Consider the following 458574-nt stretch of genomic DNA (forward strand, 5'->3'; position numbering starts at 1 on the left):
TGCGGTTTCCACCAGCCGGGCAAAGAATGGCGTAGCGCCTACCACTAACGGTGGGATTGCCCCCGCGACACCCAATGAAGTCCCGGTCAGCAATACCGTGAAAGGAATCATCAGAATCAACAAAATAATGAAGGGCAGTGAGCGCAGGATGTTCACCACCAGCGACAGCAGGGCGTAAACGCGCTTTTCCTCGAATAACTGGCGAGGCCCGCAGAGAAACAGCAGCACCCCCAGGGGCAGGCCCAGCAGGACGGTGAACAGCAGCGAGCCACCCAGCATCAGCAAGGTATCGACGGTCGCCAGCCAGATCTCACTCCAGTCGACATTGGCAAAAAAACTGAGCAGTTCCATCAGCGCAGAACCTCCATGTGAACGTCGGCCGCGGCGAAGCGGGCGAAAGCAGCGTCCATATCGCCACCTGTGACCGCAAGGGTCAGTTGGCCATAGGGGGTGTCTTTGATGCGGTCGATGCGCCCGGCGAGAATACTGTAGTCCACCCCCGTTTCACGGGCCACGGTGCCCAACAACGGCGCGTAGGTCGCTTCACCCTGGAACGTCAGGCGCAGGATGCGGCCCGGCACATGGGCGAAGTCATCGCGCTGTTCGCTCTCGTCGATCTGCTCGTCTTCCTGGACGAAGCGCTTGGTGGTCGGGTGCTTAGGGTGCAGAAACACATCGGCCACGGGGCCTTGTTCTACGATGACCCCTGCGTCCATCACTGCCACGTGGTCGCAGACCCGGCGAATCACGTCCATTTCGTGGGTGATCAGCACAATGGTCAGCTTCAATTCCCGATTGATTTCGGCCAGCAACTGCAAGACCGACGCCGTGGTCTGGGGGTCGAGGGCGCTGGTGGCCTCGTCGCATAGGAGGATTTTCGGGTTGGTCGACAAGGCCCGGGCGATGCCGACGCGTTGTTTTTGCCCGCCGGAAAGCTGGGCGGGGTACTTCTTGGCATGTTCCGTCAGCCCGACCCGCGCGAGCAACTGCGTCACGCGCCGGTCGATGTCACTGCCAGACAACTCGCCTGCCAGACGCAGGGGCAAAGCGACGTTGTCCGCCACGGTCTTGGAGGCCAACAGGTTGAAGTGCTGGAAGATCATTCCCACTTGCTGGCGGAAGCGGCGCAAGGCATTGGCGTCGAACGCCGTGACATCTTCGCCATCGACGATAATCGTGCCGCCGCTGGGGGCCTCGAGGCGGTTGATCAGGCGCAGCAGCGTGCTCTTGCCAGCTCCGGAGTGGCCAATCAAGCCAAATACCTGGCCGTTCTCGACGGTCAGTTGGGTGGGATGCAACGCCGGGATTTCCCTACCGGCAACGCGGTAGGTTTTGTGGACATTTTGAAACTCGATCACGTAGCGAACCTTGTGGGGCGCATGAATGGGGAGCGAATAGCCGGCGCGCATTTTAACGTGTGATCCGGCCAGTGCTTAGCATTTATTTGGCTGGCGCACATTGTTTCGATCATAACGCGACTAAAGGTCACGAAATAAATCGAACGGCGGGAAACAGCCTTGGGTCACTTATGGGTACCGATGCTTTCCTGCCGTGATCAGGGAAGACAGACAATCAGTCCGAGCCACGGACAGCCTAGATCGAGGAGATGGATTTACATGAAGAAGCAAACACCTGAGCCAGGCAAGAGTGAGATGGCGGGGACCGACACTGTCGACCGCGGCAATACCAACGCCAAATTGGACAGCCTGGAACAGTTCCGTACCGATGCCACCGGCCAAGCCTTGCGCACTAACCAAGGCGTTAAGGTCAGCGACAACCAAAACACCCTGAAAGCTGGCCCGCGTGGCCCGTCGCTGCTCGAAGACTTCATCATGCGTGAGAAAATCACGCACTTTGACCATGAGCGTATCCCGGAGCGTATCGTCCACGCCCGCGGCACAGCTGCCCATGGTTATTTTCAAGCTTATGAATCCCATGCAGCCTTGACCAAGGCCGGTTTCCTTCAGGACCCGAGCCAACAAACCCCGGTATTCGTGCGTTTCTCTACCGTTCAGGGCCCACGTGGCTCGGGCGATACCGTGCGCGACGTGCGCGGTTTTGCGGTGAAGTTCTACACCGAAGAAGGCAACTTCGACATGGTCGGCAACAACATGCCGGTCTTCTTTATTCAGGACGCGATCAAGTTTCCTGACTTCGTGCACGCCGTGAAGCCTGAGCCCCATAACGAGATCCCTACCGGCGGCTCCGCCCACGATACGTTCTGGGACTTCGTCTCTCTGGTGCCTGAGTCCGCGCACATGGTGCTGTGGACGATGTCTGACCGGGCGATCCCAAAAAGCCTGCGCACCATGGAAGGGTTCGGTATCCACACCTTCCGCTTGATCAATGCCGAGGGCCAAGGCGTCTTCGTGAAATTCCACTGGAAGCCCAAGCAAGGCGTGTGCTCCCTGGTGTGGGACGAAGCGCAAAAGCTGGCCGGTAAAGATACCGACTTCCACCGCCGCGATCTTTGGGAGTCCATTGAAATGGGCGATTACCCAGAGTGGGAACTGGGTGTGCAGATCATCCCGGAAGAAGACGAACACAAGTTCGAATTCGACCTGCTGGACCCAACCAAAATCGTTCCCGAGGAGTTGGTACCGGTCACGCCGTTGGGCAAAATGGTGCTTAACCGCAACCCGGACAACTATTTCGCCGAGACCGAGCAGGTCGCGTTCTGCCCAGGGCATATTGTGCCGGGTATCGACTTCTCCAATGACCCACTGCTCCAGGGCCGGTTGTTTTCCTACACCGATACCCAGATCAGCCGCCTGGGTGGGCCTAACTTCCACGAGCTGCCGATCAACCGCGCCATCATGCCGATCCACAATGGCCAGCGTGACGCACAGCACCGTGTATCCATCGACAAGGGCCGTGCTTCCTACGAGCCTAACTCGATCGACGGTGGCTGGCCAAAAGAGACACCGGCCGGGCCGAAAGACGGTGGGTTCGAGACTTACCCTGAGCGCGTTGAGGCGCACAAGGTTCGCGAGCGCAGCGAGTCATTCGGCGACCACTTCTCCCAAGCCAGCCTGTTTTTCCGCAGCATGAGCAAGCCAGAGCAAGAGCACATCATTGCGGCTTACAGCTTTGAGTTGGGCAAAGTCGAGCGCGAATACATTCGTGCGCGTCAGGTCAACGAAATCCTGGCCAACATTGATTTGGAACTGGCTAAGCGGGTTGCCGAGAACCTTGGCCTGCCAGCACCGACCGCCGCGACTGTCAAAACCAAGCCGCAGACCCTGCCTGAGTCCCCGGCGTTGAGCCAGATGAACCTGCTGTCTGGGGATATCAAGACCCGCAAAGTGGCGATTCTGGTAGCCAATGGCGTAGACAGCAAGGCAATCGATGCTTTGAAAGCCGTACTTAAAGCTGAAGGCGCCCACGCTAAGGTACTGGGCCCAACCTCGGCACCGGTCAAGACTGCAGACGGCAAGAGCTTGCCTGTGGATGCATCCGCCGAAGGCCTACCTTCGGTTGCATTCGACGCCGTGTGGGTACCCGGTGGCGAAGCCTCGGTAAAAGCGTTGAGTGGCGACGGTGTTGCCCTGCACTTCCTGCTGGAAGCATACAAGCACCTTAAGGCCATTGGCGTAAGCAGCGATGCCAAGAGCCTGATCGACGGTCTGAAACTGGACCTCGATGCTGGTTTGATCGTTGGTGACGATGATGCCGCGCGCCAAGCGTTCGTGGCGGCTATCGCCCAGCACCGGGTTTGGGCCCGCGAGCCCAAAGCCAAGGCTGTTCCAGCCTGATCAAACCCCGCGAGGGGTTAGCACGAGCAAATTCGGCCGCCCGGTTTCGACCCGGCGGCCGATTTGCATTTCCCAGCCAGGCGCCAGTTTTTCTACCCGTTGCTTGAGTTGCGCTTCCAGCCGACGGTAGTCACGCGGGTCGGCCACTTGAACGATGACGTCGCAGTTATAGTTCACGATGTCTGCCGCGATGGCGTCCAGTTGGCTCGCCAACCCTCGGCCGTTCTCCAGCACAAAGGCTGAATGGCTGGCGGCGGGGTCGATCATGTTGGCGGCTGGGCGTGCCTCGGCAATCTTCAGCGCGGCTTCGGCCTGCTCCAACTCCTGGCGACGGGCGTTGGCGATCGCGCCGTCGACGCCGCGGGTCAGGGCTGGGGCTTTCGGCATCAAGGCGCGCGCCCGCCCAAGGGCCGTGGCGGCTGCGTTGACGTCACCCTTTTGCAGAACCACCTGGCTGCGTCGCAGATAGGCTTCAGCCAACTCGCGTTGGAACTGCTCGATGCGAGGATCATTGGGGGTTTGGGACTGGAGTGCGGCCAATTGTTCTTCGGCCGTCGCCAACTCGCTGCTGGCAATGGACTGTTGCAACACTTGCCAGGCATCAGGCTGGCCCGCGGAGTGGTCGGTAGGGGCGCTTTGGCAGCCGGCCAGTACCGTCGTAAAAGCGACGAGGAGCAAATAACGATGAGTGAACGACTTCATTCCTGCGACTCTCTATTTGCGCAAAAAACAAGCAAGCCTACACCTTTGCAGGCAGTCATGAAATGCGACTACACCTAAAATCATAACGCCATCACGCTGTTTTACAGAAATAGCTTCAGGTGCGTTTGGGTAGCATAAAGCTAAGCAGAAACAATGCGGCGGCGCTGACCACGATAGACGGGCCTGCCGGGGTGTCCTTGAACCACGACAGCGCCAACCCCGCACACACGGCGATCACGCCCAGCAAGCTGGCCCCAATAGCCATTTGCTCGGGGGAGCGTGCGTGGCGCTGGGCGGCGGCGGCCGGGATGATCAGCAGGGAGGTAATCAGCAAGACCCCGACGATTTTCATCGCCACGGCGATCACCACGGCAATCAACAGCATCAGCGCCAAGCGCAACCCTGCGACCGGCAGCCCCTCTACCCTGGCCAGCTCTTCGTGGACCGTCACGGCCAGTAACGGCCGCCAGAGCAGCACGGTAAGCAGCAAAACCACAGCGCTGCCGCCGAGGATCCAGGTGAGGTCGGCTGGGCTGATCGCGAGCAGGTCACCGAACAGATAACCCAGCAGGTCGATGCGCACGTCGTGCATGAAGCTCAAGGCGACCAGCCCCAATGACAGTGTGCTCGGCGCGAGAATGCCTAACAGAGTATCGGAGGCCAGCGGTTGGCGTTGTTGTAAGGCCACCAAGATAACCGCCAGTAATAGGCAGCCCGCCGTCACCGCCAGCGCCGGATTGACGTCAAGGGCGAAGCCCAGGGCAACGCCCAGGAGCGCCGCGTGAGATAACGTATCGCCAAAATAGGCCATGCGCCGCCAGACGACGAATGAGCCCAGGGGCCCAGCGACTACCGCCAGGGACAGGCCAGCCAGCAGGGCGTACAGTAAAAAGTCAGCCATGCTTGCAGCCATCTCCGTGAACGTGAGCGCCAGTGACCACCGCACCGTGCAGGTCGTGGGCGTGGTCATGGTGGTGATGGTAAATGGCTAGGCTTGGTGCGTGGCTGCCGAACAGCTCGACAAAGGCCGGGTCGCCGCTGACCTGCTCCGGGTGCCCCGAGCAGCAGACATGCCGGTTGAGGCAAACCACCTGGTCGGTGGTGCTCATGACCAGGTGCAAGTCATGGGACACCATCAGCACCCCACAACCGTGGCGGTCGCGTAGTCGCGTGATCAAGCTGTAGAGCTCCGCTTGGCCAGCCACATCGACTCCTTGCACGGGCTCGTCGAGTACCAACAGCTCGGGCTGGCGCAGCAGCGCCCGGGCTAACAGGACGCGCTGCATCTCGCCGCCGGAAATGTTCTGGATGGGGCTGTCGATGACACTTTCGGCCCCGACTTCGGCCAGCGCCCCTTGGGCACCCGCGCGGTCGACGCCGGGTACCAGGCGCAGGAAGCGCAGCACCGACAGCGGTAGTGTTGGGTCGACCTGAAGCTTCTGCGGCATGTAGCCGATGCGCAGGCGGGGTTTGCGCCACACGCTGCCGCTGTCGGGCTTGAGTAGGCCCAGCACCGCCCTGACCAGGGTGGTCTTGCCGGCGCCGTTAGGGCCGATGAGCGTGACGATCTCGCGGGGCCGAACCCTCAGGTCAATATTGTCCAGAATGGCTTGCCCAGCGAAGGTCACCGCCACCCCTTCGAGGCGGATCAGCGCGTCACTCATCCGGCCCCCTGGCAATTGGCGCACAAACCTACGATCTCGACCGTTTGCGTTTGTACGCGAAAGCCGATGTCGGCGGCGCTGGCCAGAATGGCGTCGCTGATGGTTTTTTGCTCGAGTTCCACTGCCACATGGCACTCCCGGCAGATCAGGAACTGGCCTTGATGGCTGTGCTCAGGGTGATTGCAGCCAATGAACGCATTGAGCGAAGCAATGCGGTGGACCAAGCTGTTTTCCAGCAGGAAGTCCAACGCCCGATACACAGTCGGTGGCGCAGCACGCCTGCCGTCTTGATCGCTGAGCACCGCCAGGATGTCGTAGGCACCCAGCGGCTTATGGCTTTGCCAGACCAGCTCCAATACCCGCCGCCGCAAGGCAGTCAGGCGTACGCCTTGGCGCGCGCACAAAGTATCGGCCTCGGCCAAGGCGCTGTGGACGCAATGGGAGTGGTCGTGGGGGCGGCTAGCTAAGGGTGTGGTAGACATGGGCAAAGACGAATTCTGGAGGAGACGTTATTATATTACCGTTTCTTACCTCCCTTGAGTGGTCTCTGTGTCTCGACTTTTTGTGTTATGCGTCGCTTTTCTCTCGCTGTTCAGCCTTTCCTGCGCCCACGCCGAGGTGAAGTTGTTGACCAGTATCAAGCCCCTGCAACTGATCGCCGCCGCCGTTCAGGACGGCGTGGGCAGCCCGCAGGTCTTGCTGCCGCCCGGCGCCTCGCCCCACCACTTCGCCCTGCGGCCTTCAGACGTACGCCGGGTAGGCGACGCCGACCTGCTGTACTGGATCGGCCCCGACATGGAGAGTTTTCTGCCACGGGTGTTGGCTAATCGCAGCAAGCCCACGTTGGCCGTACAGGATCTGCCAGGCATGCACCTGCGGCGGTTTGCCGAAGACAGCCATTCCCACGCCGAGGAAGCCGAAGATCACGACCATGATCACCGCCCTGGCAACCTGGACGCTCACCTGTGGCTGTCGACCGTCAATGCCCGGGTGATCTCGGCGCGCATGGCCGCAGACCTAAGTGCCCTCGACCCAGCGAACGCGGCGCGTTACCGCAGCAACCAGCAAGCTTTCGAGCAACGCCTGGTGGCCCTCGATGAGCGGGTCAAGGCCCGTGTGGCAGGGGTAAAAGGCAAGCCGTACTTTGTCTTTCATGAGGCCTTCGATTACTTCGAAGAGGCCTATGGGCTCTCCCACGCCGGTGTCTTTAGCGTAGCGGCAGAGGTCCAGCCTGGGGCCCAGCACGTCGCTAAAATGCGCGCCACGCTGCAGCAGGTGGGCAAGACCTGCGTATTCAGCGAGCCGCCCATGCGCCCGCGGTTGGCGCAAACCCTGACGGCCGGCCTACCGGTGAAACTGGCAGAGCTGGATGCCTTGGGCGGTTTTGACGAAGCCACGGCCACTGGCTATGAGCAGTTGGTCAGCAGCCTGGGCGACAACCTGGCCGAGTGCCTCGAGTCACTCTGAGGCCTATAGCGCGATCGGCAGGTTAAGCTCGACCTGCTGGCGCATGCCCAGGCGCATCTCGAATTCGCCGGGGTCGTGGATCAACACGTCCAGGCCGGCGAATGACTCAGCGGCAATCAGCCGCGACAGCCAGAAGCGCACGCAGGCGACCCGCAGCATGACCGGCCATAGCTGCGACTCCGCCGTGGTGAAATGGCGCAGCTTGGCGTAGGCGCCCAGTAGCGCTTGGGCGCGCACTGGGTCCAGTTGGCCGTCGGCCTGGGAGCACCAGTCGTTCAGGGTAATCGCCAGGTCATAGAGCATCGGCCCCGAGCAGGCGTTATAAAAATCGATCACGCCGGTGAGGTGGGTGCCTTCGAACAAGGCGTTGTCGCGGAACAGGTCGGCATGCAGATTGGCCCGGGGCAATGCCAGAATCTGCGCTTTATGCGCATCGATCTCGGCGAGCGCCGCGCGCAGCAGGCTGGCGGGGCCTTCGGCCAGGCGTTCGAGCAATTGCTGGCCTTGCTCGAGCATCCAATCCAGGCCGCGGTCGGTCTTGCGTTCGATGATGTTATCGCGGGTCGCCAGGTGGATATTGGCCAGCAACTCGCCGACCTGGATGCAATGCTGGCGGTTGGGCGCGGTGATGTGCTTGCCTGGCAGGCGTGGCTGCAACAGCGCAGGCTTGCCCGCCAATTCACGCAAGGCCAGCCCTTCGCTGGTAGGTAAGGCGTAAGGCACCGGCAGGCCGGCTTGGTGCAAGACTTCCAGCAGCTCGACGAAAAACGGCATCTCCTGGGTTGGGCCGCGCTCGACCAGGGTCAGGACGAACTCGCCCTGCTCCAGGCTGACAAAGAAATTACTGTTTTCGGTGCCGGCGGCAATCCCCTGGAAATCCAACAGACGGCCAAGGCCGTAGGCGGCGGTGAAAGTTTCGAGCTGGGGCCGAGCCAGGGGGGTAAACACAGACATGATCAGAAATTGCCCATACTGGCGCCGCCTGCTGGCAACGCCGGGTTGATATTGAAGGTGACGCACTTTACCACTTGAAGATTTCCCATTGGGGAATCAGCATGTCGGGCTGGTCGGAACGGATAAAATTAGCGTCGGTGCCGTCCGCGCGGACCAAGAAGTACGGCACGCCGTGCTTTGGGGTGACCTTGATCGCATACAGAAAACCGTTTTGCCGATATTCCTGAATGGTTTTGTCCCCTTCCTGGCGAATGGTCACGTCCGGGTCAGCGGAAGGACCTTCGTCGGCAGCCATGGCCGCCACTGGGGCGAAGGAAATCAAGCCAACCAGCAGCAAGCGATTGAATGTGCCCATGATAACCTTGTCCTTTTATAGTTAATGTTCCGGCCATTCTAGCGCCGGGCCGGTTCAAAAGGTTGATTCCTCGCATGAGCAAAGCTCCCCTCGTCCTGGTGGATGGTTCCTCCTACCTGTACCGGGCCTTCCACGCCCTGCCGCCATTGGCCACCTCCAAAGGCATGCCCACTGGCGCCGTGAAGGGCGTGCTGAACATGCTCAAAAGCTTGCGTCGGCAGTACCCCGACAGCCCCTTCGCGGTGGTCTTCGACGCCAAGGGCGGGACATTCCGCGACACCCTTTACGCTGACTACAAAGCCAACCGGCCGAGCATGCCCGACGACCTGCGGGTGCAGGTCGAGCCGTTGCACGCCGCCGTGCGTGCCTTGGGCTACCCCCTGCTGTGCGTCGACAATGTCGAAGCCGACGACGTCATCGGCACCCTGGCCCGCAGCAGCGCCGCCGCCGACCGGCCCGTGGTGATCTCCACCGGTGACAAGGACATGGCGCAGCTGGTCGATGGCCATATCACCCTGGTCAATACCATGACCGGCACTGTGCTAGACATTCCCGGGGTGATCGAAAAGTTTGGCGTCGGCCCCGAGCACATCATCGACTTCCTGGCGCTGATGGGGGACAAGGTCGATAACATTCCCGGCGTCCCAGGCGTCGGCGAAAAGACCGCCCAAGGCTTGCTGGTGGGCATTGGCGGGGGGCTGACCGAGCTGTATGCCAACCTCGACAAAGTCCCGGCCCTGCCCATTCGTGGCGCCAAAGGGCTGCCGGCCAAGCTTGAAGAACACAAAGCGATGGCGTTCCTTTCCTACGAGCTGGCGACGATCAAAATCGACGTACCGCTGGACATCGAGGTCGAGGCACTGGTTTGCAGCGAGCCCGACCGCGAAGCCCTGATCGCCATCTACACCGAGCTGGAGTTTCGCAGCTGGATCGAGGACATTCAGCGCGATGCCAAGCGCGAAGGCGCCGCCCTGGCGCCGGTTGAGCAGGCTGCGCCGGCACAGGAAGCCCGCTACGAAACCGTCCTTGACCCGGCCCGCTTCGAGGCGTGGCTGGAGAAGCTCAAGCAAGCGCCGCTGTTCGCGTTCGACACCGAAACCACTGGGCTGGATGCGCAGAAAGCCCAGTTAGTGGGTGTGTCGTTCGCCGTCCAGCCTTATGAGGCCTGCTACATTCCGTTGACCCATTCTTACATGGGGGTACCGGAACAGTTGGACCGCGATACGGTGCTGCGGGCTCTCAAACCGTTGCTGGAAGACCCCGCCAAAGCCAAGGTGGGGCAGCACGCCAAATACGACATCAATATTCTCGCCAATTGCGCCATCGGCGGCGATCCGGCCCAGGGTATCGAGGTGCGTGGCGTGGCCTTCGATACCATGCTGGAGTCCTACGTACTGGACTCCACCGCCACCCGTCACGACATGGACAGCCTGGCCTACAAATACCTCAACCACACCAATATTGCCTTCCAGGACATCGCGGGCAAAGGCGCCAAGCAGCTGACGTTCGATCAGATCGCCCTCGAGCAGGCTGGGCCCTATGCTGCCGAAGACGCCGATATCACCCTACGCTTGCACCTGCACCTCTCGGAAAAGCTGAAGGCGCTGCCTAGCTTGCTGTCGGTCCTGCAGGACATCGAGATGCCCCTGGTACCCGTGCTGGCGAAGATCGAACGCCAGGGCGCGCTGGTCGATGCCCGCCTGCTTGGGGTGCAGTCGGTCGAGTTGGGCGACAAGATGATCGCCCTGGAGCGTGAAGCCTTCAGCATTGCCGGGGAAGAGTTCAATCTGGGCTCGCCCAAGCAACTGGGGGTTATCCTCTACGAAAAGCTTGGGTTGCCGATCATCAGCAAGACCGCCAAAGGCCAGGCGTCCACCGCCGAGGCGGTCTTGGCTGAACTGGCCGAGCAGGATTACCCGCTGCCTAAGGTGTTGATGCAGTACCGCTCCATGAGCAAGCTCAAGAGCACGTACACCGATCGCTTACCCGAGCAGATCAACCCGCGTACGGGGCGTGTACACACCTCTTACCAGCAGGCCGTGGCGGCGACCGGGCGGTTGTCGTCCAGCGATCCGAACCTGCAAAATATTCCGATCCGTACGGCCGAGGGCCGGCGTATCCGCCAGGCCTTCATTCCGGCCCCGGGTTACACGCTGTTGGCTGCCGACTATTCGCAGATCGAATTGCGCATCATGGCCCACCTGGCCAAGGATGAAGGCTTGCTGCATGCGTTTCGCAACGATCTGGACGTGCACCGGGCAACCGCCGCTGAGGTCTTCGGTGTGGCACTCGAGGCGGTCAGCACTGACCAGCGGCGCAGCGCCAAGGCGATCAACTTTGGTTTGATCTATGGCATGAGCGCGTTTGGCCTGGCCAAACAGATTGGCGTCGACCGTAAGCAGTCCCAGGAATACATCGACCGGTATTTCGCCCGTTATCCAGGGGTGCTGCAGTACATGGAGCGCACCCGCGCCCAGGCTGCTGAGCAGGGCTACGTAGAGACGCTCTTCGGCCGGCGCCTGTACCTGCCGGAGATCAACGCGAAAAATCCGGCCCTGCGCAAAGGCGCCGAGCGCACCGCGATCAACGCGCCGATGCAGGGTACGGCGGCCGATATCATCAAACGCGCCATGGTCGCGGTGGATACCTGGCTGAGCGACTCAGGCCTGGATGCCCGCGTGATCCTTCAGGTGCACGATGAACTGGTGCTGGAAGTGCGCGAAGACCTCGTCGAGCAAGTCAGCCGCGAAATCCGCCTTCACATGAGCGGCGCGGCGCAGTTAGACGTGCCGTTGCTGGTGGAAGTAGGAGTCGGCCCCAACTGGGACGAAGCCCATTAACCGGTAGGAGGGGCCTCGGCCCCGATCTTTTGCGCCTCCATCGGTGCCGCATAACCGTTGGACCGTAGAAGAGCTTGGGGGCGAGCCCCCTCCTACCAGGTTTTTAACATTGGCTGAGGGCTTTATGAAACCTGGGCGGCAATGAGAATAGTTCGCCTTGGCTCAGGAACTTAACCCGCTTTAGGGGCTCTGAGTACGTGAACAGGCAAGTGATGCCCGTTCATGCTCCTATGTTGTGTTAAGTGTTGGCAGATATCCGGGCCCCGCCCTAGCGGCCTGGAACTTGAACCCCGAACTTCCCCTCCCCACATGAAGTCCGGGGTTTTTTTTGCCTGTAATTTGGCTATTCGGTTTTGTCCGGCAGCTCCATCCAGCGCGCCAGCACGCTGTAGGCGTCTTCCAGGCCGACTCGCTTGGGCGCCGAAAACAGCTGGATACTCACCGCTTCGCCCCAACCTTTACGGATTTCTGCCTGGACCTTAAGCAGAGTGTTTTTCGCTGCGCCGTAGGTGAGTTTGTCTGACTTGGTGAGCAAGATATGCATCGGCATATGGCTAGCGACCGACCAATCCAGCATCAGCACGTCGAAGTCCGTCATAGGATGGCGAATGTCCATCATCAGGATCAGGCCTTTCAGGCTCTCCCGGCTGCCCAGATAGGCCTCGAGGTGGCGTTGCCAATGCAGCTTGAGAGGGATTGGCACCTTCGCGTAGCCATACCCGGGCAAGTCTACCAAGCGCCGCTGGTCATCGAGGTTGAAGAAGTTGAGCAGCTGGGTGCGACCTGGAGTTTTCGAAGTGCGGGCCAGGCTGGCGTGGGTCAGGGTGTTCAAGGCGCTGGATTTGCCCGCGTTGGAACGGCCGGCGAAAGCGACTTCGAAGCCTTCGTCGTCGGGGCATTGATCGACTTTGGCGGCGCTGAGCGAGAAGGTTGCCTGCTGACACAGACCGAGGATGGGGTTTTTGACTTGCATGTGAGTTCCGGTGTGGGGCAGCGGGGTGCCGAACTTCCCTAAAAAATGGCTGGGCAGGGCGAACGATACCTGAACACGCTGCAGCACGATATCTAATAGAGGTGCGACATCGACATCTGAAGTGTCGATTTGCCTGCATGGAATTGCTGCTTTGCTTTACAAAAGGATGGCTTACGGCACCCTTTTTTTACATAACAGCCGTTACACTAGCGACCTGTACTTCGCCTCGCCCAGCCCGAACGCTGGTATGACCGAGGCATTTTTCTGTCTGCTCAGGAGTAAAGCATGCGTAATCTGATTCTCGGCGCCGCGTTCATTGCCGCCAGCGTATTCGGCCTCACCGCCCAAGCGGCGGGCGAGCCGGTAGAAGCGGGTAAGCAGTATGTAGAGATTAACAAGCCGGTAGCGGTTGCCGAGCCAGGCAAAATCGAAGTGGTCGAGTTGTTCTGGTATGGCTGCCCGCATTGCTACGCTTTTGAGCCGACCCTCAATCCATGGGTCGAAAAGCTTCCCGCTGACGTCAATTTCGTGCGTATTCCCGCTATGTTCGGCGGTATCTGGGATATTCACGGCCAGCTGTTCCTGACCCTGGAAGCCATGAACGTCGAGCACAAGGTGCACGGCGCTGTCTTCGAAGCCATTCATAAACAACACAAAATGCTCAAGACCAAAGAAGAGATGGCCGAGTTTCTTGCCACCCAGGGGGTCGACAAAGACAAGTTCCTCGCTACCTTCGACTCCTTCGCGATCAAGGGCAAGGTGGCCGATGCCAAGAAAAAGGCTCAGGCCTATGAGATCACCGGTGTGCCGACCATGATCGTCAACGGCAAGTACCGCTTTGACCTCGGCACCGCAGGCGGCGCAGAGGGTGTATTGAACGTGGCAGATCAGCTCATCGCCAAAGAGCGTGCAGCCAAGTAAGCGGCGGCAGTTATGTTGCGGCGCTGGAGTTCCAAGCGAGGCGTTGGCCTGTGCGACGCGCGGGTCAATGAGCAGCATTTGCAGGCCAGTGGCTTGCCCAGCGATGGGCGGCTACGCCTGCTGAGCTTCAATATTCAGGTGGGCAATAGCACCGAGCGCTACCACCATTACCTGACCCGGGGCTGGCAACACGTGCTGCCCCACACCGGGCGGGCGGGCAATTTGCGCAAAATTGGTGACTTGCTCGCCGACTACGACCTGGTGGCGCTGCAGGAGGCCGACGGCGGTAGCCTGCGCTCGGGCTACGTCAACCAGGTCGAGCATCTTGCCCACCTTGGCGCGTTCCCTTACTGGTACCAACAACTCAACCGCAACCTTGGCAAGTTCGCTCAGCACAGTAACGGCGTACTTAGCCGCCTGCGGCCTTGGGCGATCGAAGACCATCCTTTGCCCGGCCCGCCTGGACGCGGCGCAATCCTCATGCGTTTCGGTGAGGGGCCAGAGGCCTTGGTGGTGGTCATGATGCATTTGTCGTTGGGCGCCAAGACCCGCAGCCTGCAACTGGGTTATATCCGTGAGCTCATCGGCGGTTACCGGCACCAGGTATTGATGGGTGATATGAACACCCACGCCAACGATTTGCTCGAGCACTCGCCGTTGCGCGACCTTGGCCTGCTAGCGCCGCAAGTGGAGGCCACCTTTCCAAGTTGGCGGCCGCAACGCTGCCTTGACCACATTTTGCTCAGCCCCACGCTGGCTTTGGAGCGCGTGGCGGTATTGGCCCAGGCGATTTCTGACCACTTGCCCGTGGCGGTGGAAATTCGGCTACCCGATAGCCTGAGGGGCGACACCCTGCCTGCGACCTTACCCCGTGCCGATGGACCCGCGACATGAGTGAAGACGCCGAGCGCTGGAAAGAAAAGTATCTCAAAGGCCTCGAACAGCAAGAGAAGCTCGAGCGTCGCTGGAATGCGCGCCTCGACTTGCTGCGCCGAGGGTTGGTCAGAAGTACGCTGGCGGCCGAGGGCTCCGATCGCGCGGTAGACCAGTGCATGAAAGAGATGCGCGAGGTCATTCGGACCGACGACATGGACGCCAAGCTGTCGGCCCTGTTGCCGCGCCTGGAAAAAGCCGTGCTCGACTCCGAGCAGCGCCGCGAAACCCGGGTCGAGCAGACCAGTACCGCGCTCAATGCCCTGATCACGCAATTGCAAAAGCTGCCGCTGCCCAGGCACGTATTACGACCGCTAAAAAAGTTTTCCAAGGAGGTCGAGGAGCGCTCGGCCCTGGCTCCGGAAATCCCCCTGTTGCTCAGCGAGCTCAGCAACCTTCAAGGCCAGGCACTGAACAATATTGAAGGGCTGGCGGACACCGACGCCCGCCCGGGCTTTTTCCAGCGCTTATTTGCTAGCCGTGAGCAGAGCCCCTCTGAACTGCCTGCGCCAGACCCAACCGTGGCTGCCCCCGACCTCGACGCCCCGCTTGACCAGGCGCCACCGACATCGACGCTGGCAGCCGCATTGCCGATTGAACCCGACAAGCCAGAGCCCGAGGCGCTGCCCCAGGCCCTACCAGCGGCCGAACCCATTGCCGTGGCACCGGCTCAGTCTAGCGTGCTGGCAGACACCGTCATTGAGCCCGAAGTTGCGCCCGCGCCGGCCGCTGGCGTGGCTGCTGAAACCCCCAGTGAGGCGCCGGCCGTTAGCTCTCAGGCTGCGCTCGAGCCGCATGACGAAGCCGCCCTGCTCCTGCCGTTCGAGCCAGTCAAAACCTCAGGCCTGCTTGCCCGCGAGGGTTTTCTCGATAGTCTGCCGTTGCCCGCGGCGATTGCTGAAGCCCTGGCCGCCATCGATCCTGACGCACCGGGCGAGGACATCCTCTACGCGCTCCCGACCTCCACTGAGCCGAGCTACAGTTCAGTCGCAACGCACATCGAGTCGACCCTGCTGGGGTTGCTCGATGAACTCAGGTTACCCGAGCAACACAAACCCCAGGCAGAATCCATGCGTGAGCGCTTGGAACATGGGCTGAACTGGTACGAGCTGCTGCCGATCCTCGACGATCTTGCGGTATTGACCCTGGCGATCAATACCGGCGGGCAAAGCGATTTCGAATCCTATCTCAAGCAATTGAACGAGCGCCTTGAGTCGTTTCACAGCAATCTACAGGCCGCCAGTGAGGGACACGAGGACAGCCGCAGTGCGGCCCGCGACCTGGACAGCCAGTTGCGTGAGCAAGTGGGTGGATTGCAGCACAGCATGAAGGCGGCGGCCGATGTGGAAGGCTTGAAGCAGATCCTCGAAGGCCGTTTGCAGGGCCTGCTTGGCACCATGGATCAGCATCGCCAGCAGCGTGATCAACGCGAACAAGAGATCGCCCAGCGCTTGCAAGGGCTGTCCGAGCGAGTCGCGAGCATGGAGCAAGAAGCCCATAGCCATCGCGAGCATTTGGAAGAGCAACGGCAGAAGGCCTTGATCGATCCTCTCACCGGGCTGCCCAACCGCGCGGCGTGGAGCGAGCGTCTGGATGAAGAGTTGATGCGCCGCCATGCCGCTGAGGTTGAGAGCGAGTTGCTGGTCGCCATGCTCGACCTTGATCACTTCAAAGCGATCAATGATTCATACGGGCACATGGCGGGCGATAAAGTGCTCAAAATCATTGCCGGCGAATTACGCAAACGGTTACGCCCGGAGGACTTCATCGCGCGCTTCGGCGGTGAAGAGTTTGTAGTATTGCTTCCGTCTACCACCACGGCAGTAGGGCTCGAGGTGCTCAATCACGTGCGCAGTGCTATCGAAGCCTGCCCTTTTCACTTCAAGGGCCAGCGCGTAACCATCACCGTGTCCATTGGCATGACGGCCTTCCGGGTGTCCGAGCGCATCGAGCTGTCGTTGAAACGGGCTGATGAGGCCCTCTATCGGGCCAAAGCAGCCGGGCGCAACCGGGTCGAGCAGAGCTGATACGGTCACTGACACCTAGCGAAACAGGCAGGTTGCCATATTGGCGCCCTAACGGCTCTGTCAGTACGTTATGCTGGTAGTTACTGCCATTTGACGTTGCTTTTTTATGAAATCCTTTTCTGTCGCCCTACTGCTGCTTCTGACCGGCTGTTCCACTGGCTTGGTGATCGACCGCAGCCATCCTTCGGTCAACCACGACAACCGCATTCAGTTTGTCGTCCTGCACTACACGTCGGCGTCTGAGCAGCGCTCCCTGGAGCTGCTGAGCCACGGCGAAGTCAGCAGCCACTACCTGATAGGCCTGCAGCCACCTACCGTGTACCAATTAGTGGATGAAAGCCAACGGGCCTGGCACGCCGGTGACAGTGAGTGGCAGGGCCGCACCTGGCTGAACTCAAGTTCCATTGGCATAGAAATCGTTAACCCGGGCTACAGCGATACGCCCAACGGGCGCGTGTGGTACCCCTATACCGAGGGGCAAATCCAGGCAGTGCTGGCGTTGCTGGCGGATGTGGTCAAGCGCAACGGTATCGAGCCGCGCAATATCGTTGGCCACAGCGACATCGCCCCTACCCGTAAGCTCGACCCCGGTCCATTATTTCCCTGGAAGCGCTTGGCCCAAGCCGGCTTTGGCGTATGGCCCGACGAGCAGGTGGTAGCCCGCGAACAGCTGCGTTTCGCTAGCAACCTGCCCTCTATCACTTGGTTTCAGCAGCAGCTGCTGCGCCTGGGCTATGCCACGCCACAAACTGGCGAGTTGGACACAGCCACCCGACACGTTCTCGCAGCATTCCAGATGCACTTCAGGCCCCAGCGTTTCGATGGCGAGCCCGACGCGCAAAGCGCGGCAATTCTGCAAACACTCAATACTGCGCGCTAACGGCTTCAGTTAATATCGGCCGGTTGGCCACTCCGCTGGTCACATCAAGGGAACGTTAGGATGCAATTGCTCGCTGCGCGCTGTCGCGATTTGCTTAACCGCCCCTGGGTGCTGGCGTCTTTGGTCGGGGTGGGCAGCGCTATCTTGCTGCTTAGCGCTTGTGTTGCATTGGTCATCCAGCAATCACGCTACGCCGAAAGCCAGCAGATGAACGCCAACGGTCAGCGTTTCATGCAGCGCCTGGCCCAAGTCTTCGGGCAGTTGCGCGAAGGTGTCGACCAGCTTGAGGCGCAGCCGTCGCGCACCTGCAACGCGGCCATGATCAAGGCCCTGCGCGAGGTGGGGTTCGGCAATCGCTTCATCTACGAGGCGGCATTCTCCGATGGTCGTCAGATATGCTCGGATCGGCCAGGTGGCACCGCAGAGTGGCCTACCCGAAAAGCTGACATTGAAGGGCAGGTCTACAGCTATTGGCTCAATACCACCACCCAACCGAACGATAATCTGGCTGCCTTGGTACTGGGCCGGGGCCCTTTTCGGGTGAGTACGTCGCGTGGGCACCTGACCGACGTTGTCGATCTGCCCCCCGGTGGCAGCCTGCTGGTGTTATTAGACCAGGGCCGCGTAGCGATTCCGGTGCTTGGCCCCGCCCAGCCATGGCCAGCGCTGCCGAGTGGGGCCAGTGACAGTGGCGAAGCGCTTTGGGTTATCGACGACCAGTTCATCTACCGCATGGCAACCCAGTTGCCAGATTTCCAACTGGCATTGATCGCGCCGCGCCCTAGTTGGCTGCCGGTGACTAATATGGGGCTGCGGCTATTGTTCCCGATCAGTGTGTTGATGGCTTTGTGCATTGGTTGGTTGACCCTGCAATCGATTCGCCAGCGGCGCTCCATCAATGGCGCGCTGCGCGGCGCGGTGCGAAGGGGCGAGTTACAAGTGCTGTATCAGCCGATCTTCGAGCTTAGTAGCCGCCGATGTGTCGGCGCCGAAGCCTTGGTGCGCTGGCGTCGACCTGATGGCAGTTTGACGAGCCCGGAGCTGTTTATCCCGTTGGCCGAAGACAGTGGGCAGATCCGCCAAATTACAGACTTCGTGCTGCAGCGCCTGCTCGAGCAAATGGGGCCCGTATTGCGCAGCCATCCCCACCTTTACATCTCGGTCAACCTGGCCGCGTGCGACGTGATGCTGCCGCGCATCGGCCGAGTCGTCACGCGCCTGCTGGCTCAACACGGGGTGGCCGCCGCGCAGATCGCGTTTGAAGTCACCGAGCGCGAGCTGATCGATGTGATCGCCGCGCGGGAAAACCTCCAGGCCTTGCGAGATGCCGGCCACCAGGTACTGATCGACGACTTCGGCACGGGTTACTGCAGCCTTGCGTACCTGCAAACATTGCCGGTCGACTGTTTGAAAATCGACAAGGCTTTTATCGACGCCCTCGGGCATGACGCCGAAAACAGCGGAGTAGCGCCGCACATCATTCGCATGGCCCATGCCCTGGAACTGCGGGTTATCGCCGAAGGGATCGAGCACGAGTCCCAGGCCCGGCTGTTAAGGCAGGAGGGTGTCGCCTACGGGCAAGGCTGGTTGTTCGCCCACCCGCTCAACGCCCGGCAATTTGGTGAGCTGGTCACCGGGGCGCACCTCAGATAGGCAGGGTCATGTAAAACTGGGTGCCCTGCCCTGGACGCGAATACACGCCAATACGCCCACCGTGTAGCTGGACGATCTCCTTGCACAGCGCCAGCCCCAGGCCGGCGCCGCCCTTTTTGCGCCCCACCTGGACGAAGGGCTCGAATATGCGCCCCTGCTGGCCGTAGGCAATACCTTCGCCGTTGTCTTCAACGCTGATGATGACCCGCTCTGCATGGCGCCGGGCCTGGAGGCGAATGCGGCCGTTTTCCGGGGTATGGCGCAGTGCATTGTCCAGCAGGTTATCCAGTACCCGTTCGAGCTGTCGCTCATCGGCATGGAGACGGGGCAGGTTGTCTTCACGGTCGATGCTCAGGTCAATGCCTTTGGCAAATGCCTGCCCTTTGAAGCGGTCTTGGGCTTGTTCCAGCAGGTCATCGATGACACAGGGGCCAAGGGTTAACTTCTGCAGACCGTTCTGGTAGCGGGAAAAATTCAGCAGGTCGTTGATCAGCTGCATCAAGCGCTGCATTTCTTCGTTGACGGTGCTCAGTAGGTCCGCTTCCCGGCTTTCTGGGGGGAAATGCACGCGCTCCTGCAGTAGACCGAAGGCCATGTGCATGCCCGTCACAGGCGTGCGTAGTTCGTGGGACGCGCGTAAAACGAATTCGCTGCGTACCCGTTCGAATGCTCTCTGCTCGGTCACATCATGCAGCACCATCACCGCGCCTAGGATCTGCCCGCCGGTTTGGTTGACTGGAGTCAAGCTGTAGGCAAGTAGGCGGGTTTCACCGTCGATCTCAAAGCTAAGGTCTTCGGGAGCACGCTCCAGGCTGCCACCACGCAGAATCAACTGCAGCTGTTCATCGAGGTCGGGGCGGTCCAGCGCCTCGCCCAGGCCCATCCCCAAACGCGGGTCTTCCCAACCCAATTGGCGCTGTGCCACTGGGTTCAAGTGTTCCAGGCGGCCTTGCTGATCAATCATCAACAGGCCATCGTCGATGCTGTCTAGCACGGACTGTAGGCGTTGGCGGCCGGCTAATAATTCATCGATGTTGGTTGCCTGATGCTCGCGTAACGCCTGGGCCATGCTGCCAAAGCGGCTGGACAACTGACTGAGTTCAGCCGCAGGAGATTGCGGCAGGTTGACGTCGAAGTTGCCCAGGCTGATTTTGTCAGCCGCCAGCGCCAGTGCTTCGATGGGCTCGCCAAAGCGCCGAGCGATGGCATGCGCAGTGAAAAAGCCGACAATCAGCACGGCTAAGCCTACTAGTCCGAGCAGGCTGGAGACCATCACGGCGCGGTCATGGGCTTCCTGTTCGGTGGTATTGATATTATCCAAGGCATCTTTGTAGCCCCTGATCAGGCTATTGCGCAGTTGGTCAAAGTGCGAGCGCAGCAGGGTATTGGCATTGAGCCCCAGCCCCTGGCTTTTGGTCTCGTTATAGGCCTGGAGAAAGTCGCGGTACTGGCCGTCGATGGCAGCGAAGCTCGACGTTTCGCCCGATTCGGCTTCGTGTCGCCGCGCATCGTCGATCAACTCTTGAAACTGCCGCTGGCTGGTCGCCATTTTTTCGTTGGGGGCGTCTTCCAGCATCATGACCAACTGGTCGCCCAGGTTCTGCCGCATTTTCAGGCCGATATCCAGGGCAACAAAGCTGTTGTGCAGGGTCGCTTCATGGTACCGGGCCATTTGCATCACACTGACCAAGCCCAGCAGCAGACCCAATAGGGCCACGGTAATCAGCGCCGATATGCTGAGAAACAGCCGGGTCCGAAGCTTCATGGCAAGCTTCATAGGTTGTACTGTTTACGTTTGCGGTACAGCGTCGAAGCATCGATCCCCAGTGTCCTGGCGGCTTGGTCCAGGGTTTCGCTGGTGGCTAACACCGCACCGATATGGGCCTTTTCCAGTTCATCCAGGCTCAACGCCGCGCCGATACGCGGGGCGTTGTTGACCGGCTGTTCGGCCATGCCCAAATGGGTGACTTCCACCTTTTCCTGAGGGCAAATGATGCTGGCGCGTTCGATCACGTTGCGCAGCTCACGGATATTACCCGGCCAGCGGTAGTTGAGCAGTGCACTGGTAGCCTCCTCGCTGAAGCCACGCGCCGGCCGCGCATACTCCTTGACGAAGCGCGCGAGAAACCGATCTGCCAGCGTCAGAATATCTTCACTGCGCTCGCGCAAAGGTGGCAGGTGCAGGGTGATGACGTTAAGGCGATACAGCAAGTCCTCACGGAAGCGGCCGTCGCGCACCATGTCTTCGAGGTTCAGGTTAGTTGCCGCCAGGATGCGCACATCGGCGCGACGGGTCACCGGGTCGCCGACGCGCTCGTATTCTTTATCTTGAATGAATCGAAGCAATTTTGGCTGTAAAGTAAGAGGAAAATCGCCGATCTCGTCAAGAAACAGCGTGCCGCCATCTGCTTGGTTGACGCGCCCGAGGGTGCTCTCGCTAGCGCCGGTAAAAGCGCCGCGACTATGCCCAAACAGTTCGCTTTCCATCAATTCGGCGGTCAGCGACGGGCAGTTGATGGTCACGCAGGACTTCTTCGCGCGTTTGCTCCAGCCGTGAATAGCCCGGGCCAACTCGCCTTTACCCGTACCGGACTCGCCCAGGATAAGGATGTTGGCGTCAGTATTGGCCACCTGCCGAGCAGTTTCGAGCACGACCATCATGGCCGGGCTATGGGAGTCCAAGCCATCCTTGGGCTTACGTACTTCGCCTTCCAGCGCTTCCAGGCGTGCGGACAATTGCCGTACTTCTAGCTGTTTTGCCGTAGCCAGGCGCAGCTGGTCGGGGCTGCAGGGTTTGACCAGGTAATCGGCGGCGCCCGCTTGAATCGCATCGACGGCGGTGTCGACCGCGGAGTGGGCGGTGACGATCACAACGCGCATCCATGGCGCCTGTACACGCATGTGGGCCAGGACGTCCAGGCCGTTGTCTTCGCCCAGGCGCAGGTCCAGAAAGCACAGGTCGAAGACCTGACGCTGCATCAATGTATCGGCTTGGCTGGCACTGTTGGCAGTGGCGACGCTATAGCCTTCGTCTTCCAGGCAATAACGGAAGGTGCGAAGGATCGCGGACTCATCGTCGACCAGAAGAATACGGCCTTGATGACCAGTGCCCGATTCCATTACCTGCGCTCCTTGTATGAAAGATGATGGTTAGTCCCGTAAAGATCGGGCAAGTTGCATGGTCGATTCTGAACCACGCAGCAAGTTATCGGGTAACTATTCCCCTTACACCAATCTAACCCATTGAAATGGGACACATTGGATTTTTTCTCCGAGCTAGCCCAGCATCGGCAGGGCTACTCGACTGACTAAACGCTAAGGAGACCTTATGCCTCGATTCAAACATTTTGCTTTGGCCGGTTTTTTCAGCCTGGCCCCGCTTGGTGCTGTCTGGGCGGACACTACCAGCGCTGAGCAATTGTCAGCAGCGCGGCAGGAAGGATCGATCTGGACGGCTTTTGCCCTAAATCGTCAGCTCAGCCCTTTCAACTTAAGCGTCAAGGTTGTGCAAGGTACTGCCACGCTTGAGGGCAAGGTTGAAAGCGAAGTCGACCGGGAATTGGCCGAACGCCTGGCGCTGAACATCCAAGGCGTCGACAAGGTCGACAACCGCTTGCTGCTCGATGCCGGCTTGGCTGAGCAATCACTGGCCCGGCAGGGCTTCGCTCAGCGAATCGACGACGCCACCCTGACAGCCACTATCAAGTCCAAGCTGTTGTGGAATGCCAGCACCCACGGGATGGCCACCGAAGTCACCACGCAAGACGGCGTAGTGACCCTCAAAGGCCAAGCCCAGACCGCCGACGCCAAGCAGTTGGCCGGGACGTTGGCCAGCAACACCGACGGCGTTTATGAGGTCAATAACCTGATTAGCTTGGGCGCTGCGGACACCGCCACCACGCGGGCCGAAACAGCCGCCAAGCAAACCGAAGAGGCAATCAGTGATGGTTGGATCACTAATAAGGTGAAAGCCAGTTTTATTCTGAGCCGTAACCTCGATGGGCTGAGCATCGACGTGACCACCAAGGACGGTATCGTGAGTCTGACCGGCACCGTGGTCAGCACCGAAGAGAAAAGCCTCGCGGTTGAAATGGCCCGTAGCATCCGGGGGGTAAGGGGAATCGACGCCGACCGGCTACGTGTCACGCGTAAGGCAACGGGTTGATCGTGCAAATCGCCCGAAGGAAATCTCCGCATCGTGCAGGATGCGCCTACCCGACATTGTTTGGATAAAGTAAGTTATTGATTAATAAGAATAAATTTGCCGGTAAAATTTGGCACGCCGGCTGCAATATCTAGGACATGAACCTATTGAATTGAATGCTGGTGTCGGGAGGGGTTACAGAATGAATCTTCAATCTATCGCTCGTGCGTACCCTTCCCCTCTTCAGGTCCGCCAAGGATTGTTTGCCATGCTGGCACTGCTGATCACCCTCTTAGCGTGCCAGCAGTACCTACGCTGGACTGCGGCTCCGGAGCTGATCGTGCATTCGCAACATCGCCCTGGGCCAAGTCTGGCCCACTTCAATGCTGCGGCCCCCGTTGGCACTGAGGTCAAAGGGATGAGCATGCATCAGGCTGGGGACGTTGTGGCTGACCAGCAGGCACCGCGTCAACCACGCTGGGTATTTTGATACAGCTGCACCTGAATCTAAAACGTAAAGGAGAAACATCATGCTGAGTTGGGCTGTTACATTCCTGATTATCGCCATTGTCGCTGCCGTATTGGGCTTCGGTGGTATCGCCGGCACCGCAGCAGGGATCGCCAAGATCCTGTTCGTTGTCTTCCTGGTACTGTTCGTTGCTTCGTTCTTCTTCGGTCGTCGCGGGCGAGGATAAGATGAAGAGCATGACCCTAAAGGCGTTAGCTGCGGCCGTTTTGATAAGCGCCAGCGCTCTATCTATGGCTGCGAATGATGGTGAAGTGAGGTCCAATGAGATCCTCAACTCTGCACCGGAGTACCGCGAAGCTTGGCAGGACGCAATCGCCAAGCAAGAACGGCTGCCCGAATGGGTCATGAACCTGAGTGGTGCGGGCCAGCCTCTGCAGACTGTCGAAGAAGACGGTGAACAGTATCTGGTCGGCCCTCTTTGCGAAACAGAGGAAAAATGCAAGACGTCACGGTTGATCGTGGCCTTTAGTTGGGACAAAGACGACGCCTATGGCGTACTTGTAGATGTTCCCGCAGCGTTGCCTGAAGGCAAGACGCCTTCCAGCCATGCGACGTACAAGTGGCTAGGCAAGCCCGACGAAGGGATGCAAGCGATGCTCAAAGAGCAACTAAGCAAAACCCAAGGTTGGTATTAACCCGTATTTACTGAGAAGACGAACCACTTCGCGGGTTCTGCTTCTACGTGCTGCGCTGCCTGATGAAGGCAGTCGCATGACCAGGGGGCTGGGCTGTTCTGACTGTTTCAGGGTCGGAGCGGGCTAGGGGTACAGTGAGTACCCCCGATGAGGGCCGGGTCAGGCAAGCTGCAACGCAAGCCCGGTATACAATATAGGCGATTGGCCACCGGGCTTGCGCAGGGCTTATCCGTTGCCCACGACCCCTCGATTACCTCCCTTCTTACGACGCTTTGCTTCAAACGAATAATCTTGAGCTGAATTTTTACTGCCCCTGCCTAGTGTGCACCGCTATCATTCGCGGCATTGCTCATAGGGGGACGGACTAATGCTCAACGGCCTGTGGCTTGGCTTTTTCGTAGTGGCGGCAATTTCAGCGTTCGGCCAATGGCTGATCGGCGGCAACGCGGGGGTATTCTCCGCCATGGTGGAAAGTATCTTCGCCATGGCCAAGCTGTCGGTTGAGGTGATGGTACTGCTGTTTGGCACTCTGACCCTCTGGCTGGGGTTTCTCAAGATTGCCGAAAAGGCTGGCATTGTCGATTGGCTGGCCAAGGTACTAGGGCCGCTGTTCGCGCGCTTGATGCCTGAAGTCCCGCCTGGCCATCCGGCCCTGGGCCTGATCACCCTGAACTTCGCGGCCAATGGCCTCGGGTTGGACAACGCCGCCACTCCTATCGGCCTCAAGGCAATGCGCGCGCTTCAGGAACTGAACCCCAGCAGTACATCCGCTAGCAACGCCCAGATACTTTTTCTTGTGCTCAATGCGTCTTCCCTCACACTGTTGCCGGTATCGATCTTTATGTACCGCGCCCAGCAAGGCGCAATAGACCCGACCTTAGTGTTCTTGCCCATTTTGCTGGCCACCAGCGCAGGGACCCTGGTGGGCCTTTTGGCCGTAGCCTTCATGCAGCGCCTGAAGCTGTGGGACCCGGTGGTGCTGGCCTACCTGATCCCTGGGGCGCTGTTGCTCGGTGGCTTTATGGCTTTCCTCGCCACCTTATCGGCGACAGCGCTGGCCGGGCTTTCATCGATTCTGGGCAACCTCACCTTATTCGGCTTGATCATGCTATTTCTGGTGTTAGGCGCCATCAAGAAGGTCAAAGTCTACGAAACCTTCGTAGAGGGCGCTAAAGAAGGCTTTGACGTTGCCAAGAGCCTGCTGCCCTATCTGGTCGCCATGCTCTGTGCAGTGGGTGTGCTGCGCGCGTCGGGTGCATTGGAGTTGGGCTTGGACGGTATTCGGCATTGTGTGGAGTGGCTTGGCTGGGACACCCGCTTTGTCGATGCCCTGCCCACGGCGTTGGTTAAGCCCTTCTCCGGCAGCGCGGCCCGCGCAATGCTAATCGAGACCATGCAGTCCCATGGCGTCGACAGCTTCCCTGCCCTGGTGGCCGCGACGATTCAAGGCAGCACCGAAACTACCTTCTATGTATTGGCCGTGTACTTTGGCGCCGTGGGTATCCAGCGCGCTCGGCATGCCGTGGGCTGTGCGCTATTGGCCGACTTCGCCGGTGTGGTCGCGGCTATTCTGGTCTGCTACTGGTTCTTTGGGTGATTGCGCAGCGGGCGCTGCGCCGTCCGCTGTCACCTTGAAGCGCAGCACCCCGACGATCTGCCCGTCCTCAGTGAGAATCCGCACTTGCCAGCGGCCAACCGGGTCGGCGGGGAAGTTACGTTTGTGGGTCCAGGCCCGGTAGCCTTCCTTACGCCCGCCGTGGATATCCAGGGCGATGCGGTCGACCTCGTTGCCGTTGTGTTGCCATACGTGATAAATGCGCTCGTCCAAGCCACGGGGTGCGTTGATAGCCGTGTAAGCATACAAACCGCTGTTGCGCACCTGGCTGGCGCTGACTTCCTTGACACTCTCGCCATGGGTGCGCGCGGCGCCATCGAGTTCGGTCGTTACGGCCACTTCGGTTAGCCATAGGGTCGCCGGCGGCACCCAGGAGCGCAGCACCCAGCCGCCCCCACCAATAGCCGCGGTCATCAGCACCAGGGACACGGCCCGGCGCCAATGATTGATCGGAAAGCTCACCGCCAGGCTCGGAAACGACAACAGCATGGCCGTGCCCAACGCCAGCTTGAAGCTCTCGTCTGTGGTCAGGTGGAGGATGATGGGCAAGGCGGTCAACATGACCGCGAACAGCGCCAGCGTATGCATGGCCATAAACAGCAAGCGTCGCGGTGCTACCCACTTGTAGTACAGGGGGTCAATGATCGATACCAGGCCGGCCAGGGTGAGCAAACCGGTAAAGATCGCCTGGCCACTGTTCCAGGTAGTGGTGATATAAAAAAAAGGTAATACAAAGAACAGACTTTCCTGGTGGATCATCTGCGTGGCGTAGCGCAAAAGGGGGGCGGGGATCTCTCGCTTGAACACCTTACTGAAAAGTTGGGTGAAAGTGTTCTCCAGCATCAGCCAGATCCAGGTCACCAGCATCACCACGGCGATCCAGCTGGCCAGCCCGGCTTGGCGGTCGACCAATATAAAGCTGCCGATACCGGACACGAAGCCACCGATGGCGATCAAGCCCGGGTAGCGTTTCATCAGCTCGATAAGGCGCTGAAGCAAGCGCTGGATGGTATAGCGCATTAGTTGGGTTCACACCTTGAGCAAAAATGGCTGACAGGATACCGCCTCATCACCGCACGCGCCGACGCTTTCGAAGCAATCTCAGCAGCCCCGCCAGCAGCGCTACCAGTACGATAGCCACGAAGGCCAGCGGCACCAGTTGGTCGTAGGCGAGCCACGGTTTTTCGATGCGCAGGTAGTTGCGCGAACCGAGCAGGTGCCGCAATACCTGGTTGCTCTCCTCCAGAGTCACCTGACGCAGGCCCTGGGCCGGGTCGGCAAAACGCCCGTCGGCATAGTCCACCATGGCGCCCCAGTAATAGTCGGCCAGTGCACTATTGCCTTGTGCGGCCCAGGCCTGGCGTGCGAGCGCCAGTTGTTTCAGACGGTTGAACGTCGTGGGGTCCAAACCCTCCCGGTTGAGCCGCTCGAACAGCGCCGTCAGTACCTGTTTGGCTTGCTCGACGTCAGCGTGATCGAGGTCGGCGTTCAAGCTCATCAAGCCACTGTCGCCATAGGACTCGCGCTGAACATAGGGGCCGTAGGACAAGCCGTGCTGGAGCCGCAGGTCGTTGTAGAGCGCCCAGTCCAGGTAGCTTTGCAGCAGGTCGAGGGTTTGCGGGTTTTCGGTCTCCAGCACCGGTTCCACAAAGAACCAGTGCAGCCTTGCGCCGTCACCCAGCCAACCGCGCCTTAGGGTGCGTTCATGTTTGGCCTCTTGCGAGAGGCTCAGCAGCGCTTGATGCTCGGAGGGCTCCACGGCTTCGAGGCTCCCCCAAGTGCGCTCCAGATAGGCCGGTAGCAACTTGTCCAGGCCGCCCACCACAATCAGGCTCATATTGTTGGGGGCGTACCAGTGCTGGCGTACCTGCTCCACTTGGTCCAAGGTCAAGGCTTCGGCCGTTGCAGGCTCCGCGCATTTGAGCCCCAGCTCTCTAGCCAACTGGCTGCCTGCGCCCTGCCCCTGGTTGGGCCGGTCGAGTAGCTTTTGCAAATGAGTGTAGTGGCCGCCGTCTTCGCGCTCGACGATGCGCCGGGACGTTTCCAGGGCTTTTTCATCCAGGCGCGTGTGGGTCACGACCTTGAGTAGCAGGTCGAGGACTTTGCGTTGATTGCGCGCAGGCGCTTCGATCACGAAGGTGGTGTCGGCGTTGCTGGTATAGGCGTTCCATTCGCCGCCCAAGGCCTGCATCTTCGCCTCGAGGCCGCCCTCGCCGGTGTCGTCGACGCCACTGAAGAGTAAGTGCTCCAACAGATGGGGCAACTCTTGGTCGGCACAGGAAAAATCGTCGAAGCCCACCCCAACTACTAAGCGGATAGCCACATGACTGCGCTCGTCGCCTGGTTTGAGGATCAGTTGCAGGCCATTGGGCAACAGATAGCCTTCAACCTGGAAACGGTCCAACGCAAAGGCGGGACACGCCAGCAAGAGTAAGGCACTTAGCGACCAACTCAGTGCGCGCCGCCTCCTGGCAGCCGGTCGGCGCATGGATGGCTTCGTATGGCAAAGCGTTGCACCGGCGCATAGCGGCATTGATTCATCCTGTTCAAAACAGCCTTGTCAGGGAACAGACTTCAAGGGGGCCGGTACGTTCAAGCCAGGTCTAGTTGTCCTGCACTTTTTCCGGCAACAGCGCACCAGTATCGGCGTGCTCGAGCACTACATAGGCGCTGCTGCAGAACAACGAATTCAGGCGCTTCATGTCGGCGATCAACTCCAAATGCAGGGAGCTGGTCTCGATGCTTTGCACCACTTTCAGTTGCAGGCGGCTCACGTGGGCGTGGGCCAAGCGACGCTCGTGGGCGCGGAAGCGGCGCTTCTCCCGCAGCAGCTGCCGCGCGCTTTCAGGGTCACCACTGAGAAAAACCGACAGCCCCAAGCGCAAGTTAGCCATGAGTTGGCTGTGTAAACTGGCCAATTCGTCTAATCCCACTTCAGAAAAGGATCGGCGCTGGGCGGTTTTCTGTTGTTGGATCTTGCGCAACATGCGCTCGATCACATCGCTGGCCAGCTTTAAGTTGATCGCCAGCTCGATAATCTCCGCCCAGCGTCGACTGTCTTGTTCACCGAGGTCTTCACGTGGCATCTGTGCCAGGTAGAGCTTGATCGAACTGTATAACGCCTCGGCATCATCACTGCGCTCGCGCAGTTCTTGGGCGACGGCTGTGTGGGTGCCGCGCAGCACGCCAAGCATCGAATTGAGCATGCTGTCGATGATGTCGCCCACGCGCAGGGTTTCCCGTACCGCGTTGGCCAAGGCCAGGCTGGGTGTATCCAGGGCGGAGGGGTCGAGGTGGCGCGATTTCGCCCGGCCGCCGGCTTCGGGCCGTTCGGGCAATAGCCAGGCACACAGACGAGCCATCGGCCCCACGGTGGGCAGTAGCACGACGCAACGCAGGGAGTTGTAGAGCAGGTGAAAGCCGATGACCAGGCTCTGTACATCAAGGTTCAGGGTGTCGAGCCAATGGGCCAGCGGGTCGAGCACCGGGATGATCAACACCAGCCCGAGCAGCTTGTACAGCAGGCTGCCCAGCGCAACCTGGCGGCCGGCGGTGTTCTGCATATTGGTCGAAATAAACGCCAGTAGGCCGCTGCCGATATTGGCCCCTACTACCAGGCCGATGGCGACAGGCAAGCTGATCACGCCGGCTTCGGCCAGGGTCGCGGTCAGCAGCACTGCAGCCAGGCTGGAGTAAGAGATCATGGCAAACAGTGCGCCGACCAGAGCGTCGAGCAAGATATCGCCAGTGAGCGAGGCGAACAGCACCTTGACGCCTTGGGCTTGGGTGATAGGGGCGGCGGCCTCGACTATCAACTGCAAGGCCAGCACGATCAGGCCCAGGCCAATACTGACCCGGCCCATTTGCCCGGCGCGAGTCTGTTTTCGCGACAGGAAAAACACCACGCCGAGGAAGATCAATAAGGGCGACAACCACGACAGATCGAGCGTCAACACCCGTGACATCAAGGCAGTGCCGACGTCCGCACCCAGCATGATCGCCAGCGCGGGCGTCAGCGCCATCAAGCCCTGGCCAACGAACGAAGTGGTGAGCATGGCCGTGGCGTTGCTGCTCTGGACCACCGCCGTGACCAGGATGCCGGCAATAAAGGCCAGCGGGCGCTTGGACATATTCTGGCTAAGCAGGCGCCGTAGGGCCGTGCCGAAGACGCGCAGGATCCCGGTTCGAACGATGTGCGTGCCCCAGATCAACAAGGCGACGGCAGAAAGCAGATTGAGCAGGGTGAGCATGTGTCAGGGCCCCCTGGCGAAGCCCCATAGGGCTGATGGAGAGTGAAGCGCTTTCACGCATGGTTGGGCTGGCAGGCTTTGCCAGCATCGCATAGGAAAAGACGTCACTGACACAAAAGTGTCACATTTGCATCGGCTATTTTCTTTATCAAGTAGCCGAAATGCCGCCGGGAGGAGCCGGCGGCGGCGCGTTAGGCGTTATTCTGCCTCGGCTTGCTGGTCTTCTTTGCGTTTCTTCGACATCGAGGTGCGCATCTTGATATTGATGGCTTCCACGGCCAGCGAGAACGCCATGGCGAAGTACACGTAGCCTTTTGGTACATGGACATCGAACGCTTCGGCAATCAGTACGGTACCGACCACCAGCAGGAACGACAGCGCGAGCATCTTCAGCGAAGGGTGCTGGTCGATAAAGCGGCTGATAGTGCCCGAAGCGATCATCATCACGATGACTGCGACGATAATGGCCGCGACCATAACCGGTACGTGGGACACCATGCCCACTGCGGTGATCACCGAGTCCAGGGAGAACACGATGTCGATGATCGCGATCTGGATAATGGTATAGATGAAGTTGCCGCCCTTGCCCGACGGCGAGTCGCCGCCTTCTTCTTCACCTTCCATACCGTGGTAGATCTCTTGCGAGCTTTTCCAGAGCAGGAACAGGCCACCGAAGAACAGAATAAGGTCGCGTCCGGAAATACCCTGGCCGAAGACCTGGAACAAATCGTTGGTCAGTTGCATGACCCAAGTAATCGACAGCAACAGCAAGATACGCGTAACCATGGCCAGGGCCAGGCCGAAAATCCGGGTGCGCGCCTGCATGTGCTTGGGCATGCGGCTGACCAGGATAGAGATCATGATGATGTTGTCGATGCCCAGCACGATCTCAAGTGCGGTCAGGGTAAAAAATGCAATCCAGATTTCCGGATTGGTTAGCCATTCCATGTTTGTACCTTCACGTCATTCGATTAATGAATCTAGCAGAGCTGTTATGACTACGCCGGCGAGTGTGTAGGCACATCGCCGGCGTGGTCAGCTGCTACGGTAGCGGCGCAGTCTTACAGACTGCTCACCAATGGAAAGATCCCCATCAGCAAGGCAGCGACCAGTATGCACAGGCACACCAGAATCGCCCACTTCAAGGTGAAGCGCTGGTGGTCCCCGAACTCGATGCCGGCCAGTGCCACCAGCAGGTAGGTGGACGGTACCAAGGGGCTTAGCAGGTGTACGGGCTGACCGACGATGGACGCACGGGCCATTTCAACTGGCGTAATGCCGTAGTGGCTGGCGGCTTCAGCGAGCACTGGCAATACACCATAGTAGAACGCATCGTTCGACATGAAAAAGGTGAACGGCATGCTCACCAGCGCGGTGATCACCGCCATGTACGGGCCCAGCGCTTCGGGGATGACCGCCAGGAGGCTTTTGGACATCGCATCGACCATACCTGTACCGGTTAGGATACCGGTGAAAATGCCTGCTGCGAAGATCAACCCGACCACAGCCAGTACGCTGCCGGCGTGCGCTGCAACGCGGTCTTTCTGGGCTTGCAGGCACGGGTAGTTAACGATCATGGCGATACTGAACGCGATCATGAACAGCACCGGCAGAGGCAACAGGCCCATGATCAAGGTCACCATCAAAACAGCGGTCAGGGCGGCGTTGAACCAGATCAGCTTAGGACGGCGAGCCTCTGGGAACTGCGAAACGCTGATTTCACTGTGGTCCACTTCGTCGCCAGGCAGGCTCAGGGTGCCAAGGCGAGCGCGCTCACGTTTGCCGTACATGTAGGCAATCGCCAGGATCGCCACGACGCCGGCCAGCATGGCGGGGATCATCGGGACGAAAATGTCCGAGGGGTCCACGTGCAAGGCACTGGCGGCTCGGGCGGTCGGGCCACCCCAGGGGGTCATGTTCATGACGCCACCGGCGAGAATGATCAGGCCAGCCATGATCCGCGGGCTCATGCCCAGTCGGCTGTACATCGGCAGCATCGCTGCCACGCAGATCATGTAGGTCGTGGCGCCGTCACCGTCGAGGGAGACCACCAGAGCCAGCACTGCGGTGCCCACCGAAACCTTAAGTGGGTCGCCTTTGACCAGCTTGAGGATCTTGCGCACTGCCGGGTCGAACAGACCGGAGTCGATCATCAGTGCAAAGTACAGAATGGCGAACATCAACATGACGCCAGTGGGCGCCAATTTGGTGATGCCTTCGAGCATCATGGGGCCGATCTTCGGTGCGAAACCGCCGAACAGCGCGAACAGGATGGGCACAATGATCAGAGCGATCAGCGCAGACAGGCGCTTGGTCATGATCAAGAACATGAAGGTGATGACCATGGCGAAGCCAAGGAAAGTCAGCATAGCGATACTCCAGACGTGGCGCGGCTAGGGGACGTTGATCCGGTTGGGTCAGCGTTGGGCGGCGTGGTTTTGGAGTATCGAGGGCACAGCGATGCAAGCACGGAAGGTAGGGAACATCAGAATCACCATTGTTGTTGTTAACTGGGCCGAGCGGCATGGGTTCATGCGCTAGGCTGACCGGTCTATTGCCGGCGGTGAGCTGATCCTAAGGGTGAAAGCTTTCAGCCAGCTTTCGCTGGCTGAAACTGGATGAGTGGTTACTTTTTAATCGGCATTACAGATTCAGCCCGCCGGCGGCTTTGTGCAGTTCGCGTAGGTGCTCGCCGATTTGCTTGAGGTTGGCTTCGCTGGCGGCAATTTGCGCCGCGCGCTCTGGGGTGAGTAACGCGCGCACTTCCTTGTCCAGGTCGCCGGTCAGACGCAAGAGCTGCTCCTGACGCTGGCTGCTTTCAGACTGCAATCGTTGCCACTCGCTGGCTTGGGGCAGACCATAACCCCCGCTGTCCAGCAACTCGGCTGGACGGCTTAAGAAGCCGCTCTGGGCGAGGATGGCCTGTAAGGTTTTATTGGCATTGGCGACGCTGGCCTGATGGTTTTCGCGAGCGCCCAAGTAAGCCTGCTTGACTTCGTCCTGAGCCAGCAGCAACTGGCGCCTGAAACCTGCCTGCTCCAGCAGCAATAGCGCCGCACTGCTACGCAGGTCCGCCTTGGCAAACCATGGGCGGCGTTCTGCGGGGGTTTGCTCCATCCACTGTTCAACGGTGTCTTGGGGCACGTTCAAGTTCTTTTTGAGGACCAGAAACATCGCCTGGTAGCGGTCGCGATAGGAATCGAAGCGGTAACCCAGGCGCAGGGCCTCTTTGGGGTCGTCAAGCACACTGCCATCGGCCAGGCCTCGGGCTTCAAGAACCTCCAGCAGCCCGTTGGGCAGGATGCTGTCGAGCCCAACCAAGCGTGGGTCCTGGGTGCCACTGCGCAACAGTTTTAGGTTCTCGACCGCACAGTTGTTCGACAGGAAGTAGTAGCTGCCATCGTAGCTCCAATGCATCTCGGCGGCATGGCGAACCAGGTTTTCGATTTCCGTGCGGTCCAGTTTCAGCGGCACGGACGCCAGGCTGCGCAACTCCGTTTTGGTGTATTCGTCGATGACTTGGGCCAGCGGTAATACGAACAAGCGCGATGGGTACTCGCCCATCAACCCGCCCCACGTTGACAGCTGTACATCATTGACGAAGGCCCGGTAAGACAGCACTAAATGCTGATCGAGGTCGAGCCTGCAATCGGGCCCCCGGGGGCGGCCCGGTGCGCAAATTACCAGGCGCAACATGCTGTGGCCCCAGCGGCTCACCCAATTCTGGTTGGCCTCGGCAAGCAGGTAATCGACTGAGTACACGCGCTCAGGGTCGATTTCGCCCAGGGGCGTTTTACCGAAGTCGTTACCGGCATTCAGAAAAGGCAACGTTTGCCGGCAGGCGTCGGGGTTGCTCGGCGCCCAGTTGAAGTGCGCTCGGTAATAGTCGTAAAGGGCGGGTCGCCGGCAGCGGTAGCTAGGGTCAAGGAGGAAGTACTCCATGTTCACCGCTACGAATTCTTTTGGGCTGCTGGTCTCGTAGAGGTCCGGGCTGCGTACCACCTGGCGGTTTTGCTCTTCACGCTGGCCACGACGGCCGACATATTGAGGCCAACCGGCGAGGTCGAGCAGGCGCGGATCGTCGCTGAGGGTAAAGCGCCGGGCGTTCTGACCACGGCATTGGTCGGGCAGGCCGACCTCGCCACGGCTGGCCGCCTGGCGGCTGCAGCGGCTGATCAAGGTACGCTCGGCGCCCTGCCAGAGGCGCGCGCGGTCATAAATATGGGTGAGTTCGTGTAGAACAGTGGCCAATAGCTCAACTCGGACCGTACCGTGGGGGCGGTTGGTGCGGGTAACCGCTGCGCTGCCATCGGTCAGGCTGGCGAGCAAGTTGATGTTCAGGTCCAGGCTGGACACCAGGGAAGCTTGGCCATAAGCGTTCTTAGGCATCTGGTCGGTCCAGCCGACCGTGATACGCCTATCCAACTGTTCGATAAAGCTGGGTGGTAGCGCGCCCATGGCATCATCGAGCAGCGTTTGCGAGGCCTGCACCTGCGCTGGGCTGAGGCCTCGGGTGTCGAGTTGCAACTGCAAGGCAGCTAGCGCGGGAAACCCCGCCAGTAGCAGCGCCCAGCCTGCCAACCAGGCGCGCCATCGCCTCACAGTGCGAGAATGGCTTCAGCTAAGGTTTGGTCGCTGGCAGTGCGAGCTTGGGGGACGCGTTCACGCAGGGTGGCGAACGCAGCGTTCAGCTGTGCACCATGAATGTCGCCATTGCTGGCCACGTAGCTGGCCGCATCATCTTTAGCTTGCTGCACCACTTTGGAGTCGCGAATGGATGTGGTGGTGTCGGACGTGAAGTCGATGGTCCGGCCGAAGGCTCGCACGATGATATTACTGGTGGCCACAACAGTTTGGGCTTGGGCCATGTCGGCCAACAGGAACAGGCCGAGGGTGGCGGCAATCAGCGGGGTACGCATGAAACATCTCCATAAATTCAAAAGTGACTATTTGACGAGAATTGCCTGTGCCAGTTCAAGGTCGCTGGCGCGAAGTTTTGCCTGGCTTTGCCGCAGATAAACCAGGGCCGATTCCAGGCGCGCGAAGCGCAACTCGCCGCCACTGGCTACGAAGGCGGCGGCGTCATCCTGGGCGGCAGTCACCAGCTTGTTGTCGAATGGAGCGGTCGTCAACTGGCTGGTCACGTACCCGGTCACGACCAAGCCCTGGGTCGTGGTATCGAAGGCGTGGGCGGAGGGTAGCCACGCCAGGGCGAGTACGAGCGTAACGCTAAGGCGCATGGCTTATAAAGCCAGTATCGCTTGTGCGAGCTGGGTGTCAGATGCCTGCAGCTGCGGTGCTTGTTGGCGGATGTGGGCCAGCGCGCTTTCCAGCTTCACCCCGCGGATATCCCCGTCGCTGGCCACAAAGCTGGCGGCGTCGTCGCGAGCGGCGCGTACGATCTTGTTGTCGCGCAGGGATGAGGTTGCATCTGAGGTGGCATCGGTAGTGGCGGCCAGGGCGCCGACGATCGAGTCGGTGGTCACGACGAAACTGGTGGCCTGGGCAGTGCAGGTTAGTGCCAATAGCAGCGAAGCGCCTAGGAGGCGAAGGGCGAGCATGATGGGTCTCCAAGCATTCATAGATAGTTTCGTGAACGTTACGGGTTTCAACGACTCAGGGCCAGAGTTGCGCGCCATTTGTAGCGGGTAACCAGAGGGAAAGCGGAACTGTACCTATGATTGCCAACTATTTCCAAACTGTTTTGTTGCAGCAGATGAATACTTGAGACAATGAAAAACCCGTTGGCAGTGAACTGCGCAACGGGTTTTTTTAAGAATGCTTGCTGGCGAGAAGGCTCATAGCCCAGGGCCAGCGGTACCGCAATCAGCGCCAGAAAGGCTTGCTCAGCTCTTCTTGGCGTTGAGCTTCGCTGATGCCGGCGTCAGCCAGAAGGCGACCGTCCAGGCGAGCGAGTTGATGGCGGCTGGCAATGCGGCGCTGCCACAACATCAGGTTAGCGAGGGCGCGCAGAACGAACGACGAGCTGGTTTTGGCGCGAGTGTCTTGGAAGAGCAGGTCGGAACTGAGTGTACGTTCCATGATTTACGTCCTTCCGCTTGTGGCGGGCTTGAGGAGTGGTTAAGCAAGTAGGGTTATCTGGTGCCCATGATGCTCCTCCCGCCCACGCGGCTCCATATACAGTTCAACTGTATTGTGAGGGTTCAGTTAACTGTTTGAGGCGACTGTTTTGCTCAAAAAAGAGGCAACTGTACTGGCTTGCACCTATTCGGTGCGTTTTGCGTGATTTGAAGGGTGCGGAGCGCTGAGAAGACAGTTTTTTGACCTGTACAGTAGTACAGTTTGAGATGGCTTTGCTTTTTTGACGCTCGCAAGCGAGCGTGCTGGCTCGCTTGCATTGAACTGTAATGCATTACTCGGCCAGCATGCTACCGCTTTCTTCAAGGTTGATGTGCCAGGCCAGTGCGTCGCGCAGTACATGCGGGGTGTGCCCGCCTTTCGCGCAAGCGGCCGCGAAGTAGCCATTAAGGGCGTCGCGGTAGGCGGGGTGAACACACCGGTCAATGATGACCCGCGCGCGTTCCCGGGGCGCCAACCCGCGTAAGTCTGCCAGGCCCTGTTCGGTGACCAAGATATCTACATCGTGCTCGGTATGATCGACATGGCTCACCATCGGTACGATGCTGGAGATCGCCCCGCCCTTGGCGATTGATTTAGTGACGAAGATGGCCAAATGCGCATTGCGCGAGAAATCCCCCGAACCGCCGATGCCGTTCATCATGCGCGTGCCGCCGATGTGGGTGGAGTTGACGTTCCCGTAGATATCGAACTCCAGCGCCGTATTGATGCCAATGACCCCCAGCCGGCGAATCACTTCGGGGTGGTTGGAGATTTCCTGGGGGCGTAGCAACAGCTTGGGTTTGTAACGGGCGAAGTCGCCGAAAACCTGGGCATGTTTCGCTGCGCTGAGCGTTATCGAGCTCGCTGAAGCGAAACTCAGCAGCCCCGCATCGAACAGGTCGAAGGTGGAGTCCTGCAATACCTCGGAGTACATGGTCAGGTCATGGAAAGGTGAGCCAATCAGCCCGTGCATCACGGCATTGGCAATGTTGCCGATGCCGGCCTGCAGGGGCATCAGGCGATGGGTCAGGCGGTTTTCCCGCACTTCACTCTTGAAGAACTCGACCAAGTGATCGGCGATGGCTTGGGTTTCGATGTCGGGGGGCGATACCGTAGAAGGCGAGTCGGGCTGGTTGCTGATGACGATCCCGACGATTTTGCTCGGGTCGATCTGCACCGCCTGGCTGCCGATCCGCGTGTCAGCCTTGAGCACGGGAATGGGTAGTCGTGTGGGGCGATAGCTAGGTATATAGATGTCGTGCAACCCTTCGAGCTCAAGGGGTTGTGCCAGGTTGATCTCGACGATCACCTGTTGGGCGAGGATGGCGAAACTGGCCGAGTTGCCCACGGATGTGCTGAGCACCAGATGCCCTTCCTCGGTAATGGCCACGCATTCGATCACCGCCAGGTCCACGGCTTTTATCTGGCGGTTGCGTAACAATTCAACCGTGTCAGACAAGTGCTGGTCGATAAACATCACCGTGCCGTCATTAATGGCCTTGCGCAGTGTGCTGTCGACCTGAAAGGGCATGCGGCGCGATAGCACCCCTGCTTCGGTCAGCTGTTTGTCCAGGTCATTACCCAGGCTGGCGCCGGTCATCAGGCTGATTTTCAGAGGTGTCTGCAAAGCCCGTTCGGCCAGCGCATGGGGCACAGCCTTGGCTTCACCCGCGCGGGTGAAGCCGCTCATTCCAACGGTCATACCGTCTTGGATAAGGGCTGCCGCTTCGGCGGCGCTGATTATTTTGCTGTGCAGGGATGGCAGGCGAATACGGTCACGGTACATAAGCAGTCTCAAGCGACGGAAGCAATAGCCCAGTCTAGAGCGTTTCAGTGGTCGAACGCCTGCGACCAAGGTCGAAAACCTTGACCCTGGTCAAAGAAACACTCTTGCTTGCGTTGCAACAATCGCGCAGCGGCCAGTTACGGCCCCTGCGTGGTGTGCTGTCAGTCGACGGCCTTGACCATGTCTTCGATGACTTTTTTCGCGTCGCCGAAGACCATCATGGTTTTGTCGAGGTAGAACAGCTCGTTGTCCAGGCCAGCATAGCCGCTGGCCATTGAGCGCTTGTTGACGATGATGGTCTTGGCCTTGAACGCCTCGAGAATCGGCATGCCGGCAATCGGTGATTTTGGGTCGTTCTTGGCCGCCGGGTTGACCACATCGTTGGCGCCCAGCACGAGTACTACGTCGGCTTGGCCGAACTCGGAGTTGATGTCCTCCATTTCGAAGACCTGGTCGTAAGGTACCTCGGCCTCGGCCAGCAGCACGTTCATATGCCCGGGCATGCGGCCGGCCACCGGGTGAATGGCGTACTTGACCGTAACGCCACGGTGCACCAGTTTTTCAGTCAACTCCTTGAGCGCATGCTGAGCCCTGGCTACTGCCAGGCCATAGCCCGGTACGATGATGACCGTGTCCGCGTTGGTCAGCAGGAACGTGGCGTCGTCGGCTGAGCCTGACTTTACCGGGCGGGCCTCTTTCGCGCCTACCGGGCCGCCTGCATCCGCTGCGCCGCCAAAGCCGCCGAGGATCACATTGAAGAACGAGCGATTCATGGCTTTACACATGATGTAAGACAGGATCGCCCCTGAAGACCCTACCAGCGAGCCGGCAATGATCAGCATCGAGTTGTTCAGCGAGAAGCCGATACCCGCTGCCGCCCAGCCTGAGTAGCTGTTGAGCATCGAGACCACGACGGGCATGTCCGCACCGCCAATGGGGATAATGATCAGCACCCCTAGCACAAACGCCAGCGCCACCATCAGGCCGAACGCCAGATAGTTGCCGGTCAGCATAAAGGCCAGGCCGAGGGCCAAGGTCGCCAGCCCCAGGAGCAAATTGAGTTTGTGTTGGCCGCTGAACTGCACGGGCGTGCCTTGAAACAAGCGGAATTTATACTTGCCCGACAATTTGCCGAAGGCGATCACTGAACCCGAAAAGGTGATCGCACCAATCGCGGCGCCCAGGAACAGCTCTAAACGGTTGCCGGCAGGAATGGGGTCGCCCAACCGCGCGACGATGCCCAGCGATTGAGGCTCGGCGACTGCCGCAATGGCAATAAATACGGCAGCCAGGCCGATCATGCTGTGCATGAACGCGACCAACTCCGGCATCTTGGTCATTTCCACCCGTTTGGCCATGACCGAGCCCACGGTGCCGCCCACCAACAGCCCGATGATGACGTAACCGATGCCAACTGAAGCGCCGCCCTCGCCTGCCGACAAAGCGGCCAGCTTATAGATCAGCCCCAGTGTGGTGACCACGGCCAAGCCCATGCCGAGCATGCCGAACAAGTTGCCCCGACGTGAGGTGGTGGGGTGCGAAAGGCCTTTGAGTGCCTGGATGAAGCAAACCGAAGCGACCAAATAAAGCAGGGTGATAAGGTTCATGCTCATGGTTGGCGCGCCTCGGCCTTGGTTTTCGGTGCTTTTTTGCGGAACATCTCCAGCATTCGGCGGGTGACCAAAAAACCACCAAAGACGTTGACCGCTGCCAAGGCCACAGCCAGGGTGCCCATGGTTTTACCCAGCGGCGTGACTGTGAGCGCGGCGGCCAGCATGGCGCCGACGATGACGATCGCCGAAATGGCGTTGGTTACCGCCATCAACGGCGTGTGCAGCGCTGGCGTGACGTTCCAGACCACGTGGTAGCCTACGTAGATGGCCAGGACGAAAATGATCAGGTTGTAGATGCCGGGCGAAATGAAGTCTTCCATTGGTGACGTCCTCTCAAGCGTTCTGGCGGACAATCTGACCGTCGCGGCACATTAGGCACGCGGCGACGATGTCGTCTTCGAGGTTGATCTGCAGCTGGCCGTTCTGGTCGAACAGCAACTTGATAAAGTCCAGCAGGTTGCGCGCGTAGAGCGCCGAGGCATCGGCGGCGACCGAGCCAGCCAGGTTGGTGGGCCCGACCAGGGTCACACCGTTGTGCAGCACCACTTGGTCAGCCACCGTGAGGGGGCAATTGCCGCCCTGAGCGGCCGCCAGATCCACCACCACCGAGCCGGGTTTCATTTGTGCAACGGTCTCGGCGGTGAGCAGGGTCGGCGCTTTTCGCCCTGGAATCAGCGCGGTGGTGATCACGATGTCGGCCTGTTTGGCCCGCTCATGCACGGCCAGCGACTGGCGCTGCATCCAGCTGGCCGGCATTGGCCGGGCGTAACCGCCTACCCCTTCAGCGCATTCCCGTTCCTCATCGGTCTCGTAGGGAACATCAATGAACTTTGCGCCCAGCGACTCGATTTGCTCTTTGACCGCCGGACGCACATCGGACGCCTCAATCACCGCGCCCAGACGCTTGGCGGTGGCGATGGCCTGCAGCCCGGCGACCCCGGCCCCCAATACCAATACGCGCGCGGCTTTCACCGTGCCTGCCGCAGTCATCAACATGGGCATGAAGCGCGGGTAGTATTGAGTCGCCAGTAATACCGCCTTGTAGCCGGCGATGTTGGCTTGCGAGGACAGCACATCCAGGCTTTGCGCCCGTGAGGTGCGGGGCGCGGCTTCCAGGGCGAACGCGGTAATGCCCTGCGCGGCCATGCTGGCGATGATTGGATTGCTAAACGGGTTAAGCATGCCCACCAGTACACTGGCTGGCTTGATTTGCGCCAGTTCACTGTCATTGGGTGGCAGTACTTTGATGACGATATCAGCGGCAAACGCACTGGCTGCGTTGACCATAGTGGCGCCAACCGTTTCGTAGGCGCTGTCCGGAATGCTCGCCCCCAGCCCTGCCCCGTGTTCTACGGTGACGTGATGGCCTTGGGCAATAAGCTTTTTAACGGTTTCCGGGGTGGCAGCGACCCGTGTTTCGCCTGTGTGTGTTTCGCGTGGGACACCAATGTGCACGTCGACTCTCCTGCAAAATCTTCCAGTGAACCCAAGGCGCTGCGTGCGGCGCCTCTAGGTGGGTGGACCAGCACGATCCCGCCTGAAATGGCGGGGCGACGCATTTTGCAGGGCTTTATAAAAAGTGATCAACCCATTTTGGAGCGAAACTCAAAATAAACTACACGTCTCCATGTGACCGATGCGTCCTGAGAGGTCATACAACGCTGATTGCAACAGGCTAATGGGATTAGCTACCGCCATTGCTGGGCTTTCCCTAGGTTCGGCCTTTCACTGCCCTAGTGCATAGATCTATACGATGAAACGTTTTAACAGGGCTGTCGGCTTGGCAGAAACACTTTACAGTCGATATGTAGTGATTTCTGTAGGTCGCTACCTATATTCATATTGATGAAGCGCTAGCATTACCCGACGTATTCTGCAGCCTGGGCTAATAGCCACACTCTAAAGGCCGTCAGAGAGGCCGCCTGCACCTTGCGCTCTGGAATCATCAGGTAATACGCCTTCTCGCTAAGCAAGGCGTGGGGGTGGGCGACCACCAATTGGCCTGAGGCTAATTCGCGTTGAATCAAGAATGGCGGTATCAGGGCCACGCCCATCCCGTGGCTGGCGGCTTGGGCAAGCATGGAGAACAGCTCATAGCGGGGGCCCGTCATGTCGCGGGCGACGGCCATGCCTTGCGAACCGAACCACTGCCGCCAGGCATAAGGGCGCGTAGTCTGTTGCAGCAGTGGCCAGTCGGCGATGTTTGCCCATTGCTGCTGCAACATTTGCGGGTTACACACCGGCACCGGAGCCTCAGCCATCAAGCGGTGCGCCTGGGTACCCGGCCAGTCGGCGTCACCGAAATAAATAGCGGCGTCGAAATCGGTATCGGCAAATAAGAAAGGTCGTGTCCGGTTGGTGAGGTTGACTGTGACTTCAGGGTGGCGCTGCTGGAAATCTTTCAATCGGGGTAACAGCCACTGCGTGCCAAACGTAGGGACTACCGCCAGTTCAAGGGCGCCGGCTTCTTGCTGGCCCATGATCGATAGCGTGTCACGCTCAACAGCGTCCAATTGGATAGACACGCGGCGACTATATGAAAGGCCCGCGTCCGTCAGCACTACGCCCCGCTGTGAGCGGCGAAACAGCTCCACGTTCAGAAACGCTTCCAGGCTTGCGATCTGGCGACACACCGCCCCTTGGGTCAAGGATAGCTCTAACGCGGCTTTGGTGAAGCTTTGGTGTCTGGCCGAGGCCTCGAAACAGACCAGGGCCGTAGTGCTGGGGATCTTGCGACGCATATAAATGCTCACTCTAAAGGGGGCGTTATAGGATTCTGGGCCTTTCTGGAGTGAGAAAACAGCACAAGAGCATGCCGAATCTTCGTTTGTGCGGTCAGGCTTCTCTGCCTAGTCTTAACGCCTATCAACCCGTCGAGGATTTCAGCATGTCAGGTAAGGCGTCATTCAATTGGGTGGACCCTCTGTTGTTAGACCAGCAGCTCTCTGAAGAGGAGCGCATGGTTCGCGACAGCGCCGAGCAGTTCGCTCAGCGCGTCCTGGCACCGCGGGTGCTCGACGCCTTCCGTCATGAGCGTACCGATCCCGCGATCTTCCGTGAGATGGGCGAGGTCGGCCTGTTAGGGGCCACGATCCCTGAGCAATACGGTGGCAGCGGCATGAATTATGTTTGCTATGGGTTGATTGCGCGTGAGGTTGAGCGTATCGATTCCGGCTACCGTTCGATGATGAGTGTGCAGTCGTCGTTGGTCATGGTGCCCATCCACGAGTTCGGCAGCGAAGCGCAAAAGCAAAAGTATCTGCCTAAGTTGTCCAGTGGCGAGTGGATTGGCTGCTTCGGCTTGACCGAACCGGATCACGGCTCAGACCCCGGCGGCATGGTGTCACGTGCGCGCAAGGTTGATGGTGGCTATCGCCTGTCTGGCAGCAAAATGTGGATCACCAACAGCCCGATTGCCGATGTGTTCGTGGTCTGGGCCAAGGATGATGAAGATCAGATTCGTGGTTTTATCCTAGAGAAAGGCTGGCCTGGGCTTAGTGCGCCGGCGATTCACGGCAAGGTCGGGCTGCGTGCATCTATTACCGGCGAAATCGTCATGGACAATGTATTCGTGCCCGAAGAAAACCGTTTTCCTGAGGTCAGCGGCTTGAAGGGCCCTTTCACCTGTCTGAACTCGGCCCGTTACGGTATCTCCTGGGGCGCCATGGGTGCGGCCGAAGCGTGCTGGCATACGGCGCGCCAGTACACGCTGGACCGTAAACAGTTCGGCCGACCGCTCGCTGCAAATCAGCTGATCCAAAAGAAGCTGGCCGATATGCAAACCGAAATTACCTTGGCCCTACAGGGTTGCCTACGCCTAGGACGTATGAAAGACGAAGGTACGGCGGCGGTGGAGATCACTTCAATGATGAAGCGCAACTCATGCGGCAAGGCTTTAGAGATCGCACGCCTGGCCCGGGACATGCTCGGGGGGAATGGCATCAGCGATGAGTTCGGGGTGGCGCGCCATTTGGTCAACCTGGAAGTGGTCAATACCTACGAGGGTACCCATGACGTCCATGCGTTGATTCTGGGGCGAGCGCAGACGGGTTTGCAGGCGTTCTATTGATCCGTCTTCTATATAAGGAGTGAGTTCGATGGGCGCGCTTTCTAATATCCGTGTGCTTGATCTCTCTCGGGTGCTGGCAGGACCCTGGGCTGGGCAGATTTTGGGCGACCTCGGTGCCGAGGTCATCAAGGTCGAGCGCCCTGGGTGCGGTGACGATACGCGCGCCTGGGGGCCGCCCTATCTGAAAGGTGTGGGGGGTGAAGAAACCAGCGAAGCCGCTTATTACCTCTGTGCCAACCGCAACAAGCAATCGGTGACCATCGACTTCACCTTGCCTGAGGGGCAAGCACTGGTGAAAGCGCTGGCGGCGCATTCAGACATTCTTATCGAGAACTTTAAGGCAGGCGGGCTCGCGGCCTACGGCTTGGACTATGCCAGCCTTAAGGAGAGCAACCCCAACCTGATCTATTGCTCTATTACCGGCTTTGGCCAGACTGGGCCGTACTGCAAGCGCGCGGGTTACGACTTTATGGTCCAGGGGCTCGGTGGGCTGATGAGTCTTACCGGCCGGGCTGCGGATGAACTCGGTGCCGGGCCGGTAAAGGTGGGGGTGGCTCTGACGGATGTGCTAACTGGGGTTTACGCCTGCGTAGCGATCCAGGCCGCGCTGCGCGCGCGCGAGCAGGGTGCGGGCGGCCAATACATCGACATGGCGCTGCTGGATGTGCAGGTGGCCTGCTTGGCCAACCAGTCGCTGAATTACCTCACCACAGGTAACGCGCCGCAACGTTTGGGCAATGCGCATCCGAACATCGTGCCTTATCAGGACTTTCCCACGGCAGATGGGGATTTCATCCTTACGGTGGGTAACGACAATCAGTTCCGCAAGTTTGCCGAGGTGGCCGGACACGCGGAATGGGGGCACGACCCGAGGTTTCAAACTAACCGGGCGCGGGTGGCTAACCGCGCGGTGCTGGTACCTCTGATTCGGCAGGTCACTGTCTTTAAAACCACGGCTCAATGGGTCACTGAGTTGGAGCAGGCCGGAGTGCCTTGCGGCCCGGTCAATAACCTCGCGCAGGTGTTCGAAGATCCGCAGGTGCTGGCCCGGGGCTTAGCGTTCCAGGCGGACCATCCATTGGCGGGCCAGGTGCCGCAAGTCGCGAGCCCCATCCGCTTGTCCCGCACACCTGTGGAGTATCGACGCCCTCCTCCCTTGTTGGGTGAGCACACGGACAGCGTGTTGAGCCAAGTGCTGGGCTTGTCTGTCGATGATATTGCACAGCTACGCAAGCGTGGCGTGCTTTAAAAGGCCTATATACCGGGGCTTTGCGGAAAAGTTCAAAATAAGGGTTGACGCCCTCGCTCAGCTGTCTATAATTCGCCCCACTTCCGGCGCAGCCGAAACGGAAAACTCCTTGAGAATCAATGCTTTATCTCAAGTAGAGTTCGAATAGGCAGCGATACGAAGGGTTTCGATGAGTTGATCGAAAGCGGTTTAAAAAGGTGGTTGACAGCGGTTTGAAATGCTGTAGAATTCGCCTCCCGCTAACGAGTGATCGAAGCGGTCAAGTGGTTGAAGTTGCTAGAGATTCTCTGGAAAGACTTCAAAATAAACGCTTGACAAGATGCAAGGTTAGCGTAGAATGCGCGCCTCGGTTGAGACGAAAGAATCAACCCACCGCTCTTTAACAACTGAATCAAGCAATTCGTGTGGGTGCTTGTGAGCTCAGACTGATGTCAACTAGATTATCAGCATCACAAGAACTCCACGAGAAATCAAAGAGTTACCTCGATCCTTCGGGTTCGAGTTTGCGATTGCTGAGCCAAGTTTAGGGTTTTTACAAAACCCATGCAGTATTGAACTGAAGAGTTTGATCATGGCTCAGATTGAACGCTGGCGGCAGGCCTAACACATGCAAGTCGAGCGGTTGAAGGGAGCTTGCTCCCTGATTCAGCGGCGGACGGGTGAGTAATGCCTAGGAATCTGCCTGGTAGTGGGGGACAACGTTTCGAAAGGAACGCTAATACCGCATACGTCCTACGGGAGAAAGCAGGGGACCTTCGGGCCTTGCGCTATCAGATGAGCCTAGGTCGGATTAGCTAGTTGGTGGGGTAATGGCTCACCAAGGCGACGATCCGTAACTGGTCTGAGAGGATGATCAGTCACACTGGAACTGAGACACGGTCCAGACTCCTACGGGAGGCAGCAGTGGGGAATATTGGACAATGGGCGAAAGCCTGATCCAGCCATGCCGCGTGTGTGAAGAAGGTCTTCGGATTGTAAAGCACTTTAAGTTGGGAGGAAGGGCATTAACCTAATACGTTAGTGTTTTGACGTTACCGACAGAATAAGCACCGGCTAACTCTGTGCCAGCAGCCGCGGTAATACAGAGGGTGCAAGCGTTAATCGGAATTACTGGGCGTAAAGCGCGCGTAGGTGGTGTGTTAAGTTGAATGTGAAATCCCCGGGCTCAACCTGGGAACTGCATCCAAAACTGGCACGCTAGAGTATGGTAGAGGGTGGTGGAATTTCCTGTGTAGCGGTGAAATGCGTAGATATAGGAAGGAACACCAGTGGCGAAGGCGACCACCTGGACTGATACTGACACTGAGGTGCGAAAGCGTGGGGAGCAAACAGGATTAGATACCCTGGTAGTCCACGCCGTAAACGATGTCAACTAGCCGTTGGGAGCCTTGAGCTCTTAGTGGCGCAGCTAACGCATTAAGTTGACCGCCTGGGGAGTACGGCCGCAAGGTTAAAACTCAAATGAATTGACGGGGGCCCGCACAAGCGGTGGAGCATGTGGTTTAATTCGAAGCAACGCGAAGAACCTTACCAGGCCTTGACATCCAATGAACTTTCTAGAGATAGATTGGTGCCTTCGGGAACATTGAGACAGGTGCTGCATGGCTGTCGTCAGCTCGTGTCGTGAGATGTTGGGTTAAGTCCCGTAACGAGCGCAACCCTTGTCCTTAGTTACCAGCACGTTATGGTGGGCACTCTAAGGAGACTGCCGGTGACAAACCGGAGGAAGGTGGGGATGACGTCAAGTCATCATGGCCCTTACGGCCTGGGCTACACACGTGCTACAATGGTCGGTACAGAGGGTTGCCAAGCCGCGAGGTGGAGCTAATCTCACAAAACCGATCGTAGTCCGGATCGCAGTCTGCAACTCGACTGCGTGAAGTCGGAATCGCTAGTAATCGCGAATCAGAATGTCGCGGTGAATACGTTCCCGGGCCTTGTACACACCGCCCGTCACACCATGGGAGTGGGTTGCACCAGAAGTAGCTAGTCTAACCTTCGGGAGGACGGTTACCACGGTGTGATTCATGACTGGGGTGAAGTCGTAACAAGGTAGCCGTAGGGGAACCTGCGGCTGGATCACCTCCTTAATCGACAGACTCAGCTGTTTCATGAGCACCCACACGAATTGCTTGATTCATTGAAGAAGACGATTAGAGGTCCGCAACCCCTGTTAGGTTTGTAGGTCGGTTGGTTAGAGTGCACCCCACGCTTTTGGATAAAGAGCAGGGTGAGGTCGGCCAACGGTCAATCCCGAATTGGGTCTGTAGCTCAGTTGGTTAGAGCGCACCCCTGATAAGGGTGAGGTCGGCAGTTCGAATCTGCCCAGACCCACCAATACGGGGCCATAGCTCAGCTGGGAGAGCGCCTGCCTTGCACGCAGGAGGTCAGCGGTTCGATCCCGCTTGGCTCCACCATTACTGCTTCGTGTTATAGAGCTTAGAAATGAGCATTCCACCAAACCGGTGCTTGAATGTTGATTTCTAGTCTTTGGCTAGATCGTTCTTTAAAAATTTAGGTGTGTGATAGAAGTATAGACTGAAGGCCACTTTCACTGGTGGTGTTCAGGCTAAGGTAAAATTTGTGAGTTGCTCTCAGGAGCAAGTGCGAATTTTCGGCGAATGTCGTCTTCACAGTATAACCAGATTGCTTGGGGTTATATGGTCAAGTGAAGAAGCGCATACGGTGGATGCCTTGGCAGTCAGAGGCGATGAAAGACGTGGTAGCCTGCGAAAAGCTTCGGGGAGTCGGCAAACAGACTGTGATCCGGAGATGTCTGAATGGGGGAACCCAGCCATCATAAGATGGTTATCTTGTACTGAATACATAGGTACAAGAGGCGAACCAGGGGAACTGAAACATCTAAGTACCCTGAGGAAAAGAAATCAACCGAGATTCCCTTAGTAGTGGCGAGCGAACGGGGACCAGCCCTTAAGTTGGTTTGAGATTAGCGGAACGTTCTGGAAAGTACGGCCATAGTGGGTGATAGCCCTGTACGCGAAAATCTCTTATCAATGAAATCGAGTAGGACGGAGCACGAGAAACTTTGTCTGAATATGGGGGGACCATCCTCCAAGGCTAAATACTACTGACTGACCGATAGTGAACTAGTACCGTGAGGGAAAGGCGAAAAGAACCCCGGAGAGGGGAGTGAAATAGATCCTGAAACCGTATGCGTACAAGCAGTGGGAGCAGACTTGTTCTGTGACTGCGTACCTTTTGTATAATGGGTCAGCGACTTATATTCAGTGGCGAGCTTAACCGAATAGGGGAGGCGTAGCGAAAGCGAGTCTTAATAGGGCGTTTAGTCGCTGGGTATAGACCCGAAACCGGGCGATCTATCCATGGGCAGGTTGAAGGTTGGGTAACACTAACTGGAGGACCGAACCGACTACCGTTGAAAAGTTAGCGGATGACCTGTGGATCGGAGTGAAAGGCTAATCAAGCTCGGAGATAGCTGGTTCTCCTCGAAAGCTATTTAGGTAGCGCCTCATGTATCACTGTAGGGGGTAGAGCACTGTTTCGGCTAGGGGGTCATCCCGACTTACCAAACCGATGCAAACTCCGAATACCTACAAGTGCCGAGCATGGGAGACACACGGCGGGTGCTAACGTCCGTCGTGAAAAGGGAAACAACCCAGACCGTCAGCTAAGGTCCCAAAATCCTGGTTAAGTGGGAAACGATGTGGGAAGGCTTAGACAGCTAGGAGGTTGGCTTAGAAGCAGCCACCCTTTAAAGAAAGCGTAATAGCTCACTAGTCGAGTCGGCCTGCGCGGAAGATGTAACGGGGCTCAAACCAGGTACCGAAGCTACGGGTATCATCTTAGGATGATGCGGTAGAGGAGCGTTCTGTAAGCCTGTGAAGGTCAGTTGAGAAGCTGGCTGGAGGTATCAGAAGTGCGAATGCTGACATGAGTAACGACAATGGGTGTGAAAAACACCCACGCCGAAAGACCAAGGTTTCCTGCGCAACGTTAATCGACGCAGGGTTAGTCGGTCCCTAAGGCGAGGCTGAAAAGCGTAGTCGATGGAAAACAGGTTAATATTCCTGTACTTCTGGTTACTGCGATGGAGGGACGGAGAAGGCTAGGCCAGCTTGGCGTTGGTTGTCCAAGTTTAAGGTGGTAGGCTGAGATCTTAGGTAAATCCGGGATCTTAAGGCCGAGAGCTGATGACGAGTGTTCTTTTAGAACACGAAGTGGTTGATGCCATGCTTCCAAGAAAAGCTTCTAAGCTTCAGGTAACCAGGAACCGTACCCCAAACCGACACAGGTGGTTGGGTAGAGAATACCAAGGCGCTTGAGAGAACTCGGGTGAAGGAACTAGGCAAAATGGCACCGTAACTTCGGGAGAAGGTGCGCCGGTGAGGGTGAAGGACTTGCTCCGTAAGCTCATGCCGGTCGAAGATACCAGGCCGCTGCGACTGTTTATTAAAAACACAGCACTCTGCAAACACGAAAGTGGACGTATAGGGTGTGACGCCTGCCCGGTGCCGGAAGGTTAATTGATGGGGTTAGCGCAAGCGAAGCTCTTGATCGAAGCCCCGGTAAACGGCGGCCGTAACTATAACGGTCCTAAGGTAGCGAAATTCCTTGTCGGGTAAGTTCCGACCTGCACGAATGGCGTAACGATGGCGGCGCTGTCTCCACCCGAGACTCAGTGAAATTGAAATCGCTGTGAAGATGCAGTGTATCCGCGGCTAGACGGAAAGACCCCGTGAACCTTTACTATAGCTTTGCACTGGACTTTGAATTTGCTTGTGTAGGATAGGTGGGAGGCTTTGAAGCGTGGACGCCAGTCTGCGTGGAGCCAACCTTGAAATACCACCCTGGCAACTTTGAGGTTCTAACTCAGGTCCGTTATCCGGATCGAGGACAGTGTATGGTGGGTAGTTTGACTGGGGCGGTCTCCTCCTAAAGAGTAACGGAGGAGTACGAAGGTGCGCTCAGACCGGTCGGAAATCGGTCGTAGAGTATAAAGGCAAAAGCGCGCTTGACTGCGAGACAGACACGTCGAGCAGGTACGAAAGTAGGTCTTAGTGATCCGGTGGTTCTGTATGGAAGGGCCATCGCTCAACGGATAAAAGGTACTCCGGGGATAACAGGCTGATACCGCCCAAGAGTTCATATCGACGGCGGTGTTTGGCACCTCGATGTCGGCTCATCACATCCTGGGGCTGAAGCCGGTCCCAAGGGTATGGCTGTTCGCCATTTAAAGTGGTACGCGAGCTGGGTTTAGAACGTCGTGAGACAGTTCGGTCCCTATCTGCCGTGGACGTTTGAGATTTGAGAGGGGCTGCTCCTAGTACGAGAGGACCGGAGTGGACGAACCTCTGGTGTTCCGGTTGTCACGCCAGTGGCATTGCCGGGTAGCTATGTTCGGGAAAGATAACCGCTGAAAGCATCTAAGCGGGAAACTTGCCTCAAGATGAGATCTCACTGGAACCTTGAGTTCCCTAAAGGGCCGTCGAAGACTACGACGTTGATAGGTGGGGTGTGTAAGCGCTGTGAGGCGTTGAGCTAACCCATACTAATTGCCCGTGAGGCTTGACCATATAACACCCAAGCAATTTGACTCGAGAGAGCGGATTGCGGTGTTGTGAAGACTGCAGAGTCCGAAAATTTGCACTCACAAACCACCGATATCACACACCTGATTTGCCGAGACGCGTAAGCGCATCGGTACCCGAATTTCTTGACGACCATAGAGCCTTGGAACCACCTGATCCCATCCCGAACTCAGTAGTGAAACGATGCATCGCCGATGGTAGTGTGGGGTTTCCCCATGTGAGAGTAGGTCATCGTCAAGATTAAATTCCGAAACCCCCATCTGCGTAGGCAGGTGGGGGTTTTGTCTATAAGTAGAAGCGTTATTAAAGATTCGCGGCTGCGCCAGCTTAACGGGCGTCGCCGCTCAAGCATTTCTTGACGACCATAGAGCATTGGAACCACCTGATCCCATCCCGAACTCAGTAGTGAAACGATGCATCGCCGATGGTAGTGTGGGGTTTCCCCATGTGAGAGTAGGTCATCGTCAAGATTGAATAAAAAAGCCCCAGTGTGCTGCGCACACTGGGGCTTTTTCTTGCCTGTCAAAACATCAGGCCCTTAAGGCATGTTCTGGGTATAACGCCTGATCGCGTCCACGCCCCGGTGCAAGTGTTGCTCTAGCAGCACCAGCGCGGTGTCGATGTCTTTCTGGCAAACGGCGGCGAGTAACGAACGGTGATCGTCTTGGGCAATTTTGCCCAGCCCCATGGTGCCAAGATTGAAACGCATAAAGCGCTCCTCTTCGTAGAGACCTTGGTCTATCAGGCGGAGCAGGCGTTTGTTAGGGGCTTTGCAATAAAGCTCCATATGGAAGCGCCGATTCAGAGTCGCAAGCTGACTGTAGTCTGTGCTCTCCTCCATGGCGTCGATGCAGTAGAGCGCCTCGTCATAGTTCTGCTGCTCCAGCAAGGGCAGGGACAGACGCAGCGCTTCACGCTCCAGCAGGATGCGCAGGGCGTAGGTCTCTTCGGCATCGTCGCTGATCAACGGGGCAACCACAGCGCCCTTGTGATGGGTCACTTGCAACAGGCCCTGGGCCTCTAGCTGGCGTAGTGCTTCACGAACCGGCATACGGCTGACCCCATAAAGGGATGCTAGCTCCTGCTGACGAACCGCCATGCCGCGAGGAAGTCGGCCATCGAGGATAGCCGTACGTAGCTTTTCCTCGATCATTGATCGGGCTAGGTGAGCGGGTACTTTCTCGCTGACCAAGATATTGCTCAAGGAAGGTTTGGGAGTCACGCGTAGGGCCCTGAAAACATATAACGTTAAACCGCTCGGGGAAAGCGCAGATACTTTGCCTGCCTGACAGAGCGAAAGACTTGCTGTGTGACCCTCCCTGGACGCTCTGCGTTTCCTCGGCGCCGTTTTTATATCCTATTATCGTGACGCAAGTTTTTGAACAATGGAAGACAAAACTAGGCCTTGGGTCAAAAAGCTGACGCATGAACTGGCGATATCTAACTTATCTATGGATTTGCGCAGATTAAGTGCGTTCTTTGATTGCAAGGTGCCATTGTTTTTTCCCCGTATTGGCGCCACCATGAGTCTGCTCACTGATTAGCCGGACTGATCGCATTGGCGACTCGCTTGTTTTTCCACCCGATCATGCGTCACCTGGCACTCGCGTTGGTGCTGGCCGGCGCCTGGCTGGGGGCGACGCAGGCAGACTGGGATTTCTCCCAAATCAGCCGTCGTGCCGAAGCGCTGTATGGCCCATTAGGTGCAGGTCAGAAACGGCTGGACGCCTGGCAACAGCTGCTTCTGGATGAAAAACAAGATTCTGAATTGGAACAGTTGAAGGTGATCAACCTGTTCTTCAATCGTCAGCTGCGGTACGAAGAAGACATCGACCTTTGGCGAGAAGTCGACTATTGGGCGACGCCGGTGCAGGCCCTTGGCAAAGGCGCAGGGGACTGCGAGGACTATGCGATTGCCAAGTATTTCAGCCTGAGGCACCTGGGGGTGCCAAGCGATAAATTGCGGATCACCTATGTAAAGGCGTTGAGACAAAATCGTGCCCACATGGTGCTGACCTACTACGCCAGCCCCAACGCCATGCCTTTGGTGCTCGACAGCCTTATCGACGAAATCCGGCCCGCTAACCAGCGAACCGACCTGCTCCCCGTGTACGCCTTTAATGGCGAGGGGCTATGGTTGACTGGCGCGGCTGGCAACAAGAAGGTCGGTGATACCAAACGCCTGTCACGCTGGCAGGATATACTGAAAAAAATGGCGGCCGAAGGTTTTCCAGTCGGTGCAGACAACTAACAGGAGCCTCGATGTCTCTGTTCAAACAACTGTTGCTTGCGATCTGCTTGTTTCTGATCGTCGCGTTCAGCGGCAGCTTTATGGTCAGCCTGGAAAGCTCGCGCACGCAGTACGTCAATCAACTGCGCTCCCATGCACAAGACGCAGCCACGGCATTGGCCTTGTCACTGACGCCCAACATCGACGACCCTGCCATGGTCGAGCTAATGGTCAGCTCGATCTTCGACAGCGGCTACTACGCGAGCATCCGGGTGGTGAACCTGGAAGACGACTCGGTGATGGTGGCGCGCAGCGCCGAGCCTGACGGTAACGATGTGCCGGCCTGGTTCGTGCGCTTGATTGGCCTGGACGCGGCTGGCGGTGATGCCATCGTCAGCCGCGGCTGGCAGCAGGCCGCGCGGGTAGAAGTGGTCAGCCACCCGATGTTTGCCCTGGCCAAGCTCTGGCAGAGCGCCCTGGGGAGCTTAAGCTGGTTGCTGCTCTGTGGTGCCGTCAGTGCCGTGCTGGGGGCGATGCTGCTGCGTCGCCAACTCAAGCCACTCGATTACATGGTGGCGCAGTCCCAGGCCATTGCGCGCCGTGAATTTCTCAGCTTGCCGCAGTTGCCGCGTACGCCCGAACTACGTCGGGTCGTACAAGCGATGAACCAGATGGTCGAGAAGCTCAAAGCGCTGTACCTCGAACAGGCCGAGCGTAGCGAAAAGCTACGGGTGGAGTCCTACCAAGACCCCCTGACCGGGCTTGCCAACCGCCGTTATTTCGACCTGCAATTGCACGCCCGTGTCAGTAACCTGGAAGAAGCCAGTGCGGGCTTTCTTCTGATGTTGCGGGTCAGCGACCTGGCTGGCCTGAACCAGCGGTTAGGCGGGCAACACACCGATCAACTGTTGCAGGCCGTGGGTGAACAATTGGCGCGAGCCTGCGCCCGCTACCCTGAAACCCACAATCTGATCAGCCGCAGCCGTGGCGGTGAGTTCACCGTCCTTGCCCCGGGTTTGGTCAAAGACGAAGCCTGCCAGCTGGCCCAAGAGTTGGAGGTGGCATTACAGAGCCTCTACGAGACTGGCGCATCGGACACCAACCCCCCGGCCTTCATAGGGCTGGCCCCTTACAGCCCGGGCGACGTCATCCCAGAGCTGCTCAAGCGGGCTGACCAAGCTTTGGCCCAGGCCGAGGCCGAAGGTGGATCGAGCTGGGTGTGCCTTGACCACAGTACGTTGGCCGCCATTGGTGATGATCATCATGCCTGGCACCAGCTGTTGGATGACGCGCTGCAACAAGGCCACTTCCAGCTGTTCTTCCAGCCCGTGGTGCGCAGTGACGCCACCGAGCAGGTGATTCACCACAAGGTGCTTTCACGCTTGCTCGACCCACAAGGCAATGCGATTGCGGCGGGCCGCTTCTTACCTTGGCTGGAGCGCTTCGGTTGGGCCGCCCGGCTGGACCGGCTGATGCTGGAAAGAGTGCTCACCCACCTGCAGCAGCACGAACAGCCCCTGGCCCTGAACCTGTCGGCGGCCACGTTCACCGACCCGCCGTCCTTGGAGCGGGTCTTCGACATGCTGGCCCAACACCCGGCGGCCGGCCCGCGGCTGACCTTCGAGATCGGCGAAGAGCAGCTCCCCGACCACAACACGCTGGAGCAATTGACCCGGCGCTTGCGCACGCTGGGCTTCAGCCTGAGCCTGCAGCGTTTTGGCGGGCGTTTCAGCATGATCGGTAACCTGGCCCATCTAGGCCTGGCTTATCTAAAAATCGACGGCGGGCACATTCGCGCCATCGACCAGGAAGGCCACAAGCGTCTGTTCATCGAAGCCATTCAGCGCGCGGCGAACAGCATCGACCTGCCGCTGATTGCCGAACGGGTCGAAACCCAAGGGGAGTTGAAGGTCATCCGCGAGATGGGGATTCAGGGGGTACAGGGGCAACTGTTGGGTGAGCCCAAGCCATGGCAATAGATCCCCAAGCCCGCACGGCGGCAGCCCGTTGCACAAGCTGCGCAGCTTAGAAACATCGAAGGCGGCCCATTGGTCGCCTTCCCCCGCCCCTATTGCTATACCTGTTAGATCAACCCCGGCTCATCATCATTAATCAAATGATCGAGCCCACCCAACGCTTCCCGCGCCTGGGTCCGGTCCATCAACTTCGCCTGTGCGGCGGCCGGCAAGTCCGTGACACGGATTACGCCCTTGCTGGTCAATACCTGAATCAAGTCGTCGAGTACCCGGATCATCTCCAGGTCGCTCTGCTTCAGTTGCTTCAGGCTATTTTCCACCACTTGATTGGAATACCACGCTTGAATCTCGTGGTGATCGGCCGGCAGGCTTTCAGTGGACTCGGCGTAGGCCGCCGCTTCCACCCGGACCAGCTGGCCGTTGGCACCGCGTTGCACATAAAACATGGAAAACCTCTCAGTACACATTAGTTACGCAGCGGCCATAGGGGCCGCCGGGCCTCAATCGTGGTTAACCTTGATGGCAGGGTCGGCACCGCTGATCAGCGAGTTGATGGTCTGGTTCGACCAGTTCACGTTGTCCAGCTTGATGTGCACATCGGCTACGCTGGCCGCCGAGGTGGCGCTTTGGCCACTGGTGAATTGGCCGGTGGTGCTGACCTCCAGTGTAGTCCCGCCGCTGCTGTCAGTGGTGACCTTCAGGTACTTGTCGATATTGGCGTCGGTTTCGCCTTGCAACAAGTCTCGCAGGTCCAGGGTGTCGCCCCCGGTCTTGCCGATTTCCTTGCTGAAGTCCTTGACCACATCGCTGCCGGTGTCGCCCTTGAGCCACACGAACGTGTCGTTGCCGCTGCCGCCGGTGAGGATGTCATTACCTTTGCCGCCGATCAGCAGGTCGTTACCCGAGCCGCCGTTGAGCGTGTCATCCCCGGCCTGGCCGAACAAGATGTCATTGCCCGCGCCACCCATCAGGGTGTCGTTGCCGCCCGCCGTGGCGGTGCCGTTGAACTCCACCAGATGGTCAGTGATGTACTGATGCATGCCTTTGTCGCTGACATCGGACACACCGGTCTGCTCGCTGACATACGCGCGAATGGCTTCGACGCCATTACCGGAAACCGTACTGAACGACACCACGTCGCCGAACAGGATGTCATTCCCGTCACCCCCATCCAACGTATCGTTGGCCGGCGCCATGGCCGTGGTGTTGCCATGGATGGCGTCAGACAGTTGGTTGGCGTCGATGATGCCGTGGGCCTGGCCGTCGGTGTCGTACTTGTTCAAGGCGGTTGTGTCGCCCATGTTGACGCCGATGGCCTCGACCGACGTGCCGGTCTTGAGCAGCAATTGGTAGCCTTCATTGGCGTTGCTGAGGGTGGTGCTATCGGTGCTGCTGCCGTCGCCCGCGAGGAAGCTGTACTCATGGCCGCCCTTGCCGTCGTCATGGGACGCCAGCGTGCCAATCTTGGTCTGGGTCCAGTAGTTGCTGCCGTTGCTGGCTTGCTGCGAGGTCCATTTGTACACCGAACCGTCGGTGCCGATGATCGTGCGGGTCTCACCACCCAGGACGCGCTGCACGTTATTGCTGCCGGTGTATTCGCTGATCACCGAAGCCAACGTGATGTCCGTGCGCGTACGGTAGTCCACCACCACAGCGCTGTTGCTATTGTCCTGATAGAACGTTGGCATGCCGTCGGTGATGAAGTAGGTCATTTTTTCCGCGCCGACGTTGCTTTGCGCGGTGGTGCTATAGAACCAGTTGGCGGTGGTCTTGAAGGCGTCCTCGTAGTTGGTACCGCCGCCTTGTTGCATGGAGTTCAAGACGCCCAGCAGGTTGTCGAGCGCATTGGGGTCTTTCAAGTTGACGGAGACTTGCGCGCCGGTCGTATTGTCGAAATCCACCAGGAACACGTTCACCACACCCGCGGTGGAAGACTTCGCGCTGGCGACCAGTTCCTTGAACACCGACTCCAGTTGCGTCTTCGCCGCGGCCAGTTGGCTCATGCTGCCTGAGCTGTCGACGACAAACGCAATGTTGTAGTTCTTGCCATCGACGATCAGCACGCCCTGGCTATCGCCCACCATGATTTCGCTTTTGCTGGTGCCGGTCAGGTTATCGGCGGCCGTGGTACCGTCCTTGTGGTCATAGACGGCCGGGGTCACGGAAATCTTCACGGTGCTGTCGGCGGTGCTGCTGGAGGTGCCGTAGTTTTCCTTCGAGGTGGCCGTGACGGTCAGGTTCACCGGCTCGGTGGAGTAAGGTTTCGGGGTGAATGTCAGGGTCTTCAGGTCCCAATTGCTTACGTCCACGGCATTGACGGTCGCGGTGGCCGTGAAGGTATGGCCGCTGCCATCGCTCAAGGTGGCACCGGCTGGGATCGCTCCCACCTTACTGATGCTGACGGTCTCCGAATCGCCATCGCTGGTGGTCGCCACCAGGTTGAGCAACGTCGAGCCGCTTTCCTGCACACTGCTGGCCCCAGTGACGGTAGGCCGTTCGGCCACGGGGGTGATGTCGACCGTCAGTGTCTGGGCGTTGGACAGCAAGCTGCCGTCCGATGCCTGGAAGCTGAACTGCGCGTAGTCTTGGTGGTTGTTACCCACCCCCGTAGGCACGCTGGTGCCTGCCGGCGCGTTTACTGCACTGGACTCGTTAGCGCTCGGCACGAACACCAGCTTGCCGTTATCGAAACTGGTCTTGGCGATCGTCTGGTTGGCGCTGACAGCTACCAGCTTGCCATCACCCCCATCAAAGTACAGCGTACCGTTCTTCGGCAGGGTGTTGATGACGACGCTCAGGTTACTGCTGTCGACGTCCTTGATGCCCAGGTCGGCCCAGCTGATGTTCAGTTGGGTATCTTCGCTGCCGGTCAGGGTTTTGCTGGTGGCGGTAGGCGCATCATTGGTTGGGGTAACGGAAATCACCGAGTTGCTCAGGCTCGACCAACTGATGCCATCGCTTACGCTGATGCTGATCGTGCGCGGGCTGGGGTCTGGCGTATCGCTGGTGTTGTTGAAAGTGATCGCCTTAAGCGCAGCCTCGTACTGGGCGGCGGTACCGCTGCCGCTCAAGGTCAGCACCAACGCGCCGTTGACCGTGCTCGAAGTGATGCTGATACCGCCGACGCTGCTCGGCGCCAGCAACTGATCGCCACTCAGGGGGTTAGTCAGGGTGACGGTGGCACCCGTCACCTTGCTGCTATCGATGTCGGAAATATGCACATTGCCGACCACAGCCACAGCACCAGACTTGTCTTCGACAAACGCGTTGTTGAAGCCATTGCCCTGGCCGCCGTCGTCCAGTGCCACGTTAGGGGCATCGTTGACCGCGTCGACCACCACTTTAATGGTACCGGTGACGACTTCTGGTTTACTGATGCCGGCTTCACTGGCAGTGGCCGTCACGGTCAGGGTAAAGGTGCCGTTGTAGTTGCTGGGCGGGGTAATGCTCAGGGTCGCCAGGTTCAGCCCATCGATCACCACCGGCTTGCTACTGTCGATGGTCACGGAGTGGCTGCCATCGCTGAGCACCGAGCCCACGGGCGCGCCACTGAGGGTGGTCACGTGGGTCTCCGAGCCGTCGGTGGTGTCGCCGTACTTCACCGTCACCGCGCTGAGCTGAATGCGGGTGTCTTCCAAGCCATGGTTGACGCTGGTGCCGGTATAGAAGCCTTCGCCATTGCTGCCGTGCAGGTCGGAGACCGTCAGGCCGGCATTGGTCATGTCGGCCACGCTGCCATAGGTCGGCAGGCCGCTGCCGCTCAGGGTGGTCGGTGTGGCGCCGTCTATGGAGATATTGACGTTGTAGTTGCCCGGGCCGTTCTGGTTGTAGTGGTAAACGTCCAGGGTGTAGTAACCCGACTCGGCCGGTGTGAAGCCGTTGCCAGTGTTGTAAATGGTGCCGCCATTGTTGCCCCAGGTGGCACTGGCGACCACATTACCGCCCAGCGTGACTGCCAGGCTGTCGTCGCCCTTGCCGCTGAAGGTGTAGGTCTTGCCGGCTTCCAGGTAGATCAGCCCGCTGACCTTGCTTGCGGTGCCCTCGGTGACCGAGCTGGCGTTCAGGTCAAACACGCCGTGGGCGGTGCTGTTGACCGGGCTGGCTTTGCCAATCACGTTCACCAGGGTCGCGGCGCTGGCGCCCTGGCCGTTGGTGCCCAAAGCATCCTTGGACAGGGTAGTCCAGACGTCTTTGTTCAACCCGGTGGTGGTGATGGCCGGGGTATTGATGCTCAACACCGGCACATCCACCACAGGCGTGATGTACAGGTTAACCGTGGCCATATTACCCACGGCATTGCTGGCATCGATCGGTTGGAACTGGAACTGCGTGTACTGGCCGTTGCTCGCCTCATCGGCCGTCGGGCTGAAGCGCAGATGCCCCGCCTCGATGGTCGCGCTGCTGATCACATCGCCGGCCTTGACGCTGGTCCAGTGTTGCCCATCATTGCTGACCTGCAGGGTGCCGTGGTCGGGCAGGGCGGCCACCTTGATGCCCAGTTCGCTGGTGCTGTTGTCCGGGTCAGTGATCCCCAACCCGGCCCAGGTGACTTTCACCGGCGTGTCTTCGCTGCTGGTCAAGGTGCTGCTGGAAGCGGCGGTAGGGGCGTTATCGATGGAGTTGACCACCACCGTGGTGGTGGTCACCGCCGAGTTGTGACTGCCGTCGTTGACCACAACACTGATCTGGCGGTTCTCCAGGCTGGGGTTATCACTGGAGTTATTGAAGGTGATCTTGCCGATCAGCCCTTGGTAGTCCGCCAAGGTGCCGTTGCCGCTCAAGGTATAGCCACTGCCATTGGCGTTGGCCGTGACGGTAATGTTCGGGTACTGGGCAATCACCGCCGGGTCGAGACTCAACGCGTCGCCCGTCTGTGGGTTTTTCAACGTGACCTGGGCACTCTGCAAGTGGGTGCTGTCGGCGTCGGTAATGCTCAGGCCGCTGGTGATGGGTGTCGCACGGCCGCCTTCGGTGAAGGTGATGCTGTGGTCGTTGCCGCTGCCAGCGCCATTGAGGTCCACCACTGGGGTGTTATCCAGAAGGGCCGTGGTGACGCTGTTTTGCGTCGCGCTAACGTTCAACTGCTCGAAGTTACCTCCCGTGGCCGAGGCGATCGTCACGGTGAGGTTTTCCGTGTTCTCGATCAGTTGGTCATCGAGGGTCGAAACGTCGAAGTTAACGCTCTTCTGCCCGCCAGGGATCGTGACGCTGACCACTTTGCTGTAGTCGCTGCCATCCTGGGCCGTGCCGCTGTATGTAAGGTTCACGGTCACGGCGGTTTGCGGTGTGTTGCTCAGGGTCAGGGTGTAATGAGCCGGTGCGCCTTCGACGACGCTGTCAGCGCTCTGGGTGATCCTCACTTCGGTGGCCGTGGTGACTTCATGCACCGTGGTATTGACCGGCGCGCCATAAACCAGGCTTTCGTAGTTGCCGCCGCTCACGGCCGTGATCGAGTTGCCGATACTGTCCGGGCCTTTGTAGGCGTCGTTCGGCACATTACTCGGTAGGCTGCCCGAGGTGGCGCCCACGGCAATGGTGATGGTCTGGCCGTTAGCCAACTGAACGTGTAAGTCGCTCCCCGTCACCTGCTGCGCCACGCTGGCGGTGTAGGTGATCGTGCCGCCTTCATTCACGTCGGTGGTGGCGGTCAAGGTCACCGGCAGATCCGTTTTCACGTCGGTGATTTGCGTCGTCACCGGCCCTTTATCAACGCTAAGGGCCTCGAAACGGCCATCACCGGTAACGCGGTCGATGCTGTTCTCGACTGTACGGCTGCCCACGTACACATCGTCGGCGGGCGCGGCGGATTCCACCGACTGGCTGAGGGTATTGGCCTGAATGGTCACGGTTTCACCGTTTTTCAGGGTCACCGTCACAGGCTGGTCAGACGCATGGGAGAGGGTCACGGTGTAGGTGATCTTGCCCCCTTCGGCCACTGACTCGCTGGCAGACAGCTTCAGCGTAGTGGTGTCGATCTTGTCGCTGATCTGGGTCGAAGCCGACGCATCTTTATAGTTAATGGCTTCGAGGTTGCCATTTTTGACCGGATCCGCCGCTACAACCGTGACGGTTTGGGTGGTGGTCGGGGTTTTCAGGGTGTCACCCGGCACGACGTAAGTGCCCGTACCGCTGTTCGAGCCAGCAGCGAACGTAACGGTGGTGCCGTTGGACAGCGTCAGCACCAGCTCAGACTCGGTTTTGACGCCATTAGCCAGCGTGGCGGTGTAGGTAATGGTGTCGCCTTCCACTGCCGCAGCTTTATCGGCGGTCAGGGTCACGGCGGTGGTGTCGATGCTGTCGCTGATCTGGGTGGATGCTGATGCGCCACTGAAATTAATGGCTTCAAGGTTACCGTTTTTCACGGCGTCAACGGATGTGACCGTCACTGTCTGAGTGGTCGTGGCATCTTTGAACACATCGTTGGGCACGACGTAAGTGCCGGTCCCAGTGTTAGAGCCTGCAGCAAAGGTCACCGTGGTGCCGTTGGACAACGTCAGCACCAGCTCAGACTCGGTTTTGACACCGTTAGCCAGCGTGGCGGTGTAGGTGATGGTGTCGCCTTCGATAGCCGATGCCTTATCGGCGGTCAGGGTTACGGCGGTGGTGTCGATGCTGTCACTGATCTGGGTGGATGCTGATGCGCCGCTGGTGTTGATCGCTTCGAGGTTACCGTTCTTAGCTGCATCCACGCCGGTGATGGTCACGGTTTGGGTAGCGGTGGCATCTTTGAACACATCGTTGGGCACGACGTAGGTGCCGGTGCCCGTGTTCGAGCCAGCGGCGAATGTAACGGTGGCGCCGTTCGACAGCGTCAGCACCAGCTCAGACTCTGTTTTAACACCGTTCGCCAGCGTGGCGGTGTAGGTAATGGTGTCGCCTTCTACCGCCGAGGCTTTGTCAGCCGCCAGGGTTACAGCGGTGGTGTCGATGCTGTCGTTGATCTGGGTGGATGCTGATGCGCCGCTGGTGTTGATCGCTTCGAGGTTACCGTTCTTAGCTGCATCCACGCCTGTGATGGTCACGGTTTGGGTAGCGGTGGCATCTTTGAACACATCGTTAGGCACGACGTAGGTGCCGGTCCCAGTGTTAGAGCCTGCAGCAAAGGTCACCGTGGTGCCGTTGGACAGCGTCAGCACCAGCTCAGATTCGGTTTTGACACCGTTCGCCAGCGTGGCGGTGTAGGTAATGGTGTCGCCTTCTATTGCCGATGTTTTGTCGGCGGCGAGGGTTACAGCAGTCGTATCGATGCTATCGCTGATAACCGTCGAGGCCGAAGCGCCGTTGAAGTTGATTGCTTCGAGGTTGCCGTCTTTCCCCGCATCGACACCCGTAACGGTGACAGTCTGGGTTGCCGTGGCATCTTTGAATACGTCGTTCGGCACCACGTAAGTACCGGTGCCCGTGTTCGAGCCTGCGGCGAAAGTCACGGTGGCGCCGTTGGACAGCGTCAGGACCAATGCAGTCTCAGTTTTAACGCCATTGGCCAAAGTAGCGGTGTAAGTGATGGTGTCGCCTTCCACCGCCGAGGCTTTGTCAGCCGCCAGGGTCACGGCGGTGGTGTCGATGCTGTCGCTGATCTGGGTGGACGCTGATGCGCCGCCGAAGTTGATGGCTTCAAGGTTGCCGTTTTTCACGGCGTCGACACCGGTAATGGTCACGGTCTGGGTGGCGGTGGCATCTTTGAACACATCGTTGGGCACGACATAAGTACCGGTGCCCGTGTTCGAGCCAGCGGCGAAGGTTACGGTGGCGCCGTTGGAGAGGGTCAATACCAGCTCGGATTCGGTTTTAACGCCGTTGGCCAGGGTAGCGGTGTAGGTGATCGTATCGCCTTCGACGGCCGAAGCTTTATCAGCCGCGAGCGTAACGGGGGTTGCATCGACACTGTCGCCGACGACTGTCGATACGGTGGCACCACTGAAATCAATACGCTCCAGGTTGCCATCTTTTGCCCCATCCACACCGGTAACCGTCACGGTCTGTGTAGAAGTGCCATCCTTTACGTTGTTATTCGGTATGACATAAGTGCCGGTGCCGGTGTTAGAACCTGCAGCGAAAGTCACGGTGGCGCCGTTGGACAGCGTCAGGACCAATGCAGTCTCAGCTTTAACGCCATTCGCCAGGGTGGCGGTGTAGGTGATGGTGTCGCCTTCGACGGCCGAGGCTTTGTCGGCGGCTAGGGTTACGGCGGTGGTGTCGATGCTGTCGCTGATCTGGGTAGAAGCGGATGCACCGCTCGTGTTGATGGCTTCCAGGTTACCGTTCTTAAGAGCATCCACACTGGCGATGGTGACAGTCTGGGTTGCAGTGGCATCTTTGAATACATCGTTTGGTACGACGTAAGTGCCAGTGCCGGTGTTCGAACCTGCGGCGAAGGTCACAGTGGTGCCGTTCGATAGAGTCAGCACCAATTCGGATTCAGTCTTAACACCGTTAGCCAAAGTAGCGGTGTACGTAATCGTATCGCCTTCGATAGCCGATGACTTATCAGCCGCCAGGGTCACCGCAGTGGTATCAATGCTATCGCTGATAACAGTCGAAGCCGAAGCGCCACTGAAGTTGATCGCTTCAAGGTTGCCGTCTTTCCCAGCATCCACACCGGTAATGGTGACAGTCTGGGTAGCTGCGGCATCTTTGAACACATCATTAGGCACAACGTAAGTGCCGGTGCCAGTGTTCGATCCAGCGGCGAAAGTCACGGTCGCGCCGTTAGACAGGGTCAATACCAATTCGGATTCGGTTTTAACGCCGTTAGCCAGAGTGGCGGTGTAGGTGATGGTGTCGCCTTCTACCGCCGAAGCTTTGTCAGCCGCTAGGGTCACAGCAGTGGTATCAACGCTATCGCTGATAACAGTCGAAGCCGAGGCGCCATTGAAATTGATGGCTTCGAGGTTGCCGTTTTTCCCCGCATCCACGCCAGTGATGGTCACGGTCTGAGTAGCAGTAGCATCTTTGAACACATCGTTCGGCACGACGTAAGTGCCAGTGCCGGTGTTCGAACCTGCGGCGAAGGTCACGGTGGCGCCGTTGGACAGCGTGAGCACCAATTCGGATTCGGTTTTAACGCCGTTAGCCAGAGTGGCTGTGTAGGTGATCGTGTCGCCTTCTACCGCCGAAGCTTTGTCAGCCGCCAGGGTTACCGCAGTGATATCAACGCTATCGCTGATAACAGTCGAAGCCGAGGCGCCATTGAAATTGATAGCTTCGAGGTTGCCGTTTTTCCCCGCATCCACGCCAGTGATGGTCACGGTCTGAGTAGCGGTAGCATCTTTGAATACATCATTCGGCACAACGTAAGTGCCGGTGCCAGTGTTCGATCCAGCGGCGAAAGTCACGGTCGCGCCGTTAGACAGGGTCAATACCAACTCGGATTCGGTTTTAACGCCGTTAGCCAGAGTGGCGGTGTAGGTGATCGTGTCGCCTTCTACTGCCGAAGCTTTGTCGGCGGCCAGGGTTACGGCGGTGGTATCAACCTTGTCGTTGATAACGGTCGAAGCCGAAGCACCATTGAAATTAATCGCTTCAAGGTTGCCGTCTTTCCCAGCATCCACACCGGTAATGGTCACGGTCTGCGTGGCGGTGGCATCTTGGAACACATCATTGGGCACAAAGTAAGTGCCGGTACCGGTGTTCGAGCCTGCGGCGAAAGTCACGGTGGCGCCGTTCGATAGAGTCAGCACCAACTCAGATTCGGTTTTAACGCCGTTAGCCAAAGTAGCGGTATAGGTAATCGTGTCGCCTTCCACCGCCGAGGCTTTATCAGCAGCCAGGGTCACAGCGGTGCTATCAACGCTATCGCTGATAACAGTCGAAGCCGAAGCGCCATTGAAGTTGATAGCTTCGAGGTTGCCATCTTTCCCAGCATCCACACCGGTAATGGTGACGGTTTGTGTTGCAGTGGCATCTTTGAACACATCGTTCGGCACAACGTAAGTGCCGCTGCCAGTGTTCGAGCCTGCGGCGAAAGTCACGGTGGCGCCGTTAGACAGGGTCAGCACCAACTCAGATTCGGTTTTAACGCCGTTAGCCAGAGTGGCGGTGTAGGTAATGGTGTCGCCTTCTACTGCCGAAGCTTTGTCGGCGGCCAGGGTCACAGCGGTGGTATCAACCCTGTCGTTGATAACGGTCGAAGCCGAAGCACCATTAAAATTAATGGCTTCAAGGTTGCCGTCTTTCCCAGCATCCACACCGGTAATGGTCACTGTCTGAGTAGCGGTAGCATCTTTAAACACGTCATTAGGCACAACGTACGTGCCGGTGCCCGTGTTCGAACCAGCCGCGAAAGTCACAGTCGCGCCGTTAGATAGCGTCAGCACCAACTCGGATTCGGTTTTAACGCCATTAGCCAAAGTAGCGGTGTACGTAATCGTATCGCCTTCCACTGCCGAAGCCTTGTCGGCGGACAAGGTCACAGCCGTAGTATCGATACTGTCACTGATGACCGTGGACGTTGAAGCCCCGGCAAAGTTGACCGCCTCCAGGTTGCCGTTCTTCGCCGCGTCCACCCCGGTGATGGTCACGGTCTGGGTGACGGCAGCGTCTTTGTACACATCGTTGGGCACGACATAAGTGCCGGTGCCGGTATTGGAGCCCGCCGCGAAAGTCACGGTCGCGCCGTTGGAGAGGGTCAGCACCAACTCAGATTCAGTTTTAACGCCGTTGGCCAGGGTCGCGGTGTAGGTGATCGTGTCGCCTTCCACTGCCGTAGGCTTGTCCGATGACAAGCTGACGTCGACTGCCGACACCACATCGGTGATGGACGTGGTGACGCTGGCGTTACTGTAGTCCAGGGCTTCGTAGTTGCCGTTGTTGGCACTGCCGTCTGGGCTGGTGGTAACGCCGGTGACGCTGACGGTCAGCGGGCCACTCTGGTAGACGTCGTTAGGCACCGTGTATTGGCTGCTGCCGCTGGTTTGGCCTGCATCGATGGTGATCGTCGCGCCGTTGGACAGCTGCAACACCAGCGCGGTTTGCGGGGTGCCGGTTACGGTCGCGGTGTAGGTGATCACACTGCCTTCTTGTACCGAGGCCGAGCCTACGTCGGTGCTCAGGGTCACGCGGGTGACGTCGGTACTGTCGGCGACTTGGGTAACGGCTGGCGCGGTGCTCACGCTCAGTTGTTCAAAGTTGCCACCGGTGGCCTGGGCAATGCTGACGGCCTGGGTGTTGGCGCTGATGTAGATGTCGTTCGGCGCCGTATTGAAATCGACAAAACCGCTGGTTTGGCCGGCGGCAATGGTAATGGTCTGCCCATTGCTCAAGGTCACGTTGACGTCGGTACCGGCGGCATTCGTCAGCGTGGCGGTATAGCGCAGGGTATCGCCCTCGACCGCGGTGGCCTTGTCGACACTCAGGGTCAACTGCGTGTTGTCAGTGGGGCCGTCGACGATGGCGGTGCTGGCCTTGGCGTTGCTGTAGTCAACCGCTTCGAAGTTGCCGCCCTGGGCGTCGGTAACGCTTACCTCGATAGCGGTATTTTTGTACGCATCGGCCGCGGGCGCCGCGTGGATTACCGTACCAACGGACTCACCTGCGGCGATATTGATCACGTCGCCATTGGACAAGGTGATTTGCACGGCGGTCTCGGCCTTGTTCGTCAAGGTCGCGGTGTAGGTGATGGTGCCACCTTCGCTCACCGACTCACTGGCGCTAAGCAGCACCCGAGTGGTGTCGATGGTGTCGGTGACTTGAGTCACCGCAGGCGTTGTGTCGGTGGTCAAGACCAGGCCGGCGCCGCCACTGGTGCTGCTGATGCTGGCCGACAGCTGACCGGCGTCGAGATACGGCGTGTCTTGGGAACCCATGGGCACACTGACGCTGCCGCTGGTCTGCCCCGCCGCAATCACAATGCTCGCCCCATTGCTCAGGGTTACAGTGAGGTCGCTGGTGGGCGCCTGGGTTACGCTGGCGGTGTACACCAGCACGCCGCCGGCTTCGGTAATGGTAGGCGTCGCGCTAAGGGTCAGGGTGGCCGCGCGCAGGTTCTGCGTGTCGTCAGTATTGGTGATCAAGCCTTCGACCTGGGTATTGTCCAAGGCGGCAGCCGAGTTCAGGCCCTCGGTCGGGAAGCCCACAGTCGGGTCGACTTCACCGGCCACGGCGTCAAGCATCACGAACGTGTGGCTGCCTCCGGCCTCACCGCCGGTACCGGCAGCTGTCGCCCCTGCAGCGGGGGCTTCCAATACGGTGGTCGGGTCAGCGCCGGCGGCGATTGCCTGTTGCAGTTCGGCGACCGATGGGGCGTTCTGGCTAGCGGCCTGCGCCAGATCGGTACTGGAGTCTGGCGCGGCTGCGCTCCACTGGGTATCACGGCCCAGGTCCAGGCTACGACCGTCAGCCAGTTCTAACGTCACAGCCCCCTCGGGGCCGGTGACCACTTGTTCTCCGGTGAACAAACGATCTCCCTCAATGAGTACGCGCCGAATCCCCTCGGCGGAAACGGCGATAACTTGGCCAACAATGCTTTTGACGATGGCAACAACACTGCTCATGTGAAGAACTCTCCGGAGGCACTACCGTGCGACGTTTTTAAGGCGTCAAATAAATGTTATTTGTTGTTTGAAAACAGCAAAATACGAGGCGTTGATCATTTGTCGGCATCCTAAACAATCCCATGAGTGATGTCATATTGATATTTAGTGGCCGATTGCCGTCGCTTCTACAATGGTGTGTCTCAAAGCAGGAAACTTGCCAAGAGCCGCGCAGGGCGCGGCTTTCGTCGGTTTAGTGAGAGTCGCCGCGCGCATCGCTATTGAAATGAAAGGCTTTTTGGCTGGAATTTTCGTCAATAAAACAGCGCCAAGGCTCTATTTATCGGGGGCTTGGAGACTGCGGGGGATTGGCAGCGTTACATTCCTCAAATCACTGCCTGGGAAAAATAACCGACGAGCGGTCAGAGGCAGAGTCGTCCACGCAACACTGACCCACTACCCCCGTCATGCAAATGCCGGTGGCTTCCAGTGTTTCGCCTAAATATTGGCAGTTCTAGCCGATAACCTGACTGATCTTCACTACTTGCACGGCTACGAACCCAGCCCGCGCGGGGCATGGCCAAGGCTGGCATCGGTTGTGCAGAGGTCGGAAAAACCACTGGGCCCATGTCGCCCGCTAACGGGCTCCCCAGGGAGCGCTTTTGTTCAGTTCAAGCCGAGAGTGTCAGCGTGGAATCAGAACTAGGTACAGCGCCGTTGGGTTTCGACCCACGCAGCCAGCATGACGACCCCTTGCTGGATGGTTTGCTGACGCTTTGCGCTTTACATCAAAAGCCTGCCAGCCGCGCTATGCTCACGACCGGCTTACCCCTGCCGGCGCAGCGCTTGAGCCCCGAGTTGCTCACCCGCGCCGCCGCGCGCGCCGGTTTGCAGGGGCGCCTGATGCATCGCCAGTTGGAGCAGATCCCGCGTATCGCCTTGCCGGTCATGCTGCTGCTCAAAGACGCCCGCAGTGCCGTGTTGCTGGGTTGGGAAGGCGATACTGCACGCTTGCTATTGAGCGAAAGCGACGGGGGTGAAGTGCGCGTGGGCCGCGACATCCTGCAGGAGGATTACAGCGGGCGGGTCTTTTTCGCTCAACCTCAGCACAAGTTCGATGTAAATCACGACACCCTGATCCCCCGCGCGCGCTCCTGGTTTCGCGACACCCTCAAGCGTTCCCGCTGGCTGTATGCCGATGCCATCGCCGCCAGCCTGGTGATCAACCTGATTGCCTTGGCTGCCCCGTTGTTTGTGATGAACGTCTACGACCGTGTCGTGCCCAACCAGGCCACAGCAACCCTGTGGGTGTTGGCGGTAGGTATCACGGGTGCCTATCTGTTCGACCTGCTGCTCAAAGGGCTACGCGGCTTATGCCTGGACCTGGCCGGGAAAAAAACCGATTTGATCATCTCGGCTACCCTGTTCGAGCGGATCGTCGGCATGGCCATGAAGCATCGGCCCGCCCGGGTCGGTAGCTTCGCGCAGAACATTCACGAATTTCAGGGCATGCGCGACTTCCTCACCTCGCTCACCCTGACCAGCCTGATCGACTTACCCTTCACTCTGATCATTCTGTTGGTGATCGCCCTGCTGGGCGGGCACCTGGTGTGGATTCCGATCGTTGCTTTCCCCTTGGCACTGGGCATCGGCCATTTTCTGCAAAAGCCCCTGACCGCGACCCTCGAACGCACCATGGCACTGGGGGCCGAGCGCCAGTCGGGGCTCATTGAAACCCTGGCCGGGCTGGATGCGGTCAAGGTCAACAACGCCGAGAGCGAGCGCCAGTACCAATGGGAACAGACCATCGGCACCCTGAGCCGCCTGGAACTGCGAGTCAAAGTGCTGTCGAGCCTGGCGATGAACATCACCTTGCTGATCCAGCAACTGGCTGGTGTGGCGATGATCATTTTTGGCGTCTACCAGATCATCGACGGTAACCTCAGCATGGGCGGCCTGGTGGCCTGCTATATGCTCAGCGGCCGTGCCCTGGGGCCATTGGCGCAGCTGTCGGGTCTGCTGACCCGCTATCAGCAGGCCAAGGTCACCATGGTGTCGGTTGACCAGATGATGGAGCTGCCGCAAGAGCGCAACTTCGATGAGCGCCCCCTGAGCCGCCAAGTGCTACAGGGCGCGATTGAGTGCCGCGACTTATCCTTTACCTACCCAGGCCAGCAGAACCCTGCGTTGCGTGGGCTCAACCTGACCCTGCGCCCAGGCGAGAAGATCGGCATCATTGGCCGCAGCGGCTCGGGTAAAAGCTCCCTGGCCAAGTTGCTGGTGGGGCTGTATCAGGCCGACAGTGGCGCCTTGTTGGTCGACGGCGTGGACATTCGCCAGATCGATGTCAGCGAGCTGCGCCACAACATCGGCTACGTGCCCCAGGACATTCAACTGCTCAGCGGCACCCTGCGTGACAACCTGGTCTCGGGGGCCCGCTACGTGGAAGACGAATTGGTGTTGCAAGCCGCAGAGCTGGCCGGTGTCCACGAATTCGCCCGCCTGCACCCCCAAGGCTATGAACTGCAAGTGGGTGAGCGGGGGCAGAACTTGTCCGGCGGCCAGCGGCAGAATGTCGCCCTGGCCCGGGCGTTGTTGCTCAACCCGCCGATTTTGCTGCTCGACGAACCCACCAGCGCCATGGACAACACCGGCGAGGAGCGCCTCAAGCAGCGGCTGCAGGCGGTGATCGAAAACAAAACCATGATCCTGGTGACGCACCGCGCTTCATTGCTCAGCCTGGTCGACCGGCTGGTGGTGATCGACCGTGGCCAGATTCTCGCCGATGGCCCGAAAGCCGCGGTTATGGAAGCGCTGAAGAAGGGGCAGATCAGTGTTGCTTAAGTCCGGTCCAGGCGGCCTGCGTGGCTCGCTCAGTCGTTATTTCAAAGGTTCGGATTCCCTCGACGGCCAGCCCCTGCCGGAGGTCAGCAAAGCGCTGATCGACGACGCCCCGCGCATCGTGCGGCTGACCATTTGGGGCATCATCGCCTTCTTTTTGTTTCTGCTGCTGTGGGCCCACCTGGCCGTCATCGATGAAGTGACCAAGGGAGAGGGCAAGGCCATTCCGTCGTCGAAAATACAGAAAATTCAGAACCTGGAAGGCGGCATCGTGGCGCAGATTTATGTGCACGAAGGGCAGATCGTCGAAGCGGGTGCGCCCCTGGTGCGCCTGGACGACACCCGTTTCGCCTCCAACGTCGGCGAAACCGAGGCCGATCGTGTGGCCATGCAATTGCGCGTCGAACGCTTGAGTGCCGAAGTGCAGGACCGCCCGCTGAGTATTCCGCCTGAGGTGCGCAAAGCGGTACCCAACCAGGCCGCCAACGAAGAGCAGTTGTACCGTAGCCGGCGCCAGCAATTGCAAGATGAGGTGGCTGGCCTGCAGCAACAGTTGGTGCAGCGCCAGCAGGAGGCTCGCGAGTTCAGTGCCAAGGCCGACCAGTACCGCAACAGCCTTAACCTGTTGCGCCAGGAAATCAGCATGTCCGAGCCCCTTGTGGCCCAGGGCGCGGTTTCGCCGGTGGAAGTCTTGCGCCTGCGCCGCTCGGAAGTCGAAATCCGCGGCCAGTTGGAAGGCACGACCCTGGCAATACCTCGTGCCCAGGCGGCGATTACCGAAGTTCAGCGCAAAATCGACGAAACCCGCGGCAAGTTCCGTAGTGATGCGTTGACTCAGCTTAACGAAGCCACCACTGACCTGAGCAAGGCCCAGTCCACCTCCAAAGGCCTGGAAGACCGGGTCAACCGCACTTTGGTGACCTCACCGGTGCGGGGTATCGTCAAGCAGATGATGGTCAATACAGTGGGCGGGGTGATCCAGCCGGGCAGCGACCTGGCCGAGATCGTACCGCTGGACGACACCCTGCTGGTGGAAGCTCGCATACGCCCCCAGGACATCGCGTTTCTGCACCCTGGCCAGGAGGCCATGATCAAGTTCACCGCATATGACTACACCATTTACGGCGGCCTCAAAGGCAAGTTGGAGCAGATCGGCGCCGACACCATCCAGGACGAAGAAAAGAAAAACACCTTCTACGTGATCAAGCTGCGCACTGACCGCAGCCACCTGGGCACGGATGAGCGCCCGCTGCTGATTATTCCGGGCATGGTGGCCTCAGTGGACATCATCACCGGCAAGAAAAGCGTGCTGAGTTATCTGCTCAAGCCGATTATCAAATCCCGGGCCGAAGCGCTGCACGAGCGTTGAAACCTGAGCCGTGCGCTGAGCGTTCGGCTAAATGGGGCTTGACGAGTAACAGGATGTTGCCTGAACATAGATAGTTAGCAAGCTATTTATATGGGCAAGTTTCTTTCATGAGCCTCAACAAGCTCCAACTCTCTGTCAGCAGCGGCATGGTCCTGGCGTCCCGGCATTGGCGGCGCCTGTGCCAGGCCACGCTGGCCAATTATGGGATTTCCGAAGCCTGCGCGGTGCCGTTGTTGCAGATCGTGCGCCTGGGCGATGGCGTGCGCCAGGTCACTGTGGCCCAGGCCGCAGGGTTGGAAGGGCCGTCGTTGGTGCGCTTGCTCGACCAGTTGTGCAAGGCCGGTTTCGTCCAGCGCAGCGAAGACAGCAGTGACCGCCGCGCCAAGGCCCTGAGCCTTACGCCCGCCGGCCGCACTTTGGCCGAGGCCATTGAAGCAGAGCTGGTGCGGTTGCGCCGCGACGTACTCAAAGACATTCCCGCAGATGATCTCGAAGCCGCACTGCGGGTGGTGCGCGCCTTTGAAGTAGCGGGCTTAGCCACGGGGCAACCCACGTGAAAGGTTTTTTCAGCGACGTACCGCCCTGGCGTGACTGGTTTTATGGCGTGCGCACCTTTGCCGCCTCGATGATCGCCTTGTACATCGCCATGCGCTTGGAAATGCCCCGGCCCTACTGGGCGATGGCGACGGTGTATATCGTCTCCAGCCCGTTCGTGGGGCCTACCAGCTCCAAAGCCCTGTACCGCGCCGCAGGCACCTTCGTCGGCGCCGCGGCCGCGGTATTTTTCGTGCCGTTGTTCGTGCAGGCGCCGCTGTTGCTGGCGACGGTGATTGCACTGTGGACCGGCACGCTGCTGTTTCTCTCTCTGCACCTGCGCACCGCCAATAGCTACGCGCTGATGCTGTCGGGCTACACCCTGCCGCTGATTGCTTTACCGGTAGTCGACAACCCGCTGGCGGTGTTCGATATCGCTTCGTCACGCTTTCAGGAGATTTGCCTGGGGATCGTCTGTGCGGCGGTGGTCGGCGCTATTTTTTGGCCGCGGCGGCTGGCGCCGGTATTGATCGGCGCCCAAGGCAAGTGGCTGAACGATGCCAGCACCTACAGCGAGCGCTTTTTAGCCCGAGAGGCCAGCCCCGAAGAGATCGGCAGCCTGCGTGCGGCGATGGTCGCCAACTTCAATTCGCTGGAGCTGATGATCGGCCAACTGCCCCACGAAGGCATGCGGCCCCAGGCGGTGCGCCAGGCCAGTGAACTACGCGGGCGCATGATCCACCTACTGCCGGTGATCGACGCCCTGGACGACGCTCTGGTGGCCTTGGAACGACGTACGCCAGAATGGATCGCCCAGCTCCAACCGCTGCTCGACAGCGCCCGGCAATGGCTCGCCGACCAGCAGGGCGAACCTACGCTGCAGCGCTGGCAAGCCCTGAGGGATCAGCTCGACGCCTTGCAGCCCAGCCCCCAGCAACTGGACGACCGCCAGTATCTGCTGCTGTCCAACGCCCTTTACCGCCTGGGCGAGTGGATCGATCTATGGCAGGACTTACGCGCCTTGCACTACCGGTTGCAGACCGACAGCCGGGCGCCCTGGCGGGCCGTGTATCGGCACTGGCGCCTGGGCCGGCTGAAGCCGTTTCTGGACCGCGGCATGATGCTTTACTCGGTGGGCTCCAGTGTGGCGGCCATCATCGTCGCCTCGACCCTGTGGATCATGCTCGGCTGGACCGACGGCGCCAGTGCGGTGATTCTGGCCGCCGTGGCCTGCAGTTTTTTCGCCGCCATGGACGACCCTGCGCCGCAGATCTACCGCTTTTTCTTCTGGACGGCGCTGTCGGTGGTGTTCGCCAGCCTTTACCTGTTTTTGGTTTTGCCGAACCTGCACGATTTTCCGATGTTGGTACTGGCGTTCGCCGTGCCCTTTATCGTGGTCGGCACCCTCACCGTGCAGCCGCGCTTCTACCTTGGCACCTTGCTGACCATCGTCAATACGTCCTCGTTCATCAGCATTCAGGGCGCCTACGACGCCGACTTTCTCAACTTCGCCAACTCCAACCTGGCCGGCCCCGTCGGCCTGTTGTTCGCCTTTGTTTGGACCCTGGTGGTGCGCCCGTTCGGTGTCGACCTGGCGGCGCGCCGGTTGACCCGTTTCAGCTGGCGCGACATCGTGCATATCACCCGCCCGGCCTCGCTCAATACCCAGCGCGCGATGGGCGTGCAATTGCTTGACCGGCTTATGCAGCACCTGCCGCGGCTGACCCTGACTGGCCAGGACACCGGCGCGGCACTGCGCGATGTACGGGTGGCGCTGAACCTGCTGGACGTCCAAGCCTACGTGCACCGGGTGCCGGCGCCGGCACAGGCGCTGTTGCAGCAAGTGGTAGTGGATGTGGGCCAATATTTCCAGAATTGCCGTGATCAAGACGAACGACTTCCCGCCCCCATGAGTCTGTTGATGACCATGGACCGCGCGCGCCGCGCCCTCAACTCGCAAAGTGCCGAGTCGGCCGCCCAGGCGCGCGTGCACCTGCTGCATGCCTTGAGTGGCTTGCGCTTGGCGTTGTTGCCGGGCGTCGAAGTGGTGGCTTCCGTGGGCGAAGCCGAAGAAGCCCTGCCACACGGTATCGATGGAGCCCCGCTGTGATCGGTGAACTGGACATCAGTGGGATCTTCCTGCCGACGCTGTTGGTCATGATGGTCGCTACTTATCTGTTATTTCTGCTGGTGCACGCCGTGCTCAACCGCGTGCACTTCTACCGCCTGGTGTGGCACCGGGCATTATTCAACGTCGCGCTCTACGCTGTGCTACTCGGCGCGGTGGACGCTCTCTGTCGAACCCTGATGCTATGAAAAAACCTCTGTTGACCTTCGGCCGTGTGGTCCTGACCTTACTGGTGGTGGCCCTGGCCAGTTTTGTCATTTGGCGCATGGTGACCTACTACATGTTCGCCCCCTGGACCCGCGACGGGCATATTCGTGCCGACGTGATCCAGATCGCCCCGGATGTTTCCGGGCTCATCCAGCAGGTCGAGGTGCATGACAACCAGGTGGTCAAGCGTGGCCAGGTCTTGTTCAGTATTGACCAAGACCGTTTCCGCCTGGCCCTGCGCCAAGCCCAGGCCAGCGCCGCCGAGCGCCAGGAAACCCTGGCCCAGGCCCAGCGTGAACTCAAGCGCAACCGTGGCCTGGGTAATCTGGTGGCGCGCGAGCAGCTCGAAGAAAGCCAGTCGCGCCAAATGCGCGCCCAGTCAGCCCTGGCCGAAGCCCAAGTGGCGGTGGACGCGGCGCAGTTGAACCTGGACCGCTCGGTGATCCGCAGCCCGGTCGACGGCTACCTGAACGACCGTGCACCGCGCGCCCATGAGTTCGTCACGGCCGGGCGGCCGGTGTTGTCGGTGGTCGACAGCGACTCGTTCCACATCGACGGTTATTTCGAAGAAACCAAACTGTCGAGCATTCAGGTCGGCCAAGCCGTGGACATCCGGGTAATGGGCGATAACACGCGCCTACGCGGCCATGTGCAGAGCATCGTGGCCGGTATTGAAGACCGTGATCGCAGCAGCGGCTCGAACCTGCTGCCTAACGTTAACCCGGCCTTCAGTTGGGTGCGCCTGGCGCAGCGGATCCCGGTGCGCATCGCGTTCGACGATATTCCCAAGGACTTTCGTATGATCGCCGGGCGCACCGCCACGGTATCGATCCTGGATGCCACAGGGCAGCCTGAGGCGGCACGATGAACAGGCCGTTGCGCGCCGGGTGGTTAGCGTTGAGCCTGGTTCTGTCGGCTTGCCAGACGGTGGGGCCGGATTACCAAATGCCCGCCGATGCCGCGCTCAAACGCGCCGATCTACAAGGCGAACTGGCAGCCGGAGACAGCCAAGTGGTGTCTGCGCCGGTGCCGCAGGATTGGTGGAAGTTGTACCAGGACCCGACCCTCGATGCCTTGGTGCAGCAGGCCATGCAGGCCAACACCGATTTGCGCGTGGCCGCAGCGAACCTGCAGCGCGCCCGCGCCCAGGTGGAGCAGGCCCAGGCCCAAGGTGGTTTTGGCGCTGGTGTGCAAGCCAGTGCCGAACGCGCGCAGGAGTCTGGCGAAGCGTTCTTGCAGACCGAAAAACTGCCGGTGGAGAACCTCGGCAGCGTGGCGTTGAACCTGTCTTACCAGTTCGATTTGTGGGGCACCCTGCAGCGTGGCATTGAGGCAGCGCAGGCTAACGCCGACGCGACCCAGGCCGCTGCCGACACCGCGCGCATCACAGTGGTGGCCGAGGTGGTGCGCGCCTATACACAGATCTGTGCAGCCAATGAAGAGTACGCCATTGCGCGTCACTCCCTGGAGCTGCAAGAACAAGGAGTGAAGCTGACCCAGCGTCTGCGCGACGCTGGCCGCGGTGATGAAACCCAAGTCACGCGCACCCAGACCCAGTCCAAGTCGCTGCGTGCCGAATTGCCGCGCTACCAGGCCGCGCGCCAGGCGGGCACTTATCAACTGTCGATGCTGCTGGCCAAGCCTTTGAACCAACTACCGGCCGGGGTCGAGCAGTGTGCGCAGTTACCTCGAATCAGCCAACTGCTGCCTGTGGGTGATGGCGCCAGCCTGCTCAAGCGCCGCCCGGACATCCGCCAGGCCGAACGTAAGCTCGCTGCCGCCACGGCGGATATAGGCGTGGCCACCGGGCAGTTGTACCCAGACATCAGTATCGGCGCCTCGGTGGGCAGTGTCGGCTTGCTCGAGAACCTCGGCCGGCCGGCCACCAACCAGTGGAGTTTCGGCCCGATGATCAGCTGGAGCGTGCCCACCAATGGCTCCCGGGCGCGTATTCGCCAGGCGCAAGCCTCTACCCAGGCGGCGTTGGCGCAATTCGACGGGGTGGTGCTCAATGCCATTCGCGAAACCCAGACTGCCCTGGCCCAGTACAACGCCCTGTTGGCGCGCCGCGATGCCTTAGCCGACGCGGGTGCCTCGGCGCAGCAAGCGGCCGAGCAGACCCATCGGTTCTTCCTGGCCGGGCGTGAGTCATTTCTGGCGGATCTGCAGGCCACCCGCACCTATACCGACGTGCGCGGGCAGTTGGCGGCGGCCAATACCCAGGTGGCATTGCAGCAGGTCAATCTGTTTTTGGCCTTGGGCGGCGGTTGGCGCAGCCCATAAACAGATCAGGGGCGCGGCCCCGATCTGTTTTATGCGCACCTGCGTTAGGTTAGAACCCTTCCAGGACCACTTTGCCTTTGGCCTTGGCGCTTTCGATCAGGCCATGGGCCTTGCGCAAGTTGGCCGCGTTGATGGTGCCGAAATGCTCGCCCAACGTGGTCTTCAGAACGCCTTGGTCGACCAGCGCTGAGACTCGTTCCAGTAGCTCGTGCTGGCGAATCATGTCGGGGGTCTGGTACAGCGAACGGGTGAACATCAACTCCCAATGCAGCGACAGTGCCTTGCGTTTCATCGGCACCACGTCGAGGGTTTTCGGGTCGTCGATTAGCGCCAGCTTGCCCTGGGGGCGCAACGCTTCGACCAGTTGCTCGAAGTGGCTGTCAGTGTGGGTCAGGCTGGCGACATAGGTCACTTCACCCACGCCCAACGCTTGCAGTTGCGGGCTCAGCGGCTGATGGTGGTCGATCACATGATGGGCGCCCAAGCCTTCTACCCACTGGCGGGTTTCGTCGCGCGACGCCGTGCCGATCACGGTCAGGCGGGTCAACTGGCGGGCCAATTGCACCAGGATCGAGCCCACACCGCCGGCTGCGCCGACGATCAGCAGGCTGTCACCTTCGCCCCCGCCTTCAGGCACGCCCAAACGGTCGAACAGCAACTCCCAAGCGGTGATGGCGGTCAAGGGCAGGGCGGCGGCATGGGCGTCGTCGAGGGTCTTGGGCTTGTGCCCGACCAAGCGCTCGTCCACCACGTGCAATTCGCTATTGCAGCCGGCACGGTCGAGGGCGCCGGCGTAAAACACTGCGTCGCCGGCCTTGAACAGTGTCACTTCGGCGCCGACGCTGCGCACCACGCCAACGGCGTCCCAGCCCAGCACGCGCGGCTCACTCACGGCCACGCCGTTGCGGATTTTGGTGTCCACCGGGTTCACCGAAATGGCCCGGACCTCCACCAGCAGGTCGCGTGGGCCGGGGGTAGGGGCGGGCAGTTCGATATCGATCAGCGCGTCGTCGGCGCTAATCGGCAAACCGTTCTGTGCGTAGGCAATGGCTTTCATGGCAGGGCCTCAGTCATGGAGAAAGTAGGCCGCCTACATTACATTTTTCTGCACCTGCCCGCTTTGAATGATCATCGCCAATTGCTCACCTTGCCCTACCAGGCAGTCGATTGACGCAAGCGGGTTACCGTCCACCACCAGCAAGTCGGCCAGCGCACCCGGCGCGATACAGCCCAGCTCGCCCTCGCGCTGGAGAATTTTCGCGGCCACGCTGGTGGCGCTTTGGATGGCCGCCAGGTTGCCCAGCACTTGCGCGCGGATCTTCAATTCATAGCTCTGGTACTGGTGCATTTCGCCGAGCAGGTCCGAGCCGTAGCCCATTTCCACCCCCGCCTCTGCGAACAGCTTCAGGGCATTGCGCCCAGCCTGGCGTACGTCTTCGATCTTGGCCACGGACTCTGCGGGCAGGCCGGCGGCGGCACCATGCTCGGCGAGCATTTCATAGGTCACTTGGGTCGGCACGGCAAAGGCGCCTTTGGCGGCCATCAATGCAGCGGTTGGCGCATCCACCAGGTTACCGTGCTCGATGGTCCGGACGCCGCATTCCACTGCTCGGCGAATGGCCCGGGCGGTGTAAGCGTGGGCCATGACGTAGGTATTGGCCGCGTGTGCTTCGTCGACGATGGCGCGGATCTCCGCCTCACTGTATTGGGTATTGGCGATCGGGTCGGTCGGCGATGAAACGCCGCCCGACGCCATGATCTTGATCTGCGTCGCCCCTTGTTGCAGCTCTTCGCGCACCGCAAGGCGCACGTTATCGACGCCGTCCACTACCCGTGCGATCGCCCCCGCGCGGAAGCAGCACGAGCACGGCTCGCTGAGCAACAATTCGCCGCGGGCGCGCATGTCACCGTGGCCACCGGTTTGCGACAAGGCTTTGCCCGAGGCAAAAATCCTCGGCCCCGGCACCAGGCCCAGGGCAATCGAACGCGCCAGCGCCCAGTCGGCACCGCCGGCATCGCGCACCGTGGTGAAGCCGCGCTGCAGCATGGCGGCCAGGATCGGCAATGCTCGGTACAGAATGATCGCGTTAGGCTGTAGGGCGTTGACGCCCAGGTTGGCATTGGACGCCAGAACGTGCACGTGGCAGTCGATCAGGCCGGGCATCAAGGTGCGCCCGCCCAGGTCGATGACCTGCGCATCGCCAACCGCCACGCTGCCCTGCTCGCGCACGGCGCTGATACGCTCGCCGTCGATCTGTACTTCGAGGCCGCTGAGCAGCTCGCCTTTGCCGGGGTCGAGCAATTGCCCATTGCGCAGGATCAGGCTTATCGTGGTTTTGCCGGTCATGGGTAGGCTCCTTTGAAAGTGGCTGTGGCCGGGGCACTGCGGTCCCGGTACAGCACTGCGCCGCATGCACTGACGGCGGCGGCGAACATGATGTAAAAAGCCGGCGCGACGTTGCTGCCGGTGTTGGCGATTAGCCAAGTGATGGTAAACGTGGCGAAACCGCCAAAAATCGTCACGGCAAAGTTATAGGCCACCGACAGCCCGGTGGAGAGCACATGGCTGGGCAGCAATTCGCCGAAGGCCGCCAGGATCGAGCCGATGTAACAGGAAATCAGCACCCCCATGATCACCTCGAACACCAGCAGCGAGGCCAGCCCGGGCGCCTGATTGATAAAAAGGAAGAGCGGGTAGGCCACGACAAAGATCGCCAATGCCGACCCCAGTAACCATGGGCGGCGCCCCGTGCGGTCGGCGAGCAGGCCGACGATCGGTGTCGCGACAATCAGCACCGCGCCGCCGAGCATGCCAGCGCTGAACCCCATCCAGCTCGGCAACCCCAGCACTCGGGTGGAATATGAGGGGATGTAAAACAGCACGGCGTAGGTGCACACCGTCCACAACACCACCAGGGAGAAGCCGATCAGAGTTTCCCGAGGGTAGCTGCGCAGCACTTCGCGCAGGGGCGATTCGGCGCGTGGGGTCTGGTTGTACACCGGGGTTTCGTCGATGCGGCTACGGATGTAAAAGCCCACCGGGCCGATCAAGGTGCCGATGATAAAAGGCACGCGCCAGCCCCAGCTTTCCAGTTGCGCCTGGGTCAGGTAGCTGGACAGCAGGGCACCCAGGCCCGAGCCCAGCAGCACTGCCACGCCGATGCTGGCTTGTATCCAGCTGGAATAGAACGCTTTGTGCCCAGCGGGTGCATGCTCGGTCAGAAAGGCGGTGGCACTGCCCATTTCGCCGCCCGCAGAAAAGCCCTGCAGCAGCCGCGCCAGCACGATCAGCACCGGCGCGATCAAGCCTATTTGCGCGTAGCCCGGCGTCACCGCAATGATCAGCGTGCCCAGCGCCATCAACAAAATGGTCAGCGACAGCGCCGCCTTGCGGCCACATTTGTCGCTGTAGATCCCCAGCACAATGCCCCCCACTGGGCGCATGAAAAACCCGACGCCAAAGGTCGCCAGGGCTAACAGGTAGGAGCTGAGTTCATCGCCGGTAGGGAAAAATACTTTGGCGATGATGACCGAGAAGAAGCTGTAAACGGTGAAGTCGAACCACTCGAGGCCGTTACCGATCACGGTGGCGACGATGGCTTTGCGGGCTTGAGGGTTGTGCGGCGGATTTGTTATGTCGTTCACGGATGTCTCCTGCATGCGAATCACGCAGGGAGCAACCCCGCGGAACGTAAGGGCAGAGAAGAAAGTTGAAGAACGTTTACAGGGTCTATTGCCCTGCTGAGCGCAGGATAAGGTGGGCAACTGGATACGCGACAACGCTCATTACGCAGATTTGCATGCGCATTACGCATGCAATCCCTTAGCTAGCGGCCGCCTTCACCGACCTGCGTCGCCAGCCAGCGTTCGAACGCGCGCGCCGCGCGGCTGGGAAATTGCCCGGCGGGGTTGAGCAGGTAGTAGCCGCCTTGGTCGCCCACGTACTCGGCGCAGGCGGGCACCAGCGCCCCTGAGGCCAAATGCCCATCGATCATAGGCCGCCACCCCAGCACAATGCCGCGCCCGGCAATCGCCAGGTCAACCATTACAGGGTAGTGATTGACCGTCAGCCGCTGGCCGATCAGCGAAGCGTCCACGCCTTGGCGGGCGAACCAGTCGGCCCAGGACAACCACTGGCGCTGGCCGTCTTCGAGCATCAGCAAGCGGTGTTCGAGCAGTTGCGCCGGCGCCAGCACCTGCCCCCCCAGGTAACCCGGCGCGCAGTACGCCCCGACGGATTCCGCGAACAACAAGCGCCCGTCCAGGCCGCTGGGCGAGCCCGAACGCAGAAAGTACACCGCCAGATCAAACTCGGCGCGGGCCAGGGACGCCAGGCCGTCGACCACGCGCAAGCGCACATCCACCGCCGGAAATTCATCGGCATACCGCCCAATCAACGGCCCCAGCCATAGCGCCGCCACCCCCGTGGAGCAAGCCAGGGTCAATTCCTGCTCGCCGGTGTGGGTCATCACCTGGGCGGTTACCTCTGCACAGTCGGCCAGCAAGCGTTGCACCGCCTCGGCATACACCTGGCCGGCCACCGTCAGATGGATACGCTTGTGCTCGCGGCGAAACAACGTGCGCCCCAGAAATGCCTCCAGCTGCGCCACCTGCCGGCTGATCGCGCTCTGTGTCAGGTGCAACTCCAGCGCCGCCCTGGTAAAGCTGCCATGGCGCACGGCGGCCTCGAAGGCGATCAGGTTTTGCAGCGGGGGGAGGGGTTCGATGCGCATGGGCGGCAAGCATCTCCTGTTTGGGGCATGGGCGCATTGGCGATCTTCTCAATCCATTCGGGCAAACGCTATCGCAACGTTGAGTGCCTAGGCGCCTTGAGGTACGTTCCCTCCACGCCTTTTACTTTTAGAAACAAGGATCGATTCAGCATGCGTGCATTTCCCCGCTCCCCCTTGGCCCTGCGCCTGGGCCTTGCCCTCGCTTTAACCGCACTGGCGCCTAGTGTGATGGCCGCCCCGCACAAACAAATCCAGGCTGATGCCGAGCAATACCAGGGCGAAGCGTTAAAGCTGCTCGAACGCTTGGTGAACATCGATTCGGGTTCTGGCTACGCGCCGGGTCTGAATCAGGTGGGTGGCATCGCCATCGAAGAACTGAAAAAACTCGGCGCCACCATTGAGCTGGTGCCTAACACACCGGACAAGAGCAACCACGTACTGGCCACGCTCAAAGGCACCGGCACGAAAAAAATCCTGTTGATGGCGCACATGGATACCGTCTTCAAAGAAGGCTCGGCAGCCGAACGTCCTTTTCATATCAAAGACGGCCGTGCTTATGGGCCGGGGGTGATGGACGATAAGGGCGGGATCGTCGCGGGTATCTATGCGCTGAAAGTCCTGCATAACCTTAACTACAGAGATTACGCGCAAATCACGGTGCTGCTCGACGCCAGCGAAGAAACCGGCTCGGACATCGCCACCGATCTGATCAAAAAAACCGCTAAAGCCCATGACATCACCCTCAACCTCGAACCGGGTCGCCCGGCCGATGGTTTGGTGGTGTGGCGCAAAGGCAGTGCCACCGCCGTGGTCGACGTTAAAGGCAAGGCCTCCCACGCCGGCGTCGCCCCGGAGCTGGGCCGCAACGCGGCCATGGAGCTGTCGCACCAGGTGCTGCAGTTGGGCAAACTGGGCGACGAGGCGAAGAAAACCACCATTAACTTCACCGTGCTCAAGGCCGGCGACCGCACCAACGTGATCCCTGACCAAGCCAGCGCCAAGGCTGACGTGCGTGCTGCCGTGCCGGAAGAGTTCGACCGTATCGAACAAGACCTGGCCAAGGTCTCGGCCAACAAGCTGATCCCCGACACCGAAGTCAAAACCAGCCTGCAACGCGGCCTGCCGCCCATGCCGCAAACCGCAGAGTCCGATGCGCTGGTCACCATTGCCCAGGGCATCTATGGCGAACTGGGCCGTACCCTGACCATCGAAGGCAGCGGCGGGGCGGCGGATTCAAGCCTTTCGGCCAGCGTTGGCACCCCGACCCTGGACGGCTTTGGCATCGTCGGCGGGAACATCCACACCCCGGAGGAATACGCCGAGGTGGGCAGCGTGGCGCCGCGTATTTACTTGTTGGCGCGGATGATCATGGAAGTGGGCAATAAGTAACGCCGCCCGGCACCGTTTTCATTGACCGTTCTTGACCCGGCTCCACACCCGTGTGCGCAGCCGGTCATCCTCCAACGCCATGGCCTGCAAGACGAACAGCTTCTTCATGACGCTTTCGGGCGGGTAGACCATGGGGTCATTGAGGATGGCTTTGTCGATCAGGCCCTCGGCGGCGGCGTTGCCGTTAGCGTAATGCACGTAGTTGCTGATGCCGGCAATCGCCTTGGGCTCCAGCAGGTAATTGAGGTAGGCATAACCGGCCGCCTCGTTAGGCGCGTCGGCGGGCATGGCGACCATGTCGAACCACATCGGCGAGCCTTCCTTGGGGATGGCATAGGCGATCTGCTGGCCGTTCCCGGCCTCGTTGGCGCGTGCCGCCGCCTGCATCACGTCCCCGGAGAAGCCCACCACCAGGCACACATCACCGTTGGCCAAATCGCCGGTGTATTTGGAGTTGTGGAAGTAGCTCACATAGGGGCGCACCTTGAGCAACAGGGCTTGGGCTTTGGCGTAGTCGGCTTTGTCTTTGCTGTGGTGCGGCAGGCCCAGGTAATTGAGGGCGATTGGCAAAATCTCGGGGCCGTTGTCCAGCATGGCCACCCCGCATTTGGCAAGTTTCTGCATGTTTTCCGGTTTGAACACGATGTCCCACGAGTCTATCGGCACATCCCCCAATACCGCTTTGACCTTGGCCACGTTGTAGCCGATGCCGGTGCTGCCCCATAGGTAGGGAAACCCATAGCGGTTGCCCGGGTCGTTCGCCTCCAGGGCCTTCAAGAGCGTCGGGTTGAGGTTGTGCCAATTGGGCAGTTTGCTGCGGTCCAAAGGTTTCAGCGCGCCCGCGGTGATTTGCCGGGCCATGAAATGGTTGGAGGGAAACACCACGTCATACCCCGAGCGCCCGGCCATTAGCTTGGCGTCGAGCACTTCGTTGCTGTCGTACACATCGTATTGAGTGGGATGGCCCGTCAGGGCCGTGAAATTTTGCAGGGTCTCTGGCGCGATGTAACTGCTCCAGTTGTAGATCTTGACGGTGTCGGCCGCGTGCGCAGTGGACGCGACCAGCAATAACGGAACGATTGACTTCAGCATGCGAGACCTCAACCTTTGTTCTAGACATTAGGGGTGAAGGCAGTTCAGAAAATCAGCACGTAACTTTTGCGAACGGTTTCTTGTACATCCCAGACGCCCGTGGTGTTCGCAGGGAACATCAACGCGTCGCCGGCCTGGATAAGCAGGGGCTCACCGCCATCGGGGGTGAAGGTGCAGCGGCCCTGAATGAAATGGCAAAACTCCTGTTGCGTGATCTGTCGCCGCCAACGGCCAGGGCTGCACTCCCAGACCCCCGCTTCGACGCCGTCCTCGCGCTCTACGCTGGCGGTAGCCACGTGGGCGAGGGGCTCACCCAGGGGTAACCCGACAGCGCTTGGCTCACTGAGCGGCAACTGGGCGGTATTGCGAAAATGATCGATCTTCATGCAAACGGCTCCTTGGACTGCATCAGACGTTCCATGCCACTGGCCAGCCCTTGGGCGATCTGGCGGCGCCAGCGCGGCGCATGGAGGTTGGCCAATACCTGATCTTCATGCACGAAGCTCTGGATAATGGCGTTGTAACCCAGCCAGCGCAGAGGCTCAGGCTCCCAGCGTGGCAGTGAAGCCAGGGGGCGATCGCCCAGCACCCAGGGCTGGCGAGTCAATTCGTTGTCTTGACCTAAAATCAGCGCGGCCACCGTGCGCCCCCCCAGGTTGCTGGCGCCCACGCCTTCGCCCCCATAGCCTCCGGCCAAGGCCACCTGCTGGCGGCGGTCGGCGAGCATGTGCGGGTGAAAGCGCCGGGCCACGCCGAGGTTGCCGCCCCAGGCGTGGGTCAGGCGCACCTTGCGCAGCATCGGAAACAGTTCGCTGAACAGCCGCTGGCGCAGTGCTCGTTCGTCTTCGCTAAGGTTGAAGTCACTGCGCAAGCGGCCGCCGAAGCGATAGCCACCGCGCGCGCCGAATACCAGGCGGTCGTCGCGGCTACGTTGGCCGTAGGTCACCTGTCGGCTGTTTTCGCTGAACGCCTGGCCCTGGCTCAGCCCGATCTCGGCCCATACGTCGGCCGGCAGCGGCTCCGTGGCAACGATCAGGCTCTGCGCCGCCAGTTGGTGTTTATTCAGTGGCGGCAGCGCGCTGGCATAGCCTTCCACCGCAGGCACCACCCAGTCGGCACGCACCAGGCCGTGCTCGGTGCGCACCTGCCCAGGCTGCCAGCCCAGCACCGCACTTTGCTCAAAAATGCGCACGCCCATGCGCTCGACGGCTTCTGCCAAACCGCGCACCAGCCGCGCCGGTTGCAGAGTCGCGCAGTGGGGTGAATAAAGGGCGCCGTAGGCCTGGGCTACATTCAATTGCTCGCGCAAGGCCTGAGGGCTCAGCCAGCGGTAGTCGTCGTCACCCAGACCTTGGGCGTGGGCGGCTTCGAGCTGTTCGCGCAAGCGCCGTTCCTGCTCGGGGTAGCGCGCCGCGCAGTACAGCACGCCGCCTTTACGCAGCTGGCAATCGATACCCTGGGCCTGGCAGACCCTGGCCACTTCGTCGGGAATGTCATGCAGCAGTTGATAGCCCGCCTGGCGTTGCGCGGCGGGCAGGGGGCCGAGCAGCCGATCTTCGCCCAACAGGTTGCCCATCAGCCAGCCGCCATTGCGGCCGGACGCGCCGAAACCGGCGATCTGTGCTTCGACGATCACGATGTTCAGGTGCGGAGCTTGCTGTTTAAGGTAAAAGGCCGTCCACAGGCCGCTGTAACCGGCGCCGATAATCGCCACATCCGCGTGCAGATCCTGCTGCAACTTTGGCCGCGGCGTTAGCGCCTCGCCCAGTTGCTCCATCCACAGACTTACCCCACGCCACCCAGCCATCCCATGCTCCATCGGTTGATTGCCGACAGAGATTAATGCGCGACGGCAGCGGCTGTGTTATCTGCGGGTACGCGCGCAATGGGCTTTCAACCACGCCTTGGGGGTACAACCCGTGTGGGTGCGAAAAGCTTTGTAGAAGGCCGAGGTGGAATTGAAACCGGCACTCACCGCCAGGGCATCGATGGGCGCGGTTTCGCCGTGGCTGGCCAAGCGCTCCAGCAGGTAGTGCAGGCGGGCCTGGGTCACGTAACGATAAAAGCTTTGCCCCAGCACCTGGTTGAGCAGGTACGACAGCTGGTTACGGCTATACCCAGTGGCGCTGGCGATCCGCGCCAGGTCCAGCTCTGGGTCGAGGAACGGCTGTTGCTGCGTGAAGTAATCGGCCAGGTCACGCGCCATAAAACTCAACTGCCGCGCCGACAGCCCCAGCTTGCTGATAGCCGGCGCCTGGCGCCCGGCCCGTGGCTCGCCCTCGCGCACCAACGAGGCATATTCATTGATACGCAGAATCAGCCCGTCACCTACCGTAATCGCCTCACTGGAGCGAAACACCACCCGCTCGCCGCTGCCTTGCAAGGCGGTCTGATACTGGATAAACGCCGTGCAACCGTCGGCGCGGATGCGGTCGTTGTGCTCTAGGTATTCATCCGGCTGGCGCGGCAACGTCCCGCTGATGTACTCACGCAACTCGGCCAGGCCCATGCGTCGGTTCTGGAAAAAGTCGTTGTACTGCACCTGGGGGTGGTACAACGCCAGGATCGCCTCCAGGTCGCGGTGCTTCCAAGCCAGGTGATAGCGGCTCACCACGTCGAGGGTGAGCGCGGTCTGTTCGGCGGTGTCGGGCGGGTCGATGGGCATGGTGGGCTGGGCGAGTCTAGTGGTTGTAGGACTGAGCCCACAGAATACCGCTGACTCGCCAGCGCGTGGTCTTACCTCGACCATTTCCATGCTCAGCTAAACGCTGGACGTTCCCTTGAAGGCCTGCGCCTTGCTGGGTGATCCACTTGGCGGATCGGTTACGATGGATTTCAGGTCCACCGCCAGCGCAGCCAACTTCAGCAGATCCGGGCGCGGGCGCTGCAGTTGGGGATCGTTTAGCGTGGCCTTCTCGATCTGCGCGGCGCAGCGCAGCAGTTGCAGATCCTGGCGAAAGGGCGCGATGACTTGTAGGCCAAATGGCATGCCCTTGTGGTCCAGGCCGCAGGGCAGCGAGATGGCCGGGTTAGTCGCCAGGGTCACGACGTAGGTCAGGGACAGCCAGCGGTAATAGTTGTCCAGGGCCACGCCGTTGACGGCGGCCAGGTGCGGTTCGATCCACGGGAAAGGCGACACCGGGGTGGTCGGCGCAAGGATCAGATCATAGCGCTCGAATACGGCCTGGAACCGGCGATAGATGCGGGTCTGCTCAGCGGCGCCCCAGGCGCAGTCTTCCAGCGACAGGGCGGCGCCGAGTTCATAGTTGGCCCGTGGGTTGGGGCCAAGTTTGTCAGGGTTATCGCGATAGGCATCGCGCAGCCCTGCGACAAAGCTCTCGGCGCGCAGAATATCGAAACAGCGGTGGGCGTCGCCTAACTCGAAGTCCACGGGCTCGCAGCTTTTGAACTGGCCCGCCAACGCCTTGACCTTGAGCTGAAACACCTTACGGACCTCGTCGTCCACTTCGCAGCAGCCGAAATCTTCGGTGTAGCCGACCCGCAAGCTGCCGAGGTCGATTTCAGCCAACCGCGCGAAGGTATCGGCCGCGATCGGGTAGCTCAACGGGTCGCTGATATGCAGGCCGGCACTCGCTTGCAGCTGCAGGCAGGTATCGGCCACGTCCCGGCCCATGGGGCCCACCACCGAGATGGGCGTCCACCCCAATAGCCGCCGCTCGCTGGGCACCAAGCCCGGCGAAGGGCGCAGGCCGACCACGCCACATTTGGCCGCCGGGATGCGCAGTGAGCCACCGGTGTCGGAGCCGCTGCACACCGGCAGCATGTCGGTCGCCAGGGCTGCCGCCGAGCCGCCGGAAGAACCGCCAGCATTGAGCCGTGGGTCGAACGGGTTACCGGTGGCGCCCCACACCGGGTTGCGCGTGTTGGCGCCCGCGCCCATCTCCGGCACGTTGGTCTTGGCGGTAACGATGCCGCCCGCCGCGCGCAGCCGCGCCACCAAGGCATTGTCCTGGGCCGGCACGTGGTCCTTGTACAGCGGTGAGCCGTAGGTGCTGCGCAAGCCCTCGGTGTTCTCCAGGTCCTTGATGCCCATCGGCAGGCCGTGCAGCAACCCCAGCGGTTCACCCGCCAGCACCGCGCGTTCCGCTGCATGCGCCTGTGCCAACGCGCGCTCGAAATCCGTGGCGGTGACGGCATTGACGTAGGGGTTGAGCGCTTCTATACGCTCGATACACGCCTGCATCAGCTCCACCGGGGAAATCTCACGGCTGCCGATCAGTGCGCGCAGCGCCACTGCGGATTTTTCAACCAGCTCGTTTGCGTGTGTCATCGAGGTATCCGTTGCCAGTAGATCGGGCGCAACTCAAGAGCGACGCGTCAGAGTGCCCCCAATCTAATGGGCAACCAGCGATGCCACAATTTCAAACTTTCGAAACGAACATTGCCGATTCGGCATTGCTAACGCGGCTTGCTTCGGCTTTTGTAAGAATTGCCGAGTGTGGACGACGGTGCCCGCCTCAGGGTCTATCTTTAGAACGTACTGGCTTGGCCGCTTTTACGGATAAGGGGAGGTCGCTTGAGCGAACAACAGGTCGTGGTGCTGGGGGCAGGCATGGTGGGCGTGTGCACGGCGCTGCACCTGCAACGCCGGGGTTGCACGGTAATCCTGATAGACAAGGGCGAGGCAGGTGGCGAAACGTCCTACGGTAACGCCGGTATCATTCAGCGCGAGGCGGTGGAGCCCTATGCCTTTCCTCGGGACTTCCTCAGCCTGTTCAACGTGGCCAGCAAACGCGACACAGCCGTCAATTACCACCTAAGGGCACTGCCCCAGTACGTGCGGCCTTTGTTCCACTACTGGGCCAACTCCGCGCCCAGCCGTTATGGCGCGATCGCCCAGGCCTACCGTACATTGATCGAACACTCGATCAGCGAGCACTCGGTACTGATCGAGCAAAGCAACGCCCATGACCTGATCACCCGCACCGGCTGGATCCAAGCCTTCCGTAGCCCCCACCTGCTGGACGCAGCCAGCCGCCGCGCCGAACGCCTGAGCGACTACGGCGTCACCTCGCAAACCCTGGACCGCACCGCGCTGCAGGCACAAGAGCCAGCCCTGCAGAACACCCTGATAGGCGGCATCCACTGGCTGCAACCCTGGTGCTGCAACGAACCCGGCGAACTCGTCCAGCGCTACCTCGCCACCTTCATCCGCCTAGGCGGCCAACTGCTGCGCGGCGACGCCCGTACACTGCGCCAAGCCGGGGCCGGATGGGCCGTGCAAACCGAACACGGCCCCATCGAAGCCGCCCAAGCCGTGGTCGCCCTAGGCCCCTGGTCCGCGCAGCTCTTGCAAGCCATCGACTACCGCCTGCCCCTATTCGCCAAACGCGGCTACCACGCCCATTTCACCGGCGGCGCCACCTTGAGCCGGCCCGTGATGGATGCGGAAAAAGGCTACATGCTGGCCCCAATGAAACGCGGCACACGCCTCACCACCGGCGCCGAATTCGCCCCACTCACCGCGCCCGCCACCCCAGTACAACTGACCAAAGTACAAACCGCCGCCCGCCAAATCCTCGCCCTGGGCGCCCAGCTCGAAAGCACGCCTTGGCTAGGTGCTCGTCCCTGTACGGGTGATATGAAACCCATTATCGGGCCAGCGCCGTTGCACAAGGGGCTGTGGTTTAACTTTGGTCATGCTCATCAAGGATTCACACTGGGGCCGGTGAGTGGGCGGTTGCTGGCGGAAATGATGGTGGGGGAGGAAACGGTGGTGGAGGCGGGGGCGTTTGATGCGGGGCGGTTTTGAGGGGGCATTTGGGTTGTGGGCTTAATCGACGCGCAACAAAAAGCCTCGGTAGGCGAGGGCTGAGCGGGGATATTGTTGCGGATAGCCGGTTGGGGTGTTTTGCTGTCTAGATGTCCAGTGCAAATGTTGGTCCTGTATTTAAGTTTTTTCGCCTTGAATCGACGCCCCCAGTAGATAAAAGCAGCCCCCAACAACAATGAAAATTGACAGCATGTAAAACATCCACTGAGGAGGGTAGGATGCCAAAACGAGACCACATAACACCGGCCCCATAGCACTGCCTAAATTAGACAAATTTTGAGCGCCGTAGTACATCCCGCGTAGCTTGGGAGGAGCAATCCTGTCTATGAACATGTACTCAGTCGGAAAAACAATGATCTCACCGATAGTGAAAATTATCATCGCAAGCGCCCAATGAAGCAAGCTGGTCGCCATGGCGAAACCCACGACGGCCATTAAGAAAAGGCTTAGCCCCAAAATCAGCCACAAATTTAGCCGCTCAACCGAAATACGGCGCCCGATCATATACTGGAGACAAATGACAACCGCTCCATTCACGGCGACTACAGTGCTAATAATTTCATAAGCACGCTCAGGCGTGCTGGTAGTCACTAAATATTGGGATATGTAGGCGGAAAACTGTCCAAAGACGACGGCGCTGAACACGCCACCAAGCGTAAAGCAAACAAGGCGACGATCCTTTAATAGGAGCCTACCGACTGATAGAAATGAGGACGTTCCTTCGTGAGACTGCTCTGTTGCTGACCCTCGCTCACCGTGCATCCAATAGGCTACGAAGAAAATGACTCCTAAGCATGCCGAAATTATAAATGGTAGCTTCATTGATAGCTGAGCAAGCCCAGCCCCTATAAATGGGCCTACGGCATACCCTACGTTTATAAGCGTATAGCGGATTGAGAAGACACGGCTTTGTTCGTATATTGGTAAAAGTCTACCAAATTCGGCTTTGACTACAACATCCAATACGGAAAATGCAAAATTAAATGCAACTAAAAACCCAAAAAAGAGCCAAAGGTTTGGTGTTGCACACATGCCCGCAAATCCAGCAATGAAAAACATCGTAAAGCAAAGAATCAAGCGATAACGGTGGAAGCGGTCAGTTAAGTATCCGCCATAAACACTCAGCAAAGATCCCAAAATCATTGATCCACCTAGGATTAGGCCGGTATCACCCACTCCCAAGTTGAAGTTTTTAGAAAGGTAAATGATCAAATACGGAAGCGTAACCGCGCGCCCAAGCGTTAGCAATAATGATGAGGAGAGAAGCAAATTGATAGTGACTGGGTACTGCTTCAGGACAGCTATCATTTGCAACCTCAGATGGTATTGCAGCTAGAACCAACGCTTGATGGGGCTAATGGCTGATAGGGACTGGCCTAACATCACAGGGTGCTCTTAGATTGTCAAAAGGCATCAGGCTTGCATCAACCCGGTCAATACCAACAACTCGGACACCACCTTGAGCAGTGTGGAATACATCCAGACCGGGGTGATTCTCGACGTGGTGCTGCGGATCAATCCCGGTGGCCTGGTGTACATGGACATCCAGCAACAGTCAGGCACGCCAGGTGACCGACGACTACCGCCAGCAATTGCAGCTGATCAAACCGCTGTAGCAACACAACCAGCCGGGTGGCAGCCCGGCTGGCAGGCGTGCTGCCACCGCGCTGCAGAATGTGCTGCGCGGCCCTGGTTTTTTGCAATAAAACGCTTCCCCGACGCGAATTTGTGACCGTTTGCAGTACAGCGTTACCGGTAAATTGGATACCCAAGGTCCTGCAGAGCGACCGCATGACAACAGTCTCGCGCCTTCAACCTGCCAACTTTCGGGAGTCCTGTACATGACATCGACGACGCTGCGCGCATTCAAACTGACCGGCCTGGCTTTGCTGGTCGGCGCCTTCGGGCAGGCCTGGGCCGAGGACATCACCTTCGTATCGCAGGGCGGCGCCTATCAGGAAGCCCAGAGCAAGGCGATCCTGGAGCCGGCCGCTAAGAAGCTGGGCCTGACCCTCAAACAGGACAGTTCGCCCAAGGCCTACCCGATCATCAAGACTCAGGTGGAAAGCGGCAAGGTCAGCTGGGACGTGGTCGACCTGCCCACCGGCGATTGCCTGCGCGGCGAAGCCGAAGGCCTGTTCGAAAAGCTCGACCCAGCGTTGATCCCCAATGCCGCGCAGCTTCCGGCGGAGCTCAAAGACGACTACACCGTGGGCTACATCAGCTACTCGACCGTGCTGGCCTATCGCACCGATGCCTTCAAGGGCGAAAACGTCCCCAAGACCTGGGCGGATTTCTGGGACACCAAGAAGTTTCCCGGACAACGCTCGCTGCGCAACCTGCCGCGCCCTACTCTCGAAATTGCCCTGATGGCTGACGGTGTGGCGCCCGACAAGCTGTATCCGCTGGACGTGGAGCGCGCCTTCAGGAAACTCGAGGAAATCAAACCGCACATCGCCACCTGGTGGACCTCGGGCGGGCAATCGGCGCAGCTGATCAGCGACGGTGAAGTGGACATGATCCAGGCCTGGAATGGCCGCATCACGGCCGTGCAGGCCGACGGTGCGCCGGTGGCGTTCGACTACAACCAGGGCGTGCTGGAAACCAACTCGCTGTGCGTGCTCAAGGGCACACCGCACAAGGCGGCGGCGATGAAGTTCGTCAACGAGGCCATCGATGCCAAATTGCAGGCAGCGCTGCCGATGATCATCGACTACGGCCCGCTGAACCCGGAAGCCTTCAAGACCGGCACGATTCCCGCCGAGCGCGCGGCCAAGCTGCCGTCTTCGCCGCAGAACATCTCGCGTCAGGCACTGCTGTCGGCCAAGTGGTGGGCTTCTCAGGAAGGGGTGAAGGCTGAAGAGCGCTGGCTTTCCTTTGTGCAGAAGAAGTAGGGGAGTCAGGGTAGCCCTCTGCCCGCGAAGGGGCCAACGCAGTTGCTGCTGTCGCCCGCCCTCAATACGAAACAAACCACTTGCGCGCGGGCCGTTTAAGCCCGCTTCGTTCTTTGGCTTGTCGGTACATTGAACCCTGAGGGTCGCCCTGACCGACCGACAACAAGCTGCTTGCGCTGGTCCACCGGCGCTCGGCCGTGAGGAATCGTTCCATGTCCAACGCCTATCTCGCCAAACCCATGCCCGACGCCCACCGTGAGCCACCGGCAAGCAATGCCGATGCCCTGGCACGCGAGGAGCGTCGGGAAAACACCTCGATGTTGCTGCTGCTCGCCCCGGCGTTGTTCATGGTGGTGGTGCTGCTGATCCTGCCGATGTGCTGGCTGGCGTTCCAGTCGGTGCAGACCGAAGAAGGCTTCTCGCTGGCCAACTACGCGCGCATCTTCGAAGAACGCATCTACTGGGACACGTTCTACCTGACGTTCAAGATCAGCCTGATCGTGACCCTGTTGTCCATCGTCATGGGCTTTCCCATCGCCTACGCCGCCTCGCGCCTGCATGGCTTCTGGGCCAACCTGATTCTGATCTGCGTGATCCTGCCGTTCTGGACCAGTGTGCTGGTGCGCTCCTACGCCTGGCTGGTGTTGCTGCAACGGCGCGGCGTGGTCAATCAGACTTTGCTGGACCTGGGCATCATCAACCAGCCGTTGAACATGATGCACAACACCACCGGCACGGTGATCGGCACCCTGCACGTGATGCTGCCGTTCATGGTGCTGCCGCTGTATTCGGTGATGAAGAAAATCCCGCAGGACCTGATGCAGGCCTCCGAGAGCCTGGGGGCAAAGCCCTTCTACACCTTTCGCCGTGTGTTCCTGCCGATGGCCGCGCCCGGTGTGATGGCCGGTTCCATCCTGGTCTTCGTGATCTGCCTGGGCTTCTTCATCACTCCTGAACTGCTCGGCGGCGGCCGCACCATCCTGGTGTCGATGCTGGTGCAGCGCAACGTCGAGCTCTATCACGCCTGGGGCGCCGCGAGTGCGGTGGGCCTGGTGCTGTTGTTCGTGGTGTTCCTGATCTTCTGGGGCATCAACCGCTTCATCCCCATCGAACGCATCCTGGGAGCACGCTGATGAATACGCTTGCCTACCTGCGCCAGCTCCGCCTGTCGCACGTGCTGTTCACCGTGCTGGTCGCGGCGATTCTGCTGTACCTGATCGTGCCGGTGCTGATCGTGGTGCCAATGTCGTTCTCCGAGGCGCGCTTCCTGCAGTTCCCGCCCAAGGAATGGTCGCTGCGCTGGTACGAGGCCTTTTTCCAGAGCGCCGAGTGGATGTCGGCGGCGCGGGTCAGTCTGATCACGGCGGTGGTGACCACGGCGGTCAGCCTGCCGATCGGCATGGCTGCGGCCTACGCCATCAACAACTCGAGCCTCAAGGTGATTCGTACCCTGCAGATCGTATTGCTGCTGCCCATGATGGTGCCGATCATCCTGATCGCGGCGGGAGTGTTTTTCGTCTACGCGCGGGTGGGGCTGATCAGTTCGCTGACCGGCCTGGTGCTGGCGCACATCATGCTGGCCCTGCCCTACGTGATCATCGCCCTGCTGGCCGGGCTGCGCAATTTCGACATGTCCCAGGAAATGGTCGCGCGCAGCCTGGGCATGAACCGTTTTCGCGCGTTCATGGCGGTGACCCTGCCGCAGATCAAGCCCAGCGTGGTTTCGGCGACCCTGTTCGCGTTCATCACTTCGCTGGATGAAACGGTGGTGGCGCTGTTCATCTCCGGGGGCGACAACCAGACCCTGACCAAGCGCATGTTCACCGCGCTGCGCGACGAGATCGACCCGACGATCGCGGCGATCAGCTCGATCCTGATCCTGGCGTCGCTGATTCTGGTAGTGGTGGCCGGGCGGAATAAGCAGGGGTGATTTCAGGAGTGACTGATCCGGCCTCTTCGCGGGCGGCGAGCCCTCTGCCCGCGAAGAGGCCAGAACTGACACCCCCCCAGCACAGCCTGCCGCCACCCCACCGCAATTCAGCATCCACGCCCCGCCGCGTGCCCCATCTCGGCATCGGCCACTGCGCGGACATTTCTACACTGGGTCCATCGTTCGGACTGCAAAGGCACCCTGATCATGTTGAAGCACTCACTGCGTGACCCTTCCCTGCTCGTCGAGCAGGCCTACGCCGACGGCCAGTGGATCAATGCCGATGACGGCGCCACCCTGGCGGTGACCAACCCCGCCGATGGCAGCACCATCGCCCACGTCCCGGCCCTGCAAGGCGCCGAAACCCACCGCGCGATCGCCGCGGCTGAAGCCTGTTTCGCCACCTGGCGCGAAGTGCCGGCGGCCGAGCGCGCCAAGCTCCTGGAAAAGTGGTACCAGCTGATCATGGACAACCAGGAAGACCTGGCGCTGATCATGACCGCCGAACAGGGCAAGCCCCTGACCGAGTCGCGCGGCGAAATCGCCTACGGCGCAAGCTTCGTCAAATGGTTCGCCGAGGAAGCCCGGCGCATCTACGGCGACACCATTCCTTCACCCACCGCCGACCGCCGCATTCTGGTGCTCAAGCAACCGATCGGCGTGGTCGCGGCGATCACCCCGTGGAATTTCCCCAATGCCATGATCACCCGCAAGTGCGCGCCGGCCCTGGCCGCCGGCTGCCCGGTGCTGGTCAAGCCCTCGGAAATGACCCCGCTGTCGGCCCTGGCTCTGGCGGTACTGGCCGAGCGCGCGGGCATTCCGGCTGGGGTGTTCAACGTGCTCACCGGACTGCCGGCAGGCGTGGGCGGCGAAATGACCAGCAACCCGGCCGTGCGCAAGCTGTCGTTCACCGGCTCCACCCGCGTGGGCCAACTGTTGATGAGCCAGTGCGCCTCGACCATCAAGCGCCTGAGCCTGGAACTGGGCGGCAACGCGCCGTTCATTGTGTTCGACGACGCCGACCTAGACCTGGCCATCGCCGGAGTCATGCAGAGCAAGTTTCGCAACGCCGGGCAGACCTGCGTATGCGCCAACCGCATTCTGGTGCAGGACGGCATCTATGCCCGTTTCGCCGACCGCCTGAAGGCAGCCGTGGCCGACCTCAAGGTCGGCGATGGTCTGGCCGAGGGCGTGACCATCGGCCCGTTGATCAATGCTGCGGCGGTGGACAAGGTGGCGCGCCACATCGGTGACGCGGTGGAAAAAGGCGCTACCGTGGCCATTGGCGGGTTGCCGCAAAACGATGGCCTGTACGTGCAGCCCACGGTGTTGCTGGACGCCAACGCCGACATGCTGCTGGCCGGTGAGGAAACCTTCGGCCCGGTGGCACCGCTGTTCCGCTTTCATACCGAAGAAGAAGCTATGGCACTGGCCAACGCCACCCCCTACGGCCTGGGCGCCTACTACTTCACCCAGGACATGCACCGCGCCTGGCGCGTGGGCGAGCGCCTGGAGTTCGGCATGGTGGGCTTGAACACCGGGATCATTTCCATGGAGGTGGCGCCATTCGGCGGCATGAAGCAATCGGGCACCGGCCGCGAGGGTTCCAAGTACGGCCTGGATGAATTCCTCGAAGTGAAGGCCTGGCACATCGGCGGGTTGGGGTGATGGTGGGGTAGCAATGAGGGCCTCTTCGCGGGCAGAGACCTGCACTGACACCCTTGCGAAACGATATTCTTGATCTCTTGGAGCACCACAGATGAATTTCACTGAAGGTTTCGAATCGGTCAGCGTCAACCAGGTCAGCAAGCACTACGGCAGCCTCAAGGCGCTGGACAACGTCAACCTCAAGGTCGAAGCCGGCGAGTTCATGTCGTTGCTCGGCCCATCGGGCTCGGGCAAGACCACCCTGCTGAGCATCCTGGGCGGGTTTATCCGGGTAAGCTCCGGCCACATCCTGTTCGGCGAGCGCAACGTTACCCTGATGCCGCCGCACAAGCGCGAGATTGGCGTGGTGTTTCAGAACTACGCCCTGTTTCCGCACATGACCGTGGGCGAGAACGTGGCCTTCCCCTTGCGCGCCCGCGGCGAAAGCGCAAGCAAGAGCCGCGACCGGGTCAAGCAGGCGCTGGCAACGGTCGAACTGGGCGGCTACGAAGAACGTTCGATCGCAGCGCTTTCCGGCGGCCAGCGCCAGCGCGTGGCCCTGGCCCGGGCCATCGTCTTCGAGCCCAAACTGATTTTGATGGACGAGCCGCTGTCGGCCCTGGACAAGCAGCTGCGCGAAACCATGCAGATCGAATTGCGGGCCCTGCACAAGCGCCTGGGCGCGACCATGATCTACGTGACCCACGATCAGCGTGAAGCGCTGACCATGAGCGACCGCATCGCCATCATGCGCGGCGGGCAACTGGTCCAGGTCGACACCCCTCGCCGCCTGCACGATCACCCTTCGGACGACTTCGTCGCCAGCTTCATCGGTGAAAGTACCTTGGTGCCGTTGCAACGCGGCGCGGACAACGGCTTGACCCTGGGTGCCACGCCGCTGCGCACCACCCGGCCGGTCCCGGTTTCGGGCGATGTGTTCCTGGCGCTGCAGTCGGAAAAACTGCTGCTGGACAGCGCCAGCGCCGGGCCTGAGTGGAACCGCTTGAGCGGGCGGGTCGCCGACATCGTCTTTCAGGGCGAAAGCCTGAAGGTTTTCGTCGACCTGGACGGCGGGCCGACGGTCAGCCTGCGCCAGCCCAGCCACCACGAAGGCAACCTGAGCCTGCCACCGATCGGTTCGCCGATGCTGATGCGCCTGCACCCCGAAGACACCATCGTAGTGCCCCGCGCCGGGGTTTGAGGAGCTCAGTGCAGGCTCTTTTCGCGGGCAGAGGGGCCAGCACTGACACCACACCAACCAAGCAACCTAAACAACCGAATCTACCGCCCCACCCGCAAAAAACAGGCAAACACCCCACCACAGCCCGCAACTTCGGTGCTTGTGATTTGCGCCACTCCTTATCCTGATCACATCACCCGCCACGCTCGGCGCTCACGGAGATCGAGATGAATTCTGCACTGACCGAAAACCAACGCCTGCTTGCCCTGCGCGAACAACACGTTCCCCGTGGCATCGCCACCGCCCACCCGGTAGTCGCCGCGAGGGCCCAGGGCGCCGAGCTGTGGGACGTGGACAACAAGCGCTTTCTGGATTTCGTCGGCGGCATCGGCGTGCTCAACGTCGGCCACAATCACCCGGCCGTGGTCGAGGCGGTGCGTCAGCAGGTGGGCAAGGTGTCCCATGTCAGCTTCCAGGTGGCGGCCTACGAGACCTACATTGACGTGGCGGCGCGGCTCAATGCCCTGATCGGCGGGGACGAGCACTACAAAACGGTGCTGTTCACTTCCGGCGCCGAAGCAGTGGAAAACGCCATTAAGATCGCCCGCAGCCATACCAACCGGCCGGCGGTGATTTCGTTCCGCGGGGGCTTTCACGGCCGTACCCTGCTGGGCGTGACCCTGACCGGCATGAGCCAGCCCTACAAACAGAACTTCGGCCCGTTTCCGGCGGAGATCTATCACGCCAGTTACCCCAATGCCTACCGCGGCATCAGCAGCGAGGACGCCCTGGCGCAGTTGCACGAACTGTTCGCCAGCGACGTGGCACCGGATCGCGTGGCGGCGATCCTGATCGAACCGGTGCAGGGCGACGGCGGCTTTCTGGCCGCGCCGGTCGAATTCCTCCAGGCGCTGCGCGCACTGTGCACGCAACACGGCATCGTCCTGATTGCCGATGAGATCCAGGCCGGTTTCGGTCGTACGGGGAAAATGTTCGGCTTCCAGCATGCCGGTATCCAGCCGGATCTGGTCACCGTGGCCAAGTCCCTGGCCGGTGGCATGCCGCTGTCGGGCGTGGTCGGTCGTGCCGAAATGATGGATGCACCGACCCCAGGCGGTTTGGGCGGGACCTATGGGGGTAACGCCGTGGCCTGCGCGGCGGCACTGGCGGTGCTGGACCTGTTCGAACGTGAGGACCTGCTGGCCCGGGGCGAGCAACGCGCGTTGCAGTTGCGCGCCGGCTTGCTGGCATTGCAGACACGCTACCCGCGCATCGGTGAGGTGCGTGGCCTGGGCTTCATGCTGGCGATCGAGATGGTCAAGGACGATGCCGCGCACAGCCCGGATGTCGACCTCACCCAACGGGTCATCGACGAGGCGCGCCATGCGGGGCTGCTGGTGATCAAGTGTGGTTTGTACCGCAACGTAGTGCGTTTCCTGGCGCCGCTGGTGACCACCGAGGAGCAGGTGGCAGAGGCCTTGCAGATGCTCGACAAGGCATTGGCGAAGGCGGGAGCCTGACTGTGGGAGCGGGGCGGGCGGCGAGCCCTTTGCCCGCGAAGAATGCGCCGCGGTTTGTCTGATACACCGCGGCGCTCTTTTCGCGGCCACGGACCGCTCCTACGCCGGAGAAGCTGTAGAAGTCTGCAGGGAAGCCACTCATACCGTCGCTCGGGAGCCAATCATGAAAGTCACACGGTATAGGGCGCTGGGGTTCTCCTATGCCACTCTGGTCGACCGTGAACGTGGCATTCTCGAAGGCCTGCGACCCTTGTCGGTGCGCAGCCGAACGCCCAGCAGCGACGAGCAACTGCTGCACGCCTATCGCGAGATCGCCCAGGAGCTTGGCCAGGCGGGCGGCAACGCCAGTGCCAGCGCTTTCCACGGCCAGCTGTACCAACGCATGGCGCACCGATTGCATGTGATTCCCGGCTGGGATGAAAGTGTTGCCTTCGGTAGCTCGTCAGCCCATTGGCCGATCTTCGAAGACGCCCCCGGCGCCCTGCAATACCTGAGCAAGTTCTACCGGTTGATACTGATCGCCCCACCCCAGGGCATCGATGTCGGCGCCCTGATCCAACGCTTGCCGGTGGCATTCGATGCGGTCATCGAGCCTTGCAACGATGCCTGGCACAGCAGCCTCGCCGAAGCGGTGGGCCTGTCACCCAGCCCCTGCCTGCAACGGGTCAAGCGCCTGGAATCGGCGGGCTACATCAGTGGCTACGAAGCGCACGTCAACCTGGCCAAGTTCGCCAGATCCGTCACGGTGTTCACCGAGGTGACCCTGTCGGACCACAAGCGCGCCGATTTCGTGAAGTTCGAATCGAGCATCCGCAACATCGACGAAGTGCTCGAATGCCATTTGATCAGCGGTGGGTATGACTACCTAGTGCGGTTCCTGTGCAGCAGCATCCAGCACTACCAGGAATTGATGGAGTCGATCCTCGACAAGAACATCGGCATCGACAAGTATTTCAGCTACATCGTCATCAAGAGCCCGGTGCTCAAGAGCGCCGTGCCGTTGCGCAGTTTGGTGCGGGCGGTTTGACAGCCGCACCGCCAGCCAGCACACCAATCCCCTGTAACCGGCGCAAGCCGCGTCCGCTGGTCACACGGTCTCAACTCAATATGCAAAACACCTTGCGCACCGTCTGCGTGCTGGCCCAGGCATTGGTCGCGCCTGCCGGCACTACCACGACCTCCCTTGCGCTCACCGTGCACGCCTCGCCCTGCTCGGGCGTGAGGGTCACGGCGCCTTCCAGAATGAACATCAGCTCGCTGTAGCCTGGCTGCACCTGCTTGCGCGCATAGGCCTCGCACTGCCACAGACCGATGCGCAGATTGGCCGCGCTGAACAGCGTTTCGCTCCAGGCCTTCGGGGTCGGTGTGAGCAGCACGGCGGCTGCCGGTGGATCGCTGGGCGGCAATGATTGGGTGACGTCGATCTTCAACGGCATGTTCGGCATGTCGTTGCTCGGCGGCAAACCGGGAAAGGCCATGAACAGGCGGCGCAACTGCCCCCGATGCTGCCAGCGCACCGCCACGCCACGGGGCACCACGAAACAATCGCCGGCCTTCAACCGCAGGTCGAAACCCTCGCCTTGCAGGGTCAGCTCCCCAGCCTCCACGATCCCCAATTCGACCCAGGGAAAGTCTTCAATTAGGAGATTGGCGCCGACACTGGTCGAGGCACCCACGGCATAACCCGTGCGCGGATCATGAAAATGCACGGTGCGCCCGGCCGCCAGTGGGTCGTCCTGCAAGGCAAAGGCTGCCAGGGGCAACTGGCGGTCCGCGGGAGGTTGTGAGTAATGCAGGATCGGGGGCATAAGGCTCGTCTTAGCAATGAGGTTCGCGGCTCAACGGCCGATGGCATCCAGCAGTTGTTGCCAACCAGCGGCCAGGCGTACACCGGGCGCGCGGAAGGCATGCAGGGGAATGGGTTTGAAGGTATCGCCCGCCAGCAGCCCCAGTTGCACCGGCTCACCAGCGGTCATGGCCGCCAGTTGCTTGCCCATGTAGGTGGACATCGCCACACCGCCGCCGTTGTAGCCGATGGCATAGAAGCTGCGCGGGTCCAGCTGACCGGCGTGGGGCAGGTAATCGAGGGTCATGGCCACCAGCCCCGACCAGCGAAACGCCACGGGCTGTTCACGCAGAATCGGGAACACCACGCCCATGCTGCGTTGCAGCGTGGCGAAGGCGCTGTCCGAGTCGTTCTTGCCGAACGCACCGCGGCCACCGAAGATCAGCCGGTCGCCAACCACCCGGAACCAGCGAAGCATGCGCTTGGTGTCGCCACAGACCTGACCGCCTGGCATGAGTCTGGCCAGTACATCGGCGGGCAGTGGCGCGGTGGCAATGATGGCGCTGCGAAACGGGATCAGTCGGCGATGCAGGGTGTCGGTCGCGGCGCTCTGGTCAGAATAGCCATTGGTGGCATACACCACCTGTTTGGCACTAACCCGACCCTGAGGCGTTTGCACGATCACCCGGTCAGCCTCTTGGCGAACCTGCAACGCCGGGCTGTTGATGAACATCTTCACGCCCCGTTCGTGCAGGCTGTCGGCCATGCCACGGGCGTAGTTGAGCGGGTGGATGCCGCCCGCCTTCGGCGTCAGCAGCCCACCGTGGAAAATGCTCGATCCGGTCATTTCCCGCACCTGCGCGGCATCGATCATCCGTGACGACTCGCCGCCGGTTTCGCGCTTGATCCACTCAGCGGTGTTGCGCAGGCCGGTCAGGGCGAGCTCATTGTGGGCCGCGGCGATGTGCCCACCCATGTGCAGCTGGGCGTCTTCGATGCCCAGGCTTTCGACCATTTCCACCAGGCTGTCCACCGCGGCATAGCCGGTGCGGTACATGTGCAACGCGGTGTCACGGTCGAAGCGTTGCATCAGGGTCGCAAAGCCGACCCGAAACTTGGGCGACACCACACCGCCGTTCCGACCGCTGGCCCCCCAGGCCAAGGTATTGGCTTCCAGAATCAACGGCTCGCGACCGCTCAGGGCAATGTGATGCGCCGCCGAGAGCCCGGTGTAGCCGGCGCCGACGATCACCACGTCGCACTGCCGGTCGCCCTGCAGCGCTTGCAGTGCCGGTCCCGGTCGGGCGGTGGCCGCCCACATACTCTTCACAGTCATAGCCGGTTTCCACGAAAAGGCGGCGCTTCAGATGAGCGCCGCGGTTGTCAGCCCAGTTCCTGCTCGACCGCGTCGGCCAGCTGCGCCAGCGAGGTGAAGTGGTAATGCGGCTTGGTGTGCTCGGATTCCAGGGTGCCGCCGCTGCCCTTCTGCGCGTGGCGACGCTCGATCCAGCAGGTCTGGTAGCCCAGACGCATGGCCACGCCGATGTCGTGGTACTGGCTCTGGGCGACGTGAAGAATCTCTTCGAAGACGATGCCCTGCGTGGCCAGTACGCCACGGGTGTAGGCGAAGAACTGCGGATCGGGCTTCTCGAAGCGCACGTCGTCGACCGTCACCCGCACATCGAAGGGCTCGTCGAGGGTCTTGGCCATGTGGTTCAGAGCCCAGATCTGCGAATTGGTGGTGGCCACCAGCTTGAAGTGCTTGTGCAGACGCTTGAGCGCTTCGACCGAATCCGGGAAGGCGGGGAAGTTTTCCACGGCCAGGGCCAGACCGCGGGCATATTCGTCGTTGTCCGGCAGGCCGAGCTTGCCGGCGATCAGGTGGTAGCAGCGCTCCAGGTCGTCCGGCCACCAACCCGAATCGGGCATGGCACGGGCTTCGCGGTAGGCCTTGAGAATGTCGTCGTCGCTGCACGCCTTGCCTGCTTCACCGGCCACTTCGCGCACATGGTTGAGAATGCCGGCTTCGAAATCGATCAGGGTACCGACAACATCGAACGTCAGGGCTTTGAACTGCTTGAATGACATAGGGCGCTCCGCAGGATGAACCAAGGGAAGATGCTAGGTGTGGTTCAATTATCAGCCGGGTGAATCGCCATATGTTCTGTTTTGTCCTTACCTGAGGGCATAACCTACCGTTTTTCCCGCAATCGCGGCATACCTGGGTTCAGGAGGCCTCGGCGATCTTTGCGGCCAGGTCCAGCTGAGGATAAAGCAGGTCGATTCGCGCGATGTCAGCCTGCATCTCTTCGATGATCCACTGGCCCACGCTGTCGACGATCGGCCGCCTCGGACGGTTGGCCGGGGTCACCAGGCAGCAGCGCCGGGCACTGACGGTCACCGCATCGCCCACCGGCAGCAATTGCCTGTTGGCCAGGCAGTGTGACACCACATTCAGCCAGCCCAGTGCCATGCCCTGACCCAGCAGGGCCGCCTGTACGACCACGGCATAATCGGAAAACACCAGGGCATTGTCGATGCGCCCGCCGTGGTCGAAAGGCGCGGCCCACGCGCGGTCCTGGTTGTCCATGTGGATCAGCGCCGGGGCTGCGCTCTTGCCCTTGCCGCCCGGCACTGCGCAGCGGTACTGGGGGCTGCACACAGGCAGGGTGATTTCCGGCAGAACCAGGCTGTCTGTGGCTTTGACGCTGCCGACGTCGAAGTAACGCATGCCCAAGTCGACATCCATCAACGGCCCGCCGATGCGCCCGGACATCAGCTGGTAGCGCATGTCCACCGAAGGAAAACGCTCGCTGAAACGGCTCATGCGCGGCATCAGCCAGTGGGTGGTGAAGGCGGTGGATACCGACAGGGTGATGGTCTCCATACCCGTGGCGCGGGCGGAGATTTCGCTGATGGCCGATTCGATGGTGTCGAAGCCTTCCTGGACCCGGCGATAGAGAATGGTCCCGCTTTCGGTGAGCCGCGCGCCGCCACGAACACGCTCGAACAGCTGCACCCCGAGATGATCTTCCAGCCGCGAAAGCATGCGGCTGACCGCAGGCTGACTGACACACAGCTCGTCGGCCGCCCGGGTAAAACTGCCGCAACGCGCCGCCGCCTCGAAAACGAACAAGGAGCCGGAACTGGGCAGTTTTCTACGAAGATTGGACATGACCTGAGTTTATGCCTGGGAAAACTATTAGTAAATTGCCGTGACACTGAAACCCTTCCTATCCTGACCACCAGCCCGACACGTCGGCGACACACGCGGTGCGCCAGACCAACCGCACAACCCCGGACGCGGCTCGCGCCGCTGCTAGGGGTACGCAAGGGCATCGGCTTTTTTCATCACGGGTGGAGAGCGATTTTGGACAACGCGTTGAAGTTCTATATAGACGGTCGCTGGGTCGAGCCCTCGGGCGCGCGGCGCCTGGCGGTGATCAACCCGGCCACCGAGCAGGCCTTTGCCGAAATCGCCTTGGGTGAGCAGGCAGACGTGGATGCAGCCGTTGCGGCGGCGCGGCGGGCCTTTGCCGAGTTTGCCTTTACCCCTCCAGCCGAGCGCAAGGCGCTGCTCGAACGGATTCTCGAGTCCTTCATGGCCCGCTACGACGACATCGCCGCGGCGATCATGCAGGAAGTCGGCGCGCCGCAGGCCCTGGCCCATGACTGGCAGGCCGGCATCGGCAAGCGGCACCTGGAGCAGATGCTGCGCACCCTGGACAGCTTCGAGTTTCGCAAGAGCCGCGGCACCACGCTGATCAACCAGGAACCCGTGGGCGTGGTGGCTTTGATCACCCCCTGGAACTGGCCGATCAACCAGATCGCCTGCAAGGTGGCACCCGCCCTGGCCGCCGGCTGCACCCTGGTCCTTAAGCCCAGCGAAATCGCGCCGATCAACGCACTCATTTTCGCTGAAGTGATGCACGACGCTGGAGTGCCCGCAGGTGTGTTCAACCTGATCAATGGCGAGGGCCCCACCGTGGGTGCCGCCATGGCGTGTCACCCTGACGTGGATATGGTCTCGTTCACCGGCTCGACCCGGGCCGGCGTGGAAGTGGCGCGCCTGGCCGCGCCGACGGTCAAGCGCGTGCATCAGGAACTGGGCGGCAAGTCAGCGAACATTCTGCTCGACGATGTGGACCTGCAGGCGGCCGTGACGGCGGGGGTCAACGGCTGTTTTGGCAACAGCGGCCAGTCCTGCAACGCACCGACACGCATGCTGGTGCCCGCCGCGCTGCACGATCAGGCCGTGGCCATCGCTCGCCAGGCGGCATCGACCCACCGAGTCGGCGCGCCCGACGATCCTTCGACAACCCTGGGCCCGGTTATCAGTGAGCGGCAATACCGGGCGATCCAGCGGATGATCGCCATCGGCATCGACGAAGGCGCACAGTTGGTGTGTGGCGGCCTGGGCCGGCCAGCCGGTCTGGGCACCGGCTACTACGTGCAGCCGACGATCTTCGCCGGGGTGGATGCGCAGATGACCATTGCCCGCGAAGAGATCTTCGGCCCGGTGCTGGTGATCCAGCCGTATGCCGATGAACAGGACGCGGTGCGCATGGCCAACGACAGCGTGTTCGGGCTGGCGGCGTACGTACAGTCAGCGAGCCTGGAGCGCGCTCGCCAGGTGGCCTTGCAGATGCGCGCCGGGAGTGTCTACATCAACTACCCAAGCTGGGATCCCGCAGCACCGTTCGGGGGTTACAAGCAGTCCGGCAATGGCCGCGAATATGCCGAATGGGGCCTGGAAGCGTTTCTGGAGGTGAAGGGTATCGTCGGCTGGGGAGCCTGAAACACCGCAGCGTCACCCCGCCTTGATCAGATCGGCGATGCGCTCGGCGATCATGATGGTCGGCACGTTGGTGTTGGCGCACGGAATCGCCGGCATCAGCGACGCATCGCACACCCGCAATCCCGTCACGCCGATCACCCTCCCATCGCTCGAGGTCACGGCTTGGGGATCGTCCGCCCGGCCCATGCGGCAGGTGCCCGACGGGTGCCAGGTGCCACCCACGTTGGCTCGCACGAATTCGCTCAATGCTCGATCGTCGGCCAACAGCTTGTCCAGGGTTACCCCTTGGGTCACCAGGCCACGCACCACCCATCCGCGCAAGGGGCCGGCAATGTCCAGCAGCAGGCTCAACACCCCGCGCTGCAAGGCATTGAAGCGCCCCGGCATGGCCACCTTGGCCACCCTGGGCGAGTAGCTCGATGGAAACACTACGGAGCGCAAAGGGTCCAGGCCCGGTGCCGACAACGTCTCGGTGCCCATGCGCAGGGCTTGCTTCAAACGCTGCAGGTCGCGTGCTTCAGACAGCATCGAAAAACGAACATCCGGTTCCTCCAACGGATCCAGCGACGTCACCTCCACCCGTCCGCGTGAGTAGGATTTATTCACCCAGAAGAACATCGTGCCCAAACGGTAACCCACCGAATGCCAGCCGGAACGCGAGAGGATCGCGCCGTGCATGTCTCCCGGCACAGTGCCCGGCAGCCCGGATGAAAAACGCACGATCGCCTGTTCGTGATGCTCGTCCACGTGCGGCGTGCGTCCTTGTGTCGTCAACAGCGCCGACACGGCGATCGACGGATGCTCCATCAGATTGCCGCCCACGCCTGGCCGGTCGGCCACCAGCGGCACGCCCAGGTCCAGCAGTTGGTCCAGCGGCCCGACCCCGCTGCGGATCAACAGCGCCGGAGTGTGGATCGCCCCGGCACAGACGATCACCTCTGCCGCGTGCAGCTCCTCGACCGCGCCAGCCCGATCCAGCACGCGCGCGCCGACGGCCTGCGTGCCCCTGAACAACACCCGGTCCACCACACACTCGGTACGCAGCGTCAGGTTGGGCCGCGCACGGACCTCATCGGTGAGGTAGCACACCGACACCGGAATCCGCTCGCCCTGCTCGCTCACCCCGATGGCGCCCACGTAGACGCCATCCTGCCACTCTCCGTTCTGGTCCGCCCGAGTGGGCAAGCCCCGGGACGCCAACACCCCCATCACCGCCTTGACGAAGGGCGACAGGAACGCCGGTGCCGTACGCCGGATGCGCACCGGCCCGGCATCACCGTGCAAGGGTCCGCTGAAATCACAGTCGGTTTCCAGTTTGCGAAAGTACGGCAGGCAGCTGTCCCAGCTCCAGCCCTCGGCGCCCAGCCGTCCCCATTCATCGTAGTCGTCCGGCGCACCGCGGTTGGTCATCAGCGCGTTGATCGCCGAGCCACCCCCGAGCAGGCGCGCCTGCTCGTAGCGACGGCTGCCCTGGGCGGCCATGCGCGCGGTCAGGCGCTGCCAGATGTTGCGTACATCCAGATAGGCACGGCCGGGGTACCGGCTGGCAATGGCCGCGGGCATCTTGCCCGGCGCAATGTCACGCCCCGCTTCCACCAGACACACGCGCTTGTTCGGGTCTTCGGACAGCCGCGCGGCCAGCACGCAGCCCGCGCTGCCGCCGCCGAGAATCAGGTAGTCGATCACGCTGCGGCCGCCTTACTGGACGAATTTCAACCAACGGTCCTTGGCGGCAATGCCTTCAGCCGACGACCACCACTCCTCGGACATCAGCGCCTGCTTGGCGGCGTTTTCCGGCGAGCTGGGCAGCTCATTGCCCCGTTCGGCGCTGAGCTTGCCGGTGGCGAAGGCGGCCGGGTTGCCTGGCCCGTAGTCGATGTACTTGGGCAGGTCGGCCTGCAGCTCGGGCGATACGGCGGTGTCGACGAACTTGACCGCCTGCGCTAGGTTCGGCGCGTTCTTGAGGATGCACAGCTGGGTGTTCTGCAAAATGCCGTCGTTGTAGGTGAAATCGACATCGGCGTTGTCTTTCTTTACCGCACCCACGCGGCCGTTCCAGATCATCAACATGTCCACTTCACCGTCATTGAGCAACTGCGCCGACTGCCCGCCTGAACTCCACCAGACGGCGATGTCCGGCTTGATCTGGGCCAGGCGCTTGTAGGCACGGTCGACGTCCAGCGGGTAGAGCTTGTCGCGCGGCACACCGTCGGAGATCAGCGCCGCTTCCAGGGTCCCCATGGGGTCGTTGCGCAAGGCGCGAGTGCCGGGGAAGTCCTTGACGTTCCAGAAGTCGGCCCAGCTCTGCGGCACCTTCTTCAGGGTCTTGGTGTTGTAGCCCAGGACCGAGGAATAGAACTCATAGGCCACCGAATACGGTGTGCGATAGGCTTCGGGCATGCCCTTGACGTTAGGCATCTTGGCCAGGTCCAGCGGTTCGATCAGGCCTTCGCGGCCGCCGCGGATGCAGTTCGAAGGTGGGGTGTCGATCACGTCCCACACCGGCTTGCCGGTTTCGCCCTGGGCCTTGACCATGGGCCAGGCGTCCGGAACGCTGTCCTGCTTGATGGTGATACCCAGCAGTTTGGCGGCCGGGTCGAGGATGGCCTTGGTTTGCGCTTCCTGGTAGACGCCACCTTGGGAGACGAAGGTAATCTGCTCGGCCTGAGCGGTCGTTGCGCACGCCATGGCCACGTACAACAGGGATAGAACAGCACCGAAAGACAAGGTTTTCATGGCAAATCATCCTGTAGGTAGATTAATTCGGCAGCGACAAAAACCTCGACGGGTAACCCATGTTTGCACCGGTTCTGTATTTTTGTTCGACCGAGCGGGATCGCTGGAAGGTACAAGACGAAAACCCAGGACGACAATGCACCATTAGTCAGTAACACCATGATTTCAGGTTATGGAGCCCAACCACGGCACACCCCCAGTAGCAGCGGCGCAGGTGCCGGTCAGCCGTTTTCCAGCATGGCAAACGGCAATCGTTGGCCAAGCGCCTCGCGCAGGTAATGCACGAAGGCGACGATGCGCTGGGGCGTGTGACGCCGCTGCCGGTACATCGCAAACACGTCGGCCTGCGGCGCCTGATGGTCGGTCAGCAGCGCCTGCAACCGCCCACTCTCCAAATGCGGCTGCACATCCCAGCGCGACCGCAGGATCAAACCATGGCCGTCCAGCGCCCAGCCCAGCGCCACCTCGCCGTCGTTGCTCGACAGCGTCCCGGTGACCTTGTGCGCATAGTCCCGGCCGTCCTTGTGAAAGCGCCAGATGGAATAATCGCTGCCGAACTGGCGCAGGATGATGCAATTATGCGCCGCCAGATCGGCTACCTGGGTCGGTGCAGGCATGTTCTCAAGGTATCCGGGCGCCGCGCACAGCACCCGCGGATTCTCCAGCAGGCGGATGGCGATGAGCCGTGAATCGGGCGGCTCGCCCATGAACACACCCAGGTCGAACTGATCGTCGAGCAGGCTCATCGGCTGGCTGCTCAGCTCCAGAGACACGTCCAATTCGGGATGCAAGCGCGCAAATGCCGAGACCACCCGGGCCAGGTGCCTGCGGCCAAAGCCCAGCGTGGCATTGATCCGCAACCGGCCATGCAGAGTCGGCTGACGCGTACCCAGCGCACTTTCCAGTTCATCGAGCTGACGCAGAATCGGCCGCCCGCCCTCCAGGTACAGCTCGCCTTCGGGGGTCAGCGACAAGCGTCGTGTGGTGCGTTGCAGCAACTGCACGCCCAGGCGCTGCTCCAGCTGGCTCAGACGTTTGCTCACCGCCGGCAGTGAAAGACCCAGATGGCGCGCGACCTCGGTCAGGCTGGCGCGAGTCGCCACCTGCTGAAAGAAGCTCAGATCATCGATCATGCTCATGGATTGTTTACCTGAATCTAAGAATGGCTTAACCGACAGGCCAATTATTAATCCTTTGATACTGATTACACTGAGCCCACAGGTTCATCAACCCATGCATCAATGACTGGAGGGCAGCATGACCAAGTCCACTTACAAGATCGCGGTGATCCCCGGTGATGGTATCGGCAAGGAAGTCATGCCCGAAGGGGTTCGCGTGCTCGACGCCGTGGCCGCCCGCCACGACCTGCACTTGCAGTGGGACTGGTTCGATTTCGCCAGTGCCGATTACTACCTGGCTCACGGCAAAATGATGCCCGATGACTGGTTCGAGACGCTCAAGGGCTACGACGCGATTTACTTCGGCGCCGTGGGTTGGCCCGATGTGGTGCCCGACCATGTTTCGCTGTGGGATTCGCTGCTGCAATTCCGCCGCGAGTTCGACCAGTACGTCAATCTGCGCCCCTGCCGCTTGATGCCTGGGGTCAAGGCGCCACTGGCCAATCGCAAGCCTGGCGACATCGATTTCTGGGTGGTGCGCGAGAACACCGAAGGTGAGTATTCCAGCGTGGGCGGCAAGATGTTCCCCGGCACCGACCGCGAGATCGTCCTCCAGGAAACGGTGATGACCCGCGTTGGCGTGGACCGTATTCTCAAGTTCGCCTACGACCTGGCGCAAAGCCGACCCAAGAAACACCTGACCTCGGCGACCAAATCTAACGGCATTGCCATCACCATGCCGTACTGGGACGAGCGCGTGGCCGAAATGGGCAAGCAGTACCCGGACGTCAACGTCGACAAGTACCACATCGACATTCTCACGGCCAACTTCGTGCTGCATCCGGACTGGTTCGATGTGGTGGTGGCCAGCAACCTGTTCGGTGACATCCTCTCCGACCTAGGTCCGGCCTGCACCGGCACCATCGGTATTGCGCCATCGGCCAACATCAACCCGGAGCGCAATTTCCCCAGCCTGTTCGAACCGGTGCACGGCTCGGCGCCGGACATTGCCGGCAAGGGCGTGGCCAATCCGATCGGGCAGATCTGGTGCGGCGCCATGATGCTCGAACACCTCGGCCATCCGGAGGCAGGTGCGGCGGTTCTGGCGGCCATCGAAAAGGTCCTGGCCATGGGCCCTGAACAGGCGCCCCTTACCGCCGATATCGGCGGCACCGGTACCACCCGCGCCTTGGGCGAGGCCATCGCCGCCGTCTGCTGAAGCCGCGATACACCTGACACACCCTAGCGCCCTTGTGGGAGCACCGCGCTTAACTGCTCACTCGAGCTGGCCCTAGCGGACCTGCACTGGCGGGGATGGCGTTCACATGATGACGATGACTGGAACGTCAGTGGGGAGCAAAAATCTGACCTCGATCCAGGGAGGATAGTGGATAGGTTTATCGCCAAGTTGAGCAGCCTGCGTTTCTGACAGCCCTTGCCACAACTGCTTTGGGCAATGGCTGAGTCTTGCATCGCCAGATCTTAGACCTAGCACCTCAAGGCGCTAATGATGGCAGGGTGTATTTGGAAGGCGCGTTGGTTGAGCCAATTGCAGGGATGGATCCGTCCTCTTAGCTCCTCCAGCCCACAAGCCGCATGGGATAGGGAGGCACGGTTTAGGCACAGAATTGGCACAGCGATAAACAAAAGGGCCCAGGTTTTCACCTGAGCCCTTGTCTTGTCCAGGCGTCGTTTGAACTGAAGGCTGTAAGGCCCGTTTTATAGGGGTTCTGTCAGTGGTGTTTCGGTCAGGCATACACATAGGCATACACGGAGACCGCTACTAGGGGCGTCTGACGGTGCCCCCACGGGATCGCCATCAAGATTGCGAACAGGTGTGCTGAATATATTTAGGTATACGCTTGCTGTGCGGCGAGCAAGTGTAAGCGTTCCGGCAATACATCTCGCGGCCCATCACCAAGTGTTACGGTGTTCACAGTCTGAAGCACAGCGCCTCGGCCAATTTCCGATCAATAAAATCAACCCATAGCAGACACTTAACGTCTCATTTAGGACGTGCGGGATTGCATGTATGGTGCCAGTGCTTACGGCAATTCATGCGCATTCCCGCACTTTCGGGCTCTGCTAGAAACTCCACTCCTCAGCCCGAACTAGCTGGCAGAACGGCCCATCAAGAGTTGCATTGTGATGAGCAACGATGTCCTCAGCTTTCATCACTGGCGTGTCTGAACAGGTATGGCCTTCGGCGATGAGTACCGCATCGAAGCCAAGATCACGAGCAGCACGGCAGGTGCTGTCGACGCAGTATTGAGTTTTCATCCCAGTGACTACCACACCGGTAGCGCCACAAGAGCGCAAACTGTCAGCTAGGTCGGTCATTTCAAAAGCATTGGGGCGCCGTTTTTCGAACACCACTTCTCCACCCAGCAGCTTCAGTTCCTGTGCAACCATCGTGAGCGGGCTGCCTGGTTCGATTGGAGATCCAGCGGGCCCGATGTGGCGCGCGAGAAAAATCGGAGCGCCTGCGCTGCGTGCTTTATCCATCAGGGTATTCAGTGTTTCCAACAACTCTTCGCAGCGCCATAGTTTTTCCGGGCCGTGAACTAGCCCGACTTGAATATCGAGTATCAACAGGGCGTACATGGGTGCATCTCCTTGCGTTTGAGCCAGCGACACAAGGGCATAAAAAAGGCCCTGTCCATCGCTGGCGGGCCTTTGAAGTTCGTCTGCTACTGGCTCACGAAACCTCGCACGCTCCGCTTTCAGCGGTCGTGGTGGTGGTAGTCGAGGTGAGGCAATAGGTAGTCATGGATCGACACTAGCAATATTGCAGCGAGCTGACAAGCCAGGATCTTAGAGTGAGTGCTTTTGGCGGATAGGTTAGTGTAAATTTACGGAAATCAGGTCTTGTGTAACTTAGGCGGGCTGCCAGTTATGCGGCAGCAACTGGTCTATTTCACTCGCCCGCTGCGTCGGAAGGCGCGTGAGAACATCCTTCAGGTAAATATACGGATCATGCCCGTTGAGACGCGCCGATTGGATCAAACTCATGATCGCCGTCGCACGTTTTCCGCTGCGTAACGACCCTGCGAAGAGCCAGTTCTTGCGTCCAAGAGCCCAAGGTCGTATCTGGTTCTCGGCCCAATTGATGTCAATGGGCACGGCGCCGTCATCAAGGTAGCGCGACAGCGCTGCCCAGCGTTTCAGGCTGTAATCCAGCGCTCTGCTGATAGCCGAACCTTCGGACACCAGGTCGCGCTGTGCGAGCATCCAGGCATGCAGCGCATCCATTACCTGTACGGATTTCTCTTGCCGTATTAGGCGCCGTAAATCCGGCTTCAGACCGCGAACTTCGCTCTCGATTTCGTAAAGCAATTGGATGTAGCGCAAGGCCTGTTCGGCCAGCGTGCTCTTGTTGGTGGCATGCAGTTCGAAGAACTTGCGCCGTGCATGGGCCATGCAACCGATCTCGGTCACACCGAGTTCGAAACTGGCCTTGTAGCCACCAAAATCATCACACACCAGCTTGCCCTTCCAGTCTTGCAGGAAGTTGCGAGCATGCTCTCCGGCGCGGCTGGGGCTGAAATCGTAAACGACAGCCGCTGTTTCGCAGAACTGACTGGTGGCGTAGGCCCAAACATAGGAACGGTGGGTTTTCTTCGAGCCTGGAGCGAGCATCTGCACCGGTGTTTCATCGGCGTAGACGACCTGCTGCCCGAGCACTACGTCGCGCAGAGCATCGACCAGAGGCTGCAACTGCACGCCAGTTACGCCAACCCATTGAGCCAACGTTGAACGTGGAATCGCCAAGCCCGCTCGACCGAAAAATCGATTCCTGGCGGTAAAGCGGAAGATGATCGGCAAACTTGGAGATCATGACGTGGGCAAGTAGTCCGGCAGTCGGGATGCCCTTGTCGATGGTCTATGCCGGAACCGGTGCCTGGATCAGCTTTTCGCAGTCATCGCAGACCCATTTGCCACGCACGTGGCGTTTAACGGTACACGCCAGGCGTGTAGTCCAGCTTCTCGCTGAAGTCCTCACCGATGCGTTTTAGTGCGCAGCCACAGGGGCAGTGAGTGTTGTCAGGTTCGTGATAGATCAAAGTGCGTGGAAATTCGGCTGGTAACGCAGTGCGCTTGGGCTTTTGTTTTTTCTCGGTCGCCGCTGGCACTGTTTGCAAGGCCTGAAGCTCTGCTTCAATCGCTGCGATATCGGTATCGATCAGGTCATCGAGCAAACTGGTCTGCTCAGGATTCATCTGCTCGCTGCGCTTGGCAAACTTCAAGCGCTTGAGCTGCGCGATCTCGAAGGTCAGTTTCTCGATGACTGTTTGATCACGGTTGATTTTCTTGCCCATCGTGTCGACTTGCGACAGCAACTGCACTGCCAAAGCACGCAGTTGGTCGGGGGACATTTGGTCGAGATTGGACGAAGAAGTCATGCTCCGGATTTTGCCAGAGCAGGCGCTTCGCGGCGATAGACCGATAGGCTAATGGCAGCCGTCAAAGCAGTGTGATCGAGCCTCCAGAACCTGCGCGTTGCCATGGCAGACCCAGCACCAATGCCTGGAGCTGCTCGGTATCCAGTTCCACTTCAGAGCCATGGCGAATGCCAGGCCAGTGAAACTTGCCTCGGTTCAACCGGCGCGCCGCCAGCCATATTCCGAAGCCGTCATGCACGAGCACTTTCATGCGATTGGCGCGGCGGTTGGCAAACAGATAAGCATTGTGCGGCTTCGCCGCACCGAACACCGCAACCACCTTGGCTAACGCCGTTTCGGTACCCGCGCGCATGTCCATCGGCTCGGTGGCGAGCCAGATGGAGTCGATGCGAATCATCGCAGAAGGTCTCTAAGAAAGGTCGCGCAGGCAGCAGCATTTTCAGTGGGCCAGTTCACTTTGACGGTGCCTCGCGGGTGCTGTATTTCAACGCAAATATTCGATGATGATGAGTGGGGTGTTGCCCCGGCCAGCGGCACGGGTAACGGAATAAATGCAGGTTGCAGCGCTGTGCTTTTCTGCGCTTGCAGGCGAATCCATTTGTGGACGAGGTTTGCATTGAGGCTATGGTTGAGCGCGATGCTGGCAATCGAAGCGCCGGGATCGGCACACTCTTGAATGACCTGGGCTTTGAAGGACTTGGAATAGGAACGGCGTGTTGGCTGCATGAAATACCCGCTTAAAAGGCTAGAACTGGTGCCCACTTAAATTTAAGTGCACACCATGTCTTGGCTTTGTGGGGCTGGGTAGATGACTTGGCCGGACGCATACGATACCTGGGCGAGCTAAACGATGGTGGAGATGCCATTAGCCACCGTGATTATCGCTGCGTGCAATCGGCAGGATGTTTGAAGAGGCTGAGGCACTAGGCAATATGGCTCAAGGGTCAATGCTGCTGGATCAGGCTGCCAAGGATTGCGTCGATATCTACAACGCACAACGAAATGCCATATTTGAAGCCCAAGTGGCAGTGGCCCCAGTAGCCGTGGAGTTTACCCTATTGCCAAAGCCTATCGCCCTGCGAGAACGCCAGCGGCGCCACGGCCGACCGGCCCGAACTGCTGCGCCTGCTCAAGGACGCTCTTAAGGGTGACGTGCTGCTGGTGGAATCCGTCGGTCGGCTGTCCTGGCTGCTTTAGACGATTGGCAGAAGCTCAAGGCCACAATCGATGCCAAAGGCCTGCATATCGTGGCCATCGACCTGCCCACCGGTCACCAGGGGATGCGCGACGCCAAGTGCAACGAGTTCATCGACCAGATGCTTGCCGCCAGCCTCGACATTCGTGCAACTGTCCGGCACGGTGACTGCTCAACCCCACGGTAATGCGGATCAGGCAGGCGCTTTACTGTTAGTTGCAGTAATCTGCTGGTCCATTTTTTGCGCCTGAGCGAGTGCTGACTCGCTAAAGGTTTGACCCGTTAATATTTTGTCGATAGCGGCCAGCAGCATCGCTGAGAAATGGTTATTGAGCCATTTAAATCGTCCGTAGCCTTGGTGAGCGAATTCAACAGCCCCGTCCTCGCCCAGTGCTGATCGGACGAGATTTTGAATATTCTGATCTTTGTACCACTCGACCCGAGCCGGGTCGGTTCGGCCCTCCTTTATGAGGTATATCGAGCGGCCCATGATCGTGCGATAAGTCTCGTAAATGGCCCATGCATATTCGCCTAAATGAGGTCGCACTGCCTGAACCTCGGAAAAACCGATGCCGATAAAGCTCGTTTCTTCCCATGTCGTAATTTCGGCTGAGTACTTTCCCATGCTCGGAGAGGTATAAAGGCCTTTCATTTCTTCATCAGTGAATGTGTCTGTGAGATATAAAACCGCCGGGAAAGCCTCCATTAGCTTGATGTATCCCACCCACAGAACGTCTACAGCCTCCAATTTCCTTGAGATCGTTGCCTTCTGAACATCTGTGTAGGAGGAGACAGCGGCGCGAAGCTTATCCGTCTGGCGATCTATGTCTGATTTAAGTTGAGTCAGGCTTTTGTCCGATTGGTCCTTTAGCCCGGCCTTCAATTTTTCCAGCCGATCGTCATACTCATGCTTGATGCTGCCGCGTAGCCTCTGTAAGAACCAAGCTTTCGCCAAGAAGCCCACTAGAACTATCATCGCTGTCGTCGCGGTAGTAGTCGCTGCAACGCTGTAGAAAAAGTTAGTCCAATCCATCGGGCACCTCATCGATTACCGCGCAACAAAAAGCCCCGCTAGGCTAACCTGAGCGGGGCTTTTTTTGCCTCCTGCTGTCACCCTGCCGTCACGGATGTAACTACTGTCAGGCTGAACTGGCTGGAGGCCCTGAATTCATTGGTGCACCAGGCGGGATTCGAACCCACGACCCCTGCCTTCGGAGGGCAGTACTCTATCCAGCTGAGCTACTGGTGCAACGCGGGCGCCATGATACCCATCTCGGGGGTGGGCGTCTATTGCGACGAGCTGCACTTTTTTTGGGGGCTGCTATTGTCCAAGCTTTGGGAGCCTACCGGGCGCTCACCCTAAAACGCGCAATCGTTCTTTTTTTCGAACGGACTATTGTCCTTTTGCCCCGTAGATCCTAGGATTCGTTTGAGATTTCAAACGCTCTTGTCTGGTGCTGACCACGCACGCCTTTTCAGTGCGCCACTTTCCTTCAGCCCGGGCGCCTTTCACCCTCATATTGAGCGCCGTCCTACACGGTGCTGTTAAGGAAGCCGACATGCAGCTCAAAGACCCTTCTTTATTTCGTCAACAAGCCTACATCGACGGCGCCTGGCTGGGCGCGGACAGTGGGCAGGCGATCAAGGTCAACAACCCGGCCACTAATGAGATTCTTGGTACGGTGCCGAAGATGGGCGCGGCCGAGACGCGCCGGGCTATTGAGGCGGCGGACAAGGCGTTGCCGGCTTGGCGTTCGCTGACGGCGAAGGAGCGGGCAACTAAGCTGCGTCGCTGGTTCGAGTTGATGATCGAGAATCAGGAAGACCTGGCGCGTCTGATGACGCTGGAGCAGGGCAAGCCGTTGGCCGAGGCCAAGGGTGAGATTGTGTATGCCGCTTCCTTTATTGAATGGTTCGCGGAAGAGGCCAAGCGTATTTACGGCGACACCATTCCGGGCCATCAGGCGGACAAGCGTTTGATCGTGATCAAGCAGCCGATTGGTGTGACGGCTGCCATTACGCCGTGGAATTTCCCGGCCGCGATGATTACCCGCAAGGCCGGCCCGGCGCTGGCGGCGGGTTGCACCATGGTGCTCAAGCCGGCCTCGCAGACGCCGTTTTCCGCCTTGGCATTGGCCGAGTTGGCCGAGCGCGCGGGCATTCCTAAAGGGGTGTTCAGTGTGGTCACCGGCAGTGCCGGGGATATCGGCAGTGAGCTGACCAGCAACCCGATCGTGCGCAAGCTGTCGTTCACCGGTTCCACCGAGATTGGTCGGCAGTTGATGGCTGAGTGCGCCAAGGACATTAAAAAGGTGTCGCTGGAGTTGGGCGGCAACGCGCCGTTTATCGTGTTCGACGACGCTGATTTGGACAAAGCGGTCGAAGGCGCGATCATTTCCAAGTACCGCAATAACGGCCAGACCTGCGTCTGCGCCAACCGTATTTACGTGCAAGACGCTGTGTATGACGCCTTCGCAGAAAAACTGAAGGTCGCGGTGGCCAAGCTGAAAATTGGCAACGGCCTGGAAGAAGGCACCACCACCGGCCCGCTGATCGATGAGAAAGCCGTGGCCAAGGTCAAGGAACACATCGCCGACGCCCTGAGCAAGGGCGCGACCGTGTTGACCGGTGGGCGTGCACTGGAAGGTAACTTCTTCGAGCCGACTGTGCTGGTGAACGTGTCCAAAGACGCCGCTGTGGCCAAGGAAGAGACCTTTGGGCCGCTGGCGCCGTTGTTCCGTTTCAAAGAAGAAGCCGAAGTGATCGCCATGGCCAACGACACCGAGTTTGGCCTGGCTTCGTACTTTTATGCGCAGAACATGAGCCGTGTGTTCCGCGTGGCCGAGGCCCTGGAGTATGGCATGGTGGGGATCAACACCGGCTTGATCTCCAACGAAGTGGCGCCGTTCGGTGGCATCAAGGCTTCGGGCCTGGGCCGTGAAGGCTCCAAGTACGGCATCGAAGATTACCTGGAAATCAAATACCTCTGCCTGTCCGTTTAATCAACGGCGGGCCCTTGGCGGCCGGAAGCCCCAGCAGTCGATCATCGTATGCTGCTGTGGCCCATCCGGCCGCTTTTTCCTTGAACCACGCCGACCGATGAGCGGCGAATGAGGACTCCATGAGCAAGACCAACGAATCCCTGATGCAACGTCGCCACGCCGCGGTCCCCCGTGGTGTCGGCCAGATCCACCCGATCTTCGCTGAATCGGCGCAGAACGCCACGGTTACCGACGTGGAAGGCCGTGAGTTCATCGACTTCGCCGGTGGTATTGCGGTGCTCAATACTGGGCACGTGCACCCTAAAGTGATTGCTGCGGTGCAGGCGCAATTGCACAAGCTGACCCACACCTGCTTCCAGGTTTTGGCCTACGAGCCTTACGTGGAAGTGTGCGAGAAAATCAACGCGCGGGTGCCGGGCGACTTCGAGAAGAAAACTCTGCTGGTCACCACAGGCTCGGAAGCGGTCGAAAACGCCGTGAAAATCGCCCGTGCGGCCACCGGTCGTGCTGGCGTTATCGCTTTCACCGGCGCTTACCACGGCCGCACCATGATGACCCTGGGCCTGACTGGTAAAGTGGTGCCGTACTCCGCCGGTATGGGTTTGATGCCGGGCGGCGTGTTCCGGGCGCTGTATCCTTGTGAGTTGCACGGTGTCAGCGTGGATGATTCGATCGCCAGCATCGAGCGCGTCTTCAAGAACGACGCCGAGCCTAAGGACATCGCCGCAATCATCATCGAGCCGGTGCAGGGCGAGGGCGGTTTTTACGTGGCGCCGAAGGCGTTTATGGCGCGCCTGCGGGCCCTATGCGACCAGCACGGTATCTTGCTGATCGCCGACGAAGTGCAAACGGGCGCAGGCCGCACCGGTACCTTCTTCGCCATGGAACAGATGGGCGTCGCCGCCGATCTGACCACCTTCGCCAAGTCGATCGCCGGTGGCTTCCCGCTGGCGGGCGTGTGCGGCAAGGCTGAGTACATGGACGCCATCGCGCCGGGTGGCCTGGGCGGCACCTACGCGGGCAGCCCGATCGCCTGTGCGGCGGCCCTGGCGGTGATGGAGGTGTTTGAAGAAGAGCACTTGCTCGACCGCAGCAAGGCTGTAGGTGAGCGTTTGGTCACCGGCTTGCGCGCGATCCAGTCGCGGTATCCGGTGATCGGTGAAGTGCGTGCCCTGGGGGCGATGATTGCCGTCGAGTTGTTCGAAGGCGGCGATAGCCACAAGCCCAATGCTGCGGCGGTTGCTCAAGTAGTGGCCAAGGCCCGTGAAAAAGGCTTGATCCTGCTATCGTGCGGTACTTACGGCAACGTGTTGCGCGTCCTAGTGCCGCTGACCGCGCCGGACGAGGTGCTGGATAAAGGCCTGGGTATCATCGAAGAGTGCTTCGCTGAGTTGGGCTAACGCTCCCGGCTTTACAAGAAAACCCGCTTCGGCGGGTTTTTTTGTACTATGAATCGGCACACGGATGGCACCTTGCGACTAAGGTGAAGGTATCGCTCAGGGAGAATGCGAAATGACGGCCGTAGTTTCAACCGCGATTCCACGGGTATTGATTGCCGAAGCAGACCCCTGGACACGGGACTTGCTCTCGCAAACCCTGCTTAGCGTGCGCTGCGACGTGCAACTGGACGTGTGCGCAGACGTCGGTGAAGCCATGCTTTACCTCAAGCGTTTGCCCGACCTGATCATCGCGGCGCGGGAGCTGCCGGGCATCGATGGCCTGGAGCTGCTACGCAACGTACGCCGCTTGCGCCCGCAAACGCGCTTGCCGTTTATTCTGATGAGTAATCGCACCGACACCACCAGCGTGCGCGAAGCCGTGTCGCTGGCGCCTACGGCTTATCTGGTCAAACCGCTCAACCTGGAGTCGCTCAAGCTGCGCTTGCACGAGTTGCTGCTGGAAGTGGGCCAGGAAGTGTTTTGTGAAATTCCTGCGTTGGCCCCCGGTTTGAATCTGAATCGCTACTTGGAGTCGCGCAAGGAAGACGCCGACGGCGCGCCGCTGCTCGCCGATGTGCAACAGGCAGTCAAGCGCAGCCTTAGCCCGAAGAGCCTGGACCTCAAGCAGGTCGAGGAGGAGCTGCGCAGCGATCCCCAGGTGACCGCGGTATTGATTGCCGCGGCCAATAGCGCCGCCCAGCACCGCGATGGCCCGGTGCAGACCCTGATGCAGGCGCTGTTGCGCCTGGGCTCGACCCAAAGCATGAATTTGCTGCTGGGTTTGACCCTCAAGCGCAGCGCGCGGCTGACCGAGCCAATGCTTAACGAGCAGGCCAGCCTGTTCTGGAGCTTCTCGCTGCACACCGCTGAGCAGGCGCGGGGCCTGGCTCAGGTATTGGGGCTGGATGAGGAGCGCTGTTATAGCGCCGGGTTGTTGCATTGTCTGGGCGACCTGGCGGTGCTGCGCTGTATGCAGGAGTGGAAGTTGGCCGGTGGCGACCTGGACGAAGCCCAGGTTCTCAAAGCGTTGAAGGAGCATGGCGCAGGGCTGGGCTCGGAGCTGCGCCGGCGCTGGCGGCTGCCGTTGGAGCTCAGGGAGTTGATTGCGGCCATTTACGGCTTGGGCGGCGGCGTGTATTCGCGGGAGTTGCTGGCGATGAACCTGGCGGGGCAGTTGGCGCGGTTGCCGGCTGACCAGGGCGTCGAAACCTTGCTGGAAACCAAGGCGGGGCGCTTGCTGAAGATCGGCATGCCAGAGTTACGCCGGCTGCGGCGTAATCAGGCTTAAGCCCTAAGACAATACGATCTGGTTTTTACCCTGGCGTTTGGCTTGGTACATCGCGGCGTCGGCGCGCGAGAACAGGCTGTCGAGGCTTTCGTCTTCGGGGTGAATGCAGGTCAGGCCCTGGCTCACCGTCACGCCATAGCCTTGGCCTTTATGGGTGAAGCTCAAACGTTGAATTTCCCGTTGCAGGCGTTCAGCTATTTGGTGGGCCATCTCAGTGCCGCAGCCCGGGAAGACCGCCGCGAATTCCTCACCGCCGATACGGCCAAACAGGTCGCCCCGGCGCAGTATGGCCTTGCCGCTTTCAGCGATCCTTTGCAGAACGATGTCGCCTTCGGGGTGGCCGTAGGTGTCGTTGATCAGCTTGAAATCGTCGATGTCCAGCAACAAAAAGGCGACCGGTGTGCCATCCATGCGGGCCTGGGCGAACTCACGGTGGGCACACTCGAAGAAGTGGCGGCGGTTGCTGCTTTGGGTCAACACATCAGTGGTAGCCAGGCGTTGCAACTCGCCTTCCAAGTGCTTCTTTTCGGTGATGTCTTCGGCGATGCCGACCACGATCACGCGTTGCCCCGCTTCGGCTTGGTGGCTCACGAAGCACTTGTCGCTCAGCCAGCGAATTTGCCCGTCAGCGCTGATGATGCGGTACTCACGGTCTTCGATTGAGCCTTTGACTAATACTTCGGCCAAGCTGCGTTCAGCGTAGTCGAGGTCGTCGGGGTAGATGCTGTCGCGCCACTCGTTGAAGTCGGCCAGCAGCAAGCCGGCCGAGCGGCCAAAGATGCGCTCGTAGGCTGGGCTGACGTAGATCATTTGCTGGGTTTCCCAGTCAAACGCCCAAAGTACCGCGTTGACACTGACCAGCAGCGAGCTGAATAGCTGCTCACGCTCGCGAAGCCTGGCTACCTCACCCTGGGCGTGCATCAGTGCCATCAGCGTCTCAGCGGCTTCTGGCATCTGTTCAAAGGGCAGAGATTGCGGCTTTTTACTGACCATCATCACAGAATCTCAAGACACGGTAGACGTTGCGAGAAAGGGGGGTAAGGCCCGTGCGCCTGTTGAATGCTGGCACACGGATAGCGCTATGTGTCTGTGATAGTTTTTTTGTATCTAAGTTCCAACAGGCGCCACCACCGCAGGTGACGCCCGATGGACGGTGTCAAGCGACCGCTGGGCGGAGCGAGTAGGTTTTCAGCTGCGCCGCGAACTCACGTAGAGAGTGGATACCGCTGGCTTCTGCCTCGTGTACCCATTCTTTCATCGCGGCCAGCATGTCGTGACCGTTGGAGCTGGTGCGCACCCAGATTTGCTGCAGTGCCAGGCGTTTTTCATAAATGATCCGCAGCGCTTGGCTGTGTTCGAGCATGTTCTGAATGTGTTGATGATGGCCGTCATCCAGCAAGCTTGGCTCGCGCGAAAGCAGGCGTTTGGCCCGGCGGAAACGATGGCGGACCGACTCGTCGACCTTGGCCAGCTCCTGTTTGACCAGAGGCGCGATCACCAGCTTGCGGTATTGAGCCATGATCTGAAAACGGTTGTTGAGAATCGCCATGGCCGTGTCCATGTCCAGATTGCCCTTGCCTTCTACCCGATGGGCAATGGGGGCGACTCGTTGCACTTTGGCCAAATGTAGCCAGGTCAATACTTTGATCCACGCCCAGCCGATATCGAACTCCCACTTGCGTACCGAGAGTTTGGCGGAGTTGGGGTAGGTATGGTGGTTGTTGTGCAGCTCTTCACCGCCAATCAGGATGCCCCACGGCACCAGGTTGGTGGCAGCGTCGCGGCATTCGAAGTTGCGATAGCCCACAGCGTGGCCCAGGCCATTGATGACCCCCGCAGCCCAGAAGGGAATCCACATCATCTGAATGGCCCAGACAGTCAGGCCCAGGGCGCCGAATAAGCACAGGTCGATGACACCCATGATGGCGATACCGCCCAACGGGAAGCGCGAGTAAAGGTTACGCTCGATCCAGTCTTCTGGGCAGTTCTTGCCATAGATGCGCAGGGTCTCGGGGTTTTCGGCTTCGGCTCGATACAGCTCGGCCCCGGTACGCAATACCGTGGACAGGCCTTTGATGACCGGGCTGTGAGGGTCGTCGACCGTTTCGCATTTGGCGTGGTGTTTGCGGTGAATGGCGGTCCACTCGCGGGTGTTCTGCGCAGTGGTGAGCCACAGCCAGAAACGGAAAAAATGCTTCACCCCGGCGTTCAGCTCCAAGGAGCGGTGGGCGGAGTAGCGGTGCAGATAGATCGTGACACTCACGATGGTCACGTGAGTCATCAATAGGGTGACGGCGATCAATTGCCAAACGGACAGGTCGAGAAAACCGTTGTACCACATAGGCTGAGGGGCCCTCGCTAAGAAAATGGACAGCTGGCACGCATTATCAACATGCTGTCATAGAAAACCAGTCGGCCTTTTAGATAAGAGTCGCAGAATGTTTCTTCGCCATGGGCGTATCTGCGTTCTGTCCGGTCCTATTCTGGTCAATTATTGAGCAGATTTTTCGATGATTGATTCCCTCGTATTCAACCCAGGTTATCGGCTGCACATGGCTGCTGCTTGAACCAACATTTCGGTTATATGGGCATTCTTAAATAGTATTTTTAAGAATAATGGCCACCTTCTACTATGCGCTTACGCCACAAGCAGCAACGCACCCGAGTCGCTGCAGGGCAACCCTCATTTCAGGAGCGAGACCATGAGTGCTTCCTTGCGTAGCGTCGACGGCCAGGACGAAGCAGCCATTCTGCGGGAAATCCAGAGCGCACTGCGCGACCTGCGATTCGGTGCGGTCGAGATTACCGTGCACAACGCCCAAGTGGTACAGATCGAACGTAAGGAAAAATTCCGTCTGCAAACCACCGGCAACAAACCCAGCTGACCCAAAAATAAAGCCTAACGCCGCACTTTCCGCCGAGCCAGGAGCTCCATCCATGTCTATCCGTCGTTTTGCCTTGGCAGCCATTGCCAGTGCCGTATTCGCTGGTTCCGCTGTCGCCAAGGACTACGAGCTGCTCAACGTGTCCTACGACCCCACGCGCGAGCTCTATCAGGAATACAACGCTGAGTTCATCCAGCACTGGAAAGCCCAGCACCCTGATGACACGGTGAAAGTACAGCAGTCCCACGGTGGTTCGGGCAAGCAGGCGCGCGCAGTGATCGATGGCCTGCGGGCGGACGTGGTGACCCTGGCATTGGCCGGCGATATCGACGAGATCAGCAAGCTGGGCAAATCGATCCCGGCAGACTGGCAGACGCGGCTGCCGGACGCCAGCACGCCTTACACCTCGACCATCGTGTTCCTGGTGCGCAAGGGCAACCCCAAAGGCATCAAGGACTGGGGCGACCTGATCAAGCCAGACGTTTCGGTGATCACACCCAACCCGAAGACCTCGGGCGGGGCACGCTGGAACTTCCTGGCTGCCTGGGCTTATGGCCTCAAGGCGGGCAACGGCGATGAAGGCAAGGCCAAGGAATACGTGCAGACGCTCTTCAAACACGTGCCTGTTCTTGACACCGGCGCCCGCGGCTCGACGATCACGTTCGTCAACAATGGCCAGGGTGACGTATTGCTGGCCTGGGAAAACGAAGCGTTTTTGGCTTTGAAAGAAGACGGCGGCAATGACAAGTTTGAAATTGTCGTGCCTTCGCTGTCGATTCTGGCCGAGCCGCCGGTGTCGGTTGTCGACAAAAATGTCGAGCGCAAGGGCAACAAAGACATCGCCGAAGCCTACCTCAAGCACCTTTATAGCCCGGCTGGCCAGGAAATCGCCGCGAAGAACTTCTATCGCCCGCGTGACAAAGCCGTGGCCGCCAAATACGCCAAGCAATTCCCGGCCTTGTCGCTGGTGACTATCGACAAGGACTTCGGCGGCTGGAAAACTGCACAGCCGAAGTTTTTCAATGATGGCGGCGTGTTCGACCAGATTTACCAAGCGCAGTAATCGCACGAACGCGGTGTAAAGACCGGGGCCATGGCCCTTCGCTACGGCGCCTGTAGCGAGGGCCATGGCCACCGGTCTTTGAGCGTTGTAATACACGTATAAGCCAAGGACTTCTATGTCGCGTCGCATCTCCCCCGTCATACCCGGCTTCGGGCTGACGCTGGGGTATACCCTGGTGTACCTCAGCCTGATTGTGCTCATACCGCTGGCGGCCATGTTTATCCATGCCGCGCAGCTCACCTGGGATCAGTTCTGGACCATCGTCACTGCCCCGCGAGTCATCGCGGCATTGAAGTTGAGCTTCGGCACGGCCCTCTGCGCTGCCATTATCAACGGCATCATCGGTACGCTGCTGGCCTGGGTGTTGGTTCGCTATACCTTTCCTGGGCGCAAGGTCATCGATGCCATGATCGATCTGCCGTTCGCCCTGCCGACCGCCGTCGCCGGTATCGCCCTCACGGCGCTGTATGCCCCCAATGGTTGGGTCGGCCAGTTCGCCGCCGAGCTTGGCTTCAAGATCGCCTACACCCCCCTGGGGATTACCCTCGCGTTGACCTTCGTCACCTTGCCGTTCGTGGTGCGTACGGTGCAGCCAGTGTTGGCAGACATTCCCCGCGAAGTGGAAGAAGCCGCGGCTTGCCTGGGCGCTAAGCCGTTGCAGGTGTTTCGCCATATCCTGCTGCCAGCGCTGCTACCGGCCTGGCTGACCGGGTTTGCCCTGGCGTTCGCCCGTGGTGTCGGTGAGTATGGTTCGGTTATTTTCATCGCCGGCAACATGCCGATGAAAACCGAGATCCTGCCACTGCTGATCATGGTCAAGCTCGACCAATACGATTACACCGGCGCCACTGCCATCGGCGTGATGATGCTGGTGGTTTCCTTCATTCTGCTGCTGCTGATCAACCTGCTGCAGCGGCGTATCGAAACCCCTTGAAGGAGGCGCTTCCATGTCCAATCAAGCTTTGAGCAGTGCCTCCGCCGCCAATGCCGCCCGACGCGGCAGCGCCGCTTCCCGGCGTGTCCTGATCGGCCTCGGCTGGTTAGTGTTTGGCCTTTTCCTGTTGTTACCGCTGGTGATTGTGGTGTCCCAAGGGCTGAAACTGGGCCTGGGCGCGTTCTTCAGCGCGATCTTCGAGCCCGATGCCTTGTCGGCACTCAAGCTGACGGTGCTCGCCGTGGTGATCTCCGTACCCTTGAACCTGGTGTTCGGGGTGAGCGCGGCGTGGTGCGTGAGCAAGTACTCGTTTCGCGGTAAGAGCATTCTGGTGACCCTGATCGACCTGCCATTTTCGGTATCGCCGGTGATCGCCGGCCTGGTCTACGTGCTGATGTTCGGCGCCCAGGGGCTGTTTGGCCCATGGTTGCAGGACCACGACATCCAGATCGTGTTTGCCTTGCCGGGCATCGTGCTGGCAACCATCTTTGTCACGGTGCCATTTGTGGCCCGTGAACTGATCCCGCTGATGCAGGAGCAGGGCACTCAGGAAGAGGAGGCAGCGCGGCTGTTGGGCGCCAACGGCTGGCAGATGTTCTGGTACGTCACCGTGCCGAACATCAAGTGGGGGCTGATCTACGGCGTGGTGCTGTGTACGGCTCGGGCCATGGGCGAGTTCGGCGCGGTGTCGGTGGTGTCCGGGCATATCCGCGGGGTCACCAACACGCTGCCGTTGCACGTCGAGATCCTCTACAACGAATATAACCACGTCGCGGCGTTCAGCGTAGCGAGCCTGCTGCTGATCCTCGCGCTCTTCATTCTGCTGCTCAAGCAGTGGAGCGAATCCCGTATCAACCGCCTGCGCACCAGCGCCGCGGAGGAATAAGCCATGTCGATCGAAGTTCGTAATGTCAGCAAGCGTTTCAATGCGTTCCAAGCCCTCGACCGCATCGACCTGGATATCCAGAGTGGCGAGCTGGTCGCGCTGCTAGGGCCTTCGGGGTGCGGCAAGACCACCCTGCTGCGCATCATCGCCGGTTTGGAAACACCGGATGAGGGCAGCATCGTGTTCCATGGCGAAGATGTATCCGGCCATGATGTGCGTGATCGTAATGTCGGCTTCGTATTCCAGCACTACGCGTTGTTTCGCCACATGAGCGTGTTCGACAACGTTGCCTTTGGTTTGCGTATGAAGCCCAAGGGCGAGCGGCCGAACGAGACCCGCATTGCCGAAAAAGTCCACGAACTGTTGAACATGGTGCAACTGGACTGGTTGGCCGACCGCTACCCGGAGCAATTGTCCGGCGGCCAGCGCCAGCGTATCGCTTTAGCCCGGGCCTTGGCCGTAGAGCCGAAAGTGTTGCTGCTCGACGAGCCTTTCGGCGCCTTGGATGCCAAGGTGCGCAAGGAGCTACGCCGGTGGCTGGCACGCTTGCACGAAGACATCAATCTGACCTCAGTGTTTGTGACCCACGACCAAGAGGAGGCCATGGAGGTCGCCGACCGGATCGTGGTCATGAATAAAGGCGTGATCGAGCAGATCGGCTCGCCCGGTGAGGTCTACGAGCGGCCGGCAAGCGATTTCGTTTACCACTTCCTCGGCGACTCCAACCGCTTGCACCTGGGCGAAGATCATCACGTGTTGTTTCGCCCCCATGAGGTGTCGCTGTCGCGCCACGAACTCGAAGGCCACCATGCCGCTGAGGTACGCGACATCCGGCCGTTGGGCGCGACCACGCGGGTCACGCTCAAGGTGGAAGGGCAAAACGATTTGATCGAAGCCGAAGTGGTGAAGGACCACGACAGCCTGGTCGACCTGGCCCGCGGTGAAACCCTGTTCTTCAAACCCAAGGTCTGGCAAAAGGTCGCGAGCGTTTAGCTTCGTGCCGAAGTTGAAGTAAGGGCCGCCTGACGGGCCTCTATCTGCTGTTTCAGAGAAGTGCGCTGCCCGAGCAGAAAGGCCACCTCGGCCAGTACGAATAACGGCCCGATCAGCAGCCCCATCACGTCATCGACGAAGGCCGGTTTACGGCCTTCGAAGTAATGCCCGATCATCTGAAACAGCCAGCCGACCCCGAACAGGCCTAGGCCCGACGCCAGCCAGGTTGAGGTCGGCTGCGCTGCCAAATAGGCCCCGGCCCACAGGCTGGCCGCGAGCAGCAGTGCCATCCAGGCGCCTAATCGGGTGTCCAGGCGTAGGTAAAACACACTGGCCATTAGGGCGAGCAGCAAAGCCGGTGACAGCCAGAGCCCGGCAAACCCCCAGCCTGGGCGCGACAGTAGAATAACGACGGCGAGTACGATCATTGGGATGCCAATGAAGTGCGTGGCAATGTTGCGCGGATCGCGATGATAGGCTGCGTATTGACTCAGGTGATCGATGAGGGTTTTCATTATTATTCCTCCACGGATGCCCCGCATGATGCCCAAGTCCAATGTATTGTTCTGTCATGTGCCTGACAAACTACCTGAGAGCCATCAATGAGCGACAAGGACGCCTGGCGTACTTATTTGGCCAGCAGTGAGTGGTTCCTCGGCCTGAGTGCCGCGTTTCAAGCTGACTTACTGAGGTTGGGCCTCTCCCGGCAACTCGGTGTGGGCCAGTGCCTATTCCGCCGCGGCGACCCACCTTGTGGCTTGTACGCCGTGCTCAAAGGCTGCATACGGGTAGGATCGACCACGGAGCAGGGGCGCGAAGCCTTACTGATCATGATCGAAGCCCCTCACTGGTTTGGCGAACTGTCACTGTTCGACGACTTGCCGCGTACCCACGACGCGTTCGCTGAGAGCGACTGCCTGCTGTTGTGGATACCTCGGGCGGCGCTGCTCGACTACTTGCAGCAGCACCCGCTGCACTGGCGCGACATCGGCCAGTTGATGACACGCAAAATGCGCTTGGCGTTCGCCACCTTGGAGCAGCAGGGCCAACTGCCGGCCGCCGCCCGGGTGGCCCAGCGTTTACTGCTGATCGCCAAGGGTTACGGCCAGGTCACCACCGAGCGCCGGGTGATTCAACTGGCCCAGGACCAGTTAGCGTTAATGCTGTCGCTGTCGCGGCAAACCATCAATCAGTCCCTGAAAGATCTTCAACAGCGAGGGGCGGTGCACTTAGGCTACGGCGAGATCGAAATCCTCGACATGGGGGCGCTGCAAGCCGCCGCTGAAGCCAATTAAGGCCTTATGTTTAAAAGTTAGCTTTAGATATCTTCTTATTCCTTAGTGAGTTCTGCCATGGTCCGTATACTGAGCCCCTGAACGCAACGCTGCAGGAGGCGCAGACCATGCGCAACGACTCAATCCGCTACCTTATCGTGCCTGGTTGGCAGGGCTCGCCGCAGAACCACTGGCAAAGCCATTGGCAGAACAGCCTGCCGCGCTGTGCGCGTGTCGAGCAAGCCGACTGGATGGCACCGCAGCGTGACGACTGGGTGGCGGCGCTGGAGCAGGCCGTCAGCCAGGACGATGGCCCGGTGATCCTGATCGCCCACAGCCTGGGTTGCATCACGGTCGCCCACTGGGCGGCCCAGGCGCCGCTGGCCTCGCTGCGGCGGGTGCAGGGCGCGCTATTGGTGGCGCCGGCGGATGTCGAACGGCCAGCTTGCCCGGCAGCGCTGCGTAACTTTGCGCCCATCCCTCGGCATTTGTTGCCTTTCCCCAGCCAAGTGGTCAGCTCCGACAACGATCCGGCCGTCAGTACCCCGCGCGCCTTGGCGATGGCCCAGGACTGGGGGGCCCAGGCCGGTGTGCTCAGCGGGGCTGGGCACATTAACGTTAAGTCGGGTCACCAGCGCTGGGAGCAAGGCTTCGCTTACCTGTATCGCTTGCAGAGCCGTCAGGCCCAGCCTGTTCGCCGCCGCGCTTAGGGCCATCGGGCTCCCCGTCGCTGGGGCCTGAGCCCCGCCTCGCCAGCCCAACCACTTTCATAGGCGGTCCCATGACCCAAGAACACCCCACGCTGACCTTCCCCGATGCCGAAAAGAGCCCGCTGAGCATACGCGCCAAGGCGCTGGTATTCGTTGACCCGCGCTCGCGGCAGTTACGCGCAGACCTCGAACGGTTGGCGCCGCGGGCGCTCCCAGTACTGATCCGTGGCGAAAGCGGTACCGGTAAAGAACTGTTGGCTCGGCAGGTGCACCGCTGCAGCGAGCGCGCAGGGTTGTTTGTCTCGGTCAATTGCGGGGCCATCAGCCCCACCTATGCCGATGCCGAATTATTCGGCTACACCGCCGGGCACTACAGCGGCACCGCCAGCAGCCGCGCTGGCTGGTTCGGTTCTGCCAATGGCGGCACCTTGTATCTGGATGAGATCGGCGATTTGCCGCTGACCATTCAGTTGAAACTGTTGGCCGCCCTGGAGAACCACGAAGTGACCCGGGTCGGTGCGCAGCAGCCCAGCCCGGTGGACGTGCGCCTGGTGGCCGCTTCGAGCATCGACTTGGCTCAGGCAGTGCAGGCGGGCAAGTTTCATGATCGGCTGTTCGCCTACCTCAACGAAGGCCAATTGGTGTTACCGGCGCTGCGCGAGCGCGTCGGCGATATCCTGCCATTGGCCGAATACTTCCTGGGTATCTACAGCCAGCGCTTGGGCCTACCGGTGCCGCTGATTAGCCTGCAGGCTCAGCGGCGGCTGGAGCAGCACAGCTGGCCGGGCAATACCCGTGAATTGGAAAACGTCGTTCACTTCGCGTTGTTGGTCAGTGGCGACGATGAAATCGATGAGCGACACCTTAACTTGCCGAGCGCTCAAGCCTCTTTACCGGCGCTCGACCTCCAGTTGGCAACGCTGCTGGAGACAGCGGACGACGCCCAACGCCAGGCTTTGGGCGAACTTTTGCAGCGCCATGCTGATCGGCTTAAAAAGCCATAAAAAAGATATAAGCAACTACGTAAAAGATATTGTCCAGGAATATGGAATGTCGGTATTGTGCGGCCAGGCCGGCACCGTACTGGCTGGCAACCTCTTCGACCAAGGACTCCGCATGAAAAAGGCATCACTGTTTACTGCCCTCGCTGTTGCTCTGTCGATCAACCTGGCCCACGCCGCTGAAAAACTCACCGTGGCCGCCACCCCTGTGCCCCACGCCGAGATCCTTGAGTTGATCAAGCCGACCCTGGCTAAAGAAGGGGTCGACCTGGAGATCAAGGTCTTCACCGACTACGTACAGCCCAACGTACAGGTCGATCAGAAGCGCCTGGACGCCAACTATTTCCAAACCCTGCCCTACTTGAACAACTTCAACGAAGGCAAAGGCACCAACCTGGTCACCGTGATCGGCGTGCACGTCGAACCCTTCGGTGGTTACTCGAAGAAAGTCAAAAGCCTCGACGAGCTGAAGGAAGGCGCCACCGTCGCCATCCCTAACGAAGGCAGCAACAGTGGGCGCGCTTTGTTGCTCCTGCAAAAGGCCGGTCTGATCACCCTGAAAGATCCGAAGAACGCCCTGGCGACGCCGAAAGACATCGTCAACAACCCGAAAAAACTCAAGTTCAAAGAACTGGAGTCGGCCATGCTGCCGCGGGTCTTGAACGAGGTTGACCTGGATATGATCAACACCAACTACGCCCTCGAAGCAGGCTTGAACCCTGCCAAGGATGCATTGGTGATCGAGGGGGCCGACTCGCCTTATGTCAACTTCCTGGTCGCACGCCCAGACAACAAAGACAGCCCTGCCATGCAGAAGCTGGCCAAGGCCCTGACCAGCCCTGAAGTCAAAGCGTTTATCGCGAAAAAATACCAGGGTGCTGTGCTGCCAGCGTTCTAAGCGCCTGGCAAACCCGCCGAACGCCGGAGGCCTTACCCGCCCCGGCGTTTTTTGTGGGCGCTGGTTTTTGCGTTGAGAGAAGTGGCTTGGGCCGTCGTGTGCAAAGGCTACAACGAACGGCTGATTCAGCGTAAAGTCGCACGGTCATTTAGCATTCCAGCACGCGAAGGAGCCTGCATGGCGGGTCGGCGACTCAAAGTATTTCTGCTGTCAGGTGTGTTGGGAGTAGTGGCAGGCTGTGGCGAAGAAAAGCCGGCGGCACCGGAGCTGCCTCGCGTCCAAGTGCAGGCGGTAAAAAATGCGCAATATGCCGCCACGGTCAACCTGACCGGCGATGTACAGGCGCGTGTGCAAACCCAATTGTCTTTTCGCGTAGGCGGCAAAATCGTCCAGCGCCTGGTAGACGTTGGCGACCGAGTCACGGCCAGGCAGGTGTTGGCGCGGCTCGACCCTAAAGACCTGCAAACCAACGTTGCCTCGGCTCAGGCTGAAGTTTCGGCGCAGCAGGCGCGCGTGGTGCAGGCGCAAGCCGCCTTCGTGCGCCAGGAAAAACTCATACCCAAGGGTTACACCAGCCGCAGCGAATACGACGCCGCCCAGGCCACTCTGCGCAGCAGCCAAAGCGCCCTGGCCGCAGCTAAGGCGCAGTTGGCCAATGCCCAGGAACAGCTAAGCTACACCGCGCTTGTGGCCGAGGCCCCCGGGGTGATCACGTCGCGCCAGGCGGAAGTCGGCCAAGTGGTGCAAGCGACGGTGCCGATCTTCGGCCTGGCGCGCGATGGCGAACGCGACGCGGTATTCGATGTTTACGAAGCCCTGCTGGCCCAGCCTGCAGACGCGCAACCGGTGCCGATCAGCCTGCTCGACAACCCCCAGGTGCGCACCACGGGCAAGATCCGTGAGATCACCCCGGCGGTGTCCGCACAAACCGGTACGCTGCAGCTCAAAGTCGCCTTGGCGCAATTGCCGCAAGGCATGGAACTGGGCTCAGTGGTCAGTGCGTCGATCAATGCCCCCGGCCGGCAAAGCGTCGAATTGCCCTGGTCGTCCCTGACCAAAGATGGCCATGACCCTGCCGTGTGGGTCGTCGAAGGCGACAAAGTGAATCTGCGCAAGGTGCAGGTCGGCCGTTATCTGACCGGCAAAGTGGTCCTGAGCGACGGTCTGCGCGAGGGCGAGCGGGTGGTGACCGCCGGCGGGCAGTTGCTGCACCCCGGCATGCAGGTCGAAGTGGCCAAGGATGTGCAGCCATGAAGCGCGGTCTGATCCTGGGCTGCCTGCTGCTGGCCGCCTGCTCTAAACAAGAGCCAGCACCAGAACCGGTGCGCCCGGTCCTCTGGCTGGAAGTCGCAACGTTCGATCAACAAAACCTGGGGCGTTTCGCTGGGGATATCCAGGCGCGTTACCAGAGTACCCTAGGGTTTCGCGTGGCCGGGCGCGTGGCGCGGCGGGCCGTGGACGTCGGCAGCCAGGTGCGGCGCAACGACCTGCTGGCCACCCTCGACCCCACCGATCAGCAAAACCAGTTGCGTTCCAACCAGGGTGACCTGGCGCGGGTCGAGGCCCAGTGGATCAACGACCAAGCCAATGCCCGCCGCCAGCAGGCGTTGTTCGACCGTGGGGTTGGCGCCCAGGCGCAGTTGGACGTAGCCCAGACTGACCTGAAAACCTCCCGCGCCTCCCTTGACCAGGCCCGCGCGGCCGTCAACCAGGCCAAGGATCAACTCAATTACAGTGAGCTGCGTGCCGACCACGATGCGGTGGTCACCGAATGGAAAGTCGAGGCGGGGCAGGTGGTCACGGTCGGCCAGGAAGTGGTGACCCTGGCGCAGCCGGATATCAAGGAGGCGGTGATCGATCTGCCGGCCGCCCTGGCCAAGGCCTTGCCGTTAGGCGTTACCTTTAACGTAGCCGCGCAATTGGACCCCACTGTGCAAACCCTGGGCACCTTGCGAGAAATCGAACCCCAGGCCGAGAGTGCCACGCGTACCCGGCGTGCGCGCCTGACGCTGGCCGACACCCCGGCGGGGCTGCGCCTGGGCACGGCCATTAGCGTGACCCTGAGCAGCGCCATCGCGGCGCGCACCGAACTGCCCAGCAGCACGGTGCAAGAAGTCGACGGCAAGACCCGGGTCTGGGTGATCGATAGCCAAAACCTAGTGGTCGCACCCCGTGACATCCAAGTGCTCAGCCGTGATGGCGACACCTATTTGGTCAGCGGGGTCAGCGCCGGTGAGCGCGTAGTGCGGGCAGGGGTGAATAGCCTGAAACCGGGGCAGAAGATCAAACTGGACGAGGCGAGTCGTTGATGAAAGGTAGTTTCAACCTGTCCGACTGGGCACTCAAGCACCAATCGTTCGTCTGGTACCTGATGTTTGTCGGCTTGCTGATGGGCGTGTTTTCTTACATGAACCTGGGCCGGGAAGAAGACCCGGCTTTCACCATCAAGACCATGGTCATCCAGACCCGCTGGCCAGGGGCGACCCAACAGGAAACCCTCGACCAGGTCACCGACCGCATCGAAAAGAAGCTTGAAGAGCTAAACGCGCTGTATTACGTGAAAAGCTACACGCGCCCGGGCGAATCGACGGTCATGGTGTTCCTGCGTGATACCACCAGTGCCAAGGCGATTCCACAGCTCTGGTACCAGGTCCGCAAGAAAGTCGAAGACATCGGTGCCGAGTTTCCCCAGGGCGTGCAGGGGCCGTTTTACAACGATGAGTTTGGTGACGTGTACGGCTCTATCTACGCTTTCACCGGTGATGGCCTGAGCATGCGTCAGCTGCGCGACTACGTGGAGCAGGTGCGTGCGCAGATACGTTCGGTGGAGAACCTGGGCAAGGTCCAGTTGATCGGCCAGCAAGACGAAGTCATCTACCTGAACTTTTCCACCCGTAAGCTGGCCGCCTTGGGCCTCGATCAGGCCCAGGTGGTGCAAGCGCTGCAGGCGCAGAACTCGGTCACCCCGGCCGGGGTAATTGAAGCGGGCCCCGAGCGAATTTCGGTGCGCACCTCGGGCCAGTTCGCCTCGGAAAAGGACCTGGCCAACGTTAACCTGCGGCTTAACGATCGCTTTTATCGGTTGGCCGACATTGTCGACATCGAACGCGGCTACACCGACCCGCCCAAGCCGTTGTTCCGCTTCAACGGGCAACCGGCGCTGGGCCTGGCCATCGCCATGAAAGACGGTGGCAATATCCAGGCCTTCGGTAAAGCGCTGCACCAGCAAATGGACGCCTTGACCGCGCAGTTGCCGGTGGGCGTGGGCGTGCATAAGGTGTCCGACCAAGCTGAGGTGGTCGAAAAGGCAGTGGGCGGCTTCACCAGTGCGCTGTTCGAGGCGGTGGTGATCGTCTTGATCGTCAGCTTTATCAGCCTGGGCTTTCGCGCAGGCCTGGTGGTGGCCTGCTCGATCCCGCTGGTGCTGGCGATGGTGTTTGTCTTCATGGAATACAGCGGCATCACCATGCAGCGGATCTCCCTGGGCGCGCTGATCATTGCCCTGGGGTTGCTGGTGGATGACGCGATGATCACTGTCGAGATGATGGTCACCCGGCTGGAGGCCGGCGACTCCAAAGAAGACGCAGCCACGTTCGCCTACACCTCGACCGCCTTTCCGATGCTCACCGGTACCTTGGTCACGGTGGCCGGTTTCGTCCCCATCGGGCTCAACGCCAGTTCGGCCGGTGAGTACACCTTCACCCTGTTTGCCGTGATTGCGGTGGCCATGCTGGTGTCCTGGGTGGTCGCCGTGTTGTTTGCACCTGTGATCGGCGTGCATATCCTCAGTTCCAAAGTGAAGCCCCACTCCGATGAACCGGGCCGCGTCGGCCGGGCCTTCAATGCCGGTTTACTGGCCTGCATGCGGCACCGCTGGCTGACCATCATCGTCACTGTGTTGATATTTGCCTTGGCCCTGTTCTGCATGCGCTTCGTGCAGAACCAGTTCTTCCCGTCGTCAGACCGGCCAGAAATCCTCGTAGACCTGAATCTGCCGCAGAATGCCTCCATCAATGAGACCCGGCGGGTGGTGGATCGCTTTGAAGCCACGCTCAAGGACGACCCCGATATCGCCCGCTGGAGCACTTACATCGGGCAGGGTGCCATTCGTTTCTACCTGCCGTTGGACCAGCAGCTGGAAAACCCTTTTTACGCACAACTGGTGATCGTCAGCAAGAGCCTGGAGCAACGCGCGGCATTGACCGAGCGGCTACGCGAGCGCTTGCGCCAGGACTTCGTGGGCACCGGCAGTTTCGTCCAGGCGCTGGAGATGGGCCCGCCGGTGGGGCGCCCGATCCAGTACCGGGTCAGTGGCAAGGACATCGACCAGGTCCGCAAGCATGCGGTCGAGCTGGCGACGCTGCTGGACGCCAATACCCACGTGGGTGACCTGATCTACGACTGGAACGAACCGGGTAAAGTCTTGCGCGTCGACATCGCTCAGGACCGGGCGCGGCAATTGGGCTTGTCGTCCGAAGACGTCGCGAAGCTGATGAACAGCATCGTCAGCGGCTCGCCCATCACCCAGGTGAACGACCACATTTACTTGGTGAATGTGGTGGGGCGTGCGATCGACAGCGAGCGTGGCTCCCCGGAAACCCTGGAGAACCTGCAGATCGTTACGCCGAGCGGCACCTCGATTCCGCTGCTAGCGTTCGCCACGGTTCGCTATGAGATGGAGCAACCGCTGGTCTGGCGGCGCGATCGCCTGCCGACCATCACCCTCAAGGCGGCGGTGCGCGATGAAGTGCAACCCACCGACTTGGTCAAACAGCTGCAGCCAGAGATCGACAAGTTCGCGGCCGCTCTGCCAGTGGGCTACAGCGTGGCCACGGGCGGTACCGTGGAGGAGAGCGGCAAGGCCCAGGGGCCGATCGCCAGTGTGGTGCCATTGATGCTATTTCTGATGGCCACCTTCTTGATGATCCAGCTGCACAGCGTGCAGAAGTTGTTCCTGGTGGCCAGCGTGGCACCGCTGGGCTTGATCGGTGTGGTGCTGGCGCTGGTGCCCACCGGCACGCCCATGGGGTTTGTGGCGATCCTGGGGATTCTCGCGTTGATCGGGATCATCATCCGTAACTCGGTCATTCTGGTCACCCAGATCGACCTCTATGAACGCGACGGTTACAACGCCTGGGATGCCGTGGTGCAAGCCACCCAGCACCGCCGCCGGCCGATCTTGCTGACCGCCGCAGCGGCCAGCCTGGGCATGATCCCGATCGCTCGGGAAGTGTTCTGGGGGCCGATGGCTTACGCCATGATCGGCGGGATCGTGGTGGCAACCTTGCTGACGCTGCTGTTCTTGCCGGCCCTCTACGTGGCGTGGTACCGCATCAAGGAGCCGAGCAAGACGGCCTGATCATAAGCCTGATGCCGAGGCTTTCATCGTTTACGCCATACACTGGCCAACCACGGCTGCTGCTCCCGCGGCAGCCCGGCTGGGCGATAGTAATGTTCCAGCTCATCGAAGCCGGCGCCCGTGAGTAACCGGCGCCAGTTGTCTAGGTCGTGGTAGGCGCCATAACGCGAGCCGTTCCAGCCCTCATGGTTGTCCCCGCGCGGGTTCGAGCTGAACAGCACGCCGCCCGGTTTCAGCGTGGCGTGTAGTTGGCGCAGCACCCTCGGCACTTCCTGGGTCGGAATGTGGAACAGCACGGCATTGGCGAAAATGCCATCGAAGCGCTGGGAGGGCAGGTCGAGGGCAAGAAAGTCCTGTTGCCACACCTCACAGCCGCTGTCCTGGCGGGCCATGGCGGCGAAGCGCTCACTGCCGTCGAGGCCTACGGCGATGTGCCCGGCCTGGGTGAACGTGCGCAGATCGCGGCCGGGGCCGCAACCGAAGTCGAGAATATGCCAAGGGGCCGGCCCCTGGAGGTGGCGCAGCAAGGCCGCGATGTTCTGGCTGACATCGTGGTCGCGGGTGCCTTCGCGAAAGTCGTCGGCCACTTCGTTGTAGTGGCCGACGGTGACGGTGCTGATCGCCCGCAGGTCCTGGGCTTTGAGGGTCATGGCAGGTTCCAGCCTGAAATCGAGACTGGCCACTATACCTCAGCGTTTATTCAATGCCTTGGCCAGCCGGTCACCGCCGAATTGGATAAACGCCACCAACACCACCAACAGCACGATAACCGTGAGCATCACCTGGCTGTCGAAACGTTGATAGCCATAGCGATAGGCGATGTCACCCAGCCCCCCTGCGCCGATGGCACCGGCCATGGCCGATGAGTTGATCATGGTGACCAGGGTAATGGTAAAGCCGCCGACGATGCCGGGGCGGGCTTCGGGCAATAACACATGCCAGATGATGTGCCAACGGCGGCAACCCATGGCCTGTGCCGCTTCGATCAGGCCATGGTCGACTTCCCGCAGGCTGACCTCGGCAATTCGGGCGAAGAAGGGTGTAGCGGCAATGGTCAGCGGCACCACGGCTGCCCACACACCGTAGGTGGTGCCGACGATCAGCCGAGTGAAGGGGATTAGCGCAACCATCAGAATTAGAAACGGGATAGAGCGGAACAGGTTCACGAAGGCGCCGAGCACCCGGTTCAACAAGGGCGCCTCATAAATGCCGCCTTTGTCGCTGGTCACCAATATCACGGCCAGAGGGATCCCCAGCAGCAAGGCGATCAGGGACGAAACGCCGACCATCACAAAGGTGTCCAGTACGCCCTGCCATAACCGTTCAAGCCACATAACCCAGCACCTCTACCTGTTGTGCCCACTGTGCGGCCCTCGCCAGAAGAACCTCGCGGGGGTGTGGCGATTGCCGCACGGCGACCACCAATTGCCCCAGGGCGTGGCCCTGGATCCGTTCGATGCCCCCTTGCAACAGCTCCACGCGGCCGCCCAGCAGGTTGAATAGCGATGACAAATCCGCTTCATGCCCGGTGGCGCCGGTGACCCGCAAGCGCAGCACCAGGCGCGCCTCGGCGCTGGGGGCGCTAGGCTGTAGGCGAGCGCTGAGGTCGGCGGGCAAGTCATGTTGTAGCGGCGCCAGCAGGGTGCGGCTGACCGCGTGGCGAGGTTCACCGAATACTTGCCAGACGGGCCCCTGTTCCACCACCCGACCCTGTTCCAGCACCACCACCCGGTCGCAGATGTCGCGGATGACTGCCATCTCGTGGGTGATCAGGATCACCGTTAGCCCCAGTTGCCGGTTGATATCGCGCAGCAGCGCCAGGATGGCTTGGGTGGTTTCTGGGTCCAGGGCCGAGGTGGCTTCGTCGCACAGCAGAATATGCGGGTCATGCACCAGCGCTCGGGCAATCCCCACGCGCTGTTTTTGCCCGCCGGACAACTGCGCGGGGTAGGCATGCTGGCGCTCGCTCAGGCCGACCAGTTGCAGCAGCTCACTGACTTTGCGCTGTCGCTGCGCCGGGGCCAAGCCCGCGACTTTCAGCGGCAGTTCGACGTTCTGCCAGACGGTTTTCGCCGACATCAGGTTGAAATGCTGGAAGATCATGCCGATGCGTCGGCGCAGGGCCACCAGGTGGTTTTCATCCAGTTGCGCGATGTCGACCTGGTCGATCAGTACGCTGCCTTCGCTCGGCGCTTCCAGGCGGTTGATGGTGCGGATCAAAGAGGATTTCCCCGCGCCACTGCGGCCAATGATGCCGAAAATCTCCCCGCGTTGGATGTCCAGGTCGATCCCGCTGAGGGCTTCGACCGGGCCTTGTTTGCCGAGGTAGGTTTTGCCCAGGCCGACGAAGCGCACATGGGCATTGGCCAGTGGTGCCTGTAATGGCGTTTGTTCGGCCGCGGGCAAGGGGTGGTCTGTAGCCTGGGCGGGGCGCAAAGCGCTGTGGGCAGTCATCGTTCAGCCCTTCCAGCCGACTTGGTAAAGCTTGCCGTTGACCTTGTCCAGGGCTGCGCGGACTTCAGGCGAGTGCTGGTAGATATCGACGAATTTGGCCAGGCGTGGGTCGTCTTTGTTCTGCGGCTTTATGACGAATTGGATGACGTATTCAGGGTGGTCGAGCCCGTCGAACAGAATGGCCGACTCCGCATCGAAGGTTTTTGCCAGCCTGATATAGGCGGGGTAGCCTTGCACCAGGTCGGCGTCTTCATAGGCGCGCACCAGTTGCACGGCTTCGACTTGCAATATTTTCAGTTTTTTCGGGTTGCTAACGATGTCGTCTTCGGTGGCTTTGTAACCCACGCCGGGTTTGAGCTCGATCAGCCCGGCCTTGGCCAGCAACTGCAAGCCTCGGCCGCTGTTGATCGGGTCGTTGGCGATGGCCACGGTGGCGCCCTCAGGCAAGGCGTCAAAGCTTTTGAATTTTTTCGAGTACAGCCCAACGTTGTTGATGATGCCCGGCGCATAAGGCACTAGGTCGAAGCCCGCGGCGGCGTTGGCGTTTTCCAGAAACGGCCGGTGCTGAAAGTAATTGACGTCGATATCGCCTGCGGCAAGGCTGACGTTAGGCGCGATCCAGTCGGTGAACTCCACCAGTTCTACCTTCAAGCCTGCTTTGGCGGCTTGTTCTACGGCGGCTTCGAGCGGGATGGCGAAGGCGGCGGTGGTGCCGACTTTTAGTGGCGCGTCGCTGGCCAGGGCGCTGGTGCCCCATAGGCTGGCGGTGATCAGCGAGGCCTGCAGGAGGCGAATCAAGGGGGTGTTGGGCATGGTGAGGGTCCGGTGGTTTTCTCGGGAAGAGCTAGCCTGTCCGGTGGTCCGGTTCATATACCCTAAATGTTGGTTATAAAAAAAAGAACTAACATTTAAGAATATGCATAGAAGCACTTAGGCCCGCACGTCGATGCACCGCCCGTGGGCCCAACCCGAGTGATTACCGGCGCGATCTATGATGCAGTAGCTGACCTCGGTATAGGCGTGGGGGCCAGCTTCGTGGATCAGGCTGGCCGGAATCACCCCCCGTAGGGCATGGCCTACCTGTTGAGCGGTGACGGCGGGCAGGTCCAAGCGGCGGTCGCCCCAGCGCAGGGTCGGTGTGTCGTCGGTGGCCATGTGGCGCCAAGGCGCGAGGCAGAAGGCCAGGCCTGCGTCCAGCGCGTGGAGATACACGGGCTGGGTCATTAACCTGGCGGCCAGGCCCAGTGGCGCCAGCGCCGGATTGATGTCTTCACCGAGCTGCCCGCCCCCGGGACACTTGAGTTTTACCCATAAGCGCAAACTGGGGGACCACCTAGGGCGATGTCCTACTTTCAGCACCTGATAGCGCACGTGGGCAACGCCATTGCCGATCAACCAGGGCGGGACGCTGAACGCTTCATAACAGGCCAAGGCCGCCGGCCTTACGTCGACAAAAGTACCGTTCCAGAACACAGCGATCTGGTCGTGCTCATGGCGTTGCGGCCAGGGTTCGATGTGCACCTGCAGATCCTGCGCGGCATGGGCTCCAATAAAGCCATTGCGGGCCTGGGGGACGTGGGCTGGCGGTAGCTTGATGGTTGAGATAAACGGCGGCATGGGGCCTCCTGGTAAGGGCTGCAAAGAGCCGGACACCGGCCTGTCTCGCAGGGGCGAGCAAGGGTGTCGCGGATCTTAGGCCCAGAAGGGGGCGCGCTTGGATGGGGAAATTGCCCCGGTAGCCGGGGCGGGAGGGTCAGGGGGCGAGGAATTTGCGCAGAAATTGCCGGGTGCGTTCTTCCTTGGGGTTAGCGAACAGTGCCTTGGCTTCGCCTTGTTCGACGATGACGCCTTTGTCGAAAAAAATCACCCGGTTAGCCACGTCGCGGGCGAACTGCATTTCGTGGGTGACGATCACCATAGTGCGACGTTCCTGGGCCAGCCCGCGAATGGTCTCGAGGACCTCGCCGACCAGCTCAGGGTCCAGCGCGGAGGTCGGCTCATCGAACAGAATGACCTGTGGCTCCATGGCCAGTGCCCGGGCGATGGCCACGCGCTGCTGTTGCCCCCCGGACAATCGGCGCGGGTAGGCATCTTCCTTGCCGGCCAGGCCGACCTTGGCCAACAATTGGCGGCCAAGGGCAACGGCCTGTTCCAGGGGCATCTTCTTGACCACCCGCGGCCCTTCGATCACGTTTTCCAATGCGGTGCGATGGGGGAACAGGTTAAAGCTTTGGAATACGAAACCCACTTGCTGGCGCAGGCGCCGGATTTGCGCCTGTTGCCGGGCCAGCGGCTGGTTGGCGTCGATATCCACATCACCCACTCGCAAACGGCCGCTGGAGGGCGTTTCCAGCAGGTTGAGGCAACGCAGGAAGGTGGTCTTGCCCGAGCCGCTGGGGCCAATGATCGCCACCACTTCCCCGGCGTCGATGGTCAGGTCGATGCCGTTGAGTACGGTGGTGTCGTTAAAGCGTTTGCTCAGTTGTTCCACGACAATCATGGTTCAGGACTCCTGGTCGTGGCGGTTAAAGTGCCGTTCCAGGCGCTCCAGGGCGAAGGCCAGCAGGCTGGCCAGCACCCAATAGACCAATGCAACCGCCAGGTACATGGAGAAGATCTCCAGCGTGCGGGAGGTAATGAGCTGCGCTTGGCGGAACAGTTCCGGCACTTGGATGGTCGCGGCCAGGGCCGTGTCCTTGACCAGCGAAATAAAGCTGTTCCCCAGCGGCGGTAGCGCGGTGCGTGCGGCTTGCGGGAGGATAGTGCGGTACAGCGTCTGCGTGCGGCTCATGCCGATGCTGGCGGCCGCCTCCCATTGGCCTCGGTCGACCGCGCTGATGGAAGCACGCAGGATCTCACAGGCATAAGCCGCCATGTTCAGCGAGAAGCCGATCAAGGCTGCGGGTATCGGGTCCAGCTCCAGGCCTAATTGCGGCAGGCCGTAGTAGATCATGAACAGCTGCACCAGCAGCGGCGTGCCGCGAAAGAACGACACGTACACCCGGGCTGCCCAGCGTGCCGGGGTGAATCGCGACAGCCGCATCAGGGCCAGGCCGAAGCCCAGCAGCAGGCCGAAAAACATACCGCCCAGGCTGAGGCCGACCGTGTAGTACGCACCTTTTAGCAGATAAGGCAGTGACTCCTGGACGACCTGCAGGCTGGTTTCGATCATTTCGTTACGTCAGCCTTGAACCACTTTTTCGACAGCGCGGCCAGGGTGCCGTCCGCACGCAGTTGGTCGATGGCCTTGTCGATGGCGGCTAGCAATTCGGGCTCGCCTTTGCGCAAGGCGACACCGGATTCCTGACGAGAGAACGGCTCGCCTGCTACCGCCAGGGTGTTGTTGGTCTTCTCGACCATGTCGAAGGCTGCCAGGCGGTCGACCAGAATCGCGTCGATGCGGCCGATGCGCAGGTCTTGCAGTTTGGTGGGGTCATCATCGTAGGTACGCACGATGGCTTGCGGGACGTTTTCTTTAAGCCACTGCTCGTAGTTGGTGCCCAAACCAACCCCAACCTTCTTGCCTGCCAGATCGGCCGGGGCTTTGATCTGCTCGGCGGTTTTCTTCTGGGTCAGGGCCTGGATGCCGGAGACGGTGTAGGGCTGGGAGAAATCGTACTTCTTTTTACGCTCGTCCGAGATGGTGACCTGGTTAATCACCACGTCCAGGCGCTTGGACTCTAGAGAAGCGAGCATGCCGTCCCATTTGGTCGGCTGCAGCTTGGCCGTTACGCCCAGGGCTTTGGCCAACGCTTGGGCGAAGTCGACTTCGAAGCCCGCCAGCTTGCCGTCGTTATCCTGGAAACTGAACGGTGGGTAGGTGCCTTCGACGCCGACCCGCAGGCTGCCACTGTCTTTAATCTTCTGCAGTTGCTCGCCGGCCATGGCCGGGCCAGAGAGCAGGGCACCCAATGCCAGGCTCAGGCTGCCAACGAGAAAGGTTCGACGCAATACGCGAGAAATCATGGGAAGCCTCAAGTTAGGAACAGTGCGGGCGATTGCGCCGCGGCGTGACTATAGGGGGTGCATTGCAGCGTTTTAAAATAACAAAAAGTGAGCGGCTTATAGCGCTGCTTCCGGGCCTTTGTCCAGCGCGGCGTAGGCGAATAAGGCGGGTGCGCCCCCGGTGTGCAAAAACACCAGTGGCCCCTCGGCAAAAAGCCCCTTGCCAATACCGTCGAGCAAGCCCGCCATGGCCTTGCCGGTGTAGACCGGGTCGAGCAGCAGCCCTTCCTGGCTCGCCAGCAGGCGAATGGCAGCCAGGGTGCCGGCATTGGGCTCGCCGTAGCGGGGGGCGAAATAGTCATCCCAGAGGGTGATTTCGACGCTGGCAGGCACCTCGGCTTCTAGCGCTTGCGCGGTGCGCTGCACCAGGGCCTGGACTTTGGGGCGTTGAGCTTCGGCGCTGCGCGAAACGGTAATACCGACCACGGGCGTGCCCGGCAGGCATTCGCTGAGGCCCAGCAGCAAGCCTGCGTGGGTGCCGGCGCTGCCCGAAGCCAGCACCACGGTGGCCCCTTGTAGGCCCGCTGCGGTCATCTGCTCGGCCAGCTCCAGCCCGGCCCGCACGTAACCGAGGGCGCCCAATGCATTGGAACCGCCCACCGGCACGCTATAGGGGACCTTGCCATCCGCCCGGACGCGCTCGGCGAGGGCGGCCAGTTGGTCATCCACCTGGTCCAGGCTCTCGACCAGCTCGACTTTGGCGTCGAATAGATCCAGCAGCAGGCGGTTACCGTTATTCAGGTAGTTGCCGTCCTCGCTGCCAATCGGGTTTTCCAGCAGCGCGATACAGCCCAGCCCCAGGCGTGCGGCGATGGCGGCGGTCTGGCGGACATGGTTGGACTGGATCGCGCCCGCGGTAATCAGCGTATCGGCGCCCTGGGCCAAGGCGTCGGCGGCCAGGTATTCGAGTTTGCGCAGTTTGTTGCCGCCCATGGCCAGTGGGGTGGTGTCGTCTCGCTTGACGTAGATGTCGCGTCCGGCCCACGCTGACAGGCGCTCGAGCTTTTCCAGCGCAGTGGGGGCGGCCAGCAGGTTCAATCGGTCGAAACGGGCGAGACGTTGGCTGATCATGGGGTGTCCAGTGCTGATGTGGGCGTCGATGTTCCGACATTCCCAGCGGTAGGCCGGTTCCTGTGTTTGTGCAAGGAACGCTTATGCGTGCTTATGTTCTCATAGGTGATCGCCGCATCCGCCTTGCCCACGTGCCGGTTTTTTGCCCGTGCCACCTGCGCCGTGCGGCGCATTCATGAATAGCAGGAGTGACCCTTCGTGAACAATCCTTCCCAGCTCCGCCCTGGCCATTGGCAACTGCAGTCCGTCGTGGGTCAACTGCGTGAAGCGCGGGACGAGTGGCGCCAGCACAACGGCCGCAGTTGCGGGCACATGGGCGGGCGGGAACTGCCATCCCGCGAAGCCATGGCAACGCTGCTCGAGCAGTTGTGCGGGGCGCTGTTCCCTATGCGCCTTGGCCCGGTGGACTTGCGCGAAGAGACCGAAGACTTCTACGTGGGCCACACCCTGGACGCCGCCCTCAACGCCTTGCTCGCGCAGATCCGCCTGGAGCTGCGCTACGTAGCGCGCAAAGCCGATTGCGACTTGCAGGAAATAGAAGACAGCGCACAACGCCTGACCCAGGCCTTCGCAGCTGCCCTGCCCAATTTGCGCCGGCTGCTGGATACCGATGTGCTGGCCGCCTACCACGGCGACCCCGCCGCGCGCAGCGTCGACGAAGTATTGTTGTGCTACCCCGGCGTGCTGGCAGTTATCTACCACCGCCTGGCGCATCACCTCTATCGTGCCGGCTTGCCCTTGCTGGCGCGCATTGGTGCAGAAATCGCCCACTCGGCCACCGGAATCGACATCCACCCCGGCGCCCAGATCGGCAAAAGCTTTTTTATCGACCACGGTACGGGGGTGGTGATCGGCGAAACGGCGATCATCGGCGAGCGGGTACGCATCTACCAACAAGTGACCCTGGGCGCCAAACGCTTCCCGGCGGACGAAAGTGGTCAACTGCAAAAAGGCCATCCGCGCCACCCCATCGTTGAAGACGATGTGGTGATTTATGCCGGTGCGACCATCCTCGGGCGCATCACCATCGGCAAGGGCTCGACCATCGGCGGTAATGTCTGGTTGACCCGCAGCGTAGCGCCTGGCAGCAACCTGACTCAGGCCAATTTGTTGCACGACGATGGCGCACAAAAGTAAGCGCGGCGGTGCTTCAAATGCCGCGCAAGGCCGCCCCCAATTAGCCAGGTAAGGCTATCCATGTTTTAATTGAACGCTCGTTCAACTAAAAAGAAGGTTCGCGTTTCGCGTTCAACAGGAGGTATTCCCTTGCTGAAAACGCTTTGTTCAGCTGCATCCCAACCCTATGAGGTCCATCCGTTATGAGTACCTCGTCTGCGCCAAGCGGCAACGTGCGCATGAACGCGCCGGTGTTTTATTTCGCCGCTAGTTTCATCTTGATATTTGGCCTGGTAGTGATCGCTTTCCCCGTGCAATCGGGCGAATGGCTATTGGCCGCACAAACCTGGGCCGCTAACACCGTCGGCTGGTATTACATGCTGGCGATGACTTTGTATCTGGTCTTCGTGGTGACCACCGCCTTGTCCGGCTACGGCAAGATCAAGCTCGGTGCTGACCACGACGAGCCCGAGTTCAGCTATTTGTCATGGGCCGGCATGTTGTTCGCGGCCGGTATCAGCATCACGTTGTTCTTCTTCTGCGTGTCCGAACCGCTGACCCACACCCTGCAACCGCCCCAAGGCGAAGCAGGTGGCCAGGAAGCCGCACGCCAGGCCATGCAACTGCTGTTTTTGCATTGGGGCCTGCACGGCTGGGGGGTGTTCGCTTTTGTCGGTATGGCATTGGCTTACTTCGCCTACCGGCATAACCTGCCGCTGGCTTTGCGCTCGGCGCTGTACCCGCTGATTGGTAAGCGTATCAACGGCCCTATCGGCTATGCGGTGGACGGGTTCGGCATTATCGCAACCATTTTCGGCCTGGGCGCTGACATGGGCTTTGGCGTATTGCACCTCAATTCCGGGTTGGACTACCTGTTCGGCATCGCCCACACCCAGTGGATACAGGTGGCGCTGATCGTATTGATGATGGGCGCGGCAATCGCGGTAGCGGTTTCCGGCGTCGACAAAGGCGTGCGCCTGATGTCGGATATCAACATGCTGCTGGCCTGCGCGTTACTGCTGTTCGTGCTGTTCGCCGGCCCCACCCAGTACCTGTTGACCACGCTGATCCAGAACGTTGGCGACTACCTGGGCGCCCTGCCGAGCAAGAGCTTCGATGTGTACGCCTATAACGAACCCAGCGATTGGCTGGGTAACTGGACGGTGTTCTATTGGGCCTGGTGGATCGCGTGGTCGCCCTTCGTTGGCCTGTTTATCGCGCGGATCTCCCGCGGCCGCACCATCCGTGAGTTTGTCTTTGGCGTCCTGCTGATTCCCCTGGGCTTCACCCTGGCGTGGATGTCTATTTTCGGCAACAGTGCGATCAACCAAGTACTGAACCATGGCATGGCGGCGTTGGGGCAATCGGCGATCGACGACCCGTCGATGACGCTCTACCTGCTGCTGGAAACCTACCCGTGGGCCAAAACGGTGATTGCCGTGACGGTGTTTATCAGCTTCGTGTTTTTCGTGACCTCGGCTGACTCCGGCACCGTGGTGCTGTCGACCTTGTCGTCCCGTGGCGGCAACCCGGACGAAGACGGGCCGAAATGGCTGCGGGTGTTCTGGGGCGCGATGACCGCGCTGGTGACCAGCGGGCTGTTGTTCGCCGGGAGCATCGACTCGCTGAAGTCCGCCGTGGTGCTCACTTCATTACCGTTTTCATTGATTTTGCTGGCCATGATGTGGGGGTTGCACAAGGCGTTCTACACCGAGTCGCAGCGCAAGATTGCTCAGCTCTACTCGCTGGCGCCGGTATCGGCCTCGCGCACAGGGCGTGGCGGCTGGCGGCAGCGCCTGACCCAGGCGGTCAGCTTCCCGTCCCGAGATGAGGTCTACCGCTTCCTCGATACCCTGGTGCGCCCAGCGATTGCCGAAGTGACCGCTGTATTTGCCGAGAAGGGCTTGAGTGCGGTCACCCAGGAAGACCTGAGCCATGATCATGTCTCCCTGGAAATCGGCCACGGCGAAGAGCGGCCGTTTATCTACCAGGTGCAGATGCGCGGCTACTTTACGCCGTCGTTCGCGCGTGGCGGCATGGGCAATCAAGAGCTGAAGAACCGTCGCTACTACCGCGCCGAGGTGCATTTGAGCGAAGGCAGCCAGGACTACGACTTGGTCGGTTATAGCAAGGAGCAGATCATCAACGACATTCTTGATCAGTACGAGCGGCACATGCAGTTCCTGCACCTGGTGCGTTAAATCGTCACGCCGGGCTCGCGTAACGCACGCGAGCCCGGTTTTTTTTGCCTTCGGGCGCACGTTTTTCCTCCCTTCACGCCCCGCCAGCCCCCGGTTCAGAGCCTTCGAATCACAATATTTGCGATTTGTAGGCAACCGTCTTCTATTTGAAATATCTGGTAGCTACTCTCCTGCGGAACCGAGCGATGGCAGCACGCCACTCTTCTCCAAGCCCTGTGCTTGAACGATCAGAATTTTGCTTCGGTGGACCCATTTAGTTATCAACCGACACGCCGATAAACAAATGCAGCGTAAATGTTTGGGATCTGTGTGGTTTTATTCCATAACGATCTTAAAAGATTTGAAACAATTCTTTTTTGATTTGTGAAAAGTTCGTTAACCTGCACCCCGCCAATCGGCCTTTCTAGCAACGTCTAGTCTGGCCTTTGTAGAAGCTGACCATGCAGTCAAGCTTCGGCACCAATCGCCCGAGACGAGGCGACAGCGGTTCGGACAAAACGCGAAACAAGAATTAGAAACCCATAGGAGCACAACATGAACAAGTCCACCCTGGCCCTCGCGGTTGCTGCGAGTGTCCTGGCTCAGCAAGCTGTTGCGGCTGGTTTTATCGATGACAGCAAGGCATCGATCAGCTCGCGTACCTTATATTTCAAGAACGATAACCGTGATGGCGCCAACGACGCCCACGAGACCGCTCAGGGGTTCAAGTTTGACTACATCTCGGGTTTTACCGAGGGTACTGTAGGGTTTGGGGTGGATTTGCAAGCGCTGGTGGGTATCCACCTTGATGGCGGTCGGGGCCGCCCTGCAGGTATTTCGCCTAACGACACTGACGGCTCGGCCGTGGAGAACTGGAGCCGTTTCAACGGTAACGCCAAGGCTCGCTTCTCCAAGACTGAAGCCCACGTAGGCGGTGCGCTGGCGCCTAACCTGCCGATTCTGGTGTCCAACGACGGTCGTGTGTTGCCGCAGACTTTCCAGGGCGCCACTATCGCCTCGAAAGAGATCGATAACGTCACTATCAACGCCGGTCAGCTCGAGCGCGCCACCGGTCGTGCTTCGAGTAACGCTTCCGGGCTTTCGGTCAACGGCGCGAGTCAAGAAAGCAACAAGTTCCGCTACGCCGGTGCTGATTGGAAGGTCACCAAAGACCTGACCCTGCAGTACTACCACTCCCAGCTGGAAAACTTCTACAAGCAGAACTTCCTGGGCCTGTTGCACGTTTACCCGATCAGCGACAACCAGTCGTTCAAGACTGACCTGCGTTATTTCCGCAGCACGTCCGATGGCAAGAATGGCGATACTGGTTACGCCTTCAACAACAACACGTCTGCCGCGACTGACGGTCAAGTTGACGAAGCGGGCAAGGTCGACAACAACACCTGGAGTGCGGCGTTCACCTACTCCTTGGGTGGCAGCTCGTTCATGCTGGGTCGCCAGCAGGTCTCCAACAGCGGCGGCATGGTGTTCCTGAACCAGGGCAGCGTAGTCAATGGTCGTAACCGTGCCGAAGGCGAAGGTGGCGCCAGCGTTTACTTGCTGACCGACGTGATGGTCAACTCGTTCGTACGTGCCGGTGAGAACACCACTTTCGGTCAGTACTCCTACGACTTCACCAAAGTCGGCGTGCCAGGCCTGAAAGCCTCGCTGATGTACCTCTATGGTGAAGACATCCGTTCGGCCAGCGGCCGCGAATACTCCGAGTGGGAGCGTGACGTTCGCCTGGACTACGTAGTACAGAGCGGTTTGCTCAAGGGCTTCGGCACTTCGTTGCGTCAGGGCACCTACCGCAGCCAACTGCCGAACGTGCAGTCCATCGACCAGACTCGTCTGATCTTCAGCTACACCTACGCGTTCTTTTGATCGCGGTGAGTGTGTAAAGGAGCCCCGCCGTGTGCGGGGTTTCTTTTGAGTAAAATTACTTATTCTTTAATGGTCTAAATAAAGCGCTATCAATTCTTTTTAATTCGTATTGCGTCGATGCACATTAGGCTCCATCACAACCCAGGAGCCACCCCATGAGCCTTAAACTCGGCGACATCGCCCCCGATTTCGAACAGGATTCCAGTGCTGGCCGTATCCGCTTTCACGAATGGCTAGGCAGCTCCTGGGGCGTGTTGTTCTCCCACCCGGCGGATTTCACCCCAGTGTGCACCACCGAGCTGGGTTTTACCGCCAAGCTCAAAGACGAGTTCGCCCAGCGCAATGTAAAAGCCATTGCCCTCTCGGTCGACCCGGTGGACTCCCATCAGCGCTGGATCGCTGACATCAACGAAACCCAGGGCACCCAGGTCAATTTCCCGATCCTGGCGGATGCCGACCGCAAGGTGTCAGACCTCTACGACCTGATCCACCCCAACGCCAGCGACACCCTGACCGTACGTTCGCTATTTGTGATCGACCCGAACAAAAAGGTCCGGTTGACCATCACTTACCCCGCCAGCACCGGGCGCAATTTCCATGAAATTTTGCGCGTTATCGACTCCCTGCAATTGACCGATAGCCATAAAGTCGCAACCCCGGCCAACTGGCAGGACGGCGATGAGGTGGTGATCGTGCCCTCGCTCAAGGACGAAGATGAAATCCGTGAGCGGTTTCCCAAAGGCTATCGCGCGGTCAAACCCTATTTGCGCCTGACACCGCAGCCCAATAAATAACCGGGGGTTGGGACCTTTTAAGCATTATAGTTATAACCAAATAAAAAAATATGATTTATGGATATATAAAACCACTGGTAAGGTCAGCTGACTCCGACGCGGTGTGACCACCGCGAGGGCCCAGATTGTGACTCGAGGAAGCTGCTCATGCTGGTTGTATCTCTTGGCGGTAGCCCCAGCCTGCGCTCGCGCTCTGGTGTGCTGTTGGACCGCAGCAAACACTGGCTACAGGGCCAGGGTGTGGAAGTCGTGACCTTCAATGTGCGCGACTTTCCCGCTGAAGACCTGCTACACGCGCGTTTCGACAGCCCACAGGTCATCGACCTGATCCAGTTCGTCGAAAAAGCCGACGGCTTGATCGTATCGACGCCGGTCTACAAAGCCTCTTTTTCCGGCGCGTTGAAAACCCTGCTCGACCTGTTGCCCGAACGCGCCCTGGCCAACAAGGTGGTATTGCCCGTCGCAACCGGCGGCAGCATCGCCCACATGCTGGCCGTGGATTACGCCCTCAAACCGGTATTGGCGGCGCTCAAGGCGCAGGAAATGCTCCAGGGCATTTTTGCCGACGATAGCCAGATCGCCTATGGCGAAGGTGGCGCGCCGGCGCAACTGGTGCCGGCGTTGGAAGATCGGCTGCTCGGGGCGCTGGCCGAATTTCACAGCGCCATGACCCGGCGCCCGCAACCGGTCGACCCGCGCTTATTGAATGAAAGCCTTTTGAGTGCTCGTTGGGGTATCTAACCCCACCTCTTACCTAGATTTACTGGCCTTACTCGCCCGCCAACGGGCAAGCAGGTGCAGCCAAACCCTCATTCGTACAGGAGAGCGCTATGCGCACTGTCTTCTGGCGTCGCGGTCTGGTCGCGCTGTTTGCTGCGGCTGTGTCCTTCGGCGTCTTCACCCAGGCCCAGGCTGAAACCCTGCGCATTGGTTATCAGAAATACGGCACCCTGGTGCTGCTCAAAGCCAAGGGCACCTTGGAAAAGCGCCTGGCTGCCGAGGGTGTTCAGGTGCAATGGACCGAGTTTCCCGGAGGCCCGCAGTTGCTTGAAGGCCTTAACGTGGGCTCCATCGATTTTGGCGTGACGGGCGAAACTCCGCCGGTATTCGCCCAGGCGGCGGGTGCCGACCTGGTCTACGTGGCTTACGAACCGCCGGCCCCCCACAGTGAAGCGATCCTGGTGCCCAAGGATTCGCCAATCCAGTCGGTGCAGCAGCTCAAGGGCAAGAAGGTCGTGCTCAACAAGGGCTCGAACGTGCATTACCTGCTGGTGCGGGCCTTGGAAGACGCCGGGCTGAAATACACTGATATTCAAACCGTGTTCCTGCCCCCGGCCGACGCGCGTGCGGCGTTCGAGCGCGGCAGCGTCGATGCGTGGGTTATCTGGGACCCCTACCAGGCGGCGGCCGAAAAACAGCTGCAGGCGCGCACTCTGCGTGACGGCGAAGGCATTGTGCAAAACCTGCAGTTCTACCTGGCGACCCGCCCCTATGCCGAAAAAAATCCGCAAATCGTAAAGGCACTGATCGAAGAAGTGCGTGCGGTGGGGGAGTGGTCCAAAGCCAACCCGCAAGAAGTGACGAATCAAGTGGCACCGCTGCTGGGTCTGCCGGCCGACATCACGCTGACTTCCGTTAAACGCCAGGGCTACGGCGCCACATTTATTACCCCCGAGGTGGTGCAGGCCCAGCAGAAAATCGCTGACAGTTTTTACCAGCTCAAGCTGATCCCCAAGCCGCTCAGCGTTAAAGACGTCATCTGGACCCCCACCGCCCCGTAATTTGCAGGAGACAACTCCATGAGCCTCAATATTTTCTGGTTTTTGCCCACCCACGGCGACGGTCATTACCTGGGCACTTCCCAGGGCGCCCGCGCCGTCGATCACGGTTACTTGCAACAGATCGCCCAGGCCGCTGACCGCTTGGGCTACGGCGGTGTATTGATTCCCACCGGGCGCTCCTGCGAGGACTCCTGGCTGGTGGCCGCTTCGCTGATCCCCGTGACTCAGCGCCTGAAGTTTCTGGTCGCCCTGCGCCCTGGGATCATTTCGCCGACCGTGGCTGCCCGGCAGGCCGCGACCCTGGATCGTCTATCCAATGGCCGCGCGCTGTTCAACCTGGTGACAGGGGGTGACCCTGACGAACTGTCTGGCGACGGCCTGTTCCTCAGCCACGAAGAACGCTACGAAGCATCGGTGGAGTTCACCCGGATCTGGCGCCGGGTCTTGGAAGGCGAAACGGTCGACTACGACGGCAAGCACATCACGGTCAAAGGCGCCAAGCTGCTCTACCCACCCGTTCAACAGCCACGTCCACCGCTGTACTTCGGCGGCTCATCGGATGCCGCCCAAGACCTGGCGGCCGAGCAAGTGGAGTTGTACCTCACCTGGGGCGAGCCACCTGCCGCCGTTGCGCAAAAAATTGCCGAAGTTCGCGAAAAAGCAGCGAAGTTGGGGCGTACTGTACGCTTTGGCATTCGTTTGCATGTCATTGTGCGGGAAACCAATGCCGAAGCCTGGCAGGCCGCCGAGAAACTTATTGCCCATGTGGATGAAGACACCATCGCCCGCGCCCAGGCATCGCTGGCGCGGTTTGACTCGGTGGGCCAGCAGCGCATGGCGGCGTTGCACGGCGGTAAGAAAGACCAGTTGGAAGTCAGCCCCAACCTGTGGGCGGGCGTAGGCCTGGTACGGGGCGGGGCGGGTACGGCGCTGGTGGGCGATGGGCCTACCGTGGCGGAGCGGGTCAAGGAATACGCCGAGCTGGGCATCGACACTTTTATTTTCTCGGGTTACCCACACCTGGAAGAGTCGTATCGGGTCGCGGAGCTGTTGTTCCCGCACTTGGACGTCGCGCGCCCTGAAGCGCCCACTGGCGCAAACTACGTGAGCCCATTTGGAGAAATGGTAGCTAATGACATTCTGCCCAAAGCCGCGCAGAGCTAAGGAAAGTCCATGAGCCGTTCAACTAATGTTATCCACAGGCTGGCGCCCTGGGCGCTGCCCGTGCTGCTGTTAGCGGCCTGGCAACTGGCCGTCAGCACGGGTTGGTTATCCACCAGGATCCTGCCCGCGCCCAGCGCCGTGATCGAAGCCGGGGTTGGCCTGTTCCGCAGTGGCGAAATCTGGACTCACCTGGCGATCAGTGGCTGGCGTGCCGGTATCGGCTTTGCCATCGGCGGCGGGATCGGCCTGGCGTTAGGCTTTATCACCGGTCTGTCGAAATGGGGCGAGCGCTTGCTCGACAGCTCTGTGCAAATGATCCGTAACGTCCCCCACCTGGCGTTGATACCGCTGGTGATCCTCTGGTTTGGGATCGACGAGTCAGCGAAAATTTTTCTCGTGGCACTGGGCACGTTGTTCCCCATTTACCTGAACACTTACCACGGTATCCGCAACGTCGACCCCGCTTTGGTGGAAATGGCCCGCAGCTATGGGCTGTCTGGGGTTCGGCTGTTCTGGCAGGTGATTCTGCCAGGCGCGTTGCCATCCATTCTCGTCGGCGTGCGCTTTGCCCTGGGGTTCATGTGGCTGACGTTGATCGTCGCCGAAACCATTTCTGCCAGTTCCGGCATTGGTTATCTGGCCATGAACGCCCGTGAGTTTTTGCAAACCGACGTGGTGGTCCTGGCTATCGTGCTTTACGCCATTCTCGGCAAATTAGCCGACCTGGCGGCGCGCGGGCTGGAGCGGGTCTGGCTACGCTGGCACCCGGCTTACCAAGTGACCAAGGGAGGTGCGGCATGACCGTTCTCAACGAGCAACCACCGCACCTATTGCGTGGCTTGCCGCTGGCAGTAAAGCAGCTGCGCAAGGTGTTCAGCACCCGCGAGGTGCTCAAAGGTATTGACCTGCATATCCCGGCTGGGCAGTTTGTGGCGATCGTCGGGCGCAGTGGCTGCGGTAAAAGCACGCTATTGCGCCTGCTGGCCGGCCTCGATGCGCCCACTGACGGCCAGTTGCAGGGTGGCACTGGTGAGCTGGCTGACGCCAAAGGCGATACCCGGTTGATGTTCCAGGAAGCGCGGCTATTGCCGTGGAAAAAAGTCATCGACAACGTCGGCCTTGGCCTGACGGGCGACTGGCGACCCAAGGCGTTGCAGGCTTTAGAAGCCGTTGGTTTGGCTGAGCGCGCCAATGAGTGGCCGGCCGGGCTTTCCGGTGGGCAGAAGCAGCGAGTGGCATTGGCCCGTGCCTTGATTCACAAGCCCCGGCTGCTGCTGTTGGACGAGCCCTTGGGCGCACTGGATGCGCTGACGCGTATCGAAATGCAGCAATTGATCGAACGGCTTTGGCAAGAGCACGGGTTCACTGTGTTGTTGGTCACCCACGATGTGGCCGAGGCCGTCGCGGTGGCCGACCGGGTGATCCTGATCGAAGAGGGGCAAATTGGCCTCGACTTATTGGTTGATTTGCCGCGGCCACGGGCGCGGGGCTCCTACCGTTTGGCCGAGCTGGAAACCCAGGTGCTCGACCGCGTGCTGTCTAACCCGGCCAACCCGGCCCAGGCCGAGGCGGTCTCGCCGTTGCCAACGCAACTGCGCTGGGCCCTGTAGGGCCGTGACCGACGTCTGAACATCGCCCGAGGTGGCGATTGTCAGGCGTTAAATTCAATTCGTGTGCTCACCCGCCCTAGTGGCGGGTTTTTTTTGGTGCAATACCCGGCGCCTGGCTGACATAAATTATCACATGTGAGTCTATTGCAGGTTTCGCTATTAGGCGTATGGTTCATCACATGTGAGCAAGTGTGCGAAGGAGACTGCTTCAATGTCAGACGCGTCCGGCAGAAATGTCAAGCCTGCCAAGGCAAGATCAGGCACGGTAAAAATTGCCGCTGAGAAAAAGTCTTCCAGTTTTTACATGAAGAAAATGCGCGCGGGCCTGGCCAGTGCGGGGTATGTGAAACATGACGCCTGGGTGCTGCCGGAAAACCGCGCGCTGCTCAAGCATGTCGAGAAACAGCTACGCCAGCCTTTGATGGCTGGCTCATTCCAGTTGGAGGAACACATGACCACCGCCGAAAAATGGACCATCGAACGGCTGCACGGCGCGTTTCAGGCGCTTGATGCCGTCGCGTCCAATGAGATCACCCTGAGCCTGCTCCAGGGCGCCGAACCCAGCATCAAGCTGAGCATGAATGACTACGGCGGGCTGCCGGTCTTCATCGCGGTGGTCGGCGAGCAAATCATTGTCGACACCGTGCTGGTGGACCTTGAGTCCATCAAAGATGTGCCTCGCTTCAACGACGCCGTACTGCGTAGCCGCGAGCTGTTTCCGTTGTCGTCCATTGGTATCGAACTCATGCCCAACGGGCAGACCGTCTACAACATGTTCGGGGCCTTGAGCGCCGACTCCAGCTTCACCAACGTCGTGACCGAAGTCGCCGCACTGGCGGACAACGCCCAGCGCGCGAGCGAAGCTTTCGAGCATTTTTTCCGTTAATTCCCGCCGATCGCCGGCACAGGAGCATCAACATGCAATCGCAATCCATCTGGAGCAAGTTGTTCACGGCCCTGCGTGGCGGTGCCAGCGAAGTGGGCGAGTCCATCGTCGACCAGCAGGCCCTGCGCATTCTCGACCAGGAAATCCGCGACGCTGACACCGCCCTGGCCAACGCCAAGCGCGAGCTGGTCAGCATCATGGCCAAGCACAAGCTGGCCAACGACCGCGTGGCGCAGTACGACACCCGCATCGCCGACCTCGAAGCCAAGGCCGTCGCGGCCATGAAGGCCGAGCGCAATGACCTCGCCCTGGAAGTGGCCGAGGCCATCTCCACCCAGGTCAATGAGCGTGACGCTGAAAGCAAGCAGGCCATTGAGTTTGGTGGCTATGTCGAAAAGATGCGCAAAGACATCACCAAGGCCGAAGCCCGCATCAAGAGCCTGCGCCAGCAGGTAGACGTCGCCAAGGCTCGCGAAAGCGTGCAGAAGGCCCAGGTCAGCGCCTCCATCGCCAGCGGCGGTGCCAATGGCAAGCTGGAGACAGCGGTCGGTACCTTGAATCGTCTGCAGGCCAAGCAGGAGCAACGCGCAGCCGAGCTGGAGGCTCAAGACCAACTGGCCGAGGCCTCAACGGGCAACGACCTCGAGCGCAAGCTGCAAGAGGCCGGTATCGTGCCGAACGAAGGCAGTGCGAACGCTATCCTCGAGCGCTTGCGCAAGAACGCGGCGCAGTAACCGGGGGCAGGTCTTGGTCCGTTCCCGGCATGTCACCGTTGTCGCCTGGCTCGCTGCTTTTATGTGCGCGGTCCAGGTGGTCAACACCTTGACGGGCTACAGCCTAGGCGTGTTTGGGTTATTACCGCGCACGATCGTGGGCTTGCCCGGCATCGTGACGTCACCGTTTCTACATGGCTCTTGGTTGCACCTGATCGGCAACCTGTTGCCGTTCGGGGTGCTTAGCCTGATGGTGTGCAGCGATGGCCTGCGCCGCTACGTGGCGGTGAGTGCTACGGTGATCCTCGTGGGCGGCGGCCTGGTCTGGGTTTTTGGGCGCGGCGCCTACCATGTGGGGGCCAGTGGCTGGGTGTTCGGGCTGTGGGTCTATGTCCTTGCGCGGGCCTGGTTTCAGCACAGCTGGGGCAACCTGTTTACCGCGCTGGTGGCCTTGGTGTTTTACAGTGGCATGCTCTACGGTTTCATCCCTCGCTATGGCGTATCGTTCGAGTCCCATATCGCGGGTGCACTGGCGGGCTACTGGGCTGCCCGAACATTCGCCACCGCGCCCCGGCGCGTAACCCCTAAGAAGGAGTCCTGATAATGGGCTGGTTCAAACAGTTCATGGGCCTGCAAGCGCCGGCTGCCAAGGCTCAGCCGCCCAGCGAAGGGCCGATGCGGTTGGCGAGGGGCAAGGCACTTGCGTTCGATTCAACCCTTAAACTGCTGCTCGATGGGCAGACGGCGGTCAAGATCCCGCCCGAACCTACCATTTTCAGCAGTGGGCAGATCGAGTTAGGCCATAACGCTTGGTTGTCCCGCTACTATTTCGACGACGATGAGTTTTGGCTGCAGGTCCATAGCAGCGGTGAGGTCGACGGCCATGTTGAATCCATCATTGTGTTCAACTATCTCGACTCGGTGGCGATTACCAGCGAGGCTGAGCTCAGTCGGCTGGCCGGCCCCTCCAGCCTGATCGGCTTACCCACTTATACGCTTGGCGGTGTCGAGTACCAGCGTGAATGGGGCACCGAGGCGGGGCAGACCGAGCTGGTCGGTTTGCAAGAACGCGTCAGTAGCGCCGAACAGGCTTATACCGTAGAACACCGGTCCATGCTTTACGCCCGCGAGACAGGCCTTACCGAGCGCAGGGAATTCCTGCTGTTTTCGGTCGAGCAAGACGAGGAGGGTGCTGTCAGCCTGACCACTTCGCTGGGCATCTCGTTGTATTCCACCGACCTGCAGGTCATTTGATCCATAGGGAAAGGCCATGCTTGAAGCGCTCTCGATTTCGTTGAACCAGGCTGCCGTTGTTGGCTTTATCGTCTACATGCTCGGCGCGGCCTTTTTTCTCGCGCTGTTCCAATTCGTCTATACGCGCCTGACCCCGCACAAGGAATTCGTGCTGATCCGCGAAAACAATGTTGCGGCAGCTGTGGGGCTGGCAGGTGCGGTGATCGGTTTTGCCATTCCGGCCAGTAATGTGATCGCCTACTCGGTCAGCTTACTGGACTTCCTGGTCTGGGCCTTTATCGCCGCCGTGGTGCAACTGCTAGGCTTCTTGATCACCAGCCTGGTGATCAAAAACGTCTCGGCACGTATTCAGAACGGTGAGCTGGCCACGGGTATCTACGTGGCCGCCGTGGCCGTCAGCGTCGGCATGTTGAATGCGGCGTGCATGACCCCCACCACCTATTGAGCGGGCTCAGGATGAAACGAAGCAAATACGTTCAGCTTTCCCTAGCCGCTTCGGTGGCGTTGGCGGTATCGGGCTGTGGCCAGCAAGAGAAAACCTATTCGGTGAAAAAGGAATTCAACTTCAAGTCGGTACAAGAGTGCGTGGCCGAGAAGTTTCCTGTGGATGTCTGTTCGGATGCCTATATCACCGCCATGGCCGAGCATCGGCGCAATGCGCCGGTGTACGACAGCCAGGCCGATTGCGATGCCGATTTCGTCGCCAACTACTGCCAGCAAGACTCCACCGGCAAGTTCATCCCGCAAATCGGCGGTTTCCAGTTGGGCGCTGACGGCGAAGTGACTCAGTCGCAATTGGATGCGGCCAAGGCCCAGGCCGGTGAGTCTTCCAGCTCGGGCAGCGGCTTTAGCGGCACCAGCCTGCTGACGGGCTTGCTGATCGGCAATATGCTCAGTAGCAACCGGGGCAGTTATTACTCGGCACCTGTCTACAACTACCGCGACTCCCGGGGCGGTTTCGGCACCTCGACCTTGGGCCAGCGAATCGACTCGGGTACTACGTTTGCCAACTCGCGCCAGGCAAGAACCGGCCCGGGTTATTCCCAGAGCTTGCGCAAGCCGATTTCGGTCTCGTCCAGTACCTCCCGGGGTGGTTTCGGCAGTAAGGCCAGCGCCCGTAGCGGTTGGGGTGGCAGTTCGCGCAGCGGTTTCGGGGGTTGACCCTTACGATGAAAAAAATCGCCATCGCCGAGCGCCCCGACTGGAAACAAACCGCAGAAAACCTGGGTTTTTTGTTCCACACCATTGATGGCGAACCTTACTGGGATGAGCGGGGGTATTACCAACTGACCCTGGCCCAGGTGGAGAATGACCTGGAGGACCCGACCCAGGAGTTGCACGGCATGTGCATGGACCTGGTCGATCAAGTGGTGCGCAGCGAGGCGTTGCTCGACCGCCTGGGCATTCCATCGGCCTACTATGACCTGATCCGCGAATCATGGCTGCAAGGGCATCCCCATCTTTATGGGCGTATGGATTTTTCTTACAACGGTACGGGCCCCGCCAAGCTGTTGGAGCTGAACTACGACACGCCCACCAGCCTCTATGAGGCCGCAGCGTTCCAGTGGGGCTGGCTGGAGGAGTGCATCGCGCGCGGCATGGTGCCGGCCAGGGCTGACCAGTTCAACAACATCGATACCCGTCTGCATGAAGCGTTCGCTGCGCTACACATCAAGCACCCGTTCTATTTCGCCTCAATGAAGGGCTCGGTCGAAGACAAAGCGACCACTGACTATCTGCGCCTGATCGCCGACAAGGTCGGCATCGAGTCACGCCACATCGATATCGAAGACATCGGCCTGCTGGAGGGTCGCTTTGTCGATCTGGATGATCGGTGGATACCGCACCTGTTCAAGCTGCACGCCTGGGAGTTCATCTTTCAGGAAGACTTCGGGGCGGCCATCGCCGCCAGTGATACGCAGTTTTTCGAGCCTGCCTGGAAAGCCATTTTATCGAACAAAGGGGTACTGCCCTTGTTATGGGAGCTGCACCCTGGGCACCCTAATCTACTGGCCGCGCACCTAGACCCCGATCCTTGCGCTACCGTGCCCAAAGGCTGGGTGCGCAAGCCCTACTTTTCACGAGAGGGGGCCAATATCCAGCTGCACACCGAAGAGGGGCAGTTGCTCGAAGTGGATGGCCCCTATAACGATGCCCCGTACATCCTCCAGCAGTTGGCGCCGTTGCCGCGCTACGGCGACAGCTACGCCCTGGTTGGTTCGTGGGTCATTGGCGACCAGGCTGCCGGGATCGGCATCCGTGAAGACGACAGCTTGATCACCAAGGACTCTAGCCGCTTCGTGCCCCATCTGATTCTCGACTGATCAGCCCGTCTGTGGCCGGCGGGCCAGGTAGGTCGGCAAGTACAACCCCAAATAAGCCTCGAACACGCGCATGCCTTCTTCTGCCATGCGCGGGGTGATGTGCCCATGCAGTTGCACCGAGCGCGCGTAAACGCGGTCGCCCAACTCCATCGCCAGCGCAAATACGTCCACGTCCGCTGGCAATCTAGGCACCTCGAAATAGCGTTCGAACAGCTGCTGCATGAGTAAACCCAGCTCCAAATCGTGCTGGCGATCGGCCTGGGTGACCTCGCTGAGCCCATGCTGGGCGAGGATCAATTGGCGGGCCGCTGCATCCTCTTCGTAGACGGCCAGCATGCGACGTTCAATCAGCCTCGATAGATCGCGCCAGGTTGCTAACCCATCGGCTTCTATAGGCGCTTGCAGGGCGGCGCGGAAGGTCGCGTGCACGTCGGCGGTGAGGGCTTCGAGCAGGGCAGGAACGCTGGCAAAAAAATGGTACACCGAGGACGGCGGTATACCGGCTCGCTCAGCCACGTTATAGATGGATAGGCCAGCGACGCCTTCACAGGTCAGGAGAAAGCGTGCGGCGTCCAGGATCGAGTCGATTCGCGCCTGGCTGCGGGCGCGGGGTTTGCGAGTGGGGGTGGGGCGGGTCATCGAAGGCTCCTGAACACGGCGGCGGCGCATTGTACAGGGTGGCAGCTATGGGGCGAAAACCCCGCCAGCCTAAGGCTGGTGGGGTCAGAGAAGGCGGTTGCCTTTACACCGTATGCAAGTACCAGTTGTATTCGAGGTCGGAGATCGAGTGTTCGAACTCTTCCAGCTCGCTCTCTTTGCAGGCCACAAAAATATCGATGTATTTGGGGTCGATATAGCGCGCCATTACTTCGCTGTCGTCCAACTGGCGCAACGCGTCGCGCAGGTTGTTGGGCAGGCTTTGCTCGTTTTGCTCATAGGAGTTGCCCGAAACCGGTTCATTAGGCTCGACTTTATTGGTCAAGCCGTGGTGAACGCCCGCCAATACCGCGGCCATCAGCAAGTAAGGGTTGGCATCGGCACCGGCCACGCGGTGCTCCAGACGCACGGCATCGGGTGTACCGGTTGGCACGCGCAACGCCACGGTGCGGTTGTCCAAGCCCCAGCAGGGGGAGTTCGGCACGTAGAACTGAGCACCAAAGCGGCGGTACGAGTTCACGTTCGGGCACAAAAACGCCATCGATGCCGGGAGGGTCTCGAGCACACCGCCGATTGCATGGCGCAATGCGGCGTTCTGCTCGGGATCCTCGCTGGTAAAGATGTTCTTGCCGTCTTTGTCCAGAATCGAGATATGCACGTGTAGGCCATTGCCTGCCTGGCCTGGGTAAGGCTTGGCCATGAAGGTGGTGTCCATTTCATGGTCGTAGGCGATGTTCTTGATCAAGCGCTTGAGCAGTACCGCATAGTCACAGGCTTTTATCGCATCGGCCACGTGATGCAGGTTGACTTCGAATTGAGCCGGGGCGCTTTCCTTGACGATCGCGTCGGCAGGGATGCCCTGCTCTTTGGCACCTTCAAGAATGTCTTGGAGGCAGTCGACGTATTCGTCGAGGTCGTCGATCAGGTAAACCTGAGTCGAATGAGGACGTTTACCTGAGATGGGCGAGCGCGGCGGTTGTGGGCGACCGTTTACGTTCTCTTGGTCGATCAGGTAAAACTCCAGCTCGAACGCGGCGCAAATGGTCAGGCCCATGTCGTCGAACTTGCTCACGACCTGGCGCAGAACTTCCCGAGGATCAGCGAAGAACGGCTCGCCCTCTAGTTCATGCATGGTCATCAGGAGCTGGGCGGTTGGGCGCTTTTGCCAGGGTTCGTTGCACAGGGTGTCGGGAATGGGATAACAGATTCGGTCCGCGTCACCGATGTCCAGGCCCAGGCCGGTGCTTTCTACCGTCGAGCCGTTGATATCCAGGGCGAAAAGGGAGGCAGGCAAGTTGATGCCTTTCTCGTAAACCTTGTGAAGGCTGGTACGTTCAATGCGTTTGCCACGCACCACGCCATTCATATCTGCAATCAGAAGGTCAACGTACAGAACCTCAGGATGTTCCTTAAGGAATGCGTTCGCTTCGTTAAGCTGAACGGCACGCGGGGGTACCGACATGATGCAACACCTTTGTTGTTAAAAATATCAATCATTGGGCTTTTGCTGTTTCAGTCAATCCGAAAGCCAACATGAAGTCAAGCGAGCCCGGCGGCGCCCTGAAAAGGCGCTCTAAGGCCTCTTTTGCCGCATTAGAGGGCGCTGTTGACCCCTGTGCGTGGTCGCCCGGCTTACCCTTGGCGGATGATGTAGGCATTTGTTTCCATACTGTTGTGTAAAAAAACGAACGAGGCTAAGCTCGATTGAGTCCCAAAACAGCAATAATACCGGGGTGCATCATGGCTCGCCCGCCATCGACCGGCGTCAACGTCTGCCCTACAGCGCTCTCGCTGAGTGCTTGCACGGCCTACCGTAAAATCGGGAACATCGGCCTAAGCAACAATTTCAGGCGCAAATCCGCGCCGTATATCTTCGGTCCCCTAAGCTGCCAGTTGGCCAGAATAATTGACACTGGCCGGAGTGCGCGCGGCCGCTTGGGTGAGCGGGGCAGCGGTTTTAGCGGCGCTTTTAGGCGCCCCTGGGTACGGTCGGCGGCAGGGCTTTTGCACTGATGACCCCGGTTAAGTAGCCAATCAGACCCCAAGCCAGCTACCTTCCTTGGTGGCGCGCGCACCAGGGTAGCTGGCGACAGCCGCAGTAGAACGCGACGCAGATGCGTCAAAAACGCCGGGCTCCATTGGAGTCAGGTTTTACCTCCTGAGGTATTTATGAGTACCAGCCTCGACCAGCTCACCGATTGGTTGAAAGAACACAAGATCACCGAAGTCGAATGCTTGATCGCCGACCTTACTGGCATCACGCGCGGCAAGATATCCCCCACTAACAAGTTCATCGCTGAAAAAGGCATGCGTCTGCCCGAAAGCGTGCTGTTGCAAACAGTGACGGGGGATTATGTCGAGGACGACATCTACTACGAGCTACTCGACCCGGCCGATATCGACATGATTTGCCGCCCCGACGAGAACGCGGTGTTTCTCGTGCCCTGGGCCATAGAGCCGACTGCACAGGTGATCCACGACACCTATGACAAGCAGGGCAACCCGATCGAGCTGTCGCCGCGCAACGTGCTCAAAAAAGTGCTCAAGCTGTATGCCGATAAAGGTTGGCAACCTATCGTGGCGCCGGAGATGGAGTTCTACCTGACCAAGCGCTGCGAAGACCCGGACTTCCCCCTGCAGCCACCGATCGGTCGCTCCGGGCGCCCCGAAACCGGTCGCCAATCTTTTTCCATCGAGGCGGCCAACGAGTTCGACCCGTTGTTCGAAGACGTATACGACTGGTGCGAGGCGCAGAACCTCGACCTCGATACCTTGATCCACGAAGACGGCACGGCGCAGATGGAGATTAACTTCCGGCACGGCAATGCCCTGCATTTGGCCGACCAGATTCTCGTCTTCAAACGCACCATGCGTGAGGCCGCGCTCAAGCACAACGTGGCCGCCACCTTCATGGCCAAACCCATGACCGGCGAGCCGGGCAGCGCCATGCACCTGCACCAGAGCATCGTCGACCTGCAGACCGGCAAAAACATCTTCTCTAACGAAGATGGCACCATGAGCCAACTGTTTCTCAACCATGTGGGTGGGCTGCAGAAATTCATCCCCGAAGTGCTCCCCCTGTTCGCACCCAATGTGAACTCCTTCCGGCGTTTTCTGCCGGATACTTCAGCCCCGGTCAACGTCGAGTGGGGCGAAGAGAACCGCACGGTGGGCTTACGCGTACCGGACGCCGGGCCGCAGAACCGCCGTGTCGAGAACCGCCTGCCGGGCGCCGATGCCAACCCTTACCTGGCCATTGCGGCGAGCCTGTTGTGTGGCTACATCGGCATGCTCGAGGGGATCAACCCGAGTGCGCCGGTGCAGGGCCGAGGCTATGAGCGGCGCAACCTACGGCTGCCGCTGACCCTTGAGGACGCTCTGGAGCGCATGGAGAACTGCAAGCCGCTGGAAAAATACCTGGGTAAAAAATTTATCATTGGTTATGTCGCGGTCAAACGTGCCGAGCATGAGAATTTCAAGCGAGTGATCAGCTCCTGGGAACGTGAGTTCCTATTGTTCGCCGTCTGAATCAGGAGAGTCGAATGAGCGACAAGAATCCGCAGACCCTTGCCTGGCAAGGGCTCAGCGCCGAGCATCACTTGGCCCCGTTCAGCGATTATCAACAGCTGAAGGACAAAGGCCCGAGGATTATCACCAAGGCTCAGGGCGTTTATCTCTGGGACAGTGAGGGCAACAAGATCCTCGACGGCATGGCCGGCCTTTGGTGCGTCGCCGTAGGCTACGGCCGCGAAGAACTGGTAGCCGCCGCCAGCCGGCAGATGCGCGAGCTGCCTTACTACAACCTGTTTTTCCAAACGGCCCACCCGCCTGCTTTGGAGCTGGCCAAGGCCATCGCCGACATCGCGCCGGACGGCATGAATCACGTGTTCTTCACCGGCTCAGGCTCGGAGGGTAACGATACTGTTCTGCGCCTGGTGCGCCATTATTGGGCGCTTAAGGGCCAGCCGAGCAAAAAGGTCATCATTGGCCGGGTCAACGGCTACCACGGTTCTACCGTGGCGGGGGCCAGCTTGGGCGGCATGAGTGGTATGCACGAACAGGGTGATTTGCCCATCCCCGGCATCGTCCACATCCCGCAACCTTACTGGTTTGGCGAGGGCGGCGATCTGCCTCCAGACGAATTTGGCGTTTGGGCCGCAGAACAGTTGGAGAAGAAAATTCTCGAAGTGGGCGAGGCCAACGTTGCAGCATTTATCGCCGAGCCAATCCAGGGCGCGGGTGGGGTAATCATTCCGCCGGCCAGCTACTGGCCGAAGATCAAGGAAATCCTCGATCGCTACGACATCCTCTTCGTTGCCGATGAAGTGATCTGCGGTTTTGGCCGCACCGGCGAGTGGTTCGCCAGCGATTACTACCGCCTCAAACCTGACCTGATGACCATCGCCAAAGGCCTGACCAGCGGCTACATCCCCATGGGTGGGGTGATCGTTCGAGATGAAGTGGTCAAGGTGATCAACCAGGGCGGCGATTTCAACCACGGGTTCACCTACTCAGGCCACCCGGTGGCCGCCGCCGTTGCCTTGGAGAACATTCGCATTCTGCGCGAAGAAGGCATCGTTGATGAGGTCAAGACGCGAGCGGCACCTTATTTGCAAAAGCGACTATTGGAGCTTCAGGATCACCCCCTGGTAGGTGAAGTACGTAGCCTCGGGCTGTTGGGGGCGGTGGAGCTGGTTAAAGATAAAGTCAGCCGCGAGCGCTACCCCGGGGCCGCGATGATTTGTCGGCAGTTCTGCTTTGATAATGGTCTGGTGATGCGCGCTGTGGGCGAGACCATGATCATTGCGCCACCGCTGGTGATCAGTTGCGCTGAAATCGATGAGTTGCTGGCCACGGCGCGCAAGTGCCTGGACCTGACGCTCGAAGCGGTACAGGGCTAAATGTTAGTCTTGCCTGCGCTGAAATGGCGGGGTAGGGACGTCTGGTTTTTACAAACATTGGGAGCACAACGATGAATACATTTGGCAAGAGTTTGCTGGCCCTGTCCTTGATGGGCGTAATGGTCGGGGCCGCCCAGGCGGACGACAAAGTGCTGCACGTTTACAACTGGTCCGACTACATTGCACCCGATACGGTGAAGAAGTTCGAGGACGAGTCAGGGATCAAAGTCGTTTATGACGTCTTCGACAGCAACGAAACCCTGGAAGCCAAGCTGCTGTCGGGCAAGTCGGGCTACGACGTGGTGGTGCCGTCGAACAACTTTCTGGCCAAGCAGATCAAAGCCGGCGTTTACCTGACCCTGGACAAATCCAAGCTGCCAAATTGGGGCAACCTCAGCGAGCCGCTGCTCAAGGCCGTGTCGGTCAGCGACCCTAACAACGCCCACGCCTTCCCTTACATGTGGGGCTCGATTGGCATCGGCTTCAATGCCGAAAAGGTCAAAGCTGCCCTCGGCGCGGACGCACCGACCAATTCTTGGGACCTGCTGTTCAAACCTGAGAACGCTGCGAAGTTGAAGTCCTGTGGTATCAGCTTCCTCGATTCGCCCACCGAAATGCTGCCAATTGCGCTGCATTACCTGGGCTATCCAACTGACACCCAGGACAAGAAACAACTGGCTGAAGCCGAGGCGCTGTTCCTCAAGATTCGTCCGTCGATTGGCTACTTCCACTCATCCAAGTACATCTCCGATTTGTCCAACGGCAATATCTGCGTGGCCGTGGGTTACTCGGGTGACATTTATCAGGCCAAGTCCCGCGCTGAAGAAGCCGGCGGCAAGGTCAAGGTTAGCTACAACATTCCGAAGGAAGGCGCCGGTAGCTTCTATGACATGGTCGCCATTCCTAAAGATGCCGGTAACGTCGAGGGCGCTTACAAGTTCATGAACTTCCTGATGAAGCCGGAAATCATGGCAGAAATCACCAACAGCGTGCAGTTCCCCAACGGCAACGCCAAGGCCACCGAATTCGTAGACGAAGCGATCAAAAGTGACCCGGGCATTTACCCCTCCGCCGATGTCCAGTCCAAGCTCTACGCGATCGCCGATTTGCCAGCGGCCACGCAGCGCATCATGACCCGCAGCTGGACCAAGATTAAATCAGGCAAGTAAGCCGCCTGAGCGCGACACCCCAGGCGCTGCCGTGAGGGCGCCTGGTTTTTTACCCTGACGGACAATTTTTTTTTGCGGTATGGGTTTATCGAAGGTAAGTTGCGCGCCCGGTGTCGTTTCCCGAGAGGTCACTGCCGGCTGACTCGAGCACTATTTGTGAGGACCTCCCACGTGTCGATTTCTATGTTTCGCAAGACCCTGCTCATTGGCGCCGGGCTTTCATTGGCGCTGAGCGCCAGTGCTGCCTCCACGGTGCATATCTACAACTGGTCGGACTACATCGGTGAAACCACCCTCGCCGATTTCGAGAAGGCGTCTGGTATCAAGCCGGTCTACGACGTTTTCGACTCCAACGAGACCCTCGAAGGCAAGCTCCTGGCCGGGCACACTGGCTACGACGTGGTCGTACCCTCCAATCACTTCTTGGGCAAGCAGATCAAGGCAGGCGCGTTCCAGAAACTCGACAAATCGCAGCTACCCAACTACGCCAATCTTGACCCGGCATTGCTCAAGCGCCTCGAAAAGAACGACCCCGGCAACGAGTACGCCGTTCCCTACCTTTGGGGCACCAACGGTATTGGTTATAACGTCGAGAAGGTCAAGGCCGCCTTGGGCGTCGACAAGATCGACTCGTGGGCTGTGCTGTTCGAGCCGGAAAACATGAAAAAGCTGTCCAAGTGTGGGGTCGCCTTCCTCGACTCGGCGGACGAGATGCTGCCCACCGTCCTCAATTATCTAGGGTTAGACCCAAACAGCACAAAGCCGGAAGACTACAAGAAAGCCGAGGCTAAGTTGTTGGCCGTACGCCCCTACGTCACCTATTTCCACTCTGCGAAGTACATCTCCGACCTTGCCAACGGCAACATCTGCGTGGCCGCTGGGTTCTCGGGCGATGTGTTCCAGGCCAAAGCACGCGCCGAGGAAGCCGGTAAAGGTGTGAATGTCGCCTATGCGATCCCTAAGGAAGGCGGCAATTTGTGGTTCGACATGCTGGCGATCCCGCGCGACGCCAAGAACGTCAAAGAAGCCCATGCGTTTATCAACTACCTGCTCGACCCCAAGGTGATCGCCCAGGTTAGCGATGCGGTCGGTTATGCCAATCCGAACCCCAAGGCGGGTGCGTTGATGGACCAGGCGGTGTTTACCGACGAGTCGGTTTATCCGCCCCAGGCTGTGCTGGACAAGCTTTACGTCAATGCAGAGTTGCCACCCAAGGTGCAACGCCTGATGACCCGCAGCTGGACCACGATCAAGTCGGGTAAATAATGACCATGGCCTGCCCACCTGGGGCAGGTCGAGAATTTTTTGGGAGTTTCGTTAATGGCAGTTGCCTCCAGTGCCTACAAGAAAGCCCTTGAGGGCAGTCAGCAACCCAAGCAGGTACTGGTCAAGATTGACCGGGTGACTAAGAAATTCGACGAGACCATTGCGGTGGACGATGTCTCGCTGCAAATCAACAAAGGCGAGATTTTTGCTTTGTTGGGCGGGTCTGGTTCGGGTAAATCCACTTTGCTGCGCATGCTGGCCGGGTTCGAACGGCCCACCGAAGGGCGTATCTACCTGGATGGCGAAGACATCACTGACCTACCGCCCTATGAGCGGCCGATCAACATGATGTTTCAGTCCTACGCGCTGTTTCCGCACATGACAGTGGCGCAGAACATCGCGTTTGGTTTGAAGCAGGACAAAATCCCTGCCGCTGAGGTGGATGCCCGGGTGGCCGAAATGCTCAAGCTGGTGCAGATGAGCCAGTACGCCAAGCGCAAACCGCACCAGCTCTCCGGCGGCCAGCGCCAGCGTGTTGCCTTGGCCCGTTCATTGGCCAAGCGGCCAAAACTATTGCTGCTCGACGAGCCCATGGGCGCGCTCGACAAGAAGCTGCGCTCGCAGATGCAACTGGAGCTGGTGGAAATCATTGAGCGGGTGGGCGTGACCTGCGTGATGGTGACCCACGACCAGGAAGAAGCCATGACCATGGCAGAACGCATTGCGATCATGCACCTGGGCTGGATCGCGCAAATCGGCAGCCCTATCGATATCTACGAAACCCCCACCAGCCGCCTGGTGTGCGAGTTCATCGGTAACGTCAACCTGTTCGACGGCCAGGTGGTCGAAGACATGGAAGGCTATGCCCTGATCAGCAGTGGCGAGCTGGAGCGCAATATTTATGTCGGGCACGGTGTCAGTACGGCCGCCGAAGACAAGAACGTCACCTACGCGATCCGCCCGGAAAAAATGCTAGTCACCACCGAGCTACCCGAGGGCGAGTACAACTGGTCGCGCGGCAAGGTGCATGACATTGCCTACCTGGGCGGCCACTCGGTGTTTTACGTCGAGCTGCCCAGTGGCAAGCTGGTGCAATCGTTCGTGGCCAATGCCGAGCGCCGTGGCGCACGGCCGACGTGGGACGACGAAGTCTACGTATGGTGGGAAGACGACAGCGGCGTGGTACTTCGCTCATGAAAATCCGCAAGATCAAACGCATGCTCAACCGGATAATTCCCGATGGTCGGCAGTTGGTCATCGGCGTGCCGTTTCTGTGGTTGTTCCTGTTCTTTATGCTGCCGTTCTTTATCGTTCTGAAGATCAGCTTCGCAGAGGCCGACGTTGCGATCCCGCCTTATACGCAGATCTACACCTACGCCGAACAGAAGATCGAGTTAATCCTCAACCTGGCCAACTATGGCCTGCTGACTGAAGACGACCTGTACATCTCAGCCTACCTGGGCTCGCTGAAGATGGCGTTTTTCAGCACGCTGATCTGCCTGTTGGTGGGTTACCCGATGGCCTACGCCATCACCAAGGCGCGCAAAGACATCCAGACCGTGCTGCTGTTGTTGATCATGATGCCGACCTGGACGGCTATCCTGATCCGCGTCTATGCGTGGATGGGCATTCTCAGCAATAACGGGATACTCAACGCGTTCCTCCTGTGGCTGGGGCTGATCGACGAACCGTTGCACATTCTTAATACCAACCTCGCGGTGTATATCGGGGTGGTCTATTCCTACCTGCCATTCATGATTCTGCCGCTTTACGCCAATTTGGTGAAGCACGACCAGAGCTTGCTGGAAGCGGCCTCCGACCTGGGTTCGAGCACGTTCAACAGCTTCTGGAAGATCACCGTGCCGTTATCGAAAAACGGCGTGATAGCCGGCTGCATGCTGGTGTTCATCCCGGTGGTGGGAGAGTTTGTAATCCCCGAGCTGCTCGGAGGCCCGGAAACCCTGATGATCGGTAAAGTGCTCTGGCAAGAGTTCTTCAATAACCGCGACTGGCCGGTGGCGTCCGCTCTGGCGGTGGTGATGTTGGCGATCTTGATCGTGCCGATCATTCTGTTCAACCGCAGCCAGGCCAAAGAGCTGGAGGGCAAGGCATGAAGCGTTTCGGTTTTTCCAGCATCGTGCTGGTACTCGGCCTGGTCTTTATTTATGCCCCGATGGTCATCCTGGTCATTTACTCGTTCAACGCTTCGCGTTTAGTGACGGTTTGGGGTGGCTGGTCAGTGAAGTGGTACGTAGGGTTGCTCGACAATACCCAATTGATCGGTGCGGTCATGCGCTCCCTGGAAATCGCCTGCTACACCGCTATCGCGGCGGTGGCGTTGGGCACCATGGCGGCGTTTGTCTTGACCCGCATCAGCCGTTTCAAAGGCCGTACCCTGTTCGGTGGCCTGGTTACGGCGCCCCTGGTGATGCCTGAGGTGATCACCGGCTTGTCACTGCTGCTGCTGTTCGTGGCCATGGCTCAGTTGATCGGTTGGCCCCAGGAACGGGGTATTGCCACCATCTGGATTGCCCACACCACCTTTTGTGCCGCCTACGTGGCAGTGGTGGTGTCGGCGCGCTTGCGCGAGCTGGACCTGTCCATCGAAGAAGCGGCGATGGACCTGGGCGCACGGCCGTGGAAGGTGTTTTTTCTGATCACCATCCCTATGATCGCGCCGTCGTTGGCAGCCGGGGCAATGATGTCGTTTGCCCTATCCTTAGACGACCTGGTCTTGGCCAGTTTCGTGTCCGGGCCGGGCTCAACCACCTTGCCCATGGAGGTGTTCTCGGCGGTGCGGCTAGGGGTCAAGCCAGAGATCAATGCCGTGGCTAGCTTGATTTTGTTGGCGGTATCGCTGGTGACCTTCCTGGTCTGGTTCTTCAGCCACCGCGCCGAAGAGCGCCGCAAAAAAGCTATCCAATTGGCCATCGAAGAGGGGGCAGCGGCTTCATGGCAGCAACCGGCCGACCCACGTCGGGCGGTGTGAGGCCGGGGCGCTAGGCGGTCAGGGGGGCTTACCGTACCCTTGACCTTTCGGTCTGCAGCCCCATGGTTAATTGGCTCGTTCTGTTCTGGAAGGTGTATGCCTGTGAAGTTCAACGCCGACGGCTTACGTGACAGCCTGGCGCCCTTGCTCGCTCATGGATCGCTGTCTGCTGAGGCGCAGGCCTATCGGCGGTTTTACGGGCTGGACCTGCCCAACCTGGGCAAGCCATTGCACAGTTGGCTAGGGCGTTTCCAGGTCGCCGGTTTCGATATCGTCAGCCAAGTCTGGTGCCCGCCACAACCGGTCGCGACTCTGTTTCTCGTGCACGGCTTCTATGACCATATGGGGCTGTTTCGGCATGTGGTGGAGTGGGCGGTGGGGCTGGGGTTTGCCGTTGTGTCCTGCGACCTGCCCGGGCACGGATTGTCCAGTGGCGAGCGCGCCAGCATTGGCGATTTTGGCGATTACCAGCAGGTGTTGCAGGGTTTGTTTGCCGAAGCGGCAGCGCTGGGCCTGCCTCAGCCCTGGCACTTGATGGGCCAAAGCACTGGCGGGGCGATCATCATCGACCATTTGTTACATGACACGGCCCAGTCCAGCCCGGCCCAGGGCGAGGTCGTGCTGCTGGCGCCGCTGGTACGGCCCAGGGCGTGGGGCTGGTCAAAGTTGAGCTACCGCCTACTTAACCCCTTCGTCAGCGGCATTGCCCGGCGCTTTAGCGAAAATACCCATGACCCGGCCTTCATGCCGTTCCTGATGGCCGACCCCCTGCAGCCTGCCCGCCTGCCTACCGCCTGGGTCGGCGCATTGATTCGCTGGGTCAGGCACATTGAGGCGGCGCCGCCCAGCACACGTACGCCGTTGATTGTGCAGGGCGAGCAGGATCTGACCGTCGATTGGCGTTACAACCTGGGGGTATTGCGCGGCAAATTCCCTGGCGCGCAGGTGTTAATGCTGCCAGAGGCTCGGCATCACTTGGCCAATGAACTGCCAGCCACCCGCGCGCAGTATTTTCGCTTTATCGAAGCGCGGCTGCCGGCGCGTCAGCTTTGAACCCGGTGCTCGCCGAGGGGGCCTGGCCCACCGCGAGGCCTGCACGCACTGCCGCCAGTGCCGCCTGGTAGTACGCCTTGCCCTCTGGTGACTCGGCGAAGGTCACGAACTCTTCCAGTTCTGGGTCGGAGAGGTCGCGGTAAACGTACAACAAGGTGTTATCCAGGTCTGTCGCGATTTGCGCCATCAAGCGCTCGCGCTGGCCATCGAGCAGACCTTGCGCCGAACCGCCCAACAACCCAGGGATCATCGAGCTAAGGCTGTCGGCAGCGACCCCGGCAATGGCCAGGCTGACTTCAGCGCCGGCTTCACGGGCGGGCAGGGCTTGGGCCAGATGGCGGATCAGCAAGGCGCGGGTGGCGCTGGCCTGCATTTTGGGCAGCCCTTGAGCATGTTTCGCTAGCTGATCGCTGCGCGTGGCGAGCAATTCCGCGGCTACAATTTTGCGCCCCAGCGGCGATTGGAAGAACGCCAGGGCAGGGGCGGGGTCAGTGAGGTTCTCGCGCAGCTTGGCCTCGGCGCGCTGGTCCATGGCCTGCGGGGCGAAGCGGCGATTGCTGTTGTTCACCAGGGCCTGAAAAACCGCGGGCGGCAGGCTGTTCTGATAGCGCTGCTGCGCGGCTTTGACCGCGTCGTTGAAATGCGCCCGTTGTTCAGGCCAACCGCCCACTTGGTACAACTGATCATGGTCGTCTGCCCACGCGGGCATCACGCAGCACAGCAACAGCAAAACGAGCAAACGACGCATTAGGGACTCCTGTCGGCAGGTCGCTATTGTCCTTGGCCGAGGCAGTCTTTGTCGAGCAATCGTCGCAGGGTAAAACAAGGTAAAAAAACTCGTTGGCATGGCTGTCCGACAACGCTGTCGGTTTCCCTGGGTTATGGATATTATGCGCGCCATGCCAATACCCTCTGATCATCCGCTGCTGCTACGTATCGTCGACGACCTGGGCGCGCAGGGCTGGTCGCAGCAGAATATTTTCCTGCCAGACAGTCTGACCCTGGAACTGGCTGTGGAGTGCCGTCGGCGTTACGCGCAAGGCGAACTAACGCCGGCCGGGGTGGGCCGCGGCCCAGGCTCTGAAGTCCGCGAGGGTATCCGCAACGACCGTATTCAATGGGTCGAAGCGGGAGAATCAAGCGCGTGTGATCGCTACCTGGGTTTGATGGAAAGCCTGCGCGAGGCACTCAATCGCAACCTGTTTCTGGGAGTCGATGATTTTGAATGCCATTTCGCGCTGTATCCACCTGGTGGTTTCTACCTGAAGCACCTTGACCGCTTCCGTGACGATGACCGGCGCGTGGTGTCGGTGGCCCTCTACCTCAACCAAGCCTGGCTGCCCGAAGACGGCGGCCAGTTGCGGATGTATCTAGAGGGGCCGCGGGAGTACGACGTACAACCCACCGGCGGTTGCCTGGTGGCGTTCCTTTCAGGGGAAGTGCCCCATGAAGTGCTACCGGCCGCGCGTGAGCGGTTGTCCCTCACAGGATGGTTTCGCCGCCGCGGGGCGGAGCCTTTTTAACGCCCGCTCGGGTCAGGCCGGGCTCCGGCAGCGGTAAACCATTTCTCATTCAACGCGTCTAGCCGGCCGTCAGCCCTCAAGCGTGAAAGCGCGTTGTCCAGCATCGCCTGGAAAGCCGGGTTGCCTTTGGGGAAGGGTATGGAGAGCTTACCGTCGGCATAAGGGGTGCTGAAGTCCAACCGCTGCGCCAATGCGGGCTCAGCCTCGACTTGGCTCAAGGCCATGTCGTATTTACCGGTTTCCACGCCACTGAGCAGCTCGTTGGCGTCGGTAAAAATGAATGAGGCCGGCACTTCCAGCTCTTGGGCGAGCATTTGCCCAAGCTCCACTTCGAAGCCGCTGGGCTTACCGTCCTGTTTAAAGCTGTAGGGCGGCAGGTCTTCCTGCACAGCGATACGTAATTCGTTGCGATCACTCACCTCATCAGCCAGGTCGGCTTGGGCCAGTGGGCTGATCAGTGCGGTAAAGAGTAAGCCACTGATGAATCGCATGGGCGTGCTCCCTTTATGTGAATAACCTTTGTCTGAACGGGTGTGCTCGTCCCCCTTTCGTCCGCCATGTCACAATAGGCGGTACGATAGATTCATGCAGACTAAGGATCTGATTTGTCTGAATTATACACGCTAAAGCAAAACGTCTTGGTCGCGAATCCTTCAGGTTCTTATAGCTATGGCACTGTTCCGGACATGCCTAAATTTCAGCTGCCAGGGGGCGAGATTTACCTACGAGTAGGTATTCACATTAGTGACAACAAAGGATTCGGTATTCGACATATCTGGGAAGCGCACCGCACGGATCTAGAAAAGTACGGGTGCGTCACTATCGATCAAGTGGCGCAGCACATTGCCAACATGGTTAAGCCAGGCGCGCCCATCTTCTGTGAATTCAGAGAGATGCGCAGTGGGCAGAGGTTAGCCGTGATGAAGGTGCCAGCCGGCTCGCTAATTCTGGAACCGAGGAATGAGCGCCGCGGATTTGGTTACTACGTAGTAACGTGGTATCCCAAGCGTCGTCAGGACGGGACCCTAGTGGGGCGGATTGCGAACGCCGCAGTCAAGGCATAAAAAAAGGCGCCATGTAGGCGCCTTTAGAGAATCAAGAGGAGTAGTCGCAGCGATTCTTTAGCTCCGGGCCATTGCTGGCCGTGGGTTCAGGATCCGATGGATGTTCCATCGTCACTACTTCAGAGATTGCCAGCTTCTCTGCTGCCAAATATGCGGGGGGGTAAATGCTGGAACCCAAGCCCGACGAATGCGCAGTTGCAGCCCTCACCGCCATTCTTTACAAGCGGGTGGGCGGTGTCAACCGTTTCCTGCCGGTTGACACCGCCTCCTGCCTGGCAAACGTTACAATTCAGCCTAGCCGGGCACCGTGAGTGCTTAAAACAAAACCCGCGACCGAATAGTCCCGCCGATCTTTTGCAGTTTTTCCTGGGCCAGGTCGGAGTAGTCTGCGTCGACGTCGATGACGACGTAGCCAACTTTTTCATTGGTTTGCAGGAATTGGCCGGAAATGTTGATACCGTTTTCGGCGAAGACTTTGTTGATTTCGCTCATAACGCCAGGGATGTTCTGGTGAATGTGCAGCAGGCGGTGCTTGCCGGGGTGGGCGGGCAAGGCCACTTCCGGGAAGTTGACCGACGACACCGAGGTGCCATTGTCGCTGTATTTGACCAGTTTTTCGGCCACTTCCAGGCCGATGTTGGCTTGAGCTTCGGCGGTCGAGCCACCGATGTGCGGGGTCAGGATGACGTTATCGAGGCCGCGCAGTGGGCTTTCGAAGATGTCGTCGTTGGAGCGTGGCTCCACCGGGAACACGTCGATGGCAGCGCCGATCAGGTGTTTGTCTTTGATCGCATCGGCCAGGGCGTCGAGTTCGACCACGGTGCCGCGAGCCGCGTTGATTAAAATGCCGCCTTTTTTCATCGCGCGGATTTCTTTCTCGCCCATCATCCACTGGGTGGCAGCGGTTTCCGGTACGTGCAGGGTCACAATGTCGCTCATGCCCAGCAGCTCGGTCAGGCTGGCCACTTGGGTAGCGTTGCCCAGCGGCAGCTTGGTCACGGTGTCGTAGAAGAACACCTGCATGCCCAGGCCTTCGGCGAGCACGGACAGCTGAGTGCCGATGGAACCGTAGCCGACGATACCCAGCTTCTTGCCGCGAATTTCAAAGGAGTTCGCCGCGCTTTTGATCCAGCCGCCCCGATGGCAGGATGCGTTCTTCTCAGGTATGCCGCGCAGCAACAGAATCGCCTCGGCCAATACCAGTTCGGCCACGGAACGGGTGTTGGAGTAAGGTGCGTTGAATACGGCAATACCGCGCTCGCGCGCAGCCTCGAGGTCGACCTGGTTGGTGCCGATGCAGAAGCAACCCACGGCAACCAGCTTCTTCGCGCAATCGAAGAGCTCTTCGGTCAGTTGGGTGCGCGAGCGAATGCCGATGAAGTGCGCGTCAGCGATCTTTTCTTTCAGCTCAGCTTCCGGCAGCGACTTGGTGTGGTACTCGATGCTGGTATAGCCGGCGGCCTTGAGGACATCCACGGCGGATTGATGGACGCCTTCGAGAAGAAGGAACTTGATCTTGCTCTTATCGAGAGAAGTCTTGCTCATCTGCGTAACCTGTGTCCCGGAGAAAAATGGCAGGAAGTGAAGCGTCCCGGATCGGCCGGTAGCTCGATTAGCGGGGGGCGTATGCTAGCATATGACCCCCGCGAAACGCCCATCCCCCGGCATGAAGAGTGCTCAGGGTGACCATGAATAGTTCGAGAGTTCTTTCGATGACCAATCCTGCCCTGATTGCTGAACTGAAGACCCTGGTAGAGCCCGGCAAGGTGCTGACCGACCCCGACTCACTCAATGCTTTCGGCAAAGACTGGACCAAGCACTTTGCCCCGGCTCCCATGGCCATCGCGTTCCCCAAGAGCGCTGAGCAGGTTCAGGCCATCGTTCTGTGGGCTAACCGCAATCAGGTAGCGCTGGTGCCGTCCGGCGGGCGTACGGGGTTATCGGCGGCGGCGGTGGCCGCCAATGGTGAGGTGGTGGTGTCATTCGACTACATGAACCAAGTGGTCGAATTCAATTCGGTGGACCGCACGGTGACCTGCCAGCCTGGCGTTGTCACTGCCCAGCTACAGAACCTTGCCGAAGAACACGGGTTGTATTACCCGGTGGACTTCGCCTCGGCCGGTTCCAGCCAGATCGGCGGCAATATCGGTACCAATGCGGGCGGTATCAAGGTGATTCGCTACGGCATGACCCGCAACTGGGTCGCGGGCCTGAAGGTGGTGACGGGCAAAGGGGACTTGCTTGAGCTCAACAAAGACCTGATCAAGAACGCCACCGGTTACGACCTGCGGCAGTTGTTCATCGGCGCCGAAGGCACCCTGGGTTTTGTGGTCGAGGCCACCATGCGCCTGGACCGCGCGCCGAAGAATCTGACGGCGATGGTTCTCGGCACCGCTGACTTCGACTCCATCATGCCCGTGTTGCATGCCTTCCAGGGCAAACTGGACCTCACCGCGTTTGAGTTTTTCTCGGACAAAGCGTTGGCCAAGGTGCTTGGCCGCGGCGATGTTCCGGCGCCTTTCGAGTCGGCTTGCCCCTTCTACGCTTTGCTGGAATTCGAGGCGTCTACCGAAGAAGTGGCCAACGACGCGCTGGCCGTGTTCGAGCATTGCGTGGAGCAAGGCTGGGTGGTCGATGGGGTGATGAGCCAGAGTGAGCAGCAGTTGCAAAACCTGTGGAAGTTACGCGAGTACATCTCCGAAACCATCTCCCACTGGACCCCGTATAAGAACGACATTTCGGTGACCGTGTCGAAAGTCCCGGCATTCTTGCGTGAAATCGATGCCATCGTGGCTCAACATTACCCAGACTTCGAGATTGTCTGGTTCGGCCACATCGGCGATGGCAACTTGCATTTGAATATTCTCAAACCCGATGCCATGGATAAAGACGAGTTCTTCGGCAAGTGCGCTACCGTCAACCAGTGGGTGTTTGAAACCGTAGAGAAGTACAACGGTTCGATTTCAGCAGAGCATGGCGTGGGCATGACCAAGCGTGACTACTTGACGTACAGCCGTTCGCCGATCGAGATCCAATACATGAAAGCGATGAAAGCCGTGTTCGATCCCAACGGGATCATGAACCCTGGCAAGATATTCGCGGTTTGAAGCGTCGCAGCCCGCGGCCACACTCAGCAGGAGTCGATAAATGAGTTATCAGCACCAGTATGTCGATGGTACGCGCATTCACTTTCCGGTAGGCAAGGTCGTGTGCATTGGGCGCAACTACGCTGAACACGCCAAGGAGCTGAACAACCCGGTGCCTACGGAGCCGCTGCTGTTCATTAAACCAGGCAGCTGTATCGTGCCCTTGGAAGGCGGTTTCAAGATTCCCACCGAACGCGGCTCTGTGCACTACGAAGCTGAGATCGCCGTGTTGCTGGGCAAACCACTGTCGGCCAGACCTACGGCGCAAGAAGTCCTCGACGCCATCTCCGGCTACGCCCCGGCCTTGGACCTGACCCTGCGCGACGTTCAAGCCAAGCTCAAGGAAAAGGGCCTGCCGTGGGAAATCGCCAAGTGCTTCGACGGGGCGTGTGTCTTGCCGCCGTTCGTCACGTCGGACCAGTTTGCCGATACCACCGATATTGGCATTCGCCTGTCTATCAACGGCCAGGTGCGCCAGGACGGCAACAGCAACCTGATGCTCAACCCAATCGTGCCCATCATCCAATACATGGCAGGCTGTTTCTCATTGCAGGCCGGCGACGTGATTCTCACGGGCACCCCGGCCGGTGTCGGCCCCCTGAACGTGGGTGACGCGCTGGTTCTGGAGTTGCCAGGCGTAAGCCAGTTCAGCGGTGAGGTGCGGTAGAAAAATCTGGTGGGGTGGTTATTTCTGAGGTTTTGCCGTTTTTTTCACATCTGCTTGGCATAATCGCGGCTATTCGCCAGCTAGGCGTTGTGAAACTCAGGAATTCCACCCCATGGCCCCTTCCGAATCCCTTTCCCCTGCGCTCGTCCCCAAGCGTTCGCGGTTCGCGTTGCGCTGGTACTCCTGGTTGTTTCTCGCGGCCGCGCTCAGCTACGCTCTGGCGGTGCTGATGCACTGGGATGATCGGGGCGTGCTGTGGGTGGTCGAGCGCTTCCAAACCCCCGCCGAGCGTGCGCAAAGCGTGTGGTTACCGAGTTATCAAGTGGTCATCGACGCCAAGCCGCTGCCCGGTATGGAGAAGGATGAGGCGTCCGATATCACCTACAACGCGCGCACCGGAACGCTGTTCGCGGTGATGGGTAAAAACCCGTTTCTGGTCGAGTTGACGCTCCAGGGTGATGTTTTGCGCAAGCTGCCATTGGTGGGCTGGAGCAACCCCGAAGCAATTACTGCGCTGGATGACGGCAGGCTGGCGATTGTCGATGAGCGCAGGCACCTGCTGGCCCTTGTCTCGGTCACCGCTCAAACCCAGGCGCTGAACTTAGCCGATTACCCCCAATTCGACCTTGGGCCGTCCGTGGAGCAGAACAAGGCGTTCGAGGCCGTTGCCTGGGATCCGCTGCGCAAGCAGCTGTTGCTGGGCGAAGAGCGCCCGGTGGCATTGTTCAATTTGAAAATGGACAGCGCGGGGCAGGTGGTCGGGCTTAAACACCGGGTGCCCAGTGGTGCGTTGGACATGCGCAATCTGTCAGCGTTAGCTTTCGATCCCCGTACGAATCATAGGCTGGCATTGTCGGCCGACTCCCATTTGCTCCTCGAAATCAACGAGGCGGGCGAGCAGGTGAGCTTTATGACCTTACTTGGGGGGTTCAATGGGTTAAAAGACACTATCCCTCGTGCCGAGGGGGTGGCCATGGACGATGCCGGCACCCTCTACGTGGTCAGCGAGCCCAACCTGTTCTATGCCTTCAAAAAGAAGTGAGTATTTTTCCCGAAAATTTTTAGGACAATTCCTACTTTTTCAGTGCCTTAAGTTAAGCTTGATTTCATATGGCCATGTTCTCATGCGGCCTGATTTCTATGAGAGCAAGCTTCCATGCGATTTCGATCCCTCTACCAAACGATCTTCCTGGTCATCACCCTGGCTTTGCTGGCCGTGCTGACGGTGGCCGGCCACAATCATCGGCTGTTCGAGCGTGCCTGGTTCAATGCCAATCAATGGTGGCAAACCCTTGATGAGCGTTCGATTGACCTGGGCGCCTACCAAGTCGAAATCGAGGGCCAGGTGATTGAGGATCTGAAGGATGTCTCGGCGCTGACCTTCGACCCTGACCGCCGCACCCTTTTCACGGTCACCAACCGAAACTCCGAACTGGTCGAACTCTCCCTGCAGGGCAAAATCCTGCGGCGCATCCCGTTGACCGGTTTCGGCGACCCTGAGGCCATCGAGTACATCAGCCGCGGGACCTATGTGATCACCGATGAGCGTGAGCAGCGCTTGATCAAGATTCATGTCGAAGACGATACCCAAGCGATCGACGCCCGGGACGCCCAGCAGTTGGGCCTGGCCATCGGCCTCAATGGTAATAAAGGCTTCGAAGGCTTGGCCTACGACTCAGTGGGTAAGCGCCTGTTCGTCGCCAAAGAGCGCGACCCTATGGTGATTTACGAGATCCTTGGGTTCCCTGAGCAGGAAGAAGGGCAGCCGCACAAGGTGCACGTCATGCAAAACCCGGAGCGTGATGCCGGGCTGTTCGTGCGCGATCTTTCCAGCCTGCAGTTCGACGAACGCAGCGGCCACCTGTTGGCGCTTTCGGATGAGTCGCAACTGGTGCTAGAAGTCGATGTGGAAGGTCGCCCACTCAGTAGCCTGTCGTTGCGCAAGGGGTTCCAGGGCTTGGGCCGTAGTGTGCCGCAAGCCGAGGGGATTGCCATGGACGATGAAGGCGTGATCTATCTGGTGAGCGAGCCCAACTTGTTTTACGTGTTCCGCAAGCGGGGCTAGCGGGTCAGCGTACGCACGCCGTCAGGGCCGCCTAGCAGCAGCAAGTCTGCTGGGCGAGCAGCGAACAGGCCGTTGGTGACCACCCCGACGATTGCGTTGATCTGCGCTTCGAGGCCTGCCGGATCGGTGATCTGCAGGTTATGCACATCGATGATGATATTACCGTTGTCAGTCAGCACACCTTCACGGTAAACCGGGTCGCCGCCCAACTTGACCAGCTGGCGAGCGACATGGCTGCGAGCCATTGGAATGACCTCGACCGGCAACGGGAACTGCCCCAGCACCGGCACTAACTTGCTGCTGTCGGCGATACAGATGAATGTGCGTGCAACGGCAGCCACGATCTTCTCCCGCGTTAGCGCAGCGCCGCCGCCCTTGATCAGGCACAGGCGCTCGTTACTTTCGTCGGCGCCATCGATATAAAACTCCAGTTCGCCCACGGTGTTCAATTCGTACACGGGAATGCCGTAGGCCTTGAGCCGTGCTGCCGTCGCTTCGGAGCTGGCCACTGCGCCGTCGAACGCGCCCTTATGGCTGGCCAGCGCATCGATAAAGCAGTTGGCCGTCGAGCCGGTGCCCACGCCGACGATACTTTTGTCATCGAGCTTGGGCAGAATAAAGTCGACCGCCGCTTGGGCTACGGCTTGTTTGAGTTGGTCCTGGGTCATGGGGGCTCCGGGGCAGGCAGAAAGGCGGGCGCATTATAGCCATTGATCAAGGCTAAAACCTTGGTTTTGCTAAGGCTGTTGGCTTAGACTCGTCGACCCCCGCCCGAAACTAGCAGTGACTTCACGATGCTCGAACACTACGTCAAGATGATCCTTACCTCGCGCGTCTATGATGTGGCAGTGGAAACCCCGTTGCAGGCAGCGGCGCAGTTGTCAGCGCGCCTTGGCAACCAGGTGCTGCTCAAGCGCGAAGACTTGCAACCCGTGTTCTCCTTCAAGATTCGCGGGGCCTACAACAAGCTGGCGCAACTGAGCCCCGAAGAGTGCGCACGTGGGGTGGTCACCGCGTCGGCGGGTAATCATGCCCAAGGGCTAGCGCTGGCCGCCAAGGTGATGGGGATCAAAGCGACCATTGTGATGCCGCGCACCACCCCCGAAATCAAGATCCAAGGGGTTCGTTCCCGCGGGGGCAAGGTGGTGCTGCACGGTGACTCCTTTCCGGAGGCGCTGGCGTTCTCGTTGAAGATGGTCGATGAACAGGGCTTAGTCTACATCCACCCTTTTGACGACCCCTACACCATCGCCGGGCAGGGCACCGTGGCCATGGAAATCCTGCGGCAGCACCCAGGTGCCATCGATGCGATTTTTGTCCCGGTCGGCGGCGGCGGGTTGATTGCCGGGATCGCCGCCTACGTGAAATACCTGCGGCCGGGCATCAAGGTCATCGGCGTTGAGCCGGACGATTCCAATTGCCTACAGGCGGCGATGGCCGCGGGCGAGCGCGTGGTGTTGCCGCAAGTCGGGTTGTTTGCCGACGGAGTGGCGGTGGCGCAAATCGGCCAGCACACTTTCGATATCTGCAAAGACTACGTGGATGAGGTGATTACGGTCAGCACCGATGAAATCTGTGCGGCCATCAAGGACATCTACGACGACACGCGCTCGATCACCGAGCCAGCGGGGGCGCTGGGTGTGGCCGGGATCAAGAAGTACGTAGAGCTCAACGCCGTAAGCGGGCAGACCCTAGTGGCGATCGACTCTGGCGCTAATGTGAATTTCGACCGCCTGCGCCACGTGGCCGAGCGGGCCGAGCTGGGCGAAGGCCGCGAAGCGATCATCGCGGTCACTATCCCGGAACGCCCCGGCAGCTTCAAAGCCTTCTGCGAAGCGGTCGGCAAGCGCCAGATCACCGAGTTCAACTACCGCTACCACACCGGTAGCGAAGCGCATATTTTCGTTGGCGTGCAGACGCACCCGGAAACCGACCCCCGCAGCGCCTTGCTGGCCAACCTCAGCGCCAAGGGTTTTCCGGTGATCGACCTCACCGATAACGAATTCGCCAAGTTGCATATCCGCCACATGGTCGGTGGCCATGCGGTGCGGGTAAGCGATGAAGTGGTGATGCGCTTCGAGTTTCCCGAGCGCCCCGGGGCGCTGTTCAATTTCCTCGACAAATTGGGCGGGCGTTGGAATATCTCGATGTTTCACTACCGCAACCATGGGGCTGCAGACGGCCGAGTGGTCGCGGGCTTGCAAGTACCGGAGCATGAGCGCGGGCAAGTGGCGGCAGCGCTGCAAGACATTGGCTACCCCTTCTGGGACGAGACCGATAATCCTGCGTACAAGCTGTTCCTCGGCTAGGGGCACGGCCATCCCACGTCTTTAATCGTTTTAGAGGAAGGCTTAACCCATGGAAACCCTCACCGCCCTGCGGCTGTTGCACGGCACGGCGACCGTCTTGCTACTGGTCAGTGTTGGCCTGGTGCTCTGGCGTGGCTGGACCGCTTGGCGTGCTGGCGAAGCGCTGCCATTTGCCAGCACCCTCGAGCGCCCCTGGATCTTCGCATGGCTGGTCATGGGGCTGTGTTTGCTGAGTTTTCCGGTCAGTGGCTGGTGGCTGGTGCACACCGTGGGCTGGCCATTGAGCCAGGCCTGGATTCTCGGTGCCGGGGTTTTGTATGTGCTGGGCGGTGTGGCCTGGTTGCTGTTGGTCAGCCGGGTGCATCGGCTGAAGGCGGCCGCGGGTTCCGAACCGGCTGAGATTGCCAGGCAGCGGCGCAGCATCATGATCATCGCTGGCGCGGCCTTGGCGGTGCTACTGGTCATCCTCGTGCTGATGCTGACCAAACCGCTGTAGCGCGGGCTCGGGGCCTTGGCCCCGGCCTCTTTTAGTCGCGCAGGGAAATTTCCTTCCAGCCCCGGCGCATCGCCTCACCGTGCAGATTCGGATCAGGGTCGACTACCACCGGGTGCGTGACCTGTTCCAGCAACGGCAGGTCGTTCATCGAGTCACTGTAAAAGTAACTGTCTTCCAGGCTCAGGCCCTGCTCGGCGAGCCAGCGGTTGAGCCGGGTCACCTTACCTTCGCGAAAGCACGGCACGTCGGTACTGTGCCCCGTGTAGCGGCCGTCGCGCATTTCACATTCAGTGGCCAGCAGGGTGTCGACGCCCAAGCGTTCGGCAATGGGGCCTGTGACGAAGCGGTTAGTGGCGGTGATGATGACCAGCTTATCTCCAGCGTCGCGGTGTTGCTGGAGCAGTTCTAGCGCCTTGGGCAAGATGATCGGTTCGATGCAGTCGCGCATGAACTCACGGTGCCACTGCTGCAGTTGGGCCATATCGGTCTTGCCCAGTATCTCCAGGCTAAAGCTCAAGTAGTCAGCCAGGATCAACCGACCTGCCAGGTAGTCCTGGTAAAACGCATCATTGCGGGCCTTGTACTCGACGCCGTCGAGGATGCCGCGTTCGCACAAGTAATCGCCCCATGCGTGGTCGCTGTCGCCGCCCAGCAGGGTGTTGTCGAGGTCGAATAAGGCCAGGCGCATGAAATATCTCTCATGAAAAAAAGGTAAGGCCCACAGAATACGGACTTTTCACAAGTGTGCACATAAGGTATGCAGCCTCGTTGCTGCCTTCGTGGCCTTTGTGGAACAATGCGGGAACATGCGTTTGCGAGGTTGCTGCCGTGATCGACCCCGATGGTTTCCGCCCCAATGTCGGGATCATTCTCACGAATGATGCTGGCCAAGTGCTTTGGGCTCGGCGAATCAATCAAGATGCCTGGCAGTTTCCACAAGGTGGTATCAACCCCCAGGAAACGCCGGAAGAGGCCTTGTATCGCGAGCTCAATGAAGAAGTTGGTCTAGAACGCCAAGATGTAGAAATTCTTGCCTGCACTCGAGGCTGGCTGCGTTATCGTCTACCGCAACGCTTGGTCCGTACCCACAGCCAGCCGTTGTGCATCGGGCAAAAGCAGAAGTGGTTCCTGCTGCGCCTGGTTTCCAATGAGCAAAGGGTGCGTATGGACCTGACCGGTAAGCCGGAGTTCGACGGTTGGCGCTGGGTGAGTTACTGGTACCCGCTGGGCCAAGTGGTGACATTCAAGCGCGATGTGTACCGTCGCGCGCTCAAAGAGCTTGCCCCGCGCCTGTTGGCGCGCGACTGACGACGGAGTTCGACCCCGAGCCATGCTCAATACGCTGCGCAAGATCGTCCAGGAAGTCAACTCCGCCAAAGATCTCAAATCGGCGTTGGGGATCATCGTGCTGCGCGTCAAAGAAGCCATGAGCAGCCAGGTGTGCTCGGTCTACCTGCTTGACCCTGAGTCCAACCGTTTCGTGCTGATGGCAACCGAGGGTCTTAACAAACGTTCCATCGGCAAAGTCAGCATGGCGCCTAACGAAGGCCTGGTGGGCTTGGTGGGCACGCGCGAAGAGCCGCTGAACCTGGAGCACGCAGCCAACCACCCGCGCTATCGCTACTTCGCTGAAACCGGTGAAGAGCGTTATGCCTCGTTCCTCGGCGCGCCCATCATCCACCACCGCCGAGTGGTCGGTGTGCTGGTCATCCAACAGAAAGAGCGGCGCCAGTTCGACGAAGGTGAAGAAGCCTTCCTGGTGACCATGAGCGCTCAGCTCGCCGGGGTGATCGCCCACGCCGAAGCGACCGGCTCTATTCGCGGCCTGGGCCGGCAAGGCAAGGGGATTCAGGAAGCGCGCTTCGTCGGCGTGCCCGGCTCACCAGGGGCGGCAGTCGGTACGGCGGTGGTCATGCTGCCCCCCGCCGACCTCGACGTAGTGCCCGACAAACACGTCACCGACATCAAATCCGAGCTGGCCCTGTTCAACAACGCCCTTGAAGGGGTGCGCAGCGACATGCGCACGCTGTCGGCCAAACTCGCGACCCAGCTGCGCCCCGAAGAGCGCGCGCTGTTCGACGTTTACCTGATGATGCTGGACGACGCCTCCCTGGGCAGCGAGGTGACCAACGTCATCAAGACCGGGCAGTGGGCCCAGGGCGCATTGCGCCAAGTGGTGACCGAGCACGTTAATCGCTTCGAACTGATGGATGACGCCTACCTGCGCGAGCGCGCCTCGGATGTCAAAGACCTGGGGCGCCGCCTGCTGGCGTACTTGCAGGAAGCGCGGCAGCAGACCCTGGTCTACCCCGACAACACCATTCTGATCAGCGAAGAGCTGTCGCCGGCCATGCTTGGCGAGGTGCCAGAGGGCAAGTTGGTGGGGCTGATCTCGGTCCTGGGCTCCGGTAACTCCCACGTGGCGATCCTGGCGCGTGCTATGGGTATCCCCACCGTGATGGGCCTGGTTGACCTGCCGTACTCTAAAGTCGACGGGATCAAGATGATCGTCGACGGCTATCACGGCGAGGTCTACACCAACCCCAGCGATATCCTCAGCAAGCAATACGCGGCGGTGGTGGAGGAAGAGCGTCAGCTGGCCCAGGGCCTCGATGCGTTGCGCGAGTTGCCCTGCGTGACCCTGGATGGCCACCGCATGCCGCTGTGGGTCAACACCGGCTTGCTCGCCGATGTGGCCCGCGCGCAACAACGGGGTGCCGAAGGTGTTGGCTTGTACCGCACCGAAGTGCCGTTCATGATCAACCAGCGCTTCCCCAGCGAAAAAGAGCAGTTGGCTATCTACCGTGAGCAACTGGCCGCCTTCCACCCGTTGCCGGTGACCATGCGCAGCCTGGATATCGGCGGTGACAAATCCCTGTCTTACTTCCCCATCAAGGAAGAAAACCCCTTCCTGGGGTGGCGCGGGATCCGCGTAACCCTCGACCATCCGGAAATCTTCCTGGTGCAGACCCGCGCCATGCTCAAGGCCAGCGAGGGCTTGAACAACCTGCGCATTCTGTTGCCGATGATCTCGGGCACCCATGAGCTGGAAGAGGCCCTGCACCTGATCCACCGCGCTTGGGGCGAGGTGCGTGACGAGGGCACCGACGTGCCGATGCCGCCGGTCGGGGTGATGATCGAAATCCCCGCAGCGGTCTATCAGACCCGCGAGCTGGCCCGCCAGGTCGATTTCCTCTCGGTGGGTTCCAACGATCTGACCCAGTATCTGCTGGCCGTGGACCGCAACAACCCGCGGGTCGCCGACCTCTATGACTACCTGCACCCTGCCGTACTACAGGCCCTGCAGAATGTGGTCAACGATGCCCACGACGAAGGCAAGCCGGTCAGCATCTGCGGGGAAATGGCCGGTGACCCTGCCGCCGCCGTGCTGCTGATGGCCATGGGCTTCGACAGTCTGTCGATGAACGCCACTAACCTGCCCAAAGTGAAGTGGATGCTGCGCCAGATCAGCATGAGCAAATCCAAGGAATTGCTCGCCCAGTTGATGAAGATCGATAACCCCCAGGTGATCCACAGCTCGCTGCAACTGGCCCTGAAAAACCTCGGGTTGGCGCGCATGATCAACCCGGCGGCGCCCAAAAGTCTTTAACAACGTTTCAGGGCAGTGGAGCCCAGGCCCTCGCTTCCGGTAACATGCCGGACTGTTTCCGGGGGCTACGATGGAATATCTGCTCTATCTCGTGTTGGGAGCCTGTGCTGGCGTGCTCGCTGGGCTGTTCGGCGTGGGCGGCGGTATCATCATCGTCCCTGTGTTGGTCTACAGCTTTACCCTGCAGGGGTTCGACACCTCCGTACTCACCCATCTAGCCGTGGGCACTTCGCTAGCGACGATCGTCTTCACATCAGTCAATGCCATCCGTGAACACCACCGGCGCGGCGCGGTGCAATGGCCGATCTTTGGTTGGATGACCGTCGGCATTCTGTTGGGCGCCGGGCTGGGAGCAACCACCGCCACCTACATTCAAGGGCCGCACCTGCAGAAAATCATCGGTGTATTCGCCCTGTTGGTGTCGCTGCAGATGGTGCTCAACCTGACGCCGCGCCACCCTAAGGCAGTGCCAGGGCCTGTGGGGCTTGGCCTGGCCGGCAGCATCATCGGTTGGGCCTCGGCCATTTTCGGCATCGGCGGCGGTTCGCTGACCGTGCCTTTCCTGACCTGGCGCAGCCTGACCATGCAGCAGGCGGTGGCCACGTCATCGGCGTGCGGCCTGCCCATCGCAATATTCAGTGCCATCAGTTTTATGATCCTGGGCTGGCATGACCCCTTGTTGCCAGCGCACAGCTTCGGCTTCGTGTATTTGCCCGCGCTGCTGGGGATCGCCCTGACCAGTATGCTGTTCGCCCGCTTTGGCGCAAAACTGGCTCACCGGTTGTCGCCCAGGCTGTTAAAGCGTTTGTTTGCCGCGCTGCTGTTTTGCGTTGGCTTGAGTTTTTTACTTTAAGGAGCAGCCATGCTGGCTTACCCGCAAATCGACCCCGTGGCGCTCGCCATTGGCCCGCTGAAAATCCACTGGTACGGCCTGATGTACCTGATTGGCATCGGCAGCGCCTGGCTGTTGGCGTCGCGCCGGCTGAATGACTTCGACCCCACCTGGACCAAGGAGAAACTCTCCGATCTGGTGTTCTGGACAGCCATGGGTGTGATTGTCGGTGGGCGTTTGGGCTACGTGCTGTTCTATGACCTGGAAGCTTACATTGCCAACCCGCTGTTGATTTTCGAGGTCTGGAAAGGCGGTATGGCATTTCATGGCGGGTTGTTGGGCGTCATGTTGGCCACTTGGTGGTTCGGCCGCCGTAATGGCAAGTCGTTCTTCGAGCTGATGGACTTTATCGCGCCGCTAGTGCCCATCGGCCTTGGGGCAGGGCGCATCGGCAACTTTATCAACGCCGAATTGTGGGGCAAACCCACCGATGTGCCTTGGGCCATGGTGTTCCCGCCCTACAGCGACCCCGCGCAGTTGGCGCGCCACCCCTCGCAGCTGTACCAATTCGCCCTGGAAGGCGTAGCGCTGTTTATTATTCTGTGGGCGTTCTCGCGTAAGCCGCGGCCGACCATGGCGGTGTCCGGCATGTTCGCGCTGTTCTATGGCATCTTCCGTTTTATCGTCGAATTCGTGCGCGTGCCTGATGCACAGCTGGGTTACCTGGCCTGGGGCTGGCTGACCATGGGCCAGGTGCTGTGCCTGCCGATGATCCTCGGCGGCCTGGCGTTGATCTGGTGGGCCTATAACCGTGGGCCGTCGGTGACGCGTACAACGCCCTAAGCTTTAACGGCAGGTGCCAGGCGCCTGCCCACTTTTTCCCGTGAGGCCCCCATGAAAGCGTATCTGGATCTTTTGAACGACGTCGTCACCAATGGCTTAGCCAAGGGTGACCGCACCGGCACAGGCACCAAGGCCGTTTTCGCTCGGCAGTTCCGCCACAACCTGGCCGATGGCTTTCCGCTGCTAACCACCAAAAAGCTCCACTTCAAAAGCATCGCCAATGAATTGATCTGGATGCTCAGCGGCAACACCAACATCCAGTGGCTCAACGAAAACGGCGTGAAGATCTGGGACGAATGGGCCACCGAAGACGGCGACCTGGGCCCCGTCTACGGCCAGCAATGGACCGCCTGGCCGACCAAGGACGGCGGTTCCATCAACCAGATCGACTATATGGTCGAAACCCTCAAGACCAACCCCAATAGCCGGCGCATTCTGTTCCACGGCTGGAACGTCGAGTACCTTCCCGACGAACGCCAAAGCCCCCAGGAAAACGCCCGCAACGGTCTGCAAGCGCTACCGCCGTGCCACCTGCTGTATCAGGCCTTCGTGCACGACGGGCACTTGTCGATGCAGTTGTACATCCGCAGCTCCGACGTGTTCCTCGGCCTACCCTACAACACCGCCGCCCTGGCATTGCTCACCCATATGCTGGCCCAGCAATGCGACCTGATCCCCCACGAAATCATCGTGACCACGGGTGACACCCATGCTTACTCCAATCATATGGAACAGATTCAGGAGCAACTGGGCAGAACACCTCGGGCGCTGCCCCAACTAAAAATCCTGCGCCGCCCGGACTCGATATACGGCTACCGCTTCGAAGATTTCGAGATCGTGGGCTATGACGCTTATCCGAGTATCAAGGCGCCTGTGGCGGTTTGAGGGATCATTCCCCTTCATCGAGTTGAACTCGCAAACAATGTTCGTGCCATGCACGATGATGTCGGACACAAAACGCGGTACGTCATAGACCGTTGGACAGCCCCACTTTACCAGGTCACGCCCACGCTCTTGCCAGATGTGGCGTACACCGAAGCCTTTGTGGGGGCCGATGTGCTTGCCCGCCCTGAGGTAGATATCCCCGCCAGGCTGCTGTAACGTAACCGTCCGGGCAACTCATCTACCTAGCCCCGCAAAGCCAAGACATGGTGTGCACTTAAATTTAAGTGGGCACCAGTTCTAGACTTTTAAGCGGGTATTTCATGCAGCCAACACGCCGTTCCTATTCCAAATCCTTCAAGGCTCAGGTCATTCAAGAGTGTGTCCAGCCCGGCGCTTCGATTGCCAGCATCGCACTCAGCCATAGCCTCAATGCAAACCTCGTCCATAAATGGATTCGGGTGCAGGCGCAGAAAGGCACGGCGCTGCAACCCGCATTTATTCCGTTACCCATGCAGCTGGCCGGAGCAAATTCGCAAGCTGCATCGTCGAATATCTGCGTTGAGATCCAGCACCCGCGCGGTACCGTCAAAGTGAACTGGCCAAGCAAAAATGCTGCTGCCTGCGCGACCTTTCTTCGAGACCTGCTGCGATGATCCGCATCGACTTCATCTGGCTAGCTACTGAGCCGATGGACATGCGAGCGGGCACCGAAACCGCGTTAGCCAGGGTGATCGCGGTGTTCGGTGCGGCGAAGCCGCACTGTGCTTATCTATTTGCCAACCGTCGTGCCACTCGCATGAAGGTTCTAGTCCACGACGGCTTCGGTATCTGGCTGGCGGCTCGCCGGTTGAACCAGGGCAGGTTCCACTGGCCAAGCATTCGTCATGGCTCTGAAATGCAGTTGGACACACAGCAACTCCAGGCTCTGGTGCTGGGCCTACCATGGCAGCGCGCAGGTTCCGGCGGGGCGATCACACTGCTTTAAGGGCTGTCATTAGCCTATCGGTCTATCGCCGCGAACTGCTCATTCTGCCAAAATCCGGGGCATGAATTCTTCTCCCAATCTCGACCAAATGTTCCCCGACCAACTGCGCGCTTTGGCAGCGCAGTTGCTGGCGCAAGTCGACACCATGGGCAAGAAGATCAACCGCGATCAAACGGTGATCGAGAAACTGACACACGAGATTGCCCAACTTAAGCGTTTGAAGTTTGCCAAGCGTAGCGAGCAGATGAATCCTGAGCAGGCCAGCTGCTCTACGACCTCAGCACGCCCTGCGGCGTTGAAGCTGTTCACCATAAAGGTAGCCAGGGTTCGGTAAAACCATTCTCCACAGTGGACTAGCTTTAGAGGGGCAGCTAACAAGGCAAGCCCTGCCTGCAAATCGCCAGACTGAACGACGGACTTGTAGAACGCTGGAATGACGTCTCGATGGTAGCCAGCTTGCACCTCATCAGGTGCTGCAATGAGATAATTGAATGGGCAAGGCGCCGTTATGCTCACGAACTTCGAAATTTCAAACCCGTGGCACACAGCTAGCACTACCGCCGTGTTATTGCGGGTCGCCTGGTTGATCGCCACAATCTCTTGGACAAGCTCTTCCCATCCGACATATTCCTTGCTGGCGTGCAGGAAGAGCCCTTTCGCAGAATCTCCATGGCACTCGAAATGGAGTACGGGAAACAGGACGCCTGATCTGCATTGAGTCTGCACCATCCTTAGTGCTGCAATTAGCGTCTGCTTGCTTTTGATCTTGTGGAAACTTCAGTATCCCGCTCGGCCAATGGCAATGGAGTGGTCATGTAAGTCCTCGTAAAGCCGCCGCCCGGTCTGCATCTCACCTTCACCGAGCGAATCGAAAATGATCAAGCCGTTGTTTTGACATATCGAGGTATAAACCAGCTCTTTCATGGTCACGATTATCCAGGTGGTACGGTTGTCTATCATGCCTGCTGTACCCCAGCTGCGCACCCAAGGCGTCACGCCGGCCACGACCTACGAGGTTCCCCAGGGGAATATGTCCCTCTGCGGCTGCATTTCGTTTTTGTAATCCTTCCTCCACCTCGCCGTTATGTTCGACTCGTCAAAATGCGCCTGCTGGCAGCCCGCATAAAAAAACAAGCCAGATCGACATTGACAAAAATCTGCCGATTCGAACGGAGCGCACATGACTCACTTGAAGAAACTATCCCTGGCCTTGATTTCAGCAGCAGCCAGTTTTACACCCGTTACCAGCTTTGCGGATGAGGAAAAGGAGGGATTTATCGAGGGCAGTAGGCTTACGGTGCTCACCCGGAATTTCTATATGAACCGTGACCACCGAAAGGGGGAGTCAAGCCCCACAGGCAATGGGTATTCCGAGGCATGGGCACAAGGAGTCATCGGTCGATTTCAGTCTGGCTTCACCCAAGGCACCTTTGGCGTTGGGGTTGATGCGTTTGCGATGACGGGTATCAAGCTCGATACCGGTGGAGGCCGTAACGGCGCCAGAAGCTCATTTGACGTACTACCGGTTGATGGCAATGGCGATGCCGAAGATGAATACACAAAACTGGGTGGTTCGATCAAGGCACGGGCTTTCGATACCGTTGTAAACATGGGAGACGTGTTCCCTACGACCCCAGTCGTGTCCTTCGGCGATTCGCGCCTGCTCCCAGAGAGCTTCCGAGGGGTGACCGCTGTGAACAACAGCATCAGCGACTTGACTCTTCAAGCAGGGCGCCTTCATGCAATGAGCCAGCCCGCGTCCAGCGGGATGCAGGATGATTTTGCCACGTTCTATGCAGGCCCAGTGGACTCACCATGGGTTGGGTACTTCGGAGGCGAGTATGACGCGACTGATCGACTAAGCCTCAGTCTTTACGGAAGTCGTTTGAAAGATGCGTGGGATCAAACCTACGTCTCTGCTTCATATGTTCAACCCATCACAAACGCGCTTGCCCTCACCGCTGATTTCAACTACTACAATGCAAAAGATGAAGGAAGAAAACTTCTTGGCGAGTTCGATAACGACATCTGGAGCGCGAAACTTGGAGTCAAGTACGGCGCACATGCGCTGTCGATCTCACACCAGCGTAACCAAGGCGATGATGACTTCGATTATCTGCGCCAATCCGATTCGATCTATCTCGCGAATTCGATCCAGTACAGCGACTTCAACTCCCCTAAGGAAAGATCATGGATGATCACCTATAACATCGAAATGTCACGGTTTGGCTTGCCTGGTCTGTCGTTCATGACCCGTTACGCCAAGGGCACTGGAGCGGATTACTCGAATGCGAATAGCGTCTATATGCGTCGAGATGGAGAAGGAAACCCCTTGACCGATCAACATCGCTGGGAGCGTGACATTGAGGCCAAGTACGTCGTCCAAACAGGATCTATGAAAGACTTGTCACTGCGAATGCGTCAAGCCACGACACGAGCTACGGCCTTTGAATCTGACCTAGACGAAGTCAGGCTGATAGTCGAGTATCCACTCAGCATTCTGTAACGCCCTAACCATAACGCCTGGCGCTATGGTGACGTTACAGCTGGGAAACAAAAGAAAAGGCGCCCTTTACAAGGCGCCTTTATCTGCGGAATATAAAATACTTAATGCGTTAGTCCGGTAGGCCGTTTTAAGTCTTTGCCGTCCACTCATCGGGTCAGTGTTTGTTGCGGCATTCGCTTAGCGCCATGTACTGCACTGTCATTAGCTCACCCGCTGAGTCCTCATAGGTCATAAGTCGCGGTATGACTTGGCAGCTTTTTGTATCCGGTGTCTGTCGTACAACTTTCGCTATGTCCAGTTTCATGCCATATTTGTATTCGATAATCGCTGGCATGGGCTTGTCTTTCTTATCTGCATAGGCCTGGATGGCAATCTGATGCTTCTCAATAGACTCCTGAGCCAAGGAGTCGCCACTGAGTGCATAGGATGGCAGAGAAGCTAAAGAAACGCAGGTGGCTATCAGTGCGGACATAAGGCGCATAGTGTGAACCTCTATTAGTAAGTATCCCCATTATATGAAGAGGGGATTACCTGGAGGTTGCCCAAGAATTACGATTCGGAAATCTATATCCTCCGAACGAGTGCCTCTACCTTTGGCATAACAATATTGTAATCTCGCGATCATGTTGCTGTTAGCAGGCGAGGGTTATGCTTTACCTAATCTCTACAGAAAGGAATTCTGACCTCTGGAGCCGCCTAATAATTTTCCGGTGATATATATGAAGCTCGTAAAATCGATCCTGTTCGTGGCAACCACTCTTTCTTGCGCCCTGGCCTTTGCCCAGGATGGCAGCGAGCGCTCCATGCAAGCGGCTCAGCAGTTCCGTCTTGCCCAGCAGGAAGCCCGCGAAAAGAATGAATTACGCGTTGAATCGCAGCGGCTGGTAAAGGGCGAAGATAAAACCGAAAAACAAGTGTCGGAGAAATCCGCAGGTTAACCACACCACATCGGATTCACCTTAGAAGCTCAAGAGCTCCTTTGGAAAAGGTGAATATTTAAGCGTCCTTCGGGGCGCTTTTTTTTGCGTTTTCGGAACCGTGGTGAACACCTCCAACACGCGTCTGTCCCACAGATACAAACTGGTTTGCACTTCTTTTTATCTGATGCAAGGAACACACTATGAGCGCAGGTCACAGCCATGGGCAGGTACGCGCAGGGCATGAAAAGAAGCTCTTGATGGCTCTCGGGTTGACCACTGGATTCATGATCGCAGAAGTGATCGGGGCCTGGATCACCGGCAGCCTGGCATTGCTTTCGGATGCTGCTCACATGTTCACAGATTCTGCCGCGCTGGCCATCTCGTTAATGGCCTTCCAGATTGCCAAGCGACCTGCTGATCGGAGTCGAACATTCGGGTACGCGAGGTTTGAGATTCTGGCCTCAGCGTTCAACGCGATCCTGCTGTTCCTCGTGGCTCTCTATATTCTCTATGAGGCTTACCAGAGGCTCTTCAATCCCTCTGCCATTCAATCGACTGGCATGTTGATTGTGGCCGTCCTAGGTCTTGTGGTTAATCTGATTTCGATGCGCCTGTTGGGCGCTGCAAGTGGTGAAAGCCTGAATGTGAAGGGCGCTTATCTGGAGGTCTGGAGTGACATGCTCGGCTCGATAGGGGTGATCGTTGCCGCTATCGTGATTCGATATACCGGTTGGGCATGGGTGGACTCACTGGTCGCTGCGGCCATAGGCTTATGGGTGCTTCCTCGCACCTGGACGCTACTACGCGAGAGTATGAATGTGCTGCTTGAGGGCGTGCCCAACGGCATTGATTTAGACAAAGTAGAACAAGCCATACTCTCTGTGACGGGTGTCCAAGCTGTTCATGATTTGCACGTTTGGTCGGTCACCAGCGGCAAGAACGTGATGAGCGTCCATGTGGTCATTTCGCAAAGCTCTATGGACGGTCAATCCATTCTGGCGTCAATTACCGCTTTGGTTACTGAGCAGTTTGAGATCGGCCACTGCACCATCCAGCTGGAGCATGACGGCTTCCACGATGATGATCATTCAGCGGACGATCATCATGAGGATGGGCACCTGCACCATTCCTGACGCTCGCGGCAGAGTTGCCGCGAGCTTGCTTTGAGGGGGGAGGCTCGATCAGTCCTCCTCCCGGCGGTATGCCCATTGGTACAGCGCCGGGAGCACCAGTAAGGTCAGCGCCGTCGACGACAGGATGCCGCCGATCACTACGGTGGCCAATGGGCGCTGAACCTCAGCCCCTGTGCCGGTAGCCAAGGCCATGAACCCAAGCGAGGCAGCGAGGGCCGTCATCAACACCGGGCGCAGGCGTGTCAATGCCCCGATGTTGATCGCGTCGTTCAGAGAGCGTCCCTCTTCGCGAAGATTTTTGATAAACGCGATCATAACCAGCCCGTTTAGCCCTGCGACGTCAGACAGTGCAATGAAACCAACGCCAGCTGAAATGGACAGTGGTATATCCCGAAGCCACAGCGCCATGAACTGCCCGCCCCATGTTGTCCAATAGCCTGCCGGTATCTGCACGCCATTTTCGACGGTGTCGGCAGTTTCCGACACAAAAGACCCCAGGTCTCGCCCACGGACATTGGCGGTAACGACGACTACGCGCTTTCCATCTTCCCGGCTAATTTGGTTAGGCCCCAATACCAGATCAAGGCCCGCGACTTGCGATAGCGCGATGAAACCAATCGGCTGATCAGTACTGCCCGCGCTGGCCGGGACAGGAATCAACAAGCTCGACAAGCCAACAACATCGGTTCGAAGCTTCTCGGACATGCGGACTACCATGTCGAATCTGCGGTCACCCTCGGCCTACCCTACAACACCGCCGCCCTGGCATTGCTCACCCATATGCTGGCCCAGCAATGCGACCTGATCCCCCACGAAATCATCGTGACCACGGGTGACACCCATGCGTACTCCAATCACATGGAGCAGATTCAGGAGCAACTAGGCAGAACACCTCGGGCGCTGCCCCAACTAAAAATCCTGCGCCGCCCGGACTCGATATACGGCTACCGCTTCGAAGATTTCGAGATCGTGGGCTATGACGCTTATCCGAGTATCAAGGCGCCTGTGGCGGTTTGAGGGATCGGGGGCAAGCCCAGCGCGTCACAGGTATAGAGGGGCCTTGAAGGCAGTCGGTACTGAGAATGGGAACGCCTGAAGGTTCAGGCGCTCTTGTCTATGAGAGATTTCTTCCGCGATGTCGGCGATGGGATTCTGTGCCGAATCGTCGCGTCCCCTTTCTGCGTAGGCCGGTGAGCGCTAGGCGATCTTTGTCTCGGCTGGAGTGGTTTTTGCCCCGGTTTTGTTGACATACGCTTCATCTGAAATAGCCGATCCTCACTTCCCAACATGGGATTTCACCTTGTGTGACGCAGGTCGTGACGCTATAGTGGGTGTGCGGGAAATAAGAGCAGGGCTCCGAGATCATCAGGCGAAATTGGATCTGGAGTGTGGATTGCACGGAGACGCCATCCGTGTGGTAGCGGCATCAGACTTCGGTCTGTTGGCATGTGACCCAGCCCTTCGGGGTTAGCTAAGCAAGCGCTGCGACTACCATCCCGCGTATTTTTTCAGTCAAGGGCGCTTTCTGGCGCCTTTGGCGTTTCTGGGATTTGAAAACCTTCAATCACTCCCACGGCCTTCCCGTTCGGCGCACGATTGCGATAAGCCGTCACCACGCTGTGGTAGAGCTGGTCATCGCCACTAGGCCATACCGCCAATACTGCGCAACCTTTGCGACCCCGAAGCACGATCAAGCGCTCATTCCCCTTCATCGAGTTGAACTCGCAAACAATGTTCGTGCCATGCACGATGATGTCGGACACAAAACGCGGTACGTCATAGACCGTTGGATAGCCCCACTTTACCAGGTCATGCCCACGCTCTTGCCAGATGTGGCGTACACCGAAGCCTTTGTGGGGGCCGATGTGCTTGCCCGCCCTGAGGTAGATATCCCCGCCAGGCTGCTGTAACAATTGGCTGGTGACTTTTACCAATCCCCAGGATTCCAGGCCTGTGGACGGGTGAGCAATATTGAAATCTTCGTGATGGTTGAACTCAACCGTCTGGGAAATTTGTGTTTGCAGGGTCAAGAGCTCGGGGGCAAGGCCCCCTCCTACGGTTGGCGACATATTCGATGCATGTGTCGCTGATCGTAGGAGGAGGCCTTGCCCCCGAGCTCTTGCCCTTCACCACCCCCTAATGCCCATGACTACGCCCCACATGGGAAGCCTCCCCGTCGGGCGCCGTGACCGCGCCGCTGACTTCCAGCTGTTGCAGGATCGCGCAATGGCTGTCGGCGTTGTCGGGGCTGCAGCGCTGGCGCAGGTCCAATAACTGTTGCTGCAAGTCGACCAGGCCGTCGATGCGTGCCTTGACGTGGTGGATGTGCTCGTCGATCAGGGTATTGACGCTTTGGCATTGGTCCTGCGGGCTGTCGCGCAGGTTCAACAGGCTGCGGATCTCTTCCAGGGTCATGTCCAGCGTGCGGCAGTTGCGGATGAACGTCAGCCGTTCGACGTGGGCCTGGGTGTACAGCCGGTAGTTACCGTCGCTGCGTGACGGTGCAGGCAGGAGTTGCTCACGCTCGTAATAGCGGATGGTTTCCACCGGGCAGTCGGTAGCTTTGGCCAGTTCACCGATTTTCATCATGACGCCTCTAGAAGAAGATGCTTGACCCTATAGTGGCTACAGGGTGTTCACTTGGCAACAGGCACTCTTCAGGAATCTTGTTCATGGGTCATCCTTCTAGCCATTCCCCCAGCGACGCACACGATCACGCTGCGCACAGCTGCTGTAGCCATGGGGCTGCGGCGCCCGCCCAGGTCCAATTGACCGACGCCCCGAGTGCCGACGCCACTTTGAGCCTGTTTCGCATCCAGCAGATGGACTGCCCGACCGAACAGACCTTGATCCAGAACCGCCTGGGCAAGCTGGACGGCGTGCAGCAACTGGAATTCAACCTGATCAATCGCGTGCTGGGGGTGCGCCATGTGCTGGCCGACACGCAGCCGATCGTCAGTGCTATCGAATCCTTGGGCATGAGTGCCGAGGCGATGCAGGCAGGCGACGCCCAGGCGGCCCCGGCGGCTGTGGCCAAGCCCTGGTGGCCGCTGGCGCTGTCGGGTGTAGCGGCGTTCGCTGCCGAAGCGCTGCATTTGTCGGGGCTGGCGCCCACCTGGCTGATCGCCCTGGTTGCCTTGGTGGCCATCGTTAGCTGTGGGCTGACCACGTATAAAAAGGGTTGGATCGCCCTGAAGAACTTCAACCTGAACATCAATGCGCTGATGAGCATCGCGGTCACCGGTGCCGTTCTGATCGGCCAGTGGCCCGAGGCGGCCATGGTGATGTTTCTGTTTACGGTCGCTGAGCTGATCGAAGCGAAGTCCCTCGACCGTGCGCGCAACGCCCTTAGCGGCCTGATGAAATTGGCCCCGGACACCGCCACGGTGCAGCAGGCCGACGGCCGCTGGCTGGAGCAGGGGGTCGAGACCATCGAACTGGGCGCGCTGTTGCGGGTGCGGCCTGGCGAGCGCATCGGCCTGGACGGCGAAGTGGTGAGCGGCCAATCTAGTGTCGATCAGGCGCCGATTACCGGCGAAAGCCTGCCAGTGGAGAAGGCTACGGGCGATAAAGTGTTTGCCGGCACTATCAACCAGGCCGGCAGCCTGGAGTACCGCGTCACTGCTGCGGCGGGGCACTCAACGCTGGCGCGGATCATCCATGCCGTGGAGCAGGCGCAAGGCGCGCGGGCACCGACCCAGCGTTTTGTGGACCGTTTTTCGCGAGTATATACCCCTGCGGTGTTTCTGATCGCGGTGCTGGTCGCTTTGGTGCCGCCGCTGTACAGCGGCTTGCCCTGGTTCGATTGGGTCTACCGGGCTTTGGTCCTGCTGGTGGTGGCCTGCCCGTGTGCGCTGGTGATTTCCACCCCCGTGACCATCGTCAGCGGGCTCACCGCAGCGGCGCGCCGGGGCATCTTGATCAAGGGCGGCGTGTATCTGGAAAGCGGCCATCGCCTGAAGGTGATCGCGTTGGACAAAACCGGCACGCTGACCTACGGCAAGCCGGTCCAGACTGATTTCCTGGCGCTGGCCCCTGAGTTCGCAGCGCAGGCGCAGGCACTCGCCGCCAGCCTTGCCGAGCGCTCCGACCACCCGGTATCGCGCGCCATTGCTCAGGCCTTGCCCGATGCGCCCCGCGCGCCGGTGGATGCATTCAACGCGCTGCCCGGGCGTGGCGTGAGTGGCATCGTCGATGGCAAGCTCTACCATCTGGGCAATCATCGCCTGGTGGAAGAGCTGGGCCTGTGTTCCGCCGCGCTGGAAACTCAGCTCGACGCGTTCGAGCAGCAAGGTAAAACCGTGGTGCTGTTGCTGAACGCCAACGGCCCGCTGGCGCTCTTCGCGGTTGCCGACACGGTCAAGGACAGCAGCCGTGAGGCCATCGCTCAGTTGCATGCCATGGGCGTAGAGACGCTGATGCTCACCGGCGACAACCCCCATACCGCCGCCGCCATTGCCGCGCAGGTCGGGATTGACCGGGCGCAAGGCAATCTGCTCCCGGAAGACAAGCTAAAAGCGATCGAAACGCTGGTGGCCAGCGGGCGTAAAGTCGGCATGGTCGGTGATGGCATCAACGACGCCCCGGCCCTGGCCCGCGCCGACATTGGCTTTGCTATGGCCGCCGCCGGGACCGACACGGCGATTGAAACCGCCGATGTGGCCCTGATGGATGACGATTTGCGCAAAATTCCGGCGTTCATTCGTTTGTCGCGGCAGACTCGGGCGATCCTCTTACAGAACATCAGCTTGGCGCTGGGCATCAAGGCCGTGTTCCTGCTGTTCACCTTTGCCGGGATGGCAACCTTGTGGATGGCGGTATTCGCCGACATGGGCGTGAGCTTGCTGGTGGTGTTCAACGGCATGCGGTTGTTGCGCAAGGTTTAAGGGGGCGGGGCCATTTGGCCCCAAGCCGTTTAAAGCAACGCGTCGATCTGTTCTTGCCGTTCGCTGTCGTTCAGTTTCGCCTTGGGGTTCAACGATGACCACTGCGGGTGCGCGCGGGCCTTGCTCAAGGCGGGTGGGAGTTTGCCTTCGCGCCAGGTTTTGTCTTGGGGCATTGCCACCTCGATGCTGCCGATGGCGGCATGGCCGCGGCTTTCCAGCGCCTTGAGCAGTTGCCCTTGGCGCAGGGCGAGCAGGCGCAGTACGCTGTCGTCCACGGTCAATTCGCGCTCGCCTTTGAGCTTGCCCATCAAGCGCCCGCCATAGCCCCGCGCGGTTTGTAGCGCGCCGCCGGCAATGGCGCCGGCCAAGGCCGCCATGCCCAGTGTCAGGCCGCCGACCAACAAGTCGACCCCCGCGCCCGCCGCAGCGCCGGCGGCAACCCCACCGCCCACTCGCACCCCTAGCAGTTTCAGGGTTTCCGGGTTGAACAGGTCGTCACCCCAGCGCCCGTCCAGCAGGGGCAAGGCGCTGGCGGTGGCGTCGTCCAGGCCAAAGGCATACAGCTTGAGCAAGGCTTCAACACAGCGTTGTTCGCGCTGGCGAATGGCCTGATGCAGGGCTTCGATGGCGGGTTGCACGGCGTCGTTGGGCACGCTGCGGCGGCAGGCGGCGCAGTCGATCAACAGCTCGGCGATCAGCCGCTTGGCGCTGTGTTGGCGCGCCGCCTTTTGTTGCTGCTGGTCTTCGATCAAACGCTGCAGGCTGTCACGGCTGTGCTCCAGCAACAAAGCCAGGCTTTCATAGAGGCGCTTTTCGCCGTCTTCGGGGGGCGCCACGCTGTCAAAGCGCACCAGGGCATGCAGCCCCAGGCGCGCCAAGGCGTCGCGCCATTCGGTTTCACGGTGCTGGGCGCTGGCCACGAAATTGAGCACCGGCAATAAGGGTTTTCCGCAGCCGGCGAGCACTTCCAGTTCATCGCGGTACTTGGCCAACACCGGTTCGCGCGCGTCGATCACATACAGGCCGGCATCGCTGGCCATCAGCTGGCGCAGCACCTTGGCTTCCTGCTCGAAGCGTTGGCGCGATTCTGGGCCTTGCAGGAATCGCGCGAGCCGGGCGGGCCCGTCGAGGCGTTCACCGGGGCGCTCCAAGCGTTCGAGGTAGTCGAGCAGGGCGATGGCGTCTTCCAAGCCCGGGGTGTCGTACAGCTCGAGCAACGCCTGGCCGTCTACCGAAAGCCGCGCGCCCTCCACATGGCGGGTCGTGCTCGGGCGATGGGACACTTCGCCGAAGCCGATGTCGCGGGTCAGGGTGCGCAGCAGTGACGTTTTACCGACGTTGGTATGGCCCACCAAGGCTAGTGTCAGAGGCTTAGTCATGGGCGCTGTCCAACCAGGCAATGGGGTTTTCTTCGCCATAGGGCAATTGCAGTTGGCTCAAGGCCTCGTGCCAATCACCCAGGCGTTGCGGGTCTAGGCTATGCCCGGCGGGCGCAGGCACCAGCCACACGCGCGTGGCGGCGGCACTGCGCGCCAGCTCGGCGATTAGCGCCAGGCTGCCGCGGTCCGGCGAGCGTTGCGGGTCGCAGGCAATCGCCAGGCGCGCCGGGGGGAAGCGGCTGAGTTGTTCGAGCAAGTGGTTGCGCGACTCGCGGCTGTCGAGCACCCCTGCATCGCTGACCGAGGCAGGCAATGCCGGCGGCCAGGTGCGTTGCGGGTCCAATTCAATGGCCACCAATAGAGCGCCATTACTGTGCCCGGTGGTCACGCTGGTTTGCACGCCAGGCAAATGCGCCGGGGCGGCGTCGCTGACACCCAGGCGTTCGCTGCTAGGCATCAGACGTTCACGCAAGGCGCTGTAACCGGGCAGCTTGAGGTCCAAGTCGAGGCGCGCCTGGCCGCGACGCCAGCGCCATAGGCAGAGCGCCGCCAGTAACAGGCGGGGGAGGATGCCATACACCAGCAATACCCCGACCAGCCAACCGGCCCAGGCCTGGCGCGCTACCTCAAGGTTGACGGCAGTGTCCCCGCTGGCGCGGATCATGCCGCTGTCCGGCGTGCTGAAGCCGAACACCCCCGGCAGCGCACCCAGGGCTTGGGTCAGGGCGACAAAGGTGTCGGCGCCGAGAATGGTGGTCTCCCAGACAAAACCGTAGCGCCGGGTGGCCAATAGCAACAGCAGGGTGACCATCGCACTGAGCAATGCCAGCAACCAGAGGCCATTGACCAAGCTGCCGATCACCCAGCGGTTGAGCCGCTGCCGTTGTAGCAACAGCACCAGCGCCGGGCCCAGATGGGCGGCTTGAGCATCGCGTGCCAGTTTGCCACTGAGCCATAACCACAGCCGGCCCAGGCCTGCAGGCGTTTCACCGGTGAGCAACAGGCCCACGGCCCAACTCAGCAGCAGTAACAGGTTCAAACCCAGCAAGCTGCCCAGCGCCCAGAATACGTTCACCGGGCGCAGGCCATCCCCCAGTGCCGCCATGGCCAGGCCGGCGCCGCTGAACAGCGCCACTACCGCCAGGAGCAACAGGGCTAGGCGGGCGCCCTGGGCCCAACGGGCCAAAGCGTGGCGTTGGCCATCGCGTTCGGCCAGAAACACCGCGCGGTGGCGAATGCGTTGCGCCAGGTCGCCGCCGTGCTGGCGCGCCTGGCGGTTGGCTTCGAGGTCTTCTAGCGGGCCGGCCTGTTCTTCGCGCAGGCGGATGGCTTCGGTCAGCCACAAGGAGTGCAGGGCATTCGGTTCGGTCACATAAGCATCCATTGGTCTGGTCAGCCTTGGAGCATAACCCAAGGCGGCTCTGGTATTCTTTCACCCATGAAGACATCACTACCACTGAGCCTGATCGCCGCCCTGGCTCGCAACCGAGTCATCGGCGTCGACAACAGCATGCCCTGGCATCTGCCTGGGGATTTCAAATACTTTAAAGCCACGACCCTGGGCAAGCCGATCATCATGGGCCGCAAGACCTGGGACTCCATCGGCCGGCCGTTGCCCGGGCGCTTGAACCTGGTGGTCAGCCGCCAGCCGGGTCTGCTGCTGGAAGGGGCCGAGGTACTGGATTCTCTGGACGCTGCCGTACACCGGGCTGAAGCCTGGGCGCGGGCCAATGGTGCCCAGGAGGTCATGTTGATCGGCGGTGCGCAGCTGTATGAACAGGCCCTGCCGCACGCCCAGCGTCTTTACCTGACCCGTGTCGATCTGGAACCTGCCGGTGACGCCTGGTTTCCTGCGTTCGACGAGCGGCTTTGGCAGTGTGTCAGTAGCCAAGCCAACCCGGCGCTTGCACAAGCACCGGGCTATGCGTTCGAGGTGTGGGAGCGGGCCTGAGCTATCAGGCCTTGGCCAAGTCGGCGTGATCGTCGCTGTCCATCACGGCTTGATCGGTCTGCTTCATCCAGCGGCTGGTCAGCGTGCCCGCCGTCATCGAGCCGCTGACGTTGAGAGCGGTCCGGCCCATGTCGATCAAAGGCTCCACCGAGATCAACAGCGCCACCAGCGTGACCGGTAAGCCCATGGCCGGCAACACGATCAAAGCCGCGAAAGTAGCGCCGCCGCCGACGCCCGCCACACCCGCCGAACTCAGGGTGACAATCCCCACTAATGTGGCGATCCACAGTGGGTCAAGTGGGTTGATGCCGACCGTGGGCGCGACCATCACCGCCAGCATCGCCGGGTAGAGGCCTGCGCAGCCGTTCTGGCCGATGGTTGCGCCAAACGAGGCGGCGAAGCTGGCAATGGCGTGGGGCGTGCCCAGGCGCTGGGTTTGCGCTTCGATACTGAGCGGAATGGTCGCGGCGCTGGAGCGGCTGGTGAAGGCGAAGGTCAGCACCGGCCATACCTTGCGGAAAAACCGCAGGGGGTTGATGCCCGCCGCGCTTAACAGCAGGCCATGAACCACGAACATCAGGGCCAGGCCCAAGTACGACACCACCACGAAGCTACCGAGCTTGAGAATGTCCTGCACGTTCGAGTTGGCGACCATCTTGGCCATAAGCGCCATGACGCCATAGGGCGTCAGCTTGATCACCAGCCGCACCAGGCGCATGACCCAGGCTTGCAGAATGTCGATGGCCCCGACCACTTTCGCGCCCTTTTCGCTGTCGTCCTTGAGCAACTGCAAAGCCGCTACCCCCATGAACGCGGCGAAGATCACCACGCTGATGATCGAGGTGGGCTTGGCCCGGGCGAGGTCAGCGAAAGGGTTCTGCGGGATAAACGACAACAGCAATTGCGGCACGTTGAGGTCTGCCACCTTACCCGCGTAGTCGTTTTGAATGGTTTGCAGGCGGGCCGTTTCCTGGGTGCCGGCAACCAGGCCTTCGGCGGTGAGGCCGAACAGGTTGGTCAGGGCGATACCGATCAAGGCAGCGATCAGGGTGGTGAACAGCAGGGTGCCAATGGTCAGGAAGCTGATCTTGCCCAGCGACGACGCATTGTGCAGCCGCGCCACGGCACTGAGTATCGAAGCGAACACCAAGGGTATGACGATCATCTGCAGCAATTGCACGTAACCGCTGCCCACCAGGTCGAGCCAGCTCAAGGTGCTTTTAACCATCGGCTGGCCCGCGCCGTAGATCCCCTGCAACGCCGCCCCGTACGCCACGCCCAACGCCAGGCCGAGTAACACCTTCTTCGCCAGGCTCCACTGAGTATTACGGGTTTGCGCAAGCCCTAGTAGCAGGGCGACAAACACCAGGAGGTTGAAAAGCAGTGGCAGGTTCATACGGACTCCGAAGGGCGCAGCGCCAGTTAGCCGGCAAGCATATCACCTTGAATCCCATGACAATTAGATCGGCTGGGCCGGGTGATGGTCGTTTCTGGAATAACAGGGTGGCGTTTTTGCGATTATCCGTGGCGCAATCTGCCATTGCACCGTCGTCTGGGGCGCAGAATGTTCATCAAAATTTGTTACGGTGGGGTATTCACTAGGGGAGAACTGTCGATGAAACGTGCGCCTAAACTGCTTGCCGCTGCCTGGGGGCTGGCCTTGGCCGGTTCCGCTTTCGCCACCGATCTCAAGCATTGGCCGGAACCTGCCGCCAAGCAATTGAATGCCATGATCGCCGCCAACGCGAACAAGGGCCAGTACGCTGTGTTTGACATGGACAACACCAGCTATCGCTACGACCTGGAAGAGTCGCTGCTGCCCTTCATGGAAAACAAAGGCTTGTTGAGCCGGGAGAAACTCGACCCCTCGCTGAAGCTGATCCCGTTCAAAGACACCGCCGAGCATAAGGAAAGTTTGTTCAGCTACTACTACCGCCTGTGCGAAATCGACGACATGGTCTGCTACCCCTGGGTTGCTCAAGTGTTCTCGGGCTTCACCCTCAAAGAGCTCAAAGGCTATGTCGACGAATTGATGGCCTCGGGTAAACCCGTGCCCAGCACCTATTACGACGGTGACCAGGTGAAAAGCATCGAGGTCGAGCCGCCACGGGTTTTCACCGGCCAGGCAGAGCTGTACAACAAGCTGATGGAGAACGGCATCGAGGTGTATGTGATCACCGCCGCTTCGGAAGAACTGGTGCGCATGGTCGCTTCTGATCCCAAGTACGGTTACAACGTCAAACCGCAAAACGTGATCGGCGTAAGCATGCTGCTCAAAGACCGCAAGAGCGGTGAGCTGACCACGGCCCGCAAGCAGATTACCGCCGGGAAATACGACGAAAAGGCCAACCTGGGCCTGGAGTTGACGCCCTATCTGTGGACGCCAGCCACTTGGATGGCCGGCAAGCAGGCGGCGATCCTGACCTACATCGATGAATGGAAAAAACCCGTGCTGGTCGGCGGCGATACCCCCACCAGCGACGGTTTTATGCTGTTCCACGGCGTCGACGTGAGCAAAGGCGGGGTGCACCTGTGGATCAACCGCAAAGCCAAATACATGGACCAGCTCAACGGCATGATCGCCAAGCATGCCGCCGCTCAGGCCAAAGAAGGTCTGCCGGTGACCGCCGACAAGAACTGGGTGGTGGTCAAGCCTGAGGACATTCAGTAAAGGCGCAAAGGTCGGGGCCAACGCCCCGACCCGACTGCTTTAAATCCTGAAGCTGCCCACCAGATGCTTCAACCGGCTAACCTGCTGTTCCAGGTCAGTACAGGCATGCAAGGTGGACTGTAGGTTTTCCACGCCTTCCTGGTTCAAGGTGTTGATCTCGGTGATGTCCATGTTGATCGCCTCCACCACCGCCGTTTGCTCTTCGGTTGCGGTGGCGACCGACTGGTTCATGCCGTCGATTTCGCCGATACGCTGGGTGACGCTGCCCAGGCGTTCACCGGCCTGGTTGGCAATGCCGACACTCTGCTCGCTCTGAGCCTGGCTCTCGGTCATGGTGCCCACGGCCTGACGTGCGCCCTGTTGCAATTCTTCGATCAATTTTTGCACTTGCTGCGCCGAGTCCTGGGTGCGGTGCGCCAGGTTGCGCACCTCGTCCGCCACCACCGCAAAACCGCGGCCGGCTTCCCCGGCTCGGGCAGCCTCGATGGCCGCGTTGAGTGCCAGCAGGTTGGTTTGCTGCGAGATGCTGGTGATGACCTCGAGAATTTGCCCGATGTTCACCGTGTTGGCATTCAGTGTTTCGATGTTAGTGCACGAGTCGCTGATGCGGCTCGACAGTTGCCCCATCACCTCGATGGTCTGGTTGACCACCTGTTGGCCCTGTTCGGCCAGGCTGCGTGCGGCGCTGGAGTGTTGCGAGGCCAGGGCGGCGTTCTGCGCGATTTCCTGGGCGGCCGCCCCCAGTTCGTTGATCGCAGCGGCCACGCTGTTGGTGCGGTTGGCCTGTTGGTCCGAGTTGAGCATGGACGAATTGGAAGCACTCACCACCCGCTGCGCCACTTCGCTGACTTGCCCGGTGGCGGAGGAAACTTCACGGATGGATTCATGAATGCGCTCGACGAAGCGGTTGAACGACAGCGCCAGGGTGCCGAACTCGTCATGCCCATGGATCACCAGGCGACGCGTCAGGTCACCTTCGCCTTCGGCGATGTCGTGCATGGCGCGGCCCATGACGTGCAGGGGTTGCATCAACACGCGAATCAGCAGGCCCAGCAGCGCAATGATAATGATCACTGCGATGACCGTGGCGACAATGGCTGAAGTGCGGAACTCGCTCAGCATGGAAAACGCGGCGTCTTTGTCCAGCGCCAGCGCGACATACCAGTCGGCCGACTGCACGCCGTCGACATGGGTAAAAGACAGAAACTGTTGCTTGCCATCGATGGTGACTTCTTTCACCCCGGGCGAAATCTGCGGCGCGCCTTGTGGGTAAGCTTCGGCCAGGGTCTTGAGAACCAGCTTGCTGTCGGGGTGGATCAGGATCTTGCCTTGGGCGCTGACGATAAACGCGTGGCCGTGGCCGCCGAAATTCAGCGAGTTGATGATGGCGCTGATGCTCGACAGGTCGATATCGGCCCCTGCTACGCCGATGAACTGCTTCTCATGCTGGACCGGGCTGGCCACCGTGACCACCAACTTGCCTGACGAGGCCGCGATATAGGGCTCGGTGACGATGGTTTGTTGCGCGGCCACGGCCGCCTTGAACCAGCCTCGGACGCGCGGGTCATAGTCGGCCGGGCGGTTGCCGGCGGGCACCGAATACATCACGCCATTTTGCCCGCCGAAGTAGGTGAGCTGGAAGTTGCTGGTATACGCCGGCAGGCCTACGCTGCGGCTCAGGCTCGGGGCGGCGTCACCGTCCACGGCCACTTGCTGAGCCAGCGATTGCAGCAGTTGGATACGGCTATTGAGCCACGTCTGGATGTTGCTGGTGGTCAGGCTGCCGAGCTCCTGCATCGACGACTCGGTGTTGTGGCGCAGGGTCTGGCGTTGCCGGTAGTCGTTGAAGGCAATGAAGCAGGTGAACGCGACGGCCACCACAAGGGCGGCAGCCAGCAGAATTTTGTGGCTGAATTTCAGGTTGTTCATCATCTGCAGGTCTGTCCGCAAGGTCGATCTGGGGGAAGTTTTGCAGATCTTGTGTCGGCGGCCAGGTCGGAAAGATTAATCCAATCGGCTAGGCGGCGCTCTAACTCGGGCCTTGGTACAAATCCACGGGTAGCCTGGGAACCCGAGGTAGGATTTCGATTCCAACGCACGGGTGGGCAACCGCCTTACCTATGCCCAGGAGTGATTCCAGATGTCGTTGCGTTCGATAGCCGTATTGTCGTTATGCGTACTGTTGGTGGCCTGCAACAAGGTCAATCAGGAAAACTACGCCAAGCTCAAGGCCGGCATGAGCCGCGCCGAAGTCGAGCAACTGCTGGGCACGCCCACCGACTGCTCCGGGGCGCTGGGCATGGCCAGCTGCACATGGGGCGACAAAGACAGCTTTATCAGCGTCCAGTACGCCAGCGACAACGTGCTGCTGTATTCCGGGCAGGGCTTGAAATGATCAGAGGCAGAACGCTAATAGGGCTGGCCGCCGCTGTTATCGCCGGGTTAGCCCTGGCGGCCTGTGCCACTCGGGACGACGGCGCGCCCCCGCCGAAGACCGAGGGTCAGGTCGACCTCAAGCGCTACACCGGCACCTGGTATGAATTGGCGCGCATGCCCATGTTCTTTCAGCGCAATTGCGTGCAATCCGAGGCCCATTACACCGTCAAAGGCGACGGTAACCTTGGCGTGCTAAACCGTTGCCGCACCAGCGCCGGTGACTGGCAAGAGGCGATCGGCACCGCGACCCCCCAAGGGCCGGGCGTGACGGACAAGCTGTCGGTAGAGTTCGATAACTGGTTCTCGCGCTTGCTGCCGGGCGTTGCCAAAGGTGACTATTGGATCTTGGCCATCGATGACCATTACCGCACCGCCGTCGTGGGCAGCCCCACGCGCAAATACTTGTGGTTGCTGTCGCGTACGCCCAAGGTTAGCAGCGCCGTGCGCGAGCAGCTGCTGGCCAAGGCGCGCGAACAGGGCTATGACACTTCGCGCCTGATCTGGCGTGGTGCCGATTCGGAAATTGGCCAGTAGCGCCCTTGCTTGTTAGTCGATAGGCAACGCCGTGCTGGCCCGTTAGACTTTGCCTTGCCCCGCCGCCGCGACGCGGCTTAACCACCGACCAAGGAACGCCTGTGCCAACCCAGCCCACTGCCACTCGGGATGAAAGCCCGGCGCCGCTGTATGCGCGCGTCAAGCAGATGATCGGTCGGGAGATCCTCACAGGCAACTGGCCTCCCCACCATCGCGTGCCTTCGGAGAGCGAGTTGGTGGCGCAGTTGGGCTTTAGCCGCATGACCATCAACCGGGCGCTGCGCGAACTGACCGCCGAAGGGCTCTTGGTGCGCATGCAGGGGGTCGGCACCTTTGTCGCTGAGCCGAAAACCCGCTCGGCGCTGTTCGAGGTGCATAACATTGCCGACGAGATCGCCGCGCGCGGGCACCGCCATACGTGCCAGGTGGTGCTTTTGAATGAAGAGCCTGCTGGCCCGCAGCGCGCCGTGGCGCTGAATCTGCGCGAGGGGCAGCGGGTCTATCATTCGGTGATCGTCCACTACGAAGACGGCGAGCCCCTGCAAATCGAGGACCGTTACGTCAATGCCCAGGCCGCGCCGCATTACCTGGAGCAGGACTTCACCCTGCAGACCCCTTATGCCTACTTGTCCAAGGTCGCGCCGTTGACCGAAGGTGAGCACGTGGTGGAAGCGATCTTGGCAGACCCCGAAGAGTGCCGCCTGTTGCAGATAAACCCCAACGAGCCGTGCCTGCTGATCCGCCGCCGGACGTGGTCCGGCCGCCAGCCAGTGACCGCCGCGCGTTTGATCCACCCAGGCTCCAGGCACCGCCTGGAAGGCCGCTTCGGCAACTGAGTGGTAAGCGTGCGGCACCTGCGTGGTGCGCCGGGGTCTCACGGTATCCATCCTGTTTCATGGCCCATGAGAACCGCCTATGTTTCCCGATAGCCTGACCTTCTCGATTGCGGACTGGATCAACGCAGCAGTCGACAAACTAGTGGGCCAGTACGGCGATGCGCTGCGCCAGGTGTCCGACACCTTGCTGTGGGCCCTGATGGGCTTGGAAGGGCTCTTGCGCATGACGCCCTGGTGGTTGCTACTGCTGGTAGTGGGGGGTATTGCCTGGCATGCCACGCGCCGTTGGTTAAGTGCTGTGCTGATCGTCGCTTTGCTTTTTCTGGTGGGCGCCGTGGGCTTGTGGGACAAGCTCATGCAGACCCTGGCCTTGATGCTGGTGGCGACCACCTTGTCGGTGTGTATTGGCATCCCCCTGGGTATTCTCGCCGCCCGCAGTCGGCGCTTGCGCGCGGTGATGATGCCGCTGCTCGACATCATGCAAACGCTGCCTACTTTCGTTTACCTGATTCCGGTATTGATGCTGTTTGGCCTGGGCAAAGTCCCGGCCATTTTTGCCACCGTTATCTACGCCGTGGCACCTTTGATACGCTTGACCGACCTGGGGATCCGTCAGGTCGACCGCGAGGTCATGGAGGCGGTTAACGCCTTCGGCGCCAATCCCTGGCAACAATTGTTCGGCGTACAACTGCCCCTGGCGCTGCCCAGCATTATGGCCGGGGTGAACCAGACGACCATGATGTCGCTGTCCATGGTGGTAATTGCCTCGATGATCGGCGCCCGTGGGCTGGGCGAGGATGTCCTGGTGGGCATTCAGACCCTCAACGTTGGCCGCGGCCTGGAGGCCGGGCTGGCCATCGTGGTCTTGGCTGTGGTCATCGACCGCATTACCCAGGCTTATGGTCGGCCACGCCGCGAGGTCAAGCCATGAGTGCTGCGAAGATCGTGGTCGAGGGCGTGTCGAAAGTCTTCGGCGCCCGCGCCGAGCAAGGTCTCGCGCTGTTACGGGCGGGCCATGACAAAGAGCAGATACTGGCCCAGACCGGCTGTGTGGTCGGGGTCGATGACCTGAGCCTGAGCGTGGCCAGCGGCGAGATTTTCGTGATCATGGGCCTCTCCGGCTCAGGCAAGTCGACCCTGGTGCGCCACCTGAACCGCTTGATCGACCCTTCTTGCGGTGACATCCGGGTCGATGGCGAAAGTATCCTGGGCTATGACATGAAGGCGTTGCGCGAGTACCGGCGGCATAAAGTCAGCATGGTGTTCCAGAACTTCGGTTTGCTGCCTCACCGCAGCGTGCTCGATAACGTCGCCTACGGCCTCAAGGTGCGTGGCCAGAGCAGCGCCCAATGCCGTGAGCGTGCCGCCCATTGGGTGAGCATGGTGGGCCTGGAGGGTTACGAACATGCCTGGCCCGACCAGCTTTCGGGCGGCATGCGCCAGCGGGTCGGCCTGGCCCGGGCGTTGGCCACCGACACCGACATCATTCTGATGGACGAAGCCTTCAGCGCACTCGACCCGTTAATCCGCGCCGAGATGCAGGACCAACTGCTCGACTTGCAGCAGCGTCTGCGCAAGACCATCGTGTTCATTACCCATGACCTTGACGAGGCCCTGCGTCTGGGTAACCGCATCGCCATTTTGCGCGCCGGCCGCCTGGTGCAAGTGGGCACGCCCGAGCAGATCCTACGAAACCCCGCAGACGATTACGTGGACCGCTTCGTTCAGCGTCGGTCCGTACCGGTTTGAAAGGCGGCGTTGGCCCCGGCGTTTTTAAAAAAACAGGGGGGTATGCGGCATAAGGCTATTCAGGTTTATGATGCGCCATAGCCTGACCAATACCCTACGGAGCGTGCGATGCAGACCTTGTACCCACAGATCAAACCTTACGCCAGGCACGATCTGGCCGTGGAAGAGCCGCATGTGCTGTATGTCGACGAGAGCGGTTCGCCAGAAGGCTTGCCTGTGTTGTTTATCCATGGCGGGCCCGGCGCGGGCTGCGATGGCGCCAGCCGCTGCTATTTCGACCCTAACCTGTACCGCATCATCACCTTCGACCAGCGCGGCTGTGGCCGTTCTACCCCCCATGCGAGCCTGGAAAACAACACCACCTGGCACCTGGTGCAGGACATGGAGCGGATTCGCGAACACCTGGGCATCGACAAATGGGTGCTGTTCGGCGGCTCCTGGGGCTCGACCCTGGCGCTGGCGTATGCCCAGACTCACCCTGAGCGCGTACATGGGCTGATCCTGCGCGGCATCTTTTTATGCCGCCCGCAAGAAATCCACTGGTTCTACCAGGCCGGCGCCAGCCGCATGTTCCCGGATTACTGGCAGGACTACCTGTCGCCCATCCCGGTGGATGAGCGTGACGACCTGCTCAAGGCGTTCCATAAACGTCTGACCGGGGCCGACCAGATCGCCCAAATGCATGCGGCCAAGGCCTGGTCAACTTGGGAAGGCCGTACGGCCACTCTGCGCCCCAACCCGTTGGTGGTCGACCGCTTCTCTGAACCGCAGCGGGCCCTCTCCATCGCGCGGATCGAATGCCATTACTTTATGAACAATGCCTTCCTGGAACCGAACCAGTTGATCCGCGATGTACCCCTGATCGCCCACCTGCCTGCCGTTATCGTGCACGGCCGTTACGACGTGATCTGCCCACTCGACAACGCCTGGGAGCTACACCAGGCTTGGCCGAACAGCGAGTTGCAGGTCATCCGTGATGCCGGGCACGCCGCTTCCGAGCCGGGTATCACTGACGCGTTAGTGCGCGCGGCCGACCAAATGGCTCGGCGCTTGCTGGACTTGCCGTTGGAGGAGGCGTGAAGGCACTGCTGCAGCGCGTCAGCGCAGCACGAGTCGAAGTCGCAGGCGAAGTGGTCGGGCAGATCGGCGTTGGCTTATTGGTATTGGTGGCGGTAGAACCCGACGATAACCCTGCCAGTGTCGACAAGTTGCTCCACAAGTTGCTCAACTATCGGGTATTCGCCGATGAGCACGGCAAGATGAACCTCTCGCTTACAGCTGTCGACGGCGGGTTATTGTTGGTGTCTCAGTTCACCCTGGCCGCTGACACCCAAAGCGGCCTGCGCCCCAGTTTCTCTCGGGCGGCACCGCCCGAGTTGGGGGCGCAGTTGTTCGACTACTTGGTGGCGCGTGCCAGCACGGTCCATCCAAGCGTTGCGACCGGGCGTTTTGGCGCTGATATGCAGGTCCATCTGGTCAACGATGGCCCTGTTACATTCATGCTACAAACATGAGCGGGCTGAAATGACTATTTACAGAAGAAAGCCGCCCTTTACGGCATAAATACTTTGTTTAACCTGATGCGTTGTGACGCGGCCTGCTAGATAATCGCGCGTTGTGGAAACCGGTGTTCACCAGTCCTTTTTTGTCCAGTTTGAGACGCGTCTGCCACCGCTTGGGGAATCATTGCGCCCTTTCGGAGTCGGAACAATGCTCGCCAACCTGGCAAACGAAAGCTGGCCGTTGGTTTATTGATCTGTTTTTCGGCGAGGGTTGCTCGTGATTGTTAGTCCTTTTAATGCTCCAAGAACACCCCGCAAGCGGCTGCGCAGCGCGCTGCTCAACGGTTCCGCGCTGCTGTGCCTGCTCAGTGCCGGGCAGCTCTGGGCCTTCGACCTCGATGATGTAGCGGCCAAGGCAAAAGAGTTGGCCGGGCAGAAGTTCGAAGCCCCGAAAAGCAATTTGCCGAACGAATTTCGCGACATGAAGTTCGCTGACTACCAAAAAATTCGCTTCCGCCCGGAACAAGCCGAATGGGCGTCTGCCAAGACTCCGTTCAAGCTGTCGTTCTACCACCAGGGTATGCACTTCGACACGCCGGTCAAAATCAACGAAGTCACCGCAACCGCCGTCAACGAGATCAAGTACGACTCGGGGCGCTTCGACTTTGGCGACATCAAATTCGACCCCAAAGCCACTGAGAAACTGGGCTACGCCGGTTTTAAGGTGACCTACCCGATCAACAAGGCCGACAAACAGGACGAAATCATGACCGTCCTGGGCGCGAGTTATTTCCGCGTCATCGGCAAAGGTCAGGTTTACGGCCTGTCCGCACGCGGCCTGGCTCTGGACACCGCCATGCCATCGGGCGAAGAGTTTCCGCGCTTCACCGAGTTCTGGATCGAGCAACCGACCCCTGAAGCCAAGCACTTGGTGATCTACGCCTTGCTCGACTCGCCACGTTCGACCGGCGCTTACCGCATGGTCTTGCGCCCAGGTACCGACACCGTGGTCGACGTGCGCTCTAAAGTGTTCCTGCGCGACAAAGTGGGCCGCCTTGGCGTTGCACCGCTGACCAGCATGTTCCTGTTCGGCACCAACCAGCCATCAAAAGTGCAGAACTATCGCCGCGAATTGCATGACTCCACCGGTCTGTCGATCCATGCCGGCAATGGCGAGTGGCTGTGGCGCCCACTGAATAACCCTAAACACTTGGCAGTTAGCAGCTTCAGCGTGGAAAACCCACGCGGCTTCGGGCTGTTGCAGCGCGGCCGTGAGTTCTCCCGCTACGAAGACCTCGACGACCGCTACGACAAGCGCCCCAGCGCTTGGGTAGAGCCGCGTGGCGATTGGGGCAAGGGCACCGTCGATCTGGTAGAAATTCCTACCGCCGACGAAACCAATGACAACATCGTTGCCTTCTGGAACCCTGAAGTTCAGCCCCAGCCGGGCGAGCCACTGGAAAGCAACTATCGCATCCACTGGACCATGGACGAAGCAGCGCTGCACTCGCCTGAAACGGCTTGGGTCAAGCAAACGCTGCGTTCCACCGGTGACGTCAAGCAGGCCAACCTGGTGCGGCAAGCCGACGGCAGCATGGCTTTCCTCATCGACTATGAAGGGCCGGTACTCAAGGCATTGCCTGAAGATACGGTCCTGCGTAGCCAGGTCAGCGTGGGTGACAACGGCGAATTGGTTGAAAACAACGTTCGTTACAACCCTGAGACCCAAGGCTGGCGCCTGACCCTGCGCTTGAAGGTCAAAGATGCTGCCAAAGCCGTCGAGATGCGCGCGGCCCTGGTGCGTGACGTGCCCGTTGAAGCGGCCAAGCCGGAAGAACCTGCTAAGCACGAGAAAACCACAGCCAAGCATGAGAAGGCCCACGCTAAAGCCGATAAGGCTGAACCTGCCGCCGCTCCTGCCGATGAGCAACCTGCCGCACCGACCGAACCGGCCACGACCGAACAGGTCCTGACTGAAACTTGGAGCTACCAGTTGCCCGCCGATGAGTAATTTGCCCGCTTCCCCAGAGACGCTGAGCGAGTACCTCGCTCACCTGCCCTTGAGCGACGAGCAGCGTGCCGAACTGGCCGCTTGCTCTTCCTTCGAGGAACTGCATGAGCGCTTGTCCGCGCGCCCTGCCGGTGGCCCGTCCGAGGCTGTGCAATCCTCGGTGGGTCGCCGCCTGGAGCTCTCCAGCGCAGAGGCATTGGCCGAGGCTGAGATGCTTGGTCTGGACCCCAGCGGCCGGGTAGTGCTCAAGGCCACGCCACCGATCAAGCGCACCAAGGTCGTGCCTGAGCCATGGCGCACTAATATTTTGGTTCGTGCCTGGCGCAAGGTCACCGGCCAGGAAAGCCGGCCCGAGCCCACCAGCGACAAACGCGACCTACCCCACGCCCGTTGGCGTTGGGTGGGTTCGATGCGTCGCTATATTCTTCTGGTGCTGATGCTCGGCCAGACGATCGTGGCCGGTTGGTACATGAAAGGCATCATGCCCTACCAGGGCTGGGGCATGGTCGACCTGCAGGAAGTGCTGCACCAACCGATCCTGCAAACCGCCACCCAGGTACTGCCGTACTTCCTGCAGACCAGTATTCTGGTGCTGTTCGGGATCCTGTTCTGCTGGGTATCGGCAGGTTTCTGGACGGCCCTGATGGGCTTTTTGGAGCTGCTGACCGGCCGTGACAAGTACCGTATCTCCGGTGCCAGCGCGGGCAACGAGCCCATCGAAGCCGGCGCCCGTACGGCATTGGTTATGCCAATCTGTAACGAAGACGTGCCGCGGGTGTTCGCGGGCTTGCGGGCGACGTTCGAGTCGGTAGCCGCCACCGGCGACCTCGACCGTTTCGACTTCTTCGTACTCAGCGACACCAACGACCCAGACATCGCCGTGGCTGAGCAGCAGGCCTGGCTGGAAGTGTGCAAAGAAGCCAAAGGCTTTGGGCGCATTTTCTACCGTCGGCGGCGCCGTCGGGTTAAACGCAAAAGCGGTAACCTTGATGACTTCTGCCGTCGCTGGGGCGGTGACTACCGCTACATGGTGGTATTGGACGCCGACAGCGTCATGAGCGGTGAGTGCCTCACCAGCCTGGTGCGCTTGATGGAAGCCACCCCAGATGCCGGTATTATCCAGACCGCGCCAAAAGCGTCCGGCATGGACACCCTGTACGCCCGTATGCAGCAGTTCGCGACCCGCGTCTACGGCCCGCTGTTCACGGCCGGCCTGCATTTCTGGCAGTTGGGTGAGTCCCACTACTGGGGGCACAACGCGATCATCCGCATGAAGCCTTTTATCGAGCACTGCGCCTTGGCGCCGTTGCCGGGTAAGGGCGCTTTCGCTGGGGCGATCTTGTCCCATGACTTCGTCGAAGCGGCTCTGATGCGCCGGGCCGGCTGGGGCGTGTGGATCGCCTACGACTTGCCGGGCAGCTACGAAGAGCTGCCGCCTAACTTGCTCGATGAGCTCAAGCGTGACCGCCGTTGGTGTCACGGTAACTTGATGAACTTCCGCCTGTTTTTGGTCAAAGGCATGCACCCGGTGCACCGGGCTGTGTTTCTGACCGGGGTGATGTCGTACCTGTCGGCGCCTCTGTGGTTCTTCTTCCTGGTGCTATCGACAGCCTTGTTGGCGGTGAACACCTTGATGGAGCCGACCTACTTCATGGAGCCGCGACAGCTTTACCCGTTGTGGCCGCAATGGCACCCCGATAAAGCCGTGGCGTTGTTCTCCACCACCATCGTATTGCTGTTCCTGCCCAAGTTGCTCAGTATCATTCTGATCTGGGCCAAGGGCGCGAAAGAATACGGCGGCCGCTTCAAGGTGACCCTGTCCATGCTGCTGGAGATGCTGTTCTCCATGTTGCTGGCGCCGGTACGCATGTTGTTCCACACCCGCTTCGTACTGGCCGCGTTTTTGGGCTGGGCGGCGACCTGGAACTCCCCACAGCGTGACGACGACTCGACCCCATGGCTCGAAGCGGTCAAGCGCCACGGTTCGCAGACAGTGCTGGGCGCCCTTTGGGCCGCGCTGGTGATCTGGCTGAACCCGAGCTTCCTGTGGTGGCTCACGCCGATCGTCGGTTCGTTGATGCTGTCGATTCCGGTATCGGTGATCTCTAGCCGGACCAACCTGGGCCTGCAGGCGCGTGATGAAAAGCTGTTCCTGATCCCAGAGGAATATGCGACGCCGCAGGAACTGGTTTCGACTGATCAATACACCCACGAAAACCGCTGGCACGCCCTCAAGGACGGTTTCGTCCGGGCAGTGGTCGATCCACAGCAGAATGCCTTGGCTTGCGGCCTGGCCACTGCGCGCCATGGTAAAGCGGCGCCGGTCGAGGCTGCGCGGGCGGAATGGGTGATGAAAGCCCTCGAATTGGGCCCCGAGAAGCTCGACGGTAACAGCCGTTTGAAGTTGCTCAGTGACCCGGTTGCACTGTCTCGGCTCCACGCCCGCATTTGGAACGAGTCCAATGCACTCTGGTTGGGCGCCTGGCGCTCATCGGTAGAAGCGGACCCTCACGCGCCGCTATTGCCATTGCAACCCGCGGTGCCCAGCGTGCCGTCAGGCCTGGCAAACGCCTGAAAACAACGGCCTTGAGCCTAGTGCTCAAGGCCGTTTTCTTGTCCGGCAGCATAGGCCTTGCGCCCATGCACCGTCTTAAAACCCCCGCCTTTGCGCAACAAAGTCTTATCAAACCCTTGTGCTGAACGGTGAACAGGTTAGGATCGCACCCCGAAATGGTGCGTGAGTGCCTCGCGTTGCCGAGTAATTGGGTGAGGGTAGGGTTTGTGATGAAGAAGTATCTGTCGATCTGGCTACTGGGTGTCATGGCGTGGGCCTGCGCCGGCACTGCCTATGCAGAAGGCGCGATTGACGATGCCGTGAAACGCGGCACTTTGCGGGTTGGCATGGACCCTACCTACATGCCCTTCGAGATGACCAACAAACGCGGCGAAATCATTGGTTTCGAAGTGGACGTACTCAAGGCCATGGCCAAAGCCATGGGGGTCAAACTCGAATTGGTTTCCACAGGCCTGGACGGCATCATCCCTGCGCTGTTAACCGGCAAGTTCGATTTGATTGGCAGTGGTTTGACCCTCACTCAAGAACGCAACTTGCGCATCAACTTCAGCGAGCCCTTTATCGTGGTCGGGCAAACCCTGCTGATTCGCAAAGAGTTGGCCGACACTGTCAAATCCTACAAAGACTTGAACAGCCCCGACTATCGCCTGACGTCCAAGTTTGGGACCACCGGCGAGCTGGTGGCCAAAAAACTGATCGCTAAAGCGCAATACCACGGCTATGACAATGAGCCCGAAGCGGTCCTGGACGTGGTCAACGGCAAGGCCGATGCCTTTATCTATGATTCGCCTTATAACGTCGTGGCCATGGAGAAACTCGGCAACGGCAAGTTGGTGTACCTGGACCAGCCCTTCACCTACGAGCCGCTCGCTTTCGGCCTGAAGAAGGGTGACCACGACAGCCTCAACTGGATCAACAACTTCCTGCATCAGATCCGCGAAGACGGCACCTACGAGCGCATTCATAACAAGTGGTTCAAGAGCACCACTTGGCTCAAGGAAATGGAATAACTTCGACCGTGATCAAACATTCTAAAGCCCAATGGCCATGGCATGGCCTGACTGCACTGGTCTTGATCGGTTTGGCGGCCAGCCTTTACCTGGCAACTTCGCGTATCGCTTACGAGTGGCAGTGGAGCAGGGTGCCGCAGTACTTCGTGTACCAGGCGGAGTCACCCCAGCGGGCCGACGGTTATGGCAGTGTGCAGGCGATCGAGGTGCAGGGTGAACACACCCGTGTGCTGCTGCTGGATGAAGACGGTAACGAGCAATCTCTGCAAGTGGCCAGTGACAGCGTCACCTTGCAGCAGGGCGACGATGTGGCTGAAGGCGACCTCGTCGGTGTGACTCGGCACTGGGCCGCTGGGCCTATCGCCTGGGGTTTATGGACAACCCTTTGGCTGTCGGTGGTGAGCGGCATCGCCGGCTTGGTGCTCGGCTTGTTGGCGGGGCTGTGCCGCCTGTCGGCGAACCCCACCTTGCGGCATTTATCGACGGTGTATGTCGAACTGGTGCGCGGCACGCCGCTGCTGGTGCAAATATTCATCTTTTATTTTTTCATCGGCACGGTACTGAATTTTTCCCGTGAGTTCGCTGGGGTGGCAGCGCTGGCCCTGTTTACGGGGGCCTACGTTGCCGAGATCGTCCGCTCTGGGGTGCAGTCCATTGCCCGTGGGCAGGGCGAGGCGGCGCGCTCCCTGGGCCTGAGCAGCGCCCAGTCGATGCGCCATGTGGTCTTACCGCAAGCGCTCAAACGCGTGTTACCGCCGCTGGCCGGGCAGTTCATCAGCTTGGTCAAGGACACTTCGTTGGTGTCGGTGATCGCCATTACCGAGCTGACCAAAAGCGGCCGTGAAGCCATTACCACCTCGTTCTCGACCTTTGAGATCTGGTTTTGCGTGGCCGGCCTGTATTTGCTGATCAACCTGCCGCTGTCGCACATCGCTAGCCGGCTAGAACGGAGGCTCGCGCAAAGTGATTGAGGTTCGTGACCTGCTGAAAACCTTTAACACCCGTGGGCAGATCGTGCGTGCTGTGGATAACGTCAGTACCCACGTCAGCCGAGGCGAAGTGCTGGTGGTGCTGGGGCCTTCGGGCTCGGGCAAGTCGACTTTTCTGCGTTGCCTCAACGGCCTGGAAGCCTTCGATCAAGGCAGCGTCAGCATCGATGGGCTGCGCCTGGACGACCCCAAGACCCATATCGATGCCTACCGGCGCGAAGTGGGCATGGTCTTTCAGCACTTCAACCTGTTCCCGCACATGACCGTCCTGGAAAACCTTTGCCTGGCGCAGAAGGTGGTGCGCAAGCGCAGCAAGCCTGAGCGTGAGGCCAAGGCGCGCGCTTTGCTGGAGAAAGTCGGTATTGGCGAAAAAGCCGACGCCTACCCCTCGCGGCTTTCCGGTGGGCAGCAGCAACGGGTGGCCATCGCCCGCGCGTTGGCGATGGACCCCAAGGTGATGTTGTTCGATGAGCCCACCTCGGCTTTGGACCCCGAAATGGTCGGCGAGGTGCTGGACGTCATGCAGGCCCTGGCCCGCGAGGGCATGACCATGGTCTGCGTGACCCATGAGATGGGCTTCGCCCGGGAAGTCGCCGACCGGGTGCTGTTTTTCGACCACGGCCGTTTGCTCGAAGACGCGCCGCCGAGCGAGTTCTTCAACACCCCGCAAGACCCTCGCGCCCAGGCGTTCTTACGCCAAGTCCTGTGACCCTCGACAAGGAGGTCGGGCTCGGGCCCTGGCCTCTTACACCCTGAACTGCCCCACCATGCCTTTGAGTTCGCTGCCCAGGCGCGCCAGCTCTTGGCTTGAGGCTGCGGTTTCCTGGCTGGCCGACGCTGTTTGTTCAGAGACATCGCGCACATTGAGTACGCTGCGGTTGATCTCCTCGGCCACCGCGCTCTGCTGCTCACTGGCGGCGGCGATTTGCTGGTTCATGCTTTGGATGCTCGACACCGTCTCAGTAATGTTTTGCAGCGCCACCCCAGCGGCCCGGCTTAACTGAACGCTGTTGTCGGTCAGGTGCCGGCTATTGTCCAGAATCGAGGCCACCTGTGCTGTGCCTTGTTGCAGCCCGGCGATGAGCTCTTCGATTTCTTCGGTCGATTGCTGGGTGCGTTGTGCCAGGCCTCTGACTTCATCGGCCACCACCGCAAAGCCGCGGCCTGCTTCACCGGCTCGGGCCGCTTCGATGGCGGCATTGAGGGCCAGCAGGTTGGTTTGTTGGGACACCGACTTGATAACGTCCAGCACGCTGCCGATCCGCCCGCTCTCTTTGGTCAAGCCATCCATGGCGGTGATGGAATGGCCCACCTCGACCGCCAGTTGTTCGATCTGCGCAATGGCCTCGCCCACTACGCGCTCGCCTTCACGTGCCTGCTCATCGGCTTGGGTGGCCGCAATCGAGGCGCGCTCGGCGTTGTGGGCCACTTCCTGCACAGTGGCGGCCATCTGGTTCATCGCGGTGGCCACCTGGTCGGTTTCTTCGCGCTGGCTGGCCACCCCCCGGCTGGTCTGGCCGGTCACAGTAGACAATTGCTGCGCTGCGCCAGAGAGTTGTGTGACACCCTGACCGATACCGCCGATCAAGCCGCGCAAACTGACGGTCATCTGCTGCATGCTGTTTTGCAACTGGCCCATTTCGTCTCGGCGGCCTACGGGATGGTCATTGCTCAAGTCGCCATCGGCGATGCAGCCCGCCATCTGCAGCGTGTACTTGAGCGGCTGAGTGATCTGGCGAGTAATCGCCCACGCGGCGAAGGCGCCGAACAGCATGGCTAGTAACGCGACGCCGGTTAGAACACTACGGGCTTCCAAGGCTTCAAGGTCCCGCATGGCAATGTGCTGGTCGCTCAAATCGCGGCTCGCTCCGCGTAAATCATTACCCAGGCCCTCAAGGCGGTTTTGCACGGTGGCGGCTTCAATGGCCAGGCTGGTAAACGAGCTGAGGGTGGCGGTGAGCTGGCCGACATTCTCGTCCATGGCACGGGCCTGGTCGGCCGAGACTTGCAGATCCTGGCTGAGCAAAGTGACGGTTTTTTCCAGGCCGGCGTTGAGGTTCTCAGCCGCGCGTTGGCTAATGCTTTTGTAGTCATTCAGGTCAGCGTACGAGTAGGCCGGTATCAAAATCTGGGCAATGCTGATGTTGATCAAGCGGCGGATATCCGCGAGCTGCTTGAAGAGTGGATCACGGCTACGGTCGCCGTCCTGGGTGGCCAGCAACAGCTCACGCTCCGTGTTATCGATGCCCGCGATGGCAGCCTCTTGCTGCTCGAGCAGGGCCTGGCGCTGGGTTTCGCGACGTGTCACCACATCCCCCAGTGCCTGAAAATTCAGTTCGAACGCGCGCACCACCTCGGCTTTTTCGTTAAGGACGTTCAACGCCTCGACGGAGGTTGCCCGGCGCCGTACATCTTCCATGGATTGGTTGAGGACCTTGAGGCTTGACTCGACATTGCGTCGACTCTGTTCATCGGCCATTACGCGGTAAGTGATGCGCTCGGCTCGCAGGTCTTTAGCTGCGTCGTTGATTTGCGCGATCTCGGTGAGCATCTCCGAGCGATCGATGGCGTTGTTCAGCGCCAGCCAGCCCGACAACGTGGTCAGTAATGTCAGTACCAATACTAGAGCGAAGCCAGCCCCCAACTTGAGACCGACACTCAAGTTGCCAATAGAGCGAGTCATGGATTGAAACATTGTGAACCTCCAGCGTGTTCGAATGGCAGGAACGTGGCTTTGCGCCACGTTACGCCCATCGGCTGGAACCCGGATCACTGGACCTGAATCTGTCGTAGGAAATTTCTGAAAATTCGTTCAAATCGCCAGGGGCCCCGCCACGCCTGGCGTTGCTTGCCCCCGTCAGACGCGGAATTTGCCCACCAAATTTTGCAAATGGGTACCCAACCGCGCCAGCTCAACGCTGGAACTGGCGGTTTCTTCACTGGCGGCTGAGGTCTGCTCGGAGATATCCCGTACGTTGATGACGCTGCGATTGATTTCCTCGGCCACCGCACTTTGTTGTTCTGCCGCTGCTGCGATCTGCTGGTTCATGGACTGAATGGTGGACACGGTTCGGGTGATATTGGCCAGGGAGCCACCGGCTTTGCGGGTCAGGGCGACGCTGCTGTCGGTGAGTGAACGGCTGCTATCCATGACACTGGTCACTTTCTGCGTGCCGTTTTGCAGCGCGGCAATCAGGGTTTCGATTTCTTCGGTCGATTGCTGGGTGCGTTGCGCCAGGCTGCGGACTTCGTCGGCCACCACGGCAAATCCACGCCCGGCCTCGCCCGCCCGCGCGGCCTCGATGGCAGCGTTGAGGGCCAGTAGGTTGGTTTGTTGGGCTACCGACTTGATCACATCCAGCACGCCGCCGATCTTGTCACTTTCCTGCTTCAAATGGCCCATGGCATCGCTGGAGTTGACCACCTCGGCGGCTAAGCGCTCGATCTGGGCGATGGCTTCATTAACCACGGCATCGCCCTCGCGAGCCTGCTGATCGGCGACGAGCGCGGCCTCCGAGGCTTCCTCAGCATTACGTGCCACTTCCTGGACGGTAGCTGCCATTTCGTTCATTGCCGTGGCGACCTGATCGGTCTCGACCTTCTGCGCATTGACGCCCGCGCTGGTCTGCTCGGTCACGGCCGAGAGTTCCTCGGCGGCACTGGCGATCTGCGTCACGCCATCGCTAATTCCACCGATCAGGCCACGCAGGTTCACGGTCATGCGCTGCATGCTCTGTTGCAGTTGGCCCAGCTCGTCGCGGCGGTCAATGGACAGGTTCTGGCTGAGATCACCCGAAGCCACGCGGTCCACCACCACCAGGGTTTCCCTCAAGGGGCCAACGATCTGCCGGGTGATCACCCAAGCCGCCAAAATGCCGAAGATCATTGCCAGCGCGGCAGCAATGCCTAGAGTTGATTTGGCTTTCGCGGTGTCGGTGTCGCGTTTCTCGGTTTGCGAGTCACTGAGCTGGTCGCTCAGCTCCAGCATACGAGTGCCCTGGGTGCTCATGACTTCCAAGGCCTTGGCACTGAGGTTCTGACCTTCTTTGAACTGCGCGACGGCCGCACGGTACGCCTCAAGCGACTGGCTGGCCTGTTTGAGAGGGGCGGTATATTCATCAGGCACTTTGGCCGGCAGTGCTGCCAGCGAGGCCAGGGCCATATCGATGGCGTCCAGGGCTGGCTTTTCGGCATCAGCTTTGCCGCTGTAGGTGTAGCCACGCACCTGGAAACGCGCCTGCTGGATCAGTTTGCTCTGCTCTACCACGGCGTTGTAGGGGGTGATGTCGCCGGCTTGGAGCAGTGCTTTCTCGACCTGATTGACCAGCAGCACGGCACCATCGGCCGTAGCGCCCAGTTTGCTCCGGGCATCCTCACGAATCTGCAACGCCTGGATCGACGCGGCAAACTGGCGCTTGTATTCGGCAATGGATTCGGCCTGTTGGGCCAGACGCTCGCTGTCCCCGGAGCCGGCCAGGGTGACCTGGGCCTCTTTGACGCGCGCCTCTAGCTCATTGAGTGTTTTGGTCACGGCATCGGCACCGGCAGTGCCACGGTTCATCTCGAACGCCTGGCGGTTGATGCGTAAATCACGAACCTCCCCATCCAGGTCGGAGATGCTGCCCAGTTTGTCACCGCGCTCGATTAGGCTGCCCAAGGCGATCCAGCCGGTCGCGGTAATCACCAGGGTCAACAACAGCACCAGGCTGAAGCCGAGCCCGAGCTTGAGGTTGACACTCATGTTGCCTAAAAGGCGCGAGAACCCACTGGACATGAAGCTACTCCTTAGCAGATCGATAAGAATTGTTATCTTGATCTTTAGGATTCGGCCCCGGTTGGAAAAACTGAAGGGCCGCCTGGCTTCAGAATAGCCGCGCGAGCAGCGCCGTGACGGCGGTTTCGACCCGAAGAATACGCGGGCCCAGTTGCACAGGCTGCAGTCCTGCCTGGCCGAGCAGGTCAATCTCGTAGGGTATCCACCCGCCTTCCGGGCCGATGGCCAAAGTCACCGGCTGGGTGACGGCCCGCGGGCACTCGGGATATTCGCCGGGGTGGCCAACCAAGCCCAAGGTGTCGCGCGCCAGGCCTGGCAAGGTGTCTTCGGCAAACGGCTTCAAACGTTTTTCCAGGCTGACGATGGGCAACACACTATCGCGTGCCTGCTCCAAACCCAGTACCAACTGCTCGCGTATGGCCTGAGGCTCGAGAAACGGCGTTTGCCAGAAACTTTTTTCAACCCGGTAGCTGTTCACCAAAATCAGCTGGGGTACGCCCATTGCTGAAATTGTTTGAAATACTCTTCTGAGCATCTTGGGCCGGGGCAGGGCCATGACCAGCGTCAGCGGCAATTTTGCGGGAGGGGGTTGATCCAATTGTATGTTCAGCACGGCTTGGTCGGCGTCGAGCTGGACGACCGTTGCGCTACCCAACAAGCCATCGATCTGCCCAACGCGCAAGGTATCGCCTACATCGACGCGTTGCACCTCCAGCATGTGCTTGAGGCGTCGGCCGCGCAGCATGACCTGGCCAGCGGCAACGTAGTCCGCCGCTTCGAGCAGTAGCAGGTTCACGCCTGGGTCGCTGGGGGCTGGTCGTTGCTGTCGTCTTCAGCGGCATCTTCTTCGCGGTCGCCGCGTTTACGGATCAGGCTGCCAAACAGGATGCCGATCTCGAACAGCAGCCACATAGGCACCGCTAGCAGGGTTTGCGAGAAGATGTCAGGCGGGGTGAGGATCATGCCGACCACGAAGCAGCCGATGATCACATAGGGGCGGATCTTGCGCAGGTATTGCACGTTGACCACACCGATCCACACCAACAGCACCACGGCCACCGGGATCTCGAACGCTACGCCAAAGGCGAAGAACAGCGTCATGACGAAGTCCAGGTAACTGGCGATGTCCGTGGCCATGGTCACGCCCTCGGGCGTGGCATGGGCGAAGAATTTGAAGACCAGCGGAAAGACCAGGAAATAGGCAAAAGCCATACCTGCATAGAACAGGAAGATGCTCGACACGAGCAACGGGATCGCTACGCGCTTCTCATGCTTATAGAGCCCGGGTGCGATAAACCCCCAGATCTGATGCAGGATCAGCGGGATGGCGAGGAACAGCGAGACCATCATGGTCAGCTTGAACGGCGTGAGGAACGGCGAGGCCACGTCTGTGGCGATCATCGTCGCACCGACGGGTAAATACTCGCGCAGCGGTGCCGAGACCAAGGTGTAGATTTGCTGGGCAAACGAGAACAACCCAGCGAAAACCAGAAAAATCACCGCGACGCACCTTAGTAGGCGAGTGCGCAATTCGGTCAGGTGCGAAACCAGCGGCATTGGCTGGTCATGTTCCGGAATATTGCTCATGGGGCTCGCGGAGGCAGTGTCGGATCATTAGTCGGCGGCGTGCTGGCCGGCGCCACGGCGGGGCTGACAACGCTGTGCTCAGGGGTGCCCGCCAGCGGTGCGGCTGCCCTTGCCGGGGCAGGTGCCGGGGCTGGCCCTACGCTGGGTGCAGGTTGCGGGTTTACGCCAGGGGCGCCTGGCGCAACCTGGCTATGGGTCGCGGGCTCGGCGGCGGCAGGTGTTTCGTAGGGCATCGGGCCGAGGATTTTGCGCGCTTCCTGCTCCATCGCCACGATATGCTCGTTGTGCAGCTGCCGACGAATGTCATCGGCACCGATCTCGCGCTCTACTTCCTGCTTGATCGAGTTGAAGCTGCGCTTTAGCCGGCCTACCCATAGCCCGGCCGTGCGTGCAGCACCGGGCAAGCGCTCGGGGCCTAGCACCAGCAAGGCTATCAGGCCGACAAGCATCAGTTCACTAAAGCTGATCCCGAACATTTATCAGTCTTTCCTGATGGGCTCTTCGACTTTTTGATGCTGGCCGTCGAGGGTGTGAGGCTGGTTCAGTGGCGAACCAGGCTGCGGAGTTGCGGCGGGCTGTACAGGTGGCTCGCTGGGTTTTTCATCGTCGTTCATGGCTTTGCGAAAGCCTTTGATCGATTCGCCGACATCGGTGCCCAGGTTCTTCAGTTTTTTGGTGCCAAACACCAGCACCACCACCACGAGGATGACGATCCAGTGCTTCCAGTCAAAAATACCCATACTGCAACACTCCTCTAATAAATAGCGTCAGGACGGCTGGCGGGCGGCTTTTTCAGCGTGCCCGGACAGACCAAAGCGGCGGTCCAGTTCATCCAGAACGGCCTGGGGATGCTCGCCCAGTGCAGCGAGCATCACCAGGCTATGGAACCACAGGTCGGCGGTCTCGTTGATGACATCGCGGCAGTCGCCGCTGATGGCGGCGTCCTTGGCCGCGATGATGGTTTCGACCGACTCTTCGCCGACCTTCTCCAGAATCTTGTTGATGCCTTTGTGGTACAGGCTGGCCACGTAGGAGCTTTCAGCAGCGGCGCCTTTGCGCTCTTCCAGCACTTGGGCCAGGCGGGTCAGGGTGTCACTCATGGGAATGCGCCGTGTGGTAAATCGCGTTGGGGTCTTTGAGTACAGGATCGACGGTGTTCCACTGGCCCTGTTGGTAAACCCGATAGAAACAGCTTTGGCGGCCGGTATGGCAGGCGATGTCGCCGACCTGCTCGACCGCAAGCACGATCACATCGGCGTCGCAGTCCAGGCGCAGTTCGTGCAACACCTGAATGTGCCCGGATTCTTCGCCCTTGCGCCACAGTTTGCCACGTGAACGTGACCAATAGATGGCACGCTGCTCGGCGGCGGTGAGGCTGAGCGCTTCACGGTTCATCCAGGCCATCATGAGGATGCGCCCGGTTTTATGATCCTGGGCGATGGCCGGTACCAGGCCGTCGCTGTTCCAGTTGATCTCGTCCAGCCAGTCTTTCATTTACGACTCCGACTACCGAGTTCGAAAACTCGGCGAACTCCTGCGAGGGCCCTAGTGTGCCAGCCCGTTGCGCGGCTGGCTATCGGCGAACGACCAGATACAAACCTGCTGCCAGCATGATCCAGGCGGGCCAAGCTTCGAGGCTGTCGTACGCGGCACCGGTTACGCCGAGCACCGTGCCACCGGTTAGCAGCGCGCCGCCGAGCAGGCGCAAGGCCCAATGGTCGGCATCACGCTCCCATGGCGGCGCGGGGTCGCGGGCATGGGGTTGCGACATGCGTTCGAGCAGATCACGGGTCATGTTAGCCAGGTGGGGCAGCTGTTCTATCTGGGATTTAACGTTGAGCAGCACCGTTTTCGGGCTCATCCGCTCACGCATCCAACGCTCCAAAAACGGCTGTGCGGTGGCCCAAAGATCGAGGTCCGGGTACAGCTGACGGCCCAAGCCTTCAATGTTCAGGAGGGTCTTTTGCAGCAAGACCAACTGCGGTTGCACTTCCATATTGAAGCGCCGTGCGGTCTGAAACAGGCGCATCAACACCTGGCCGAAGGAAATATCTTTTAACGGTTTTTCGAAGATGGGCTCGCATACCGTGCGAATCGCCGCCTCGAATTCGTTGAGTTTGGTTTCTGCAGGGACCCAGCCGGAGTCGATGTGCAGCTGCGCCACCCGGCGGTAATCACGCTTGAAGAAGGCAAACAGGTTACGGGCCAGGTAGTCCTGGTCTTCCGGGGTCAGGCTACCGACGATACCGCAGTCGATGGCGATGTATTTCGGGCTCCAGGGCGCCACCGTGCTGACGAAAATATTACCCGGGTGCATGTCAGCGTGAAAAAAGCTGTCACGAAACACCTGGGTGAAGAAAATCTCCACTCCGCGCTCGGCCAGCAGCTTCATGTCGGTACGCTGATCGGCCAGGGTCGCCAGGTCGGTCACCTGCACGCCGTAGATACGCTCCATCACCAGCACCTTTGGCCGGCACCAGTCCCAGTAGACCTGGGGCACGTAGAGCAAATCCGAACCCTCGAAGTTGCGTCGCAGCTGGCTGGAGTTCGCCGCTTCGCGCAACAGGTCGAGTTCGTCGTAAATGGTTTTTTCGTAGTCGCTGACCACCGCGACCGGGTGCAGCAGGCGTGCATCGGCGGACAGTCGTTCGGCCTGGCGCGCCAGCAGGAACAGCCAGGCGATGTCCTGGCCGATGATCGGCTTGAGGCCCGGGCGGATGACTTTGACCACCACCTCTTCGCCGCTCTTGAGTTTGGCCGAGTGCACTTGGGCTACCGAAGCCGAGGCCAGCGGCTCGACGTCGAAGCGGCTGAAGACCTCGGTGATCTTCTTGCCCAACTGCGACTCGATCAACGCCATGGCCTGCTTCGGGTCGAACGGCGGCACGCGGTCTTGCAGCAGCATCAACTCGTCGGCGATGTCATTGGGCAACAGGTCGCGGCGGGTCGACAGGATTTGCCCGAACTTGATGAAGATCGGCCCCAGGTCTTGCAGGGCCAAACGCAAGCGCGCGCCACGGTTCAGTTCTTGGCGGCTGCGGGGCAGCCAGCGCCACGGCATAGCGAAACGGGTGATCTTCAGCCACCACGGCAGCGGCAGCGCAAACATCAGGTCATCGAGGCGGTAGCGGATCACCACGCGCTGGATGCGAAACAGACGGCGGATGGCAAGCAGCTTCATGCATTATCGCTGGAATTGAGGGATCGGGAGAGGCGCTCAATACGTGCCTCCAGGCGTTCGACATCGATCTTGAGGTGGTCGAGCTCGGCAAAGTGCGCCTCGGCTTCGCGCAGGCCAACCAGAGTACGCGTTTCTTCGCTCAAGTACTCGGCCAGATTCTGCCGTGCGCTGGCCAGGCCGGCGCGGGTCCAGCCGCTGCGGCTGCGCAGGTGCCCACTGAGCATTTGCGTGGCCACCGGACCTAGCCAACGGGACACTTCATACTCCCAGTCCAGCTCGAGGTCTTGTAGCACCGCGACCAGGTCTAGCAACACGGCGCTGTCGCCTTCCAGCGCGACTTCAGGGCTGTGCAGAATCGCGGTTTTGTCCTTGCTCAGGGCCAACTGAACCAGCCGGCTTGCGGGGGCGCGCAGGGTGCAATCGGGCGTCACGGCCCACTGGCTGGCCAGGGTCAAGCCATGGGCGCCGGGCATGATAAACAGTTGTAGGCTGGGGTGGCGGCAGTCGACCGCGATGACTTTGCCGGCCAGGTGGGCCAGGCGCGGCAACGCGGTAGCGTCCAGGCGCAATACCCGGTTGAGGCCGTGTTCGACGCTGGCAATCAGGCCGGTGAGCAACATCAGGGTTTGATCCCTCGGTGCAGCGCGACGATGCCGGAGGTCATGTTGTGATAAGTGACCCGGTCAAAGCCGGCCTGGACCATCATCGATTTGAGGGTCTCTTGGTCAGGGTGCATGCGGATCGATTCGGCCAGGTAGCGATAGCTCTCGGCGTCGTTGGTGATCAGCTTGCCCATCAGCGGCATGAAGGCGAATGAGTAGGCGTCGTAGGCTTTGGACATCAGCTTGTTGGTCGGCTTGGAGAATTCCAGCACCAGCAAACGCCCACCTGGCTTGAGTACCCGCAGCATGGAGGCGATGGCGTCCTCTTTGTGGGTCACGTTGCGCAGGCCGAAGGCAATGGTCACGCAGTCGAAGTGGTTGTCGGGGAACGGCAGTTTTTCAGCGTCGGCCTGGACAAACTCAACGTTGCCGGCGACACCCAGGTCGAGTAGGCGGTCACGGCCGACTTTGAGCATCGAGTCGTTGATGTCGGCGAGTACCACGTGGCCCGTGCTGCCCACCAATTGGGAAAATTTGCGCGTGAGATCGCCCGTACCGCCAGCGATGTCCAGCACACGGTTGCCTGGGCGGACGCCCGACAACTCGATTGCAAAACGCTTCCACAAGCGGTGCATACCGCCGGAGAGCAGGTCGTTCATCAAGTCATACTTGGCCGCGACCGAGTGGAAGACCTCGGCGACTTTTTCCGCTTTCTGGCTTTCCGGTACGTTTTTGTAGCCGAAATGCGTGGTGGGTTCGGCATCGCTGCCTTTGCGCTGATCATTCATATCGCTGTCACCGGGTAAAATTACGGGTCATTCTAATCCCGGCAGTGCGCTTTGTCTTGGCAAGGCTGCCCTCTGATGGAATGAGCGGGCATCCACGCTACTATAGGCGCCCGATAAATACCCCTCAGGAGCGGTTGCATGACCCAGATCAGCGTTGAGCGCAAACATAACCTTGGCCGCGAAGGCGCTCGGCAGAAAGCCCAGCAAGTGGTCGAAAAATTGGAACAGCGCTATGACGTGCAGGCCACATGGGATGGCGACACGATTGTGGTCAAACGCAGCGGCGCCAACGGCACGGTGCAGATCGACGATGATTCCATCCGCATCGAGCTCAAGCTCGGCATGATGCTATCGATGATGAGCGGGACCATCCAAGGCGAGATCGAGAAGGCCTTGGATAAAGCGTTGGCGCGCGCCTAACCAACCTCAGCACGCTACCGCTATTTAAAGCATCAAACGGACCACCGACTCACTCGGGTCTCGAGATTTGCCAGCGGTTTTCAGTTCATCCAGGTAATCCTGCCAAAGTGCCTCTTGTCGAGTCGCCAGTTGGTACAGGTATTCCCAGGTAAACAAGCCGCTGTCATGGCCGTCGTCGAAGGTCAACTTCAACGCGTACTGGCCAGCCGGCTCTATTTTCGCAAGCCCGACCCCCAGTTTGCCGACCTGGAGGATCGGTTTGCCATGGCCCTGGACCTCCGCTGACGGGGAGTGCACCCGCAGAAACTCAGCCGGCAGCTCATAAACCTCGCCTGGCCCATAGGTAAGGCTGAGGGTTTTGGATGCCTTATGCAGATTGATTGCAGTGGGGATTCTGGTCATGGGGCTCTGCCTGGAAGGGCAAACCTGGTGCTGACGCAGGTCAGCGCCAGGTTCATAGCGCGAAGCGCCAAGCTTAAAGAATATACCGCGAAAGGTCTTCGTTCTCGGCCAGGTCGCCCAGGTGGCTGTTCACATACTCGGCATCGATGCGAATCGGTGCTTCGGCATGGGCTGCGGCCAAGTCACCGGCACTGAACGAGACTTCTTCGAGCAGGCGTTCGAGCAAGGTGTGTAGGCGGCGTGCACCGATGTTCTCGGTTTTTTCGTTGACCTGCCAAGCGATTTCCGCGAGGCGCTTGATGCCTTCGGGCAGAAACTCGATGTTCAAGCCTTCGGTCTTCAGCAGTTCACGGTATTGCTCGGTCAGCGAGGCGTGCGGCTCGCTCAGAATCCGCTCGAAATCCTGCGGGGTGAGCGCCTTCAACTCGACGCGGATCGGCAAGCGGCCCTGCAGCTCGGGCACCAAATCGCTCGGTTTGCTGAGGTGGAACGCGCCCGATGCGATGAACAGGATATGGTCGGTCTTGACCATGCCCAGTTTGGTATTGACCGTGCAGCCCTCGATCAGCGGCAGCAGGTCGCGTTGCACGCCTTCGCGGGACACGTCGGCACCGCCCACGTTGCCGCGCTTGGCCACTTTGTCGATTTCGTCGATGAACACGATACCGTGCTGTTCCACCGCCTCAAGGGCCTTGGCCTTGAGCTCCTCTTCGTTGACCAGGCGCCCGGCTTCTTCGTCGCGCACCAGTTTCAACGCTTCTTTGACCTTGAGCTTACGGCTCTTGTGCTTACCCTTACCCATATTGGCAAACAGGTTTTGCAACTGGCTGGTCATTTCTTCCATGCCCGGGGGGGCAGAAATATCGACGCCAGGGTTGTCGGCGACTTCGATCTCGATGTCTTTGTCGTCCAACTGGCCTTCGCGCAGGCGTTTGCGAAACAGCTGGCGGGTGTTCGAGTCGCCCGGCGAGGGGTCTTCATTGAAGCCAGGGCGGGCAGGGGGTAGCAGGGCATCGAGGATGCGCTCTTCGGCGGCATCTTCGGCGCGGTGCTGTACTTTGACGATTTCCTGTTCGCGCAGCAGCTTGATGGCCGCGTCGGCCAGGTCGCGAATGATCGATTCGACATCTCGCCCAACGTAGCCCACTTCGGTGAACTTGGTCGCTTCGACCTTGATGAACGGCGCGTTGGCCAGCTTGGCCAGGCGGCGGGCAATCTCGGTTTTACCCACGCCCGTAGGGCCGATCATCAGGATGTTTTTGGGGGTCACTTCGACGCGCAGCTCGGCAGGCAGTTGCATACGCCGCCAGCGGTTGCGCAAGGCAATGGCAACAGCGCGTTTGGCATCGTCCTGGCCAATGATATGGCGGTCGAGTTCGTGGACGATTTCGCGGGGGGTCATGGACATGGTCGGTCTCGGCCTCTGAAAAGGGGTCAGCGTGGAAAAGCCCGCTGGAGCAACGGGCGCCAAAACAGCTGACTACTCGGCGAGGTCTTGCTCCTCAATGGTCAGGTTATGGTTGGTGAACACACAGATGTCGCCGGCAATGCCCAGGGCTGTTTCAGCGATTTCCCGCGCGGTCAGGTCGGTTTTCATCAGCAGGGCACGGGCCGCGGCCTGGGCGTAGGCGCCACCCGAACCCATGGCGATCAAGCCGTCTTCGGGCTCGACCACGTCACCGTTGCCGGTAATGATCAGGGAAGCGTCTTTGTTGGCAACGGCCAGCATGGCTTCAAGACGGCTGAGGGAGCGGTCGGTACGCCATTCTTTAGCCAGCTCGACGGCGGCACGTACCAGGTGGCCCTGGTGCTTTTCCAGTTGGGCTTCGAAGCGCTCGAATAGGGTAAAGGCGTCTGCGGTGGCACCCGCGAACCCGGCGATGACTTCGCCGTGGTAGAGCCGGCGCACTTTTTTGGCATTGCCTTTCATCACGGTGTTGCCGAGGGAAACCTGGCCGTCACCGCCCATGACGACTTTACCGTGGCGGCGGACTGAAACGATGGTGGTCAAGGGGAGAGTCTCCACGCAGCGGGGCGAAAATGCCCTGATGGAAACTCATATGGGGGTGGGCAAAGGGATTTCAACCTTTGACGCAATGTGCCCGGTCGGGGCCGCAGCCCCGACCCAGGATCATTGGCGGGTCTGGCGCTGCTGCAACAAAAGGTTACTAAAACCGCTGCCAGCCAATTGCTTCTGCGCCGTGGTGAGTTGGTCGCGGTTACTGAACGGCCCCACCAGCACGCGGTACCAGGTTTCCTCTTTGACCGTACCGGATTCCACCTGCACCGCCTGGCCGAGCAGGATGATCTGCGCCCGAACTTTGTCGGCGTCGGCCTGTTTGCGGAAGGAGCCGGCCTGCAGAAAGAACTGCGTGGTCGCAGCCGGCTTCACGACGGCTGGCGCTGGCGGTGGTGTCTCGCCCATCAGTGCTGCCTGTGCCCTGGCTGTATCGATTTTTGCGGCTTCAGCAGGGGTGACCGGGGCCTGCGCGGGTATTGGCGGGGTTTTCTCCGGCACGGCCTCAGGCGGCACGATGACTTCCGACTCTGGCAGCAGGGTATAGAAATCGTATTTAGGCTTCACTGGCTGCGTAGGGCTAGGCGGCGTCTTGTTGGCCTCGGCTATTTTCGCGGCTTTTTGCTGTTCTGGGCGAACCCGCTTGACGTCGTTGTTACCTGGTTCCAGCTTCATCAGAAAAACAATGAAGGCGCCCACGGTAAGGCCGATTGCCAGCCACACCCAGCCCGGAATAGGTGCCTTGGCGGGGGCTGAATTGCGGCTGGCGCCACGCTTGGGAGCAGGTTTTTTCTTGGCGGCCAACTTACATTCGCTCCAGGGTTTCCAGGCCTAACAACTGCAGACCTTGCTTGAGAGTGCGGCCGGTCAGTGCGGCCAGGCGCAAGCGGCTCTGTTGCTGCGCCGGGTTTTCGGCGGCGAGGATCGGGCAGTTTTCATAAAAACTGGAGAACAGCCCGGCGATGTCATAAAGGTAGGTGCATAGCAGGTGCGGCGTGCCTTTCTCGGCCACGGTGTTCAACACTTCACCGAACTGCGCCAGGCGTGCCGCCAGTTCCAGCTCGTGGGGCGCCTCTAGGGTGATTTGCCCCTCGACCGCGGTGAAATCCTTACCCAGTTTGCGGAATACACCGGCCACCCGGGTGTAGGCGTACAGCAGGTAGGGCGCGGTGTTGCCTTCGAAGTTGAGCATTTGCTCGAAGTTGAAGCTGTAGTCACTGGTGCGGTGCTTAGACAAGTCGGCGTACTTGACCGCGCCGATGCCCACGGCCTTGGCGATGACGCGCAGGTCGGCCTCGGCAGCTTCTGGGTTTTTCTCTTTCACCAACGCATAGGCGCGTTGTTCGGCTTCTTCGAGCAAGTCGGCCAGTTTTACGGTGCCGCCATCGCGGGTCTTGAACGGGCGGCCATCGGCGCCGTTCATGGTGCCAAAGCCCATGTGCTCCATCTGCATGCCGTTGCTGACAAAACCTGCACGGCGCGCCACTTCGAACACCTGCTGGAAGTGCAGGGCCTGGCGCTGGTCGACGAAGTACAAGGCACGGTCGGCTTTGAGTACGTTGCTACGGTAGCGAACCGCTGCGAGGTCGGTGGTGGCGTAGAGATAACCGCCACCGGCCTTTTGCACGATCACCGGCAGCGGCGTGCCTTCGGCGGTCTTGAATTCTTCCAGAAATACACACTGCGCGCCGTTGCTCTCTACCAGCAGGCCGCAGGCCTTGAGGTCGGCGACGACGTTGGCCAGGTCATCGTTGTAGGCGCTTTCGCCCATCACGTCGGCTGGGGTCAGGTTGACGTTCAAGCGTTCGTAGACGTCTTGGCAGTGGGACAGCGAGATGTCCTTGAAGCGCTCCCACAGGGCCAGGCATTCAGCGTCGCCCGCCTGCAACGCAACTACTAGGGCGCGTGCACGCTCGGCGAACTCGGGCGACTCATCGAAGCGTTGTTTGGCCGCGCGATAGAAGTTTTCCAGGTCGGAGAGTTCATCGCTGGTGGTGGGTTTTTCCTGCAGGTAAGCCAGCAGCATGCCGAACTGAGTGCCCCAGTCGCCGACATGGTTCTGCCGAATGACGGTGTCGCCCAGGTAGCTCAGGACATTGGCCACGCCGTCGCCGATGATGGTCGAACGCAGGTGGCCAACGTGCATTTCTTTGGCCAGGTTGGGCGCCGACAGGTCGATCACCACACGCTGCGCGGCACCAGCTTTGCGTACGCCCAGCTGCGGGTCGGCCAGGGCGGTATCGAGGCGTGCAGCCAACGCCTGGGTGTTCTGGAAAAAATTCAGAAAGCCCGGCCCGGCGATTTCGGTTTTGCTGATTTGCCCATCAGCCGGCAGCGCGGCAATGATTTTCTCGGCCAGGTCCCGCGGTTTCATCCCGGCCGGCTTGGCCAGCATCATCGCAATGTTGCTGGCGAAGTCGCCGTGGGTCTTGTCCCGGGCGTTTTCCACCTGGATCGCTGGCGTCAGCCCTTCAGGCAAGACACCTTCTTTGACGAGATGGGTCAGGGCTTGTTGGATGAGCTGGCGAATGGTGTCTTTCATGATCTTCTCTGGCGACCGCAAGGCGGTGGCGGGGTGGAAAAACTGGGCATTATCCGGTGGTGGGGCGCTGTTGCCAACCTTTTAGGGCGTCAATACAGGTCCATCGGATCTACGTCGAGCGCCCAGCGCACTTGGCGCCCGCTGGGCAGTTGCTCCAACTGTAGCATCCATAGGTTCAGCAGCCGGTGCAGCGGGGTTCGCGCTACCGCTTGCAGCAACAACTGCGCGCGATAGCGGCCGGCGCGGCGTTCCATGGGGGCCGGGACGGGGCCGAGCAGTTCGATATCGCGGATTTGTAACTGCGCGAGCAGGCCTTCGGCAATGCTGCATGCTTCGTCCAGAAACGCTTCGGCCTGCCCCGGCTTATGCGCTTCGGCGCGCAGCAACGCCAAATGGGCGAAGGGTGGCAGGCCCGCCGCCCGGCGCTCGCTCAGGGCTTGCTCGGCGAAAGCGAAATAGCCTTGTTCGGTCAGTTGCACCAGCAAAGGGTGGTCCGCCAGGTGGCTTTGAATGATCACCCGGCCGGGCTCTTCGGCGCGCCCAGCGCGGCCGGCCACTTGGACGATCAGTTGCGCCATGCGCTCGCTGGCGCGGAAATCGCCAGAGAACAGCCCACCGTCAGCGTCGAGAATGGACACCAGCGTGACCCGAGGAAAATGGTGCCCTTTGGCGAGCATCTGCGTGCCGACGAGGATGCATGGCTGGCCACGTTGAATGGTGGCGAACAGCTGATTCATCGCGTCCTTACGTGATGTGCTGTCACGGTCGACCCGTAGCACGGGGTAATCGGGAAACAGAATGGCCAGGCGCTCCTCGGCGCGTTCAGTGCCGGCGCCTACCGGGCGTAGGTCCACGGTGCCGCACTTGGGGCACTGGCGCGGCACTCGCTCGACATGGCCGCAATGATGGCAGCGCAGCTCGCCTGAGCGCTGGTGCACGGTGGTGCGGGCATCGCAGCGGGGGCATTCGGACATCCAGCCGCAGTCGTGGCACAGCAAGGTCGGCGCGAAGCCGCGGCGGTTGAGGAACACCAACACTTGTTGGCCCTTGGCCAGGGTTTGGCCAATGGCCTGCTGCATCGGGCCACTGATGCCGCTGTCCAATGGGCGACTCTTCACATCCAGGCGCAGAAACTTGGGCTGCTTCGCCCCCCCGGCGCGGTGCTCCATGCGCAGCAGGCCATAGCGACCGGTGTAGGCGTTGTGCAGGCTCTCCAGGGACGGCGTGGCTGAGCCCAGCACGATGGGGATGTTGTCTTGGCGCGCGCGCACCAAGGCCAAGTCGCGGGCGTGGTAGCGCAGGCCTTCTTGCTGTTTATAAGAGCCGTCGTGTTCCTCGTCGATAATGATCAAACCTGGGTTTTTCATCGGGGTGAACAGCGCCGAACGGGTGCCGATAATGATATCGGCCTCGCCGTCCCGCGCAGCCAGCCAGGCGTCCAGGCGCTCACGGTCATTCACGGCGGAGTGCAGCAGGGCAATGCGGGCATTGAAGCGCTGTTCGAAGCGCGCCAGGGTTTGCGGGCCCAGGTTGATCTCCGGGATCAGCACCAGGGCCTGCTTTCCGGCTTCCAGGGTCTCGCGGATCAATTGCAGGTAGACCTCGGTCTTGCCGCTACCTGTTACGCCGGCAAGCAAGGAGGCGTGAAAACTGCCGAACCCTGCCCGTATGGCTTCGAACGCGGCACGCTGCTCGCTGTTGAGGGGCAATTCGGGCTGCGCCAGCCAATGTTCCGGGCGTGCGCCTTGGGCATGGCGGCGCACCTCGACGTGCACCAAGCCTTTGGCCAACAACAGGTCGAGGCTGTCTTTGCTCAATTGCAGCTTGCTGAGCAGGGCATGGGCCACGCCGTGGGGGTGCTGCGCCAGGGTGGCCAGCGCTTCGCGTTGTTTCGGTGCCCGGGCAATACGCTTGTCGTCCTGGCTGGCCGTAGGTGCCGCGTGCCAGAAGCGCTCCTGGCGGGCTTCGGCCAGTTCGCCCTGGCGCAGCAGCACAGGCAGTGCCCAACTGAGGGTGTCGCCCAGGCTGTGCTGGTAATACTGAGAGGTCCACAGGCACAACCTGAACAGGCTGGCCGGGATCGGGCTGACCGGGTCGAGCAGGGCCAAAGCCGGCTTGAGCTTATCGGCCGGTACTTCGCTGTGGTCGCTCACCTCGATCAGCACGCCAATCATTTCTCGGCGCCCAAACGGCACGCGCAAGCGCATGCCCGGGGTAAACACGGTATCGACCAGGCCGCTGGGCGCCCGGTAGTCAAACAGGCGTCGCAGCGGCGAGGGCAGGGCGAGGCGCAGAATGACGTCGGGCACGCGATGGCTTCTCGGGGGTGAACAAAGGGGCGCTCAGCCTAGCAGACGACAGCCGGTCCAGCGATAACTTGATTCCCGAGACAGGACTGGTAATATACGCGGCCTAATTACGTGCGGTATTCAACAATGGTGTTGGGTGGCGGCACGCAGCCTGAGGAAGTAACCATGAAAGCAGATATCCATCCAGTATACGAAGCCATTGACGCCACCTGCAGCTGCGGCAATGTCATCAAAACCCGTTCGACTCTGGCCAAGCCACTGAGCCTCGACGTGTGCTCCGAATGCCACCCGTTCTACACCGGTAAGCAGAAGACCCTCGACGTTGGCGGCCGTGTTGACCGCTTCAAGCAGCGTTTCGGCGGTTTCGGCGCTACTAAAAAAGCGTGATGGCCTGCCCAGGCTGAACAAAAAGGCGCCCCTTCGTGGGCGCTTTTTTTGTGGCCGCGATTTGCTGCAGCGGCGTCTGCCAGCGCTGGATTCGGTGAGCCCCTGTTTGCTTGCTAGACTGTTTGTAAGAACTCTCCTCGTTTTATTCGCTGAATGTACCCACCCGCCCCGCCGCGGGACCTGGCCGAAAGGCTCAGGCTATAGCGCTCACCCACATGTGACCGGCCAGTCTTGTCGCCTGTTTGTATCTTGCGTATCCTCGGCGGCCACGTTAGACCAACAGTAAAAGCGGAACGCCATCATGTCAGATTTGAAAACTGCCGCTCTGGAATACCACGCTAACCCACGTCCGGGAAAACTGAGCGTCGAGCTCACCAAGGCTACGGCTACTGCCCGCGATCTGTCGCTGGCTTACAGCCCGGGCGTTGCGGAACCGGTGCGGGAGATCGCGCGTGATCCCGAGCTTGCTTACAAATACACCGGCAAGGGCAACCTGGTCGCCGTGATTTCCGACGGTACCGCCATCCTCGGCCTGGGGAATCTCGGCCCTCTGGCTTCCAAGCCGGTCATGGAAGGTAAAGGCGTTCTGTTCAAGCGCTTCGCCGGCATCGACGTGTTCGACATTGAAGTCGACTCTGAGAGCCCGCAGGCATTCATCGACACCGTGAAGCGCATCTCCATCACGTTTGGTGGCATCAACCTGGAAGACATCAAGGCGCCCGAGTGCTTTGAGATCGAGCGCGCGCTGATCGAGCAATGCGATATTCCGGTGTTCCACGACGATCAGCACGGTACGGCTATCGTCACCGCCGCCGGCATGATCAACGCTCTGGAAATCGCTGGCAAAACCCTGGAAGAGGCGAAGATCGTCTGCCTCGGCGCGGGCGCTGCCGCTATCTCCTGCATGAAACTGCTGGTGAGCATGGGCGCCAAGATCGAAAACATCTTTATGGTCGACCGTACCGGCGTGATCCACGCAGGCCGCGATGACCTGAACCAGTACAAAGCCGTTTTCGCTCATCCGACCGAAAAGCGCAGCCTGGCTGATGCCATGGACGGTGCCGATGTGTTCGTAGGTTTGTCCGGCCCTAACTTGCTGAGCCCGGAAAACCTCAAGCGCATGGCGCCGAACCCTATTGTGTTCGCCTGCTCCAACCCAGACCCAGAGATCGCCCCGGAACTGGCCCACGCCACGCGCGACGATGTGATCATGGCAACTGGCCGTTCGGACTACCCGAACCAGGTCAACAACGTGCTGGGCTTCCCGTTCATCTTCCGCGGTGCCTTGGACGTTCGCGCCAAGCGTATCAACGAAGAAATGAAGATCGCCGCCGCTAACGCCCTGCGTGAACTGGCCAAGCTGCCAGTGCCTCAGGAAGTTTGCGATGCGTACGGGGGTATTTCCCTGGAGTTCGGCCGTGAGTACATCATTCCGAAACCCATGGATGCTCGCCTGATCACCGTCATCTCCGATGCCGTCGCTAAAGCGGCCATCGAGACCGGTGTCGCCACCCTGCCTTACCCGAAGAACTACCCGCTCAAAAGCGTGGATGACGTGTTCAACGGGTAACCGTAGGCGTTGTGTCTAGTCCTGAAATAGGTTTACACCTGTTTCACGCTCAAAACGCCCGATGCACCGCATCGGGCGTTTTGTATTTCAGGGATAAGTGTGGCCGCTCCCTATTGTAGATCTGCACCGATTCATCCACCATTTTCACTGCATCTGCCAAGTCTTTAGGCCGATTGAGTAGAAACTCAGTCTTCAATATCCCGTTTACCCGCTCGGCCATAGCGTTCTGGTAGCAGTCATAGCCATCAGTCATCGAGCACCGGATTCCATACCTGGTATGCAGCCGCTGATAGAGGTCGGAACAGTACTGGGCGCCGCGATCTGAATGATGAATCAGTATCTGATCGGTTTTTCGCTCTCTTACCGCTTTTTCCAGTGCCTTTATCACCGACTGGGTATGCAGGCTTTCATGCACGTGATGGCCAACAATCTTGCGTGAGTACGCATCTGTCACAAGGCTCACGTAGGCCACGCTTTCCTGCGTAGGCAGGTAGGTTATGTCTGCAACCCAGACCTGTTCGGGCCCACTAGCCACAACTTGTTCCGGACCTGCTTTGAGCAGGTTGGAATGCCGGCGAAAGCGATGATGGCTATGAGTGGTCTTGTGATAAGCCCGTTTGCGCGGAACCAGCTCGCGCGCATCACGAAGGATGGTAAACAGACGGTCTCTACCCACGCACAACGACGCAGGAGCTTCGACGCTCATCAAGTAGTGCAGCTTGCGCGTTCCCAGCCTAGGCTGGCGACGCCGCTTTTCCAGGACGAAGTCCATCACCTCTTGGTCTTGGCGGACTCTCGCGTCAAAAGCGCGATTGCGCTTGTAATACGCTTGGCGCGAAATACCCATGAAGAGGCAAGCCCTGCTAATACTCAGGTCTTGGATTTGCCCTTGTGAGAGGACTTGCCGGGTCGCTTTTTTACGACGGAAACACCGTAGTCATTTTTCAAGACGTTCACGACAGCTTCAAAGAACTGGGCCTTCTGATTGCTCAGTGCCAGTTGCTCTTCAAGCTCTTTAATCCGCTGCTCGGGTGACGGCGGGAGGGTTGGCTCGGTCATGGACCTGATCCTCGGCTCTCGAATTGATGCGCCTTGGCTCCAATCCTGTCGACCGTGCTTTCGTAACCAGACCAGCACCGTCGACCGGCCTTGGATGCCATAGCGTCGCTGGGCTTCTTTATAACTCAACTCGCCTTTTTCAACCTGGTCTACGACCGATAATTTAAAGGCTAGCGTGTAATCGCGTTGGCTGCGCCTTTTACCCGAATCCATTAAGTCCTCCTGAGGAAAGGTCAGAAGGTGTAAACCTTATTCAGGACGGGACATTGTAAATAAAAAAGCCCGGCTCATGGAGTCGGGCTTTTTTGTGGGTGTTTGTTGGGGTTGAAGAGATCGGGGGCGGCGCTCCGCTTGCCCCCGATCTTTTAATCAACGATCAGAACAAATCGATGGGCGCCGCCTCGTCTGCGGGCAGTGGGCTGCCAGGGGCTGAGCCGTTGCCCAGTTCATTGACCGACGGTGGCGTGTCTTCGCTTTTGAACAGCTCAAAATAGGCATTGGGCGTGCTCGGCGTCGCGGCGCGGCCGCTGAGTGGGTCTACCCGCAGGCTCAAAATGCCTTCTGGCTCAGGTTGCGTATGGGCGGGTTTGTCCTTGAGGGCGGCGCCCATGTAGCTCATCCAGATGGGCAGCGCCACGGTCCCGCCGAACTCACGTCGGCCGAGGGTTTCAGGCTGGTCGAAACCTGTCCATACGGTGGTCATGTAGTCGGCATTGTAGCCAGAGAACCAGGCGTCTTTAGAGTCATTGGTGGTGCCTGTCTTGCCCGCCAGGTCGCTGCGGCCCAAGGCCAGCGCGCGCCGGCCCGTGCCCTTTTTGATCACGTCTTCGAGCATGCTGGTCAGTATGTAGGTGGTGCGCCCGTCAATGATCCGCTCGGCCACGGCAGGTGTTTGCACGGCTGCCGGGTCAGCACCTGTGGCAACCGCAGGGGCTGGCGGCGCTGCGTTGCTGTTTTCGTCAGGTACGGCGGCCGGGTTGGCGGTAAATAGGGTTTCGCCGTTACGGCTCTCGATCCGCTCGATTAGGTACGGGCTGACCTTGTAACCGCCGTTGGCGAAGGTGCTCCACCCCGTGGCGATTTCCATCGGCGTCAGGGTTGCAGTACCAAGGGCCAGGGACAGGTTGCGTGGCAGGTCCTGTTTGTTGAAACCGAACTTGCTGATGTAGTCAATGGTGCGGTCGATACCCAAGCTTTGCAGCAGGCGGATCGAAACCAGGTTGCGCGATTTGTACAACGCCTCGCGCATACGGATCGGGCCCAGGAACGTATTGGTGTCGTTCTTCGGGCGCCACACTTTGTCGAGGAATTCATCGACGAACACGATAGGGGCATCGTTGACCAGGCTCGCTGGCGTGTAGCCGCTGTCCAGCGCGGCACTATAAATGAAGGGCTTGAAGCTGGAGCCGGGTTGGCGTTTGGCCTGCATGACCCGGTTGTAATTACTCTGCTCAAAGGCGAAGCCGCCGACCAGGGCGCGGATTGCGCCGTTGCGCGGATCCAGCGAAACCAGGGCGCTTTGCGCGGTGGGTACCTGGCTGAATTTGAGCTTGCCATCGGGTTGGCGCTGTACCCGAACCATATCGCCGACCTGCACGACATCAGCCGGTTGCGCCGGGCTGCGACCTTGGCTGTTGGTATTGAGGAAGGGGCGGGCCCATTTCATGGTGTCCCAGTCCACGCGCTCTTCGTCGCCGATGCGGATCAACACGCTAATGCCGGTTTTATCCACTTGGGTGACGATGGCCGGTTCCAAGCTGTTGAGCGGCCGCTGTTTAAGCAATTCGGCCGCCCAGGCCTCGCGGGTCTTGCCGGGAAGGCGCGTCTCGGGGCCGCGGTAGCCGTGGCGTTGGTCGTAGGCAATCAGCCCGTCGAGCACCGACTTGTTGGCAATTTCCTGCAGGTTGCTCGGAACCGTAGTGGTCACCCGGAAGCCTTGGGTGTACGCGTCGCTGCCAAAACGGCCGACCATCTCGGCACGGGCCATTTCAGCGATCCAAGGCGCGTTCACTTCCGGTGTCGGTACGTGATAGCTGGCGTTCAAAGGCTCGTTGACCGCCGCCTGGTAACTGGCTTCATCGATCTTGCCAAGCTTGAACATGCGCCCCAGAATCCAGTCGCGCCGCTCTTTGCTGCGCACCGGGTTAGCCAGGGGGTTGAAGCGCGAAGGGGCCTTGGGCAGGCCGGCGATCATCGCCATCTGCGCCAGGCTGGCCTCACGGATGGATTTGCCGTAATAGACCTGCGAAGCAGCCTCGATACCGTAGGCGCGGTTGCCCAGGTAGATCTTGTTGACGTACAGCTCGAGAATCTCGTCTTTGCTCAGTTGCCGCTCGATCTGCAGCGCGAGCAAAATTTCGGTGATCTTGCGGGAAAAGCTACGCTCACTGGTGAGAAAGTAATTTTTCGCCACCTGCATGGTGATGGTGCTACCGCCGGTCTGAATATGCCCGCTTCTGACCAACTGCGAGGCTGCACGCGCCAAGCTGCCGGGGTCGACCCCATAGTGGTTGGCAAAGTTGTCATCTTCGGCTGAAAGCAGCGCCTGAATAAAGTGCGGCGGGATGTCGGAAAATTTGATCGGGGTACGGCGCATCTCGCCAAATTCGGCGATCAGCTTGTTATCACTGCTGAAAACGCGCAGGGGGATCTGCAGCTCCACGCTCTTGAGCATCTCGACAGAGGGCAGGCTCGGGCTAAGATAGAGGAACGCTCCGCTCAGAACGAGCAGGAGGCCACAGACTGCGGCGACGATGGACCACCAGAAAAACTTCAGCAGGCGTATCAAGGCTTTTGGATTTCCAGATAAAAGAATGGGTTGAGCGCGAAAAAGGCGACAGTAAAAAAAGCGCTGGGCATTATAAGCATTTTAAGCCCCGGGCGTCATTTGCGCTTATGTCAAGACTGCTATTAAATGGCTTCTATACTTAATGCTCCGTAAGTTGCGGATAGTAATAGGGAATCGGGTGTGCTTGGACTCTTCGGCAATAAAGCGAACTCGCTCCTGGGGATCGACATCAGTTCCACCGCGATCAAACTCTTGGAACTGAGCCGTTCGGGCAATCGGTACCGGGTCGAGTCCTATGCGGTCGAGCCTTTGCCAGCCAACGCGGTGGTCGAAAAAAACATCGCCGAACTCGAAGGCGTCGGGCATGCCCTCAGCCGCGTGTTGGTCAAGGCGCGCAGCAATGCCAAGTGGGCGGCAGTGGCCGTCGCCGGCTCGGCGGTGATCACCAAGACCATCGAAATGGACGCCGGGCTTTCCGACGACGAGCTGGAAAGCCAGCTCAAGGTGGAGGCCGACCAGTACATTCCTTACCCGCTGGAAGAGGTCGCCATCGATTTCGAGGTGCAGGGTTACTCTGCCCGGAACCCTGAGCGGGTCGAAGTGTTGCTGGCAGCCTGCCGCAAGGAAAACGTCGAAGTACGTGAAGCCGCGCTGGCCCTGGCCGGTTTGACGGCTAAGGTGGTCGACGTCGAGGCCTATGCGTTGGAACGCGCCTTCAGTTTACTCACCCCGCAATTTGGCCGCGGTGATGCCGTCTTGACCGTCGCGGTGGTGGACATCGGTGCCACCATGACCAACCTCAGCGTGCTACACAATGGGCGCATCATCTATACCCGTGAACAGCTATTCGGTGGTCGGCAGTTGACCGAAGAAATCCAGCGCCGCTATAGCTTGTCCAACGAGGAGGCCGGGCTTGCCAAGAAGCAAGGTGGCCTGCCTGACGACTATGTGGCCGAAGTGCTGCAGCCCTTCAAGGATGCCGTGGTGCAGCAGGTTTCGCGCTCACTGCAGTTCTTTTTTGCCGCCGGCCAGTTCACGGCCGTCGATTACATCATGCTCGCTGGCGGCACGTCCTCCATCTCCGGCCTTGACCAGTTGATCCAGCAACGCCTGGGCACGCCCACCCTGGTCGCCAACCCGTTCGCCGATATGGCGTTGGGCAGTAAGGTCAACGCTGGCGCTCTGGCCAGTGATGCCCCCGCTTTGATGATTGCCTGTGGCTTGGCGATGCGAGGGTTCGACTAATGGCACGGATCAACCTGCTGCCCTGGCGGGAGCAGCTGCGTGAACAGCGGAAAAAGCATTTCCTTCTGGCTTTGGCGGGTGTGGTCGTGGCCGGTGTTGGCATTGTCATGCTCACCAGCCAGTACTTCAGCAACGCCATTGATACCCAGGTGGCGCGTAACCAGCACTTGCAAGTTGAAATCAGTAAGCTCGATGTGCGCATCAAGCAAATCAGCGAGTTGCGTACCCGCCGCACTCAGTTGCTCGAGCGCATGAAAATCATCCAGGACCTGCAGGGCAACCGGCCGATCATCGGGCGCATTTTCGATCAGATGGCCCACACGCTGCCAGACGGCGTCTATTTCACTGACGTGAAGATGACCGGCAAAAGCATCGCTATTTCAGGCAACGCCGAGTCCAACAATCGAGTGTCCGAACTGATGCGTAACCTGGATGCGTCGCCCTGGCTCGAAGCGCCGGTACTTAACGAGGTCAAGGCCAAGGGCATTGGCGAGTCCGAGCAGTCCAACGCATTCCAGCTGACCGTGCGTCAAACCCAACCCAGCCATGAGGACGATGACAAGTGAACGCCTCCGAGTGGTTGGACAGCTTACGCAAGGTCAACTTCAGCGAACTTGACCTGAACAACATCGGGTCGTGGCCGCCTGTGGTCAAGGTCCTGGCGGGCGCGCTGGTGATGGTTGTAATTTTAGGGCTAGGCTATTACTTGCGGGTCAGCGACCTGGAAGATCAGTTGCAGGTGCAGCAGGACCAGGAGGTCAGCCTGCGCCAGCAGTTCGAGAGCAAAGCGTTCCAGGCGGCTAACCTGGAGGCCTATACCGAGCAAATGAAGGAGATGGAAGCCTCCTTTGGCGAGATGCTTCGGCAGCTGCCCAGTGATACCGAAGTTCCAGGCCTGCTTGAAGACATCACCCGCACCGGCCTGGGCAGCGGCCTGGAATTCGAAGAAATCAAACTTTTGCCCGAACAGACCCAGCAGTTCTACATCGAGCTGCCGATACAGATCACGGTAACCGGCTCTTACCATGATCTGGCGACGTTCGTCAGCGGTGTGGCCAGCTTGCCGCGTATCGTTACCTTGCACGATTTCGAGGTAAAAGCCGCCGATGAGAACAGTACGACTCGCTTGCGCATGAATATCCTGGCCAAGACCTATCGCTACAATGACCAAGGTTTGTCCGAAGCGGGGCAGGCCAAATGAACCGTGCCTTACTGGGTAGCGGGCTGGTGACCTTGATGTTGCTATTGAGTGCGTGTGGCAGTGGCAATAACTTCGAGGACATCGACGCGTTCATGGCCCAGGCCAAGGCGCAGCCCAAGGGCAAGATCGAGCCGATACCGCGCTTTGCGCCCTACCAGGCGTTTGCCTATGAAGCGGCGGCGTTGCGCAGCCCGTTCCAGCCGCCGGTGAAGATCGACCTGGTGAATCGGCCAAAAGGCTCGCGCCTGATCAAGCCGGACCCCAACAGGGTCAAGCAGTTTCTCGAAGGGTTTGAGATGTCGCAATTCGAGATGGTCGGTACGCTGGGCAACGAGGCCGGTAAGTTCGCGCTGATGCGCGGTGCCGGAGGAGTGCACCGGGTAAAAGTAGGCGACTACCTGGGGCGCAACGACGGCAAAATTATCTCCATCAGTGATTCGCAAGTCGACCTGGTTGAGCTGGTTCCAGACGGGGAAGGTGGTTGGCTGGAGCGGCCTCTCACTATTATTCTCAAAGAGCGCTCTTAAACGGGCCTGGTCACGCATGCACAGTGGAATTCGACAATGAACAGGATTTTTTCGGCTCTCGGCATTTCGCTATGGATAGCGTTGATTTCGCCGGCTCTGATGGCTGCGACCCTCAAGACGCTGGATGTGGCGGCCCTGCCGGGTGATCGAGTAGAGCTGAAGCTGTCATTCGACGGCCCCGTGGCCGCGCCCCGTGGCTATACCACCGACCAGCCGGCGCGCATCGCCCTGGATTTGCCGGGCGTCACCAGCCAGCTGGCGACCCGCAGCCGCGACCTGGGCGTAGGCAATGCCCGCAGCGTGGTCGTGGTCGAAGCCAAGGACCGTACCCGGGTCATCGTCAACCTGACCAATTTGGCGCCCTACAGCACCCGGGTCGAAGGCAACAACCTGTTCATTCTGGTCGGGCCAGGCGCAGCGGCGGTGCAGGCCCCGGTCGCCGCGCGGCCCGCTGCGGCGCCTGCCAACACCCCCGCCAAGCCGACCGCCAGTGGCACGCGCACCTTCGCGGCACCAACTCCCGCGCGCGCGGCGGTACCAGTGGGGCGTGCGATCCGCAATGTCGACTTTCAACGTGGGGAGTTGGGTGAGGGCAATGTCATCATCGAACTGAGCGACCCAACCATCGGGCCGGACATTCAGGAGCAGGGTGGCAAGATCCGCCTAGACTTCGCGCGCACCCAGTTGCCTGAACAGCTGCGGGTGCGGCTGGACGTCAAGGATTTCGCCACGCCAGTGCAGTTCATCAGTTCCAGCGCCGAGGCCGACAAGGCTGTGGTGCTCATCGAACCAAGTGGTGCGTTCGACTACTCCGCCTACCAAGCCGATGGCAAGTTGACCATCAGTGTTCGACCGTTGACCAATGATGACATCGCGCGGCGCAATGCAGAGCGCTTTGTCTACACCGGCGAGAAACTATCGCTGAATTTCCAGGACATCGACGTGCGTTCAGTCCTGCAATTGATCGCCGATTTCACCAACCTCAACCTGGTGGCCAGTGACACGGTGCAAGGCGGGATCACCCTGCGTTTGCAAAACGTGCCTTGGGATCAGGCGCTGGATCTGGTGCTCAAAACCAAAGGCCTGGACAAGCGCAAGATCGGCAATGTGCTGCTGGTGGCGCCGGCCGACGAAATCGCTGCCCGCGAGCGCCAGGAGCTGGAGTCGCAGCGGCAGATCCAGGAGTTGGCGCCGCTCAAGCGTGAACTGCTGCAGGTCAACTACGCCAAAGCGGCGGACATCGCCAAGCTGTTCCAATCGGTCACCGGCAGTGGCGGTAACGCGGCCAACAGCGATCAGCCCACCGAGCGCGGTTCCATCACGGTGGATGAGCGCACCAACAACATCATTGCCTACCAGACCCAGGACCGCCTGGATGAGCTGCGCCGCATCGTCGCCCAGCTCGATATCCCCGTGCGCCAGGTGATGATCGAGGCGCGTATCGTCGAGGCGAACGTCGATTATGACAAAGAGCTGGGGGTGCGCTGGGGCGGCTCGTTCGGTAACAGCAACAAGCTCATCAGCGGCCTGGACAATAACGGTGACGAAGGCGGCAATACCGGCGCTGACATCACCCGTAACGTCCCCTTCGTCGACCTGGGTTCGACCAATGCCACCTCGGGTATCGGATTCGGCTTCGTTACCAACAATACCCTGCTGGACCTCGAACTCAGCGCCATGGAGAAGACCGGCAACGGTGAGATCGTCTCGCAGCCGAAGGTGATTACCTCCGATAAAGAGACGGCGAAGATCCTCAAAGGTACGGAAGTGCCCTACCAGGAATCCAGCTCCAGCGGTGCGACAACCGTAACCTTCAAAGAGGCTGCATTGTCCCTCGAAGTCACCCCGCAGATTACTCCCGATGACCGCATTATCATTGAGGTAAAGGTCACCAAGGATGCGCCGGACTACCTCAATGCGGTGCTCGGCCAGCCGCCAATCACCAAAAACGAAGTCAACGCTAAGGTGTTGGTCAACGACGGTGAAACCATCGTCATTGGTGGTGTGTTCTCCAATACCCAGCAGAAAGTCACTGACAAGGTGCCATTTCTCGGCGATATACCGTATCTTGGCCGCCTTTTCCGCCGAGACGTCGTTCAGGAAGATAAATCAGAGCTGCTGGTATTTCTGACTCCGCGTATCATGAATAACCAGGCGATTGCGGTGAGTCGTTGATTCTGTGCGAAATTTGATACTTGTGGGGCCGATGGGTGCTGGCAAAAGTACCATCGGCCGTTTGCTGGCCAAAGAGCTGCGCCTGCCCTTCAAAGACTCCGATAAAGAGATTGAAGTGCGCACGGGTGCCAACATCCCATGGATTTTCGACAAGGAAGGCGAAGCCGGTTTCCGTGAGCGGGAGTCGGCCATGCTGGCAGAGCTTTGCCTGAGCGAAGGCTTGGTGTTGGCCACCGGTGGTGGCGCTGTAATGCGCCCGGAAAACCGTCAGGCCCTGCATGCCGGAGGCCGGGTGGTCTACCTGCATGCGTCGGTGGAGCAGCAAGTCGGGCGCACGGCCCGGGACCGCAACCGCCCTTTGCTGCGCACCGCGGACCCTGCGGCGACCTTGCGGGCGTTACTCGACCTGCGCGACCCGCTCTATCGGGAGATCGCCGACTTGGTGGTCGAAACGGATGAGCGGCCTCCGCGCATGGTGGTGCTGGACATTTTAGAGCGCCTGCAGCGCTTGCCGCCGCGCTGAGGCGGTTTGAATACGCTAATAAGAATTTTGAGTGGGCCAGCCACTGGCCTTCTCCACAGTGGGGATCTATGCAAACACTCACGGTCGAACTGGGCGAACGCAGTTACCCGATCTACATCGGTGAGGGCCTATTCGGTGACGCCCAATGGCTGGCGCCGCACATCGCTGGCCGACAGGTCGCGATCGTGTCCAACACGACAGTCGCGCCGCTCTACCTTGAGCGCCTGACCGCTGCATTGGGCGCTTATTCGGTGCTGCCTGTGGTGCTGCCCGACGGTGAGGCGTTCAAGAATTGGGAAACGCTGCAAACCATTTTCGACGCGCTGCTGACGGCTCGCCATGATCGGCGTACCACGGTGATCGCCCTGGGTGGCGGTGTCATCGGTGACATGGCCGGCTTTGCGGCGGCCTGCTACCAGCGTGGGGTCGAGTTCATTCAGGTGCCTACCACCTTGCTGTCGCAAGTCGACTCATCGGTAGGCGGCAAGACTGGCATCAACCATCCCCTGGGTAAAAACATGGTCGGGGCGTTCTATCAGCCCAAAGCGGTGTTGATCGACACCACGACCCTGGCGACTTTGCCCACGCGGGAGTTGTCGGCAGGCTTGGCAGAAGTGATCAAATACGGTTTTATCTGCGACGAACCCTTTCTCGGTTGGCTCGAAGCGCACGTCGAAGCGCTGCGAGCGGTGGATGGGCCAGCGCTGACCGAAGCGATCCAGCGCTCCTGTGCGGCCAAGGCGGCTGTAGTCGGCGCTGATGAACGCGAGACCGGGGTGCGTGCGACCCTGAACCTGGGCCACACTTTCGGCCACGCCATCGAGACCCATATGGGGTATGGTGTGTGGCTGCACGGCGAGGCCGTGGGGGCAGGTACGGTCATGGCACTGGAGATGTCCAGGCGCCTGGGCTGGATCAGTACCGCCGAGCGTGATCGTGGTGTACGGATCTTGCTGCGCGCCGGGTTGCCTGTGGTGCCGCCTGCCGAAATGACGCCGGCCGATTTCCTGGAGCACATGGCAATCGACAAGAAGGTGATCGACGGTCGGTTGCGCCTGGTGTTGTTGCGTCGCCTCGGTGAAGCCGTAGTGACCGACGACTATCCGCAAGAAGTTCTTCAGGCCACGCTGGAAACGGATTACTCCGCCATCGTGGCCCAGCTTTGAGGTTATGAGAGTTCGATGACAAGTCTGCATGCCGACGAGGCCTTTCTCGGCCATTACCAGCTGGATCACGACCCCTTCGCAGCAAGGGTGCCTGGTTTCAAGTTTTTCCCCGCCCAGCGTAAGCCGGTGCTGGGCCAATTGCACCACCTGGCCCGCTACAGCCAGTTGCTGTTGGTGGTCACTGGCCCACAGGGCAGTGGCAAGACTTTACTGCGCCAGGCCCTGGTCGCGAGCACTAACAAGCAGTCAGTGCAAAGCGTAGTAGTCTCGGCCCGCGGCGCGGGTGATGCCGCGAGCGTCCTGGCTCAGGTTGCGCAGTCGCTGAATGTCGCCCAGGCCGAAGTGCCGGTCATTCTCGCGCAGATCGTGCAGTTGGCCCTTACCGGGCAGGAAGTCTATCTGCTGGTAGACGATGCGGAACAACTCGACGAATCGGCACTCGAAGCCCTGCTTGGGCTGGCGGCAGGAACGCCGGAAGGTCGCCCACATGTGTTTCTGTTCGGCGAGCCGTCTCTCATAGCCAACCTGGAGCCATTGAGCGCGGATCAGGAGCTGTTCCACGTCATTGAGCTGCAACCTTACAGTGAAGAAGAAACTCGTGAGTATCTGGCCCAGCGTCTGGAAGGCGCCGGTCAGGGTATCCAGTTGTTCAGCAACGACCAGATCGCCGACATTCATGAGAATTCCGACGGCTGGCCGGGTGCGATCAATCAGGTTGCCCGCGATGCGATGATCGAGGCAATGATCGCTAGCCGCTCGACGGTGAAGCGTCCATCTATGGGGTTAAAAATGCCTAAAAAACACGTGCTGGCATTGTCGGCAGTCGTCGTCGTTGCCGTCGCCGCCGCCTGGCTGATTCCAGGCCGCAACAGCAACAATACTGCACCCACCGGCCAGTCGTCGTCCGAGCAGGCGCAGTTGCCCTTGGGGCAAGGGCAGCCGAGCCAGGCTCAGTCGAACAACAGCAGTGCCCCGGCCATCGAGTTCGCCGGCAACAACCCCCAACCCTTGCCGCTCAACGGCCAGTCTCAACCTGTCATGCGCGGGCCTCTGGCGGAGTCTACGGGTATGGGTGAAGGCGATGAGGGCGGCCCTGAGTTAGAGCCGTCGGTGGAGCCGCAAACCGTCACCACCACCGCGCCGCCGCCTGGTGTGCCGGCCGGCCGTGCCGCGGCGCAGCCGACGACTCCAGCTTCTGCCCCTGCGCCGGCCCCCACCAAGCCGGTCGAGGCTAAGCCCGCTGCGCCCGCGCAACAGGTTGCCGTAGCCAAGCCGGCCCCGTCGGCAGCCGCCAAGCCCGCGGCTGCCGGTGGCGCTGGGAGCGCGTGGTACACCAGCCAGGCGCCGGGCAATTATGTTGTGCAGATCCTCGGTACCAGTAACGAAGCCTCTGCGCAAACGTACGTCCGTGAGCAAGGCGGTGAGTACCGCTACTTCAAGAAGAACCTGCAGGGCAAGCCGCTGTACGTGATCACCTATGGCAGCTTCTCCACCCGTGAGGCAGCCCTGGCCGCCATCAAGAACTTGCCAGCGAAGGTCCAGGCTGGTAAACCTTGGCCACGTACGGTGGCGAGCGTCCAACAGGACCTGTCTGCCAACCGCTAGAGTTTGGCACCACCCCCGCCTATCGTTTCTGAGCCAAACAAAGCCCGCCGCGCCATGCGCGGTGGGCTTCTGTGTCCCGGACGGCCAGTAGCCCACCGCTATTGCCTTGAAGTGGCTCAAGCGCGACACTCCAGTGCAGTAGCATTGCGTTAAAATTAAAGCATTCATAATTGCGACATCAATTTGCTTCGTTTCGTCGCCAAATTTGTGAGCGGCCGCAGCGCTGTGTACAATGACCTCCCTTTTGCTCCTGCCAAGCTGGCGCACGTTCAGCGCGGGTGGTAAGTGGTTGACTTGAAAAGAAATTTGCCTCGGTGAGAGGCAGCCTGGTGAGAAAGCGTCTATGAATACAGGTCTGTACAATCCCGAAGAATTCAAGGACAACTGTGGTTTTGGCCTGATCGCCCACATGGCGGGCGAACCCAGTCATAACCTGTTGCAGACGGCCATCGAGGCCCTAACGTGCATGACCCACCGCGGTGGGATCAACGCCGACGGCAAGACAGGCGACGGTTGCGGCTTGCTGATCCAGAAGCCCGATCAATTCCTGCGCGCCATTGCCAAAGAGCAGCTAGATAGCGAACTGCCCAAGCAGTACGCCGTAGGTATGGTGTTCTTTAACCAGGACCCTGCCCGCGCCGAAGCCGCCCGGAACAACATGAACCGCGAGATTCTCGCGGCTGGCTTGCAGCTCATCGGCTGGCGCCAAGTCCCCATCGATACCAGCGTGCTGGGCCGCCTGGCCCTCGAGCGCCTGCCGATCATCGAGCAGGTGTTCATCGGCGGTGAAGGCTTGAGCGACCAGGACATGGCGATCAAACTGTTCAGCGCTCGCCGCCGTTCGTCGGTAGCCAATGCCGAAGACACCGAGCACTACATCTGCAGCTTTTCGCACAAGACCATCATTTATAAAGGCCTGATGATGCCGGCCGACCTGACGGCCTTCTACCCAGACCTGCAAGACGAGCGCCTGAAAACCGCGATCTGCGTGTTTCACCAGCGTTTCTCCACCAACACCCTGCCCAAGTGGCCGCTGGCCCAGCCGTTCCGTTTCCTGGCCCATAACGGCGAGATCAACACTATCACCGGCAACCGCAACTGGGCCCAGGCCCGGCGCACCAAGTTCGCCAATGAGCTGATCCCCGACCTCGAAGAACTCGGCCCGCTGGTCAACCGCGTGGGTTCGGACTCCTCGAGCATGGACAACATGTTGGAGCTGATGGTCACCGGCGGCATCGACCTGTTCCGTGGCGTGCGCATGATCATCCCGCCAGCGTGGCAGAACGTTGAAACCATGGACCCCGACCTCCGGGCGTTCTATGAATACAACTCTATGCACATGGAGCCGTGGGACGGCCCGGCCGGTGTGGTGATGACCGACGGTCGCCACGCGGTCTGCCTGCTCGACCGCAACGGCTTGCGCCCGGCGCGGTGGGTGACCACCAAGAACGGCTACATCACCCTGGCGTCGGAAATCGGCGTGTGGAACTACCAGCCAGAAGACGTCATCGCTAAAGGCCGCGTGGGCCCAGGGCAAATCCTTGCCGTGGACACCGAAACAGGCCAGGTGCTGCACACCGACGATATCGACAACCGTCTGAAGTCGCGCCACCCCTACAAGCAGTGGCTGCGCAAGAGTGCGTTGCGTATCCAGTCGACCATGGAAGACAACGACCACGGTTCTGCCTTCTACAGCCCGGACCAGCTCAAGCAGTACATGAAGATGTTCCAGGTCACGTTCGAGGAGCGTGACCAGGTGCTGCGCCCGCTCGGCGAGCAGGGCCAGGAAGCGGTCGGCTCCATGGGCGACGACACGCCGATGGCGGTGTTGTCGCACCGGGTGCGCACGCCGTATGACTACTTCCGTCAGCAGTTTGCCCAAGTCACCAACCCGCCGATCGACCCGTTGCGTGAAGCGATCGTCATGTCCCTGGAGATCTGCCTCGGTGCCGAGCGCAATATCTTCCAGGAGTCGCCCGAGCACGCCTCACGTGTGATCCTTAGCTCGCCGGTCATTTCCCCGGCCAAGTGGCGCTCGCTGATGAACCTGGAGCGCCCAGGGTTCGAGCGACAGGTGATCGACCTCAACTACGACGAGAGCATCGGCCTGGAAGCGGCGGTGCGCAACATTGCCGATCAGGCGGAAGAAGCCGTACGCGCAGGGCGCACTCAGTTGGTATTGACCGACCGCAATATCGCGCCGGGCAAGCTACCGGCCCATGCCTCGCTGGCGGTCGGCGCGGTGCACCACCGGTTGACCGAGAAAGGCTTGCGTTGCGACAGTAATATTCTGGTAGAAACCGCCACAGCGCGCGATCCGCACCATTTCGCGGTGCTCATCGGCTTCGGCGCTTCGGCGGTGTACCCGTTCCTGGTCTATGAAGTGTTGGGCGACCTGATCCGCACCGGTGAAGTGTTGGGCGACCTCTATGAGGTGTTCAAGAACTACCGCAAGGGCATCACTAAAGGTTTGCTCAAGATCCTGTCGAAGATGGGTATTTCAACCATCGCCTCCTACCGTGGCGCGCAGCTGTTCGAAGCCATTGGTCTGTCCGAGGAAATCTGCGACCTGAGCTTCCGTGGTGTGCCGAGCCGTATCAAGGGCGCCCGTTTCGTCGACCTCGAGGCAGAACAGAAAGCCTTGTCTGCCGAAGCCTGGAGCCCGCGCAAGCCTATCCAGCAGGGCGGCTTGCTCAAGTTCGTCTACGGTGGCGAGTACCACGCCTATAACCCGGACGTGGTCAGCACTCTGCAGGCTGCCGTGCAGCAAGGCGACTACAGCAAGTTCAAGGAATACACGGCACTGGTCGACAACCGACCCGTGTCGATGATCCGCGATTTGCTGAAGGTCAAAACCCTCGACCAACCCTTGGCCATCGACGAGATCGAGCCGCTGGAAGCCATTCTCAAGCGCTTCGACTCGGCTGGTATTTCGCTGGGAGCTTTGTCGCCGGAGGCACACGAGGCATTGGCTGAGGCCATGAACCGCCTGGGCGCGCGTTCCAACTCCGGTGAGGGTGGCGAAGATCCGGCCCGCTACGGCACGGTGCGCAGCTCCAAGATCAAGCAGATCGCTACTGGTCGCTTTGGCGTGACCCCGGAATACCTGGTCAATGCTGATGTGCTGCAAATCAAAGTGGCCCAAGGCGCCAAACCGGGCGAGGGCGGGCAATTGCCCGGTGGTAAGGTCAATGGCCTGATCGCCAAGCTGCGTTATGCGGTACCGGGCGTCACCTTGATTTCGCCACCGCCGCATCACGACATCTATTCCATCGAAGACCTTTCGCAGCTGATTTTTGACCTCAAACAGGTCAACCCGGACGCGCTGGTTTCGGTGAAATTGGTGGCAGAGGCCGGCGTCGGCACCATCGCCGCTGGCGTAGCCAAAGCCTACGCCGACCTGATCACCATCTCCGGCTATGACGGCGGTACCGGGGCCTCGCCACTGACCTCGATCAAATACGCTGGCGCTCCGTGGGAACTCGGCTTGGCCGAAACCCACCAGACCCTGCGCGGTAACGACCTGCGCGGCAAAGTCCGGGTGCAGACCGACGGTGGCTTGAAGACCGGCCTTGACGTGATCAAGGCGGCCATCCTGGGCGCGGAGAGTTTTGGCTTCGGCACCGCGCCGATGATTGCCCTGGGCTGTAAGTACCTGCGCATCTGCCACCTGAACAACTGCGCCACAGGCGTGGCGACGCAGAACGAGAAACTGCGCAAGGATCACTACATCGGCACAGTCGATATGGTGATCAACTTCTTCACCTACGTGGCCGAAGAAACCCGCGAATGGTTGGCCAAGCTGGGCATTCGCACCCTGGGTGAACTGATCGGGCGTACCGACCTGCTGGAAATGCTGCCGGGCGAAACCGAGAAGCAAAAATACCTGGACCTGACGCCGCTGTTGGGCAGCAGCCATATCCCGGCGGACAAACCGCAGTTCTGCGAAGTCGATCGCAACCCGCCCTTCGACAAGGGTGAGTTGGCAGAGCGCATGGTGGCCATGGCTAAACCTGCGATCGAAAGTTTGAGCGGCGGTGAATACAGCCTGGATATCTGCAACTGCGACCGTTCGATTGGCGCGCGTATTTCCGGTGAGATCGCCAAGCGGCATGGCAACCAGGGCATGAACAAGGCGCCGGTGACGTTCCGTTTCAAAGGCACCGCGGGCCAGAGCTTCGGCGTATGGAACGCCGGTGGCCTGAACATGTACCTCGAGGGCGATGCCAACGACTACGTGGGCAAGGGCATGACGGCGGGCAAACTGGTGATCGTGCCGCCCAAAGGCAGCCCGTTCAAAACTCAGGATAGCGCGATTATTGGCAACACCTGCTTGTATGGCGCCACCGGCGGTAAGCTGTTCGCTGCCGGTACGGCTGGCGAGCGTTTTGCCGTGCGTAACTCGGGCGCTCACACCGTCGTAGAAGGCACGGGCGACCATTGCTGTGAGTACATGACCGGCGGTTTTGTCTGTGTCTTGGGCAAGACGGGGTACAACTTCGGTTCCGGCATGACGGGCGGGTTCGCCTACGTGCTCGACCAAGACAACACCTTCGTTGACCGGGTCAACCACGAGTTGGTAGAGATCCAGCGGATCAGCGGTGAGGCCATGGAGTCGTACCGCAGCCACCTGCAGCGCGTGCTTGCCGAGTATGTCGAAGAAACCGACAGCGAATGGGGCCGTGAATTGTGGGAAAACCTGGATGACTACCTGCGCCGGTTCTGGCTGGTCAAGCCTAAGGCCGCTAGCTTGAAAACCTTGCTGTCCAGCACCCGTGCCAACCCGCAGTGATATGCGCCTGAAGAGTTTGATGAGGTTTTGAACAATGGCTGAACGTCTAAGTAATGACTTCCAGTTCATCGATGTCGGGCGCAAAGATCCGAAGAAGAAACTGTTGCGTCAGCGCAAAAAAGAGTTCGTAGAAATCTATGAGCCGTTCAAACCCCAGCAGTCGGCCGACCAGGCCCACCGCTGCCTGGGGTGTGGTAACCCGTATTGCGAGTGGAAGTGCCCGGTGCACAACTTCATTCCCAACTGGCTCAAGCTGGTTGCCGAAGGCAATATTCTCGCGGCGGCGGAGCTGTCCCACCAAACCAACACCCTGCCGGAAGTCTGCGGCCGTGTGTGCCCACAAGACCGTCTGTGCGAAGGGGCTTGTACCCTCAACGATGGTTTCGGCGCGGTGACCATCGGTTCGGTCGAGAAATACATCACCGATACCGCCTTCGCCATGGGCTGGCGCCCGGACATGTCCAAGGTCAAGCCGACCGGCAAACGTGTTGCCATTATTGGTGCCGGCCCAGCAGGGCTGGGCTGCGCCGATGTATTGGTGCGCGGCGGGGTGGCCCCCGTGGTGTTCGACAAAAACCCTGAGATCGGCGGCCTGCTGACGTTCGGTATCCCCGAATTCAAGCTGGAAAAAAGTGTGCTGAGCAACCGCCGTGAAGTATTCACTGGCATGGGCATCGAGTTCCGGCTCAATACCGAAGTGGGTAAAGACATCACCATCGACCAGTTGCTGGAAGAGTACGACGCCGTATTCATGGGGATGGGGACTTACACCTACATGAAGGGCGGCTTCCCTGGCGAGGACCTGCCGGGCGTGCACGATGCGCTGGATTTCCTTATCGCTAACGTCAATCGCAACCTGGGCTTTGAAAAGTCGCCGGAAGACTTCGTCGACATGAAGGGCAAAAAGGTCGTGGTACTGGGCGGCGGTGACACAGCCATGGACTGCAACCGTACCTCCATACGCCAAGGTGCCAAGGCGGTGACCTGTGCCTACCGGCGTGACGAAGCCAACATGCCGGGTTCCCGTAAAGAGGTAAAGAACGCCAAGGAAGAGGGCGTGAAGTTCCTCTACAACCGCCAGCCTATCGCCATCGTCGGCGAGGACCGGGTTGAAGGCGTTAAAGTCGTCGAGACCCGCCTGGGTGAGCCTGATGCCCGTGGCCGTCGCAGCCCGGAGCCGATTCCTGGGTCCGAAGAAATCATCCCGGCGGACGCCGTGGTCATCGCTTTCGGCTTTCGCCCGAGCCCCGCCCAATGGTTCGAGCCGTCCAGCATCCAGACCGACAGCCAGGGGCGCGTGGTTGCCCCGGAGCAAGCCCGCTTCAAGCACCAAACCAGCAACCCGAAGATCTTCGCGGGCGGCGACATGGTGCGCGGCTCAGACCTGGTAGTGACGGCGATCTTCGAAGGGCGCAATGCCGCCGAGGGCATCCTGGACTACCTGGAGGTGTAGGAGCGAGCTTGCTCGCGAAAGACGTCAACGATAACGCGTATTCCCTGAGGGAACGCGGCGTCTGTGGGGTTTTCGCGAGCAAGCTCCCTCCTACAGAAAATCAGGTTCTTTCGTGGCCTAATCGCACCCATAGACAAAAGGCACGGCACACGCCGTGCCTTTTGCGTCCCGGTCTGAGAAAATGCCCGCACTTTTCTGCCGGATACCGCCATGAGTCCCCTCAAGAACGACCGTTTCCTGCGTGCCTTGCTCAAGCAACCTGTCGACGTCACCCCTGTGTGGATGATGCGCCAGGCTGGCCGTTACCTGCCGGAGTACCGCGCCAGCCGCGCCAAGGCTGGCGATTTCATGAGTTTGTGCATGAACCCGGCGTTCGCCTGCGAAGTCACTTTGCAGCCGCTGGAGCGCTACCCGCTCGATGCGGCCATCCTGTTTTCCGACATCCTGACCATTCCCGATGCCATGGGCCAGGGCTTGTACTTCGAAACGGGTGAAGGGCCGCGCTTTAAAAAAGTCGTCAGCACCCTGGCCGATATTGAAGCGTTACCGATCCCCGATGCGCAGAAAGACCTGGGCTACGTGATGGACGCGGTCAGCACCATTCGCCGTGAACTCAATGGCCGCGTCCCGCTCATTGGCTTTTCCGGTAGCCCCTGGACCCTCGCCACTTATATGGTCGAGGGCGGTTCGTCGAAAGACTTCCGCAAGACCAAGGCCATGCTCTACGACAACCCCGAGGCAATGCACCTGTTGCTCGACAAGCTGGCGCAGTCGGTCGTCACGTACCTCAATGGGCAGATTCTTGCCGGCGCCCAGGCCGTGCAGATCTTCGACACCTGGGGTGGCAACCTCTCATCGGCCGCATACCAGGAGTTTTCCCTGGCTTATATGCGCAAGATCGTCAGTGGGCTGATCCGAGAAAACGACGGGCGTAAAGTGCCGGTGATTCTGTTCACCAAAAACGGCGGGCTCTGGCTGGAAAGCATTGCCGAGGCGGGGGCCGATGCCCTTGGGCTGGATTGGACGTGCGACATCGGCGAAGCGCGCCGCCGCGTGGGCAGCCAAGTGGCCCTGCAAGGCAACATGGACCCCACCGTGCTCTACGCCAAGCCTGCCGCTATTCGGGCCGAGGTCGAGCGTATCCTGGCCAGCTACGGCAGCGGCCCGGGTCATGTCTTTAACTTGGGGCATGGCATCACACCGGAAGTCGACCCTGAGCACGCTGGCGTGTTCATCAACGCGGTGCATGAGTTTTCGGCGAAGTATCACGGGTAATTTTGCAGGTTTGATGGGGCGGGCCGTTAACGCGCCAATTAAGCATGGCTTCAGCTCGAAGGAATAAGCTGACCCCATCAAACCAAAGAAAGGATCCAACTTAATGAAACGCCGTTATCTCGCCCTGCTAATCGCCCCTCTGTTCTGTGCATCTGTGTCCGCCGCAGGCTACGTCGGCCCCGGCAGCGTCGGTCAGACCACCACCGCTGCTGCCGCCAATGACGCCGCCGATGACACGCCAGTCGTGCTGCAGGGCTACATCGTTAAACGCTTGAAGAAAGAAACCTACGAATTCAAGGACGCCACCGGCGTTATCAACGTTGAAATCGATGACGAAGACTGGCCTGCCCAAGTCGCCGTCGACGACAAACGCCAAGTGCGCCTTATCGGCGAAGTCGACCGCGGTATTATGGGCCGTGAGGTCGATGTGGATCGGGTGGAGCTGATGAACTGAGCGGCCTTAAGGCTTATTGGCTGTACTGAGCGGCTGCAACTTCGCCAGCCGCGCTGCCACCACCAACGCCAGACTCAGCAATACCCCAATAAACATCCCAACCCCATTCCACCCGCCATAGTGCCAGGCCACGCCGCCCAAGGTGCCCGCCACGCTTGAGCCAACGTAATAGCTGAACAGGTAGAGCGACGCTGCCTGGCCCTTGGCGTGGGTGGCGCGGCGGCCGATCCAGCTGCTGGCCACCGAGTGGGCGCCGAAGAAGCCAAACGCAAACATCAACATGCCAAACATAATCAGCGCCACCGGCGTCAGCATGGTGATACCGAGGCCCGCGAGCATCAGGGTGATACTCATCCAGAACACCTTGCGGCGGCCATGGCGGTCGGCCAGCGAGCCGATTTTGGCCGAGCTATAAATACCCGCCAGGTAGACCACCGACAACAGCCCCACCAGTGCCTGGCTCATGTGGTACGGCTCGGCCAACAAGCGGTACCCAATGTAGTTGAACAGCGTGACAAAACCGCCCATCAGCAGGAAACCTTCAAGAAACAGCCAGGGCAGGCCCGCATCGCGAAAGTGCACGGTAAAGCCATCGAGCAAGCTGCGCGGGTTAAGTGCCCGGGCGCGGAAATGGCGAGACGGCGGCAGGGTTTTCCAGAACAGCAACGCGGCGGCCAAGGCCAGCGTGCCCACGATCAGCATGGCCGTGTGCCAACTGACAAAGTCCACCAGGACCCCGGCTATCAGCCGCCCGCTCATTCCACCCAAGGCGTTGCCACCGATGTAGAGCCCCATGGCCAGGCCAATATGGTTAGGGTGCACCTCCTCGCTCAGGTAGGTCATGGCGACCGCGGCCAGGCCGCTGAGGGCCAGGCCGACCAGCGCGCGCATTACCAGCACGCCTTCCCAGGTCGGCATTAGGGCGGCGGCCAGGGTAAATGCGGCGGCGCAGAAGAGTGAGGTGACCATTACCGACTTTCGGCCGATGCTGTCAGACAAGGGGCCAGTGACCAGTAAACCGATGGCCAACATCCCAGTGGATACGGAGAGAATCAGGCTGCTCTGGGCCGGCGTGATTACGAATTCCTGTGACAGAATCGGCATCATCGGCTGTACGCAATACAGCAAAGCGAACGTGGCAAAGCCTCCGCAAAACATCGCCAGTACCGTGCGCACAAACAGCGGCGTGCCTTTCTCGATAAAGGCCTCGCGCACAACGTCGGCGATATCGGCGGTGTGGGCAGGGGGCGTGGCGGTTGCAGCTTTCAAAAAGACCTCGGTGGCAAAAGGGCCGATAGGATGGAAAAAAGCATATAGCTTGCTAATGATTCTATCCAATAGATTGTTCGACCTGCTTGATAGGTCTGGCGACTCATGGTGCAGCGCGCGTTTTTCGAAACAGCGAGTACGAATGTCGCCAACCAGCCATATTGATCCACTACACTCCAAGTTCCGAAGGGTAAAGAGGTCTTACACATGCGGCGTGTGGTGTTCAATCAGAAGGGTGGGGTGGGCAAATCCAGCATTGCCTGCAACTTAGCGGCGGTCAGTGCCCAAGAAGGCTACCGTACCTTATTGATCGACCTGGATGCCCAGGCCAACTCTACCCAGTACCTTACCGGGCTGACGGGCGACGATATCCCCATGGGCATCGCCGACTTCTTCAAGCAGACGCTCTCATCCGGCGCGCCTGGCAAGAACAGCAAAGTCGACATTTACGAAACGCCCTACGACAACCTGCACGTGATCACCGCTACCCCTGAACTGGCTGACCTACAGCCCAAGCTGGAAGCCAAGCACAAAATCAACAAGCTGCGTAAGTTGTTGGCAGAGCTCGACCAAGACTACGATCGTATCTACCTCGACACCCCACCCGCTTTGAACTTCTATGCGGTGTCTGCATTGATCGCCGCTGATCGCGTATTGATCCCCTTCGATTGCGACAGTTTCTCGCGCCAAGCGTTATACGGCCTGCTGCGGGAAATCGACGAGCTCAAAGATGACCACAATGAAGGGTTGGTGGTGGAAGGCATCGTGGTCAACCAATTCCAACCCCGTGCCAGCCTGCCCCAGCAGATGCTCGACGAATTGATCGCCGAAGGCTTACCCGTGTTGCCGGTGTACCTGAGCAGCTCGGTGAAGATGCGCGAGTCGCACCAGGCCAACATGCCGCTGATCTATCTAGACCCGCGGCATAAACTGACGCAGCAGTTTGTGGAGTTGCATCGGATGTTGGAGAGGTGATGGGTGGGTTTGCGGGGCAAAAAAATCGGGGGCAAGCCCCCTCCTACGAGCGTTGCCGGCTGTAGGAGGGGGCTCGCCCCCGATCTTTTGCCTTAATTATTAGGCAACAACCGGCAAGTAATGCTCTTGATATAGCGCGTTTCCGGGATGGCCGGGTGCACCGGGTGGTCGGGCCCCTGGCCACCGCGTTCGAGCAGTTGCAGGTTGCGGTCCAGGTGGCGGGCGCTGGTCAGCAGGATATTTTGCAGGTCGTCCTCAGGCAGGTGCATCGAGCACGAGGCACTCACCAGAATGCCGTCTTTGTTGAGTAGGCGCATGGCCTGCTCGTTCAGGCGGCGGTAAGCGCCTTCACCGTTTTTCAGGTCTTTCTTGCGCTTGATGAACGCCGGTGGGTCGGCCACGATCACGTCGAAGCGCTCTTCGGAGGCTTTCAATTCTTTCAGCGCGTCGAAGACATCGCCTTCCAGGCTGGTGACCTTTTCGGCGATGCCGTTCAGCGCGGCGTTGCGCTCCACGCCATCGAGGGCGAAGCCTGAGGCATCTACGCAGAACACCTCGCTGGCGCCAAACGCACCGGCCTGCACACCCCAACCGCCGATGTAGCTGAACAGGTCGAGCACCCGCTTACCTTTCACATACGGGGCCAGACGGGCGCGGTTCATGCGGTGGTCGTAGAACCAGCCAGTCTTTTGCCCCGCCATGACCGGAGCCTCGAACTTGACGCCGTTTTCTTCCAGGGCGACCCATTCCGGCACCAGGCCAAAGGCGGTCTCTACGTAACGCTCCAGGCCTTCGGCGTCGCGGGCGGCAGAGTCGTTCTTGAACAGTACGCCGGAAGGTTTGATCACCTGAACCAGGGCGGCCAGCACGTCGGCCTTGTGCTGTTCCATAGTGGCCGAGGCCAACTGCACCACCAGAATATCGCCGAAACGATCGACGACCAGGCCGGGAAGCAGGTCGGAATCACCGTAGACCAGGCGATAGAAAGGCTTGTCGAACAACCGCTCGCGTAGGGACAGGGCCACGTTCAAGCGGTGTACCAATAGGGATTTATCCAGCGCCAGTCTGGCGTCGCGCGATACCAGGCGTGCGCAGATCAGGTTGTTCGGGCTCATCGCAACCACGCCCAGCGCTTTGCCCCCCGCGGCTTCCAGAACGGCCTGGTCACCTACTTTAAAACCGTGCAGGGGCGTTGCGGCGACGTCGACCTCGTTGCTGTAGACCCACAGATGACCGGCGCGCAGGCGGCGGTCGGCATTGGCTTTGAGACGCAGGCTAGGCAGGGACATGACGTCGCTCCAGAAAAAAGAGCGGGAGTATACCCTGTTGCCGCCGCTCCCGGCGGCGGCCGCGACGAACCGGGCCGCTGCAAAAGGCTGAGGTAGCCGAGGGAAATTGGCCCGTGAGCGCTGCCAGGGAGTAGAATCGAGGCTCAGCCCAGAGTGTGCACCCATGTCTCAGGAACTCACCGCAGAACAGATCCATCAGGCGCTGCAAGGGATCAGCATTCCGCCCCAACCGCAAATCATGGTGGATTTGCAGATGGAGCAGTACATGCCCGACCCCGACCTGAAGGTAATCGCCCGGTTGATTTCCCAGGACCCAGGGCTGTCTGGGGCGCTGCTGAAAATTGTCAACTCGCCCTACTACGGCTTGACCAACCGTATATCGTCGATCCAGCGTGCCGTTGCCCTGTTGGGTAGCCGTTCGATCATTAACCTGATCAACGCTCAATCGATCAAGGGCGAGATGACCGACGAGACCATCGTGACCCTCAACCGGTTCTGGGACACTGCCCAGGACGTGGCCATGACCTGCGCCACTTTGGCCAAGCGTATCGGTTCGCAAGCGGTGGATGAAGCCTATGCCTTAGGCTTGTTCCACGACTGCGGTATCCCGCTGATGCTCAAGCGCTTCCCTGACTACATGAATGTGCTCGAAGACGCCTATGCCGGCGTCGGCGGCGTGCAGCGGGTGGTAGACATCGAAAATTCGGTGTTCAATACCAACCACGCGGTGGTCGGGTACTACACGGCGAAGTCCTGGCGTCTGCCGGAGCACCTGGGCGTAGCGATTGCCAACCACCACAACGCCCTGGCGATTTTCAGCGACGATTCCCCCCATAACAGCCAGTTGAAGAACCTGCTGTCTATCCTCAAGATGGCCGAACATATCTGCAAGTCGTACCAAGTCTTGGGCAATCAAGACGATGACCACGAATGGAACGCTGTGGGCCACCTGGTGCTCGATTATGTCGGTTTGTCTGGGTACGATTTCGAGAATCTCAAAGAATCCATTCGCGAGCTGGGCATCCGTTGACCCCCGCGTTTTCTCTGCCGAGCCCCCATGCCTGAATTACCCGAAGTAGAAACCACTCGCCGCGGCATTGCGCCCTATCTAGAAGGGCAGCGTGTAAGCCGGGTCATCGTGCGTGACCGCCGGCTACGTTGGCCTATTCCGGAGGACCTCGACACTCGCCTGTCAGGGCAAACCATCCTGGCCGTTGAGCGGCGTGCCAAATACCTGTTGATCAAAGCTGAAGTCGGCACCCTGATCAGTCATTTGGGCATGTCTGGTAACCTGCGCCTGGTAGAAGCCGGGCTGCCGGCGCTCAAGCATGAGCACGTCGACATTGAATTGGAGTCAGGGCTTGCCCTGCGCTACACCGACCCCCGGCGGTTCGGCGCGATGCTCTGGAGCCTCGACCCGCACAATCACGCCCTGCTGCTGAACCTGGGCCCAGAGCCTCTGACCGAGTTGTTCGACGGCGACCGCCTGTTCCAGCAGTCCCGCGGGCGCAGCATGGCGGTGAAGCCGTTCATCATGGACAACGCCGTGGTCGTTGGCGTAGGGAATATCTACGCGACTGAAGCATTGTTCGCCGCCGGGATCGACCCCCGCCGCGCGGCTGGTACGCTTTCGCGCGCTCGCTACTTGCGCCTTGGCGTTGAAATCAAGCGTATTCTGGCCTACGCCATTGAGCGTGGCGGTACCACCTTGCGTGATTTTATCGGCGGGGACGGCCAGCCCGGTTACTTTCAGCAGGAACTGTTTGCCTACGGCCGCGGGGGGGAGCCGTGCAAAGTGTGTGGCAGCCTGCTGCGGGAGATCAAGTTAGGGCAGCGTGCCAGCGTCTATTGCCCACGTTGTCAGAAGTAGGCGCGCCTTGTTACTACATCGCACCTGACAACCACGGTGACGCTGATATAGTGAACGCAATCGCTGTCAGTCCTGTTGAACAGAAGGATTTGTTGCCATGAACGTTTTCCGCGTGCTTTCACTTACCTTGGCGCTGTGTTTTGGCTCGCAGGTACTGCCTGTAAGTGCGGAGGTCGCTAAGCATGAGGGCAGTGGCGACCCCAGCTATCAAATCCAGAACCCGCCGGCTTTTGCCATGATGGGCGATCTCTTGATCGCAAGGCCGTTGCTCATCGTCGCAACCGCGGTGGGCGCTGCTCTGTTCGTCGTGGCTCTACCCTTTACCATACCCAGTGGCAGCGTCAAGGACGCGGGGCAGGCACTGGTGGTAGACCCGGGCAAGTCGGCCTTCTACCGTTGCTTGGGGTGCACCAGCACGGGCTATAACCAGCGTGACTAAGCTTTGCCGGTGATCTTGCGGTATTTTTCCATCAGCTCTTCCTCGGTTTCCGGCCGCGCTTCGTCCAATGGAATGCAGTCCACTGGGCATACTTGCTGGCATTGAGGCTCGTCGTAATGGCCGACGCATTGAGTGCACAGGTTCGGGTCGATCACATAGATCTCCTCACCCTGAGAAATGGCAGCGTTCGGGCACTCAGGTTCACAGACGTCGCAATTGATGCAATCGTCGGTAATGATCAAGGACATGGGGGCTCCAGCCGAGGCCTATGGCCCGGGCATACTGATACTGGCGAATGCGGCAATTGTGCCGCATTAGCGCCCGCAGTGCACGCGGGCGCTGGCAGGCGGTCAGTTCTTGAAGCGCTGGGTCAACGCTTCGGCGACAGCGGGGTGGACAAATTTGCTGATATCGCCGCCCAGCGCTGCAATTTCACGCACTAGCGTCGAGGAGATAAATGAGTAGCGCTCCGAGGGGGTTAGAAACAAGCTTTCTACGTCGGGCGCCAGTTGCCGGTTCATATTGGCCAGCTGAAATTCGTATTCGAAATCCGACACAGCCCGCAGGCCACGCAGCAGCACGTTGGCGTTCTGCTCTTTGGCGAAATGCGCCAGCAGCGTAGAAAAGCCGACCACTTCGACGTTCGGCAGGTGCTCGGTCACCTCACGGGCCAGCTGGACCCGTTGTTCCAAAGGGAACAGCGGGTTTTTTTTCGGGCTGGCGGCCACTGCAATGATCACGTGATCGAACAGGCGCGAGGCGCGTTCGACCAGATCGCCGTGGCCCTTGGTAATCGGGTCGAAGGTACCTGGATACAGCACTCGGTTCATCGCGTCGTCCTAGCGGAATCCGTTGGGGACTCGGATGGTATCGCAGCCGCAACGGTGGGCCAAGTGAAGTGGCCGAGCGAATCAACCTACAAACTCGTACCGAAAACCCTCACACGCCCTGCGGCGGGCTGTCGCAGGCGGTTTGCCTCATCGAATAAATAATCGATACAGCAGGCGCAAGGTAGCTTTGCCGTAGGGCGGGTAAATGAAACTGGCCGGGTTGAACCGTGATTTGCTCAATACGCTGCGGGCCTTGCTGAATGTCTGAAAGCCCTCGAAACCATGGTACTGGCCCATACCGGACGGCCCGATACCGCCAAAGGGCAGGTTGTCCTGAGCCACTTGCAGCAGCGTGTCGTTCAGACAAATACCGCCAGAGCGGGTGTGGCTCTGGATCCGGCGTTGTTCCGCTTTGTTGTGGCCGAAGTAGTACAGCGCTAGCGGGCGAGGCCGCGCATTGATGTAGTTCACGGCGTCGTCGAAGTCGTCGTAGGGCACGATGGGCAGCAGTGGGCCGAAAATTTCCTCCTGCATGACTTTCATGTCATCGGTGACGTTCAACAGAACGTTCGGCGGGATGCAGCGACCGCGATGCTGTTCCAGTGGGTAAAGGGCAATGATATTGGCGCCCTTGGTGCTGGCATCCTCCAGGTAGCGGTTCAGCCGCTGAAATTGCCGCTGGTCGATGATGTGGGTGTAGTCCGGGTTCCCCAAAGTGGTGGGATACATGCGGTGCATGGCATCCCGATAAGCGCTGACGAACTCATCGACCCGGGTACGGGGCACCAATACGTAGTCGGGAGCAACGCAGGTCTGCCCGGCGTTCAACGCTTTACCAAAGGCTATGCGCGCCGCTGCTTGGGCCATGGGCGCGTCGCGCCCGATGATAACTGGGGATTTGCCACCCAATTCGAGGGTCACCGGGGTGAGGTTCTGGGCCGCTGCACGCATGACCTGTTTACCGGTTTGCGCGCTGCCAGTGAACAGCAAGTGGTCAAAGGGCAGATGGGAGAAGCTGACGCCGGTCTTGACGTCGCCCAAGACCACTGCGACCAGGTCTTCGGGGAAAATAGTGGCCAGTAACGTCTTCAGAAGCTCGCCGGTGGCCGGGGTCGCCTCGCTGATTTTCAACATCACCCGGTTACCGGCGGCCAGTGCACCCACCAACGGGCCCATGGCGAGAAACACCGGGTAGTTCCACGGCACGATGACCCCAACTACACCCAGTGGTTGGTACTCGACCCGTGCTTTCGCGGGCTGAAACAAGATGCTGACTTTCCGCCGTGAGGGCTTCATCCAGCTTTTGAGTTGGTCACTGGTGCTCTCAATGGCCTGCAGGCATGGCAATAGCTCAGCCAGCCGGGTTTCGTCGAGGCTGCGCTGGCCAAAGTCAGACTTGATCGCCTCGGCGAGAGCCTGTTGTTCACGCACCAGCACCTGGCGCAACGCGGCCAGCCACTGCCGACGTTGGGCGACGCTCGGCATAGGATTGAGCGCAAAAGCGCTCTGCTGTTTGGTAAATAACTGGCGAAGGGGGTTCTGCTGGTTGAATACGGGCTGCAAATAGGCAATTTGAGCGGTCATGGACAACGCCCCATCTCAGGCAAATATATAACTCTAGAGTTTATACTCTAAAACGCATTGACTGAAGAAATGAGTGTGCGGAGGGTTGTAAGATGGCAGTTATTGATTCTTTGAAGTGGGCATCGTCGCTTGTATGAAAACCCGAAGCCGCATCGTCCAAGCCAGCCTTGAGCTGTTCAACCTGCAGGGCGAACGCAGCGTTAGCACCAACCATATCGCCGCCTTCATGAACATTTCTCCCGGCAATCTGTATTACCACTTTGCTAACAAACAGCAGATCGTAGCGGTACTGTTCGACGAGTATGAGGCCATGCTTGAGGATTTTCTGGGCCCGCCGCTTGGTCCGCCCGGGTTGGAGGCCAAGCGTTATTACCTCGAAACGCTAATGAGCTCCACGTGGAAATATCGATTTTTGCACCGTGACCTCGAGCACCTCTTGGAAAGCGACCCCGCGTTAAGAGTGCGCTACCAGCAACTGTCTCAGCGCTGCCAGGTTAACGCCTGCCTGATTTTCCAGAGTTTTGTAGACGCCGGTATCCTCTCGATGCGCTCCCATGAGGTCGAAGCCATGGTGCTCAACGCCTGGATTGTGATCACCTCCTGGGTGCGCCACCTTTCGGTGGCCGTCGAAACTGCGCAGCTTAACGAGCAGTCTATGCGCCGTGGCGTGTATCAAGTTCTGATGCTGGAACAGGGCTATGTGACGCCACCCTGGCGCGAGGCAATGGACGCCCTGTGCACTGAATTTTACGTGCCGCTGAACCGCGCCCCCCAACTACCAGACTAAGGCTAGATCATTCATTTTCAGGGAGGTTGCCATGTCCATCGCCCAACTCATAAGCCCCGAGAGCCTGGCCGCCAGGTTGGGCCAGTCGGGGCTGGTGATTCTCGACTGTCGCTACTCGTTGGACGATGCCGATTATGGCCAGCGTAGCTATGCAGGCGGGCACATTGAGGGCGCTCATTTTGCTGACTTGCAACGCGGCCTCAGTGGGCCGGTGATCAAGCATGTCACCGGGCGCCACCCTTTGCCGCAGCCGGGGCGGTTGCTCGAGCGCCTGCAACGCTGGGGAATCAACGCTGAGAGTGATGTGGTGCTCTATGATGACGGCCAGTCGGCCTATGCTGCCAGGGCTTGGTGGCTGCTGGCCTGGCTAGGCAAGCGTAGCGGCGTCTACATCCTCGACGGCGGGATCAAGGCTTGGCACCAAGCCTGTTTGCCGCTAAGCCTGGATGCCCCACCGACCGAACCTGGCCACTTCGCGGGCACGCCCGACGATGCTCTGATGATCACCGGCTACCAGTTGCAGCAGCAACTCCACGACCAGACACTCACCCTGCTGGACGCTCGCGCGCTGCCTCGCTTCAAAGGCGAAGCCGAGCCGATCGACCCAGTGGCGGGGCACATTCCGGGCGCGCGCTGCGCAGCGTTCACCGAGAACCTTGGGCCGGATGGCCGATTTCTGCCTGCCGAACAATTGCGCCAGCGCTTTGCTGCACTGCTGGGCGACCGGCCGGTGGAGTCGGTGGTGTCTTATTGCGGTTCTGGGGTTACAGCCTGTCAAAACCTGTTCGCGATGTGCCTGGCTGGTTACCCCTTGGCCACGTTGTATGCCGGCTCGTGGAGTGAATGGATTACCGACCCAGAACGCCCCGTGGCTAAGGGTGAGTGAAGGTTAGCCAGTCGGGGATGCGCTGTTCCAGATAATAGTGCGGCGTACGCAAGGAGCCTGCCACGAATCCCACATGGCCGCCTTTGCTGTGCAACTCGAAAGTCACGCAGGCCGGCAGCGTGCTGCTGTCGGGTAGGCTGTGGGGGAACACGAACGGGTCATCAGCGGCCTGAATGATCAAGGTCGGCGTACAGTTGGCGCTCAGAAAGTAGTGGCTGGAAGACTGCCGATAATAAGCCTGGGCATCGCTAAAACCATGCAGCGGCGCGGTGACCCGGCCATCGAAATCCCAAAATGTACGCATGTTGTCCAAGGGCCCGAGGCCGACCAACTGCGCTAGGCCGTCGTGAAGGCCTTCATGCTGAAAGCGCCGCTGCTTGTCTTTCACATAGCCCAGCATGGCGCGCATGAAATGCGCCTGGTAGACCCTGGAGAAGCCCATGCCGATGCGGTCAGCGCAGTGGTCAAGGCGAAACGGCACCGATACGGCCACAGCGCCTGCCAACTGGCACCCCTGGCCAGCCTCGCCTAGATGCTTGAGCAATACGTTGCCGCCCAGGGAATAGCCCACAGCATACAAGGGGCGGTGGGGGTGAGCGGCGCGTAGGTGATCGATCACTTCCAGCAGGTCGCCACTGGCGCCGGAGTGGTAGCTGCGTGCAAGCAGGTTCGGTTCGCCCGAGCAGCCACGCCAGTTCAGCGCCACGCTGGCCCAGCCGCGGCCGGCCAGTGCTTGTTGCAGCCCCGCGACATAGGGCGAATTGGACGAGCCGGTGAGCCCGTGCAACACCAGCACTAACGGGGCCTCACCGTCGTCGCGGGTGTGCCAGTCGAGGTCGAGGAAATCCCCGTCCGCCAGCCATAGGCGTTCCCGCCGACGTGGCACATGTACGGTGCTGCGCCACAGCGGGCCCCACAAGGTCTGTAGGTGCGGATTGCTCAGCCCGAACGCCGGGCGAAAGGTGCCCATGTTTTAGCCGCGCTGCCAAAGGCTGTAATAAACCTGGCCGGCCTTTTTCTCGCGGTGCAGGCGCCAGTTCGCCGGCAACTGCAGGCTCGAAGGCGGGGTTTCGCTTTCGGTGTACACCCAGGCCCGCTCTGCCAGCCAGCCCCGTTGCTCCAGGCATGCACAAACGCTAGGCAGCAGATTTTGGTGGAAGGGGGGGTCGAGGAACACTAGGTCAAACGGCGCCGGTGTTTGGCTTTCCAGGTAACGCACCGCATCGCTCTGCAACAGCTGGCCTACGGCGCATTGCAAGGTGTCGAGGTTAGCCCGCAGGCTGGCGATGGCGGCGGCGTTGCTGTCGAGTGCCAGGGCCATCGATGCGCCCCGGGACAGCGCCTCCAGGTACAGTGCGCCGCTGCCGGCGAACGGGTCGAGTACCTTGGCGCCCACGACATAAGGCGCAATCCAGTTGAACAGGGTTTCGCGCACGCGATCCGGGGTCGGGCGCAGCCCAGGCGCCTCGGGGAAGCTCAACCGGCGGCTACGCCATTCGCCGCCGATGATGCGTAGGTGGCCAAGGCCGTTGTGCGCTTTGTTTTGTCTAGCGTTGCTCATCAGTGCTCCGGCACCCCGGTCGGTGCTTCCACGGGTTTGTCTGTGGGCGGCGGCAGCGGCTGCTGGGCAACCGTGGGGCCGACAGTGACGATCACCAGTTGATCGGCATCGAGGTGTTTGTTCATGGCTGTCCTGACTTGTTCGACCGTCAGGTTTTGCGATTGCTGCATGAAGTCTTCCAGGAACGACAACGGCAGGCCGTAGAAACCAATGGCGCCCAATTGCCCAACGATACTCTCGTTACTGGCTGTGGACAGTGGGAAGCTACCGGCCAATTCCCGTTTGGCTTCGTCCAGCTCTTGCTGGGTCGGGCCGGTCTTGAGGTAGTCGCGCAGCAGGTCTTTGACCAGGGTCAGCGTCCCTTCGCTGAGTTCGGCCCGGGTTTGCAGGCTGATCGTAAAGGGCCCGCGCACTTGCATGGGCGTGAAGCCAGAATAGATCCCATAGGTCAGGCCGCGTTTTTCCCGCACCTCGGTCATCAGGCGTGTCCCAAAGCTCCCGCCGCCGAGGATCTGGCTACCCATGGCCAATGCGGGGTAGTCCGGGTCGTTGCGGTCGATGCCAAGTTCTGCGAGCAGAATCTGGGTTTGCTTGGACGGAAATTCGATATGGCTGGCCCCAGCGCTGGGTCGCTGCGGTTGGGCTACTTCAGCTAGGGCGGGGCCCTTGGGCAGCGCGGAGGAGACCTGCTCGGCAATGGCCTGGGCCTCGTCACGGGACAGGTCGCCGACCAAGGCGATTACGGCGTTGCCTGCAGCGTAGGCCTTTTGGTGGAATTGGCGCATTTGCTCGCGGGTGATGCTCGTTACGCTTTGCGGGTTGCCCTCGCTTGGGTGCGCGTAGGGGTGCTGGCCGTATAAACGCTCGAACAAGCGTTGGCTGGCCAAATGGCTGGGGTCCTGCTTCTGGTAATCGAAGCCGGCCAGCAATTGATTTTTGATTCGGGCCAACGAGTCGGCGGGTAACGTTGGCTGGCCCACCACCTGGCTGAACAAGCGCAGGGCAGGTTGGCGCTTTTCTACGGCGCTCAGGCTGCGCAGTGACGCCACAGCCATGTCCCGGTAAGCGCCGTTGCTGAATTCAGCGCCCAGGCCTTCGAAGCCTGCGGCGATGGCGCCGACGTCCTTGCCTGCTACGCCTTCATTAAGCATGGCATTGGTCAGCAGGGCGATGCCTGGGCGGGCTTGGTCCTGGCTGCTGCCTGCGGCGAATGTCAGGCGCAGGTCGAACATGGGCAACTGACGGGCTTCGACGAACAGCACGCGCGAGCCGCTACGGGTGGTCCAGGTTTGCACCTGCAACTGACGCACACTGGGGGGCGTACGGTCGAGTTCGGCCAGTGACAGCAGCGAGCCCTGGCCATTTTCTGGCTGTTCAGGCGCCTGCTTAGGTTTTTCGGCAGTGCCGACGCAACCGCTAACCAGCGCGGCCATGAGCAGGCCGATGCAGGTAGCGCGTAGGGTGTAATGCTCACTCATGAGCCGATACCTCAGGTAGAACATGGGCGACGCTAAGGCGGTCGCGAGTGAAATAAGTACGCGCGGCATTCTGGATGTCGGCTGGGGTGACGCCCTTGAGGTCCTCCAGTTCGGTGTCCATCAGCTTCCAGGACAGCCCGACGGTTTCCAGCATGCCAATGGTCGAAGCTTGGCTGCTGATGGAGTCGCGGTCATAGACCAGGCTGGCAATCACCTGTGCCCGCACGCGCTCCAATTCTTCCGCGCTGGGAGGCTTTTGCTTGAGTTCGTCCAGCAAACCCCAGATGCCTTGCTCGGCATCGGCCAGGGTTTTTTTCTTGTGGGTGTTGGGCGTGGCGGTCAACATGAACAGGCTGTCACCACGCACGAACGGGTTGTACCCGGCTGACGCGCTGGTGACTGTCTCGCTGCCGCGCTCAAGGCGAGTGGACAGGCGCGCACTATAACCACCGTCTAGCAAAGCCGAGATCAGCCGCAACGCTTGAACGTCGCGAGGCTTCTGGGCCGTGGCCATACCGGGTACATTGAAGGCGTACATCAAGCTGGGCAGTTGGGTGCGCACGTGCAGGGTGATCTTGCGCTCGCCGGGGCTTGCCAGCTCCAGAGGTATTTTCGCGGCGGGGGTGATGCGTTTAGGCACCGGGCCAAACCAGCGCTGGGCCAGGGCCTTGACCTCGTCGGCGCTGACATCGCCGACTACCACCAGCGTAGCGTTGTCGGGGGTGTACCAGGACTCGTACCAATGGCGCAGTTCTTCAACTTTCATGCGATTGAGGTCTGCCATCCAGCCAATGGTCGGCGTGTGGTAGCCGCTAGCGGGGTAGGCCATGGCCTTGAACAGCTCGAACGCCTTGGCGCTGGGGCGATCGTCGGTGCGCATGCGCCGTTCTTCTTTAATGACTTCGATTTCCCGGGCGAACTCCTCCGGCGGCAGGCGCAGGCTGGCCATGCGGTCGGCTTCGAGCTCCATCGCAACGCCCAAACGGTCGCGGGCCAGCACCTGGTAATAGGCAGTGTAGTCGTCGCTGGTGAAGGCATTTTCTTCGGCGCCGAGGTCGCGCAGTACCCGTGACGATTCGCCAGGGCCCATTTTCGCGCTGCCTTTGAACATCATGTGTTCCAAGGCATGGGACAGGCCTGTCTGGCCGGGTGTCTCGTAGCTGGAGCCGACCTTGTACCAAACCTGGGACACCACCACCGGTGCCCGATGGTCTTCGCGCACAATAACGCGTAGGCCGTTGTCGAGGACGAACTCATGGGTAGGTTGCGATGGAGCGGCTGAAGCAGTGGCAGGAAGGCCTACCGTGCCGAGCAAAAGGCCGGCCAGGCATCGGGCAAGAGCATTCATTCGTTTCAAACCTGTGAGGCTGCCCGCGAGGCTTAGCGTCAGCGGGCGAGGAGGTGCTAGGATACTGATCCGGTCAGCTGGCGACCATGCCTGGTTGCCGATAAGTCATATTATTGACTCTACAAAATGTTGCGCAGGAACGAGCGAGTTAAAAAACAGTCTGTTCTGCGTATCAGAATTTTCCGAGGCGTCGCTAGGCGCATCGCTACTTTGAGATAGCCGTCTTCCATGTTTGGTTCCAACGACGACAAGACCCCCCCGGCCCCGGCTGGAGAAAAGAAAGGCCTGTTCGGCTGGCTGCGGAAAAAACCGCAGGAAGCCGCCGAACCGCCACAGGCGCTTGCGCCTGAAACACCCCCGAGCCTCGAACCCGTCATTCCCAATCCCAGCGAGCCAGCCCCGCCGGCCGAGCCCGTTGCGCCGGCTGCCACGCTGGTGCTGCCCGTGCCGGAAGAACCGGTGGCCCTGGTCCCCGACCTCGAACCCCACGCGCCGCCCCCGATCCCCCAGCGCAGCGTCGCCGCTCCCGTTGAGCAAGCGCCACTGGCAAGCGTTCCCGCACTGCTTGCCGACGCACCGGCGCCCGCAGTGCCGGCCGCTGAGCCGGGCCGCAGCGGTTTCTTCGCCCGCCTGAAACAGGGCCTGGCCAAAACCAGCGCCAGTTTGGGTGAAGGCATGGCCAGCCTGTTTCTGGGCCAGAAACTGATCGACGACGAACTGCTCGAAGAAATCGAAACCCGTTTGCTCACCGCCGACGTAGGCGTTGAAGCCACTTCGCTGATCGTGCAAAACCTGACTCGTAAGGTTGCCCGCAAAGAGTTAGCCGATGCTCCGGCTCTCTATAAGTCGCTACAGGGCGAGCTGGCGGCGTTACTCAAGCCGGTCGAGCAGCCCTTGGTGATCCAGTCGCAGCACAAGCCTTTTGTCATCCTGGTGGTTGGCGTCAACGGCGCCGGTAAAACCACCACCATCGGCAAAATGGCGAAAAAACTGCAGCTTGAAGGTAAGAAAGTCATGCTGGCCGCCGGCGACACGTTCCGCGCTGCGGCCGTCGAGCAGCTACAAGTGTGGGGCGAGCGCAACAAGATCCCGGTCATCGCCCAGCACACAGGGGCCGACTCCGCGTCGGTGATTTTCGATGCGGTGCAGGCTGCCAAGGCGCGGGGTATCGATGTACTGATCGCCGACACCGCCGGGCGTCTGCATACCAAAGACAATTTGATGGAAGAGTTGAAAAAGGTCCGTCGGGTCATCGGCAAGCTGGACGCCGACGCGCCCCACGAAGTGCTCTTGGTACTGGACGCCGGCACCGGCCAGAACGCGATCAACCAGGCCAAACAATTCAACCAGACCGTCGCCCTCACCGGGCTGGCGCTGACCAAGCTGGACGGCACCGCAAAAGGCGGGGTGATCTTCGCCCTGGCCAAGCAATTTGGTTTGCCTATCCGCTATGTCGGGGTGGGCGAGGGTATCGATGACCTACGCACGTTCGAAGCCGAGCCCTTTGTTCAGGCACTGTTTGCCGAGCGAGATCGGCCATGATCCGCTTCGAACAGGTGGCCAAGCGCTACCCAAATGGCCACGTCGGCCTCCACGAGCTTAGTTTTCGCGTGCGGCGGGGTGAGTTTCTGTTCGTGACCGGGCACTCAGGGGCGGGCAAGAGCACGCTGTTGCGGCTACTGCTGGCCATGGAGCGCCCATCCAGTGGTAAGTTGCTTTTGGCCGGCCAAGACCTGGGCCAGATCAGCAATGCGCAGATCCCGTTCCTGCGGCGCCAGATCGGCGTGGTGTTCCAAAACCACCAGTTGTTGTTCGACCGTACGGTGTTCAACAACGTCGCTCTGCCCTTGCAGATCCTTGGCCTGTCCAAGCCTGAGATCGCCAAAAAGGTCGACTCCGCATTGGAACGAGTGGCCCTGTCGGATAAAGCCGAGTTGTACCCCGGTGACTTGTCCACAGGTCAGCAACAGCGCATTGGCATCGCCCGGGCTATCGTCCATCGGCCCGCCCTGCTGCTCGCCGACGAGCCTACCGGTAACCTCGACCCCCGTTTGGCGGCGGAGATCATGGGCGTGTTCGAAGACATCAATCGGTTGGGCACCAGCGTGCTGATCGCCAGCCACGACCTGGCCCTGATCGCGCGTATGCGTCACCGCATGCTCACCTTGCAGCGTGGCCGACTGATCGGTGACGGGGAGGCCGGGCAATGAGCGCTACTCGCAGCCCCAAGGTGGCCGACCGCGTCGCCCCGAAAGCCGGCGAGCCGCAGCCGCCGAAAAAGAAAAAAGCCCGTGACGAAGACGACGGCCCGGATTTCAAGACCCTGTTCCATGCCTGGATCGAGAGCCATCGCGCCAGCCTGATCGACAGCTTGCGCCGCCTTGGGCGGCAGCCTATTGGTAGCTTCTTCACGTGCTTGGTGATGGCGGTCGCATTGAGCCTACCCATGGGCTTATCGCTGCTATTGAATAACGTCGAAAGGCTGGGTGGCTCCTGGCAGCGCGCGGCACAGATTTCCCTCTACCTCGATATGCAGGCAGGGGAGCGGGACGGTGAGGCGCTGGTTGTGCAGATCAAGGGTCTGCCAGGGGTTGCCGACGCCGAGTTTGTGAGTCGCGAGGCGGCGTTGCAGGAATTTCAGCAACAGTCCGGCCTGGGCGAGGCGCTGAAAGAATTGCCAGACAACCCACTGCCAGGGGTGATCGTGGTAACCCCTCAAGAGGTAGATAAAGCGACCCTAGAGGCCCTGCGCCAACAACTGGCTGAGCTGCCGAAAGTGAAGCAGGCGCAACTGGACCTGGTATGGGTCGAGCGTTTGTCGGCGATTCTCAAATTAGGTGACCGCTTTGTATTTGGGCTGACCGTTTTGCTGGTGTCGGCGCTGCTGCTTGTAATTGGTAACACAATTCGCCTGCACATCGAAAACCGGCGCATCGAGATCGAAGTCATCAAACTGGTGGGCGGCACCGACAGCTACGTGCGCAGGCCTTTCCTGTATATGGGTGCGCTGTATGGCTTTGGCGCGGGCCTGCTGGCCTGGGCGGTGCTGGCTTTCGGCCTGGATTGGTTGAACGGTGCGGTGGTTGGGCTTGCCGGCCTGTACGGTAGCGATTTTGCGTTGGCGGGTGTGCCTTCGTCCGATGGTCTATCGCTCTTGCTAGGAGCTATCCTGTTAGGGTATATCGGTGCATGGATTGCCGTAGCGCGCCACCTCAGAGAGCTGGCGCCAAAGTAGCGTCTTTTTGCTTGTATTGGCCTTAGTGGCGGTAAAAGGAACTTGTATTGCGGTTCCGGGTCAATTTTTGCAGTGCCTAGCGGCACAATTTGTTGGAGGAGGTTTTTTAGAATGACCACGTCTTTGCAACCTGCTTATGCGCTGGTTCCAGGTGCGAACCTGGAAGCGTATGTGCACACGGTGAACAGCATTCCCTTGCTGACACCGGAGCAGGAGCGCGAATTGGCAGAGAGTCTCTACTACGAGCAAGATTTAGGTGCGGCTCGGCAGATGGTGCTCGCTCACCTGCGCTTTGTCGTGCACATCGCTCGCAGCTATTCCGGCTATGGGTTGGCCCAGGCCGACCTCATTCAAGAAGGCAACGTCGGCTTGATGAAAGCCGTCAAGCGCTTCAACCCAGAGATGGGCGTACGCCTAGTGTCCTTTGCCGTGCATTGGATCAAAGCGGAAATCCACGAGTTCATCCTGCGCAACTGGCGCATCGTCAAAGTGGCGACCACCAAGGCGCAGCGCAAGCTGTTCTTCAACCTGCGCAGCCAGAAAAAACGTCTGGCGTGGCTGAACAACGAAGAAGTCAATCGCGTGGCTGAGAGCCTGGGCGTCGAGCCTCGGGAAGTGCGCGAGATGGAAAGCCGCCTGACCGGTCAGGACATGGCCTTTGATCCGGCTGCCGAAGCCGACGACGACAGCGCTTTCCATTCTCCGGCGAACTACCTGGAAGATCACCGCTACGACCCGGCGCGCCAGTTGGAAGATGCCGATTGGAGCGATAATTCCAATACCAACCTGCACGAAGCCTTGGAAGTATTGGACCCGCGTAGCCGTGACATTCTCTACCAACGCTGGTTGGCCGAGGAGAAGGCCACGCTGCACGACCTGGCGCAGAAGTACAATGTGTCAGCCGAGCGTATCCGTCAGCTTGAAAAGAGCGCGATGAATAAACTCAAAGGTTCGATCGCAGCATAACCTTGCGTCACCTGCAAAAAAGCCCCGATTCGTCGGGGCTTTTTGTTGGCTGGCTTATGGCGCCCAGGGCGCTTGGCGCGAGTGGTTCAGCCGAGCCAAATAGTCATCACCGCCTAGCTGGCTCATCTGCCGCCGGATCCAGTTGGACCGCCTCAGCACATAGGGGCTCGGCCGGCTGGCGCTCCAGTTGAGCGGGCTGGGCAGCACGGCGGCGAGCAAACTGGCCTGCTGGCGCGACAGCGATTTCGCGCTACTGCCGAAGTGGTGACGGGCGGCTGCCTCGGCGCCGAACACGCCTGTGTCCCACTCGGCGCTATTGAGGTATACCTCGAGGATGCGCTCTTTCGACCACAGGGTTTCAATCAGCAGGGTAAACCAGGCCTCCAGGCCTTTGCGCAACCAGCTGCGGCCTGACCAGAGAAACACATTCTTGGCCACTTGTTGGCTGATGGTGCTGGCGCCGCGGATGGAGCCACCGCGTTCGTTGTGGGCAAAGGCGGCCTGAATGGCGCCAATGTCGAAGCCCCAGTGCTCAGCGAATTTCTGGTCTTCACCGGCAATAACAGCGATTTTCAGCTCGTTGGAGATTTCGCTCCAAGGCCGCCAGCTACGTTGCAAGTCGATCGGCTTGCCGTCGACCCAAGACTCTATCTTGCGCTCCACCATCAGCATGCTGCCGGGCGGCGGTATAAAACGCAGCACAAGCACGACAAGCACACTGCCCGCGGCGAACCAGAGCATGGCTTTAAAGAGGCGGACAAACAGAGAACGCAGCATGGAAGTCTTGGCCGAACCGGTTGAGCGAGCCATTATACAGACCCTGCGTGATAGATCGCTTTTATGATGGGAGTGATGCAATGCTTCGTGGCTTTTTGCTGCTTTCGGCGTTCTTTGGCTTCACCGGCGTGGCGCTGGGTGCTTTCGCCGCCCATGGTTTAAAAAGCCGACTCAGCCCGGAATACCTGACTATATTTCAAACGGGCGTTACTTATCAGCTGGTGCACACCCTGGCGTTGTTCGGCGTCGCGCTTATGGCGGCGAATCTTCCAGGGCGGCTGGTGGCTTGGGCGGGATGGCTATTTTGCCTGGGCATCGTGCTGTTTTCAGGCAGCCTCTATGGGTTGACCCTCACTGGTATCACCAAGCTGGGCATCATCACCCCATTGGGCGGCCTGGCCTTTTTGCTCGGCTGGCTGTGCCTCGGGCTCGCCGCCTGGCGCTTGGCTTGAGGCCGGCACCTGGACGAATGGTGCGGCTTTACCTTGGTCCCTTGGGCTGAACGGGCTAGAATGCTGACCCCTAAAAATGATGGCTGCTAAGCGCATGCACATTCACTTGAACGGCGACCTCTTAGAATTACCCGAAGGTGAAACCGTCGCGGCCTTGCTGGCGCGCATGGAGCTGACCGGGCGTCGCGTCGCGGTCGAGCTCAATCAGGACATCGTCCCGCGCAGCCAACATGCCAACACGGCCCTGAACGACGGCGACCACGTTGAAGTGGTGCACGCCATCGGCGGCGGCTAGCCGTACCTGCATCCACCGGAGAGAAACCCGATGAGCAATTCACGTACTGACAAGCCTTTTGTGCTGGCCGGGCGGACCTTCACTTCGCGCCTGCTGGTGGGGACGGGTAAATACCGTGACCACCAACAGACGCGCGAGGCCATCGAGGCCTCGGGTGCCGAAATCGTCACCGTAGCCGTACGGCGCACCAATATTGGCCAGAACCCCGGCGAGCCGAACCTGCTCGACATCTTGCCGCCCGACCGCTACACCATCCTGCCCAATACCGCCGGCTGTTACGACGCCGTCGAGGCCGTGCGCACGTGCCGCTTGGCGCGGGAGCTGCTGGACGGGCACAACCTGGTCAAGCTCGAAGTACTGGCCGACCAGAAAACCCTGTTCCCCAATGTGATCGAAACCCTCAAGGCCGCCGAAGTATTGGTCAAAGAGGGCTTCGATGTGATGGTCTATACCAGCGACGACCCCATCATCGCCCGGCAGTTGGCCGAGATCGGCTGTATCGCCGTGATGCCGTTGGCCGGCTTGATCGGCACCGGCCTGGGTATCTGCAACCCCTACAACCTGCAGATCATCCTTGAAGAAGCCAAGGTCCCGGTGCTGGTCGACGCCGGCGTCGGTACAGCGTCTGACGCCACTATCGCTATGGAGCTGGGCTGTGAAGCGGTGCTGATGAACTCGGCCATCGCCCACGCGCAAAATCCGGTGCTGATGGCCGAAGCCATGAAGCACGCCATCGTGGCAGGGCGCATGGCTTACCTGGCCGGGCGCATGCCGAAAAAACTCTACGCCAGCGCCTCTTCGCCGCTGGATGGTCTGATCAAGTAAGAGCCACCATGACTGAATCGCAAGACTTGCCGGTCCCCGGCCCCGAAGCCACTGTTGAGGGTGAACACCCGAAGCATCGTGCCATCAAGAGCTTTGTCATGCGCGCCGGGCGTATGACCGAGGGCCAGCAACGTGGCCTCGACCAGGGCGCGCCGTTGTTCGTGTTGCCGCTGGTGGACGCGCCTGTGGATTTTGACCAAGTGTTTGGCCGCTCGGCCCCGCGCACCCTGGAGATCGGCTTTGGCATGGGCCATTCCTTATTGGAAATGGCGGCCGCTGCGCCCGAGCAGGACTTCATCGGTGTCGAGGTGCATCGGCCCGGTGTGGGCGCTTTGCTCAATGGCGTGCTGACCCAAGGCCTGAAAAACCTGCGGGTCTACGACTGCGATGCCATTGAAGTGCTCAAGCGCTGTGTCGCGGACAACAGCCTGGACCGCCTGTTGTTGTTCTTCCCAGACCCTTGGCACAAGAGCCGCCACCACAAGCGGCGCATCGTTCAGCCGGCGTTCGCCGAATTGGTGCGCAGCAAGTTGAAGCCCGGCGGTGTGCTGCACATGGCCACCGATTGGGAGCAATACGCCGAACACATGCTAGAGGTCATGAACGTGGCCCCCGGCTATCGCAACCTGGCGGCCGATGGCCGCTGTGTGCCGCGCCCGGCCGAGCGGCCGATCACCAAGTTCGAGCGCCGTGGTGAGCGCTTGGGGCATGGGGTGTGGGACCTGAAATTCGAAAAGATCAGCTGAGCGAGGGGGGCTTATTAGCCCTCCGAGTTTTATCGGCGGTCAGCGACGATGCCGATCAGCACCAGCACGACCACCAGCACCGGTGCCAGGCTGTAGTTATTGAACTGGCTCAAGCCCTTGACCACCCACGGTGTCGCATAGACCAAGGCCAGCCCGCTGCCGGCGGTGCAGGCCAGGGCGATGGCCGGTATGCGCAAGGCGCCGGAGAGTCCGCCGAGGCGCTGCTCGATCCAGCCTTTAACGTCGGCGCCAAACAACACCAGCACGCACCCCACCAGGCCTAGGGCAATTTCTGACAGGTTGCCGCGACTCCAGCGCGACACGTTGGCAAGCAGGTCTAGTACCAGGTCCATGACAATCCTTAGATCAAGAAATACTGCAGCAAATCATTGAGAAACAACTGGCCCTGCGGCGTGGCCACCAAGCGCGACGGTTCGACCTGCAATAAACCCTTTTGTTCGGCCTGGCGACGGGCCTCGGCCAGGGTATCCAGGCCCAGGCCAGTGCGCTCGGCGAACAGGTGGCTGGCCACGCCGTCGGTGAGGCGCAGGGCGTTCATCATGAACTCGAACGGCAGCTCGGCGTCGGGCAGGGCTTTTTCACCCGCTTTGAAGGCTTTGGCGGGGTCCAGGTAGTCTTTAGGTAAGCGGGTTTTCCAGGTGCGTACGATCTGGCCGTCGGGGCCGCTGAGTTTGCCGTGGGCACCGGCACCGATGCCGATGAAGTCGCCGAAACTCCAATAATTGAGGTTATGCCGCGCCGCCCGCCCTGGCTGGGCATAGGCCGATACTTCGTACTGGGCATAGCCCGCGCTGGCGAGTAGCGCTTGGCCAGCTTCCTGGATGTCCCACAGGGTGTCGTCTTCTGGCAACTGCGGCGGTTGGCTCCAGAACACCGTGTTGGGTTCCAAGGTCAACTGGTACCAGGACAGGTGGGTCGCGGCCAGGTCTATGGCCTGGCGCAGGTCGCTGAGCGCGTCTTCCAGGGACTGGTCGGGCAGCCCGTGCATCAAGTCGAGGTTGAAGTTATCAAAACCGGCCTGGCGCGCCATTTCGGCCGCCCTTAGCGCTTCATCGCCGCTGTGGATACGGCCCAGGGCTGCAAGCTTTTGCGCCTGAAAGCTCTGGATGCCGATGGACAGCCGGTTGATGCCCAGTGCGCGGTAGGCCTTGAATTTTTCCTGCTCGAAAGTACCTGGGTTGGCTTCCAGGGTGATTTCGATGTCGTCGCAAAAGGCGATGCGCTGCTGCACCCCTGCAAGCAAGCGCCCCAGCGCCGCCGCGCTGAACAGGCTGGGCGTGCCGCCGCCGAAGAAGATCGAAGCCAACGGGCGGCCGTGGACGGCGTGCAGGTCTTGGTCCAGGTCTGCGAGTAGGGCATCGACGTAGTCGGTTTCCGGCAACGTAGGGCTAGCAGCGTGGGAATTGAAGTCGCAATAGGGGCATTTGCGTACACACCACGGAATGTGGATATACAGCGCAAGGGGCGGCAGGGTTGGCAGCGCAGCCCTGGGGGCGACCGAGCTGAAGCCCGATGTGCCCAAGTGCAACGGGGTGCCCGTCATGCCTGGCTCAGGCGCTGGCGCAACAGCTGCATGGCGCGGGCGCGGTGGCTCAGTTGGTTTTTTTCCGCAGGAGCCAGTTCGGCACTCGAACAGCCGCGCTCGGGCACCCAGAACAACGGGTCGTAGCCGAAGCCATGGGCGCCGCTGGCGGCATGCAGAATGCGCCCGTGCCACAGGCCTTCACAGAGGATCGGCAAAGGGTCGTCGGCATGCCGTACCAGGGCCAGGACGCAGACGAACTGCGCGCCCCGCTCGGCATCGGGCACGCCTTCAAGGGCGGCCAACAGCTTGGCATTGTTCGCGGCATCACCCTGGCCGTCGGCGTAGCGCGCTGAGTAGATACCCGGCGCACCGCCCAGGTGGTCCACGGCCAGCCCCGAGTCGTCTGCCAATGCGGGCAGTCCGGACAAGCGCGCGGCGTTACGCGCTTTCAAAATGGCATTTTCTACGAACGACAGGCCGGTTTCTTCCGGCTCTGCCTGGCTGAACTCGCCGACCGAACGTAGCTTTACGGCGTCGCCCAGCATGGCCTGAAGTTCTTTGAGCTTGCCGGCGTTGTGGCTGGCCAGTACGAGTTGGGTGAGGTTGATCATGGCGGGGTATTCCTGGTTCGGCGCGTGTGAGCGGGCTTCAGACTGCGAGTTGATGGTCTTGCAGGCCTGGGCTGCTGACCCGGTAGATGCCGATTTCACCGAGTAGGTTCGGCCAGAGTTTGCTGGCCCAGCCGTGACGGTGTTGCTGGTCGACGGCCAATCGGTCGAGTACTTTCGCCGAACGCTCGCGGCACAGTGCTTCGAAGTCGGCAAAGGTGCAAAAGTGAATGTTGGGCGTGTTGTACCAGGTATAAGGAAGAAATTCTGACACCGGCATGCGGCCTTTACTGGCCAGGTACCAACGGCAGCGCCAGTGGCCAAAGTTGGGGAAGGTGATGATGCACTGGCGCCCCACCCGGAGCATTTCATCGAGGATCCGGTCAGGGTACTCGACGGCTTGCAGGGCCTGGGTCATCACGACAATGTCGAAACTGTCGCTGGCGAAGTTGCCCAGGCCTTTGTCCAGGTCTTGCTCAATGACATTGATACCCTTGCGCACGCATTCGGTGATGTTGTCGGGGTCGATTTCCAGGCCGTACCCGCTGACCTGTTTGTGGTCGCGCAGCCAGGCCAGCAACTCACCGTTGCCGCAACCGAGGTCGAGTACTCGGCTCCCGGCCGGAATCCAGTCCTGGATGATTTCAAGATCGGCTCTCATGGCTTCCTCAGAGGGCAATACGGTTCATGTAGCTGGTGAACGCTTGCAGATAGCGCGGGATCGGAATGAGAAACGCATCGTGGCCCTGGGGCGCATCGATTTCCAGGTAACAGACGTTTTTGCGCACCGCCATCAAGGCGTCCACCAGCTCGCGAGAGCGCGCCGGGGAAAAGCGCCAGTCGGTGGTGAATGACATCACGCAAAAGTCCGCCTTGGCCCCCGCGAAGGTCTGGGCCAGGTCGTCGTTATGGGCGGCGGCCGGGTCGAAGTAGTCCAGGGCCTTGGTCATCAGCAGGTACGTATTGGCGTCGAACCGGCCGGAGAACTCCTCACCCTGATAGCGCAGGTAGCTTTCGACCTGAAACTCGACGCTGTGAAAGTCGTAATTGAGCTTCTCGCTTTTGAGGCCCCGGCCGAATTTCTCGCCCATGGAATCGTCCGACAGGTAGGTGATGTGCCCAACCATACGAGCGAGCATCAGCCCACGCTTGGGGATCACCCCTTGCTCCTGGAAGTGCCCGCCGTGGAACTCCGGGTCGGACAGAATCGCCTGGCGTGCGACTTCGTTGAACGCGATGTTTTGCGCCGAGAGCTTGGGCGCCGAAGCGATAGCCAGGCAATGGCGCACGCGCTCGGGGTAGCTGATGGTCCACTGCAACGCCTGCATACCGCCCAGGCTGCCGCCGACCACGGCCGCCCACTGGGTGATGCCCAGGGTGTCGGCCAGGCGCGCCTGGCTGTTGACCCAGTCTTCCACGGTGAGTACCGGGAACGTGGCGCCGAAGGGCTTGCCGGTGTCCGGGTTGACGCTGCTGGGGCCAGTGGAGCCATTGCAGCCGCCCAGGTTGTTCAGGCTGACCACGAAGAATTTTCGCGTGTCGATGGGTTTGCCCGGGCCGATGCAGCTGTCCCACCAACCGGGCTTGCGGTCGTCGGGGCTGTGGAAGCCGGCCGCGTGGTGGTGGCCAGACAGCGCATGGCAGATCAGCACGGCATTGCTGGCGCTGGCATTGAGCGTGCCATAGGTCTCATAGATAAGGTCATAGGCCGCCAGCGAGCGGCCACAGGCCAGCGCCAGAGGCTCGTGGAAATGAGCCATCTGCGGGGTGACCAAACCGACGGAGTCTTCGGGAAACACTGTGGACATCGACCCTGCTCACGCACAAATGAGGCGTAAGTCTAAAGACCGCTGTGGGTCGCGGCAAGCGGTCGCTGGCACGGGGCCAAACGCTTGGCCCCGTGCCTACAGGTACGAGCGGTGGTGCGGGCTCAGATGAGCATCCGCAAAACCTCGGGCATGGCGGTCATGGTGGCCAGATTATTGATCACCAGCATGTCCAGCAGCTTGAGCACCATAAACGCCAGGATCGGCGAGATGTCCAGCCCGCCCAGGCTCGGCAGGATCCGGCGAAAGGGCGCCAAGGCCGGTTCGCAGATCTGGTTGACCAGCTCGGCCCCTGGGTTGTGGCTGCCGGGGGCGACCCAAGAGAGGATCACGCTGATGATCAGAGCGAAGAAGAAAATCTTCAGGAACAGCGCGGTCACGCCAATGATCGACCAGATAAGCAGCTGTACCGGGTTGCCGGTGGTGCCGTACATCAGTAGCAGGGTCAGTGCCATCAGCACCATCTGGATGATGATCGCCAGCAATAGCGAGGACATGTCCAGGCCGAACAGGCTGGGGATGATCCGGCGGATCGGTTTGAGCAGCGGTTGGGTGGCGCGCACGGCGAACTGGCTGAGCGGGTTGTAGAAGTCCGCCCGCACCAGCTGTAGGACAAAACGTAGCAACACGATCAGCAGGTAAAGGCTACCTAGGGTTTGCAGCACATAGATTGCAGCGGTGTTCAGTCCAATCATCATTGGCTCCTTAGTTACCCAGTTGTTCGGCCAGCTCGGCCGAGCGCTGGGCGGCGGCCCCCAGAGCCTGTTCGACCAGCGACTCGAAGCCGTTGGCCTGGAATGATTTGATCGCCGCTTCCGTGGTGCCGGCCGGGGAGGTGACCCGGCGCCGCAGTTCGGCAGCATCGACGTCGCTGGCTACCGCCATGCGCGCGGCCCCCAGGGCGGTTTGCAGGGTCAGTTGGGCGGCGGTTTCGCGCGGCAGGCCGAGTTTTTCGCCGGCGGCGGTCATGGCTTCGATCAGCAGAAAGAAATACGCTGGGCCGCTGCCCGAGACCGCCGTCACGGCATCCAGTTGCTGCTCTTGGTCCAGCCACACGGCCAGGCCGACGGCGCTGAGCAGTTGCTCGGCCAGTTGCCGTTGGGCGGCGGACACCTGCGCGGTGGCATACAAGCCGCTGACACCCTGGCGCAGCAGCGCGGGGGTGTTGGGCATGCAGCGCACCACCGGGCAGGCGCCGAGCCACTGGTTGAGGCTGGCACAGGTAATACCGGCGGCGACGGACACCACCAACTGGCCGGGTTGCAGGCTCGGGCCCAGTGCTTGGCAGACGTTCTTCATTGCCTGCGGCTTGACTGACAATACGACCACGTCTGCGCCGCGAATGGCCTCAGCGTTATCGGCGAAGAGTTGGATGCCCTGTTCAGCGGCGACCAGCTCGCGGCGCTCGGCACCAGGGTCGCTGGCGCACAGGCGCTCGGCGCTCCAGCCCTGGGCGCGCAAGCCGCCGATCAGGCTGGTGGCCATGTTGCCGGCGCCGATAAAAGCGATGCGGGTGTTGCTCATGGTGGATCCTTCTCAATAAAGGGCGGTATCAGGCCTGGCCATAGTCACGGGCGCCAAACAAGGCGGTGCCAATCCGAACCCAGGTGGCACCTTGTGCAATGGCGGCTTCCAGGTCGTGGCTCATGCCCATGGACAGGGTATCAAGTGGCAGGCTCAAGCGTTCTTGTAAAATTCGCACGCTGGCGAACGCGGCCTCTTGGGCGTCGGGGTCGTCAGTGGGTTCGGGAATGGCCATCAGGCCGCGTAGCTTGAGCCGTGGCAATGCGCTGATGGCCTGCGCCAGCGCTTCCAGTTCAGCGGGGGCGCAGCCGGATTTGCTGGCCTCGCCGCTGACGTTTACCTGGATGCAGATATTCAATGGGGCCAGCCCTTCGGGGCGTTGCTCGGCCAGGCGCTGGGCGATTTTCAGGCGGTCGACCGAATGCACCCAGTCGAAGTGTTCGGCGATGGCGCGGGTTTTGTTCGACTGAATAGGGCCAATGAAGTGCCAGGTCAGCGCCAGGTCGGTAAGCTGCGTCTGCTTTTCCAGGGCTTCTTGCAGGTAGTTCTCGCCCACGTCGCGCACCCCGGCAGCGAATGCCTCGCGCACGGCCTCGGCCGGCTTGGTCTTGCTCACCGCCAGCAGGCCGATGGTCGCCGGGGCGCGCCCACATGCCTGGGCGGCTGCTTCAATGCGAGCAATTACCCGGGAAATGTTGTCTGCTATCGTGGACATTGAATTTCTGCCAGCGGGTTTCAGGTCTGCGGCATTCTACCTGCTTGTCTGTATTTGAGGAGCCTCATGGACATTACTGAATTGTTGGCATTCAGCGCGAAGCAAGGCGCATCTGACCTGCACCTGTCGGCCGGCTTGCCACCAATGATCCGTGTGGACGGCGACGTTCGCCGCATAAACCTGCCTGCTCTGGATCACAAGCAGGTTCACGAGTTGATCTACGACATCATGAACGACAAGCAGCGCAAGGACTTCGAGGAGTTTCTGGAAACGGATTTTTCCTTCGAAGTACCCGGCGTAGCGCGGTTTCGGGTCAACGCGTTCAACCAGAACCGCGGCGCAGGGGCGGTGTTCCGGACCATCCCCTCGAAAGTGCTGAGCATGGAAGACCTCGGCATGGGAGATGTGTTTCGCAAGATTACAGACGTGCCCCGTGGCCTGGTGCTGGTGACCGGGCCGACCGGTTCGGGCAAGTCGACCACCCTGGCCGCGATGATCGACCACCTGAACAACAACAAGCACCATCACATCCTCACCATCGAGGACCCGATCGAGTTCGTTCACGAATCCAAGAAGTGCCTGGTCAACCAGCGCGAAGTGCATCGCCATACCCTGGGGTTCTCCCATGCATTGCGCTCGGCACTGCGCGAGGACCCGGATGTCATCCTGGTGGGTGAGATGCGTGACCTGGAAACCATCCGCCTGGCCCTGACTGCCGCCGAAACCGGGCATTTGGTGTTTGGTACGTTGCACACCACGTCGGCGGCGAAAACCATCGACCGGGTGGTGGATGTGTTTCCGGCCGAGGAAAAATCGATGGTCCGCTCGATGCTCTCGGAGTCGCTGCAGGCGGTGATTTCCCAAACCTTGCTGAAGAAAATCGGCGGCGGGCGAATCGCCGCGCACGAGATCATGATCGGCACCCCGGCCATTCGCAACCTGATCCGCGAGGACAAAGTGGCGCAGATGTATTCATCCATCCAGACCGGTGGTTCGATCGGCATGCAAACCTTGGACATGTGCCTCAAAGATCTGCTCGCCAGAGGCCTTATCGCCCGTGATAGCGCCCGCGAAAAGGCCAAGCTGCCCGACAACTTCTAATTGCAGGCCGCCCTGGGTGAGGGCGGCCAGGCGATCAGCGCTGCGTCACCCGCAGGGTAGGCTCGTTCGGCAGTACGCGCTTGGCGACCACATAGCGGCTCTGCCAGTAAGGCTTCTGCAGCGTATCGATGGTCACCGCTTTGCCCCGGCGCGGGGCGTGGATAAAGCGGTCGTTGCCCAGGTAGATTGCAACGTGGTTGACCCGACGGCTCTTGATATTGAAGAACAGCAGGTCACCTGGCTTGAGGTCTTTGCGGTCGACCTTTTGCCCATGGCCGCTGGCCATGGCATTGGACGTGCGCGGTAAGTCTAGCTCGTCGACATCATTGAAGGCGTACTTGACCAACCCACTGCAATCAAAACCCTTGCTCGGGCTGCTGCCGCCCCAGCGGTAGGGGGTACCCAGCACATTGACCGCGCGGCTGAGCACTTCGCTGCTCTGTTTGGCCGAGCGGCTTTCGCGGGTAGGGGTTGCCACGATGTGGCGTGTCACTTTCAGCGAGACCGGGGCGGTGCGGGCACTGGTAGCAGCTTGGCTGGACTTGACGGTATAGCCGTTGAAGCCGTTGGGAAGACGTTGCTCACGGTTGGTGGCGTGGGCGGCCAGGGGTAATAATAGGCAAATAGTTAGCCATGACTTTAAAAAAGGACGCATTGGCAGGGCTCTTGGTGGTTAAGCGCGCAACTTTATAACAGCTTTTTGTAGGGTTTTTGTTCCGTTGGTCGAGACGAACGGGCTGCGAAAAGCGCTCAGCACGCGCATAACGACGCCTATCAGGCCACTAGACACCGTAGCGCCGGGCATTACAGCGGATTTACCGCGAACATGCCATACGTCGGCTGATGACAAAAAAGTCACATAATCGTTTAGAAAATTTAACTATCACAGGGTAGGAACCCAGAATGAATAGCTATCAGAACATGACTCAATGGCACGATACCCATAGCAAGGCGCTGGGCTACTTGCTATGGATATTCGGCTTCACCGGTGCCCACCGTTTCTATTACGGCAAGCCGGTGACCGGTACCCTCTGGTTTTTCACCTTTGGGCTATTTGGCATTGGCTGGTTGATCGACTTCTTCCTCATCCCCTCCATGGACCGCCAGGCCGACCTGCGCTTTCGTGGCGGTACGACCAATTACAGCGTGGCGTGGATCCTGCTGACGTTCTTGGGGTTGTTTGGCGTGCACCGGATGTACCAGGGCAAATGGATCACCGGGATCCTCTACCTGTTCACTGGCGGGTTGTTTCTGGTGGGCGTGCTGTATGACTTCTGGACCCTGAACGACCAGATCTCCGTGGAGAACGCTCGGCGCTCGTAGGTTCTGCACGTAAAGTGCCTGCGCGTCGACCAGGCTGCGTTAAAAACAGGCTCGGAATGCTCATTGACAACCAGTCAACTCCGCTTCCTCGCCTGTTTTTGCCTTGCCTGATCGCCGCTCGGCGACTTTACGTACAGAACCTAGGGCGCTGGCGGCCGGGGGCTTGCCCCCCCGACCTTGTCCGGGCATCAGCCGCCGAAGCTGAAATGCCCGTCTACCAGGGTGTAGCGCACCGCGCCGGGCAGAGAATGGCCGAGGAACGGGCAGTTCTCGCCTTTGGAGTGCCACTGCTCGCCTGCTACGGTCGACACGTTGGGGTCGAACAGCACGATATCTGCAGCGGCCCCTACGTTTAGCCGGCCAGCCGACAGGCGCAGGGCATCGGCAGGGCCGGCACTGAGGCGAGTGAGCAGGGTGGGGAGGTCCAGCAGGCCGTCTTCGACCAGGGTCAGGGCCAGCGGCAGGAGCAGCTCGACGCTGCTGATGCCGGGTTCGGTGGCGCCGAACGGGGCCAGTTTGGCGTCCCGCTCATGGGGTTGGTGATGGCTCGAGATGGCCTGTACCACCCCACTGCGTACGGCTTCGCGCAGCCCGTCGCGGTCGGCGCGGGTGCGCAGGGGCGGCTGCACGTGGTACAGGCTGGAGAAGTCGATCAGTGCCTCGTCGGTCAGGATCAACTGATACAACGCCACGTCGGCGGTTACCGGCAGGCCACGGGCCTGGGCTTGTTCGATCAGCTTGACCCCGCGCGCGCTGGTCAGTTGGCTGAAGTGGGCACGCACACCGCTTTGCTCCACCAGCAGCAGGTCGCGCGCCAGGGCCACGGTCTCGGCCGTTTCAGGGATCCCCGACAGGCCGAGAAAGCTCGCCGTAGGGCCTTCGTGGGCCAAGCCGCCTTGGGCCAGGTCGCGGTCTTGGGAGTGGAAAATAACCGTCAGGTCGAAGGTCGCGGCATATTCCAGTGCCCGGCACAGCGTGCGGTTGTTGGCGAAGCTGCTCAGGCCGTTACCGAAGGCAATGCAGCCGGCATCGCGCAGGGCCACCAGTTCGGCCAGCTGTTCACCGTCCAGGCCTTTGCTGAGGGCACCGATGGGGTAAACCTTGGCGTACCCGGCTTCGCGGGCGCGGTCGAGGATCAGCTCGGCGACGGCCGAGGTGTCGAGGATCGGCTTGGTCTGCGGTGGGCAGCACAGGCTGGTCACGCCACCTGCTGCCGCGGCACGGGTTTCACTGGCGATGGTGCCTTTGCGGCTGAAGCCGGGTTCGCGCAGGGCCACGCTCAAGTCGACCAGGCCTGGCGCGGCGACCAGGCCGCTGGCCTGCAAAGTACGGCTGGGGGTGAAGCCCGCCGGCGCGTCGCCCAAGGCGATGATTTTGCCGTTGTCGATATGCACGTTCAGGGTTTGGTCCAGGCCGCTGCTGGGGTCGATGACCCGCGCACCAAGAATACTGAGGCTCACTGCGCGCTCTCCTGCTCGAACTGACGTTGGGCGGTCTGGCCGCTCATGGCCATGGACAGCACGGCCATGCGCACGGCAATGCCGTAGGTGACTTGGTTGAGGATCACCGAATGGGCGCCATCGGCCACGGCCGACTCAATCTCCACACCTCGGTTGATCGGCCCGGGATGCATCACGATCGCATCCGGTTTGGCCCCGGCCAGGCGCGCGGTGGTCAGGCCGAACAGGCGGTAGAACTCACCTTCGCTGGGCAGCAGGCCGCCCTGCATGCGCTCGCGCTGCAGGCGCAGCATGATCACCACATCGACGTCTTTCAGGCCCTGGGCCAGGTCGGTGTAAACCTTCACCCCATATTGCTCGACACCCACCGGTAACAGGGTTTTCGGCGCGACCACACGGATGTCCGGGCAGCCCAGGGTTTTGAGGGCGATCATGTTCGAGCGCGCCACTCGTGAATGCAGGATGTCGCCGACGATGGCCACCGATAGGTTCTCGAACCCGCCTTTGTGCCGGCGAATGGTCAGCATGTCGAGCATGCCCTGGGTGGGGTGGGCGTGGCGGCCGTCGCCGCCGTTGATGATCGCCACCTGGGGGCACACGTGCTCGGCGATAAAGTGCGCGGCACCGGAATCGGCATGGCGCACCACGAACATGTCCGCGGCCATGGCCTCAAGGTTGCGCAAGGTATCGAACAGGGTCTCGCCCTTGCTCGTGGAGGAGGTCGATACGTTCAAGGTGATGACGTCGGCCGATAGCCGCTGGGCGGCCAATTCGAACGTGGTGCGGGTGCGTGTCGAGTTCTCGAAAAACACGTTGCACACGGTCTTGCCGCGCAGCAACGGGACTTTCTTCACCGCGCGCGCGCCGACTTCAAGGAATGAGTCAGCGGTGTCCAGCAGTTCGGTCAGCAGCGGTTGCGGCAAGCCGTCGATGGAAAGGAAGTGGCGCAACTGGCCCTGGTGGTTGAGCTGCAGCGGGCGCTTGGCATCGATTGGCGTCATCGCGGGGACTCTTGAACAGTGGCAGGGGCTAGGTCTTGGCGTTCGAGGGCCAGGGGTGAGGGGCCGATCAGTTTGACCCGTTCATGGGCGGCCAGGGCGAGGGTGGCGCCGACCACGTTGGGGCGGATCGGCAGCTCAGCGGCGTCCAGGTCTAGCAGGGTGACCAGGGTCACGCTGGCCGGCCGGCCGTAGTCGAACAGTTCGTTAAGGGCGGCGCGAATGGTGCGCCCGCTCATCAGTACGTCGTCAATCAACACCAAGTGCTGACCTTCGATCTCAAAGGGCAGCTCCGAAGGCTGCACTTGCGGGTGAAGGCCGTTCTGGCTGAAGTCGTCGCGGTAGAACGAGACATCCAGAATGCCCAGCGGCGCCTCGGCCTGCATGGCTTCGAGCAGCGCCTGGGCTACCCAGACGCCACCAGTACGGATACCGATAAAGCGCGGTTCATCAATGGCGCGCCGTTGCAGATGGGCCTTGAGGTCGATCGCCATCTGGCTGATCAGCCCGGACGGGTTGGGTAGACTCATGCTTGCTCCTTGGAACCCGGTAGCCACTCGCTCCAGGTGAGACGACTATCAGGAATCGAACGTTCCGGCGTGGGCTTCCAGCCAGCCTTGCAGCAGCAGCTTGGCGGCGATGGCGTCCACGGGGTTATCACGGTAACTGCCGCGCTGCCCGCCACGGCTCATGCGCTCGCCCTTGGCTTCGAACGTGGTCAGGCGTTCGTCGTGGGTATGCACGGGCACGTTGAAGCGGCCATTAAGGCGGCGGGCAAATTTTTCTGCGCGCTCGCTCATTTCGCTGGGGGTGCCGTCCATGTTCAGCGGCAGGCCTACGACAATGGCGTCAGGCTTCCACTCGGCGATCAGCGCTTCGACCTTGGCCCAGTCGGGGGCGCCATTCTGCGCTTTGAGGGTGCACAGTTCGCGGGCCGATCCGGTGATCACCTGGCCAACGGCAACGCCGATTTGCTTGGTGCCATAGTCGAAACCCAGGAGTAGACGCACACCTGCCATCAGGCGTGGCCCGCCTGGCTGGTCAACAAGCTGAGGTTGACGCCCAGCCGCGCAGCGGCGGCATTGAGGCGCATCTCTGACGGCGTGGCAAACAGGATGTCAGCGTCGAAGGGACAGTTCAGCCAGGCATTGTCGGCGAGCTCGGCCTCCAGTTGGCCAGCTTCCCAGCCCGCATAACCCAGGGTGATCAAACTTTGCGCGGGGCCCATGCCGTCGGCAATCGCGAACAGCACGTCTTGGGAAGTGGACAAGGCGATATCACCCAGCTCCACCGTGGCCTGAAACTTCATGCCCTTGGGGTGCAGCACGAACCCGCGGTCGGTTTGCACCGGGCCGCCGATGTAGATGGGAACGGCCTGGCAGGCCGTTGGCGGTTCGATGTCCGGGCGCAATTGCTCAAGGATATCGGCCAAGTTGAGCTCTTGCGGGCGATTGACCACCAGGCCCATGGCGCCATTGGCCGTGTGCTCGACGATGTAGGTCAAGGTCTGCGCGAAGTTCGGGTCAGCCATGTGCGGCATGGCGATCAGGAACTGATGCTTGAGGTAAGTCGCTTCGACGTTTTTCATAGGGCTTAGTGTGGCTTCGGCGGACCGGCAAGACAAGTTGGTGATGCAGTTTTATCGGGATCAGTTGCTCGACAGTCGGTCACCTTTGGCGAAACGCCAGGTCCGGATGATTTCCAGCCGGTCGACATCGGCCAGATCGCCGGTGAACGGGGCAAACGGCGCGGCCAGGCGGACGATACGTTGCGCGGCCTGATCGAGCAGCGGCTGCCCCGACGATTCAAGCACCAGCACTTCATACAGCGAGCCGTCGCTGTTGATCGACACCATCAGGCGCAAACTGCCGTAGATCTGCTGGCGGCGCGCTTCGTCTGGGTAGTTCAGGTTGCCGATGCGCTCGACTTTCTTGCGCCAATCGTCCTTGTACCAGGCGCCTTTGTCGCGCATGGTCGAGGCCGCACTCAAGCGGTGGATGCGCGGTCGCTTGGCATAGGCCTGCTGTTCATTGGACAGCTCAGCCTCAAGGCTGGCGATTTCGCTGGAGAGTTGCGAACTGTCGAAGTCGGGGGTTGGGGTCTTGGGTTTTTCCTGTTGCTTGACCTCGGCCGGTTTGCTCTCGGTCTTGCGCGGGGCAGGTGCCACAGTGGCCACGGCCTTCTTTTCAGGCGCGGGCTTGGGCTGCGGCTGCTTGACCGCTGGCGGAGGGGTGACTTTGTTGATTTTGTTGTCTTGAAACGGTGCGACCTCGGTGGTCTTGGGCACCGCCTTTTTCTCCAGGGTGCCACTACCTTGCTGGTTGTCCTGGGCCAGGTAGTCCGCATCCTTGGGCGGCGCCTGGCTTTTGAACGTGGCCAGGGTGATTTCCAGGGTCTTGCTGATGGTCGGCGGCTTATCCATGCTGAACCCCACGCCTAACAACAGCGCCAAGTGCAGCAGGGCCGCCACGAACAGCGTGAAACCGAGCCGATCCGCCGGGCGCACGGTGGCGCGAAGCGGTTCAGGGGTAAGGTCGGCAGCAGAAGTCATTGAATATCCAGCAGTCTTGCACCTGGGGCAATGCGGCAACGCCCAGTCATGGAAATGGGCGTGCATCATAACCCACTTGGCGGTGTTGCCCTTGCCGGCCCGTCAGCGGGCCTTGAGCTTACGATCAATGGCGTCCATCAATTGGCCACCAATGTCAGTCCCAAAGGCGTTGTCGATTTCTCTGATACAGGTCGGGCTGGTCACGTTGATTTCAGTCAGGTGCTCGCCGATCACGTCCAGGCCTACGAACAGCAAGCCTTTCTCGCGCAGCGTCGGGCCGATCTGCTCGGCGATCCAGCGGTCTTTGTCGCTCAACGGGCGTGCTTCGCCGCGCCCGCCTGCGGCCAGGTTGCCACGGGTTTCGCCGGCGGCCGGAATGCGCGCCAGGCAGTAGGGGACCGGTTCGCCGTCGATCATCAGGATGCGCTTGTCGCCATCCTTGATGGCCGGCAGGTACCCTTGCGCCATGATCTGCTGAGTGCCGTGGGCGGTGAGGGTTTCCAGAATCACCGAGAGGTTGGGGTCGCCCGGGCGATGGCGGAAAATCGAAGCGCCGCCCATGCCGTCCAAAGGTTTCAGGATCACGTCGCCGTGTTTGGCGGCGAATTCGCGCAGGATGTCGGCACGGCGGCTGACCAGGGTCGGCGGGGTGCACTGGGGGAACAGCGTTGCGAACAGTTTTTCGTTGCAGTCGCGCAGGCTCTGCGGCTTGTTCACCACCAGCACGCCTGCGGTTTCGGCTTGTTCCAGCAGGTAAGTGGCGTAGATGAATTCCAGGTCGAAGGGTGGGTCCTTGCGCATCAGAATGACGTCGAGGTCGGCCAGCGGTGCGTCAGTTTCGGCTTCCAGTTCGAACCAATGTTGCGGGTCGGCGAACACCTTCAACGGGCGCATGCGCGCGCGCGCCTGGCCTTCACTCTGGAAGAGATCTTGCATTTCCATGTAGAACAGCGTCCAGCCACGGGCCTGGGCGGCCAGGAGCATGGCCAGCGAGCTGTCCTTTTTGTAGGAGATGTTTGCGATGGGGTCCATCACAATACCGAGGCGAACGGTCATGTTGATTCCTCTCGTCGGCGGGCGCCGGTGTGCTGTACAAAGTCGCTCAGGGTGGCGCTGCACGCGCGTGCGGTCAAGTTGAGAGTGTGCTAAAAAGACTCGCCTGGCGCCAAATTCGACGTGTGTCCGCCATTCAAGAGTCTTTCATGGAACAGCAGCCCGCAGCGCTCAAGGTGATGGTGATCGACGATTCCGGGACGATCCGGCGCACCGCCGAGTTGTTCTTGAAGAACGTCGGCTGCGAGGTCATCACCGCAGTGGACGGTTTTGACGCTTTGGCCAAGATCGCCGACAACCACCCAGGGATTATCTTTGTCGATGTCATGATGCCGCGCCTGGACGGTTACCAGACATGCGCCCTGATCAAGAACAACAGCGCTTTCAAGGCGACGCCGGTGATCATGCTGTCATCGCGTGACGGCCTGTTCGACAAAGCCAAAGGGCGCATCGTGGGCTCCGATCAATTCCTCTCCAAGCCGTTCAGCCAAGATGAACTGCTCGGTGCGATCGAGGCCCATGTGCCGGGGTTCATTGCCGCGCCACACAAAGCACACTGACCGCGCTGCCGCGTGGTCGAACCAGTATCCGCTATGGGGAAGAGTATGGCTCGAATTCTGATCGTCGATGATTCACCCACTGAAATGTACAAGCTGTCCGGCATGCTGGAAAAGCACGGGCATCAAGTGCTCAAGGCCGAAAACGGCGCCGACGGTGTGGCCCTGGCGCGCCAGGAAAAACCCGATGCGGTACTGATGGACATCGTCATGCCAGGCCTCAATGGTTTTCAGGCCACTCGCCAGTTGACCAAAGACCCGGAAACGAGCGCCATTCCGGTGATTATCATCACCTCCAAAGACCAGGAAACCGACAAGGTCTGGGGCACTCGGCAAGGGGCCAGGGAGTACCTGACCAAACCGGTCGACGAAGACACCCTGGTAAGCACGCTAAACGCGGTGCTGCAAGGCTGATGCGGGCATGAACCTGGCCCGTCGGCGTACCGCCTTCGACCTGTTACTGGACATCGACCAACGCTGCCGCGCGCGCGCAGCGGTGCTGCCCTCTCAAGAGGCGCCCCTGCACCGCTGGAGCGGCATAGGCTTTCGCCTGGCCGGGCAGTGGCACGTAGCGCCCATGGGCGAAGTGGCGGAGGTGTTGCACGAGCCGCGCTTGACCCCCATTCCAGGGGTCAAACCCTGGGTTCGAGGGGTGTCCAACCTGCGCGGGCGGCTGCTGCCGATCATGGACCTGTGCGCGTATTTCGGTTACGAGCTGAGCCCGCTGCGTAAACAACGGCGGGTGCTGATCGTCGAGCACCGCGACGTGTTCGTCGGGCTGTTGGTGGACGAAGTCGCCGGGTTGCAGCATTTTTCCCTGGCCGGTCACGATCTATCGCAGCCGGGGGTACTTGACCCCGGTATCGCACCGTTCGTACAAGGTTATTTCCAGCGCGAGCAGGCCTGGTGTGTGTTTAGCCCCTACGCTTTAGTGCAAGCATCGGGTTTTATGAGCGTCGCGCTCTGAGTCGTTCACTAGCCTTACAGGCGGGGGCCTGAACATGTTGAAGGGATTGGCTGGCAACAGCTTGCAGGGCTCGCGGGCCAGTGCGCAGATTGCAGTGCTGTTCGTGGCCTTGATCGTGTTCATCGTTTTGCTGTTCGCGAATTTCGCCTACCTGAACACCCAGTCGACCTACGACAAACAATACATCGGCCATGCTGGCGAGCTGCGGGTGCTGTCCCAGCGCATTGCCAAGAACGCCAGCGAAGCGGCCTCGGGCAAGTCCGAAGCGTTCAAGTCGCTGGCCGACGCGCGCGATGATTTCGACGTGCGTTGGGGCTATCTGCGCCAGGGCGACAGCAAGTCCGGGCTGCCGGCGGTGCGCAGGACAGTGCACGCCGAGATGGCCGCGGTGCAGCGCGACTGGGAGCGCCTGCGCCGCAGCACCGATGTGATTCTGCAGAACGAACAAACCGTGCTGTCGTTGCACCAGGTGGCGGCGACCCTGTCCGAGACGGTGCCGCAACTGCAGGTGGAGTACGAGAAGGTCGTTGAAATCCTTCTCCAGCGGGGCGCCCCTGCTAACCAGGTGGCGGTGGCGCAGCGCCAATCGTTGCTGGCAGAGCGCATTTTGGGCTCGGTCAATACGGTGCTGGCCGGGGATGAATCGGCGTCTTTGGCGGCGGAGTCCTTTGGCCGCGATGCCAACCGCTTCGGCCAAGTGCTCAACGGCATGCTGGAAGGCGATGCCGCTATCAAAGTGACCCAGGTCACCGACAGCGCCGCACAGGCGCGCCTGCATGAGATCGCCGAGCTGTTCCAGTTCGTCTCCGGCTCGGTCGATGAAATCCTCGAAACCTCCCCTGAACTGTTCGACGTGCGCGCCTCGGCCAGCAGCATCTTCAGCCTGTCGCAAACCCTGCTCGACGAGACCTCGCAACTGGCCAGTGCCCTGGAACGCCAGGCCGGCGGCCGTTCGCTGGGTAGCATCGGGGGCTACATACTCGGCCTGGCCGCGCTGGCGTCGATCATTTTGATCGCCTTGGTGATGGTGCGCGAAACCCGCCGCCAACTAAGCGCCACCGCCGAGAAAAACGAACGCAATCAGAACGCGATCATGCGCTTGCTGGACGAAATCGAGGACCTGGCCGATGGCGACCTGACGGTCACGGCGTCGGTCACCGAGGAGTTCACCGGCACCATCGCCGACTCCATCAACTACTCCATCGACCAGTTGCGCGAACTGGTGGTGACCATCAACCTGACCGCCGAGGAGGTCGCTGCCGCTGTGCAGGAAACCCAAGCCACGGCGCGCCAGTTGGCCCGGGCTTCGGAGCATCAGGCGCAGCAGATCAGCGATGCCTCCATGGCAATCAGCGATATGGCACAGTCGATTGACCAGGTGTCGACCAATGCCTGGGAGTCGGCCAAGGTCGCGGAGCGTTCGGTGACCATCGCCAACAAAGGCAATGAGGTGGTGCACAACACCATTCGTGGGATGGACAACATCCGCGAGCAGATCCAGGACACCTCCAAGCGGATCAAGCGCCTCGGCGAGTCTTCCCAAGAGATTGGCGATATTGTCAGCCTGATCGACGACATTGCCGAGCAAACCAATATTCTGGCCTTGAACGCGGCGATTCAGGCTTCCATGGCCGGCGAGGCCGGGCGCGGCTTTGCGGTGGTCGCCGACGAAGTACAGCGCCTGGCTGAGCGCTCATCCTCGGCCACGCGGCAAATCGAAACACTGGTGCGTGCCATTCAAAATGACACCAATGAAGCGGTGATTTCCATGGAGCAAACCACCACCGAGGTGGTGCGCGGCGCGGCTCTGGCGCAAGACGCCGGCGTGGCCTTGGAAGAGATCGAAAGCGTATCCGAAGACCTCGCGGCGCTCATTCAGACCATTTCCAATGCGGCTCAGCAGCAAACCAGCTCGGCCGGGCAGATTTCCCACACCATGTCGGTGATTCAGCAGATCACCGAACAGACCTCCTCGGGCTCCAGCGCGACCGCCGAAAGCATCGGTAACCTGGCCCGCATGGCCAGCGAAATGCGCCGCTCGGTGTCGGGTTTCACCCTGCCAGCCGTGCCCGAGGAGCCTTGAGCGCATGAACGGTTTTGGGCGTCAGCATGACTGAGCAGCATGATTACGTGGCCCTGGAATGGGTCAAGGGCGAGATTGCCGAGACCTTGAAAGAGGCCCGTACCGCCCTGGACGCCTTTATCGACGGGCCGCGCTCGGACGCTGCCATGGCTCAATGCCTCAATTGCCTGCACCAGGTTCACGGTAGCCTCACGGTGTTGGCGTTTGCTGGCGCTGAGCGCTTGGCCGAGGAACTGGAGCAGCTCGCCATCGCCTTGGCCAGTGGTGAAGTCGAACGCCAGGCGGATGCCGTGCAATGGCTGCACCGTGCCTTCGAGCTACTGCCCGCTTACCTGGAACGCGTGCACCTGGCCCGGGCTGACTTACCCGAGGTGCTGCTGCCATTGCTCAATGACCTGCGCGCCGCCCGCGGCGTGGGGCCTTTGCATGAGCCGGTGGAAGCGGCCCAGCCATTGCTCGAACAGCCGGTGGCCGACCTCAGCGTGGCGTTGCCCGACCGGGATGCCATGCGCAGTGTGGTTGGCGCGTTGTGCGAAGAGCTGGTGCGGGTCAAGGAGCAGCTTGACCTGTTCGTGCACGGCGATCGGCAGCAATGGGCTGAGTTGGGCGGCCTGCTACCGGCCCTGCGGCAGATCGCCGATACCCTGGCCGTGCTCGGCTTCGCCCAGCCGCGCAAGGTGATCACCGACCAGGCGGCGTTGCTGCACAGCTTGGCCCAAGGCCAGCAACCGCCTGCGGATGCCGTGCTGCAGGATGTCGCCGGTGCGCTGCTGTACGTCGAGGCTACGCTGGCAGGTATGGTCGGCCACAACGAGCCTAGCAACCGCGCCGACCTGAGCCAGATCCGCCAGTTGGTCATTCGTGAAGCACGCTTTGGCCTGCAGCAGGCCAAGGACTTGATCGTCGATTACATTGAGTCGCAGTGGGACCGCCAACGCATGGAGCCGCTGCCGGCGCTGTTAACGCAGTTACGCGGCGCCCTGGCCATGGTTCCGTTGCCCCGCGCGGCGGCGCTGCTAGCCCAGTGCAACGGCTATATCAGTACGCACTTGCTGGCCGAGCCCGACCAACCGGGCTGGGCCCAACTGGACAACCTGGCCGACGCCATCAGCAGTATCGAGTACTACCTGGAGCGCCTGGGTGAAGATGCCGAGGCCCCCGACGAGCCATTGTTGGACCTGGCTGAGCGCAGCTTGCTGGCGTTGGCGCCTGCCAGGGTCGACGCCTCGGCGCCCGTCACGCCGCCGCCAGCGCTGGATCTACAGGCCCTGGCCAATGTCTTCGGCACGCCGGCCAGTGCGCTTGATTCGCCCGTGGGCGCAGGCCCGGCCAGCTCTACGCTGCTAGAGAGCGATGCGGCGGTGGACGAAGACCTGCGCGACGTGTTCCTTGAAGAAACGGCCGAATTGCTTGAAATACTGCGCGAGCAATGGCCGCAGTGGCTCGAACACTTAGAGCAACATGGCCCCTTGGTGGAAATGCGCCGGGCTTTTCATACCCTCAAGGGCAGTGGCCGCATGGTTCGCGCTGAGGTCGTGGGGGAGCTGGCCTGGGCGGTGGAAAACCTGCTCAATCGGGTGATCGAGCGGCGCATTGCGGCCGGCCCTGAAGTGCTGGATCTGGTGGAGGAAGCGCTTGAGCTGTTGCCTGAAGTGATCGACGAATTCGGCCGCGGGCAAGCGCGCCCGCGCGACGACGTCGATGGCTTGGCCGAGCGCGCCCAGGCTTTGGCCCTTGGTAACTCCAGCACCACAGCCGCCAAGGTAGCGCTGCGTGATGACGGCCTGGACGCTTCATTACTGGAGGTTTTCCGCAGCGAGGCCGCGACGCATCTGGCCAGCCTCGACGCCTTCCTGGGGGCAGTGGATGGCGAGATGAGTGCCGTCATCAGCAACGACTTATTGCGTGCATTGCATACCCTCAAAGGCAGTGCTTCAGTGGCTGGGGTGCTGCCGATCGCTGAGTTGATGGCGCCCCTGGACCGCTTGGTGCGGGAATTAAAAGCGCACCAACTGCCGCTGGAAATCTACGACATCCATTTACTGGAAACCGCCGAAGCATTGCTGCGCATGACCCTGAGCCATCTGCCCGTGGCGCCACTGGCGCTGATCGACGGGGCGGCGGGGTTGATCAGCGAGGTCGAGCAGCGTCTGGCTCAGCGGCTCGAGGGCATCGACACCAGCTCCGGCGCCGAGCGCCAGCCCCTGCTGTCGAGCTTTCTCAACCAGGGCCTGGACATTCTGCTGGAGGCCGAGTCGCTGTTGCAGCAATGGCGCGAACACCCAGGCTCGCGCCATGAGCTCACCACGTTGCTCGATGAGTTGACCACCCTGGGGGAGGGCGCGCATTTGGCCGATCTGGCGTCCATGGACGACCTCTGCGAGGCGCTGCTGGACGTTTACGGCGCGGTTGAAGAAAGCAGCCTGGCCGTCAGTGACAGGTTTTTTGCCGAGGCGGCGCTGGCCCACGAAGCCTTGATCGGCATGCTCGATCAATTGGCCGTTGGCCAGCAAGTGCAGGCCCAACCCGAGCGCTTAGCGGCTTTGCGCAACCTGCTCGACGGCGCCCTCGACCCTGCGGCCACGGGCCTGATCGACCAGGGCGGGCGGCGTATTCGCGACATCGGCGAGGCTGCTGCGCCTATCGCGCCGGCGGCCAATGATGAACTGTTGCAGATGTTTCTGGAGGAAGCCACAGACATTCTCGACAGTGCCGACACGGCCTTGCAGCGCTGGCTGGCAGAGCCGGATGTGCGGGGCCCGCTGGCCGCGTTGCAGCGTGACCTGAACAGCCTCGGCGGCGGCGCGCGGTTGGCCCACGTGGACGCCGTAGCGGTGTTGGCCGAGGCCTTGGAGGCCCTGTATGAGGGCATGCTGGAGCGCTATTTCAACGTTTCCCCGGCGGCCCGAGTGGTGCTACCCCAGGCCCACCGGCAGCTGCGCGAGCTGCTTGATACTCTGCCCCACGGCGCCCCACCCAGTGAGCTGGAGTCGCTGCTCGACGCCTTGGACGGCCTGCGCGAAGCGGCCCCTGAGGCCGACCCCGCGGGGCCCGACACAGCTGCGGCTAGCGAGGGGGCCGACCCCGAACTGCTGGAGGTCTTCCTTGAAGAAGGCTTCGATATCGTCGAAAGCTCCGGTGCCGCGTTATTACGCTGGCGCGCCGAGCCGGGTAATAGCATCGAAGTCGAGAACCTGTTGCGGGACCTGCACACCCTCAAAGGGGGCGCGCGGATGGTCGAAATTGCCCCTATCGGCGATCTGGCCCACGAACTGGAGTACCTCTACGAACAGTTATCCAGCGGCGTGCGCCAGGCCGATGTGGCTTTATTCAGCGTGCTGCAAGGCGGCCACGACCGGCTGGCGCAGATGCTTGAAGCGGTGCGTGCGGGCGAGCCGCTGCCGGCTGCCGACGTCCTGATCAAGCGGGCGCGCGATTGGTTGGAGGGCCCCCCGGCAGCGGTGCTCGCGGCCCCGCCCGTTCCCGCGTTGGCGCCGGCCGAGCGTGCGCGCAGCACAGCCGAGCCCACGGGCCTGGGGGCCGATATGGTCAAAGTCCCCGGCGATTTACTCGAGTCCCTGGGCAACTTGGCCGGGGAGACCTCGATCCTGCATGGGCGCATCGAACAGCAAGTGGAGGATGCCCAGGCCGCGCTGCATGAGATGGAAACCACCATCGAGCGCATGCGCGACCAGTTGCGGCGCCTGGACACCGAGACTCAGGGGCGCATCCTCAGCCGCCAACACGCTGACCACGAGCGCCAAGGTTACGAAGACTTCGACCCGCTGGAAATGGACCGCCATTCCCAGTTGCAGCAGTTGTCACGGGCGCTGTTCGAGTCGGCCTCGGACTTGCTCGACCTCAAGGAAACCCTCGCCGTTAGCAACCAGGATGCGCAAGCGCTGTTGCAGCTGCAGGCGCGCGTCAACACTGACCTGCAAGAAGGCTTGATGCGCACCCGCATGGTGCCCTTCGAGCGCATGGTGCCGCGCTTGCGCCGGGTGGTGCGGCAGGTGGCGGCAGAGTTGGGCAAGGACGTCGAGTTGCAGGTGCTCAATGCCCAGGGCGAGCTGGACCGCAGCGTGCTTGAGCGTATGCTCGCGCCCCTTGAGCACATGTTGCGCAACGCGGTCGACCATGGGCTGGAGCCCACTGCCGAGCGCATCCTCTTAGGTAAGCCCGCGCAAGGGTCGATCACCCTAGAGCTGTTGCACGATGGCGCCGACATGGTGATCGAAGTCAGTGATGACGGTGCGGGCGTGCCGTTGCAGGCGGTACGCCAAAAAGCCATAGCGCGGGGCCTGATCGACGCCGACAGCGAACTGAGCGACCACGACGTGCTGCAGTTCATTCTGGAACCTGGGTTCTCCACGGCGGCCAAGATCACCCAGATCTCCGGGCGGGGCCTGGGCATGGACGTGGTGCATGAAGAGGTCAAGCAATTGGGCGGGGCCATGAGCATCGACTCAGCGCCAGGTAAAGGCGCGCGCTTCCACATCCGCTTGCCGTTTACCGTCTCGGTCAACCGCGCCTTGATGGTGCAGTGTGCCGACGCCCAGTACGCGATCCCGCTCAATACCATCGAGGGCATCGTGCGCGTGCTGCCCACCGAGCTTGAGGCCTGCTACCCACTGGCCCCACCGCGCTACGAGTACGCCGGGCGCCGCTTCGATCTGCACTACCTCGACCAATTACTGCATGCCCGGCCCAGGGTGCCCCTACTGGGCCAAAGCGAGCCCCTTCCGGTATTGCTGGTGCAAGCCCATGACCAACAAGTTGCCGTTCAAGTGGACGCCATTCTGGGCGCCCGCGAGATTGTGGTGAAAAGCCTGGGGCCAGCCTTCGCTCAAGTGGCCGGGTTGTCCGGCGCGACCATTCTGGGTGACGGCAATGTCGTGCTGATTCTCGACCTGCCGGGCCAACTGCGCGCTTTGCACCTGCGCCATGCCCACCAGATCGGCCGCCACGGCCAGGCCGCGCCGCCAGCGACCGACAGCGAACCGGTGCGCAAAAAATTGGTGATGGTGGTGGACGATTCGGTCACGGTCCGCAAGGTGACCGGGCGCCTGCTGGAGCGCCATGGCATGAGCGTGCTGACCGCCAAAGATGGCGTCGACGCCATGGCCTTGTTGCAGGAGCACCGCCCCGACATCGTGTTACTGGACATCGAGATGCCGCGCATGGACGGCTTTGAAGTGGCGACGCGAATCCGCCAGGACAGCCGCACCCAACACCTGCCGATCATCATGATTACCTCGCGCACGGGCCAGAAACACCGCGACCGCGCCCTGGCCGTGGGGGTCAACGAATATTTGGGCAAGCCCTATCAAGAGGCGCAATTGCTGCAAAGCATCCAGCACTGGAGCGAACCCCATGGCTGAAGCCCAGAGCCGCCAAGTGAGCCTGACCGGCCTGCTGCTACCCTTGAGCGACCGCACCCTGTTGTTGCCCAACGTCGCGGTGGCCGAACTGATCGACTACCAGCCGGGCACCCCGGTCGCCAATGCGCCGGCGTGGCATCTGGGCATGATCACCTGGCGCGATTTGCAACTGCCCTTGTTGGGCTTCGAAGCCGCCTGCGGCGGGGCCTCTCCCCTGGGCGAGCGGGCGCGTATCGTGGTCCTCAATGCCTTGGGCGATCACCCGTTGCGCTTTATCGCCCTGCTGATTCAGGGCATCCCCCGTTCATGCAAGCTGGACAGCCAATTGAGTTATGTCGACGTGCCCCTGGCGGCGCTGGAATTGGCCGCCGTGCAGGTAGGCGAGTCGGTGGCACGGGTGCCGGATATCGAAGGGCTGGAAGCGTTATTTTTCAATCAATAACCGCGTAGGAGGGGGCCGGGCGGCGTTCCGCTCGCCCCCGATCTTTACCAATGCCCCCCCGATCTCTATCCAAGGTCTGATCTAGAGATCGCCAAGATCGCCAAGATCAAAAGATCGGGGGCAAGCCCCCTCCTACGGTGCCATCAGGCTTTGGCTTTGAACTCGCGGCGGCGGCGGTGCAGTACCGGTTCGGTGTAGCCGTTGGGTTGCTTGGCCCCTTCGAGTACCAGCTCCAGCGCCGCCTGGAAGGCGATGTTGTCCGCCAGGTTGCTTGCCATCGGCTGATACAGCGGGTCATGGGCGTTCTGCCGGTCGACCACCGCTGCCATTCGCTCCAGGCTCTGGCGCACTTGCGCTTCGCTGGCCACGCCGTGGCGTAACCAGTTAGCCAACAACTGGCTGGAAATTCGCAGGGTGGCGCGGTCTTCCATCAGGCCGACATCGTGGATGTCAGGCACTTTCGAACAGCCGACGCCCTGGTCGATCCAGCGCACCACGTAGCCAAGGATGCCTTGGGCATTGTTGTCCAGTTCCTGCTGGATCTCATCGGCCGACCAGTTGGTGTCGGGCGCCAAAGGGATGCTCAAGATGTCGTCGAGGGAGGCGCGCTCGCGTTGGGCCAGTTCGGCTTGGCGGGCGAACACATCGACCTGGTGATAATGCAGCGCATGCAACACAGCAGCGGTCGGCGAGGGAACCCAGGCCGTGTTGGCACCCGCCAGAGGGTGGGCGATCTTCTGCTCAAGCATGGCGGCCATCAGGTCGGGCATGGCCCACATGCCTTTGCCGATCTGCGCGCGGCCCTGCAGGCCGGCCCCCAGACCAATGTCGACGTTCCAGTTCTCGTAGGCGCTGATCCACTTTTGCGCCTTCATTTGCGCTTTGCGCACTACCGCGCCGGCCTCCATGGAGGTGTGGATTTCGTCACCCGTACGGTCGAGGAAACCGGTGTTGATAAACACCACACGCTCGCTGGCCGCCTGGATACAGGCTTTGAGGTTGACGGTCGTGCGCCGCTCCTCATCCATGATGCCGACCTTGAGGGTGTTGCGGGCCAGGCCCAGTACGTCTTCGATGCGCCCGAACAGCTCATTGGTAAAGGCCGCTTCTTCGGGGCCATGCATCTTCGGCTTAACGATGTACACCGAGCCGGTACGGCTGTTGCGCCGGGTGTTGTTGCCGTTGAGGCTGTGGATCGCCGTGAGGCTGGTGAGCAAGCCGTCGAGAATCCCTTCAGGCACTTCCTGCCCTTGGGCGTCGAGGATCGCATCGATGGTCATCAAGTGGCCGACGTTGCGCACGAACAGCAGTGACCGGCCATGCAGGGCCAATTCGCTGCCGTCCAGGGCGGTGTAGAGGCGGTCTTCGTTCATGGTGCGGGTGAAGGTGGTGCCGGCTTTGCTGACCTGTTCGGCCAGGTCGCCTTTCATCAAGCCTAACCAATTGCGGTACACCACCACCTTGTCGTCGGCGTCGACGGCGGCAATGGAGTCTTCGCAGTCCATGATGGTGGTCAGCGCCGCTTCCATCAGGATGTCTTTGACGCCGGCGGGGTCGGTCTGGCCGATCGGGCTGCTGGCATCGACCTGGATTTCGAAGTGCAAGCCGTTGTTCTTCAGCAGCAGGGCGCTGGGGGCTTGTGCCTCGCCCCGGTAGCCCAGCAGTTGGGCGTCATCGTGCAAGCCGGTGTTGCTGCCGCCTTTGAGGCTGACCACCAACTGGCCATTGATGATGCGATAGGCCGTTGAGTCGACATGGGAACCTGCGGCCAGTGGCGCGGCCTGGTCGAGAAAGGCACGGGCAAAGGCGATCACTTTATCGCCGCGGGCCTTGTTGTAACCCTGGCCTTTCTCGGCACCGTCGGCTTCGCTAATGGCATCGGTGCCATAGAGCGCGTCGTACAGCGAACCCCAGCGGGCATTGGAAGCGTTGAGGGCGAAGCGTGCGTTCATCACCGGGACGACCAACTGCGGGCCGGCCATGCGGGCGATTTCGTCGTCGACCTGTTCGGTGCTCACGTGAAAATCAGCCACTTCCGGCAGCAGATAACCGATCTCTTGCAGGAAGGCCTTATAGGCTGCGGCGTCGTGGGCCACACCCTGGCGGGCCTGGTGCCAGGCGTCAATTTGCCCTTGCAGATGATCACGCTTGGCCAGCAGGGCGCGGTTTTTCGGTGCCAGGTCGTGGATCAGCGCTGCCGCCCCGGCCCAGAATTGCTCGGCATTCACGCCACTGCCAGGGATGGCTTCGTGGTTGACGAAGTCGAACAGGGTGCGAGCGACCTGAAGGTCACCGACTTGAACGTATTGAGTCATTGCTTGCCTCACTCTGCTCTGCGGTTTGCGCGTTCTAATGATTATGTAGTGGTTGCTGGCGAATACTACATGAGCCAAGGGCAGCTGCAAGTGCAAGCGCTTGGTTACGCGCTGCAACGGCTGCCAATGGGGAATTGTTCCACGCATGGGCGGAAACTGTATACCGTTTTGTGGCCTATACTTTCGTCCCCTGTATAAGGAGTTTCCCGTGGACGATTTAGTGCTCACTGTGATTGCCGCTGACAAACCGGGCGTGGTCGAACGCATTGCCCAATGCATTGCCATCCACGAGGGTAACTGGCTGGAAAGCCGTATGGCACGCATGGCCGGGCAGTTTGCCGGCATTCTGCGGGTGGCCGTACCGGCCGATTCCGCTGAAGCTTTGAAGGCGGCGTTGCAAGCTCTGAGCGAGCAAGGCATTCGCGTATTGGTAGCACAAAGTGGCCAGGGCCAGGCCGCTGAAGCCCGGACTATCGTGATGAAGCTTGTGGGCAACGACCGCCCAGGGATCGTTCGCGACATCACCCGGGTGCTGGCGGAGCAGGGGGTCAACGTTGAAGGCTTGAGCACCGACGTACTGCCGGCGCCCATGAGTAGCGAGTCGTTATTCCACGCCGACGCCACGCTGGCGGTGCCTGTGGGCCTCACGCTGGAAGCCTTGCAGACGAGCCTGGAAACCCTGGCCGACGACCTGATTGTGGAGCTGTCTAGCCCTGAGCCCGCCGTTTGAGGTTGAGCCAAATGTCCAGGCTATAGATCACCAGGCCCAGCCAAATGAACGCGAAAGATGCGAGCGCCGGCCCAGACAACTGCTCGTCGAATACTGTAACGGCAAGAATCAGCACAATGGTCGGCGCCAGGTATTGCAGGAAGCCCAGGGAGGTATAGGGCAGGTGCCGAGCGGCAGCGTTGAAACAGATCAGCGGCGCCAGGGTGATAGGGCCGGCGGCCACCAGCCAAAGCACCTCGGTGCTGGTCAGAAAGTCACCCTGCAGGCTTTGCGCCGCCGGGTGCAGCAGGGCCCAGCCCAGGGCAATCGGCACCAACAACCAGGTTTCCACCACCAGCCCGGGCAGCGCGGCCACGGGCGCGCGTTTGCGGATCAAACCGTAGAACCCGAAGCTCAACGCGAGCGCCAGCGATACCCACGGCAGGCTGCCCAGCTGCCACAGCTGCTGCAATACCCCAAACAAGGCCAGGCCCACGGCCAGCCACTGCAAGCGGCGCAAGCGCTCGCCCAGCACGAGCATGCCCAGAAGCACGTTGACCAAGGGGTTGATGTAGTAGCCCAGGCTGGCTTCGAGCATGCGTCCGTCGTTCACGGCCCACACATACACCAGCCAATTCCCCGCGATCAGGCTGCCGCTGAGGGCCAGAATGGCCAGGCGCTGAGGATTTTCGCGCAGCTCGCGCCACCACCCAGGGTGCTTCCAGAACAGCAGTAACAGGCTGCCGAACAACGCCGACCAGAGCACCCGGTGGACGATGATTTCCACCGGCGCGACACTGTGCAGGGCTTTGAAGTAAAGCGGGATAAACCCCCAGCTGACATAGGCGCCCAGGCCTAGAAGGTAGCCTTTGCGCAGATTGGCAGGGTGCATGGCAAGTCCTTGCGAGGGCGTGCTCGTGGGCACGCCGTATTTTTGTAGTGAAATTCAGAACAGCTTCAATGGCTCTTCGTTCAACGCCGCCAGTTGCTCGCGCAGGGCCAGGATCTGCTCGCCCCAATAACGCTCGCTGCCAAACCAGGGGAAGCTGCGGGGGAACGCCGGGTCGTCCCAGCGGCGGGCCAGCCAGGCGCTGTAGTGCATCAGGCGCAGGGCGCGCAGGGGTTCGATCAGGGCCAGTTCGCGCGGGTTGAAGTCGTGGAACTCGCTGTAGCCGTCCATCAACTCCGAGAGCTGGCCGAGGCATTCCTGGCGGTCCCCGGCCAACATCATCCACAGGTCCTGCACCGCGGGGCCCATGCGGCAGTCGTCGAGGTCGACGATATGAAACACCTCATCGCGGCACATCATGTTGCCGGGGTGGCAGTCGCCATGCATGCGGATATTCTGGTGCGGCGTATCGCGGTAGACCTGTTCGACCCGTTTGAGCAGGTCGCGGGCCACCGACTCATACGCCGGCAGCAGGCCACGGGGGACGAAGTTACCTTCTAGAATGGTATTGAGCGAATCGTGGCCGAAGTTCTGCACGCCCAACGCTTCGCGGTGCTCGAAGGGGCGTGTGGCGCCCACGGCATGCAAGCGCCCCAGCAGTTGCCCAAGACGGTAAAGCTGCTCCAAGTGGCCGGGTTCCGGGGCGCGCCCGCCACGCCGGGGGAACAGGGTGAAGCGAAAGCCTGCGTGCTCGAATAGGGTTTCACCGTTGTGCACCATGGGTGCAACCACCGGTACTTCACAGTCTGCCAGCTCGGCGGTAAAGGCGTGTTCTTCGAGAATAGCGGCGTTGGTCCAGCGCGCGGGGCGGTAGAACTTGGCGATCAGCGGCTCGCCGTCTTCGATGCCCACTTGGTAGACGCGATTTTCATAGCTGTTAAGCGCAAGGATGCGCGCGTCGCTGAGAAAGCCGATGCTTTCTACAGCGTCGAGCACGAGATCGGGGGTAAGTGTTTCAAACGGGTGTGACATGCTGACTCCTGCCGCGGCAGGCTGCCGCGTCCGCCATGGTAGCGCAGACGCGGCCGTCATGGGGACGGAACTCAGGTCCCGATGATCCCGCCATCGTCGCGGGTGATGGCAATCACCGACGAGCGCGGCGTGCCGTTGGGCAGTTTGTCCGGGAAGGTCGAACCGCCGCCGCTGCCTGGGTGCTGGATACCGATGAACAGCGTGCGCTGGTCCGGGGCGAAGCTCACACCGGTCACTTCACAGCCGACCGGGCCGACCATGAAGCGGCGGATTTCACCGCTGTCCGGGTCGGCGCAAAGCATCTGGTTGTTGCCCATGCCAGCGAAGTCGCCTTTGTTGCTGCTGTCGCCGTCGGTCTGTATCCACAGGCGGCCGTCGGCGTCGAACGCCAGGCCATCGGGGCTGTTGAACATGTTCTGCGGGGTGATGTTCGACGAGCCTGCACGGGGCGTACCGGGGTTGACGCTGGGGTTGCCCGCCACCACGAACAGGTCCCAGGTAAAGCCCATGGCGGCGTGATCGTCGCCGTTTTCACGCCAGCGCAGGATTTGCCCGTAGATGTTCTTCGCCCGTGGGTTGGGGCCGCCTACTGGCATGCCGTCGTCACCGCGCTTGGAGTTGTTGGTCAGGGTGCAATAGACCTGGCCGTCCTTGGGGCTGACCACGATCCACTCGGGGCGGTCCATGCGTGTAGCTTGCAGTTGGCTGGCAGCCAGGCGGGCGTGGATCAACACTTCAGCCTGGTTAGCAAAACCGTTGCTGGCGTCCAGGCCATTCTTGCCATGGCGCAGTTCGCGCCAGATACCCTTGCCCCTGGGGTGATCGGCGTTGCCGTCACCGGCGGTGAACCGCGCGACGTACAGGCGGCCGTGGTCGAGCAAGTCGCGGTTGGCTTTGGGGTTGGCGTGGTCGACGCGGTCGCGGCTGATGAACTTGTAGATAAACTCGCCACGTTCGTCGTCGCCCATGTAGACCACGGCGCGGCCATCTTTGGTTTCGGTAAAGGCGGCGTTTTCATGCTTGAAGCGGCCCAGCGCTGTGCGCTTGACCGGTTGCGATTTGGGGTCGAACGGGTCGATTTCCACCACCCAGCCGTGGCGGTTCAATTCGTTGGGGTTTTGCGCCAGGTCGAAGCGTGGGTTGTACAGGTGCCAATCGTTGCCGCTGCCCGCCACGCTAACGCCGTAGCGGCTTTGTGCGGCGTCGAACTTCAGCGTGGCATCGGTGCTACCGAAGCAATCGGTGAAGTTTTCTTCGCAGGTCAGGTAGGTACCCCACGGCGTCTTGCCGTTCGCGCAGTTCTGGAAAGTGCCCAGTACGTAGGTGCCTGTAGGGTCATCGCCGGTCTTGAGCAACGCATGGCCGGCCGCCGGGCCGCTCACCCGCATCGGCGTGTTGCCATGGATTCGACGGTTGTACTTGGAGCCTTGCACGAATTCCCAGCGCTTTTCCCGGCGCTGGATTTCGATCACCGACACCCCTTCGGCCGCCAGTGCCTTGCGCACGTCGGCCGCCGACTGCGGCGCCTTGCCGTGGGCAAAGAGGTATTCGTAGTTGGTGTATTCGTTATTGATGGCCATCAGCGCGCGATTTTTATCGTCCGCGAACGGAAACAGGCTCATGCCATCGTTGTTGTCGCCAAACTGCTGCTCCTGATCTTGCGCCGAGCCCTTGCCGCTCGGGTCGAACGCCGGGCCGTTGCGGTGCAGCGGTTGGCCCCAACTGATCAATACCCGGGCTTCGTAGCCTGCCGGCAAGTTGATACCGTCACCCGTGTTCGCCGCAATCCCTTTGAAGCCCAGCAACGCACGGTTGCCTTGGCTTACACCGTCGGCCAGCACGCTGCGGCTCAACAGGTTACCGCCCAAGAACATCGCGGCGCCGCAAATGGCCCCCGCACTGATAAAGCCACGGCGGCTAACGCCGACCAGGTTTTCGAGATCGGTGGACTGGTTTTCTTCTAGTAGTTTCATCACGGCGCTCCCTACGGTTTGTGCGCATACCATAGGGGGTGGATGTGACGGGGGTATTGCAGTGTGCTGACGGGGAAAAGATTGCCCCTAGGAACAGCGTTAAGGCGCGATACCGATCAATACCGCGCTCGGTGCGATCGAGATCTGCACGCTCTCGCCTTCGCTAAAACAGCCCGGCTCTGCCAGTGCACAAAAGGTCGGGCCGTTGCTGACAGTGATGCTTAATTCACAAGGTCCTTCATTATCGTTGAATACTTGGGCGACGCGGCCTTGGAAGCAATTCTGGCCATAGGGAATCTCGGCGGTAGCGTTGTGTACGTTCACCCAGCCAGCCTTGATCAAAGCAAATGCCTCGGCCCCCTCCGCCAACTCCAGACGCAAGGTGCTGTCGTGGGTAATTAGCGCTTTTATCTGCAAGCCGTTGCTCAATGCCAGGCTCAGTAAGTCGTTGCGGCCCTGGGGTTGCACGGCATGAACGCGGCCATGCAACTGATTGCGCGCACTGGTGCGCAGCATCAAGCGCCCCAGTAGATCCAGATCGCTGGCCTGTTCAGCCGCCTCCAGTACCTGGGCCTGCATGGCTTGCAGCTTGAGGTACAGGCGCAGTACCCGTTCGCCCTCGGCCGACAAGCGTGCGCCGCCGCCGCCTTTGCCACCCACGGCACGCTCCACCAGGGGGGCGTTGGCCAGGTTGTTCAGTTCGTCGATGGCGTCCCAGGCCGCCTTGTAGCTGAGCCCCGCGCTTTTCGCGGCGCGGGTGATGGAGCCCTGTTCGGCGATGTGTTGCAGCAGGGCGATGCGTTGGGGGCGGCGCAGTAGGTGTTGGCTGAGCAGGCTAGGCAGGGGCATGGTGGTGGTTTCGAGTGGGCTTGCCCGACGTTGCCCCGGCCTGCCGGGCAAGTCAAGCGTGGTTCGGTTTGGGGGTGCGGGCCAGGCAATAGATGTCGACCCGTGCGGCGCCCGCCTGACGTAGCAGTTGGGCCAGCGCGTGGGCGGTGGCGCCGGTGGTGAGCACGTCGTCGACCACGGCCAGGTGTTGGCCCTCTACGCAGTCTTCGGCGGCCAGGGTGAAAACCCCCTGCAGGTTGTGGCGCCGGGCTTTGGCGTTGAGCGCTTGCTGGGCTTGCCGATGGTGTGGCCGGCGCAGCAGGTTTTCGTCACAGGGGATGCCCAGGGCTGAGGCCAGCCAGCGCGCCAGCAGCGCGGCCTGGTTGAAGCCCCGTTGGCGCAAGCGCTTGGCCGCCATGGGCACCGGAAGTAACCGTTGCGGCCGGGGCAAGCCTTCGGCATAGCGATGCTGCAGCCATTGCCCGAGCAGATCGCCCAGCAGGCGCCCCAACGGCCACCGCCCTTGGTGTTTGAATTGGCCAATCAGGCTGTCCAGGGGGAAGGCATAATGCCAAGGCACTTCGACCTGGGTGAAGGCGGGCGGGCGGCGCAGGCATTGCCCGCAGGTCATGTCGTCGAGGGCCAGCGGCAGCGCACAGACTTTGCAGCGCTCCTGCAACCAGGGCAGGTCGCCCTCACAGGGCGAGCAGATCGGGTGGGCGGTGTCGGCTGGCTCATCGCACAGCAAACAAGTTTGGTTGTTTTTTAACCAGATGTAGAATCGCTGTAGAGTAGACGGTTGACAGCGCATGGCTCCTCCTTGAATATGCCTGCAAGTCTCGCAATAGCCGTGCCGCGCCTGTGGATATTCCCGGCCCCCGGCACTCGCCCCTAGCATAATCAAGGAAACGCCGATGAGCGCCAGCAGTTCTGCAACTCTTCGTCACGACTGGTCCCTGGCCGAGGTCAAGGCCTTGTTTGTCCAGCCGTTCAACGACTTGCTGTTCCAGGCGCAAAGCGTGCACCGGGCGCATTTCAACGCCAACCGCGTGCAGGTGTCGACCCTGCTGTCGATCAAGACCGGCGCGTGCCCGGAAGACTGCAAGTACTGCCCGCAGTCCGGCCACTACAACACCGGCCTGGAAAAAGAAAAACTCATGGAAGTGCGCAAGGTGCTCGACGAAGCCGCGCGCGCCAAGGCCATTGGTTCGACCCGTTTCTGCATGGGCGCCGCCTGGAAGCACCCGTCGGCCAAGGACATGCCCTATGTGTTGCAGATGGTTGCCGGGGTCAAGGCCATGGGCCTGGAAACCTGCATGACCCTGGGCAAGCTCGACCTCGAGCAGACCCAAGCCCTGGCCGAAGCGGGCCTGGACTACTACAACCACAACCTGGACACCTCCCCAGAGTTCTACGGCAGTATTATCACCACCCGCACCTACAGCGAGCGCCTGCAAACCCTGGCGTACGTGCGTGATGCGGGCATGAAGATCTGTTCCGGTGGCATCCTGGGCATGGGCGAGTCGCTGGACGACCGCGCTGGCTTGTTGATCCAGCTGGCCAACCTGCCCGAACACCCCGAGTCGGTGCCCATCAATATGTTGGTGAAAGTGGCCGGTACGCCGTTGGAAAACGCCGAAGACGTCGACCCGTTCGATTTTATCCGCATGCTCGCGGTGGCCCGTATCCTGATGCCGCAGTCCCACGTGCGCTTGTCGGCCGGGCGCGAAGCCATGAACGAGCAGATGCAAGCGTTAGCGTTTTTGGCCGGGGCCAACTCGATTTTCTACGGCGACAAGCTGCTCACCACCGCCAACCCCCAGGCCGATAAAGACATGCAGCTGTTCGCGCGCCTCGGCATCCAGCCTGAAGCCCGCGAAGAGCATGCCGACGAAGTGCACCAGGCCGCCATCGAGCAGGCCCTGGTGGAGCAAAAAAGCAGCGCTCTGTTTTACGACGCGGCGAGTGCCTGACCCTTTGACCGCTGCCTAAGAGGCCTGCATGTTCTTCAACTTGAGCGCGCGCTTGGCCGAGCGTCGCGCCGCTGATCTTTACCGGCAGCGCCCGCTGTTGCAAAGCCCGCAAGGCCCGCAAGTCGTCGTTGATGGCAAGCCGCTGTTGGCTTTTTGCAATAACGACTACCTAGGCTTGGCCAACCACCCTGACGTGATTGCGGCCTGGCGCGCCGGGGCCGAGCGCTGGGGGGTGGGCGGCGGCGCTTCGCATTTGGTAATCGGCCACAGCACGCCCCACCACGAATTGGAAGAAGCCCTCGCCGACCTCACCGGGCGCCCGCGTGCGCTGCTGTTCTCCACGGGCTATATGGCTAACCTGGGCGCGGTGACGGCCCTGGTCGGCCCTGGCGATACGGTGTTACAGGATCGCCTTAACCACGCCTCTTTGCTGGATGCCGGGCGCTTAAGTGGCGCGCGCTTTCAGCGTTACTTGCATAACGATACCCACAGCCTGGCCACGCGCCTGGAAAAAGCCACCGGCAACACCCTGGTGGTCACCGACGGCGTGTTCAGCATGGACGGCGACCTCGCAGATTTGCCCGCCCTGGCGGCCACCGCCAAGGCCAAGGGCGCCTGGCTGATGGTCGATGACGCCCATGGCTTCGGCCCATTGGGCGCGCAAGGTGCGGGCATCGTAGAACACTACGGGCTGAGCCAGGACGATGTGCCGGTGCTGATTGGCACCCTGGGCAAAGGCTTTGGTACCTCGGGTGCGTTTGTGGCTGGCAGCGAAGAGCTGATCGAAGCCTTGGTGCAATTCGCCCGGCCCTATATCTACACCACCAGCCAGCCACCGGCGTTGGCCTGCGCCACCTTGAAAAGCCTGGGCCTGTTGCGCCACGAAACCTGGCGGCGCGAACAGCTGGCCAGCCTGATCCGCCAATTTCGCCAGGGCGCCGAACAGATCGGCCTGGCGCTGATGGACAGCTTTACCCCGATCCAACCCATCATGATCGGCAGCAGCGCGCGGGCTTTGCGCCTCTCGCAGCTGTTACGTGAACGGGGCTTGCTGGTCACGGCCATTCGTCCGCCCACCGTTCCAGCAGGCAGTGCCCGCTTGCGGGTGACCTTGACGGCGGCCCATAGCCAGGCTCAGGTCCAGCGTTTACTGGAAGGTTTGGCTGAGTGCTATCCATTGCTGGGGCCTGAAGATGCGTGATCAATTGGTGCTGCTGCCTGGCTGGGGGCTGGGGGTGGGGCCCCTGGAACCTCTGGCCGCCGCGTTGCGAGCGCTGGACCCGCAGTTAGAAGTCGTACTTGAGCCATTACCCAGCGGCTTGGGTGCCGATTTGCAGGGTTGGCTGGACGCGTTGGATGCGCGCCTGCCTGCACACGCTTGGCTGGCAGGCTGGTCGCTGGGCGGCATGCTCGCCGCCGAGCTGGCTGGGCGCCGTGGCGAGGGCTGTCGCGGGTTGATCGGCTTGGCCAGTAACCTGTGCTTCGTGGCGCGTGAAGACTGGGCGGCCGCCATGCCAGCCGCCGACTTCAGCGCCTTCGCTGAATCCTGCAGGGCCAACCCACAAGCCACGCTGCAGCGCTTCGGCCTGCTGTGCGCTCAAGGCGCTGCCACGGGCCGGGCGCTGGCTCGACAGTTAAACGCGCTGGCGCCGGCCAGCACCGGCGCTGAACTCAGCGCCAGCTTGCAACTGTTGGCGCAGTTGGACACTCGCCAAGCCTTGCAGGCCTTCAAAGGCCCGCAGTTGCACCTGTTTGCCGCCCAGGATGCTCTGGTACCCAGCGCCGCGGCAGAGCAATTGGCGCGGCTGATGCCTGAGCGTCACATTAGCCTGATCGAGCAGGCCAGCCACGCCTTCGTCCTGGAAGATCCTCAGGGTGTGGCGGCGGCGATACAAGCCTTTATGCATGAGCGTACCGATGACTGACCTAGCGTTGCCCCACCTGCCCGACAAGCGCCAAGTGGCCGCGTCGTTCTCCCGCGCGGCCGCCAGTTACGACAGTGTTGCGGCCTTGCAGCGCGGGGTCGGGCAAGCGCTGCTCGAACAGTTGCCCGCTGCCCCAGAAGCCGGCGCCTGGCTGGACCTGGGCAGCGGCACCGGTTACTTCAGCCGCCAGTTGGCACAGCGCTTCGGCGCAGGTCAGGGGCTGGCCCTGGACATCGCCGAGGGCATGCTGCGCCACGCTCGCGCCCAGGGCGCTGAATACGCGTTTATCGCTGGCGATGCCGAGCGCTTGCCGCTGCGCGACAATAGTTGTGGGCTGATCTTTTCCAGCCTGGCGCTGCAATGGTGCGCCGACTTCGCCGCCGTCCTGGCCGAAGCTCGACGGGTGTTGCGGCCGGGTGGGACGCTGGCCTTCAGCAGCCTGTGTGCGGGCACCCTGTTCGAATTGCGCGAGAGTTGGCGGGCGGTGGACGGCATGGTGCATGTGAACCGTTTTCGCCGTTTCGAGGACTATCAGCAATTGTGCGCCGCCAGCGGCTTACAGGTGCAGCGCTTGACGGTACAGCCCTGGCAACTGCACTACCCCGACGTCCGCGCCCTGACCCATGAACTCAAGGCCCTGGGCGCCCATAACCTCAACCCGGGGCGCCCGGGCGGGCTGACCGGGCGAGCGCGGTTGCAGGGCCTGTTGCAGGCTTACGAGGCCTACCGCGACGAGGCCGGCCTGGCCGCCACCTATCAGGTGGTGTATGCCGTGCTCAGCAAACCAGCCATGGGAGTCGCCTGATGCAACACGCGTATTTTATCGCTGGTACCGACACCGACGTGGGCAAGACCACCGTCGCGGCCGGCCTGCTCCACGCCGCAGCCCGCCAAGGCTGGAGCACCCTGGGAGCGAAGCCGGTGGCCTCGGGCTGCGCGTGGACGGCCGACGGCTGGCGCAATGCTGACGCGTTGGCGCTGATGGCGCAGAGCACGCTGAAACAGCCCTACGCGGCGATCAACCCCTACGCATTCGAGCCCGCCATCGCCCCGCACCTGGCCGCTCGCGAAGCGGGGGTGGCCTTGAGTGTCGAGGCGCTGGCCGAACCGATGCGGCGGATCTTGGCCCAGTGCGCGGATTTCACCTTGGTCGAAGGGGCGGGGGGATGGCGCGTGCCACTGGCCGAGGGCGCTCACCTATCGGATCTGGCCATAGCCCTGCAGTTGCCGGTGATTCTCGTGGTCGGGGTTCGGCTAGGGGCCATTAACCACGCCTTGCTCAGCGCCGAAGCCATCGCGCGGGACGGGTTAAGGCTGGCCGGGTGGGTGGCCAATATCGTCGAACCTGCCACGTCGCGGTTGCAAGAAAACCTGGCCACCCTGGCCGAGCAGCTCCCTGCGCCGTGCCTGGGGCAGGTCCCCCGGCTAGACGATGCGCACGCCAGCCTGGTCGCGGATTATCTGCACCTGGACCGCTTGAAGTAGCTTTTGACTATCGCTTGATCTTGGTTCATTAGTGTTTTTGACGGGCTTTTTTTGACGCGATATGGTCAGATGGCCATCACCGCACACCGTTGCAGGGGAACAACCCGATGGACATCTCTGGAAGCACCGCCTATTACGCTGGCTTGAGCTCGATTCAGGCGGGCACCCAGCGGGTCGATCAAGCCGCCAGCCAGATCGCCAACAACAGCGTCGAACGCTCAGTGACCAGCCAGTCCAGCGACTACCAGGCCGAGCGCCTGCGCAGCGTCGATCGCAGTCAGCAGATGGATTTCGCGACCAGCACCGTGCAAATGAACATGGGCCTGGTTCAAGTCCAAGCCGGCACCAAGGTCGAGAAAGCCGCCGACGAAATGCTCGGCACTCTGATCGACACCTACGCTTAAACCTTCCCCCGCTCTATCTTCTGCCTCCCCCGCCTGGCTGCCGGTCAGCGGGGTAGTCGCGCCTGCGCGTATCAGCACGCTCGATTAAAAAACCTCATGGGTCGGACCCTTGACATCCCCTTGGCGTAAACGTATGTTTCAAACACCTGTTTGACCTGGTGCAGCCCATCGCGCCGGGTCTGTTGCGTTTACCCTATCCAGGATTCATCAGCAGAGGTTTATCGCTATGCCTGACTACAAGGCCCCCTTGCGTGATATTCGCTTCGTTCGCGACGAGTTGCTCGGTTACGAGGCGCACTATCAAAGCCTGCCGGCATGCCAGGACGCCACGCCTGACATGGTCGACGCCATTCTCGAGGAAGGCGCGAAGTTTTGTGAGCAGGTACTGGCGCCGTTGAACCGCGTCGGTGATACCGAAGGCTGTACCTGGAGCGAAACCGGGGTCAAGACACCCACCGGTTTCAAACAGGCCTACCAACAGTTCGTCGAAGGCGGCTGGCCCAGCCTGGCCCACGACGTCGAGCACGGCGGCCAAGGCCTGCCGGAGTCCCTCGGCTTGGCCGTGAGCGAGATGGTCGGTGGCGCCAACTGGTCCTGGGGCATGTACCCCGGGCTGTCCCACGGTGCGATGAACACCATTTCCGAACATGGCACCCCTGAACAACAAGACGCCTACCTGACTAAGCTGGTTTCAGGTGAGTGGACCGGCACCATGTGCCTGACCGAATCCCATTGCGGCACTGACCTGGGCATGTTGCGCACCAAAGCCGAACCCCAGGCCGACGGCAGCTACAAAGTGACCGGCACGAAAATCTTTATCTCGGCCGGCGAACACGACATGGCCGATAACATCGTCCACATCGTGCTGGCGCGCCTGCCCGATGCCCCGGCGGGCACCAAAGGTATCTCGCTATTTATCGTGCCCAAGTTCCTGCCCGCCGCCGACGGCAGCCTGGGCGAGCGTAACGCGGTGAACTGTGGTTCCATCGAACACAAGATGGGTATTCACGGCAACGCGACCTGCGTGATGAACTTCGATGCCGCCACCGGTTTTCTGATTGGCCCGCCGAACAAAGGCCTGAACTGCATGTTCACCTTTATGAACACGGCGCGCCTGGGGACCGCCCTGCAAGGCCTGGCCCATGCCGAAGTGGCGTTCCAGGGCGGCCTGCAATATGCCCGCGACCGTTTGCAGATGCGTTCTTTGACCGGCCCTAAAGCCCCGGAAAAAGCCGCCGACCCGATCATCGTGCACCCCGATGTTCGGCGTATGTTGCTGACCATGAAAGCCTTCTCCGAAGGCACCCGCGCCATGGTTTACTTCACCGCTAAACTGGTGGATATCGTTAAGTACGGCACCGATGAGGCCGAGAAAAAACAAGCCGATGGCTTGTTGGCTTTCATGACCCCCATCGCTAAAGCTTTCATGACCGAAGTAGGTTTCGAAGCCGCCAACCACGGCGTGCAAATCTACGGCGGCCACGGCTTTATCGCCGAGTGGGGCATGGAGCAAAACGTACGCGACAGCCGTATTTCCATGCTGTACGAAGGCACCACCGGCATTCAGGCCCTGGACCTATTGGGCCGTAAGGTCTTGATGACCCAAGGCGAAGCGCTCAAGGGCTTTACCAAGATCGTGCACAAGTTCTGCCAGGCCAACGAAGGCAACACGGCCGTCAGCGAATTCGTCACGCCTTTGGCACAGTTGAATAAGGAATGGGGCGAGCTGACGATGAAAGTCGGCATGGCGGCCATGAAAAACCGCGAAGAAGTAGGCGCCGCTTCGGTGGACTACGTGATGTACTCCGGCTACGCCTGCCTGGCCTATTTCTGGGCTGACATGGCGCGTCTGGCCGCAGAGAAACTGGCCGCCGGCACCAGCGAAGAAGCTTTCTACACCGCCAAGCTGCAGACCGCGCGTTTCTACTTCCAGCGCATCCTGCCGCGCACCCGCAGCCACGTCGCCGCCATGTTGTCGGGCGCTGATAACCTGATGGAGATGGACGAGGCGAGCTTCGGTTTGGCTTACTGAGGCACTGAAAGAGAGGGGGCAGGTTAACGCTTGCCCCCTCTTTTTTACTGAGCGTTAAGATCTCAACAAATCCCGACACCAGCCGACACAATTAAAGGCACAATGCCATTTACTGTCGATCGGGTCGGAGTACCCTTCTGTGTCACGTCCTTCCGCGATGCGTATCAGCCATTTTCTGCCGTCCCTGTTGCTTTTGGTATCAGGGCTGGCGGCGGCGTATATGCGTGACCTCAGCGTATTCTTCACCTCCCTGTTCAACGTACTGCCCACCTTGGTGCTGTTGTTAGGCGGTGCGTATTGCGCGGTATACCGGCGCCAGCGCGAGCTGTTTCTGATGCTCACGGTGTATATCGCCTACTTTCTGCTGGATACCCAGACCGACCATTACCGTGACTACGGCAAGGTGCGCGACGACGCCGCGGTGGTCTTCCACCTGTGCTGTTTGCTGCTGCCGTTGCTCTATGGGCTATTTGGCCTGTGGCAGGAGCGTACCCATCTGCTGCAAGATTTGGTTGCTCGCTTCGCCGTATTGCTTGCGGTGGGCAGCGTGGCGTTGGGGCTGGAGCAAAGTTTTCCACAGGCGTTGCTGGAGTGGCTGGCGGAGATCCGCTGGCCAGCCCTGCACGGCCGCTGGATGAGTTTGATCCAGCTGGCGTACCCGGTGTTCGCGGGCGCCTTTGGCTTGTTGATCTGGCAGTACGTGCGCCAGCCGCGACCGTTGCATGCGGCCCAGGTGGTGGGGGCTCTGGGGCTGTTCTGGATGCTGCCGCAGACGTTCATCCTGCCGTTCACCCTGAATATCATGTGCAGCCAGGTGATGCTGATGATCGCCGCCGCCGTGGCTCACGAAGCCTATCAAATGGCCTTCCGCGATGAGTTGACCGGCTTGCCTGGGCGCCGCGCGCTGAACGAGCGCATGCAGCGTTTGGGCCGGGTTTATGTATTAGCCATGACCGATGTCGACCACTTCAAGAAATTCAACGACACCCATGGCCACGACGTTGGCGACCAGGTGCTGCGCCTGGTGGCGAGCAAGCTGGGCAAGGTCACCGGTGGCGGCCGCGCTTATCGTTATGGCGGCGAGGAGTTTGCCCTGGTGTTTGCCGGTAAGACCGTGGAAGAGTGCATGGTGCATGTGGAGGCGATCCGCGAAGTCATCGCCAACTACCAGATCCAGCTACGCAACCCCGACCGGCCCCAGGACGATAGCCAGGGGCGACAACGCCGGGGGGCGGCAGGGGCGTCCCATGTTTCGGTGACCATCAGCATCGGTATCGCCGAACGCTTACCGGAACATCGCTCGGCCGAGGAGGTGCTCAAGTCCGCCGACCAGGCGCTTTACAGTGCCAAAGGGGCGGGGCGTAATTGCACCGTAGCCTATGGTCCGAGCCGGCGCGGTGCCGTCCGTACGGCGTGACCTTCGAGAACTTATCAGTCACAACACGACCCTATGTCTCGCAAAAGTTGTTGGGCTACACTGCGCAATCAGTGTCCCGATGTCTGCGAGGTTGCCATGGCTGACTACAAAGCGCCGCTGCGCGATATGCGCTTCGTTCTCAATGAAGTGTTCGAATTGCCCCGGCTGTGGGGCGAGCTGCCGGGCCTGGGGGAGGCGGTCGACGCCGACACGGTCGAAGCGATTCTAGAAGAAGCCGGTAAAGTCACCGGCAAAACCATCGCACCGCTAAACCGCAGCGCCGATGAAGAAGGCTGCCGCTGGGATGCCACGGCCGTGACCACCCCTAAAGGGTTTATCGAGGCCTACCAAACCTTCGCCGAGGGCGGCTGGGTGGGCGTGGGTGGCGATCCGCAGCACGGCGGCATGGGCATGCCCAAGGCGGTCTCGGCCCAGGTCGAAGAGATGGTCAACTCGGCCAGCCTGGCGTTTGGCCTCTACCCGATGCTGACCGCTGGCGCTTGCCTGGCGATCAACGCCCATGCCAGCGAAGCCTTGAAGCAGGCCTACCTGCCGAACATGTACGCCGGCGTGTGGGCCGGCTCCATGTGCCTCACCGAAGCCCACGCCGGTACCGACCTGGGCATTATCCGCACCAAGGCCGAGCCCCAGGCCGATGGCAGCTATCGGGTCAGTGGCACTAAGATCTTTATCACCGGTGGTGAGCACGACCTCACCGACAACATTATTCACCTGGTGCTGGCCAAGTTGCCCGATGCGCCGGCTGGGCCCAAGGGCATTTCGCTGTTCCTGGTGCCAAAGTTTATGGTCAATGCCGATGGCAGCCTGGGCGAGCGCAACTCCCTGAGCTGCGGGTCCATCGAGCACAAGATGGGTATCCAGGGTTCGGCCACCTGCGTGATGAATTTCGATGCCGCCGTGGGGTATATCGTCGGCGAGCCCAATAAGGGCCTGGCGGCCATGTTCACCATGATGAACTACGAGCGTTTGGGGGTGGGCATCCAGGGCCTGGCGTCTGCCGAGCGCTCCTACCAGAACGCCGTGGAATACGCCCGCGACCGCCTGCAAAGCCGGTCCCCGAGCGGGGCCAAGGCCCAGGACAAAATCGCCGACCCCATCATCGTGCACCCCGATGTGCGGCGCATGCTGCTGACGATGAAAGCCTGCAACGAGGGCGGGCGGGCTTTTTCCACTTACGTAGCGATGCAGTTGGACACCGCCAAATACAGCGAAGAACCCGCCGTGCGCAAACGCGCTGAAGACTTGGTGGCGCTGCTGACCCCCGTGGCCAAGGCGTTTCTGACCGACCTGGGGCTGGAAACCACGGTGCATGGCCAGCAGATCTTCGGCGGTCATGGTTATATCCGCGAATGGGGCCAGGAGCAGTTGGTGCGTGACGTACGCATTACGCAGATTTACGAAGGCACCAACGGCATTCAGGCCCTCGATTTGATGGGCCGCAAAGTGGTCGCTAGCCACGGCGCGCTGTACCGCCTGTTCGCCGATGAGGTTCGCGGGTTCATCGATGCCGAACCGCAGTTGGGTGAGTTCACCCAGCCGTTGGCTCAGGCATTGGACACCCTCGACGGCCTGACTGAGTGGGTGCTCGAGCACGCGGCCCAAGACCCCCACCAGATCGGTGCCGCCTCGGTGGAGTACCTGCAGGTGTTCGGTTACACCGCTTATGCCTACATGTGGGCCCGCATGGCCAAAGCGGCCTTGGGCAAAGAAACCCAAGACGATTTTTACGCCAGCAAGCTGGGCACCGCCCGTTTCTATTTCGCGCGGCTATTACCTCGTATCCACTCGTTGAGCGCCTCGGTCAAGGCCGGTAGCGAGCCGCTGTACCTGCTGACGGCCGCGCAGTTTTAAGCTGTAAGCCAACGCTTACAGTACGCGGTGGTCTTCGGCCATAGCGCCATCAGGGGGCTAGGGGTAATCTAAATCCATGGACGTAGCGCAGGAAGCGCCTAGAAATAACACGGACACGTAGGATGCCTGCCAGGGGGGCGGGGTTGAAAGGGAAATCACGGGAAACAGTCTGAAAAACCTCGCTTCGGCGGGGTTTTCTTATTTATGGCGTCCCATCTCTGGGATGCTAATAAACGCTGAACGTTGCAACGCGGCGGGGGTCTTTAGTGCATCACTCATAAGGAGCTGCACCATGGACATCATCCGCATTATTTTTGCCATTCTTCTACCTCCGTTGGGCGTATTTTTGCAGGTGGGTTTCGCTGGGGCATTCTGGCTGAACATTCTGCTGACGCTGTGTGGCTATATCCCCGGTATCGTTCACGCCATCTATATCATCGCCAAGCGCTAAGCGCCCTATCGGGGCCTAGGCAAAAGGTCGGGGGCAAGCCCCCTCCTACAGACACGTAACCGTAGGAGGGGGCTTGCCCCCGATCCCTTGATCTTCAAAAAACCACAATCCCCAAATTGTGGAAAACAAATTCACCAAGCTCTCAAACCGCGACATATAGCCACCCCATGTCTTTGTTTTGTCACGTTTTTGAGTTGTCCCCGTTTACTGTGGAGGCGACTGTGGACAACGTGGGTGTATATGGCTGCAAGGCACGGAAATAAAGGGTTGCAGCGACGTGATCAAATTTTGACCAGGCCTTTTTGCCGCATCTGTTAGGTAGCTTGTCAACCTTTTTATCCACCGCCCTGGGACCGCTTAGCAGGCAACTCTCTCCTGTGGATAAGTCTGTGGGCAAACCTTGGAAAGAACCCGCAAAACGCCGTATTGCGTGGCTTGAGCCTAGGCTGCCGACACCGCCAGGGTTATAACATTTAAACCGAGTTCAACAGATAAGCCTGCCGTCAACCCAAATAATTGCAAAACCCCCCGCAAATCCTAGGCTTAGCCCGGCACGAAGGCGTGCACTTGCCCCCATTCTCTGTGGAACCGCCTGTGGATAACGTGCGGGTAACCCCCGAGCACCCCAGCAAAATAAGGGGTTGGCGGAGCCTGTACAATTTTTGATCAGTTGCATAAGGCTCAGACGCCGGGCATGCTTGGTTATTGACTCAAGCCAGGTCCATTCCCAAGGAGAGCAGCATGACTTCTACCGTATTTATCACAGGCGCCACTTCCGGTTTCGGTGAAGCCTGCGCCCGTCGCTTCGCTGAAGCCGGCTGGTCGTTGGTGCTCACCGGGCGTCGCGAAGAGCGCTTGAGTGCCCTTTGCGAGGAATTATCCAAGCAGACTTCGGTACACGGCATGGCGCTGGATGTGCGCGACCGGCAGGCCATGGAAGCGGCGATTGCCACGCTGCCGCCGGAGTTCGCCAAGCTGCGCGGGTTGGTCAACAACGCCGGGCTGGCGCTGGGGGCAGACCCTGCGCCTAAATGCGACCTGGACGACTGGGACACCATGGTCGACACCAACATCAAGGGCTTGATGTATAGCACCCGCCTGCTGTTGCCGCACCTGATCGCCTACGGTAAAGGCGCAACCATCGTCAACCTGGGTTCCGTCGCCGGCAACTACCCGTACCCAGGCAGCCACGTTTACGGGGCCAGCAAAGCCTTTGTCGGGCAATTCTCGCTGAACTTGCGCTGCGACCTGCAAGGCACCGGCGTGCGCGTGACCAACCTGGAGCCGGGCCTGTGCGAAAGCGAATTTTCGCTGGTGCGCTTCGGCGGCGATCAGGCCCGCTACGACGCCACCTACGCCGGCGCCGACCCGATTCAGCCGCAAGACATCGCTGAGACGATCTTCTGGATTCTTAACCAGCCGGCCCACATCAACGTGAACAGCCTGGAAATCATGCCGGTCACCCAGTCCTGGGCCGGTTTTGCCGTCGAGCGCCCGAACAAGGCCTAACGCTGTGGGGCAGGCCGCTGGGCCTGCCCCACAATGGGCTCACGCCGCCGTCAGTAGCCCCTGGCGCTCAATGAACGCAATGATTTGCTCCAGGCCCTGGCCAGTCTTCTGGTTGCTGAACACGAAAGGCTTGTCGCCGCGCATGCGCCGGGTGTCGCTGTCCATCGAGGTCAGCGAGGCACCTACCAGCTCGGCCAGGTCGATCTTGTTGATCACCAGCAGGTCGGACTTACAAATACCCGGGCCGCCCTTGCGCGGTAGCTTGTCGCCTGCAGAGACATCGATCACGTAAATGGTCAGGTCCGACAGCTCCGGGCTGAAGGTCGCCGACAGGTTGTCGCCCCCCGACTCCACCAGAATCACGTCCAGCCCCGGGAAGCGGCGGTTCAGTTGGTCGACCGCCTCGAGGTTGATCGAGGCGTCTTCACGAATGGCTGTGTGCGGGCAGCCACCGGTTTCCACGCCAATGATTCGTTCCGGCGCCAAGGCTTGGTTGCGCACCAGAAAGTCAGCGTCTTCGCGGGTGTAGATATCGTTGGTGACGACGGCCAGGTTGTAGCGCTCGCGCAGGGCCAGGCACAACGCCAGGGTCAAGGCGGTTTTGCCCGAGCCCACTGGGCCGCCGATGCCGATACGTAAAGGTTGAGTGTTCATCGAGTTTCTCCTAGGAACGGAATAGGCGGCTGTATTGGCGTTCATGGGCCATGCTCGCCAGGGACAGGCCGAACGCGGCGCTGCCGTAGTGTTCTGGGGCCAGGTGAGTGGCGTGTCGTTGCGCCTGCTGCAATACCGGCAGCAGCTCGCTGGTCAGGCGCTGGGCGGCCTGTTGGCCCATGGGCAGGGTTTTCATGAGCACGGCCAGTTGGTTTTCCAGCCAGCTCCAAAGCCAGGCGGCCAAGGCGTCTTCAGGGCTGATCTGCCAGGCTCTGGCTGCCAGCGCCCAGCCCAAAGCAAAGGGCACGGCCGGCAGTGCTTTGAGAAAATCCCGCGCGGGGGTGTCCAGTTCGGGCAAACCTTCGAGCAACTGGCGCAGCGAATAGCCCATTTGCCGGCTTTCCAGGCTGGCTTCATGGGTTTCCCGGCTGGCCCGGTGCTGCTCGCACAGCGCGGCCAGGTCTGTCCATCGGCCGGCCTCGGCCGCCTCGCAATGGGCCAGCAGCAACGGCGCCTCGAATCGGGCCAGGTTGAGCAACAGCTGGTCGCTGATCCAGCGTTGGGCACTGCCAGCGTCTTTGACCGTGGCTTGCTCCACGGCCATTTCCAGGCCCTGTGAATAACTGTAGCCGCCTATGGGCAACTGCGGGCTGGCCAAACGCAGCAATGCCCACGCTGCGGTCATGGACGCACGCCGAATTGGTGCAGTTTGGGCGGATAGTTGAAATCTTCGTCGCCGTGGCGTGAATGGTGGTGGCCGCCGCCGTAGGCACCGTGTTCCGGTTGGAAGGGGGCTTCGATGCTATGGGCCTGGGCCCCCAGTTGTTCGAGCATGGCCTTGAGCACGTAGTCGTCCAATAGGCGCAGCCAGCCATCGCCCACTTGCAGGGCCACGTGGCGGTTGCCCAAGTGATACGCCGCGCGGGTCAATTCAAAGGCGCTGGTGCAAGTGACGTGCAGTAACTGCTCGGGGCGGGCGCACACTTTGACTATCCGGCCGTCTTCGGCCTGCAGGCACTCGCCGTCATACAGCGGTGGCTGACCACGCTGGAGGAATAGCCCGACGTCCTCGCCTGCGGCACTGAAACAGCGCAGGCGGCTCTTGCTGCGGGCTTCGAAGGTGAGGTGGAGTTCGGCCGACCACTCGGGCTGCGGCTCGATCCGGCGGTGAATTACCAACATAAGGGGCTTCCGACAAACAAAGGTGGTGGGGATAGAGCAAGGGCCTTGCCAAAGCGCCATGCCAGGCAAACGCGCCCTCGCGCCTAAATTTAGGGCGCAATCAGCGCCAATATAGGGCTTTTGCTTGATTTGTGGATTTTTTTGGTGCGCAGCGAGGCTTATTCGGGCGCGTCTGGACCTGGCCAGTGGGTAGCGCCGAGGAATATAAACCGCAGTTGTTGCACGATCTTCGCTTGCGGCGACAAGTTGATGAGCGCGGGTTGTTCGGGGGGGTCAATCAGTTCCGGGAGGGTGGCAAACACGGTCTTGACCACTTGGTCGGCCATCACGGCCAGAGCGATGCGGTCCAGGTGCTGCCAGCGCGGCATACGCGCCAGGTCATCGGCCAAGTCTGAGCTGATGCCTTCGCGCAATGCCGCTAGGGCCTGGCGCACGGGGCGAGAGCCGCCGTATTGCTCGCGAGCGAGAAACAGGAACTGAGAATGGTTGGCCGCGACTACATCAAGGAAGATGCGCACGGAGGCGTCAGTCAAGCCTTCCATGACGAACTCGTTGGTGCGAACCGTACGGATGGATTCGCGAAACGTTTCGCCCACTTCGCGCACCAGGGCAAGCCCCAGCTCATCCATATCGGCGAAATGTCGGTAGAAACCCGTCGGTACGATTCCTGCGGCTTTGGCGACTTCGCGCAGGCTGATGCTAGCGAAGCCCCGGCCAGAAGCCATCAACTGCCGGGCGGCGTCCAATAACGCGTGGCGGGTCTGCTGTTTCTGTTCGGCACGAGGAAGCATGGGCGCGCAATAACTGTCTGCAGGGCGGGGGTGCACTCTAGCAAATCGGTCAGGATGACGTCGAACGGATGTGAGGGGAGAGTGTGGCTTGAAGGTCTAAGCCCGGTGGGTAAGGCCGGGCTTTTTCGAGGAGATCAAGGTTTACACCAAGTCTTTGACGCGTTCGTTCAGATTGTCCGAACCACCTTCAGCAACAGTGTTGACTGGGCTGCGGTCAGCGCCATCTTCAGCAACAGTGTTGACTGGGCTGCGGTCAGCGCCATCTTCGGCAACAGTATTGACTGGGCTGCGGTCAGCGCCATCTTCAGCAACAGTGTTGACCGGGCTGCGGTCGGCGCCATCTTCAGCAACAGTGTTGACCGGGCTGCGGTCGGCGCCATCTTCGGCAACGGTGTTGACTGGGCTGCGGTCAGCGCCATCTTCGGCGACAGTTTTGCCTGGGCTACGATCTGCACCGTCTTCGGCAACGGTCTTGGCTGGGCTGCGATCGGAACCGTCTTCAGTTAGACCACCATAAGGCTGGCTGATGACCGCCGAACTCGACTTGGCTTCGGCAGAAATCTGCTGATCGGCCGCCGGCATGGCAAAGGCGTTAGCAGCTAAGATTGAAAGGGTAAGGCTGAGGATCAATTGGTGTTTCATGATGTGTGCGCTCCTTGAGAGGGCAAGAATTTGGGTACGAGATCAATGTTACTCCTGGTATTTAGATATAAAAGTTCATAAAGATAATGGTAACAATCGATGGAAATGATGATGATGCAAAAGCGCTCTAAATCAAGCATTTACAGGGCCTGAATATGCCCAATGATGGGGATTTTGCCCTCGCCACTGCGCCACTATCGAGCCCATCGATAATGCTTGGTAGGCCCGGCGCAGGAAATCTAAACCCCCAGCGCCTTTTCCAGTCCCATGCAATGCCGCTACCGCCACCGTGGTCTCGGTGCCCGCAGTCATCAGGAGAGCCGTGCAATGACGCGCACCCGTAAAATCGTTACTTGGACACTGGCCAGCTTGCTTTTGCTAGTGGTCATACTGGTCGTCGTGATCGCCACTTTTGACTGGAACCGGGTCAAACCTACCCTCAATGAAAAAGTATCCGAGGCTTTGCACAGGCCCTTCGCGATCAAGGGTGACCTGCAGGTGCTGTGGCAGCGCGAGCCGGCAGAAGGTGGCTGGCGGGCGTGGGTGCCGTGGCCTAAGTTCGTCGCCCAAGACATCACCTTAGGCAACCCCGAATGGGCGAAAACGCCGCAGATGGCTGGGTTACAGCGTATCGAGTTTCGCCTCTCGCCCCTGCCTTTGTTGGCGCAACGTATTGTGATCCCACGCATCGACCTGACCGGCCCTACAGCCGACCTACAGCGGCTGGCCGATGGCCGCGCCAACTGGACGTTCGAATTCGATAAAAAAGACCCCAATGCCGAGCCCTCCAATTGGGTGCTGGACCTCGGCAGTATCGGCTTCGACAAGGGCCAGGTGAGCCTCGACGACCAAACCCTCAAGGCGCAGCTCAAGGTGGTGATCGACCCTCTGGGCAAGCCGATCCCCTTCAGCGAATTGGCCGGCAACGGCGCGGCGAAAAAAGTCAGCGACCAAGGCGGTACGGCCCAAGACTACGCTTTTGGGTTGAAAGTTGATGGCCGCTACAAAGGCATGGACCTGGCCGGCACCGGTAAAATCGGCGGCCTGCTGGCGCTACAGGACGCGGCGCAACCCTTCCCCGTGCAAGCGGATGTACGCGCCGGGGATACCCGCATGGCGGTGGTCGGTACCCTGACCGACCCACGCAACCTCGGTGCCTTGGACCTGCGCTTGCGCTTGAGTGGCAGCAGCCTGGGCAACCTCTACCCCCTCACCGGGGTGACGCTGCCCGACTCGCCCGCTTACGAGACCGATGGGCGGCTGATGGTCAAGTTGCACGAGCCTGGTGGGGCGGCATTTCGCTATGAGAGCTTTAACGGGAAAATCGGCAACAGTGACATTCACGGCGACCTGGGCTTCGTCGCCAGCCAGCCAAGGCCTAAGCTCACGGGGGCCTTGGTGTCTAACCAACTGCTGTTCGCCGACCTGGCGCCGTTGATCGGTGCCGACTCCAACAAAGAGCAGCAAGCGCGCGGCGGGGCAAGCAAGCAGCCAGCGGGCAAAGTGCTGCCCGTCGAGGAGTTCAAGACTGACCGCTGGCGGGCCATGGATGCGGATGTCGAGTTCACCGGCAAGCGCATCGTCCACAGCGACAAACTGCCGGTCAACGACTTGTACACCCATATCATCTTGGATGATGGCCGCCTGCGCCTCGAGCCCTTGCGCTTCGGCGTAGCGGGCGGGCGCCTGGACGCTCAGATCAGCCTCGATGGCCAGCATGTGCCACTCAAGGGCAGCACGCGGCTGAGCGCACGCGGCTTCAAGCTCAAGCAGTTGTTCCCTGGGTTCGAGCCGATGCAGACCAGCTTTGGCGAACTCAATGGTGATGCTGATATTACCGGTACCGGTAACTCGGTGGCGGCGCTGTTGGGGTCGGCCAACGGCAACCTGAAAATGCTCATCAACGACGGCGCCATTAGCCGCGACCTGATGGAGATCGCCGGGTTGAATGTGGGTAACTACGTGATGGGCAAGATCTTTGGCGACAAAGAAGTGGACATCAACTGCGCCGCCGCCGACATGGGCATTCAAAATGGCCTGGCGACCACGCGGCTGTTTGTCTTCGATACCGAAAACGCGATCATCTACATCGATGGCACGGCCAATATGAAACAGGAACAGCTGGACCTGAAGATTACCCCAGAGTCCAAAGGCTTCAGGCTGCTGTCCCTGCGCTCGCCCCTCTACGTACGGGGCACCTTCGCCAAGCCGGACGCTGGCGTGCAAGCCGTGCCGCTGCTGTTACGCGGTGCCGGCATGGTCGCCCTGGGCGCCATCGCTGGGCCCGCCGCCGGCTTACTTGCCCTGGTCGCACCCAGCGGCGGTGAACCCAACCAATGCACGCCCTTGCTGCAGCAAATGAAAGAAGGCAAAGCCCCCAAAACCGTTAAATAAAGTGTGCCTTGGGCGGTAATACAGAGCTCGGGGGCAAGACCCCCTCCTACGGGCAGACATACGATCGTAGGAGGGGGCTCGCCCCCGATCTTTTACCCCCAAGACCAACATTTAACCCACAATCCCTGTGCGCCCCTCTGTGGATAACATGTTCGTCTCCTGCCACAGGCCTTGTTTCACAAGGCTTGTAGCAAGTCGATCAAATATTGATCAGAGCGCCAGCGCTGTGCATCTTTTCAAAAAAACAAGCTTTTTCAAGGCTTTATTTATAGACGCGAACGACGATACCCACAGTTGCTGTGGGTTCGGCTGTGGATAACTTGTTTGTTAATCCCTGCATCCCTTATAGCCAGTGCTTTGTAAGGCGTTGAGCGTTTTTTAACCAGGTGTGCCTGTTAGATCTGCCAGCTGTAGAGCTGCAAGCAAACATCCTAACGTTGGGAAAACCCATGCAGGGATAGCGGGCATGATTTCAACTACAGCAAATCTGTTAGCGGTGAATGCCAGTCATTCAGTCATGTTAAGTCTGACGACGCCGTCGCTGCCGGCTGCTTATTGCCCTTTTGGCACGCTGCACTTAAGTCGTGGGCGGCAAGGTCTATCAGCGTTCAATGGCATGCTGCTGGAACGCAACGAACAAGGGTATTTGCTGGGCAACGGTTATAGGCTGTACCGGCCCCATTTGCGGCGCTTCACCCGGCCTGACGAATTCAGCCCGTTTGGGCGGGGAGGGCTGAATGGGTATGCGTATTGTGAGGGGGATCCGGTTAATAATTTGGACCCTAGTGGACAGGGCATCCTCGCTGTATTAACGCAATTTACTTTCAATAAGCTCGCTACCAACGGAAATGCGCTGGCTGCGATGATCGGTTCGACGCTTTTCGACCTGGCTAACGCTATAGTCTTTCGCCCTGGGCCTGGACCAATGGCTATCCTACGAAGCAAGCTTTTCGGCGTTAGCGTAACCGCGATCGGCTGGCAAATGGGTAGTCCCTCTGTGACCAACCTAGGGATGGCCGTGACGGGAGGCGTTACGCTCTTCCAATCGGCGACCAAAGTAAAAACGCTTTACACCGGGTTGATGAGTCCAAGTTTTTCGATAGCCAAGGCACGTGAAAACGCAGCGGCTATATTTGGAATTGGAGGCGTGAGAGATACTGGTACTGAAGTGCTGACTTCTGTGCGGGTGGACCGCTTCAAGGTAAGGCACCTGTAACGCGTGGGGGTCTGACTATCGGCGTCCCAAGGGGTCGTTAGCCAGTCCTCCATGCTGATCTTTAGACGGGGCACTCACTCCCCGCTCGCCACCCCTTTCAAATACTCCGCCGGCTCAGCCCCCAAGTTATTCAACATGCGCGCGCTGTACCAGTCGACGAAATTCACCACACCAAACTCGTAAGTCTTGGAGTAAGGCCCTGGCTGATAGGCCGACGAGTTAATCCCGCGCTGGTTTTCTTCAGCCAGGCGGCGGTCCTGGTCGTTGGTGGCGTCCCACACTTGGCGCATGCGCTCGACGTCGTAGTCGACCCCTTCCACGGCGTCTTTGTGCACCAGCCATTTGGTGGTCACACGGGTTTCTTGGGCGCTGATGGGCCACACGGTGAACACAATGATGTGGTCGCCCATGCAGTGGTTCCACGAGTGCGGCAGGTGCAGGATGCGCATAGAGCCCAGCTCAGGGTTCTTGATGCGGCCCATGAGTTTGGCACAGCCTTGCTTACCGTCCAGGGTCATCGACACGGTGCCTTTGAGCAGCGGCATGCGCACGATGCGGTTGCGTAGGCCGAAGCTGGCGTGGGCGTAGGGGATCTTCTCGGCTTCCCAGGCGGCGGCAGACGCGGCCACGTGGTCCTTGAAGGCCTGGTCAGCCCGCGGGTCGGTCACGTCGTCCCATTCCAGCAGGGTTTTCAGCAACTCGGGGTGGGAGCCGCCACAGTGGTAGCACTCACGGTTATTTTCCAGCACCAGCTTCCAGTTGGCTTTTTCCAGCAGGTCGGTCTGGATCGCGACCTTGGTGTTCTCCATGTCGTACGGTTCCATGTAATGGTTCAGCGTACTGAGGAACTGGTCGATGGCGGGTGGGTTCTGCGCCAGGCTGATGAAAATGTAGCCGCCGGAGGTTTTCACGTGCACCGGTTTGAGGCCGTACTGCTTCATGTCGAAGTCGGCGCCCATTTCGGTGCCCGCAAACAGTAAGCGGCCGTCCAGTTCGTAGGTCCACTGGTGGTAACCGCACACCAGTTTGGCCACTTTGCCTTTGGCGGCAGTGCACAGGCGTGAACCCCTGTGCCGGCACACGTTATGGAAGGCATGCACCGCCCCTTCGACGCCGCGTACGACGATGATGGGGTTGTCGCCGATTTGCAGGGTGAGGAAATTGCCCTTGGCCGGGATTTCGCAGGTCATGCCAGCGATCAGCCATTCCTTATGGAAAATCTCCTGCATGTCGATATCGAACAGGCGCTCGTCGCTGTAGAAAGGCTGCGGCAGCGAGAACGTCCGCTCGCGGTCCTGGAGCATTTTTGCAGTGGCCTTGCGTGCAGGTTCCAGCGGGTCACCCAGGCTGAGTGTTTGCGTGACGTCCATCATGTGTGTCCTCAATGGCCACAGGCTGTGGCCGACGGAAAGTGGCTGTATACAGGTGACGCAAGGCTGCCGAAAAAAGTGTGGGCATGTGTGCGGAGTGTGCGACTCGGCGCGCTCCGAACCTTATCCATGGGCGACATGGCCGAATCCGTTCCCGACGCGCAAGCCCTTGCCGATAGGGGCTGGTTGCCATAAGCATGTGAATGTCGTGAATAGGCAAGCCATCGCTGCGACGGGGCCGCAGAATCGCAGCCATGAAGGCCGACCGTCGGCCGTGGAGATCAGCATGTCGAACAGCTTCCTGAGCCCGGTCAACACCCAAACCTGGGCCAACGGCCGCCACGTGGTGCGTTGCGTCAAAGTGATCCAGGAAACCTGGGACGTGCGCACGTTCTGTTTCATGGCCGACCAACCGATCCTGTTCTTCTTCAAACCGGGCCAGTTCGTCACCCTGGAATTGGAAATCGACGGCGAGCCGGTGATGCGCTCTTACACCATTTCCAGTTCGCCGTCGGTGCCCTACAGCTTTTCCATCACCATCAAGCGGGTGCCGGGTGGGCGCGTCTCCAACTGGTTGCACGACACCCTGCATGAGGGCCAGGAGCTGGCCGTGCACGGGCCGGTCGGTTTGTTCAATGCCATCGACTACCCCAGCCCGAAGATCCTCTACCTCAGTGGCGGCGTCGGCATTACCCCGGTGATGTCTATGGCACGCTGGTTCTACGACACCAATGCCAATGTCGATATGGTCTTCGTGCACAGCGCGCGTTCACCCAAAGACATCATTTACCACCGCGAGCTGGAGCACATGGCCTCGCGGATCGACAACTTCAGCCTGCATATCATTTGCGAGAAGCATGGGCTGGGCGAGCCGTGGTCGGGTTATCGCGGCTACCTCAAGCACCAGTTGCTCGAATTGATCGCGCCGGACTTCATGGAGCGCGAAGTCTTTTGCTGTGGCCCTACGCCCTATATGAACGCGGTCAAGCGTCTGCTGGAAGTGGCCGGGTACGACATGGCGCGCTACCACGAGGAATCCTTCGGGGCCACGCCGCCAGAAGCCCGCGCCGACGCCGTGGAACAGGCCGAACAGGCCGCCGATGCGCCGGAAGTGGATGTGCTCGACCTGCATCAGGTGGAATTCACCGCTACGGGTAAAAGCATTCGCGTGGGCCCTGGCGAAACCGTGCACGCGGCGGCAGCCAAACTGGGCCTGATGATTCCCAAGGCCTGCGGCATGGGCATTTGCGGCACCTGCAAGGTGCTCAAACTGGGGGGCGAGGTGGAGATGGAACACAACGGTGGCATCACTGAGGACGACGAGGCTGAGGGCTATATCCTGTCGTGCTGCAGTGTGCCGAAAGGGGATGTACGTATCGAATTTTAAGGTGCTTCGCGTTTTGCGGTCATCAACGTAGGAGGGGCCTTGGCCCCGATCATGCGCCCTTAAATCCGAAACCGCGCCACCAGCGTATTCAAATCCACAGCCAAGCGTGACAGCTCACCACTGGCCGCGCTGGTCTGCTCCGCGCCCGCGGCGCTGCCCACGGACAAATCGCGGATATTCACCAGGTTGCGGTCCACTTCACGGGCCACCTGCGCTTGTTCCTCTGCCGCGCTGGCGATCACCAAATTGCGCTCGTTGATCTGCGCGATGGCGCTATTGATAGTGTCCAGCGCCTGGCCTGCGCCTTTGGCGATACTCAGGGTCGACTCGGCCCGCTCGGTGCTGTTGCGCATCGACTCCACCGCCTGCGCCGTGCCGCCCTGGATACTGGCGATCATACGTTCGATTTCGCTGGTCGACTGCTGCGTGCGGTGCGCCAAGGCCCGCACCTCGTCGGCCACCACCGCGAAGCCGCGCCCGGCCTCACCGGCGCGGGCGGCTTCGATCGCCGCGTTAAGGGCCAGCAGGTTGGTCTGCTCGGCCAGATTTCGAATCACGTCCAGCACCTTGCCGATGTCCCGCGACTCGGTGGCCAGATTGCCGACCAAGGCCGCCGTGGCTTGCACGTCAGTGCTCATGCGCTCGATGGCTTCGACCGTTTCCTGCACCAAGTCGCGGCCGTCGCCCGCCGAGTTGGTAGCGTCTTTCGAGGCTTGCGAGGTGCTGACCGCGTTGCGCGCCACTTCTTCGACGGCGCTAGTCATCTCATTGACGGCAGTGGCCGCCTGTTCTATTTCGTGGTTTTGCTGGGTAAGGCCGCGGGCGCTCTCGTCGGTCACGCTATTGAGCTGATCGGCGGCGGTGGCTAACTGCTGGGACGATCCGGTAATGCCCTGCAAAGTGCTGCGCAGGTTGTGCTGCATTTTGTGCATGGCACCCAGCAAGCGGGCGGCTTCGTCATTGCCCGATACCTGGATCGCACGCGTCAGGTCGCCATTGGCGATGGCTTCGGCTGCTGTCAGGGCCTGGTCGATGGGCTGCACGATACTGCGGGTCAACAACCAGGCAAAAATGACCGTCAGCAGCATGGCGACCCCCAGCATCACGATCACCAGAACAAAAGCCGACGCGTATTGGTCTGCGGCGTTCTGGTTGGTGGCGGCGGTTTGTCGGCTGTTGATCTTGATCAGTTTGTCGAGCACGGCATTGACTTGCTCGGAGTTGCTCAGCAAATCGCTGTTGAGCAGGCTGCGCAGTTCTTCCAGCTGGTTGGCCGCCGACAGGCGCTTCATACGCGCTTCCAGCTGGCGGTACTCAGTGAGCAGCTTTTTGTAGTCTTCGAAGATCAGCCGCTCGTCATCGTTGCGAATCAACGCCTCGAAGCGCGTTTTGGCTTTGTCGATCTGCTCGTTGCGCATCTCGAATAACTGCACGGTCTTTTGCTGAACGTCGGGCTCACGGTTAAGCAATAGGCGGTAGGACAACACGCGCAGGCGCAGGGTCAGTTGAGTGAACTCGTTGAGGCTGGTCAGGCTCGGCACGCTGATGCGTTCGATGTCTTCGCCAGCCGAGCGGATAGTGCGCATCTGGCTGAGGGCGAACACGCCAAGGACGATCATCAAGGTGCCGATCATGGCGAAACCGAGCAGCGCGCGCGGCGCGATGTTCATAGAGCGTAATGACATGGACGGGTTCCGATCTGCTTACACGCGGTCCATGCGCTTGGGGTAGAAGATTGAACCGGCTTATCGGTGCCAAGAGGTCCAGCTTGAAAGACAAATTGTCGCACCTGGCCATTATTTGGCCACACATCTTGCGGGGGCTTTGTGTCGCTCGGTATGGAACCGAAGGGGTGTTTCAGGGTCCACCGGGGGCCTTATAATCCTGGCTTGCGCGGCAACTTTTCATTATCGTGTGCGCCCCCAAACCCAGAGAAATCATTATGTTAGAAGCATCCCTCAGCCAACTCGAAGCCCTGGTCAGCGAGCTGGTCAAACACAACCGCGAACTGTCCGAAAACAACGCTCAAATGAGTGCGGAATTGGCCCGCGTCAAAGACGAAAACGAAACCCTGCAGCTCAACCTATTGGAGCAAGAAGAGCAACACGGGAGCACGGCGGCCCGTATTCAGGCCTTGGTCGAGCGCGCCAGTTCGGCCGCAGCATGAGCACTGACGCGCCGGTCAAAGTGTTGTCGATTTTGGGCAACGACTACTCGATCAAGGCGCCCGAAGGCGAGCAGCAAGCCCTGGTGGACGCGGCTCGGATGCTGGACCGCACCCTCGCTGAGACCAAGCGTCGCTACCCCACCCTGGTGGGCGACAAGCTACTGGTGCTCACTGCGCTAAACCTGTGTTCGCAGCAAATGGAGCTGCAGCGCGAACATCAACAGGCCCTCAACCGTTATCAAGAGCAAGTCAACGCCACGGTTGAGGTAATCGCCCGGACAATCGGCGATCATTAGCAATGGTCGGGGCCTCGGCCCCGATCCGTCACGCCGCCTCCAGCACCTGGCGGATGTCCGCCGCCAACTCGCGCACCCGCGCCGGCTCCGTGTCCCACGAGCACATAAAGCGCGCGCCGCCGCTGCCAATGAAGGTGTAGAAGCGCCAGCCCTTGCTGCGCAAGGCTTCCAGCGCCGGCTCCGGCATTTTCAAAAAGACCCCATTGGCTTCCACCGGAAACATCAGTTCTGCCCCTGGAATATCGCTGGCCAGTTGGCTGAGCAACTGTGCGCAGTGGTTCGCATGGCTGGCGTGGCGCAGCCAGGCGTCATTTTCCAGCAACCCAACCCAGGGTGCCGAAAGAAAGCGCATTTTCGAGGCCAATTGGCCAGCTTGCTTGCAGCGGTAGTCGAAGTCTTCCGCCAGTTTGCGGTTGAAGAACAGAATCGCTTCACCCACGGCCATGCCATTTTTGGTGCCACCAAAGCACAGCACATCGACCCCGGCTTTCCAGGTCAGCTCGGCGGGCGAGCAGCCCAGAAAGGCGCAGGCGTTGCTGAAGCGGGCGCCGTCCATGTGCAGGTTCAGGCCCAGCTCCTTGCAGGTGGCGCTAATGGCCTTGAGCTCGTCCGGACGGTAGACGCTGCCCACTTCGGTGGCCTGGGTGAGGGTGACTACGCGGGGTTTGGGGTAGTGGATATCCAGGCGCTTGAGGGCAACTTCCCGGATCGCGGCGGGCGTTAGCTTGCCGGCCTCGGTGCGCGCAGTGAGCAATTTGGAGCCATTGGAAAAGAATTCCGGCGCGCCGCATTCGTCGGTCTCGACGTGGGCGGTTTCCGAGCAGATAACACTGTGGTAACTCTGGCACAGGGACGACAGCGCCAGGGAGTTGGCGGCTGTACCGTTGAAGGCGAAGAACACCTCGCAATCGGTTTCGAACAGCCGACGGAATTCATCAGCGGCGCGGGCGGTCCATTGGTCGTCACCGTATGCGCGCTGGTGGCCGTGGTTGGCCTGTTCCATGGCCGCCCAGGCTTCGGGGCAAATGCCAGAATAGTTGTCACTGGCGAACTGCTGGGTGGAGTCGGTCATCGGTAAATCCTTGTGCTCGATTATGCGCGGTACTTTAGCCGAATTTTGCAGTGAGAGGGCCGCCTGCGCCTCTCTTGGACAGGTAACGCCATGCGCCTCGATCGACCCCAACGCGACCACGCCCTCGACCTGCTCAAATGGCTGGCCCTGGTGTGCATGGTGCTCGACCACCTGCGTTATGTGGGCTGGCCATTGGAGTTCCTGTATGTGCCTGGCCGCCTGGCATTTCCATGGTTCTGCCTGGCCATTGCGGCGAACCTGATGCGCCGGCCCGGGGCAGGGCTGTCGCCCCGTTACCTGGGCTGGATGCTGGTGTTTGCCGCGCTGTCTGAAATCCCCTACCGAATGTTCGTCTACCCGGCGGCCTCCTTGAACGTCATGCCCACCCTGGCCCTGGGTTTAATCATTGGCAGTGCCTGGCAGCAGCGCAGCGCCCCCATGCTGGCTTTGGCTGCGCTGGCCCTGGGCGGCGCTGTCGTATTTGAACATTGGCTGATGTTCAGCGTGCCTGGGGTCCTGTTGCCGCTGGTGTTTCTCTTGGTATGGCAGCGCCGAGCCCGGTGGGCGCTGCTACCCGGCCTGTTTTGCCTGCTGGGCAACGCCTGGGAAGGCCTGTTTGCGTCGGCCCGTTATGGCGACCCCCTGGCCATCAGCGGCATCGCTGCCTGCCTGCTGGCCCCCTGGTTGGGCATGGCCTTGCTGCGCTCCGGGCTGCGCTGGCGCGTCCCGGCCCTGCGCCGCTGGGCGTATGGCTTCTACCCTGTGCACTTTCTTGTGCTGCTGGCCTTGCGGGTGCTTATTCGCAGCACCTGAGCCGCCCCGTTCGCTGCCCGCCACGGGCTATGTCGTAAACGCACCTTTGCGTGGCGTGCGTAGGCATTTGGCCTGGCCGCGCCAGTCATACCATCGCTGCAAAGGGGCCCGCTTCGGTATTGCCCCACAGCAGACCACGGGCGCCATGCCGCCGCCGGGAGAATCGCGATGTTCAGCAAGCAAGACCAGATCCAAGGCTACGACGATGCACTGCTGGCGGCGATGAATGCCGAGGAGCAACGTCAGGAAGACCACATCGAGCTGATCGCCTCGGAAAACTACACCAGCCAGCGGGTCATGCAGGCCCAGGGCAGCGGCCTGACCAACAAGTATGCCGAGGGTTACCCGGGCAAGCGTTACTACGGCGGCTGTGAGCACGTCGATAAGGTTGAGATGCTGGCCATCGAGCGCGCCAAGCAGCTGTTCGGCGCCGACTATGCCAACGTCCAGCCGCATTCGGGCAGCCAAGCCAACGCGGCGGTCTACCTGGCCTTGCTGCAAGCAGGCGATACCGTGCTGGGCATGAGCCTGGCCCATGGCGGGCACCTGACCCACGGCGCCAGCGTGAGTTTTTCCGGCAAGCTCTATAACGCGGTGCAGTACGGCATCGACACCGAAACCGGCTTGATCGACTACGACGAGGTCGAGCGCCTGGCGGTGGAGCATCAACCGAAAATGCTCATCGCCGGTTTCTCGGCCTATTCGAAAACCCTGGATTTTCCGCGCTTCCGCCAGATCGCCGACAAGGTCGGGGCGTACCTGTTCGTCGACATGGCCCACGTCGCCGGGCTGGTTGCGGCAGGGTTGTACCCCAACCCGCTGCCCTATGCCGACGTGGTCACCACCACCACCCATAAAACCCTGCGCGGCCCCCGTGGCGGGCTGATTCTGGCCAAGGCCAACGAGGCCCTGGAGAAGAAACTCAACTCGGCGGTGTTCCCCGGCGGCCAGGGCGGCCCCCTGATGCACGTGATCGCGGCCAAGGCGGTGTGCTTCAAGGAAGCCATGGAGCCGAGCTTCAAGGCGTACCAGCAGCAGGTCATCGACAACGCCCAGGCCATGGCCGAAGTGTTTATCCAACGGGGCTACGATGTGGTCTCCGGCGGCACTGACAACCACCTGTTTCTGGTCAGCCTGATCCGCCAGGGCCTGACCGGCAAAGACGCCGACGCAGCCTTGGGCCGGGCCCACATCACCGTCAACAAAAACGCCGTGCCCAACGACCCGCAATCGCCCTTTGTCACCTCTGGCCTGCGCATCGGTACGCCGGCCGTCAGCAGCCGCGGTTTCAAAGTGGCGCAGTGCGTGACCTTGGCCGGCTGGATCTGCGACATTCTGGACAACCTGGGCGACGCCGACGTCGAAGCCAATGTGGCCGCGCAAGTCGCCGCCCTGTGTGCCGATTTCCCGGTTTACCGCTGAGAGTGGAGTAACGCTATGCAACGCTATTCGGGCTTCGGCCTTTTCAAACACTCCCTCAGCCACCACGAAAACTGGCAGCGCATGTGGCGCACGCCCACCCCCAAGAAAGTCTACGACGTGGTCATCGTGGGCGGCGGCGGGCATGGCCTGGCGACGGCCTATTACCTGGCCAAAGTCCACGGCATCACCAACGTGGCCGTGGTCGAGAAAGGCTGGCTGGGCGGCGGTAACACCGCGCGTAATACCACCATCGTGCGTTCCAACTACCTCTGGGACGAGTCGGCGCACCTTTACGAACACGCCATGAAGCTCTGGGAAGGCCTGTCCCAGGACCTCAATTACAACGTGATGTTTTCCCAGCGCGGCGTCTACAACCTGTGCCATACCCTGCAGGACATGCGCGATTCCGAGCGCCGGGTGAGCGCCAACCGCCTTAACGGGGTGGACGGCGAACTGCTCAACGGCCAGCAGGTGGCGGACGAAATCCCCTACCTGGACTGCTCGAAAAACACCCGCTACCCCATCATTGGCGCCACCGTGCAGCGGCGCGGCGGTGTGGCCCGGCATGACGCCGTGGCCTGGGGCTTCGCCCGTGCGGCCGACGCCTTGGGGGTCGACCTGATCCAGCAAACCGAAGTGATCGGCTTTCGCAAGGAGAACGGCGTGTGCATCGGCGTCGAAACCAACAAGGGTTTCATCGGCGCCAAGCGTGTGGGTGTGGTCACTGCCGGCAATTCGGGGCACATGGCCAAACTGGCCGGGTTTCGCCTGCCGGTCGAGTCGCACCCCTTGCAGGCGCTGGTATCAGAGCCGATCAAGCCGATTATCGACAGCGTCATCATGTCCAACGCCGTGCACGGTTACATCAGCCAGTCAGACAAAGGCGACCTGGTGATCGGTGCCGGTATCGACAGCTGGGTCGGCTACGGCCAGCGCGGTTCCTACCCGGTGATCGAGCACACCCTGCAAGCCATCGTCGAGATGTTCCCGGTGCTGTCGCGGGTGCGCATGAACCGCCAGTGGGGCGGCATCGTCGACACCACCCCGGACGCTTGCCCGATCATCTCGAAAACTCCAGTGCCCAATATGTTTTTCAACTGCGGTTGGGGCACCGGTGGGTTCAAGGCCACGCCAGGCTCCGGCAATGTGTTTGCCGCGAGCCTGGCCACGGGCGAAATGCACCCGCTGGCCAAACCTTTTTCCATCGAGCGCTTCCACAACGGCGCGCTGATCGACGAACACGGCGCCGCCGCGGTCGCCCACTAAAACAGGAGAACCCCGACATGTTGCATATCTTCTGTCCCCATTGCGGCGAACTGCGCTCCGAAGAAGAATTCCACCCCGCCGGTCAGGCCCACATTCCGCGCCCGCTGGACCCCAGCGCCTGCAGCGATGAGCAGTGGGGCGACTATATGTTTTTTCGCGACAACCCCCGCGGCCTGCACCATGAGTTGTGGATTCACCAGGCTGGCTGCCGGCAGTATTTCAACGCCACCCGCGACACCGTCACCTACGAAATTCTGGAAACCTACCCCATCGGCGCCAAGCCGCAGGTGACGGCCAAGAGCGCATCGGGAGAACAGCTATGAGCCAGGTCAATCGCCTGTCCAACGGCGGACGTCTGGACCGCAGCAAAAAAATCACCTTCACCTTCAACGGGCAGACCCTGCACGGCTATGAAGGCGACACGCTGGCTTCCGCCTTGCTGGCCAATGGCGTAGACATTGTCGGCCGCAGCTTCAAGTACTCGCGCCCGCGCGGCATTGTCGCCGCCGGTGCCGAAGAGCCCAACGCGGTGCTGCAGATCGGCGCCACCGAAGCGACCCAGATCCCTAACGTGCGGGCCACTCAGCAGGCGCTGTACCAGGGCCTGGTGGCCACCAGCACCAACGGTTGGCCTAACGTCAACACCGACATGATGGGCATTCTGGGCAAAGTCGGCGGCAAGCTGATGCCGCCGGGTTTCTACTACAAGACCTTCATGTACCCGCAGTCTTTCTGGATGACTTACGAAAAGTACATCCGCAAGGCCGCCGGCCTGGGCCGCTCGCCAACCGAGCTGGACCCTGACAGCTACGACTACATGAACCAGCACTGCGACGTGCTGATCGTCGGCACCGGCCCTGCGGGCCTGGCCGCCGCATTGGCTGCTGCCCGCAGCGGCGCGCGGGTGATCGTCGCCGATGAGCAAGAAGAATTCGGTGGTAGCCTGCTCGATACCCGCGAAAGCCTCGATGGGCAACCGGCTGCCGAGTGGCTGGCCAGCGTCGTCGCCGAATTGCGCAGCCTGCCTTCGGTGGTGTTGTTGCCACGCACCACGGTGCACGGCTACCACGACCATAACTTTCTGACCGCCCACGAACGCCTCACCGACCACCTGGGCGACCGGGCACCATTGGGCCAAGTGCGCCAACGCATGCACCGGATCCGCGCCAAGCGCGTGGTGTTGGCCACCGGCACCCACGAGCGGCCTTTGGTGTACGGCAACAATGATGTGCCGGGCAATATGCTTGCCGGCGCGGTTTCGACCTATGTGCGTCGCTATGGCGTGGCGCCGGGTAAAAAACTGGTGCTGTCGACCAACAACGACTTCGCTTACCGCGTCGCTCTCGATTGGCTGGATGCCGGCCTGGCCGTGGTGGCCGTCGCCGACGCCCGGCACAACCCACGCGGCGCGTTGGTAGAAGAGGCGCGGGCCAAAGGTATTCGGATTCTCACCGGCAGTGCGGTGGTCGAAGCGCGCGGCAGCAAGCACGTCACGGCTGCGCGCGTAGCCGCCATTGATGTCAAAGCCCATAAAGTCACCAGCCCCGGTGAGTGGCTGGACTGCGACCTGGTGGCCAGTTCGGGGGGTTATAGCCCGGTGGTGCACCTGGCATCGCACTTGGGCGGCAAGCCGGTCTGGCGCGAAGATATCCTCGCGTTCGTTCCCGGCGACGCGCCGCAGAAGCGCGTGTGTGTGGGCGGTGTCAACGGTGTATTCGGCTTGGGCGACAGCCTGGCCGATGGTTTCGAGGGCGGCGCCCGTGCGGCTGCCGAAGCAGGCTTTGGGGTGGTTGAAGGGGTATTGCCCAAAGCCCTGCAGCGCCACGAAGAACCCACGCTGGCGCTGTTCCAAGTGCCCCACGAAAAAGCCACCGCGCGGGCACCGAAGCAATTCGTCGACCTGCAGAACGACGTCACCGCCGCGGCCATCGAATTGGCCACCCGCGAAGGCTTTGAGTCGGTCGAGCACGTCAAGCGTTACACCGCGCTGGGCTTCGGCACCGATCAAGGCAAGCTCGGCAACATCAACGGCCTGGCCATTGCGGCACGCAGCCGGGGCATCTCGATCACCGAGATGGGCACCACCATGTTCCGCCCAAACTATACGCCAGTGACCTTCGGCGCCGTAGCCGGGCGCCATTGCGGCCACCTGTTCGAACCCGTGCGCTTCACCGCCTTGCACGCTTGGCACGTCGCGCACAAAGCCGAATTCGAAGACGTCGGCCAATGGAAACGGCCTTGGTACTTCCCGCGTAACGGTGAAGACCTGCACGCCGCCGTGGCCCGCGAATGCAAAGCCGTGCGCGACAGCGTCGGCCTGCTGGACGCCTCGACCCTGGGCAAGATCGACATTCAGGGCCCCGACGCCCGCGAGTTCCTCAACCGTATCTACACCAACGCCTGGACCAAGCTCGATGTGGGTAAAGCGCGCTACGGCCTGATGTGCAAAGAAGACGGCATGGTCTTCGACGACGGTGTGACCGCCTGCCTGGCCGATAACCACTTCCTGATGACCACCACCACCGGCGGCGCCGCACGGGTATTGCAGTGGTTGGAGATCTACCAGCAAACCGAATGGCCTGAGCTGAAGGTGTATTTCACCTCCGTGACCGACCACTGGGCCACCTTGACCCTTTCCGGGCCCAACAGCCGCCAGTTGCTCAGCCACGTGACCGACATCGACCTGGGTAAAGAAGCCTTCCCGTTCATGACCTGGAAAGAGGGCCTGGTGGGCGGCGTCCCCGCGCGGGTGTTCCGCATCTCCTTTACCGGTGAGCTGTCCTACGAAGTGAACATCCAGGCTGACTACGCCATGGGTGTCCTGGAGAAGATCGAGGAAGCGGGCAAGGCCTACAACCTGACCCCCTATGGCACCGAGACCATGCACGTGTTGCGCGCCGAAAAGGGCTTCATCATTGTGGGCCAGGACACCGACGGCTCGATGACCCCGGACGACCTCAACATGGGCTGGTGCGTGGGCCGTACCAAGCCGTTCTCGTGGATCGGCTGGCGCGGCATGAACCGCGAAGACTGCGTGCGCGAAGAGCGCAAGCAGTTGGTCGGCCTAAAGCCGGTGGACCCGAACAAGTGGCTGCCCGAAGGCGCGCAGTTGGTGTTCGACCCCAAGCAGCCGATCCCCATGAGCATGGTCGGCCATGTGACGTCCAGCTATGCCAGCAACTCGCTGGGTTATTCGTTCGCCATGGGCGTGGTCAAAGGCGGCCTCAAGCGTATGGGTGAGCGGGTTTTCTCGCCCCAGGCGGACGGTAGCGTGATCGAGGCAGAAATTTGCTCGTCGGTATTTTTCGACCCCAAGGGCGAACGCCAGAACCTGTAACGCCCGACCGGGGCCTGGCCCCGGTCCCTCAAGGTTTGCCACCGAATTCCCTGACAGGTGTCCTTCATGACCACAGTCAACGTATATGAACAACGCCCCACCGGCAGCGCCAAAGCCGAGTCGCCGCTGCACCACGCCGACCTCGCCAGCCTGGTGGGCAAAGCCGCCCCGGGCGCGGGTGTGATCCTGCGCGAGAAAAAACTCTTGGGCCACCTGACGTTGCGCGGTGACGGCAAAGACCCGGCCTTCGCCGGGGCCGTGCACAAAGCCACCGGCTTGGAACTGCCGGGCGCCCTCGGCCTGCTGGTCAATGGCGAGACTTCCCTGCAGTGGCTGGGCCCGGATGAATGGCTGCTGATCGTCCCCAGCGGCGAAGAGCTGGCAGCCGAGCAGCGTCTGCGTGAAGCCTTGGCCGGTTTGCATGTGGCGATCGTCAACGTCAGCGGCGGCCAGAGCATCCTCGAACTGCGTGGCCCGAACGTGCGCCAGGTACTGATGAAGTCCACCAGTTACGACGTGCACCCAAGCAATTTCCCGGTCGGCAAAGCGGTGGGCACGGTGTTCGCCAAGTCGCAGTTGGTCATTCGGCACACCGCTGAAGACACCTGGGAGCTCTTGATTCGCCGCAGCTTCTCCGATTACTGGTGGCTGTGGTTGCAGGATGCGTCGGCCGAATATGGGCTGAGCATCGAAGCCTGACCCCAAGCCTCTATCTTTCGTTAAGGATCAACCGATGAGCCGCGCCCCCGATACCTGGATCCTCACCGCCGATTGCCCTAGCGTGCTTGGCACGGTGGACGCGGTCACTGGCTACCTGTTCGAACAGAGCTGCTATGTCACCGAGCACCACTCGTTCGACGACCGGTTGTCGGCGCGGTTTTTTATCCGCGTGGAGTTTCGCCAGCCCGAGGGTTTCGACGAGGCGGCTTTCCGTAGCGGCCTGGCGGAGCGTGGGCAGACGTTCGGCATGCTGTTCGAGCTGACCCCGCCGCAATATCGGCCCAAGGTGGTGATCATGGTCTCCAAGGCCGACCACTGCCTCAACGATTTGCTCTACCGCCAGCGCATTGGCCAGTTGTCCATGGACGTCGCGGCGGTGATTTCCAACCACCCCGACCTCGAGCCCTTGGCCCAGTGGCACGGGATCCCCTATCACCACTTTGCCCTCGACCCCAAGGACAAGCCGGCACAAGAGCGGCGGGTCATGCAGGTGGTCGAACAAAGCGGTGCGGAACTGGTGATTCTCGCGCGCTACATGCAAGTGTTGTCACCTGAGCTGTGCCGCCAACTGGACGGCCGGGCGATCAATATCCATCACTCGCTGCTGCCCGGTTTCAAGGGCGCCAAGCCTTATCACCAGGCCTATAACAAGGGCGTGAAACTGGTGGGGGCCACCGCTCACTACATCAACAACGACCTCGACGAGGGGCCGATCATCGCCCAAGGCGTGGAAGTCGTGGACCATAGCCACTACCCTGAAGACTTGATCGCCAAAGGGCGTGACATCGAATGCCTGACCCTGGCCCGCGCAGTGGGCTATCACATCGAGCGGCGGGTGTTCTTGAACGCTAATCGCACGGTGGTGTTGTAACAGCCAAGCAGCGCTGCACGGGCTTTTCCAATAACAACAATCAACCCAGAGGCAATAACATGACTGGTAATCGCGGCGTGGTATATCTCGGTGCTGGCAAGGTCGAGGTACAAGCAATCCCCTTCCCAAAAATGGAGGATCCTCGCGGTAAACGCATAGAACATGGGGTGATCCTGCGGGTGGTTTCCACCAATATCTGTGGCTCCGACCAGCACATGGTGCGCGGCCGCACCACCGCCCAAGTGGGGTTGGTGTTGGGCCATGAAATCACCGGTGAAGTGGTCGAAGCCGGGCGTGACGTAGAACACCTGGCCGTGGGTGACCTGGTCTCGGTCCCCTTCAATGTGGCGTGCGGCCGCTGCCGCTCCTGTAAGGAGCAGAATACCGGGGTCTGCCTGACAGTGAACCCGGCCCGTGCCGGTGGCGCCTACGGTTATGTCGACATGGGTGACTGGGTCGGCGGGCAAGCCGAGTACGTGTTAGTGCCTTACGCGGACTTCAACCTGCTGAAGCTGCCGGACCGCGACCGCGCCATGGAAAAAATCCGTGACCTGACGTGCCTGTCGGATATCCTCCCCACCGGCTACCACGGTGCCGTCACCGCTGGCGTTGGCCCAGGCAGCACTGTCTATATCGCCGGCGCAGGGCCTGTAGGCCTGGCCGCCGCCGCCTCGGCGCGCTTGCTCGGCGCGGCTGTGGTGATCGTCGGTGACGTCAACCCCGTGCGCTTGGCCCACGCCAAGGCCCAGGGCTTTGAAATCGCTGATCTGTCGCAAGACACCCCGCTTCACGAACTGATTGCCGACCTGCTGGGCGAGCCCGAGGTCGACTGTGCGGTCGATGCCGTGGGCTTCGAGGCCCGCGGCCATGGCCACGAAGGCGCCCAGCAGGAAGCGCCGGCCACGGTGCTGAACTCGTTGATGGGCGTGGTGCGCGTGGCGGGCAAGATCGGCATCCCCGGCTTGTACGTCACCGAAGACCCTGGCGCCCGCGACGCCGCCGCGAAGATCGGTAGCCTGAGCATTCGCTTTGGGCTGGGTTGGGCCAAGTCGCACAGCTTCCATACTGGGCAAACCCCGGTGATGAAGTACAACCGCCAGTTGATGCAGGCGATCATGTGGGACCGGATCAACATCGCCGACGTGGTGGGCGTACAGGTGATCAGCCTGGACCAGGCGCCCCAGGGGTATGGCGAGTTCGATTCAGGGGTGCCGAAAAAATTCGTCATCGACCCGCACAAGCTGTTTAGCGCGGCCTAACCCCCTCTGATCTTTTGATCTTTTGATCTTTTGAAGATCAAGAGCTCGGGGCCAAGGCCCCTCCTACAGCGTTCACCGCGCGCCGTAGGAGGGGCCTTGGCCCCGATCTTCTGACATCCCCCGGGATAATTACCCACCGCGCAACAGTGTTTCTGCCACACGGAGACGACAATTTGTCGCACCCGTGTATCCATTTTGTTATTGTTTCCCTCTATGGACTAAACAGTTAACTCCCTATCCGCCCGATCCGCATGCACTGTGGCAGGCGGTTGCGGGGGTATTGGCGTGCGTTGCAGAGAGGGTCAAATACACATGAACACAAGGGTTGGCGTCTCCGGCGCCCAAACATTCCTATTGGCCGGGCTGGGCCTGCTGATCGCTGTGCTGGGCCTGGCCCTGCTGGGCGGCGGCGTCTACCTGGCGACTCTGGGCGGCAGTTGGTTCTTCCTGCTGATGGGGTTGGCCATGCTGGTGTCCGGGTTGCTGATTGCCCGGCGCAAGTCGGCCGGGGCCTGGCTCTACGCCGTGGCGCTGGTGCTGACGGCCCTATGGGCCCTGTGGGATACGGGCCTGGAATACTGGCCGCTGGTTTCGCGGGTGCTCACCTTTGCCGTGATCGGTGTGGTCATTGCGCTGATCTATCCCTTGCTCCAGCGTGCCTCCGGCACCCAGGCTGGGCGTGGGGCTTATGGCGTCGCCGGCGTATTGGGCGTGGCCGTAGTCGCTACCCTGGCGTATATGTTCGTGCCCACCCACGTGGTCAGCAGCAGCGTCGCTGCGCCGCCCGTGCAGCCAGTGGCGCCGGGCAGCGAACAGAAAAACTGGGAGCACTGGGGCAATACCCCGCAGGGTAACCGCTTCGCCGCCCTCGACCAGATCACCCGCGACAACATTGATAAACTGCAAGTCGCCTGGACCTTCCACACCGGGGATATCCCGCAAAGCACCGGCGCTGGCGCCGAAGACCAGAACACCCCTCTGCAGGTGGGCGACTCGGTCTACACCTGCACCGCCTACGGCAAGGTCTTTGCCCTGGACGCGGACAGCGGCCAGCAGAAGTGGAAGTTCGACCCCCAGGGCACCGCGCCTAACTGGCAGCGTTGCCGGGGCCTGGGTTACTTTGAAGACACCCCGGCGGCCTCCAGCGCGCCCACCGCGTGCGCCAAGCGTTTGTTCCTGCCCACCGGCGACGCGCGGTTGATCGCCATCAATGCCGAGACCGGCGAAGCCTGTAAAGACTTCGGTAACAACGGCGTGGTCGACCTGACCACCGACATGGGCGAAGTCAAACCCGGTTATTACCAGCAAACGTCGACACCGCTGGTAGCCGGTAACGTCGTGGTAGTGGGTGGCCGCGTGGCCGACAACTACTCCACTGGCGAGCCTCCGGGTGTCGTGCGTGCCTTTGACGTGCACAGCGGTGAACTGGTGTGGGCCTGGGACCCAGGTAACCCCAACACCAGCAAACGCCCGCCCGCGGGTGAGACCTATACCCGTGGCACGCCGAACGTGTGGTCGGCCATGGCCTACGACGCCAAACTCAACTTGGTTTACCTGCCCACGGGCAACGCCACCCCAGACTTCTTCGGTGGTCAGCGCAGCGAGCTGGACGACAAATGGAGCTCGTCAGTGGTGGCGCTGGACGCCAGCAGTGGCGCGGTCAAATGGCACTACCAGACCACCCACCACGACCTGTGGGACTTCGACCTGCCCGCCCAGCCGCTGCTTTACGACGTACCCGATGGTAAGGGCGGTACGCAGCCTGCACTGGTGCAAGTCACCAAGCAGGGCATGATCTTCATGCTCAACCGCGAAACCGGCGTGCCTATCGCCAAAGTTGAAGAACGCCCCGTACCCCAGGGCAACGTACCGGGTGAACGCTATTCGCCGACCCAGCCGTATTCGGTGGAGATGCCGTCGATCGGTAACCAGACCCTCACCGAAGCCGATATGTGGGGTGCCACGCCCTTCGACCAATTGCTCTGCCGGATCGCCTTCAAGGGCATGCGCCACGAAGGCGTCTACACCCCACCGGGCCTGGATAAAGCGCTGCAGTTCCCAGGTTCCCTGGGCGGTATGAACTGGGGCAGTGTGTCGGTCGACCCGACCACCCACTACATGTTCGTCAACGACATGCGCCTGGGCCTGGCCAACTACATGATCCCGCGCGCGAACATCCCGAAAAACGCCAGCGGCATTGAAATGGGTGTGGTTCCCCAGGAAGGCACGCCGTTCGGCGCCATGCGCCAGCGCTTCCTGTCGGCCGCCGGTATCCCCTGCCAGAAGCCACCCTTCGGGACCATGTCGGCGATTGACCTGACCACCAAAAAGGTCGTCTGGCAGGTGCCGGTCGGTACCGTGCAAGACACCGGGCCCCTGGGCATCCGCATGCATTTGCCGATCCCTATCGGCATGCCGACCCTGGGCGCTTCGTTGTCGACCCAGTCGGGCCTGCTGTTCTTCGCCGGCACCCAGGACTTCTACCTGCGTGCGTTCGATTCGCGCACCGGCAACGAGATCTGGAAGTCGCGCCTGCCCGTGGGCAGCCAATCGGGGCCGATGACTTATGTGTCACCCAAGACCGGTAAGCAGTACATCCTGCTGACCGTCGGTGGCGCCCGGCAGTCGCCTGATCGAGGCGACTACGTGATGGCTTACGCGCTGCCAGAGCGTCCTTGACCCCAGGCCCCAGGCCTCAGGCAAAAACCCGCTTCGGCGGGTTTTTGCTTTTTCAGGGTTCGACACAATTTTCACCCCACAGGAACATAATGGCAGCCGTCTCCGTCCAACGGCGGCTTGATCCATGTCCCAAGAGGTTGCTTTTACATGAAGATTTCCCACGCCATCGCTCTAGCAGTCGTGCTGGCGGGTTCCGCCGGTGCCGCGTCCGCCTTCGACCTCAACGAAGCGCTCAATGCCGCCTCGGCGTTGAAAAACGGTAACAAGGAGTCCAATCAGGCCGCGGTCACTGCGGCCGCTCCCGCTGCCGGTTTGCTCAATACCCTGGGCACCCAGCTGAAGATCAGCCCCGAACAGGCCATCGGCGGCGCCGGTGCCATGCTCGGCCTGGCCAAGAACAAACTTCCCAGCGGCGAGTACTCGCAGCTCACCCAGCAAGTGCCGGGCCTGGACAAACTGTCGGGCAACGAAGCCTTGGCGGGGCTCAATGGACTGAGTGGTTTATTGGGAGAGAAAAGCGGCAGCAAGGTCGACGCGTTGAACCAGGCGTTGGGCAATGTAAAAACCACCAGCGACATGAACAACGCCTTCAGTGCCCTGGGCATGAATAGCCAGATGGTTGGCCAGTTCGCCCCGGTGATTCTGCAGTACCTCGGCCAGCAAGGGGTCGGCGGCTCGGTGTTGCAGAACCTTAGCGGGATCTGGGGCGCCAGCTAAGCCTGGGTTTCGGCACGCAGGGCGGCGATACGCGCGTCTTTTTCGGTCCACAGCTGGTTGACCCACTGCTGCATGGCCTGGCGGAATGCCGGGTCGTTTTCGTAGTCGCCGTTGACCAGGGCGGGGTCGATGGGCCGTGATTGGATATCGACGATCACTTGCGCTACATCGCCGCACAGCAGATTCCAGAAGCCCGGAATTCGCTCGCTGGGGTAGACCACCGTGACGTCCAGCACCCGGTCCAGTTGCTCGCCCATGGTTGCCAACACGAAAGCCACGCCGCCGGCTTTTGGCTTGAGCAGGTAGCGGAACGGTGACGCCTGTGCCTCACGCTTGGCCGGGGTGAAACGCGTGCCTTCCAGGTAGTTGACCACGGTCACCGGCTGGCGCTTGAACAGCTCGCAGGCGGCTTTGGTAATGGCCAGGTCTTGCCCCTTGAGTTCCGGGTGGCGGGCCAGAAACGCCTTGCTGTAGCGCTTCATGAAGGGGTAATCCAACGCCCACCAGGCCAGGCCCAAGAACGGCACCCAGACCAGCTCGCGTTTAAGGAAAAACTTGAAGAAGGGCGCGCGCCGGTTAAGCGCCTGGATCAAGGCCGGAATATCCACCCAGGATTGATGGTTGCCGATCACCAGGTAGGAGGTGTCGCGGTCGAGGTTGTGCGCCCCACGAATATCCCAGCGGGTCGGGATACAGGCGGCGAAGATTTTCTTATCGATGTGCGCCCAGGTTTCGGCCACCCACATCACAGCCCGCGAGGCCTGGTCGCGCCGGTGCCCACGCAGGAGCAGTTTGAACACGGCGAATAGCAGCAGGGGGCCGATCAATAGCAGGGTATTGAGTAATAACAGCAGCGTCACAAGACAGCCGGTGAGCAGGCGGCGCATAAAACCGATCTTCAGCAGTGGGGGAAGGGTGGGCCATGATAAGCATCTGCAGGCCTATCGCCAAACGTGGGTGAGGCTTTTGCCAACAAATGTTTCACTTTTCATGGGGTAGGCTGGCCGCATCGAACCTATGGTGCGCGGGCGGTCTAACCTCCCAGCGCCGGCTGAAGATCAAAAGATCGGGGGCAAGCCCCCTCCTACGGTTTGATGTTCAGTTTATTGGGCGCCGTTTACCCATTTGATTAAGGATGCTCTTGCGTGAAATCCGTTCTCGCCTTGTTGGGCCTGTTGGCTCTGCCGGTCATGGCCGCCGAGCCAACTATTTATGGCCGTTACGAATACATCAAACTGCCGGAAATCGGCGGCGAAACCTTTAAAGCGAAAATGGACACCGGTGCCCTGACCGCTTCGCTTTCGGCCAAGGACATCGAAACCTTCACCCGCGACGGCGACGACTGGGTACGTTTCCGCCTGGGCACCAAGGACGCCGACAACAAGGTTTACGAACACAAAGTCGCGCGCACCAGCAAAATCAAAAGCCGCGCCGACGAAGACGACGAAGGCGAAACCACAGAAGTGTCACGGCGCCCGGTGATCGACCTGGAAATGTGCCTGGGCGATGTCAAACGCACCATCGAAGTGAACCTGGTCGACCGCAGCAGCTTTAATTACCCCTTGTTGATCGGCGCCAAAGCGCTGCGCGAGTTCAAAGCAGCGGTGAACCCAGCACGGCGGTTTGTGGCGGATAAGCCGGGCTGCTAGCCAGGCGGTTTTCACCGGGGTTTTATCAGCCCCCGGATGCTCAACCCCACCGGCACCCCCAACCCCACCCACGCCAGCACATCCCAGCCGCCGTCGCCCAGCAACGCGGCGAACAGCCCGGCGGCGCCGATTAGGGCAATGCCCAGGGGCCAGGCGAACACGGCCCAGAAACTTGCACCCTTCATGGCCGTGCCGCTGCGCGGCGGCGTACCCACCAGAGGTACAGGCCGCTGCCCAAGACAATGATGGTCAATACGTCCAGCAAGGCCCAGAGGATTTGCATAGGGCGGCCGCCGTAGTCGCCGAAGTGCAGGGGCTGGGAGATCAGTAAGGCATCCAGGTACCAGGGGCGTTCGGCCACGGCGGTGACGGCCAGGGTTTGCGCGTCGATCAGGATGGGGGTGAGCAGGTGCGAGGTCAGGTGGGTGTTGCCTTTCATAAATACCGCGTAGTGGTGCTCGCTGGAAAAGCGCGTGCCGGGGAAGGCGATAAAGTCGGCGCTCATGCCCGGTGCGGCGGCCTGGGCTATCTCCAATAAACGGGTCGCCGGCGCCCGTTGCTGTAGCGCTGGCGCATCGCGGTAAGGGGCGACCAAACTGGCCAGGCTGTCGTTGCGCCAAGCGGCGATGACCAGATCGGCGCAGGCGTTCAGCACGCCCGTCAAGCCCACCACCAGGGCCCAGGTGAGGGTGACGATGCCAATCAGGTTGTGCAGGTCGAGCCAGCGCACCCGGCGCGACTTCTCATGGCGCACGCTGGCGAACGGTAGCCGCCGCATGAATGGAGCGTACAGCACCACCCCGGAGACAATCGCGGCGACAAACAACAGGCCCATAAAAGCCAGCAGCAGTTTGCCCGCCAGGCCGGCGTACAGGTCTACGTGCAGGCGCAGCACCACCATCATCAGCCCCGTGCTGGCTGACGGCATCTCCACGCCCTGGCCGGTGCGGGCGTCGAGCATAAAGGTGTGGGAGTCGTTGGGGTCGCTGTAGGCGGTCTTGGCCATAATCGCGATGACCCCATTGGGCTCATCGTCCTCCCAGCCCAGGTACTGCAAAACCTCGCCAGGGCGGTAAGCCTCGGCGGCGGCCGCCAGTTGCTGCAGGTTCAGGCGTGGGGTGTCGGCGGGCAGGCTTTGCAACTGCGGCGCTTCGCCCAGCAGGTTTTCCAGCTCATGATGGAAAATCAGCGGCAGGCCGGTGACGGCCAGCAGCAAGAGAAAGGCGCTGCAGATCAAGCTGCTCCAGGTATGGACCAGGGACCAGCGGCGTAGGGTCGTGCTGTTCATAGGATGCATCTGTGCAAAGGATCACGGGCGCCATGATATCTGTGATTGGAACCCGCGCGCGCCACATATCTTTGATTGGAACGCACACGCGCTGGCGCCATATATCCGTGATTGGAACCCACATGCGCTGGCGCCATACATCCGTGATTGGAACGCGCGCGTAGGAGGGGCCTTGGCCCCGATCTTTTGATCTTTTGATCTTTTGATTTTTTGATCTTTTGATCTTTTGATTTTTGACGAAGAGCTCGGGGGCAAGCCCCCTCCTACGGGCAAGCCCCCTCCTACGGCGTGCTTAAAACGATGGAGCCCCCTGGCGCCGCCGCCACTGGCTAAGCTTCTGCGCCAGCTCGGCAGGGCTGTCGAAGCCTTGTCGGCGGGCGTGGCTGAACAGAATCAGGGCCAGCTCCGCCGTGACCAGCGCGTCCGCACTGGCGTGGTGGCGCTCTTCGACCAGCAGGCCAAAATGCTCGGTCCAGTCATCGAGCCCGGCTTCGCGCCGTGGCCCGTGTGGGCAGAGGCAGGGCGCCAGTTCGGCAATATCGAAAAAACGGTGGGCCAGGCGATAGCCGAGGCTGTCTTTGAGGGCCCGCTGCAACATGTGCTGATCGAAGCCAGCATGGAATGCCAGCAGCGGGCTGTCACCGACAAACTCCATGAAGTCCAGTAGGGCCTCGGCCGGGGCGCTCCCGGCCGCGATGGCACTGGGGCCCAGGCCGTGGATCAACACGCTGGGGCCCGGTTTGTGGGCTTCGCGCTGCAGGGTCCTTTCGAACAGTTGCGAGAAGTCGATGGCGCCGTCTTCGATTACCACTGCGCCAATCGACAAGACCAGGTCGCGGTTAAGGTTCAGCCCGGTGGTCTCTACATCCACCACTACCCAGCGTTGTTTACGCAAACTGTGCTCGCCCAGCGGGCCGGGGGTTGCCAGGTTCGCCACGCGCTGGCGCTGCGCCTCGTTCAAGTGCTGCGTCGGCGCTGGTGGGCGCAACCAGTCGAGCAGCCTCATAGCTGGTACCGCAGGGTCAGGCTGGTTTGCAGGCGCTGCGCCTGGCGCAGCGATTCGCGTAGGATGCGCCGGTCGAGGTCGTTGAGGCTGTCGGGGTCGACGCGGTTGGAATGCGGCAGGTTTTGCCGGGTTTGCAATTGGTGCTGCTGCATACGGGTTTGCTGAATGAAGTGGTAGGCCTCCTCGTAGGCCGCGCCGTCGAGGGGGTCGATGACTTCTCGGGCCACCAGCTGGCGCAGGCGTTGTAGGGTATTGCCGGTTTCGACCCCGTGGGCCAGGGCCAGTAGCCGTGCGCCGTCGACAAAAGGCCCCAGGCCCTGCACTTTGAGGTCCAGGGTGGCGGCTTTTTCGCCACCGCTGCGGGTCAGCACGAAATCGCGGAAGCGCCCCACCGGCGGGCGCTGGCGCAGCGCGTTCTCGGCCAGCATGCGCTGGAACAGGCGGTTGCCGGCCACCTGGTCGAGAATGCCCTGGCGCAATTGCGCGCACGCGCGCTCCTCGCCCCAGACCACCCGCAGGTCAAAATAGATGCTGGAGCTCAGCAGGTTCTCTGGGGTGGCTTCGCGAATAAAACTCGCGAAGCGCTGGGCCCATTCCAGGCGCGACAGGCACAGCTCGGGGTTGCCGGCCATGATGTTGCCCTTGCACAAACTGAAGCCGCATTGGGCCAGAGACTGGTTCACTTGCTGCGCGATGGGCAACAGCAGGCTGCGAATCTGCGCCGCATGGGCGTCGTCGCGGGCCTCGAACAGAATGCCGTTGTCTTGGTCGGTGTACAAAGTTTGCTCGCGTCGCCCTTCGCTGCCAAAACACAACCAGCTAAACGGCACGCCGGGATCGCCACGTTCTTGCAGGGTAAGTTCGATCACGCGGCATACGGTGTGGTCGTTGAGCAGCGTGATGATATGGGTGATCTGCGTGGATGAGGCGCCGTGGGCCAGCATGCGCTCGACCAACTGGCCGATCTCGCCGCGCAGCGACACCAGTTGCTCCACGCGCCCGGCGTTGCGGATGGTTCGGGCCAGGTGCACCAGGTCGACCCGTTGCAGGGAAAACAGATCGCGTTCAGAAACCACGCCGCACAGGCGGTGGTTGCGCACCAGGCACACGTGGGCGATGTGCCGCTCAGTCATGGCGATGGCGGCGTCGAAGGCGCTGTCTTCCGGGCTGAGGTAGAACGGCGCCTGAATCATGTGGCGATGGATCGGTTGGCTGAAATCGGCCAGCGGGTCGGCCACCACCTGGCGCAGGTCGCGCAGGGTGAAGATACCGCGCGGCGCTTTGTCGTCATCGACAATCACAATGCTGCCCACCTGCTGCTCGTGCATCAAGCCGACGGCTTCGCGCAGCGGCATGTCGGGGCCGCAGGTCACGGGGTGACGCATGGCCAGTTCACCGAGCCGGGTGTTGAGTGAGTACTGGGTGCCGAGGTTTTCTGCGGCGCGCCGTTGCACCTGCTGGTTGACCAAATCGAGCAGGCTACTGACCCCGCGCAAGGCAAAGTCGCGGAAGCTGGTGGACAGCCCGAATAGCTTGATGAACGCGGTCTTGTTCAATTGCAGGCAGAAAGTATCCTCCGCTGCCAAGTGCTCGGTGCGGGTGGCGCGCTCGCCCAGCAGCGCCGCGAGGGGAAAGCACTCGCCACGGGTGATTTCAAAGGTAGTCTCGCTGCCACCCCGGGCACTGTGGGGTCGTTCCCCCACCACGCGGCCTTGCTTGACGATGTAGAAATGTTCGACGGGCCCGTCGGCGGGCTTGATGATGCTTTCTTGCGCAGCGAAGAAGCGCAGTTGGCATTGCTCGACCAGGTAAGCCAAATGGGCGTTTTCCATCTGGTTGAAGGGCGGAAAACGCTGCAGGAATTGCAGGGTCCCGTGGATGTTTTGCAACACCGCAGTTTTCCCCGCCTGGGCGAAGTCATCGGCTTTGCTCATGGGCCTCACCGGGTTATTTTTGTCGTCAGCCATGGTCCGCCCCTTGTAGGCGGTGTGCCCATTGGACGTAAGTCTAAAAATTTTACTTCACCCCGCGATCATTCCTCCGCATCATGCGCACTAGAGGTTGCCCAGGAGGGTTGGAAGGTCTATGCCGGATCACGATTTTCTCAGCGACGCCGAGCGCAAAGCTTTGAGCGATCTCAACAAAACGCCAGAGCCTAGCGCTTTGCAGCAAGTCCTGCTGGTGGAGGACGATGACGATTCCCGCGAGCTTTTGGCCGAAATCCTCGGCGTTCACGGGGTTACCTGTGTTACCGCTGGCAATGCGGTCGACGGCCTGGCGCTGTTGACCAACAACAAAAACATCGGTTTGCTGATCACCGATCTGAAGATGCGACCATATGATGGTCTGCAGCTGATCAGTGAGATCCGCGCCTCCGACCGTGCAGCGCTGCCGATCATCATTGTGTCGGGCAACGCTGACGTGCAAGACGCCATTGCCGCCATGCATTTGAGCGTGGTCGATTTTCTGCTCAAACCGGTGGATATCAATCGCCTGGTGATGCTGGTCAAGCGCGAACTGGGGCAGTAAGACCGCGACAGCCCCGCCAGAAACGGCTGCAATCATTACGCTGAGCGTAACGGATCTGCGCCCACCTTGATTGATCCAGCCGCGCTAACCGGCCTACGGTGTGACCCCACGACAGCGAATCTGTGGAGTCACCATGACAACAACAAACCCCTGCGACGCGCGCTGGTCCCAGCGACGCCGCGAGAAGCAGCGGCGCCTGGAGCAGGTCCGGACGTTCGCCGACGGTGCGGTGCTGCCCAGCGAGCATATCGTGGCCGCCCTGGAAGCCCTGCTGATGCCCGGCGACCGCGTAGTGCTCGAGGGCAATAACCAGAAACAGGCAGACTTCCTGTCCCGCTCCCTGGCCCAGGTCGACCCCGGCAAACTGCATGACCTGCATATGATCATGCCCAGCGTCGGCCGGCCCGAACACTTGGACCTGTTCGAAAAAGGCATCGCGCGCAAACTCGATTTCTCCTTCGCCGGCACCCAAAGCTTGCGCATTAGCCAGTTGCTCGAAGACGGCTTGCTGGAGATCGGCGCGATCCACACCTACATCGAGCTGTACTCGCGGCTGGTGGTCGACCTGATTCCCAACGTCGTGCTCAGCGCCGGTTTTATGGCCGACCGCGCAGGCAATATTTACACCGGCGCCAGTACCGAGGATTCGCCGGCGCTGATTGAACCGGCAGCCTTCAGCGACGGTATCGTGATTGTGCAGGTCAACCAGTTGGTGGACGACGTCAGCGAGCTGCCGCGGGTCGATATTCCCGCCTCCTGGGTCGACTTCGTGGTGGTTGCCGACCGGCCGTTTTACATCGAGCCGCTGTTCACCCGCGATCCTCGGCACATCAAGCCGGTGCACGTGTTGATGGCGATGATGGCGATCCGTGGCATCTACGAAAAACACAACGTGCAGTCGCTGAACCACGGCATCGGCTTCAACACCGCCGCCATTGAGCTGATTTTGCCCACCTACGGCGAATCCCTGGGCCTGAAGGGCAAGATCTGCCGCAACTGGACGCTCAACCCTCACCCCACCCTGATCCCCGCCATCGAAACCGGCTGGGTGCAGAGCGTGCACTGCTTTGGCACCGAGTTGGGCATGGAGAACTATATCGCCGCGCGCCCAGACGTGTTCTTCACCGGCCGCGACGGCTCCATGCGCTCCAACCGCATGTTCTGCCAACTGGCCGGCCAATACGCGGTGGACCTATTCATTGGCGCCACCCTGCAAGTGGACGGCGACGGCCACTCTTCCACGGTGACCCGTGGGCGCCTGGCCGGCTTCGGCGGTGCGCCGAACATGGGGCACGACCCGCGCGGGCGTCGGCATGCCACCCCGGCCTGGTTGGACATGCGCCAAGGCAGCGGCGACGCCCCCGCCGCCTTGCTGGAGCGCGGGCAGAAACTGGTGGTGCAGATGGTCGAAACCTTTCAGGAAGGCGGCAAACCGACCTTCGTCGAGACCCTGGACGCGGTCGAGGTGGCGAAGAAAAGCGGCATGGCCCTGGCGCCGATCATGATCTACGGCGACGACGTGACCCACTTGCTCACCGAAGAAGGCATCGCCTACCTGTACAAAGCGCGCTCGCTGGAAGAGCGCCAGGCGATGATCGCTGCCGTTGCCGGCGTTACCAGCATCGGCTTGCGACACAACCCCAAAGACACCGAGCGCATGCGCCGCGAAGGCCTGATCGCCTTGCCCGAAGATCTGGGCATCCGCCGCACCGACGCCAGCCGTGAGCTGTTGGCGGCCAAGAGTATCGCTGACTTGGTGCAGTGGTCCGATGGCCTCTACCAACCGCCGGCCAAATTCAGGAGCTGGTAATGCATGCACTCAACTTACCGGCGCTGCCGTGCGTCTGGGCTGAGCAGTTGGCCGACTGGGCCGTGGACGCTCTGATCGATGAAGCCGACCTGTCGCCCAAGCCCGCGCTGGTGGACCGGCGTGGCAACGGCGCCCATCAGGATTTGCACCTGGGCCTGATGCACGCTTCAGCGCTGTCGCTTTGGCCGACTTTTGCCGCCATGGCCGAAGCCGCCGCCCAGGCCGGCAGCGTGAGCCTGCCGCTGCGCGAGGCCCTTGGCCGTTTGGGCCGTGAAGGCGAGGTGGCCATGCTGCACACCACGGCCGGGGTTAACACTCACCGAGGGGCTATCTGGGCATTGGGCTTGCTGGTCGCAGCGGCCGCCTTGGTGCCGCGCGCTAGCTCAGCGGCGGTGCTGGCCGAGCATGCGGCGCGTCTGGCCCAGCTCGCGGACCGTTATGCACCGCAGCAGCCCAGCCACGGCAGCGAGGTTGCTCGCCGTTATGCCGTGGGGGGCGCACGCGAACAAGCGCAGCTGGGCTTTCCGGCGGTCATCCAGCAGGGCTTACCGCAATTACGGCGCAGCCGTGCCGCTGGCCACGGCGAGCAAAACGCGCGCCTGGATGCGCTGCTGGCGATCATGGCTACCCTGGGTGACACCTGCGTGTTGCACCGCGCCGGCCCCGTTGGCCTGGCCACCATGCAACAGGGCGCCCAAGCGGTACTCGATGCCGGCGGCAGTGCCAGCCTGGCCGGGCGTCGCCGTTTGCATACGTTGGATACGCAATTGTTGGCGCTGAATGCGTCGCCGGGCGGTGCCGCTGATCTGCTGGCGGCCTGCCTATTTATCGATCGCCTGGAACAAGGCGAATGTCCAAGGAGCCAAGGCTGATGGAAACCCTGTCTTTCGAATTTCCCGCCGGTGAGCCGATGCGCGGCCGAGCGTTGGTCGGCTGCGTCGGTTCTGGCGACCTAGAAGTGCTGATGGAGCCTGGCCTGCCGGGCAAGTTGCAGATCCAGGTGGTGACGTCGGTCAACGGCAGCGCGGCGCGCTGGGAGCACTTGTTCCAGCGCATGTTCGACGGCCAGACGCCGCCCGCGGCGCATATCGATATCCATGATTTTGGCGCCACCCCCGGTGTGGTTCGGCTGCGCCTGGAGCAAGGCTTCGAGGAGGTAGGGGCATGAGTGATAGCGCACGCTTGCTGCAGCAGCGCAGCTTCATCGAACTGAGCGCCCGCCAACGGGCCCGTGCCTTGCTCGACAGCGGCACGTTCCGCGAATTGATAGACCCGTTCGCGCGGGTCATGTCGCCCTGGCTCGAACGCCAGGGCGTGGTGCCCCAGGCGGACGACGGGGTGGTGGTCGGTAAAGGCCTGGTGGCGGACAAACCGGTGGTCATCGCCGCCATCGAAGGCGCTTTCCAGGGCGGCAGCCTGGGCGAAGTGAGTGGGGCGAAGATCGCCGGGCTCTTGGAGTTGGCTGCTGAGGATAATCGCAACGGCGTGCCCACTGCGGCGGTTTTGCTGCTGGAGACCGGCGGCGTGCGCTTGCAGGAAGCCAACCTGGGCCTGGCCGCCATTGCCGACATCCATGCAGCGATTGTCGACCTGCGCCAATACCAGCCAGTGATCGGCGTAGTAGCGGGCAGTGTCGGTTGTTTTGGCGGCATGTCCATCGCCGCCGGGCTGTGCAGCCACCTGTTGGTCACCCGCGAGGCCCGCCTGGGCCTTAACGGCCCGCAGGTAATCGAACAGGAGGCTGGGATCGAGGAGTACGACTCGCGGGATCGGCCCTTTATCTGGAGCCTGACCGGCGGCGAGCAGCGTTTTGCCAGTGGCCTAGTGGACGGCTATGTGCAAGACGACGCTGAGCAGATTCAGCAGCAAGTCAGCCAATGGCTGCAGCAAGGCCTACCCGCACAGATTCGTAGCCGCCAAAGCGGTTTCTACCTGCAGCGCCTGGCCGCCTTGGACGCGCAGCCGCAAGTTGACGCCGGCCAGGTACGCGCATTGTTCAAAGGAGAACAGGCATGAACGGTTATTCCTTACGCGGTCTGCGCTGGTTCGAGGCGTTGACGGGCCACGCCACGGTACTGCAAGGCCTACCGGGCTCCGTGCGCGTGGCCGATGCCGACCTGAACGGGCAAGCGGTGCGTGTGCTCGCCGTGGTCGCGGACCCGGCCAACCCTTTTGCGCGGGCCCGTGAAGGCGAGGTCGGCCTGCTGGAAGGCTGGGGCTTGGCTAAAGCCATCGATGCGCTGATCGAGCTGGATCATGGGCAACCTAACCAACGCCCATTGATCGCGGTGGTCGATGTACCGAGCCAGGCCTACGGCCGACGGGAAGAGGCGCTGGGCATCCATCAGGCCCTCGCCGGCGCGGTGGACAGTTATGCCCGGGCGCGCCTGGCGGGGCATCCGGTCATCGCACTGTTGGTGGGCAAGGCCATGTCCGGGGCGTTCCTGGCCCATGGCTACCAGGCCAACCGCATGATCGCCTTGCGTGACCCGGGCGTGCAGGTGCACGCCATGGGTAAAGCTTCGGCGGCGCGGGTGACCCAGCGCAGCATCGACGAACTCGAGGCCCTGGCCGCCAGCGTGCCGCCCATGGCTTACGATATCGACAGCTATGCCAGCCTCGGCCTGCTGTGGGAAACCCTGACGGTGGCGCAGATCGAACAACCCACGGCCGACGACCTGGCGCGGGTGCGCGATGTCCTGTTCAGGGCCATCGCGGACACCTGCACAGGCCCCAGGGACCTTTCCGGGCGCCTCGGCGCGGTCAATCGGCAAGCGTCGGCGCGGGTGCGGCGGCTGTTGCGTGAGCAGTGGTAATGAACCCCCACGATCTGCTCTGGGGCCTGTACCCGCACCATCTACCGGTGGAAGCGCCCGGCTGGGTGAGCGAAGCGGTCGCCCGCGGCCTGCCCGTGGTGGTGCGCCGCCACTACCTGGGGCCGAACCGGGTCGCCGTGGGCATCCGTGGCGCGCGCCGCGAGCAGCGTTTTGCCTGCAGCCTGCCGCTCGCTGCGGTGACCCGGCGGGTCACCCCCGAGCAATTGATTGACCTGCCATTCGAGCCGCATTGCCCGGCGTTGCACGCCTTGCTGCGGGTGCGCGACGGCTTGACGGCCAATGGCTGGGTATGGGGCGTGAGCGGTAGCGCCGGTTTCGAGTTAGCCAGCGGCGTGCGGGCGTTGCACGCGCAAAGCGATCTGGATTTGATTGTGCGAGCCCCCAAGGCGCTGTCCAAACGCGAGGCGCGGGCGTTGCTGGCAACCTTCGAGGGGGTTGGCTGTGCGGTCGATGTGCAGCTACAGACGCCCTGGGGAGGTGTCGCGCTGCGTGAATGGGCCAGTGATACGCGCACGGTTTTGCTCAAAGGCGAGCGCACCGCCCAGTTGGTCGCGGACCCTTGGGCCGTCGCCATGGAGCCCGCTTTATGAGCAGCTTGCTGGCATTTCCCGGGCAGGGCGCGCAACAGCCCGGCATGCTCCACAGCCTGCCTGAGCAGGCACAGGTCCGCGCCTGCCTGCGCGAGGCCAGTGACGCTCTGGGTGAGGACGTCTTGCAGTTGGACAGCGCCGAGGCCTTGGGCGCCACCCGGGCCGTGCAACTGTGCCTGCTGATCGCCGGCGTAGCCTGTGCGCGTTTGCTGCCGAGGCCCGACTACGTGGCGGGGTTATCCATAGGCGCCTACCCGGCCGCCGTGATTGCAGGCGTATTAACGTTCGAAGACGCGCTGCGACTGGTGGCCTTGCGCGGCGAATTGATGCAGCAGGCTTATCCCGAGGGCTATGGCATGACCGCCATCGTGGGGCTGAGCCTGGCCACGGTAGAGCAACTGCTGGCGCACGTGCACAGCCCTCAACAGCCGGTGTACTTGGCCAATATCAATGCCGAGCAGCAAGTGGTGATTGCCGGCAGCCACAGCGCTATGGCGGCCGTGGCGCAGCGGGCCAAGGCCCTGGGCGCCGGGCTGGCGCGGCGGCTGGCGGTCAGTGTGCCGTCCCATTGCGAGCTACTTGCCGCGCCGGCTGCGCGCCTGGCCGAGGCGTTCGCGGGCGTCACTTTACAAGCCCCGCGCGTGCGCTACCTGAGCGGCACCCGCGCGCGCCCGCTGCAGCAGATAGAGCAGTTGCGCGACGACCTGGCTTACAACATGTGCCGGGTGGTCGACTGGCGCGGCGTGGTGGAAAACGCCTACGAGCGCGGCATCCGCCTGCACATCGAGCTGCCGCCTGGCAGCGTGTTGACCCCATTGGCGAAAAAGGTGCTGCTCGACGGCACCTGCGTGGCGTTTCAAGGTGCGCGCCTGGATACCCTAAAAGCGCTCATGGAGGAGGAGGGCCGCCGTATTCAATAGACCGATAGCAACTGCTGCGAAGGATAAAAACAACAACTTCGGCTGGGCAATTCGAGGGTACTGAGCATGATTATTTACGGTGTGGCGTTATTGGCTATCTGCACGTTGGCCGGTGTGATTATCGGCGACTGGCTAGGTGTACTGCTGGGGGTCAGGTCGAACGTGGGCGGGGTGGGCATTGCCATGATCCTGTTGATCTGCGCCCGGCTGTGGATGCAGAAACGCGGTGGACTCAGCGAAGGCTGCGAGCTGGGCGTGGGTTTTTGGGGCGCGCTGTACATCCCGGTGGTGGTGGCCATGGCGGCCCAGCAAAACGTTGTGACGGCCTTGCACGGTGGGCCGATGGCGGTGGTGGCGGCCGTAGGTTCGGTGCTGATTTGCGGCGCGACCATTGCCCTGATCAGCCGCACCAACCGCGGCGAACCCTTGCCAGATGAACCGGAAGAAGTGACCGCCGCTGGCACACCGGTCGGGGGGCGCTGATATGTGGGATCTCATTGAAAAAAGCCTGGAACACAACGGTTTGATCACAGCCTTTGCGTTCGTCGGCATCATCATGTGGGTGTCGGTGGTGTTGTCCAAGCGCCTGACGTTCGGCCGCGTGCACGGCTCGGCCATCGCTATCGTGATCGGGCTGATCCTGGCTTGGGTCGGCGGTACGTTGACGGGCGGGCAGAAAGGCTTGGCCGACCTGGCCTTGTTCTCCGGCATCGGCCTGATGGGCGGCGCCATGCTGCGCGATTTCGCCATTGTTGCCACGGCCTTTGAAGTGCAAGCGACCGAGGCGAAAAAGGCCGGGCTGATCGGCGCGGTTGCCCTGTTGCTCGGCACTGTTCTGCCGTTCTTCTTCGGCGCTGGCGTGGCCTGGCTGTTTGGTTACCGCGACGCGGTAAGCATGACCACCATTGGCGCGGGCGCGGTGACTTACATCGTCGGGCCGGTGACGGGGGCGGCCATCGGCGCTTCGTCGGACGTGGTCGCGTTGTCGATTGCCACCGGTTTGATCAAGGCCATCGTGGTCATGGTCGGTACGCCCTTTGCGGCGCGCTGGCTGGGCTTGGACAACCCGCGCTCGGCCATGGTCTTTGGTGGCCTGGCCGGTACGGTCAGCGGCGTGACCGCGGGCCTGGCGGCCACTGACCGGCGGCTGGTGCCGTATGGCGCGCTGACCGCGACGTTTCACACCGGGTTAGGCTGCCTGCTGGGGCCGTCGGTGTTGTATTTCATCGTGCGCGGCGTGGTGGGTGCGTAATCGCGGCCTCAACTGCGGTCTTTGCGCTCATACATCCGGCATTCCGCGAGTAGCGCTAGCAGGTTGGGGTCGCGTTCCTTGGCCTTGAGGAATACCACCCCGATTTGCTGCTGCAGGCGGTAGCGCGCTTGCAGCGGGATCAGCCGTACGCGGTTCTCGTATACCGCGGCCACGCGCCCTGGTAGCAGAGCAAAACCCACCCCAGAACTGACCATGCTGAGCAGTGTGAAGATGTCGTTCACCTGCATGGCCACCTTGGGTTCGAACCCGGCCTGCTTGAACACGCGAATGCCATCGCGGTGGGTGGCGAAGCCTTGGGTGAGGGTGATGAAGGTGGCATCGCGCAGGTCGCTCAGGTCGATTTCTGCGTGCTGGGCAAAGGGCGAATCGGCTGGCGTGGCGAGAAAGATATCGTCCGAGAATAACGCCAGTTGCTCGCAGTCCGGGTCGTGTAAAGGGTCGTCCAGGGAGATCAGGATCGCATCGGCTTCCATGTTTTTCAGCTTGAACATCAGGTCGATGTTCGAGCCCATGATCAGGTCGATGTTCAGCTCACTGCGGCGCAGCTTCAGGCCCATGATCAGTTGCGGTACGGTCTTGATCGTCAGCGAATACAAGGACCCCAGGCGGAATCGCTCCGCCGAGAAACCCGCCGCTTCGCGGGTGGCCTGAACGCTGGCAAGCACATCCTGGACCAGCTTCTGGGCGCGCTCCTCCAGCACGTAAGCGCTCTCCAGCGGCGTCAGGTTGCGCCCTTCATGTTTGAACAGCGGGCAGCGCAGCGCGCTCTCCAGGGAGTGGATGGCCCGGTGTACGCTAACGTTGCTGGTCTGCAACAGCGCGGCGGCGCGGGTCAGGTTGCCGGTGCGCATGAAGGCCAGAAACACCTCCAGCTTTTTCAGGGTCAGCTCTTCGTCGATCAGCATCGCAAACGCTCTGGGCGGGTTTTTTATTCACACTCCACGTGTAGCATGGTGAGCACTTTAGGCCTTGTGGAGACGCTGGTTATGTACTACGGCGAACGGCTTAACGCCTGGACTCATCTGCTCGGGGCACTGTTGGCCCTGGGTGGGGCGGTGTGGTTGCTGGTCTTGGCCAGCGCGCAGGGTAACCCCTGGAAGATCGTCAGCGTAGCAGTGTATGGCGTGACCTTGCTGATGCTCTACAGCGTATCGACGCTGTACCACAGCGTGCAGGGGCGAACCAAGACGATCATGCGCAAGCTCGATCACTTGTCGATCTATCTGCTGATTGCTGGCAGCTACACGCCCTTTTGCCTGGTGACCCTGCGCGGCCCCTGGGGCTGGAGCCTGTTTGGCGTGGTCTGGGGGCTGGCGCTGCTGGGTATGTTGCAGGAGCTCAAACCGCGCTCTGAGGCGCGGGTGTTGTCCATCGTGATCTACGCCTTGATGGGCTGGATCGTACTGGTCGCCGTGCAGCCACTGCTGGCCCGCCTGGGCCCTGAGGGTTTTGCCTGGTTGGCCGGTGGTGGGGTGCTGTACACCGTGGGGATCATCTTCTTCGCCCTCGACTCGCGCTTGCGCCACGCCCACGGTATCTGGCACCTGTTCGTTATTGCCGGTAGCGTGCTGCACTTTGTCGCGATCCTGCGCTACGTGCTTTAAAAGTCCCCCCACAACTGCTGCGCCACCGCTAGCGCAACCACCGGCGCAGTTTCGGTGCGCAGCACCCTGGGGCCTAGGCGAGCGGCCTGGAAGCCGTTGGCTTGGGCCTGGGCGATTTCGCTGTCGCTGAGGCCGCCCTCGGGGCCGATCAAAAACGCCAGCGAGCGGGGGGGCGAGTGGCTCGTCAGTGCGTCGGCCACCGGGTGCAGGACCAGCTTGAGTTCGGCCGTGTTGCCCTGTAGCCAGTCGGCGAGCAGGGTGGGGGCATTGATGGTCGGCACGCTGGAGCGGCCGCATTGCTCACACGCACTGATCGCCACCTGGCGCCAGTGGGCCATGCGCTTTTCCGTGCGCTCGTCTTTAAGGCGCACTTCGCAGCGCTCGCTGATGATCGGGGTAATCGCGTTGACCCCTAATTCGGTGGCCTTTTGAATGGCCCAGTCCATCCGCTCGCCCCGCGACAGGCCCTGGCCCAGGTGAATGTTCAGGGTGGACTCGGGCTGGCCGGGCAGGCATTCGTCGAGCTGCACGGTGACGCGCTTTTTGCCGACCTCCAGCAAGCTGCCGCGGTACTCCTGGCCGCTGCCGTCGAACAGCTGTACGGCGTCACCGCTGACCATGCGCAGCACCCGGCCTACATAGTGAGCCTGAGCTTCGGGCAGCTCCTGTTGGCCGAGGCTCAACGGCGCGTCGATGAAAAAACGGGAGAGTCGCATAGGGGTCTCTAACAGTAGGTGAATGGGCTAGCCAGGGTCACGGAAGTCGGGATGGAAATTGCTCGGCACGGCCACGCTGAGGCTGTCGCGGGTGGCGATGTCGATGCCTTCGCTGGCTACCTCGGCGAGGAAATCGATCTGCTCTGGGGTGATCACATAAGGCGGCAGAAAATACACCACACTGCCCAACGGGCGCAGCAACGCGCCGCGCTCCAGGGCATGGTTGAACACTTTCAGCCCACGTCGCTCCTGCCAGGGGTAGGCGGTTTTGCTGGGTTTGTCCTGCACCATCTCGATGGCCAGCACCATGCCGGTCTGACGCACCTCGGCCACATGGGGGTGGTCGGCCAGGTGGGCAGTGGCGGTAGCCATGCGTTGGGCCAGGGCCTGGTTATGTTCGATCACGTTGTCTTGCTCGAAAATATCCAAGGTCGCCAGGGCGGCGGCGCAGGCCAGCGGGTTGCCGGTGTAGCTGTGCGAATGCAAGAACGCCCGCAGGGTTGGGTAGTCGTCGTAAAACGCGCTGTACACGTCATCGGTGGTGACGCACGCCGCCAGCGGCAAGTAGCCGCCGGTGAGGGCTTTGGACAGGCACAGGAAGTCCGGGCGAATACCGGCCTGCTCGCAGGCGAACATCGTACCGGTGCGGCCGAAGCCCACCGCGATCTCATCGTGAATCAAGTGCACGCCGTAGCGGTCGCACGCCTCGCGCAGCAGCTTGAGGTACACCGGGTGGTACATGCGCATGCCGCCTGCGCCCTGGATCAGCGGTTCGATAATGACCGCCGCAACGCTGGCGTGGTGCTCGGCGAGGGTTTGCTCCATGGCTTGGAACATCGTGCGCGAATGTTCTTCCCAGCTCACGCCTTCGGGGCGCAGGTAGCAGTCAGGGCTCGGCACCTTGAGGGTGTCGAGCAGCAGCGCCTTGTAGGTCTCGGTGAACAGCGGCACGTCGCCGACCGACATCGCCGCGATGGTTTCGCCGTGATAGCTGTTGGTCAGGGTGACGAAGCGTTTCTTCGCCGGCTGGCCCCGATTGACCCAGTAGTGGAAGCTCATCTTCAGCGCCACTTCGATGCACGACGAGCCGTTGTCGGCGTAGAAGCACCGGGTCAGGCCCTCGGGGGTGAGCTGCACCAGCCGCTCCGACAGTTCGATCACCGGCTGATGGCTGAAGCCGGCCAGGATCACGTGTTCCAGTTGGTCGACCTGGTCCTTGATGCGCTGGTTGATGCGCGGGTTGGCGTGGCCGAACACGTTGACCCACCAGGAACTGACCGCGTCGAGGTAGCGTTTGCCTTCGAAGTCCTCGAGCCAGACCCCTTCACCGCGCTTGATAGGAATCAGCGGCAGCTGTTCGTGGTCTTTCATCTGGGTACAGGGGTGCCACAGGACCTTGAGGTCACGTTGCATCCACTGATTATTGAGGCTCATTGCATCTCTCCTGACGACAGTCGCGCAAGCCTATGCAATGACTGCCTGCGGAACAACCCATCAGGCCAAATGAATGGCGTAGAGATCGGGGGCAAGCCCCCTCCTACAGTAGGAGGGGGCTTGCCCCCGATCTTTTGACCCTAGGGTTACATTTTCTTTTAATGTTTCGTTAACGGAATAGAGCGAAAATAAATAATCGTTTTTATCGATCTTTCGAAGCAGTATTTTTCGCTTTAATTCGATAGATAAAACCGTAATCTTGAGCACATTACTAACCGGTGACGCCCAATGCAGCTACGTAACTCTCCTTCTCGCTATGGCTGGGTCAGCATGTTCCTGCACTGGGGTGTGGCCCTGACCGTCTTCAGCATGTTTGCCTTAGGGCTGTGGATGGTGGGTCTGGGTTACTACGACCCATGGCGTAAGGCGGGGCCGGACTTGCACAAGAGTATTGGTCTGGTGCTGTTCTTCTTTATGCTGCTGCGGGTGCTTTGGCGTTTTATCAGCCCACCCCCGCCACCGACGCCCAACCAAGGCCCGCTTACCCGGCTGGCGGCCACGCTTGGCCACTTGTTCCTGTATGCCGATCTGTTTCTGGTGATGGCGGCGGGTTACCTGATCTCCACCGCTGATGGCGTTGGTATTCCGGTATTCGGGCTGTTCGAAGTGCCTGCGCTGGTCAGCGGCTTGCCTGACCAGGCCGAAACCGCTGGCACGATCCACTTGTACCTGGCTTGGGTGTTGGTGATCTTCGCTGGCCTGCATGGCCTGGCTGCACTCAAGCACCATTTTATCGACCGTGATGCCACTCTGGTACGTATGCTAGGGCGTAGAGCCTGATGCTTAACCCACTGCAAAGGAAATACAGTATGTTGAAAAAGACCCTCGCCGCCGTCGCTATCGGTACCGCTCTGCTCTCGGCCGGCCAGGCCATGGCCGCTGACTACAAGATCGACAAGGAAGGCCAACACGCTTTCGTTGATTTCAAGATCAGCCACTTGGGCTATAGCTTCATCACCGGTACTTTCAAAGACTTCGATGGTACGTTCAGCTTTGACGCCGCCAAGCCTGAGGCCTCCAAGATCGACGTCACCCTGAAGACCGCCAGCGTTTTCACCAACCACGCCGAACGTGACAAGCACATCGCTAGCAAAGACTTCCTGGACGTTGCCAAGTACCCAGAAGCGACCTTCAAGTCCACCAGCGTCAAACCTACCGGCAAGAACGCCGATGGCAAAACCACTGCTGACGTGAGCGGCGACCTGACTCTGCAAGGCGTCACCAAGCCCGTGGTCATCAAGGCCACCTTCCTGGGTGAAGGCAAAGATCCGTGGGGCGGCTACCGTGCTGGCTTCGAGGGTAACACCACCATCAACCGCAAAGACTTCGCACCGAAGACCATGGACCTCGGCCCACAGTCTGACACCGTTGAGTTGTACTTCACGTTTGAAGGTGTTCGTCAGAAGTAAGATATAGCGCGCACAAAAAGATCGGGGGCGAGCCCCCTCCTACGCATGGTAGGAGGGGGCTCGCCCCCGATCTGTTTCGCCCGCGATTTTGTTCGCGCTGCTTAACCTTCGCGGTTACGCGTCAGCAGTGCCGGTTTTTCACCGCGTGGGCGGCTCGGCAATTGCTCCAGCTGCTCGGCTGTGGGGAAGCGATCGATCTTCGATTCCTTGTGCACGATTTTAGGCTGGGTGGTCGGCGCCCGTGAGCTGCTAACCGCGGGCTCGCCGCTAGACTGCTCATTGTTGGCTGGGCGGCGGTTACGCGGGTTGTCGCGGCGCTGGCCGCCATTGCTGCCACCGGCGTTGCTGCGTGGCCCACGTTTGCCGCCGTCGCCGGCGGGTTTGCCCGCTCCGCCCGTGCCGTTACGCGGCCCGCGGCCTTGACGCCCAGCCGCAGCAGGCGCTGCACCACCGGCCGCAGGGCTAGCGGGAGCTGCGGGGCGACGCCCACGGCCTTGGTTCTTGCCTTGATAAGGGCTGACGTAATCGGCGCGGTTGCCGAAGTTGTCTACCTCATCGTCGCGGAACTCGTCCGGCGCCCGATCAGCCGGAATCGGCGGAATGGTGGCTGGTGTCGCTTGAGCATCACGAGGCCCCGCCTGGCGCGGTTTCTTATCACGGGGTTGGCGTTCAGAACGCGCCCCGGCGGGCTTTTCCTTACCTTTGTCCTTGCCTTTATCCTTGCGGCCTTCACCGGCCTTGCTAGCGCCGTCGCCACGTGGGTTGCGGGCGTTGCGGTTGTTCACCTGAGGGCGCTCGCGCACCTCGGGTTTTTCCGCTTCCACGGTGCTGGAGTCAAAGCCCATCAAGTCGCCGTCAGCAATTTTCTGCTTGGTCATGCGCTCGATGCTTTTCAGCAGTTTTTCTTCGTCGGGCGCGACCAATGAAACGGCCTCGCCTTGACGCCCGGCACGGCCGGTACGGCCGATGCGGTGGACGTAGTCTTCCTCGACGTTAGGCAGCTCGAAGTTGACCACGTGGGGCAGTTGATCGATGTCCAGGCCGCGGGCGGCGATGTCGGTGGCAACCATGATGCGCACAGCGCCGGCCTTGAAGTCGGCCAATGCTTTGGTGCGGGCGTTCTGGCTCTTGTTGCCGTGGATCGCTACCGCGCTGAGGCCGTGCTTTTCCAGGTATTCGGCCAGGCGGTTGGCGCCGTGCTTGGTACGCGTGAAGACCAGCACCTGCTCCCAGGCACCCTGGGTGATCAGGTGGGCCAGCAGTGAGCGCTTATGGCTGGAAGCCAGGCGATAGACCCGCTGCTCGATGCGCTCGACCGTGGTGTTCGGTGGCGTGACTTCGATGCGCTCGGGGTTATGCAGCAACTTGCCGGCGAGGTCGGTGATGTCTTTGGAGAAGGTCGCCGAAAACAGCAGGTTTTGCCGTTTGGCTGGGAGCCGCGCCAAGACCTTTTTCACGTCGTGGACGAAGCCCATGTCGAGCATGCGGTCGGCTTCGTCCAGCACCAGGATTTCCACGTGGGCCAGGTCGACGCTGCCTTGGCCGCACAGGTCGAGCAGACGGCCCGGGCAGGCCACCAGTACATCGACACCGCGGGCCATGGCCTGCACCTGGGGGTTCATGCCGACGCCACCGAAGATGCAGGTACTGACGAACTTCAGGTCGCGGGCATAGACCTTGAAGCTGTCGTGCACCTGCGCGGCGAGTTCGCGGGTAGGGGTCAGGACCAAGACGCGCGGCTGGCGCGGGCCGTGACGTTGGGATTTGTCTGGGTGCCCGTTGGGGAACAGCCGTTCCAGAATCGGAAGGGCGAAACCGCCGGTTTTGCCAGTACCTGTTTGGGCGGCAACCATCAGGTCGCGGCCTTGCAACACGGCGGGGATAGCCCGCTGTTGCACCGGAGTGGGCTGGGTATAGCCGGCTGCCTCGATGGCGCGGACTAAAGCCTCGGAGAGACCGAGGGAAGCAAAGGACATGAGTAATCCTGTTCTAGTGGGGGCTTATGCCCGAGGTATGATCTTGCCTGGCGCGAGCGGTGTGCCTGCAGGGCCCACGTGGGTTAACACATGAACCGACCTGGGCACGCTCGCGTCCGGTCCTGCTGGGCTTTGCTGCGCATCCGGACAACGCCTGGTGGGCTGCAAGCCACACGTTGGGGCGGGTCGGGGCGCCTTGTTCAAGGCCGAGCGTCCGGGCGTAAGCCTGGCGGGAAGGCTGGAGTATAACAGAGCATTGGCAATACGCCGCGTTTGCGCGCTCAACGGCTTTATTGCGGGCTACCGAGGTTGCCATAGCGGTCCAGCAAAGCCGTATAAGCAGGCTCTCGCTTGAAGCGCCGCAGCTCGTCACTAAAGCGTTCGGCCAACGCTTGCATGCCAGGGGCGCGGCGTAACGCCAGGTATTGCGGGCGCTCGGAGATGCTCCCAGGCAGCGGGCTGACTTGCCGCTGTAGGCCTTGGCGGCGCACAGCGTAGGCGCCCGTGCGGCGGTCAGTCACTAGCAGATCGAGCCGGCCCAGCAGCAATTTGCCGAAGTTGGCCGCCTCGGTGGCTGCGCTTTCGCGCTCGAAGCCCGGATGCTGCATGAACGCCGTACCGTAGTCATAACCGGCGACGACGCCGATCTTCAAGCCCTTGAGGTCGTCGAGATGGCTGAAGGTATGCGGGCGCGCGTTAGCTTGGTAGAGCACGAACTGCGCGTCAGACAAAGGTTCGCCGGGGTAAAGCAAGTCGCTGTCCCGGGCCGCTGTCCAGAAGATATCCAGCACGCCATCGGCCCGGCCCTGTTCAACCATGGCCAGGGCGCGGCGCCACGGCACGAACTCCCATTGCACTTGCACGCCCATCCGTTCGAACACCTGGGTAGTGACTTCCAGGTCCATCCCCGCCGGCTGGCCATCTTCGGTGTAAGCGTAGGGCGCCCAAGGGTCGGTGACGATCAGCAGGGGGGCAGCGTTGGCGGCCAGGCATGCGCCCAGCAGCCACAACGCCAGTACCGCGCGCACTTGCGTCAGCCGGGCCACCAACCGCTCGGTACTCAGCGCGGCAACTTGAGGTTGTTCCACACCGCCAGGCTCGGCTCGGCCTGGTTCAGTGTGTAGAAGTGCAAGCCCGGAGCGCCGCCCTCTAGCAGGCGCTCACACATGCGGGTGATGACTTCAGTGCCAAACGCTTGGATGCTCTGGGTGTCATCGCCGTACGCCTCTAGCTGCTTGCGCACCCAGCGTGGGATCTCAGCGCCGCAGGCATCGGAAAAGCGGGCCAACTTGCTGTAGTTGGTGATGGGCATGATGCCCGGCACGATGGGGATATTGACCCCCAACTTCTGCACGCGCTCGACAAAGTAGAAGTAGCAGTCGGCATTGAAAAAGTATTGCGTGATCGCGCTGCTGGCACCGGCATTGGCTTTCTGGGCGAAGTTGGCCAGGTCAGCTTCCAGGTTGCGTGCCTGGGGGTGCATCTCAGGGTAAGCGGCCACTTCGATATGAAAGTGGTCGCCGGTTTCAGCGCGAATGAACTCCACCAGCTCATTGGCATAGCGCAGCTCACCGCTTGACATGCCCATGCCCGACGGCAGGTCGCCGCGCAAGGCGACGATGCGCTGAATACCGGCTTCTTTATACTGAGCCAGCAAGGTACGCAGCTCAGCCCGGCTGTCGCCCACGCAAGACAAATGCGGTGCGGCGGGCACGTTCACTTCGTTTTGCAACTGCAGCACGGTATTGAGCGTACGGTCACGGGTGGAGCCACCGGCACCGTAGGTGCAGGAGAAGAAATCGGGGCCGTAGCCGGCCAACTGGCGGGCGACGTTCAACAGTTTTTCGTGTCCGGCGTCGGTCTTGGTTGGGAAGAACTCGAAGCTCACGGGACGTGTTTGGGACATGGTGCTCTGTTCCTTTAGCTGCGCGCGATGAGCGTCGAGCCCGCCGTGGCTATTGCCCCAGTGGCCCGACCCTCGCGTTGGCAGCGCATCGTTTAGAAAGCTACGAGCTCGCGCCCGTAGCTTGCAGCTCGAAACTCAACGCTTAGTAGCGATAGGCTTCTGGCTTGAACGGGCCTTCGACGCTGACGCCAATGTAGTCAGCCTGCTGCTGGGTCAGTTGAGTAACCACGCCACCGAAGCCGCGGACCATTTCCAGGGCCACTTCTTCGTCAAGCTTCTTGGGCAATACTTCGACGGTCAGGCGCTCGGCTTTTTTGGCCGGTGACAGGTCGGCGAACTTTTGCTCGAACAGGAAAATCTGCGCCAGCACTTGGTTGGCGAACGAGCCGTCCATGATCCGGCTAGGGTGGCCTGTGGCGTTGCCCAGGTTGACCAAGCGGCCTTCGGCCAGGAGGATCAGGTAGTCATCGTTCTGTGCATCGAACGCGCCTGGGCCGGTGCGGTGGATCTTGTGCACCTGCGGCTTGACCTCTTCCCATGCCCAGTTCTTGCGCATGAAGGCGGTGTCGATTTCGTTGTCAAAGTGGCCGATGTTGCACACCACGGCGCGCTTTTTCAGCGCTTGCAGCATGTTGGCATCGCAGACGTTGACGTTACCGGTGGTGGTGACAATCAGGTCGATCTTGCCCAACAGGGCCTTGTCGATGCTGGCCGCGCTGCCGTCGTTGCGCCCATCGATAAAGGGTGAGACCAATTCGAAGCCGTCCATGCAGGCTTGCATGGCGCAGATAGGGTCGACTTCGGTGACCTTGACGATCATGCCTTCCTGGCGCAGCGATTGTGCCGAGCCTTTACCTACGTCACCGTAGCCGATCACCAGGGCCTGCTTGCCCGACAGCAGGTGGTCGGTGCCGCGCTTGATGGCGTCGTTGAGGCTGTGACGGCAGCCGTATTTGTTGTCGTTCTTGCTCTTGGTCACCGAGTCGTTGACGTTGATGGCCGGGATTTTCAATGTGCCCTTGGCCAGCATGTCCAGCAGGCGGTGCACGCCGGTGGTGGTTTCTTCGGTGACACCGTGCATGCGCTCGAGCATGGCCGGGTATTTCTTGTGCAGGATTTCGGTGAGGTCACCACCGTCGTCCAGAATCATATTGGCGTCCCACGGCTGGCCATCCTTGAGGATGGTCTGCTCGATGCACCACTCGTACTCAGCTTCGGTTTCGCCTTTCCAGGCAAACACAGGGATGCCCGCAGCGGCGATAGCAGCAGCGGCCTGGTCTTGGGTGGAGAAAATGTTGCAAGACGACCAACGCACTTCGGCACCCAGGGCAACCAGGGTTTCGATCAGCACGGCGGTCTGAATGGTCATGTGGATGCAGCCAAGGATTTTTGCGCCCTTGAGGGGCTGCTCGCCAGCGTATTTGCGGCGCAGGCCCATCAGCGCAGGCATTTCCGATTCAGCGATGATGGTTTCGCGACGGCCCCAGGCCGCCAGGGAGATATCGGCGACTTTGTAGTCGGAAAAATCTGCAGGCGTGTTTACAGCGCTCATAGAAGAGCCTCCATTCGTAAGGTGCGAATGGGCGCCGTTGTGCGTTGGTTTATCAACGCCCCATCCGAGCCTGACAGGTAGACCTGCTGCAGCGCCCCTCGGACAGGTGGCGGGAACGGCCGGGAAGTGAAAAGGGCCGTTTTGTGTAACGCCGGCGATTATAGCTGCGCCGGCGTCGCGGCCCAAGCATTTCTGTGGTTTCCTGCCGGAAGGCTGATGGCGCCGATGCAAAATCCCTAATGGAGCGCGTTGGGCAGGTCTGCCATGATGGGCCAATCCACCGGCAGACAGTCAGGAGCGACGATGAATTTCCATACCCGCAAATGGGTCAAGCCCGAAGACCTCAACCCTAACGGCACCTTGTTCGGTGGCAGCCTATTGCGCTGGATCGACGAAGAAGCCGCGATTTACGCCATCGTTCAGTTGGGCAACCAGCGAGTGGTGACCAAGTACATTTCAGAAATCAACTTCGTCAGCGCTTCGCGTCAGGGTGACATCATCGAACTCGGCATCACGGCCACCGAGTTCGGGCGTACCTCGATCACCCTCACCTGCGAAGTGCGCAACAAGATCACCCGCAAAAGCATCCTCACCGTGGAGAAACTGGTGTTCGTCAACCTGGGCGAGGACGGCTTGCCAGCACCCCATGGGCGCACCGAGATTCGCTACATCAAGGATCAGTTCGAGCCTGACTGAACCCAGAAAAATCGGGGCCTAGGCCCCGATGGGTCAGCGTGCGCGCCAGCGCCGCAACCACTCTAGGCCCTGTGATGTATCGCCCTTGGGGCGGTATTCACAGCCGATCCAACCTTCATAGCCCAACTGGTCGATCAGCTCGAACAGGTACGGGTAATTGATTTCGCCGCTGTCAGGTTCGTGGCGGTCCGGTACGCCGGCGATCTGGATATGGCCGATACCGGCCATGTCGCGGCGCAGCTTCATGGCCAGGTCGCCCTCGACAATCTGGCAGTGATAGCAGTCGAACTGGACCTTCACGTTATCTGCGCCGACCTGCGCAACCAAGGCGTGGGCCTGATCTTGGCGGTTGAGGAAGAAGCCCGGCATGTCGCGGGTGTTGATCGGCTCTAGCAGCACGGTGATGCCTGCCTTGGCCGCTTGCGCGGCGGCGTGGCGCAGGTTTTCCACATACACCTCATGGTGCTGCGCCCGGGCGCTTTCGCTGGGCAGCAGCCCCGCCATGACATGGATACGTGAGTTGCCCAGCACGGCGGCGTATTCCAGGGCGCGCTCGAAGCCTTCACGAAACTCCTGCTCGCGGCCCGGTAGCGACACCGTACCCCGTTCGCCCGCGGCCCAATCGCCCGGTGGCGCATTGAACAACGCTTGTTGCAGGTTGTGCTCGGTCAGGCGTTGCTTGAGTTCCTGAGCGCTGAAGTCGTACGGGAACAGGTATTCCACGGCCTCGAAGCCGTCGGCCGCTGCGGCGGCAAAGCGGTCGAGGAACGCGTGTTCGGGGTAGAGCATGCTGAGGTTGGCAGCAAAACGCGGCATAAGGACTCCAGGTCAGACAAAGGGCCAGAGCGCGAGGGTCATCAAGAACCCCAGTACGCCCAGCACGGTGACAAGAACGGTCCAGGTACGTAGGCCGTCGGCGACGTTCAGGCCCGCCAGTTTAGTGAACATCCAGTAGCCTGCATCGTTGATGTGCGACATGGCCAGCCCGCCACCGCCCATGGCCAGGCACAGCAGGGCCAGATGGTTGGGGCTCAGACCCAGGGTCGCGACCATCGGCGTGAGAATGCCGGCGGTGGTCACCAGGGCGACCGTGGTCGAACCCTGCACCGCGCGCAACAGCATGGTCAGCAGAAAACCCAGGGCCAGAACCGGCAGGCCGGTGGTGCGCAATGCTTCAGACACCACCGCACCGATGCCGGTATCAACCAGCACCTTGCCGAACACACCGCCGGCACCGGCGATCAGGATCACCATGGCCACACCGGGCAGGGCCGAGCCAATCACATCGGACACCTGGCTACGGCTCCAGCCGCGGCGGCTGCCTAGCAACCAGGCACACAGCAGAGTATCGATCAGCAGGGCCACCAGTGGCGCGCCGAGCACCACCAAGATAGCGCGCAGGGTCGATTCAGGGGGCAGCAGGCTGGTGGCCAGGGTGCCGAGCAGGATCAATACGATGGGCAGCAGGATTAGCGCCACGATCAGGCCGAAGCCTGGGGCTGGCGCCGGTGGCAGTTTGGCCGCCAGGCTGCTGGCACTTTCTTCGCCTGCAAAGGTTTTGCCTTGGGTGGCTTCGCGCACGGCTGAATAGTCGTCACGGGCCCAGGCTTCCAGGTCGGCATTGGTGACATGGGCGCCATACACTTCGGCCCGGATGTCATCCGTCATGGGGTAGACCCGGCGGGTCATGCGCCCGGCAACCAGATAGCCGACCAGGCACAGGATAGCCACCAGCGGCATGCCGAACATCAACACGCGGCCAATGTCGGCGCCCAGTTGCCCGGCCGCGGCGACTGCTCCAGGGTGCGGCGGCAGAAACGCATGCACGGCCAGCAGCGCAGCGCACATGGGCAGGGCGAACACCAGCAGCGGCTTGCGTGCCGCCCGGGCCACGCCATACGCCAGGGGCATGAGGATGATCACGCCGACCTCGAAAAACACCGGTACCCCCACCATAAAGCCCGCCACGGTCAGCGCCAGTGGCGTGCGCCGGTTACCGAAGCGTTCAATAAGGGTCTTGGCCAAGGCTTCGGCGCCACCGGACAGCTCAATGATGCGCCCGATCATCGCGCCCAGGGCGATGATGATCGCGATGTGCCCGAGGGTCTTGCCCATGCCGCCTTCGATGGTTGCCACTAGGTCGGCCGGTTTGACCCCGGCCACCAGCGCCACCACGATGCTGATGAGCAGCAGGGCCACGAATGGTTGGAACTTGTATTTGAGCACCAGCAACAGCAATAACGCGATACCAGCGCCAGCGATGATCATTAGCAAGAGTGGGCTCATGCTGCATTTCCTATTTTTATTGTTATCCGGAATATCCGGGGGGGGCGCCGCCACGCCCGTGGCAGCGGTCAGTTGTGCACGTCAGAAACGCGTTACCACTGCGCGCCGAAGGCTTCGCGCAGATCTTGCAAGGCCGCCTGGCTCAACGGCGCCGGGCGTGGATTGCTCATCAGCCAGAGGCGCGCGGTTTCTTCCAGCTCCTCCAGGGCGTAACTGGCCTTGGCCACCGAGCTTTCCCAGATCACCGGGCCAAGGCGTTCGAGCATGACGCCGCGTACGCGGTTGGCCAGTTGCGCGACCTGCTCAGCCACCTTGGGCGAGCCAGGCCGCTCGTAGGGAATCAGCGGGATATGGCCGACCTTCATCACCTGATAGGGGGTGAGCGGCGGCAAGATATCGTCCGCCGACCAGACCCCTGCCAAGGTCAGTGCCACCAGGTGGGTGGAGTGGGTGTGCACCACGCCGCCGACCCCAGGGTTGCGGTCATACACTTCACGGTGCAGGGCCAGTGTTTTGGAGGGCTTATCACCGCTGACCCATTCCCCCGCCAGGTTGACCTTGGCGATCGTGGCGGGGTCGAGCCGGCCCAGACAGGCGTCGGTCGGGGTGATCAGCCAGCCGTCTTCGAGCCGGGAACTGATATTGCCAGCGCTGCCAACGGTGTAGCCGCGGCCATAGAGCAGGCGGCCGACGTCACAGATTTCTTCACGCAGGCGGCTCTCGCTGCTCATTGGGCACCCCCGGCCAGTTGCTCAAGAGCTTTGGCAAAGAAATCGCGCCCACCGAAGTTGCCCGACTTTAAGGCCAGGGCCAGGGGCTCTTGGGTGGTGCTGACGGTGGCCGGCACGCCGGGGTCGATCTGCGCGCCGATTTGCAGAAGCTGTACATTCAGCGCCTGAACCACTGCCCCGGAGGTCTCGCCGCCGGCAACCACGAAGCGGCGTACCCCTGCGGCGCGCAGACCACTGGCGATCTCGCCCAGGGCTTGCTCGACCAAGGCCCCGGCACGCTCAACACCCAGTTGGGCTTGCACAGCTTTGACCTCGTCAGGCGCGCTGGTGGCGTAGATCAATACGGTCTGGCCAGCGTTAGCAGCGAACGCCAGTGCCTCGGCGACCACCGGCTTGCCGGCGGCCAGCGCCAGAGGGTCGATGCGCAAGGCCGGGCGGCCGGCTTCGAGCCAAGCCGCCACTTGCCCGTTGGTGGCTTGCGAGGCGCTACCCGCCAACACCACTTCACCACCCGCCACGAGGGGCACGCAGGCGGCGTCCACGTCGCGCAGGCGGCCAGCACGGCGAAAGTTTTCTGGCAGGCCCAGGGCCAGGCCCGAACCGCCGGTGAGCAGCGGCAGCCCGGCACAGGCTTCGCCTAGGGTGTAAAGATCGGCATCGGACAACGCATCGGCGATGGCCATGCCGACGCCGTTGGCACGCAACGTGGCGATCTGTTCTTTGACCTTGGCCGCCCCCTGGGCCACGCAGTCGTAACGCAGCAGGCCGACCTTTTGCCGGGTCTGCGCCTGCAGCACGCGCACCAGGTTGGCGTCGGTCATAGGAGTGAGCGGGTGGTGCTGCATGCCCGACTCGTTCAGCAGTTGGTCTTGAACGAACAGGTGCCCGCGGAAAATCGTCCGGCCGTTTTCCGGGAAGGCCGGGCAGGCCAGGGTGAAGTCGCTGCCTAACGCTTCGAGCAGGGCTTCGCTGACCTGGCCGATATTGCCCGCTGCGGTGGAGTCGAACGTGGAGCAGTATTTGAAGAAGATCTGCTCGCAGCCGCGCTCACGCAGCCAGGCCAGGGCGGCCAGGGACTGCTCGATGGCTTCGGCGGCCGGCAAGGTGCGCGACTTCAGGGCGATCACCACCGCATCGGCGTCCAGCCCTGCGGCGACTTCGGCCGTGGGGATGCCGATGCTCTGCACTGTGCGCATACCGCCGCGTACAAGCATGTTGGCGAGGTCCGTGGCGCCGGTGAAGTCATCGGCAATGCAGCCCAGCAACGGGCGAGTGGCAAGGTTATTCATGCGCGCAGTTCCTTAGGCCGATGGCTTCTTGGCGGTGGGCAGCTCGATGCCGGGGAAGATCTTGATCACGGCCGAATCGTCCTCACGGCCGAAACCGGCGCTCGACGCTTGCATGAACATTTGATGGGCGGTGGCCGAAAGCGGCAGGGGGAATTTGCTGGCGCGGGCGGTATCGAGGACCAGGCCCAGGTCCTTGACGAAGATGTCCACTGCCGAGAGCGGCGTGTAGTCAGCCTTCAAAATATGCGGCACGCGGTTTTCGAACATCCAGGAATTGCCCGCGCTGTGGGTGATCACTTCGTATAGGGCATCGGCGTCGACACCTTCGCGCAGGCCCAGGGCCATGGCTTCAGCCGAGGCGGCAATATGCACGCCCGCCAGCAGTTGGTTGATGATCTTCACCTTCGACCCCAAACCGTGCACATCGCCCAGGCGATAGACCTTACCCGCCATGCCCGCCAGTACGGCATCGGCCGCGGCATAAGCGGCTTGCGGGCCAGAGGTCATCATGGTCATTTCACCCGCGGCGGCCTTGGCGGCGCCCCCGGAAATCGGCGCGTCGAGGTATAGCAGGCCATGGCTGGCCAGGCGCTCGCCCAGGTCCACGGCGAAGGTCGGGGCTACGGTCGCGCAGCCGATGATCAGGCTGCCGGGGCGCAAGGCGGCCACGGCGCCGTTGTCCCCGAACAATACCGTCTCGGTTTGTTCGGCGTTGACTACCACCGTAACGATCACGTCGCAGGCGGCGGCCAGTGTGGCGGGGGAGGCGCAGGCGACGCCACCCTCGCTGGCGAATTGTTCGGTCACGGCGCTGCGCACATCACAGGCATGCACATTGAAACCCGAGCGCAATAACGAGCGGGCAATACCCAGGCCCATCGCGCCCAAACCAACGACACCGACATTTTTGTTATTCATGGAAGTATTCCTCGTGAGAGTGTGCAGCCGAATACCTCCGATCATGCCTCTGTGATCAGATCTTGTGAAGTGTTTTTTTAATTTAACAAATATTCACATCAACGATGTGAAAGCCTGTTTTCTAGGTTTTAGCCTTCCGCAAGGAGCAGCTCCACGCCCAGCTTGGCAACATTTTCGGCGGCGCCTTGGGCTAGTTGTGAATCGGTGATAATGGCGTCGAACTGCTCCAGGCCGACGATCTTGTACATGCCGAAGGTGCCGTACTTCGAGCTGCTGGCCACCAATACGGTTTGCGAGGCGCTCTGCATCGCCACCTGTTTGACCTCCACCTTCAGCGCCGAGGGGGTGGTGATACCGCGCTGTAAGTCCCAGGAACTGGTGGACATAAAAGCAATGTCGGTGGCGATCTGCCGCAGCGTCGCCGCCGCTAGGCCGCCCACACAGGATCGGTTGGGGTGATCGAGCAGGCCGCCGGTGTGAATCACCTCCACGTGGCTGGCGTCGGCCAGAGCATTGACGATGCCGAAGTCGTTGGTCACTACGGTCATACCGGTCAGCGCACTGATATGCGGGACGATCTCCAGTGTGCTGGTGCCGGCATCCAGGTAGACGGTCATGTCGGCGTGCAGCATCTTCGCCGCCAGGCGCGCCATCGCCTGCTTCTGCGGCAATTCCAGCACCGCCTTGGACTGATGGCTCGGCTCGCTGTGCACCTGGCTGGCAATGCGCACGCCGCCGGTGACCGAGTAGGCCCGCCCGGCCTGTTCGAGCAGGGCGATGTCGCGGCGTACGGTCATGTGCGAGCAGTCGAACATCTCGGTCAGTTGGTGCACGCTGAGCACCTGATGTTTGCGCAACTGGCGCAGCATCAATTCGCGACGCTGCTCAGGGATCATCGGGCCGCCACTGGCGATGTCCTGTTCTTTAGGCATGCTGGCTCCTGGTGGTGCAAGGGGCCCTGGGTGCTGGCCGTTGAGGCGCGTATCTTAGCGAATCGGCAGGCGATAAGCGCCTCACTTCACTCAATGCCCCGAATGCACGGGCGTGGCCTGCTCAGGCTCGCGGGTGACGGCCTTGACCAGCTTGCCGACGCTCAGCCCCTGCAGCAGGATCGACGACAGCACCACGATATAGGTGATACTCAGCAGCAGGTCGCGTTCAGCACCCAGGGGCAGCGCCAGGGCCAGCGCCACCGAGACGCCACCGCGCAAGCCGCCCCAGGTAAGGATGCGTATGGTGCCGCGCGGCACGCTGCGCCAGCGCCGTAGTAACAGGATGGCCGGCGCCACCGTGAGCAGCCGCGACAGCACAATGGCCACGGCGAGCAGGCTGGCGGCCAGCAGGTGCAACCAGGAAAACGGCAGCAACAGCAGCTCCATGCCGATCAGGGCAAACAACACGGCATTGAGCATGTCGTCGAGCAGCTCCCAGAAACCGTCCACATAGCGCCGGGTCATTTCGTTCATCGCCAGGTTGCGCCCCAAGTTGCCGATGATCAGGCCGGCCACCACCATTGCGATGGGGGCTGACACGTGCAGCTCATAGGCCATGGCCGAGCCGCCGACCACTAGCGCCAGGGTCAGCATGACGGTGATCTGGTGCTGCTCGATGCTTTTGATCAGGCGGTACACGCTATATCCGATTAGCCCGCCGAACAGGATGCCGCCCACTGCTTCATGCACGAACAGCATGGCGGTAGCGCCCAGGGTAGGCGTTTCACCCAATTGGGCGATGCCCAGCAGTACAGTGAACACCACCACGGCAGTGCCGTCGTTGAATAAGGATTCGCCGACGATTGTGGTCTTCAACGGTTTCGAAGCGTTCGCCGTGCGCAGCACGCCCAGCACCGCAATGGGGTCCGTAGGGGAAATCAGGGCGCCGAACAGCAAGCAGTACAGGAAGCTGACGTGCCAGCCGAACAGGCCGAAAATCCAGAAGGCCAGGGTGCCGATCACGACGGTAGCAATCAGCACCCCGAAGGTTGCCAGCAGGCCGATGGGCCAGCGGTAGTCGCGCAGGTCGGCCAGGTTAACGTGCAGGGCGCCGGCAAACAGCAGGAACGCCAACATCCAATTCATTAACAGGTCGCCGAAATCGATCTGGCCGATCAGCGCTTGCACGCGCTCTTCCAGGCCCGGGTAGCCGATCACGCTCAGGCCCTGCAACAGCAGGGAGAACAACAGAGCAGTGACCATGACACCAATGGTCGGTGGCAGGCCGATAAAGCGGAAATTGACGTAGGTAAGAAGGGTGGTCAGGCAAATAAACGCAGCAACTAACTCGAGCATCCGGGCTCCCAGGTGGTTTTCGAATAGGCAGGGTTTGGATGCCAGCGCGGCGTCTTACGACACACACGTTTACATCTTGCAGACTGACCCCTGTTAGCGCTCAGGGTTTCAACGGGGTGGGGATGCGGCGTCGAACCTTTTTAGCTGGGCTGGTTCATAGCTCTGCGGCTGTTCGCCCTTTCTGACCTTATCAAGGATCCGCGTCTATGACCGTTGCATTCTGGTGTGTATTGATCGCGATATTTCTGCCTTACCTGTGCACCGGGGTGGCCAAATTCAGCAGTGGCCAATTCGGCCTGGGGCACAACCACGACCCGCGAAAATTCCTCGCCGGCCTTCACGGGGTTGCCAAGCGCGCCGACTCGGCGCAGCTCAATAGTTTCGAGGTGACCCCAGCGTTCGCGGCGGCGGTGATTATTTCCGACATCGTCGGCAATGCGTCGCAGACCAACCTGGATGTGCTGGCGGTGATGTTTATTACCAGCCGCCTGTTGTACATCATCTGCTACCTGGCGGACTGGGCACTGCTGCGCTCACTGGTGTGGGCGGTGGGGATGGGCTTGATCGCCAGCTTCTTCTTTGTGTCGGTTTAGCCGTCGAGCTTATTTGTCCAGCTCGTCCACCGCTTCTTGCAGTTCTCTGCGCGACTCGGCCAGCTTGTCTTTGCGCTTGTTGATCTTGTCCGGGTCGCCTTTGCGCATGGCTTTGTCCAGATCGGCCTCGCGCTGGCTGACCTCGTGCTTGGCGTCGAGCACTTTGTTTTCCCGCTCTTTCTTCAGCGAGGCGTCGGTGCAGTTCGCTTTGATTTCGCTCAGAGCGGTTTCCAGGCCTGCTTGCCGGTAAGGGTTACCTTTGGCTTGCGCGATCTGTTGTTCGACCGCCTGCTGCTTGGCAGCGCAACCGGTCAGCGCTGGCGCCGCCACGGCGTTAGCGCTCAAGCCCATGCAAAGCGAGAATAAGGTGATGGCGTGAACGGGTTTCATGATGGCTCCAAGGTGGAAATGGGGCTATTTAATGCCGATTTAGCTTAAAAGTATGTAGGAATGTTCCTATTGTCATGGGCTTGCCGCCCACAAAAAAGCCCCGGCCAGTCTCCCGGCCGGGGCTTGGGTAGCCGCCTGAGTTACAGGCCTGCGGCGGCGCGCAGCGCCTCGGCACGATCAGTGCGCTCCCAGGTGAACGCGGTGAAGGTGTCGTCACCCACGGTCATTTCCACCGGCACCCGGCCAAAGTGGCCGTAGGCTGCAGTGGCTTGATACATCGGGTGCAGCAGGTCGAGCATGGTGGTGATCGCGTAAGGGCGCAGGTCGAAGTGCTCGCGCACCAGCTTGATGATTTTTTCGTCGCTGATCTTGCCGGTGCCGAAGGTGTTGATCGAAATCGAGGTAGGTTGTGCCACCCCAATAGCGTAGGACACCTGGATTTCGCAGCGCTCGGCCAGGCCCGCGGCAACGATGTTCTTGGCAACGTAACGGCCGGCGTAGGCCGCCGAACGGTCAACCTTGGATGGATCCTTGCCGGAGAACGCACCACCGCCGTGACGGGCCATGCCGCCGTAGCTGTCGACGATGATCTTGCGCCCGGTCAGTCCGCAGTCACCCACCGGGCCACCGATGATGAAGTTGCCGGTCGGGTTGATGTGGAACTGGGTGTCTTTGTGCAGCAGCTCGGCAGGCAATACATGCTTGACGATCAGCTCCATCACGCCTTCACGCAAGTCTTTGTAGGAGACTTCCGGGTTGTGCTGGGTCGACAGCACGATAGCGTCGATCCCGACCACCTTGCCGCCTTCGTAGCGGCAGGTCACCTGGGACTTGGCGTCGGGGCGCAGCCAGGGCAACAGGCCCGACTTGCGCGCCTCGGCCTGGCGCTGCACCAGTTGGTGAGAAAAGGTGATCGGCGCCGGCATGAGTACGTCGGTTTCATTGCTGGCGTAACCGAACATCAGGCCCTGGTCGCCGGCGCCTTGGTCTTCCGGTTTGCTGCGGTCAACACCTTGGGCGATGTCCACCGACTGCTTGCCGATGATGTTCATCACCGCGCAGGTGGCACCGTCGAAGCCTACATCGGAGCTGTTATAGCCGATGTCGACGATCACGTTGCGCACGATGTCTTCCAGGTCGACCCAGGCCGAGGTGCTCACTTCGCCAGCGATGATCGCCACACCGGTTTTAACCAGGGTTTCGCAGGCCACGCGGGCGAACTTGTCTTGCGCAATGATCGCGTCCAGCACCGCATCGGAAATCTGGTCGGCGATTTTGTCCGGGTGCCCTTCAGACACAGACTCGGAGGTAAAAAGGGAGTATTCGCTCATCTCGACGGTTTCCTAAATTGACCGATGGTGAGTGTCGCCAGCCGGCCGCTGAAAATGGCGGACCTGGATCTGGAAACCATTACGTAAGCCTACATAGAGGCTGTCCCCGGGAACGAGTCCCGCAGCGGTGGCCCAACGGGCCAGGTCTTCCTGTTCAAACCCCAACCAAAGATCACCGCAGGCCTCCCTGGCCCAACTTTGGTTGTGGCTGCACAACTCTGTCACTAAAAGGCTGCCGCCTGGTTGCACGCGGTTGGCCAGTTGCCTGAGCGCCTGGGCGGGGTCGCTGAAATGGTGCAGGACCATATTCAACACCACGCAGTCGGCGGCCAGGCTGAAGTCACTCAAGGCGTCCGCCAATTGCAAGTGCACATTGCCCAGGTGTTCTCGCTGGCACACCTGGCGGGCCAGCTCCAGCATAGTCGGGCTGTTGTCCAAAGCCGTGACGTGGGCAAAGCGCCGCGCGAGGTCGGGGAGAAAACCGCCGTCGCCGGGGCCGATCTCCAAAGCGCTGGCCTGCGGGGCGAAGCTGAGCTTGTCGAGCAGTGCCAGCAGGCTGTCGCGGTACTGCGCCAAGCCGGCGATAAGGTCTTGCTGAGCGCGGAATTTTTCTTCGGTACGGGTAAAGAAATCTTCGCTGGCCGCCGCGCGCTGGCGCTGTACGGCCGCCATACGCGATTGTATTTCAGGGGGTAAGACTAGCCCGTCGACTTCTTCGAGCAGCGCCGCATGCAGGCGCCCACCCAGCAGGGACGCATCGGGCAGGGCGCGGCGGTAAAAGATCGCGTTGCCTTCGCGGCGGCTCGCCACCAGGTCGGCCTGGGCCAGCACCTTCAGGTGATGGCTCATGCCGGACTGCCCAATGGCGAAGATCCGCGTCAGCTCCAGCACACCGAACGAGTCGCTGGCCAGGGCCCGCAAAACGTTCAGGCGCAATGGGTCGCCGCCGGCCTTGCACAAAGCAGCAAGGTCGTCGCAGGCGTCATGACGGATGGCCGGTACGCGTAGATTCATAGTGGCGGCAGTCTAGTGAGCCGATTCTGAAGCTGCAAGGGCAATATCAAAAAGTTTTGATATTGCTACATGCGCGGGGCGGTCTACGCTTGTGTTAGTTTCATTGAAATACTTCGCCGGGAAAAATACTCATAGACGGCTATCTCCGATTGCCCCCGAGGCTGCCAGTAGGGGAAAATAGCCGTCTTTTTCCCGTTTCATCTTTTCCAGCCCCAGGAGATAACGATGCCCAGCCGTCGTGAGCGTGCCAACGCCATTCGTGCACTCAGCATGGATGCCGTGCAAAAAGCCAACAGCGGTCATCCCGGTGCCCCCATGGGTATGGCAGATATCGCCGAAGTCCTTTGGCGTGACTACCTGAAGCACAACCCCAGCAACCCTTTGTTCGCCAACCGTGACCGTTTCATCATGTCCAACGGGCATGGTTCCATGCTGGTCTACTCACTGCTGCACCTGACCGGCTACGACCTGTCCATCGACGACCTGAAGAACTTCCGCCAACTGCACAGCCGCACCCCGGGCCACCCGGAGCACGGTTATACGCCTGGCGTTGAAACCACCACCGGCCCATTGGGCCAGGGCCTGGCTAACGCCGTGGGCTTCGCCATCGCGGAAAAGGTCTTGGGCGCGCAGTTCAACCGTCCCGGCCACGACATCGTCGACCATCACACCTACGTGTTTATGGGTGACGGCTGCATGATGGAAGGTATTTCCCATGAAGTCGCTTCCCTGGCCGGTACCTTGGGCCTGGGCAAGCTGATCGCCTTCTACGATGACAATGGCATTTCCATCGACGGTGAAGTCGAAGGCTGGTTCACCGACGACACGCCCAAGCGTTTCGAGGCCTACAACTGGCAGGTGATCCGCAATGTCGACGGCCACGATGCCGAAGAAATCAAAACCGCCATCGACACCGCACGCAAGTCGGCTCAGCCGACGCTGATCTGCTGCAAGACCGTCATCGGTTTCGGCTCGCCGAACAAACAGGGTAAAGAAGAGTCCCACGGCGCGGCCCTGGGCGTCGACGAAGTGGCCCTGACCCGCGCGGCGTTGAAGTGGGACCATGGCCCCTTCGAGATCCCCGCCGACATTTATGCCGAGTGGGATGCCAAAGAGTCCGGCGTGGCCCTGGAAGCCGAATGGAACCAGCGCTTCGCGGCCTATTCGGCGCAGCATCCGGAGCTGGCCAACGAATTCATCCGCCGCATGGCCGGTGAAGTCCCGGCGGACTTCGCTGAAAAAGCCTCGGCCTACATTGCCGAAATCGCGGCCAAGGGCGAAACCATCGCCAGCCGCAAAGCCAGCCAGAACACCCTGGGCGCTTTTGGCCCGCTGTTGCCAGAACTGCTGGGCGGTTCTGCCGACCTGGCGGCTTCCAACCTGACCCTGTGGAAGGGTTGCAAGGGCGTCGAAGCGGATGATGCCAGCGGCAACTACGTGTACTACGGTGTGCGCGAGTTCGGTATGAGCGCGATCATGAACGGCATCGCCCTGCACGGGGGCTTCGTGCCTTATGGTGCGACCTTCCTGATCTTCATGGAATACGCACGCAACGCGGTGCGCATGTCGGCCTTGATGAAGAATCGAGTGATCTACGTGTTTACCCACGACTCCATCGGCCTGGGCGAAGATGGCCCGACCCACCAGCCTATCGAGCAACTGGCCAGCCTGCGCTGCACGCCGAACCTCGATACCTGGCGCCCGGCCGATGCGGTCGAGTCCGCGGTGGCCTGGAAGCACGCCCTGCTGCGCAGCGACGGCCCTTCGGCGCTGATCTTCTCGCGGCAGAACCTCACCCACCAAGCTCGTGATGCCGAGCAGTTGGCGGGTGTCGAGCGGGGCGGGTATGTGCTCAAGGACTGCGCGGGTGAGCCGGAGCTGATCCTCATCGCCACCGGTTCCGAAGTGGGCCTGGCGGTACTGGCTTACGATCAACTGACCGAAAAAGGCCGCAAGGTGCGTGTCGTTTCTATGCCGTGCACCAGCGTGTTCGATGCCCAAGACGCCGCCTACAAGCAATCGGTATTGCCGTTGCAAGTCAGTGCGCGCATCGCCATCGAAGCGGCCCATGCCGATTACTGGTACAAGTACGTAGGCCTGGAAGGCCGCGTGATCGGTATGACTACTTTCGGCGAGTCGGGCCCTGCGGCCGAGCTGTTCGAAGAGTTCGGCTTTACCCTGGACAACGTAGTGGGTACCGCTGAAGAACTGCTCGAAGACTGAAAAAGATCGGGGGCGGCGCCCAGCTCGCCCCCGACCCTTTTAAAAAAACAACAATTCAAGCGAGCCCCCATGCCCCAACCCCGCCCCTTCAAAGTCGCCCTCAACGGTTATGGCCGTATAGGCCGTTGCGTTTTGCGCGCACTGGTCGAGCGTGGCGCACGGGCAGGGTTTGAGGTGGTTGCGCTGAACGATCTGGCCGATATGGCCAGCCTCGAATACCTCACGCGTTTTGACTCCACCCACGGGCGTTTTCCCGGCGAGGTGGGCGTCGAAGGCGACACGCTGCTGATCAATCGGCAGCCGCTCAAGGTGCTGCGCAGCCCGACGCCGGAAGGCGTCGACTGGGCCAGCCTGGGCATTGACTTGGTACTGGAGTGCTCCGGTGCCTACCACACCCGCGCCGACGGCCAGCGTTTTCTCGATGCTGGCGCCCCTGCGGTGCTTTTTTCTCAGCCCATGGCCAGCGAGGCCGATGTCGACGCCACCATTGTTTACGGGGTGAACCAGGGGTGCCTGAGCGGGCGCGAACGCCTGGTCTCCAACGCCTCGTGCACGACCAATTGTGGTGTGCCGCTGTTGCGTTTGCTCGATCAGGCGGTGGGCCTGGAGTACGTCTCCATTACCACCATCCACTCGGCCATGAACGACCAGCCGGTGATCGACGCCTATCACCATGAAGACTTACGCCGCACGCGCTCGGCCTTTCAGTCGGTGATTCCGGTTTCCACCGGCCTGGCCCGCGGCATCGAGCGCCTGCTCCCGGAACTTGCAGGCCGAATTCAGGCCAAAGCAGTGCGTGTGCCGACGGTGAACGTCTCGTGCCTGGACATCACCTTGCAAACCGCCCGCGACACCGACGCCGCCGAGATCAACCGGATTCTCTACGAGGCAGCGCGCAGCGGGCCGTTGCAAGGTTTATTGGCCTATACCGAGCTGGCCCACGCCAGTTGTGATTTTAACCATGATCCCCATTCGGCGATTGTCGATGCCAGCCAAACCCGCGTTTCCGGCCCCCGGCTGGTTAACCTGTTGGCTTGGTTCGACAACGAATGGGGCTTCGCCAACCGCATGCTCGATGTCGCAGATTACTATCTGCGCGTGATGCCCCCCCACTCCAGACAGGCTTGAAGGACTGATACATGACCGTGTTGAAGATGACCGACCTCGATCTGCAAGGTAAGCGCGTACTGATCCGTGAAGACCTCAACGTGCCCGTCAAGGACGGCGTGGTCACCAGTGATGCACGCATCCTGGCGTCGCTGCCGACAATCAAGCTGGCGCTGGAGAAAGGCGCGGCGGTGATGGTGTGCTCGCACCTGGGGCGGCCTACCGAGGGCGAATTTTCAGCCGAAAACAGCCTCAAGCCGGTCGCCGATTACCTCAGCAAAGCCCTGGGCCGTGAAGTACCGCTGGTGGCTGACTACCTGGGCGGCGTAACGGTCCAACCTGGCGACGTAGTGCTGTTCGAGAACGTGCGCTTCAATAAAGGCGAAAAGAAGAACGCCGACGAACTGGCTCAGCAATACGCCGCATTGTGTGACGTGTTCGTGATGGACGCCTTTGGCACCGCCCACCGTGCTGAGGGTTCGACCCACGGCGTGGCCAAGTTCGCTAAAGTCGCCGCAGCCGGCCCGTTGCTGGCCGCTGAACTCGACGCCCTGGGCAAGGCGCTGGGTTCGCCTGCACAGCCTATGTCGGCCATCGTCGCCGGCTCCAAGGTGTCGACCAAGCTGGATGTGCTCAACAGCCTGAGCCAGGTGTGCGACCAACTGATCGTGGGTGGCGGTATCGCCAACACCTTCCTAGCCGCCGCTGGCCACCCGGTGGGCAAGTCGCTGTATGAGCCCGACCTGTTGGACACGGCTCGCGCTATCGCTGCCAAAGTCAGTGTGCCGCTGCCGGTGGATGTAGTGGTCGCCAAGCAATTTGCTGAAAGCGCCCCAGCGACCGTCAAGCTGATCGCCGACGTGGCCGACGACGACATGATCCTGGACATCGGCCCGCAAACGGCCCAGCAGTTCGCCGAGCTGTTGAAGTCGTCGAAAACCATTTTGTGGAACGGCCCGGTGGGCGTGTTCGAATTCGACCAATTCGGCAATGGCACCAAGGTCCTGGCCCACGCTATCGCTGAAAGTGCAGCATTTTCCATTGCTGGCGGTGGTGACACTCTGGCTGCTATCGACAAATATGGCGTCGCCGCAGACATTTCCTACATCTCCACCGGCGGTGGCGCGTTCCTGGAGTTCGTCGAGGGTAAGGTGCTGCCTGCCGTCGAAGTGCTGGAACAAAGGGCCAAGGCCTAAGCATGACAAGCACAAGCAAGCATAGGGCGTCATTGGCGGTGGCGGTGGCCATGCTTGCCGGGTGCGCCAGCGGCCCTGGGCCGCAGGCGCCTGAAGAACGTAAAGGGGTGGCGCCTCCAGGTTGCTCGCAGTCCGAATGGCAGGCCGAAACGGCCCCGGTGATCAATAAGCGCATGGGGCCCGACGGGCTTGATAAATACGAAGCCGATTGCCCTTAGGTCGCGTACGTCTATATCCTAGCTGGCATAGGGCCAGCCGACCGGAGGTTGCAACAATTCGGGCTATTGCTGGTCGCAGTAACTTGTTCGACGCTCGCCACCGGCCTATGGCGGTTTGGTGCGCCAACTGGCTGTTCGAGGATGAACTATGAAAGGCTATACCGCCCTGATCGCCGTTGCCCTGCTCGGCGGTTGTGCCAGCACCCAGGCGCCGCCATCCGCAGCTTGGACCACCTGGTCTTGTGACAGTAAAGCTCAACTGCAATGGCGTTTCGCGGATGCTGCTCAAGAGCAGGTTGAAGTCAAACTGGGTGGCAGTGAGCAGGTCTATCAGCTCAAGCTCGAACCAGGCGCCGCTGGCGAGCTTTATAGCGATGGAGTACTGGCGTTCCATCGCCAGGGTAACGAAGGCCTGATTTACTGGGTCGCGACTAACGATTTGATCGGCCGGGGCTGCAAGGCTCCGTAACGGCATATACATGAACCGCATGCGCCGCTTCGGCAGGCTTGCAGATTAGACGACTTGACCGGGAGAACGAAAAACAATGGCACTTATTAGCATGCGTCAAATGCTGGATCACGCGGCCGAGTACGGCTATGGCGTACCTGCTTTCAACGTGAATAACCTTGAGCAGATGCGCGCCATCATGGAAGCCGCCGACAAGACCGATTCTCCGGTCATCGTCCAGGCCTCGGCGGGTGCTCGCAAATACGCTGGCGCGCCGTTCCTGCGCCACCTGATCCTGGCGGCCATCGAAGAATTTCCGCATATCCCGGTGTGCATGCACCAGGACCACGGTACCAGCCCGGACATCTGCCAGCGTTCCATCCAGCTGGGCTTCAGCTCGGTCATGATGGACGGCTCACTCGGTGTCGACGGCAAGACCCCAACCGACTACGACTACAACGTGCGCGTGACCCAACAAACCGTGGCCATGGCCCACGCCTGTGGTGTGTCGGTAGAAGGCGAACTGGGTTGCCTGGGCTCGTTGGAGACCGGCCAGGCCGGCGAAGAAGACGGTGTCGGCGCTGAGGGTATCCTCGACCACAGCCAGATGCTGACTGACCCCGAAGAAGCCGCTGACTTCGTAAAGTTGACCCAGGTGGATGCATTGGCTATCGCCATCGGCACCAGCCACGGCGCCTACAAGTTCACCAAGCCACCGACCGGTGACATCCTGGCCATCGACCGCATCAAGGCGATCCACGCACGCATCCCCAATACTCACCTGGTGATGCACGGTTCGTCCTCGGTGCCTCAGGACTGGTTGGCGATCATCAATGAGTTCGGTGGTGAAATCAAAGAAACCTATGGCGTGCCGGTGGAAGAAATCGTCGAAGGTATCAAGCACGGCGTGCGTAAAGTGAACATCGATACCGACCTGCGTCTGGCGTCGACCGGTTCCATTCGCCGCTTCATGGCCCAGCACCCAAGCGAATTCGACCCGCGCAAATACTTTGCCGAGACCGTAAAAGCCATGCGTGATGTGTGTATCGATCGCTATGAAGCCTTCGGCACCGCGGGCAATGCCTCGAAGATCAAGCCGATCTCCCTGGAAGGTATGTACTTGCGTTACGCCAAAGGCGAGTTGAACGCTAAGATCAATTGATCTTCAGCTGACTGTTCAGCTGTAAATAGAAAGCGCCCCGCCGTTGGGGCGCTTTTTTTATGGGCGCTACTTCGAGCGGCCCGCTGTAAGAATTCTTGTTGTTCAATAGTTGGCATTCGGTAGCCCTTAGCCTTTCTTATTGTGGTCGATGTCCAGTTTGTAGAACGTCGCCATCCCGCCTTCGCTGGCGTACCCGGTATTGTCCTGGGTGTACACGCCGGCTTTGAAGTACATCTGTGCATCTTTCCATTCAGGGCTGATTTTGGCGCCCCACTGATAGTCTGCCGAGGTAACGCTCAGGTAACCGTTCGGGGACAGGTGAATGGTGTAGGTGAAGCGTTTGTTCATGGGTACGCCAGTGGCGACTTGAACGACGGTAGGTTCGCTGTCCGAAGGCTTCAAGCGAACTTTGGCGACGATGTTGCCGGTGCCGAGTTTTTCTTTGTACTGGTATTCGACTTTCAGAATTGGCTCGTTGCTGTTCTTCACGTGGATCTGGCCGATCACGATTTTGCCGGTCGAAGGCACTTGGTTAACCGCCAGCGCGGCGCGCAAAAAGTGGTCGGCACTTGCGTAGGTCCAGTTGTAAAGCTTGCCGTCGGCTGAAGTTTCACGCAGTTCGCTACGGGCGTATTTGGCGTTGGCGGTTTTGCTGCCGGTGACGGGCGCCCAGAAAAACAGCGTGCCGGTGTCTGAATGAAAATACTCGTCCTTGAAGCCCGCAGCCAGGGTGGGTGTCTCGATAGTCACGGCCGGGGTGCCGACGGGAATGCTCAAGTTCCAGGTAGTCAGATCAATCATTTCGTCTCTTCCGTTCAAGTGTGGCGCCGCTGCGGGGGGAGCAAGCTTTCGCCGGGTTCAACAGGGGTGTTACCTCGTTATCGGCAGGCGAGCGGAAGATATACCCAAAAAACCCTGGCGCCACCCTATTGGCGCCATCCGTTTGTCGCGATCGGGCGCAAGTGACTGTTTCTCAAGCAATAGGTTCCATTACCGTTAGTCGGGTAGATGCGATAAATGCCGAATAATGGCACAATGCCCACTACTGCTTGCCTGGATCCACGACTACAGTTAGCCGGGTTATCTAGGAGCAACTGACCTGTCACGGGTTTGGCCACAGTGAGTAGCAGCATGGAATGCGCGCCAAAAGTTTCGATTGAAAGTGGCTCTGTTCTTCTAGTAGTCGATGACTATCCCGAGAACTTGCTCAGCATGCGGGCCTTGCTGGAGCGCCAGGACTGGCAGGTGGTGACGGCCGCCTCGGGGGTGGAAGCGCTGGGCAAAATGCTTGAGCACGAGGTCGACCTGGTCTTGCTGGACGTGCAGATGCCCGGCATGGATGGCTTCGAAGTGGCGCGGCTGATGCGCGGTAGCCAGCGAACGCGGCTGACCCCTATCATTTTCCTCACCGCGAACGAACAGTCGCAGGCGGCGGTGCTCAAGGGCTATGCCAATGGCGCCGTGGACTACCTGTTCAAACCCTTCGACCCACAGATCCTCAGGCCCAAGGTCCAAGCGCTGCTGGAACAACAGCGCAATCGGCGTGACTTGCAACGTCTGAGCCGCGACCTGGAGTCGGCGCGGGCCTTCAATGCCTCAGTGCTGGAGAACGCCGCCGAAGGCATCCTGGTAGTGGATGAGCAGGGCTATGTGACGTTCGCCAATCCGTCTATTTCTCGCTTGCTCGAAACGCCCGTGGATAAACTGCAAGGCATACCCTTGCTCGACTTCGTACTCAAACCGGTGTTCGGGCAATGGCGCGAGTCCGAGTTTTATAAGGCCTACCGTTCTCGCGAAACCTATCGCGTTCACGACGCTTTGCTGCGCACCGTCAATGGCGATCAATTGCCGGTGGCCTTGTCCAGTGCAGCATTGCCGGGTGAACAGCGGGCTATCGTAGTGACGGTGCAAGACATGTCGGTGGTGCGCAGTCTGCACCAGCAACTTGAATACCAGGCGGTGACCGACCCCCTGACCGGTTTGCTCAACCGGCGTGGCTTCTACCAAGCGGTCGAAGGCGCCTTGGTGCGCAACGAGCGCTCAGACAAAGCCCAAGCCTTGCTGTACCTGGACCTCGACGGCTTCAAGCGAATCAACGATGTGCACGGGCATGATGCCGGCGACCGCGTGTTGCGTTGGGTGGCCGAGCAGCTCAAGGACTGTTTGCGGTCCTATGACACCCTGGCTCGGATGGGCGGCGATGAGTTCACCGCCTTGCTCGACAGCCTTGAATACCCGGAGCAGGCGGCCAAGGTGGCGGAAAAGCTGATTGACCGCATCTCCATGTGTCAGCAGGTGGATGGGCTGGACGTCACGCTGGGGGTAAGTATCGGCATCGCCACATACCCGGAGTGCGGAGCCAACCTGGACGGCTTGATGCGGGCGGCGGACATTGCCATGTACGCCGCCAAACAGGCCGGCCGCCAGCAATACCGCTATTACGATCAAGACCTCAACGGCCGGGCACGGTCGCGGCTGATGCTTGAGGGCAGTGTCAGTGATGCCATCGAGAACCATGACTTCAGCCTCGTCTACCAGCCCCAGGTGGCCATCGCCGATGGCCGCTTGCGCGGCTTTGAGGCCTTGTTGCGCTGGCAGCACCCCAGCGTCGGCGATGTGCCGCCGGGGCTGTTCATTCCGCTGCTTGAAGAAGCGCGGCTGATCAGCCGCTTGACCAACTGGATCTACCAACAGGGCGCCGCCCAGCGACGGGCCTGGTTTGGCGGGTTTCCCGATGAGCTGGTGTTAAGCATCAGCTTGAGCAACGCCCAGTTCAGCATGCCCAACCTGGTGCCTGAGCTGCAGCGCGCCATTGCCCTCAATGGTCTGCGCCCGCGCCAGTTGGAAGTCGAAGTGGTAGAAGACTCGCTCACCCACAACCTGGAGGAATCTCGTCATCAATTACAGCAGTTGCGTAACCTGGGGGTGAGGGTGGCGCTGGACGACTTTGGGCGCGGCCCTTGCTCCCTCAAATTGCTCCGGGATTTACCCCTGGATACGCTTAAGCTAGACCGTGAATTGATCTCCAAGCTGCCCCATTCGCAACGTGACGCGGTGCTGGTGCGGCAGGTCATCGAGTGCTGCCATGGCTATGGAATCAGCGTGATCGCTGAGGGTGTGGAAACGTCCGAGCAGTACGAGTGGCTGCAGCTCAATGGGTGTGAGTGGGTACAGGGCTTTATTGTCGCCAAACCACTGACCGCTGCAGCGGCCAGCGCTTTTCCGGCGGTGCTGGGTCGGCGCGGCGCAGCCCTTTGAGTATACTGCGGCCTCACTGAACCCCACCGCCCGGCGCCAATGATGTCCTTGAAGTATCTGCAAGCCTACCCTGCCGCCCTGCAGGCTCAGGTCCAGGAGATGATCGCCCAGCAGCGCCTGGGCGATTACCTGAGCCAGCGTTATCCGGGCCAGCACAGCGTGCAAAGCGACAAGTCGCTGTATGCCTATGTGCTGGAGTTGAAAAACAAACACCTGCGCAACGCCCCGGCCATCGACAAGGTGCTGTTCGACAACCGCCTCGACCTGACCCACCGTGCGTTGGGGCTGCACACGGCGATCTCACGGGTACAGGGCGGCAAGCTTAAGGCCAAGAAGGAGATTCGGGTGGCGGCGCTGTTCAAGCAAGCCGCCCCTGAATTCTTGCGCATGATCGTGGTGCACGAGTTGGCCCACCTAAAAGAGGCCGAGCACAACAAGTCTTTTTATCAGCTATGCGAACACATGCAGCCCGGCTACCATCAGCTGGAATTCGACCTGCGGGTTTACCTCACCTACCGTGATCTGCTCGCCACCGCCAAGGAATAGCCCCATGGACGTCAGTAAGACCCGTAGCAGTTTTTATCGGCGTTTGTACGTGGCGTGGTTGATCGACAGTGGCAAGGCCACCAGCGTACCGGCGCTGGTGGAGCAAACCGGCATGCCGCGGCGTACCGCCCAGGACACGCTGGCCGCATTGGCCGACCTGGACATCCTGTGTGAATTCGAACAGGCCGCCGGCGCGCGTAATCACATGGGGCGCTATGTGATCAGCCACTGGGGGCCGATCAACCCCGAATGGGTAGGGGCGCACATCGCCCAGCTGAAAAAGACGCTGGGCTACCCCTAAGCTCGGTGCATGCCAATGTGCGGTATGCCATCTTCCAGATAGACCTCACCGACGGCGGCGAAACCGTACGCGCCGTAATAACCCTGCAAATGCGCCTGGGCCGACAAATGAATCGCGGTCGCCGGCCAGCGAGCCTGTGCCTGCTCAAGGGCCTGCTGCATCATTGCGTGGCCCAGGCCTTGGCCCCGCGCTGCGCGGGCAATGACCACGCGGCCGATCACCACATCGCCGCCTTGGGTGGCAGGGTCTAGCAGACGCAGATAAGCGACCAGTTGGTCGGCATCCCACGCCATCAGGTGGCAGGTATCGCCTTGCAGGTCCTGGCCGTCGACCTCCTGATAGGGACACTGCTGCTCGACCACGAACACCGCCGTGCGCAGCGCGAGCACCGCGTACAACTCATGGATGCTCAGCTCTGCGTGGTGTTTGCAAACCCATTCCATGCTTACGGCACCTTTATTGACTATGTGTTGGCGCTATATTACGTCAAGCGCTGTCCCACGTAGGAGCGAGCTTGCTCGCGAAACACCTCAACGTTAACGCGCCCCGCCTGAATGGACGCGGCGTCTGTGAGTTTTTCGCGAGCAAGCTCGCTCCTACGGGTGGTATTTTCTTCAGCGCGCGGGGCCTTGCTCCGCTCCAGGATGGCGCAGATGCTGAGTTCTTTTCGAAGCGTGTGTCTATTGGCGTTGTTACTGACGACCCAGCCGGTGTTGGCCCACAAGCTACGGCTGGTGGCGGATATCTGGCCGCCGTTTACCGACGCAAGTATGGCCAATGGCGGGCTGGCCACCGAGCTGGTGACCACGGCGCTGACCAACGCCGGTTATACCACCGAGTTCGAGCAGGTGCCCTGGGCACGGGCCATGTTGGGCCTGAGCGAAGGCCGCTATGACGTGCTGATCAATGCCTGGTACAGCGATGAACGCACGCAGATCGGTGTGTTTTCTTCAGGCTATTGGCTCAACCGGATCATGTTCATCAAACGCAAAAATGTTCCCGTGCAATACCACGGCGATCTCGCTGCGTTTTACGCCGCCTCCATTGCCGTGGTGCGTGGCTATGCCTACGCCCCGGCCTTCGATATCGACGACCAGCTGCACAAAGTACCGGTGCATAACTTTTCCATGGCGGTGCGCATGCTCGCGGCTGAGCGAGTGGAATTGACCCTGGAAGATGAGTTGGTGGCCCGCTACTTTTTGCAGCGTGAGCCGCAGGCGGTGCGTGACCGCCTGGAGTTTCTGCCCGAGCCGTTGACCGAGAACCGCTTGCGCATTTTGGTCAGCTTGAAAACCCCCGACCATGACAAGATCGTCGCGGCATTCGACCGGGAGATCGATGCGATGAAAGCCAACGGTAGCTACGACCGCCTGATGAAGCGCTACGGCATGTAGTCAGGCCGCGGGGCTGTCTTTGACCAAGTGGGCGGCCAATGTGCGCAACGGCCCCAGTTGCCGGCAGATCAACGCCAGCTGGGTTTGCACCAGGCGCTGGCCCTCGTCGATCTCTTCGGGCACTTGCTCGAGCTCGCTAGCCAGGCTTTCTTCCGCATCGCTCTGAACCTGCACCGGTTGCTTGTTGGCCAGCCCAGTGGCGATTTCGTCGATGCTGCTGGCCAGGCTTTCGCCGACACCTTGGATCAGATGCTCACGTACCTCTTGCGGCAGCGACGCATCCCGGTGCGCGCCCAGCCCGGAGAGGTAGCTGAGCAGGGTATGCGACAGCACCAGAAAGCGAAAACCCACGTCAGCTTCTTTGCGAAAGTGCCCCGGCTCCATGAGCATATTGGCCAGGGTGGTGGACAGCGCGGCGTCGGCGTTGTGCGCATTGCGCCGGGCCAGGCGGTAAGCCAGGTCATCGCTCTTGCCCAGAGCGTACTGCTGCATGATCTGGCGCAGGTAAATACTGTTGCAGGTCAGGGTATTGGCCAGCACCTTGTTCAGCTTGCGCCCCTGCCAGTCCGGCAGGAATAGAAACACCGCCAGGCCAGCAATCAGGCTGCCGATCAGGGTATCGAACAAGCGCGGCAGAAACAGCCCATAGCCGTCGCTGGTTTGGTTGAAGCAGAACAGCACCATCAAGGTGATACCCGCCGTGGCCAGGGTGTAACGGGTGGTGCGGTTAACGAAGAACACCAGGCCGGCGATGATGGCGAATACCGACTGCACCACCGGGCTGGGGAACAGGTCGAACAGCGCCCAGCCGACGGTCAGGCCGATGGCTGTGCCGACAATCCGCTGCCCCAGCTTGCGCCGTGTGGCCCCGTAGCCGGGTTGGCAGACGAACAGGGTGGTGAGCATGATCCAGTAACCCTGGGAGGGGTGGATCAGGTGCACCGTGGCATAGCAAACCACTAGCGCCAGCGGCAGGCGCAAGGCATGGCGGAACAGCAAAGAAGTGGGTGTGAGGTTGTTGCGCAACCGGCTCCAGACGTCTTTGAGGGTGCGTGGCGAGCGGTCCAGCAGGCTGCTGTCGCTGGCGTCTGCCAGTTTGTCGGGGTTGCTGGCGTCGCTGAGCAGGCGGTCGAGCGTGCCCAGGTTGGCCGCCAATGCCCGCAGCGACCGCAGTAACCCGCGCCAAGCGGGGTTGCTCTGGTTGCGTAGGTAGTCGAGCGAGGCGTGCAGGTCGGCCAGGGCTTCGGCGAAGCTGTCGTCGTAAATGAACGGCTGGCGCAGTTGGATCGACTCTGACAAACGCTGGCAAGCCACCCCCTGCTGACGCAGCAGGCGCTGGCAGCGGAACAGTACGTCACTGTGAAAGAAGGCTTCGGCCAAGGCGTTGTAGGGGTAATGGGATGAGCTGGCGCGCTCGTGAATGTCTTGGGCCAGGAAATACAGCTTCAGGTAGCGGCTGACCTTGGAGCCAGGCCGGCCGTTGCCGACACGGTGCAGAATGATTTCTTTGGTCGAGTTCAGCGCCGCTACCACCCGGCCATTTTGCTTGGCCAGTTCCAGGCGCCGGGCCTCCACATCGAGCTGGCGGATCGGTTCGAACAGGCTGGACTTGAGTTTCAGGTAGTGCCCCAATTCGCGGAACAGCCGCGCCAGGGCCTGTTGCACCGGCTGATTGGCGAACAGGGCTTGCCAGAGTACCGAGAGCAAACCGTACCAGGCCGCCCCAGCGACCAACAGCATGGGCTCGTGCCAGAAATCCAGGACCGCGCCGCCGCGTTGGTCCACGCCGATCATGGTGTACACCGAGAGAATCAAGGTGGCGTAAGCAATGGCGCCATAGCGTTCGCCCAGGGCGCCCAGCATGGTCAGGCTGAAGCTGGCCAGGGCCAGGGCGCAGACGAACAGGATGGGGTAGGGGAACAGCAACTCGACCGCCACCGCCGCCAGGCCGAAGCTCACCAGGGTCACCGCCAACGCATTGATACGGCCTTGCCAGTTGTCGTCGGTTTCGGCCAGGGCGCAGGCAATGATTCCGAGAAACAGCGGGATCAACAGGCGCATCTCGTTCTGGTACCAGCACAGCGCCATGCTGCCGGTGAGGGCGATGAAGACCCGAACGCTGTAGCTGAACTTGTCTAGCGCCCAGAGGCGGCGCATGGATTGGCGAAATGAGGTCGATGCCATGGCGGGGCGAACCTGTCGAGGCAGATTAGGGGTGGCTCAGCGTTGCGCGCATGTTACCGACTATCGCGCCGCTCGTCAGGCAAATTGCGCCGCTGCATAACCCGAGGCCCATGCCCACTGGAAATTGAAACCGCCCAGGTGGCCACTGACGTCCAGCACCTCGCCGATAAAATACAGCCCAGGGCTTTTCAGCGACTCGAGGGTTTTCGAGGACACCTCGCGGGTATCCACCCCGCCCAGGGTGACCTCGGCGGTGCGGTAGCCCTCGGTGCCGGCCGGCACCAGGCGCCAGTGGGCCAAGCGCTCGGCGAGCTCATCCAGTTGGGCCGGCGTGTACTGTTTCATGGGGCGCGACTCGAACCACTGCTCGGCCAGCAGGTTGGCCATTTTTTTTGTGAACACTTCGCCCAATAGGGTTTTCAGTTCGCTATTGGGCCGTTCCGCTTGCTGTTCGCGCAGCCAGGTGGCGGCGTCGTGCTCGGGCAGGAGGTTGATCTCGATGGCTTCGCCGGGTTGCCAGAACGAGGAAACCTGCAAAATAGCCGGCCCGCTCAGGCCGCGGTGGGTGAACAGCAGGTTTTCTCGAAAGCTCTGGCCGTTGCAACTGGCCACGCAATCGACAGAGGTTCCGGACAACTCTGTGCATAGGGCTTTGAGTTGATCGGTAATGGTGAAGGGCACCAGCCCGGCCCGGGTCGGCAGCACCTGGTGGCCGAATTGGCGGGCCACCTCATAACCAAAGCCCGTGGCCCCCAGGGTGGGGATCGATAGGCCGCCGGTGGCGATCACCAAGGACTGGCAGGTGATCGGCCCGGCGCTGGTCTGCAGGCAGTAACCGCCCTCGACCTTGGCGATGGTCTGCACCGAAGTGTCCATGCGCAGGTCTACCTTGGCCTGTTCACACTCGCTCAAGAGCAGGCCGAGGATGTCGCTGGACTTGTTGTCACAAAACAGTTGGCCGAGCTTTTTCTCGTGGTACGCCACAGCGTGTTTGCCCACCAGTTCGATAAAGTCCCACTGGGTGTAACGGGCCAGGGCCGACTTGCAGAAGTGCGGGTTCTGCGAGAGAAAATTACTGGGCTCGGTGTACATGTTGGTGAAGTTGCAGCGCCCACCCCCGGACATGAGGATTTTCTTGCCGGGTTTGTTGGCGTGGTCGATGAGCATGACCGAGCGCCCGCGCTGCGCGGCGCTGAACGCGCACATCAGCCCTGCGGCACCAGCGCCGATGATAAGGATGTCGGTGAAACGCACTTGGTGGGTCCTTGGCTGTTAGGTTCTGTACGTAAAGTGCCTGCGCGTCGACCATGCTGCGTTAAAAACAGGCTCGAGCGCGAGTCCGATCGGAATGCTCATTTACAACCAGTAAAGTCGAATGCGACTCCAACCGTTCCTCGCCTGTTTTTGCCTTGCCTGATCGCCGCTCGGCGACTTTACGTACAGAACCTAGTCGTCGCGTGGGGCCTGGGGTACTTGCCCAGGGCCCCGATCTATGGCGCTAGCGCGCCGTCTCAGGTCAGAGAATCCGCACCCGCAGCGAGCGGCCTTTGATTTTGCCATCGTTCAAACGCTGCAGTGCCTGCTTGGCCACCGAACGGTCCACGGCCACGTATGCCTGGAAGTCGAAAATAGCGATTTTGCCCACCTGGGCCCCGGGGATCCCAGCTTCGCCGGTCAGGGCGCCGAGGATATCGCCCGGGCGGACTTTGTCCTTGCGCCCGCCACTGATGCACAGGGTGCTCATGGGCGGCAGCAGGGGTTCGCCGCCCTGGCTTTTCAGGTTGCTCAAGGGCTCCCAATGCAGCGGGGCTTTTTGCAGCTGTTCGACGGCTTGAGCGCGGTGGGCTTCGGCGGGGGCGACGAAGCTGATCGCCAGGCCTTTCTCACCGGCACGGCCGGTACGGCCGACGCGGTGAATGTGGATTTCCGAGTCCCGCGCCAGCTCCACGTTGATCACCATGTCCAAGGCATCGATGTCCAGGCCGCGTGCGGCGACATCCGTGGCCACCAACACCGAGGTGCTGCGGTTGGCGAACATCGCCAGCACCTGGTCGCGGTCACGTTGCTCCAGGTCACCGTGCAGGGGCACGGCACTGATGCCTTTGGCGGTCAGGTGGTCGACCACCTCCTGGCATTGCTGTTTGGTAAAGCAGAACGCTACGCAGGACTGTGGGCGGAAATGGGCCAGGGCTTTGACCACGGTGTCCATCCGCTCCTCGGGGGAGATCTCGTAGAAACGCTGCTCGATCTGGTTATCGGTGTGCAGCGCCTCGGCTTTGACTTGCTGCGGGTTGCGCATGAACTTGGACGACAGCTGCTTGATGCCCACCGGGTAGGTGGCGGAAAACAGCAGCGTTTGCCGGCGCTCAGGGGTCTTGTCGATGATGTCCGCGATGGCGTCATAAAAGCCCATGTCGAGCATGCGGTCGGCTTCGTCGAGCACCAGGGTATTGAGGCCGTCGAGTATCAGCGAGCCTTTGCGCAGGTGTTGTTGGATGCGCCCCGGGGTGCCGACGATGATATGCGCGCCATGCTCCAGCGAGGCGATCTGCGGGCCAAAAGACACACCGCCGCACAGGGTCAGCACTTTGATGTTGTCTTCCGAGCGCGCCAGGCGGCGGATTTCTTTGGCCACTTGGTCGGCGAGTTCGCGGGTGGGGCAAATAACCAACGCTTGGCAGCCGAAGTAGCGCGGGTTGATCGGATTCAGCAAGCCGATACCGAACGCCGCCGTTTTACCGCTGCCGGTCTTGGCCTGAGCGATCAGGTCCATGCCTTTGAGGATCACTGGCAGGCTTTGCGCCTGGATCGGCGTCATCTGGGCGTAGCCCAACGATTCCAGGTTGGCCAGCATGGCGGCGGACAGCGGCAGGGTGTTGAAAGCGGTGGCGATGGTGGTCACGGGACTGGGCCTGCAAAACAAAATGTCGCGCAGTGTACCAGCCCTGCGGCGTTTGCCCCTACGTTTGCTCCTCGGGTTCCAGACGAGGTGCACGCCGTGAGGCATGGCGGGGCAGTTGCATGAAGATCGCCGCCGCCAGCATGGCCATGATGCCGATGCTCAAGAAGGTCAACTGAAACGCCCCCAGTACGGTGCTCTCGCCGCCTTTATCGATCGCGCTGGTAAAGCCGCTCAGCAGGGCGCCGGCGCAGGCTACGCCCAAGCTCAAGGACAACTGCGCGACCACCGACAGCAGGCTGTTACCACTGCTGGCACTGGCATCGTCGAGGTCGATCAGGGTCACCGTGTTCATCGCGGTGAACTGCAGCGAGTTGACCGCGCCCAACAGGCCCAATTGCACCAGCAGCAACCAATAGGGCGTCGCGGCCGAGACCAGGCCCAAGCTGGCCAGCAGCACCCCCAGCAGCAAGGTATTGGCGGTCAGCAGGTTGCGATAACCCACCCGCTCGATCAGCGGCCGGGCCAGTGATTTGGCTACCATCGCCGAGGCGGCCAGGGGGATCATGCTCATCCCTGCCAGCGAAGGTGAGTAACCCAGCGCGACCTGCAGCAGCAACGGCACGAGAAAGGGCAGGGCGCCGCTGCCGAGGCGGGCGAACAGGTTGCCGAGGATGCCCACGGCGAAGGTCCGGGTGCGAAACAGCGATGGGGCGAACAGTGGATTGTCGATCCCGCCGGCGCGCAGCCAGTAGGCCGCCAGGCAGGCCATACCGATGAACAGCAGCAACATTACGCGCATGTGCGGCAGGTTCAATTCGCCCAGGCCTTCCATGGCGATGGTGATCAGCACCATCGCCGCACCGAACAGCACAAAGCCCACCCCGTCGAAGCGGGTCTGGCTGGCGCCGCGCAGGTCGGGGACAACCTTGTTAACGGCATAGCAGCCCAGGATGCCCACCGGCAGGTTAAGCAGGAAGATCCAATGCCAGGTCATGTACTCCACCATCCAGCCACCCAGGGTGGGGCCTAGCAGAGGGCCGAGTAACCCCGGCACGGTGATGAAACCGAGGATGCGTACCAACTCGGTACGCGGGTAAGCGCGCAGCACCACCAGGCGCCCGACCGGTAGCATCAAGGCCCCGCCCAGGCCCTGGACGATGCGCGCGGCGATCAGCATGTTCAGTGACCAGGACAACGCGCACAGCAGTGAGCCGGCGGTGAACAAAGCAATGGCGGTGAAAAACACCCGTTGGGTGCCGAAGCGGTCGGCGATCCACCCTGACGCGGGAATCAGCAGGGCCACCGTGAGCATGTAGGCGACGATCACCGACTGCATGCGCAAGGGGTTTTCCGCCAGATCTTGGGCCATGGCCGGGAGTGCCGTGTTCAGAATGGTGCCGTCCAGCGATTGCATGAAAAAGGCAATCGCGATGACCCAGGGTAACCAGCGGGCAGTGCGTGCATCGAGTGCGGGGATGGGCATCGTCGCTCTTCTGTCGGTGAGGGCGGCCGTTACAGGGTCAAGGTCAGGCTGTTGACCAAGGCGCCGGGTAGCAGGGTCGAACTGGTCTTGCGTTCGCCGTAGGTGCTGGTGGACAAGATAAGTTCGCGCTCTGCGGTCAGCGCTTGCAACTGGCTGCCCAGCAAGTCGTACACGCTGTCGTCGAAACGCATGGTGCTGACCGGCGCAACGATCTGACCGTCCTCCACCCAAAAAGTGGCAAACCGTGTGAGCCCGGTCAGGCGCGCCGCCGACAGGTCCGAATAGTTGAGATACCACAGGTTGCTGATGTATAGGCCGGTGCCCAACTGCGCCAGCACCTCGGCCTGGGGCAAATGGCCGGGGCCGACTTGCAGGGCGCTAGGCGACTCGCCGCCGTCGGCGCCGTTACCTTCAAGGCCATACTCGGCGGCGCTGCGCGAGTCCACCAAGCGCCCGCTGGCGGCGCCACGGGCGATCAGGCTGACGTCGCTGCGGGGAAAACCCTCATAGGAAAAGCGCGGGCTCAGTGAGTCGCTGACCTGTTCGCTCACGCTCAATAGCGGGCTGAGCAAGCTGCTGCCGCTGTACAGGCGCTGCAGGGGGCTGTCTTTATTGGCCAGGGCGCGGGCAGAGAAACCGCCCCAGCACAGCATGCCGATGATCTCATCCAAAGCAGCGGGCGCCAGGTAAGCGCGGTACTGGCCGGGGGCAAGGGTTTTCAGTGGGCGCGCCAGATGGTCGAGCTGTTCACGGGACTGTTGCAAGCGTTGCAGGAAGTCGCTGGCCTGCCAGGCTTGGCCGGCATAGTTGGCTTTGACGGCCTGGCCGTTGGCGTGAAAAAGGCTCCAGTCGAAATTGAAGCTATTGGCCTGGTGCCAGCCGAGCGCGCCCTCGGAACTGGCAAAACCTCGGCAGATCGGCCCGGCGGCGTAGATGCCGACCAGGTCCAGACCCTGCGCGGCCGCGCCGATCTGTTCGATCACCGCCTGGGCCGGCGGCAGTGGCGTGGCTTGCTCGGTCTGGCTGTGCCAGGCGGCGTCGTTGAGCTGCAAGTAGGGGTCAAGCGGCAATAACGGCAGGGTTTGCCTGAGTTGCTGCAAGCCGTCGCCCAGGCGCTGCAGGTCGCTGTCGAGGTCTTCGGCGAGGGTCAATTCCAAGTCAGCCTGGCGGCCGCCGTCGACCAGTTTCAAATAGACCTTGGTCTGTTGTACGTGGCCGGCTTGGCGCACCTTGCCATGGTTGAAACGGATAAAGTCGGAAGCCTCGGCGTTGTAGCTGAAGGTAAAACGTTCCGGCGCCTGGACGTGCTCGCGCAACCACTGGGCCAGTTGTTGAAAGTGCTCGGCAGGGCTTTGCATTAGGCTTGCCCCCCGAACACATCGATCTGGCTGAACACACAGGCCGGCGATGCATGGCCCACGCGCACCACCTGGTTGGGTTCGCCCTTGCCGCAATTGGGCGTGCCCAATACCTGGAAGGTACTGGCGTCGCCCACTGCACTCAGGTTGCTCCAGAACTGCGCAGAAATACCGCGATAATTCGGATTCTTCACCACGCCTTTGAGCTCCCCATCCTCAATCAATTGGCCCCACTCGCAGCCGAACTGGAATTTGTTGCGGGCATCGTCAATGGACCACGAGCGATTGGTCGACATCAGCACCCCGCGCTCGATCCCTGCGATCAACTGGGCCATTGGCTGGTCGCCAGGCTCGATATTCAGGTTAGCCATGCGGTCGATGGGCGCCCGGTTCCAGCTACAGGCACGGCTGTTGGCGACCCCGGCGAGCCCACTGCGCTGCTGCGAGAGGGCGCCGCCCAAGGGGCGTAGCAAGAGGCCGTCGCGGATCAGAAAGGCTTTGTGCGCCGGGCTGCCATCGTCGTCGTAGGCATAGCTGGCCAGTTCTTCGCGGATCTCAGGATCGAACGTGATGTTCAGCAGCTTCGAGCCATATTGCAAGTGACCGAAGTCGCTAGCCTTGACGAAGCTGGTGCCGGCGTAATTGCGCTCGTCACCGAGGATGCGGTCCAGCTCCAAGGGGTGGCCGATGGATTCGTGGATCTGCAGCATCATCTGGTCGGGGGTCAGGAGCAGGTCGTAGGTGCCGGTCGGGGTGTTCGGCGCCAGCAGCAACTGCAGCGCCTGATCGGCCACGTGCGCGCCAGCGCCGACAATGCCGCAGCGGCTGATGACATCGGCGCCGCCCTGCTGGCCGAAGTTCTCCCGGCCCAAACTGCGGGTCTGGCTGTCGTTGCCGTCGTAGGCGGTGACGCTAAGGCCAGGGAAGACAAAGCGCTGGGCCTGGCGGATTTGCGCACCGGCACTGTTCAAGTAGATTTGCTCGACCGTGCTGACCCCCAGGCTGACTTGCCAATTCACCAGGCGCCCATCGCGGGGCACTGCGGCAGATTCGCCGTGGAGTAATTGGTAGCACTCCCCCAGAGCGGGGAAGGGTGTCTCCAACTGCGGGGACAGGTAGTCAAAGCGGGCCTCGGCGACCGTGTGCTCGCTAAGGTCGAGCAGTGCGTGCCCCGAGGCCGCTCGGGCTAGCGCCTCTGCGTGTTCGAGGGCGCGTTGCAGGCCTGCCTGGGAGAGGTCGCCGGTGGCCGCGTAAGCCTCTACGCCATTGAGCCGGACTGTCAGCATGACGCCTTCGTCGTGGCTCAAGGCAGGCGGTTCGGCGATGTTCTTGCGCACCGCCAGGTGCTGGCTGGCCTGGCGCACATGGCGCAGGGAATGGAACTGCGCCTGGGTACGCAGCGCCGCAAAGCGCTGCTGCAGTGTGGCGGTGGCGTCGAACATCGGGGCCTCTCATGGCGAGGGTTGTTCAGAGCAGTAGTCAACGGTGTTAAGGCTGCTTAAAGCGGGCAACCTTTGCTGCGCAGGATCGCGTCGAAACGGTCGGGGTCTAGCGTGCCGGCCTCGATAGCGGCCAGCGTGGCCTTTTCGCGGGCCAGCAAGTCGTTGCAGCGCACCAACAGTTCGGGCAACTCGGCGCGGGCCGCAGCGACTACACCGTCACCGTCGCCGATCATCAAGTCACCGGGCATGACCAGCATGCCTGCGCAGGAAATCGGTACGTTGATCTCGCCGCCGCCGTCAGTGCTTGGGCCACGGTGCACGCCGCCGATGGCGTAGGCCGGCAGCTCGCCGGTTTGCCATTCGTCGAGGTCGCGCAAGGCGCCGTTAATGACGACACCAACGATACCGGCCTTCAACGCCATGGCACGCATGATGCCGCCAAATACCGCGCGGGTCAGGTCGGCGCTGCCGTCGATGACCAGTACGTCGCCGGGGCGGGCCATTTGCATGGCTTTGAGGATCATCAGGTTGTCGCCTGGGCGAACCCGCACGGTCAGGGCGCTGCCGAGCATCGGCGCGCTGCCGTGGAAGGGGCGCAGGCCGAGGCCGCCGACGTTACGCCCGAGGCAGTCGCTGACAGCGGCCGCAGGGATCTTGCTGAATTCCTTCAGCCACTTTGGGTCCAGGGGTTCTACGTTGGGGTTGATCAAGTAGCCGGTGGGCCATTTGCTCGAAGAGACAACATCAAACATGGGTAAAAGCCTCTTGGCCAGCTAGCGCCAGCGTATCGATAATGCGGAGCTTAAGCTTAGGCCTGTGATGGGGGGAGGGGCAAGCTTGGGTGGGCAGGGCAAAAGATCGGGGGTGTAGGAGGGGCCTTGGCCCCGATCTTTCGATCTTCAGGCCCCAGCCACCTCACGCAACGGCTTGCCACGTACCGGCGCGTCACCGGCCACATAATAATCAGCCGTACTGCGCGGCAGTGCCTGACGCCCACGGATCTTGTCGGCGATTTTTTCGGCGATCATGATCGTCGGCGCATTCAGGTTGCCGGTGGTGATGATCGGCATGATCGAAGCATCCACCACGCGAATGCCCTGCAGGCCATGCACCCGGCCTTCGCCGTCGACCACGGCCATTGCGTCGGTGCCCATTTTGCACGTGCAGGACGGGTGATACGCCGTCTCGGCGTGTTCGCGAATGAACTGGTCCAGTTGCTCGTCTGTTTGCACATCCGCGCCGGGGCTGATTTCGCGGCCACGGTAAGCGTCTAGCGCAGGCTGCTGCATGATCTCGCGGGTCAGGCGGATGCCGTCGCGAAACTCCTGCCAGTCTTGCTCGCTGGACATGTAATTGAACAGGATGCTTGGGTATTCCCGTGGGTCCTTGGATTTCACCTGGACGCGGCCACGGCTCGGCGAGCGCATGGAGCCCACGTGCGCCTGGAAGCCGTGCTCTTTCACACCCTTAGTGCCGTTGTAATTGATCGCCACCGGCAGGAAGTGGTACTGGATATTCGGCCATTCGAAATCGGGCCGCGAGCGAATGAAACCGCCGGCTTCGAACTGGTTGCTGGCGCCGATGCCGGTGCCGTTGAACAGCCATTCGGCACCAATGGCGGGCTGGTTCCACCAGAGCAACGAGGGGTACAGCGAGACCGGTTGGGTGCAAGCGTATTGCAGGTACATCTCCAAGTGGTCTTGCAGGTTCTGGCCAACGCCTGGCAGGTCGTGTACCAGGGGGATGTCCAAGCTTTGCAGGAGCTCTTTGGGGCCAACGCCCGAGCGTTGCAGCACCAACGGCGAGGCGATAGCGCCGCTGCACACCAAGACTTCTTTGCGGGCACGGGCTTCGACGCGGGCGTCACTGTCGCCCACCATGTACTGCACACCCACGGCACGCTTACCCTCGAACACCACTTTGTCGGTCAGGGCGTGGGTAACGATGGTCAGGGTCTGGCGAGCTTTGGCCTGGTCCAGGTAACCGCGAGCGGTGCTGGCACGGCGGCCATTCTTGGTCACGGTGCGGTCCATGGGGCCGAAGCCTTCTTGCTGGTAGCCATTGAGGTCGTCGGTACGCGGGTAACCCGCTTGCACCCCGGCTTCGACCATGGCCTTGAACAGCGGATTGTTACCCGCTTTAGGTGTGGCCACGCTTACCGGGCCTTCGCCGCCATGGTAGTCGTTGGGGCCGATATCACGGGTTTCTGCCTTGCGGAAATACGGCAGGCAGTCATGGTAGGTCCAGTCTTCCAGGCCCGGTTGCTTGGCCCAGTTGTCGTAGTCCATGGCGTTACCACGGATGTAGCACATGCCGTTGATCAACGACGAGCCACCCAGGCCCTTGCCGCGCCCGCACTCCATGCGACGGTTGTTCATGTAGGGCTCGGGCTCGGTTTCGTAGGCCCAGTTATAGCGCCGACCTTGCAGCGGAAACGCCAGGGCAGCTGGCATTTGCGTGCGGAAGTCGACGCGATAGTCCGGGCCACCGGCTTCGAGCAGCAATACGGTCACGTTAGGGTCTTCGGTCAGGCGTGTGGCCAGGGTGTTGCCGGCCGAGCCGGCACCGATAATGATGTAATCGAATTCTTTAGACATGGGCCCTCCTGGGGCAGCTTCGAGCAAGGAGCTGAAAGCTTTAAGCGGGTAGACGGTCAGTAGAGGCGGCGGGCGAGCCGAGGTTCAGCAGGTCGCTCGCCCCGGCTGCTTGCAAGCACAAGCAGCGGCCCCTAGAACACCGAGGCGTAGTCGCCCAGTTCCACCTGCACGGATTTGATGCGCGTGTACTGAGCCAGCGAGCTGATACCGTTCTCGCGGCCGACGCCGGACTGCTTGTAGCCACCGACCGGCATCTTGGCGTCGGATTCGCCCCAGGCGTTGATCCAGCAGATGCCTGCTTCGAGCTGATGGATCACCCGGTGAGCGCGGCTCAGGTCGCGGGTAACGATGCCAGCTGCCAAGCCCATTTCGGTGTCGTTGGCGCGGCGCACCACTTCTTCTTCGCTGTCGTAGCCGAGGATGCTCATGACCGGGCCAAAGATTTCTTCACGCACGATGGTCATCTGGTCGGTGCAGTCGGTGAACACCGTCGGTGCCACGAAAGCGCCTTGGCCCAGCGCACCCTCGCTCAGACGTTCGCCGCCGCACAGGACGCGGGCGCCTTCGGCCTTGCCCTTGGCAATGTAGCCCAAGACGTTTTCCATGTGGGCGAAGCTCACCAGAGGGCCGAAATTGGTGTTTTCATCTTCCGGGTCGCCGATGCGGATGCGCTGGACGCGTTCGAGAATCTTGGCTTCCAGCTCGGCCTTCAAGGCGTTGGGCACGAACACCCGGGTGCCGTTGGTGCAGACTTGGCCGGAGCTGTAGAAGTTGGCCATCATGGCGATGTCGGCGGCCTTGTCTAGGTCGGCATCGTCAAAGATGATCAAGGGGGACTTGCCACCCAGCTCCATGGTGACTTCTTTGAGGGAAGAGCTGGAGGCACTGGCCATGACTTTCTTACCGGTGCTGACGCCGCCAGTGAAGGAAATCTTCTCGATGCGCGGGTGTTCGGTCAGCCAGGCGCCCACTTCGCTGCCTGTGCCGGTCACAACGTTGAATACGCCATCGGGCAAGCCAGCTTCGGTATAGATTTCGGCCAGCTTCAAGGTGGTCAGGGACGTCACTTCACTGGGCTTGAAAATCATTGCGTTGCCGGCAGCCAGGGCCGGGGCAGACTTCCACAGGGCGATCTGGATCGGGTAGTTCCAGGCGCCGATGCCTGCGGTGACGCCCAGTGGCTCGCGGCGAGTGTAGATAAACGACGAGTCGCGCAGGGGAATCTGCTCGCCTTCGATCGAAGGCACCAGCCCGGCATAGTATTCCAGCACGTCGGCACCGGTGACGATGTCGACGAAGCGGGTTTCCGAAAGGGCCTTGCCGGTGTCCAGGGTTTCCAGGTGCGCCAGTTCATCGTTGCGCTCGCGCAGGATGTCGACCGCGCGGCGCAGAATTCGCGAGCGCTCTACGGCGGTCATTGCCGCCCAGACTTTCTGGCCTTTTTCGGCACTCACCACGGCGCGCTCGACGTCGGCTTGGGTAGCACGTTGGATATGAGCGAGGACTTCACCGGTCGCCGGATTGATGGATTCGAAAGTCGCATCGCTGGAGGCATCGACGTAACCGCCGTCGATATAGAGTTTTTGCAGTTCGAAACGGGCCATAGGGTCCTCGCATATACGGTTGAAGTGGGTGACAACGGCGAGACCTGAGCCTCAGCGCTGTTGTTTCGCCAGTTGCGCGTCCATGTATTCGTGGGCAATGGCTTGCGCTTGTTCGGTGTCGAAGGCATCGCCCGACAGTGCGCCGCGTAGCCATAAACCGTCGATCAGTGCCGCCAGGCCGCGGGCTGCACTGCGGGCCTCGGGCAACGGCAATACTCGGCGGAACTGGCAACACAGGTTCGAGTACAGCCGATGATCGTTGATCTTTTGCAGCCGGTGCAGCGATGGCTGATGCATGCTGGCGGCCCAGAAGGCCAGCCAGGTTTTCATGGCAGGGCCGTTGACTTGGCTGGCGTCGAAGTTGCCCGCGATGATCACTTGTAAGTGAGCGCGGGGAGTGTCTTCGAGCAAAGCTCGGCGGCGTGCGGCTACGTTGTCGATCAACACGTTCATCAGGTAGCGCATGGTGGCCGCGATCAAGCCGTTTTTGTCCCGGAAGTAGTGGCTGATGATGCCGTTGGACACCCCAGCGAGCCGGGCAATCAATGCAATGCTGGCGTCTGCCATGCCGACCTGATCGATGGCGGTCAGGGTGGCTTCAATCAGCTGTTGGCGGCGTATAGGTTGCATGCCGACTTTGGGCATCGGTGGGCTCTCCTCGGCCTGCGAATGTGTAACAGTCTATTTTATTTTGATTGATCGTTCAATCAATAAAAAAAGAGGGGCCGACTGCATGTGCGTCGGCCCCTCGAGATTGCTGGCTTTTAGCCTAGGTTTTTGCCCAGTAGCGCGTGGTAGAGTTCGGTATCCCCCAGGATTCCTACCACCTGATTGTTGTCCTGCAGCACCAGTTTTTTGCCGGTGTGGTAACGGATCTGCAAGGCATCGCGCATGCTGATGTCGGCGCCCACCAAGGTGGGGTTGCGGTCCAACGCCTCGACCGGTTGGCCGGGCGCCCACTGTTGCACCGGTAGGGCGGCAGCGCCCTGGCGAGCGCTTTGCAAGGTGTCGCCGGCGGCCAGGTCGAGCCATGAGTCGTCGCCGGGGTCTAGGCAGACCGAGCCATTGACCCGTTTGCAGTTGTCCAGTGTGCGCATCAGGCTACGCCCGCATAGCACGTTGAGCGGGTTGGTGTGGGCCACGAAGGTGCGCACGTAATCGTCCGCAGGGTTGAGCACGATCTCTTCGGGCTTGCTGTACTGGACGATCCGGCCGTCTTTCATGATCGCGATGCGCGTGCCCAGCTTCAGGGCTTCGTCGAGGTCATGGCTGACGAACACAATGGTTTTGTTCAGCTTGCGTTGCAGTTCCAACAGTTCGTCCTGCAGGCCTTGGCGAATCAGCGGGTCCAGTGCCGAGAACGGCTCATCCATCAGCAAAATGTCGGCGTCCATGGCCAGCGCCCGGGCCAGGCCCACGCGTTGCTGCATGCCGCCAGACAGCTCATGGGGCTTCTTGTTGCGCCATTGGGTCAGCCCCACCAGTTGAAGCTTTTCATCCACCAGCTTGCGCCGCTCTTTCTCGGGCCGACCCTGCATTTCCAGGCCGAAGCTGATGTTCTCGCGCACGGTCAGCCAGGGCATCAGGGCGAATTTCTGAAACACCATGGCGATGCGTTTGGTGCGCATCATCTTCAGTTCGGCCGGGGTGCACGAGGCGACGTCGATCTGCGCGCCTTCATGTTCGATGAACAGCTTGCCGCGGCTGACGGTATTGAGGCCGTTGATACAGCGCAGCAGGCTCGACTTGCCCGAGCCGGACAGGCCCATCAATACGCAGATCTCACCTTTGTTGATGTCCAGGCTGGCTTTTTCTACACCCACCACCTGGCCGGTTTTTTTCAGGATCTGGTCGCGGGTCATGCCCTCGTCCAGCAGGCCAAGGGCTTCTTGTGGGCTCTTGGAGAACACCACGTCAACGTCTTCGAAGCGAATGATGCTCATGCGTCAGTCCCCTTTTTCGCTTCCGGTTGTTTGCAGATACGGTCGAGCATGATCGCCAGCAGAACGATCGCCAGGCCGGCTTCGAAGCCCAAGGCGATATCGGCGGTGTTCAGTGCGTTGACCACGGGTTTGCCCAGGCCGTCGGCGCCCACCAGGGCGGCGATCACCACCATCGACAGTGACAGCATGATGCATTGGGTGATCCCCGCCGCGATGCTTGGCATGGCATGGGGCAGTTCGATGCGCGAGAGCAACTGGCTGCGCGAGCAACCGAAGGCCTTACCGGCATCCATCAGTTCTTCTGGCACGTCGCGAATCCCCAAGTAGGTCAGGCGGATGGGCGCGGCAATGGCGAATACCACCGTGGAGATAAGCCCAGGTACGACGCCAAGGCCAAACAGGGTCAGGGTGGGGATCAGGTAAACGAAGGTCGGTACGGTTTGCATCAAATCGAGCACTGGCCGCATGGCCGTGTAGAACATGGGCTTGTGCGCGGCAACGATGCCCAGCGGCACGCCAATCACCACGCAAACGAGGGTGGCGAACAACACTTGGGCCAGGGTTTCCATGGTTTCTTGCCAGTAACCCAGGTTGAGAATCAGCAGGAACGACAGTACGACAAACACCGTCAGCCCCCATTTACGTTGGATAAAATGCGCCAGGGCCGCGATCAGCACGATCAGCGCCAGCGGGTTGAACCAGGTCAGGGCGAAGGTGAAGCCGTGAATCAGGCCTTCCAGGGTCACCGCAATGGCGTCGAAGGTGCTGGCGCCGTGTTCGGTCAGCCAGTCGACGAAGGCTGCGATGTATTCGCCGAGGGGGATTTTATGATCGGTCAGCATGGTCATGAACGTCCGCGTGCAAGGGAATAAGTGCCGGTTGGGGCAGGTGTACCTGCCCCAAGGCGATTATTGCGACAGCTTGGCCTTGGCGGCGTCCAGGCCTGGTTTGCCATCAACGGTGGTGACACCGGCGAGCCAGGTGTCGAGCACCTGCGGGTTTTTCTTCAGCCAGGCTTTGGCGGCAGCGTCAGGCTTCATCTTGTCGTCCAGGACGTTGCCCATCAGCGTGCTTTCCATCTCCAGGGTGAAGGACAGGTTTTTCAGCAATTGGCCGACGTTGCTGCATTCCTGGGCGTACCCTTTGCGGGTGTTGGTGTAGATGGTCGCCTGGCCAAAATTGGGGCCGAAGAACTCGTCGCCACCGGTCAGGTACTTCATCTTGAAACGGTTGTTCATGGGGTGCGGTTCCCAACCCAGGAACACCACGTCGGTGTTGCGCTTCTGGGCACGGTCGACTTGGGAAAGCATGCCTGCCTCGCTCGACTCAACGACTTTGAAACCGGCGTCTTTGAGGCCAAAGGCGTTCTTGTCGATCATGCTTTGAATCAGGCGGTTGCCATCGTTGCCGGGCTCGATACCGTAGATCTTGCCGCCCAGTTCCTTCTTGAACTTGGCGATGTCGGCGAAATCGTGCAGGCCTTTGTCGTACAGCGCTTGGGGTACGGCCAGGGTGTACTTGGCATTTTCCAGGTTGGCGCGCACGGTTTCCACGGTGCCCGCTTCGCGGTAGGCCTTGATGTCGTTTTCCATGGTCGGCATCCAGTTACCCAGGAAGACATCCATGTTCTTGCCATCGGCCAGGGACTTGTAGGTCACCGGCACGGAGATCATCGTGGTTTTGGTCTTGTAGCCCAAGGATTCGAGCACTGCACTGGTGACCGCAGTGGTTACGGTGATGTCGGTCCAGCCGACGTCGGAAAAGTTGACGGTGGCGCATTTGGCGGGTTCTGCGGCCTGGGCTAGCACCGGCAAGCTCAGTAACGCGGTCAACAATAACGAGGGTGAACCTTTCATGAAATGGACTCCTTGGTTTTTCGAGGCTGGGTTCCCTGACGGGCCGCAGCGCTTTATAGGATCGCGTTCGGGGGAGTGCGGCACGACGCGCTCTGGCCGGGTGCCCTGCAGTCGAGTCGAGCTGATCATGGACCAGTGAAAATCCAACGCCTACAGGCAGCGTCGTAACCAGTACACATGGGGTCGTATCCAGTGCCGGAGACGTCGCTTACAGAGTATCTGGCCGCTCTCGCGACGTACCGGCGGCCCGAAAGCGGCACGCTAACGTTCACGGCGTTGCTGAACATGGTTGAGTCGGTTGCAGACTCTGGTGGCTTCGACAAAAGGCTGATGATGCGCTCGCCACCCATCGCCGCAACCTTCGAAAGGCCTGCATTCCATGGCAATCAGCGTATTTGACCTGTTTAAGATCGGTATCGGCCCATCCAGTTCGCACACCGTCGGCCCCATGCGGGCCGCCGCTTTGTTCGTGCAAGGTTTGCGTGAACGTGGTGAGCTAGGACAGGTGAAACGCGTAGAAGTGCAATTGTACGGGTCGCTGGCCGCCACCGGCATCGGCCACGGCAGCGATAACGCCGTGATCATGGGGTTGATGGGCGAATGGCCCGATGCGGTCGACCCCAGCAGCATTGGCTTGCACATTGCGACCTTGCGCGAGACCGACACGCTGCATTTAGCCGGCGAGCGTGAGGTGCCTTTCCACTGGGCGCGGGACATGCGCCTGCTGGACGAAAACCTGCCTTACCACCCCAATGCCCTGACCTTGGTTGCCGAAGGCGAGGGCGGCGAGCTGCACCGCGACACTTACTATTCGGTAGGCGGTGGGTTTGTCGTCGATGCGGCCCAGGCCGCCAGTGGCGTGCTCGACGCCGACACCACGGTGTTGCCTTACGACTTCGACAGTGCTGCGCAGTTGCTCGAGCTGTGCGAGCGCCACAACCTTCGTGTGGCTGAGCTGATGATGGAGAACGAAAAGGTCTGGCGCCCGGAAGCAGAAATCCGCGCCGGCCTGATGACCCTCTGGCAGGCCATGCAGGCCTGCGTCGAGCAAGGTTTAAAGCACGAGGGCGTGCTGCCGGGTGGTCTCAACGTGCGCCGCCGCGCCGCTCGCCTGCACCGTAGCCTGTTGGAGTTGAACAAACCCAACGTGATCGGCTCGACCCTCAGCGCGATGGAGTGGGTGAACCTGTTCGCCCTGGCCGTCAACGAAGAAAACGCCGCCGGTGGGCGCATGGTCACGGCACCCACCAATGGCGCGGCAGGGATCATTCCAGCCGTGCTGCACTACTACATGAAATTCAGCGACGAAGTCAGTGAGGCCAATGTGGTGGACTACCTATTGGCCGCCGCCGCCGTGGGCATTCTGTGCAAAAAGAATGCATCCATTTCCGGGGCCGAGGTCGGCTGCCAGGGCGAGGTAGGCTCTGCCTGCGCCATGGCGGCGGCGGGCTTGGCAGAGATCCTCGGCGCCACCCCTGCGCAGCTGGAAAACGCGGCGGAGATCGGCCTGGAGCACAACCTGGGCCTGACCTGCGATCCGGTGGGCGGCTTGGTTCAGGTGCCTTGCATCGAGCGTAATGCCATCGCTGCCGTCAAAGCCATCAACGCCGCGCAAATGGCTTTGCGCGGCGATGGTCAGCACTTCATTTCCCTGGATCGAGTGATTCGCACCATGCGCGACACCGGCGCCGACATGCACGACAAATACAAGGAAACCTCGCGCGGTGGTCTGGCAGTCAGCGCCATCGAATGCTGAGTGCGCACTGATGCGCTGCGTCGTGGTCGAGGTTGGTGCATAACCCCACATTCCCTGTGCTTGTAGTGACACTCCTCGGGGTGTCGTTTTCAGTAGTGCTACGGATCTGCTCAAATCATCCTAAAGCGCGTGCCGGTCTCGCCTGGCGCGGGCTACAGCGCATCGCTCTAGCCTCGTCTGCGGGGTCGTTTTTAGTGCTTTTTTGAATGTCTATTCAAATTAGGCATGGCATTTGCGTTGTATTTATCCATGCAATGCGCCCAGCTCAGACATGGGCCATAGAACATCGGTAACAAGAGCCTGCCTGAGGCCATCCACCGTTTTGCGTGAGGAGATACTGCGATGACGTCGTTCACCACCGGGCCCCAGGCCCAGACCCGCACCCCTCAATCCATCGGCTTTCTGCTGCTGGACAACTTCACCCTGATCTCCCTGGCTTCGGCTGTCGAGCCGCTGCGTATGGCTAACCAGTTGTCTGGGCGTGAGTTGTACCGCTGGACGACCCTGAGCGTCGACGGCGGCCAGGTGTGGGCCAGCGATGGCTTGCAGATCACCCCAGACGCGGCGATGCACCAGGCCCCGGCGTTGGACACGGTCATCGTCTGCGGCGGCGTCGGCATTCAGCGCACTGTCACTCGCGAGCACGTGACCTGGCTGCAAAGCCAAGCGCGTCAGTCCCGCCGCCTGGGCGCCGTGTGCACCGGCAGTTGGGCGTTGGCATGTGCCGGCCTGCTCGACGGTTTCGATTGCAGCGTGCACTGGGAGTGCCTGGCCTCGATGCAGGAGGCTTTTCCGCGGGTGGCCATGAGCACCCGGCTGTTTACCCTCGACCGCAACCGCTTCACCAGTTCGGGCGGCACCGCACCGCTGGACATGATGCTGCACCTGATCAGCCGCGACCACGGCCGTGAATTGTCGGCGGCGATCTCGGAGATGTTTGTCTACGAGCGTATCCGCAACGAGCAGGACCACCAGCGTGTCCCGCTCAAGCACATGCTGGGTACCAACCAGCCGAAGTTGCAGGAAATCGTCGCCTTGATGGAGGCCAACCTCGAAGAGCCTATCGACCTGGATGAACTGGCCGTCTACGTCGCCGTCTCGCGGCGCCAGCTGGAGCGCCTGTTCCAGAAGTACCTGCATTGTTCGCCGTCACGCTACTACCTCAAACTGCGCCTGATCCGCGCCCGGCAGTTGCTCAAACAAACCCCGATGTCGATCATCGAAGTGGCGTCGGTATGCGGCTTTGTTTCCACGCCACACTTCTCCAAGTGCTACCGCGAATACTTCGGCATCCCGCCCCGTGACGAGCGCGTGGGCTCCAACACCACCCAGCAAGTGGCGATGATGCCGATTCCCCAGGCGTTGGTGCTGGCACCGCTGTCGGGGCCGATGTCGGCGCTCAATCAGGCGCGTAATGAGTCAACGTTTGCCAGTGTGAGGCTCTAACAGGGCGGCCAGAGGCTTCGAATCAAAGCTTTCGAGTAGGGGCTTGATGCATTGCCAAGTCCCCTGCGCTGCCACTCTGCCTTGGTCGACTAGCACGATGCGGTCGAAGCGTTTCAGCGCATCAAGATCGTGAGTCACGCAAATCAAGCCTAGTCCTGCGAAGGTGCTGAACAGCAGGTCCCAGGTGGATTCGGCTGATGGCCGATCCAGCGAGGCAGTGGGTTCGTCGAACAGGTTAAACAACCCAGGCCGGTTGATCAGTCGCAGCAAGGACAAGCGTTTGGCCTCGCCTCCTGAAAGCTGCGATGCCCCGTCATGCACACATGACGCCTGGCTGAGATGGCCCAGCATCAGCTTATCTATCGCGGCATCTAATGTTGGATTTCGCTGGCGTCCATACAACACTGCATGATCAAACGGCCCAGGCAGAAACTCAGGGGCTTGGGGGCAGTAGCGCAGCGCCTCCAACTGTTGCTCTGCACCCAGAGCGCTGAGTGCTAAACCGTTGAGTAGCGCACTGGCACCCGTTGCCATGCGCACACCTGCCAAGCTTTCCAGCAATGTGGACTTCCCTGCACCACTCGCTCCTACAATAGCGACGGATTCATGGCTGCTGAAGCTCAGCCCTTCAGTTAGCACGAGTATGCCCCCATCCAGTGTGCCGGCCGGCAAACTCAAAGTATGGGGCGCTCTATGGGGTAGCAGTGGCGAAGGCGTCGCGCTACCAACCTCGGCGAGATCCAGCATTTGCTGTAACCGGTATTTATCCGCGTAAAACTGGTCAGCTAGCCTATAGGCCTCGGCTACTCCCGACACATTTGCCAGGAAGCCGCCGGCCAGAGATACGACCGCTACCAATTCCCCAATGGTTAGTTGGGGTGCCCCTGTCAGTTGGTCAGAAACGCCCCACGCTAGTAATACCGCTGTCGACAGCCCGATAAAAAGGATTTTCGCCGAACTGAGCACTGCAGCAGAACTGGCAACTTTGATGGCCGCCGCCGCATAGTGGTCGAACGCGCGGTTCAGAGGTTCGCAAGCGCTAGAAATAGCGTTTTCCAGCTTTATGGATTTTCCCGCGTTGAATGTGCTGAACAGCTTACCGGCTAGTACATCTTCAGCCGTGTTAGCCTGATCGATATGGGGGCGACGCCATTGAATGAGCCTATGGCAAACCCCTAAGTAAACAACTGAGGTTATCACCAACCCGGTAAAGAGCGTAACGCCACCCTTGTAGACAAAAACAATGGCAACCAGACAGGTTTCTATTAGCAGTGGGAACGCTACTGTCACAAAAAAGCTTAATAGCTGTTCATGTGCGCTGATGCCACGGTCCAATGATTTAATTAAAGGCCCGAGGCTCAGCGAGTTAAAGGCGTCAAACGTTTTTCCCAAAAGTGCATGACACCAGCGAATGGCCTGCTCTTTCACCGTCTGCTGAACTAAACGTGCAAGGCAGTAGGTCTGAATCGGGTTAACGATGGACTGCAGTATTACTGCGCCGAATAAGCTGGTGACCAGTAGCGTCAGGGTGGCCGCACTGTCAAGGGTTTCGCTGCCTAGACCGTCGATCACCGCACCTAGAATAAGCGCGGGTGCCAGCGCTGAAGTTTTGAGCGCGGTGACCATGAACAGCGTACTGGCGCAGAGCTTCTTGTGTTGGGTGAGGGCATTTTTTAGGAAGGTGATCACCGTGAAGAGCGTGCCTTTTAATTATTGTATCCAAAGGAAGTCAGTATTGAATTTACCAAAGGGAAAGGTCAGGGCTAATGATTTGGCAGAAGCTTTATAATTGATAGCATTAGGCTTGCCGGGGAGCAAATAGAAGGGGTGGGTATACCTTCCCAAAAACATGTGGGAATCAGTTGTTCTTGGCTGTGAGAATATTCTTTGCGTCTGTAGGATCGAAGCCGTAAATACTTACGCAGCGGGGGTTTCACCTGTAGTCCAAAGGCCATTTCTCAATGGCCTATATGACTTTGGAAATGAGGCAAGGCAGGCACACCGCCCCACCCCGGCCTTATAGAGGTATCACTCCACCCACTGCGCAAAACTGCCGTAGCACGTCGCCAAGTGGTACGGCGTGGTCGATGGCATGTCGTGGCGGCTTACGTCGCCTAGGGCGTCGCGGCATTCGTACCAGCCGCCAGCGTGCAGGAAACCCTCGCGCAGGGTTACCAACTGCTGCTCTACGCGCTGCTGCGCATCGGGCCGCAGGGTCAAGGCGCGCAGGTATTCCGCTTGGGCCCAGATGCGTTGGGTGGCGTCGCGCACGCTGCCGTCCAGGTTCAGCATCGACAATACGTGGCCCTCTTGCACACCCCAGGCCTCGGCCTTGCTGAAGGCCATTTGCATGGACCGGTGCAGCGGGCTGCCGTGCAACAGCTCGGAGGTTTCCAGCAGGTACAGCCACTCGAACTGATGGCCTGGCTCGAACCAGTTGTCCGCCGAACCCAGGGGTTTTTCCAGCAATAACCCCGTTTTGCTATCGACAAAACGCCGTTGCATCGCCTGGCACAGCGCAATTAATGCGGTTTGGGTTGCCGGGTCTTGGCGTACTTGCAAGGTGGCCAGGAAGGCTTCGGCCAAGTGCATCAGCGGGTTTTGCAGCGGGCCACTTTTTAATGTCAGCCAGTCCTGGGTGAGTACGGCTTCATAAAGCCCATCGCCAGTGGCGAAGCGCGTGGCGATTACCTCCAGCGCGGCTTTAAGTACAGACTCGGCCAAAGGGTCCGCGCTGCTGCCCCAGTAGTGGGCGCAGGCGAATACGATAAAAGCATGGGTATAGAGGTCTTTACGCCGATCCAGAGGCTGGCCGTTGCTATCGATGCTATAGAACCAGCCACCTTGTTCAGCGTCGTGGAAGTGCCGTTGCAGCGCACGAAACAACGCCGCGGCGTGCGCTTGGGCGCCGGGCACTTGCGGCAGGCTGGCGAATAGATAAAGCTGCCGCGCACACGCCATGGCCCGGTAGCGTTGGCTGGGCAATGGCTGGTGCTGCGCATCCAGCGCCTCGAAAGGCAAAGCCAGCTGCGGGTTCCAGCCCTGGTGCTGCCAAAGCGGCACAATGGTATTGATGAAGTGGGCGCGAGTGGCCGTGATCAGCTCGGCAAGGCGGGAAAGCTCTGGCATTGGCGGTAGGTCGTCACTAAAGGCATTTTGCGCGTCATGTTAGCGGTTCTGTACGTAAAGTGCCTGCGCGTCGACCATGCTGCGTTAAAAACAGGCTCGGGCGCGAGTCCGATCGAGCGCGATTCCGATCGGAATGCTCATTGACAACCAGTCAAGTCGAATGCGACTCCAACCGTTCCTCGCCTGTTTTTGCCTTGCCTGATCGCCGCTCGGCGACTTTACGTACAGAACCTCGCAGCCGTGGCCAGGAACGCCTATTTCCACCGGGGCTCAACGCTGCGAGTAGCTGGCCAGTGCAGGCAGAACGATTTGATCGATCGCCTGGCGCACCGCCGGCAATATCGTTGCCCCGCCGCCCAGCATTTTCTCCACCATGCCCCGCAAAGCCTTGGCCCGGCCGGCATCCAAGCCACGCACCGCGCATTGGCAGGCCTGCTCGGCGTTACTGGCCCCTGATACATCGAAACCCAGCGAGCGAAGCTGGCCGAGCAGGTCTTCTTGGTCGATCAAGTCTGCGTGCATCATGGGGCGGTCCTTGTTGTTGGCAGGGCATTGGGGGATTTTGAACACGGCCAGTGCCTGTGGGCAAGTGCTCAGTGGGGGGAGGCACCGGTATAGCTATGGGGAGGTCGTTTTTAGGTTGTGGGCAGAGGCAGGGTAGGGTTGCGCTAGCTGCTTTGTAGCAAGCGCTGCTAAGTCTATGGTTGGAAAGCCGGGCATATTGGTGCAGGCCAATATAAAAACCGCAGCGATAGATATGTTTATTTTATGAGGGCGCCTGTAGGACTTCATATTATGTTACGGGTTTAATGCTTGATTTTTTTGTTGTGCGTTCTAGCATCGCTTTGGTCAAAGAAAATGGGTATGTCAAATTACTACCCTTCGAACATACCACCTATCGGCATAGTGAGCGCGCGATTACCTTTTGAGGTCATATAGCTCACCCAGCAGTGGTCAATAATATGAAGCGTATAGCTGAGCGACTTTTGCCAGGCGCTACAAGCAAAAGGCTGTGCATTTATAATTTCTTCGTGATGTTTTCAGTTGAGCGGGGTGTTTTCGTTTTCTATCTTCAAGAATACGGCTATGGGATGTCTGAGATAAGTTGGCTGCAGGTCGTGTTCTCGATGTCTTTATTCTTGTTCGAATTACCCAGTGGTACAGTGGCGGATGTTTACGGGCGAGCGGCGGCGCTGGTGCTCGGCGGCTGCTTAATGTCCATCAGCCTTATTGGGCAATACGCTGCAATAGGAAATATTTATGCGATGGGCGCGTTTTTTATTCTTCAGGCAATTGCGTTTTCACTGATATCTGGTTCGCTAAGTGCTTTGCTGTATGGGTTTTTGCAGGCAGAGGGCAACGTGGTTCTGTTTGCGAGGGTCTACGCGGTAATCCAGTTCGCGGGCAGTCTTTCCCTGGGTTTGGCGATGATAATAGCGGGAGCATTGGTTCGCTGGGGCGGCTGGCCAGCTGTGTATACGGTGGCCTGCGTGTCTCCCGTCATCGGCGTATTGTTTATACTTTTTATACTGAAGAAAGAAAAAATGGCTCGCCACGCAAAAAGGCCAACTATAAACGTCGGCATTTTCTTCAGCGAAGTGAAACGTATTGCGCCGTTTGCATTCCCATTTGCAATGATGCACGCCGCGATGACACCCTACTTTCTATATGCCAGCGCTCAGTTTCAGTCCATGGGTATTGATTTGGCCAGTGCCAGCACTGCGGTGGGTTTCGCTGAAATACTTTGTGCAGCAGGGGTGGCGATATTGATTAGAAAAGTGCCTGCTGGCAGTCAGGGGTGCTGGGCCTTTTTGATGTTGATTTTTGCTGTTTTTATGTTTTTTCAATTTTTATATGGCCCGCTCATGGCGATTGCCGCGTTTGTTCTGTGCAACGCATTGGTGCTTTGGCTAGCCCTGGCGAGTCATCAATTTATCAATGCGTGCATTGAGGCAAATCACCTGCGCGCCACAACACTTTCCGCCGTGTCTTTCTTGGAAATGCTGTTGATCTCGATCGGTTTCACCGTTTATGGATACGTAGCGGATCATTACTCCCGTCAGCTAAGTCTGCAGGTTCTGGCTTTTTTCCCTTTGGGTGGTGCCATTATGCTTATGGGAAGGCGCTAGGGCATCTGATGGAGGGGCAATTCAAACCTTCCCCCAAAGACATGCACCATGTCGCGTTTAGTCACACCCTGGGCAATCTGCCTCCGTGGGCGCGCACTGCGCTTTTCTTTACTCTCGACGCCAGCCCGCCACCGACGGCGGGGTGTAGTCCGCCGAGCCGTTAAAGGAATGCCCGAATGTCGACCGCTATGCGCTTTCCCACTGTGTTTTGCCTGGCCATGACCGGTACCGCGTACGCTGCCGAGTATGAGTGCCAAGTGATCGATTACCGCCTCGCCGACCCCCATGCTCAGGTGATCGCCGAGTTGCCGCTGGAGGCCAATAGCCTTTCCGCGGCGGTGTTTCTGGCGCGTGAGCGGATGGAGGCCCGCTTTAAACATTCGAGGACATTGAGCTTCCATTGTCGGGTGCCTGCGCAGGCGCCGCAGCCGATGCCTCAGCCTTTGAGCAGCGCGGCGCAAGCGGCTTTGTAAGCTTCATGCTGATATTTGTTCAGCGCACTGGGCAGTTCGAACCCATGTTTTTTGTACTGCGCGCTGAGGGTTTGTGGCGACAGTAAGGTCACCTCGCAGCCTTCCAGCAGTTGCAGAACGCCTTCGATCTTGAAGGTGGTAGGGCCGCCGGCGAATTCGCCCTTTTTGCTGCGCTTCTTGATGGCCAGCCGCTCGATACCATGGTCGCGGACGAACGCCTGGACCTGCTGGGCGAAAGCTTTGACGTGGGAGGCGTCGTCATCGTCCTCCAGAGCGATTTTTTTGATGTTCAGCGGCAGGGGCAGCAGCGCCCCGTTTTGCTGTGAAGCCAGGGCGAAGATGGCTTCGCTGCCTTTGATTTCTACGCCACAGATATTCATAGAGGTGCCTTAATTCGCAAGCAGGAAATGTCTGCCGCGAACATACAGGATTACACCTACTCCATCCCAACGGACTGCAGATATTCCGAGCGCTCGTCACTTTTTTGCGCCAGGCAGTCGTTGAGGGTGGTCTGGTAGCTCTGGCTATTTTTGTCGGCGTTGAAGGTATAGATCGCGCAGTCCGCGTCGCGCAACTTGATCCACAACGCTTGCGCCGCACTGATCTTGGCCTTCAGCTCTTCCAATTGATTGGGGTGGTCGGCGTACTGATTGGCCGTACGCTCTTCCAGGTCATCGAGCGCCCCCTTCATCTCCGTCTCCGCCGTGTCGCGGTTGAACTTCGAGCAGGCCAGGCTTTGCTTGTCGTTTTCGACATTGTCACAGGGCGTAGATCCCTCTTCTGCAGCGTGGGCGCCGTAGGCGACCAAAGCCAGCGCCATTAATACAGTTCGCATGAATGCCATTCCCCAAAACTTGAGTCGTACCGCTCGTTGGATGATTTTGTATCAGCTTGTGACAAATGAACAGCGACCGGCAGCGTGAAACCGTCAGATTTCATATCCAGGGCTATGGGCCCTGCCGGGTGAACGCTTTCGCCAGACTAAACCGCTCGTCGCGTAAGTCCACGGGGAAGCCCTCACGGGTGGGCACGACGTGCAAGCCCACGCCTTCTTTAATCGGCCGTTGACGCTTTCAACAATTCCCCTGTCGTTTTTGCATCCGGTCCCGTTGTCGCGCAGGCATATGCTGGCCCCAAAGCGCCGGCAAACGTTTCGGCGGATGAATCAATCACAAGGGGACCGCCTGATGAGCCCAGCCCAATTACACGCCGACAGCATCGTTATCGACGGGCTGATCATTGCCAAGTGGAACCGCGAGCTGTTCGAAGACATGCGCAAGGGCGGTTTGACCGCGGCCAACTGCACCGTGTCGGTGTGGGAAGGCTTCAAAGGCACCATCGACAATATTGTCGCCAGCCAGAAACTGATCCGTGAAAACAGTGACCTGGTGATTCCGGTGCGCACCACCGACGACATTCGCAAGGCCAAGCAACAAGGCAAGACCGGCATCATTTTTGGCTTCCAGAATGCCCATGCGTTCGAAGACCAACTGGGCTACGTCGAGATCTTCAAGCAGCTCGGCGTGGGGGTGGTGCAGATGTGCTACAACACCCAGAACCTGGTCGGTACCGGTTGCTACGAGCGTGACGGTGGGTTGTCGGGTTTTGGCCGCGAAGTGGTCGGTGAGATGAACCGCGTCGGGATCATGTGCGACCTGTCCCACGTGGGCTCCAAAACCAGCGAAGAAGTCATTCTCGAATCGAAGAAGCCGGTTTGCTATTCCCATTGCCTACCCCTGGGTCTCAAAGAGCACCCGCGCAATAAGTCCGATGCCGAGCTCAAATTCATTGCCGACCACGGCGGTTTCGTCGGCGTGACCATGTTCGCGCCGTTCTTGGCCAAGGGGATCGATTCGACCATCGATGACTACGCCGAAGCCATCGAATACACCATGAACATCGTGGGTGAAGACGCCATTGGCATCGGCACCGACTTTACCCAGGGCCACGGCCAGGATTTCTTCGAAATGCTGACCCACGACAAAGGCTACGCCCGCCGCCTGACCAGCTTCGGCAAGATCATCAACCCGCTGGGCATCCGCACAGTCGGTGAATTCCCCAACCTTACCGAGACCCTGCTCAAGCGCGGCCATAGCGAGCGCGTGGTGCGCAAGATCATGGGCGAGAACTGGGTCAACGTCTTGCACGACGTCTGGGGCAACTGACCCCACCCTCACGCTGAACCCGCGACCCTGGGCCCCGGCCCAGGCAGCCGACTATTTTCTGGAGTTTACCGGCCATGGCCAAAATCGCCCCGCAATTGCCTATCGAAGTCGACAGCGAAACCGGTATCTGGACGTCCGACGCGTTGCCGATGCTGTACGTGCCCCGGCACTTTTTCGTCAACAACCACATGGGCATCGAAGAAGTGCTGGGCGCTGATGCCTACGCCGAGATCCTCTACAAGGCCGGCTACAAATCGGCCTGGCACTGGTGCGAAAAAGAAGCCGAGTGCCACGGGCTCGAAGGCGTCGCGGTGTTCGAGCACTACATGAAGCGTTTGTCGCAGCGTGGCTGGGGCCTGTTCAAGATCCAGGACATTGACCTGCAAGCCGGCACCGCCAGCGTGAAGCTGGAGCATTCCTGCTTCGTGTACGTGTATGGCAAGGTCGGGCGCAAAGTCGACTACATGTTCACCGGCTGGTTCGCCGGGGCCATGGACCAGATCCTCGCCGCCCAGGGCAGCTCCATCCGCACCGTGGCCGAGCAGGTCTATGGCGGTTCTGAAGAAGGCCACGACGATGGCCTGTTTGTCGTCAAGCCGTTGTAAGTCGAGGACTGCACCATGGCGTTCGAAGCGATGTTCCAACCGATCCAGATCGGTAAATTGACGATCCGCAACCGCGTGCTCAGCACCGCTCACGCCGAGGTGTATGCCACTGACGGTGGTATGACCACGGACCGTTACGTGAAGTACTACGAAGAAAAAGCCAAAGGCGGGATCGGCCTGGCGATCTGCGGCGGGTCTTCCAGCGTGGCGATCGACAGCCCCCAGGGCTGGTGGAAATCGGTCAACCTGGCCACCGACAAGATCATTCCGCACTTTCAGAACCTGGCCGATGCCATGCACAAGCATGGCGCCAAGATCATGATCCAGATTACCCACATGGGCCGCCGCTCGCGTTGGGACGGCGAGCATTGGCCGACCCTGATGTCGCCGTCGGGCATTCGTGAGCCCGTGCATCGTGCCACCTGTAAGACCATCGAGCCGGAAGAGATCCGCCGGGTAATCGGCAACTACGCCAGCGCTGCCGCCCGCGCCAAGGCCGGGGGGCTCGATGGCGTTGAGCTGTCGGCGGTGCACCAGCACATGATCGACCAGTTCTGGAGCCCGCGGGTCAACAAGCGCACCGATGAATGGGGCGGCAGTTTCGAAAACCGCATGCGCTTTGGCCTAGAGGTGATCAAAGCGGTGCGTGCCGAAGTGGGGCCTGACTTCTGCGTCGGCTTGCGCATTTGCGGCGATGAGTTCCACCCCGATGGCTTGAGCCACGAGGACATGAAAGAAATCGCCCAGTACTACGACGCCACCGGGCTGATCGACTTCCTGGGTGTGGTGGGCTCGGGCTGCGATACCCATAACACGCTGGCCAACGTAATCCCGAACATGAGCTACCCGCCGGAACCGTTTCTGCACTTGGCGGCTGGGATTAAAGAAGTGGTCAAGGTGCCGGTCCTGCACGCGCAGAACATCAAGGACCCGAACCAAGCCACGCGGATTCTCGAAGGCGGCTATGTGGACATGGTCGGCATGACCCGCGCGCACATCGCCGACCCGCACCTGATCGCGAAAATCAAGATGGGCCAGGTCGACCAGATCCGCCAGTGCGTGGGCGCCAACTATTGCATCGACCGCCAGTATCAAGGGCTCGATGTGCTGTGCATCCAAAACGCCGCGACCTCCCGTGAGTACATGGGCGTGCCGCACATTATCGAGAAGTCCACCGGCGCCCGGCGCAAGGTGGTGATCGTCGGCGCCGGGCCTGCGGGGATGGAAGCCGCGCGGGTGTCCGCCGAGCGTGGCCACGACGTGACCTTGTTCGAGAAGAAAGACGCCATCGGCGGGCAAATCACCACGGCTTCGAAGGCGCCGCAAAGGGACCAAATTGCCGGGATCACCCGCTGGTACCAGTTGGAGCTGGCGCGTTTGAAGGTCGACCTGCGCCTGGGTACAGCGGCCGATGCAGACACCATCATGGACCTGCGCCCGGACGTGGTGGTGCTGGCGGTGGGCGGGCACCCATTCCTGGAGCAGAACGAACATTGGGGCGCCGAGCAAGGCCTGGTGGTCAGTAGCTGGGATGTGCTGGACGGCAAAGTCGCGCCGGGCAAGAACGTGCTGGTGTACGACACCATTTGCGAATTCACCGGCATGTCGGTCGCCGACTTCCTCGCCGACAAAGGCTGCCAGGTGGAAATCGTCACCGATGATATCAAGCCGGGTGTCGCCATCGGCGGCACTTCGTTCCCCACCTACTACCGCAGCATGTACCCCAAGGAAGTGATCATGACCGGGGACCTGATGCTGGAAAAGGTCTACCGCGAAGGCGACAAGTTGGTCGCGGTGTTGGAGAACGAATACACCGGCGCCAAAGAGGAGCGGGTGGTCGACCAGGTGGTGGTGGAGAACGGTGTACGGCCTGATGAACACTTGTACTACGCCCTCAAGGAAGGGTCGCGCAACAAGGGCCAGATCGACATCGACGCGCTATTTGCCATCGAGCCGCAGCCGTCGCTGAGCACTGTGGGCGATGACTATCTGTTGTTTCGCATCGGCGACTGTGTGGCCCAGCGCAACACCCACGCGGCGATCTATGACGCGCTGCGGTTGTGCAAGGATTTCTGATGGGGGCGCGGGCCCTCTCGCTGCGGGTTGATCGGGAACGAGCATCATGTTGAGTACGATTTTGCCAACCCTGCTGTTCGCGGCCCTGGGCCTGGCTGTTTTAGGCGCCGTGCGCCGCTTGCGCCTGTGGCGCCAGGGGCGGCCGGCGCAGGTTGATTGGCTGGGCGGCTTGCTGGCCATGCCTAAACGTTACATGGTCGACCTGCACCACGTGGTGGCCCGCGACAAGTACATTGCCAACACCCACGTGGCCACGGCCGGAGGTTTTGTCTTGGCGGCAGCCTTGGCGATTCTGGTGCATGGCTTTGGTGTGCATAACCGGGTATTGGGCTATGCGCTGTTGTTCGCTACGGCCTTGATGTTCGCCGGTGCGCTGTTTGTCTACGCCCGGCGTCGCCAGCCCCCCGCGCGGTTGTCCAAAGGCCCGTGGATGCGCTTGCCGAAAAGCTTGCTGATGTTCGCCGGCAGCTTTTTCCTTGCCACCTTGCCCGTGGCCGGTGTGCTGCCGGCGGATTTCGGCGGCTGGATCCTGGCCATCGTGCTTGGCCTCGGTGTGCTGTGGGGTGTGTCGGAACTGTTCTTCGGCATGACCTGGGGCGGGCCCATGAAGCACGCGTTCGCCGGCGCCTTGCACCTGGCGTGGCACCGCCGCGCCGAACGTTTTGGCGGCGGCCGCTCCACTGGGCTCAAGGCCCTCGACCTGAGTGACCGCAGCGCGCCGCTGGGCGTGGAAAAACCCAAGGACTTCACCTGGAACCAACTGCTGGGCTTCGACGCCTGCGTGCAATGCGGCAAATGTGAAGCCGCCTGCCCGGCGTTCGCCGCCGGCCAACCGCTGAACCCGAAAAAGCTGATTCAGGACATGGTGGTCGGCCTGGCCGGCGGCACTGACGCCAAGTTCGCTGGCAGCCCCTACCCGGGCAAGCCCATCGGTGAGCATGGCGGCAACCCCCATCAACCGATCGTTAACGGCCTGGTCGACGCCGACACCCTCTGGTCGTGCACCACCTGCCGCGCCTGCGTCGAAGAATGCCCCATGATGATTGAGCACGTGGATGCCATCGTCGACATGCGCCGCCACCTGACCCTGGAAAAGGGCGCGACCCCGAATAAGGGCGCCGAGGTGTTGGAAAACCTCATCGCCACTGACAACCCCGGTGGCTTCAACCCCGGCGGGCGGATGAACTGGGCCGCCGATTTGAACCTGCGCGTGCTGGCCGACCAGCCCAGCGTCGACGTGCTGTTCTGGGTGGGCGATGGTGCGTTCGACATGCGCAACCAGCGCACCCTGCGCAGCTTCGTCAAGGTACTGAAAGCAGCGCGGGTGGATTTCGCCGTGCTGGGCCTGGAAGAGCGCGACAGCGGTGACGTGGCGCGGCGCCTGGGGGATGAAGCGACGTTCCAGCAGTTGGCCAAACGCAATATCCACACCCTCGGCCAATACCGCTTCAAACGCATTGTCACCTGCGACCCCCACAGCTTTCACGTATTGAAAAACGAGTACGGGGCGCTCGGCGGCCACTACGAGGTCTTGCACCACAGCACCTTTATGGCTGAACTGGTCGCGGCAGGGCAGTTGCAACTCAATGCCCACAAAGGCGCCAGTGTGACCTACCACGACCCCTGCTACCTGGGCCGCTATAACGGCGAGTACCAAGCGCCCCGTGAAGTGCTCAAGGCCCTGGGCATCGAGGTGCGGGAAATGCAGCGTTCAGGCTACCGTTCGCGCTGCTGCGGCGGCGGTGGCGGTGCGCCGATCACGGATATCCCTGGTAAACAGCGGATCCCCGACATGCGCATGGACGACATCCGCGAGACCGCCGCAGAAATCGTGGCCGTCGGCTGCCCTCAATGCACGGCCATGCTCGAAGGGGTCGTAGAGCCCCGACCTTTGATCAAGGACATCGCCGAGCTGGTCGCCGAAGCGTTGGTGGAGGACCTCGTGCCCAGCAAACCCGCGCCCGCCCGGCGCCAACCTGCCGAGGTGCACTGATGAGCGACATTATTCGCCGCGACCCCCGTGCCGAGTGGATCGCACGCAACCGCTTGCATCCGCTGCACGCCAGTGTGCAGCCCCAGCAACACACCTGGCTGGGGCCGCAGGGCGTGGTGCGCAAGAACCCCCATGGGGTCGGTTTTATCGGGCCCAACGGGGTCAAACGCATCGACCGCAGCGGTGCCCAGCAGGGCGGCTCCAGCAAACGCAGCGCCGCCGCTGCCGTGCAATTGCCCCTGCACCAAGTGCCGGCCCCGGCGTTTTATATTGCCGTGGTGCCGGACATGGTCGGCGGCCGCTTGAGCAGCCACGACCTCGATCTACTAGGCTTGGCCCGGCAATTGGCCGGCGCAGAAGGTGCCGTGCTGGCGATCATCTTTGGCGAGCACAAGGAAAGCGCTTTTAGCACCGCCGGGGTTGACCGCCTGTTGCTGCTGCAGGGCGATGGCTTCAGCGGCTATGCACCGGAGCAGCGTATCCAGGGGCTGCATGCCGTGGATCAGCAATTTGCCCCACGGCATTGGCTGCTGCCCGACAGCCGTACCGGGGGCGGGGAGCTGGGCCGGCGCTGGGCGGCCAGCCTGGGTGAGCGGCCGGCTACCCGCGTCTGGCAAGTCAAGGACGACCACTGCACCGGCCGCGCCGGGGCTGGCCAGCAAGATATCGCCCGGCCCTTGCCGCGCTTGATCCTGGCCCAGGCCGAGTGTGCCGCGCCGGTGGATGAAACTCGCCACGAGGCGCTGCCCGTGGAGTTATCCACAAGCATCGTGCGTAGCCTGACCCGCATCGAGGATTTGGGCGCTGTGGCTGTGGACCCGGCTGCCGTGCCGATGATCGAGGCAGAATTTGTGGTTTCCGGCGGCAACGGGGTTCAGGACTGGGCGCTGTTCCACCGCGCCGCGGCGGCCCTGGGAGCCACCGAGGGCGCCTCGCGGGTAGCTGTCGACGACGGGCACATGGCCCGCGACCGCCAGGTCGGTGCCAGCGGTACCTGGATTACCGCCAGAGTGTATGTGGCCGTGGGTATTTCCGGCGCTATTCAGCACCTGCAGGGCATTGGCGCCTGCGACAAAGTGATTGCGATCAATATGGACCCAGGCTGCGACATGATCAAACGTGCCGACTTGTCGGTGATTGGCGATAGCAGCCAGATTTTGCAAGCCCTGATCGATGCGATCCAAGCCTATCGTACCGGCGCGCACCGCGACGCCGCTTGAGGAACCTGCCATGCCTACCCGAGTCGTCAGCCTGGTATCAATCGGCGCCCATCCCAGCTCCGGGCGCCCGCGCCGCGCCGAGCAAGACGCCCGCGCGGTAGAGCTGGGCCTGCAACTGGCAGGGGAGCACTTACAGGTGCTGCATGCTGGCGATGCCGAGGACGCCACGTTACGTGCTTACATGGGGATGGGGTTGGCGCGCTTGCACGTGCTGGAACAGCCTGCCGGTAGCGATGCATTGCCTGCACTGGCCGATTACCTACGCAGCGCAGAAGCACAGGTGGTTCTCACCGGCAGCCAGGCCGAGACGGGTGAGGGATCGGGGATGTTGCCGTTCCTGCTCGCCGAGCGCCTGGGCTGGCCGATGGTGGTAGGCCTGGCCGAAATCGAGTCGATCGATAATGGCGTGGCACAGGTGCTACAAGCGCTACCGAGGGGCCAGCGGCGGCGCTTGAAAGTTCGCTTGCCGATGCTCGCCACCGTCGACAACGCCGCACCCAAGCCTCGGCAAAGCGCCTACGGCCCAGCGCAACGGGGTGAGTTGGCGGTGAGCGAAGTGGCGATCGTCGAGGACACATTGTGGGCCACAGCCCAGTTGCAGGCCGCCAAACCCCGGCCCAAGCGTTTGAAAGTGATCAAGGCCAAGAGTGGCGCCGACCGTATGAAAGCCGCCACGGCCAAGGCCACGGGCGGCGCTGGGCAGGTGCTGGTGGGCGGCACCGCCCAGGCGGGTGCCGAGGCGATCTTGCAGATGCTGGTGGAGGAAGGGGTGGTGCGCGGGTAGCTGGTCGATCTGCCAGTTACTTCAGGGCGAGCGCTGTAGCAGCCTAGCCGTCTTGCCGTGGGGACAGAGGGCTTGGCATGGGCGCGACATCACTGCTTATGACAGACGCCAGCCAAACGGTATTGGCCCGCGAGCACGATGGCCCCTGCGAACCTTTGCGTTACGACCCATGGGGGGCACGCGCGCCGACGGTGGGCGAGGGCTCAGCCATGGGCTTCAATGGCGAGGCGCTGGAGCGCAACGTGCCTTTGTATTTGCTAGGCAATGGGCGGCGTGCTTACCTTCCCCAGTTGAGGCGTTTCAGCAGGCCCGATCCTTTGTCGCCTTTTGGTATAGGGCAGCTCAACCCTTATGGGTATGTGCTGGGCGACCCGGTGAATCTGCGCGACCCGACCGGGCTTAAGCCTCAACACATCACGGCGATCTTGTCGATTGTTGCTCATGGGCTGATCACTTTACATAGTTTAGTGCCCGTTGCGATTCCTCTTTTGCTGGGTAGAGCGATCCCCAGGGCGACGCAGCTAGGCACGGCGTTTGGTCTGGCGGGCTCGGCAATGACGATCACCGGATCGTCCATGACCCTAGCCGACCATCCAGACGCCCTCCTGGTCACCCAAATTGGCACGGGGCTTTCAATTACCGGTTCTATTTTGAAACTCCCGGAAGCTGGTGCGAAGCTGAAAGCAGCCATCAAAGACTACAAAGCGGACAGGCTAGCCAAAGCTGAGCAGAGGCGTTTGGAGCTCCAAATGAGTCCCCGAACATCGACGACCTCTGATCTTGCTCTTTCTAGTGAGCGAGTAACTAAGGACCTCGTCGCAGCCAGTAGTCAGGTCGCAACGGAAATGGTTCTCTTACCAGTGAATGCAGCGACTCTGGCGGTGGGAACGGTTTATAACTCAGGGCCGGCGCCAGAGGCGGCGAAAGACGCCATGAGAATGGGACCTGCCCCGAGCGAGCGCTGGTCTGTTGCCAGTCAAGCACGGCATATTCGGCGATTAGGGGTGGGTAGTGGAAACCGCCGTAAGCGTTAAACCCCCGCCCAAAAAAAACCAGAACCGAAGTTCTGGCTGATCTTGGAGCAAACAGTGCCGTTCAAGGCTTACAGCGCGTTGTAGATGTCCGCCATGTCATCGGCGTGCTCTTCTTCCTGCGCCAGAATGTCTTCGAAAATGCGTCGGGTGGTCGGGTCTTTCTCGCCGATGTACTGGATGATCTCGCGGTAGCTGTCGATGGCAATCCGCTCGGCTACCAGGTCTTCGTAGACCATCTCTTTAAGGGTATTGCCCGCCACGTACTGGGCGTGGGAATTTTTGCTCAGGTTGTCCGGGTTGAAGTCCGGCTCACCGCCCAGTTGGGTGATGCGTTCAGCCAGCTTGTCGGCATGTTCCATCTCTTGCTCAGCGTGCTCAAGAAACTCAGCAGCCGCCACACTGGCCTTGATGCCATTGGCCATGAAGTAGTGGCGCTTGTAGCGCAGAGTGCACACCAGCTCAGTGGCCAGCGACTCGTTGAGCAGGCGCAGAATTTCTTCACGGTCACCGGCGTAACCTTCGGTCACTGCGCCTTGGTCCACATTGGTGCGGGCGCGTTCGCGCAGGGTGTTAACGTCGGTCAGTTGTACGTTGATCATCACAATCTCCAGGCTAATACGGTTAGCCGTCGCGCTCTGTTGAAGCCGAAATCGGGTTCCCGGCGCGATCGGTACGTAAAGTCTGAGTGGCGGGCGTCACGAAAAGTTTTATCAAAATGTGTGATGACTCTGCTTCCCATGCGCCGCCTTACTGAGCGGGTTACAGCGCTTTTTCGTTGGTCTTGCGCTGTTCGCAGGTCATAAAGCCTTTGCTGTGGACATGGCCGGTGCTATCGAAGCTGACGTAGTACGGCTGCTGATGGCCTTCGCGGTTCAGCACGTAGTTATTGCAGGTGCCATGAACGGTGTTGGCGGTACCGTCGACTACGGACGAAGGCGTGCCACCAATGGCCATGACTTGTTGCATGGTCATGCCAGGCTCAACCTGCTTAACCAGTGGCTCATTGCGGAAGGTCACGTAGTCCACCGGGTTCGGCGGGGTGGTGCCGCAACCGGTCACTGCCGCCAATACGAACACTGTCGCGAGGGTTTGCTTGAACATGGTGTTGCTCCTTCAGATAGCCATTAGTGGCCTTGTGCTCTGTTTGAGCGCTTTGGGCGATGGAGAGTTCGATCGATTTGCAGGCTTTTGCCGCTGTATCAGCCATAAAAAGGCTATCCCCGCCTGGCCGTCGCGCCTTGCCTAAGCCCCTGAAGGAAAAACAGTTCGGGCCGATACCAAGAGTATGGCGCTGCCCCTCTGGGGCTGGCAGACTGCCAATCCTTTCAAGCTGTTCGTCCTGAGGCTGTATGCCCACGTTTTCTCAGCGTCACGTGTTGATCGCCAGCTGGATACTCGTGTTCGGCGGGCTGCTGCTGGTCTTGCCCTTGCGCCTGCTGCCCAGCCTGTTGGCAGGGCTGTTGGTGTTCGAGCTAGTGAATATGCTCACCCCGCAATTGCAGCGTTTGATTGCAGGGCGCCGGGCCCGCTGGTTGGCCGTAGCTTTGCTAGGTACGCTGGTGGTTAGCGTGCTCGCGTTGATTTTCGCTGGGGTCATCAGCTTCGTCCTGCACGAAGCAGAAAACCCTGGCGCGTCGCTGGACAAGTTTATGGGCGTGGTCGACCGAGCCCGTGGGCAATTACCGCCGTTTATCGACGCCTACCTGCCCGCCAGTGCCGCCGAGTTTCGGGTGGCCATCGGCGCCTGGCTGGGTAAACACCTGAGTGAACTGCAATTGATGGGCAAAGACGCCGCCCATATGTTCGTGACATTACTGATCGGCATGGTGCTGGGGGCAATCATCGCACTGCAGCAAGTGCCCGATGCTTCTGCTCGCAAGCCATTGGCGGCGGCGCTGTTCGAGCGCTTGAACCTGCTGGTCAAAGCGTTTCGTAACATTGTGTTCGCGCAGATCAAAATCTCCCTGCTCAACACCTTCTTCACCGCGATTTTCCTCGCAGTCGTGTTGCCGATGCTGGGCATCAAGCTGCCGTTGACCAAAACCCTGATCGTGCTGACCTTCCTACTGGGGTTGTTGCCAGTGATTGGCAACCTGATCTCCAACACCCTGATTACCATCGTCGGCCTGTCCCTGTCGATCTGGGTGGCGATGGCGGCACTGGGTTATTTGATCTTGATCCACAAGGTCGAGTACTTCCTCAACGCACGGATCGTCGGTGGGCAGATCAGCGCGCAGTCGTGGGAGCTGTTATTGGCTATGTTGATCTTTGAGGCCGCCTTTGGCCTGCCCGGCGTGGTCGCCGGGCCGATCTATTACGCGTACCTCAAGAGCGAGCTTCGCCAGGCTCAGTTGGTTTAGCCGTAGCGCTTGCGCGCTTCGATGGCCAGGCCGCTGCCGATGCTGCCGAAGATATTGCCTTCGACATGCTGGGCATTGGGCAGCATGGCCGCCACGCTCTGGCGTAGGGCCGGGATACCACTGGAACCACCGGTAAAGAACACCGTGTCGACCTGCTCGACGCCCACCCCGGCAGTGCCCAACAACTGCGAGACACTGCCACGCACCCGCGCCAGCAGCGGGTCGATGGCAGATTCGAACAGGGCGCGGCTCAACTCGACGCTTAGGCCCGGCTGAATACGGTCCAAGGGTACGTGGCGCGATTGGGCCTCGGTCAGTTGGATCTTGGTTTCTTCGACTTCCATAGCCAGCCAATGCCCGGCGCGTTGTTCGATCAGCTTGAACAGCCGGTCGATGCCATCGGTGTCTTGAATGTCGTAGCGCATGCTGGCCAGGGCCAACTGGGACTTCTGCGAGTACACCGAATTGATCGTATGCCAGGTGGCCAGGTTCATGTGCAGGCTGGTGGGCATGAACGCTTGGCTCTTCATGCGGCTGCCGTAGCCGAACAGGGGCATGACCCCCTGTAGGCTGAGCTGCTTGTCGAAGTCGGTCCCGCCGATGTGCACACCCCCGGTGGCCAAGATGTCGTCGTGGCGTTCGGCGATATCGCGGCGTTGGGGGGACAGACGGACCAGGGAAAAGTCCGAAGTACCGCCGCCGATGTCGACGATCAGTACCAATTCTTCACGGTTCAGGGTGGATTCGTAATCGAAGGCCGCTGCAATCGGCTCATATTGAAACGATACGTCGGTAAAGCCGATCTTGCGCGCGACCTCGGCCAGGGTGTCTTCGGCCTCTTGGTCAGCGGCCTGGTCGTCATCGACAAAATGCACCGGGCGGCCCAGCACCACTTGGTCAAAGGCGCGCCCGGCGTTGTGCTCGGCGCGCTTTTTCAGTTCACCGATGAATAAACCGAGCAAGTCCTTGAAGGGCATCGCCGTGCCCAGCACACTGGTGTCATGCTTGATCAGCTTGGAGCCCAGTAGGCTCTTGAGCGAGCGCATCAGGCGGCCTTCATAGCCTTCCAAGTATTCGTGCAGGGCCAGCCGGCCATACACGGGGCGCCGCTCCTCAAGGTTGAAAAACACCACGGAGGGCAGAGTGATCTTGCCATCCTCCAGCGCGATCAGCGTGTCCACGCCCGGCCGATGCCAGCCCACAGTAGAGTTGGAGGTGCCGAAATCGATACCGCAGGCGCGGGCTGGGGCTGAGTTTTCCATGTGTGCATAGCTTCCGATTGAAAACGGCCGCGCAGTGTATGTCAGTCACAGGCAGAATCAAGGCCGGTGATCGCCTTGAAAGCCCGCCGCTTGCCCCAATCTTCTGAGCAATCTTCAGGCGCGCTCGCATTTACCGGCCCAAGTCTTCAACTGCGCCGCCGAGCCGCCGATAAACTTCCACTGCCATGCCGGGTCTGAGACTTGCAGACCGGCTGCGCGATTTGCGAATACGGATGGTGAATGCTCAATGGATTTTAAAGACTATTACAAGATACTGGGCGTAGAGCCAACGGCGGATGACAAGGCGATCAAAGCGGCCTTCCGCAAGCTGGCGCGTAAGTATCACCCCGATGTGAGCAAGGAAAAGGACGCCGAAGCTCGTTTCAAGGAAGCCAACGAGGCTTACGAAGCACTCAGCAGCCCTGAAAAGCGCGCCGAATACGACGAGCTGCGCAAGTACGGCCAACACGGGCGGCCATTCCAGGGCCCGCCGGGCTGGCAAGGCCGCGGGGGGGCAGGGCCTGAGGAAAGCGCCGGGGATTTCTCGGACTTCTTCAGCTCGATCTTCGGCCAGAACGGCCGTGGCCCCAGCGGTGGGCCGTTTGGTCGCGGCGGCCACCAGCGGGCAGGCGCCCGTAAGGGGCAAGACGTTGAAATGAGCCTTGCGGTGTTTCTGGAAGAGACCCTGTCGGGTGAATCCAAGCAGGTCAATTTCAAAGTGCCGCAGCACAATGCCGCTGGCCAGCGTGTGGCCGACATGACCAAAACCTTGAATGTGAAGATTCCCGCCGGTGTCGCCGACGGTGAACGCATTCGCCTCAAAGGCCAGGGCGCGCCCGGGGGCGCGGGCGGCGCAGCGGGGGACCTGTATCTGACCATTCGTTTTGCCCCGCACCCGCATTTCGAGGTCGAAGGCCATAACTTGGTCATCAGTGTTCCTCTGGCGCCCTGGGAATTGGCCCTTGGTGCGAAGGTGGCGGTGCCGACGCTGACCGGCCGCATCAGCCTGACCATTCGCCCTGAAAGCCAGAACGGTCAACGCCTGCGGATCAAAGGCAACGGTCTGATGGGCAAGGATGGACAACGCGGTGACTTGTTCGCGCAGCTCAAGGTGCTGATGCCGCCACGGGTCGATGACAAAACCCGTGGGGCATGGGAACAACTGGCGCAGCATTCAACGTTCGACCCGCGCCTTAACTGGGGCAAGTGAAGCGCTGAGCGGCGTCAGGAAGGACGCCGTTCGAGGGTCGACAGGTCAATGCGCAGGTCGCCTTTGACCGCTACTCGGCCTCCACCAGGAGCCTTGAGCAGTTCTCCGGTATCGCGATAGATACCGAAATGGGCTTCTTTGAACACATCCTTGATGCGCACCCCGGTGGTTCCGGTCAATTCTGCGAGCCCAGGTGCAGCGCCCTGCTCGAAGGCATGCATATTGTTCACCAGGGCGATCCATTTGCCATGGGGCGTTACGCTCTGGTGAGCCTCGATGAGTTTATAGCCGAAATACTTGACCATGCGTTGGCTGTCCGCTGCCGAGCCATTGACCAGGCCTTGATAGCCGTAGGCTGCCGAGCAGTTGAGCGCGCGCACTTTCACCGCCTGGCGCCGTGCCTCTTTGATCAGTAGTGTCAGGTTGGCGTGCTCGGCGTTGAGCGAGTCCAGGCGCCCCAGGGCCTGTTTCAACTCGGGCGTCATGACCCGCGTGTGCAGGTACACATCAAGGAATTCCTGTTGCAGGTCGCTGAGCAGAGCGTCGATGTAGAGGGTATGCACCCCTAGGCTTTTCAGTTCGCCGAGGTTCTTGATCAGCAACTTCTTACTGGCGATCGAGCCGCTTTCTTCCCCTAGCACTACGCCATGACTGTGCTTGTAGAGGCGTTTGAACAGCCCGCTAGGCTGTAACGTGTCCGGAAGTTCCGGCAAGCGTGGCCGCGGGGCCAGGATCGGCGCCTGCAGATACTCTTGGCTGTGGGTAGCCAGTGAGCGGCGCAAGGTGAAGAGCTGCTCCCGGGTCGCGGCCAGGGTGGGTTCGAGATTGACTACATCGATCAGCGGCGGCGCCTGGATTCCCAGCAGGTCGTGCACCACGGCTTTGAATTGATTGGGCACATGGTATTGCTCAAGTGCACGCAGCCTTTCGGTACCGACGGAAAAGCTGTTCTCGATGTCGGACACCGGTTCCGTCGACGAAGCTTCCGACGGCGTCATATTCAACGGCGCTTCGTGGCGGACCCACTCACCGAGTACATCGCGATCAATGGGCCAACTGCCGAAAAAGTGCTCTGGTTTGGCCGGGTCGACGATCACCCATTGGTCCATCGAGTCGATGTAGCGCACTTTGTAGGTGCCGCCTTGGAGGCGAACGAACATGTCGTAACGGTTACGCACGTAGACCCCTCGATAGCGGCCAGTGCCCAGGAGTGCTTCTTCAAGGGCATCGTGGGTACGATAGCGGCTCAGCTCTGCCGGCCCGGTGGGTGCCAACTCGGTCATCTCAAAGCTTTCCGGGGCGACGGTCTCCAGAGTTGCCAGGTCGTTCAGCAACTGCTCGTCCGGGCCGCGCAGGGCTGGGGCGGTGAACAGCACAGCGATGGTTTCACCAATGAGGCGGCGCAGGGCGAGCTTACGCTCTTGGGCCGTATCACCGTTGAGCATCCGCTCGCTGCTCAAACCGATGCCCAAGAGGCCCACCCCCAAGGTAACGCCCGCCAACACCGCGTCACCCGGCGCGAGCCCGGCGGACAAGCGCAGAAACGCCGCTAGCTCGATATTGAAGATGCGCAGGCGCAGTTCTCGATTGGAACTGAGCAGGGTTTCACTGTTGTCGATGTCCTGCTCGCGCAGGGTGCGCTGCAGGTAGGTGAAAACGTCTTCGTTGTGGTCGTAGGCCGCGCGCAACACGAGTTTTTGACTAGGTGACCACGGGGTATCGCGAATACTGTCGAGTGTTTCTGCCAGGGAACGCCGAATCAGGGTGTCTTGGGCCTCCTTGAGGCTAAAGTGTTCGAGCAGGCGTTGTCGCAGGTCTGGGCGCGCCGCCTGGGTTCGGAACCATTCATAAACGTCGCCGGTGCCACCAAATTTGAGCAGGCGGCCACTGGAAAAATACAAGTAATTATATTTCGAGGTCGAGAAGCCAATGATGCCTTTTAGGGCGAGCCCGTTGATGTGCGGGATGAACAACTGGTCGTAGTGCTCAGTTAAAACTTCTTTTCTGAGCATCGTTAAGTCGGGCGGCAGCTTGATCAAGCCGGCGGCCAAGTACGCCAGGTGCCTGAGGGCGCTCAGGTCAATGACGCCGGTTAAATAGGCGTGGAACAGGGTCTTGAAGAACAGGCTCTTGGCGAGAAGCCGGCCGTTACCGTTGTTGGCTTCGTAGAATTGTTCGAGTTTAGCGCGGTAAAGCGTATTGAAATCCAGGTCCCAGAGGGCTTGTAACACCGCCTTGGGCAACATTTTGACTTCGTTGCGCTCGTCATATTGGCCGTGTTCGGCGTCGTTCAGGTAAAACCCGCTGTTGAGGTTCAAGTCGAAACGGTTGATCTGGTCCTGCACCGAGAAGCGTTGAATAACCAATTGGGTCAGGGTCAGGCTCTCTTCGGGCTGACCGTGGTGCTCCCAGCCAGTGAAGGTCAGCGTGCTGCTATTGGATTGCGCGAAACGGTGCCAGTACACGCGGTCAGGGTCGAGGGTCTGGCCTGTGTAGCGGGTGATCAGCTCGCTGGCCGCCTGTCGAGCACAGGTTTGGATATCGGGGTAATCCTCGGCGTAAGCGTTACCGATGCGCTCGAGTTCTGCGGCACTGTCCTGTGGAGATGTCGTTTGGGTATCGGGCATGGTGGTCTCTCGGGTGAAGTGGGCGAGAGACCATCATGGCGAGCGGGCAGGGCGTGGCAGTGTTAGATAAATCTATGCGTGGAATCAGAACAGAAAGTAGCGCTGGGCCATGGGTAGCACTTCTGCCGGTTCGCACCAGAGCAGTACGCCATCGGCTTTGACCTGATAGGTCTGTGGGTCGACGTCGATAGTCGGCAAATAGTCGTTATGGATCAGGTCGGTCTTCTTCACATCCCGACACCCCTTGACCACGGCGATGCGTTTCTTCAGGCCCAATTGCTCGGGCACCCCGGCGTCCAGAGCGGCCTGGCTGATAAACGTCAGGCTGGTGGCGTGGCGCGAACCGCCGTAGCTGGCGAACATGGGGCGGTAGTGCACGGGTTGCGGGGTCGGGATGGAGGCGTTGGCATCGCCCATCAGGCTGGCCGCAATGGCACCTCCCTTGAGGATCAACGTAGGCTTCACGCCAAAGAACGCCGGGCGCCAGAGCACCAGGTCGGCCCACTTGCCCACTTCCACCGAGCCTACTTCGTGGCTGATACCGTGGGTAATGGCCGGGTTGATGGTGTATTTGGCGATATAGCGCTTGACCCGAAAGTTGTCATTGGCCGGGCCGTCGCCTGGCAATGCGCCGCGTTGTTTCTTCATTTTGTCAGCGGTCTGCCAGGTGCGTGTCAACACCTCGCCTACCCGGCCCATGGCTTGGCTGTCGGAGCTGATCATGGAGAACGCGCCGAGGTCGTGGAGAATATCCTCGGCGGCGATGGTCTCGCGGCGGATCCGGCTTTCAGCGAACGCTACGTCTTCGGCAATGCTGGGGTCCAGGTGATGGCAGACCATCAGCATGTCCAGGTGCTCGTCGATGGTGTTGCGCGTGAACGGCCGCGTCGGGTTAGTGGAGCTGGGCAACACATTGGCAAAGCCGCACGCCTTGATGATGTCGGGCGCGTGCCCGCCGCCAGCGCCTTCAGTGTGGTAGGTGTGGATCGTGCGGCCTTTGAACGCCGCCAGGGTGGTTTCGACGAAACCCGACTCGTTGAGGGTGTCGGTGTGAATGGCCACCTGGACGTCGTACTGGTCGGCCACGCTCAGGCAGTTGTCGATGGCGGCGGGCGTGGTGCCCCAGTCTTCATGCAATTTAAGGCCGATGGCCCCGGCCTTGACCTGCTCGATCAGCGGCTCGGGTAGGCTGGCATTGCCTTTGCCGGTAAAGCCGATGTTCATCGCAAAGGCGTCGGCGGCTTGCAGCATCCGCGCCATGTGCCAGGGCCCGGAGGTGCAGGTGGTGGCGTTGGTGCCGGTGGCTGGGCCGGTGCCGCCGCCGATCATGGTGGTGACGCCACTCATCAACGCTTCTTCAATTTGCTGCGGGCAGATGAAATGAATGTGCGAATCGATGCCGCCGGCGGTGAGGATCATGCCCTCTCCGGCGATCACTTCGGTGCTGGCGCCCACGGCAATGGTGACATCCGGTTGGATGTCCGGGTTACCGGCTTTGCCGACGGCGGCGATGCGGCCATCCTTGAGGCCCACGTCGGCCTTGACGATGCCCCAGTGGTCGATGATCAAGGCATTGGTGATCAGTGTATCGACCACCTCGGCGGCCAGCCCTTGGCCCTGGCCCATGCCGTCGCGGATCACCTTGCCGCCCCCGAACTTCACTTCTTCGCCATAGGTGGTGAAGTCTTTTTCCACTTCGACCCAGAGGTCGGTGTCTGCCAGGCGCACTTTGTCGCCAACGGTGGGGCCGAACATGTCGGCATAAGCTTGACGGCTGATTTTCACGAAGGCCTCCGAAGCAGTCGCGCGCCAGGCGCTGCGCACTGCAATTAAACGCAAATTAGGGGTGGGCGCCAATGACGATCAAAGATCGCCCATTATCCGCCCCGCAAAGCCGAAGACGCGGCGCAGCCCGGCCAGGTCGACCAGCTCGACCTGGCGGCTTTGGCCCGGCTCGAAACGTACAGCCGTGCCCGCCGGGATGTTCAGGCGCATGCCACGGCTGGCGGCGCGGTCGAAGGTGAGGGCGTCGTTGGTTTCGAAAAAATGGTAGTGCGAGCCGACCTGGATCGGCCGGTCGCCGCTGTTGGCCACTTCCAGCGTGCAGGTGCGGCGGCCGGCGTTGAGTTCGATTTCACCGGGCTGGATCTGGTATTCGCCAGGGATCATTCGGTCGCTCCTCAGAGGGTCTTGTAGAAAAAGGCGGTTGCGTTGTACTGGCCGTCAGGCCGACAGGCGAAGTCTGGGATTTCCCCGGCCCGGCTGTAACCGGCCGCGCGGTAAAAGGCTTCTGCGGCCGAGCCGGCTTCTGTGTCGAGGTACAGCAGGCCGCGCTGGTATTGCCGTGCAGCCAGCTCCACGGCGTTCATCAACTGTTGCCCCAGGCCTCGGCGTTGGGCCTGGGCGCGTACCATCAGTTTTTGCACTTCGGCCCGGTTCAGGCCGTTGGCCCGCTGGCAGAGCTCCAATTGCGCGCTGGCCAGGACCCGTTCATCGGCCACCACCACCCACAGCACCAGGTTGCCCTGGGCCACCCTTGCTTTGACGTCGTCGAAGTAGTGTTCGGCCTGGCGGGCATCGATATCTTCGAGAAAGCCGACAGAGGCCCCCTGCCCAACGGCATCGAGCAATAACTCGACCAGCCCCTGCCGGTAATGGGCGAAGCTGTCTGCCGAAACGCGACGCAACTGGGCAGCATTCATGGGGGTTACTCCGTGGGCGTGGCGCTTGGCTGGGCGTCGGGGGTTAGGTTCAGTTGCATGAAGGTCAGGTCGAGCCAGCGCCCGAATTTGCTCCCCACTTGGGGCATCTGCCCAGTGATGACAAAGCCCAGGCGCTGGTGCAGCTTGATCGAGGCCTGGTTGCCGCTTTCGATGGCGGCAACCATCACGTGCTTGTCGCCCTCGCGCGCGGCATCGACCAAGGCACTCAGAATCAGCGTGCCCAGCCCATTGCCGCGTTGGTCGGCACGCACATACACCGAGTGCTCGACCGTCTGGCGAAACCCTTGAAACGGCCGCCAGTCGCCGAATGAACCATAGCCCAGCACCTCGCCCTGGGGGTCGACCACCACCAGTACCGGGTAACCTTGGGCTTGGCGTGCCGCTAGCCAGGCTTGGCGGTTGGCGAGGTCGACCGGTTGTTCGTTCCAGATGGCCGTGGTGTTGCGCACGGCATCGTTGTAGATGTCGCGCACGCTGGGCAGGTCATCGGGCAGGGCGTTGCGGATGCTGTGGGTCATGGCGCGCCTCACACGATCGGTTGGTGCACGGTGACCAGTTTGGTGCCGTCCGGGAAGGTGGCCTCGACCTGGATCTCGGGAATCATTTCGGGCACCCCTTCCATGACCTGTTCGCGGCTGAGCAAGGTGGTGCCGTAGTGCATCAGTTCGGCGACGGTTTGGCCATCGCGAGCGCCTTCGAGCAGGGCGGCGGAGATCAACGCCATGGCTTCCGGGTAGTTCAGCTTGAGGCCACGGGCCAGGCGCCGCTCGGCCACCAGGCCGGCGGTGAAGATGAGCATTTTGTCTTTTTCGCGGGGTGTCAGGTCCATGGGTGCTCTCGAGTAAAGGGTGGGCGAGCGGGGTTCAATGGCGCAGGTGGCATGGGCTCAGGTGCTCCAGATCCGTGGCGCCAGGGCCGGGCGGCCCAGCAGCGCCGGGCGCAGCAGCGTCCACAGGGCGATTAGCCAGGCCCGCGCGTGCAACGCCTCGCTGGCCAGGCAGCGGGCGACCAGCAGCCCTGGCAGTTGGCTGAGGTCGCCGCGGACCTGGCTGGGCAAGCTGCGGCATTGCTCCAATAGGGCAGCGTCGACTTCACCGGTGATCAATAGCGTAGCGAACACTGGCTTGCCGTCCAGGCCAATGGGCGAATCGAGCAGGCCGTCGCCGCCTTGCACGCGTTGGCGCTCGTGCCATAGCAACTGACCATCACGGCGAATATTCAGGCGCGCTTGAAAATGGCCTTGGTCGAAACGCTCGGCGCTGGCGGGGCGGCCCAGGGCAACGATGTCCCAGTAGCACAGGCGGGCGTCACCTTGCAGCTCGATGCGGGTGTCCAGCTCGGCCTGGGCGGCGCTGTAGACGATCGTCTCTTGGGGCAGCCACTCCAACGTAGCGCCGGCCTCGACCGTGAGGGTCAGGGTTTGATAGGCCGGGCTGGCGGCGCGGTACCATTTGGCCGCACCAGGGCTGGTCAACTGGGCCCAGGCTTGGGCGCCCACGGTGGCACGGATGTCGAGGCCGTCACCGCCGGCGATACCGCCGGGGGGGTGGACGATGATGTGCTGACACACCTGCGGGCCTTCGGCGTACAGGTGCTTTTGCACGCGCAATGGGCCCTTGTGCCGGCGTAACACCGGCCGTGTGGAGTCGGCGAAACGGGCGTAGCCCAGCTCCAGCTCGGCTTGCCAGCTGGGCGTGAACAGGGCAGTGCCAACGGGTACATTCATGGTCGAGTCTGTTCGCAAATCAGTGCAGGTTAAATGGTTACCAGGCCGCGCACACCTTCGGCTTCCATGTTTTCGCCGCGGCCTTGCTGGACGATCTCTCCGCGTGACATTACCAGATATTGGTCAGCCAGCTCGGCGGCGAAATCATAGAACTGTTCCACCAATAAAATGGCCATGTCGCCCCGCGCGGCCAACTGCTTGATCACCGCACCGATCTCTTTGATCACCGATGGCTGAATACCTTCGGTGGGCTCGTCGAGGATCAGCAAGCGCGGGCGGCTGGCCAGGGCCCGGCCAATCGCCAACTGTTGCTGCTGGCCACCGGAGAGGTCGCCGCCACGGCGCTGCTTCATTTGCAGCAGCACGGGGAACAGCTCGTAGATGAACGCGGGCACTTCCTTGGCCTGGGAGCCGGGAAAACGCGACAGGCCCATCAAGAGGTTTTCCTCAACACTCAGCCGGGGGAAAATTTCCCGGCCCTGGGGCACGTAGGCGATGCCTGCATGCACCCGTTGGTGGGTTTTGCTGGTAGTAATGGGCTGGCCTTCCCAGGTGACCTGGCCCTGTTTGGCCGGCAACAGGCCCATCAGGCATTTGAGCAAGGTGGTTTTGCCCACGCCGTTGCGCCCCAGCAAGCAAGTGACTTCGCCGACTTTCACGTCGAAGGAGAGGCCGCGCAGGATGTGGCTACCGCCGTAGTATTGGTGAAGATTGTCGACTTGCAGCATGAATGACTCCGTTGAATAGGGGGCAGGCACCTACGACACTCAGCGGCCTAGATACACTTCGATCACTCGCTCATCGGCCTGCACCGTTTCCAGTGAGCCTTCAGCCAGCACGCTGCCCTGGTGCAGGACGGTGACATGGTCGGCAATCGAACCAACGAAACCCATGTCGTGTTCCACCACCATCAACGAGTGCTTGCCCGCCAGGCTTTTGAACAGCTCGGCGGTGAATTCGGTCTCGGCGTCGGTCATGCCGGCCACCGGTTCGTCGAGCAACAGCAATTGCGGGTCTTGCACCAGCAGCATGCCGATCTCCAGAAACTGCTTCTGCCCATGGGAGAGCAGGCCGGCAGGGCGGTGTTGGGCTGCGGTCAGGCGGATGGTGGTCAGCACTTCATCGATTCGCGTGCGCTGTTCACCACTTAGAGTCGCGCGCAGGCATGCCCACACTGACTTGTTGGCTTTCTGAGCCAGCTCCAGATTCTCGAACACGCTCAGGGCTTCGAACACCGTCGGTTTCTGGAACTTGCGGCCAATCCCGGCCTGGGCGATCTGCACTTCGCTCATGTGCGTCAGGTCCAGGGTTTCGCCGAACCAGGCTTTGCCATGGCTGGGCCGGGTCTTGCCGGTAATCACGTCCATCAGCGTGGTCTTGCCCGCGCCATTGGGGCCGATGATGCAGCGCAGCTCGCCGGCGCCGATGTACAGGTTAAGGTTGTTCAGCGCCTTGAAACCATCAAAGCTGACGCTGATGTCTTCCAGGGTCAGGATGGTGCCGTGGCGCACGTTCAGCCCGCTGCCGGCCCGCTGCCCCAGGCCGATGGCGTCGCGGCTGGTGCCTGCATCGCCATTGGGGTCGAAGGCCGGTTCCAGCATGAAATCGGCGGTGGGTGTGATTCTCATGATTCCCCCCTTTTCTTCAGCAGGCCAATGATGCCCTTGGGCAGATACAGCGTGACGCCAATGAACAAGGCCCCGAGAAAGAACAACCAATATTCCGGGAAGGCCACGGTGAACCAGCTCTTCATGCCATTGACCACGCCGGCGCCGAGCAAGGGTCCGATCAACGTGCCACGCCCGCCCAGGGCGACCCAGACCGCGGCTTCGATGGAGTTGGTGGGCGACATTTCACTGGGGTTGATGATGCCGACCTGCGGCACATACAGCGCCCCGGCCAGGCCGCACAGCACCGCGCTCAAGACCCAGACGAACAGTTTGAAGCCACGCGGGTCGTAACCGCAGAACATCAAACGGTTTTCGGCATCGCGCAGGGCCGTCAACACCCGACCGAACTTACTCTGGGCCAGGCGCCACCCGGCATAGAGGCTGGCGAGCAGCAGCAATACCGTTAGCAGAAACAGGACGGCCCGGGTGCCTTGGGAGGTAATGCTAAAGCCCAAGATACTGCGGAAGTTGGTGAAGCCGTTGTTGCCGCCGAAGCCGGTTTCATTGCGAAAAAACAGGAGCATGCCGGCGAAGGTCAGCGCTTGGGTCATGATCGAGAAATACACGCCTTTGATCCGCGAGCGGAACGCGAAGAAGCCGAATACCAGGGCCAACAGCCCCGGCGCGAGCACCACCAAGCACAGCGCCCAGAGAAAATGTTGAGTGCCGAACCAATACCAGGGCAGTTCGCTCCAGGAAAGAAAGGTCATAAAAGCCGGTAGGCCATCACCGGCGGCCTGACGCATCAGGTACATGCCCATGGCGTAGCCGCCCAGTGCGAAGAATAGGCCATGGCCTAGGGAAAGCAGCCCGGCATAACCCCAGACCAAGTCCAAAGCCAGGGCCACGATGGCGTAGCAGAGGATCTTGCCGACCAGGGTCAAGGTGTAGGCCGACACCTGTAACGGGTGATCTGCCGCCAACAGCGACAGCGCGGGCAGTGCCAGCAGTATCAGTAGCAGCAACGCGCCGATCGCCAGGGTCAGGCGCGGGCCGGCTTTTTGCGTGGCGGTAAGCAATAGGGGTTGGCGCATCAGTCAATCACCCGTCCTTTAAGCGCGAAAAGGCCTTGCGGACGTTTCTGGATAAACAGAATGATCAGCGCCAGGATCAGGATCTTGCCCAGCACGGCGCCGATCTGCGGTTCGAGGATCTTATTAGCGATGCCCAGGCCGAAGGCCGCCGAGACGCTGCCAGCCAGTTGCCCGACGCCACCTAGCACCACCACCAGGAATGAATCGATGATGTAGCCTTGGCCCAGGTCCGGGCCAACGTTGCCGATCTGGCTCAGGGCTACGCCACCGAGCCCGGCGATGCCCGAGCCCAGGCCGAACGCGAGCATGTCGACGCGCCCGGTGGGCACCCCACAGCAGGCGGCCATGTTGCGGTTTTGCGTCACGGCCCGCACGTTCAAGCCCAGGCGGGTCTTGTTCAGCAGCAGCCAGGTCAGCACTACCACACATAACGCGAAAGCAATGATGACGATACGGTTGTAGGGCAGCACCAGGTTAGGCAACGCCTGAATGCCACCCGACAGCCATTGCGGGTTGGCCACTTCGACGTTCTGGGCACCAAAGGCCAGGCGCACAGCCTGGATCAGCATCAAGCTGATGCCCCAGGTCGCCAACAGGGTTTCCAGTGGGCGGCCGTACAGGTGGCGAATCACCGTACGCTCCAGCGCCATGCCGATCAGCGCGGTGATAAAGAACGCCACCGGCAGGGCGATCAGCGGGTAAAACTCCAATGCCCCCGGTGCCAGGCGCTGTACCAGCATCTGCACGACATAGGTGGAGTAGGCCCCCAGCATCAGCATCTCGCCGTGGGCCATGTTGATCACCCCCAGCAGGCCAAAGGTGATAGCCAAACCCAGCGCCGCCAGCAACAGGATCGAACCCAGGGAGAGCCCACTGAACGCCTGGCCGAGCAGCTCACCGATGAGCAACTTGCGCTTGACCTGGGCCAGGCTGGTCTCGGCGGCGGTGCGCACGCCCGGGTCGGTTTCTACGGCGGGGTCGAGCAAGGTTTCCAGGCGGGTGCGGGCCAGCGGATCGCCGGTTTCGCCCAGCAGCCGAACGGCCGCCAAGCGCACCGCGGGCGCTGGGTCGACCAATTGCAGGTTGGCCAGGGCCAGGCTCAAGGCGGCCTTGACCGTTTCGTCCGCTTCGGCGGCGGTTTGCCGGTCGAGCAAGGCCAGTTGGCTGGGCAGTGCGCTGCGTTGCAGCTGTTGCGCCGCCGCCAGGCGTACGGCGGGCTCGGCTGCGAGCAACTGGTGGCTGGCCAGGGTGCTTTCCACCAGGCCGCGCAGGCGGTTGTTCAAACGCAGTTTTCGTAAGGGTTCGGCTGGGGCGCCAGCGCCATCGGCGGCGACCATTTGCGTGTCGGTTTCGATAAAGGCCTGCTTGTTGGCGTCGGCGGCCACGCGGCCGTCCTGCAGCGCGAGCAAGAATGGCAGGCGTTCGGGCAGCGGTTGCGCGGCCCAGGTTTCCAGCAGTTTGGCCTGCTCGGAAGAAGAAGCAGCGACAAAGTCGCCCGCGTCACTGCCATGGGCGAGCCAGGGCAGCATGAAGACGCAAGCGAGCAGCATTCGGTAAAGGGACATGTGGGCGTCCTGAGCGGCAGCAGCGGGGCAGTTTCACAGCGACAGGCCCCCGCAGAGGGGGCCTGTGCCTTGGGTCAGTTGCTCTTGACGGCGTGGTCCGGCTTCTTGTCGTTGCCTGGGATGTAAGGGCTCCAAGGCTGCGCGCGGATCGGCTGTTCGGTCTGCCATACGACGTTGAACTGCCCGTCGTCCTGGATTTCACCAATCATCACCGGCTTTTGCAGGTGGTGGTTGGTTTTGTCCATGGTCAGGGTGTAACCCGACGGCGCCTTGAAGGTCTGCCCCGCCATGGCCTCACGCACTTTGTCGACATCGGTGGACTTGGCCTTGGTGGCCGCTTGCGCCCACATGTGGATCCCCACATAGGTGGCTTCCATGGGGTCGTTGGTCACGGCTTTATCGTTGTTCGGCAGGTTTTTGGCCTTGGCGTAGGCTTTCCAATCCGCTACGAATTTCGTGTTGACCGGGTTATCCACCGACTGGAAGTAGTTCCAGGCCGCCAGGTGGCCGACCAGCGGCTTGGTGTCGATGCCGCGCAGTTCTTCTTCGCCCACCGAGAAGGCCACTACTGGCACGTCGGTCGCCTTCAAGCCCTGGTTGGCCAGCTCTTTGTAGAACGGCACGTTGGAGTCGCCGTTGACGGTAGAGATGACAGCAGTTTTGCCACCGGCCGAGAACTTTTTGATGTTCGACACGATGGTTTGGTAATCCGAGTGACCGAACGGGGTGTAGACCTCTTCGATGTCTTTATCGGCAACCCCTTTGGAGTGCAGGAAAGCGCGCAGGATCTTATTGGTGGTGCGCGGGTAGACGTAGTCGGTACCCAGCAGGAAGAAGCGCTTGGCCGAGCCGCCGTCTTCACTCATGACGTATTCCACCGCTGGAATCGCCTGCTGGTTCGGCGCCGCGCCGGTGTAAAAGACGTTCGGCGACATTTCTTCGCCTTCGTACTGAACCGGGTAGAACAGCAAGCCATTGAGCTCTTCGAACACCGGCAGGACCGATTTGCGCGACACCGAAGTCCAGCAACCGAAGACCACGGCGACTTTGTCCTGGGTCAGCAATTGCCGGCCTTTCTCAGCGAACAGCGGCCAATTCGACGCCGGGTCGACCACCACCGGCTCCAGCATCTTGCCGTTGACACCGCCCTTGGCATTGATTTCATCAATGGTCATCAGCGCCATGTCTTTGAGCGACGTCTCCGAAATGGCCATGGTGCCCGACAGCGAGTGGAGGATGCCGACCTTGATGGTTTCGGCGGCCTGAATGGTCCAGCTCATACCCATGGCCGCAATCGATGCGGTGAGGGTGAACGCCTTGATCAAACTGCGACGCTTCATTGATGCAATCTCCATATACGAGTTTTTGTGTGGGGCAGATGGCGACTCTTGGATTTGCGATTGCAAAGGGTGTGCCGCAGGCGCGGGGGTGCGCAGCCATGCGGCGCTGCGCGCGTGGCTGGGCCCTGCGTGGTCTAAATTGGCGCATGTAAGCAGGGGTGGTGCAGGGCCATGGGCTGTTTTGGTGCGCCTCGATGACCAGGCCGCACCTGACCCCAACTGCGGCGCTTCATAGCAGCGCCAATGGGCTTAGCGGGGTTGTTTGACCACTTCGACCTGTACCTGCAGGGCCCCGGCTTTTTCAAAATGCAGCGTCAGCGGAAATTGCTGGCCATCCTGCAATAGGCTGCGGTCTTCAGGGGCGATCAGCATCACGTGGTAGGCCATGGGCGCGAAGGTCACCGAGGCGCCTGCGGGGACATTGACACCCGTGACCGGCTGCATTTTCATCATGCCGTCGCGGGTGACGTGCTCGTGCAGGGCGGTCTGCGTGGCGATGGGGCTGTCGACGCCCAGCAGGCGGTCGGCATTCATGCCACGGTTTTCGATGACGAAATAGGCCGCTACCGTCGGCGCGTTGGGCGGTAGTTCCTGGGACCAGGGTTGGCTCACCTGCAGGTTGCCGACGCTGTAGGTCTGGGCGTAGGCCAGGCCAGAGGTCGAGAGCAGCAGGGTCAGCACGGCGAGCGAGCGAAAGGCGTTCATGGAGGCATTCACCATAATGGGGGGTGCAGGGCGTCGCGCAAGGCAGCAGCATCGCTGAAGGTGCGGTCGGCGTCGGGTAGTCGCGGGCGCCGAAGGATCAACACGGGTATACCGCGTTCTCGGGCGACCTGAAGTTTGGGCTCGGTGCCTGCGCTGCCGCTGTTCTTGCTGACCAATACGTCGATGCGTTGGTGGTCGAACAGAGCGCGTTCGTCGTCGAGGTGGAACGGGCCGCGCGCCGCGATCACCTGGCACCGCGCATTGGCAGGGTAGTCGGTGAGCGCGCGCAGGGTCCAGAACTGCTGAGCCGGGATCTCCTGTAAATGCTGCATGGGCTCGCGGCCCAGGGTAAACAGGGGCCGCCGGAACCCTTCGAGCGCCTGGCGCAGCTCGGCCCAGTCGGCGACTTCACGCCAGTCATCGCCCGCTTGCGCCTGCCAGGCCGGGCGCCGCAGGGCCCAGCAGGGAATGCCCGCCAGCTTGCTGGCGGCCACTGCATGGGCGCTGATTTGCGCGGCGTAGGGGTGTGTCGCGTCAATCAGCAGGCTGACGGCCTCGGCCTGCAGGTAGGCGGCCAGCCCCACAGTGCCGCCATAACCGCCCACGCGCACCTGGCAGGTAAGGTCGGTAGGCACCCTGCCGACTCCGGCCAGGCTGTAGGTATGCTCCGGCCCTAAGGTGCGAGCGATCGCCAATGCCTCGCTGACGCCCCCCAGCAACAGGATTTTTTTCATCGCTGCACTCCGGCCTGACCCACGATTGCACCCTGGCGGTCGATGGCGAACACTTCTACCTCAACCTGGGCCGGGACGATGCTGCGAGCGAACGCCCAGGCGTGTTGGCACACCGCATTGCCCAGCATAACGCCTTGGCCATGGGCCAGGGCCAAGGCTTGCTGGCTGGTATTGGCACCCAGGATAGCCTGGCGCAGGGTCGTGTCGGCACCCAGGGCGTCGGCCCAATCCGCCAGCTGCGCCAGGTTGATACTGGAATGGCGGCTGTGCAAGTCCATATGGCCTGCGGCAAGTTTGCTGATTTTGCCGAAGCCGCCGCACAGGCTGAGTTTGGCCACGGGCACCTTGCGCACGTGCTTGAGGACCGCGCCGACGAAATCGCCCATTTCGATCAGGGCTATTTCCGGTAGCCCGTAGACCCGGCGCATGGTGTCCTCGCTGGCATTGCCGGTGCAGGCGGCCAGGTGGCGATAGCCATTGGTGCTGGCCACGTCGATACCTTGTTGGATCGAGGCAATGTAAGCGGCGCAAGAGAACGGCCGGACGATGCCGCTGGTGCCCAGGATCGACAGGCCGCCGAGAATGCCCAGGCGCGGGTTCATGGTCTTCAGGGCCAGGCTGGCACCGTCGCGAACATTGACCGTCACCTCGAAACCGCCTGAGTAGCTGCATTCGCCAGCCAGCCGGGTTAAGTGTTCGAGCATCATGCGCCGTGGTACGGGGTTGATCGCCGGTTCGCCGACCCCCAGGACCAAGCCGGGGCGGGTGACGGTGCCAACGCCTTGCCCGGCGAAAAAACGCACGCCGGGTTCAGCGCTCAAGCGTACCTGGGTGTACAGCAGGGCCCCGTGGGTGACGTCCGGATCGTCCCCGGCATCTTTGATAATCCCCGCTTCGGCGCCCTGTTCCAACAGGCGGCAGTATTCCAGGCGCATGCTCACCGTACGCCCTTTGGGCAGAACGATGTCGGCGGCGTCCTCCACCGCGCCGCACAACAGCAAGCGTGCGGCGGCGAGGCTGGTGGCGGTGGCGCAGCTGCCGGTGGTCAAGCCGCTGCGCAGGGGCGCGGGCTGTTCGGGGGTTTCGTCACGCATCGAGGCTTTTGCTCACCTCGAGCAGGGTGATGGGCAGGGCCTGGCGCCAGGTGTCGAATTCGCCCAGGGGTTGCGCGTGGGCAATGTGCAGGCGGGTCAGGTCACCGCCATGGCGTTCTCGCCAGTCGGTCAGGGCCCGTTCGCTTTGCAGGGTGACCGCGTTGGCCACCAGCCGACCGCCGGGCTTGAGCCGTTCCCAGCATGCTTGCAGCACGCCTTCGCGGGTCACCCCGCCGCCAATGAAGATGGCGTCGGGGGCCTCCAGGGTGGCCAGGGCTTCGGGGGCTCTGGCGCGGATCAATTGCAAGCCGGGTACACCCAGGGTGTCGCGGTTGAGCTCGATCAGCGCCTGGCGGCTGGGTTCGGCCTCAATGGCCAGGGCCCGGCAGCTGGGGTGGGCGCGCATCCATTCGATGCCAATCGAGCCGCAGCCCGCGCCGACGTCCCACAGCAATTCCCCCGGCTGTGGGGCTAACCGCGCCAGGGTGACGGCGCGCACGTCGCGCTTGGTCAACTGGCCATCATGCTGGTAGGCGGTGTCAGGCAAGCCTGCCAGGCGCGACAGGGGCGGGGTCTGCAGGGCGGCGCGGCAGTCGATGGCGACCAGGTTGAGGTCGGCGCTGCGGGTGGTTGTCCAGTGTTGCGCCAGGCTGTCGATGCGTTGCTCGGCGCTGCCACCCAGATGTTCCAGCACCGTCAGGTGGCTTGGGCCGAAGCCACGTTGGCAGAGCAGCTGCGCGATGGCGGCGGGGCTGCTGCCGTCGTTGCTCAACACCAGCAGGCGCACGCCGCTGGCCAGGTGCGCGTTGAGCGCTGCCAACGGCCGCGCGACGATCGATAGCACGGTCACCTCTTGCAGCGGCCAGCCCAGCCGCGCGGCGGCCAACGACACCGAAGAAGGGGCCGACAGCACGCGCATTTCTTCGCTGGGCAGCACGTTGGCCAGGCTTGCGCCCACCCCGAAAAACATTGGGTCGCCGCTGGCCAGCACGCAGGTAGGCTGATGCCGGTTTTGCAACAGTGTGTCCAGGCTGAAGGGGCTGGGCCAGGGCTGCTGTTCGGCGCGCACGCAATGGGGCAGCAGTTGCAGTTGCCGAGGGCTGCCGAACACCCGTTGGGCACTCAATAGCGCGCGGCGCGCCGACTTGCCCAGACCGGTGAAACCGTCTTCGCCAATTCCGACAACTGTTAGCCAAGGCGACATGAATGTTCCTCATACAAAGCGATTCCGACGGGCAGGCTTTTCATGCACTCGGACAAAGCAGGCATAATACCGCGCCTTCTCCACTGAAGTGTCTTTTCACA

405 protein-coding genes, 3 tRNA genes, 4 rRNA genes, 11 pseudogenes and 1 riboswitch (1 of these 424 running past the window's edge) are annotated in these 458574 nt (G+C 60.8%); of the genes and pseudogenes, 219 read left to right on the forward strand and 204 right to left on the reverse strand.

Features of this window, described 5'->3' with window-relative positions:
* A protein-coding gene (locus QCL65_RS01105; protein ID WP_407314060.1) for a methionine ABC transporter permease crosses the window boundary here: on the reverse strand, positions 1–351 show its 5' portion. It extends 321 nt beyond the left edge of the window; only the first 351 of its 672 coding nucleotides appear in the window; it begins with the start codon at positions 349–351; its stop codon lies off the left edge, out of view.
* Positions 351–1358, reverse strand: a complete 1008-nt coding sequence (locus tag QCL65_RS01110; protein WP_407314062.1) for a methionine ABC transporter ATP-binding protein — start codon at positions 1356–1358, stop codon at positions 351–353. The genes QCL65_RS01105 and QCL65_RS01110 overlap by 1 nt, the downstream gene beginning before the upstream one ends.
* A 258-nt stretch (positions 1359–1616) precedes the next feature.
* On the opposite strand from QCL65_RS01110, the gene katE reads away from it, so the two are divergent.
* A complete protein-coding gene (gene katE, locus QCL65_RS01115) occupies positions 1617–3755 on the forward strand; it encodes a catalase HPII (RefSeq protein WP_407314064.1) in 2139 nt (712 codons plus the stop codon).
* Here katE and QCL65_RS01120 read toward each other — a convergent pair whose 3' ends face one another.
* The 4 genes from QCL65_RS01120 to zur all read right to left on the reverse strand — a co-directional run bounded on the left by QCL65_RS01120 (position 3756) and on the right by zur (position 6603).
* Positions 3756–4457, reverse strand: coding sequence for a PA5502 family lipoprotein (locus tag QCL65_RS01120; RefSeq protein WP_407314066.1), 702 nt, complete (start codon positions 4455–4457; stop codon positions 3756–3758).
* Between the two features lie 115 nt (positions 4458–4572).
* On the reverse strand, positions 4573–5358 hold the full coding sequence (gene znuB, locus QCL65_RS01125) for a zinc ABC transporter permease subunit ZnuB (protein WP_407314068.1): 786 nt from the start codon (positions 5356–5358) through the stop codon (positions 4573–4575).
* Entirely contained in the window at positions 5351–6121 is a 771-nt protein-coding gene (znuC, locus tag QCL65_RS01130; RefSeq protein WP_407314070.1) for a zinc ABC transporter ATP-binding protein ZnuC, read from the reverse strand. The genes znuB and znuC overlap by 8 nt, the downstream gene beginning before the upstream one ends.
* Positions 6118–6603: a zinc uptake transcriptional repressor Zur gene (gene zur / locus QCL65_RS01135; protein WP_407314072.1), complete on the reverse strand. Its 486-nt coding sequence runs from the start codon at positions 6601–6603 to the stop codon at positions 6118–6120. The genes znuC and zur overlap by 4 nt, the downstream gene beginning before the upstream one ends.
* A gap of 67 nt (positions 6604–6670) precedes the next feature.
* Between zur and QCL65_RS01140 the strand changes: the two genes are divergently transcribed.
* Positions 6671–7588 (forward strand): zinc ABC transporter substrate-binding protein, encoded by a 918-nt coding sequence (locus tag QCL65_RS01140; protein WP_407314074.1) that lies wholly within the window; start codon positions 6671–6673, stop codon positions 7586–7588.
* A 3-nt stretch (positions 7589–7591) separates the two neighbouring features.
* On the opposite strand, the gene QCL65_RS01145 is transcribed toward QCL65_RS01140, so the two are convergent.
* Positions 7592–8542, reverse strand: a complete 951-nt coding sequence (locus tag QCL65_RS01145) for a homoserine kinase (RefSeq protein WP_407314077.1) — start codon at positions 8540–8542, stop codon at positions 7592–7594.
* Positions 8543–8609: 67 nt separating this feature from the next.
* On the reverse strand, positions 8610–8897 hold the full coding sequence (locus tag QCL65_RS01150) for a DUF2782 domain-containing protein (protein ID WP_407314079.1): 288 nt from the start codon (positions 8895–8897) through the stop codon (positions 8610–8612).
* 74 nt (positions 8898–8971) lie between these two features.
* Here QCL65_RS01150 and polA point away from each other — a divergent pair, with 74 nt between their 5' ends.
* A complete protein-coding gene (gene polA, locus QCL65_RS01155; protein ID WP_407314081.1) occupies positions 8972–11737 on the forward strand; it encodes a DNA polymerase I in 2766 nt (921 codons plus the stop codon).
* A 343-nt stretch (positions 11738–12080) separates the two neighbouring features.
* Here the strand turns inward: polA and yihA are convergent, their stop codons facing one another.
* Complete coding sequence (gene yihA / locus QCL65_RS01160) at positions 12081–12710, reverse strand: ribosome biogenesis GTP-binding protein YihA/YsxC (RefSeq protein WP_407314083.1); 630 nt, start codon at positions 12708–12710, stop codon at positions 12081–12083.
* Positions 12711–12995: 285 nt separating this feature from the next.
* Between yihA and QCL65_RS01165 the strand changes: the two genes are divergently transcribed.
* The 5 genes from QCL65_RS01165 to QCL65_RS01185 all read left to right on the forward strand — a co-directional run bounded on the left by QCL65_RS01165 (position 12996) and on the right by QCL65_RS01185 (position 19124).
* A complete protein-coding gene (locus QCL65_RS01165; RefSeq protein ID WP_407314085.1) occupies positions 12996–13631 on the forward strand; it encodes a thiol:disulfide interchange protein DsbA/DsbL in 636 nt (211 codons plus the stop codon).
* 12 nt (positions 13632–13643) lie between these two features.
* Complete coding sequence (locus tag QCL65_RS01170) at positions 13644–14525, forward strand: endonuclease/exonuclease/phosphatase family protein (protein ID WP_407314087.1); 882 nt, start codon at positions 13644–13646, stop codon at positions 14523–14525.
* Positions 14522–16591, forward strand: coding sequence for a diguanylate cyclase (locus QCL65_RS01175; RefSeq protein ID WP_407314089.1), 2070 nt, complete (start codon positions 14522–14524; stop codon positions 16589–16591). Before QCL65_RS01170 ends, QCL65_RS01175 begins: the two co-directional genes overlap by 4 nt.
* 106 nt (positions 16592–16697) lie before the next feature.
* The gene (locus QCL65_RS01180; protein WP_407314091.1) at positions 16698–17471 is read left to right on the forward strand and encodes an N-acetylmuramoyl-L-alanine amidase; all 774 of its coding nucleotides are present in this window, start codon (positions 16698–16700) and stop codon (positions 17469–17471) included.
* A 60-nt stretch (positions 17472–17531) separates the two neighbouring features.
* Positions 17532–19124, forward strand: a complete 1593-nt coding sequence (locus QCL65_RS01185; protein WP_407314093.1) for an EAL domain-containing protein — start codon at positions 17532–17534, stop codon at positions 19122–19124.
* Here QCL65_RS01185 and QCL65_RS01190 read toward each other — a convergent pair.
* Positions 19117–20901, reverse strand: a complete 1785-nt coding sequence (locus tag QCL65_RS01190; RefSeq protein ID WP_407314095.1) for an ATP-binding protein — start codon at positions 20899–20901, stop codon at positions 19117–19119. The genes QCL65_RS01185 and QCL65_RS01190 overlap by 8 nt on opposite strands.
* Positions 20898–22244, reverse strand: a complete 1347-nt coding sequence (algB, locus tag QCL65_RS01195; RefSeq protein WP_407314097.1) for a sigma-54-dependent response regulator transcription factor AlgB — start codon at positions 22242–22244, stop codon at positions 20898–20900. Before algB ends, QCL65_RS01190 begins: the two co-directional genes overlap by 4 nt.
* A gap of 208 nt (positions 22245–22452) precedes the next feature.
* Between algB and QCL65_RS01200 the strand changes: the two genes are divergently transcribed.
* The 5 genes from QCL65_RS01200 (at position 22453) to QCL65_RS01220 (ending at position 26029) form a co-directional block, all read left to right on the forward strand.
* The gene (locus QCL65_RS01200; RefSeq protein WP_407314099.1) at positions 22453–23289 is read left to right on the forward strand and encodes a BON domain-containing protein; all 837 of its coding nucleotides are present in this window, start codon (positions 22453–22455) and stop codon (positions 23287–23289) included.
* Between the two features lie 247 nt (positions 23290–23536).
* Entirely contained in the window at positions 23537–23758 is a 222-nt protein-coding gene (locus QCL65_RS01205; RefSeq protein ID WP_407314101.1) for a hypothetical protein, read from the forward strand.
* Between the two features lie 40 nt (positions 23759–23798).
* Positions 23799–23963, forward strand: a complete 165-nt coding sequence (locus QCL65_RS01210; RefSeq protein WP_407314103.1) for a DUF1328 domain-containing protein — start codon at positions 23799–23801, stop codon at positions 23961–23963.
* 1 nt (position 23964) lies between these two features.
* Positions 23965–24432 carry an inhibitor of vertebrate lysozyme family protein gene (locus QCL65_RS01215; RefSeq protein WP_407314105.1) on the forward strand — a complete coding sequence of 156 codons (468 nt, stop codon included), beginning with the start codon at positions 23965–23967 and terminating at the stop codon, positions 24430–24432.
* Positions 24433–24799: 367 nt separating this feature from the next.
* Positions 24800–26029, forward strand: coding sequence for a nucleoside recognition domain-containing protein (locus tag QCL65_RS01220; RefSeq protein ID WP_407314108.1), 1230 nt, complete (start codon positions 24800–24802; stop codon positions 26027–26029).
* Here the strand turns inward: QCL65_RS01220 and QCL65_RS01225 are convergent.
* The 15 genes from QCL65_RS01225 to QCL65_RS01295 all read right to left on the reverse strand — a co-directional run bounded on the left by QCL65_RS01225 (position 25967) and on the right by QCL65_RS01295 (position 42518).
* The gene (locus tag QCL65_RS01225; protein ID WP_407314110.1) at positions 25967–27067 is read right to left on the reverse strand and encodes a DUF5924 family protein; all 1101 of its coding nucleotides are present in this window, start codon (positions 27065–27067) and stop codon (positions 25967–25969) included. The genes QCL65_RS01220 and QCL65_RS01225 overlap by 63 nt on opposite strands.
* 49 nt (positions 27068–27116) lie before the next feature.
* Positions 27117–28535 carry a M16 family metallopeptidase gene (locus QCL65_RS01230; RefSeq protein ID WP_407314112.1) on the reverse strand — a complete coding sequence of 473 codons (1419 nt, stop codon included), beginning with the start codon at positions 28533–28535 and terminating at the stop codon, positions 27117–27119.
* Positions 28536–28650: 115 nt separating this feature from the next.
* Positions 28651–30297 carry a Na/Pi cotransporter family protein gene (locus QCL65_RS01235; RefSeq protein ID WP_407314114.1) on the reverse strand — a complete coding sequence of 549 codons (1647 nt, stop codon included), beginning with the start codon at positions 30295–30297 and terminating at the stop codon, positions 28651–28653.
* Between the two features lie 198 nt (positions 30298–30495).
* Positions 30496–31245 carry a TerC family protein gene (locus QCL65_RS01240; RefSeq protein ID WP_407314116.1) on the reverse strand — a complete coding sequence of 250 codons (750 nt, stop codon included), beginning with the start codon at positions 31243–31245 and terminating at the stop codon, positions 30496–30498.
* A gap of 113 nt (positions 31246–31358) precedes the next feature.
* On the reverse strand, positions 31359–32666 hold the full coding sequence (locus tag QCL65_RS01245; protein WP_407314118.1) for a CitMHS family transporter: 1308 nt from the start codon (positions 32664–32666) through the stop codon (positions 31359–31361).
* Positions 32667–32940: 274 nt separating this feature from the next.
* Positions 32941–34899, reverse strand: a complete 1959-nt coding sequence (locus QCL65_RS01250; protein ID WP_407314120.1) for a DUF4105 domain-containing protein — start codon at positions 34897–34899, stop codon at positions 32941–32943.
* Entirely contained in the window at positions 34896–35216 is a 321-nt protein-coding gene (locus QCL65_RS01255; RefSeq protein ID WP_407314122.1) for a DUF2388 domain-containing protein, read from the reverse strand. Before QCL65_RS01255 ends, QCL65_RS01250 begins: the two co-directional genes overlap by 4 nt.
* 27 nt (positions 35217–35243) lie before the next feature.
* Positions 35244–35537 carry a DUF2388 domain-containing protein gene (locus tag QCL65_RS01260; RefSeq protein ID WP_407314124.1) on the reverse strand — a complete coding sequence of 98 codons (294 nt, stop codon included), beginning with the start codon at positions 35535–35537 and terminating at the stop codon, positions 35244–35246.
* 3 nt (positions 35538–35540) lie between these two features.
* Positions 35541–35858: a DUF2388 domain-containing protein gene (locus QCL65_RS01265; protein WP_407314126.1), complete on the reverse strand. Its 318-nt coding sequence runs from the start codon at positions 35856–35858 to the stop codon at positions 35541–35543.
* 265 nt (positions 35859–36123) lie between these two features.
* Positions 36124–36339, reverse strand: a complete 216-nt coding sequence (locus QCL65_RS01270; RefSeq protein ID WP_407314128.1) for a DUF1127 domain-containing protein — start codon at positions 36337–36339, stop codon at positions 36124–36126.
* Positions 36340–36670: 331 nt separating this feature from the next.
* Complete coding sequence (locus tag QCL65_RS01275; RefSeq protein WP_407314130.1) at positions 36671–38164, reverse strand: acetyl-CoA hydrolase/transferase family protein; 1494 nt, start codon at positions 38162–38164, stop codon at positions 36671–36673.
* A 161-nt stretch (positions 38165–38325) separates the two neighbouring features.
* Positions 38326–39777, reverse strand: a complete 1452-nt coding sequence (locus tag QCL65_RS01280; RefSeq protein ID WP_407314132.1) for an NAD(P)(+) transhydrogenase (Re/Si-specific) subunit beta — start codon at positions 39775–39777, stop codon at positions 38326–38328.
* On the reverse strand, positions 39774–40097 hold the full coding sequence (locus tag QCL65_RS01285; protein WP_407314134.1) for an NAD(P) transhydrogenase subunit alpha: 324 nt from the start codon (positions 40095–40097) through the stop codon (positions 39774–39776). Before QCL65_RS01285 ends, QCL65_RS01280 begins: the two co-directional genes overlap by 4 nt.
* Before the next feature lie 13 nt (positions 40098–40110).
* On the reverse strand, positions 40111–41232 hold the full coding sequence (locus QCL65_RS01290) for a Re/Si-specific NAD(P)(+) transhydrogenase subunit alpha (protein WP_407314136.1): 1122 nt from the start codon (positions 41230–41232) through the stop codon (positions 40111–40113).
* Positions 41233–41636: 404 nt separating this feature from the next.
* Entirely contained in the window at positions 41637–42518 is an 882-nt protein-coding gene (locus tag QCL65_RS01295; RefSeq protein ID WP_407314139.1) for a LysR substrate-binding domain-containing protein, read from the reverse strand.
* Between the two features lie 146 nt (positions 42519–42664).
* Here QCL65_RS01295 and QCL65_RS01300 point away from each other — a divergent pair, with 146 nt between their 5' ends.
* The 8 genes from QCL65_RS01300 (at position 42665) to rrf (QCL65_RS01335) (ending at position 51135) form a co-directional block, all read left to right on the forward strand.
* Entirely contained in the window at positions 42665–43846 is a 1182-nt protein-coding gene (locus QCL65_RS01300; RefSeq protein WP_407314141.1) for an acyl-CoA dehydrogenase, read from the forward strand.
* A gap of 28 nt (positions 43847–43874) precedes the next feature.
* Positions 43875–45095 carry a CaiB/BaiF CoA transferase family protein gene (locus QCL65_RS01305; RefSeq protein WP_407314143.1) on the forward strand — a complete coding sequence of 407 codons (1221 nt, stop codon included), beginning with the start codon at positions 43875–43877 and terminating at the stop codon, positions 45093–45095.
* A gap of 553 nt (positions 45096–45648) precedes the next feature.
* Positions 45649–47185: ribosomal RNA gene (locus QCL65_RS01310) — 16S ribosomal RNA — on the forward strand.
* Positions 47186–47355: 170 nt separating this feature from the next.
* A tRNA-Ile gene (locus QCL65_RS01315) sits at positions 47356–47432 on the forward strand.
* Positions 47433–47436: 4 nt separating this feature from the next.
* Positions 47437–47512 (forward strand) — tRNA-Ala (locus tag QCL65_RS01320).
* Between the two features lie 245 nt (positions 47513–47757).
* Positions 47758–50650, forward strand: a 23S ribosomal RNA gene (locus QCL65_RS01325).
* 139 nt (positions 50651–50789) lie between these two features.
* Positions 50790–50905, forward strand: a 5S ribosomal RNA gene (gene rrf, locus QCL65_RS01330).
* A 114-nt stretch (positions 50906–51019) separates the two neighbouring features.
* A 5S ribosomal RNA gene (rrf, locus tag QCL65_RS01335) occupies positions 51020–51135 on the forward strand.
* Together the 16S, 23S and 5S rRNA genes with 2 tRNA genes alongside form the textbook arrangement of a ribosomal RNA operon.
* 68 nt (positions 51136–51203) lie before the next feature.
* Here the strand turns inward: rrf (QCL65_RS01335) and QCL65_RS01340 are convergent.
* Positions 51204–51887, reverse strand: coding sequence for a GntR family transcriptional regulator (locus QCL65_RS01340; protein ID WP_407314145.1), 684 nt, complete (start codon positions 51885–51887; stop codon positions 51204–51206).
* A gap of 366 nt (positions 51888–52253) precedes the next feature.
* On the opposite strand from QCL65_RS01340, the gene lapG reads away from it, so the two are divergent.
* Both lapG and lapD read left to right on the forward strand, forming a co-directional pair.
* The gene (lapG, locus tag QCL65_RS01345) at positions 52254–52916 is read left to right on the forward strand and encodes a cysteine protease LapG (protein ID WP_407316605.1); all 663 of its coding nucleotides are present in this window, start codon (positions 52254–52256) and stop codon (positions 52914–52916) included.
* 11 nt (positions 52917–52927) lie between these two features.
* Positions 52928–54874 carry a cyclic di-GMP receptor LapD gene (lapD, locus tag QCL65_RS01350; protein WP_407314147.1) on the forward strand — a complete coding sequence of 649 codons (1947 nt, stop codon included), beginning with the start codon at positions 52928–52930 and terminating at the stop codon, positions 54872–54874.
* A gap of 104 nt (positions 54875–54978) precedes the next feature.
* On the opposite strand, the gene QCL65_RS01355 is transcribed toward lapD, so the two are convergent.
* Positions 54979–55317: a tryptophan synthase subunit beta gene (locus QCL65_RS01355; protein ID WP_407314149.1), complete on the reverse strand. Its 339-nt coding sequence runs from the start codon at positions 55315–55317 to the stop codon at positions 54979–54981.
* Between the two features lie 54 nt (positions 55318–55371).
* Complete coding sequence (locus QCL65_RS01360) at positions 55372–67362, reverse strand: retention module-containing protein (protein WP_407314151.1); 11991 nt, start codon at positions 67360–67362, stop codon at positions 55372–55374.
* Positions 67363–68031: 669 nt separating this feature from the next.
* On the opposite strand from QCL65_RS01360, the gene QCL65_RS01365 reads away from it, so the two are divergent.
* The 7 genes from QCL65_RS01365 to QCL65_RS01395 all read left to right on the forward strand — a co-directional run bounded on the left by QCL65_RS01365 (position 68032) and on the right by QCL65_RS01395 (position 76703).
* The gene (locus QCL65_RS01365; protein ID WP_407314153.1) at positions 68032–70185 is read left to right on the forward strand and encodes a type I secretion system permease/ATPase; all 2154 of its coding nucleotides are present in this window, start codon (positions 68032–68034) and stop codon (positions 70183–70185) included.
* On the forward strand, positions 70175–71551 hold the full coding sequence (locus QCL65_RS01370) for an HlyD family type I secretion periplasmic adaptor subunit (protein ID WP_407314155.1): 1377 nt from the start codon (positions 70175–70177) through the stop codon (positions 71549–71551). The genes QCL65_RS01365 and QCL65_RS01370 overlap by 11 nt, the downstream gene beginning before the upstream one ends.
* Before the next feature lie 107 nt (positions 71552–71658).
* Positions 71659–72108, forward strand: coding sequence for a MarR family winged helix-turn-helix transcriptional regulator (locus QCL65_RS01375; protein WP_407314157.1), 450 nt, complete (start codon positions 71659–71661; stop codon positions 72106–72108).
* Positions 72105–74195: an FUSC family protein gene (locus tag QCL65_RS01380; protein ID WP_407314159.1), complete on the forward strand. Its 2091-nt coding sequence runs from the start codon at positions 72105–72107 to the stop codon at positions 74193–74195. The genes QCL65_RS01375 and QCL65_RS01380 overlap by 4 nt, the downstream gene beginning before the upstream one ends.
* Positions 74192–74401 carry a DUF1656 domain-containing protein gene (locus QCL65_RS01385; RefSeq protein WP_407314161.1) on the forward strand — a complete coding sequence of 70 codons (210 nt, stop codon included), beginning with the start codon at positions 74192–74194 and terminating at the stop codon, positions 74399–74401. Before QCL65_RS01380 ends, QCL65_RS01385 begins: the two co-directional genes overlap by 4 nt.
* A complete protein-coding gene (locus QCL65_RS01390) occupies positions 74398–75288 on the forward strand; it encodes an efflux RND transporter periplasmic adaptor subunit (protein ID WP_407314163.1) in 891 nt (296 codons plus the stop codon). The genes QCL65_RS01385 and QCL65_RS01390 overlap by 4 nt, the downstream gene beginning before the upstream one ends.
* Positions 75285–76703 (forward strand): efflux transporter outer membrane subunit, encoded by a 1419-nt coding sequence (locus QCL65_RS01395; protein WP_407314165.1) that lies wholly within the window; start codon positions 75285–75287, stop codon positions 76701–76703. Before QCL65_RS01390 ends, QCL65_RS01395 begins: the two co-directional genes overlap by 4 nt.
* A gap of 49 nt (positions 76704–76752) precedes the next feature.
* Here QCL65_RS01395 and QCL65_RS01400 read toward each other — a convergent pair whose 3' ends face one another.
* The 4 genes from QCL65_RS01400 to QCL65_RS01415 form a co-directional block, all read right to left on the reverse strand.
* A complete protein-coding gene (locus tag QCL65_RS01400) occupies positions 76753–77760 on the reverse strand; it encodes a zinc-binding alcohol dehydrogenase family protein (RefSeq protein WP_407314168.1) in 1008 nt (335 codons plus the stop codon).
* 33 nt (positions 77761–77793) lie between these two features.
* Positions 77794–79050 (reverse strand): amidohydrolase family protein, encoded by a 1257-nt coding sequence (locus QCL65_RS01405; protein WP_407314170.1) that lies wholly within the window; start codon positions 79048–79050, stop codon positions 77794–77796.
* Positions 79047–80348 carry an MFS transporter gene (locus QCL65_RS01410; RefSeq protein ID WP_407314172.1) on the reverse strand — a complete coding sequence of 434 codons (1302 nt, stop codon included), beginning with the start codon at positions 80346–80348 and terminating at the stop codon, positions 79047–79049. The genes QCL65_RS01405 and QCL65_RS01410 overlap by 4 nt, the downstream gene beginning before the upstream one ends.
* A 182-nt stretch (positions 80349–80530) precedes the next feature.
* Positions 80531–81436, reverse strand: coding sequence for a LysR substrate-binding domain-containing protein (locus QCL65_RS01415; RefSeq protein WP_407314174.1), 906 nt, complete (start codon positions 81434–81436; stop codon positions 80531–80533).
* Between the two features lie 150 nt (positions 81437–81586).
* On the opposite strand from QCL65_RS01415, the gene QCL65_RS01420 reads away from it, so the two are divergent.
* Positions 81587–82825, forward strand: coding sequence for a M20/M25/M40 family metallo-hydrolase (locus QCL65_RS01420; RefSeq protein ID WP_407314176.1), 1239 nt, complete (start codon positions 81587–81589; stop codon positions 82823–82825).
* Positions 82826–82843: 18 nt separating this feature from the next.
* Here QCL65_RS01420 and QCL65_RS01425 read toward each other — a convergent pair whose 3' ends face one another.
* The 5 genes from QCL65_RS01425 to QCL65_RS01445 all read right to left on the reverse strand — a co-directional run bounded on the left by QCL65_RS01425 (position 82844) and on the right by QCL65_RS01445 (position 88208).
* On the reverse strand, positions 82844–83917 hold the full coding sequence (locus tag QCL65_RS01425) for a polyamine ABC transporter substrate-binding protein (protein ID WP_407314178.1): 1074 nt from the start codon (positions 83915–83917) through the stop codon (positions 82844–82846).
* A 44-nt stretch (positions 83918–83961) separates the two neighbouring features.
* The gene (locus QCL65_RS01430; RefSeq protein WP_407314180.1) at positions 83962–84303 is read right to left on the reverse strand and encodes a cupin domain-containing protein; all 342 of its coding nucleotides are present in this window, start codon (positions 84301–84303) and stop codon (positions 83962–83964) included.
* The gene (locus tag QCL65_RS01435; RefSeq protein WP_407314182.1) at positions 84300–85724 is read right to left on the reverse strand and encodes an NAD(P)/FAD-dependent oxidoreductase; all 1425 of its coding nucleotides are present in this window, start codon (positions 85722–85724) and stop codon (positions 84300–84302) included. Before QCL65_RS01435 ends, QCL65_RS01430 begins: the two co-directional genes overlap by 4 nt.
* A 57-nt stretch (positions 85725–85781) precedes the next feature.
* Entirely contained in the window at positions 85782–86582 is an 801-nt protein-coding gene (locus QCL65_RS01440; protein ID WP_407314184.1) for a helix-turn-helix domain-containing protein, read from the reverse strand.
* 96 nt (positions 86583–86678) lie between these two features.
* Entirely contained in the window at positions 86679–88208 is a 1530-nt protein-coding gene (locus QCL65_RS01445; RefSeq protein WP_407314186.1) for an amidase, read from the reverse strand.
* Positions 88209–88454: 246 nt separating this feature from the next.
* Here QCL65_RS01445 and QCL65_RS01450 point away from each other — a divergent pair, with 246 nt between their 5' ends.
* Entirely contained in the window at positions 88455–89690 is a 1236-nt protein-coding gene (locus QCL65_RS01450; protein WP_407314188.1) for an NAD(P)/FAD-dependent oxidoreductase, read from the forward strand.
* Positions 89691–89828: 138 nt separating this feature from the next.
* Here the strand turns inward: QCL65_RS01450 and QCL65_RS01455 are convergent, their stop codons facing one another.
* Together QCL65_RS01455 and QCL65_RS01460 are read right to left on the reverse strand one after the other, a co-directional pair.
* Entirely contained in the window at positions 89829–91019 is a 1191-nt protein-coding gene (locus QCL65_RS01455; RefSeq protein WP_407314190.1) for an MFS transporter, read from the reverse strand.
* A 105-nt stretch (positions 91020–91124) separates the two neighbouring features.
* On the reverse strand, positions 91125–91250 hold the full coding sequence (locus QCL65_RS01460) for a hypothetical protein (RefSeq protein ID WP_407314192.1): 126 nt from the start codon (positions 91248–91250) through the stop codon (positions 91125–91127).
* Positions 91251–91552: 302 nt separating this feature from the next.
* Here QCL65_RS01460 and QCL65_RS01465 point away from each other — a divergent pair, with 302 nt between their 5' ends.
* The 7 genes and pseudogenes from QCL65_RS01465 to QCL65_RS01495 form a co-directional block, all read left to right on the forward strand.
* Positions 91553–92605 carry an ABC transporter substrate-binding protein gene (locus tag QCL65_RS01465; protein WP_407314194.1) on the forward strand — a complete coding sequence of 351 codons (1053 nt, stop codon included), beginning with the start codon at positions 91553–91555 and terminating at the stop codon, positions 92603–92605.
* Positions 92606–92817: 212 nt separating this feature from the next.
* A complete protein-coding gene (locus QCL65_RS01470; protein WP_407314196.1) occupies positions 92818–93738 on the forward strand; it encodes an ABC transporter permease in 921 nt (306 codons plus the stop codon).
* Complete coding sequence (locus tag QCL65_RS01475) at positions 93738–94535, forward strand: ABC transporter permease (RefSeq protein ID WP_049861594.1); 798 nt, start codon at positions 93738–93740, stop codon at positions 94533–94535. The genes QCL65_RS01470 and QCL65_RS01475 overlap by 1 nt, the downstream gene beginning before the upstream one ends.
* Before the next feature lie 207 nt (positions 94536–94742).
* Positions 94743–96203 carry an NAD-dependent succinate-semialdehyde dehydrogenase gene (locus QCL65_RS01480; RefSeq protein WP_407314199.1) on the forward strand — a complete coding sequence of 487 codons (1461 nt, stop codon included), beginning with the start codon at positions 94743–94745 and terminating at the stop codon, positions 96201–96203.
* A gap of 91 nt (positions 96204–96294) precedes the next feature.
* A complete protein-coding gene (locus QCL65_RS01485; protein ID WP_407314201.1) occupies positions 96295–97383 on the forward strand; it encodes an ABC transporter ATP-binding protein in 1089 nt (362 codons plus the stop codon).
* A gap of 206 nt (positions 97384–97589) precedes the next feature.
* Positions 97590–98882 carry a 4-aminobutyrate--2-oxoglutarate transaminase gene (gabT, locus tag QCL65_RS01490; protein ID WP_407314203.1) on the forward strand — a complete coding sequence of 431 codons (1293 nt, stop codon included), beginning with the start codon at positions 97590–97592 and terminating at the stop codon, positions 98880–98882.
* A gap of 616 nt (positions 98883–99498) precedes the next feature.
* Positions 99499–99909, forward strand: a pseudogene (locus tag QCL65_RS01495) (Lrp/AsnC family transcriptional regulator); the annotation flags it as partial.
* 70 nt (positions 99910–99979) lie between these two features.
* Here the strand turns inward: QCL65_RS01495 and QCL65_RS01500 are convergent.
* The 4 genes from QCL65_RS01500 to QCL65_RS01515 form a co-directional block, all read right to left on the reverse strand.
* Positions 99980–100690 carry a cupin domain-containing protein gene (locus QCL65_RS01500; protein ID WP_407314206.1) on the reverse strand — a complete coding sequence of 237 codons (711 nt, stop codon included), beginning with the start codon at positions 100688–100690 and terminating at the stop codon, positions 99980–99982.
* 30 nt (positions 100691–100720) lie between these two features.
* Positions 100721–102004 (reverse strand): NAD(P)/FAD-dependent oxidoreductase, encoded by a 1284-nt coding sequence (locus QCL65_RS01505; protein ID WP_407314208.1) that lies wholly within the window; start codon positions 102002–102004, stop codon positions 100721–100723.
* 47 nt (positions 102005–102051) lie between these two features.
* Positions 102052–102756: an HAD-IA family hydrolase gene (locus QCL65_RS01510; RefSeq protein WP_049861587.1), complete on the reverse strand. Its 705-nt coding sequence runs from the start codon at positions 102754–102756 to the stop codon at positions 102052–102054.
* Between the two features lie 139 nt (positions 102757–102895).
* Positions 102896–103843, reverse strand: a complete 948-nt coding sequence (locus QCL65_RS01515; protein WP_407314211.1) for a LysR family transcriptional regulator — start codon at positions 103841–103843, stop codon at positions 102896–102898.
* 195 nt (positions 103844–104038) lie between these two features.
* Here QCL65_RS01515 and QCL65_RS01520 point away from each other — a divergent pair, with 195 nt between their 5' ends.
* The gene (locus QCL65_RS01520; protein WP_407314213.1) at positions 104039–105466 is read left to right on the forward strand and encodes an aldehyde dehydrogenase family protein; all 1428 of its coding nucleotides are present in this window, start codon (positions 104039–104041) and stop codon (positions 105464–105466) included.
* A 12-nt stretch (positions 105467–105478) separates the two neighbouring features.
* Here the strand turns inward: QCL65_RS01520 and QCL65_RS01525 are convergent, their stop codons facing one another.
* The 3 genes from QCL65_RS01525 to QCL65_RS01535 form a co-directional block, all read right to left on the reverse strand.
* Positions 105479–107152: a GMC family oxidoreductase gene (locus QCL65_RS01525; protein WP_407314215.1), complete on the reverse strand. Its 1674-nt coding sequence runs from the start codon at positions 107150–107152 to the stop codon at positions 105479–105481.
* A 12-nt stretch (positions 107153–107164) separates the two neighbouring features.
* Positions 107165–108202 (reverse strand): ABC transporter substrate-binding protein, encoded by a 1038-nt coding sequence (locus QCL65_RS01530; protein WP_407314217.1) that lies wholly within the window; start codon positions 108200–108202, stop codon positions 107165–107167.
* A gap of 221 nt (positions 108203–108423) precedes the next feature.
* A complete protein-coding gene (locus QCL65_RS01535; RefSeq protein WP_407314219.1) occupies positions 108424–109341 on the reverse strand; it encodes a LysR substrate-binding domain-containing protein in 918 nt (305 codons plus the stop codon).
* A 118-nt stretch (positions 109342–109459) separates the two neighbouring features.
* Here QCL65_RS01535 and QCL65_RS01540 point away from each other — a divergent pair, with 118 nt between their 5' ends.
* Positions 109460–110539, forward strand: a complete 1080-nt coding sequence (locus QCL65_RS01540) for a tartrate dehydrogenase (RefSeq protein WP_407314221.1) — start codon at positions 109460–109462, stop codon at positions 110537–110539.
* Between the two features lie 866 nt (positions 110540–111405).
* Here QCL65_RS01540 and QCL65_RS01545 read toward each other — a convergent pair.
* The 4 genes and pseudogenes from QCL65_RS01545 to tnpA (QCL65_RS01560) all read right to left on the reverse strand — a co-directional run bounded on the left by QCL65_RS01545 (position 111406) and on the right by tnpA (QCL65_RS01560) (position 114449).
* Positions 111406–111924, reverse strand: a complete 519-nt coding sequence (locus QCL65_RS01545) for a cysteine hydrolase family protein (RefSeq protein ID WP_407314223.1) — start codon at positions 111922–111924, stop codon at positions 111406–111408.
* 273 nt (positions 111925–112197) lie between these two features.
* Positions 112198–113723: pseudogene (gene tnpC / locus QCL65_RS01550) on the reverse strand (IS66 family transposase).
* A gap of 61 nt (positions 113724–113784) precedes the next feature.
* Complete coding sequence (gene tnpB / locus QCL65_RS01555) at positions 113785–114120, reverse strand: IS66 family insertion sequence element accessory protein TnpB (protein ID WP_407314225.1); 336 nt, start codon at positions 114118–114120, stop codon at positions 113785–113787.
* Entirely contained in the window at positions 114117–114449 is a 333-nt protein-coding gene (gene tnpA, locus QCL65_RS01560) for an IS66-like element accessory protein TnpA (protein ID WP_407314227.1), read from the reverse strand. The genes tnpB (QCL65_RS01555) and tnpA (QCL65_RS01560) overlap by 4 nt, the downstream gene beginning before the upstream one ends.
* Before the next feature lie 390 nt (positions 114450–114839).
* Between tnpA (QCL65_RS01560) and QCL65_RS01565 the strand changes: the two are divergent.
* Positions 114840–115051 (forward strand): annotated as a pseudogene (locus QCL65_RS01565) (serine recombinase); the annotation flags it as partial.
* Positions 115052–115111: 60 nt separating this feature from the next.
* Here QCL65_RS01565 and QCL65_RS01570 read toward each other — a convergent pair.
* Together QCL65_RS01570 and QCL65_RS01575 are read right to left on the reverse strand one after the other, a co-directional pair.
* A complete protein-coding gene (locus QCL65_RS01570) occupies positions 115112–115951 on the reverse strand; it encodes a hypothetical protein (protein WP_407314229.1) in 840 nt (279 codons plus the stop codon).
* 139 nt (positions 115952–116090) lie between these two features.
* Positions 116091–116167, reverse strand: a tRNA-Arg gene (locus QCL65_RS01575).
* Between the two features lie 310 nt (positions 116168–116477).
* Here QCL65_RS01575 and gabD point away from each other — a divergent pair.
* From gabD to QCL65_RS01590, 3 genes are all read left to right on the forward strand, one after another.
* Positions 116478–117920, forward strand: a complete 1443-nt coding sequence (gene gabD, locus QCL65_RS01580) for an NADP-dependent succinate-semialdehyde dehydrogenase (protein WP_407314231.1) — start codon at positions 116478–116480, stop codon at positions 117918–117920.
* Positions 117921–118039: 119 nt separating this feature from the next.
* Positions 118040–119320: a 4-aminobutyrate--2-oxoglutarate transaminase gene (gabT, locus tag QCL65_RS01585; protein WP_407314233.1), complete on the forward strand. Its 1281-nt coding sequence runs from the start codon at positions 118040–118042 to the stop codon at positions 119318–119320.
* Between the two features lie 112 nt (positions 119321–119432).
* Entirely contained in the window at positions 119433–120647 is a 1215-nt protein-coding gene (locus tag QCL65_RS01590; RefSeq protein WP_407314235.1) for an HDOD domain-containing protein, read from the forward strand.
* Positions 120648–120650: 3 nt separating this feature from the next.
* On the opposite strand, the gene QCL65_RS01595 is transcribed toward QCL65_RS01590, so the two are convergent.
* Both QCL65_RS01595 and desA read right to left on the reverse strand, forming a co-directional pair.
* The gene (locus QCL65_RS01595) at positions 120651–121640 is read right to left on the reverse strand and encodes a GGDEF domain-containing protein (RefSeq protein ID WP_407316607.1); all 990 of its coding nucleotides are present in this window, start codon (positions 121638–121640) and stop codon (positions 120651–120653) included.
* 163 nt (positions 121641–121803) lie between these two features.
* Entirely contained in the window at positions 121804–122988 is a 1185-nt protein-coding gene (gene desA, locus QCL65_RS01600) for a delta-9 fatty acid desaturase DesA (RefSeq protein ID WP_407314237.1), read from the reverse strand.
* Between the two features lie 361 nt (positions 122989–123349).
* Here desA and oscA point away from each other — a divergent pair, with 361 nt between their 5' ends.
* From oscA to QCL65_RS01625, 5 genes are all read left to right on the forward strand, one after another.
* Entirely contained in the window at positions 123350–123532 is a 183-nt protein-coding gene (oscA, locus tag QCL65_RS01605) for a sulfur starvation response protein OscA (protein ID WP_407314239.1), read from the forward strand.
* Positions 123533–123584: 52 nt separating this feature from the next.
* Positions 123585–124595 carry a sulfate ABC transporter substrate-binding protein gene (locus QCL65_RS01610; RefSeq protein ID WP_407314241.1) on the forward strand — a complete coding sequence of 337 codons (1011 nt, stop codon included), beginning with the start codon at positions 123585–123587 and terminating at the stop codon, positions 124593–124595.
* Between the two features lie 115 nt (positions 124596–124710).
* A complete protein-coding gene (cysT, locus tag QCL65_RS01615; protein ID WP_407314243.1) occupies positions 124711–125529 on the forward strand; it encodes a sulfate ABC transporter permease subunit CysT in 819 nt (272 codons plus the stop codon).
* Positions 125530–125542: 13 nt separating this feature from the next.
* Positions 125543–126415: a sulfate ABC transporter permease subunit CysW gene (gene cysW / locus QCL65_RS01620; protein WP_407314245.1), complete on the forward strand. Its 873-nt coding sequence runs from the start codon at positions 125543–125545 to the stop codon at positions 126413–126415.
* 3 nt (positions 126416–126418) lie between these two features.
* A complete protein-coding gene (locus QCL65_RS01625; RefSeq protein ID WP_407314247.1) occupies positions 126419–127408 on the forward strand; it encodes a sulfate/molybdate ABC transporter ATP-binding protein in 990 nt (329 codons plus the stop codon).
* Here the strand turns inward: QCL65_RS01625 and QCL65_RS01630 are convergent.
* Positions 127405–127923, reverse strand: a complete 519-nt coding sequence (locus QCL65_RS01630) for a DUF962 domain-containing protein (protein ID WP_407314249.1) — start codon at positions 127921–127923, stop codon at positions 127405–127407. The genes QCL65_RS01625 and QCL65_RS01630 overlap by 4 nt on opposite strands.
* 87 nt (positions 127924–128010) lie before the next feature.
* Here QCL65_RS01630 and QCL65_RS01635 point away from each other — a divergent pair, with 87 nt between their 5' ends.
* The 7 genes from QCL65_RS01635 to QCL65_RS01665 all read left to right on the forward strand — a co-directional run bounded on the left by QCL65_RS01635 (position 128011) and on the right by QCL65_RS01665 (position 136650).
* Positions 128011–128703, forward strand: a complete 693-nt coding sequence (locus QCL65_RS01635; protein ID WP_407314251.1) for a Crp/Fnr family transcriptional regulator — start codon at positions 128011–128013, stop codon at positions 128701–128703.
* Between the two features lie 107 nt (positions 128704–128810).
* Positions 128811–129392, forward strand: coding sequence for an alpha/beta hydrolase (locus tag QCL65_RS01640; RefSeq protein WP_407314253.1), 582 nt, complete (start codon positions 128811–128813; stop codon positions 129390–129392).
* A 71-nt stretch (positions 129393–129463) separates the two neighbouring features.
* Positions 129464–130396 carry a sigma 54-interacting transcriptional regulator gene (locus tag QCL65_RS01645; RefSeq protein WP_407314255.1) on the forward strand — a complete coding sequence of 311 codons (933 nt, stop codon included), beginning with the start codon at positions 129464–129466 and terminating at the stop codon, positions 130394–130396.
* Positions 130397–130508: 112 nt separating this feature from the next.
* On the forward strand, positions 130509–131291 hold the full coding sequence (locus QCL65_RS01650) for a MetQ/NlpA family ABC transporter substrate-binding protein (RefSeq protein ID WP_407316609.1): 783 nt from the start codon (positions 130509–130511) through the stop codon (positions 131289–131291).
* 177 nt (positions 131292–131468) lie between these two features.
* Positions 131469–132545, forward strand: coding sequence for an efflux RND transporter periplasmic adaptor subunit (locus QCL65_RS01655; protein WP_407314257.1), 1077 nt, complete (start codon positions 131469–131471; stop codon positions 132543–132545).
* Entirely contained in the window at positions 132542–133600 is a 1059-nt protein-coding gene (locus QCL65_RS01660; RefSeq protein WP_407314259.1) for an efflux RND transporter periplasmic adaptor subunit, read from the forward strand. Before QCL65_RS01655 ends, QCL65_RS01660 begins: the two co-directional genes overlap by 4 nt.
* Complete coding sequence (locus QCL65_RS01665; RefSeq protein ID WP_407314261.1) at positions 133600–136650, forward strand: efflux RND transporter permease subunit; 3051 nt, start codon at positions 133600–133602, stop codon at positions 136648–136650. Before QCL65_RS01660 ends, QCL65_RS01665 begins: the two co-directional genes overlap by 1 nt.
* Positions 136651–136673: 23 nt before the next feature.
* Here QCL65_RS01665 and QCL65_RS01670 read toward each other — a convergent pair whose 3' ends face one another.
* From QCL65_RS01670 to QCL65_RS01710, 9 genes and pseudogenes are all read right to left on the reverse strand, one after another.
* The gene (locus QCL65_RS01670) at positions 136674–137300 is read right to left on the reverse strand and encodes a class I SAM-dependent methyltransferase (protein WP_407314263.1); all 627 of its coding nucleotides are present in this window, start codon (positions 137298–137300) and stop codon (positions 136674–136676) included.
* Between the two features lie 39 nt (positions 137301–137339).
* Positions 137340–137984 (reverse strand): methionine ABC transporter permease, encoded by a 645-nt coding sequence (locus QCL65_RS01675; RefSeq protein ID WP_407314266.1) that lies wholly within the window; start codon positions 137982–137984, stop codon positions 137340–137342.
* Positions 137974–139104, reverse strand: coding sequence for a methionine ABC transporter ATP-binding protein (locus QCL65_RS01680; RefSeq protein ID WP_407314268.1), 1131 nt, complete (start codon positions 139102–139104; stop codon positions 137974–137976). Before QCL65_RS01680 ends, QCL65_RS01675 begins: the two co-directional genes overlap by 11 nt.
* Before the next feature lie 3 nt (positions 139105–139107).
* Positions 139108–139842: pseudogene (locus QCL65_RS01685) on the reverse strand (MetQ/NlpA family ABC transporter substrate-binding protein); the annotation flags it as partial.
* 192 nt (positions 139843–140034) lie between these two features.
* Positions 140035–140721 carry a hypothetical protein gene (locus QCL65_RS01690; protein ID WP_407314270.1) on the reverse strand — a complete coding sequence of 229 codons (687 nt, stop codon included), beginning with the start codon at positions 140719–140721 and terminating at the stop codon, positions 140035–140037.
* Between the two features lie 136 nt (positions 140722–140857).
* On the reverse strand, positions 140858–141604 hold the full coding sequence (tcyN, locus tag QCL65_RS01695; protein WP_407314272.1) for an L-cystine ABC transporter ATP-binding protein TcyN: 747 nt from the start codon (positions 141602–141604) through the stop codon (positions 140858–140860).
* A gap of 3 nt (positions 141605–141607) precedes the next feature.
* The gene (gene tcyL, locus QCL65_RS01700) at positions 141608–142276 is read right to left on the reverse strand and encodes a cystine ABC transporter permease (protein WP_407314274.1); all 669 of its coding nucleotides are present in this window, start codon (positions 142274–142276) and stop codon (positions 141608–141610) included.
* A complete protein-coding gene (gene tcyJ, locus QCL65_RS01705) occupies positions 142273–143070 on the reverse strand; it encodes a cystine ABC transporter substrate-binding protein (RefSeq protein WP_407314276.1) in 798 nt (265 codons plus the stop codon). The genes tcyL and tcyJ overlap by 4 nt, the downstream gene beginning before the upstream one ends.
* A gap of 96 nt (positions 143071–143166) precedes the next feature.
* Positions 143167–144180 carry a D-cysteine desulfhydrase gene (locus QCL65_RS01710; protein WP_407314278.1) on the reverse strand — a complete coding sequence of 338 codons (1014 nt, stop codon included), beginning with the start codon at positions 144178–144180 and terminating at the stop codon, positions 143167–143169.
* A 198-nt stretch (positions 144181–144378) separates the two neighbouring features.
* On the opposite strand from QCL65_RS01710, the gene epsC reads away from it, so the two are divergent.
* The 16 genes from epsC (at position 144379) to QCL65_RS01790 (ending at position 159886) form a co-directional block, all read left to right on the forward strand.
* Positions 144379–145317 carry a serine O-acetyltransferase EpsC gene (gene epsC / locus QCL65_RS01715; RefSeq protein WP_407314280.1) on the forward strand — a complete coding sequence of 313 codons (939 nt, stop codon included), beginning with the start codon at positions 144379–144381 and terminating at the stop codon, positions 145315–145317.
* Positions 145318–145535: 218 nt separating this feature from the next.
* The gene (betT, locus tag QCL65_RS01720) at positions 145536–147497 is read left to right on the forward strand and encodes a choline transporter BetT (protein ID WP_407316611.1); all 1962 of its coding nucleotides are present in this window, start codon (positions 145536–145538) and stop codon (positions 147495–147497) included.
* A 534-nt stretch (positions 147498–148031) separates the two neighbouring features.
* The gene (locus QCL65_RS01725) at positions 148032–149360 is read left to right on the forward strand and encodes an OprD family outer membrane porin (RefSeq protein ID WP_407314282.1); all 1329 of its coding nucleotides are present in this window, start codon (positions 148032–148034) and stop codon (positions 149358–149360) included.
* A 155-nt stretch (positions 149361–149515) separates the two neighbouring features.
* On the forward strand, positions 149516–150154 hold the full coding sequence (locus QCL65_RS01730) for a peroxiredoxin (protein ID WP_407314284.1): 639 nt from the start codon (positions 149516–149518) through the stop codon (positions 150152–150154).
* Between the two features lie 147 nt (positions 150155–150301).
* The gene (ssuE, locus tag QCL65_RS01735; protein ID WP_407314286.1) at positions 150302–150895 is read left to right on the forward strand and encodes an NADPH-dependent FMN reductase; all 594 of its coding nucleotides are present in this window, start codon (positions 150302–150304) and stop codon (positions 150893–150895) included.
* An 89-nt stretch (positions 150896–150984) separates the two neighbouring features.
* Entirely contained in the window at positions 150985–151935 is a 951-nt protein-coding gene (locus QCL65_RS01740; protein WP_407314288.1) for a sulfonate ABC transporter substrate-binding protein, read from the forward strand.
* Between the two features lie 18 nt (positions 151936–151953).
* A complete protein-coding gene (gene ssuD, locus QCL65_RS01745; RefSeq protein WP_407314290.1) occupies positions 151954–153099 on the forward strand; it encodes an FMNH2-dependent alkanesulfonate monooxygenase in 1146 nt (381 codons plus the stop codon).
* Positions 153100–153108: 9 nt separating this feature from the next.
* Entirely contained in the window at positions 153109–153900 is a 792-nt protein-coding gene (ssuC, locus tag QCL65_RS01750) for an aliphatic sulfonate ABC transporter permease SsuC (protein ID WP_407314292.1), read from the forward strand.
* Positions 153897–154709 carry an aliphatic sulfonates ABC transporter ATP-binding protein gene (gene ssuB / locus QCL65_RS01755; RefSeq protein WP_407314295.1) on the forward strand — a complete coding sequence of 271 codons (813 nt, stop codon included), beginning with the start codon at positions 153897–153899 and terminating at the stop codon, positions 154707–154709. Before ssuC ends, ssuB begins: the two co-directional genes overlap by 4 nt.
* A 304-nt stretch (positions 154710–155013) precedes the next feature.
* Positions 155014–155595, forward strand: coding sequence for a YjfI family protein (locus tag QCL65_RS01760; protein WP_407316613.1), 582 nt, complete (start codon positions 155014–155016; stop codon positions 155593–155595).
* Positions 155596–155627: 32 nt separating this feature from the next.
* The gene (locus QCL65_RS01765; protein ID WP_407314297.1) at positions 155628–156329 is read left to right on the forward strand and encodes a PspA/IM30 family protein; all 702 of its coding nucleotides are present in this window, start codon (positions 155628–155630) and stop codon (positions 156327–156329) included.
* Between the two features lie 61 nt (positions 156330–156390).
* Entirely contained in the window at positions 156391–156909 is a 519-nt protein-coding gene (locus QCL65_RS01770) for a rhomboid family intramembrane serine protease (RefSeq protein ID WP_407316615.1), read from the forward strand.
* Positions 156910–156911: 2 nt separating this feature from the next.
* Positions 156912–157562, forward strand: coding sequence for a DUF2491 family protein (locus QCL65_RS01775; protein WP_407314299.1), 651 nt, complete (start codon positions 156912–156914; stop codon positions 157560–157562).
* Positions 157563–157578: 16 nt separating this feature from the next.
* Positions 157579–158007 (forward strand): DUF350 domain-containing protein, encoded by a 429-nt coding sequence (locus tag QCL65_RS01780; protein WP_407314301.1) that lies wholly within the window; start codon positions 157579–157581, stop codon positions 158005–158007.
* Positions 158008–158018: 11 nt separating this feature from the next.
* Positions 158019–158723, forward strand: coding sequence for a DUF1190 domain-containing protein (locus QCL65_RS01785; RefSeq protein ID WP_407314304.1), 705 nt, complete (start codon positions 158019–158021; stop codon positions 158721–158723).
* Between the two features lie 8 nt (positions 158724–158731).
* Positions 158732–159886 (forward strand): glutathionylspermidine synthase family protein, encoded by a 1155-nt coding sequence (locus QCL65_RS01790; RefSeq protein ID WP_407314306.1) that lies wholly within the window; start codon positions 158732–158734, stop codon positions 159884–159886.
* On the opposite strand, the gene QCL65_RS01795 is transcribed toward QCL65_RS01790, so the two are convergent.
* Both QCL65_RS01795 and QCL65_RS01800 read right to left on the reverse strand, forming a co-directional pair.
* Positions 159887–160525 carry a TetR/AcrR family transcriptional regulator gene (locus QCL65_RS01795; RefSeq protein ID WP_407314308.1) on the reverse strand — a complete coding sequence of 213 codons (639 nt, stop codon included), beginning with the start codon at positions 160523–160525 and terminating at the stop codon, positions 159887–159889. It lies immediately after the preceding gene.
* A 103-nt stretch (positions 160526–160628) separates the two neighbouring features.
* Positions 160629–162005: a glutamine synthetase family protein gene (locus QCL65_RS01800; protein WP_407314310.1), complete on the reverse strand. Its 1377-nt coding sequence runs from the start codon at positions 162003–162005 to the stop codon at positions 160629–160631.
* A 707-nt stretch (positions 162006–162712) separates the two neighbouring features.
* On the opposite strand from QCL65_RS01800, the gene QCL65_RS01805 reads away from it, so the two are divergent.
* The 8 genes from QCL65_RS01805 to QCL65_RS01840 all read left to right on the forward strand — a co-directional run bounded on the left by QCL65_RS01805 (position 162713) and on the right by QCL65_RS01840 (position 171921).
* Positions 162713–164071: a glutamine synthetase family protein gene (locus QCL65_RS01805; protein WP_407314312.1), complete on the forward strand. Its 1359-nt coding sequence runs from the start codon at positions 162713–162715 to the stop codon at positions 164069–164071.
* A gap of 14 nt (positions 164072–164085) precedes the next feature.
* Positions 164086–165444, forward strand: coding sequence for an aspartate aminotransferase family protein (locus QCL65_RS01810; RefSeq protein WP_407314314.1), 1359 nt, complete (start codon positions 164086–164088; stop codon positions 165442–165444).
* Positions 165445–165515: 71 nt separating this feature from the next.
* Positions 165516–166613, forward strand: coding sequence for a polyamine ABC transporter substrate-binding protein (locus tag QCL65_RS01815; protein ID WP_407314316.1), 1098 nt, complete (start codon positions 165516–165518; stop codon positions 166611–166613).
* A gap of 171 nt (positions 166614–166784) precedes the next feature.
* Entirely contained in the window at positions 166785–167879 is a 1095-nt protein-coding gene (locus QCL65_RS01820; RefSeq protein ID WP_407314318.1) for a polyamine ABC transporter substrate-binding protein, read from the forward strand.
* A 54-nt stretch (positions 167880–167933) separates the two neighbouring features.
* Complete coding sequence (locus tag QCL65_RS01825) at positions 167934–169076, forward strand: ABC transporter ATP-binding protein (protein WP_407314320.1); 1143 nt, start codon at positions 167934–167936, stop codon at positions 169074–169076.
* 35 nt (positions 169077–169111) lie between these two features.
* Entirely contained in the window at positions 169112–169993 is an 882-nt protein-coding gene (locus QCL65_RS01830) for an ABC transporter permease subunit (protein ID WP_407316617.1), read from the forward strand.
* Positions 169990–170868 carry an ABC transporter permease subunit gene (locus QCL65_RS01835; RefSeq protein WP_407314322.1) on the forward strand — a complete coding sequence of 293 codons (879 nt, stop codon included), beginning with the start codon at positions 169990–169992 and terminating at the stop codon, positions 170866–170868. Before QCL65_RS01830 ends, QCL65_RS01835 begins: the two co-directional genes overlap by 4 nt.
* 96 nt (positions 170869–170964) lie before the next feature.
* Complete coding sequence (locus tag QCL65_RS01840; RefSeq protein ID WP_407314324.1) at positions 170965–171921, forward strand: alpha/beta hydrolase; 957 nt, start codon at positions 170965–170967, stop codon at positions 171919–171921.
* Here QCL65_RS01840 and QCL65_RS01845 read toward each other — a convergent pair.
* The gene (locus QCL65_RS01845) at positions 171887–172669 is read right to left on the reverse strand and encodes a DUF2059 domain-containing protein (protein ID WP_407314326.1); all 783 of its coding nucleotides are present in this window, start codon (positions 172667–172669) and stop codon (positions 171887–171889) included. The genes QCL65_RS01840 and QCL65_RS01845 overlap by 35 nt on opposite strands.
* Before the next feature lie 142 nt (positions 172670–172811).
* Here QCL65_RS01845 and QCL65_RS01850 point away from each other — a divergent pair, with 142 nt between their 5' ends.
* The gene (locus QCL65_RS01850; RefSeq protein ID WP_407316619.1) at positions 172812–173444 is read left to right on the forward strand and encodes a 2OG-Fe(II) oxygenase; all 633 of its coding nucleotides are present in this window, start codon (positions 172812–172814) and stop codon (positions 173442–173444) included.
* On the opposite strand, the gene QCL65_RS01855 is transcribed toward QCL65_RS01850, so the two are convergent.
* A complete protein-coding gene (locus tag QCL65_RS01855) occupies positions 173441–173935 on the reverse strand; it encodes a transporter substrate-binding domain-containing protein (protein WP_407314328.1) in 495 nt (164 codons plus the stop codon). The two genes, QCL65_RS01850 and QCL65_RS01855, sit on opposite strands and share 4 nt — an antisense overlap.
* 114 nt (positions 173936–174049) lie before the next feature.
* On the opposite strand from QCL65_RS01855, the gene QCL65_RS01860 reads away from it, so the two are divergent.
* A complete protein-coding gene (locus QCL65_RS01860) occupies positions 174050–174508 on the forward strand; it encodes a hypothetical protein (RefSeq protein WP_407314331.1) in 459 nt (152 codons plus the stop codon).
* 315 nt (positions 174509–174823) lie between these two features.
* On the opposite strand, the gene serA is transcribed toward QCL65_RS01860, so the two are convergent.
* A complete protein-coding gene (gene serA / locus QCL65_RS01865) occupies positions 174824–176053 on the reverse strand; it encodes a phosphoglycerate dehydrogenase (RefSeq protein WP_407314333.1) in 1230 nt (409 codons plus the stop codon).
* Positions 176054–176220: 167 nt separating this feature from the next.
* On the opposite strand from serA, the gene QCL65_RS01870 reads away from it, so the two are divergent.
* From QCL65_RS01870 to QCL65_RS01885, 4 genes are all read left to right on the forward strand, one after another.
* Positions 176221–177615, forward strand: coding sequence for an FAD-binding oxidoreductase (locus tag QCL65_RS01870; protein ID WP_407314335.1), 1395 nt, complete (start codon positions 176221–176223; stop codon positions 177613–177615).
* Positions 177616–177655: 40 nt separating this feature from the next.
* On the forward strand, positions 177656–178321 hold the full coding sequence (locus tag QCL65_RS01875) for a fumarylacetoacetate hydrolase family protein (protein WP_407314337.1): 666 nt from the start codon (positions 177656–177658) through the stop codon (positions 178319–178321).
* Between the two features lie 112 nt (positions 178322–178433).
* Complete coding sequence (locus QCL65_RS01880) at positions 178434–179363, forward strand: SdiA-regulated domain-containing protein (RefSeq protein WP_407314338.1); 930 nt, start codon at positions 178434–178436, stop codon at positions 179361–179363.
* A 114-nt stretch (positions 179364–179477) separates the two neighbouring features.
* Positions 179478–180386: an SdiA-regulated domain-containing protein gene (locus QCL65_RS01885; RefSeq protein WP_407314340.1), complete on the forward strand. Its 909-nt coding sequence runs from the start codon at positions 179478–179480 to the stop codon at positions 180384–180386.
* Here QCL65_RS01885 and rpiA read toward each other — a convergent pair.
* A complete protein-coding gene (gene rpiA, locus QCL65_RS01890; protein ID WP_407314342.1) occupies positions 180383–181054 on the reverse strand; it encodes a ribose-5-phosphate isomerase RpiA in 672 nt (223 codons plus the stop codon). The genes QCL65_RS01885 and rpiA overlap by 4 nt on opposite strands.
* Positions 181055–181174: 120 nt before the next feature.
* Here rpiA and ilvA point away from each other — a divergent pair.
* Positions 181175–182695, forward strand: a pseudogene (gene ilvA, locus QCL65_RS01895) (threonine ammonia-lyase, biosynthetic); the annotation flags it as partial.
* A gap of 49 nt (positions 182696–182744) precedes the next feature.
* On the forward strand, positions 182745–183191 hold the full coding sequence (locus QCL65_RS01900; RefSeq protein WP_407314344.1) for a DUF2269 family protein: 447 nt from the start codon (positions 182745–182747) through the stop codon (positions 183189–183191).
* Between the two features lie 31 nt (positions 183192–183222).
* Here QCL65_RS01900 and QCL65_RS01905 read toward each other — a convergent pair whose 3' ends face one another.
* Positions 183223–183879 (reverse strand): HAD family hydrolase, encoded by a 657-nt coding sequence (locus QCL65_RS01905; RefSeq protein ID WP_407314346.1) that lies wholly within the window; start codon positions 183877–183879, stop codon positions 183223–183225.
* A 140-nt stretch (positions 183880–184019) separates the two neighbouring features.
* Between QCL65_RS01905 and QCL65_RS01910 the strand changes: the two genes are divergently transcribed.
* The 8 genes and pseudogenes from QCL65_RS01910 to QCL65_RS01945 form a co-directional block, all read left to right on the forward strand.
* Complete coding sequence (locus QCL65_RS01910) at positions 184020–184499, forward strand: RNA pyrophosphohydrolase (RefSeq protein ID WP_407314348.1); 480 nt, start codon at positions 184020–184022, stop codon at positions 184497–184499.
* 22 nt (positions 184500–184521) lie between these two features.
* Positions 184522–186801, forward strand: a complete 2280-nt coding sequence (gene ptsP / locus QCL65_RS01915) for a phosphoenolpyruvate--protein phosphotransferase (RefSeq protein WP_407314350.1) — start codon at positions 184522–184524, stop codon at positions 186799–186801.
* Between the two features lie 70 nt (positions 186802–186871).
* Positions 186872–187654 carry a sulfite exporter TauE/SafE family protein gene (locus QCL65_RS01920; protein ID WP_407314352.1) on the forward strand — a complete coding sequence of 261 codons (783 nt, stop codon included), beginning with the start codon at positions 186872–186874 and terminating at the stop codon, positions 187652–187654.
* A gap of 9 nt (positions 187655–187663) precedes the next feature.
* Positions 187664–188476, forward strand: a complete 813-nt coding sequence (gene lgt, locus QCL65_RS01925) for a prolipoprotein diacylglyceryl transferase (RefSeq protein WP_407314354.1) — start codon at positions 187664–187666, stop codon at positions 188474–188476.
* 51 nt (positions 188477–188527) lie between these two features.
* Complete coding sequence (locus QCL65_RS01930; protein WP_407314356.1) at positions 188528–189361, forward strand: thymidylate synthase; 834 nt, start codon at positions 188528–188530, stop codon at positions 189359–189361.
* A gap of 320 nt (positions 189362–189681) precedes the next feature.
* Positions 189682–190014 (forward strand): IS66-like element accessory protein TnpA, encoded by a 333-nt coding sequence (gene tnpA, locus QCL65_RS01935; protein WP_407314358.1) that lies wholly within the window; start codon positions 189682–189684, stop codon positions 190012–190014.
* The gene (gene tnpB, locus QCL65_RS01940; RefSeq protein ID WP_407314360.1) at positions 190011–190346 is read left to right on the forward strand and encodes an IS66 family insertion sequence element accessory protein TnpB; all 336 of its coding nucleotides are present in this window, start codon (positions 190011–190013) and stop codon (positions 190344–190346) included. Before tnpA (QCL65_RS01935) ends, tnpB (QCL65_RS01940) begins: the two co-directional genes overlap by 4 nt.
* A 61-nt stretch (positions 190347–190407) precedes the next feature.
* Positions 190408–190611 (forward strand): annotated as a pseudogene (locus QCL65_RS01945) (transposase); the annotation flags it as partial.
* 512 nt (positions 190612–191123) lie between these two features.
* Here QCL65_RS01945 and QCL65_RS01950 read toward each other — a convergent pair.
* Entirely contained in the window at positions 191124–191351 is a 228-nt protein-coding gene (locus tag QCL65_RS01950) for a hypothetical protein (RefSeq protein WP_407314363.1), read from the reverse strand.
* Between the two features lie 175 nt (positions 191352–191526).
* Here QCL65_RS01950 and QCL65_RS01955 point away from each other — a divergent pair, with 175 nt between their 5' ends.
* Positions 191527–192852 (forward strand): OprD family porin, encoded by a 1326-nt coding sequence (locus tag QCL65_RS01955; protein WP_407314365.1) that lies wholly within the window; start codon positions 191527–191529, stop codon positions 192850–192852.
* Between the two features lie 154 nt (positions 192853–193006).
* Here the strand turns inward: QCL65_RS01955 and QCL65_RS01960 are convergent, their stop codons facing one another.
* A complete protein-coding gene (locus tag QCL65_RS01960; RefSeq protein WP_407314367.1) occupies positions 193007–193333 on the reverse strand; it encodes a DUF2790 domain-containing protein in 327 nt (108 codons plus the stop codon).
* 238 nt (positions 193334–193571) lie between these two features.
* Here QCL65_RS01960 and QCL65_RS01965 point away from each other — a divergent pair, with 238 nt between their 5' ends.
* Together QCL65_RS01965 and QCL65_RS01970 are read left to right on the forward strand one after the other, a co-directional pair.
* Positions 193572–193790 carry a hypothetical protein gene (locus tag QCL65_RS01965; RefSeq protein ID WP_407314369.1) on the forward strand — a complete coding sequence of 73 codons (219 nt, stop codon included), beginning with the start codon at positions 193572–193574 and terminating at the stop codon, positions 193788–193790.
* Between the two features lie 182 nt (positions 193791–193972).
* Positions 193973–194905, forward strand: coding sequence for a cation diffusion facilitator family transporter (locus QCL65_RS01970; protein WP_407314371.1), 933 nt, complete (start codon positions 193973–193975; stop codon positions 194903–194905).
* A gap of 48 nt (positions 194906–194953) precedes the next feature.
* Here the strand turns inward: QCL65_RS01970 and QCL65_RS01975 are convergent.
* A pseudogene (locus tag QCL65_RS01975) lies at positions 194954–195643 on the reverse strand (efflux RND transporter permease subunit); the annotation flags it as partial.
* Here QCL65_RS01975 and thyA point away from each other — a divergent pair.
* Positions 195629–195922, forward strand: a pseudogene (gene thyA, locus QCL65_RS01980) (thymidylate synthase); the annotation flags it as partial. The pseudogenes QCL65_RS01975 and thyA sit on opposite strands and share 15 nt — an antisense overlap.
* Positions 195923–196413: 491 nt before the next feature.
* On the opposite strand, the gene QCL65_RS01985 reads toward thyA, so the two are convergent.
* Both QCL65_RS01985 and cadR read right to left on the reverse strand, forming a co-directional pair.
* Positions 196414–196974, reverse strand: a complete 561-nt coding sequence (locus QCL65_RS01985; protein ID WP_407314373.1) for a hypothetical protein — start codon at positions 196972–196974, stop codon at positions 196414–196416.
* 67 nt (positions 196975–197041) lie between these two features.
* The gene (gene cadR, locus QCL65_RS01990) at positions 197042–197491 is read right to left on the reverse strand and encodes a Cd(II)/Pb(II)-responsive transcriptional regulator (protein WP_407316621.1); all 450 of its coding nucleotides are present in this window, start codon (positions 197489–197491) and stop codon (positions 197042–197044) included.
* Between the two features lie 86 nt (positions 197492–197577).
* Here cadR and QCL65_RS01995 point away from each other — a divergent pair, with 86 nt between their 5' ends.
* Positions 197578–199791 carry a heavy metal translocating P-type ATPase gene (locus QCL65_RS01995; RefSeq protein ID WP_407314375.1) on the forward strand — a complete coding sequence of 738 codons (2214 nt, stop codon included), beginning with the start codon at positions 197578–197580 and terminating at the stop codon, positions 199789–199791.
* 29 nt (positions 199792–199820) lie between these two features.
* Here QCL65_RS01995 and QCL65_RS02000 read toward each other — a convergent pair whose 3' ends face one another.
* Both QCL65_RS02000 and QCL65_RS02005 read right to left on the reverse strand, forming a co-directional pair.
* Positions 199821–201170, reverse strand: coding sequence for a GTPase/DUF3482 domain-containing protein (locus QCL65_RS02000; RefSeq protein ID WP_407314377.1), 1350 nt, complete (start codon positions 201168–201170; stop codon positions 199821–199823).
* Complete coding sequence (locus tag QCL65_RS02005; protein WP_407314379.1) at positions 201163–202542, reverse strand: DUF2868 domain-containing protein; 1380 nt, start codon at positions 202540–202542, stop codon at positions 201163–201165. Before QCL65_RS02005 ends, QCL65_RS02000 begins: the two co-directional genes overlap by 8 nt.
* A gap of 66 nt (positions 202543–202608) precedes the next feature.
* Between QCL65_RS02005 and folA the strand changes: the two genes are divergently transcribed.
* Positions 202609–203121: a type 3 dihydrofolate reductase gene (gene folA, locus QCL65_RS02010; protein ID WP_407314381.1), complete on the forward strand. Its 513-nt coding sequence runs from the start codon at positions 202609–202611 to the stop codon at positions 203119–203121.
* 4 nt (positions 203122–203125) lie between these two features.
* Here the strand turns inward: folA and QCL65_RS02015 are convergent, their stop codons facing one another.
* Positions 203126–204517: an L-cystine transporter gene (locus tag QCL65_RS02015; protein WP_407314383.1), complete on the reverse strand. Its 1392-nt coding sequence runs from the start codon at positions 204515–204517 to the stop codon at positions 203126–203128.
* Between the two features lie 219 nt (positions 204518–204736).
* Between QCL65_RS02015 and QCL65_RS02020 the strand changes: the two genes are divergently transcribed.
* Complete coding sequence (locus QCL65_RS02020; protein ID WP_407314385.1) at positions 204737–205792, forward strand: haloacid dehalogenase-like hydrolase; 1056 nt, start codon at positions 204737–204739, stop codon at positions 205790–205792.
* Between the two features lie 39 nt (positions 205793–205831).
* Here the strand turns inward: QCL65_RS02020 and QCL65_RS02025 are convergent, their stop codons facing one another.
* Entirely contained in the window at positions 205832–206596 is a 765-nt protein-coding gene (locus QCL65_RS02025) for a methyl-accepting chemotaxis protein (protein WP_407316623.1), read from the reverse strand.
* Between the two features lie 90 nt (positions 206597–206686).
* Positions 206687–207724 (reverse strand): annotated as a pseudogene (locus QCL65_RS02030) (cache domain-containing protein); the annotation flags it as partial.
* A 208-nt stretch (positions 207725–207932) separates the two neighbouring features.
* Here QCL65_RS02030 and bamE point away from each other — a divergent pair.
* The 12 genes from bamE to QCL65_RS02090 all read left to right on the forward strand — a co-directional run bounded on the left by bamE (position 207933) and on the right by QCL65_RS02090 (position 220143).
* The gene (gene bamE / locus QCL65_RS02035) at positions 207933–208187 is read left to right on the forward strand and encodes an outer membrane protein assembly factor BamE (protein ID WP_407314387.1); all 255 of its coding nucleotides are present in this window, start codon (positions 207933–207935) and stop codon (positions 208185–208187) included.
* Entirely contained in the window at positions 208184–208762 is a 579-nt protein-coding gene (locus QCL65_RS02040; protein WP_407314389.1) for a lipocalin family protein, read from the forward strand. The genes bamE and QCL65_RS02040 overlap by 4 nt, the downstream gene beginning before the upstream one ends.
* Positions 208763–208863: 101 nt before the next feature.
* Positions 208864–209598 (forward strand): histidine utilization repressor, encoded by a 735-nt coding sequence (hutC, locus tag QCL65_RS02045; RefSeq protein WP_407314391.1) that lies wholly within the window; start codon positions 208864–208866, stop codon positions 209596–209598.
* A gap of 79 nt (positions 209599–209677) precedes the next feature.
* Positions 209678–210529 (forward strand): ABC transporter permease, encoded by an 852-nt coding sequence (locus tag QCL65_RS02050; protein WP_407314393.1) that lies wholly within the window; start codon positions 209678–209680, stop codon positions 210527–210529.
* Positions 210526–211347 carry a glycine betaine/L-proline ABC transporter ATP-binding protein gene (locus QCL65_RS02055; protein ID WP_407314395.1) on the forward strand — a complete coding sequence of 274 codons (822 nt, stop codon included), beginning with the start codon at positions 210526–210528 and terminating at the stop codon, positions 211345–211347. The genes QCL65_RS02050 and QCL65_RS02055 overlap by 4 nt, the downstream gene beginning before the upstream one ends.
* A gap of 108 nt (positions 211348–211455) precedes the next feature.
* Positions 211456–212427: a prolyl aminopeptidase gene (gene pip, locus QCL65_RS02060; RefSeq protein ID WP_407314397.1), complete on the forward strand. Its 972-nt coding sequence runs from the start codon at positions 211456–211458 to the stop codon at positions 212425–212427.
* Positions 212424–212861, forward strand: coding sequence for a D-aminoacyl-tRNA deacylase (gene dtd / locus QCL65_RS02065; RefSeq protein ID WP_407314399.1), 438 nt, complete (start codon positions 212424–212426; stop codon positions 212859–212861). Before pip ends, dtd begins: the two co-directional genes overlap by 4 nt.
* A 265-nt stretch (positions 212862–213126) precedes the next feature.
* Positions 213127–214860 carry a glucan biosynthesis protein G gene (locus QCL65_RS02070; RefSeq protein WP_407314401.1) on the forward strand — a complete coding sequence of 578 codons (1734 nt, stop codon included), beginning with the start codon at positions 213127–213129 and terminating at the stop codon, positions 214858–214860.
* On the forward strand, positions 214853–217435 hold the full coding sequence (mdoH, locus tag QCL65_RS02075) for a glucans biosynthesis glucosyltransferase MdoH (RefSeq protein WP_407314403.1): 2583 nt from the start codon (positions 214853–214855) through the stop codon (positions 217433–217435). The genes QCL65_RS02070 and mdoH overlap by 8 nt, the downstream gene beginning before the upstream one ends.
* A 209-nt stretch (positions 217436–217644) precedes the next feature.
* Positions 217645–218445, forward strand: coding sequence for a transporter substrate-binding domain-containing protein (locus QCL65_RS02080; RefSeq protein WP_407314405.1), 801 nt, complete (start codon positions 217645–217647; stop codon positions 218443–218445).
* Positions 218446–218453: 8 nt separating this feature from the next.
* Positions 218454–219416, forward strand: a complete 963-nt coding sequence (locus tag QCL65_RS02085) for an amino acid ABC transporter permease (protein WP_407314407.1) — start codon at positions 218454–218456, stop codon at positions 219414–219416.
* Positions 219409–220143, forward strand: coding sequence for an amino acid ABC transporter ATP-binding protein (locus tag QCL65_RS02090; RefSeq protein ID WP_407314409.1), 735 nt, complete (start codon positions 219409–219411; stop codon positions 220141–220143). The genes QCL65_RS02085 and QCL65_RS02090 overlap by 8 nt, the downstream gene beginning before the upstream one ends.
* Before the next feature lie 36 nt (positions 220144–220179).
* Here QCL65_RS02090 and QCL65_RS02095 read toward each other — a convergent pair whose 3' ends face one another.
* From QCL65_RS02095 to ubiE, 12 genes and pseudogenes are all read right to left on the reverse strand, one after another.
* Complete coding sequence (locus QCL65_RS02095) at positions 220180–222129, reverse strand: methyl-accepting chemotaxis protein (protein WP_407314411.1); 1950 nt, start codon at positions 222127–222129, stop codon at positions 220180–220182.
* Between the two features lie 162 nt (positions 222130–222291).
* On the reverse strand, positions 222292–223164 hold the full coding sequence (locus QCL65_RS02100; RefSeq protein ID WP_407316625.1) for a methyl-accepting chemotaxis protein: 873 nt from the start codon (positions 223162–223164) through the stop codon (positions 222292–222294).
* A pseudogene (locus QCL65_RS02105) lies at positions 223150–224208 on the reverse strand (methyl-accepting chemotaxis protein); the annotation flags it as partial. The gene QCL65_RS02100 and the pseudogene QCL65_RS02105, both read right to left, overlap by 15 nt.
* Positions 224209–224296: 88 nt before the next feature.
* On the reverse strand, positions 224297–225004 hold the full coding sequence (locus tag QCL65_RS02110) for a 16S rRNA (uracil(1498)-N(3))-methyltransferase (protein ID WP_407314413.1): 708 nt from the start codon (positions 225002–225004) through the stop codon (positions 224297–224299).
* On the reverse strand, positions 225001–225795 hold the full coding sequence (gene tatC / locus QCL65_RS02115) for a twin-arginine translocase subunit TatC (RefSeq protein WP_407314415.1): 795 nt from the start codon (positions 225793–225795) through the stop codon (positions 225001–225003). The genes QCL65_RS02110 and tatC overlap by 4 nt, the downstream gene beginning before the upstream one ends.
* Positions 225792–226271, reverse strand: a complete 480-nt coding sequence (gene tatB, locus QCL65_RS02120) for a Sec-independent protein translocase protein TatB (protein WP_407314417.1) — start codon at positions 226269–226271, stop codon at positions 225792–225794. Before tatB ends, tatC begins: the two co-directional genes overlap by 4 nt.
* A gap of 3 nt (positions 226272–226274) precedes the next feature.
* On the reverse strand, positions 226275–226535 hold the full coding sequence (locus tag QCL65_RS02125; RefSeq protein ID WP_407314419.1) for a twin-arginine translocase TatA/TatE family subunit: 261 nt from the start codon (positions 226533–226535) through the stop codon (positions 226275–226277).
* Between the two features lie 27 nt (positions 226536–226562).
* On the reverse strand, positions 226563–226895 hold the full coding sequence (locus tag QCL65_RS02130) for a phosphoribosyl-ATP diphosphatase (protein ID WP_407314421.1): 333 nt from the start codon (positions 226893–226895) through the stop codon (positions 226563–226565).
* Positions 226888–227289, reverse strand: a complete 402-nt coding sequence (gene hisI, locus QCL65_RS02135) for a phosphoribosyl-AMP cyclohydrolase (protein WP_407314423.1) — start codon at positions 227287–227289, stop codon at positions 226888–226890. Before hisI ends, QCL65_RS02130 begins: the two co-directional genes overlap by 8 nt.
* A 79-nt stretch (positions 227290–227368) precedes the next feature.
* Positions 227369–228976 (reverse strand): ubiquinone biosynthesis regulatory protein kinase UbiB, encoded by a 1608-nt coding sequence (ubiB, locus tag QCL65_RS02140; protein ID WP_407314425.1) that lies wholly within the window; start codon positions 228974–228976, stop codon positions 227369–227371.
* Positions 228973–229596 carry an SCP2 domain-containing protein gene (locus QCL65_RS02145; RefSeq protein ID WP_407314427.1) on the reverse strand — a complete coding sequence of 208 codons (624 nt, stop codon included), beginning with the start codon at positions 229594–229596 and terminating at the stop codon, positions 228973–228975. The genes ubiB and QCL65_RS02145 overlap by 4 nt, the downstream gene beginning before the upstream one ends.
* Positions 229596–230366, reverse strand: a complete 771-nt coding sequence (gene ubiE / locus QCL65_RS02150) for a bifunctional demethylmenaquinone methyltransferase/2-methoxy-6-polyprenyl-1,4-benzoquinol methylase UbiE (RefSeq protein WP_407314429.1) — start codon at positions 230364–230366, stop codon at positions 229596–229598. Before ubiE ends, QCL65_RS02145 begins: the two co-directional genes overlap by 1 nt.
* Positions 230367–230504: 138 nt before the next feature.
* Between ubiE and QCL65_RS02155 the strand changes: the two genes are divergently transcribed.
* The gene (locus QCL65_RS02155) at positions 230505–230786 is read left to right on the forward strand and encodes a polyhydroxyalkanoic acid system family protein (protein ID WP_407314431.1); all 282 of its coding nucleotides are present in this window, start codon (positions 230505–230507) and stop codon (positions 230784–230786) included.
* A 24-nt stretch (positions 230787–230810) separates the two neighbouring features.
* Here QCL65_RS02155 and QCL65_RS02160 read toward each other — a convergent pair whose 3' ends face one another.
* From QCL65_RS02160 to QCL65_RS02185, 6 genes are all read right to left on the reverse strand, one after another.
* Complete coding sequence (locus QCL65_RS02160) at positions 230811–231188, reverse strand: gamma-butyrobetaine hydroxylase-like domain-containing protein (RefSeq protein WP_407314433.1); 378 nt, start codon at positions 231186–231188, stop codon at positions 230811–230813.
* A 73-nt stretch (positions 231189–231261) separates the two neighbouring features.
* Positions 231262–232596: an ATP-dependent protease ATPase subunit HslU gene (gene hslU, locus QCL65_RS02165; protein ID WP_407314435.1), complete on the reverse strand. Its 1335-nt coding sequence runs from the start codon at positions 232594–232596 to the stop codon at positions 231262–231264.
* Between the two features lie 72 nt (positions 232597–232668).
* A complete protein-coding gene (hslV, locus tag QCL65_RS02170) occupies positions 232669–233199 on the reverse strand; it encodes an ATP-dependent protease subunit HslV (RefSeq protein WP_407314437.1) in 531 nt (176 codons plus the stop codon).
* Between the two features lie 120 nt (positions 233200–233319).
* The gene (locus tag QCL65_RS02175) at positions 233320–234009 is read right to left on the reverse strand and encodes an SPOR domain-containing protein (protein ID WP_407314439.1); all 690 of its coding nucleotides are present in this window, start codon (positions 234007–234009) and stop codon (positions 233320–233322) included.
* A 1-nt stretch (position 234010) separates the two neighbouring features.
* Entirely contained in the window at positions 234011–235747 is a 1737-nt protein-coding gene (gene argS, locus QCL65_RS02180) for an arginine--tRNA ligase (protein ID WP_407314441.1), read from the reverse strand.
* 89 nt (positions 235748–235836) lie between these two features.
* Positions 235837–238056, reverse strand: coding sequence for a primosomal protein N' (locus tag QCL65_RS02185; protein ID WP_407314443.1), 2220 nt, complete (start codon positions 238054–238056; stop codon positions 235837–235839).
* Between the two features lie 165 nt (positions 238057–238221).
* On the opposite strand from QCL65_RS02185, the gene rpmE reads away from it, so the two are divergent.
* Both rpmE and QCL65_RS02195 read left to right on the forward strand, forming a co-directional pair.
* Positions 238222–238443 carry a 50S ribosomal protein L31 gene (rpmE, locus tag QCL65_RS02190; protein ID WP_407314445.1) on the forward strand — a complete coding sequence of 74 codons (222 nt, stop codon included), beginning with the start codon at positions 238222–238224 and terminating at the stop codon, positions 238441–238443.
* Between the two features lie 301 nt (positions 238444–238744).
* Complete coding sequence (locus tag QCL65_RS02195) at positions 238745–240013, forward strand: malic enzyme-like NAD(P)-binding protein (RefSeq protein WP_407314447.1); 1269 nt, start codon at positions 238745–238747, stop codon at positions 240011–240013.
* A gap of 49 nt (positions 240014–240062) precedes the next feature.
* Here the strand turns inward: QCL65_RS02195 and QCL65_RS02200 are convergent.
* Both QCL65_RS02200 and QCL65_RS02205 read right to left on the reverse strand, forming a co-directional pair.
* Positions 240063–241285 (reverse strand): IS3 family transposase gene (locus QCL65_RS02200; RefSeq protein ID WP_407311676.1). Its coding sequence is split into 2 segments (ribosomal slippage): positions 240063–240934 and positions 240934–241285, totalling 1224 coding nucleotides; the frame shifts between segments, so codons are not numbered across the junction.
* A 163-nt stretch (positions 241286–241448) separates the two neighbouring features.
* Positions 241449–243857: a penicillin-binding protein 1A gene (locus QCL65_RS02205; RefSeq protein WP_407316627.1), complete on the reverse strand. Its 2409-nt coding sequence runs from the start codon at positions 243855–243857 to the stop codon at positions 241449–241451.
* 183 nt (positions 243858–244040) lie between these two features.
* Here QCL65_RS02205 and QCL65_RS02210 point away from each other — a divergent pair, with 183 nt between their 5' ends.
* The 12 genes from QCL65_RS02210 (at position 244041) to QCL65_RS02265 (ending at position 260276) form a co-directional block, all read left to right on the forward strand.
* Positions 244041–245105, forward strand: a complete 1065-nt coding sequence (locus QCL65_RS02210; protein WP_407314449.1) for a pilus assembly protein PilM — start codon at positions 244041–244043, stop codon at positions 245103–245105.
* Entirely contained in the window at positions 245105–245671 is a 567-nt protein-coding gene (locus QCL65_RS02215; protein ID WP_407314451.1) for a PilN domain-containing protein, read from the forward strand. The genes QCL65_RS02210 and QCL65_RS02215 overlap by 1 nt, the downstream gene beginning before the upstream one ends.
* Positions 245668–246306, forward strand: coding sequence for a type 4a pilus biogenesis protein PilO (locus tag QCL65_RS02220; protein WP_407314453.1), 639 nt, complete (start codon positions 245668–245670; stop codon positions 246304–246306). Before QCL65_RS02215 ends, QCL65_RS02220 begins: the two co-directional genes overlap by 4 nt.
* Positions 246303–246833, forward strand: coding sequence for a pilus assembly protein PilP (locus QCL65_RS02225; RefSeq protein ID WP_407314455.1), 531 nt, complete (start codon positions 246303–246305; stop codon positions 246831–246833). The genes QCL65_RS02220 and QCL65_RS02225 overlap by 4 nt, the downstream gene beginning before the upstream one ends.
* A 36-nt stretch (positions 246834–246869) precedes the next feature.
* On the forward strand, positions 246870–249008 hold the full coding sequence (pilQ, locus tag QCL65_RS02230; RefSeq protein ID WP_407314457.1) for a type IV pilus secretin PilQ: 2139 nt from the start codon (positions 246870–246872) through the stop codon (positions 249006–249008).
* 4 nt (positions 249009–249012) lie between these two features.
* Positions 249013–249531 carry a shikimate kinase AroK gene (gene aroK / locus QCL65_RS02235; protein WP_407314459.1) on the forward strand — a complete coding sequence of 173 codons (519 nt, stop codon included), beginning with the start codon at positions 249013–249015 and terminating at the stop codon, positions 249529–249531.
* A gap of 68 nt (positions 249532–249599) precedes the next feature.
* Entirely contained in the window at positions 249600–250697 is a 1098-nt protein-coding gene (gene aroB / locus QCL65_RS02240) for a 3-dehydroquinate synthase (RefSeq protein WP_407314461.1), read from the forward strand.
* A gap of 15 nt (positions 250698–250712) precedes the next feature.
* Complete coding sequence (locus tag QCL65_RS02245; RefSeq protein WP_407314463.1) at positions 250713–252302, forward strand: AAA family ATPase; 1590 nt, start codon at positions 250713–250715, stop codon at positions 252300–252302.
* Positions 252303–252645: 343 nt separating this feature from the next.
* Complete coding sequence (gene gltB / locus QCL65_RS02250) at positions 252646–257094, forward strand: glutamate synthase large subunit (protein WP_407314465.1); 4449 nt, start codon at positions 252646–252648, stop codon at positions 257092–257094.
* 34 nt (positions 257095–257128) lie between these two features.
* Positions 257129–258547, forward strand: coding sequence for an FAD-dependent oxidoreductase (locus QCL65_RS02255; protein ID WP_407314467.1), 1419 nt, complete (start codon positions 257129–257131; stop codon positions 258545–258547).
* A gap of 210 nt (positions 258548–258757) precedes the next feature.
* The gene (hemE, locus tag QCL65_RS02260) at positions 258758–259822 is read left to right on the forward strand and encodes a uroporphyrinogen decarboxylase (RefSeq protein WP_407314469.1); all 1065 of its coding nucleotides are present in this window, start codon (positions 258758–258760) and stop codon (positions 259820–259822) included.
* A gap of 103 nt (positions 259823–259925) precedes the next feature.
* Positions 259926–260276: a YgiW/YdeI family stress tolerance OB fold protein gene (locus tag QCL65_RS02265; protein WP_407314471.1), complete on the forward strand. Its 351-nt coding sequence runs from the start codon at positions 259926–259928 to the stop codon at positions 260274–260276.
* 6 nt (positions 260277–260282) lie between these two features.
* Here the strand turns inward: QCL65_RS02265 and QCL65_RS02270 are convergent, their stop codons facing one another.
* Positions 260283–261545 carry an MFS transporter gene (locus QCL65_RS02270; protein WP_407314473.1) on the reverse strand — a complete coding sequence of 421 codons (1263 nt, stop codon included), beginning with the start codon at positions 261543–261545 and terminating at the stop codon, positions 260283–260285.
* 207 nt (positions 261546–261752) lie between these two features.
* On the opposite strand from QCL65_RS02270, the gene QCL65_RS02275 reads away from it, so the two are divergent.
* The gene (locus tag QCL65_RS02275) at positions 261753–262520 is read left to right on the forward strand and encodes a ParA family protein (RefSeq protein WP_407314475.1); all 768 of its coding nucleotides are present in this window, start codon (positions 261753–261755) and stop codon (positions 262518–262520) included.
* Between the two features lie 92 nt (positions 262521–262612).
* Here the strand turns inward: QCL65_RS02275 and QCL65_RS02280 are convergent, their stop codons facing one another.
* The gene (locus QCL65_RS02280) at positions 262613–263809 is read right to left on the reverse strand and encodes a class I SAM-dependent rRNA methyltransferase (protein WP_407314477.1); all 1197 of its coding nucleotides are present in this window, start codon (positions 263807–263809) and stop codon (positions 262613–262615) included.
* 217 nt (positions 263810–264026) lie between these two features.
* On the opposite strand from QCL65_RS02280, the gene QCL65_RS02285 reads away from it, so the two are divergent.
* From QCL65_RS02285 to QCL65_RS02295, 3 genes are all read left to right on the forward strand, one after another.
* Positions 264027–264839, forward strand: coding sequence for an HDOD domain-containing protein (locus QCL65_RS02285; protein WP_407316629.1), 813 nt, complete (start codon positions 264027–264029; stop codon positions 264837–264839).
* A 27-nt stretch (positions 264840–264866) separates the two neighbouring features.
* Positions 264867–265679: a bifunctional DNA-formamidopyrimidine glycosylase/DNA-(apurinic or apyrimidinic site) lyase gene (gene mutM, locus QCL65_RS02290; RefSeq protein ID WP_407314479.1), complete on the forward strand. Its 813-nt coding sequence runs from the start codon at positions 264867–264869 to the stop codon at positions 265677–265679.
* Between the two features lie 97 nt (positions 265680–265776).
* On the forward strand, positions 265777–266118 hold the full coding sequence (locus QCL65_RS02295) for a multidrug transporter (RefSeq protein WP_407314481.1): 342 nt from the start codon (positions 265777–265779) through the stop codon (positions 266116–266118).
* Here QCL65_RS02295 and QCL65_RS02300 read toward each other — a convergent pair.
* The 3 genes from QCL65_RS02300 to QCL65_RS02310 all read right to left on the reverse strand — a co-directional run bounded on the left by QCL65_RS02300 (position 266115) and on the right by QCL65_RS02310 (position 268532).
* The gene (locus QCL65_RS02300; protein WP_032884168.1) at positions 266115–266366 is read right to left on the reverse strand and encodes a YfhL family 4Fe-4S dicluster ferredoxin; all 252 of its coding nucleotides are present in this window, start codon (positions 266364–266366) and stop codon (positions 266115–266117) included. The two genes, QCL65_RS02295 and QCL65_RS02300, sit on opposite strands and share 4 nt — an antisense overlap.
* 102 nt (positions 266367–266468) lie before the next feature.
* Positions 266469–266948: a pantetheine-phosphate adenylyltransferase gene (gene coaD / locus QCL65_RS02305; RefSeq protein WP_407314484.1), complete on the reverse strand. Its 480-nt coding sequence runs from the start codon at positions 266946–266948 to the stop codon at positions 266469–266471.
* A 147-nt stretch (positions 266949–267095) separates the two neighbouring features.
* On the reverse strand, positions 267096–268532 hold the full coding sequence (locus tag QCL65_RS02310) for a coniferyl aldehyde dehydrogenase (RefSeq protein WP_407314486.1): 1437 nt from the start codon (positions 268530–268532) through the stop codon (positions 267096–267098).
* A 121-nt stretch (positions 268533–268653) separates the two neighbouring features.
* On the opposite strand from QCL65_RS02310, the gene QCL65_RS02315 reads away from it, so the two are divergent.
* Positions 268654–269319: a TetR/AcrR family transcriptional regulator gene (locus tag QCL65_RS02315; RefSeq protein ID WP_407316631.1), complete on the forward strand. Its 666-nt coding sequence runs from the start codon at positions 268654–268656 to the stop codon at positions 269317–269319.
* Between the two features lie 31 nt (positions 269320–269350).
* Positions 269351–270205, forward strand: a complete 855-nt coding sequence (locus tag QCL65_RS02320) for a sulfurtransferase (RefSeq protein ID WP_407314488.1) — start codon at positions 269351–269353, stop codon at positions 270203–270205.
* Here QCL65_RS02320 and QCL65_RS02325 read toward each other — a convergent pair.
* From QCL65_RS02325 to QCL65_RS02340, 4 genes are read right to left on the reverse strand one after another with little or no spacing between them, the layout of a single operon-like run.
* Entirely contained in the window at positions 270192–271175 is a 984-nt protein-coding gene (locus QCL65_RS02325) for a hydrolase (RefSeq protein WP_407314490.1), read from the reverse strand. The two genes, QCL65_RS02320 and QCL65_RS02325, sit on opposite strands and share 14 nt — an antisense overlap.
* Positions 271176–271178: 3 nt before the next feature.
* Positions 271179–271766, reverse strand: coding sequence for a 16S rRNA (guanine(966)-N(2))-methyltransferase RsmD (gene rsmD / locus QCL65_RS02330; protein ID WP_407314492.1), 588 nt, complete (start codon positions 271764–271766; stop codon positions 271179–271181).
* Positions 271766–273244, reverse strand: coding sequence for a M16 family metallopeptidase (locus QCL65_RS02335; RefSeq protein ID WP_407314494.1), 1479 nt, complete (start codon positions 273242–273244; stop codon positions 271766–271768). The genes rsmD and QCL65_RS02335 overlap by 1 nt, the downstream gene beginning before the upstream one ends.
* Positions 273237–274592 (reverse strand): M16 family metallopeptidase, encoded by a 1356-nt coding sequence (locus QCL65_RS02340; protein WP_407314496.1) that lies wholly within the window; start codon positions 274590–274592, stop codon positions 273237–273239. The genes QCL65_RS02335 and QCL65_RS02340 overlap by 8 nt, the downstream gene beginning before the upstream one ends.
* A 228-nt stretch (positions 274593–274820) precedes the next feature.
* Here QCL65_RS02340 and ftsY point away from each other — a divergent pair, with 228 nt between their 5' ends.
* The 4 genes from ftsY to rpoH all read left to right on the forward strand — a co-directional run bounded on the left by ftsY (position 274821) and on the right by rpoH (position 278793).
* Complete coding sequence (gene ftsY, locus QCL65_RS02345) at positions 274821–276134, forward strand: signal recognition particle-docking protein FtsY (RefSeq protein WP_407314498.1); 1314 nt, start codon at positions 274821–274823, stop codon at positions 276132–276134.
* Entirely contained in the window at positions 276131–276802 is a 672-nt protein-coding gene (gene ftsE / locus QCL65_RS02350; RefSeq protein WP_407314500.1) for a cell division ATP-binding protein FtsE, read from the forward strand. Before ftsY ends, ftsE begins: the two co-directional genes overlap by 4 nt.
* The gene (gene ftsX / locus QCL65_RS02355; protein ID WP_407314502.1) at positions 276799–277827 is read left to right on the forward strand and encodes a permease-like cell division protein FtsX; all 1029 of its coding nucleotides are present in this window, start codon (positions 276799–276801) and stop codon (positions 277825–277827) included. Before ftsE ends, ftsX begins: the two co-directional genes overlap by 4 nt.
* A gap of 111 nt (positions 277828–277938) precedes the next feature.
* Positions 277939–278793 (forward strand): RNA polymerase sigma factor RpoH, encoded by an 855-nt coding sequence (rpoH, locus tag QCL65_RS02360; protein ID WP_407314504.1) that lies wholly within the window; start codon positions 277939–277941, stop codon positions 278791–278793.
* A gap of 54 nt (positions 278794–278847) precedes the next feature.
* Here rpoH and mtgA read toward each other — a convergent pair whose 3' ends face one another.
* Positions 278848–279603, reverse strand: a complete 756-nt coding sequence (mtgA, locus tag QCL65_RS02365; protein WP_407314506.1) for a monofunctional biosynthetic peptidoglycan transglycosylase — start codon at positions 279601–279603, stop codon at positions 278848–278850.
* A 47-nt stretch (positions 279604–279650) separates the two neighbouring features.
* Between mtgA and QCL65_RS02370 the strand changes: the two genes are divergently transcribed.
* The 4 genes from QCL65_RS02370 to trmB all read left to right on the forward strand — a co-directional run bounded on the left by QCL65_RS02370 (position 279651) and on the right by trmB (position 281888).
* Complete coding sequence (locus tag QCL65_RS02370; protein WP_407314508.1) at positions 279651–280022, forward strand: DUF423 domain-containing protein; 372 nt, start codon at positions 279651–279653, stop codon at positions 280020–280022.
* A 79-nt stretch (positions 280023–280101) separates the two neighbouring features.
* Positions 280102–280317 (forward strand): sulfur carrier protein ThiS, encoded by a 216-nt coding sequence (thiS, locus tag QCL65_RS02375; RefSeq protein ID WP_407316633.1) that lies wholly within the window; start codon positions 280102–280104, stop codon positions 280315–280317.
* Between the two features lie 30 nt (positions 280318–280347).
* Positions 280348–281142, forward strand: coding sequence for a thiazole synthase (locus tag QCL65_RS02380; RefSeq protein ID WP_407314510.1), 795 nt, complete (start codon positions 280348–280350; stop codon positions 281140–281142).
* 98 nt (positions 281143–281240) lie between these two features.
* On the forward strand, positions 281241–281888 hold the full coding sequence (gene trmB / locus QCL65_RS02385) for a tRNA (guanosine(46)-N7)-methyltransferase TrmB (protein WP_407316635.1): 648 nt from the start codon (positions 281241–281243) through the stop codon (positions 281886–281888).
* Positions 281889–281917: 29 nt separating this feature from the next.
* On the opposite strand, the gene QCL65_RS02390 is transcribed toward trmB, so the two are convergent.
* The 8 genes from QCL65_RS02390 to QCL65_RS02425 all read right to left on the reverse strand — a co-directional run bounded on the left by QCL65_RS02390 (position 281918) and on the right by QCL65_RS02425 (position 288107).
* Positions 281918–282241, reverse strand: coding sequence for a DUF3392 domain-containing protein (locus tag QCL65_RS02390; protein WP_407314512.1), 324 nt, complete (start codon positions 282239–282241; stop codon positions 281918–281920).
* Positions 282242–282249: 8 nt separating this feature from the next.
* Positions 282250–283452: a radical SAM family heme chaperone HemW gene (gene hemW / locus QCL65_RS02395; RefSeq protein ID WP_407314514.1), complete on the reverse strand. Its 1203-nt coding sequence runs from the start codon at positions 283450–283452 to the stop codon at positions 282250–282252.
* Positions 283449–284045, reverse strand: coding sequence for an RdgB/HAM1 family non-canonical purine NTP pyrophosphatase (gene rdgB / locus QCL65_RS02400; protein ID WP_407314516.1), 597 nt, complete (start codon positions 284043–284045; stop codon positions 283449–283451). The genes hemW and rdgB overlap by 4 nt, the downstream gene beginning before the upstream one ends.
* Before the next feature lie 37 nt (positions 284046–284082).
* Entirely contained in the window at positions 284083–284703 is a 621-nt protein-coding gene (gene metW, locus QCL65_RS02405) for a methionine biosynthesis protein MetW (RefSeq protein WP_407314518.1), read from the reverse strand.
* A 7-nt stretch (positions 284704–284710) separates the two neighbouring features.
* Positions 284711–285850 (reverse strand): homoserine O-acetyltransferase, encoded by a 1140-nt coding sequence (locus QCL65_RS02410; RefSeq protein WP_407314519.1) that lies wholly within the window; start codon positions 285848–285850, stop codon positions 284711–284713.
* Positions 285851–285972: 122 nt separating this feature from the next.
* Positions 285973–286563: a YggT family protein gene (locus QCL65_RS02415; RefSeq protein WP_407314521.1), complete on the reverse strand. Its 591-nt coding sequence runs from the start codon at positions 286561–286563 to the stop codon at positions 285973–285975.
* Positions 286564–286573: 10 nt separating this feature from the next.
* Complete coding sequence (gene proC / locus QCL65_RS02420; RefSeq protein WP_407314523.1) at positions 286574–287392, reverse strand: pyrroline-5-carboxylate reductase; 819 nt, start codon at positions 287390–287392, stop codon at positions 286574–286576.
* Positions 287393–287420: 28 nt separating this feature from the next.
* Positions 287421–288107, reverse strand: a complete 687-nt coding sequence (locus tag QCL65_RS02425) for a YggS family pyridoxal phosphate-dependent enzyme (protein ID WP_407314525.1) — start codon at positions 288105–288107, stop codon at positions 287421–287423.
* A 66-nt stretch (positions 288108–288173) separates the two neighbouring features.
* Between QCL65_RS02425 and QCL65_RS02430 the strand changes: the two genes are divergently transcribed.
* The gene (locus tag QCL65_RS02430; RefSeq protein WP_407314527.1) at positions 288174–289208 is read left to right on the forward strand and encodes a type IV pilus twitching motility protein PilT; all 1035 of its coding nucleotides are present in this window, start codon (positions 288174–288176) and stop codon (positions 289206–289208) included.
* A gap of 34 nt (positions 289209–289242) precedes the next feature.
* Here the strand turns inward: QCL65_RS02430 and QCL65_RS02435 are convergent, their stop codons facing one another.
* Entirely contained in the window at positions 289243–289863 is a 621-nt protein-coding gene (locus QCL65_RS02435) for a C40 family peptidase (protein WP_407314529.1), read from the reverse strand.
* 266 nt (positions 289864–290129) lie between these two features.
* On the opposite strand from QCL65_RS02435, the gene QCL65_RS02440 reads away from it, so the two are divergent.
* Positions 290130–290531, forward strand: a complete 402-nt coding sequence (locus tag QCL65_RS02440) for an NINE protein (protein ID WP_407316637.1) — start codon at positions 290130–290132, stop codon at positions 290529–290531.
* Between the two features lie 188 nt (positions 290532–290719).
* Here QCL65_RS02440 and QCL65_RS02445 read toward each other — a convergent pair whose 3' ends face one another.
* From QCL65_RS02445 to gshB, 7 genes are all read right to left on the reverse strand, one after another.
* Complete coding sequence (locus QCL65_RS02445) at positions 290720–291991, reverse strand: dihydroorotase (RefSeq protein ID WP_407314531.1); 1272 nt, start codon at positions 291989–291991, stop codon at positions 290720–290722.
* Entirely contained in the window at positions 291988–292992 is a 1005-nt protein-coding gene (locus QCL65_RS02450; protein WP_407314533.1) for an aspartate carbamoyltransferase catalytic subunit, read from the reverse strand. The genes QCL65_RS02445 and QCL65_RS02450 overlap by 4 nt, the downstream gene beginning before the upstream one ends.
* A complete protein-coding gene (pyrR, locus tag QCL65_RS02455) occupies positions 292989–293519 on the reverse strand; it encodes a bifunctional pyr operon transcriptional regulator/uracil phosphoribosyltransferase PyrR (protein WP_407314535.1) in 531 nt (176 codons plus the stop codon). Before pyrR ends, QCL65_RS02450 begins: the two co-directional genes overlap by 4 nt.
* Positions 293520–293567: 48 nt before the next feature.
* Positions 293568–294008: a Holliday junction resolvase RuvX gene (gene ruvX, locus QCL65_RS02460; protein WP_407314538.1), complete on the reverse strand. Its 441-nt coding sequence runs from the start codon at positions 294006–294008 to the stop codon at positions 293568–293570.
* Positions 294008–294577, reverse strand: coding sequence for a YqgE/AlgH family protein (locus QCL65_RS02465; protein WP_407314540.1), 570 nt, complete (start codon positions 294575–294577; stop codon positions 294008–294010). The genes ruvX and QCL65_RS02465 overlap by 1 nt, the downstream gene beginning before the upstream one ends.
* 60 nt (positions 294578–294637) lie before the next feature.
* Positions 294638–295540, reverse strand: coding sequence for a TonB family protein (locus tag QCL65_RS02470; RefSeq protein WP_407314542.1), 903 nt, complete (start codon positions 295538–295540; stop codon positions 294638–294640).
* Between the two features lie 102 nt (positions 295541–295642).
* Entirely contained in the window at positions 295643–296596 is a 954-nt protein-coding gene (gene gshB / locus QCL65_RS02475) for a glutathione synthase (RefSeq protein WP_407314544.1), read from the reverse strand.
* 146 nt (positions 296597–296742) lie between these two features.
* Between gshB and pilG the strand changes: the two genes are divergently transcribed.
* From pilG to QCL65_RS02505, 6 genes are read left to right on the forward strand one after another with little or no spacing between them, the layout of a single operon-like run.
* On the forward strand, positions 296743–297153 hold the full coding sequence (gene pilG / locus QCL65_RS02480; RefSeq protein WP_407314546.1) for a twitching motility response regulator PilG: 411 nt from the start codon (positions 296743–296745) through the stop codon (positions 297151–297153).
* 45 nt (positions 297154–297198) lie between these two features.
* Complete coding sequence (pilH, locus tag QCL65_RS02485) at positions 297199–297564, forward strand: twitching motility response regulator PilH (protein ID WP_407314548.1); 366 nt, start codon at positions 297199–297201, stop codon at positions 297562–297564.
* A gap of 13 nt (positions 297565–297577) precedes the next feature.
* Positions 297578–298117 (forward strand): chemotaxis protein CheW, encoded by a 540-nt coding sequence (locus tag QCL65_RS02490; RefSeq protein ID WP_407316639.1) that lies wholly within the window; start codon positions 297578–297580, stop codon positions 298115–298117.
* 34 nt (positions 298118–298151) lie between these two features.
* A complete protein-coding gene (locus QCL65_RS02495; RefSeq protein WP_407314550.1) occupies positions 298152–300200 on the forward strand; it encodes a methyl-accepting chemotaxis protein in 2049 nt (682 codons plus the stop codon).
* A gap of 26 nt (positions 300201–300226) precedes the next feature.
* On the forward strand, positions 300227–305581 hold the full coding sequence (locus QCL65_RS02500) for an Hpt domain-containing protein (protein ID WP_407314552.1): 5355 nt from the start codon (positions 300227–300229) through the stop codon (positions 305579–305581).
* Positions 305574–306023 (forward strand): chemotaxis protein CheW, encoded by a 450-nt coding sequence (locus tag QCL65_RS02505; RefSeq protein WP_407314554.1) that lies wholly within the window; start codon positions 305574–305576, stop codon positions 306021–306023. The genes QCL65_RS02500 and QCL65_RS02505 overlap by 8 nt, the downstream gene beginning before the upstream one ends.
* Positions 306024–306166: 143 nt before the next feature.
* Here QCL65_RS02505 and QCL65_RS02510 read toward each other — a convergent pair whose 3' ends face one another.
* On the reverse strand, positions 306167–308338 hold the full coding sequence (locus tag QCL65_RS02510; RefSeq protein ID WP_407314556.1) for a malate synthase G: 2172 nt from the start codon (positions 308336–308338) through the stop codon (positions 306167–306169).
* Between the two features lie 208 nt (positions 308339–308546).
* Between QCL65_RS02510 and QCL65_RS02515 the strand changes: the two genes are divergently transcribed.
* The gene (locus QCL65_RS02515; RefSeq protein ID WP_407314558.1) at positions 308547–309068 is read left to right on the forward strand and encodes a glycine cleavage system protein R; all 522 of its coding nucleotides are present in this window, start codon (positions 308547–308549) and stop codon (positions 309066–309068) included.
* On the opposite strand, the gene rarD is transcribed toward QCL65_RS02515, so the two are convergent.
* The 5 genes from rarD to QCL65_RS02540 form a co-directional block, all read right to left on the reverse strand.
* Entirely contained in the window at positions 309046–309939 is an 894-nt protein-coding gene (rarD, locus tag QCL65_RS02520) for an EamA family transporter RarD (protein WP_407314560.1), read from the reverse strand. The two genes, QCL65_RS02515 and rarD, sit on opposite strands and share 23 nt — an antisense overlap.
* 54 nt (positions 309940–309993) lie before the next feature.
* Complete coding sequence (locus QCL65_RS02525; RefSeq protein ID WP_407314562.1) at positions 309994–310968, reverse strand: serine/threonine protein kinase; 975 nt, start codon at positions 310966–310968, stop codon at positions 309994–309996.
* A gap of 71 nt (positions 310969–311039) precedes the next feature.
* Positions 311040–312941, reverse strand: a complete 1902-nt coding sequence (locus QCL65_RS02530; RefSeq protein WP_407314564.1) for a PhoX family protein — start codon at positions 312939–312941, stop codon at positions 311040–311042.
* Positions 312942–313040: 99 nt separating this feature from the next.
* Positions 313041–313790 carry a TOBE domain-containing protein gene (locus QCL65_RS02535; protein WP_407314566.1) on the reverse strand — a complete coding sequence of 250 codons (750 nt, stop codon included), beginning with the start codon at positions 313788–313790 and terminating at the stop codon, positions 313041–313043.
* Positions 313791–313842: 52 nt separating this feature from the next.
* The gene (locus QCL65_RS02540; RefSeq protein WP_407314568.1) at positions 313843–314580 is read right to left on the reverse strand and encodes a ComF family protein; all 738 of its coding nucleotides are present in this window, start codon (positions 314578–314580) and stop codon (positions 313843–313845) included.
* A 103-nt stretch (positions 314581–314683) separates the two neighbouring features.
* Between QCL65_RS02540 and bioB the strand changes: the two genes are divergently transcribed.
* The 11 genes from bioB to QCL65_RS02595 all read left to right on the forward strand — a co-directional run bounded on the left by bioB (position 314684) and on the right by QCL65_RS02595 (position 326837).
* Positions 314684–315742, forward strand: a complete 1059-nt coding sequence (gene bioB, locus QCL65_RS02545; RefSeq protein ID WP_407314570.1) for a biotin synthase BioB — start codon at positions 314684–314686, stop codon at positions 315740–315742.
* A gap of 28 nt (positions 315743–315770) precedes the next feature.
* The gene (bioF, locus tag QCL65_RS02550; protein WP_407314572.1) at positions 315771–316943 is read left to right on the forward strand and encodes an 8-amino-7-oxononanoate synthase; all 1173 of its coding nucleotides are present in this window, start codon (positions 315771–315773) and stop codon (positions 316941–316943) included.
* Entirely contained in the window at positions 316936–317667 is a 732-nt protein-coding gene (locus QCL65_RS02555; protein ID WP_407314574.1) for an alpha/beta fold hydrolase, read from the forward strand. Before bioF ends, QCL65_RS02555 begins: the two co-directional genes overlap by 8 nt.
* Positions 317660–318472, forward strand: a complete 813-nt coding sequence (bioC, locus tag QCL65_RS02560; RefSeq protein WP_407314576.1) for a malonyl-ACP O-methyltransferase BioC — start codon at positions 317660–317662, stop codon at positions 318470–318472. Before QCL65_RS02555 ends, bioC begins: the two co-directional genes overlap by 8 nt.
* Positions 318472–319152: a dethiobiotin synthase gene (gene bioD / locus QCL65_RS02565; RefSeq protein ID WP_407314578.1), complete on the forward strand. Its 681-nt coding sequence runs from the start codon at positions 318472–318474 to the stop codon at positions 319150–319152. The genes bioC and bioD overlap by 1 nt, the downstream gene beginning before the upstream one ends.
* A 107-nt stretch (positions 319153–319259) precedes the next feature.
* A complete protein-coding gene (locus QCL65_RS02570; protein WP_407314580.1) occupies positions 319260–319556 on the forward strand; it encodes a pyrroloquinoline quinone biosynthesis protein PqqE in 297 nt (98 codons plus the stop codon).
* Between the two features lie 226 nt (positions 319557–319782).
* Complete coding sequence (locus QCL65_RS02575; protein WP_407314582.1) at positions 319783–321588, forward strand: phenylacyl-CoA dehydrogenase; 1806 nt, start codon at positions 319783–319785, stop codon at positions 321586–321588.
* 139 nt (positions 321589–321727) lie between these two features.
* Positions 321728–323005, forward strand: coding sequence for a GGDEF domain-containing protein (locus QCL65_RS02580; protein WP_407314584.1), 1278 nt, complete (start codon positions 321728–321730; stop codon positions 323003–323005).
* Between the two features lie 96 nt (positions 323006–323101).
* Complete coding sequence (locus QCL65_RS02585; RefSeq protein ID WP_407314586.1) at positions 323102–324877, forward strand: acyl-CoA dehydrogenase C-terminal domain-containing protein; 1776 nt, start codon at positions 323102–323104, stop codon at positions 324875–324877.
* 292 nt (positions 324878–325169) lie between these two features.
* Positions 325170–325328, forward strand: coding sequence for a YqaE/Pmp3 family membrane protein (locus QCL65_RS02590; protein WP_407314588.1), 159 nt, complete (start codon positions 325170–325172; stop codon positions 325326–325328).
* A 741-nt stretch (positions 325329–326069) separates the two neighbouring features.
* Entirely contained in the window at positions 326070–326837 is a 768-nt protein-coding gene (locus QCL65_RS02595) for an SDR family oxidoreductase (RefSeq protein ID WP_407314590.1), read from the forward strand.
* Between the two features lie 39 nt (positions 326838–326876).
* On the opposite strand, the gene ureG is transcribed toward QCL65_RS02595, so the two are convergent.
* The 5 genes from ureG to QCL65_RS02620 form a co-directional block, all read right to left on the reverse strand.
* Complete coding sequence (ureG, locus tag QCL65_RS02600; protein WP_407314592.1) at positions 326877–327491, reverse strand: urease accessory protein UreG; 615 nt, start codon at positions 327489–327491, stop codon at positions 326877–326879.
* 10 nt (positions 327492–327501) lie between these two features.
* The gene (locus QCL65_RS02605) at positions 327502–328176 is read right to left on the reverse strand and encodes an urease accessory protein UreF (RefSeq protein ID WP_407314594.1); all 675 of its coding nucleotides are present in this window, start codon (positions 328174–328176) and stop codon (positions 327502–327504) included.
* Positions 328173–328673 carry an urease accessory protein UreE gene (gene ureE, locus QCL65_RS02610; protein WP_407314596.1) on the reverse strand — a complete coding sequence of 167 codons (501 nt, stop codon included), beginning with the start codon at positions 328671–328673 and terminating at the stop codon, positions 328173–328175. Before ureE ends, QCL65_RS02605 begins: the two co-directional genes overlap by 4 nt.
* 158 nt (positions 328674–328831) lie before the next feature.
* On the reverse strand, positions 328832–329464 hold the full coding sequence (locus QCL65_RS02615) for a TetR family transcriptional regulator (RefSeq protein WP_407314598.1): 633 nt from the start codon (positions 329462–329464) through the stop codon (positions 328832–328834).
* Between the two features lie 141 nt (positions 329465–329605).
* A complete protein-coding gene (locus tag QCL65_RS02620; protein WP_407314600.1) occupies positions 329606–330106 on the reverse strand; it encodes a hypothetical protein in 501 nt (166 codons plus the stop codon).
* A 327-nt stretch (positions 330107–330433) separates the two neighbouring features.
* Here QCL65_RS02620 and QCL65_RS02625 point away from each other — a divergent pair, with 327 nt between their 5' ends.
* Together QCL65_RS02625 and QCL65_RS02630 are read left to right on the forward strand one after the other, a co-directional pair.
* Positions 330434–332500 carry an AsmA family protein gene (locus QCL65_RS02625; RefSeq protein ID WP_407314602.1) on the forward strand — a complete coding sequence of 689 codons (2067 nt, stop codon included), beginning with the start codon at positions 330434–330436 and terminating at the stop codon, positions 332498–332500.
* 466 nt (positions 332501–332966) lie between these two features.
* Entirely contained in the window at positions 332967–333716 is a 750-nt protein-coding gene (locus tag QCL65_RS02630; protein ID WP_407314603.1) for an RHS repeat-associated core domain-containing protein, read from the forward strand.
* Between the two features lie 74 nt (positions 333717–333790).
* Here QCL65_RS02630 and gbcA read toward each other — a convergent pair whose 3' ends face one another.
* Entirely contained in the window at positions 333791–335086 is a 1296-nt protein-coding gene (gene gbcA / locus QCL65_RS02635; RefSeq protein ID WP_407314605.1) for a glycine-betaine demethylase subunit GbcA, read from the reverse strand.
* A 286-nt stretch (positions 335087–335372) separates the two neighbouring features.
* On the opposite strand from gbcA, the gene gbcB reads away from it, so the two are divergent.
* The gene (gbcB, locus tag QCL65_RS02640; protein WP_407314607.1) at positions 335373–336473 is read left to right on the forward strand and encodes a glycine-betaine demethylase subunit GbcB; all 1101 of its coding nucleotides are present in this window, start codon (positions 335373–335375) and stop codon (positions 336471–336473) included.
* Between the two features lie 59 nt (positions 336474–336532).
* On the opposite strand, the gene QCL65_RS02645 is transcribed toward gbcB, so the two are convergent.
* A complete protein-coding gene (locus tag QCL65_RS02645) occupies positions 336533–337405 on the reverse strand; it encodes a methyl-accepting chemotaxis protein (protein WP_407316641.1) in 873 nt (290 codons plus the stop codon).
* Positions 337391–338158 (reverse strand): annotated as a pseudogene (locus QCL65_RS02650) (MCP four helix bundle domain-containing protein); the annotation flags it as partial. The pseudogene QCL65_RS02650 and the gene QCL65_RS02645, both read right to left, overlap by 15 nt.
* Before the next feature lie 257 nt (positions 338159–338415).
* Between QCL65_RS02650 and QCL65_RS02655 the strand changes: the two are divergent.
* Positions 338416–338640: a hypothetical protein gene (locus QCL65_RS02655; RefSeq protein WP_407314609.1), complete on the forward strand. Its 225-nt coding sequence runs from the start codon at positions 338416–338418 to the stop codon at positions 338638–338640.
* Positions 338637–338936, forward strand: coding sequence for a cell division protein ZapA (locus tag QCL65_RS02660; RefSeq protein ID WP_407314611.1), 300 nt, complete (start codon positions 338637–338639; stop codon positions 338934–338936). The genes QCL65_RS02655 and QCL65_RS02660 overlap by 4 nt, the downstream gene beginning before the upstream one ends.
* A 28-nt stretch (positions 338937–338964) precedes the next feature.
* Here QCL65_RS02660 and QCL65_RS02665 read toward each other — a convergent pair whose 3' ends face one another.
* Complete coding sequence (locus tag QCL65_RS02665) at positions 338965–340008, reverse strand: threonine aldolase family protein (protein WP_407314613.1); 1044 nt, start codon at positions 340006–340008, stop codon at positions 338965–338967.
* 90 nt (positions 340009–340098) lie between these two features.
* Between QCL65_RS02665 and QCL65_RS02670 the strand changes: the two genes are divergently transcribed.
* The 10 genes from QCL65_RS02670 to QCL65_RS02715 all read left to right on the forward strand — a co-directional run bounded on the left by QCL65_RS02670 (position 340099) and on the right by QCL65_RS02715 (position 353092).
* Positions 340099–340821, forward strand: a complete 723-nt coding sequence (locus tag QCL65_RS02670; RefSeq protein ID WP_407314615.1) for a TraX family protein — start codon at positions 340099–340101, stop codon at positions 340819–340821.
* Positions 340822–340989: 168 nt separating this feature from the next.
* On the forward strand, positions 340990–342243 hold the full coding sequence (gene glyA / locus QCL65_RS02675; RefSeq protein WP_407314617.1) for a serine hydroxymethyltransferase: 1254 nt from the start codon (positions 340990–340992) through the stop codon (positions 342241–342243).
* Positions 342244–342258: 15 nt separating this feature from the next.
* Positions 342259–343509 (forward strand): sarcosine oxidase subunit beta family protein, encoded by a 1251-nt coding sequence (locus tag QCL65_RS02680; RefSeq protein WP_407314619.1) that lies wholly within the window; start codon positions 342259–342261, stop codon positions 343507–343509.
* A 17-nt stretch (positions 343510–343526) separates the two neighbouring features.
* Complete coding sequence (locus QCL65_RS02685; protein WP_407314621.1) at positions 343527–343832, forward strand: sarcosine oxidase subunit delta; 306 nt, start codon at positions 343527–343529, stop codon at positions 343830–343832.
* Positions 343829–346846, forward strand: coding sequence for a sarcosine oxidase subunit alpha (locus tag QCL65_RS02690; protein WP_407314623.1), 3018 nt, complete (start codon positions 343829–343831; stop codon positions 346844–346846). Before QCL65_RS02685 ends, QCL65_RS02690 begins: the two co-directional genes overlap by 4 nt.
* 66 nt (positions 346847–346912) lie before the next feature.
* Complete coding sequence (locus tag QCL65_RS02695) at positions 346913–347545, forward strand: sarcosine oxidase subunit gamma (RefSeq protein WP_407314625.1); 633 nt, start codon at positions 346913–346915, stop codon at positions 347543–347545.
* A 34-nt stretch (positions 347546–347579) separates the two neighbouring features.
* On the forward strand, positions 347580–348437 hold the full coding sequence (purU, locus tag QCL65_RS02700) for a formyltetrahydrofolate deformylase (RefSeq protein ID WP_407314628.1): 858 nt from the start codon (positions 347580–347582) through the stop codon (positions 348435–348437).
* A 59-nt stretch (positions 348438–348496) separates the two neighbouring features.
* Positions 348497–349696 carry a formaldehyde dehydrogenase, glutathione-independent gene (fdhA, locus tag QCL65_RS02705; RefSeq protein ID WP_407314629.1) on the forward strand — a complete coding sequence of 400 codons (1200 nt, stop codon included), beginning with the start codon at positions 348497–348499 and terminating at the stop codon, positions 349694–349696.
* Positions 349697–350008: 312 nt separating this feature from the next.
* Positions 350009–352375, forward strand: coding sequence for a glucose/quinate/shikimate family membrane-bound PQQ-dependent dehydrogenase (locus tag QCL65_RS02710; RefSeq protein WP_407314631.1), 2367 nt, complete (start codon positions 350009–350011; stop codon positions 352373–352375).
* Between the two features lie 147 nt (positions 352376–352522).
* Positions 352523–353092 (forward strand): DUF2780 domain-containing protein, encoded by a 570-nt coding sequence (locus QCL65_RS02715; RefSeq protein WP_407314633.1) that lies wholly within the window; start codon positions 352523–352525, stop codon positions 353090–353092.
* Here QCL65_RS02715 and QCL65_RS02720 read toward each other — a convergent pair.
* Positions 353089–353979: an acyltransferase gene (locus QCL65_RS02720; RefSeq protein WP_407314635.1), complete on the reverse strand. Its 891-nt coding sequence runs from the start codon at positions 353977–353979 to the stop codon at positions 353089–353091. The genes QCL65_RS02715 and QCL65_RS02720 overlap by 4 nt on opposite strands.
* A gap of 258 nt (positions 353980–354237) precedes the next feature.
* Here QCL65_RS02720 and QCL65_RS02725 point away from each other — a divergent pair, with 258 nt between their 5' ends.
* Positions 354238–354741, forward strand: coding sequence for an ATP-dependent zinc protease (locus QCL65_RS02725; protein WP_407314637.1), 504 nt, complete (start codon positions 354238–354240; stop codon positions 354739–354741).
* Positions 354742–354752: 11 nt separating this feature from the next.
* On the opposite strand, the gene QCL65_RS02730 is transcribed toward QCL65_RS02725, so the two are convergent.
* The 4 genes from QCL65_RS02730 to QCL65_RS02745 form a co-directional block, all read right to left on the reverse strand.
* The gene (locus tag QCL65_RS02730) at positions 354753–354926 is read right to left on the reverse strand and encodes a hypothetical protein (RefSeq protein ID WP_407314639.1); all 174 of its coding nucleotides are present in this window, start codon (positions 354924–354926) and stop codon (positions 354753–354755) included.
* The gene (locus tag QCL65_RS02735; protein ID WP_407314641.1) at positions 354923–356029 is read right to left on the reverse strand and encodes a PepSY-associated TM helix domain-containing protein; all 1107 of its coding nucleotides are present in this window, start codon (positions 356027–356029) and stop codon (positions 354923–354925) included. The genes QCL65_RS02730 and QCL65_RS02735 overlap by 4 nt, the downstream gene beginning before the upstream one ends.
* Positions 356030–356321: 292 nt before the next feature.
* On the reverse strand, positions 356322–357035 hold the full coding sequence (locus QCL65_RS02740; RefSeq protein ID WP_407314643.1) for a PolC-type DNA polymerase III: 714 nt from the start codon (positions 357033–357035) through the stop codon (positions 356322–356324).
* Positions 357032–358969: a putative nucleotidyltransferase substrate binding domain-containing protein gene (locus QCL65_RS02745; RefSeq protein WP_407316643.1), complete on the reverse strand. Its 1938-nt coding sequence runs from the start codon at positions 358967–358969 to the stop codon at positions 357032–357034. The genes QCL65_RS02740 and QCL65_RS02745 overlap by 4 nt, the downstream gene beginning before the upstream one ends.
* A 151-nt stretch (positions 358970–359120) precedes the next feature.
* On the opposite strand from QCL65_RS02745, the gene QCL65_RS02750 reads away from it, so the two are divergent.
* The 10 genes from QCL65_RS02750 to madM all read left to right on the forward strand — a co-directional run bounded on the left by QCL65_RS02750 (position 359121) and on the right by madM (position 366973).
* Positions 359121–359564 (forward strand): response regulator, encoded by a 444-nt coding sequence (locus QCL65_RS02750; protein ID WP_407314645.1) that lies wholly within the window; start codon positions 359121–359123, stop codon positions 359562–359564.
* A 133-nt stretch (positions 359565–359697) separates the two neighbouring features.
* Entirely contained in the window at positions 359698–361374 is a 1677-nt protein-coding gene (gene mdcA, locus QCL65_RS02755) for a malonate decarboxylase subunit alpha (RefSeq protein WP_407314647.1), read from the forward strand.
* Entirely contained in the window at positions 361374–362246 is an 873-nt protein-coding gene (locus QCL65_RS02760) for a triphosphoribosyl-dephospho-CoA synthase (protein WP_407314649.1), read from the forward strand. Before mdcA ends, QCL65_RS02760 begins: the two co-directional genes overlap by 1 nt.
* Complete coding sequence (locus QCL65_RS02765) at positions 362246–362542, forward strand: malonate decarboxylase subunit delta (protein WP_407314651.1); 297 nt, start codon at positions 362246–362248, stop codon at positions 362540–362542. Before QCL65_RS02760 ends, QCL65_RS02765 begins: the two co-directional genes overlap by 1 nt.
* The gene (locus tag QCL65_RS02770) at positions 362539–363390 is read left to right on the forward strand and encodes a biotin-independent malonate decarboxylase subunit beta (protein ID WP_407314653.1); all 852 of its coding nucleotides are present in this window, start codon (positions 362539–362541) and stop codon (positions 363388–363390) included. The genes QCL65_RS02765 and QCL65_RS02770 overlap by 4 nt, the downstream gene beginning before the upstream one ends.
* Entirely contained in the window at positions 363387–364190 is an 804-nt protein-coding gene (gene mdcE / locus QCL65_RS02775; protein ID WP_407314655.1) for a biotin-independent malonate decarboxylase subunit gamma, read from the forward strand. The genes QCL65_RS02770 and mdcE overlap by 4 nt, the downstream gene beginning before the upstream one ends.
* Positions 364190–364801, forward strand: coding sequence for a malonate decarboxylase holo-ACP synthase (locus tag QCL65_RS02780; RefSeq protein WP_407314657.1), 612 nt, complete (start codon positions 364190–364192; stop codon positions 364799–364801). The genes mdcE and QCL65_RS02780 overlap by 1 nt, the downstream gene beginning before the upstream one ends.
* Positions 364798–365721, forward strand: a complete 924-nt coding sequence (gene mdcH, locus QCL65_RS02785; RefSeq protein WP_407314659.1) for a malonate decarboxylase subunit epsilon — start codon at positions 364798–364800, stop codon at positions 365719–365721. Before QCL65_RS02780 ends, mdcH begins: the two co-directional genes overlap by 4 nt.
* A gap of 66 nt (positions 365722–365787) precedes the next feature.
* Positions 365788–366204, forward strand: a complete 417-nt coding sequence (madL, locus tag QCL65_RS02790) for a malonate transporter subunit MadL (RefSeq protein ID WP_407314661.1) — start codon at positions 365788–365790, stop codon at positions 366202–366204.
* Between the two features lies 1 nt (position 366205).
* Entirely contained in the window at positions 366206–366973 is a 768-nt protein-coding gene (gene madM / locus QCL65_RS02795) for a malonate transporter subunit MadM (RefSeq protein WP_407314663.1), read from the forward strand.
* Positions 366974–366981: 8 nt separating this feature from the next.
* On the opposite strand, the gene QCL65_RS02800 is transcribed toward madM, so the two are convergent.
* Positions 366982–367899 (reverse strand): LysR substrate-binding domain-containing protein, encoded by a 918-nt coding sequence (locus QCL65_RS02800; protein ID WP_407314665.1) that lies wholly within the window; start codon positions 367897–367899, stop codon positions 366982–366984.
* Between the two features lie 81 nt (positions 367900–367980).
* Here QCL65_RS02800 and QCL65_RS02805 point away from each other — a divergent pair, with 81 nt between their 5' ends.
* Positions 367981–368598, forward strand: a complete 618-nt coding sequence (locus QCL65_RS02805; RefSeq protein ID WP_407314667.1) for a hemolysin III family protein — start codon at positions 367981–367983, stop codon at positions 368596–368598.
* Here the strand turns inward: QCL65_RS02805 and QCL65_RS02810 are convergent.
* The gene (locus tag QCL65_RS02810; protein WP_407314669.1) at positions 368595–369314 is read right to left on the reverse strand and encodes a 16S rRNA (uracil(1498)-N(3))-methyltransferase; all 720 of its coding nucleotides are present in this window, start codon (positions 369312–369314) and stop codon (positions 368595–368597) included. The genes QCL65_RS02805 and QCL65_RS02810 overlap by 4 nt on opposite strands.
* 27 nt (positions 369315–369341) lie before the next feature.
* Positions 369342–370748 carry an adenosylmethionine--8-amino-7-oxononanoate transaminase gene (locus QCL65_RS02815; protein WP_407314671.1) on the reverse strand — a complete coding sequence of 469 codons (1407 nt, stop codon included), beginning with the start codon at positions 370746–370748 and terminating at the stop codon, positions 369342–369344.
* A 288-nt stretch (positions 370749–371036) separates the two neighbouring features.
* Here QCL65_RS02815 and QCL65_RS02820 point away from each other — a divergent pair, with 288 nt between their 5' ends.
* Both QCL65_RS02820 and QCL65_RS02825 read left to right on the forward strand, forming a co-directional pair.
* Positions 371037–371588, forward strand: coding sequence for a cytochrome b (locus QCL65_RS02820; protein WP_407314673.1), 552 nt, complete (start codon positions 371037–371039; stop codon positions 371586–371588).
* Positions 371589–371617: 29 nt separating this feature from the next.
* Positions 371618–372217 carry a YceI family protein gene (locus QCL65_RS02825; RefSeq protein WP_407314675.1) on the forward strand — a complete coding sequence of 200 codons (600 nt, stop codon included), beginning with the start codon at positions 371618–371620 and terminating at the stop codon, positions 372215–372217.
* A 101-nt stretch (positions 372218–372318) separates the two neighbouring features.
* Here the strand turns inward: QCL65_RS02825 and QCL65_RS02830 are convergent, their stop codons facing one another.
* The 4 genes from QCL65_RS02830 to ahcY all read right to left on the reverse strand — a co-directional run bounded on the left by QCL65_RS02830 (position 372319) and on the right by ahcY (position 377651).
* The gene (locus QCL65_RS02830) at positions 372319–374193 is read right to left on the reverse strand and encodes a DEAD/DEAH box helicase (protein ID WP_407314677.1); all 1875 of its coding nucleotides are present in this window, start codon (positions 374191–374193) and stop codon (positions 372319–372321) included.
* A 290-nt stretch (positions 374194–374483) separates the two neighbouring features.
* Positions 374484–375221, reverse strand: coding sequence for a substrate-binding periplasmic protein (locus QCL65_RS02835; protein ID WP_407316645.1), 738 nt, complete (start codon positions 375219–375221; stop codon positions 374484–374486).
* Between the two features lie 32 nt (positions 375222–375253).
* Positions 375254–376099: a methylenetetrahydrofolate reductase [NAD(P)H] gene (gene metF, locus QCL65_RS02840; protein WP_407314679.1), complete on the reverse strand. Its 846-nt coding sequence runs from the start codon at positions 376097–376099 to the stop codon at positions 375254–375256.
* A 142-nt stretch (positions 376100–376241) separates the two neighbouring features.
* Complete coding sequence (gene ahcY / locus QCL65_RS02845; protein ID WP_407314681.1) at positions 376242–377651, reverse strand: adenosylhomocysteinase; 1410 nt, start codon at positions 377649–377651, stop codon at positions 376242–376244.
* 22 nt (positions 377652–377673) lie between these two features.
* Positions 377674–377757: riboswitch (S-adenosyl-L-homocysteine riboswitch) on the reverse strand.
* A gap of 197 nt (positions 377758–377954) precedes the next feature.
* Between ahcY and QCL65_RS02850 the strand changes: the two genes are divergently transcribed.
* The gene (locus tag QCL65_RS02850; RefSeq protein ID WP_407314683.1) at positions 377955–378347 is read left to right on the forward strand and encodes an acyl-CoA thioesterase; all 393 of its coding nucleotides are present in this window, start codon (positions 377955–377957) and stop codon (positions 378345–378347) included.
* Between the two features lie 33 nt (positions 378348–378380).
* On the opposite strand, the gene otnI is transcribed toward QCL65_RS02850, so the two are convergent.
* The 7 genes from otnI to QCL65_RS02885 form a co-directional block, all read right to left on the reverse strand.
* Positions 378381–379163 carry a 2-oxo-tetronate isomerase gene (gene otnI / locus QCL65_RS02855; RefSeq protein ID WP_407314685.1) on the reverse strand — a complete coding sequence of 261 codons (783 nt, stop codon included), beginning with the start codon at positions 379161–379163 and terminating at the stop codon, positions 378381–378383.
* 12 nt (positions 379164–379175) lie between these two features.
* A complete protein-coding gene (locus QCL65_RS02860; protein ID WP_407314687.1) occupies positions 379176–380633 on the reverse strand; it encodes an SLC13 family permease in 1458 nt (485 codons plus the stop codon).
* A 92-nt stretch (positions 380634–380725) separates the two neighbouring features.
* Positions 380726–381364 carry an aldolase gene (locus QCL65_RS02865; protein WP_407314689.1) on the reverse strand — a complete coding sequence of 213 codons (639 nt, stop codon included), beginning with the start codon at positions 381362–381364 and terminating at the stop codon, positions 380726–380728.
* The gene (gene otnK / locus QCL65_RS02870) at positions 381361–382653 is read right to left on the reverse strand and encodes a 3-oxo-tetronate kinase (RefSeq protein WP_407314691.1); all 1293 of its coding nucleotides are present in this window, start codon (positions 382651–382653) and stop codon (positions 381361–381363) included. Before otnK ends, QCL65_RS02865 begins: the two co-directional genes overlap by 4 nt.
* A gap of 12 nt (positions 382654–382665) precedes the next feature.
* Positions 382666–383664, reverse strand: a complete 999-nt coding sequence (gene ltnD, locus QCL65_RS02875; RefSeq protein WP_407316647.1) for an L-threonate dehydrogenase — start codon at positions 383662–383664, stop codon at positions 382666–382668.
* 35 nt (positions 383665–383699) lie between these two features.
* Positions 383700–384503, reverse strand: coding sequence for a DeoR/GlpR family DNA-binding transcription regulator (locus tag QCL65_RS02880; RefSeq protein WP_407314693.1), 804 nt, complete (start codon positions 384501–384503; stop codon positions 383700–383702).
* A gap of 90 nt (positions 384504–384593) precedes the next feature.
* Positions 384594–385859, reverse strand: a complete 1266-nt coding sequence (locus QCL65_RS02885; protein ID WP_407314695.1) for a cation:proton antiporter — start codon at positions 385857–385859, stop codon at positions 384594–384596.
* Between the two features lie 206 nt (positions 385860–386065).
* On the opposite strand from QCL65_RS02885, the gene QCL65_RS02890 reads away from it, so the two are divergent.
* On the forward strand, positions 386066–386452 hold the full coding sequence (locus QCL65_RS02890; protein WP_407314697.1) for an MAPEG family protein: 387 nt from the start codon (positions 386066–386068) through the stop codon (positions 386450–386452).
* A 9-nt stretch (positions 386453–386461) separates the two neighbouring features.
* Here the strand turns inward: QCL65_RS02890 and QCL65_RS02895 are convergent, their stop codons facing one another.
* The 3 genes from QCL65_RS02895 to QCL65_RS02905 form a co-directional block, all read right to left on the reverse strand.
* Positions 386462–386842 (reverse strand): DUF1090 domain-containing protein, encoded by a 381-nt coding sequence (locus tag QCL65_RS02895; protein ID WP_407314699.1) that lies wholly within the window; start codon positions 386840–386842, stop codon positions 386462–386464.
* A gap of 140 nt (positions 386843–386982) precedes the next feature.
* The gene (metK, locus tag QCL65_RS02900; protein ID WP_407314701.1) at positions 386983–388173 is read right to left on the reverse strand and encodes a methionine adenosyltransferase; all 1191 of its coding nucleotides are present in this window, start codon (positions 388171–388173) and stop codon (positions 386983–386985) included.
* Positions 388174–388185: 12 nt separating this feature from the next.
* On the reverse strand, positions 388186–389187 hold the full coding sequence (locus QCL65_RS02905; RefSeq protein WP_407314703.1) for an ArsR/SmtB family transcription factor: 1002 nt from the start codon (positions 389185–389187) through the stop codon (positions 388186–388188).
* A 225-nt stretch (positions 389188–389412) separates the two neighbouring features.
* Between QCL65_RS02905 and tkt the strand changes: the two genes are divergently transcribed.
* The 6 genes from tkt to fba all read left to right on the forward strand — a co-directional run bounded on the left by tkt (position 389413) and on the right by fba (position 395541).
* On the forward strand, positions 389413–391410 hold the full coding sequence (gene tkt / locus QCL65_RS02910; RefSeq protein ID WP_407314705.1) for a transketolase: 1998 nt from the start codon (positions 389413–389415) through the stop codon (positions 391408–391410).
* A 69-nt stretch (positions 391411–391479) separates the two neighbouring features.
* A complete protein-coding gene (gene epd / locus QCL65_RS02915; protein WP_407314707.1) occupies positions 391480–392538 on the forward strand; it encodes an erythrose-4-phosphate dehydrogenase in 1059 nt (352 codons plus the stop codon).
* An 11-nt stretch (positions 392539–392549) separates the two neighbouring features.
* Positions 392550–393713: a phosphoglycerate kinase gene (locus tag QCL65_RS02920; protein ID WP_407314709.1), complete on the forward strand. Its 1164-nt coding sequence runs from the start codon at positions 392550–392552 to the stop codon at positions 393711–393713.
* 2 nt (positions 393714–393715) lie between these two features.
* A complete protein-coding gene (locus QCL65_RS02925) occupies positions 393716–393931 on the forward strand; it encodes a hypothetical protein (protein ID WP_407314712.1) in 216 nt (71 codons plus the stop codon).
* A 148-nt stretch (positions 393932–394079) separates the two neighbouring features.
* Entirely contained in the window at positions 394080–394400 is a 321-nt protein-coding gene (locus tag QCL65_RS02930) for an MliC family protein (RefSeq protein WP_407314714.1), read from the forward strand.
* A gap of 76 nt (positions 394401–394476) precedes the next feature.
* Positions 394477–395541 (forward strand): class II fructose-bisphosphate aldolase, encoded by a 1065-nt coding sequence (fba, locus tag QCL65_RS02935; protein ID WP_407314716.1) that lies wholly within the window; start codon positions 394477–394479, stop codon positions 395539–395541.
* A gap of 126 nt (positions 395542–395667) precedes the next feature.
* On the opposite strand, the gene QCL65_RS02940 is transcribed toward fba, so the two are convergent.
* Positions 395668–396342, reverse strand: coding sequence for a polysaccharide lyase family 7 protein (locus tag QCL65_RS02940; RefSeq protein WP_407314718.1), 675 nt, complete (start codon positions 396340–396342; stop codon positions 395668–395670).
* Positions 396343–396672: 330 nt separating this feature from the next.
* Between QCL65_RS02940 and QCL65_RS02945 the strand changes: the two genes are divergently transcribed.
* The 3 genes from QCL65_RS02945 to QCL65_RS02955 are packed head-to-tail and all read left to right on the forward strand — an operon-like array spanning position 396673 to position 399646.
* Complete coding sequence (locus tag QCL65_RS02945) at positions 396673–398799, forward strand: putative bifunctional diguanylate cyclase/phosphodiesterase (protein WP_407314720.1); 2127 nt, start codon at positions 396673–396675, stop codon at positions 398797–398799.
* A 39-nt stretch (positions 398800–398838) separates the two neighbouring features.
* A complete protein-coding gene (locus QCL65_RS02950) occupies positions 398839–399345 on the forward strand; it encodes a YgjP-like metallopeptidase domain-containing protein (RefSeq protein WP_407314722.1) in 507 nt (168 codons plus the stop codon).
* 4 nt (positions 399346–399349) lie between these two features.
* Entirely contained in the window at positions 399350–399646 is a 297-nt protein-coding gene (locus tag QCL65_RS02955; RefSeq protein ID WP_407314724.1) for a helix-turn-helix domain-containing protein, read from the forward strand.
* Here the strand turns inward: QCL65_RS02955 and QCL65_RS02960 are convergent.
* Complete coding sequence (locus tag QCL65_RS02960; RefSeq protein WP_407314726.1) at positions 399643–400089, reverse strand: GNAT family N-acetyltransferase; 447 nt, start codon at positions 400087–400089, stop codon at positions 399643–399645. The genes QCL65_RS02955 and QCL65_RS02960 overlap by 4 nt on opposite strands.
* Positions 400090–400299: 210 nt before the next feature.
* On the opposite strand from QCL65_RS02960, the gene QCL65_RS02965 reads away from it, so the two are divergent.
* Complete coding sequence (locus QCL65_RS02965; protein WP_407314728.1) at positions 400300–401040, forward strand: substrate-binding periplasmic protein; 741 nt, start codon at positions 400300–400302, stop codon at positions 401038–401040.
* Here QCL65_RS02965 and yccS read toward each other — a convergent pair whose 3' ends face one another.
* The 13 genes from yccS to QCL65_RS03030 form a co-directional block, all read right to left on the reverse strand.
* Positions 401041–403224 carry a YccS family putative transporter gene (gene yccS / locus QCL65_RS02970; RefSeq protein WP_407314730.1) on the reverse strand — a complete coding sequence of 728 codons (2184 nt, stop codon included), beginning with the start codon at positions 403222–403224 and terminating at the stop codon, positions 401041–401043. It lies immediately after the preceding gene.
* 75 nt (positions 403225–403299) lie between these two features.
* A complete protein-coding gene (locus QCL65_RS02975) occupies positions 403300–404478 on the reverse strand; it encodes an NAD(P)/FAD-dependent oxidoreductase (protein ID WP_407314732.1) in 1179 nt (392 codons plus the stop codon).
* A 262-nt stretch (positions 404479–404740) separates the two neighbouring features.
* Positions 404741–406078: an ATP-dependent RNA helicase DbpA gene (gene dbpA / locus QCL65_RS02980; RefSeq protein WP_407316649.1), complete on the reverse strand. Its 1338-nt coding sequence runs from the start codon at positions 406076–406078 to the stop codon at positions 404741–404743.
* Positions 406079–406184: 106 nt separating this feature from the next.
* Complete coding sequence (gene mdtD, locus QCL65_RS02985) at positions 406185–407609, reverse strand: multidrug transporter subunit MdtD (RefSeq protein WP_407314734.1); 1425 nt, start codon at positions 407607–407609, stop codon at positions 406185–406187.
* A 29-nt stretch (positions 407610–407638) separates the two neighbouring features.
* Positions 407639–408967, reverse strand: coding sequence for a TldD/PmbA family protein (locus QCL65_RS02990; protein WP_407314736.1), 1329 nt, complete (start codon positions 408965–408967; stop codon positions 407639–407641).
* Positions 408967–410409 carry a TldD/PmbA family protein gene (locus tag QCL65_RS02995; RefSeq protein ID WP_407314737.1) on the reverse strand — a complete coding sequence of 481 codons (1443 nt, stop codon included), beginning with the start codon at positions 410407–410409 and terminating at the stop codon, positions 408967–408969. Before QCL65_RS02995 ends, QCL65_RS02990 begins: the two co-directional genes overlap by 1 nt.
* Before the next feature lie 56 nt (positions 410410–410465).
* On the reverse strand, positions 410466–411161 hold the full coding sequence (locus QCL65_RS03000; RefSeq protein ID WP_407314739.1) for an RraA family protein: 696 nt from the start codon (positions 411159–411161) through the stop codon (positions 410466–410468).
* A gap of 147 nt (positions 411162–411308) precedes the next feature.
* The gene (betA, locus tag QCL65_RS03005; RefSeq protein WP_407314741.1) at positions 411309–413006 is read right to left on the reverse strand and encodes a choline dehydrogenase; all 1698 of its coding nucleotides are present in this window, start codon (positions 413004–413006) and stop codon (positions 411309–411311) included.
* A 131-nt stretch (positions 413007–413137) separates the two neighbouring features.
* Positions 413138–414610, reverse strand: coding sequence for a betaine-aldehyde dehydrogenase (gene betB, locus QCL65_RS03010; protein WP_407314743.1), 1473 nt, complete (start codon positions 414608–414610; stop codon positions 413138–413140).
* A gap of 51 nt (positions 414611–414661) precedes the next feature.
* Entirely contained in the window at positions 414662–415255 is a 594-nt protein-coding gene (betI, locus tag QCL65_RS03015) for a transcriptional regulator BetI (RefSeq protein WP_407314745.1), read from the reverse strand.
* A 119-nt stretch (positions 415256–415374) separates the two neighbouring features.
* Positions 415375–416553 (reverse strand): choline ABC transporter ATP-binding protein, encoded by a 1179-nt coding sequence (gene choV / locus QCL65_RS03020; protein ID WP_407314747.1) that lies wholly within the window; start codon positions 416551–416553, stop codon positions 415375–415377.
* Positions 416550–417395, reverse strand: coding sequence for a choline ABC transporter permease subunit (choW, locus tag QCL65_RS03025; RefSeq protein WP_407316651.1), 846 nt, complete (start codon positions 417393–417395; stop codon positions 416550–416552). Before choW ends, choV begins: the two co-directional genes overlap by 4 nt.
* Before the next feature lie 66 nt (positions 417396–417461).
* Positions 417462–418409 carry a choline ABC transporter substrate-binding protein gene (locus QCL65_RS03030; RefSeq protein ID WP_407314749.1) on the reverse strand — a complete coding sequence of 316 codons (948 nt, stop codon included), beginning with the start codon at positions 418407–418409 and terminating at the stop codon, positions 417462–417464.
* A 379-nt stretch (positions 418410–418788) separates the two neighbouring features.
* Between QCL65_RS03030 and QCL65_RS03035 the strand changes: the two genes are divergently transcribed.
* The gene (locus tag QCL65_RS03035; RefSeq protein ID WP_407314751.1) at positions 418789–420165 is read left to right on the forward strand and encodes an L-serine ammonia-lyase; all 1377 of its coding nucleotides are present in this window, start codon (positions 418789–418791) and stop codon (positions 420163–420165) included.
* 342 nt (positions 420166–420507) lie between these two features.
* Positions 420508–421611, forward strand: a complete 1104-nt coding sequence (locus QCL65_RS03040) for a GlxA family transcriptional regulator (RefSeq protein WP_407314753.1) — start codon at positions 420508–420510, stop codon at positions 421609–421611.
* On the opposite strand, the gene QCL65_RS03045 is transcribed toward QCL65_RS03040, so the two are convergent.
* The 3 genes from QCL65_RS03045 to QCL65_RS03055 form a co-directional block, all read right to left on the reverse strand.
* Positions 421585–423300, reverse strand: coding sequence for an ATP-binding cassette domain-containing protein (locus QCL65_RS03045; RefSeq protein ID WP_407314755.1), 1716 nt, complete (start codon positions 423298–423300; stop codon positions 421585–421587). The two genes, QCL65_RS03040 and QCL65_RS03045, sit on opposite strands and share 27 nt — an antisense overlap.
* 339 nt (positions 423301–423639) lie before the next feature.
* The gene (locus tag QCL65_RS03050) at positions 423640–424740 is read right to left on the reverse strand and encodes an AGE family epimerase/isomerase (RefSeq protein ID WP_407314757.1); all 1101 of its coding nucleotides are present in this window, start codon (positions 424738–424740) and stop codon (positions 423640–423642) included.
* A 270-nt stretch (positions 424741–425010) separates the two neighbouring features.
* Complete coding sequence (locus tag QCL65_RS03055) at positions 425011–425265, reverse strand: hypothetical protein (RefSeq protein WP_407314759.1); 255 nt, start codon at positions 425263–425265, stop codon at positions 425011–425013.
* Between the two features lie 437 nt (positions 425266–425702).
* On the opposite strand from QCL65_RS03055, the gene QCL65_RS03060 reads away from it, so the two are divergent.
* Both QCL65_RS03060 and QCL65_RS03065 read left to right on the forward strand, forming a co-directional pair.
* Positions 425703–426869: an MFS transporter gene (locus QCL65_RS03060; protein ID WP_407314761.1), complete on the forward strand. Its 1167-nt coding sequence runs from the start codon at positions 425703–425705 to the stop codon at positions 426867–426869.
* Between the two features lie 176 nt (positions 426870–427045).
* Positions 427046–427342, forward strand: a complete 297-nt coding sequence (locus QCL65_RS03065) for a hypothetical protein (protein ID WP_407314763.1) — start codon at positions 427046–427048, stop codon at positions 427340–427342.
* Here QCL65_RS03065 and QCL65_RS03070 read toward each other — a convergent pair.
* The gene (locus tag QCL65_RS03070; protein ID WP_407314765.1) at positions 427306–427722 is read right to left on the reverse strand and encodes a DUF3010 family protein; all 417 of its coding nucleotides are present in this window, start codon (positions 427720–427722) and stop codon (positions 427306–427308) included. The genes QCL65_RS03065 and QCL65_RS03070 overlap by 37 nt on opposite strands.
* A gap of 56 nt (positions 427723–427778) precedes the next feature.
* Complete coding sequence (locus tag QCL65_RS03075; protein ID WP_407314767.1) at positions 427779–428177, reverse strand: lysozyme inhibitor LprI family protein; 399 nt, start codon at positions 428175–428177, stop codon at positions 427779–427781.
* A gap of 352 nt (positions 428178–428529) precedes the next feature.
* On the opposite strand from QCL65_RS03075, the gene QCL65_RS03080 reads away from it, so the two are divergent.
* The 7 genes from QCL65_RS03080 to QCL65_RS03110 all read left to right on the forward strand — a co-directional run bounded on the left by QCL65_RS03080 (position 428530) and on the right by QCL65_RS03110 (position 437219).
* Positions 428530–429507: a dipeptidase gene (locus tag QCL65_RS03080; RefSeq protein ID WP_407314769.1), complete on the forward strand. Its 978-nt coding sequence runs from the start codon at positions 428530–428532 to the stop codon at positions 429505–429507.
* 74 nt (positions 429508–429581) lie between these two features.
* Positions 429582–430112, forward strand: coding sequence for a DUF5943 domain-containing protein (locus tag QCL65_RS03085; protein WP_407314772.1), 531 nt, complete (start codon positions 429582–429584; stop codon positions 430110–430112).
* A gap of 15 nt (positions 430113–430127) precedes the next feature.
* On the forward strand, positions 430128–432188 hold the full coding sequence (gene dgcA, locus QCL65_RS03090; protein WP_407314774.1) for a dimethylglycine demethylation protein DgcA: 2061 nt from the start codon (positions 430128–430130) through the stop codon (positions 432186–432188).
* A gap of 46 nt (positions 432189–432234) precedes the next feature.
* On the forward strand, positions 432235–434181 hold the full coding sequence (gene dgcB / locus QCL65_RS03095; RefSeq protein ID WP_407314776.1) for a dimethylglycine demethylation protein DgcB: 1947 nt from the start codon (positions 432235–432237) through the stop codon (positions 434179–434181).
* On the forward strand, positions 434181–435401 hold the full coding sequence (locus tag QCL65_RS03100) for an electron transfer flavoprotein subunit alpha/FixB family protein (RefSeq protein ID WP_407314778.1): 1221 nt from the start codon (positions 434181–434183) through the stop codon (positions 435399–435401). The genes dgcB and QCL65_RS03100 overlap by 1 nt, the downstream gene beginning before the upstream one ends.
* Positions 435402–435411: 10 nt before the next feature.
* On the forward strand, positions 435412–436185 hold the full coding sequence (locus QCL65_RS03105; protein WP_407314780.1) for an electron transfer flavoprotein subunit beta: 774 nt from the start codon (positions 435412–435414) through the stop codon (positions 436183–436185).
* A gap of 98 nt (positions 436186–436283) precedes the next feature.
* Entirely contained in the window at positions 436284–437219 is a 936-nt protein-coding gene (locus QCL65_RS03110) for an RHS repeat-associated core domain-containing protein (RefSeq protein ID WP_407316653.1), read from the forward strand.
* A 68-nt stretch (positions 437220–437287) separates the two neighbouring features.
* Here the strand turns inward: QCL65_RS03110 and QCL65_RS03115 are convergent, their stop codons facing one another.
* The gene (locus tag QCL65_RS03115) at positions 437288–437818 is read right to left on the reverse strand and encodes a bacterioferritin (protein ID WP_407314782.1); all 531 of its coding nucleotides are present in this window, start codon (positions 437816–437818) and stop codon (positions 437288–437290) included.
* Between the two features lie 160 nt (positions 437819–437978).
* Positions 437979–438320, reverse strand: coding sequence for an osmotically-inducible lipoprotein OsmE (gene osmE / locus QCL65_RS03120; RefSeq protein WP_407314784.1), 342 nt, complete (start codon positions 438318–438320; stop codon positions 437979–437981).
* 248 nt (positions 438321–438568) lie between these two features.
* On the opposite strand from osmE, the gene QCL65_RS03125 reads away from it, so the two are divergent.
* Complete coding sequence (locus QCL65_RS03125; RefSeq protein WP_407314786.1) at positions 438569–439579, forward strand: AI-2E family transporter; 1011 nt, start codon at positions 438569–438571, stop codon at positions 439577–439579.
* On the opposite strand, the gene QCL65_RS03130 is transcribed toward QCL65_RS03125, so the two are convergent.
* Positions 439576–440841 carry an Hsp70 family protein gene (locus QCL65_RS03130; RefSeq protein ID WP_407314788.1) on the reverse strand — a complete coding sequence of 422 codons (1266 nt, stop codon included), beginning with the start codon at positions 440839–440841 and terminating at the stop codon, positions 439576–439578. The genes QCL65_RS03125 and QCL65_RS03130 overlap by 4 nt on opposite strands.
* A 247-nt stretch (positions 440842–441088) precedes the next feature.
* On the opposite strand from QCL65_RS03130, the gene cbpA reads away from it, so the two are divergent.
* Positions 441089–442051 (forward strand): curved DNA-binding protein, encoded by a 963-nt coding sequence (cbpA, locus tag QCL65_RS03135; protein ID WP_407314790.1) that lies wholly within the window; start codon positions 441089–441091, stop codon positions 442049–442051.
* A 14-nt stretch (positions 442052–442065) separates the two neighbouring features.
* Here cbpA and QCL65_RS03140 read toward each other — a convergent pair whose 3' ends face one another.
* From QCL65_RS03140 to cbiE, 16 genes are all read right to left on the reverse strand, one after another.
* On the reverse strand, positions 442066–444678 hold the full coding sequence (locus tag QCL65_RS03140) for a membrane-targeted effector domain-containing toxin (protein ID WP_407314792.1): 2613 nt from the start codon (positions 444676–444678) through the stop codon (positions 442066–442068).
* 84 nt (positions 444679–444762) lie between these two features.
* Entirely contained in the window at positions 444763–446463 is a 1701-nt protein-coding gene (gene ureC / locus QCL65_RS03145; RefSeq protein ID WP_407314794.1) for an urease subunit alpha, read from the reverse strand.
* Positions 446464–446541: 78 nt separating this feature from the next.
* A complete protein-coding gene (locus QCL65_RS03150) occupies positions 446542–446847 on the reverse strand; it encodes an urease subunit beta (protein WP_407314796.1) in 306 nt (101 codons plus the stop codon).
* An 11-nt stretch (positions 446848–446858) separates the two neighbouring features.
* Positions 446859–447380 (reverse strand): GNAT family N-acetyltransferase, encoded by a 522-nt coding sequence (locus QCL65_RS03155; protein WP_407314798.1) that lies wholly within the window; start codon positions 447378–447380, stop codon positions 446859–446861.
* 5 nt (positions 447381–447385) lie between these two features.
* Positions 447386–447919 carry a GNAT family N-acetyltransferase gene (locus QCL65_RS03160; RefSeq protein ID WP_407314800.1) on the reverse strand — a complete coding sequence of 178 codons (534 nt, stop codon included), beginning with the start codon at positions 447917–447919 and terminating at the stop codon, positions 447386–447388.
* Between the two features lie 8 nt (positions 447920–447927).
* Positions 447928–448230, reverse strand: coding sequence for an urease subunit gamma (locus QCL65_RS03165; RefSeq protein WP_407314802.1), 303 nt, complete (start codon positions 448228–448230; stop codon positions 447928–447930).
* A 57-nt stretch (positions 448231–448287) separates the two neighbouring features.
* Positions 448288–449127, reverse strand: a complete 840-nt coding sequence (locus QCL65_RS03170; RefSeq protein WP_407314804.1) for an urease accessory protein UreD — start codon at positions 449125–449127, stop codon at positions 448288–448290.
* A 29-nt stretch (positions 449128–449156) separates the two neighbouring features.
* Positions 449157–449855, reverse strand: a complete 699-nt coding sequence (urtE, locus tag QCL65_RS03175) for an urea ABC transporter ATP-binding subunit UrtE (protein WP_407314806.1) — start codon at positions 449853–449855, stop codon at positions 449157–449159.
* Between the two features lie 39 nt (positions 449856–449894).
* Positions 449895–450755 (reverse strand): urea ABC transporter ATP-binding protein UrtD, encoded by an 861-nt coding sequence (gene urtD / locus QCL65_RS03180; RefSeq protein WP_407314808.1) that lies wholly within the window; start codon positions 450753–450755, stop codon positions 449895–449897.
* Positions 450752–451831, reverse strand: coding sequence for an urea ABC transporter permease subunit UrtC (urtC, locus tag QCL65_RS03185; protein WP_407314810.1), 1080 nt, complete (start codon positions 451829–451831; stop codon positions 450752–450754). The genes urtD and urtC overlap by 4 nt, the downstream gene beginning before the upstream one ends.
* Positions 451831–453396 carry an urea ABC transporter permease subunit UrtB gene (gene urtB, locus QCL65_RS03190; RefSeq protein ID WP_407314813.1) on the reverse strand — a complete coding sequence of 522 codons (1566 nt, stop codon included), beginning with the start codon at positions 453394–453396 and terminating at the stop codon, positions 451831–451833. The genes urtC and urtB overlap by 1 nt, the downstream gene beginning before the upstream one ends.
* Positions 453397–453470: 74 nt before the next feature.
* Positions 453471–454736 carry an urea ABC transporter substrate-binding protein gene (gene urtA / locus QCL65_RS03195; RefSeq protein WP_407314815.1) on the reverse strand — a complete coding sequence of 422 codons (1266 nt, stop codon included), beginning with the start codon at positions 454734–454736 and terminating at the stop codon, positions 453471–453473.
* Between the two features lie 249 nt (positions 454737–454985).
* Positions 454986–455441 carry a copper chaperone PCu(A)C gene (locus tag QCL65_RS03200; protein WP_407314817.1) on the reverse strand — a complete coding sequence of 152 codons (456 nt, stop codon included), beginning with the start codon at positions 455439–455441 and terminating at the stop codon, positions 454986–454988.
* 8 nt (positions 455442–455449) lie between these two features.
* On the reverse strand, positions 455450–456175 hold the full coding sequence (locus QCL65_RS03205) for a cobalt-precorrin-6A reductase (protein WP_407314819.1): 726 nt from the start codon (positions 456173–456175) through the stop codon (positions 455450–455452).
* Positions 456172–457269 (reverse strand): cobalt-precorrin-5B (C(1))-methyltransferase, encoded by a 1098-nt coding sequence (locus tag QCL65_RS03210; protein ID WP_407314821.1) that lies wholly within the window; start codon positions 457267–457269, stop codon positions 456172–456174. The genes QCL65_RS03205 and QCL65_RS03210 overlap by 4 nt, the downstream gene beginning before the upstream one ends.
* Complete coding sequence (gene cbiE, locus QCL65_RS03215; RefSeq protein ID WP_407314823.1) at positions 457262–458473, reverse strand: precorrin-6y C5,15-methyltransferase (decarboxylating) subunit CbiE; 1212 nt, start codon at positions 458471–458473, stop codon at positions 457262–457264. The genes QCL65_RS03210 and cbiE overlap by 8 nt, the downstream gene beginning before the upstream one ends.
* Between the last annotated feature and the right edge of the window lie 101 nt (positions 458474–458574).

Source organism: Pseudomonas sp. nanlin1 (assembly GCF_045571515.1).
Taxonomy (GTDB): domain Bacteria; phylum Pseudomonadota; class Gammaproteobacteria; order Pseudomonadales; family Pseudomonadaceae; genus Aquipseudomonas.

Excerpts from the sequence above, each read along its gene's own strand:
- katE (WP_407314064.1), top strand. The coding sequence starts at position 1,617 with ATGAAGAAGCAAACACCTGAGCCAGGCAAGAGTGAGATGGCGGGGACC.
- QCL65_RS01120 (WP_407314066.1), bottom strand. The coding sequence starts at position 4,457 with ATGAAGTCGTTCACTCATCGTTATTTGCTCCTCGTCGCTTTTACGACG.
- znuB (WP_407314068.1), bottom strand. The coding sequence starts at position 5,358 with ATGGCTGACTTTTTACTGTACGCCCTGCTGGCTGGCCTGTCCCTGGCG.
- znuC (WP_407314070.1), bottom strand. The coding sequence starts at position 6,121 with ATGAGTGACGCGCTGATCCGCCTCGAAGGGGTGGCGGTGACCTTCGCT.
- zur (WP_407314072.1), bottom strand. The coding sequence starts at position 6,603 with ATGTCTACCACACCCTTAGCTAGCCGCCCCCACGACCACTCCCATTGC.
- QCL65_RS01145 (WP_407314077.1), bottom strand. The coding sequence starts at position 8,542 with ATGTCTGTGTTTACCCCCCTGGCTCGGCCCCAGCTCGAAACTTTCACC.
- QCL65_RS01150 (WP_407314079.1), bottom strand. The coding sequence starts at position 8,897 with ATGGGCACATTCAATCGCTTGCTGCTGGTTGGCTTGATTTCCTTCGCC.
- polA (WP_407314081.1), top strand. The coding sequence starts at position 8,972 with ATGAGCAAAGCTCCCCTCGTCCTGGTGGATGGTTCCTCCTACCTGTAC.
- yihA (WP_407314083.1), bottom strand. The coding sequence starts at position 12,710 with ATGCAAGTCAAAAACCCCATCCTCGGTCTGTGTCAGCAGGCAACCTTC.
- QCL65_RS01165 (WP_407314085.1), top strand. The coding sequence starts at position 12,996 with ATGCGTAATCTGATTCTCGGCGCCGCGTTCATTGCCGCCAGCGTATTC.
- QCL65_RS01170 (WP_407314087.1), top strand. The coding sequence starts at position 13,644 with ATGTTGCGGCGCTGGAGTTCCAAGCGAGGCGTTGGCCTGTGCGACGCG.
- QCL65_RS01175 (WP_407314089.1), top strand. The coding sequence starts at position 14,522 with ATGAGTGAAGACGCCGAGCGCTGGAAAGAAAAGTATCTCAAAGGCCTC.
- QCL65_RS01180 (WP_407314091.1), top strand. The coding sequence starts at position 16,698 with ATGAAATCCTTTTCTGTCGCCCTACTGCTGCTTCTGACCGGCTGTTCC.
- QCL65_RS01185 (WP_407314093.1), top strand. The coding sequence starts at position 17,532 with ATGCAATTGCTCGCTGCGCGCTGTCGCGATTTGCTTAACCGCCCCTGG.
- QCL65_RS01190 (WP_407314095.1), bottom strand. The coding sequence starts at position 20,901 with ATGAAGCTTGCCATGAAGCTTCGGACCCGGCTGTTTCTCAGCATATCG.
- algB (WP_407314097.1), bottom strand. The coding sequence starts at position 22,244 with ATGGAATCGGGCACTGGTCATCAAGGCCGTATTCTTCTGGTCGACGAT.
- QCL65_RS01200 (WP_407314099.1), top strand. The coding sequence starts at position 22,453 with ATGCCTCGATTCAAACATTTTGCTTTGGCCGGTTTTTTCAGCCTGGCC.
- QCL65_RS01205 (WP_407314101.1), top strand. The coding sequence starts at position 23,537 with ATGCTGGCACTGCTGATCACCCTCTTAGCGTGCCAGCAGTACCTACGC.
- QCL65_RS01210 (WP_407314103.1), top strand. The coding sequence starts at position 23,799 with ATGCTGAGTTGGGCTGTTACATTCCTGATTATCGCCATTGTCGCTGCC.
- QCL65_RS01215 (WP_407314105.1), top strand. The coding sequence starts at position 23,965 with ATGAAGAGCATGACCCTAAAGGCGTTAGCTGCGGCCGTTTTGATAAGC.
- QCL65_RS01220 (WP_407314108.1), top strand. The coding sequence starts at position 24,800 with ATGCTCAACGGCCTGTGGCTTGGCTTTTTCGTAGTGGCGGCAATTTCA.
- QCL65_RS01225 (WP_407314110.1), bottom strand. The coding sequence starts at position 27,067 with ATGCGCTATACCATCCAGCGCTTGCTTCAGCGCCTTATCGAGCTGATG.
- QCL65_RS01230 (WP_407314112.1), bottom strand. The coding sequence starts at position 28,535 with ATGCGCCGACCGGCTGCCAGGAGGCGGCGCGCACTGAGTTGGTCGCTA.
- QCL65_RS01235 (WP_407314114.1), bottom strand. The coding sequence starts at position 30,297 with ATGCTCACCCTGCTCAATCTGCTTTCTGCCGTCGCCTTGTTGATCTGG.
- QCL65_RS01240 (WP_407314116.1), bottom strand. The coding sequence starts at position 31,245 with ATGGAATGGCTAACCAATCCGGAAATCTGGATTGCATTTTTTACCCTG.
- QCL65_RS01245 (WP_407314118.1), bottom strand. The coding sequence starts at position 32,666 with ATGCTGACTTTCCTTGGCTTCGCCATGGTCATCACCTTCATGTTCTTG.
- QCL65_RS01255 (WP_407314122.1), bottom strand. The coding sequence starts at position 35,216 with ATGCGTACCCCGCTGATTGCCGCCACCCTCGGCCTGTTCCTGTTGGCC.
- QCL65_RS01260 (WP_407314124.1), bottom strand. The coding sequence starts at position 35,537 with ATGCGCCTTAGCGTTACGCTCGTACTCGCCCTGGCGTGGCTACCCTCC.
- QCL65_RS01265 (WP_407314126.1), bottom strand. The coding sequence starts at position 35,858 with ATGCTCGCCCTTCGCCTCCTAGGCGCTTCGCTGCTATTGGCACTAACC.
- QCL65_RS01270 (WP_407314128.1), bottom strand. The coding sequence starts at position 36,339 with ATGGAACGTACACTCAGTTCCGACCTGCTCTTCCAAGACACTCGCGCC.
- QCL65_RS01275 (WP_407314130.1), bottom strand. The coding sequence starts at position 38,164 with ATGTACCGTGACCGTATTCGCCTGCCATCCCTGCACAGCAAAATAATC.
- QCL65_RS01280 (WP_407314132.1), bottom strand. The coding sequence starts at position 39,777 with ATGAGCATGAACCTTATCACCCTGCTTTATTTGGTCGCTTCGGTTTGC.
- QCL65_RS01285 (WP_407314134.1), bottom strand. The coding sequence starts at position 40,097 with ATGGAAGACTTCATTTCGCCCGGCATCTACAACCTGATCATTTTCGTC.
- QCL65_RS01295 (WP_407314139.1), bottom strand. The coding sequence starts at position 42,518 with ATGCGTCGCAAGATCCCCAGCACTACGGCCCTGGTCTGTTTCGAGGCC.
- QCL65_RS01300 (WP_407314141.1), top strand. The coding sequence starts at position 42,665 with ATGTCAGGTAAGGCGTCATTCAATTGGGTGGACCCTCTGTTGTTAGAC.
- QCL65_RS01305 (WP_407314143.1), top strand. The coding sequence starts at position 43,875 with ATGGGCGCGCTTTCTAATATCCGTGTGCTTGATCTCTCTCGGGTGCTG.
- lapG (WP_407316605.1), top strand. The coding sequence starts at position 52,254 with ATGCGTCACCTGGCACTCGCGTTGGTGCTGGCCGGCGCCTGGCTGGGG.
- lapD (WP_407314147.1), top strand. The coding sequence starts at position 52,928 with ATGTCTCTGTTCAAACAACTGTTGCTTGCGATCTGCTTGTTTCTGATC.
- QCL65_RS01355 (WP_407314149.1), bottom strand. The coding sequence starts at position 55,317 with ATGTTTTATGTGCAACGCGGTGCCAACGGCCAGCTGGTCCGGGTGGAA.
- QCL65_RS01360 (WP_407314151.1), bottom strand. The coding sequence starts at position 67,362 with ATGAGCAGTGTTGTTGCCATCGTCAAAAGCATTGTTGGCCAAGTTATC.
- QCL65_RS01375 (WP_407314157.1), top strand. The coding sequence starts at position 71,659 with ATGAGCCTCAACAAGCTCCAACTCTCTGTCAGCAGCGGCATGGTCCTG.
- QCL65_RS01390 (WP_407314163.1), top strand. The coding sequence starts at position 74,398 with ATGAAAAAACCTCTGTTGACCTTCGGCCGTGTGGTCCTGACCTTACTG.
- QCL65_RS01395 (WP_407314165.1), top strand. The coding sequence starts at position 75,285 with ATGAACAGGCCGTTGCGCGCCGGGTGGTTAGCGTTGAGCCTGGTTCTG.
- QCL65_RS01400 (WP_407314168.1), bottom strand. The coding sequence starts at position 77,760 with ATGAAAGCCATTGCCTACGCACAGAACGGTTTGCCGATTAGCGCCGAC.
- QCL65_RS01405 (WP_407314170.1), bottom strand. The coding sequence starts at position 79,050 with ATGACCGGCAAAACCACGATAAGCCTGATCCTGCGCAATGGGCAATTG.
- QCL65_RS01415 (WP_407314174.1), bottom strand. The coding sequence starts at position 81,436 with ATGCGCATCGAACCCCTCCCCCCGCTGCAAAACCTGATCGCCTTCGAG.
- QCL65_RS01420 (WP_407314176.1), top strand. The coding sequence starts at position 81,587 with ATGCGTGCATTTCCCCGCTCCCCCTTGGCCCTGCGCCTGGGCCTTGCC.
- QCL65_RS01425 (WP_407314178.1), bottom strand. The coding sequence starts at position 83,917 with ATGCTGAAGTCAATCGTTCCGTTATTGCTGGTCGCGTCCACTGCGCAC.
- QCL65_RS01430 (WP_407314180.1), bottom strand. The coding sequence starts at position 84,303 with ATGAAGATCGATCATTTTCGCAATACCGCCCAGTTGCCGCTCAGTGAG.
- QCL65_RS01435 (WP_407314182.1), bottom strand. The coding sequence starts at position 85,724 with ATGGCTGGGTGGCGTGGGGTAAGTCTGTGGATGGAGCAACTGGGCGAG.
- QCL65_RS01440 (WP_407314184.1), bottom strand. The coding sequence starts at position 86,582 with ATGCCCATCGACCCGCCCGACACCGCCGAACAGACCGCGCTCACCCTC.
- QCL65_RS01445 (WP_407314186.1), bottom strand. The coding sequence starts at position 88,208 with ATGACACACGCAAACGAGCTGGTTGAAAAATCCGCAGTGGCGCTGCGC.
- QCL65_RS01455 (WP_407314190.1), bottom strand. The coding sequence starts at position 91,019 with ATGATAGCTGTCCTGAAGCAGTACCCAGTCACTATCAATTTGCTTCTC.
- QCL65_RS01460 (WP_407314192.1), bottom strand. The coding sequence starts at position 91,250 with ATGTACACCAGGCCACCGGGATTGATCCGCAGCACCACGTCGAGAATC.
- QCL65_RS01465 (WP_407314194.1), top strand. The coding sequence starts at position 91,553 with ATGACATCGACGACGCTGCGCGCATTCAAACTGACCGGCCTGGCTTTG.
- QCL65_RS01470 (WP_407314196.1), top strand. The coding sequence starts at position 92,818 with ATGTCCAACGCCTATCTCGCCAAACCCATGCCCGACGCCCACCGTGAG.
- QCL65_RS01475 (WP_049861594.1), top strand. The coding sequence starts at position 93,738 with ATGAATACGCTTGCCTACCTGCGCCAGCTCCGCCTGTCGCACGTGCTG.
- QCL65_RS01480 (WP_407314199.1), top strand. The coding sequence starts at position 94,743 with ATGTTGAAGCACTCACTGCGTGACCCTTCCCTGCTCGTCGAGCAGGCC.
- QCL65_RS01485 (WP_407314201.1), top strand. The coding sequence starts at position 96,295 with ATGAATTTCACTGAAGGTTTCGAATCGGTCAGCGTCAACCAGGTCAGC.
- gabT (WP_407314203.1), top strand. The coding sequence starts at position 97,590 with ATGAATTCTGCACTGACCGAAAACCAACGCCTGCTTGCCCTGCGCGAA.
- QCL65_RS01500 (WP_407314206.1), bottom strand. The coding sequence starts at position 100,690 with ATGCCCCCGATCCTGCATTACTCACAACCTCCCGCGGACCGCCAGTTG.
- QCL65_RS01505 (WP_407314208.1), bottom strand. The coding sequence starts at position 102,004 with ATGACTGTGAAGAGTATGTGGGCGGCCACCGCCCGACCGGGACCGGCA.
- QCL65_RS01510 (WP_049861587.1), bottom strand. The coding sequence starts at position 102,756 with ATGTCATTCAAGCAGTTCAAAGCCCTGACGTTCGATGTTGTCGGTACC.
- QCL65_RS01515 (WP_407314211.1), bottom strand. The coding sequence starts at position 103,843 with ATGTCCAATCTTCGTAGAAAACTGCCCAGTTCCGGCTCCTTGTTCGTT.
- QCL65_RS01530 (WP_407314217.1), bottom strand. The coding sequence starts at position 108,202 with ATGAAAACCTTGTCTTTCGGTGCTGTTCTATCCCTGTTGTACGTGGCC.
- QCL65_RS01535 (WP_407314219.1), bottom strand. The coding sequence starts at position 109,341 with ATGAGCATGATCGATGATCTGAGCTTCTTTCAGCAGGTGGCGACTCGC.
- QCL65_RS01540 (WP_407314221.1), top strand. The coding sequence starts at position 109,460 with ATGACCAAGTCCACTTACAAGATCGCGGTGATCCCCGGTGATGGTATC.
- QCL65_RS01545 (WP_407314223.1), bottom strand. The coding sequence starts at position 111,924 with ATGTACGCCCTGTTGATACTCGATATTCAAGTCGGGCTAGTTCACGGC.
- tnpB (WP_407314225.1), bottom strand. The coding sequence starts at position 114,120 with ATGATTCGCATCGACTCCATCTGGCTCGCCACCGAGCCGATGGACATG.
- tnpA (WP_407314227.1), bottom strand. The coding sequence starts at position 114,449 with ATGCAGCCAACACGCCGTTCCTATTCCAAGTCCTTCAAAGCCCAGGTC.
- QCL65_RS01570 (WP_407314229.1), bottom strand. The coding sequence starts at position 115,951 with ATGGATTGGACTAACTTTTTCTACAGCGTTGCAGCGACTACTACCGCG.
- gabD (WP_407314231.1), top strand. The coding sequence starts at position 116,478 with ATGCAGCTCAAAGACCCTTCTTTATTTCGTCAACAAGCCTACATCGAC.
- gabT (WP_407314233.1), top strand. The coding sequence starts at position 118,040 with ATGAGCAAGACCAACGAATCCCTGATGCAACGTCGCCACGCCGCGGTC.
- QCL65_RS01590 (WP_407314235.1), top strand. The coding sequence starts at position 119,433 with ATGACGGCCGTAGTTTCAACCGCGATTCCACGGGTATTGATTGCCGAA.
- QCL65_RS01595 (WP_407316607.1), bottom strand. The coding sequence starts at position 121,640 with ATGGTCAGTAAAAAGCCGCAATCTCTGCCCTTTGAACAGATGCCAGAA.
- desA (WP_407314237.1), bottom strand. The coding sequence starts at position 122,988 with ATGTGGTACAACGGTTTTCTCGACCTGTCCGTTTGGCAATTGATCGCC.
- oscA (WP_407314239.1), top strand. The coding sequence starts at position 123,350 with ATGAGTGCTTCCTTGCGTAGCGTCGACGGCCAGGACGAAGCAGCCATT.
- QCL65_RS01610 (WP_407314241.1), top strand. The coding sequence starts at position 123,585 with ATGTCTATCCGTCGTTTTGCCTTGGCAGCCATTGCCAGTGCCGTATTC.
- cysT (WP_407314243.1), top strand. The coding sequence starts at position 124,711 with ATGTCGCGTCGCATCTCCCCCGTCATACCCGGCTTCGGGCTGACGCTG.
- cysW (WP_407314245.1), top strand. The coding sequence starts at position 125,543 with ATGTCCAATCAAGCTTTGAGCAGTGCCTCCGCCGCCAATGCCGCCCGA.
- QCL65_RS01625 (WP_407314247.1), top strand. The coding sequence starts at position 126,419 with ATGTCGATCGAAGTTCGTAATGTCAGCAAGCGTTTCAATGCGTTCCAA.
- QCL65_RS01630 (WP_407314249.1), bottom strand. The coding sequence starts at position 127,923 with ATGAAAACCCTCATCGATCACCTGAGTCAATACGCAGCCTATCATCGC.
- QCL65_RS01635 (WP_407314251.1), top strand. The coding sequence starts at position 128,011 with ATGAGCGACAAGGACGCCTGGCGTACTTATTTGGCCAGCAGTGAGTGG.
- QCL65_RS01640 (WP_407314253.1), top strand. The coding sequence starts at position 128,811 with ATGCGCAACGACTCAATCCGCTACCTTATCGTGCCTGGTTGGCAGGGC.
- QCL65_RS01645 (WP_407314255.1), top strand. The coding sequence starts at position 129,464 with ATGACCCAAGAACACCCCACGCTGACCTTCCCCGATGCCGAAAAGAGC.
- QCL65_RS01650 (WP_407316609.1), top strand. The coding sequence starts at position 130,509 with ATGAAAAAGGCATCACTGTTTACTGCCCTCGCTGTTGCTCTGTCGATC.
- QCL65_RS01655 (WP_407314257.1), top strand. The coding sequence starts at position 131,469 with ATGGCGGGTCGGCGACTCAAAGTATTTCTGCTGTCAGGTGTGTTGGGA.
- QCL65_RS01660 (WP_407314259.1), top strand. The coding sequence starts at position 132,542 with ATGAAGCGCGGTCTGATCCTGGGCTGCCTGCTGCTGGCCGCCTGCTCT.
- QCL65_RS01665 (WP_407314261.1), top strand. The coding sequence starts at position 133,600 with ATGAAAGGTAGTTTCAACCTGTCCGACTGGGCACTCAAGCACCAATCG.
- QCL65_RS01670 (WP_407314263.1), bottom strand. The coding sequence starts at position 137,300 with ATGACCCTCAAAGCCCAGGACCTGCGGGCGATCAGCACCGTCACCGTC.
- QCL65_RS01675 (WP_407314266.1), bottom strand. The coding sequence starts at position 137,984 with ATGTGGCTTGAACGGTTATGGCAGGGCGTACTGGACACCTTTGTGATG.
- QCL65_RS01680 (WP_407314268.1), bottom strand. The coding sequence starts at position 139,104 with ATGACTGCCCACAGCGCTTTGCGCCCCGCCCAGGCTACAGACCACCCC.
- QCL65_RS01690 (WP_407314270.1), bottom strand. The coding sequence starts at position 140,721 with ATGCCGCCGTTTATCTCAACCATCAAGCTACCGCCAGCCCACGTCCCC.
- tcyN (WP_407314272.1), bottom strand. The coding sequence starts at position 141,604 with ATGATTGTCGTGGAACAACTGAGCAAACGCTTTAACGACACCACCGTA.
- tcyL (WP_407314274.1), bottom strand. The coding sequence starts at position 142,276 with ATGATCGAAACCAGCCTGCAGGTCGTCCAGGAGTCACTGCCTTATCTG.
- tcyJ (WP_407314276.1), bottom strand. The coding sequence starts at position 143,070 with ATGATTTCTCGCGTATTGCGTCGAACCTTTCTCGTTGGCAGCCTGAGC.
- QCL65_RS01710 (WP_407314278.1), bottom strand. The coding sequence starts at position 144,180 with ATGATCAGCCAACGTCTCGCCCGTTTCGACCGATTGAACCTGCTGGCC.
- betT (WP_407316611.1), top strand. The coding sequence starts at position 145,536 with ATGAACGCGCCGGTGTTTTATTTCGCCGCTAGTTTCATCTTGATATTT.
- QCL65_RS01725 (WP_407314282.1), top strand. The coding sequence starts at position 148,032 with ATGAACAAGTCCACCCTGGCCCTCGCGGTTGCTGCGAGTGTCCTGGCT.
- QCL65_RS01730 (WP_407314284.1), top strand. The coding sequence starts at position 149,516 with ATGAGCCTTAAACTCGGCGACATCGCCCCCGATTTCGAACAGGATTCC.
- ssuE (WP_407314286.1), top strand. The coding sequence starts at position 150,302 with ATGCTGGTTGTATCTCTTGGCGGTAGCCCCAGCCTGCGCTCGCGCTCT.
- QCL65_RS01740 (WP_407314288.1), top strand. The coding sequence starts at position 150,985 with ATGCGCACTGTCTTCTGGCGTCGCGGTCTGGTCGCGCTGTTTGCTGCG.
- ssuD (WP_407314290.1), top strand. The coding sequence starts at position 151,954 with ATGAGCCTCAATATTTTCTGGTTTTTGCCCACCCACGGCGACGGTCAT.
- ssuC (WP_407314292.1), top strand. The coding sequence starts at position 153,109 with ATGAGCCGTTCAACTAATGTTATCCACAGGCTGGCGCCCTGGGCGCTG.
- ssuB (WP_407314295.1), top strand. The coding sequence starts at position 153,897 with ATGACCGTTCTCAACGAGCAACCACCGCACCTATTGCGTGGCTTGCCG.
- QCL65_RS01760 (WP_407316613.1), top strand. The coding sequence starts at position 155,014 with ATGAAGAAAATGCGCGCGGGCCTGGCCAGTGCGGGGTATGTGAAACAT.
- QCL65_RS01765 (WP_407314297.1), top strand. The coding sequence starts at position 155,628 with ATGCAATCGCAATCCATCTGGAGCAAGTTGTTCACGGCCCTGCGTGGC.
- QCL65_RS01770 (WP_407316615.1), top strand. The coding sequence starts at position 156,391 with ATGTGCGCGGTCCAGGTGGTCAACACCTTGACGGGCTACAGCCTAGGC.
- QCL65_RS01775 (WP_407314299.1), top strand. The coding sequence starts at position 156,912 with ATGGGCTGGTTCAAACAGTTCATGGGCCTGCAAGCGCCGGCTGCCAAG.
- QCL65_RS01780 (WP_407314301.1), top strand. The coding sequence starts at position 157,579 with ATGCTTGAAGCGCTCTCGATTTCGTTGAACCAGGCTGCCGTTGTTGGC.
- QCL65_RS01785 (WP_407314304.1), top strand. The coding sequence starts at position 158,019 with ATGAAACGAAGCAAATACGTTCAGCTTTCCCTAGCCGCTTCGGTGGCG.
- QCL65_RS01790 (WP_407314306.1), top strand. The coding sequence starts at position 158,732 with ATGAAAAAAATCGCCATCGCCGAGCGCCCCGACTGGAAACAAACCGCA.
- QCL65_RS01795 (WP_407314308.1), bottom strand. The coding sequence starts at position 160,525 with ATGACCCGCCCCACCCCCACTCGCAAACCCCGCGCCCGCAGCCAGGCG.
- QCL65_RS01800 (WP_407314310.1), bottom strand. The coding sequence starts at position 162,005 with ATGTCGGTACCCCCGCGTGCCGTTCAGCTTAACGAAGCGAACGCATTC.
- QCL65_RS01805 (WP_407314312.1), top strand. The coding sequence starts at position 162,713 with ATGAGTACCAGCCTCGACCAGCTCACCGATTGGTTGAAAGAACACAAG.
- QCL65_RS01810 (WP_407314314.1), top strand. The coding sequence starts at position 164,086 with ATGAGCGACAAGAATCCGCAGACCCTTGCCTGGCAAGGGCTCAGCGCC.
- QCL65_RS01815 (WP_407314316.1), top strand. The coding sequence starts at position 165,516 with ATGAATACATTTGGCAAGAGTTTGCTGGCCCTGTCCTTGATGGGCGTA.
- QCL65_RS01825 (WP_407314320.1), top strand. The coding sequence starts at position 167,934 with ATGGCAGTTGCCTCCAGTGCCTACAAGAAAGCCCTTGAGGGCAGTCAG.
- QCL65_RS01835 (WP_407314322.1), top strand. The coding sequence starts at position 169,990 with ATGAAGCGTTTCGGTTTTTCCAGCATCGTGCTGGTACTCGGCCTGGTC.
- QCL65_RS01840 (WP_407314324.1), top strand. The coding sequence starts at position 170,965 with ATGCCTGTGAAGTTCAACGCCGACGGCTTACGTGACAGCCTGGCGCCC.
- QCL65_RS01845 (WP_407314326.1), bottom strand. The coding sequence starts at position 172,669 with ATGCGTCGTTTGCTCGTTTTGCTGTTGCTGTGCTGCGTGATGCCCGCG.
- QCL65_RS01850 (WP_407316619.1), top strand. The coding sequence starts at position 172,812 with ATGCGCGCCATGCCAATACCCTCTGATCATCCGCTGCTGCTACGTATC.
- QCL65_RS01855 (WP_407314328.1), bottom strand. The coding sequence starts at position 173,935 with ATGCGATTCATCAGTGGCTTACTCTTTACCGCACTGATCAGCCCACTG.
- serA (WP_407314333.1), bottom strand. The coding sequence starts at position 176,053 with ATGAGCAAGACTTCTCTCGATAAGAGCAAGATCAAGTTCCTTCTTCTC.
- QCL65_RS01870 (WP_407314335.1), top strand. The coding sequence starts at position 176,221 with ATGACCAATCCTGCCCTGATTGCTGAACTGAAGACCCTGGTAGAGCCC.
- QCL65_RS01875 (WP_407314337.1), top strand. The coding sequence starts at position 177,656 with ATGAGTTATCAGCACCAGTATGTCGATGGTACGCGCATTCACTTTCCG.
- QCL65_RS01880 (WP_407314338.1), top strand. The coding sequence starts at position 178,434 with ATGGCCCCTTCCGAATCCCTTTCCCCTGCGCTCGTCCCCAAGCGTTCG.
- QCL65_RS01885 (WP_407314340.1), top strand. The coding sequence starts at position 179,478 with ATGCGATTTCGATCCCTCTACCAAACGATCTTCCTGGTCATCACCCTG.
- rpiA (WP_407314342.1), bottom strand. The coding sequence starts at position 181,054 with ATGACCCAGGACCAACTCAAACAAGCCGTAGCCCAAGCGGCGGTCGAC.
- QCL65_RS01900 (WP_407314344.1), top strand. The coding sequence starts at position 182,745 with ATGGAAACCCTCACCGCCCTGCGGCTGTTGCACGGCACGGCGACCGTC.
- QCL65_RS01905 (WP_407314346.1), bottom strand. The coding sequence starts at position 183,879 with ATGCGCCTGGCCTTATTCGACCTCGACAACACCCTGCTGGGCGGCGAC.
- ptsP (WP_407314350.1), top strand. The coding sequence starts at position 184,522 with ATGCTCAATACGCTGCGCAAGATCGTCCAGGAAGTCAACTCCGCCAAA.
- QCL65_RS01920 (WP_407314352.1), top strand. The coding sequence starts at position 186,872 with ATGGAATATCTGCTCTATCTCGTGTTGGGAGCCTGTGCTGGCGTGCTC.
- lgt (WP_407314354.1), top strand. The coding sequence starts at position 187,664 with ATGCTGGCTTACCCGCAAATCGACCCCGTGGCGCTCGCCATTGGCCCG.
- QCL65_RS01930 (WP_407314356.1), top strand. The coding sequence starts at position 188,528 with ATGAAAGCGTATCTGGATCTTTTGAACGACGTCGTCACCAATGGCTTA.
- tnpA (WP_407314358.1), top strand. The coding sequence starts at position 189,682 with ATGCAGCCAACACGCCGTTCCTATTCCAAATCCTTCAAGGCTCAGGTC.
- tnpB (WP_407314360.1), top strand. The coding sequence starts at position 190,011 with ATGATCCGCATCGACTTCATCTGGCTAGCTACTGAGCCGATGGACATG.
- QCL65_RS01955 (WP_407314365.1), top strand. The coding sequence starts at position 191,527 with ATGACTCACTTGAAGAAACTATCCCTGGCCTTGATTTCAGCAGCAGCC.
- QCL65_RS01960 (WP_407314367.1), bottom strand. The coding sequence starts at position 193,333 with ATGCGCCTTATGTCCGCACTGATAGCCACCTGCGTTTCTTTAGCTTCT.
- QCL65_RS01965 (WP_407314369.1), top strand. The coding sequence starts at position 193,572 with ATGAAGCTCGTAAAATCGATCCTGTTCGTGGCAACCACTCTTTCTTGC.
- QCL65_RS01970 (WP_407314371.1), top strand. The coding sequence starts at position 193,973 with ATGAGCGCAGGTCACAGCCATGGGCAGGTACGCGCAGGGCATGAAAAG.
- QCL65_RS01985 (WP_407314373.1), bottom strand. The coding sequence starts at position 196,974 with ATGTCGCCAACCGTAGGAGGGGGCCTTGCCCCCGAGCTCTTGACCCTG.
- cadR (WP_407316621.1), bottom strand. The coding sequence starts at position 197,491 with ATGAAAATCGGTGAACTGGCCAAAGCTACCGACTGCCCGGTGGAAACC.
- QCL65_RS01995 (WP_407314375.1), top strand. The coding sequence starts at position 197,578 with ATGGGTCATCCTTCTAGCCATTCCCCCAGCGACGCACACGATCACGCT.
- QCL65_RS02000 (WP_407314377.1), bottom strand. The coding sequence starts at position 201,170 with ATGACTAAGCCTCTGACACTAGCCTTGGTGGGCCATACCAACGTCGGT.
- folA (WP_407314381.1), top strand. The coding sequence starts at position 202,609 with ATGAAGACATCACTACCACTGAGCCTGATCGCCGCCCTGGCTCGCAAC.
- QCL65_RS02015 (WP_407314383.1), bottom strand. The coding sequence starts at position 204,517 with ATGAACCTGCCACTGCTTTTCAACCTCCTGGTGTTTGTCGCCCTGCTA.
- QCL65_RS02020 (WP_407314385.1), top strand. The coding sequence starts at position 204,737 with ATGAAACGTGCGCCTAAACTGCTTGCCGCTGCCTGGGGGCTGGCCTTG.
- QCL65_RS02025 (WP_407316623.1), bottom strand. The coding sequence starts at position 206,596 with ATGCTCAACTCGGACCAACAGGCCAACCGCACCAACAGCGTGGCCGCT.
- bamE (WP_407314387.1), top strand. The coding sequence starts at position 207,933 with ATGTCGTTGCGTTCGATAGCCGTATTGTCGTTATGCGTACTGTTGGTG.
- QCL65_RS02040 (WP_407314389.1), top strand. The coding sequence starts at position 208,184 with ATGATCAGAGGCAGAACGCTAATAGGGCTGGCCGCCGCTGTTATCGCC.
- QCL65_RS02050 (WP_407314393.1), top strand. The coding sequence starts at position 209,678 with ATGTTTCCCGATAGCCTGACCTTCTCGATTGCGGACTGGATCAACGCA.
- QCL65_RS02055 (WP_407314395.1), top strand. The coding sequence starts at position 210,526 with ATGAGTGCTGCGAAGATCGTGGTCGAGGGCGTGTCGAAAGTCTTCGGC.
- pip (WP_407314397.1), top strand. The coding sequence starts at position 211,456 with ATGCAGACCTTGTACCCACAGATCAAACCTTACGCCAGGCACGATCTG.
- mdoH (WP_407314403.1), top strand. The coding sequence starts at position 214,853 with ATGAGTAATTTGCCCGCTTCCCCAGAGACGCTGAGCGAGTACCTCGCT.
- QCL65_RS02080 (WP_407314405.1), top strand. The coding sequence starts at position 217,645 with ATGAAGAAGTATCTGTCGATCTGGCTACTGGGTGTCATGGCGTGGGCC.
- QCL65_RS02095 (WP_407314411.1), bottom strand. The coding sequence starts at position 222,129 with ATGTTTCAATCCATGACTCGCTCTATTGGCAACTTGAGTGTCGGTCTC.
- QCL65_RS02100 (WP_407316625.1), bottom strand. The coding sequence starts at position 223,164 with ATGCAGCGCATGACCGTGAACCTGCGTGGCCTGATCGGTGGAATTAGC.
- tatC (WP_407314415.1), bottom strand. The coding sequence starts at position 225,795 with ATGAGCAATATTCCGGAACATGACCAGCCAATGCCGCTGGTTTCGCAC.
- tatB (WP_407314417.1), bottom strand. The coding sequence starts at position 226,271 with ATGTTCGGGATCAGCTTTAGTGAACTGATGCTTGTCGGCCTGATAGCC.
- QCL65_RS02125 (WP_407314419.1), bottom strand. The coding sequence starts at position 226,535 with ATGGGTATTTTTGACTGGAAGCACTGGATCGTCATCCTCGTGGTGGTG.
- QCL65_RS02130 (WP_407314421.1), bottom strand. The coding sequence starts at position 226,895 with ATGAGTGACACCCTGACCCGCCTGGCCCAAGTGCTGGAAGAGCGCAAA.
- hisI (WP_407314423.1), bottom strand. The coding sequence starts at position 227,289 with ATGAAAGACTGGCTGGACGAGATCAACTGGAACAGCGACGGCCTGGTA.
- ubiB (WP_407314425.1), bottom strand. The coding sequence starts at position 228,976 with ATGAAGCTGCTTGCCATCCGCCGTCTGTTTCGCATCCAGCGCGTGGTG.
- QCL65_RS02145 (WP_407314427.1), bottom strand. The coding sequence starts at position 229,596 with ATGTTGCTCACCGGCCTGATTGCCAGCGTCGAACACGGCCTCAACCGG.
- ubiE (WP_407314429.1), bottom strand. The coding sequence starts at position 230,366 with ATGAATGATCAGCGCAAAGGCAGCGATGCCGAACCCACCACGCATTTC.
- QCL65_RS02155 (WP_407314431.1), top strand. The coding sequence starts at position 230,505 with ATGACCCAGATCAGCGTTGAGCGCAAACATAACCTTGGCCGCGAAGGC.
- QCL65_RS02160 (WP_407314433.1), bottom strand. The coding sequence starts at position 231,188 with ATGACCAGAATCCCCACTGCAATCAATCTGCATAAGGCATCCAAAACC.
- hslU (WP_407314435.1), bottom strand. The coding sequence starts at position 232,596 with ATGTCCATGACCCCCCGCGAAATCGTCCACGAACTCGACCGCCATATC.
- argS (WP_407314441.1), bottom strand. The coding sequence starts at position 235,747 with ATGAAAGACACCATTCGCCAGCTCATCCAACAAGCCCTGACCCATCTC.
- rpmE (WP_407314445.1), top strand. The coding sequence starts at position 238,222 with ATGAAAGCAGATATCCATCCAGTATACGAAGCCATTGACGCCACCTGC.
- QCL65_RS02195 (WP_407314447.1), top strand. The coding sequence starts at position 238,745 with ATGTCAGATTTGAAAACTGCCGCTCTGGAATACCACGCTAACCCACGT.
- QCL65_RS02215 (WP_407314451.1), top strand. The coding sequence starts at position 245,105 with ATGGCACGGATCAACCTGCTGCCCTGGCGGGAGCAGCTGCGTGAACAG.
- QCL65_RS02225 (WP_407314455.1), top strand. The coding sequence starts at position 246,303 with ATGAACCGTGCCTTACTGGGTAGCGGGCTGGTGACCTTGATGTTGCTA.
- pilQ (WP_407314457.1), top strand. The coding sequence starts at position 246,870 with ATGAACAGGATTTTTTCGGCTCTCGGCATTTCGCTATGGATAGCGTTG.
- aroB (WP_407314461.1), top strand. The coding sequence starts at position 249,600 with ATGCAAACACTCACGGTCGAACTGGGCGAACGCAGTTACCCGATCTAC.
- QCL65_RS02245 (WP_407314463.1), top strand. The coding sequence starts at position 250,713 with ATGACAAGTCTGCATGCCGACGAGGCCTTTCTCGGCCATTACCAGCTG.
- gltB (WP_407314465.1), top strand. The coding sequence starts at position 252,646 with ATGAATACAGGTCTGTACAATCCCGAAGAATTCAAGGACAACTGTGGT.
- QCL65_RS02255 (WP_407314467.1), top strand. The coding sequence starts at position 257,129 with ATGGCTGAACGTCTAAGTAATGACTTCCAGTTCATCGATGTCGGGCGC.
- hemE (WP_407314469.1), top strand. The coding sequence starts at position 258,758 with ATGAGTCCCCTCAAGAACGACCGTTTCCTGCGTGCCTTGCTCAAGCAA.
- QCL65_RS02265 (WP_407314471.1), top strand. The coding sequence starts at position 259,926 with ATGAAACGCCGTTATCTCGCCCTGCTAATCGCCCCTCTGTTCTGTGCA.
- QCL65_RS02275 (WP_407314475.1), top strand. The coding sequence starts at position 261,753 with ATGCGGCGTGTGGTGTTCAATCAGAAGGGTGGGGTGGGCAAATCCAGC.
- QCL65_RS02280 (WP_407314477.1), bottom strand. The coding sequence starts at position 263,809 with ATGTCCCTGCCTAGCCTGCGTCTCAAAGCCAATGCCGACCGCCGCCTG.
- mutM (WP_407314479.1), top strand. The coding sequence starts at position 264,867 with ATGCCTGAATTACCCGAAGTAGAAACCACTCGCCGCGGCATTGCGCCC.
- QCL65_RS02295 (WP_407314481.1), top strand. The coding sequence starts at position 265,777 with ATGAACGTTTTCCGCGTGCTTTCACTTACCTTGGCGCTGTGTTTTGGC.
- QCL65_RS02300 (WP_032884168.1), bottom strand. The coding sequence starts at position 266,366 with ATGTCCTTGATCATTACCGACGATTGCATCAATTGCGACGTCTGTGAA.
- coaD (WP_407314484.1), bottom strand. The coding sequence starts at position 266,948 with ATGAACCGAGTGCTGTATCCAGGTACCTTCGACCCGATTACCAAGGGC.
- QCL65_RS02310 (WP_407314486.1), bottom strand. The coding sequence starts at position 268,532 with ATGACCGCTCAAATTGCCTATTTGCAGCCCGTATTCAACCAGCAGAAC.
- QCL65_RS02320 (WP_407314488.1), top strand. The coding sequence starts at position 269,351 with ATGTCCATCGCCCAACTCATAAGCCCCGAGAGCCTGGCCGCCAGGTTG.
- QCL65_RS02325 (WP_407314490.1), bottom strand. The coding sequence starts at position 271,175 with ATGGGCACCTTTCGCCCGGCGTTCGGGCTGAGCAATCCGCACCTACAG.
- rsmD (WP_407314492.1), bottom strand. The coding sequence starts at position 271,766 with ATGAGCAACGCTAGACAAAACAAAGCGCACAACGGCCTTGGCCACCTA.
- QCL65_RS02335 (WP_407314494.1), bottom strand. The coding sequence starts at position 273,244 with ATGAGTGAGCATTACACCCTACGCGCTACCTGCATCGGCCTGCTCATG.
- QCL65_RS02340 (WP_407314496.1), bottom strand. The coding sequence starts at position 274,592 with ATGAATGCTCTTGCCCGATGCCTGGCCGGCCTTTTGCTCGGCACGGTA.
- ftsY (WP_407314498.1), top strand. The coding sequence starts at position 274,821 with ATGTTTGGTTCCAACGACGACAAGACCCCCCCGGCCCCGGCTGGAGAA.
- ftsE (WP_407314500.1), top strand. The coding sequence starts at position 276,131 with ATGATCCGCTTCGAACAGGTGGCCAAGCGCTACCCAAATGGCCACGTC.
- ftsX (WP_407314502.1), top strand. The coding sequence starts at position 276,799 with ATGAGCGCTACTCGCAGCCCCAAGGTGGCCGACCGCGTCGCCCCGAAA.
- rpoH (WP_407314504.1), top strand. The coding sequence starts at position 277,939 with ATGACCACGTCTTTGCAACCTGCTTATGCGCTGGTTCCAGGTGCGAAC.
- mtgA (WP_407314506.1), bottom strand. The coding sequence starts at position 279,603 with ATGGCTCGCTCAACCGGTTCGGCCAAGACTTCCATGCTGCGTTCTCTG.
- QCL65_RS02370 (WP_407314508.1), top strand. The coding sequence starts at position 279,651 with ATGCTTCGTGGCTTTTTGCTGCTTTCGGCGTTCTTTGGCTTCACCGGC.
- thiS (WP_407316633.1), top strand. The coding sequence starts at position 280,102 with ATGGCTGCTAAGCGCATGCACATTCACTTGAACGGCGACCTCTTAGAA.
- QCL65_RS02380 (WP_407314510.1), top strand. The coding sequence starts at position 280,348 with ATGAGCAATTCACGTACTGACAAGCCTTTTGTGCTGGCCGGGCGGACC.
- trmB (WP_407316635.1), top strand. The coding sequence starts at position 281,241 with ATGCGCGCCGGGCGTATGACCGAGGGCCAGCAACGTGGCCTCGACCAG.
- QCL65_RS02390 (WP_407314512.1), bottom strand. The coding sequence starts at position 282,241 with ATGGACCTGGTACTAGACCTGCTTGCCAACGTGTCGCGCTGGAGTCGC.
- hemW (WP_407314514.1), bottom strand. The coding sequence starts at position 283,452 with ATGACGGGCACCCCGTTGCACTTGGGCACATCGGGCTTCAGCTCGGTC.
- rdgB (WP_407314516.1), bottom strand. The coding sequence starts at position 284,045 with ATGATCAACCTCACCCAACTCGTACTGGCCAGCCACAACGCCGGCAAG.
- metW (WP_407314518.1), bottom strand. The coding sequence starts at position 284,703 with ATGAGAGCCGATCTTGAAATCATCCAGGACTGGATTCCGGCCGGGAGC.
- QCL65_RS02410 (WP_407314519.1), bottom strand. The coding sequence starts at position 285,850 with ATGTCCACAGTGTTTCCCGAAGACTCCGTCGGTTTGGTCACCCCGCAG.
- QCL65_RS02415 (WP_407314521.1), bottom strand. The coding sequence starts at position 286,563 with ATGATTGGACTGAACACCGCTGCAATCTATGTGCTGCAAACCCTAGGT.
- proC (WP_407314523.1), bottom strand. The coding sequence starts at position 287,392 with ATGAGCAACACCCGCATCGCTTTTATCGGCGCCGGCAACATGGCCACC.
- QCL65_RS02425 (WP_407314525.1), bottom strand. The coding sequence starts at position 288,107 with ATGTCCACGATAGCAGACAACATTTCCCGGGTAATTGCTCGCATTGAA.
- QCL65_RS02430 (WP_407314527.1), top strand. The coding sequence starts at position 288,174 with ATGGACATTACTGAATTGTTGGCATTCAGCGCGAAGCAAGGCGCATCT.
- QCL65_RS02435 (WP_407314529.1), bottom strand. The coding sequence starts at position 289,863 with ATGCGTCCTTTTTTAAAGTCATGGCTAACTATTTGCCTATTATTACCC.
- QCL65_RS02440 (WP_407316637.1), top strand. The coding sequence starts at position 290,130 with ATGACTCAATGGCACGATACCCATAGCAAGGCGCTGGGCTACTTGCTA.
- QCL65_RS02450 (WP_407314533.1), bottom strand. The coding sequence starts at position 292,992 with ATGACGCCAATCGATGCCAAGCGCCCGCTGCAGCTCAACCACCAGGGC.
- pyrR (WP_407314535.1), bottom strand. The coding sequence starts at position 293,519 with ATGAGTCTACCCAACCCGTCCGGGCTGATCAGCCAGATGGCGATCGAC.
- ruvX (WP_407314538.1), bottom strand. The coding sequence starts at position 294,008 with ATGGCAGGTGTGCGTCTACTCCTGGGTTTCGACTATGGCACCAAGCAA.
- QCL65_RS02465 (WP_407314540.1), bottom strand. The coding sequence starts at position 294,577 with ATGAAAAACGTCGAAGCGACTTACCTCAAGCATCAGTTCCTGATCGCC.
- QCL65_RS02470 (WP_407314542.1), bottom strand. The coding sequence starts at position 295,540 with ATGACTTCTGCTGCCGACCTTACCCCTGAACCGCTTCGCGCCACCGTG.
- gshB (WP_407314544.1), bottom strand. The coding sequence starts at position 296,596 with ATGACCGTTCGCCTCGGTATTGTGATGGACCCCATCGCAAACATCTCC.
- pilG (WP_407314546.1), top strand. The coding sequence starts at position 296,743 with ATGGAACAGCAGCCCGCAGCGCTCAAGGTGATGGTGATCGACGATTCC.
- pilH (WP_407314548.1), top strand. The coding sequence starts at position 297,199 with ATGGCTCGAATTCTGATCGTCGATGATTCACCCACTGAAATGTACAAG.
- QCL65_RS02495 (WP_407314550.1), top strand. The coding sequence starts at position 298,152 with ATGTTGAAGGGATTGGCTGGCAACAGCTTGCAGGGCTCGCGGGCCAGT.
- QCL65_RS02500 (WP_407314552.1), top strand. The coding sequence starts at position 300,227 with ATGACTGAGCAGCATGATTACGTGGCCCTGGAATGGGTCAAGGGCGAG.
- QCL65_RS02505 (WP_407314554.1), top strand. The coding sequence starts at position 305,574 with ATGGCTGAAGCCCAGAGCCGCCAAGTGAGCCTGACCGGCCTGCTGCTA.
- QCL65_RS02510 (WP_407314556.1), bottom strand. The coding sequence starts at position 308,338 with ATGACTCAATACGTTCAAGTCGGTGACCTTCAGGTCGCTCGCACCCTG.
- rarD (WP_407314560.1), bottom strand. The coding sequence starts at position 309,939 with ATGCACCCTGCCAATCTGCGCAAAGGCTACCTTCTAGGCCTGGGCGCC.
- QCL65_RS02525 (WP_407314562.1), bottom strand. The coding sequence starts at position 310,968 with ATGTCACACCCGTTTGAAACACTTACCCCCGATCTCGTGCTCGACGCT.
- QCL65_RS02530 (WP_407314564.1), bottom strand. The coding sequence starts at position 312,941 with ATGAAACTACTAGAAGAAAACCAGTCCACCGATCTCGAAAACCTGGTC.
- QCL65_RS02535 (WP_407314566.1), bottom strand. The coding sequence starts at position 313,790 with ATGCCCCTGCCTAGCCTGCTCAGCCAACACCTACTGCGCCGCCCCCAA.
- QCL65_RS02540 (WP_407314568.1), bottom strand. The coding sequence starts at position 314,580 with ATGCGCTGTCAACCGTCTACTCTACAGCGATTCTACATCTGGTTAAAA.
- bioB (WP_407314570.1), top strand. The coding sequence starts at position 314,684 with ATGAGCGCCAGCAGTTCTGCAACTCTTCGTCACGACTGGTCCCTGGCC.
- bioF (WP_407314572.1), top strand. The coding sequence starts at position 315,771 with ATGTTCTTCAACTTGAGCGCGCGCTTGGCCGAGCGTCGCGCCGCTGAT.
- QCL65_RS02555 (WP_407314574.1), top strand. The coding sequence starts at position 316,936 with ATGCGTGATCAATTGGTGCTGCTGCCTGGCTGGGGGCTGGGGGTGGGG.
- bioC (WP_407314576.1), top strand. The coding sequence starts at position 317,660 with ATGACTGACCTAGCGTTGCCCCACCTGCCCGACAAGCGCCAAGTGGCC.
- bioD (WP_407314578.1), top strand. The coding sequence starts at position 318,472 with ATGCAACACGCGTATTTTATCGCTGGTACCGACACCGACGTGGGCAAG.
- QCL65_RS02570 (WP_407314580.1), top strand. The coding sequence starts at position 319,260 with ATGGACATCTCTGGAAGCACCGCCTATTACGCTGGCTTGAGCTCGATT.
- QCL65_RS02575 (WP_407314582.1), top strand. The coding sequence starts at position 319,783 with ATGCCTGACTACAAGGCCCCCTTGCGTGATATTCGCTTCGTTCGCGAC.
- QCL65_RS02585 (WP_407314586.1), top strand. The coding sequence starts at position 323,102 with ATGGCTGACTACAAAGCGCCGCTGCGCGATATGCGCTTCGTTCTCAAT.
- QCL65_RS02590 (WP_407314588.1), top strand. The coding sequence starts at position 325,170 with ATGGACATCATCCGCATTATTTTTGCCATTCTTCTACCTCCGTTGGGC.
- QCL65_RS02595 (WP_407314590.1), top strand. The coding sequence starts at position 326,070 with ATGACTTCTACCGTATTTATCACAGGCGCCACTTCCGGTTTCGGTGAA.
- ureG (WP_407314592.1), bottom strand. The coding sequence starts at position 327,491 with ATGAACACTCAACCTTTACGTATCGGCATCGGCGGCCCAGTGGGCTCG.
- QCL65_RS02605 (WP_407314594.1), bottom strand. The coding sequence starts at position 328,176 with ATGACCGCAGCGTGGGCATTGCTGCGTTTGGCCAGCCCGCAGTTGCCC.
- ureE (WP_407314596.1), bottom strand. The coding sequence starts at position 328,673 with ATGTTGGTAATTCACCGCCGGATCGAGCCGCAGCCCGAGTGGTCGGCC.
- QCL65_RS02615 (WP_407314598.1), bottom strand. The coding sequence starts at position 329,464 with ATGCTTCCTCGTGCCGAACAGAAACAGCAGACCCGCCACGCGTTATTG.
- QCL65_RS02620 (WP_407314600.1), bottom strand. The coding sequence starts at position 330,106 with ATGAAACACCAATTGATCCTCAGCCTTACCCTTTCAATCTTAGCTGCT.
- QCL65_RS02625 (WP_407314602.1), top strand. The coding sequence starts at position 330,434 with ATGACGCGCACCCGTAAAATCGTTACTTGGACACTGGCCAGCTTGCTT.
- QCL65_RS02630 (WP_407314603.1), top strand. The coding sequence starts at position 332,967 with ATGATTTCAACTACAGCAAATCTGTTAGCGGTGAATGCCAGTCATTCA.
- gbcA (WP_407314605.1), bottom strand. The coding sequence starts at position 335,086 with ATGGACGTCACGCAAACACTCAGCCTGGGTGACCCGCTGGAACCTGCA.
- gbcB (WP_407314607.1), top strand. The coding sequence starts at position 335,373 with ATGTCGAACAGCTTCCTGAGCCCGGTCAACACCCAAACCTGGGCCAAC.
- QCL65_RS02645 (WP_407316641.1), bottom strand. The coding sequence starts at position 337,405 with ATGCACAAAATGCAGCACAACCTGCGCAGCACTTTGCAGGGCATTACC.
- QCL65_RS02655 (WP_407314609.1), top strand. The coding sequence starts at position 338,416 with ATGTTAGAAGCATCCCTCAGCCAACTCGAAGCCCTGGTCAGCGAGCTG.
- QCL65_RS02660 (WP_407314611.1), top strand. The coding sequence starts at position 338,637 with ATGAGCACTGACGCGCCGGTCAAAGTGTTGTCGATTTTGGGCAACGAC.
- QCL65_RS02665 (WP_407314613.1), bottom strand. The coding sequence starts at position 340,008 with ATGACCGACTCCACCCAGCAGTTCGCCAGTGACAACTATTCTGGCATT.
- QCL65_RS02670 (WP_407314615.1), top strand. The coding sequence starts at position 340,099 with ATGCGCCTCGATCGACCCCAACGCGACCACGCCCTCGACCTGCTCAAA.
- glyA (WP_407314617.1), top strand. The coding sequence starts at position 340,990 with ATGTTCAGCAAGCAAGACCAGATCCAAGGCTACGACGATGCACTGCTG.
- QCL65_RS02680 (WP_407314619.1), top strand. The coding sequence starts at position 342,259 with ATGCAACGCTATTCGGGCTTCGGCCTTTTCAAACACTCCCTCAGCCAC.
- QCL65_RS02685 (WP_407314621.1), top strand. The coding sequence starts at position 343,527 with ATGTTGCATATCTTCTGTCCCCATTGCGGCGAACTGCGCTCCGAAGAA.
- QCL65_RS02690 (WP_407314623.1), top strand. The coding sequence starts at position 343,829 with ATGAGCCAGGTCAATCGCCTGTCCAACGGCGGACGTCTGGACCGCAGC.
- QCL65_RS02695 (WP_407314625.1), top strand. The coding sequence starts at position 346,913 with ATGACCACAGTCAACGTATATGAACAACGCCCCACCGGCAGCGCCAAA.
- purU (WP_407314628.1), top strand. The coding sequence starts at position 347,580 with ATGAGCCGCGCCCCCGATACCTGGATCCTCACCGCCGATTGCCCTAGC.
- fdhA (WP_407314629.1), top strand. The coding sequence starts at position 348,497 with ATGACTGGTAATCGCGGCGTGGTATATCTCGGTGCTGGCAAGGTCGAG.
- QCL65_RS02710 (WP_407314631.1), top strand. The coding sequence starts at position 350,009 with ATGAACACAAGGGTTGGCGTCTCCGGCGCCCAAACATTCCTATTGGCC.
- QCL65_RS02715 (WP_407314633.1), top strand. The coding sequence starts at position 352,523 with ATGAAGATTTCCCACGCCATCGCTCTAGCAGTCGTGCTGGCGGGTTCC.
- QCL65_RS02720 (WP_407314635.1), bottom strand. The coding sequence starts at position 353,979 with ATGCGCCGCCTGCTCACCGGCTGTCTTGTGACGCTGCTGTTATTACTC.
- QCL65_RS02730 (WP_407314639.1), bottom strand. The coding sequence starts at position 354,926 with ATGAAGGGTGCAAGTTTCTGGGCCGTGTTCGCCTGGCCCCTGGGCATT.
- QCL65_RS02735 (WP_407314641.1), bottom strand. The coding sequence starts at position 356,029 with ATGAACAGCACGACCCTACGCCGCTGGTCCCTGGTCCATACCTGGAGC.
- QCL65_RS02740 (WP_407314643.1), bottom strand. The coding sequence starts at position 357,035 with ATGAGGCTGCTCGACTGGTTGCGCCCACCAGCGCCGACGCAGCACTTG.
- QCL65_RS02745 (WP_407316643.1), bottom strand. The coding sequence starts at position 358,969 with ATGAGCAAAGCCGATGACTTCGCCCAGGCGGGGAAAACTGCGGTGTTG.
- QCL65_RS02750 (WP_407314645.1), top strand. The coding sequence starts at position 359,121 with ATGCCGGATCACGATTTTCTCAGCGACGCCGAGCGCAAAGCTTTGAGC.
- mdcA (WP_407314647.1), top strand. The coding sequence starts at position 359,698 with ATGACAACAACAAACCCCTGCGACGCGCGCTGGTCCCAGCGACGCCGC.
- QCL65_RS02760 (WP_407314649.1), top strand. The coding sequence starts at position 361,374 with ATGCATGCACTCAACTTACCGGCGCTGCCGTGCGTCTGGGCTGAGCAG.
- QCL65_RS02765 (WP_407314651.1), top strand. The coding sequence starts at position 362,246 with ATGGAAACCCTGTCTTTCGAATTTCCCGCCGGTGAGCCGATGCGCGGC.
- QCL65_RS02770 (WP_407314653.1), top strand. The coding sequence starts at position 362,539 with ATGAGTGATAGCGCACGCTTGCTGCAGCAGCGCAGCTTCATCGAACTG.
- mdcE (WP_407314655.1), top strand. The coding sequence starts at position 363,387 with ATGAACGGTTATTCCTTACGCGGTCTGCGCTGGTTCGAGGCGTTGACG.
- QCL65_RS02780 (WP_407314657.1), top strand. The coding sequence starts at position 364,190 with ATGAACCCCCACGATCTGCTCTGGGGCCTGTACCCGCACCATCTACCG.
- mdcH (WP_407314659.1), top strand. The coding sequence starts at position 364,798 with ATGAGCAGCTTGCTGGCATTTCCCGGGCAGGGCGCGCAACAGCCCGGC.
- madL (WP_407314661.1), top strand. The coding sequence starts at position 365,788 with ATGATTATTTACGGTGTGGCGTTATTGGCTATCTGCACGTTGGCCGGT.
- madM (WP_407314663.1), top strand. The coding sequence starts at position 366,206 with ATGTGGGATCTCATTGAAAAAAGCCTGGAACACAACGGTTTGATCACA.
- QCL65_RS02800 (WP_407314665.1), bottom strand. The coding sequence starts at position 367,899 with ATGCTGATCGACGAAGAGCTGACCCTGAAAAAGCTGGAGGTGTTTCTG.
- QCL65_RS02805 (WP_407314667.1), top strand. The coding sequence starts at position 367,981 with ATGTACTACGGCGAACGGCTTAACGCCTGGACTCATCTGCTCGGGGCA.
- QCL65_RS02810 (WP_407314669.1), bottom strand. The coding sequence starts at position 369,314 with ATGCGACTCTCCCGTTTTTTCATCGACGCGCCGTTGAGCCTCGGCCAA.
- QCL65_RS02815 (WP_407314671.1), bottom strand. The coding sequence starts at position 370,748 with ATGAGCCTCAATAATCAGTGGATGCAACGTGACCTCAAGGTCCTGTGG.
- QCL65_RS02820 (WP_407314673.1), top strand. The coding sequence starts at position 371,037 with ATGCAGCTACGTAACTCTCCTTCTCGCTATGGCTGGGTCAGCATGTTC.
- QCL65_RS02825 (WP_407314675.1), top strand. The coding sequence starts at position 371,618 with ATGTTGAAAAAGACCCTCGCCGCCGTCGCTATCGGTACCGCTCTGCTC.
- QCL65_RS02830 (WP_407314677.1), bottom strand. The coding sequence starts at position 374,193 with ATGTCCTTTGCTTCCCTCGGTCTCTCCGAGGCTTTAGTCCGCGCCATC.
- metF (WP_407314679.1), bottom strand. The coding sequence starts at position 376,099 with ATGTCCCAAACACGTCCCGTGAGCTTCGAGTTCTTCCCAACCAAGACC.
- ahcY (WP_407314681.1), bottom strand. The coding sequence starts at position 377,651 with ATGAGCGCTGTAAACACGCCTGCAGATTTTTCCGACTACAAAGTCGCC.
- QCL65_RS02850 (WP_407314683.1), top strand. The coding sequence starts at position 377,955 with ATGAATTTCCATACCCGCAAATGGGTCAAGCCCGAAGACCTCAACCCT.
- otnI (WP_407314685.1), bottom strand. The coding sequence starts at position 379,163 with ATGCCGCGTTTTGCTGCCAACCTCAGCATGCTCTACCCCGAACACGCG.
- QCL65_RS02860 (WP_407314687.1), bottom strand. The coding sequence starts at position 380,633 with ATGAGCCCACTCTTGCTAATGATCATCGCTGGCGCTGGTATCGCGTTA.
- QCL65_RS02865 (WP_407314689.1), bottom strand. The coding sequence starts at position 381,364 with ATGAGCAGCGAGAGCCGCCTGCGTGAAGAAATCTGTGACGTCGGCCGC.
- otnK (WP_407314691.1), bottom strand. The coding sequence starts at position 382,653 with ATGAATAACCTTGCCACTCGCCCGTTGCTGGGCTGCATTGCCGATGAC.
- QCL65_RS02880 (WP_407314693.1), bottom strand. The coding sequence starts at position 384,503 with ATGCCTAAAGAACAGGACATCGCCAGTGGCGGCCCGATGATCCCTGAG.
- QCL65_RS02885 (WP_407314695.1), bottom strand. The coding sequence starts at position 385,859 with ATGCTCGAGTTAGTTGCTGCGTTTATTTGCCTGACCACCCTTCTTACC.
- QCL65_RS02890 (WP_407314697.1), top strand. The coding sequence starts at position 386,066 with ATGACCGTTGCATTCTGGTGTGTATTGATCGCGATATTTCTGCCTTAC.
- QCL65_RS02895 (WP_407314699.1), bottom strand. The coding sequence starts at position 386,842 with ATGAAACCCGTTCACGCCATCACCTTATTCTCGCTTTGCATGGGCTTG.
- metK (WP_407314701.1), bottom strand. The coding sequence starts at position 388,173 with ATGAGCGAATACTCCCTTTTTACCTCCGAGTCTGTGTCTGAAGGGCAC.
- QCL65_RS02905 (WP_407314703.1), bottom strand. The coding sequence starts at position 389,187 with ATGAATCTACGCGTACCGGCCATCCGTCATGACGCCTGCGACGACCTT.
- tkt (WP_407314705.1), top strand. The coding sequence starts at position 389,413 with ATGCCCAGCCGTCGTGAGCGTGCCAACGCCATTCGTGCACTCAGCATG.
- epd (WP_407314707.1), top strand. The coding sequence starts at position 391,480 with ATGCCCCAACCCCGCCCCTTCAAAGTCGCCCTCAACGGTTATGGCCGT.
- QCL65_RS02920 (WP_407314709.1), top strand. The coding sequence starts at position 392,550 with ATGACCGTGTTGAAGATGACCGACCTCGATCTGCAAGGTAAGCGCGTA.
- QCL65_RS02925 (WP_407314712.1), top strand. The coding sequence starts at position 393,716 with ATGACAAGCACAAGCAAGCATAGGGCGTCATTGGCGGTGGCGGTGGCC.
- QCL65_RS02930 (WP_407314714.1), top strand. The coding sequence starts at position 394,080 with ATGAAAGGCTATACCGCCCTGATCGCCGTTGCCCTGCTCGGCGGTTGT.
- fba (WP_407314716.1), top strand. The coding sequence starts at position 394,477 with ATGGCACTTATTAGCATGCGTCAAATGCTGGATCACGCGGCCGAGTAC.
- QCL65_RS02940 (WP_407314718.1), bottom strand. The coding sequence starts at position 396,342 with ATGATTGATCTGACTACCTGGAACTTGAGCATTCCCGTCGGCACCCCG.
- QCL65_RS02945 (WP_407314720.1), top strand. The coding sequence starts at position 396,673 with ATGGAATGCGCGCCAAAAGTTTCGATTGAAAGTGGCTCTGTTCTTCTA.
- QCL65_RS02950 (WP_407314722.1), top strand. The coding sequence starts at position 398,839 with ATGATGTCCTTGAAGTATCTGCAAGCCTACCCTGCCGCCCTGCAGGCT.
- QCL65_RS02955 (WP_407314724.1), top strand. The coding sequence starts at position 399,350 with ATGGACGTCAGTAAGACCCGTAGCAGTTTTTATCGGCGTTTGTACGTG.
- QCL65_RS02960 (WP_407314726.1), bottom strand. The coding sequence starts at position 400,089 with ATGGAATGGGTTTGCAAACACCACGCAGAGCTGAGCATCCATGAGTTG.
- QCL65_RS02965 (WP_407314728.1), top strand. The coding sequence starts at position 400,300 with ATGCTGAGTTCTTTTCGAAGCGTGTGTCTATTGGCGTTGTTACTGACG.
- yccS (WP_407314730.1), bottom strand. The coding sequence starts at position 403,224 with ATGGCATCGACCTCATTTCGCCAATCCATGCGCCGCCTCTGGGCGCTA.
- dbpA (WP_407316649.1), bottom strand. The coding sequence starts at position 406,078 with ATGCTGGCCAACCTGGAATCGTTGGGCTACGCCCAGATGACGCCGATC.
- mdtD (WP_407314734.1), bottom strand. The coding sequence starts at position 407,609 with ATGCCCATCCCCGCACTCGATGCACGCACTGCCCGCTGGTTACCCTGG.
- QCL65_RS02990 (WP_407314736.1), bottom strand. The coding sequence starts at position 408,967 with ATGCAAAGCCCTGCCGAGCACTTTCAACAACTGGCCCAGTGGTTGCGC.
- QCL65_RS02995 (WP_407314737.1), bottom strand. The coding sequence starts at position 410,409 with ATGTTCGACGCCACCGCCACACTGCAGCAGCGCTTTGCGGCGCTGCGT.
- QCL65_RS03000 (WP_407314739.1), bottom strand. The coding sequence starts at position 411,161 with ATGTTTGATGTTGTCTCTTCGAGCAAATGGCCCACCGGCTACTTGATC.
- betA (WP_407314741.1), bottom strand. The coding sequence starts at position 413,006 with ATGTCTAAAGAATTCGATTACATCATTATCGGTGCCGGCTCGGCCGGC.
- betB (WP_407314743.1), bottom strand. The coding sequence starts at position 414,610 with ATGGCCCGTTTCGAACTGCAAAAACTCTATATCGACGGCGGTTACGTC.
- betI (WP_407314745.1), bottom strand. The coding sequence starts at position 415,255 with ATGCCCAAAGTCGGCATGCAACCTATACGCCGCCAACAGCTGATTGAA.
- choV (WP_407314747.1), bottom strand. The coding sequence starts at position 416,553 with ATGAGCATCATTCGCTTCGAAGACGTTGACGTGGTGTTCTCCAAGAGC.
- choW (WP_407316651.1), bottom strand. The coding sequence starts at position 417,395 with ATGCTGACCGATCATAAAATCCCCCTCGGCGAATACATCGCAGCCTTC.
- QCL65_RS03030 (WP_407314749.1), bottom strand. The coding sequence starts at position 418,409 with ATGAAAGGTTCACCCTCGTTATTGTTGACCGCGTTACTGAGCTTGCCG.
- QCL65_RS03035 (WP_407314751.1), top strand. The coding sequence starts at position 418,789 with ATGGCAATCAGCGTATTTGACCTGTTTAAGATCGGTATCGGCCCATCC.
- QCL65_RS03040 (WP_407314753.1), top strand. The coding sequence starts at position 420,508 with ATGACGTCGTTCACCACCGGGCCCCAGGCCCAGACCCGCACCCCTCAA.
- QCL65_RS03050 (WP_407314757.1), bottom strand. The coding sequence starts at position 424,740 with ATGCCAGAGCTTTCCCGCCTTGCCGAGCTGATCACGGCCACTCGCGCC.
- QCL65_RS03055 (WP_407314759.1), bottom strand. The coding sequence starts at position 425,265 with ATGATGCACGCAGACTTGATCGACCAAGAAGACCTGCTCGGCCAGCTT.
- QCL65_RS03060 (WP_407314761.1), top strand. The coding sequence starts at position 425,703 with ATGAAGCGTATAGCTGAGCGACTTTTGCCAGGCGCTACAAGCAAAAGG.
- QCL65_RS03065 (WP_407314763.1), top strand. The coding sequence starts at position 427,046 with ATGTCGACCGCTATGCGCTTTCCCACTGTGTTTTGCCTGGCCATGACC.
- QCL65_RS03070 (WP_407314765.1), bottom strand. The coding sequence starts at position 427,722 with ATGAATATCTGTGGCGTAGAAATCAAAGGCAGCGAAGCCATCTTCGCC.
- QCL65_RS03075 (WP_407314767.1), bottom strand. The coding sequence starts at position 428,177 with ATGCGAACTGTATTAATGGCGCTGGCTTTGGTCGCCTACGGCGCCCAC.
- QCL65_RS03080 (WP_407314769.1), top strand. The coding sequence starts at position 428,530 with ATGAGCCCAGCCCAATTACACGCCGACAGCATCGTTATCGACGGGCTG.
- QCL65_RS03085 (WP_407314772.1), top strand. The coding sequence starts at position 429,582 with ATGGCCAAAATCGCCCCGCAATTGCCTATCGAAGTCGACAGCGAAACC.
- dgcA (WP_407314774.1), top strand. The coding sequence starts at position 430,128 with ATGGCGTTCGAAGCGATGTTCCAACCGATCCAGATCGGTAAATTGACG.
- dgcB (WP_407314776.1), top strand. The coding sequence starts at position 432,235 with ATGTTGAGTACGATTTTGCCAACCCTGCTGTTCGCGGCCCTGGGCCTG.
- QCL65_RS03100 (WP_407314778.1), top strand. The coding sequence starts at position 434,181 with ATGAGCGACATTATTCGCCGCGACCCCCGTGCCGAGTGGATCGCACGC.
- QCL65_RS03105 (WP_407314780.1), top strand. The coding sequence starts at position 435,412 with ATGCCTACCCGAGTCGTCAGCCTGGTATCAATCGGCGCCCATCCCAGC.
- QCL65_RS03110 (WP_407316653.1), top strand. The coding sequence starts at position 436,284 with ATGACAGACGCCAGCCAAACGGTATTGGCCCGCGAGCACGATGGCCCC.
- QCL65_RS03115 (WP_407314782.1), bottom strand. The coding sequence starts at position 437,818 with ATGATCAACGTACAACTGACCGACGTTAACACCCTGCGCGAACGCGCC.
- osmE (WP_407314784.1), bottom strand. The coding sequence starts at position 438,320 with ATGTTCAAGCAAACCCTCGCGACAGTGTTCGTATTGGCGGCAGTGACC.
- QCL65_RS03125 (WP_407314786.1), top strand. The coding sequence starts at position 438,569 with ATGCCCACGTTTTCTCAGCGTCACGTGTTGATCGCCAGCTGGATACTC.
- QCL65_RS03130 (WP_407314788.1), bottom strand. The coding sequence starts at position 440,841 with ATGGAAAACTCAGCCCCAGCCCGCGCCTGCGGTATCGATTTCGGCACC.
- cbpA (WP_407314790.1), top strand. The coding sequence starts at position 441,089 with ATGGATTTTAAAGACTATTACAAGATACTGGGCGTAGAGCCAACGGCG.
- QCL65_RS03140 (WP_407314792.1), bottom strand. The coding sequence starts at position 444,678 with ATGCCCGATACCCAAACGACATCTCCACAGGACAGTGCCGCAGAACTC.
- QCL65_RS03150 (WP_407314796.1), bottom strand. The coding sequence starts at position 446,847 with ATGATCCCTGGCGAATACCAGATCCAGCCCGGTGAAATCGAACTCAAC.
- QCL65_RS03155 (WP_407314798.1), bottom strand. The coding sequence starts at position 447,380 with ATGAATGCTGCCCAGTTGCGTCGCGTTTCGGCAGACAGCTTCGCCCAT.
- QCL65_RS03160 (WP_407314800.1), bottom strand. The coding sequence starts at position 447,919 with ATGACCCACAGCATCCGCAACGCCCTGCCCGATGACCTGCCCAGCGTG.
- QCL65_RS03165 (WP_407314802.1), bottom strand. The coding sequence starts at position 448,230 with ATGGACCTGACACCCCGCGAAAAAGACAAAATGCTCATCTTCACCGCC.
- QCL65_RS03170 (WP_407314804.1), bottom strand. The coding sequence starts at position 449,127 with ATGAATGTACCCGTTGGCACTGCCCTGTTCACGCCCAGCTGGCAAGCC.
- urtE (WP_407314806.1), bottom strand. The coding sequence starts at position 449,855 with ATGCTGCAAGTCGACAATCTTCACCAATACTACGGCGGTAGCCACATC.
- urtD (WP_407314808.1), bottom strand. The coding sequence starts at position 450,755 with ATGAGAATCACACCCACCGCCGATTTCATGCTGGAACCGGCCTTCGAC.
- urtC (WP_407314810.1), bottom strand. The coding sequence starts at position 451,831 with ATGCGCCAACCCCTATTGCTTACCGCCACGCAAAAAGCCGGCCCGCGC.
- urtB (WP_407314813.1), bottom strand. The coding sequence starts at position 453,396 with ATGTCCCTTTACCGAATGCTGCTCGCTTGCGTCTTCATGCTGCCCTGG.
- urtA (WP_407314815.1), bottom strand. The coding sequence starts at position 454,736 with ATGAAGCGTCGCAGTTTGATCAAGGCGTTCACCCTCACCGCATCGATT.
- QCL65_RS03200 (WP_407314817.1), bottom strand. The coding sequence starts at position 455,441 with ATGAACGCCTTTCGCTCGCTCGCCGTGCTGACCCTGCTGCTCTCGACC.
- QCL65_RS03205 (WP_407314819.1), bottom strand. The coding sequence starts at position 456,175 with ATGAAAAAAATCCTGTTGCTGGGGGGCGTCAGCGAGGCATTGGCGATC.
- QCL65_RS03210 (WP_407314821.1), bottom strand. The coding sequence starts at position 457,269 with ATGCGTGACGAAACCCCCGAACAGCCCGCGCCCCTGCGCAGCGGCTTG.
- cbiE (WP_407314823.1), bottom strand. The coding sequence starts at position 458,473 with ATGTCGCCTTGGCTAACAGTTGTCGGAATTGGCGAAGACGGTTTCACC.